This is a genomic window from Citrobacter sp. Ce104, from assembly GCF_030334595.1.
In the GTDB taxonomy this organism is placed as follows: Bacteria; Pseudomonadota; Gammaproteobacteria; order Enterobacterales; family Enterobacteriaceae; genus Citrobacter; species Citrobacter europaeus.
The window spans coordinates 115,344-505,214 of record NZ_JAOWDP010000069.1 but is presented as its reverse complement, the minus strand read 5'-3'; the positions used below and the strand labels follow the sequence as shown (position 1 = coordinate 505,214).

At 51.5% G+C, this 389,871-nt stretch carries 360 protein-coding genes, 2 tRNA genes, 1 other RNA gene and 4 pseudogenes; 197 read left to right on the top strand and 170 right to left on the bottom strand.

Annotated features, from left to right (window positions below):
* Nucleotides 1-514: 514 nt before the first annotated feature.
* Nucleotides 515-934 carry a translesion error-prone DNA polymerase V autoproteolytic subunit gene (locus tag OGW16_RS25150; protein WP_043016231.1) on the top strand — a complete coding sequence of 140 codons (420 nt, stop codon included), beginning with the start codon at nucleotides 515-517 and terminating at the stop codon, nucleotides 932-934.
* 2 nt (nucleotides 935-936) lie between these two features.
* Nucleotides 937-2,205: a Y-family DNA polymerase gene (locus OGW16_RS25145; protein ID WP_043016232.1), complete on the top strand. Its 1,269-nt coding sequence runs from the start codon at nucleotides 937-939 to the stop codon at nucleotides 2,203-2,205.
* A 99-nt stretch (nucleotides 2,206-2,304) separates the two neighbouring features.
* Here OGW16_RS25145 and fdnI (OGW16_RS25140) read toward each other — a convergent pair whose 3' ends face one another.
* The 3 genes from fdnI (OGW16_RS25140) to fdnG (OGW16_RS25130) are packed head-to-tail and all read right to left on the bottom strand — an operon-like array spanning nucleotide 2,305 to nucleotide 6,901.
* Nucleotides 2,305-2,958 carry a formate dehydrogenase-N subunit gamma gene (fdnI, locus tag OGW16_RS25140; protein ID WP_043016233.1) on the bottom strand — a complete coding sequence of 218 codons (654 nt, stop codon included), beginning with the start codon at nucleotides 2,956-2,958 and terminating at the stop codon, nucleotides 2,305-2,307.
* Nucleotides 2,951-3,838, bottom strand: a complete 888-nt coding sequence (gene fdxH, locus OGW16_RS25135; RefSeq protein ID WP_043016234.1) for a formate dehydrogenase subunit beta — start codon at nucleotides 3,836-3,838, stop codon at nucleotides 2,951-2,953. The genes fdnI (OGW16_RS25140) and fdxH overlap by 8 nt, the downstream gene beginning before the upstream one ends.
* 12 nt (nucleotides 3,839-3,850) lie before the next feature.
* On the bottom strand, nucleotides 3,851-6,901 hold the full coding sequence (gene fdnG, locus OGW16_RS25130) for a formate dehydrogenase-N subunit alpha (protein WP_221922406.1): 3,051 nt from the start codon (nucleotides 6,899-6,901) through the stop codon (nucleotides 3,851-3,853).
* Nucleotides 6,902-7,255: 354 nt separating this feature from the next.
* Between fdnG (OGW16_RS25130) and OGW16_RS25125 the strand changes: the two genes are divergently transcribed.
* The 3 genes from OGW16_RS25125 to OGW16_RS25115 all read left to right on the top strand — a co-directional run bounded on the left by OGW16_RS25125 (nucleotide 7,256) and on the right by OGW16_RS25115 (nucleotide 10,540).
* A complete protein-coding gene (locus OGW16_RS25125) occupies nucleotides 7,256-7,531 on the top strand; it encodes a metal/formaldehyde-sensitive transcriptional repressor (protein WP_003833178.1) in 276 nt (91 codons plus the stop codon).
* A gap of 32 nt (nucleotides 7,532-7,563) precedes the next feature.
* A complete protein-coding gene (locus OGW16_RS25120; protein ID WP_008784862.1) occupies nucleotides 7,564-8,682 on the top strand; it encodes an S-(hydroxymethyl)glutathione dehydrogenase/class III alcohol dehydrogenase in 1,119 nt (372 codons plus the stop codon).
* A 169-nt stretch (nucleotides 8,683-8,851) separates the two neighbouring features.
* Nucleotides 8,852-10,540 carry a methyl-accepting chemotaxis protein gene (locus OGW16_RS25115; protein WP_043016236.1) on the top strand — a complete coding sequence of 563 codons (1,689 nt, stop codon included), beginning with the start codon at nucleotides 8,852-8,854 and terminating at the stop codon, nucleotides 10,538-10,540.
* Between the two features lie 40 nt (nucleotides 10,541-10,580).
* Here OGW16_RS25115 and pcaQ read toward each other — a convergent pair whose 3' ends face one another.
* A complete protein-coding gene (gene pcaQ / locus OGW16_RS25110; RefSeq protein WP_043017902.1) occupies nucleotides 10,581-11,504 on the bottom strand; it encodes a pca operon transcription factor PcaQ in 924 nt (307 codons plus the stop codon).
* 230 nt (nucleotides 11,505-11,734) lie between these two features.
* On the opposite strand from pcaQ, the gene OGW16_RS25105 reads away from it, so the two are divergent.
* The 5 genes from OGW16_RS25105 to rimL all read left to right on the top strand — a co-directional run bounded on the left by OGW16_RS25105 (nucleotide 11,735) and on the right by rimL (nucleotide 16,979).
* The gene (locus tag OGW16_RS25105) at nucleotides 11,735-12,637 is read left to right on the top strand and encodes a manganese-dependent inorganic pyrophosphatase (protein ID WP_286519227.1); all 903 of its coding nucleotides are present in this window, start codon (nucleotides 11,735-11,737) and stop codon (nucleotides 12,635-12,637) included.
* A gap of 120 nt (nucleotides 12,638-12,757) precedes the next feature.
* Nucleotides 12,758-14,101 (top strand): 2-oxoadipate dioxygenase/decarboxylase HglS, encoded by a 1,344-nt coding sequence (gene hglS / locus OGW16_RS25100; protein ID WP_286519225.1) that lies wholly within the window; start codon nucleotides 12,758-12,760, stop codon nucleotides 14,099-14,101.
* A 193-nt stretch (nucleotides 14,102-14,294) separates the two neighbouring features.
* A complete protein-coding gene (locus OGW16_RS25095; protein ID WP_047411098.1) occupies nucleotides 14,295-15,950 on the top strand; it encodes a glucan biosynthesis protein D in 1,656 nt (551 codons plus the stop codon).
* A 167-nt stretch (nucleotides 15,951-16,117) separates the two neighbouring features.
* Nucleotides 16,118-16,342 carry an HP1242/YdcH family protein gene (locus OGW16_RS25090; RefSeq protein ID WP_043016240.1) on the top strand — a complete coding sequence of 75 codons (225 nt, stop codon included), beginning with the start codon at nucleotides 16,118-16,120 and terminating at the stop codon, nucleotides 16,340-16,342.
* Nucleotides 16,343-16,433: 91 nt separating this feature from the next.
* Nucleotides 16,434-16,979, top strand: coding sequence for a 50S ribosomal protein L7/L12-serine acetyltransferase (gene rimL / locus OGW16_RS25085; RefSeq protein ID WP_286519223.1), 546 nt, complete (start codon nucleotides 16,434-16,436; stop codon nucleotides 16,977-16,979).
* On the opposite strand, the gene ydcK is transcribed toward rimL, so the two are convergent.
* The gene (gene ydcK / locus OGW16_RS25080) at nucleotides 16,971-17,951 is read right to left on the bottom strand and encodes a YdcK family protein (protein ID WP_200007059.1); all 981 of its coding nucleotides are present in this window, start codon (nucleotides 17,949-17,951) and stop codon (nucleotides 16,971-16,973) included. The genes rimL and ydcK overlap by 9 nt on opposite strands.
* Before the next feature lie 113 nt (nucleotides 17,952-18,064).
* On the opposite strand from ydcK, the gene tehA reads away from it, so the two are divergent.
* The 3 genes from tehA (at nucleotide 18,065) to OGW16_RS25065 (ending at nucleotide 20,489) form a co-directional block, all read left to right on the top strand.
* On the top strand, nucleotides 18,065-19,066 hold the full coding sequence (gene tehA, locus OGW16_RS25075) for a dicarboxylate transporter/tellurite-resistance protein TehA (protein ID WP_047411105.1): 1,002 nt from the start codon (nucleotides 18,065-18,067) through the stop codon (nucleotides 19,064-19,066).
* Complete coding sequence (gene tehB / locus OGW16_RS25070; protein ID WP_043016244.1) at nucleotides 19,066-19,662, top strand: tellurite resistance methyltransferase TehB; 597 nt, start codon at nucleotides 19,066-19,068, stop codon at nucleotides 19,660-19,662. The genes tehA and tehB overlap by 1 nt, the downstream gene beginning before the upstream one ends.
* A 155-nt stretch (nucleotides 19,663-19,817) precedes the next feature.
* Nucleotides 19,818-20,489 (top strand): DUF3313 domain-containing protein, encoded by a 672-nt coding sequence (locus OGW16_RS25065; protein WP_172863019.1) that lies wholly within the window; start codon nucleotides 19,818-19,820, stop codon nucleotides 20,487-20,489.
* A gap of 40 nt (nucleotides 20,490-20,529) precedes the next feature.
* On the opposite strand, the gene OGW16_RS25060 is transcribed toward OGW16_RS25065, so the two are convergent.
* Complete coding sequence (locus OGW16_RS25060; RefSeq protein ID WP_080625218.1) at nucleotides 20,530-21,438, bottom strand: DMT family transporter; 909 nt, start codon at nucleotides 21,436-21,438, stop codon at nucleotides 20,530-20,532.
* 183 nt (nucleotides 21,439-21,621) lie between these two features.
* Between OGW16_RS25060 and OGW16_RS25055 the strand changes: the two genes are divergently transcribed.
* Nucleotides 21,622-22,491, top strand: coding sequence for a helix-turn-helix domain-containing protein (locus OGW16_RS25055; RefSeq protein ID WP_043016247.1), 870 nt, complete (start codon nucleotides 21,622-21,624; stop codon nucleotides 22,489-22,491).
* Here the strand turns inward: OGW16_RS25055 and OGW16_RS25050 are convergent.
* Nucleotides 22,474-23,640 (bottom strand): benzoate/H(+) symporter BenE family transporter, encoded by a 1,167-nt coding sequence (locus tag OGW16_RS25050; protein ID WP_080625217.1) that lies wholly within the window; start codon nucleotides 23,638-23,640, stop codon nucleotides 22,474-22,476. The genes OGW16_RS25055 and OGW16_RS25050 overlap by 18 nt on opposite strands.
* Nucleotides 23,641-23,745: 105 nt before the next feature.
* On the opposite strand from OGW16_RS25050, the gene OGW16_RS25045 reads away from it, so the two are divergent.
* Complete coding sequence (locus OGW16_RS25045) at nucleotides 23,746-24,282, top strand: helix-turn-helix domain-containing protein (RefSeq protein ID WP_043016249.1); 537 nt, start codon at nucleotides 23,746-23,748, stop codon at nucleotides 24,280-24,282.
* Between the two features lie 79 nt (nucleotides 24,283-24,361).
* Nucleotides 24,362-26,323, top strand: a complete 1,962-nt coding sequence (locus OGW16_RS25040; protein WP_043016250.1) for a peptidase U32 family protein — start codon at nucleotides 24,362-24,364, stop codon at nucleotides 26,321-26,323.
* 3 nt (nucleotides 26,324-26,326) lie between these two features.
* Here the strand turns inward: OGW16_RS25040 and OGW16_RS25035 are convergent, their stop codons facing one another.
* The 4 genes from OGW16_RS25035 to OGW16_RS25020 form a co-directional block, all read right to left on the bottom strand.
* Complete coding sequence (locus OGW16_RS25035; RefSeq protein ID WP_043016251.1) at nucleotides 26,327-26,557, bottom strand: DUF2554 family protein; 231 nt, start codon at nucleotides 26,555-26,557, stop codon at nucleotides 26,327-26,329.
* Nucleotides 26,558-26,746: 189 nt separating this feature from the next.
* On the bottom strand, nucleotides 26,747-26,872 hold the full coding sequence (locus OGW16_RS25030) for a DUF2474 domain-containing protein (protein ID WP_003020230.1): 126 nt from the start codon (nucleotides 26,870-26,872) through the stop codon (nucleotides 26,747-26,749).
* The gene (cydB, locus tag OGW16_RS25025) at nucleotides 26,872-27,882 is read right to left on the bottom strand and encodes a cytochrome d ubiquinol oxidase subunit II (RefSeq protein ID WP_043016252.1); all 1,011 of its coding nucleotides are present in this window, start codon (nucleotides 27,880-27,882) and stop codon (nucleotides 26,872-26,874) included. Before cydB ends, OGW16_RS25030 begins: the two co-directional genes overlap by 1 nt.
* Nucleotides 27,882-29,285, bottom strand: a complete 1,404-nt coding sequence (locus tag OGW16_RS25020; RefSeq protein WP_199994722.1) for a cytochrome ubiquinol oxidase subunit I — start codon at nucleotides 29,283-29,285, stop codon at nucleotides 27,882-27,884. Before OGW16_RS25020 ends, cydB begins: the two co-directional genes overlap by 1 nt.
* 263 nt (nucleotides 29,286-29,548) lie before the next feature.
* On the opposite strand from OGW16_RS25020, the gene OGW16_RS25015 reads away from it, so the two are divergent.
* The 8 genes from OGW16_RS25015 (at nucleotide 29,549) to patD (ending at nucleotide 37,388) form a co-directional block, all read left to right on the top strand.
* Nucleotides 29,549-29,725: a type II toxin-antitoxin system HicA family toxin gene (locus OGW16_RS25015; protein ID WP_047411120.1), complete on the top strand. Its 177-nt coding sequence runs from the start codon at nucleotides 29,549-29,551 to the stop codon at nucleotides 29,723-29,725.
* Nucleotides 29,726-29,771: 46 nt separating this feature from the next.
* Nucleotides 29,772-30,188 (top strand): type II toxin-antitoxin system HicB family antitoxin, encoded by a 417-nt coding sequence (locus OGW16_RS25010; RefSeq protein ID WP_123915356.1) that lies wholly within the window; start codon nucleotides 29,772-29,774, stop codon nucleotides 30,186-30,188.
* 92 nt (nucleotides 30,189-30,280) lie between these two features.
* On the top strand, nucleotides 30,281-31,690 hold the full coding sequence (locus OGW16_RS25005) for an aminotransferase-like domain-containing protein (protein WP_286519220.1): 1,410 nt from the start codon (nucleotides 30,281-30,283) through the stop codon (nucleotides 31,688-31,690).
* Between the two features lie 329 nt (nucleotides 31,691-32,019).
* Complete coding sequence (gene ydcS / locus OGW16_RS25000) at nucleotides 32,020-33,165, top strand: putative ABC transporter substrate-binding protein YdcS (protein ID WP_080625212.1); 1,146 nt, start codon at nucleotides 32,020-32,022, stop codon at nucleotides 33,163-33,165.
* Nucleotides 33,166-33,181: 16 nt separating this feature from the next.
* Nucleotides 33,182-34,198: an ABC transporter ATP-binding protein gene (locus OGW16_RS24995; protein ID WP_003833135.1), complete on the top strand. Its 1,017-nt coding sequence runs from the start codon at nucleotides 33,182-33,184 to the stop codon at nucleotides 34,196-34,198.
* A complete protein-coding gene (locus OGW16_RS24990) occupies nucleotides 34,199-35,143 on the top strand; it encodes an ABC transporter permease (RefSeq protein ID WP_043016259.1) in 945 nt (314 codons plus the stop codon). It abuts the gene before it with no gap.
* The gene (locus OGW16_RS24985; protein WP_043016260.1) at nucleotides 35,133-35,939 is read left to right on the top strand and encodes an ABC transporter permease; all 807 of its coding nucleotides are present in this window, start codon (nucleotides 35,133-35,135) and stop codon (nucleotides 35,937-35,939) included. The genes OGW16_RS24990 and OGW16_RS24985 overlap by 11 nt, the downstream gene beginning before the upstream one ends.
* A 21-nt stretch (nucleotides 35,940-35,960) precedes the next feature.
* Nucleotides 35,961-37,388 (top strand): aminobutyraldehyde dehydrogenase, encoded by a 1,428-nt coding sequence (gene patD, locus OGW16_RS24980; protein ID WP_043016261.1) that lies wholly within the window; start codon nucleotides 35,961-35,963, stop codon nucleotides 37,386-37,388.
* Nucleotides 37,389-37,583: 195 nt separating this feature from the next.
* Here the strand turns inward: patD and OGW16_RS24975 are convergent, their stop codons facing one another.
* Nucleotides 37,584-38,708: a multidrug effflux MFS transporter gene (locus OGW16_RS24975; protein ID WP_286519215.1), complete on the bottom strand. Its 1,125-nt coding sequence runs from the start codon at nucleotides 38,706-38,708 to the stop codon at nucleotides 37,584-37,586.
* Between the two features lie 98 nt (nucleotides 38,709-38,806).
* Between OGW16_RS24975 and OGW16_RS24970 the strand changes: the two genes are divergently transcribed.
* Nucleotides 38,807-39,586 (top strand): AraC family transcriptional regulator, encoded by a 780-nt coding sequence (locus tag OGW16_RS24970; protein WP_043016263.1) that lies wholly within the window; start codon nucleotides 38,807-38,809, stop codon nucleotides 39,584-39,586.
* Between the two features lie 119 nt (nucleotides 39,587-39,705).
* Here OGW16_RS24970 and yncL read toward each other — a convergent pair whose 3' ends face one another.
* Entirely contained in the window at nucleotides 39,706-39,801 is a 96-nt protein-coding gene (yncL, locus tag OGW16_RS24965; protein ID WP_071524268.1) for a stress response membrane protein YncL, read from the bottom strand.
* Between the two features lie 192 nt (nucleotides 39,802-39,993).
* On the opposite strand from yncL, the gene OGW16_RS24960 reads away from it, so the two are divergent.
* Nucleotides 39,994-40,167 (top strand): GhoT/OrtT family toxin, encoded by a 174-nt coding sequence (locus OGW16_RS24960; protein ID WP_016153148.1) that lies wholly within the window; start codon nucleotides 39,994-39,996, stop codon nucleotides 40,165-40,167.
* Nucleotides 40,168-40,186: 19 nt separating this feature from the next.
* On the opposite strand, the gene OGW16_RS24955 is transcribed toward OGW16_RS24960, so the two are convergent.
* Genes OGW16_RS24955 through OGW16_RS24945 form a run of 3 tightly spaced genes read right to left on the bottom strand, consistent with a single transcriptional unit; the run spans nucleotide 40,187 to nucleotide 46,636 of the window.
* Complete coding sequence (locus OGW16_RS24955; protein ID WP_047411131.1) at nucleotides 40,187-42,346, bottom strand: virulence factor SrfC family protein; 2,160 nt, start codon at nucleotides 42,344-42,346, stop codon at nucleotides 40,187-40,189.
* Nucleotides 42,343-45,324, bottom strand: a complete 2,982-nt coding sequence (locus tag OGW16_RS24950) for a virulence factor SrfB (RefSeq protein WP_043017903.1) — start codon at nucleotides 45,322-45,324, stop codon at nucleotides 42,343-42,345. Before OGW16_RS24950 ends, OGW16_RS24955 begins: the two co-directional genes overlap by 4 nt.
* 4 nt (nucleotides 45,325-45,328) lie before the next feature.
* Nucleotides 45,329-46,636 carry an SrfA family protein gene (locus OGW16_RS24945; protein ID WP_286519213.1) on the bottom strand — a complete coding sequence of 436 codons (1,308 nt, stop codon included), beginning with the start codon at nucleotides 46,634-46,636 and terminating at the stop codon, nucleotides 45,329-45,331.
* A gap of 282 nt (nucleotides 46,637-46,918) precedes the next feature.
* Between OGW16_RS24945 and OGW16_RS24940 the strand changes: the two genes are divergently transcribed.
* Entirely contained in the window at nucleotides 46,919-48,517 is a 1,599-nt protein-coding gene (locus OGW16_RS24940; RefSeq protein ID WP_087050533.1) for an ABC transporter substrate-binding protein, read from the top strand.
* A 17-nt stretch (nucleotides 48,518-48,534) separates the two neighbouring features.
* Nucleotides 48,535-48,768: a YdcY family protein gene (locus OGW16_RS24935; RefSeq protein ID WP_043016267.1), complete on the top strand. Its 234-nt coding sequence runs from the start codon at nucleotides 48,535-48,537 to the stop codon at nucleotides 48,766-48,768.
* A 57-nt stretch (nucleotides 48,769-48,825) separates the two neighbouring features.
* Here OGW16_RS24935 and OGW16_RS24930 read toward each other — a convergent pair whose 3' ends face one another.
* Together OGW16_RS24930 and OGW16_RS24925 are read right to left on the bottom strand one after the other, a co-directional pair.
* Entirely contained in the window at nucleotides 48,826-49,275 is a 450-nt protein-coding gene (locus OGW16_RS24930) for a DMT family transporter (protein ID WP_043016268.1), read from the bottom strand.
* On the bottom strand, nucleotides 49,272-49,790 hold the full coding sequence (locus OGW16_RS24925; protein ID WP_075146195.1) for a GNAT family N-acetyltransferase: 519 nt from the start codon (nucleotides 49,788-49,790) through the stop codon (nucleotides 49,272-49,274). The genes OGW16_RS24930 and OGW16_RS24925 overlap by 4 nt, the downstream gene beginning before the upstream one ends.
* Before the next feature lie 37 nt (nucleotides 49,791-49,827).
* Here OGW16_RS24925 and OGW16_RS24920 point away from each other — a divergent pair, with 37 nt between their 5' ends.
* The gene (locus tag OGW16_RS24920) at nucleotides 49,828-50,403 is read left to right on the top strand and encodes a helix-turn-helix domain-containing protein (protein ID WP_047411144.1); all 576 of its coding nucleotides are present in this window, start codon (nucleotides 49,828-49,830) and stop codon (nucleotides 50,401-50,403) included.
* A gap of 58 nt (nucleotides 50,404-50,461) precedes the next feature.
* On the top strand, nucleotides 50,462-51,499 hold the full coding sequence (gene curA, locus OGW16_RS24915; RefSeq protein WP_080625207.1) for an NADPH-dependent curcumin/dihydrocurcumin reductase: 1,038 nt from the start codon (nucleotides 50,462-50,464) through the stop codon (nucleotides 51,497-51,499).
* 31 nt (nucleotides 51,500-51,530) lie between these two features.
* Here curA and pqqU read toward each other — a convergent pair whose 3' ends face one another.
* On the bottom strand, nucleotides 51,531-53,651 hold the full coding sequence (gene pqqU / locus OGW16_RS24910) for a TonB-dependent receptor PqqU (protein WP_193144848.1): 2,121 nt from the start codon (nucleotides 53,649-53,651) through the stop codon (nucleotides 51,531-51,533).
* 258 nt (nucleotides 53,652-53,909) lie between these two features.
* Here pqqU and yncE point away from each other — a divergent pair, with 258 nt between their 5' ends.
* Both yncE and OGW16_RS24900 read left to right on the top strand, forming a co-directional pair.
* Complete coding sequence (gene yncE, locus OGW16_RS24905) at nucleotides 53,910-54,971, top strand: 7-bladed beta-propeller protein YncE (protein ID WP_043016273.1); 1,062 nt, start codon at nucleotides 53,910-53,912, stop codon at nucleotides 54,969-54,971.
* Between the two features lie 137 nt (nucleotides 54,972-55,108).
* Nucleotides 55,109-55,330 carry a YgdI/YgdR family lipoprotein gene (locus OGW16_RS24900; protein ID WP_043016274.1) on the top strand — a complete coding sequence of 74 codons (222 nt, stop codon included), beginning with the start codon at nucleotides 55,109-55,111 and terminating at the stop codon, nucleotides 55,328-55,330.
* Nucleotides 55,331-55,371: 41 nt separating this feature from the next.
* Here the strand turns inward: OGW16_RS24900 and ansP are convergent, their stop codons facing one another.
* The gene (ansP, locus tag OGW16_RS24895; RefSeq protein WP_047411154.1) at nucleotides 55,372-56,814 is read right to left on the bottom strand and encodes an L-asparagine permease; all 1,443 of its coding nucleotides are present in this window, start codon (nucleotides 56,812-56,814) and stop codon (nucleotides 55,372-55,374) included.
* 280 nt (nucleotides 56,815-57,094) lie between these two features.
* A complete protein-coding gene (locus OGW16_RS24890) occupies nucleotides 57,095-58,636 on the bottom strand; it encodes a methyl-accepting chemotaxis protein (RefSeq protein WP_080625204.1) in 1,542 nt (513 codons plus the stop codon).
* Between the two features lie 515 nt (nucleotides 58,637-59,151).
* Here OGW16_RS24890 and OGW16_RS24885 point away from each other — a divergent pair.
* The 8 genes from OGW16_RS24885 (at nucleotide 59,152) to OGW16_RS24855 (ending at nucleotide 66,466) form a co-directional block, all read left to right on the top strand.
* The gene (locus tag OGW16_RS24885) at nucleotides 59,152-60,150 is read left to right on the top strand and encodes an MsnO8 family LLM class oxidoreductase (RefSeq protein WP_200000670.1); all 999 of its coding nucleotides are present in this window, start codon (nucleotides 59,152-59,154) and stop codon (nucleotides 60,148-60,150) included.
* Complete coding sequence (locus tag OGW16_RS24880; protein WP_286519207.1) at nucleotides 60,150-61,271, top strand: amidohydrolase; 1,122 nt, start codon at nucleotides 60,150-60,152, stop codon at nucleotides 61,269-61,271. Before OGW16_RS24885 ends, OGW16_RS24880 begins: the two co-directional genes overlap by 1 nt.
* A 25-nt stretch (nucleotides 61,272-61,296) precedes the next feature.
* Nucleotides 61,297-62,610 (top strand): LLM class flavin-dependent oxidoreductase, encoded by a 1,314-nt coding sequence (locus OGW16_RS26515; protein WP_502873982.1) that lies wholly within the window; start codon nucleotides 61,297-61,299, stop codon nucleotides 62,608-62,610.
* 11 nt (nucleotides 62,611-62,621) lie between these two features.
* Nucleotides 62,622-63,554, top strand: coding sequence for an ABC transporter substrate-binding protein (locus tag OGW16_RS26510; RefSeq protein ID WP_502873981.1), 933 nt, complete (start codon nucleotides 62,622-62,624; stop codon nucleotides 63,552-63,554).
* A gap of 10 nt (nucleotides 63,555-63,564) precedes the next feature.
* Entirely contained in the window at nucleotides 63,565-64,074 is a 510-nt protein-coding gene (locus OGW16_RS24870; protein WP_075146187.1) for a GNAT family N-acetyltransferase, read from the top strand.
* Nucleotides 64,075-64,083: 9 nt separating this feature from the next.
* Nucleotides 64,084-65,010 (top strand): amino acid ABC transporter permease, encoded by a 927-nt coding sequence (locus tag OGW16_RS24865; RefSeq protein ID WP_043016282.1) that lies wholly within the window; start codon nucleotides 64,084-64,086, stop codon nucleotides 65,008-65,010.
* Complete coding sequence (locus OGW16_RS24860) at nucleotides 64,994-65,767, top strand: amino acid ABC transporter ATP-binding protein (protein ID WP_047411170.1); 774 nt, start codon at nucleotides 64,994-64,996, stop codon at nucleotides 65,765-65,767. Before OGW16_RS24865 ends, OGW16_RS24860 begins: the two co-directional genes overlap by 17 nt.
* Before the next feature lie 81 nt (nucleotides 65,768-65,848).
* Entirely contained in the window at nucleotides 65,849-66,466 is a 618-nt protein-coding gene (locus OGW16_RS24855; protein WP_047411173.1) for a glutathione S-transferase family protein, read from the top strand.
* Nucleotides 66,467-66,536: 70 nt separating this feature from the next.
* On the opposite strand, the gene OGW16_RS24850 is transcribed toward OGW16_RS24855, so the two are convergent.
* Both OGW16_RS24850 and OGW16_RS24845 read right to left on the bottom strand, forming a co-directional pair.
* The gene (locus tag OGW16_RS24850; protein WP_043016285.1) at nucleotides 66,537-67,847 is read right to left on the bottom strand and encodes an MFS transporter; all 1,311 of its coding nucleotides are present in this window, start codon (nucleotides 67,845-67,847) and stop codon (nucleotides 66,537-66,539) included.
* A gap of 73 nt (nucleotides 67,848-67,920) precedes the next feature.
* Nucleotides 67,921-69,117, bottom strand: coding sequence for an L-talarate/galactarate dehydratase (locus OGW16_RS24845; protein ID WP_043016286.1), 1,197 nt, complete (start codon nucleotides 69,115-69,117; stop codon nucleotides 67,921-67,923).
* Between the two features lie 271 nt (nucleotides 69,118-69,388).
* Here OGW16_RS24845 and OGW16_RS24840 point away from each other — a divergent pair, with 271 nt between their 5' ends.
* On the top strand, nucleotides 69,389-70,441 hold the full coding sequence (locus OGW16_RS24840) for a LacI family DNA-binding transcriptional regulator (RefSeq protein WP_370638287.1): 1,053 nt from the start codon (nucleotides 69,389-69,391) through the stop codon (nucleotides 70,439-70,441).
* 34 nt (nucleotides 70,442-70,475) lie between these two features.
* On the top strand, nucleotides 70,476-70,703 hold the full coding sequence (pptA, locus tag OGW16_RS24835; protein WP_043016288.1) for a tautomerase PptA: 228 nt from the start codon (nucleotides 70,476-70,478) through the stop codon (nucleotides 70,701-70,703).
* 38 nt (nucleotides 70,704-70,741) lie between these two features.
* On the opposite strand, the gene OGW16_RS24830 is transcribed toward pptA, so the two are convergent.
* Both OGW16_RS24830 and OGW16_RS24825 read right to left on the bottom strand, forming a co-directional pair.
* Nucleotides 70,742-72,718 carry an alkyl/aryl-sulfatase gene (locus OGW16_RS24830; RefSeq protein ID WP_043016289.1) on the bottom strand — a complete coding sequence of 659 codons (1,977 nt, stop codon included), beginning with the start codon at nucleotides 72,716-72,718 and terminating at the stop codon, nucleotides 70,742-70,744.
* A gap of 214 nt (nucleotides 72,719-72,932) precedes the next feature.
* Entirely contained in the window at nucleotides 72,933-73,505 is a 573-nt protein-coding gene (locus tag OGW16_RS24825) for a flavin reductase family protein (protein WP_047411182.1), read from the bottom strand.
* A gap of 157 nt (nucleotides 73,506-73,662) precedes the next feature.
* Between OGW16_RS24825 and nhoA the strand changes: the two genes are divergently transcribed.
* Nucleotides 73,663-74,508, top strand: a complete 846-nt coding sequence (gene nhoA / locus OGW16_RS24820) for an N-hydroxyarylamine O-acetyltransferase (protein ID WP_286519204.1) — start codon at nucleotides 73,663-73,665, stop codon at nucleotides 74,506-74,508.
* A gap of 58 nt (nucleotides 74,509-74,566) precedes the next feature.
* On the opposite strand, the pseudogene OGW16_RS26505 reads toward nhoA, so the two are convergent.
* The 7 genes and pseudogenes from OGW16_RS26505 to OGW16_RS24785 all read right to left on the bottom strand — a co-directional run.
* A pseudogene (locus tag OGW16_RS26505) lies at nucleotides 74,567-74,737 on the bottom strand (PhzF family isomerase); the annotation flags it as partial.
* A gap of 42 nt (nucleotides 74,738-74,779) precedes the next feature.
* On the bottom strand, nucleotides 74,780-75,460 hold the full coding sequence (narI, locus tag OGW16_RS24810; RefSeq protein WP_003833047.1) for a respiratory nitrate reductase subunit gamma: 681 nt from the start codon (nucleotides 75,458-75,460) through the stop codon (nucleotides 74,780-74,782).
* Nucleotides 75,457-76,152 carry a nitrate reductase molybdenum cofactor assembly chaperone gene (narW, locus tag OGW16_RS24805; RefSeq protein ID WP_286519201.1) on the bottom strand — a complete coding sequence of 232 codons (696 nt, stop codon included), beginning with the start codon at nucleotides 76,150-76,152 and terminating at the stop codon, nucleotides 75,457-75,459. Before narW ends, narI begins: the two co-directional genes overlap by 4 nt.
* Nucleotides 76,152-77,696, bottom strand: coding sequence for a nitrate reductase subunit beta (gene narH, locus OGW16_RS24800; protein ID WP_008784807.1), 1,545 nt, complete (start codon nucleotides 77,694-77,696; stop codon nucleotides 76,152-76,154). Before narH ends, narW begins: the two co-directional genes overlap by 1 nt.
* Entirely contained in the window at nucleotides 77,693-81,433 is a 3,741-nt protein-coding gene (locus OGW16_RS24795; protein WP_200000673.1) for a nitrate reductase subunit alpha, read from the bottom strand. The genes narH and OGW16_RS24795 overlap by 4 nt, the downstream gene beginning before the upstream one ends.
* Before the next feature lie 86 nt (nucleotides 81,434-81,519).
* A complete protein-coding gene (locus OGW16_RS24790) occupies nucleotides 81,520-82,905 on the bottom strand; it encodes a NarK family nitrate/nitrite MFS transporter (protein ID WP_043016294.1) in 1,386 nt (461 codons plus the stop codon).
* A gap of 212 nt (nucleotides 82,906-83,117) precedes the next feature.
* Nucleotides 83,118-83,696: a TetR family transcriptional regulator gene (locus OGW16_RS24785; RefSeq protein WP_043016295.1), complete on the bottom strand. Its 579-nt coding sequence runs from the start codon at nucleotides 83,694-83,696 to the stop codon at nucleotides 83,118-83,120.
* 117 nt (nucleotides 83,697-83,813) lie between these two features.
* Here OGW16_RS24785 and OGW16_RS24780 point away from each other — a divergent pair, with 117 nt between their 5' ends.
* Nucleotides 83,814-85,301, top strand: a complete 1,488-nt coding sequence (locus OGW16_RS24780) for an MFS transporter (protein WP_043016296.1) — start codon at nucleotides 83,814-83,816, stop codon at nucleotides 85,299-85,301.
* Here the strand turns inward: OGW16_RS24780 and OGW16_RS24775 are convergent, their stop codons facing one another.
* From OGW16_RS24775 to yddG, 3 genes are all read right to left on the bottom strand, one after another.
* Nucleotides 85,302-85,742: a GFA family protein gene (locus OGW16_RS24775; RefSeq protein ID WP_043016297.1), complete on the bottom strand. Its 441-nt coding sequence runs from the start codon at nucleotides 85,740-85,742 to the stop codon at nucleotides 85,302-85,304. It lies immediately after the preceding gene.
* Between the two features lie 83 nt (nucleotides 85,743-85,825).
* Nucleotides 85,826-86,920 carry a porin OmpC gene (gene ompC / locus OGW16_RS24770; RefSeq protein ID WP_043016298.1) on the bottom strand — a complete coding sequence of 365 codons (1,095 nt, stop codon included), beginning with the start codon at nucleotides 86,918-86,920 and terminating at the stop codon, nucleotides 85,826-85,828.
* 461 nt (nucleotides 86,921-87,381) lie between these two features.
* Nucleotides 87,382-88,263 carry an aromatic amino acid efflux DMT transporter YddG gene (gene yddG, locus OGW16_RS24765; protein WP_043016299.1) on the bottom strand — a complete coding sequence of 294 codons (882 nt, stop codon included), beginning with the start codon at nucleotides 88,261-88,263 and terminating at the stop codon, nucleotides 87,382-87,384.
* Nucleotides 88,264-88,550: 287 nt separating this feature from the next.
* Between yddG and fdnG (OGW16_RS24760) the strand changes: the two genes are divergently transcribed.
* From fdnG (OGW16_RS24760) to OGW16_RS24745, 4 genes and pseudogenes are all read left to right on the top strand, one after another.
* A complete protein-coding gene (gene fdnG, locus OGW16_RS24760; protein WP_146040266.1) occupies nucleotides 88,551-91,598 on the top strand; it encodes a formate dehydrogenase-N subunit alpha in 3,048 nt (1,015 codons plus the stop codon).
* A gap of 13 nt (nucleotides 91,599-91,611) precedes the next feature.
* Nucleotides 91,612-92,496, top strand: a complete 885-nt coding sequence (fdnH, locus tag OGW16_RS24755) for a formate dehydrogenase N subunit beta (protein ID WP_003833024.1) — start codon at nucleotides 91,612-91,614, stop codon at nucleotides 92,494-92,496.
* Nucleotides 92,489-93,145 carry a formate dehydrogenase-N subunit gamma gene (fdnI, locus tag OGW16_RS24750; RefSeq protein ID WP_286519195.1) on the top strand — a complete coding sequence of 219 codons (657 nt, stop codon included), beginning with the start codon at nucleotides 92,489-92,491 and terminating at the stop codon, nucleotides 93,143-93,145. The genes fdnH and fdnI (OGW16_RS24750) overlap by 8 nt, the downstream gene beginning before the upstream one ends.
* A 129-nt stretch (nucleotides 93,146-93,274) precedes the next feature.
* Nucleotides 93,275-93,875: pseudogene (locus OGW16_RS24745) on the top strand (inorganic diphosphatase); the annotation flags it as partial.
* A gap of 45 nt (nucleotides 93,876-93,920) precedes the next feature.
* On the opposite strand, the gene OGW16_RS24740 reads toward OGW16_RS24745, so the two are convergent.
* The 3 genes from OGW16_RS24740 to OGW16_RS24730 form a co-directional block, all read right to left on the bottom strand.
* A complete protein-coding gene (locus OGW16_RS24740) occupies nucleotides 93,921-94,205 on the bottom strand; it encodes a HigA family addiction module antitoxin (protein WP_043016302.1) in 285 nt (94 codons plus the stop codon).
* On the bottom strand, nucleotides 94,205-94,483 hold the full coding sequence (locus OGW16_RS24735; protein WP_003833016.1) for a type II toxin-antitoxin system RelE/ParE family toxin: 279 nt from the start codon (nucleotides 94,481-94,483) through the stop codon (nucleotides 94,205-94,207). Before OGW16_RS24735 ends, OGW16_RS24740 begins: the two co-directional genes overlap by 1 nt.
* Before the next feature lie 220 nt (nucleotides 94,484-94,703).
* Nucleotides 94,704-96,419, bottom strand: a complete 1,716-nt coding sequence (locus OGW16_RS24730) for an ABC-F family ATP-binding cassette domain-containing protein (protein WP_075146177.1) — start codon at nucleotides 96,417-96,419, stop codon at nucleotides 94,704-94,706.
* A 464-nt stretch (nucleotides 96,420-96,883) separates the two neighbouring features.
* Here OGW16_RS24730 and OGW16_RS24725 point away from each other — a divergent pair, with 464 nt between their 5' ends.
* Complete coding sequence (locus OGW16_RS24725; RefSeq protein WP_043016304.1) at nucleotides 96,884-97,786, top strand: endonuclease/exonuclease/phosphatase family protein; 903 nt, start codon at nucleotides 96,884-96,886, stop codon at nucleotides 97,784-97,786.
* A 69-nt stretch (nucleotides 97,787-97,855) separates the two neighbouring features.
* Here the strand turns inward: OGW16_RS24725 and maeA are convergent, their stop codons facing one another.
* Both maeA and sra read right to left on the bottom strand, forming a co-directional pair.
* On the bottom strand, nucleotides 97,856-99,553 hold the full coding sequence (gene maeA, locus OGW16_RS24720) for a malate dehydrogenase (protein WP_043016305.1): 1,698 nt from the start codon (nucleotides 99,551-99,553) through the stop codon (nucleotides 97,856-97,858).
* 180 nt (nucleotides 99,554-99,733) lie between these two features.
* Nucleotides 99,734-99,874: a stationary-phase-induced ribosome-associated protein gene (gene sra, locus OGW16_RS24715; RefSeq protein ID WP_043016306.1), complete on the bottom strand. Its 141-nt coding sequence runs from the start codon at nucleotides 99,872-99,874 to the stop codon at nucleotides 99,734-99,736.
* Between the two features lie 227 nt (nucleotides 99,875-100,101).
* On the opposite strand from sra, the gene osmC reads away from it, so the two are divergent.
* The gene (osmC, locus tag OGW16_RS24710; RefSeq protein WP_042308368.1) at nucleotides 100,102-100,533 is read left to right on the top strand and encodes a peroxiredoxin OsmC; all 432 of its coding nucleotides are present in this window, start codon (nucleotides 100,102-100,104) and stop codon (nucleotides 100,531-100,533) included.
* Between the two features lie 47 nt (nucleotides 100,534-100,580).
* Here the strand turns inward: osmC and OGW16_RS24705 are convergent, their stop codons facing one another.
* The 6 genes from OGW16_RS24705 to OGW16_RS24680 are packed head-to-tail and all read right to left on the bottom strand — an operon-like array spanning nucleotide 100,581 to nucleotide 106,296.
* Nucleotides 100,581-101,351 (bottom strand): 3-hydroxybutyrate dehydrogenase, encoded by a 771-nt coding sequence (locus OGW16_RS24705; protein ID WP_286519192.1) that lies wholly within the window; start codon nucleotides 101,349-101,351, stop codon nucleotides 100,581-100,583.
* A gap of 11 nt (nucleotides 101,352-101,362) precedes the next feature.
* Entirely contained in the window at nucleotides 101,363-102,757 is a 1,395-nt protein-coding gene (locus OGW16_RS24700) for a GntP family permease (protein ID WP_221922419.1), read from the bottom strand.
* 43 nt (nucleotides 102,758-102,800) lie between these two features.
* On the bottom strand, nucleotides 102,801-103,724 hold the full coding sequence (locus OGW16_RS24695; RefSeq protein WP_047411240.1) for a 3-hydroxyacyl-CoA dehydrogenase family protein: 924 nt from the start codon (nucleotides 103,722-103,724) through the stop codon (nucleotides 102,801-102,803).
* A complete protein-coding gene (locus OGW16_RS24690; RefSeq protein WP_286519185.1) occupies nucleotides 103,714-104,919 on the bottom strand; it encodes an acetyl-CoA C-acetyltransferase in 1,206 nt (401 codons plus the stop codon). Before OGW16_RS24690 ends, OGW16_RS24695 begins: the two co-directional genes overlap by 11 nt.
* 10 nt (nucleotides 104,920-104,929) lie before the next feature.
* Nucleotides 104,930-105,586 carry a CoA transferase subunit B gene (locus tag OGW16_RS24685; RefSeq protein ID WP_047411246.1) on the bottom strand — a complete coding sequence of 219 codons (657 nt, stop codon included), beginning with the start codon at nucleotides 105,584-105,586 and terminating at the stop codon, nucleotides 104,930-104,932.
* A gap of 2 nt (nucleotides 105,587-105,588) precedes the next feature.
* Complete coding sequence (locus tag OGW16_RS24680; RefSeq protein WP_047411250.1) at nucleotides 105,589-106,296, bottom strand: CoA transferase subunit A; 708 nt, start codon at nucleotides 106,294-106,296, stop codon at nucleotides 105,589-105,591.
* Nucleotides 106,297-106,438: 142 nt separating this feature from the next.
* Between OGW16_RS24680 and OGW16_RS24675 the strand changes: the two genes are divergently transcribed.
* Nucleotides 106,439-107,329: a LysR family transcriptional regulator gene (locus OGW16_RS24675; RefSeq protein ID WP_043016313.1), complete on the top strand. Its 891-nt coding sequence runs from the start codon at nucleotides 106,439-106,441 to the stop codon at nucleotides 107,327-107,329.
* A 30-nt stretch (nucleotides 107,330-107,359) separates the two neighbouring features.
* Here the strand turns inward: OGW16_RS24675 and OGW16_RS24670 are convergent, their stop codons facing one another.
* Genes OGW16_RS24670 through OGW16_RS24640 form a run of 7 tightly spaced genes read right to left on the bottom strand, consistent with a single transcriptional unit; the run spans nucleotide 107,360 to nucleotide 114,277 of the window.
* Nucleotides 107,360-108,295, bottom strand: coding sequence for an oligopeptide/dipeptide ABC transporter ATP-binding protein (locus OGW16_RS24670; RefSeq protein ID WP_172863032.1), 936 nt, complete (start codon nucleotides 108,293-108,295; stop codon nucleotides 107,360-107,362).
* Nucleotides 108,288-109,274: an ABC transporter ATP-binding protein gene (locus OGW16_RS24665; RefSeq protein WP_043016315.1), complete on the bottom strand. Its 987-nt coding sequence runs from the start codon at nucleotides 109,272-109,274 to the stop codon at nucleotides 108,288-108,290. Before OGW16_RS24665 ends, OGW16_RS24670 begins: the two co-directional genes overlap by 8 nt.
* Nucleotides 109,271-110,167: a D,D-dipeptide ABC transporter permease gene (gene ddpC / locus OGW16_RS24660; protein WP_043016316.1), complete on the bottom strand. Its 897-nt coding sequence runs from the start codon at nucleotides 110,165-110,167 to the stop codon at nucleotides 109,271-109,273. Before ddpC ends, OGW16_RS24665 begins: the two co-directional genes overlap by 4 nt.
* The gene (locus tag OGW16_RS24655; RefSeq protein WP_043016317.1) at nucleotides 110,164-111,186 is read right to left on the bottom strand and encodes an ABC transporter permease; all 1,023 of its coding nucleotides are present in this window, start codon (nucleotides 111,184-111,186) and stop codon (nucleotides 110,164-110,166) included. Before OGW16_RS24655 ends, ddpC begins: the two co-directional genes overlap by 4 nt.
* A gap of 44 nt (nucleotides 111,187-111,230) precedes the next feature.
* Nucleotides 111,231-112,793: an ABC transporter substrate-binding protein gene (locus OGW16_RS24650; RefSeq protein WP_043016318.1), complete on the bottom strand. Its 1,563-nt coding sequence runs from the start codon at nucleotides 112,791-112,793 to the stop codon at nucleotides 111,231-111,233.
* A 15-nt stretch (nucleotides 112,794-112,808) separates the two neighbouring features.
* Nucleotides 112,809-113,396 (bottom strand): D-alanyl-D-alanine dipeptidase, encoded by a 588-nt coding sequence (gene ddpX / locus OGW16_RS24645; RefSeq protein ID WP_087050545.1) that lies wholly within the window; start codon nucleotides 113,394-113,396, stop codon nucleotides 112,809-112,811.
* 14 nt (nucleotides 113,397-113,410) lie between these two features.
* Complete coding sequence (locus OGW16_RS24640; protein WP_075146172.1) at nucleotides 113,411-114,277, bottom strand: MurR/RpiR family transcriptional regulator; 867 nt, start codon at nucleotides 114,275-114,277, stop codon at nucleotides 113,411-113,413.
* Nucleotides 114,278-114,675: 398 nt separating this feature from the next.
* Between OGW16_RS24640 and hdeB the strand changes: the two genes are divergently transcribed.
* From hdeB to OGW16_RS24615, 5 genes are all read left to right on the top strand, one after another.
* Nucleotides 114,676-115,005, top strand: coding sequence for an acid-activated periplasmic chaperone HdeB (hdeB, locus tag OGW16_RS24635; protein WP_043016321.1), 330 nt, complete (start codon nucleotides 114,676-114,678; stop codon nucleotides 115,003-115,005).
* A gap of 155 nt (nucleotides 115,006-115,160) precedes the next feature.
* Complete coding sequence (locus OGW16_RS24630) at nucleotides 115,161-117,107, top strand: methyl-accepting chemotaxis protein (RefSeq protein ID WP_075146171.1); 1,947 nt, start codon at nucleotides 115,161-115,163, stop codon at nucleotides 117,105-117,107.
* Nucleotides 117,108-117,283: 176 nt separating this feature from the next.
* A complete protein-coding gene (locus OGW16_RS24625) occupies nucleotides 117,284-117,598 on the top strand; it encodes a helix-turn-helix domain-containing protein (protein WP_032943458.1) in 315 nt (104 codons plus the stop codon).
* Complete coding sequence (locus OGW16_RS24620; RefSeq protein WP_043016323.1) at nucleotides 117,591-118,862, top strand: type II toxin-antitoxin system HipA family toxin; 1,272 nt, start codon at nucleotides 117,591-117,593, stop codon at nucleotides 118,860-118,862. The genes OGW16_RS24625 and OGW16_RS24620 overlap by 8 nt, the downstream gene beginning before the upstream one ends.
* A 54-nt stretch (nucleotides 118,863-118,916) precedes the next feature.
* Complete coding sequence (locus tag OGW16_RS24615; RefSeq protein ID WP_087053327.1) at nucleotides 118,917-119,435, top strand: DUF6622 family protein; 519 nt, start codon at nucleotides 118,917-118,919, stop codon at nucleotides 119,433-119,435.
* Here OGW16_RS24615 and OGW16_RS24610 read toward each other — a convergent pair.
* The 5 genes from OGW16_RS24610 to OGW16_RS24590 all read right to left on the bottom strand — a co-directional run bounded on the left by OGW16_RS24610 (nucleotide 119,432) and on the right by OGW16_RS24590 (nucleotide 129,630).
* The gene (locus OGW16_RS24610) at nucleotides 119,432-120,799 is read right to left on the bottom strand and encodes a glycoside hydrolase family 10-like protein (RefSeq protein ID WP_286519178.1); all 1,368 of its coding nucleotides are present in this window, start codon (nucleotides 120,797-120,799) and stop codon (nucleotides 119,432-119,434) included. The two genes, OGW16_RS24615 and OGW16_RS24610, sit on opposite strands and share 4 nt — an antisense overlap.
* Nucleotides 120,800-120,811: 12 nt before the next feature.
* Nucleotides 120,812-121,099: a VF530 family protein gene (locus tag OGW16_RS24605; protein WP_043016326.1), complete on the bottom strand. Its 288-nt coding sequence runs from the start codon at nucleotides 121,097-121,099 to the stop codon at nucleotides 120,812-120,814.
* 122 nt (nucleotides 121,100-121,221) lie between these two features.
* Entirely contained in the window at nucleotides 121,222-122,550 is a 1,329-nt protein-coding gene (locus OGW16_RS24600; RefSeq protein ID WP_213732866.1) for an HlyD family type I secretion periplasmic adaptor subunit, read from the bottom strand.
* Nucleotides 122,550-124,289: a type I secretion system permease/ATPase gene (locus OGW16_RS24595; RefSeq protein WP_043016327.1), complete on the bottom strand. Its 1,740-nt coding sequence runs from the start codon at nucleotides 124,287-124,289 to the stop codon at nucleotides 122,550-122,552. The genes OGW16_RS24600 and OGW16_RS24595 overlap by 1 nt, the downstream gene beginning before the upstream one ends.
* A gap of 10 nt (nucleotides 124,290-124,299) precedes the next feature.
* Nucleotides 124,300-129,630: a peroxidase family protein gene (locus tag OGW16_RS24590; protein WP_286519174.1), complete on the bottom strand. Its 5,331-nt coding sequence runs from the start codon at nucleotides 129,628-129,630 to the stop codon at nucleotides 124,300-124,302.
* Between the two features lie 629 nt (nucleotides 129,631-130,259).
* Here OGW16_RS24590 and OGW16_RS24585 point away from each other — a divergent pair.
* The 3 genes from OGW16_RS24585 to OGW16_RS24575 all read left to right on the top strand — a co-directional run bounded on the left by OGW16_RS24585 (nucleotide 130,260) and on the right by OGW16_RS24575 (nucleotide 133,041).
* A complete protein-coding gene (locus OGW16_RS24585) occupies nucleotides 130,260-131,447 on the top strand; it encodes an OmpP1/FadL family transporter (RefSeq protein WP_075146166.1) in 1,188 nt (395 codons plus the stop codon).
* A gap of 238 nt (nucleotides 131,448-131,685) precedes the next feature.
* Complete coding sequence (locus OGW16_RS24580) at nucleotides 131,686-132,315, top strand: winged helix-turn-helix transcriptional regulator (protein ID WP_075146165.1); 630 nt, start codon at nucleotides 131,686-131,688, stop codon at nucleotides 132,313-132,315.
* Between the two features lie 108 nt (nucleotides 132,316-132,423).
* The gene (locus OGW16_RS24575; protein WP_047411283.1) at nucleotides 132,424-133,041 is read left to right on the top strand and encodes an outer membrane beta-barrel protein; all 618 of its coding nucleotides are present in this window, start codon (nucleotides 132,424-132,426) and stop codon (nucleotides 133,039-133,041) included.
* Nucleotides 133,042-133,105: 64 nt separating this feature from the next.
* Here the strand turns inward: OGW16_RS24575 and OGW16_RS24570 are convergent, their stop codons facing one another.
* Nucleotides 133,106-133,492, bottom strand: a complete 387-nt coding sequence (locus tag OGW16_RS24570; protein ID WP_075146383.1) for a KPN_03583 family lipoprotein — start codon at nucleotides 133,490-133,492, stop codon at nucleotides 133,106-133,108.
* Nucleotides 133,493-133,735: 243 nt separating this feature from the next.
* Between OGW16_RS24570 and OGW16_RS24565 the strand changes: the two genes are divergently transcribed.
* The 4 genes from OGW16_RS24565 (at nucleotide 133,736) to OGW16_RS24550 (ending at nucleotide 138,924) form a co-directional block, all read left to right on the top strand.
* Nucleotides 133,736-135,718, top strand: coding sequence for an alkyl/aryl-sulfatase (locus tag OGW16_RS24565; protein ID WP_286519170.1), 1,983 nt, complete (start codon nucleotides 133,736-133,738; stop codon nucleotides 135,716-135,718).
* Between the two features lie 275 nt (nucleotides 135,719-135,993).
* Nucleotides 135,994-136,710, top strand: a complete 717-nt coding sequence (locus tag OGW16_RS24560) for a YebC/PmpR family DNA-binding transcriptional regulator (RefSeq protein ID WP_043016333.1) — start codon at nucleotides 135,994-135,996, stop codon at nucleotides 136,708-136,710.
* A 928-nt stretch (nucleotides 136,711-137,638) separates the two neighbouring features.
* On the top strand, nucleotides 137,639-138,034 hold the full coding sequence (locus OGW16_RS24555; protein WP_286519168.1) for a hypothetical protein: 396 nt from the start codon (nucleotides 137,639-137,641) through the stop codon (nucleotides 138,032-138,034).
* A gap of 53 nt (nucleotides 138,035-138,087) precedes the next feature.
* The gene (locus OGW16_RS24550) at nucleotides 138,088-138,924 is read left to right on the top strand and encodes a DMT family transporter (protein WP_087050559.1); all 837 of its coding nucleotides are present in this window, start codon (nucleotides 138,088-138,090) and stop codon (nucleotides 138,922-138,924) included.
* A 9-nt stretch (nucleotides 138,925-138,933) separates the two neighbouring features.
* Here OGW16_RS24550 and OGW16_RS24545 read toward each other — a convergent pair whose 3' ends face one another.
* The gene (locus OGW16_RS24545) at nucleotides 138,934-139,455 is read right to left on the bottom strand and encodes a GNAT family N-acetyltransferase (RefSeq protein WP_286519166.1); all 522 of its coding nucleotides are present in this window, start codon (nucleotides 139,453-139,455) and stop codon (nucleotides 138,934-138,936) included.
* Nucleotides 139,456-139,563: 108 nt separating this feature from the next.
* Between OGW16_RS24545 and tam the strand changes: the two genes are divergently transcribed.
* On the top strand, nucleotides 139,564-140,322 hold the full coding sequence (gene tam, locus OGW16_RS24540) for a trans-aconitate 2-methyltransferase (RefSeq protein ID WP_043016337.1): 759 nt from the start codon (nucleotides 139,564-139,566) through the stop codon (nucleotides 140,320-140,322).
* Between the two features lie 131 nt (nucleotides 140,323-140,453).
* Entirely contained in the window at nucleotides 140,454-140,831 is a 378-nt protein-coding gene (locus OGW16_RS24535; RefSeq protein ID WP_047411299.1) for a GFA family protein, read from the top strand.
* Here the strand turns inward: OGW16_RS24535 and OGW16_RS24530 are convergent.
* From OGW16_RS24530 to sad, 7 genes are all read right to left on the bottom strand, one after another.
* Nucleotides 140,828-141,742, bottom strand: a complete 915-nt coding sequence (locus tag OGW16_RS24530) for a bestrophin family protein (protein WP_043016339.1) — start codon at nucleotides 141,740-141,742, stop codon at nucleotides 140,828-140,830. The two genes, OGW16_RS24535 and OGW16_RS24530, sit on opposite strands and share 4 nt — an antisense overlap.
* A 207-nt stretch (nucleotides 141,743-141,949) precedes the next feature.
* Nucleotides 141,950-143,401: a tagaturonate reductase gene (locus tag OGW16_RS24525; protein WP_286519165.1), complete on the bottom strand. Its 1,452-nt coding sequence runs from the start codon at nucleotides 143,399-143,401 to the stop codon at nucleotides 141,950-141,952.
* A 106-nt stretch (nucleotides 143,402-143,507) separates the two neighbouring features.
* Nucleotides 143,508-144,035 carry a GNAT family N-acetyltransferase gene (locus OGW16_RS24520; RefSeq protein ID WP_043016341.1) on the bottom strand — a complete coding sequence of 176 codons (528 nt, stop codon included), beginning with the start codon at nucleotides 144,033-144,035 and terminating at the stop codon, nucleotides 143,508-143,510.
* An 80-nt stretch (nucleotides 144,036-144,115) separates the two neighbouring features.
* Nucleotides 144,116-144,475 carry a DUF4186 domain-containing protein gene (locus tag OGW16_RS24515; RefSeq protein WP_200007009.1) on the bottom strand — a complete coding sequence of 120 codons (360 nt, stop codon included), beginning with the start codon at nucleotides 144,473-144,475 and terminating at the stop codon, nucleotides 144,116-144,118.
* Nucleotides 144,475-145,401: a glutaminase B gene (gene glsB / locus OGW16_RS24510; protein WP_043016343.1), complete on the bottom strand. Its 927-nt coding sequence runs from the start codon at nucleotides 145,399-145,401 to the stop codon at nucleotides 144,475-144,477. Before glsB ends, OGW16_RS24515 begins: the two co-directional genes overlap by 1 nt.
* 62 nt (nucleotides 145,402-145,463) lie before the next feature.
* Nucleotides 145,464-147,041, bottom strand: coding sequence for a methyl-accepting chemotaxis protein (locus tag OGW16_RS24505; protein ID WP_043016344.1), 1,578 nt, complete (start codon nucleotides 147,039-147,041; stop codon nucleotides 145,464-145,466).
* Nucleotides 147,042-147,144: 103 nt separating this feature from the next.
* Nucleotides 147,145-148,533, bottom strand: a complete 1,389-nt coding sequence (gene sad, locus OGW16_RS24500; protein WP_172863047.1) for a succinate-semialdehyde dehydrogenase — start codon at nucleotides 148,531-148,533, stop codon at nucleotides 147,145-147,147.
* 102 nt (nucleotides 148,534-148,635) lie between these two features.
* On the opposite strand from sad, the gene ptrR reads away from it, so the two are divergent.
* Nucleotides 148,636-149,511, top strand: a complete 876-nt coding sequence (gene ptrR, locus OGW16_RS24495; protein WP_043016346.1) for a putrescine utilization regulator PtrR — start codon at nucleotides 148,636-148,638, stop codon at nucleotides 149,509-149,511.
* Here ptrR and OGW16_RS24490 read toward each other — a convergent pair.
* From OGW16_RS24490 to dtnK, 3 genes are read right to left on the bottom strand one after another with little or no spacing between them, the layout of a single operon-like run.
* Nucleotides 149,508-150,269 carry a DeoR/GlpR family DNA-binding transcription regulator gene (locus OGW16_RS24490; RefSeq protein WP_043016347.1) on the bottom strand — a complete coding sequence of 254 codons (762 nt, stop codon included), beginning with the start codon at nucleotides 150,267-150,269 and terminating at the stop codon, nucleotides 149,508-149,510. The two genes, ptrR and OGW16_RS24490, sit on opposite strands and share 4 nt — an antisense overlap.
* Before the next feature lies 1 nt (nucleotide 150,270).
* Nucleotides 150,271-151,257, bottom strand: a complete 987-nt coding sequence (locus OGW16_RS24485) for a D-threonate 4-phosphate dehydrogenase (RefSeq protein WP_100194390.1) — start codon at nucleotides 151,255-151,257, stop codon at nucleotides 150,271-150,273.
* A complete protein-coding gene (gene dtnK / locus OGW16_RS24480) occupies nucleotides 151,250-152,494 on the bottom strand; it encodes a D-threonate kinase (RefSeq protein WP_043016349.1) in 1,245 nt (414 codons plus the stop codon). The genes OGW16_RS24485 and dtnK overlap by 8 nt, the downstream gene beginning before the upstream one ends.
* Nucleotides 152,495-152,665: 171 nt before the next feature.
* Between dtnK and OGW16_RS24475 the strand changes: the two genes are divergently transcribed.
* The 5 genes from OGW16_RS24475 to OGW16_RS24455 all read left to right on the top strand — a co-directional run bounded on the left by OGW16_RS24475 (nucleotide 152,666) and on the right by OGW16_RS24455 (nucleotide 158,464).
* Nucleotides 152,666-153,835 (top strand): iron-containing alcohol dehydrogenase, encoded by a 1,170-nt coding sequence (locus tag OGW16_RS24475; protein ID WP_043016350.1) that lies wholly within the window; start codon nucleotides 152,666-152,668, stop codon nucleotides 153,833-153,835.
* A complete protein-coding gene (locus OGW16_RS24470) occupies nucleotides 153,828-154,712 on the top strand; it encodes a dihydrodipicolinate synthase family protein (RefSeq protein ID WP_080625174.1) in 885 nt (294 codons plus the stop codon). Before OGW16_RS24475 ends, OGW16_RS24470 begins: the two co-directional genes overlap by 8 nt.
* A 47-nt stretch (nucleotides 154,713-154,759) precedes the next feature.
* The gene (locus OGW16_RS24465; protein WP_286519161.1) at nucleotides 154,760-155,710 is read left to right on the top strand and encodes a phosphoglycerate dehydrogenase; all 951 of its coding nucleotides are present in this window, start codon (nucleotides 154,760-154,762) and stop codon (nucleotides 155,708-155,710) included.
* Between the two features lie 61 nt (nucleotides 155,711-155,771).
* Nucleotides 155,772-157,091 (top strand): MFS transporter, encoded by a 1,320-nt coding sequence (locus OGW16_RS24460; RefSeq protein ID WP_043016353.1) that lies wholly within the window; start codon nucleotides 155,772-155,774, stop codon nucleotides 157,089-157,091.
* Nucleotides 157,092-157,267: 176 nt separating this feature from the next.
* The gene (locus tag OGW16_RS24455; RefSeq protein ID WP_043016354.1) at nucleotides 157,268-158,464 is read left to right on the top strand and encodes a sugar transporter; all 1,197 of its coding nucleotides are present in this window, start codon (nucleotides 157,268-157,270) and stop codon (nucleotides 158,462-158,464) included.
* Between the two features lie 39 nt (nucleotides 158,465-158,503).
* On the opposite strand, the gene OGW16_RS24450 is transcribed toward OGW16_RS24455, so the two are convergent.
* Nucleotides 158,504-159,169 carry a MarC family NAAT transporter gene (locus OGW16_RS24450; protein ID WP_043016355.1) on the bottom strand — a complete coding sequence of 222 codons (666 nt, stop codon included), beginning with the start codon at nucleotides 159,167-159,169 and terminating at the stop codon, nucleotides 158,504-158,506.
* A 257-nt stretch (nucleotides 159,170-159,426) separates the two neighbouring features.
* Here OGW16_RS24450 and marR point away from each other — a divergent pair, with 257 nt between their 5' ends.
* The 3 genes from marR to marB are packed head-to-tail and all read left to right on the top strand — an operon-like array spanning nucleotide 159,427 to nucleotide 160,512.
* Complete coding sequence (marR, locus tag OGW16_RS24445) at nucleotides 159,427-159,861, top strand: multiple antibiotic resistance transcriptional regulator MarR (RefSeq protein ID WP_016156485.1); 435 nt, start codon at nucleotides 159,427-159,429, stop codon at nucleotides 159,859-159,861.
* An 18-nt stretch (nucleotides 159,862-159,879) separates the two neighbouring features.
* Entirely contained in the window at nucleotides 159,880-160,263 is a 384-nt protein-coding gene (gene marA, locus OGW16_RS24440; RefSeq protein ID WP_003032424.1) for an MDR efflux pump AcrAB transcriptional activator MarA, read from the top strand.
* Between the two features lie 30 nt (nucleotides 160,264-160,293).
* Nucleotides 160,294-160,512, top strand: coding sequence for a multiple antibiotic resistance protein MarB (gene marB, locus OGW16_RS24435; protein ID WP_003832934.1), 219 nt, complete (start codon nucleotides 160,294-160,296; stop codon nucleotides 160,510-160,512).
* Nucleotides 160,513-160,542: 30 nt separating this feature from the next.
* On the opposite strand, the gene eamA is transcribed toward marB, so the two are convergent.
* Complete coding sequence (eamA, locus tag OGW16_RS24430) at nucleotides 160,543-161,442, bottom strand: O-acetylserine/cysteine exporter (protein WP_087050564.1); 900 nt, start codon at nucleotides 161,440-161,442, stop codon at nucleotides 160,543-160,545.
* A gap of 197 nt (nucleotides 161,443-161,639) precedes the next feature.
* Here eamA and ydeE point away from each other — a divergent pair, with 197 nt between their 5' ends.
* Nucleotides 161,640-162,827: an efflux MFS transporter YdeE gene (ydeE, locus tag OGW16_RS24425; protein ID WP_087050565.1), complete on the top strand. Its 1,188-nt coding sequence runs from the start codon at nucleotides 161,640-161,642 to the stop codon at nucleotides 162,825-162,827.
* A gap of 40 nt (nucleotides 162,828-162,867) precedes the next feature.
* Here the strand turns inward: ydeE and urtE are convergent, their stop codons facing one another.
* The 5 genes from urtE to urtA are packed head-to-tail and all read right to left on the bottom strand — an operon-like array spanning nucleotide 162,868 to nucleotide 168,335.
* A complete protein-coding gene (urtE, locus tag OGW16_RS24420; protein ID WP_043016358.1) occupies nucleotides 162,868-163,566 on the bottom strand; it encodes an urea ABC transporter ATP-binding subunit UrtE in 699 nt (232 codons plus the stop codon).
* A 9-nt stretch (nucleotides 163,567-163,575) separates the two neighbouring features.
* A complete protein-coding gene (gene urtD / locus OGW16_RS24415) occupies nucleotides 163,576-164,373 on the bottom strand; it encodes an urea ABC transporter ATP-binding protein UrtD (RefSeq protein WP_286519158.1) in 798 nt (265 codons plus the stop codon).
* Nucleotides 164,373-165,446 carry an urea ABC transporter permease subunit UrtC gene (gene urtC / locus OGW16_RS24410; protein WP_047411331.1) on the bottom strand — a complete coding sequence of 358 codons (1,074 nt, stop codon included), beginning with the start codon at nucleotides 165,444-165,446 and terminating at the stop codon, nucleotides 164,373-164,375. The genes urtD and urtC overlap by 1 nt, the downstream gene beginning before the upstream one ends.
* Entirely contained in the window at nucleotides 165,446-167,020 is a 1,575-nt protein-coding gene (gene urtB, locus OGW16_RS24405; protein ID WP_286519156.1) for an urea ABC transporter permease subunit UrtB, read from the bottom strand. The genes urtC and urtB overlap by 1 nt, the downstream gene beginning before the upstream one ends.
* 43 nt (nucleotides 167,021-167,063) lie before the next feature.
* A complete protein-coding gene (gene urtA / locus OGW16_RS24400) occupies nucleotides 167,064-168,335 on the bottom strand; it encodes an urea ABC transporter substrate-binding protein (protein ID WP_043016362.1) in 1,272 nt (423 codons plus the stop codon).
* A gap of 486 nt (nucleotides 168,336-168,821) precedes the next feature.
* Between urtA and mgtS the strand changes: the two genes are divergently transcribed.
* On the top strand, nucleotides 168,822-168,917 hold the full coding sequence (mgtS, locus tag OGW16_RS24395; protein ID WP_003032406.1) for a protein MgtS: 96 nt from the start codon (nucleotides 168,822-168,824) through the stop codon (nucleotides 168,915-168,917).
* Nucleotides 168,918-169,203: 286 nt separating this feature from the next.
* On the opposite strand, the gene OGW16_RS24390 is transcribed toward mgtS, so the two are convergent.
* Both OGW16_RS24390 and dcp read right to left on the bottom strand, forming a co-directional pair.
* Entirely contained in the window at nucleotides 169,204-170,130 is a 927-nt protein-coding gene (locus OGW16_RS24390) for a diguanylate cyclase (protein WP_286519154.1), read from the bottom strand.
* Nucleotides 170,131-170,476: 346 nt separating this feature from the next.
* A complete protein-coding gene (gene dcp, locus OGW16_RS24385) occupies nucleotides 170,477-172,522 on the bottom strand; it encodes a peptidyl-dipeptidase Dcp (RefSeq protein ID WP_286519152.1) in 2,046 nt (681 codons plus the stop codon).
* 137 nt (nucleotides 172,523-172,659) lie between these two features.
* On the opposite strand from dcp, the gene ydfG reads away from it, so the two are divergent.
* The 3 genes from ydfG (at nucleotide 172,660) to ydfZ (ending at nucleotide 174,574) form a co-directional block, all read left to right on the top strand.
* Nucleotides 172,660-173,406, top strand: coding sequence for a bifunctional NADP-dependent 3-hydroxy acid dehydrogenase/3-hydroxypropionate dehydrogenase YdfG (ydfG, locus tag OGW16_RS24380; protein ID WP_043016364.1), 747 nt, complete (start codon nucleotides 172,660-172,662; stop codon nucleotides 173,404-173,406).
* Between the two features lie 86 nt (nucleotides 173,407-173,492).
* On the top strand, nucleotides 173,493-174,179 hold the full coding sequence (locus OGW16_RS24375) for a GntR family transcriptional regulator (protein WP_043016365.1): 687 nt from the start codon (nucleotides 173,493-173,495) through the stop codon (nucleotides 174,177-174,179).
* 191 nt (nucleotides 174,180-174,370) lie between these two features.
* Entirely contained in the window at nucleotides 174,371-174,574 is a 204-nt protein-coding gene (gene ydfZ / locus OGW16_RS24370) for a putative selenium delivery protein YdfZ (protein ID WP_005121144.1), read from the top strand.
* 75 nt (nucleotides 174,575-174,649) lie between these two features.
* Here the strand turns inward: ydfZ and OGW16_RS24365 are convergent, their stop codons facing one another.
* From OGW16_RS24365 to OGW16_RS24350, 4 genes are all read right to left on the bottom strand, one after another.
* Entirely contained in the window at nucleotides 174,650-176,116 is a 1,467-nt protein-coding gene (locus tag OGW16_RS24365; protein ID WP_075146148.1) for a mannitol dehydrogenase family protein, read from the bottom strand.
* A 161-nt stretch (nucleotides 176,117-176,277) separates the two neighbouring features.
* Nucleotides 176,278-177,612 carry an MFS transporter gene (locus OGW16_RS24360; protein WP_051642672.1) on the bottom strand — a complete coding sequence of 445 codons (1,335 nt, stop codon included), beginning with the start codon at nucleotides 177,610-177,612 and terminating at the stop codon, nucleotides 176,278-176,280.
* Nucleotides 177,613-177,672: 60 nt separating this feature from the next.
* On the bottom strand, nucleotides 177,673-178,887 hold the full coding sequence (gene rspA / locus OGW16_RS24355; protein ID WP_043016367.1) for a starvation-sensing protein RspA: 1,215 nt from the start codon (nucleotides 178,885-178,887) through the stop codon (nucleotides 177,673-177,675).
* A gap of 107 nt (nucleotides 178,888-178,994) precedes the next feature.
* Nucleotides 178,995-179,321, bottom strand: coding sequence for a YnfA family protein (locus OGW16_RS24350; RefSeq protein ID WP_043016368.1), 327 nt, complete (start codon nucleotides 179,319-179,321; stop codon nucleotides 178,995-178,997).
* 153 nt (nucleotides 179,322-179,474) lie between these two features.
* On the opposite strand from OGW16_RS24350, the gene OGW16_RS24345 reads away from it, so the two are divergent.
* A complete protein-coding gene (locus tag OGW16_RS24345; RefSeq protein WP_043016369.1) occupies nucleotides 179,475-179,816 on the top strand; it encodes a DUF1283 family protein in 342 nt (113 codons plus the stop codon).
* A 35-nt stretch (nucleotides 179,817-179,851) separates the two neighbouring features.
* The gene (gene speG, locus OGW16_RS24340) at nucleotides 179,852-180,412 is read left to right on the top strand and encodes a spermidine N1-acetyltransferase (protein WP_043016370.1); all 561 of its coding nucleotides are present in this window, start codon (nucleotides 179,852-179,854) and stop codon (nucleotides 180,410-180,412) included.
* Nucleotides 180,413-180,418: 6 nt separating this feature from the next.
* Here speG and OGW16_RS24335 read toward each other — a convergent pair whose 3' ends face one another.
* Nucleotides 180,419-181,129: a YnfC family lipoprotein gene (locus OGW16_RS24335; RefSeq protein ID WP_043017906.1), complete on the bottom strand. Its 711-nt coding sequence runs from the start codon at nucleotides 181,127-181,129 to the stop codon at nucleotides 180,419-180,421.
* 102 nt (nucleotides 181,130-181,231) lie between these two features.
* Here OGW16_RS24335 and OGW16_RS24330 point away from each other — a divergent pair, with 102 nt between their 5' ends.
* The 7 genes from OGW16_RS24330 to clcB all read left to right on the top strand — a co-directional run bounded on the left by OGW16_RS24330 (nucleotide 181,232) and on the right by clcB (nucleotide 190,412).
* Nucleotides 181,232-181,540 (top strand): DUF1161 domain-containing protein, encoded by a 309-nt coding sequence (locus OGW16_RS24330; protein ID WP_087050570.1) that lies wholly within the window; start codon nucleotides 181,232-181,234, stop codon nucleotides 181,538-181,540.
* 148 nt (nucleotides 181,541-181,688) lie between these two features.
* Nucleotides 181,689-184,127: a selenate/tellurate reductase subunit YnfE gene (gene ynfE, locus OGW16_RS24325; RefSeq protein WP_286519148.1), complete on the top strand. Its 2,439-nt coding sequence runs from the start codon at nucleotides 181,689-181,691 to the stop codon at nucleotides 184,125-184,127.
* A gap of 276 nt (nucleotides 184,128-184,403) precedes the next feature.
* Complete coding sequence (ynfF, locus tag OGW16_RS24320) at nucleotides 184,404-186,830, top strand: selenate/tellurate reductase subunit YnfF (RefSeq protein ID WP_080625166.1); 2,427 nt, start codon at nucleotides 184,404-184,406, stop codon at nucleotides 186,828-186,830.
* A 10-nt stretch (nucleotides 186,831-186,840) separates the two neighbouring features.
* Complete coding sequence (gene dmsB, locus OGW16_RS24315; RefSeq protein ID WP_043016374.1) at nucleotides 186,841-187,458, top strand: dimethylsulfoxide reductase iron-sulfur subunit DmsB; 618 nt, start codon at nucleotides 186,841-186,843, stop codon at nucleotides 187,456-187,458.
* Nucleotide 187,459: 1 nt separating this feature from the next.
* Nucleotides 187,460-188,314, top strand: a complete 855-nt coding sequence (locus OGW16_RS24310) for a dimethyl sulfoxide reductase anchor subunit family protein (RefSeq protein WP_075146145.1) — start codon at nucleotides 187,460-187,462, stop codon at nucleotides 188,312-188,314.
* A 42-nt stretch (nucleotides 188,315-188,356) separates the two neighbouring features.
* The gene (gene dmsD / locus OGW16_RS24305) at nucleotides 188,357-188,971 is read left to right on the top strand and encodes a Tat proofreading chaperone DmsD (RefSeq protein ID WP_087053256.1); all 615 of its coding nucleotides are present in this window, start codon (nucleotides 188,357-188,359) and stop codon (nucleotides 188,969-188,971) included.
* 151 nt (nucleotides 188,972-189,122) lie between these two features.
* A complete protein-coding gene (gene clcB, locus OGW16_RS24300) occupies nucleotides 189,123-190,412 on the top strand; it encodes a voltage-gated ClC-type chloride channel ClcB (protein WP_286519146.1) in 1,290 nt (429 codons plus the stop codon).
* On the opposite strand, the gene bioD is transcribed toward clcB, so the two are convergent.
* From bioD to ynfL, 3 genes are all read right to left on the bottom strand, one after another.
* The gene (gene bioD / locus OGW16_RS24295) at nucleotides 190,368-191,063 is read right to left on the bottom strand and encodes a dethiobiotin synthase (RefSeq protein ID WP_043016378.1); all 696 of its coding nucleotides are present in this window, start codon (nucleotides 191,061-191,063) and stop codon (nucleotides 190,368-190,370) included. The genes clcB and bioD overlap by 45 nt on opposite strands.
* 125 nt (nucleotides 191,064-191,188) lie before the next feature.
* On the bottom strand, nucleotides 191,189-192,409 hold the full coding sequence (gene mlc, locus OGW16_RS24290; protein WP_043016379.1) for a sugar metabolism global transcriptional regulator Mlc: 1,221 nt from the start codon (nucleotides 192,407-192,409) through the stop codon (nucleotides 191,189-191,191).
* Between the two features lie 118 nt (nucleotides 192,410-192,527).
* Entirely contained in the window at nucleotides 192,528-193,436 is a 909-nt protein-coding gene (gene ynfL, locus OGW16_RS24285) for a multidrug efflux transcriptional activator YnfL/SxtR(Kp) (protein ID WP_047411352.1), read from the bottom strand.
* Between the two features lie 106 nt (nucleotides 193,437-193,542).
* Between ynfL and ynfM the strand changes: the two genes are divergently transcribed.
* Entirely contained in the window at nucleotides 193,543-194,796 is a 1,254-nt protein-coding gene (gene ynfM, locus OGW16_RS24280; protein ID WP_043016381.1) for a multidrug efflux MFS transporter YnfM/SxtP(Kp), read from the top strand.
* Between the two features lie 33 nt (nucleotides 194,797-194,829).
* Here the strand turns inward: ynfM and OGW16_RS24275 are convergent, their stop codons facing one another.
* The 3 genes from OGW16_RS24275 to OGW16_RS24265 form a co-directional block, all read right to left on the bottom strand.
* The gene (locus OGW16_RS24275) at nucleotides 194,830-195,516 is read right to left on the bottom strand and encodes a CPBP family intramembrane glutamic endopeptidase (protein ID WP_200000711.1); all 687 of its coding nucleotides are present in this window, start codon (nucleotides 195,514-195,516) and stop codon (nucleotides 194,830-194,832) included.
* A gap of 151 nt (nucleotides 195,517-195,667) precedes the next feature.
* Nucleotides 195,668-197,158, bottom strand: coding sequence for a sensor histidine kinase (locus tag OGW16_RS24270; RefSeq protein ID WP_286519141.1), 1,491 nt, complete (start codon nucleotides 197,156-197,158; stop codon nucleotides 195,668-195,670).
* Complete coding sequence (locus OGW16_RS24265) at nucleotides 197,155-197,877, bottom strand: winged helix-turn-helix domain-containing protein (RefSeq protein WP_043016384.1); 723 nt, start codon at nucleotides 197,875-197,877, stop codon at nucleotides 197,155-197,157. The genes OGW16_RS24270 and OGW16_RS24265 overlap by 4 nt, the downstream gene beginning before the upstream one ends.
* Before the next feature lie 189 nt (nucleotides 197,878-198,066).
* On the opposite strand from OGW16_RS24265, the gene msrP reads away from it, so the two are divergent.
* The 8 genes from msrP to OGW16_RS24230 all read left to right on the top strand — a co-directional run bounded on the left by msrP (nucleotide 198,067) and on the right by OGW16_RS24230 (nucleotide 205,086).
* Nucleotides 198,067-199,071: a protein-methionine-sulfoxide reductase catalytic subunit MsrP gene (msrP, locus tag OGW16_RS24260; protein WP_286519139.1), complete on the top strand. Its 1,005-nt coding sequence runs from the start codon at nucleotides 198,067-198,069 to the stop codon at nucleotides 199,069-199,071.
* Nucleotides 199,072-199,698: a protein-methionine-sulfoxide reductase heme-binding subunit MsrQ gene (gene msrQ / locus OGW16_RS24255; RefSeq protein ID WP_075146142.1), complete on the top strand. Its 627-nt coding sequence runs from the start codon at nucleotides 199,072-199,074 to the stop codon at nucleotides 199,696-199,698.
* Nucleotides 199,699-199,914: 216 nt separating this feature from the next.
* A complete protein-coding gene (locus tag OGW16_RS24250; protein WP_052128067.1) occupies nucleotides 199,915-200,946 on the top strand; it encodes a formylglycine-generating enzyme family protein in 1,032 nt (343 codons plus the stop codon).
* Nucleotides 200,939-201,814: a formylglycine-generating enzyme family protein gene (locus tag OGW16_RS24245; protein ID WP_087050576.1), complete on the top strand. Its 876-nt coding sequence runs from the start codon at nucleotides 200,939-200,941 to the stop codon at nucleotides 201,812-201,814. Before OGW16_RS24250 ends, OGW16_RS24245 begins: the two co-directional genes overlap by 8 nt.
* A gap of 159 nt (nucleotides 201,815-201,973) precedes the next feature.
* Nucleotides 201,974-203,461, top strand: coding sequence for a carboxypeptidase M32 (locus OGW16_RS24240; protein WP_286519136.1), 1,488 nt, complete (start codon nucleotides 201,974-201,976; stop codon nucleotides 203,459-203,461).
* Nucleotides 203,462-203,598: 137 nt separating this feature from the next.
* On the top strand, nucleotides 203,599-203,994 hold the full coding sequence (gene asr, locus OGW16_RS24235; protein WP_003028934.1) for an acid resistance repetitive basic protein Asr: 396 nt from the start codon (nucleotides 203,599-203,601) through the stop codon (nucleotides 203,992-203,994).
* Nucleotides 203,995-204,080: 86 nt separating this feature from the next.
* Entirely contained in the window at nucleotides 204,081-204,164 is an 84-nt protein-coding gene (gene ydgU, locus OGW16_RS26500; protein WP_100194403.1) for a small membrane protein YdgU, read from the top strand.
* 100 nt (nucleotides 204,165-204,264) lie between these two features.
* Entirely contained in the window at nucleotides 204,265-205,086 is an 822-nt protein-coding gene (locus tag OGW16_RS24230) for a trypsin-like serine peptidase (RefSeq protein WP_043016388.1), read from the top strand.
* A 34-nt stretch (nucleotides 205,087-205,120) separates the two neighbouring features.
* On the opposite strand, the gene mdtI is transcribed toward OGW16_RS24230, so the two are convergent.
* The 3 genes from mdtI to OGW16_RS26495 form a co-directional block, all read right to left on the bottom strand.
* A complete protein-coding gene (gene mdtI, locus OGW16_RS24225) occupies nucleotides 205,121-205,450 on the bottom strand; it encodes a multidrug/spermidine efflux SMR transporter subunit MdtI (protein WP_043016389.1) in 330 nt (109 codons plus the stop codon).
* The gene (gene mdtJ, locus OGW16_RS24220) at nucleotides 205,437-205,802 is read right to left on the bottom strand and encodes a multidrug/spermidine efflux SMR transporter subunit MdtJ (RefSeq protein WP_167373452.1); all 366 of its coding nucleotides are present in this window, start codon (nucleotides 205,800-205,802) and stop codon (nucleotides 205,437-205,439) included. The genes mdtI and mdtJ overlap by 14 nt, the downstream gene beginning before the upstream one ends.
* A gap of 108 nt (nucleotides 205,803-205,910) precedes the next feature.
* Nucleotides 205,911-206,081, bottom strand: a complete 171-nt coding sequence (locus OGW16_RS26495) for a protein YdgV (protein WP_087050578.1) — start codon at nucleotides 206,079-206,081, stop codon at nucleotides 205,911-205,913.
* 138 nt (nucleotides 206,082-206,219) lie between these two features.
* Here OGW16_RS26495 and OGW16_RS24215 point away from each other — a divergent pair, with 138 nt between their 5' ends.
* A complete protein-coding gene (locus OGW16_RS24215) occupies nucleotides 206,220-207,254 on the top strand; it encodes an AI-2E family transporter (RefSeq protein WP_286519134.1) in 1,035 nt (344 codons plus the stop codon).
* Nucleotides 207,255-207,284: 30 nt separating this feature from the next.
* Here OGW16_RS24215 and OGW16_RS24210 read toward each other — a convergent pair whose 3' ends face one another.
* The 3 genes from OGW16_RS24210 to pntA form a co-directional block, all read right to left on the bottom strand.
* Nucleotides 207,285-208,481, bottom strand: coding sequence for a multidrug effflux MFS transporter (locus OGW16_RS24210; RefSeq protein WP_047411378.1), 1,197 nt, complete (start codon nucleotides 208,479-208,481; stop codon nucleotides 207,285-207,287).
* 160 nt (nucleotides 208,482-208,641) lie between these two features.
* Nucleotides 208,642-210,030, bottom strand: a complete 1,389-nt coding sequence (gene pntB / locus OGW16_RS24205; RefSeq protein WP_043016393.1) for a Re/Si-specific NAD(P)(+) transhydrogenase subunit beta — start codon at nucleotides 210,028-210,030, stop codon at nucleotides 208,642-208,644.
* A gap of 10 nt (nucleotides 210,031-210,040) precedes the next feature.
* Nucleotides 210,041-211,570, bottom strand: a complete 1,530-nt coding sequence (gene pntA / locus OGW16_RS24200) for a Re/Si-specific NAD(P)(+) transhydrogenase subunit alpha (protein ID WP_047411381.1) — start codon at nucleotides 211,568-211,570, stop codon at nucleotides 210,041-210,043.
* A gap of 525 nt (nucleotides 211,571-212,095) precedes the next feature.
* On the opposite strand from pntA, the gene ydgH reads away from it, so the two are divergent.
* The 3 genes from ydgH to folM all read left to right on the top strand — a co-directional run bounded on the left by ydgH (nucleotide 212,096) and on the right by folM (nucleotide 215,426).
* A complete protein-coding gene (gene ydgH / locus OGW16_RS24195; protein ID WP_043016395.1) occupies nucleotides 212,096-213,040 on the top strand; it encodes a DUF1471 family protein YdgH in 945 nt (314 codons plus the stop codon).
* A 244-nt stretch (nucleotides 213,041-213,284) separates the two neighbouring features.
* Entirely contained in the window at nucleotides 213,285-214,667 is a 1,383-nt protein-coding gene (locus OGW16_RS24190; protein WP_043016396.1) for an amino acid permease, read from the top strand.
* 36 nt (nucleotides 214,668-214,703) lie between these two features.
* Nucleotides 214,704-215,426, top strand: coding sequence for a dihydromonapterin reductase (gene folM / locus OGW16_RS24185; protein WP_043016397.1), 723 nt, complete (start codon nucleotides 214,704-214,706; stop codon nucleotides 215,424-215,426).
* On the opposite strand, the gene OGW16_RS24180 is transcribed toward folM, so the two are convergent.
* The gene (locus OGW16_RS24180; protein ID WP_043016398.1) at nucleotides 215,423-215,758 is read right to left on the bottom strand and encodes a GlpM family protein; all 336 of its coding nucleotides are present in this window, start codon (nucleotides 215,756-215,758) and stop codon (nucleotides 215,423-215,425) included. The two genes, folM and OGW16_RS24180, sit on opposite strands and share 4 nt — an antisense overlap.
* A gap of 117 nt (nucleotides 215,759-215,875) precedes the next feature.
* Here OGW16_RS24180 and rstA point away from each other — a divergent pair, with 117 nt between their 5' ends.
* Nucleotides 215,876-216,619, top strand: a complete 744-nt coding sequence (gene rstA, locus OGW16_RS24175; protein ID WP_043016399.1) for a two-component system response regulator RstA — start codon at nucleotides 215,876-215,878, stop codon at nucleotides 216,617-216,619.
* Between the two features lie 246 nt (nucleotides 216,620-216,865).
* Nucleotides 216,866-218,206: an L-cystine transporter gene (locus tag OGW16_RS24170; RefSeq protein ID WP_181231397.1), complete on the top strand. Its 1,341-nt coding sequence runs from the start codon at nucleotides 216,866-216,868 to the stop codon at nucleotides 218,204-218,206.
* Between the two features lie 54 nt (nucleotides 218,207-218,260).
* Here OGW16_RS24170 and OGW16_RS24165 read toward each other — a convergent pair whose 3' ends face one another.
* Together OGW16_RS24165 and OGW16_RS24160 are read right to left on the bottom strand one after the other, a co-directional pair.
* On the bottom strand, nucleotides 218,261-219,289 hold the full coding sequence (locus OGW16_RS24165) for a HoxN/HupN/NixA family nickel/cobalt transporter (protein ID WP_220771809.1): 1,029 nt from the start codon (nucleotides 219,287-219,289) through the stop codon (nucleotides 218,261-218,263).
* A 120-nt stretch (nucleotides 219,290-219,409) separates the two neighbouring features.
* Entirely contained in the window at nucleotides 219,410-220,252 is an 843-nt protein-coding gene (locus OGW16_RS24160) for an aminoglycoside phosphotransferase family protein (RefSeq protein ID WP_193144882.1), read from the bottom strand.
* A 190-nt stretch (nucleotides 220,253-220,442) separates the two neighbouring features.
* Between OGW16_RS24160 and OGW16_RS24155 the strand changes: the two genes are divergently transcribed.
* Nucleotides 220,443-221,234, top strand: a complete 792-nt coding sequence (locus OGW16_RS24155) for an MBL fold metallo-hydrolase (RefSeq protein WP_080625155.1) — start codon at nucleotides 220,443-220,445, stop codon at nucleotides 221,232-221,234.
* A 29-nt stretch (nucleotides 221,235-221,263) separates the two neighbouring features.
* Here the strand turns inward: OGW16_RS24155 and OGW16_RS24150 are convergent, their stop codons facing one another.
* Nucleotides 221,264-221,605 carry a DUF1294 domain-containing protein gene (locus OGW16_RS24150; RefSeq protein ID WP_220771811.1) on the bottom strand — a complete coding sequence of 114 codons (342 nt, stop codon included), beginning with the start codon at nucleotides 221,603-221,605 and terminating at the stop codon, nucleotides 221,264-221,266.
* Nucleotides 221,606-221,670: 65 nt separating this feature from the next.
* On the opposite strand from OGW16_RS24150, the gene rstB reads away from it, so the two are divergent.
* Together rstB and tus are read left to right on the top strand one after the other, a co-directional pair.
* Nucleotides 221,671-222,972: a two-component system sensor histidine kinase RstB gene (gene rstB / locus OGW16_RS24145; protein ID WP_100194413.1), complete on the top strand. Its 1,302-nt coding sequence runs from the start codon at nucleotides 221,671-221,673 to the stop codon at nucleotides 222,970-222,972.
* Between the two features lie 73 nt (nucleotides 222,973-223,045).
* Complete coding sequence (gene tus, locus OGW16_RS24140; RefSeq protein ID WP_043016405.1) at nucleotides 223,046-223,975, top strand: DNA replication terminus site-binding protein; 930 nt, start codon at nucleotides 223,046-223,048, stop codon at nucleotides 223,973-223,975.
* On the opposite strand, the gene fumC is transcribed toward tus, so the two are convergent.
* The gene (fumC, locus tag OGW16_RS24135; RefSeq protein ID WP_047411410.1) at nucleotides 223,972-225,375 is read right to left on the bottom strand and encodes a class II fumarate hydratase; all 1,404 of its coding nucleotides are present in this window, start codon (nucleotides 225,373-225,375) and stop codon (nucleotides 223,972-223,974) included. The two genes, tus and fumC, sit on opposite strands and share 4 nt — an antisense overlap.
* A gap of 141 nt (nucleotides 225,376-225,516) precedes the next feature.
* Nucleotides 225,517-227,163: a class I fumarate hydratase gene (gene fumB / locus OGW16_RS24130; RefSeq protein ID WP_075146135.1), complete on the bottom strand. Its 1,647-nt coding sequence runs from the start codon at nucleotides 227,161-227,163 to the stop codon at nucleotides 225,517-225,519.
* Nucleotides 227,164-227,425: 262 nt separating this feature from the next.
* On the opposite strand from fumB, the gene manA reads away from it, so the two are divergent.
* Together manA and OGW16_RS24120 are read left to right on the top strand one after the other, a co-directional pair.
* Nucleotides 227,426-228,601 carry a mannose-6-phosphate isomerase gene (gene manA / locus OGW16_RS24125; protein WP_043016408.1) on the top strand — a complete coding sequence of 392 codons (1,176 nt, stop codon included), beginning with the start codon at nucleotides 227,426-227,428 and terminating at the stop codon, nucleotides 228,599-228,601.
* Between the two features lie 106 nt (nucleotides 228,602-228,707).
* Entirely contained in the window at nucleotides 228,708-230,216 is a 1,509-nt protein-coding gene (locus OGW16_RS24120; protein ID WP_047413499.1) for a YdgA family protein, read from the top strand.
* A gap of 47 nt (nucleotides 230,217-230,263) precedes the next feature.
* On the opposite strand, the gene OGW16_RS24115 is transcribed toward OGW16_RS24120, so the two are convergent.
* On the bottom strand, nucleotides 230,264-231,292 hold the full coding sequence (locus OGW16_RS24115; protein WP_043016409.1) for a Mal regulon transcriptional regulator MalI: 1,029 nt from the start codon (nucleotides 231,290-231,292) through the stop codon (nucleotides 230,264-230,266).
* Between the two features lie 169 nt (nucleotides 231,293-231,461).
* On the opposite strand from OGW16_RS24115, the gene malX reads away from it, so the two are divergent.
* Nucleotides 231,462-233,054, top strand: coding sequence for a maltose/glucose-specific PTS transporter subunit IIBC (gene malX / locus OGW16_RS24110; protein WP_075146134.1), 1,593 nt, complete (start codon nucleotides 231,462-231,464; stop codon nucleotides 233,052-233,054).
* Nucleotides 233,055-233,064: 10 nt separating this feature from the next.
* A complete protein-coding gene (locus OGW16_RS24105) occupies nucleotides 233,065-234,237 on the top strand; it encodes a MalY/PatB family protein (protein WP_075146133.1) in 1,173 nt (390 codons plus the stop codon).
* A 45-nt stretch (nucleotides 234,238-234,282) separates the two neighbouring features.
* Here the strand turns inward: OGW16_RS24105 and OGW16_RS24100 are convergent, their stop codons facing one another.
* The gene (locus OGW16_RS24100; protein WP_286519124.1) at nucleotides 234,283-235,038 is read right to left on the bottom strand and encodes a hypothetical protein; all 756 of its coding nucleotides are present in this window, start codon (nucleotides 235,036-235,038) and stop codon (nucleotides 234,283-234,285) included.
* Between the two features lie 95 nt (nucleotides 235,039-235,133).
* Between OGW16_RS24100 and add the strand changes: the two genes are divergently transcribed.
* Nucleotides 235,134-236,135 carry an adenosine deaminase gene (gene add, locus OGW16_RS24095; protein ID WP_221922441.1) on the top strand — a complete coding sequence of 334 codons (1,002 nt, stop codon included), beginning with the start codon at nucleotides 235,134-235,136 and terminating at the stop codon, nucleotides 236,133-236,135.
* A 45-nt stretch (nucleotides 236,136-236,180) separates the two neighbouring features.
* Here add and OGW16_RS24090 read toward each other — a convergent pair whose 3' ends face one another.
* Entirely contained in the window at nucleotides 236,181-237,221 is a 1,041-nt protein-coding gene (locus OGW16_RS24090) for an oxidoreductase (RefSeq protein WP_043016414.1), read from the bottom strand.
* 241 nt (nucleotides 237,222-237,462) lie between these two features.
* On the opposite strand from OGW16_RS24090, the gene blr reads away from it, so the two are divergent.
* The 12 genes from blr to gstA all read left to right on the top strand — a co-directional run bounded on the left by blr (nucleotide 237,463) and on the right by gstA (nucleotide 247,723).
* Nucleotides 237,463-237,588, top strand: a complete 126-nt coding sequence (gene blr / locus OGW16_RS24085; protein WP_003029134.1) for a division septum protein Blr — start codon at nucleotides 237,463-237,465, stop codon at nucleotides 237,586-237,588.
* Nucleotides 237,589-237,879: 291 nt separating this feature from the next.
* Entirely contained in the window at nucleotides 237,880-238,095 is a 216-nt protein-coding gene (ydgT, locus tag OGW16_RS24080; protein ID WP_043016415.1) for a transcription modulator YdgT, read from the top strand.
* 91 nt (nucleotides 238,096-238,186) lie between these two features.
* Nucleotides 238,187-238,627 (top strand): DUF2569 domain-containing protein, encoded by a 441-nt coding sequence (locus OGW16_RS24075; protein WP_087053244.1) that lies wholly within the window; start codon nucleotides 238,187-238,189, stop codon nucleotides 238,625-238,627.
* 76 nt (nucleotides 238,628-238,703) lie between these two features.
* Nucleotides 238,704-239,285, top strand: a complete 582-nt coding sequence (gene rsxA, locus OGW16_RS24070; protein ID WP_003029144.1) for an electron transport complex subunit RsxA — start codon at nucleotides 238,704-238,706, stop codon at nucleotides 239,283-239,285.
* Nucleotides 239,285-239,863, top strand: a complete 579-nt coding sequence (rsxB, locus tag OGW16_RS24065; RefSeq protein ID WP_080625148.1) for an electron transport complex subunit RsxB — start codon at nucleotides 239,285-239,287, stop codon at nucleotides 239,861-239,863. Before rsxA ends, rsxB begins: the two co-directional genes overlap by 1 nt.
* Complete coding sequence (gene rsxC, locus OGW16_RS24060; protein WP_286519121.1) at nucleotides 239,856-241,880, top strand: electron transport complex subunit RsxC; 2,025 nt, start codon at nucleotides 239,856-239,858, stop codon at nucleotides 241,878-241,880. Before rsxB ends, rsxC begins: the two co-directional genes overlap by 8 nt.
* Nucleotides 241,881-242,933, top strand: a complete 1,053-nt coding sequence (gene rsxD, locus OGW16_RS24055; RefSeq protein WP_080625146.1) for an electron transport complex subunit RsxD — start codon at nucleotides 241,881-241,883, stop codon at nucleotides 242,931-242,933.
* 9 nt (nucleotides 242,934-242,942) lie between these two features.
* Complete coding sequence (gene rsxG / locus OGW16_RS24050; protein WP_043016419.1) at nucleotides 242,943-243,563, top strand: electron transport complex subunit RsxG; 621 nt, start codon at nucleotides 242,943-242,945, stop codon at nucleotides 243,561-243,563.
* 3 nt (nucleotides 243,564-243,566) lie between these two features.
* Nucleotides 243,567-244,259, top strand: a complete 693-nt coding sequence (locus OGW16_RS24045) for an electron transport complex subunit E (protein ID WP_043016420.1) — start codon at nucleotides 243,567-243,569, stop codon at nucleotides 244,257-244,259.
* The gene (nth, locus tag OGW16_RS24040) at nucleotides 244,259-244,894 is read left to right on the top strand and encodes an endonuclease III (protein ID WP_003029161.1); all 636 of its coding nucleotides are present in this window, start codon (nucleotides 244,259-244,261) and stop codon (nucleotides 244,892-244,894) included. The genes OGW16_RS24045 and nth overlap by 1 nt, the downstream gene beginning before the upstream one ends.
* Nucleotides 244,895-245,507: 613 nt before the next feature.
* The gene (gene dtpA, locus OGW16_RS24035) at nucleotides 245,508-247,013 is read left to right on the top strand and encodes a dipeptide/tripeptide permease DtpA (protein WP_020996425.1); all 1,506 of its coding nucleotides are present in this window, start codon (nucleotides 245,508-245,510) and stop codon (nucleotides 247,011-247,013) included.
* A 104-nt stretch (nucleotides 247,014-247,117) separates the two neighbouring features.
* The gene (gene gstA, locus OGW16_RS24030) at nucleotides 247,118-247,723 is read left to right on the top strand and encodes a glutathione transferase GstA (RefSeq protein ID WP_080625144.1); all 606 of its coding nucleotides are present in this window, start codon (nucleotides 247,118-247,120) and stop codon (nucleotides 247,721-247,723) included.
* Between the two features lie 77 nt (nucleotides 247,724-247,800).
* On the opposite strand, the gene pdxY is transcribed toward gstA, so the two are convergent.
* From pdxY to anmK, 5 genes are all read right to left on the bottom strand, one after another.
* Complete coding sequence (pdxY, locus tag OGW16_RS24025; protein ID WP_087050594.1) at nucleotides 247,801-248,661, bottom strand: pyridoxal kinase PdxY; 861 nt, start codon at nucleotides 248,659-248,661, stop codon at nucleotides 247,801-247,803.
* Between the two features lie 64 nt (nucleotides 248,662-248,725).
* A complete protein-coding gene (gene tyrS, locus OGW16_RS24020) occupies nucleotides 248,726-250,000 on the bottom strand; it encodes a tyrosine--tRNA ligase (protein WP_003029168.1) in 1,275 nt (424 codons plus the stop codon).
* A gap of 126 nt (nucleotides 250,001-250,126) precedes the next feature.
* Complete coding sequence (gene pdxH / locus OGW16_RS24015; protein ID WP_043016423.1) at nucleotides 250,127-250,783, bottom strand: pyridoxamine 5'-phosphate oxidase; 657 nt, start codon at nucleotides 250,781-250,783, stop codon at nucleotides 250,127-250,129.
* 58 nt (nucleotides 250,784-250,841) lie between these two features.
* Entirely contained in the window at nucleotides 250,842-251,171 is a 330-nt protein-coding gene (gene mliC / locus OGW16_RS24010; protein ID WP_087050595.1) for a C-type lysozyme inhibitor, read from the bottom strand.
* An 87-nt stretch (nucleotides 251,172-251,258) separates the two neighbouring features.
* Nucleotides 251,259-252,380 (bottom strand): anhydro-N-acetylmuramic acid kinase, encoded by a 1,122-nt coding sequence (gene anmK / locus OGW16_RS24005; RefSeq protein ID WP_043016425.1) that lies wholly within the window; start codon nucleotides 252,378-252,380, stop codon nucleotides 251,259-251,261.
* A 274-nt stretch (nucleotides 252,381-252,654) separates the two neighbouring features.
* Between anmK and slyB the strand changes: the two genes are divergently transcribed.
* Nucleotides 252,655-253,122 carry an outer membrane lipoprotein SlyB gene (gene slyB / locus OGW16_RS24000; protein WP_003029175.1) on the top strand — a complete coding sequence of 156 codons (468 nt, stop codon included), beginning with the start codon at nucleotides 252,655-252,657 and terminating at the stop codon, nucleotides 253,120-253,122.
* 47 nt (nucleotides 253,123-253,169) lie between these two features.
* Here the strand turns inward: slyB and slyA are convergent, their stop codons facing one another.
* On the bottom strand, nucleotides 253,170-253,610 hold the full coding sequence (gene slyA / locus OGW16_RS23995) for a transcriptional regulator SlyA (protein ID WP_043016426.1): 441 nt from the start codon (nucleotides 253,608-253,610) through the stop codon (nucleotides 253,170-253,172).
* A gap of 192 nt (nucleotides 253,611-253,802) precedes the next feature.
* On the opposite strand from slyA, the gene OGW16_RS23990 reads away from it, so the two are divergent.
* The 3 genes and pseudogenes from OGW16_RS23990 (at nucleotide 253,803) to OGW16_RS23980 (ending at nucleotide 256,942) form a co-directional block, all read left to right on the top strand.
* Complete coding sequence (locus OGW16_RS23990; protein WP_047411444.1) at nucleotides 253,803-254,039, top strand: DUF1656 domain-containing protein; 237 nt, start codon at nucleotides 253,803-253,805, stop codon at nucleotides 254,037-254,039.
* Nucleotides 254,040-254,041: 2 nt separating this feature from the next.
* On the top strand, nucleotides 254,042-254,905 hold the full coding sequence (locus OGW16_RS23985) for an efflux RND transporter periplasmic adaptor subunit (RefSeq protein ID WP_043016428.1): 864 nt from the start codon (nucleotides 254,042-254,044) through the stop codon (nucleotides 254,903-254,905).
* A pseudogene (locus OGW16_RS23980) lies at nucleotides 254,902-256,942 on the top strand (FUSC family protein). Before OGW16_RS23985 ends, OGW16_RS23980 begins: the two are co-directional and overlap by 4 nt.
* Here OGW16_RS23980 and sodC read toward each other — a convergent pair.
* From sodC to OGW16_RS23965, 3 genes are all read right to left on the bottom strand, one after another.
* Nucleotides 256,918-257,442 carry a superoxide dismutase [Cu-Zn] SodC gene (sodC, locus tag OGW16_RS23975; protein ID WP_047411451.1) on the bottom strand — a complete coding sequence of 175 codons (525 nt, stop codon included), beginning with the start codon at nucleotides 257,440-257,442 and terminating at the stop codon, nucleotides 256,918-256,920. The pseudogene OGW16_RS23980 and the gene sodC overlap by 25 nt on opposite strands.
* An 81-nt stretch (nucleotides 257,443-257,523) precedes the next feature.
* Nucleotides 257,524-258,420: an aldo/keto reductase gene (locus OGW16_RS23970; RefSeq protein ID WP_043016431.1), complete on the bottom strand. Its 897-nt coding sequence runs from the start codon at nucleotides 258,418-258,420 to the stop codon at nucleotides 257,524-257,526.
* A gap of 49 nt (nucleotides 258,421-258,469) precedes the next feature.
* Nucleotides 258,470-258,709, bottom strand: coding sequence for a DUF1289 domain-containing protein (locus OGW16_RS23965; RefSeq protein ID WP_043016432.1), 240 nt, complete (start codon nucleotides 258,707-258,709; stop codon nucleotides 258,470-258,472).
* Nucleotides 258,710-258,810: 101 nt separating this feature from the next.
* Between OGW16_RS23965 and OGW16_RS23960 the strand changes: the two genes are divergently transcribed.
* From OGW16_RS23960 to rnt, 4 genes are all read left to right on the top strand, one after another.
* Nucleotides 258,811-259,410: a TetR/AcrR family transcriptional regulator gene (locus OGW16_RS23960; RefSeq protein ID WP_047411458.1), complete on the top strand. Its 600-nt coding sequence runs from the start codon at nucleotides 258,811-258,813 to the stop codon at nucleotides 259,408-259,410.
* Nucleotides 259,411-259,464: 54 nt separating this feature from the next.
* The gene (locus tag OGW16_RS23955) at nucleotides 259,465-260,562 is read left to right on the top strand and encodes an alkene reductase (RefSeq protein ID WP_043016434.1); all 1,098 of its coding nucleotides are present in this window, start codon (nucleotides 259,465-259,467) and stop codon (nucleotides 260,560-260,562) included.
* 97 nt (nucleotides 260,563-260,659) lie between these two features.
* Nucleotides 260,660-261,067, top strand: a complete 408-nt coding sequence (gloA, locus tag OGW16_RS23950; RefSeq protein ID WP_043016435.1) for a lactoylglutathione lyase — start codon at nucleotides 260,660-260,662, stop codon at nucleotides 261,065-261,067.
* Nucleotides 261,068-261,162: 95 nt separating this feature from the next.
* Nucleotides 261,163-261,810, top strand: coding sequence for a ribonuclease T (gene rnt, locus OGW16_RS23945; protein ID WP_003029200.1), 648 nt, complete (start codon nucleotides 261,163-261,165; stop codon nucleotides 261,808-261,810).
* A gap of 53 nt (nucleotides 261,811-261,863) precedes the next feature.
* On the opposite strand, the gene grxD is transcribed toward rnt, so the two are convergent.
* Nucleotides 261,864-262,211, bottom strand: coding sequence for a monothiol glutaredoxin 4 (grxD, locus tag OGW16_RS23940; RefSeq protein WP_003832760.1), 348 nt, complete (start codon nucleotides 262,209-262,211; stop codon nucleotides 261,864-261,866).
* Between the two features lie 334 nt (nucleotides 262,212-262,545).
* Here grxD and OGW16_RS23935 point away from each other — a divergent pair, with 334 nt between their 5' ends.
* Together OGW16_RS23935 and sodB are read left to right on the top strand one after the other, a co-directional pair.
* Nucleotides 262,546-263,376, top strand: coding sequence for a C40 family peptidase (locus OGW16_RS23935; protein ID WP_043016436.1), 831 nt, complete (start codon nucleotides 262,546-262,548; stop codon nucleotides 263,374-263,376).
* Nucleotides 263,377-263,503: 127 nt separating this feature from the next.
* Complete coding sequence (sodB, locus tag OGW16_RS23930) at nucleotides 263,504-264,085, top strand: superoxide dismutase [Fe] (RefSeq protein WP_048211764.1); 582 nt, start codon at nucleotides 263,504-263,506, stop codon at nucleotides 264,083-264,085.
* A gap of 39 nt (nucleotides 264,086-264,124) precedes the next feature.
* On the opposite strand, the gene OGW16_RS23925 is transcribed toward sodB, so the two are convergent.
* Together OGW16_RS23925 and cydH are read right to left on the bottom strand one after the other, a co-directional pair.
* Nucleotides 264,125-265,294, bottom strand: coding sequence for an MFS transporter (locus OGW16_RS23925; protein WP_043016438.1), 1,170 nt, complete (start codon nucleotides 265,292-265,294; stop codon nucleotides 264,125-264,127).
* Between the two features lie 175 nt (nucleotides 265,295-265,469).
* Complete coding sequence (gene cydH, locus OGW16_RS23920; RefSeq protein ID WP_072036634.1) at nucleotides 265,470-265,559, bottom strand: cytochrome bd-I accessory subunit CydH; 90 nt, start codon at nucleotides 265,557-265,559, stop codon at nucleotides 265,470-265,472.
* A gap of 297 nt (nucleotides 265,560-265,856) precedes the next feature.
* On the opposite strand from cydH, the gene purR reads away from it, so the two are divergent.
* On the top strand, nucleotides 265,857-266,882 hold the full coding sequence (gene purR / locus OGW16_RS23915) for an HTH-type transcriptional repressor PurR (protein WP_043016439.1): 1,026 nt from the start codon (nucleotides 265,857-265,859) through the stop codon (nucleotides 266,880-266,882).
* Here the strand turns inward: purR and punR are convergent.
* The gene (punR, locus tag OGW16_RS23910) at nucleotides 266,879-267,811 is read right to left on the bottom strand and encodes a DNA-binding transcriptional activator PunR (protein WP_043016440.1); all 933 of its coding nucleotides are present in this window, start codon (nucleotides 267,809-267,811) and stop codon (nucleotides 266,879-266,881) included. The genes purR and punR overlap by 4 nt on opposite strands.
* A gap of 113 nt (nucleotides 267,812-267,924) precedes the next feature.
* On the opposite strand from punR, the gene punC reads away from it, so the two are divergent.
* Both punC and cfa read left to right on the top strand, forming a co-directional pair.
* The gene (punC, locus tag OGW16_RS23905) at nucleotides 267,925-269,130 is read left to right on the top strand and encodes a purine nucleoside transporter PunC (protein ID WP_043016441.1); all 1,206 of its coding nucleotides are present in this window, start codon (nucleotides 267,925-267,927) and stop codon (nucleotides 269,128-269,130) included.
* A gap of 291 nt (nucleotides 269,131-269,421) precedes the next feature.
* Nucleotides 269,422-270,570 carry a cyclopropane fatty acyl phospholipid synthase gene (cfa, locus tag OGW16_RS23900; protein WP_043016442.1) on the top strand — a complete coding sequence of 383 codons (1,149 nt, stop codon included), beginning with the start codon at nucleotides 269,422-269,424 and terminating at the stop codon, nucleotides 270,568-270,570.
* Between the two features lie 41 nt (nucleotides 270,571-270,611).
* Here cfa and OGW16_RS23895 read toward each other — a convergent pair whose 3' ends face one another.
* Nucleotides 270,612-271,259 (bottom strand): riboflavin synthase, encoded by a 648-nt coding sequence (locus OGW16_RS23895; protein ID WP_043016443.1) that lies wholly within the window; start codon nucleotides 271,257-271,259, stop codon nucleotides 270,612-270,614.
* 217 nt (nucleotides 271,260-271,476) lie between these two features.
* On the opposite strand from OGW16_RS23895, the gene mdtK reads away from it, so the two are divergent.
* Nucleotides 271,477-272,850 (top strand): MdtK family multidrug efflux MATE transporter, encoded by a 1,374-nt coding sequence (gene mdtK, locus OGW16_RS23890; RefSeq protein ID WP_047411470.1) that lies wholly within the window; start codon nucleotides 271,477-271,479, stop codon nucleotides 272,848-272,850.
* A gap of 38 nt (nucleotides 272,851-272,888) precedes the next feature.
* Here the strand turns inward: mdtK and OGW16_RS23885 are convergent, their stop codons facing one another.
* Nucleotides 272,889-273,587, bottom strand: a complete 699-nt coding sequence (locus tag OGW16_RS23885; RefSeq protein ID WP_286519112.1) for an RluA family pseudouridine synthase — start codon at nucleotides 273,585-273,587, stop codon at nucleotides 272,889-272,891.
* A 133-nt stretch (nucleotides 273,588-273,720) separates the two neighbouring features.
* Here OGW16_RS23885 and OGW16_RS23880 point away from each other — a divergent pair, with 133 nt between their 5' ends.
* The 7 genes from OGW16_RS23880 to OGW16_RS23850 all read left to right on the top strand — a co-directional run bounded on the left by OGW16_RS23880 (nucleotide 273,721) and on the right by OGW16_RS23850 (nucleotide 280,121).
* Nucleotides 273,721-274,512 carry a PhzF family phenazine biosynthesis protein gene (locus OGW16_RS23880; RefSeq protein ID WP_043016446.1) on the top strand — a complete coding sequence of 264 codons (792 nt, stop codon included), beginning with the start codon at nucleotides 273,721-273,723 and terminating at the stop codon, nucleotides 274,510-274,512.
* 36 nt (nucleotides 274,513-274,548) lie between these two features.
* Nucleotides 274,549-274,857 carry a monooxygenase gene (locus tag OGW16_RS23875; protein WP_043016447.1) on the top strand — a complete coding sequence of 103 codons (309 nt, stop codon included), beginning with the start codon at nucleotides 274,549-274,551 and terminating at the stop codon, nucleotides 274,855-274,857.
* Nucleotides 274,858-275,098: 241 nt separating this feature from the next.
* Complete coding sequence (locus OGW16_RS23870) at nucleotides 275,099-275,494, top strand: RidA family protein (protein WP_286519110.1); 396 nt, start codon at nucleotides 275,099-275,101, stop codon at nucleotides 275,492-275,494.
* A gap of 27 nt (nucleotides 275,495-275,521) precedes the next feature.
* Entirely contained in the window at nucleotides 275,522-276,490 is a 969-nt protein-coding gene (locus OGW16_RS23865; protein ID WP_100194424.1) for a threo-3-hydroxy-L-aspartate ammonia-lyase, read from the top strand.
* A gap of 124 nt (nucleotides 276,491-276,614) precedes the next feature.
* Nucleotides 276,615-277,256 (top strand): helix-turn-helix transcriptional regulator, encoded by a 642-nt coding sequence (locus OGW16_RS23860; protein WP_043016450.1) that lies wholly within the window; start codon nucleotides 276,615-276,617, stop codon nucleotides 277,254-277,256.
* Nucleotides 277,257-277,680: 424 nt separating this feature from the next.
* Entirely contained in the window at nucleotides 277,681-278,175 is a 495-nt protein-coding gene (locus OGW16_RS23855; RefSeq protein WP_003832739.1) for a putative pterin-binding protein, read from the top strand.
* A gap of 17 nt (nucleotides 278,176-278,192) precedes the next feature.
* The gene (locus OGW16_RS23850; RefSeq protein WP_100194425.1) at nucleotides 278,193-280,121 is read left to right on the top strand and encodes a putative bifunctional diguanylate cyclase/phosphodiesterase; all 1,929 of its coding nucleotides are present in this window, start codon (nucleotides 278,193-278,195) and stop codon (nucleotides 280,119-280,121) included.
* 139 nt (nucleotides 280,122-280,260) lie between these two features.
* On the opposite strand, the gene OGW16_RS23845 is transcribed toward OGW16_RS23850, so the two are convergent.
* Together OGW16_RS23845 and OGW16_RS23840 are read right to left on the bottom strand one after the other, a co-directional pair.
* A complete protein-coding gene (locus OGW16_RS23845; RefSeq protein WP_286519103.1) occupies nucleotides 280,261-281,220 on the bottom strand; it encodes a YbgA family protein in 960 nt (319 codons plus the stop codon).
* Between the two features lie 150 nt (nucleotides 281,221-281,370).
* Nucleotides 281,371-282,321 (bottom strand): bifunctional helix-turn-helix transcriptional regulator/GNAT family N-acetyltransferase, encoded by a 951-nt coding sequence (locus tag OGW16_RS23840; protein WP_286519101.1) that lies wholly within the window; start codon nucleotides 282,319-282,321, stop codon nucleotides 281,371-281,373.
* A 561-nt stretch (nucleotides 282,322-282,882) separates the two neighbouring features.
* Between OGW16_RS23840 and OGW16_RS23835 the strand changes: the two genes are divergently transcribed.
* The 3 genes from OGW16_RS23835 (at nucleotide 282,883) to metC (ending at nucleotide 286,506) form a co-directional block, all read left to right on the top strand.
* Nucleotides 282,883-283,779, top strand: a complete 897-nt coding sequence (locus tag OGW16_RS23835) for a LysR family transcriptional regulator (RefSeq protein WP_286519099.1) — start codon at nucleotides 282,883-282,885, stop codon at nucleotides 283,777-283,779.
* 318 nt (nucleotides 283,780-284,097) lie between these two features.
* Nucleotides 284,098-285,270 (top strand): amino acid permease, encoded by a 1,173-nt coding sequence (locus OGW16_RS23830; RefSeq protein ID WP_286519286.1) that lies wholly within the window; start codon nucleotides 284,098-284,100, stop codon nucleotides 285,268-285,270.
* Nucleotides 285,271-285,324: 54 nt separating this feature from the next.
* Complete coding sequence (gene metC / locus OGW16_RS23825; RefSeq protein WP_286519097.1) at nucleotides 285,325-286,506, top strand: cystathionine beta-lyase; 1,182 nt, start codon at nucleotides 285,325-285,327, stop codon at nucleotides 286,504-286,506.
* Here the strand turns inward: metC and OGW16_RS23820 are convergent.
* The gene (locus OGW16_RS23820) at nucleotides 286,460-287,428 is read right to left on the bottom strand and encodes a LysR family transcriptional regulator (RefSeq protein ID WP_502873983.1); all 969 of its coding nucleotides are present in this window, start codon (nucleotides 287,426-287,428) and stop codon (nucleotides 286,460-286,462) included. The two genes, metC and OGW16_RS23820, sit on opposite strands and share 47 nt — an antisense overlap.
* 136 nt (nucleotides 287,429-287,564) lie before the next feature.
* Here OGW16_RS23820 and OGW16_RS23815 point away from each other — a divergent pair, with 136 nt between their 5' ends.
* The 4 genes from OGW16_RS23815 to trpS all read left to right on the top strand — a co-directional run bounded on the left by OGW16_RS23815 (nucleotide 287,565) and on the right by trpS (nucleotide 292,464).
* The gene (locus OGW16_RS23815) at nucleotides 287,565-288,056 is read left to right on the top strand and encodes a GNAT family N-acetyltransferase (RefSeq protein ID WP_286519093.1); all 492 of its coding nucleotides are present in this window, start codon (nucleotides 287,565-287,567) and stop codon (nucleotides 288,054-288,056) included.
* Nucleotides 288,057-288,226: 170 nt separating this feature from the next.
* Nucleotides 288,227-289,336 (top strand): AI-2E family transporter, encoded by a 1,110-nt coding sequence (locus OGW16_RS23810; RefSeq protein WP_047411496.1) that lies wholly within the window; start codon nucleotides 288,227-288,229, stop codon nucleotides 289,334-289,336.
* A gap of 119 nt (nucleotides 289,337-289,455) precedes the next feature.
* Nucleotides 289,456-291,240: a diguanylate cyclase gene (locus OGW16_RS23805; protein WP_213731838.1), complete on the top strand. Its 1,785-nt coding sequence runs from the start codon at nucleotides 289,456-289,458 to the stop codon at nucleotides 291,238-291,240.
* Nucleotides 291,241-291,459: 219 nt separating this feature from the next.
* Complete coding sequence (gene trpS / locus OGW16_RS23800) at nucleotides 291,460-292,464, top strand: tryptophan--tRNA ligase (protein WP_043016457.1); 1,005 nt, start codon at nucleotides 291,460-291,462, stop codon at nucleotides 292,462-292,464.
* A gap of 183 nt (nucleotides 292,465-292,647) precedes the next feature.
* Here the strand turns inward: trpS and OGW16_RS23795 are convergent, their stop codons facing one another.
* Together OGW16_RS23795 and OGW16_RS23790 are read right to left on the bottom strand one after the other, a co-directional pair.
* Nucleotides 292,648-293,946 carry an anaerobic C4-dicarboxylate transporter gene (locus OGW16_RS23795; protein WP_286519091.1) on the bottom strand — a complete coding sequence of 433 codons (1,299 nt, stop codon included), beginning with the start codon at nucleotides 293,944-293,946 and terminating at the stop codon, nucleotides 292,648-292,650.
* Nucleotides 293,947-294,053: 107 nt separating this feature from the next.
* A complete protein-coding gene (locus OGW16_RS23790; protein WP_075146111.1) occupies nucleotides 294,054-295,484 on the bottom strand; it encodes an aspartate ammonia-lyase in 1,431 nt (476 codons plus the stop codon).
* A gap of 137 nt (nucleotides 295,485-295,621) precedes the next feature.
* Here OGW16_RS23790 and OGW16_RS23785 point away from each other — a divergent pair, with 137 nt between their 5' ends.
* The 9 genes from OGW16_RS23785 (at nucleotide 295,622) to fecE (ending at nucleotide 305,664) form a co-directional block, all read left to right on the top strand.
* The gene (locus tag OGW16_RS23785; protein ID WP_286519089.1) at nucleotides 295,622-296,560 is read left to right on the top strand and encodes a LysR family transcriptional regulator; all 939 of its coding nucleotides are present in this window, start codon (nucleotides 295,622-295,624) and stop codon (nucleotides 296,558-296,560) included.
* Between the two features lie 343 nt (nucleotides 296,561-296,903).
* The gene (gene hchA, locus OGW16_RS23780) at nucleotides 296,904-297,755 is read left to right on the top strand and encodes a glyoxalase III HchA (RefSeq protein WP_043016461.1); all 852 of its coding nucleotides are present in this window, start codon (nucleotides 296,904-296,906) and stop codon (nucleotides 297,753-297,755) included.
* Nucleotides 297,756-298,090: 335 nt separating this feature from the next.
* Nucleotides 298,091-298,612 (top strand): ferric citrate uptake sigma factor FecI, encoded by a 522-nt coding sequence (fecI, locus tag OGW16_RS23775; protein ID WP_043016462.1) that lies wholly within the window; start codon nucleotides 298,091-298,093, stop codon nucleotides 298,610-298,612.
* Nucleotides 298,609-299,562 carry a ferric citrate uptake sigma factor regulator FecR gene (gene fecR / locus OGW16_RS23770; RefSeq protein WP_286519086.1) on the top strand — a complete coding sequence of 318 codons (954 nt, stop codon included), beginning with the start codon at nucleotides 298,609-298,611 and terminating at the stop codon, nucleotides 299,560-299,562. Before fecI ends, fecR begins: the two co-directional genes overlap by 4 nt.
* Before the next feature lie 86 nt (nucleotides 299,563-299,648).
* Nucleotides 299,649-301,973: a TonB-dependent Fe(3+) dicitrate receptor FecA gene (gene fecA / locus OGW16_RS23765; RefSeq protein WP_286519084.1), complete on the top strand. Its 2,325-nt coding sequence runs from the start codon at nucleotides 299,649-299,651 to the stop codon at nucleotides 301,971-301,973.
* A gap of 75 nt (nucleotides 301,974-302,048) precedes the next feature.
* Complete coding sequence (locus tag OGW16_RS23760; RefSeq protein ID WP_286519082.1) at nucleotides 302,049-302,948, top strand: Fe(3+) dicitrate ABC transporter substrate-binding protein FecB; 900 nt, start codon at nucleotides 302,049-302,051, stop codon at nucleotides 302,946-302,948.
* Complete coding sequence (fecC, locus tag OGW16_RS23755; protein WP_043016466.1) at nucleotides 302,945-303,943, top strand: iron-dicitrate ABC transporter permease FecC; 999 nt, start codon at nucleotides 302,945-302,947, stop codon at nucleotides 303,941-303,943. The genes OGW16_RS23760 and fecC overlap by 4 nt, the downstream gene beginning before the upstream one ends.
* The gene (fecD, locus tag OGW16_RS23750; RefSeq protein WP_080625122.1) at nucleotides 303,940-304,896 is read left to right on the top strand and encodes a Fe(3+) dicitrate ABC transporter permease subunit FecD; all 957 of its coding nucleotides are present in this window, start codon (nucleotides 303,940-303,942) and stop codon (nucleotides 304,894-304,896) included. Before fecC ends, fecD begins: the two co-directional genes overlap by 4 nt.
* Entirely contained in the window at nucleotides 304,897-305,664 is a 768-nt protein-coding gene (gene fecE / locus OGW16_RS23745) for a Fe(3+) dicitrate ABC transporter ATP-binding protein FecE (protein WP_075146103.1), read from the top strand. It abuts the gene before it with no gap.
* A 319-nt stretch (nucleotides 305,665-305,983) separates the two neighbouring features.
* On the opposite strand, the gene OGW16_RS23740 is transcribed toward fecE, so the two are convergent.
* Both OGW16_RS23740 and OGW16_RS23735 read right to left on the bottom strand, forming a co-directional pair.
* Entirely contained in the window at nucleotides 305,984-306,730 is a 747-nt protein-coding gene (locus OGW16_RS23740; RefSeq protein WP_043016469.1) for an SDR family NAD(P)-dependent oxidoreductase, read from the bottom strand.
* A 71-nt stretch (nucleotides 306,731-306,801) separates the two neighbouring features.
* Nucleotides 306,802-307,491 carry a helix-turn-helix transcriptional regulator gene (locus OGW16_RS23735; protein ID WP_181634666.1) on the bottom strand — a complete coding sequence of 230 codons (690 nt, stop codon included), beginning with the start codon at nucleotides 307,489-307,491 and terminating at the stop codon, nucleotides 306,802-306,804.
* Between the two features lie 297 nt (nucleotides 307,492-307,788).
* Between OGW16_RS23735 and OGW16_RS23730 the strand changes: the two genes are divergently transcribed.
* Nucleotides 307,789-308,442: a LysE family translocator gene (locus OGW16_RS23730; RefSeq protein WP_043016471.1), complete on the top strand. Its 654-nt coding sequence runs from the start codon at nucleotides 307,789-307,791 to the stop codon at nucleotides 308,440-308,442.
* A gap of 33 nt (nucleotides 308,443-308,475) precedes the next feature.
* Here OGW16_RS23730 and OGW16_RS23725 read toward each other — a convergent pair whose 3' ends face one another.
* Genes OGW16_RS23725 through OGW16_RS23715 form a run of 3 tightly spaced genes read right to left on the bottom strand, consistent with a single transcriptional unit; the run spans nucleotide 308,476 to nucleotide 310,226 of the window.
* Nucleotides 308,476-309,171 (bottom strand): alpha/beta fold hydrolase, encoded by a 696-nt coding sequence (locus OGW16_RS23725; RefSeq protein ID WP_100194437.1) that lies wholly within the window; start codon nucleotides 309,169-309,171, stop codon nucleotides 308,476-308,478.
* A 42-nt stretch (nucleotides 309,172-309,213) separates the two neighbouring features.
* A complete protein-coding gene (locus OGW16_RS23720) occupies nucleotides 309,214-309,522 on the bottom strand; it encodes an AzlD family protein (protein ID WP_087050606.1) in 309 nt (102 codons plus the stop codon).
* Entirely contained in the window at nucleotides 309,519-310,226 is a 708-nt protein-coding gene (locus OGW16_RS23715) for an AzlC family ABC transporter permease (protein WP_087050607.1), read from the bottom strand. The genes OGW16_RS23720 and OGW16_RS23715 overlap by 4 nt, the downstream gene beginning before the upstream one ends.
* A 124-nt stretch (nucleotides 310,227-310,350) precedes the next feature.
* Between OGW16_RS23715 and OGW16_RS23710 the strand changes: the two genes are divergently transcribed.
* Nucleotides 310,351-311,223: a LysR family transcriptional regulator gene (locus OGW16_RS23710; protein ID WP_073519981.1), complete on the top strand. Its 873-nt coding sequence runs from the start codon at nucleotides 310,351-310,353 to the stop codon at nucleotides 311,221-311,223.
* Between the two features lie 108 nt (nucleotides 311,224-311,331).
* Here the strand turns inward: OGW16_RS23710 and OGW16_RS23705 are convergent, their stop codons facing one another.
* Genes OGW16_RS23705 through OGW16_RS23695 form a run of 3 tightly spaced genes read right to left on the bottom strand, consistent with a single transcriptional unit; the run spans nucleotide 311,332 to nucleotide 314,131 of the window.
* Nucleotides 311,332-312,087: an ABC transporter ATP-binding protein gene (locus OGW16_RS23705; RefSeq protein ID WP_043016475.1), complete on the bottom strand. Its 756-nt coding sequence runs from the start codon at nucleotides 312,085-312,087 to the stop codon at nucleotides 311,332-311,334.
* A 2-nt stretch (nucleotides 312,088-312,089) separates the two neighbouring features.
* Nucleotides 312,090-313,115, bottom strand: coding sequence for a FecCD family ABC transporter permease (locus OGW16_RS23700; RefSeq protein WP_043016476.1), 1,026 nt, complete (start codon nucleotides 313,113-313,115; stop codon nucleotides 312,090-312,092).
* Nucleotides 313,115-314,131, bottom strand: a complete 1,017-nt coding sequence (locus OGW16_RS23695) for an ABC transporter substrate-binding protein (RefSeq protein ID WP_043016477.1) — start codon at nucleotides 314,129-314,131, stop codon at nucleotides 313,115-313,117. The genes OGW16_RS23700 and OGW16_RS23695 overlap by 1 nt, the downstream gene beginning before the upstream one ends.
* Before the next feature lie 275 nt (nucleotides 314,132-314,406).
* Here OGW16_RS23695 and OGW16_RS23690 point away from each other — a divergent pair, with 275 nt between their 5' ends.
* The 6 genes and pseudogenes from OGW16_RS23690 (at nucleotide 314,407) to OGW16_RS23665 (ending at nucleotide 316,946) form a co-directional block, all read left to right on the top strand.
* Nucleotides 314,407-314,739 carry an EmrE family multidrug efflux SMR transporter gene (locus OGW16_RS23690; RefSeq protein WP_063941528.1) on the top strand — a complete coding sequence of 111 codons (333 nt, stop codon included), beginning with the start codon at nucleotides 314,407-314,409 and terminating at the stop codon, nucleotides 314,737-314,739.
* A 33-nt stretch (nucleotides 314,740-314,772) separates the two neighbouring features.
* Nucleotides 314,773-315,031 (top strand): annotated as a pseudogene (locus tag OGW16_RS23685) (hypothetical protein).
* A gap of 168 nt (nucleotides 315,032-315,199) precedes the next feature.
* The gene (locus OGW16_RS23680) at nucleotides 315,200-315,682 is read left to right on the top strand and encodes a glutathione peroxidase (protein WP_043016478.1); all 483 of its coding nucleotides are present in this window, start codon (nucleotides 315,200-315,202) and stop codon (nucleotides 315,680-315,682) included.
* Between the two features lie 199 nt (nucleotides 315,683-315,881).
* A tRNA-Val gene (locus OGW16_RS23675) sits at nucleotides 315,882-315,958 on the top strand.
* 4 nt (nucleotides 315,959-315,962) lie between these two features.
* Nucleotides 315,963-316,039 (top strand) — tRNA-Val (locus tag OGW16_RS23670).
* Between the two features lie 184 nt (nucleotides 316,040-316,223).
* Entirely contained in the window at nucleotides 316,224-316,946 is a 723-nt protein-coding gene (locus OGW16_RS23665; RefSeq protein WP_043016521.1) for a substrate-binding domain-containing protein, read from the top strand.
* On the opposite strand, the gene OGW16_RS23660 is transcribed toward OGW16_RS23665, so the two are convergent.
* The 6 genes from OGW16_RS23660 to puuE form a co-directional block, all read right to left on the bottom strand.
* On the bottom strand, nucleotides 316,933-317,685 hold the full coding sequence (locus tag OGW16_RS23660) for an ABC transporter ATP-binding protein (RefSeq protein ID WP_043016522.1): 753 nt from the start codon (nucleotides 317,683-317,685) through the stop codon (nucleotides 316,933-316,935). The two genes, OGW16_RS23665 and OGW16_RS23660, sit on opposite strands and share 14 nt — an antisense overlap.
* Complete coding sequence (locus tag OGW16_RS23655) at nucleotides 317,682-318,686, bottom strand: FecCD family ABC transporter permease (RefSeq protein ID WP_043016523.1); 1,005 nt, start codon at nucleotides 318,684-318,686, stop codon at nucleotides 317,682-317,684. The genes OGW16_RS23660 and OGW16_RS23655 overlap by 4 nt, the downstream gene beginning before the upstream one ends.
* Nucleotides 318,673-319,728 carry an ABC transporter substrate-binding protein gene (locus OGW16_RS23650; RefSeq protein WP_043016524.1) on the bottom strand — a complete coding sequence of 352 codons (1,056 nt, stop codon included), beginning with the start codon at nucleotides 319,726-319,728 and terminating at the stop codon, nucleotides 318,673-318,675. The genes OGW16_RS23655 and OGW16_RS23650 overlap by 14 nt, the downstream gene beginning before the upstream one ends.
* Before the next feature lie 158 nt (nucleotides 319,729-319,886).
* On the bottom strand, nucleotides 319,887-320,897 hold the full coding sequence (locus OGW16_RS23645) for an ABC transporter substrate-binding protein (protein ID WP_043016525.1): 1,011 nt from the start codon (nucleotides 320,895-320,897) through the stop codon (nucleotides 319,887-319,889).
* A gap of 9 nt (nucleotides 320,898-320,906) precedes the next feature.
* Nucleotides 320,907-323,039 (bottom strand): TonB-dependent receptor, encoded by a 2,133-nt coding sequence (locus OGW16_RS23640; RefSeq protein WP_047411559.1) that lies wholly within the window; start codon nucleotides 323,037-323,039, stop codon nucleotides 320,907-320,909.
* Nucleotides 323,040-323,253: 214 nt separating this feature from the next.
* Nucleotides 323,254-324,516, bottom strand: coding sequence for a 4-aminobutyrate transaminase (gene puuE, locus OGW16_RS23635; protein ID WP_286519072.1), 1,263 nt, complete (start codon nucleotides 324,514-324,516; stop codon nucleotides 323,254-323,256).
* A gap of 105 nt (nucleotides 324,517-324,621) precedes the next feature.
* Between puuE and pdxR the strand changes: the two genes are divergently transcribed.
* Nucleotides 324,622-326,097, top strand: a complete 1,476-nt coding sequence (gene pdxR, locus OGW16_RS23630) for a MocR-like pyridoxine biosynthesis transcription factor PdxR (protein ID WP_087053214.1) — start codon at nucleotides 324,622-324,624, stop codon at nucleotides 326,095-326,097.
* A 43-nt stretch (nucleotides 326,098-326,140) separates the two neighbouring features.
* Here the strand turns inward: pdxR and OGW16_RS23625 are convergent, their stop codons facing one another.
* From OGW16_RS23625 to OGW16_RS23610, 4 genes are all read right to left on the bottom strand, one after another.
* Nucleotides 326,141-327,349: a cytochrome c gene (locus tag OGW16_RS23625; protein WP_087050622.1), complete on the bottom strand. Its 1,209-nt coding sequence runs from the start codon at nucleotides 327,347-327,349 to the stop codon at nucleotides 326,141-326,143.
* 3 nt (nucleotides 327,350-327,352) lie between these two features.
* Nucleotides 327,353-329,245, bottom strand: a complete 1,893-nt coding sequence (locus OGW16_RS23620) for an NAD(P)-binding protein (RefSeq protein WP_213731854.1) — start codon at nucleotides 329,243-329,245, stop codon at nucleotides 327,353-327,355.
* 88 nt (nucleotides 329,246-329,333) lie between these two features.
* Nucleotides 329,334-329,807 carry an ester cyclase gene (locus tag OGW16_RS23615; RefSeq protein WP_087050624.1) on the bottom strand — a complete coding sequence of 158 codons (474 nt, stop codon included), beginning with the start codon at nucleotides 329,805-329,807 and terminating at the stop codon, nucleotides 329,334-329,336.
* Between the two features lie 11 nt (nucleotides 329,808-329,818).
* Nucleotides 329,819-331,246 carry a gamma-aminobutyraldehyde dehydrogenase gene (locus tag OGW16_RS23610; RefSeq protein WP_181634655.1) on the bottom strand — a complete coding sequence of 476 codons (1,428 nt, stop codon included), beginning with the start codon at nucleotides 331,244-331,246 and terminating at the stop codon, nucleotides 329,819-329,821.
* Nucleotides 331,247-331,561: 315 nt separating this feature from the next.
* Between OGW16_RS23610 and OGW16_RS23605 the strand changes: the two genes are divergently transcribed.
* Nucleotides 331,562-332,287, top strand: a complete 726-nt coding sequence (locus tag OGW16_RS23605) for a FadR/GntR family transcriptional regulator (protein WP_286519068.1) — start codon at nucleotides 331,562-331,564, stop codon at nucleotides 332,285-332,287.
* 24 nt (nucleotides 332,288-332,311) lie between these two features.
* Nucleotides 332,312-333,010: a cache domain-containing protein gene (locus OGW16_RS23600; RefSeq protein WP_043016534.1), complete on the top strand. Its 699-nt coding sequence runs from the start codon at nucleotides 332,312-332,314 to the stop codon at nucleotides 333,008-333,010.
* Nucleotides 333,011-333,031: 21 nt separating this feature from the next.
* On the opposite strand, the gene OGW16_RS23595 is transcribed toward OGW16_RS23600, so the two are convergent.
* Complete coding sequence (locus OGW16_RS23595) at nucleotides 333,032-334,513, bottom strand: APC family permease (RefSeq protein WP_286519066.1); 1,482 nt, start codon at nucleotides 334,511-334,513, stop codon at nucleotides 333,032-333,034.
* A gap of 332 nt (nucleotides 334,514-334,845) precedes the next feature.
* Here OGW16_RS23595 and OGW16_RS23590 point away from each other — a divergent pair, with 332 nt between their 5' ends.
* Nucleotides 334,846-334,986, top strand: coding sequence for a hypothetical protein (locus OGW16_RS23590; protein WP_003832695.1), 141 nt, complete (start codon nucleotides 334,846-334,848; stop codon nucleotides 334,984-334,986).
* A 37-nt stretch (nucleotides 334,987-335,023) separates the two neighbouring features.
* Here the strand turns inward: OGW16_RS23590 and OGW16_RS23585 are convergent, their stop codons facing one another.
* Complete coding sequence (locus OGW16_RS23585; RefSeq protein WP_087053211.1) at nucleotides 335,024-335,932, bottom strand: LysR family transcriptional regulator; 909 nt, start codon at nucleotides 335,930-335,932, stop codon at nucleotides 335,024-335,026.
* A 305-nt stretch (nucleotides 335,933-336,237) separates the two neighbouring features.
* Here OGW16_RS23585 and OGW16_RS23580 point away from each other — a divergent pair, with 305 nt between their 5' ends.
* The 4 genes from OGW16_RS23580 to OGW16_RS23565 are packed head-to-tail and all read left to right on the top strand — an operon-like array spanning nucleotide 336,238 to nucleotide 339,343.
* Complete coding sequence (locus OGW16_RS23580; protein WP_043016537.1) at nucleotides 336,238-337,071, top strand: ABC transporter substrate-binding protein; 834 nt, start codon at nucleotides 336,238-336,240, stop codon at nucleotides 337,069-337,071.
* 1 nt (nucleotide 337,072) lies between these two features.
* Nucleotides 337,073-337,891, top strand: a complete 819-nt coding sequence (locus tag OGW16_RS23575; RefSeq protein ID WP_047411580.1) for an amino acid ABC transporter ATP-binding protein — start codon at nucleotides 337,073-337,075, stop codon at nucleotides 337,889-337,891.
* A complete protein-coding gene (locus OGW16_RS23570) occupies nucleotides 337,891-338,676 on the top strand; it encodes an amino acid ABC transporter permease (RefSeq protein ID WP_087050627.1) in 786 nt (261 codons plus the stop codon). Before OGW16_RS23575 ends, OGW16_RS23570 begins: the two co-directional genes overlap by 1 nt.
* Nucleotides 338,666-339,343 carry an amino acid ABC transporter permease gene (locus OGW16_RS23565; protein ID WP_043016540.1) on the top strand — a complete coding sequence of 226 codons (678 nt, stop codon included), beginning with the start codon at nucleotides 338,666-338,668 and terminating at the stop codon, nucleotides 339,341-339,343. Before OGW16_RS23570 ends, OGW16_RS23565 begins: the two co-directional genes overlap by 11 nt.
* A gap of 9 nt (nucleotides 339,344-339,352) precedes the next feature.
* On the opposite strand, the gene ydhT is transcribed toward OGW16_RS23565, so the two are convergent.
* The 9 genes from ydhT to ttrS all read right to left on the bottom strand — a co-directional run bounded on the left by ydhT (nucleotide 339,353) and on the right by ttrS (nucleotide 348,286).
* A complete protein-coding gene (ydhT, locus tag OGW16_RS23560) occupies nucleotides 339,353-340,117 on the bottom strand; it encodes a protein YdhT (protein WP_406566747.1) in 765 nt (254 codons plus the stop codon).
* Between the two features lie 51 nt (nucleotides 340,118-340,168).
* Nucleotides 340,169-340,954 carry a thiosulfate reductase cytochrome B subunit gene (gene phsC, locus OGW16_RS23555; protein ID WP_286519064.1) on the bottom strand — a complete coding sequence of 262 codons (786 nt, stop codon included), beginning with the start codon at nucleotides 340,952-340,954 and terminating at the stop codon, nucleotides 340,169-340,171.
* The gene (locus OGW16_RS23550; protein ID WP_051642705.1) at nucleotides 340,951-341,619 is read right to left on the bottom strand and encodes a 4Fe-4S dicluster domain-containing protein; all 669 of its coding nucleotides are present in this window, start codon (nucleotides 341,617-341,619) and stop codon (nucleotides 340,951-340,953) included. Before OGW16_RS23550 ends, phsC begins: the two co-directional genes overlap by 4 nt.
* A gap of 64 nt (nucleotides 341,620-341,683) precedes the next feature.
* Nucleotides 341,684-342,349, bottom strand: a complete 666-nt coding sequence (locus OGW16_RS23545; RefSeq protein WP_047411593.1) for a YdhW family putative oxidoreductase system protein — start codon at nucleotides 342,347-342,349, stop codon at nucleotides 341,684-341,686.
* Between the two features lie 10 nt (nucleotides 342,350-342,359).
* The gene (locus tag OGW16_RS23540; protein WP_043016544.1) at nucleotides 342,360-344,462 is read right to left on the bottom strand and encodes an aldehyde ferredoxin oxidoreductase; all 2,103 of its coding nucleotides are present in this window, start codon (nucleotides 344,460-344,462) and stop codon (nucleotides 342,360-342,362) included.
* A gap of 120 nt (nucleotides 344,463-344,582) precedes the next feature.
* Nucleotides 344,583-345,209 carry a ferredoxin-like protein gene (locus OGW16_RS23535; protein WP_043016545.1) on the bottom strand — a complete coding sequence of 209 codons (627 nt, stop codon included), beginning with the start codon at nucleotides 345,207-345,209 and terminating at the stop codon, nucleotides 344,583-344,585.
* Between the two features lie 482 nt (nucleotides 345,210-345,691).
* Nucleotides 345,692-345,901, bottom strand: coding sequence for a fumarate hydratase FumD (gene fumD, locus OGW16_RS23530; protein ID WP_003029345.1), 210 nt, complete (start codon nucleotides 345,899-345,901; stop codon nucleotides 345,692-345,694).
* 92 nt (nucleotides 345,902-345,993) lie between these two features.
* Nucleotides 345,994-346,578 (bottom strand): tetrathionate respiration response regulator TtrR, encoded by a 585-nt coding sequence (gene ttrR, locus OGW16_RS23525; protein ID WP_043016546.1) that lies wholly within the window; start codon nucleotides 346,576-346,578, stop codon nucleotides 345,994-345,996.
* Entirely contained in the window at nucleotides 346,553-348,286 is a 1,734-nt protein-coding gene (ttrS, locus tag OGW16_RS23520; RefSeq protein WP_101706158.1) for a tetrathionate respiration histidine kinase TtrS, read from the bottom strand. The genes ttrR and ttrS overlap by 26 nt, the downstream gene beginning before the upstream one ends.
* Nucleotides 348,287-348,512: 226 nt before the next feature.
* Between ttrS and ttrB the strand changes: the two genes are divergently transcribed.
* From ttrB to ttrA, 3 genes are read left to right on the top strand one after another with little or no spacing between them, the layout of a single operon-like run.
* The gene (ttrB, locus tag OGW16_RS23515) at nucleotides 348,513-349,247 is read left to right on the top strand and encodes a tetrathionate reductase subunit TtrB (RefSeq protein WP_353417266.1); all 735 of its coding nucleotides are present in this window, start codon (nucleotides 348,513-348,515) and stop codon (nucleotides 349,245-349,247) included.
* Nucleotides 349,248-350,270: a tetrathionate reductase subunit TtrC gene (gene ttrC, locus OGW16_RS23510; protein WP_100194451.1), complete on the top strand. Its 1,023-nt coding sequence runs from the start codon at nucleotides 349,248-349,250 to the stop codon at nucleotides 350,268-350,270.
* A complete protein-coding gene (gene ttrA / locus OGW16_RS23505; protein WP_286519060.1) occupies nucleotides 350,263-353,328 on the top strand; it encodes a tetrathionate reductase subunit TtrA in 3,066 nt (1,021 codons plus the stop codon). The genes ttrC and ttrA overlap by 8 nt, the downstream gene beginning before the upstream one ends.
* 94 nt (nucleotides 353,329-353,422) lie before the next feature.
* Here ttrA and OGW16_RS23500 read toward each other — a convergent pair whose 3' ends face one another.
* The 3 genes from OGW16_RS23500 to OGW16_RS23490 are packed head-to-tail and all read right to left on the bottom strand — an operon-like array spanning nucleotide 353,423 to nucleotide 355,940.
* Entirely contained in the window at nucleotides 353,423-354,235 is an 813-nt protein-coding gene (locus OGW16_RS23500) for a MetQ/NlpA family ABC transporter substrate-binding protein (RefSeq protein WP_047411612.1), read from the bottom strand.
* A 21-nt stretch (nucleotides 354,236-354,256) separates the two neighbouring features.
* Nucleotides 354,257-354,925, bottom strand: a complete 669-nt coding sequence (locus OGW16_RS23495; RefSeq protein ID WP_047411615.1) for a methionine ABC transporter permease — start codon at nucleotides 354,923-354,925, stop codon at nucleotides 354,257-354,259.
* Complete coding sequence (locus tag OGW16_RS23490; protein WP_043016552.1) at nucleotides 354,918-355,940, bottom strand: methionine ABC transporter ATP-binding protein; 1,023 nt, start codon at nucleotides 355,938-355,940, stop codon at nucleotides 354,918-354,920. Before OGW16_RS23490 ends, OGW16_RS23495 begins: the two co-directional genes overlap by 8 nt.
* 376 nt (nucleotides 355,941-356,316) lie before the next feature.
* Here OGW16_RS23490 and ynhH point away from each other — a divergent pair, with 376 nt between their 5' ends.
* The 3 genes from ynhH (at nucleotide 356,317) to lpp (ending at nucleotide 358,477) form a co-directional block, all read left to right on the top strand.
* Entirely contained in the window at nucleotides 356,317-356,511 is a 195-nt protein-coding gene (gene ynhH, locus OGW16_RS23485) for a protein YnhH (protein WP_242637968.1), read from the top strand.
* Nucleotides 356,512-356,518: 7 nt separating this feature from the next.
* On the top strand, nucleotides 356,519-357,931 hold the full coding sequence (gene pykF, locus OGW16_RS23480; RefSeq protein WP_286519058.1) for a pyruvate kinase PykF: 1,413 nt from the start codon (nucleotides 356,519-356,521) through the stop codon (nucleotides 357,929-357,931).
* A 309-nt stretch (nucleotides 357,932-358,240) separates the two neighbouring features.
* Nucleotides 358,241-358,477: a murein lipoprotein Lpp gene (gene lpp, locus OGW16_RS23475; RefSeq protein WP_003029373.1), complete on the top strand. Its 237-nt coding sequence runs from the start codon at nucleotides 358,241-358,243 to the stop codon at nucleotides 358,475-358,477.
* A gap of 67 nt (nucleotides 358,478-358,544) precedes the next feature.
* Here the strand turns inward: lpp and ldtE are convergent, their stop codons facing one another.
* The 8 genes from ldtE to OGW16_RS23435 all read right to left on the bottom strand — a co-directional run bounded on the left by ldtE (nucleotide 358,545) and on the right by OGW16_RS23435 (nucleotide 366,554).
* A complete protein-coding gene (gene ldtE, locus OGW16_RS23470) occupies nucleotides 358,545-359,549 on the bottom strand; it encodes a L,D-transpeptidase LdtE (protein ID WP_075146085.1) in 1,005 nt (334 codons plus the stop codon).
* A gap of 123 nt (nucleotides 359,550-359,672) precedes the next feature.
* Complete coding sequence (gene sufE / locus OGW16_RS23465; protein ID WP_047411626.1) at nucleotides 359,673-360,089, bottom strand: cysteine desulfuration protein SufE; 417 nt, start codon at nucleotides 360,087-360,089, stop codon at nucleotides 359,673-359,675.
* A gap of 12 nt (nucleotides 360,090-360,101) precedes the next feature.
* The gene (sufS, locus tag OGW16_RS23460) at nucleotides 360,102-361,322 is read right to left on the bottom strand and encodes a cysteine desulfurase SufS (protein ID WP_286519055.1); all 1,221 of its coding nucleotides are present in this window, start codon (nucleotides 361,320-361,322) and stop codon (nucleotides 360,102-360,104) included.
* Nucleotides 361,319-362,590, bottom strand: coding sequence for a Fe-S cluster assembly protein SufD (sufD, locus tag OGW16_RS23455; RefSeq protein WP_193144927.1), 1,272 nt, complete (start codon nucleotides 362,588-362,590; stop codon nucleotides 361,319-361,321). Before sufD ends, sufS begins: the two co-directional genes overlap by 4 nt.
* Nucleotides 362,565-363,311, bottom strand: coding sequence for a Fe-S cluster assembly ATPase SufC (gene sufC, locus OGW16_RS23450; RefSeq protein ID WP_080625103.1), 747 nt, complete (start codon nucleotides 363,309-363,311; stop codon nucleotides 362,565-362,567). Before sufC ends, sufD begins: the two co-directional genes overlap by 26 nt.
* Before the next feature lie 17 nt (nucleotides 363,312-363,328).
* Entirely contained in the window at nucleotides 363,329-364,816 is a 1,488-nt protein-coding gene (sufB, locus tag OGW16_RS23445) for a Fe-S cluster assembly protein SufB (RefSeq protein WP_043016559.1), read from the bottom strand.
* A gap of 8 nt (nucleotides 364,817-364,824) precedes the next feature.
* Entirely contained in the window at nucleotides 364,825-365,193 is a 369-nt protein-coding gene (gene sufA / locus OGW16_RS23440; protein ID WP_043016560.1) for a Fe-S cluster assembly scaffold SufA, read from the bottom strand.
* 485 nt (nucleotides 365,194-365,678) lie between these two features.
* Nucleotides 365,679-366,554 carry a LysR family transcriptional regulator gene (locus tag OGW16_RS23435; protein WP_043016564.1) on the bottom strand — a complete coding sequence of 292 codons (876 nt, stop codon included), beginning with the start codon at nucleotides 366,552-366,554 and terminating at the stop codon, nucleotides 365,679-365,681.
* A 122-nt stretch (nucleotides 366,555-366,676) separates the two neighbouring features.
* Here OGW16_RS23435 and OGW16_RS23430 point away from each other — a divergent pair, with 122 nt between their 5' ends.
* Complete coding sequence (locus tag OGW16_RS23430) at nucleotides 366,677-367,528, top strand: Vmh family MBL fold metallo-hydrolase (protein WP_075146082.1); 852 nt, start codon at nucleotides 366,677-366,679, stop codon at nucleotides 367,526-367,528.
* 67 nt (nucleotides 367,529-367,595) lie between these two features.
* Here the strand turns inward: OGW16_RS23430 and OGW16_RS23425 are convergent, their stop codons facing one another.
* The 3 genes from OGW16_RS23425 to ydiJ all read right to left on the bottom strand — a co-directional run bounded on the left by OGW16_RS23425 (nucleotide 367,596) and on the right by ydiJ (nucleotide 371,324).
* Nucleotides 367,596-367,784, bottom strand: coding sequence for a YdiH family protein (locus tag OGW16_RS23425; RefSeq protein ID WP_003030540.1), 189 nt, complete (start codon nucleotides 367,782-367,784; stop codon nucleotides 367,596-367,598).
* Nucleotides 367,785-367,860: 76 nt separating this feature from the next.
* Entirely contained in the window at nucleotides 367,861-368,271 is a 411-nt protein-coding gene (menI, locus tag OGW16_RS23420; protein ID WP_286519051.1) for a 1,4-dihydroxy-2-naphthoyl-CoA hydrolase, read from the bottom strand.
* Complete coding sequence (gene ydiJ / locus OGW16_RS23415) at nucleotides 368,268-371,324, bottom strand: D-2-hydroxyglutarate dehydrogenase YdiJ (RefSeq protein WP_087050639.1); 3,057 nt, start codon at nucleotides 371,322-371,324, stop codon at nucleotides 368,268-368,270. The genes menI and ydiJ overlap by 4 nt, the downstream gene beginning before the upstream one ends.
* Nucleotides 371,325-371,537: 213 nt before the next feature.
* Between ydiJ and ydiK the strand changes: the two genes are divergently transcribed.
* The 9 genes from ydiK to OGW16_RS23370 all read left to right on the top strand — a co-directional run bounded on the left by ydiK (nucleotide 371,538) and on the right by OGW16_RS23370 (nucleotide 380,796).
* Nucleotides 371,538-372,647, top strand: coding sequence for an AI-2E family transporter YdiK (gene ydiK / locus OGW16_RS23410; protein ID WP_047411648.1), 1,110 nt, complete (start codon nucleotides 371,538-371,540; stop codon nucleotides 372,645-372,647).
* A gap of 184 nt (nucleotides 372,648-372,831) precedes the next feature.
* Nucleotides 372,832-372,939, top strand: an RNA gene (rprA, locus tag OGW16_RS23405) — antisense sRNA RprA.
* Between the two features lie 156 nt (nucleotides 372,940-373,095).
* Entirely contained in the window at nucleotides 373,096-373,452 is a 357-nt protein-coding gene (locus OGW16_RS23400; protein ID WP_043016569.1) for a YdiL family protein, read from the top strand.
* 48 nt (nucleotides 373,453-373,500) lie between these two features.
* Nucleotides 373,501-374,721 carry an MFS transporter gene (locus OGW16_RS23395; RefSeq protein WP_172863090.1) on the top strand — a complete coding sequence of 407 codons (1,221 nt, stop codon included), beginning with the start codon at nucleotides 373,501-373,503 and terminating at the stop codon, nucleotides 374,719-374,721.
* A 239-nt stretch (nucleotides 374,722-374,960) separates the two neighbouring features.
* Nucleotides 374,961-376,196 carry an MFS transporter gene (locus tag OGW16_RS23390; protein ID WP_043016571.1) on the top strand — a complete coding sequence of 412 codons (1,236 nt, stop codon included), beginning with the start codon at nucleotides 374,961-374,963 and terminating at the stop codon, nucleotides 376,194-376,196.
* Between the two features lie 21 nt (nucleotides 376,197-376,217).
* Nucleotides 376,218-377,084 carry a quinate/shikimate dehydrogenase gene (gene ydiB / locus OGW16_RS23385; RefSeq protein ID WP_043016572.1) on the top strand — a complete coding sequence of 289 codons (867 nt, stop codon included), beginning with the start codon at nucleotides 376,218-376,220 and terminating at the stop codon, nucleotides 377,082-377,084.
* Between the two features lie 36 nt (nucleotides 377,085-377,120).
* Complete coding sequence (gene aroD, locus OGW16_RS23380) at nucleotides 377,121-377,879, top strand: type I 3-dehydroquinate dehydratase (RefSeq protein WP_172863091.1); 759 nt, start codon at nucleotides 377,121-377,123, stop codon at nucleotides 377,877-377,879.
* A 156-nt stretch (nucleotides 377,880-378,035) separates the two neighbouring features.
* Nucleotides 378,036-379,631: an acyl CoA:acetate/3-ketoacid CoA transferase gene (locus OGW16_RS23375; protein WP_172863092.1), complete on the top strand. Its 1,596-nt coding sequence runs from the start codon at nucleotides 378,036-378,038 to the stop codon at nucleotides 379,629-379,631.
* A 13-nt stretch (nucleotides 379,632-379,644) separates the two neighbouring features.
* Nucleotides 379,645-380,796, top strand: a complete 1,152-nt coding sequence (locus OGW16_RS23370; protein WP_047411663.1) for an acyl-CoA dehydrogenase — start codon at nucleotides 379,645-379,647, stop codon at nucleotides 380,794-380,796.
* A 54-nt stretch (nucleotides 380,797-380,850) separates the two neighbouring features.
* On the opposite strand, the gene OGW16_RS23365 is transcribed toward OGW16_RS23370, so the two are convergent.
* Nucleotides 380,851-381,741 (bottom strand): AraC family transcriptional regulator, encoded by an 891-nt coding sequence (locus OGW16_RS23365; RefSeq protein WP_087053197.1) that lies wholly within the window; start codon nucleotides 381,739-381,741, stop codon nucleotides 380,851-380,853.
* A 506-nt stretch (nucleotides 381,742-382,247) separates the two neighbouring features.
* Between OGW16_RS23365 and OGW16_RS23360 the strand changes: the two genes are divergently transcribed.
* From OGW16_RS23360 to fadK, 5 genes are all read left to right on the top strand, one after another.
* On the top strand, nucleotides 382,248-383,012 hold the full coding sequence (locus OGW16_RS23360; protein ID WP_286519046.1) for an electron transfer flavoprotein: 765 nt from the start codon (nucleotides 382,248-382,250) through the stop codon (nucleotides 383,010-383,012).
* Between the two features lie 21 nt (nucleotides 383,013-383,033).
* A complete protein-coding gene (locus OGW16_RS23355; protein ID WP_200001499.1) occupies nucleotides 383,034-383,969 on the top strand; it encodes an electron transfer flavoprotein subunit alpha in 936 nt (311 codons plus the stop codon).
* A gap of 53 nt (nucleotides 383,970-384,022) precedes the next feature.
* A complete protein-coding gene (locus OGW16_RS23350) occupies nucleotides 384,023-385,312 on the top strand; it encodes an FAD-dependent oxidoreductase (RefSeq protein WP_100194457.1) in 1,290 nt (429 codons plus the stop codon).
* Nucleotides 385,309-385,602 carry a ferredoxin family protein gene (locus tag OGW16_RS23345; protein WP_080625093.1) on the top strand — a complete coding sequence of 98 codons (294 nt, stop codon included), beginning with the start codon at nucleotides 385,309-385,311 and terminating at the stop codon, nucleotides 385,600-385,602. The genes OGW16_RS23350 and OGW16_RS23345 overlap by 4 nt, the downstream gene beginning before the upstream one ends.
* A gap of 82 nt (nucleotides 385,603-385,684) precedes the next feature.
* Nucleotides 385,685-387,331 (top strand): medium-chain fatty-acid--CoA ligase, encoded by a 1,647-nt coding sequence (gene fadK, locus OGW16_RS23340; RefSeq protein WP_286519044.1) that lies wholly within the window; start codon nucleotides 385,685-385,687, stop codon nucleotides 387,329-387,331.
* A 67-nt stretch (nucleotides 387,332-387,398) separates the two neighbouring features.
* Here fadK and ppsA read toward each other — a convergent pair whose 3' ends face one another.
* On the bottom strand, nucleotides 387,399-389,777 hold the full coding sequence (gene ppsA / locus OGW16_RS23335; RefSeq protein ID WP_043016582.1) for a phosphoenolpyruvate synthase: 2,379 nt from the start codon (nucleotides 389,775-389,777) through the stop codon (nucleotides 387,399-387,401).
* Between the last annotated feature and the right edge of the window lie 94 nt (nucleotides 389,778-389,871).

Here is a 389,871-nt window from a genome sequence, read left to right as displayed (position 1 = left end):
ATATTCAAATAAAAGTGCAGGAGGTCAGGTGTGGCTGGTCCGGCTGAAAATTGCCGACGTGTTTCCGTAAGGCCGGGAGAACCCGCAGGGATGCGGGTTCAGGGCGCGCTTTGCAAGGACGCTTCATCGCGCCCGGCCCGGAAGCCTGAAGGAATAAGCGGAGGGAACCACGAAGTGGCAATTTTCCCGCCGGGAGCCGGGATTGTTAAGGGTGCGGCGATAGCACCCTTAACACGTTCACTGGCGTTCAGTGTACAGAGAAGCGATACGGCTGAGGTGAACGGAAGCCTTTCCCTGAAATAGCATGTTTATTACCTACGCCAATACCGTCCTTATCGTTCCGGCTAAATGAACGTCTTCCTTTGCCGAATAAAACAGAAATTATTTTTCCAGATGCGATAAAAGCTTACCGACGAGATGGCTAAACAACGCTCAGTTCGCCACTCACGTCACTTGATTGCTGCGCTTATTAAAACTACTGTATATAAATACAGTGAATAAGAGGCAGATTATTATGTTGTTTTTCCAGCCTGCGCAACACCGCGAAATCAAATGCTTACCGCTATTCAGAGACGTTGTACCCTGTGGCTTTCCTTCTCCGGCGCAGGACTACGTTGAGAAACGAATCGATCTCAATGACCTGCTGGTGCGCCATCCCAGCGCAACCTATTTTGTAAAATCATCTGGTGAATCCATGACAGGAGCAGGGATTGGTGAGGGCGATCTGCTGATTGTCGACAGTGCCAGAAAGCCCACTCACGGAGACATCGTTATTGCCGCTATTGAGGGCGAGTTCACCGTTAAACGCCTGCAATTACATCCGGTGGTGATGCTGAAACCAGAGAACAGCGCCTACGCGCCGATCATGATCGGCAGCGAGGACTCGCTGGATATATTTGGCGTGGTGACATTTATCGTTAAAGCGGCTGGCTGATTATGTTTGCACTGGTGGATGTTAATTCATTTTATGCCAGCTGTGAGTCGGCATTCCGCCCCGATCTGAAGGGCAAACCCGTTGTCGTTCTTTCAAATAACGATGGTTGCGTCATTGCCAGCAGCGCGGAAGCGAAGGTTCTTGGCGTTAATATGGGCGCTCCGTACTTCAAACAGAAAGATCTGTTCAGGCGCTACGGCGTGTTCTGCTTTAGCTCGAACTACGAGCTGTATGCGGATATGAGCAGCAGGGTGATGTCGATTCTGGAGGAGTTGTCTCCACGCGTGGAGATATACAGTATTGATGAAGCCTTTTGTGACTTAACGGGCGTGCGAAACTGTCGGGATCTTACGGATTTTGGTCGGGAAATCAGAGCAACCATTTTACAGAAAACACGTCTCACGGTTGGGGTCGGCATCGCCCAGACCAAAACGCTGGCCAAACTGGCAAACCATGCTGCCAAAAAGTGGCAGGAACAAACCGGCGGAGTCGTGGATCTCTCCAATATTGAACGTCAGCGTAAGCTGATGGCTGCACTCCCGGTTGATGAAGTCTGGGGTGTTGGACGCCGTATCAGTAAGAAACTGGACGCCATGGGCATTAAAACGGTCCTCGATCTGGCGGATACCGACATTCGCTTTATTCGCAAACATTTCAACGTCGTGCTCGAGCGCACCGTACGGGAATTACGCGGTGAGTCTTGTCTGGCGCTGGAAGAGTTTGCGCCGGTTAAACAGGAAATTATCTGCTCAAGATCGTTCGGTGAAAAACTTACCGAGTACAACGCCATGAGAGAGGCAATTTGCACTTATGCTTCACGAGCGGCGGAAAAGCTGCGCAGAGAACACCAGTATTGCCGGTTTATCTCTGCGTTTATCAAAACCAGTCCGTTTGTTTTGAATGAACCTTATTACGGTAACAGCGCGTCGATAAAACTGCTGACGCCAACTCAGGACAGTCGGGAAATTATTGCTGCCGCCACGCGCAGCCTGGACGCAATATGGCGAGAGGGGCGGCGTTATCAAAAAGCCGGGGTCATGCTGGGAGACTTTTTTAGCTCTGGCGTTGCGCAGCTTAATCTTTTTGATGACAACGCGCCGCGGCGTAACAGCGATAAACTGATGGACGTACTGGATACGCTTAATGCTGAAAAAGGTAAAGGAACGCTCTATTTTGCCGGGCAAGGTATACAGCAACCGTGGGCGATGAAGCGGGATATGCTTTCGCCGCGTTATACCACGAGATACAGTGATTTATTGCGCGTGGGGTAGGGTTTGTTATCAGCTCCATACTCAGGTCACGCAGCGCCGTAGCATATCATTGGGCAATTAAGAGAATAAGACCGCTAAATAATAGCGGTCTTATTGATTTTATTTAGGCCCTAATTCCTGCGTTTCTTTTTCATTAAGTTCAACCTCTCGATACCAGCGAGGATGGTGTTTCTTCGCCCAACGTCGACTCACTTTCCCTTCGATCATGCCTTTAATTGAACCTTTCACCCAGAACGCCATGTACATATGAATCAGTATGGCGTGGATTAGCACAATTGCTGCTGTCGCATGGATTAACAAACTCCAGCGAACTATGGTAATTGAGAAGTAATGGGCAAAGTAGGGCCGCCAGATAATAACGCCGGTAACCAGCAATACCAGAATCAGGCTCATGATACTCCAGAACATCATTTTCTGACCTGCGTTATACTTTCCAACATCAGCAACTTTGTGCTCATTGCCTTTAAGTACCTCAACGATCCCTTTAATCCAGGGGAGATCCTGTTTATCGGGAATATTGTGATGTACGAAACGGACGAACATAAACATCAGCACGACGAAAATCATCACCCCGAAAAACGGATGTAAAATTCGCCCCATTTGCGGCGTACCGAAGGTTTCGGTGAGCCATTGCAGCGTCGGGAAGAACAGCGCAATACCGGAAAGCGACACAAGGAAGAAGCTTATCACCACCGTCCAGTGACAGGCCCGGTCGATGAATTTGGTGCGCAGAATCATTTTGCGTTTACTCATGACCGTTCTCCTCTTCATCATCATCCGTCTCTTTGTTTGGCCCGACGCCCACGTAGTGGTAAATCAACCCGGCAAAGGTGGCGATAAATCCAGCGGCGGAGAGCGGTTTTAGGATCCCCTTCCACAGATTCACCGGCGCGGCGATCGTTGGATCGTCCGGTAGGTTGTGGTACAGCGACGGCTGGTCCGCGTGATGAAGCACATACATCACGTGAGTGCCGCCGACCCCTTGCGGGTTGTAGACGCCCGCATTGGCATAGCCGCGTTTTTTCAGCTGCATAACGCGAGTATCCGCCGCGTTCAGCATCTCTTTTTTAGTCCCAAACTGGATGGCGCCGGTCGGACAGGTTTTCACACAGGCAGGTTCCTGACCTACGCTGACCCGGTCGACGCACAGCGTACATTTGTAGACCCGGTTATCTTCAGGATTAAGCCGTGGAATATTGAACGGGCAGCCAGCAATGCAGTAGCCGCAGCCAATGCAGTGCTCTGACTGAAAGTCGACAATCCCGTTGGCGTACTGAATGATTGCTCCGGCGGATGGACAGGCTTTCAGGCATCCCGGGTCGGCACAGTGCATGCAGCCGTCTTTGCGGATAAGCCATTCCAGCTTGTCGTTCTGGGTGGTTTCGCTAAAGCGCATTACCGTCCAGGACTTAGCACTGAGATCGGTCGGATTGTCGTAGACGCCGTTGCAGTAGCCTACTTCATCGCGAATATCGTTCCACTCTGAGCAGGCCACCTGACAGCCTTTACAGCCAATACAGGTGGTGACATCAATCAGTTTCGCCACTTCAGCACGGTAATCCCGCGCCTGGGGCGGTGGCGTGATACTGTTCGTCGCCGAGCGTTTAATAATATCTTGTGATTGCATTGTCATGAGTTCCCTTCCTTACGCTCGCTCGATGTTGACCAGAAACGCTTTATATTCCGGTGTTTGCGAGTTGGCATCACCCACCGATGGCGTTAAGGTATTAGCGAGGAACCCTTTGCGCGTAGCACCTTCAAAGCCCCAGTGACAAGGGATACCGATAGTATCGACCTGCTTACCATCTATCATCAGCGTTTGTAGACGTTTAGTGACTACCGCCTTTGCTTTGATAAAGCCGCGTTTCGACGTCACTTTCACTGTATCACCTGCCGCAATGCCTTTTTCGCTCGCTAGCGCCTCACCGATTTCGATGAATTGATCGGGTTGAGCGATGGCGTTGAGCAGTGCATGTTTGGTCCAGTGGCGGAACAGTTCGGTAATAGAGTAAGTTGTGGCGACGTACGGGAAGGCATCCGCTTTACCCATATTGGCGATATCGTCATGGTAAATACGTGCAACCGGGCTGGATACAACATCCGGGTGTAGCGGGTTGGTACCAATAGGCGACTCAATGGGTTCGTAATGTTCCGGGAATGGCCCGTCGTTCATTTTGTCGATGGAGAACAGACGCGCTACGCCTTCCGGGTTCATGATAAACGGACCAACGTTGCTGCTCGGTGCGGCCTGGCCGTAGTCGGCTACGTCCATACCAGCCCATTTTTTGCCATCCCAGTGCAGCAGGGCGCGTTTTGGATCCCATGGTTTTCCTGATGGATCGGCCGAAGCGCGGTTGTAGAGAATACGGCGGTTGGCAGGCCAGGACCACGCCCAGCCCGGTGTGCAGCCCAGACCATACGGATCGCTGTTGTCGCGATTGGCCATCTGGTTACCCTGCTCTGTCCAGCTTCCGCAGTAAACCCAGCAGAAACTGCTGGTCGAACCGTCATCGCGCAGCTGTGCAAAACTGCTGAGCTGCTGGCCTTTTTTGGCAATAAGCTGGCCTTTGTCATCATAAAGGTCTTCAAGTGCCTGGCCATTTGCTTCACGCGCAATCTCTTCCGGGTGCGGGTCGTAGGGATCTTTATAATTCCAGGCAATATTCAACAAGGGCTGTGGATTCGCGCCGCCTTCTTGCTGATATAGCTCGCGCAGCCGCATAAACAGGCGGCCAAGGATCTTCCCGTCATGTAAGGCTTCCCCTGGTGGTTCTGCTGCCGCCCAGTGCCACTGTAACCAACGCCCGGAGTTAGCAATTGAGCCGTTTTCCTCAGCAAAGCAGGAAGAGGGCAGACGGAAAACTTCGGTCTGAATATCTGCCGGTTTCACATCATTCATTTCGCCATGATTCTGCCAAAAATTGGAAGACTCAGTGACCAGGGGATCGATAACCACCATATATTTCAGTTTTGAAAGCGAGCGGGATGATTTGTTTTTATCGGGAAACGCCGCCAGCGGATTAAATCCCTGAACGATGTAACCATTAATTTTCCCTTCAAGCATCAATTCGGCCTGAGTCATTACGTCATACAGGCGATCCCATTTAGGCAGCCAGTCGTAACCCCAGTTATTTTTCGCGGTTGCGCGATCGCCCCAGAAACTTTTCATCATGCTAACAAAGAACTTCGGCGTATTTTGCCAGTAGTTGACCTCATTCACGCCTAGCGCAGGCGGCGTGATTTGAGAAATATAGGTCTGGTAGTCTGGCTGTTTTTCCGATGGTAGCGGCATATAACCCGGCAGGTTCGTCGATAACAGGCCAAGATCGGTATAGCCCTGAATATTGGAGTGGCCACGTAGGGCGTTAACGCCACCGCCCGCCATGCCTATGTTGCCCAGCAGTAATTGGAGCATACCGGCGGCGCGAATAATTTGCGCTCCGGCGGAGTGGTGAGTCCAACCCAAAGCGTAAAGGATAGTTGCAGTGCGGTCAGGCACACTGGTGCTGGCGAGAATTTCGCAGATACGATTGAAGTCTGCCAATGAGGTCCCACACAAGCGGTTAACCATTTCGGGCGTATAGCGTTCGACATGGGCTTTCAACAGATTCAACACGCAAAGTGGGTGGTTTAGCGAGTCATCACGCAGGGCGTAACCCTGCTCATCAAGCTGATAAAACCAGCTCGACTTATCATATTGACGTTTCTTATCGTCGTAGCCGCTAAACAAGCCGTCATGGAACTGATAGTCATCACGGATAATCAGACTGGCGTTAGTGTAATGACGAACATAGTCGTGCTGTACTCGGTCGTTTTTCAGCAGATAGCGGATCACGCCTAGCAGGAATGCGGTGTCGGAACCAGCGCGAATTGGTGCGTACAAATCAGCGACTGCGGCGCTACGGTTAAAGCGCGGGTCGACCACCACCACGGTGGCGTCGTTTTTAGTTTGCGCTTCGACCACCCATTTAAAACCTACCGGGTGCGCCTCAGCGGCATTGCCACCCATAATAAGCACTACGTTGGCGTTTTTGATATCGACCCAGTTGTTGGTCATTGCGCCACGCCCAAAAGTTGGTGCAAGAGCAGCAACGGTGGGGCCATGACATAATCGTGCCTGACAGTCGATAGCGACCATCCCTAATCCCCGAGTAAATTTACCGTCGAGGATCCCGGTTTCATTGCTTGCCGCTGAAGAACATAGCATGCCTGTAGTGGGCCAGCGGTTGACGGTAACGCCCTGGGCGTTTTTCTCAATAAAGTTGGCATCGCGGTCATCTTTCATGAGTCGGGCAATACGGTTAATCGCATCGTCCCAACTAATACGTTGCCATTTATCCGAACCCGGTGCGCGATATTCGGGATACTGCAGACGCGTTTCACTATGAATATAATCCAGCACACCAGCGCCTTTCGGGCACAACGATCCACGGCTCACCGGATGATCCGGATCGCCCTCAATATGGTAGATACTTTCTTTGACGTTTTTGGCTGTATCGCCAAGGCTGTACATCAGCATGCCGCAGCCTACTGAGCAGTACGTACAGTTATTACGCGTCTCTTTTGCTTTTAAGAGTTTATATTGACGGGTTTCCGCGTGAACGGAAAAAGATGATAAGAATCCGAGAGATGCAACAGTTGTTCCTGCCATACCGCCCGCACAGATTCGAAAGAACTGCCTCCGGCTGAGCTCCATTTTTTCTCCTGCTTAAACTTAAGACATGAAAAAGGATGGTTATTGTAAGGTTAAATTGTTTTATAAACCATTAACTTTTAGTGGTTATTGACGTGAGAGAGTATTAGTGCTGTTAGCCTGGAATATAGATTAGTAAAAAATTGATCATGTCAGGTTGGTTGCCGATACGTTCGATGAATGGTGTATTCAGGACCTGACAATATCAAATGCCTTCGAATCCACTTATGACAAAACTGGAGAGTGGAAGAGGGTTACTAAACGTTTAAACTAACTCATTGATATTTAATAAATCATATATTTTACAGCTAAATAACAAATCTGATAGTATACCCCCCTATAGTATTAGGAGGGCGTATGCCGCATTCACCTGAAGATAAAAAGCGCATTCTCACCCGTGTACGCCGTATTCGCGGTCAGGTTGATGCGCTTGAGCGCGCGCTGGAGTCCGGCGAACCGTGCCTGGCGATCCTGCAGCAAATTGCCGCCGTGCGCGGCGCATCCAATGGCCTGATGGGCGAAATGGTTGAGATCCACCTGAAAGACGAACTGGTCAGCGGGGAAACGACGCCAGACCAGCGTGCCGTGCGTATGGCTGAAATCGGCCATCTTCTGCGTGCTTATCTAAAATAACACCATCACCTCGCAATAATGGGAAGAGACAAATGAAATCACGTGCAGCAGTTGCATTCGGCCCCGGCCAACCGTTAAAAATTGTCGAAATCGACGTCGCACCACCAAAGAAAGGTGAAGTGCTGGTTAAAATTACCCACACCGGCGTGTGTCATACTGACGCTTTCACGCTCTCCGGCGACGATCCGGAAGGTGTGTTCCCGGCGGTACTTGGCCACGAAGGTGGCGGTATTGTGGTTGAAGTGGGAGAAGGCGTCACCAGCCTGAAACCGGGCGATCATGTGATCCCGCTGTACACCGCTGAATGTGGCGAGTGTAAGTTCTGTAAATCGGGTAAAACTAACCTGTGTCAGGCCGTACGCGCGACCCAGGGCAAAGGTTTGATGCCGGATGGCACAACGCGCTTCTCGTACAACGGTGAGCCGATTTATCACTATATGGGCACCAGTACCTTCAGCGAATACACCGTTTGTGCGGAGATCTCTCTGGCGAAGGTTAACCCGCAGGCTCCGCTGGACAAAGTGTGTCTGCTGGGTTGTGGTGTGACCACCGGTATTGGAGCGGTCCATAACACCGCAAAAGTAAAAGAAGGCGATACCGTAGCCGTATTCGGTCTGGGCGGTATTGGTCTGGCGGTCATTCAGGGCGCGGTGCAGGCGAAAGCCGGGCGTATTCTGGCTGTTGATACCAATCCGGAAAAATTTAAGCTGGCAGGTGAAATGGGCGCGACCGATTTCATCAACCCGAAGGATTACGACAAACCGATTCAGGATGTGATTGTCGAGCTTACCGACGGCGGCGTGGACTTTAGCTTTGAATGCATCGGTAACGTTAACGTGATGCGCGCGGCGCTGGAATGCTGCCATAAAGGATGGGGCGAAAGCATCATCATTGGCGTGGCGGGAGCAGGGCAAGAGATCAAAACGCGTCCGTTCCAGTTGGTAACCGGGCGCGTCTGGCGCGGTTCTGCGTTTGGCGGCGTGAAAGGCCGTACCCAGCTCCCAGGCATGGTTGAAGAAGCTATGAGCGGGAAAATTCAGTTGGATCCCTTTATTACCCACCGTTTACCGCTGGAGCAGATTAACGAAGCGTTTGATTTAATGCATCAGGGTAAGTCCATCCGTACCGTTATCCACTTTGGCGATAACTGATTCATTGGCCAGCGGATTTCACCGCTGGCACTTTCCTGAATTTTTTAGAATTATGTTGTGAAAGTGTGACGAATCCGGCGCTTTTCACGGTAAGTAAACTTCCCGGATTGCCGATGACTATCTAACGGGCGTGTTTTCACGCATAAACCCTACAAGAGAGTCGACGGTCATGGACAACACTACATCGATGCAAGCCCAGAATAAACTGGGCTTTCTGCATCAAATCCGGCTGGTTCCGCTGTTTTCCTCCATTCTCGGTGGCATCCTTCTGCTGTTCGCCTTAAGTTCCGGACTGGCAAGCTATTTTCTTATGCAGGCCGATCGCGATCAGCGCGACGTGACCGATGAGATTCAGGTCAGGATGGGGTTATCTAACAGCTCTAACCATTTACGCACCGCACGTATCAACATGATCCACGCCGGCGCGGCGAGCCGTATTGCCGAAATGGATGACATGAAGGCCAATATTGCCGAGGCAGAAAAACGGATTAAGCAGTCGCAGGACGGTTTCAATGCTTATATGTCACGCGCGGTAAAAACCTCTGCCGATGAAGCGTTAGATGCTGAACTGAGCGCCAGCTTCAAAGCCTATACCGACGGCTTACAGCCTATGTTGAAGTACGCTAAAAACGGCATGTTTGAAGCGATCATCAACCATGAAAATGAACAGGCCAGACCGCTGGACTCTGCTTACAACAAGGTGTTGTTAAAAGCGATCGACATTCGTACCGCAAGGGCGAACCAGTTAAGCGAACAGGCGCACCAACGTACACAGCTCGGCATGGCTTTTATGCTGGGTGCATTTGTTCTTGCGCTGGCGCTGACCGTAATGACGTTCATTGTTCTGCGTCGTACCGTCATTCATCCTCTGTTGCGCGCAGCCCTGCGTATTGAGCAAATTTCCGCAGGGGATTTGACCATGCAGGAGGAACCGACCGGGCGCAGCGAAATTGGTCGCCTGAGCCGCCATCTGCAGACAATGCAACGATCGCTTGGGAAAACGGTGGGCACTGTACGTCAGGGGGCGGAAGAAATTTATCGCGGTACCAGTGAGATTTCGGCAGGGAACACTGATCTGTCTTCACGTACCGAACAACAGGCCGCGGCGATTGAACAAACGGCGGCCAGCATGGAAGAGCTGACGGCCACGGTGAAGCAAAACGCCGACAACGCGCATCATGCGAGCAAGCTGGCGGAAGATGCTTCCGGCAAGGCCAGCCGGGGTGGTCAGATGGTCTCTGGTGTGGTGAAAACCATGGGCAATATCTCAACGAGTTCGAAGAAAATCTCCGAAATCACCGCCGTGATTAACAGCATTGCTTTCCAGACCAATATTCTGGCGCTGAACGCAGCGGTCGAAGCGGCGCGAGCAGGAGAGCAGGGGCGCGGGTTTGCCGTCGTTGCCAGTGAAGTACGTACGCTGGCAAGCCGCAGCGCTCAGGCGGCAAAAGAGATTGAAGGATTGATCAGCGAATCGGTCCGACTGATTGACCAGGGCTCCGGAGAAGTCGTCGCGGCGGGCAATACGATGACGGATATTGTCGATGCAGTAAAACGCGTCACCGACATCATGCTGGAAATTGCGGCAGCCTCTGATGAGCAGAGCCGGGGTATCGTACAGGTGAGCCAGGCGATATCAGAAATGGATAAGGTTACGCAGCAAAATGCCTCGCTGGTTGAAGAAGCATCGGCTGCGGCAGCCTCTCTTGAAGAGCAGGCGGCACGCTTAACACAAGCCGTTGGCACATTCCGGTTAACCGGGACAAGCGCAATTAAACGCGCTCCGGTGACCACTACTGCGGATCATTCTCGTCCGCAGGCGGCAACGGCCAGCGGCGATAACTGGGAAACGTTTTAACAATAAATAAAGGGACCAGATGGTCCCTTTATTTTTGGCATCAAAACGGTACGGTTTTGCGTATTGCGGCGATAAGGATCTGCGCGGCCTGAGAGAGTTGCACATCGACCCGGGTAAGAATCCCGATGGGTTCACCCGCACCGTGGGTGGGAATCGGTAATGACACCAGCGTCGCCTGGCGTAAATCTTCTCTAACCGCGCCTGAAGGGACAAACCATACATAGTCGTAATCAACTGTCAGTTGGCGGGAGAGCGATGCTGACAGCGTTTCAATACAGCCAGGCGGCATTTTACAGCCCTGACTTTGCAACAATGCCTCTGCGTGCTGGCGAGGCGCGGTTCCTTTTGGTGAAACCACCACCGGCCACTCCATGACCCGGCTCAGCGTAATGGTTTCTTGCAACAACGGGTGGTTAGGGCGCACAACCAGTTTGAGCGATTCCAGAAACAATAATTCGTAGTTCAGACCGACCATCAATTCCGGATCGGCCATACGGCCAATGCCGAGGTCAATTTCCCCTGACTTTAAACCCGCCAGGATCATGGGATTACTCATGGTGGCAACCTGCAGCGTGGTTTCCATTTGCTGCTTATGAAACGGGCCAATGACCGCCGGCAGGATGCCCAGAGCCGCGGTGGGTAAGGCGCCAACCCGTACGACATCAGTCTGCGACTCTTCACGCTGGTTTAACGCTTGCCCGGCGGTGTTAAGCGCATCCAGCACTCTTACTGCGTGGGTAAGAAACTGCTCTCCGGGCAGCGTTAACTGTGCACCGAGGCGGCCACGCTCAAAGAGCCGGGTACCGGTCAGTTGCTCCAGTTCATTTAGCGTTTTGGAGAGGGCCGGTTGGCTCAGGTTAAGGGTCTCAGCCGCGCGCCCCAACGTTCCCTGCTGTGCAACGGCGACAAAAGTATGAAGGTGGCGCAAGCGAATGCGCTGATTGAACAGAACATTTTTTTCCATAAGCGATGTTAAAAACAGAGCCGTATCGGTGACAAGTGAAGTTGTTCGTTTTTGATAACCTGATAGCAAAATATTATTAACATTTATCATGTTTTACTTACAACTAATTTGTTTTGCTTATGTTTTGTACAGCGTTGCTGGGGGATGGGATCATGGAAGGGAATGGGCCAGGTCGATATACTGTAGGTATTGTTTGCTTTTGAACCATTCTCTTCACAAGGCACTGATTAATGATACATGTAATAGGGCACCTTAACCCCGACAGCGATGCCATTTGTACTGCTGCCATGACGGCGCGTTGGCTTACTTTACGTGGCCAACAGGCGACGGCATGGCGTCTGGGCGAACCGAACCGCGAAACGCAATTTATTTTTGAGCATGCGGGGCTGGAAATGCCTGAACGGCTGACGTTCGAACTGACCGATAGTGATGTCTGGCTGGTCGATTTTACCGAGCCGGCCCAAGGGCCGGAATCGCTGGCAGAAAGTAACGTGGTGGGAATTATCGATCATCACCGACTCGGTGGATTAGTGACTCGCCTGCCGCCAGAAGTGTGGGTGAAGCCCGTCGGCAGCAGCGCGACGCTGTTATGGCAACTGATGACGGAAGATGAGCATAACCAGCTGTCTGCCGCTGAGGCCGTTTTACTGCTGGGCGCCGCGTTGAGTGACACTGTCACGCTTCGTTCGCCAACGACCACCTCCGACGATCGCCTGGCCGTGGATGAGCTGGCCCAAAAAACCGGTGTGGACCTTGACGCTTTTAGTCGCGACCTGCTGTCTGCCAAAACCAGCGTGGATGGGATGAGCGCCCGCGAACTTCTGCACAAAGACATTAAAACTTTCACCATCCATGGACATTCGGTCTGTGTGGCGCAGCTTGAACTGTATGCGCTGCAACAGGTGGATGCCGTGCTGGCCGATCTTCGTCTGGAAATGGCGCGCTATGCAGAGGAAAAGAATGCTGCGCTGGTGGTACTGATGCTCACCGATATTAATCTGGGCGACACCAGCCTGTGGTTCGCCGGTTCTGAGCTCGCAGACATCCCGCAGCCCTGCAAAGTTGAAGGTATGCTCAGCCGTAAAAAACAGATGCTGCCCTGGCTGGAAAGTCATTTAAAACCACGCCAGTAGGTTTTGTTCGCCGTCTGTATAGGTGGGAAGTTTACGCGGGGTCACACTTTGTAAATTCTTCCCACCGGAGTCAGCGGTGTTTTCTACACTCCAGGTAATATTCACTGGAGACATGACATTATGGCGAACACCATCACGGCAGATGAGATTCGGGAACAATTTTCGCAGGCAATGTCAGCAATGTACCAGCAGGAAGTCCCGCAATATGGCACGTTGCTGGAACTTGTCGCTGATGTGAATCTGGCGGTACTGGAAAATAATCCCACGCTGCATGAAAAACTGGCTAATGCAGATGAGCTGGCCCGACTCAACGTTGAGCGCCACGGCGCTATTCGGGTGGGTACTGCGCAAGAACTTTCTACGCTGCGCCGGATGTTTGCCATTATGGGCATGTATCCGGTGAGTTATTACGATCTCTCCCAGGCCGGCGTGCCTGTACATTCCACCGCTTTTCGTCCCATCGACGATGCGTCGCTTTCGCGCAACCCGTTTCGGGTATTCACCTCGTTATTACGACTCGAATTAATCGAAAACGCCGCGCTGCGGCAGAAGGCCGCGGAGATGCTCGCAAAACGCGATATTTTCACCCGGCGTTGTCATGCACTGCTGGATGAGTTTGATGCGCAGGGCAGTTTTACGCCTGAGCAGGCGCAGGAGTTTGTGCATGAGGTGCTGGAAACTTTTCGCTGGCATCAGCATGCCACGGTCGATGAAGCGACCTATCACGCATTACACAACGAACACCGGCTGATTGCCGATGTGGTGTGTTTCCCCGGTTGTCATATCAACCACCTGACGCCGCGTACGCTGGATATTGACCGGGTGCAGTCAATGATGCCGGAATGCGGCATTGAGCCGAAAATATTGATTGAAGGGCCGCCGCGCCGCGAGGTGCCGATTTTATTACGTCAGACCAGTTTCAAAGCGCTGGAAGAACCGGTGTTGTTTGCCGGAGAAATGCGCGGCACTCACACGGCGCGTTTTGGCGAGATCGAACAGCGCGGCGTGGCCCTGACGCCGAAAGGCAGAGCGTTGTACGACGAGTTGCTGAATAACGCGGGAACGGGAAAAGACAACCTGACACACCAGCTACATCTTCAGGAGGTGTTCAAAGCCTTCCCGGACAGCGAATTCCTGCTGCGCCAGCAGGGACTCGCCTGGTTCCGCTATCGTCTGACGCCATCAGGCGAAGCGCATCGGCAGGCTATTCGCCCGGATGACGACCCGCAGCCGCTCATTGAACGGGGCTGGCTGGTTGCGCAACCCATCACCTACGAAGATTTTTTACCGGTGAGCGCCGCGGGAATTTTCCAGTCTAATCTGGGGAATGAAACTCAGGCTCGCAGCCACGGGAATTCCAGCCGCGACGCGTTTGAACAGGCATTGGGGTGCGCGGTTTATGATGAGTTCGCGCTGTATCAAGAGGCGCAAGATCGAAGTAAACGTCGGTGTGGTTTACTTTAATGGAATTTACATGGGATTCGGTCTGTTCCCATCGACATAAAATATTTTCGATTTTGTACAGATAATCGGCGACCAACAATTGGATTATTAATGAATTTTGTCTAGAGTGAGCGGTCAGAAATGTGCACTCTCTTGCCGCTGATTTTGACCGGCGCGGGACCATTTACACGACCAGAAGGACTCACTTTCAGGCATGAATCGCAGACGATTTATTAAAGGTTCAATGGCAATGGCCGCCGTGTGCGGAACCAGTGGTATTGCATCACTCTTTTCCCGCGCCGCCTTTGCGGCAGAGTCTGACATTGCAGACGGAAAAACCGTACGTTTTGATTTTTCCGTTCTGCAATCGATGGCCCATGACTTAGCACAGAAGCCCTGGGGCGGCGCACCGCGCGCGTTACCGGACACGCTGGCGAAACTGACGCCGCAGGCCTACAACAGCATTCAATATGACGCAGAGCAGTCTCTGTGGAACAACGTTGAAAATCGTCAGCTTGATGCACAGTTCTTCCATGTGGGAATGGGCTTCCGTCGCCGTGTACGCATGTTCTCGGTTGATGGCAGTACGCATATGGCGCGTGAAATTCACTTCCGTCCGGAACTGTTTAAATACAACGATGCGGGTGTGGATACCAAACAGCTGGAAGGGCAGACTGACCTCGGATTCGCCGGATTCCGCGTGTTTAAAGCGCCAGAACTGGCTCGCCGCGATGTCGTTTCTTTCCTGGGCGCCAGCTATTTCCGCGCCGTGGATGACACCTACCAGTACGGTTTATCGGCCCGCGGTCTGGCGGTAGATACCTACACCGACAGCAAAGAAGAGTTTCCTGATTTCACCTCTTTCTGGTTCGAAACGGTTAAACCGGGCGCAACCTCCTTTACCGTGTATGCGCTTCTCGACAGCCCTAGCGTAACGGGCGCATTCAAGTTTGTGATCCACTGCGAGAAAACGCAGGTGATCATGGATGTACAAAACCATATTTACGCGCGTAAAGACATCAAGCAGCTCGGCATTGCGCCGATGACCAGCATGTTCAGCTGCGGCAATAATGAACGTCGGATGTGCGACACTATTCACCCGCAAATTCATGACTCCGATCGTCTGGCGATGTGGCGGGGCAACGGCGAGTGGATCTGCCGCCCGCTGAATAACCCGCAAAAACTGCAGTTCAACGCCTATACCGATAACAACCCGAAAGGATTTGGCTTGCTGCAGCTCGATCGCGACTTCTCCCATTACCAGGACATCATGGGCTGGTATAACAAACGTCCAAGCCTGTGGGTCGAACCGCGTAACCAGTGGGGCAAAGGGACCATCGGCCTGATGGAGATCCCAACGACCGGTGAAACGCTGGATAACGTCGTCTGCTTCTGGCAGCCGGATAAGAAGATCAAAGCCGGCGATGAGCTGGAATTCAAATATCGCCTGTACTGGAGCGCTCAGCCGCCGGTGCGTTCGCCGTTGGCTCGCGTGATGGCGACCCGGACTGGCATGGGCGGTTTCCCGGAAGGATGGGCGCCGGGCGAGCACTACCCGGAAAAATGGGCGCGTCGTTTTGCCGTTGATTTCGTCGGCGGCGACCTGAAAGCGGCTGCGCCGAAGGGTATTGAACCGGTAATTACGCTCTCCAGCGGTGAAGCGAAACAGATTGAGATCCTCTACGTGGAACCTATCGACGGTTATCGCATTCAGTTTGACTGGTATCCGACCTCTGACTCAACCGATCCGGTAGATATGCGTATGTTCCTGCGTTGTCAGGGCGACGCCATCAGCGAAACCTGGCTGTATCAGTACTTCCCGCCAGCGCCGGATAAACGTCAGTACGTTGACGACCGCGAGATGCGTTAATCACTTCCTTTACGGCTCTCCAGATGGGGAGCCGTATCTGCAATCCTCCTCATAACGACTCTGTACACTATTTACTCGATCCTGTTCGCATTTTTCTGTATGCCAAATGGGTACTCTGTGGGTGTCTATTTCTTATACACATTCTTGTCCACTAACAGGGAGAAAGTATGTTTCCAGAATACAGAGACCTTATTTCCCGACTGAAAACCGAGAACCCTCGCTTTCTGTCCTTATTCGAAAAACACAACAGCCTTGATCATGAGATCTCCAGACTGGAAGGTTCGGATGGTCGGGGGTATAGTTTGGACATTGTTCGCCTTAAGAAACAGAAACTCCACCTGAAGGAAGATCTGCTCAAAATATTGCAAAAAGAGAGTGTCAGCGAGAGCTAAGCAAAACGGCACTTGCTGTGTAAAAGGGCTTCCAAAAGGGAAGCCCTTCCTGTTTTTATTTAATGAGATTAACCAGCATAACGGAATGAAAATGTCAGAAGTGATTACCATCAATGACACGTTAGAACTGCGTGCCGTAGAAGAGCAACACGTCACACCTCTGCATCAGTTGGTGCTTAAAAATAAAATCTGGCTCCAGCAGTCGCTGAACTGGCCGCAGTTTGTTGCCTCTGAGGAAGACACCCGCAAGAACGTGCAGGGCAATATGATGCTGCACCAGCGCGGTTACGCCAAAATGTTCCTTATTTTTGCGCAACAAACTGTGGTGGGCGTCATCTCGTTTAACCAGATAGAACCGCTGAACAAAGCGGCTTATATTGGCTACTGGCTGGATAAGGAGCAGCAGGGAAAAGGCATCATGACCCTGGCGTTACAAGCATTGATTCATCATTTTGCACAGCGTCAGGAGATCCGCCGCTTTGTGATTAAATGTCGTGTGGAGAACGTTGAGAGCAACCAGGTGGCGCTGCGCAATGGCTTCCAACTGGAAGGGTGTATGCAACAGGCGGAGTTCCTTAACGGTGATTACCATGATGTGAATCTGTATGCCCGCATCATTGATGGTCCCTCAGAATAAGCCTGCGATAGGTGTGCGCGTAATGCGCTGCTCACCGTTGATCACCTTCGGCCCGCGCAGATGAATAGCATCGCCATCAAACGCTTCAATGTGCGCCTGGCCGGTTATTTCAATATGATGCTCGATCAGCACTTCGCCCTGCACGCAGGCGTGACCTTCAATCAGGATATGACCATCAAGCTGGAGCGGCCCACCGCGTAAATGCGCGTGACCGCCGACCAGCACATGGTGTTTCAGCACGCAGTTACCTTCAACCACCGCGTGCTCCGCCACCTGCGAGCTGTAGCGCAGGGTAGGAATAGCGTCTTCTCCGGTTCCGGCGACGACGCGCGCATGGCCGTAGACTTTGGCGCAATCGCAAATCCAGACATTGTTCTCTTCATTACCTTCCACTTGGGCGAACTCAAAAACTTCCACCCGATGTTCGATAAACGCATAGTTGATTTGCGCATCGCCATAGATCTGCGCCTGATGAACCACCCGAGAATGACTGACGGTGGCCCGTTCGTAAATTTGCAGAAGCTGGTCGCGTTCACGGGTTAGCCCCCTGGCGGCGATGATTTCAGAGCCACACATAACGCGCGCATCACCGAAGAGAAGGCACTCACCGCGAACCACCGAATCCTGAATGGTGACGTTGTCACGTATTTGCGCGTTGTGGCTGATTTCAGCCCGGTCAATCCACACGGCATCGCTAATCTGCGCGCCATCTCTGATTACGCTTGACTGGGTAATGCGGGCGTTTCCTGTAATCGTCGCCCCGGCAAACGCGAGCGCGTTTTCATCGTAAATCCAGCAGTCGCCGCTTTGCGACAATACGCATTCGTCATCAATCCAGCCGCCCGGTGTACCGGCCAGGACATCACTAAAATCAGTGAGCGCAATGATTTGGCGTAGTAATACGCTTTTTTTATTGCCATTATCCTGGTAACTAAAGGAACGAGGCTCATCGCCCAGACGATATTTGGTCATAGCTCATTTCCGTGTGGCGCACCTTAGTTAAACGTAGCAAAGTTTTCCGCACTGGCTAAATCAGCGGAAATTCCATAAAATGCATTTCAAATATACTTTAAAAAATAAACAAAATGAGTAAGAACAAACAGAGTGAGCGGGTCCTCAATCTTCCGGCCGGTTATTTTGGCATGGTACTGGGCATCATCGGGATGGGATTCGCGTGGCGTTATGCCAGTCAGGTGTGGCCAGTGAGCCACCGGATTGGCGACGGTTTAGTGATCCTCGCCATGGTCATTTGGGGGCTGCTGACGCTAGCCTTTCTGAGCCGTTTACTGCGATTTCCGCATAGCGTATTGGCGGAAATTCGTCACCCGGTGATGAGTAGCTTTGTCAGTCTGTTTCCGGCCACCACGATGTTGGTAGCGATTGGTTTTGTCCCATGGTATCGACCGCTGGCTATTGGATTGTTCAGCATTGGGGTGGTGATACAGCTGGCATACGCGGCCTGGCAAACGGCAGGGTTATGGCGCGGTGCGCATCCAGAGGAAGCCACCACGCCGGGTCTGTATCTGCCAACCGTCGCCAATAACTTTATCAGCGCAATGGCCTGTGGAGCGCTTGGTTTCAATGATGCAGGATTGGTTTTTTTGGGCGCAGGGGTATTTTCCTGGCTCAGCCTGGAGCCAGTGATTCTGCAACGTTTACGTAGCTGCGGCGAGCTGCCTGCGGTTTTACGAACCTCACTTGGCATTCAACTGGCGCCTGCGCTGGTCGCTTGCAGCGCCTGGCTTAGCGTCAACGGCGGCGAGGGCGATACGTTAGCTAAAATGCTATTCGGCTATGGTTTGCTGCAACTTCTGTTCATGCTACGCCTTATGCCGTGGTATTTGTCACAGCCATTTAATGCGTCTTTCTGGAGCTTCTCGTTTGGCGTGTCGGCTTTGGCGACAACAGGGCTGCACCTGGGGCACGGAAGCGATTCGGGATTTTTTCATACGCTGTCGATCCCACTGTTTATTTTTACCAATTTTATCATTGCATTATTACTGGTACGTACGTTTGCATTGCTGATGCAGGGAAAACTGCTCATCCGCACGGAGCGTACTGCATTACTGAAATCTGAGGATAAATAATGACCCTTTGCGACGAAAACTACTTTACTGAGAAATACGATTTAACCCGTACACATTCCGATGTCGTTGAAGCGGCAAAAATTGTAAAACCGGGCAAAACGTTGGATCTGGGCTGCGGTAACGGTCGTAACAGCCTGTACCTTGCGGCAAACGGTTATGACGTGACAGCATGGGATAAAAACCCCATGAGCATCGCTAATCTTGAAAGGATCAAAGCCGCTGAAGGGCTGACTAATCTGCAGGCGAATGTTGCGGACCTCAACGCATTACGCTTTGATGGCGAATATGATTTTATTCTGTCTACCGTTGTGCTGATGTTCCTTGAAGCCAAAACTATCCCTGGCCTTATTGAAAATATGCAACGTTGCACGAAACCGGGTGGATATAACTTAATCGTTGCGGCGATGGATACCGATGATTTCCCGTGCACCGTTGGTTTTCCGTTCGCATTTAAAGCCGGAGAATTACGCAACTATTACAACGGGTGGGATCTGCTGAAATATAACGAAGACGTGGGCGAACTTCATCGCACGGATGAAAACGGTAATCGAATTAAACTGCGCTTTGCCACAATGCTGGCACGTAAAACTGCCTGAGTCTCCCGTCTGGGTTAACTCTTTCTGCGTTCAGCATTTTTTGTGCTGAGCGCAGAGATAAAATTGTGCGGTGCTTACCATTTTTAGTACATCTAAAATGAAACTGTTTTGCTATCCTTTTTAGGCATCATTGCGAAAACTAAAGGGATCGTTTCATGCGTACTCAAACTTTATTTAAAGTTGCAGTGCTTACTGGCTTGTTGGCATTATCCGGCTGTGCGTCAAAAGTAACCGAGCCGGAAAAATATTCTGGGTTTTTAAAAAATTACTCTGATCTGAAGGAAACAAAATCAGCATCGGGACAAACGGTACTCCGTTGGGTTGATCCGAGCTACAACGAATCCAAATATGACAACATTGTTTATAACCCGGTAACGTATTATCCGGTTCCTAAGCCTACTACGCAGGTAGGGCAGCAGGTTCTTGATCAACTGCTGACCTATACCAATACACAGTTGAAATCCGCTATCAGCAAGCGTAAACCGCTGGTGGCTACCCCTGGACCACGTAGCCTGATTTTCCGCGGAGCGATTACCGGTGTTGCGACCAGCAAAGAAGGGCTGCAGTTCTATGAAGTGGTTCCGGTTGCCCTGCTCGTTGCAGGAACGCAAATGGCGACGGGTCACCGTACCATGGATACCAACCTCTATTTCGAGGGTGAGTTGATTGATGCGGCGACCAATAAACCAGTGATTAAAGTTGTACGTAAGGGTGAAGGCAAGGACCTGAACAACGAAAGCACGCCGATGGCGTTCGAGACGTTGAAGAAAGTTGTTGATGAGATGGCGACTGATGCCACCATGTTTGACGTGAATAAAAAACCATAATAATAATGAAGAACGCACCATGCCTGGATGGTGCGTTTTTTTATGCCGTCCGGCGTCGATATAATAGTTTACCCATCAGCGCTTCTGGTCGGGCAAACATCACCATATTCCCCAGTAATATCAATACGAGTCCGGCAATCGCATTAACCTGCCAGACGTATCCTTCATACAATGTTGATAGCGTCAGCGCGACCAGCGGGAAAAGCAGCGTACTGTATGCCGCCTTACTGGGGCCAATGCGACCTACCAGTGTGAAATACGCGCCGAAGGCAATCACTGAGCCAAAAATAGCCAGATACAACAGCGCGCTAAGATAGCTAAATGTCCACTGCGGCGTGAAGTTGTCACCGCGCACCAGCGCAATGGCGGCGATCAGCAGCGTACCGTACAGCATGGCCCAACTGTTGGTTGTTAACACTTCCAGCCCTTTTTTCTGGTGACGCAGGCTGATCATATTACCCAATGAGAAGCCGAAGGTTCCCAAAGCGCTTAAACCGATGCCCAGCATCAGTGAATGGTTGAACCCGCTGTTAAGCAAATCTTGCCAGAATAGGGTAACAATGCCCGTCAGTCCCAGACCGGCTGCAATATAAAAGCGCAGCGGTGGTTTTTGCCCAAAAAAGATGAAGCTATTGACCGCATTGAACAGGACTGCCATTGAGAAAATCACCGACTCCAGGCCGGTATTAATCCACGCTGCAGCTGAATAAAAGCACCAGAAATTGAAGCAAAAAACGCATCCGCCCTGTAACAGGCAAAACAGATGATCGCGGCCAGACAGTTTGCGTAATTTACCGCTAACCAGCAGGATAACTATCATCACCGAACTGGCAACGGCAAAGCGCCAAAAAATAGAAACCGGCGCAGAAACCGGGCCTTGCTGCAAATAAATCGCAATCCATGTCGTTCCCCAAATGACCACCACCAGGCAGTACAACAGTGCGTTCATACAACTCTCTCTTTTTGTCGTCAGGCTCACACTGTGTCATGTCTGGTGGCAGGAGGCTTTCATCGGCTTGCGGCGGACTTGCAAAATCTTGCGCTTTTTTAGCGTAAAAGCGAAAAGGCAGCTGTTAACAATATGTGGCTGTTATAGACTGAAAGCCTGCTAACTTATTTTGAATGTGATGGTATGCCTCAGCCCTACGATGCCTTTGAAAACTTACGCAAACATAATGCCGTGCTGCATGAATCGGTTGCGTTACATTCAGGGATCCAACTGGCGGCCTGGTCAAATAAGCGTGATACCATCACTCAGTATTGCGATCACCATACGCTCAGTTTATACATCGCGGATGGCTACGAGAGTTACCACAAAACGGCGGGAGGCTGGAAGAATGGCGGGGGACCTGACCGTTTTTGCCTGATGCCGAAAGAAAGCGAGTCAAGTTGGGATATCCGCGACGATCTCTCCTTTGTTCACCTGTATTGTACCGACGCTCATCTGCGCGAAGTGGGTGAAAAAGTCTGGGACAAAAGCCCCTATAGCTTTACGCTGGACGAGCATACATTTGGCAGTGACCCGGGGATCACGGCGGTTTACCGTCAGTTTTTGCTTGGTAACGACTGGCAGCAACCGGCCAATCATCTCACGCTCAGCGCTGCCTCTTCGCTGCTGTTAACGCATCTGATCCAGCATTACAGTAATGTTCAATGGCGACTGCCTACCGTCACTGGAGGACTTGCGCCGGCCACCTTACGCAACGTGCTGGCCTATATTGACGCGCATCTGGCGTACCCAATAACCCTGAGCGACCTCGCAAGCGAGGCGGCGCTTAGTGAATTCCACTTTGCCAGAATGTTTCGCCAGTCGATGAAAACGGCACCGCATCAGTACGTGATGCAACGCCGTATGGCGCTGGCGCAGCATCTGGTCTGTTACTCTTCACGCAGTTTGTCGGACATTGCGATGGCCTGCGGGTTCAGTTCTGCGAGCCATTTTAGTAATCGGTTTAAACAGGTAACGGGTAAAACGCCAACGCAGTTACGTGCGGCGAAATAACGTCAACACTGCGTAGCAGATACCGCCGACCACTAATCCCCAGAATGCAGAGCCAACACCCAGTAGCGTCAGGCCGCTGGCCGTGACCAGAAACGTAACGATAGCTGCATCGCGCTCTGCTTCATTATGCAATGCCTGATATAAACTACCGCTAATCGTCCCGAGCAAAGCAAGACCGGCCAGCATCTGGATCCAGCTTACCGGCAGGGCCGCCATCATTCCTGTGACCGAACCGCCAAACACCCCAGCCAGAAGATAGAAAACACCAGCAGCGGCGGCGGCGAGCCAGCGCCGTTTAGCATCAGGATGCGCTTCGGGGCTTTGGCAAATTGCGGCGGTGATAGCGGCAATGCAAATGGAATAGACGCCAAACGGTGAAAACAACATGGCCAGCAGGCCGGTAAAGACAATGAGTGGTGAAACGGGTAACGAATAACCCGACGCATTCATAGTGGCAATACCTGGAGCATTTTGCGAAGCCATAGTGACCAGAAACAGCGGTAGTGCAATGCTGATACTGTGGGCCAAAGAAAAGTGGGGGGCAATAAACGCTGGCATCACCGGCGACAGATCCACTCCGCTAGTGACAACGTCACCTTTCATCAGTGCGATAGCAATACCCGCCAGCATCGCGGCGATCGTTGCATACCGTGGGGCTGTGACTTTAAATACCAGCCATGCCACCAGCATACTACCGCACAAAATAAGCTCACTGTTGAGGCTATTAAACGCCTGCAGACCAAAACGCAGCAGGATCCCAGCCAGCATGGCTGATGCCAGTGAATGGGGGATTATTTTCATCAGACGGGCAAACAGCCCGGTTACGCCGCACAACACAATCAACGCATTAGCTACGATAAAAACGCCGATGGCATCCTGAATTGTGACGCCTTGCAGGCCCGTCACCAGCAGCGCAGCGCCGGGCGTTGACCAGGCTGTGAGCACAGGGGCGCGATACCATAATGTCAGCGCCAGCGTACTGACACCCATTGCTATTCCCAGCGCGGTCATCCAGCCCGCGATTTGTTCAGTCGTCGCACCTGCGGCCAGAGCCGCTTGCCAGATAATGGCAGCCGAGCTGGCGTAGCCGACCAGGACAGCCACGAAGCCCGATAGTACGGTGGGCAGAGGGATGGAAAATGCACGCATAGTGACTCCGTGTGCGTTATAACGGTCAATCACTGTAGCACTGTGCGTTATAGCGTACAAGTGTTAAGCTGTAGCCCTGAGAAGGGATAGTTAGGAAGGAGAAAAATGGATAACTTAACCCACTATCTGGCCACAACGCTCAAGACGCTACGTCACCAGCGGGAATGGAGTCTGTCGCGTCTGGCGGAGGAAACCGGCGTGTCGAAAGCCATGCTGGGGCAAATTGAGCGCAACGAATCCAGCCCAACGGTGGCGACATTGTGGAAAATTGCCACCGGACTGAACGTCCCGTTTTCGACCTTCATTTCACCACCGGAGTCAGACAGTGCGCCAATATTTGATCCCCAGCAGCAGGCGATGGTCGTCACACCGCTGTTTCCGTGGGATCCGCAGTTGTGCTTCGATCATTTTTCGATACTGCTGGCACCCGGCGCGCTCAGTGAATCGACTCCGCATGAAACCGGCGTGATAGAACACGTGGTGGTGATAAATGGGCTGCTGGATATGTGTATTGAGGGACAATGGCGCACCATTAAACCCGGCGAGGGGGTGCGTTTTGCCGGAGACAGGGCGCATAGCTACCGTAACGGTCACGAACAAACAGCGCACTTTCATTCGCTGATCCATTACCCGCGTAGTTAATCGGGAAAACTATTCCGAAAAGCCGCGCTTGTGACTACAATAGCCGCCATTTTTATCGCTTGTGGATGATAACAACTGTATGCGCCAGCAGCCTCATCACCTTGAATTGTTAAGCCCGGCCCGGGATACCGCCATTGCGCGTGAAGCCATATTACACGGCGCAGACGCTGTGTACATTGGCGGACCGGGTTTTGGCGCGCGCCATAACGCCAGTAACAGCCTGAAAGATATCGCCGAACTGGTGCCTTTCGCTCATCGTTACGGGGCGAAAATCTTTGTGACGCTAAATACGATCTTGCATGATGATGAGCTGGAGCCCGCGCAGCGGTTAATTACCGATCTGTATCAGACCGGCGTTGATGCCCTGATTGTGCAGGACATGGGAATCCTGGAGCTGGATATTCCGCCCATTGAGCTGCATGCCAGCACTCAATGTGATATTCGCAGCGTCGAGAAGGCGAAGTTTCTTGCTGATGTCGGATTCACCCAGATTGTCCTGGCGCGCGAACTGAGCCTTGAGCAGATCAAGGCCATCCATCAGGCTACGGATGCGACTATTGAATTTTTCATTCACGGGGCGCTGTGCGTCGCTTATTCAGGCCAGTGTTATATTTCACATGCGCAAACCGGACGCAGCGCTAACCGCGGCGACTGCTCTCAGGCTTGTCGCTTGCCGTATACCCTGAAAGACGATCAGGGGCGCGTGGTCTCCTATGAAAAACACCTGCTGTCGATGAAAGATAACGATCAGACCGCCAACCTCGGCGCATTGATTGATGCTGGTGTGCGTTCCTTCAAAATTGAAGGGCGCTACAAAGACATGAGCTATGTGAAGAATATTACCGCGCATTATCGTCAGATGCTGGACGCAATCATTGAAGAGCGGGGCGATCTGGCCCGTTCTTCAGCCGGGCGTACCGAACATTTCTTTACGCCATCCACGGAAAAAACCTTCCATCGCGGCAGTACCGATTACTTTGTGAATGCTCGTAAAGGTGATATCGGCGCATTCGACTCACCAAAGTTTATCGGTTTGCCGGTCGGCGAAGTCCTGAAGGTGGCAAAAGATCATCTCGATGTTGAAGTGACAGAACCGCTGGCTAACGGGGATGGCCTGAACGTGTTAATCAAACGCGAAGTGGTCGGATTTCGCGCCAACACCGTAGAAAAAACGGGGCACAATCGTTATCGGGTATGGCCGAATGAAATGCCCGCCGATCTGCACAAAGTACGTGCCAATCACCCGCTGAACCGCAACCTCGATCATAACTGGCAGCAGGCATTGACCAAAACCTCCAGCGAGCGGCGCGTCGCGGTCGATATTGAGTTGGGTGGCTGGCAGGAGCAGTTGATTCTGACGCTCACCAGTGAGGAGGGGGTGAGTATCACCCATACGCTGGATGGCCAGTTCGAGGAAGCGAACAATGCGGAAAAAGCGTTGAGCAACCTGCAGGATGGTCTGGCAAAGCTTGGACAAACGCTTTATTACGCCCGCAGCATTCAGGTGAATCTGCCGGGAGCGCTGTTTGTGCCGAACGGTCAACTGAATCAGTTGCGACGTGAAGCGGTCGACATGCTGGATGCTGCACGTTTGCAAAACTATCAGCGTGGCCGCCGTAAACCGGTTGTACAGCCGCCGCCGGTTTATCCGCAAACGCATCTGAGCTTCCTGGCTAACGTCTATAACCATAAAGCGCGTGAGTTTTATCACCGTTATGGCGTTCAGCTGATTGATGCCGCTTATGAAGCACATGAAGAAAAGGGCGATGTGCCGGTGATGATCACTAAACATTGCCTGCGTTTTGCGTTTAACCTGTGTCCGAAACAGGCGAAAGGGAATATCAAAAGCTGGAAAGCCACGCCAATGCAACTGGTTAACGGCGATGAGGTCCTGACGCTGAAATTTGATTGCCGACCGTGCGAAATGCACGTGATCGGCAAGATGAAACATCACATTCTGAAGATGCCGTTGCCGGGCAGCGTGGTGGCTTCCGTCAGCCCCGAAGAACTGCTGAAAACGTTGCCAAAGCGTAAAAACTAAAGGTCAGCTCAGATGAGTATCGGGCTTGCGTGATTTTTGCCAGTAATGGTGTTCGCGAAGATCGGCGGCGGATTCTTCCGCTGTCACTCGCAGTTCATCGCTGTCGGCGGTGTGTCGTAGTAAGTGATCGGCATCCTGCACCTGAAGATACTCATGTCCCTGATTAGTAGCGAAAAGCTGACCGGAAAAAAGCGCGCTGGCCAGCAATAACACCGTTAACCCTTTCTTAAACATCATGCACCCTCTGGTACGTTAGCTGCGGAATTGGCGATAATTTCGCCTGGTGACTATTCAATATTTTAATCGGCATAATGACAATCTCTGTTTTGTCATTTCGATGTTTTTTACATTTTTGTTTAGCCAACGTTGGGATTTGTCACAACCGGGTAGCGCGACGCTGCCCGGTTGTTATCAGGGAGAGATTCAGGACTTAAATCCGGCGGCCGTCATCAGGAGACGAAAGAACATACCAACGGCGGCGAGAGCCAGCACGCTGCCGCCCCAGAGGATCACCAGCCACATCAGGCGTTTCCAGATTGTTTGTTGCATCAATGATACCCCTCACCATGTTGAACTTTGCCGCGAAAAACGTAGTAACTCCAGAAGGTGTACACCAGGATTATCGGGATAATCAGCAGTGCGCCAACCAACATAAAGCCCTGACTTTGCGCCGGAGCCGCCGCCTGCCAGAGCGTAATGGACGGCGGAATGATATGTGGCCAGATACTGATCCCCAGCCCGCTGAACCCAAGAAAAATCAACCCCAGCGTCAATGCAAAAGGCAGCGTATGGCAGTGATGCTGCCCCAGTGAACGCCACAGCCAGATGCTGATAAGCGCAACCAGCAGCGGAACCGGCATCAGGAACCACAGGTTGGGCAGGCTAAACCAACGCTCGGCAATCGCACTGTGCGCCAGCGGCGTCCACAGGCTGATAATGGCAATGACAACCAACATCGCCAGAAGCAGTTTTTTTGCCACACGGCGCATTTTTTCCTGCAACGGATTTTCGCTTTTCATCACCAGCCACGTCGCTCCCAGCAGAGCGTAGGCTACAACCAGGCCAACGCCGCAGAACAGCGTAAACGGGGTCAGCCAGTCGAAAGGACCGCCGCTGTAGCTGCGTCCGGTGACGGAAAATCCATTGAGTACGGCACCCACCACGACACCCTGGGTGAATGTCGCGAGGATTGAACCGCCGAGAAAAGCTTTATCCCAGAATGGTCGATGCGCCGGCGTGGCTTTAAAACGAAACTCGAAGGCGACGCCGCGAAAAATCAGGCCGATTAGCATCAGTGTCAGCGGGATCGTCAGCGCATCGACAATCACCGCATAGGCCAGGGGGAAAGCGCCGAATAATCCAGCTCCGCCCAGCACCAGCCAGGTTTCATTGCCGTCCCATACCGGGGCGACGCTGTTGACCATCACATCACGGTCATCAGAGTCCTGAATCGCCGGGAATAAGATACCGATCCCAAGATCAAAACCGTCCATCACGATATACATCAACGTGGCGAACACGATAATTACAAACCAGATAACTGATAAATCGATACCCATTAGCGGTGTGCCTCCGGTTGAGAGTCGAGGACGGCAGCAGAAAGCGGCCGGGCAGGCGTGCCGGTGGGCGGAACGGTCGGGTCATCTTCCTGCGGCCCTTTGCGGATCAGGCGGATCATGTAGCTGTAACCCACGCCAAACACCGAGCTGTACACCACAAAGAAGGACAGCAGGCTGATGCTCATATGTAAATCGCCATGGGCGGAAACCGCATCCTCCGTACGTTGCAACCCGTAAACCACCCACGGCTGACGGCCAACTTCAGTAGTCACCCAGCCAGCAAGGATGGCAATCAGACCGGAGGGACCCATCCACAAGGCAAAGCGCAGGAAAGGGCGCGAGGTGTATAAACGTTGCTTATAGCGCAGCCACAGAGCAAATGCGCCCAACAGGATCATCAGCATGCCCAGTCCGGCCATTATGCGAAACGACCAGAACACCATGGTAGAGTTGGGCCTGTCTTCTTTAGGAAACTCTTTAAGGGCCGGAACCTGCTTATCCAGACTATGCGTCAGGATCAGACTACCCAGCGCCGGGATTTCCAGCCCATAGCGGGTGCGCTCCTGCTCCATATCCGGCCATCCGAACAGCAGTAGAGGAGTCGGTTCACCGGGGCGATTTTCCCAGTGTCCTTCAATCGCGGCAATTTTTGCAGGCTGATGCTTCAGGGTATTCAAACCGTGCATATCGCCAATCAAAGCCTGCAGCGGGGCGACGATTAACGTCATCCATAGCGCCATTGAGAACATGGCGCGAATAGCCGGAGTGTTATTCCCGCGCAATAAATGCCATGCGCCCGACGCTGCGACAAACAGCGCGCTGCTCAGGAAAGCGGCAACGGACATATGCAGCAAACGATAAGGGAATGAAGGATTGAAAATAACGGCGAACCAGTCGACGGGAACGACCTGGCCGTTAACTATTTCGTAACCCTGCGGCGTTTGCATCCAACTGTTGGAGGCGAGGATCCAGAAGGTAGAAATAATAGTACCCAGCGCAACCATACAGGTCGCGAAGAAGTGAAGCCCCGGGCCAACCCGGTTCCAGCCAAACAGCATTACCCCGAGGAAACCTGCTTCAAGGAAGAAGGCGGTGAGCACTTCATAGGTCAGAAGCGGCCCGGTGATGCTACCGGCGAACTCGGAAAAACCGCTCCAGTTGGTGCCGAACTGATAGGCCATCACCAGCCCGGAAACTACGCCCATCCCAAAGTTTACGGCGAATATTTTCGACCAGAAATGGTATAGCGAGCGCCAGACGGGATTTTTCGTTTTTAGCCATAACCCTTCGAGCACCGCCAGATAACTGGCGAGGCCAATGGTAATGGCCGGAAAGATGATGTGAAAGGATACCGTAAACGCGAACTGGATCCTTGCCAGGTGAAACGCGTCAAGACCGAACATGCTTAACTCCGCAGGCAAAATTGATTTAGCGCAATTCTAAGGCTGCGAACCACTCGAAGGCAGAAACAGAACAGTTCTTTTTAACCATAACAGTTGTCGCGCTGTTATAGATTGGCCCGGCTGATATGAAATCTGGAAGCTGGGTTCCCGTTATTGAATAGCGTCCTCCCCACGCTAGTAATTTTGCGATATTACTAGCAAGGTAATTAAAGAGTAATCATAAATGTTTACTTTGTGTGTATAATAGACGACAGGGAGGCGCAGTGAAGCAAAGTGAGTTCAGACGCTGGCTTGAATCTCAGGGAGTTGAAGTTACAAACGGCTCAAATCATCTGAAGTTGAGGTATCAGGGAAGGCGTAGCGTTATGCCCAGGCATCCTGGTGATGAGATAAAAGAGGCTCTGCGAAAAGCGATCCAAAAGCAGCTAGGCTTACAGTAATCATCATCAATATAAGGCTGATTATATGAGAAATTTTGAGAAAATCATGCGTTATCCCGTTAATCTAGTACCCGCCGTGGAAGGTGGGTTTGTGGTGTCTTTTCCGGATATTCCTGAAGCATTAACTCAGGGAGAAACCCGTCATGATGCTTTGCAGGCTGCGCAAGCCGCATTGGTCACCGCTTTTGAATTCTATTTCGACGATAACGAACCGATTCCTTTGCCTTCGGCGGTTGTCGCTGGCGCTGACTATGTGGAAATACCACTGAGCGTTGCGTCTAAAGTTCTGTTGTTAAATGCCTTCCTTGAATCGAATATTACCCAGCAGGAACTGGCAAACAGGATCGGCAGACCTAAGCAGGAAATCACTCGCTTATTCGATTTAAAGCACGCGACAAAAATTGATGCTGTGCAGATAGCTGCCCGCGCCTTAGGCAAAGAACTGTCATTAGCGATGTTGTAAAACTGTTAACTATAACAGTTATATAAAATACCTTGATTATGTAAACTGATATATACAGTGGTTGTCCCCGACACCGGTAATCAGGACAAAAAATGAAAAAATACCAGCGACTGGCTGAGCAAATTCGCGATCAAATTGCGTCTGGCGTATGGCAGCCCGGCGATCGCTTGCCATCATTGCGTGAACAGGTGGTCAGCAGCGGCATGAGTTTTATGACCGTCGGACACGCCTACCAGTTGCTGGAGAGTCAGGGGCGAATTATCGCCCGACCACAGTCGGGTTACTACGTTGCTGCGCGCCCTGAACGTGAACTGGCCACGCCGCAGGCGCAGGTCATGCGCGATGAAGCGGTGGATATCAACACCTATATTTTTGATATGTTGCAGGCCAGCCGGGATGCGTCAGTGATGCCATTTGCCTCTGCATTCCCCGATCCGCGTCTGTTTCCCCTCCAGCAGTTGAACCGCTCGCTGGCGCAGGTGAGTAAAACCGCCACCGCCATGAGCGTGATCGAAAACCTGCCGCCGGGAAATGCTGAACTGCGCCATGCCATTGCCCGTCGCTATGCTCAACAGGGGATGACCATTTCACCTGATGAAATAGTCATCACTACCGGTGCGCTGGAAGCCCTCAACCTGAGCCTGCAGGCAGTTACTGAACCGGGGGACTGGGTGATTATCGAAAACCCCTGTTTTTACGGGGCGTTGCAGGCCCTTGAACGATTACGCCTGAAGGCGCTTTCGATCGCCACCGACGTAAAAGAGGGGATCGATCTTACCGCGCTGGAGCAGGCGTTGCAGGAGTATCCGGTCAAAGCCTGCTGGCTGATGACCAATAGCCAAAATCCGCTTGGTTTTACGCTCAACCCAGAGAAGAAGGCGCATCTGGTCGCATTGCTGGAGAAATACCATGTAATGCTGATAGAGGATGATGTCTACAGCGAGCTGTATTTTGGCCGTGAAAAACCACTGCCCGCCAAAGCCTGGGATCGCGCCGACAGCGTTTTGCATTGTTCGTCTTTCTCGAAGTGCCTGGTGCCCGGATTTCGCGTTGGCTGGGTAGCGGCCGGGAAGCATGCCCGGCGTATTCAGCGACTCCAGCTAATGAGCACCTTATCCACCAGTTCCCCCATGCAGCTTGCACTGGTGGATTACCTGTCAACCCGGCGCTATGACGCACATCTGCGTCGCTTACGCCGACAGCTGGCGGAGCGCAAACAGCAAGCCTGGCAAACGCTGCTGCGTCATCTTCCGGCGGAAGTCAAAATTCACCACAACGACAGCGGCTATTTCCTGTGGCTGGAACTGCCAGAGCCGCTTGATGCAGGCGTGCTCAGTACCCAGGCGCTGGCGCACCATATCAGCATTGCGCCGGGAAAAATGTTCTCGACCTCGGGGAGCTGGACTCGTTTCTTCCGTTTTAATACCGCATGGCACTGGGGGGAACGTGAGGAACAGGCTGTAAAACAGTTGGGAAAATTAATTCGCGAGATGATGAAATAAAACATAACGCGCTATTTAATATAAAAGAATGGCGCGTTCATATTTCAGAAATAGAGGATACCTCGCCCTGATGTTATTTATATCGGGCGCTACCATACAAAAAATCAATAGTTATTACTATTGCCGCCATTGCATCTAACTCCTTGTCTATACTCCAGAAGATAAAAATCCCCGGTCAGCGTCAGTAGCGTAATGAGCGTTAGCTCACAACCTGATTAAATTTCCTTGCGCCAACAGGAACGCTTACCACACCCCGACTATTTTTAGGAAAGGACATATATTTACGGCAAGGCTGCCGCTCAATATTTTTTAGACAGGAGTAAGACGTTATGAGCAAGCAGCTTGCCCTCAGTAGCCTGTGCGCACTCAGTATGACGCTGATGACTGCACAGGCAGCCGAACCCCCGACATCATTAGATAAACCGGAAGGCCGTCTGGATATTATTGCCTGGCCGGGCTACATCGAACGTGGACAGACCGATAAACAATATGATTGGGTCTCGCAGTTTGAGAAAGATACTGGCTGCGCGGTCAATGTCAAAACGGCGGCCACATCTGATGAGATGGTCAGCCTGATGGCAAAAGGCGGCTACGACCTGGTTACCGCTTCCGGTGACGCCTCATTGCGTCTGATTATGGGTAAACGCGTTCAGCCGATTAATACCGCGCTGATCCCAAACTGGAAAAGCATCGATCCACGCGTGGTAAAAGGCGAGTGGTTCAACGTTGGCGGAAAAGTTTACGGCACGCCGTACCAGTGGGGACCAAACCTGCTGATGTATAACACAAAAATCTTCCCAACGCCGCCAGATAGCTGGAGCGTGGTGTTTGTTGAACAAAAACTTGCGGACGGGAAAAGCAATAAAGGGCGCGTTCAGGCCTACGATGGGCCGATCTATATTGCCGATGCCGCGTTATTCGTTAAAGCAACTCAGCCGCAGCTGGGCATTACCGATCCCTATCAGCTCACCGAACAGCAGTATCAGGCGGTTATCAAAGTTCTTAGCGATCAGCACGCGCTAATCCATCGCTATTGGCATGATACCACCGTGCAAATGAGCGACTTTAAAAACGAAGGTGTGGTGGCGTCAAGCGCATGGCCTTATCAGGCTAACGCTCTGAAAGGGGAAGGCCAACCTATTGCCACGGTTTTCCCAAAAGAAGGGGTTACCGGATGGGCTGATACCACCATGCTGCACAGCGAAGCGAAACACCCGGTATGTGCTTACAAATGGATGAACTGGTCATTAACCCCGAAAGTTCAAGGCGACGTTGCGGCCTGGTTTGGTTCTCTGCCAGTAGTGCCTGAAGGCTGTAAAGCCAGCCCGCTGCTGGGTGAAAAGGGCTGTGAAACCAACGGCTATAGTTACTTTGACAAAATTGCCTTCTGGAAAACGCCGATCGCAGAAGGTGGCAAATTCGTTCCTTACAGTCGCTGGACGCAGGATTACATCGCCATTATGGGCGGTCGTTAATTCCGCTGGGGGTTTTATGACGTACGCAGTGGAGTTTCATAACGTCTCGCGTCTGTACGGGGATGTTCGTGCAGTTGATGGCGTAAGTATTGCGATTAATGACGGTGAGTTTTTCTCTATGCTGGGGCCATCCGGCTCCGGCAAGACCACCTGTCTGCGCCTGATTGCAGGGTTTGAGCAGCTGTCAGGCGGCGCAATCACCATTTTTGGTAAGCAGGCCAGCGAATTGCCGCCCTGGGAACGGGACGTCAATACGGTATTTCAGGATTACGCGTTGTTCCCGCATATGTCGATTCTCGACAACGTCGCCTACGGGCTGATGGTCAAAGGCATTGATAAAAAACAGCGCCACGCCAAAGCGCGAGAGGCGCTGGATAAAGTTGCGCTCGGTTTTGTTTATGAACGCAAACCGTCGCAACTTTCCGGTGGTCAGCGGCAGCGCGTGGCGATTGCCCGGGCGCTGGTCAATGAGCCGCGCGTCCTGCTGTTGGATGAACCGCTCGGGGCATTGGATCTCAAGCTGCGTGAACAGATGCAGTTGGAGCTGAAAAAATTACAGCAATCTCTTGGTATCACCTTCATTTTTGTCACTCACGATCAGGGGGAAGCCCTGTCGATGTCCGATCGTGTGGCGGTGTTTAATAACGGTCGCATCGAACAGGTGGATTCTCCGCGCGAACTGTACATGCGTCCGCGGACACCGTTTGTGGCAAGTTTCGTCGGGACGTCCAATGTCTTTGATGCCACGATGTCAGCGAACGTTTGCGGGTTACAGGGGATGTTCTCCCTGCGCCCGGAACATATTCGTTTGAATGATGCCGGGGGAGAAGTCCAGGCTACGGGAGTTATCCAGGCGGTGCAGTACCAGGGCGCGGCGACACGATTTGAACTGAAACTGGCCGGTGGTGAAAAGTTGCTGGTTAGCCAGGCGAATCTGACGGGCGAAATGCTGCCCTCAACGTTGTCGCCAGGTCAGCAGGTGATGGCGTCGTGGTCACGCGACGTGATGGTACCGCTGGTTGAGGAGAGGTGAATGGCTATGAATGTCTTACATTCGCCTCCACAGTCGACAGGTCTGAACCGGATTTCAGGTTTCTTCTGGCGTAATCCGGGGCTGGGGCTGTTTTTGCTGCTCCTCGGACCGCTGATGTGGTTTGGCATTGTCTACTTCGGCTCATTGCTGACGCTGTTGTGGCAAGGTTTTTATACCTTCGACGATTTCACCATGTCGGTCACGCCGGACCTGACGCTGGCGAATTTGCAGGCGCTGTTTAATCCGGCCAACTACGACATCATTTTGCGTACCCTGACGATGGCGGTGGCGGTCACCATTGCCAGCGCGATTCTGGCGTTTCCGATGGCGTGGTATATGGCGCGCTATACCAGCGGCAAAATGAAAGCCTTTTTTTACATTGCGGTGATGTTGCCGATGTGGGCCAGCTACATCGTTAAAGCCTACGCATGGACGTTACTGTTGGCTAAAGACGGGGTGGCGCAATGGTTTTTAACCCATCTGGGGCTGGAGCCGCTGCTGCTCTCGTTTCTGACGCTGCCTGCCGTCGGCGGCAATACGCTGTCGACTTCAGGGTTAGGGCGCTTTCTGGTGTTCGTCTACATCTGGCTGCCGTTTATGATCCTGCCGGTACAAGCCGCGCTGGAGAGACTCCCGCCGTCGCTATTACAGGCCTCCGCTGATTTAGGCGCACGTCCGCGTCAAACTTTCCGCTATGTGGTCCTCCCACTGGCGATACCCGGTATTGCGGCAGGCTCGATTTTTACCTTCTCCCTGACGTTGGGCGATTTTATCGTGCCGCAACTGGTGGGGCCGCCGGGCTATTTCATCGGCAACATGGTGTATTCGCAGCAAGGGGCGATTGGCAATATGCCGATGGCGGCGGCATTTACTCTGGTGCCGATTGTATTAATCGCACTGTATCTGGCGTTCGTGAAGCGTCTGGGAGCTTTTGATGCACTCTGAACGCGCACCCTGGTTACTCAAACTGGCGGCATGGGGTGGGGTTATTTTCCTGCACTTTCCCATCCTCATCATCGCCACCTATGCTTTTAATACTGAGGAGGCTGCTTTTAGTTTTCCACCGCAGGGGTTAACGCTGAAGTGGTTTAGCGTTGCAGCGCAGCGTGGCGATATTCTGGAATCGGTGACGTTGTCACTTAAAATCGCTGCGTTGTCGACAGCTATCGCCCTCGTTCTGGGGACGCTGGCCGCTGCAGCACTGTGGCGCAGGGACTTTTTTGGTAAAAGCGCAATATCGCTGTTGCTGCTGTTGCCGATCGCGCTGCCGGGGATTATTACCGGCCTGGCGCTGTTGACGGCGTTTAAAACCATCAACCTGGAACCCGGTTTTCTTACGATCGTCGTGGGCCATGCGACGTTTTGCGTGGTGGTGGTATTTAACAACGTCGTGGCGCGTTTTCGCCGTACCTCATGGAGTCTGGTTGAAGCGTCTATGGATCTTGGCGCCAATGGCTGGCAAACCTTTCGTTATGTCGTGCTGCCAAACCTGGCATCGGCGCTGCTGGCGGGGGGGATGCTGGCGTTTGCCTTGTCGTTTGATGAAATCATCGTGACAACGTTCACCGCCGGACATGAAAGAACACTTCCTTTGTGGCTGCTCAATCAGTTGGGTCGACCACGAGATGTGCCTGTCACCAACGTTGTGGCATTGCTGGTAATGCTGGTGACGACACTGCCAATTTTAGGGGCCTGGTGGCTAACGCGTGAAGGCGACACTCTCGCTGGAAACGGTAAATAAACGACGATATGGGAAATTGCTATGCAACATCAATTACTGATTAATGGCGAGCTGGTCAACGGTGAAGGTGAAAAGCAGCCAGTCTATAACCCTGCCACTGGTGAACTCATTCTGGAGATTGCCGAAGCCTCAGCCGCGCAGGTTGATGCCGCGGTACGCGCAGCCGACAGCGCGTTTGCCGCCTGGGGGCAAACCACGCCAAAAGTGCGTTCAGAACTGCTGCTGAAACTGGCTGACGCAATCGCCGATAACGCGCAAACCTTCGCAGAGCTGGAATCACTCAATTGTGGTAAGCCGTTGCACTGCGTCCTCAACGATGAAATTCCGGCAATTGTCGATGTTTTCCGCTTCTTTGCCGGGGCGGCTCGTACCCTGCAAGGACAGGCGGCCGGAGAGTATCTGGAAGGGCATACGTCGATGATTCGTCGTGATCCGCTGGGCGTGGTGGCCTCTATTGCACCGTGGAACTATCCGCTGATGATGGCGGCGTGGAAGCTGGCGCCGGCACTGGCGGCGGGTAACTGTGTGGTGATTAAACCGTCAGAAATTACCCCGCTGACGGCGCTTAAGCTGGCTGATTTTGCCAAAGATATTTATCCGGCTGGCGTTATCAACGTGCTATTTGGCCGTGGCAAAACGGTAGGCGATCCGCTGACCGGTCATGAAAAAGTCCGGATGGTTTCTCTGACAGGCTCCATTGCGACCGGTGAACACATTATCCAGCATACCGCGCCTTCGATTAAGCGCACGCATATGGAACTGGGCGGCAAAGCTCCGGTCATCATTTTTGATGATGCCGATCTGGATGCTGTGGTGAGCGGCGTGCGAACTTTTGGCTATTACAACGCTGGACAAGATTGTACCGCGGCTTGTCGAATTTATGCCCAGAAAGGCATTTATGACGCGCTGGTCGAGAAACTTGGCGCTGCGGTAGCAAGCCTGAAAATCGGCGCACCGAATGACGAATCGACCGAGCTGGGACCGGTAAGCTCGCAGGCGCATCTCGATCGCGTGACGAAAGCGGTCGATGAAGCCAAAGCGCTGGGGCATATCAAAGTCATCACCGGTGGTAAAAAAGTGGATGGCGCAGGCTACTACTTTGCTCCGACGCTGCTGGCCGGGGCAAAGCAGGATGATGCCATCGTGCAGCGGGAAGTTTTCGGCCCGGTGGTCAGCGTAACCGTATTTGAGGATGAGGATCAGGTGCTGGCGTGGGCTAACGATTCGAAATACGGCCTGGCATCTTCCGTCTGGACCCGGGATGTGGGACGCGCGCATCGATTTAGCGCTCGCCTGCAGTATGGTTGCACCTGGGTCAATACCCACTTCACGCTGGTTAGCGAGATGCCGCACGGTGGGCAAAAACAGTCTGGTTATGGCAAGGATATGTCGGTTTATGGACTGGAGGATTACACGATTGTTCGCCATGTTATGATCAAGCATGAGTAATTTCTTAAGCGCGAACGGTAAAGGGGGCACGGATAGCTAAATACTGGCAAACGTGTGTCTATACTATTCGCGCCACTGGCCTCGTCGCCATCGGACGGCGGTAAGTTGGAAATATCCGCGAGGTCAGGCTAATTGAAACAACAAAGCCCCAGCTTAATGTCGGGGCTTTGTGCTTTCTGGTGTACCGTCCGGGTATCAGCGGCGTAAGCTGCAAAGCCAGGCGAGTAGCGCACAGACGCTCAGAACCAGCCCCAACTGTTGCACCATGCCTGCCAACCCCAGCATCATTCCCAGTAACAGGTAATAGCTCAACCCGAACAACGCACCGGCAGCACCGGCTTGTTCACGGTAGTGACGCAGCGCCTGACTCAGCACATTAGGAATCGCGATCCCATAGGCTAACACCACGCCGAACACCGGCAACAGGATCCACGCGCAGTGCTGTAGCCACCACGCGACGAGACCTGACAACGCTGCCAGCGCACAGGCATAACGTACCAGTTGTTCCGGTGTAAGACCTGCCGTTAGCAACCTCCGGTTCAGCAGGCTACCCGACAGTGAAGCAAACGCAAGCAACAACCCCGTCCAGCCAAAGGCTCGGGAACGCCATCCTAATTGCCCGAAAAGAAACGGTGCCAGGCTGTAATAGCTAAACAGCATGGTATTTAACAACGCGACCAGGATGGCATTTTTCCACAGCTCACCGTCCCGCGCCATACGGGGAAAGAGCACCGTCATCCGTGGGCGGACCGTATTCTCCGGCCTTGTTTCCGGCAAAAGGGTTGCTGTCAGTATTAGCAGTAGCAGCGCCAGCAGCATAAGGGCAACAAATACACCAGTATGACCGTACAGGCTTGCCAGCCAACCTCCGCTTAGCAGGCCGAAAACCGGACTCAATGCCAGTGCGGCGCCCATCACAGAAAAGACGCGGGATAGCGCGGGTGATTCATAACTGTCCCTTAGCATGGTCTGTACCACCACTGACCCGGCAGCCGCTCCGATGGCGGAGACCATCCGTGCCAGCAGTAAAACGCTGAAGTCGGCGGCAAAAATGGCTAAGGCACAGCCTGTTCCATAACAAATAAGTCCTGCCAGCATAGCCCAACGTCGCCCGATGCAGTCGCTCAGCCAACCCCACATCGCCACACCGACGGCGAAGGCAGCAAAGTAAACGGAGAGTGTTTGAGCCGCACGCTCACTGCTGATGTGAAAAGCAGTGGCGATACCTGGCAGTGCCGGGCTGTAGATGGTTTCCACCAGTTGCGGGAACATAATCAGTAGCGTAAGAAGCCACAGCGGCGGGCGGCGAAGCGTATTCATACAATATCCAGAGAAACAAAACAGGCGGGCATTATTGCTGAAAGGGGTGTGTCTCATTACCATTATCAGGACATTAAATATCAAATATCGGACAGATAATGAAAATTGCGCCTGATGATGCTTTCGATGCGGATAGCTTTGACAAACCGGTAATCGGTATAGCCGCCGATATGGGGCTACATGATTCAGGACGGCACAGCCACCTTCGTCATCAGCTACTTTTTTCGGCTGCGGGGAGCATTACGATCGAGCTGGAGCAGGCTCTGTGTCTGTTACCGCCACGGCGTGCGGTTTGGATCCCGGCCGGGACGGTACATCGCGCCATAATGCGAGGGGGGATGGCTTATCGTTCTTTGTACTTTTCAACCGCATTGCCATTATCTGAGTTACCGCTGCAGATAGTCGAGGTTAACCCTCTCTTTTTTGAAGTGATAGAACGTATGGCTTTCTGGCCATGGGATATGCCAGCCGCGCAGCAGGCCAGCCTCATCACCGTTTTTTGTGAGGAAATACGCGCCGCCCGCAGTGAAAACTGGACGTTGCAGTTTCCCTCAGATCCGCGGTTGAACGTGTGGCTAGAGGGATTACGTATGGGCGAACTCCCACCGCGACTGAATCAATTGTCCCGACGGGTTGGGGCATGTGAGAGAACAATCGGTCGAATATTTACCCGGGATACCGGGATGAATTATCAGAACTGGCGGCAGCAATTCAGGTTGCTAAAAGCCATGGAGATGCTGGCGGATGGATGCCCTATTAGCCAGGTGGCGCAATATCTGGAGTTTGTCAGCGACAGCGCTTTTATCGCGTTCTTCCATCAACATACCGGCACAACGCCGAGCCGTTATTCGGGCAATATAATGCCGCAGAAGGATTAGGGACATTACATACTAAGGATAATTTACCCGGCGGCGGGAGAGTGGGAAGATCGTGCACTAATGGCAGAGAGAAGACCCCCTCTGCCAGCGGACGCTGCAATTAATCAACAAGAATCACATCAAGCAAACCAGCCGAACCTTGCGGAAATCAGACTGAAAAGTCCTACAGCAGCAAATATATTTATCAGCACCACAGTTTTACTGGAAACATTCATTTGTGCCACCTTTCGTTATAACCCCTATGGGTATAGTACGGGTTATAACTATCCGCAATAGTACGGATTCTGAACATAATGAAAACGGCTTGTTTTCCCGCTGTTTCCCTTAAAATAATTAATAAAACTTGATGTGGGTCATGAAAAAGAGCATATTGCGCGCGATTTTACCTTTCGGCCCGGACGCCTTACATGTCTCTGTACCAAAAAATGTTGGTTTTTTACGCGGTGATGGCCGCTATCACGGCAATCATCACCTGGTTTCTTTCCCGCGATAAAAAGCGAATTCGTTTTCTCAGCGCGGTATTAGTCGGGGCGACCTGGCCGATGAGTTTTCCCGTCGCGTTAATGTTTTCTCTCTTTTGATGACGGCGTTAACGCCGTTTCAGGAGGAAAACAGGGCATCTAATCGTTTTTTATCGGCTTCGCTGACATCCTGCGGATGCTGATATCCCACGTTTTCATTGGCGCGGGTATACAACGCGACCAGCCAGTCGTAAACGTACCGGCTTGCGCCGTGCGAAGGTTGTTCATCCAGCTTCGTCAGGCGTAACATCGGCTGTTGCTTCGGCGCGCTAAAAATAGCCGATCCTTTTTGGATCCTGCTGGCAGGACGCTGTTCTTCGGCGACATTGGCAAATCCAAGCCAGGTAATAAAATCACCAATATCGGCGTGAAGCTGCGCGGCGCAGACGTTTTCTCGCTGCATAATGCGCTGTAAGCGTTGCGGCATCTCCAGGCGATAGCTGGCGGTGACGAGGATATCGGCGACCTGCCTTAGCGTACGCGGTTCGAGACGTAAACGACGGGCATTATTTTCATCGCGACACCACTGGCGCACGTGATTAACCCACATTTTGTGCGCCTGATAACCGCTCTCTTTGCTATCCGGTGAGAGCGGTGTGTCACGCACCTCGGCAAACAGGTCAATCTCCTCATTAAATAACCCGCTTACCTGTTCCTCGCGTGGCTGCTGAACCCGCAGCAGCGACTCAAAGAGACGCATCGGCGGGAGCAAACCATCCAGGAGTTCACCATGCTTTGCCGCCTGAGCTTGTAGCTGGCGGATCACCCACTCATTGCCTCCAGATTCGGTCTCAACGGGATTAATCCAGCCGATCAGGGTTTCGCGTACGCGCTGCTGGTGCTGCTCACGCAGGGAGGTCAATCTGGCCTGACGCTGCTGTGGCGAAGTTGCCTGAGTCAGCCATTCGACAAGGCGTTGTAAGCTATGTTTATCCAGCGCCTGCAGCGTGCCCCAATGTAGTCCGGGTTTGCCCATTAATTGCTGCACGGACTCATCAAGATTTTGCTGGGTGCTAAAGCGTGCATCCTGCGGGGTAATGGCCCAAACCACGCCCGGTAATGCGGCATCATGGACAGGCTGAGTATCGTTAACCCAGCCCAGTAGCTTGCGGGTGATAGCAGGCGTCTGGGAACGGGTCGATACCGCATTACAGATTAAGAGCACATCCGGTTGCAGATGCTGGCGATAATATTCCAGCATCCAGCCTAATTTGGCCTGCCACAGCGGATGGGAATGCGCATCCGGGGCGAGGGGGATATCGAGCAGATCGACATTCTCCAGTACGGCGTCTTCAACCGTCAGGACCAGTTCGCGCGTCAGCAGCGCCAGTGACGCCTGGGAGAGACTGACCGCATTGAGCAACTGATGGTTTTCAATGGGATGAACCACCACATCGCTCTGCGCCTCATTGCCAGTCAATGCCACCTGAGTCAGGAAACTCTCGGCAGGTAAACCAAAATGGTCAACCAGCAGGCTCAACGGAGCCGCCAGTTCCTGCGCGTTCCCGGTTTGTTGCAGCGTATGCGCCAGCGCCAGCCACTGCTGCGTGAGCTCTGGTTGTTCTCCCCACAGTAACGCCCAGGCGTTTGCCCGGGTCGTCAGATCCAGTGCCGGCAGCAGTGTGGCAAACTGATGCCAAAGCGCATCGTCGATTTGCTGCTGGTTGGCTGGCACGCTGGAGCGCCAGAAACGGCCAATTGCTGCAACATCGTGTGCGGTAATTCCCGGTACCGGATGACGCTGACGCAGCGTCTGCCATTTTTCCAGGCGCGCCTCAATAATCGATTTCTCAACCTGGCGGTTGTCCGGGAGGGCGCAAAACTGGGTAATAAAAAGCTGTACCAGTTCGGCTTCACTGAGTAATCGCAGACGCAACGGCCATTCACTATCGAGCGGATTTTCATCACGCGTAAAGCGGATCGCCATATTGGTTGGCGCATGGCCAGGATTAATATGCGAAAAATAATCAAAACTGCGATCCGGGGTAACGATATTCACTTTGCCATTGGCATTGCTGCACAACGCCGCGAGCAGGTGTGCTTTTGCCGATTGCGAATGCCCGTATAACCCAACGCATCCTTGCGATGAAAAGGTCGTCTTCAGAGCAGCTTCATTCACGGCGGCGAGGGTGAGCTGCGCCAGCAGGGCATCGGCTTCATCATCAAGACGCGCCGAACGTTGACGGGTATCAGCGACCCATGTGATGGCGGCCTGCGCGGTGTTTAACATCTTACTCATTTCAGGTACACGCTCCCGCTATCAATCCAGTAATGGCTACCGCTATGGCGACGGTCTGCCAGCGTATTCAGTTTTAACGTTAAGGCATTGGCGGCAACGGGGGTGCCATCCTGTAACCAGGCATCGCTCAGCACGAAGAATTCCGGGCCGTTTTCTTTGCTACCGCCGCGTAGCTGCAGCCGTACATTCAACACGCCATCTCCGGCGATGGTTTTTGCCAGTTCGGCAGAATTTATGCTGAGCGTATACAGCGGCGTGGCAGGCCAGCGGCTGTTTGCCAGTTGGCGGAAACCTAACGTCACGTTGCCACGTAATGGGAAGTGCAGGCGGGCATCCAGCTTCGCGCCGGGTTTATCCAGATCGATATCGTGATACCAGATGTTCTCATCGCGCAGGGTATTGACCGTATTATCCAGCACGCCGAGATAACGTACGGTCGAGTAAGCGCCGATGTCGGCAGCTTTAAAGTTAAAGCGCGGCAAGCGCAAATCCAGCGCCAGGCTGCACAACATAGCACCGACTGCCGCGGTGGATTTAGGGTTACCAATCCGCCCCTGTTGACTAAACGGATACCACTCATGTACGCGGTAGTTATCCATCCAGATCATACGATTAACCGGAACGGGCTGCAGATGGCGGATCAACGCCTGTACGCCCGGTAAACAGGCGGGTCTGCCTGTTACTAATAAAATATCGCAGCGATAGTGTGAAATGGCCTCGCAGACCGCGTGTAGCGGAGAGGTCAGGGTAAATTGCCCCGCCAGTAACGCCTCTTGTAACTGTCTGAACTGCACCTGTAGCGGTACACTCAGGACATCAAACGCTGGCGATCCTGCTGGCAACGCATGATCGATAGCTTGCTGAATGTAATTCATTACATTGCGCGTGGGTTGCTGGCTCAGGAGTTCGCCAAAGGTGGCATGCAGCCCGGCTACCGGATCGTTAATATCGCTTTGTTCCCAGGCTGAGAGTACCGCATGACCGAGCGGCATAAAGAGCTGTAATGCCGTTTGTTGACGCAGAATCGCCTGGGTGTCGATACGCCCGGAATCGCCAAATAGCGTGGCCAACAATGCGGCGGCATCGGTCACGCCAGCCTGTTGTAAGCGGGTTTGCAGCGCGGGCAACACGCAGCGCTGAATCACGTCCAGCAGCATGTCGTCGCCCGCGACCTTAAAACCTTCACGGAACAGCAGATGCGGGGTAATTTTGACGTTCGCGCCAACGCCGTCATCAAGCTGATAATGGACGACGGCCATATCCGTTGTCCCGCCGCCGATGTCGATCGATGCCACGCGCAACGCTCGGCCTTTAGTCTCACCAGGCTCCGGCAAACGGTCCGGGCGGGCCAGGGCGTTAAAGAATGATTCGGTGTGACCATCGTAGTGAGAGATAGCTTCGTTATACAGCCACACCAGTTGCCCACAGCTGGCCTCATCCCATTCCATCTGGATCTCCGGTACGGGAACCACGCTCTTTTCCTGCTGCTTACGGGTCGTAAAATCTTCATCCTGCGGATGCCAGCCCATCGCTTTCCAGACCAGCGCAATAGCTTCAAACATGCGCAGGCGGAAAATCTCGCGCTCCTGTTTGGGCATCGCCGACGGCAGAGTCAGGATCAGCGTCCGCAACTGACGAGGAGACGCCGGGAATCCGAGGCGCAAACGCGTCGCCACGCTGTTGATTTGCCCCAGCGCCTGGGCCAGTATTTCGCACAGCATATGCGTCATCAGCGTGCTGCGACTGTATTGCGGTGAGAACACTGGCAGACGATCGTCCTGCGGCAGACTGAACAGCGGTTGACCGTCATCGTTCATCAGGTTCATCAGCGGGAAGGCGGTAGCCAGCGGTTCGCGCTGGGTTTTGCCATTCATCTGGCTAAAGCGCCAGTCATGCAGTACCGGCGTTTCATCCCACAGATAACGCCGCGGACTGGAGATCCCACTGCTGCCTTCGGTGCCCATGCGCTGCATCGCCAGCTTTCGGGCTTCGTCGCCAACGCGAACAATCGACGGCCAGATAAAGGCATCATCACGACCGCTCTCAACGGAAAAGTGCTGCTTGCCAAAACGGGCTTCGGAAAACTCCAGCCGGCTGGTAAACAGCGGATCGTTAAGGAACTGTGGCTCGCTTAAGGAACGCACCTGCAATTCAGCGGTCTGGCGTAGTCCGTCATTGGCATCGCCGTGATCTTCAATCAGGACGCCACAGGTATGGGTATTACCGATATCCAGGATAAGATCGACCGGAATGGCGGGCGTGCTGAGGGTATGGGTGACCAGTTTCACTTCCGGGACAGAAAGCTGCTCGCCTAACAGGGTCAGAACATTCAACCAGTGCGCCTGGTATTCAAAGTTACGCAGCGCCTGCTGGATCTCTTGTTCAGAGCGATTCTCATGTTGAGTGACATGATGCATAAAGGATTCGCGCAACCAGCCGTCAATCCAGGTCTGGTCGAGGAAATCAGCAATTTCGTTGTCATGCCAGGCTAGCGCAAACCGTGTACCGTTTAGCAGGTCATTTTCGTTGGGGGTTAATGCCGCAGGGGCATTTTCAGTGAGCTGGCTGTCCAGCGCCACGGTAACGCGGTGAGTGTTGCCCGCGCTGTCAGGTTGCGCCAGTTTTCGTACCTGTACGCGCGCCCAGTTATCCGGGCCTTCAACAAACGTTCGCGGCGGGTTAAAGCGCAGGAACGGCAGCGGCAGCCAGACGCCGTCGAGCACGTCCAGGGAATAATGCAGCATTTGGGTGCTTTCCGGCTTTACGACTTCGGGCTGACCGCCGGTGCTGCCTGGCAGGGTATAGCGTCCCGTTGTCAGATCGAAGTCCAGCCGTAGCAGGGGGCCGTTGGCCGTTTTGCGCACAAAGCGGCCATGATGCGCAGACTCCTGCGGCGTCAGGCCAAAATCCAGAAATTGCACACCGCTATTGGCGATGAGCGTCACGCTCTGTTTGTAGTCACACAGATTCACCAACATAAAATCAGGCACCTATCTTTTTGATCGTCAGAGGGATTTCCGCGTGAGCGTCATATCGTGCGGTACAGGCGGCGACGTCATTGGTTCCCGCTTTGCAGGTAATTTCAGGCATCGGATAACGAGAACCGTCCGTACAACGGGCATTGCCGCGACTCTTAATCATTAATTCACCTGACTGGTGCAAACCGGAGAAAATCTCGGCGCGACAAACAATATTGTCGCCATGAACCACGCGCGCAGTGCCTTTATTGGTCTGGATCTGATAGCGCAGCGACGGCGCTTTACCGCTGACCGGATCTTTAACATCAACTATGACGCGCCAGCTGCCGTTAAGAAAACGCGTCGTTCCAGCCTTCATCTGGTTGGCGTCCATCACCAGCGCATCTTTTGGAATAGCGGCGATCACAACCGGCCCTTCGACGGGTTTCTCTTTTTTCGCAGCCGGGATCACTTCAGCCCGATGCAGCGGCAGTGCCGATGTCAGTTCTGGCAGCGGCGCCACATCGGCTTTCGCAACCTCGCCGTGAGGAACTACGGGTACGGGCTCGGCGGTTTGTTGCTTCCACAGCAGTGGTCCAATAATGGCGGCAACGATCACTGCGGCAACGGGCAGGCTCCACAGTGGCAGGCGGCGTGCGGGCTTTTTCTGTACCGGCGGCGGTGTAACTTCAGGTTCGTTAACAACGACCGGGGGTTGAGGTTCAGGCTCTGCCGGTTTAGGCAGCTCAACGACCGGGGTCAGCAAAGGCGCGTCGGCCTCGGCGAAGGTGATTTCCGCGGTGGTTTCTTCTTCCGGCTCAGGCTCTGTTACGGTGACGACCGGAGGATTATCAATAAGGCGCAGGCAATCAAGCACATCGTCGCGAGGATTTTCATTCAGATTGACGAAGCCCCAGAACGTAATAACGGGTTTGCCATCAACCAGAAACACGTGGTTTTCACCAGGAAACTGGATGGCTTTTTCGAGCAGTGAGCCAAATAGCTGCAGGGAGGTTTTACCCGATTGCAGGCTTTTACGGCTCAGGGCCGCCGCATTTTCCAGCGTGCTCCCCAGATAGCGCAGCGCACGAAAACGTGCCTCTTCATCAGCGGCTTTCCACGCAACGGCTTTCCCTTCAACCGGCGAGTACCAGTCCACCCGATCGCCGCTGTCGTTAATTTGTGGGATCGCCAGACAATCCACCATCGCCTGCTGTTTGCGTAGACGAAGCGTTTCACGAATTTGCAATGCTGAATCAAACACGGCCTGACCGCCGCCGCCCACGGCCTGATAGTCATCCAAATTGCCGCTGCGCAAGAGAGTTTTTGCCACGTTGTTACCCCTTAGACTTCTTCACGTATCTACTTTACGTTTTATAAAAACGAGCAAACGGTGGAAGAGAGGCAAAAAGGGGCGAATTTTCATGGCATAGAGTGCCGGGAAAAATCTTGACGTTTTGAAAAAGACTTAAGGGAAATTAATTCGCTCAGGCTGATGAATTATTCAGCGAAATACACCAGATTAGAATAACCTGATAGTGATTTGTTATTGGTCAGTTTTTGTCAGCTATGCTCTGATATTCCAGTTAATAATAAAATAAGAAGGCTTATAACCATGATTGCAAGGAAAACGTTACTCGCGCTGGCTCTCAGCGCCGTCTTACCGTCAGGCGCAGCGTTCGCGGCCAATACTGACACCATCATCTACTGCTCAGAAGCATCGCCGGAATCTTTTAACCCGCAAATTGCCAGTTCCGGTCCATCGTTTGTGGCCAGTTCACAAGTGCTCTACAACCGACTCATCAACTTCGACCCGGTAAAAAATACGCCAGTACCCTCTCTGGCAACGGACTGGACGATTTCCCCGGACGGTAAAACCTACACTTTTACCCTGCGTCAGGGCGTAAAATTTAACAGTAATAAATTCTTTAAACCGACCCGCGACTTCAACGCTGATGACGTGATTTTCTCGGTATTACGGCAGAAAGATGCCGATCATCCGTATCATAAGATTTCTCAGGGAAGCTACGAATACTTTAACGATGTCGGTCTGGATAAACTGATTAAAGAAGTTAAGAGGGTCGATGACTATCACGTTCAGTTTGTCCTCAATGAACCTAACGCCGCATTTCTTGCCGACTGGGGAATGGATTTTGCCTCCATCCTCTCTGCCGAGTATGCCGAGGCGATGTTGAAAAAAGGTACCCCGGAAAATGTCGATAACTGGCCGATTGGCACCGGGCCATACGTGTTGCAGCAGTACAAGCAGGATTCGCAAATCCGCTATCTCGCCAACCCGAACTACTGGGATGGCGCTGTCCCAACGAAGCACCTGATCTTCTCCATCACGCCAAACGTTCAGACCAGATTGGCAAAACTGCAAACCAATGAATGCCAGATAATCCCGGCGCCAGCCCCCGTACAATTTGACGAGATTAAAAAGAATAAAGATTTGACGCTGCATTCAGTTGAAGCGCTAAACGTCGGGTATCTGGCGTTTAATACCGAGAAAAAACCGTTTGATAACGTGCTGGTACGTCAGGCGCTAAACTACGCGACCGATAAAAAGGCCATTATTAACGCTGTCTTTTTAGGTTCCGGTACGGTGGCAAAATCGCCGATTCCACCGAATATGATGGGCTTTAATAAAGATCTGCAGGATTACGCTTACGACCCGCAAAAAGCGAAAGACCTGCTGAAGCAGGCTGGGCTGGAAAATGGCTTTGAAGCGACGCTGTGGTCAATGCCGGTTCAGCGCCCATATAACCCGAACTCCCGACGAATTGCTGAGATGATCCAGAGCGACTGGGCAAAGGTTGGCGTGAAGGCGAAAATTGTGTCGTACGAGTGGGGCGAATATCTCTCCGGAATGCGCAAAGGTGAGCATGACACCGCGCTGTTCGGCTGGATGTCAGACAACGGCGATCCGGATAACTTCGCCGATGTACTGCTGGGCTGCGACAGCATTAAAACCGGATCTAACGCCGCGCGCTGGTGCGATAAAGAGTATAATTCGCTGGTGCAAAAGGCGAAACTGGTAAGCAAACCAGAGGAACGCGCCGCGCTTTACCAGCAGTCGCAAGAGATTTTTTACCAGCAGGCTCCGTGGATTGCGTTGGCAAACGGCAAAACGTTCTACGCTACGCGCAGCAACGTTAGCGGATACAGCGTCAGCCTGATGGGCAGTGATTTTTCAAAAGCAAAATTAAATTAATGAGTTAAGGAGAGGTTATGTCGCATCTGGATGAGGTTAGCGCACGTGTTGATGCCGCCATTGAAGAGAGCGTCATTACGCATATGAACGAATTGCTGATTGAACTCAGCGATGATGCCGCGCTGAGCCGGGAAGAACGCTATACCCAGCAACAGCGTTTGCGTACGGCGATCGCACATCATGGCCGTCAGCATAAAGAGGATATGGAATCCCGTCGCGAACAGTTGACCAAAGGCGGCTCTATTCTCTGACTTTTTGTTGCCTCTTATCCGGCCTGCATGCACGTTTCGTAGGCCGGATAAGCGTAATTAAAATGAGCGTCTCGCCACCAGCCAGGCCCCGACGACCAGCAGCACCGCGCCGCAGACTGGCCCCACCAGCGCTCGCAGCGGCACGCCGTGGCTGCGCAGAATATCCAGCACCAGTCCGCCGATTAACTGGCTGGCCACCAGCACCGCGATAGTGGTCGCAGCCCCCACATTTTGGTACCCACTGATACTGGCAAAAACAAAGAACGATCCCAGTAATCCGGGGATTAGCGTCCACCAGCGTACGCTGGAGGCCAGCTCACCAAATCCCGCCGCACCTTGCTTAAACCACAGTATGCTGACAAACAGCACGATCCCGACCAGCGAGTTAAGCAACATGGCGATGAGGATCGTCGAGGATGTCTGCGTAATGCGTACCATCAAGGTATTTTGCACCACCAGACCAATACCTGCGGCAATCAGAAAGGAGAGGGTCAGCGTCTGGTTCATCTGCTGGCATCCGGATCGCGGCGATCGTCTAATTGTAATTGCATGAAGGTCAGATCCAGCCAGCGACCAAATTTGGTGCCAACCTGCGGCATTTGCGCGGTAATTTTAAAACCCAGCGTGCTGTGCAGATGTAGCGACGCCTGATTCTGAGACTCAATGCCCGCCACCATCACGTGCTTGCCGCACTCGCGCGCTTCTGCTATCAGTCTGCTGAGCAGCGCTCGCCCCAGGCCCTTTCCCTGATGATCCGGATGTACGTACACCGAATGTTCAACAGTATGACGGAATCCATCAAAGTTTCTCCAGTCGCCAAAGGAGGCATATCCCGTGACCACGCCACGATCTTCACTCACCAGCACCGGATAGCCCATCAACCGGCGGGCTTCATACCAGGAGATACGGTTTTCGGCATCGACGGTTTGATCGTTCCAGATAGCCGCCGTATGCAGTACCGCGTGGTTGTAGATTTCTGCAATGGCGGCACAGTCTTCTTTGCTGGCAAATCGAATTGACATATTGAACCTCAGGGATTGTTCACTATAGTATTACAATATGAATACTATTGAAGACAGCATAAATCAACGAATCGGAGCAAGAATTCGCATTGAGCGGGAATCTCGCGGCTGGTCACTGACGGAACTTGCCGAGCGAGCAGGGGTGTCGCGGGCGATGATCCACAAAATAGAGCGCGGTGAGAGCAGCCCAACGGCCACGCTGCTGGGCAGGCTCTCCGGAGCCTTTGGTATCAGCATGTCCATGCTGATTGCGCGGGCCGAAATGCAGGAGGGCAAGCTGCTGCGCTTTGCTGACCAGCCCGTCTGGCACGACCCGCAAAGCCACTATCTGCGCCGCCATGTTTCACCGCGCAGCGATCTGCCTATCGATCTGGTGCAGATAGAATTGCCTGCCGGTAGCGATATCCCAATGCCAGCCTCTTCCTACGTGCAGGCCAGACAGCTTATCTGGCTACAACAGGGAGAACTCGTCTTTGTAGAAGGAGACGTACGTCATGAAATGCAGGCGGGCGATTGCCTGGAACTTGGCCCGCCGAATGACTGTCGATTTATCAATGAAACCGCGCAACCCTGCGTTTACCTGGTTGTGCGGTTAAATCATGCCGTCAGCTAAATGGCAGGCACAGGCTGCTACTATTGATGGATTCATGCCAAAAGCAGAGGAGCACATCATGGGTCAACAGACTAATCGTAATCGTCGCTGGGTACTGGCTTCCCGCCCGCATGGCGCGCCGGTTGCGGAAAACTTCCGTCTTGAAGAAGATGAGGTGGCAACGCCGGGTGAAGGCCAGGTTTTACTGCGTACCGTTTTTCTTTCCCTCGATCCGTACATGCGTGGCCGTATGAGCGATGAGCCATCTTACTCCCCACCGGTAGAGATTGGCGGCGTTATGGTGGGCGGCACCGTAAGTCGAGTGGTGTCATCCAACCATCCTGACTACCAGCCTGGCGAGTGGGTGCTGAGCTACAGCGGCTGGCAGGACTATGACATCTCTGATGGTAGCGGTCTGGTGAAACTTGGCGAAAATCCCGAGCATCCCTCCTGGGCGCTGGGTGTTATGGGGATGCCCGGTTTTACCGCTTATATGGGGCTGCTGGATATCGGTCAGCCGAAAGCGGGAGAAACGCTGGTGGTAGCCGCCGCGACCGGCCCGGTTGGCGCAACGGTAGGGCAGATTGGTAAGCTCAAAGGCTGCCGGGTGATCGGCGTTGCTGGCGGGGCAGAGAAATGTCGACATGCCACCGAAGTACTGGGTTTTGATATCTGTCTCGATCACCACGCGCAAGATTTTGCACAACAGCTGGCAAAAGCCTGCCCGCAGGGTATTGATATTTATTACGAAAACGTTGGCGGTAAGGTATTTGACGCAGTCCTGCCGTTACTCAACACCTCTGCGCGCATTCCGCTTTGCGGACTGGTCAGCGGTTATAACGCCACATCGCTTCCGGCAGGACCTGACAGATTACCTTTGCTGATGGCAACGCTACTGAAAAAGCGTATCCGCATGCAGGGCTTTATTATTGGTCAGGATTACGGTCACCGCATTCATGAGTTTCAGCGGGAGATGGGGCGCTGGGTTAAAGAGGGCAAAATCCATTACCGCGAGCAAATCACCGACGGTCTGGAAAATGCACCGCAGACTTTTATCGGTTTGCTGACCGGTAAAAACTTCGGCAAGGTGGTTATTCGTCTTGCCGATGATGCGTAAAAACTGATGGCGGGAGTCATTCCCGCCAGTTTTACTCAAAATGCCAGGCCAGATTAATACCTACGCCATAGTTTCGTCCTGGCGCCGGTTCGTAGTATCTGCCATTTGACTCATTCACAATCACCGAGCCGACATAAGTTTTATCGAACAGATTATCTACCCGACCGAACAGGTCTACCATGAGACTGCTGTAATAAAATTTATAACCGGTATTCAAGCCAACAACGGTATATGACGGGGCTTTCGCCGTATTTTCATCATTGGCCATAATGTCGCCCATATAACGAACATCTGCTCCCGCATACCAACCTTCATCAGGAACGTAGCCCAGTGACGCAAATCCCATGTTTTGCGCTATGCCGGGCAGTCGGTTGCCATTGCAGTTTTGATCCCCACAGACGTTGCTGCGGTAGGTGGCATCCAGCCAGGTCCATGACGCTTTTGCGCGCCAGTTTGCGGCAAAGCGTTGGTCCCAGGATAACTCGCCTCCCTGACGGCGAGTTTTTCCGGCGTTTTTATACGTTGTCCGTCCGCCGTTGCTGCTGTCAACGACGATTTCGTCGTCCGTGTTAGTCTGGAACAAGGCCGCGGCAAACAATCCATCGCCAACACGTGTTTTGCTACCGATTTCAATGGTGTCATTTGTGGACGGCTGTAAACCAAAATTCATGCCGCTTTGGCTGTCGGAACGGTAGGACAGTTCGTTGATGGTGGGTGTTTCGAACCCGCGACCCGCGGCCAAATAGACGTTCCAGGCATCGGTGATGGCATATTTTAACGATCCGGCAGGCAACCATTGGTGATAGCTGGCGTCACCGCTGTCATCTCCGTTACCGGGCGTAATATAGCGATCGTTAGAATCAAACCACACTGAACTGTAACGAACGCCGGCATCCAGTGAGAGTTTCTGCGTTAATTGCCACTGGGTTTGCAGATAGGGGTCGACATTCCACATCAGGTTACGTTCGTTACGGCGTAAGTCGCCTTTCTGCCCATACTCCGGCACGCCATCATCAAGACGGAAGTTATTGTAGCCTTTACGGTTTTCGCTCATGTTTTCATAATTCAGACCGGTGGTGAAAGTCACGGGTATGCCCAGCTCACCCCGATGAGTCCAGCGGTTGTCTATCCCCTGATAATGACGTTGCAGGGTAATGACGCCTCCCGCATGAGACGGTTTTAACTGTGGAGCCATCGGGATTGACTGATACTGAGTGGTTTCACGTTCCCCCGCATAGGTCATGATGCTGATATCATCCTGCGCGCTAAGCTGGCGTTCATAGCGCAATCCCGCCTGGGTCTGCTTGATGGTTTTTCGCGTATCGAATTGCTCAGCGCGGGGCGATTGCTGCGGATCGACCTGCCATTCCGACTCGGTAAGACCGCCGGGATCGTCGGCTTTACTGTCTACACTATTGAAAATCAGAGTCAGTTTGCTCGCATCGTCAATGCGCACGCCAAGTTTGGCATTGGCCAGATTTTTTTGCGCGCTACTGTGATCGCGATAACCGTGGGTGGTAAACCGGGTGGTTGAAACGGTGTAATCCACATCGCCTTGCTGAGTACCATCGCCCAGAGCTCCCGTTGCTTTTAACCCGTAGCGCCAGGTGCCAAAACTGCCGTAATAACTACTGGCTTCAATGGTTGGCGGCTCATGTCCCGTTTCAGTACTGACATTCATTACTCCGCCGGACGCATTGCCATACAGAGCAGAGAAGGGGCCGCGTAAAATCTCAATGTTTTGTACGCTGCTAATGTCGATATTGGATGTTTGACCCTGTCCATCCGGCATGGTTGCTGGAATACCATCGACGTACAAACGAATACCGCGGATACCATAAGTGGTTCGCGAACCAAATCCACGAATCGATAGCTGGAGGTCCTGGGCGTAATTCTGTCGGTTTTGTACCTGTAGCCCCGGGACGCTGGTCAGGGATTCAGACAGGTTAATGCGCGGCGTTGCCAGACGCATATCCTCCCCGTCAACAACGCTGACGGCAGCAGGAGTGTCCAGCTCAGAAACGGACTGTGGCGTCGCACTCACGATCAGCGTTTGAGCGTTTATCTCACTTTCTGCCAGGGCAAAAGGCGAGAAGAAGGCAGGCAATAAAGAAACAGGAACAACAGTATAGCGGGCTGAAAAAATCGTCATGAATAAGGCCAGTTATGATGCTTACGTTGAAAAACGAACGGTAAGCATGTGAATTTTTTTATAAAAGATGAATTTTAGCGCTGCGTAATTGCGGTAATTTTTCGGGCAATGAAAACGATTGTAGTCAATATGTGAAGAAGTGCTCCACTTTGCGATGAATAATGATTACTATTCTCATTCCTAAAAAAGCAAAACCATGATTTTGCTCATTGAAGCTATGTGAAGCAGTAACAAACGAATTTATCAAAGGGAGTCGTCATGTCTTTACGTCATCTGTTTTCACCGCGTCTGCGTGGTTCTTTACTGTTAGGTTCACTGCTCGTTGCATCATCTTTTACTACGCAGGCTGCAGAAGAACTGCTGCGCAAAGCCGTGGGCAAAGGTGCCTATGAAATGGCATACAGCCAGCAAGAGAACGCACTGTGGCTGGCGACCTCACAGAGCCGCAAACTGGATACCGGCGGGGTGGTTTATCGTCTTGACCCGGTCACCCTCGAAGTGACTCAGGTTATTCATAACGATCTCAAACCGTTTGGCGCCACCATCAACAACGCCACGCAAACGCTGTGGTTCGGCAACACGGTAAACAGCGCGGTAACGGCGATGGATGCCAAAACCGGGGCGGTGAAAGGACGCCTGGTTCTTGATGCGCGTAAGCGTTCTGAAGATGTTCGCCCGCTGCAGCCGCGTGAACTGGTCGCCGATGATGCTACCAACACCGTATACATTAGCGGTATTGGTAAAGAGAGCGTGATTTGGGTGGTGGACGGTGATGCTATTAAACTGAAGGACACCATTCAAAATACCGGTAAAATGAGCACCGCTCTGGCTGTCGACAGTAAAGCTAAGCGCCTGTACACCGCCAATGCGGACGGTGAATTCATCACCGTCGATACTACCACTAACAAAATTCTCAGCCGTAAAAAGCTGCTGGATGATGGAAAAGAGCATTTCTTCATCAACCTGAGCCTGGACACCGCGGGCAACCGCGCCTTTGTCACCGACTCTAAAGCGGCGGAAGTGCTGGTCATCGACACCCGTAATGGCAACGTTTTGGCAAAAGTCGCTGCGCCGGAATCCCTGGCCGTACTGTTTAACCCGGCACGTAATGAAGCCTACGTGACCCATCGTCAGGCCGGCAAAGTGAGCGTAATCGACGCAAAAAGCTATAAAGTCGTTAAAACGTTCGAGACCCCAACATTCCCGAACAGCCTGGCGCTCTCCGCCGATGGTAAAACCCTGTACGTCAGCGTGAAACAAAAATCCACTCGCGAGCAGGAAGCCACTCAGCCGGACGATGTTATTCGTATTGCGCTGTAATATAAATGGAGGGGGAAACCCCTCCTGTCATTTCTCTAAACCCCACGATACGCCTCGTTACACCCCGCCAGTAGCCTCACCCACTTCAGGGACTTACACTACGCCCTCAACGGCTAACTGAATAACGCAGGAATACCATGAAAAAGCCACTTATCTGTCTGTGTGCAGGCGTGATGCTGTTTACCCTGGCAGGATGCACCACCGATTACGTCATGACGACGAAAAGCGGACAAACCATCACCACCCAGGGTAAGCCAAAACTGGATAAAGACACGGGAATGACCAGCTATACCGATCAGGATGGGAATGCGCGGGAAATTAACAGCAACGACGTTGCGCAGTTGATTGAAGCGAACTAAAAAAGAAGGCCTGAAGGGGTAACCTGTCAGGCCTTCTGCCGTTATGGCGCGGTGCGGTGGATTTCTGCAACGCGTTTACGAACGCCGAACCAGCCCGCAACCAGCAGGATAGCAATCAGCGGTAATGAGGCGATGGTATAGGTGCCGTTCGGATAATCAAACGCCATCAGCACCAGAACGCTCAGCAGGAACAGCAGCGTTAACCAGGAGGTAAATGGCGCGCCCGGCAGTTTAAAGCTGACGTCTGCCGTTTTGCCTTCTTTTATGGCCCGGCGCAGACGCATCTGACAGATCATGATAAATCCCCACGACGCAATAATGCCTAATGACGCGAAGTTCAACACGATCTCAAATACCTGCGACGGCACCAGATAGTTCAGGAAAACACCGACGACATACACGACCAGCGTGGCGAGGATCCCAGCCCAGGGCACCTGTTGACGACTCATTTTAGCCATAAATTTCGGCGCCGATCCGCCCATCGACATGGAACGTAAAATACGTCCGGTGCAGTACAACCCTGAATTAAGGCTGGAAAGCGCCGCGGTGAGCACCACAATATTCATGATACTGCCAATGTACGGCACGCCCAGTTTGGAAAAGAAAGTAACAAACGGACTTTGCCCCGCCTGATAGGCGTTCCATGGCAATAACAGAACCAGCAGTACGACAGAACCCACATAGAACAGACCAATACGCCAGATGACGCTATTGATCGCTTTCGGCACCATCGTTTGCGGATCTTTGCACTCACCGGCGGCTGTACCCACCAGTTCAATAGAGGCGAATGCGAAAACCACACCCTGTACCAGAACCAACGCAGGCAGCAGGCCATGCGGGAAGAATCCGCCGTTGTCGGTAATCAGATGAAAACCCGTGGCGTTACCGTCCAGCGGTTTTCCGGTGCCTAAAAAGACGGTACCCACTACAAGGAAAATGACAATTGCCAGCACTTTCACCAACGCAAACCAAAACTCCATCTCTGCGAACCATTTCACGCCGATCATGTTCATGGTGCCGACAATGGCCAGCGCGCCGAGAGCGAACACCCATTGCGGTACATCACCAAAGGCGCCCCAGTAGTGCATATACAACGCCACCGCGGTGATATCGACAATACCGGTCATCGCCCAGTTGATGAAGTACATCCAGCCCGCCACGTAGGCGGCCTTTTCGCCGAGAAACTCACGGGCGTAGGAGACAAAACTGCCGCTGGAAGGGCGATGTAAAACCAGCTCGCCGAGCGCGCGCAGTATAAAGAACGAAAAAATACCACACACCAGATAGACCAGCGCCAGAGCGGGGCCGGCCATCTGCAAGCGTGCGCCAGCGCCTAAAAACAGCCCGGTACCAATTGCGCCGCCAATGGCGATCATTTGTACCTGTCGATTGCCCATCGCTTTGTGATACCCCTCTTCGTGGGCATTCAACCAGCGTCGTTTCGCCGCATGTTGCTCCGCGGCTTGCGTGTTGTTTGTGTTCATTACGATTCCTGTTGACCTGACAAAAATACAAAATCCTTTTTGCCGCACCAGTTGCGGCGAAAACAGCCTTACCCTTCATGGTGTTACGGAGTAAAACGGCCGGCCGAGCATCCTACATTCAATTGATCGGTTCCGCAAAGCCCCGATAACAAGAATTCAGCATTTTTATGCAGCCACAGCTGGTGCGGTGTGGCCTCGATTCAGCCAATAAAAGAGAAGGGTGTTAATACATGGAGAGGCGTGCGCTTATCGAGACATTTACCCGATAAGCGCTGCAACGTTATGCTGATACGCCAAAGACCTGAACGGCCTGCTGTAAGCGCGATGAACGCTGGGTCAGATCGGCGGTAGCATCGGTAACGCGCTCCACCATCTCGGCATTATTGTGTGTCATGGTGCCAACGCGTGAAATCGAATCGTTAATCAGATCCAGCGCCTGGGTTTGCTCGCGCGTGGCCAGACTAATGTCTTTGATCATCATCGACATCTGCATTACATCGCCAATCATCCCGGTGAGATGCGTTTCCGTTTGCTCCACCATTTTGACGCCGCTGTTAACGTTAGCGACATTCTTCTCAATAAGCTGTTTAATCTCTTTTGCCGCCGACGCCGAGTGCTGCGCCAGATTGCGAACTTCTGCCGCGACAACGGCGAAGCCGCGCCCTGATTCCCCGGCTCGTGCGGCCTCAACCGCGGCATTGAGCGCCAGAATATTGGTCTGAAAGGCGATGCTGTCGATAACGCCAATGATGTCGACGATCTGTCCATTGTCACGCGATATCGCCTGCATCATGGCGATAGTTTGTTTCATGATATCGCCACCTTCTGCTGCGTTGGCGCTGGTTTTATCGGCCATAGTCATAGTATGTGCCGCGGTTTCAGCGGTTTGCTGTACCGCACTGCCAATTTCTTCGATGGCTGCAGCCGTTTGTTGCAGGTCGGCAGAGGTTTCTTCTGAACGCTTATGCAGCGCTGTACCTTCTTTTGATACCCGCTGACTGATAGCGCGAATACCGGTTATTTGCTTACTGACGTCATCGACCAGAGAATTCAGATTAAGCCCGGATTGATTAACCAGACGCATCAGCATTCCGATCTCATCCACCCGATTTAAATGACAGTTATCAGGTTTTCGCCCCGATACCACTTTCTTCATTTGCGTCAGTAGCGTATTAACTGGCTGACAAATTTGATACTTAAGGTAAATAGCAAGCATTAGAAATAAGAACAACAATCCACCCGCCTGAATAAATGGATTGACAGGGGCGAAGATAAATAACAAAGCGAACAGGGAGATTACCCCTAAAGAATAATTGACGCGCTGACTAATACTCAACCATTTAAACATTGATGCCCATGACAATATGCCGCGACGAATCATAATGCCCTTAAAAAGTTGAAATCCTTTAAGCTGCTGATTATTAATTTTTTGATATAAGCTTTCGCTTTGAGTTATTTCATCGCGCGAAGGAACGGTACGCACCGAGATGTAGCCAGTGAGCTTTTCATTGTGCCAGACCGGCGTAACGTTGGCGCGAACCCAGTAATGGTCGCCATTCTGCCGGCGATTTTTCACCATCCCTGTCCAGCTGTCTCCCTGCTGTAGCGTGTACCACATATCGGCGAAAGCAGCCGGAGGCATGTCGGGATGGCGAATAATATTATGCGGTTCGCCCATTAACTGATGTTCGTCAAATCCACTGGCATCAATAAAAGCAGAGTTGGCGTAGGTAATATGACTTTCTTTATCCGTCGTTGAAAGCAGCGTCGCTTTGCCGTTAAGTGTGTGCTCAATTTGTGTAACGGGCATGTTACTTTTCATAGAGGCCCCATGATGGTATGTATAATCCATACAAAAATCCCCGCAATAAAATCGGGGGATATTAAAAAGCTGTTTTAAACCGTTTTAATAAGAAACGCTGCATTCTCTACTAATCATCATTGCTGTGGAAGTATTTAAATTTAAAAAAACTAGGTGAACTATTCATTCAGCGTCATAAAAGTGAAACATTTAATACAACCGCATAACGTTGCAAGTCGTTTAACCTGACTTAACGTAAATCGCGCTAAAAAACGTTTTCGTAAAAAGAAAACTGGTATGAAATTATTTTGATGCTATTTCTGTGAAACCAGCAACCCTATTATATTTTGTAGGCCATAAAGTCCGGATGTGTTCCGCTGAGTGTTCCGACCAGTAAAGCAAGCCCCTGGTATTATCCCTGATGGCAACAGGGTTAGTTATCTACTTTTTAGCTGAACAAATGTGAATTAAATGTTTCTGTATGGTTATTCAATAAATTAATAATAAAGACATGTTAACAAGCATAGGCCCGTAACATGTCATATCGCCTGAGTATTCTGGATAAAAGCCCCATCGGGGAAGGTGAAACCGCCGCGATGGCGCTTGCCCGGACGTTGCGTCTGGCGCAACTGGCAGAAGAGTGGGGATACCATCGTTTCTGGATCGCGGAACACCATAATACGCCACAGCTGGCCAGTCCATCGCCGGAGTTGGTGATCGCCTGGATCCTCGGGCAAACCCAGCGTATCCGCGTAGGTTCCGGCGGCGTGATGTTGCAACATTACAGCCCGTACAAAGTGGCGGAAAACTTCAATCTTCTGGCATCACTGGCCCCTGGACGTGTCGATCTCGGCGTAGGGAAAGCCCCTGGCGGCTTACCGCTTTCGACCCAGGCGTTACAGCAGGGACTACATCAGGATGAAAAAGGCAGTTTTGCTGACCAGCTTTCCCAGCTTAACGACTGGCTGGTGCTGAGTGGAACGGAAAGTGGGGTGACGGTATTCCCAACGCCAATTCCACCGTTACCGCCGGAAGGATTTGTGCTGGGAGCCAGTGTGCAAAGCGCTCAATTAGCAGCGCAATCCGACTGGAATTTTATCTTCGCTGCGCACCTTAACGGTGACAGAGCGTTATTGCATGACGTTTTGTCTTTCTGGCAGGCCCACAGCACATGCCCGACGATAGTCGCCGTCCAGGTGATTGTGGCGGACAGTCACGACACCGCTGCGCAACTGGCGGAAAACGTACAAATCTGGGGCGTAGAGCTGGAAGATGGTCAACGTGTCACAGTAGCCAGCGAAGAACAGGCGCTGGCATTTGCCGCACAGGCTGGCAGTCCCCCACGCAAAATAGCGCGTCGTGAGCTGGCGTTGTTACACGGCACCGCTCAGGAAGTGATGGCAAAGTTGAATGCTCTGCATACGCAATTTGGTATTGACGAGTTCATTATCGACACGCCAGTGGCGGAAGGGCACGCGCGTCTGACATCGCTGCGTTTGTTGGCGCAAGCCCATAACGCCGTGGAGGTGCTCTGATGACCCTCGGCTCAACGCTTATCGACTGGCGTCGTGAATTACATCAGCATCCGGAGCTTTCCCTGCAGGAGGAAGCAACCACGGCGCGCATTCACGCCTGGTTGCGCGCAGCGGACGTCGACATTTTGCCGTTTGAGTTGAAAACCGGTCTGGTCGCGGAAATCGGCCAGGGAGAAGATATCATCGCGCTGCGCGCGGATATCGATGCGCTACCAATTGAAGAAAGTGCCGATGTTCCGTTTCGCTCCCTCACGCCGGGTGTGATGCATGCCTGCGGGCACGATGTTCACACCAGCGTCATGCTTGGCGCTGCGCTGCTGCTTAAACAGCAGGAAACATATCTACCGGGGCGAGTACGTATTTTATTTCAGCCAGCTGAAGAGAGTTTCGGTGGCGCAAAAACGCTGATCCGCGCTGGTGCGCTACAAAACGTAGCGGCTATTTTTGGTATGCACAATGAGCCGGGTTTACCGGTGGGCGAATTTGCCACACGCGGCGGCGCATTTTATGCCAATGTCGACCGCTTCGTACTGCGCATTAATGGCAAAGGCGCACATGCAGCGCGTCCGCATGAAGGCAAAGATGCCATCCTGCTCGCCAGTCAACTGGTAACGGTGTTGCAAAGCGTTGCCAGTCGCGACGTTAACACGCTGGATTCAGTCGTGCTAAGCGTAACCCGTATTCAGGGAGGAAATACATGGAACGTATTACCAGAGTCCGTTGAGCTGGAAGGGACGCTCAGAACGCACAGAACCCAGGTACAGCAGCAGGTTAAGGCCCGGGTTAATGACATCGCTGCCGGATTTGCTCACGCCTTTGGCGCACAAATCGACGTAATCTGGCATGCGGGACCGACCGCGTTGGTAAATGATGATCGTTGGGCCGGTATTGCCACCGCGGTGGCGAAACAGTCAGGTTATACCACCCACCATGCCGATCTGCATATGGGCGGGGAGGATTTTGCCGTCTACCTGCAAAATACGCCTGGCGCATTCGTCAGTATTGGCAGCGCCAGTGAATACGGATTACATCACCCGGGATTCAAACCGGACGAGCGTTTAATTGAACCTGCCGCGCATTATTTTGCGCAGTTAGCAAAAACGGCATTCGCAAATCTTTAAGTTTACCTGTTGGGTAGGGGGTATTATGGCTGAAAATCGGCAACTACGGCTCGGCACTATTCTGCATGGCGCATCGGGAAATATGTCCGCATGGCGTCATCCAGCGGCTCAGGCCGATGCCAGTATTAATTTTGATTTTGTCAAAGAGACAGCGCTTATTGCGGAAAAAGGGAAGCTGGATTTTATTTTTGTCGCCGATGGTCTGTATATTAATGAAAAATCAATCCCGCACTTTTTAAATCGTTTTGAGCCGTTAACGGTATTATCCGCTTTGGGCAGCATCACCCAGAATCTGGGGCTGGTTGGCACGGTGTCCACCTCATACAGCGAGCCGTTTACGACCGCACGGCAGTTCGCCAGTCTGGACCACCTCAGTCAGGGGCGCGCAGGATGGAACGTGGTTACGTCGCCTCTGGAAGGATCGGCAAAAAACTATTCCCGCGCTCAGCATCCAGAGCATGCTCAGCGTTATCGTATTGCCGATGAATATTTACAGGTAGTGAAAGGATTGTGGGATTCCTGGGAAGACGATGCTTTTACCCGTAATAAAACAAGCGGGGAATTTTTTAATCCGCAAAAACTGCACACGCTTAACCATCATGGAGATTATTTTCAGGTCGCCGGACCATTAAATATTGGGCGTACGCCACAAGGCCGTCCGATTTTATTTCAGGCGGGCGCTTCAGCAGATGGCAAGAAATTAGCGGCGGAGCATGCTGATGCTATTTTTACCCATCAGGAGTCGCTGGCAGAGGCGAAAGCGTTCTATCAGGATGTAAAAAGCCAGCTGGAAAACGCCGGACGACATCCCGATCAACTGCATATATTCCAGGGTGTTAGCGTTATTGTTGGCGACAACGCGGAAGACGTTGAGCTGCAGTATCAGACTACCGCTGCGCTGGTCTCTATTACCGACGCACTGAACTACCTTGGTCGCTACTTTGAACATCATGATTTTACCCAATATCCGCTGGATGCACCGTTCCCGGATCTGGGCTCTCTCGGGCAAAACAGCTTTCGCAGTACGACTGATGAGATCAAACGCACTGCGCGTGAGCGTGGCTTAACTCTCCGCCAGGTTGCACTGGAGGCGGCCAGCCCACGTCCGCGCTTCAGCGGCACGCCGCAACAGGTTGCCGACGGTCTGCAGCAGTGGTTCGACGAAAAAGCCGCTGACGGTTTTATCATCCAGGGCGGAACGCCGGATACCTTCCCGCGGTTTGTAGAACAGGTTGTCCCCGAGCTTCAGGCGCGCGGCCTGTTCCGCCATGAATATCCCGGTACGACCCTGCGCGCAAGTCTGGGATTAGCGACACCTGCAAATCAATTCACACAATAAGAGAAAACGCTATGCAGAAAAAATCAGTATTCCTCGCGCTGTCACTGGCTTTCAGCGCTACCGTCTGGGCAAATGAGGTAACGATCAACGGCACGGGCGTAAGCCTGGAAGCGAATAAAGCGCCGATTAATACGGTAAAAAATCCGCAGGCGATTGCACAGTTGCCAGCAAACCTGCACCTGGCCGTACCGGGCAAATTCACCGTGGCGATTGCCGGGCTCAGCCAGCCGCCGCTGACCGTCTTTGCCGATGACAATAAAACACTGATCGGCAGCGAGGCGGACATCGCGCGTCTGGTGGCAGACAGTCTGGGGCTGGAGCTCAACGTTGTACCCACGTCATGGGAAGACTGGCCGCTGGGCGTCACTTCCGGCAAATACGATGCCGCGATCAGCAATATTACCGTCACCAAAGAGCGCAAAGAGAAATTCGATTTCGCGACGTACCGGAAAGACTCTCTTGGCTTTTATGTCAAAACCGGCAGCAAGCTGAAGAAAATCGATCAGGCGGAAGATATCGCCGGTCTGCGCATCATCGTCGGTTCGGGGACGAACCAGGAAGCCATCCTGCTCGCCTGGAACGATGAGAACGTGAAGAAAGGGTTGCAGCCGTTTACGCCGGTGTATACCAAAGACGATGCCGCGCAAACCCTGGCACTGCAGTCGGGCCGTGCCGATGCCTACTTCGGGCCTAACGTTATTGGCGCGTGGAAAGCCGCGCTCAACGGTAAAACACAATTAGTGGGTAGCGTTGATGGCGGTTGGCCAAAAGCGGCGCATATTGCCGTGACGCTGAAAAAGGACAGCGGTCTGGTTTTGCCAGTACAAACTGCCCTCAACGGGGTCATTGGCAACGGCGACTATGACAAGGTGCTGAATCGCTGGGGTGAAGGGGTGGAACGTATTCCGCAATCTGAAATAAATCCGGCCGGTTTAGGCGACTAAGGAGGTCATCGTGAGCGATAAATTTCGCGTGGTCTCACCTGAAGCCAGCGAACTGCAGCCCATTTTGAACGGTCTGTTCGGTGAATATGCCGCCCGCTATGGCGATTATTTTTCTCGCGACGCTGAAGTAGAACTGACGGAATGGTATCTGGCGCCTCAGGGACTTTTCGTGGTACTGGAGCGCCGCGGTGAGATTATCGCCACCGGAGCTTACAAACCTTACGACAAGGACACCGCTGAGATTAAGCGCATCTGGACGAAAAGCAGCCTGCGTCAGCAGGGGTTGGCGGCGCGTGTGGTGCAGGAGCTGGAACGCCGGGCGCTGCTCGCGGGCTACAGCCGGATTTATCTGACCACGGGATTTCGCCAGCCGGAAGCCGTCCGGCTTTACTTAAGTCAGGGCTACGATCCGCAATTTGATACGACGCGCGATCCCGAAGAGTACAGCCTGCCGCCGTTTGATGGCCGGTTGCGCTTTACCAAACTGTTAACTATCGCCGGTCAGGCCAGAATCGCCTGAGGAGAGAAGATGAAAACGACGGATAGCATTAAAGTCGTACCGGCGCGTTATCCCATGCGCACCGTTGGCGCGGTCATTGCTTTGTTTGTACTGGCGGTGATTATCCAGTCTGTGGCGTTTAATCCGCGCTGGGAATGGGGCGTGTTTGCCCGCTGGTTCTTTGATCCGGTTATCTTGTCCGGCCTCGGGCAAACGCTGTTACTGACGCTTATCGGGACGCTGTTGAGTATTCTTATCGGCGGTCTGTTGGCGCTGGCACGGCTTTCATCTTCCTGGCTATTGAACTTTCTGGCATGGGGATACATCTGGCTGTTTCGTTCGTTACCGCTGATTGTGGTGCTGATCGTTTTATACAACTTCTCCTATCTGTACGACACGCTGGCGATTGGTATTCCGTTTACGCCCATTCAGTGGGGAAGTTTTGAGACCATCAATGTGCTCGGCCAGTTTTCCACTGCGGTGATTGGCCTGACACTGGTGCAAAGCGCCTATACCGCTGAAATTATTCGGGGTGGATTTTTAGGGGTCGATCACGGTCAGTATGAGGCAGCGGCAGCGCTGGGTTTACCGGCATGGCGACGTACGCTGCGGATTATTCTGCCGCAGGCGCTGCGCACCATTTTGCCTGCTGGCTTCAATGAAATCATCAGTCTGGCAAAAGGGACTGCGATGGTATACGTGCTGGCAATGCCGGAGCTGTTCTATACCATCCAGATGATCTACAACCGCACGCAGGAAGTGATCCCGCTGCTGATGGTGGGCGCGGTATGGTATCTGGTGATCACCAGCGTTTTGTCGCTAATTCAGCACCTGGTCGAACGCGCGCTGGCGCGCAGCGAACGACGTTCAGCCATCAATACTGCCCGGGTGAGTCGTGCAGAAAAACGCAGTCGTCAACATCCACAGCAGGAGGCCGTCCATGTCCCACTCGCCTGAAGGCCATATTTCCATTACCGGCGTCAGCAAATACTTTGGCCGCCACAAAGCATTGGATAATGTGTCGCTGGAGATCCCTCCTGGTTCGGTAACGGTCATTCTCGGGCCGTCCGGTTCAGGGAAATCCACACTCCTGCGGACCATCAACCATCTGGAACGCGTCGATGAGGGATTTATTCAAATCGATGGTGATTACATTGGCTATCGTCGGCAGGGAGACACGCTGTATGAGCTGAAAGAGGCGGAAATTTTGCGCCAGCGCGTTAACGTCGGCTATGTGTTCCAGAATTTTAATCTGTTCCCGCACTTAACCGTGCTGGAGAATTTGATTGAAGCGCCCATTGCGCACGGTCTGGCATCGCGAAAAGCCGCCACCGAGCGAGCATTAACTCTGCTTGATGCGGTAGGACTGCGGAATAAAGCCGATGCCTGGTCGCGGCATCTGTCCGGCGGTCAGCAGCAGCGGATCGCTATTGCCCGTGCGCTGGCGCTAAATCCGCGCGTTATGCTGTTTGATGAACCGACATCTGCGCTGGATCCTGAACTGGTCGGTGAAGTGCTGGATGTCATTAAAGCACTGGCACAGTCGGGAACCACGTTGGTTGTGGTGACGCACGAGATTGGCTTCGCCCGGGAAGTCGCGGATCAGGTGGTGTTTATGGTCGATGGCAAAATCGTCGAGCAGGGCAGCAGCGAGCAGGTGTTGAATCATCCACGCCACACACGTACCCAGCAGTTCTTGTCGAAAGTGCTGTGAGTTTCAGGGAAAGATGGGCATGTCTGCATAGGATGTCGAATGCTGCTCTACACTTAGGGTTTTAACTTTGTGGGGTGCAGCATGATTAAGGTCTATGGGGTACCGGGCTGGGGATCGGCTATCAGTGAAGTGATGCTCACACTGGCGGATATCCCTTACCGCTTTATTGATGTGGACGGTTTTGACAGCGATGGTCCTTCGCGGGAGTTGCTTAAAACAATGAATCCGCTATGCCAGGTGCCCACACTAATACTGGAAAATGGCAGCGTGATGACGGAAACGGCGGCGATCGCGCTGATGATCCTCGATCGTTGTCCAGCACTTTCACCACCCGTTGGGCACGCCGAACGCCAGCAGTTTCAGCGTCTGCTGATATGGCTGGTGGCAAATGTCTATCCCACGTTTACCTATGCCGATTACCCACAGCGCTGGGCACCGGACGCCCCGGCGCAGTTGAAAAAGAACTGTATTGAGTACCGTAAATCGCTTTATATATGGCTGAACGACCAGCTAAGCGCCGAGCCGTACGCGTTCGGAGAGCAGTTAACGCTGCTGGACGTTTATATTGCCGTTATGCGCACCTGGGGACCGGGTCATGACTGGTTTCAGGACAACACGCCGAATATTAGCGCTATCGCCGATGCGGTTTGTCAGCACCCACGGCTGCGTACTGTACTGAAAAACAATAAGATTATTTAAATAAAAAAAACGCTGTTCCGCAGGAGTGCAATTCCCGGAACAGCGGGCGGACTATCGCCATAAGTTTAAATTACGCAACAGAAGGGGTGAGCGTAATACGATCCAACGGACCCACGATAAACAGATAGGAAACCAGGCCGATCAGCCCCATCGAGCCGACATACAGGATGGCGTAATCAAAGGACTGGGTATTCGCCAGAATGACGCCGATCACCAGTGGTGTGATGATACTGGCCATATTGCCGCACATATTGAATACGCCTCCTGCAATGCCAAGCACTTCTTTTGGTGAGGTATCGCTGAGAACGCACCATCCCAGATTGCCAAAGCCTTTGGCGAAGAACGCCAGACTCATCGCGGCGATAACCACAAATTCTGACGATGTGTAATTCGCGATAACGATGACGCAGGAAAGCAACATCCCACAGATAACCGGCAGCTTACGGGCAATTGTCAGGCTGTAGCCGCGTTTTAAAAGCCAGTCGGAGAAAACGCCGCCCAACAATCCACCGATAAAACCGGCAATGGCAGGGATACTGGCGACAAATCCCACTTTAAGGATCGACATGCCTTTAGCCTGATACAGATAGGTAGGAAACCAGGTCAGGAAAAACCAGGTGATTGACGTCACGCAGAACTGTCCAATATAAACGCCAATCATCATGCGGTTGACGCAGACGCTTTTAATTTGCGCAAAGGTAATTTTCTGTGGCTCTTTTTTATTACCCAGCGACGGTTCGCCACCGCCTTCCCTGATATAGTCAATTTCCTGCTGGTTTACCTTCGGGTGATGCATAGGGTCTCTGACCTTCACCAGCCAGAAAATGCCAAGAATAACGCCAATCGCCCCAATGTAATAAAAAACAAAGTGCCAACTTAGATTATGCAAAATAATCGTCATTAACGGCGTAATAATCCCTAACGAGATATATTGTGCGGCCTGATAGACAGAGGTAACAAAGCCCCGTTCGTTATTAGGAAACCACTGCACGCTTAATCGGCTGTTGGCCGGAAAGGCTGGAGCTTCAATCGCCCCCATCAGTAGTCGTAAGATAATCAATACGACAAGTGGGCTGGCGTACAGATAAATGGTGCCCTGAAACATCGTTACCAGCGACCAGCCAATCAGTGCGCAGCCGTATACCAGACGAGAACCATAGCGATCCAGGAGCCAGCCGCCGGGCAGTTGCATAATGACATAAGAAATACCGAAGGCAGAAAAGGCCAGCCCCATTGCTTCAGGATCAAAACCTAATTCTTTGCTCATAATCGGAGCCACGACGGATAATGTCGCGCGATCGGCGTAATTAAATACGGTAGCAAGAAACAGAAATATCAGAATGCCGTAACGCACTTTTGTACGCTTTATTATTGTGTTCATCACCCACTCCTTTCATAAGGTTGAGAGCGTTTCTGTAGGGAAGAGGGCGGGTATTACTTACCCGCCAAATAAATTAAGGACGTTTACCAAACTCGCAGGTCAATTGTGTCCAGCGGCGCGTCTGCTCGCTGATGCTAAACCCCAGGCCATGACGGTCGGAAACCCACATCCGGCCATCACGCAACTCAAGCTGTTCATTAAATAACGGGTTCAGCCATTCAAAATGTTCAAGCCATGGCTCAAGGGGATACGCTGCGGACAGATGCAGGTGAACTTCCATGGCGAAGTGCGGAGCCAGTTTGCGTCCGTGTTTTGCCGCCAGGTCCATAATTTTCAGGAACGGTGAAATTCCCCCCACACGCGGAGCATCGGGCTGCACATAATCGCTGGCATTTCCGAGGATCAACTGTTCATGTTCGCGGAAGCTGGTCAACATTTCACCGGTGGCAATCGGGGTATCAAGCGCGGCGGCCAGTTGGGCGTGACCTTCAACGTCGTAGGCGTCCAGAGGCTCTTCAATCCAGATCAGATTGAACTGCTCCATTTTACGTCCCATACGGATGGCGGTTTCCCGGTCCCACTGCTGATTGGCATCGACCATCAGTGGGAAGTCATCACCCAGCGCTTCACGCACCGCGGTTAAGCGACGAATATCCTCAGCGCAGTTTGGTTGACCAACCTTGAGCTTGATACCGCCAATGCCGTTTTCACGGGAAATAACCACGTTTTTAAGCACCTGATCCAGCGGGGTATGCAGGAATCCACCGGAGGTGTTGTAGCACTGCACGGAGTCCCGATGCGAACCCAGCAGTTTTGCCAGCGGCAACCCTGCACGCTTGGCCTTCATATCCCACAAGGCGATATCGATAGGGGAGATTGCCTGAACCGCCATGCCGCTACGTCCCACGGAGGCGCCAGCCCACAGCAGCTTGGTGTAGATCTTGTCGATATCGTTTGGGTCTTCGCCTAACAGGTTATCGGCAATTTCTTTGGCATGCGCATAGATCCCCTGACCGCCAGCCCGCTTTGAGTAACTGAATCCAACGCCTTCAAACCCGTCACGGCTGCGGATCTCGGCGATGATAATGGCGACTTCGGTTAGAGGTTTCTGACGACCGGTCAGCACTTTGGCATCGCTTACTGGTGTTGCCAGGGGAAGGAAAGCGAGGGATAGCTTAACCCATTCGATCCGATCGCCGGTTTCTGCCGCGGTTTTTGCATTGGCCGATTTGGCATAGGTCACGGCATCAGAATTGGCACTTAAAGACATAATGTTCTCTCCTGGTGATAACGAATGATTGCGCTATCATTTTTAATGTTAGCGCAATCACTGTGCCAGTGAATTGACTGCGATTTGAACAATCGCTCACAAATACTGAGAGAAAAGGGTGGTAAATTATAAACGACGTCACATTCCAATACTTTATGGAGAAATGCACAAATCGTTGTGATTGCGCTATCATTTTGAGCGGCGATAATTAACTAAGCTGCTGTTTTCCCTGCATTATCACCGAGCGACGCTGGCAATAGCCCAAATCATGATGAATAATGCCAGGATACATCGGCGATTTTTGACAAGGGCATCGACAGTGAAAAACTCCAGACCTCCGCGCGCCCCCACGCTGGAAGATGTTGCCCGTACCGCGGGATTGTCACCCATGACGGTGAGCAGGGCGTTGAATACCCCGCAGCTGGTGCGCCCGAAAACGGTGGAAAAAGTAATGCAAGCGGTACGCGCCACCGGCTATATTCCCAACGCGCTGGCCGGCGGACTGGCGTCACGACGCAGTAAGCTTATCGCCGTGGTGGTCCCGCAAATTAACAACAATATGTTTGTCGATACCATCCAGTCATTGAGCGATGAACTGGCTGAACGCGGATACCACATCTTACTCTGCGTGTCGGGTTATACGCCGCAAACAGAGGCTGAGCTGGTGGCGACACTGCTTTCTCGCCGCCCGGATGGCGTACTGCTCACCGGCATTCATCATACCGCCGAACTGAAAAAGGTGATTCTTAATGCAGCCATTCCGGTCGTGGAGATCTGGGATTTAACGCCAACACCTATTGATATGCTGGTCGGATTTTCGCATGAAAAAGTCGGGATGGCGGTGGCAGATTATTTGCTGGAAAAAGGCTATCGCCGTCCTGGCTTGCTATGGACAGCCGATCGTCGGGCAGGCCAGCGTAAACAAGGACTGTGCGATGCGCTGAGTCGTCATGGTATTGCCGCTGAGGCTCAGGTGGATGTCCCGCTACCGGCCTCTCTGGCATTGGGGCGCAGCGGATTAGCTCAACTATTGGCTGAAGGCGCTTTTGATGTCATTGTCTGTAGCTCAGATACGCTAGCCCAGGGGGCGATCATGGAAGCCGAAAGTCGTGGTCTGCGCGTGCCGCAGGAGTTAGCGGTTATCGGTTTTGGCGATCTCGATTTTGCTGCCAGTAACCGACCAGCCATCACCACCGTCAGCGTCGACCGACGGGCCATTGGACAACGTGCCGCCTCTCTGCTTGCCGATCGTATCGAACAAATTCCGCGTGAAGACGATATTATTGATGTCGGATTTCACCTGGTTGAACGAGAGTCCGCATAAGTTACCTGCATCCCAAAACATTAAGGAATCTGCTATGCCGCACGTTGATATTAAATGTTTTCCCCGCTCCCTTACCGACGAACAAAAAAATGCGCTGGCGGCGGATATTACCGAGGTCATTATTCGTCATTTGCAAAGCAAAGACAGTTCCGTGAGCGTGGCGCTCAATGAAATTGAGCCCGAGGCGTGGCAGGGCGTGTGGGATGCGGAAATAGCGCCGCAGATGGCAAAGTTGATTAAAAAACCCGGCTACAGTATGTAAGAAAAAACGGGCGGATAATCCGCCCATTTTCGTTGTGATTACGGCGTAACGATGTTGAACCAGAATTCGAACTTATCCATATAGCCGAGCATGGCATCAAGCTTGGTGCCGTCACCGGTTATCTTCACGTCACCGCTGTCTTGCGCCTGTTTTAGCGTCACTTCCTTGAGGATGATTTTGTTCAGCGTGTCGCGATTCAGCGTGACGGTGGCGTCGGCGTCTTTTGCTTCGGCATTGGCGGTATGGTTCAGTACGCCATTCTCCAGCTCAAGTTTATATTTACCACCGTCGCTGCCAAGGTCGATGTTAAACACCGACTTCGCATCGCCCGCTTTTTGTCCGTTGATATGCACCGCCAGATAATCGAAGAACATTTCCGGCGTCATGGCGCGAACGGTATCCGGGCTGGCGGTATTCGGGGTTGGGCCTTTGACTACGCCGTTACGCAGCTCTTGCGCCCCGGTAAGATAGAAGTTACGCCACGGGCCGGATTCAGCCTGATACCCCAATTGCTCCAGCGCATCCGCTTCCAGATTACGCGCGGCCTGGTTATTCGGATCGGCAAACACCACTTTGCTCACCACCTGAGCTACCCAACGGTAGTTACCCTGGTCATAGTCGGCTTTTGCTTTCTGCAAAATAGCGTCAGCGCCGCCCATATAGTCGACAAATTTCTTCGCAGATTCTTCCGGCGGCAGTTCATCCAGCGTTGCCGGGTTGCCGTCAAACCATCCAAGATAGAGCACATAGGTTGCTTTTACATCATGGCTCACGGAGCCATAGTAACCGCGGTTAGCCCAGGTGTGGGCCAGTGAGTCCGGCAGCTTAAAGTTTGCGGCGATCTCATCGCGGGTCAGACCTTCGTTAGCCATGCGCAACGTCTGATCGTTGATGTAACGGTACAAATCGCGCTGGCTTTTCAGCAGGCTTACAACCTTGTCATTACCCCAGGTAGGCCAGTGGTGCTGCGCCATCATCACTTCTGCTTTATCACCCCAGCGGACAATCGCTTCGTTGATGTATTTGGACCACGGCAGCGGTTCACGGATTTTGGCTCCGCGCAGAGAGTAGGTATTGTGCAGGGTGTGGGTGACATCTTCAGCAGATTCAATCAGTTTCTTCTCTTCGATGTACCACAGCATCTCCGAAGGCGCTTCAGAACCCGGAGCCAGCATGAAATCATAGGTCAGGCCGTCAATGACCTCTTTTTGTCCATCTTTCTCAATGATATTCGTTGGCGCAATCAGGGTAACGGTTCCCGCAGAAGTTGTGGTTCCCAGTCCCGCGCCGACCTGACCTTTGGCATCAGGTTTTAGCAGGTTGCCGTACATGTAGCTCGCGCGGCGGCTCATGACGTTACCTGCCATGATATTCTCAGCGACCGCAGCTTCCATAAATCCGGCAGGCGCATAAATTTTCACTTTGCCCGCTTTAACGTCGGCTTCATCAACAACGCCTCGTACGCCGCCGTAATGGTCAACGTGGCTGTGGGTATAAATCACCGCGACAACCGGTTTTTGACCGCGGTTTTTAAAGTAAAGATCCATCCCGACCTTAGCCGTTTCTGCAGAAACCAGCGGGTCAACGACGGTAACGCCTTCTTTACCTTCAATAATGGTCATGTTCGACAGATCGAGGTTACGAATCTGGTAAACGCCATCCGTTACTTCAAATAGCCCGCTGATGTTGATCAACTGGGACTGGCGCCACAGGCTCGGATTTACCGTATCCGGCGCTTTATCGCCTTCTTTGATGAACGCGTATTGCTGCGGATTCCAGATAACATTTCCCTCTTCACCTTTGATCACTTCCTGCGGGAGTGGAGCGATAAAGCCTTTGTGGGCGTCGGTAAAGTCGGTGTTATCGGAGAATGGCAGTTGGTTGTATAGCGCGTTGTTGGCTTGTTGCGTGGAGGCGGTGGCGTCTTTGGGAGCTTCAGCGGCCATAACGGGAACAGATAACGATGTGAGTAACCCAGCCAGTATAAAACTCTGTGCGATTCTATTAAGTTGCATCGTAAAACCTCTCTGACACTTCATAAGTACAGTTGGGGGATGCTGCTTTCACGGATAATGTTTTGATTAGATATTTGCGTTAGTGCAAGATTAACTATAATTCACGCGAATGATTCAGCAAGGAAGGAGGGAGAATTTATCTGATTGGTTTTTCAGCAGTTTTAAGAAAACAGTTGCGGATGACAGCGGAGAACTGCCATCCGTTGGCAGAGTATCATTCACCAGCGATAAAACGCTTCCCGCTGGAGACAAACGTTCCGGCTCCAAGGTGATGCAACGTATTGAGCTTGCCATCATCAAACTGCCAGCGTCCTTCGACAAAGGCTCTCTCATCAGCGGCAGCCGAGACGACTTCCCCAAACAGCGTGTCATATTTTTCTAGTGCCGCAGTGGCCGGCAACAGGCGACACTCCATCCAGGCCAGGCATTTCGCTTCTATCAGCGGTAAACCCAGGACCGGTCCTTGCACTACGGGAATGCCGTAGCAGTTGAATTTATCTTCCGCTCGACCAGAAACGCTGCCTACGGCCCAGGTCCAGTTGACGGCGGCAACGCCCGGAATAACGATGCCGAATTTACCGCTACGTTCGATTAGTTCACGCGACCAGGCGGTCTTATCAACAACAATTGCTACCCGCGGTGGTTCAAACTCCACGGGCATTGACCATGCCGCTGCCATCACATTGCGCCGCTCGGTATGCTCATCCCGGCTGGTTATCAATATCGTAGGACCGTGATTGAGTAGCCGACTCGCGTGTTTTAATTCGATCGGACGAAAATGGCTCATGGATGCTCCTTGGCTGAGAGATAACACACCACAATAAACATAGATATTAACGGTATTAGCGATTTTGTCGCCTCACCAGGAGGAACAACGCACAAAATCGACGGCGTAAATTTAAAAATGCGTTATAAGTACTGCATTAACCGAACAGGAACTCCGTATGACGCCTTTTTTAACCACTTATTTTGCCCGTATTGGTTGGTCAGATTTGGCCTGGGTCGACATTGAAACCTTACGAGCGCTGCATTTATTGCACAACGCCGCCATACCTTTTGAAAACCTGGATGTATTGCTGCCCCGTGAAATGCAGCTTGACGATTTGTCGCTGGAAGAGAAGCTGGTAACGGCGCGTCGCGGCGGTTATTGCTTTGAACAGAACGGAGTGTTTGAACGAGCGCTACGTGAGATCGGTTTTAACGTACGCAGTCTGCTCGGGCGTGTGGTACTGGCAAATCCGTCAAGCCTGCCGCCGCGCACGCATCGTTTGTTGCTGGTCGAGTTACAGGGAGAACAGTGGATTGCCGACGTTGGCTTCGGCGGGCAAACGCTGACGGCGCCGATTCGTCTGCAGGCTAACATTGAGCAGAAGACGCCACACGGCGAGTATCGGCTGATTCAGGAAGGTGAAGACTGGATCCTGCAGTTCCGTCATCATGAACACTGGCAATCGATGTACCATTTCGACCTGGTGGTACAGCACCAGAGCGATTATCTGATGGGCAACTTTTGGTCTGCTCACTGGCCACAATCGCATTTTCGCCATCATCTGCTGATGTGTCGTCATCTGCCTGACGGCGGGAAATTAACATTAACCAATTTTCATTTTACCCATTATCAGGATGGACACGCGGTGGAGCAGATTAATCTGCCGGACGTCGCCAGCCTGTATGCTTTGTTGCAAGAACGTTTTGGACTAGGCGTGAATGATGCGAAGCATGGGTTTACACTCGGTGAGCTGGCGACGGTTATGGCGGCGTTTGATACGCATCCGGAGGCGGGAAAATAGGGGCATCGGAAGTCATGCCGGATGCGGCGTCATCGCCTTATCTGGCTTACGGAAATGATTAAAAATCTATTGCCCATTCTGCGTGAAACAAGATCACCGCCGAACCGGTAATGGTGACTTTTTCCGGCAGGTTTTCACGGATAGTCACCGTTACATCAACAATCCCGTCGCGCCCGAGCGCGCGGCCCTGATGTCCCTATACACGTAACGTTTCCCCATCATGCGCTATCCAGGCCCGGTAAGCGCAAGCGCTACCGGGCAGCAGAGGAAATTAGCGGCGGGAACGCACTATTTGATAGCGACGGGTAAAGTATTCAAACGGCGCACTCCAGACGTGGACCAGGCGAGTGAACGGGAACAGCAGGAAGATTGTCATCCCAAGAACCAGATGCACACGGAAAATCAACGCCACGCCATCCAGATGCGCAGACGCGCCGCCCTGGAAGGTCACCACCGACTGCGCCCAACCGACCAGTTTCAGCATTTCACTGCCGTCTGGATGTTGCGCAGAGAACGGGATGGTGGTTAAGCCGAGGATACACTGAATCAACAAAACGCAGAGGATCAGAATATCGGCGGTGGAAGATGTCGCACGAATACGCGGGTTGGTCAGACGGCGCACCAGCAAACCTGCGCCACCAACCAGCGTTAGCACGCCGCATAGCCCACCGGCAATCATTGCCATCTGTTGCTTTACCGCAATCGGCAGGAACCAGGCATACATCCAGTGCGGCGTTAACATGCCGAACAGGTGTCCGAAAAAGATCCCCAGAATGCCGATGTGGAACAGGTTGGACCATAATACCATACCGCGTTTGTCCAGCATCTGGCTGGAAGAGGCGCGCCAGGTGTATTGTCCGTAGTCATAGCGTAGCCAACTGCCGAGGATAAACACCGTCCCACACAGATACGGGTAGATATCGTAAAAAAAGACGTTCAGGTACTGTATCATTTCGGGCCTCCCGCGCTGACGTCGACATACTGCGGCGCCACGTCCTGGCTAAAGCGTCGTTGATAGTTTTGTAACGGTGAACTGTCGCAGGCGGTGGCGTTATCTTCGATAAACTTCACCTGTTCCTCTTCCCAGACTGCATCCAGCGCCTGACGGGTATCATCGCGGGTTTCCGCGTCAACCTGTTTGGTGACACTGTCACTTGAAAGAGGGCTTCCGGCAAGCAGCAGCAGGGCGTCGAACAGTTGATACCACGGTGTATCGCGCTGTTTTAAGCGCCCACCCAGTAACGCCAGAATCGGTGCGACGTTCTGCAGTCCTTCTTTGGCCTCGGCCTCCGGCAGCACGCTCAGATACTCCAGATACAACGGCAAATGATCCGGCAGTTCGCGGCAGTCAAGCTGTAGCCCGACCTTTTCGTACTGTGCCAGCAGATCAACCATCGCCTGGCCCCGATCACGGGACTCGGCGTGGACGTGTTCAAACAACAGCAGAGAGGTGGCCCGGCCCCGGTCGAATATTTCGCACCATTCGGCTTGTTTATCCAGCAGTGGGGCATTGAGCAACCCCTGGCTAAATTCGGTAAGCATAGGGGCATCGCTGGCCACAAGCGCCAGCGCGTCGTCTTTACACTCCCACAGCAGCTCGTCGGGATATTCCATCAGCAAGCCGATAACCTTCAGGATTTGCATTATTCCCCCTCCGCTTTATCGCGCACTTCGGTGATGTCGATGGCATCAATACGACTGCTGTTAAACAGGTTGAATTTGGTATCTGAACCATGGCAGCCGTCACCAAAGGTAAACCCGCAACCATTTTTCTCCGGGAAGGCGTCACGCGCCATTTCACGGTGACTGGTTGGGATCACGAAGCGGTCTTCATAGTTGGCGATGGCCAGATAGCGGTACATCTCCTCAACCTGCTCAACGGTCAGACCCACTTCCTCAATCGCCCGGGTGTCCGTCACGCCTTCGACAGTTTGCGCGCGCATATAGTGGCGCATGGCCATCATCCGTTTGAGCGCGCGTAGCACCGGACCGGTATCGCCTGCGCTTAGCATGTTGGCGAGGTACTGAACCGGAATTCGCAGTGATTCAACCGCAGGAAGAATGTTGCCATTGTGCGGCAGTCCGCCCGCGTCAGCGACCGACTGAATCGGTGACAACGGCGGAACATACCAGACCATCGGCAGGGTGCGATATTCCGGATGCAGCGGCAGCGCCAGCTTCCAGTCCATCGCCATTTTGTAAACTGGCGAACGTTGGGCCGCTTCGATGACGTTGTGCGGAATACCTTGTTTTAACGCTTCTTCAATGACCGCCGGGTCGTGCGGATTAAGGAACACATCGCACTGACGCTCATAGAGATCGGTCTCATGCTCGGTGCTGGCCGCTTCTTCAATACGGTCGGCGTCGTACAGCAATACGCCGAGATAACGAATACGTCCAACGCAGGTTTCCGAACATACCGTCGGCTGGCCAGACTCAATACGCGGGTAGCAGAAAATGCACTTCTCTGACTTACCGCTCTTCCAGTTAAAATAGATTTTTTTGTACGGACAACCGCTGATACACAAGCGCCAGCCGCGACATTTGTCCTGATCGATCAGCACGATGCCATCTTCTTCACGCTTATAGATAGCCCCACTCGGGCAAGTGGCGACGCAACTTGGGTTCAGGCAATGCTCACACAAACGCGGCAGATACATCATGAAGGTGTTTTCGAATTGCCCGTACATCTCCTTTTGCATTTTCTCAAAGTTACGGTCGCGGGCGCGTTTTGAGAACTCGCCACCCAGCAGCTCTTCCCAGTTGGGCCCCCAGATAATCTTGTCCATCCGTTTACCATCGATCAGCGAACGTGGGCGTGCGGTGGGCTGATTCTTGCTTTCCGGCGCGCTATGCAGATGCTGATAATCGTAGGTAAACGGTTCATAGTAGTCGTCAATTTGCGGGATCACCGGGTTGGCGAAAATTTTGGTGATTACGCCCATCTTGCCGCCCAGACGCGGTCTTATTTTGCCGTTAACATCGCGAACCCAGCCGCCTTGCCACTCTTCCTGATCTTCCCAGTTCTTCGGATAACCAATACCCGGTTTGGTCTCGACGTTGTTAAACCACGCGTATTCCATCCCTTCACGTCCGGTCCAGACGTTTTTGCAGGTAACGGAGCAGGTGTGGCAGCCGATGCACTTATCCAGATTAAGAACCATGCCTACCTGTGAGCGTATTTTCATTTTTTCGCCTCCTGTACCTGATCGCGACCTTCATCATCCAGCCAGTTAATATTTTTCATTTTTCTAATCATGATGAACTCATCGCGGTTAGAGCCGACCGTGCCGTAATAGTTGAAGCTGTATGCCAGTTGCGCATAGCCGCCAATCATATGCGTGGGTTTCGGGCAGACGCGGGTGACCGAGTTATGGATCCCGCCACGCATTCCGGTGACTTCCGAGCCGGGGATATTCATGATTCGCTCCTGAGCGTGATACATCATGGTCATTCCCGGCGGCACGCGTTGACTCACCACTGCACGCGCGGTAAGCGCGCCGTTGGCGTTGAAGGCTTCAATCCAGTCGTTATCCTCAATGCCCAACTCTTTGGCATCGGTCTCGCTGATCCAGACAATGGGTCCGCCACGTGACAGCGTCAGCATCAGCAGGTTTTCGCTGTAGGTAGAGTGGATCCCCCATTTCTGGTGTGGGGTCAGGAAGTTGAGCGCTTTTTCCGGGAAGCCGTTAGGCGGAACTTCGCGCATTTCGCTGACGCTGCGGGTATCAATAGGCGGGCGATACGCCACCAGACTTTCACCAAACGCACGCATCCATGCGTGATCCTGATACAACTGCTGGCGACCGGACAGGGTACGCCAGGGGATCAACTCATGGACGTTGGTATAGCCAGCGTTATAAGAGACATGTTCACTTTCCAGCCCGGACCAGGTAGGGCTGGAGATGATTTTGCGCGGCTGGGCCTGAATATCGCGAAAACGGATCTTCTCATCTTCTTTGTTCAACGCCAGATGCGTATGGTCGCGTCCGGTCATCGCCCCCAGCGCTTCCCAGGCTTTCACCGCCACCTGACCGTTCGTTTCCGGCGCCAGGGCAAGGATCACCTCAGAGGCATCCAGCGCGGTGTCAATCAGCGGACGTCCTTTCGCCGGACCTTCGCGCTTGGTGTAGTTAAGCTTGCCGAGGAAATCGACTTCCGCCTGGGTATTCCACGCTATGCCTTTCCCACCGTTGCCGAGCTTGTCCATGAGTGGACCAAGTGAAGTAAAGCGTTCGTAGGTAGCAGGGTAATCGCGTTCCACAACGGCGATATTCGGCGCCGTTTTCCCCGGGAGAAGATCGCATTCGCCTTTGCGCCAGTCCAGAATGTCAAACGGCTGCGCCAGCTCTGCCGGGGAGTCGTGTTGCAGCGGTTGCAATACCACATCCGTTTCTTGTCCAAGATGTCCGACGCAAACTTCAGAGAATACTTTGGCGATGCCTTTATAAATTTCCCAGTCGCTCTTCGATTCCCAGGCGGGATCGACCGCCGCCGACAGCGGATGAATAAACGGATGCATATCCGAGGTGTTCATATCGTCTTTTTCATACCAGGTAGCGGTTGGCAAAACGATATCGGAGAACAGGCAGGTGCTCGACATACGGAAATCGAGCGTGACCAGCAGATCAAGTTTGCCCTCTATCGCCGCCGACTGCCATTCAACCTCTTCAGGTTTGATACCCTCGCTTGAGCCAAGCGCTTCCCCCTGGATCCCGCTTTCGGTACCCAGTAAATACTTGAGCATGTATTCATGCCCTTTACCGGAGGAGCCGAGCAGATTAGAGCGCCAGACGAAGAGGTTGCGCGGATGGTTGCTACCGCTATCCGGCTGCTCGCAGGCAAAACGAATATCCCCCGATTTCAGCGCCTGGGCGGTGTATTGCGCAGGAGACAGCCCCGCCTGTTCGGCTTTTGCTTTAACGGTCAGTGGGTTGAGGTTAAGCTGCGGCGCGGACGGCAGCCAGCCCATCCTTTCTGCACGCACGTTAAAGTCAATCAAATGTCCGGTAAACTTCGACGCATCGGCCAGCGGAGAGAGGAGTTCTTGCGCGGTGAGTTTTTCATAACGCCACTGGCTGGAGTGGTTGTAGAAAAACGAAGTGCTGTTCATCTGACGGGGTGGTCGGTTCCAGTCGAGCGCAAAGGCCAGCGGTAACCAACCTGTTTGCGGTCGCAGTTTCTCTTGGCCCACATAGTGCGCCCAGCCGCCGCCGCTTTGCCCCACGCATCCACAGAACACGAGGATGTTAATCATGCCACGGTAGTTCATATCCATGTGATACCAGTGGTTGACGCCAGCCCCGAGAATGATCATCGAACGGCCATGCGTTTTATGCGCCGTATCGGCAAACTCGCGGGCGATTTGTTCGATATGACGGCGTGGCACGCCGGTAATTTGCTCGCCCCAGGCAGGGGTATAGGCTTTCACTTCGCTGTAATCTTGCGCGCTAAGAACGTCATCCAGACCACGGTCGAGGCCGTAATTCGCCAATACCAGATCATAGACGCTCACCACCGGGCAACGGCTGCCATCGGCGAGAGTAAGATGTTTTACCGGCAGTTGACGGATCAGCACCGGTTCTTGTTTTACGCTGCGAAAATGCGGGTTTTCATTTCCGCCAAAATAGGGGAATGCCACACCGGTCACTTCATCATGCTGACCGAGCAGCGAGAGAGTAAGCTCAGTTTCCGCGCCAGCCGCCAGGGGTTCCAGGTTCCATTTGCCTTGCTCACCCCAGCGAAAACCGATAGATCCGTTCGGGACAACCAGTTCGCCAGCACTGTTAAAGGCTACCGTTTTCCACTCCGGATTGTTGCTTTCACCCAGACCATCGACAAGGTCTGAGGCGCGCATCATGCGTCCAGGCACATAGCTGCCATCTTCCCGGGCATCCAGTAAAACCAGCATCGGCATATCGGTATAGCGACGACAGTAATTGAGGAAATAATCGCTGGGATTGTCGAGGTGGAACTCTTTCAGGATGACGTGGCCCATTGCCATCGCCAGCGCACTGTCGGTGCCTTGCTTAGGTGCCAGCCACTGGTCGCACAGTTTAGCGACTTCCGAGTAATCCGGCGTAATGGCAATCGTCTTGGTGCCCTTGTAGCGTACTTCGGTGAAAAAGTGCGCATCCGGGGTACGGGTCTGCGGCACGTTAGAGCCCCAGGCGATGATATAACTGGAGTTATACCAGTCGGCGGATTCTGGCACATCGGTTTGCTCACCCCAGGTCATTGGTGAGGCGGGCGGTAAGTCGCAGTACCAGTCATAGAAACTCAGGCAGGTTCCGCCCAGTAGCGAGAGATAGCGTGTACCTGCAGCATAGGAGACCATCGACATCGCAGGGATCGGGGAGAATCCAGCCACGCGGTCCGGGCCATAGGTTTTCACTGTCCAGACGTTAGCGGCGGCAATCAACTGATTAAGCTCTTTCCAGTTGGAGCGGATAAAACCTCCGCGCCCGCGTACCTGCTTGTAGCTCTGGCATTTTTGCGGGTCGTTCATAATGGATTCCCAGGCCAGCACCGGATCGGGCTGGCGGGACAGGGCATCGCGCCACAGTTCTATCAGACGTTTACGCACCAGCGGATACTTCAGGCGGTTGGCGCTGTAAAGATACCAGGAATAGCTGGCGCCGCGCGGGCAGCCGCGGGGTTCATGATTTGGCAAGTCAGGGCGGGTTCGTGGGTAGTCGGTTTGCTGCGTTTCCCAGGTTACCAGTCCATTTTTGACGTAGATTTTCCAGCTGCATGAGCCGGTACAGTTAACACCGTGGGTAGAACGCACAATTTTGTCGAACTGCCAGCGCTGACGATAACTGTCTTCCCAGTCCCGGTTGGTGTGCATCACTTGCCCGTGCCCCTCGGCAAACGTATCGCCCTTTTGTTTAAAGTAGCGAAAGCGGTCTAACAGTTTACTCATGACATAACTCCTGCTTCGATAATATTGCCGACGGTGAATCGAACTCCCGGCCTGGCCGAATGTCCGATCCTGCGGTATCCATTTCGTTATTTTTTTTGTGATTTACGGCCATAGACCAGCCAGGTCACCAGCACGCAGACGATGTAAAACACGAGGAATATTTTCATGGCACCCACCGGAGAGCCGGTCAACGCCAGTGATGAGCCAAACGCTTTAGGGATGAAGAAGCCCCCTACAGCGCCAATGGCTGAGATGAATCCCAGGGCGGCGGCGGTATCGGTTACCGCTTCACGTTGAGCCTGCTCTTCGGTACCACCATGCAGCTTCACCCGGTAAATCGTGATTTTGCGAAAGATCACCGCAATCATCTGGAAGGTCGACCCGCTTCCCAGACCCGCGGTCAGGAACAAGCCCATAAACACCAGGTAGAAAGCGACAAAGTTCCCTTCGCCTGATCCTGGCAGAGTGAGAAACAGCAGGGCGCTAAACAGCGCCATAAAGATGAAGTTAATTAACGTGACGCGTACACCGCCGAACTTGTCAGAGATAACGCCGCCCGCCGATCGCGCAAGCGCGCCGATGAAAGGGCCGAAGAACGCCAGTTGCAGGATATTCACGTCAGGGAACTGGGTTTTCGCCAGCATGGCAAAACCTGCAGAAAAACCGATAAATGAACCGAAGGTGGCAAGATACAACAGGCTTAATAACCACAGATGAAAACGCTTGAGGACCGGTAATTGGGAAGCGATCGAAGCCTTCGAACTGGCAATGTCGTTCATTCCCATACCTGCCGCCACGGTGGCTATCAGCAGTAACGGCACCCAAATCCATGCGGCATTGGCCAGCGACAATAACGAGCCGTCAGCTTGCGGTACGCCCTGAACGCCCAAAAAGGTAAAGATGGGCAGAAAGATAACCAAAGGCGCAATCAACTGCATTACGCTGACGCCGAGGTTGCCGAGACCGCCGTTTACGCCTAACGCACTGCCTTGCTTCGCTTTGGGGAAGAAAAAGCTGATATTGCCCATGCTGGAGGCAAAGTTAGCGCCAGCAAAACCACACATCAGCGCAATAATAATAAATACGCCAAACGGAGTAGCGGTATTTTGCACGGCAAATCCGAGCCAGACGCAGGGAATAATCAGAATGATCGTACTAAAAATGGTCCAACGGCGCCCACCAAATATAGGTACCATAAAGGAGTAGGGAACGCGCAATATTGCACCAGAAAGAGAGGGCAATGCCGTTAATAAAAACAGTTGGTCGGTGGTGAAATTAAAGCCTATTTTATTCAGATTGACGGCAACGGCGCTGAACAACATCCAGACGCAGAACGCAAGCAGTAGGCAACTCACTGATATCCATAGGTTTCTGCGTGCAATGTGCTTGCCTTTGTTTTCCCAAAAGCCGGGGTTCTCTGGTTTCCAGTCAGTTAAAAGATAACGATTATTTTTCTCATTTGATGATGACATATTATTCTCCATGCACATGCCGTTCATGAAAAAGAAATAAACGCATGCAGCGCCGCGCGGCTTCTTTTTAGAAACTATTGAAAAGTTTTAGGAATATTGACTGAAAGAATAGATAAAAAAGCGCAATAACGCGGCGTGATGGGAGAATTACACGTTGCTTAAGTGTTACTAATTGTAAACATAAAAGATGTATTGTTAATTCATCTATTGCGTCAAATAAATAACTCCAGCGTAATCATACGGTCAAGATGGCGATCGAATGCAGGATCGGCCATTTCCTCAATGCCTAATATGTACATACCATCCAGACCGCAGACCAATGCGATTAAGCGCCAGGCTACGTCGGCAGCATCTGGGGTGGAGGAAAACTCACCGGCTTTCTGTCCCTGAGTGATGATGTTGGCGGTTTCTTCGTGCCACATCCGCATGGTCAACAGGTAGGCGCTTTTGATTTCTGGATCTTTACCCGCCACAACCTGCGCTTCACGCCATAGCTTAATATAGGGTTCGAATCCGCCATCTTCGCTGCCCAGCATGGCATGCAGTCGCTCACGAAAACTGGCATTTTCACTGACCAGTTCCGCGTCGAGCAGGGTACGGATCAGACGTACAAATGCCTGGGATTTAAGTTCGCCGGCAGAGGCAAAGTGGTGGTGTAGTTGGCCCGTTGCCACGTGTGCTTCAGCTGCAATGCGTCGCACCGTCATCGCGGTAAACCCTTCCTCAAGCGCGACACGCATGGCCGCCTGCAGAATAACTTCCCGACGTTCATCCCGATTCAGATAGCTCATCTTTCCTCCTGTACCCGTGTATCACGCAGTCTAACAAAAAGTTGGACATATGTTCAATTTTCCGTAGGATCGCTCAAGTTGGACATGTGTCCAGTTTAAGTTTCGTTAGGGAGTTTTATGTTTCGTCAGTGGTTAACGTTAGTCATTATTGTGCTGGTCTACATCCCTGTTGCGATTGATGCAACGGTGCTGCACGTTGCCGCGCCCACGCTGAGTATGACGCTGGGTGCCAGTGGTAACGAGCTGCTGTGGATCATTGATATTTATTCCCTGGTAATGGCCGGTATGGTATTGCCAATGGGCGCGCTGGGCGATCGCATCGGCTTTAAACGCCTGCTGCTATTAGGCGCTGGACTGTTTGGTCTCGCATCGCTGGCGGCCGCTTTTGCCCACAGTGCAAGCTGGCTGATAGCCACCCGGGCGGTATTGGCGATTGGCGCGGCGATGATTGTGCCGGCAACGCTTGCGGGGATTCGCGCCACGTTCGCAGAGCAACGGCATCGTAATATGGCGCTCGGCGTCTGGGCCGCGGTCGGTTCTGGCGGTGCGGCATTTGGCCCACTCGTTGGCGGGATGCTGCTGGAGCACTTCTACTGGGGATCCGTGTTCTTAATTAATGTGCCGATTGTCCTGGTGGTAATGGCCTTAACTGCACGCTTAGTGCCGCGTCAGGCCGGACGTCGCGATCAATCGTTAAATTTTGGTCATGCGATAATGCTGATTGTCGCCATTCTGCTGCTGGTCTACAGCGCTAAAACCGCCCTGAAAGGGCATACGGCGACCGTTGCGATCGCGCTGACGTTGTTAACCGGCGCTTTATTGTTGTGGCAGTTTGTCCGTATCCAGCTAGCTGCTTCCCGCCCGATGATTGATATGCGGTTGTTCACGCATCGCATTATCTTAAGCGGCGTAGTGATGGCGATGACCGCGATGATAACTCTGGTAGGGTTCGAGTTACTGATGGCTCAGGAGCTACAGTTTGTTCATGGTTTAACGCCTTATCAGGCGGGCCTTTTTATGCTGCCGGTGATGCTGGCAAGCGGATTCAGCGGACCGATTGCCGGCATGCTGGTGTCACGTCTGGGATTACGGTGTGTGGCCACGGCGGGTATGGCGCTGAGCGCTGTGAGCTTTTACGGTCTGGCGATGACGGATTTCAGCACTCAGCAGATTCAAGCCTGGATATTAATGGCGTTGCTCGGTTTTAGCGCGGCGAGTGCGCTCCTGGCCTCAACGGCGGCTATCATGGCGGCAGCTCCGGCAGAAAAAGCCGCAGCCGCGGGCGCCATTGAGACGATGGCTTATGAACTGGGGGCAGGACTTGGGATCGCTATCTTTGGTTTGCTGTTAAGCCGCAGCTTTTCAGCCTCGATTCTGCCGCCAGTTGGCCTTAATCCGCAGGAGATAGAACGAGCCTCATCGTCAATGGGGGAGGCGGTGCAGTTGGCGCATTCGCTCCCATCGTCGCTGAGTGAGGCGTTGCTGTCGGCTGCTAAAGAAGCCTTTACCTGGTCGCACAGCGTAGCCTTAAGCAGCGCCGGCAGCATGCTTATCGTATTAGCGGTAGGAATGTGGTTCAGTCTGGCAAAGGTACAGCGTCAATAACTAATGAGCTAAATGACAGGGGTAATCCATCTCTTCGACTTCTTTCCCACTGAGTCGAGCGTATTGCCCCGTCAGTCTCCAGAATGCGGGCTGCGTTTCCGTATAGATCTCTGCCGCTAACACCAGGCGGCGGCGATCTACCTCATTAAGCTCCAGCAGCGTCCACGGCACAAAATAGCGATCGCTGCCCGTCAGGGTAAACCACAGCGGGCACCCGCAACCAGAACAAAAGAAACGTTCACCACGATTTGAAGAAGGAAAGTGCGCAGGTTCTGCTGAATCTGGCGACATCAGCGGATGAGTGCTGGCTTCCAGATACATAGCGATGCCGCCCGACCACTTCTGGCACAGGGTGCAATGGCAGGCATAGACATCCAGCATTTCGACGTCGACGGTAAAATGACTCTGTCCGCAAAGACAACGACCAGTGAATGTCTGCACGGCATACTCCTTATGACCGAGTCTACATTAAGAGAAAAAGCCAGCCCTGGAAGGACTGGCTTTTTATTCAGGCTACAACAAAATTAGAACTGGTAGTTCAGACCAACAGCCACGATGTTGTCAGTGCTTACACCGGCAGCGCGGGTGAAGTTGTTGTCGTCCAGCAGATTGATTTTGTAATCAACGAAGGTAGACATGTTTTTGTTGAAGTAGTAGGTAGCACCCAGGTCTACGTATTCAACCAGATCCTGGTCGCCGAAGAATGCAATGTCTTTACCTTTGGATTTCAGGTAAGCGATGGACGGACGCAGACCGAAGTCGAACTGGTACTGAGCAACAGCTTCAAAGTTCTGTGCTTGATTTGCAATACCGTTGATCTTACTACCGTTGACAGTACCACCAAAGGTAGTCATGTTACGGGTTTCAGAGTAGGTAGTTGCCAGGTAGATATTGTTCGCATCATATTTCAGGCCAGCAGCCCAAACTTCAGCGTTCTTACCGTCAGCTTTGAACAGACCATTGTGGTTGTTCTGAGAATCAGTACGGTCAGATTTCGCATAGGTTGCACCTACACCGAAGCCTTCGTACTCATAAGTGGTAGACAGACCGAAGCCGTCACCGTTAGCTTCTTTGTCGTTGCTACGGGCGTTTTTACCCTGGTACTGCAGGGCAAAATTCAGACCTTCAACCAGACCGAAGAAGTCGGTGTTACGATAGGTTGCAACGCCAGTAGCACGCTGGGTCATGAAGACGTCAGTCTGGGTCCAGGTATCGCCACCGAACTCTGGCAGAACGTCGGTCCATGCGCCGATGTCGTATGCTACGCCGTAGTTACGACCGTAGTCGAAAGAACCGTATTCAGCGAATTTCAGGCCAGCGAATGCCAGACGAGTTTTGTCTGCTTCGGAACCCTGATCTTCAGAACGGTTGCCCTTGAATTCATATTCCCACTGACCGAAACCAACCAGTTGGTCGTTGATCTGGGTTTCGCCCTTGAAGCCCAGACGCGCGTAGGTTTTGTCGCCATCGCTGCCGTTGTCGTCAGAGAAGTAATGCTGAGCGTGAACTTTACCGTAGATATCCAGTTTGTTTGCGTCTTTGTTATATACCTCAGCTGCGTTTACCGCACCTGCCGCCAACAGGCTAGTCACTGCCACTGCAACTAATTTAAGTTTCATTCTAAATAATCCTTATAATTTTTTCTTGGTGTGTTTCCTAAACCATTGCTAAACGAATGGGTTCGTCAATGGCAAACTATTTTTAAATGACGCAGTGGTATAAGTTCAATAATAAGTTTCATATTATTGCGAAATATTTGAAGTTGTGTGATCCAGATCTACATAATATAGCTGATTGTATTAATCATAATATGTGACAGATCTGAATGGGTATATTTACATACGGGACTATTATGCGGGCTATGGTTTAAATGGTGTTAATTTCGTAGGTGTAATATATACAAGTGAAGAGATTGTAGATGACCCGGTAATACTTTCGGACGTTAATTAATTACCATATATTTAACATTTAATTAAACAAATATAAACATAATTCGCAGGTAGGATGGACAAATATTATTCATCAATTTGCCTAAAGTATAGCCGGGTTTTATTTGTTTGTGATAAAACCCGACTTTTTATCAGGCTCGTCGCGTTGCCAGCCAGCAAAGCAGAGAGCCTGCGCAGACCATCAGCGCACCTTGCCAGAACGAAAGCGACAGCGGGGCGCTGAGCAACACAGCGGCCAGCGCGGAGGAGAGCACCGGGGTAAAATAAGACCCAACAGCCATGACGGTCACGTTGCCGTGCAAAATGCCAATATTCCACGCAGCATAGGCAAATCCTAACGTTAATGCTGCAGTGAACATTTTAATCGTCACCGAAGTACTGAAAACCATTTCCGGTTGAGGGGTAATAAAATAGTAAACCCACAAAGTTGCTGCCGTCAGTAAAACGAACACGGTGATGCCGTTAAAGCCTTTTGCATATTTATTGGTCACCGTACAATACGTTGCCCAGATAAAAGCGCCGAGAAAGGCGAGAAAATAGCTGAGCGGACTGCTGGCAACATTGCTGATAATTTCATCAAGATTAAGGCCATTTTCGCCACCCAATACCCAACACACCCCGGTCAATGCGATAATTAATCCAGGGATTACCAGCCAGGTTGTTTTCTGACCATTAAATAAAATAGCAAACAATATCGTCAGACTTGGCCAGAGATAATTAACCATACCGACTTCAATAGCCTGGTGACGAGTAGCCGCATAACCGAGAGCCAGCGCTAAACAGATTTCATAGCTAACAAAAAGCACGCTACCGGCGATTAAATAGCGAACAGGTATTTTCCTGATATTCGGAAAGCCGACGGTAAAAATCAGTAACAGGCCGCTTAACGAAAAAATCATTGCCGCGCCGCCCGCAGGACCCAGCCCTTCACTTACTCCACGCATGAGTCCGACCATAGTGCTCCAGAGCACTATGGCAATGAGCCCAATTAACGTTGCTTTTTGTTTTGTCATTCTGATTGTCTGTCCATGGTGCTGGCAAAAAATTAAGCTGAAATTTATAGCACTTTTATACCGTAGCGCGCTAATCAATTGCCTTTCCCATACTCCCTTATGGGTACAAAGGTTAAACAAAGTGCACTATTTAGTAGCGGAACCGTTTCGTTATTGATTTGACGCAAAAAAAATATGGATATAGCTGATAGTTTCGTCGCGAAGTTGTACATGGCATCTTTCAGACTGCCGCGCTCGCGCAATTTGAGAGATTTCCTGTACGAACCCCTGCAAAAAAGAGGAAAGCAATGGACGTCAGCCGCAGACAATTTTTTAAAATCTGCGCGGGCGGTATGGCGGGAACAACAGTAGCCGCTCTGGGTTTTGCACCCAAAATGGCACTGGCTCAGGCGCGAAACTATAAGCTGTTACGCGCCAAAGAGATCCGAAACACCTGCACATACTGTTCCGTAGGTTGCGGGCTATTAATGTATAGCCTGGGAGATGGAGCAAAAAACGCCAAAGAGTCGATTTACCATATTGAAGGGGATCCGGATCATCCGGTGAGCCGCGGGGCATTATGTCCTAAGGGCGCAGGATTACTGGATTACGTGCACAGTGAAAACCGTCTGCGTTACCCGGAATATCGCGCTCCTGGTTCCGACAAATGGCAGCGTATCAGCTGGGATGAAGCATTTACCCGCATCGCGAAGCTGATGAAAACTGACCGTGACGCCAACTTTATTGAGAAGAATGAGCAGGGCGTAACGGTAAACCGCTGGCTTTCAACCGGGATGCTGTGTGCATCTGCGGCAAGTAATGAAACTGGCATGCTGACGCAAAAATTTGTGCGCTCACTCGGCATGCTGGCAGTAGACAACCAGGCGCGCGTCTGACACGGACCAACGGTAGCAAGTCTTGCTCCAACATTTGGTCGCGGTGCGATGACCAACCACTGGGTTGATATTAAAAACGCTAACGTCGTGATGGTGATGGGCGGTAATGCCGCTGAAGCACATCCGGTGGGATTCCGCTGGGCGATGGAAGCCAAAAACAACAATGATGCCACGCTGATTGTTGTTGACCCTCGTTTTACTCGTACAGCCTCGGTGGCGGATATCTATGCGCCAATTCGTTCCGGCACGGACATTACGTTCCTGTCCGGTGTCTTGCTGTACCTGATTGAAAACAACAAAATTAACGCTGAATACGTGAGGCATTACACCAACGCCAGCCTGCTGGTGCGGGATGACTTTGCTTTTGAAGACGGTCTGTTCAGCGGCTATGACGCGGAAAAACGCCAATACGATAAATCGTCCTGGAACTACCAGTTCGATGAAAACGGCTACGCGAAACGCGATGAAACGTTAAGCCATCCTCGCTGCGTGTGGAATCTGCTAAAACAGCACGTTTCCCGCTACACGCCAGATGTGGTGGAAAACATCTGCGGTACACCGAAAGAAGACTTCCTGAAAGTCTGCGAAGTACTGGCTTCCACCAGCGCGGCGGATCGCACCACTACGTTCCTGTATGCGCTGGGCTGGACACAGCATACCGTAGGGGCGCAGAACATCCGTACCATGGCGATGATCCAGTTGCTGCTCGGCAACATGGGGATGGCAGGTGGCGGGGTTAACGCCTTACGTGGTCACTCCAACATTCAGGGATTAACCGACTTAGGTCTGCTCTCTACCAGTCTGCCAGGTTACCTGACGCTGCCGTCAGAGAAACAGACGGATCTGCAAACCTATCTGGCTGCTAATACGCCAAAAGCGACGTTGGCCGACCAGGTTAACTACTGGGGTAACTATCCGAAGTTCTTCGTCAGTCTAATGAAATCTTTCTACGGCAATGCGGCGCAGAAAGAGAACGACTGGGGCTTTGAGTGGCTGCCGAAGTGGGATCAGTCCTACGACGTCATCAAATACTTCAACATGATGGATAGCGGAAAAGTCACCGGCTACATCTGTCAGGGCTTTAACCCCGTTGCGTCCTTCCCGGACAAAAACAAAGTGGTGCAGTGCCTGAGCAAACTGAAGTATCTGGTGGTTATCGATCCGCTGGTGACCGAAACCTCAACGTTCTGGCAGAACCACGGTGAATCAAACGACGTCGATCCGGCATCTATTCAGACCGAAGTCTTCCGTTTGCCATCGACCTGCTTTGCGGAAGAGGACGGCTCCATCGCCAACTCCGGCCGCTGGCTGCAGTGGCACTGGAAAGGTCAGGACGCACCGGGTGAAGCCCGCAACGACGGCGAAATTCTGGCCGGTATTTACCATCGTCTGCGCGACATGTATCGCACTGAAGGCGGTAAAGCGGTAGAACCCGTTCTGAAAATGAGCTGGAACTATAAGCAGCCGGACGAACCGCACTCAGAGGAAGTGGCAAAAGAGAACAACGGCTATGCGCTGGAAGACCTCTATGATGCCAACGGCGTGCTGGTTGCAAAAAAAGGTCAGTTGCTCAACAGCTTTGCGTTGCTGCGTGATGATGGTTCTACGTCATCGTCCTGCTGGATTTATACCGGTAGCTGGACCGAGCAGGGCAACCAGATGGCCAATCGCGATAATGCCGACCCGTCAGGTCTCGGTAATACGCTGGGCTGGGCCTGGGCATGGCCGTTGAACCGTCGCGTGCTGTATAACCGCGCTTCGGCGGATCCACAGGGTAAACCGTGGGATCCAAAACGCATGCTTATCCAGTGGAACGGTACGAAGTGGACGGGGAACGATATCCCGGACTTCAATACTGCGGCGCCAGGCAGCGGCACCAATCCGTTTATCATGCAGCCGGAAGGGCTGGGGCGTCTGTTTGCTATCGATAAGATGGCGGAAGGTCCGTTCCCGGAACACTACGAGCCGATGGAAACACCGCTGGGTACTAACCCGCTGCACCCGAACGTGATCTCCAACCCGGCAGCGCGTCTGTACGAAGCGGATAAGCTCCGCATGGGTACGAAACAGGACTTCCCGTACGTCGGGACGACCTATCGTCTGACCGAACATTTCCATACCTGGACCAAGCACGCATTGCTGAATGCGATTGCCCAGCCAGAGCAGTTTGTGGAAATCAGCGAAACGCTGGCGGCAGCGAAAGGTATCAACAACGGCGATCACGTGAAAGTCAGCAGCAAGCGTGGATTTATTCGCGCAGTTGCCGTGGTGACCCGTCGTCTGCGTACTTTGAACGTCAACGGTCAGCAGGTTGAAACGGTTGGGATCCCAATCCACTGGGGCTTTGAAGGAGTCGCGCGTAAAGGCTATATCGCCAACACCCTGACGCCGAATGTCGGTGATGCAAACTCGCAAACGCCGGAATACAAAGCGTTTTTAGTTAACATCGAGAAGGCGTAAGGGAGGCGAACATATGTCTATGGAAACGCAGGACATCATCAAAAGGTCCGCAACAAACTCCATCACGCCGCCGCCTCAGGCCCGTGATTATAAAGCGGAGGTCGCGAAGCTGATCGACGTTTCCACCTGTATAGGCTGTAAAGCTTGTCAGGTGGCATGCTCAGAGTGGAACGATATCCGCGATGAAGTCGGCCACTGCGTCGGGGTGTATGATAACCCCGCCGATCTCAGCGCCAAGTCCTGGACGGTGATGCGGTTTACCGAAACCGAACAGAACGGCAAGCTGGAGTGGTTGATTCGTAAAGACGGCTGTATGCACTGTGAAGATCCGGGCTGCCTGAAGGCATGCCCGTCTGCCGGAGCTATCATCCAGTACGCCAACGGGATTGTCGATTTCCAGTCAGAACACTGTATTGGCTGCGGCTACTGTATTGCCGGGTGTCCATTTAATATTCCGCGCCTCAATAAAGAGGATAACCGCGTGTATAAATGTACGCTGTGTGTGGACCGGGTCAGCGTCGGGCAGGAACCTGCCTGCGTGAAGACTTGTCCGACCGGAGCAATACATTTCGGCACTAAGCAGGAAATGCTGGAAATGGGCGAACAGCGCGTGGCAAAACTGAAGGCACGCGGTTTCGAACACGCCGGTCTCTACAATCCGGAAGGTGTGGGTGGTACGCACGTTATGTACGTTCTGCATCATGCCAACCAGCCGGAGCTGTATCATGGCCTGCCGAAAGATCCGCAGATCGATACCTCTATCAATCTGTGGAAAGGGGCGCTGAAACCGCTGGCCGCTGCCGGATTTATCGCCACCTTCGCCGGGCTGATTTACCACTACATTGGTATCGGCCCGAATAAGGAAGTGGACGACGACGAGGAGGATCATCATGAGTAAGTCGAAAATGATTGTGCGCACGAAGTTTATCGACCGCGCCTGTCACTGGACGGTGGTGATCTGCTTCTTCCTGGTGGCGTTGTCGGGGATTTCTTTTTTCTTCCCGACTCTGCAATGGCTGACGCAGACCTTCGGTACGCCGCAGATGGGACGCATTTTGCACCCGTTCTTCGGCATACTGATCTTCGTGGCGCTGATGTTCATGTTTGTACGCTTTGTTCACCACAACATCCCGGATAAAAAAGATATCCCGTGGCTGAAAAACATTGTGGAAGTGCTGAAAGGCAATGAACATAAAGTGGCGGATGTGGGCAAGTACAATGCCGGGCAGAAAATGATGTTCTGGTCAATCATGAGCATGATTTTCGTGCTGTTGATTACTGGTATCATTATCTGGCGTCCGTACTTTGCGCAGTTCTTCCCGATGCAGGTTGTGCGCTATAGCCTGCTGATCCATGCGGCGGCGGGGATTATCCTGATGCACGCCATCCTCATCCATATGTATATGGCATTCTGGGTGAAAGGATCGATTAAAGGCATGGTTGAAGGGAAAGTGAGCCGTCGCTGGGCGAGGAAACATCACCCACGCTGGTATCGCGAAGTTGAAAGACAAGAAGCGAAAAAAGAGAGCGAGGAAGGGGTTAACTAACTCCTGACGTTCCCTGTACGTAATGGCGCTACCGATGTAGCGCCATTTTTTTGCCAAAAAAACGTCATGTTTCTGTCATCTGCTGAACGTAAGGTGTTGTCTTTCCAATAATAGAAGAGTTAAAAGACAATGCATCTGGTGAAAAAATTACTCGCAGTCAGCCTATTTCTTTGTGCATCCGCTCAGGCGCAGAATGTCCTCGAATTTCCGCAGCCGGAGAATAACCCGGAAGAGTTTTATGCCGTGACCGAAATCCCGGCAGGTGGAATAATCAAATATGAAACTGACGCCAAAACCGGTTTTATCATTGCCGATCGCTTCCAGTCCATGCCGGTTGCCTATCCCGCCAACTACGGTTCTCTGACCCAGTCTTTAGCCGGTGACGGCGACCCGCTGGATGTTATCTTTTATACCCGCGCGCCGCTGGCTCCGGGAACGTTGATTAAGCTGCGCGCTATTGGCGTACTGAAGATGATCGACGGCGGTGAAAAGGACGACAAAATTGTTGCCGTCCCGGCCAGTAAAATTGACCCTACTTATGACAACATCAAAGAGCTGAGCGATCTGCCAAAGATTGAAGTTCAACGTCTGGAATCTTTCTTCCGCGTGTACAAAGATCTGCCGGAAGGGCGCAAGAAGGTCGAATTAAACGGTTTCAACGATGCCGTTACGGCGAAGCAAGAGATCAAACAGGCCTGGGAGGCCTGGAAAGAGAAAAAACCGCAGCAATAATTAGCATGCCGGATGGCAAAAGTTGATCCGGCATTTACTTTTATCATTGTACTGCCAGCTTACGCAGGCGTGAAATATCCACGCTTTTTTGGGCCTCTGCCAGACTCCAGGTATTTTGCAGGTTTAACCACATTTCGGGTGAACTGCCAATCACCACAGAGAGTTTAATCGCCATCTCAGGCGTCAGGGCCGCTTTCCCGGTTAATAGTCGACTTGCCGTTGAAGGTGCAATTTCCATAGCCCTGGCAAACTCGCGCAGGCTGACATTGAGTTCGTCCAGCGCTTCCTGAATGATATCCCCAGGACGGGGATGATTTGCCATCTTCATCAATGATAGTCCTCGTAGTCCAGTATGTACGCATCGCCATTGACGAATTCAAACGTAATACGCCAGTTACCTGAAACAGAAATTGCCCATATGCCGTCACGCTCACCCACCAGAGGATGCAGCTTATAACCGGGCATATTGATATCTGTAACCTTACTAGCCGCATCAATAACGGCAAGCCTGTGTCGTAATCGTCGGACATGTTTCGCCATAACGCCTGATGTTCGCCCATGAAGAAACAAATCGCGCAATCCTTTGTGTCTGAAGTTCATGATCATCCATATCTTCCTTGTTCCTTCAAGAGGAACATTACCATTAATGTTCCTTTAAGCGCAACACCAGGATTGCGATGTTTTAAATTTTGCGGCGAATGTGCAAAAAGAAAAAGGGAGAAGGGGAATATCTGGAAAGCGTCACGCAAGAATTGCCGGATGGCTGGCCTACACGCGCATTTTGCTGATGTAGGCCGGATAAGCGTTCGCCATCCGGCACCAGAGTTTACTCCAGTTGTGAGTTCAGACGCTCAATCTCCTTTCGCCATTGTGCCTGTAACAACGGCTTTTGATGTTTTGGCTTGCGCGCAAGATCGTCGGCCAGACGTTGCTCCAGCTCGAGGAGTTGTTCCAGCAATCCATCGCTGTCAACGCTGATTTCGGCCCTCGCTTCGACCACCGTTTTGGGAACAGTTATCTCAGAGGATGTTTCCCGAATACGCGCATTGACCGCGTCCAGATCGTGCCATTCGCTCAGTTCGCCATTGTCGATTAACCAAAACCGGTTACAGCTTTGGCTGATAAGCTGACGGTCGTGACTGACCAGCAACACGCCGCCGTTATAACTTTGCAGCGTTTCTGCCAGCGCCTCTTTACCTTCCATATCCAGATGGTTGGTGGGTTCATCGAGCATCAGCAGGCTGTAGCGCGCAAGCGTCAGACCCACAAACAGCAGCCGGGATCGTTCACCGCCGCTTAATGTACTGACTCGCTGCGCATGTCGGACCCACGGAAAACCCGCGCTAATCAGCGCCATCTTGCGAATCTCCGGCTGCGGGGCAAACGCTTCCAGCGCGTCAAATAACGAATCATTGTCTGCGAGCTGATGCAGCGTCTGGTCGTAATACCCCAGCGTAACGCGCGGGTGTAACACCAGTGAAGGTGATGCCATCTGTGACTGAAACTGTTGCCAGATAAGCCTTAACAGCGACGATTTCCCGCAACCGTTACGCCCGACAATCGCCACGCGATCGCCACTTTTTAACCGGATACCGGCAATGGAAAACAGCGTATCAGCGCCGGGAGCAGGGGCTACGGACAGATTTGTCATCTCCAGCAAACGATCCGCACGCAGAGCATCCCCCTGCAATGTTAGCGTCCACTGACTCCCTGACGTCACTTCCGTCTGTACCTCTTTCAGGCGTTGTACCTGTTTTTCCATCTGTTTGGCCTTGCGGGAGAGATCTTCGTTGTCGTAGACCCGCCCCCAGGTAGCCAGCCGCCTGGCGCTGGCGGCCACACGGTCGATCTCCTTTTGTTCAGCCTTATGGCGCAAAGCATCGCTGACGTCTCTTTCTGCCAGCGCCTGACGCGCCGCGCTACAGGGCAGATCAAAAGCATGGAGAGTGCGATCGCGCAAGATCCACGTTCCGTGAGTCACCGCGTCCAGCAGCTGCGGGTCGTGAGAAACCACCACAAAACTGCCAGACCAGTTCTGTAAGAACTGTTCCAGCCACAGTAATGTGGGCAAATCCAGGTGGTTACCCGGCTCATCCAGCAGCAGTAAGTCAGGATTTCGCATCAGCGCCCGCGCTAATAGCAGACGCGTATGTTGGCCGCCGCTCAGCGTTTGTGCTGTCAGGGATAAATTCTCCGGCGTGAACCCCATTTCGGCAAGCAGTGCTTCAACCCGCCACTGCTGAGCTGCGCGTTCATGCTCGGGAAGTTGAGCGAGAACGGCTTCCTGCAGCGTAAGCGGCAGTATATCGTCAGGTAGATGTTGTTCCACACGAGCGAGATGACAGTGATTCGCCTGCGCGATTGCCCCACTGGTGGGCGAGATCGTGCCGTCGAGCAGTTTTAACAGCGTGCTTTTGCCACAGCCGTTGTAACCGATAAGCCCGATGCGGTCGCCTTTTTTCAGGGTAAAGGAAAGATCGTCGAATAGCGTGCCGAATGCTGTATCAACGTGTAAGGATTGTGCGGTTAGTAATGTGCTCATTGTTGCTTACTCAAGAGTTACAGGCGTGAAAACGCCTCGTCAAACATCGCTGACGATAACCCGGTAAGCCCGAGAGAAGGGGATTTAGAAGTTAGCTTCGCTCAAGCAGAAGTTATCGCAGCACGATACCGATAACGCTTGAGCACTGGCGATCGCCAAAAGCATGTGAAACGATAAAACGTTCACAGTACAGCATAAGTATCCTCCTTTTGTTTTTCAGAATGTTGATCGGTAGCGAAAGTGTAATCGCAAGTTACGCAGTCGCGCAAGCTTTGCACGCGACAGCATTGGAACCGTAAACACTGATACGGGAACAGTTACTTTGATTCAGAAGGAATGACCGCAGATTATTCATGCGAAAGTTAATTTTCATCGCGTCAAAAGTATGAGTTAAGGATCACAACAACGATCTACATTCTCCAGTATCCTCTGCACACTATTTTATTATTTGGAGAATAGATAACATGAAAAAAACAATTACATTAACGATGATTGCGCTGGGATGTTTATTTGCAAATGCACAGGCAAGTGAAAAACTTGCGGGTAATGAGATACTTAAAGTTCAAAAAGGTGGGGTTCCCGACAAAATTTACACGCAACAAAAACCTCATTTAAAGATTGCCACCTATAACATTGGTAAAAATGAAGCCTCTGCTGATGTAGCGGATTTTACTGCACTTAATTCGGCGATTGAAAGAATAAATGCCGATATTATTGCGGTTCCGGAGGTTGATAATAAAACAGGTCGTAGCCAAAAAATTGATCAACTCAAAAAAATCGCTGATGCCAATAAACTGCATTATGTCTTTGGAAAAGCTATCGACTTTGACGGCGGTGAATACGGCTTAGGTCTTCTTTCCAAATATAAAATACTGCATTCGCAGGTCGTGAAATTACCGTCGGGTGATGCAGAACAACGTGTGGCATTACTGGCGCAGATTGATGTTCCCGGCTTTGATTCCGCACCGATCATCATGGTAACTCACCTCGACTGGCAAAAAGATCCAACCATGCGAACTGAGCAGGCGCGTTACCTGTTAGATATTAGCATTGGTGACGCAACAACAGATTTCCCGGATATCGCATCTTCAATTAAAATCCTGGCGGGCGATTTCAATTCAACCCGGGATGAACAACCCCTAAAAGAAATACGTTACTTTTTCAATGAAGTGACGAAAGAGGGAATTGATACGCGCAGTTGGCCAGCCGTTAACCCAGCGATTGATATAGACCATATTTTCACATTTAAAGGGCAAAAGTGGAACGTCAAAAATCTGCAGATCCCACATAATTCATCCGAATTTACGTGGTCTACGGCGAGCGATCACCTGCCGGTTATTGCTGAGCTTGAACTTTCAGAGCAGTAATCCACATACAGCCTTTTGTTCATCAAACGCTTAACATTGCCCGGCAGCAGTTTGCCGCCGGGCAAAGCGTCAGATAGAAGTACGGCGGTAGTCGCGATATTCCGCCTGCCAGAAATTATCGTCAATCGCCTGTTGTAGCGCTTCGGCGGACGTTTTAACCGCCACGCCTTGCTGCTGGGCCATTTTCCCTACGGCAAAAGCGATGGCGCGCGACACCGTCTGAATGTCTTTCAGCTCCGGTAACACCAGTCCTTCGCCGTTGAGCACCAGCGGTGAATACTGCGCCAGCGTTTCGCTTGCCGACATCAGCATTTCATCAGTGATGCGCGACGCGCCAGAAGCAATAACCCCCAGACCGATACCCGGGAAGATATAGGCGTTGTTACACTGGGCGATCGGATAAATTTTCTCTTTCCACAGTACCGGTGCGAACGGGCTACCGGTCGCAACCAGCGCATTACCTTCTGTCCAGGCGATAATATCCTGTGGCGTAGCTTCTACGCGGGAAGTCGGGTTAGACAGCGGCATGACGATCGGACGCGGACAATGTTTATGCATTTCGCGAATGATTTCTTCTGTAAACAGGCCGGTCTGTCCGGAAACACCAATCAGGATATCCGGCTTAACGTTGCGTACCACGTCGAGTAGCGACAGCACATCTTCTTGCGTATCCCAGTGCTGGAGGTTTTCTCGCTTTTGCACCAGTTTGGTCTGGAAAGAGAGCAGGTTCGGCATCTTATCGGTTAACAGGCCAAAGCGATCGACCATGAATACGCGTTGACGTGCCGCTTCTTCGCTTAAGCCTTCACGCTGGATTTGCGCGATGATCTGCTCGGCAATCCCGCAACCGGCGGAACCCGCCCCGAGGAAGACGATATTTTGTTCGCTCAACTGGCTACCGGCCGCGCGGCTGGCAGCAATCAGCGTGCCAACGGTCACCGCCGCGGTACCCTGAATATCGTCGTTAAACGAGCAGATTTCATCGCGATAACGGGTCAGGAGAGGCATGGCGTTTTTCTGCGCGAAGTCTTCAAACTGCAACAGTACGTCCGGCCAGCGATGCTTCACGGCCTGAATGAATTCATCGACAAATTCGTAGTACTCATCATCAGTGATGCGCGGATTACGCCAGCCCATATACAGCGGATCGTTGAGCAGTTGCTGGTTGTTGGTCCCGACGTCAAGTACCACCGGCAGGGTGTAGGCCGGGCTAATTCCGCCACACGCGGTATACAGCGACAGTTTACCGATTGGAATCCCCATTCCGCCGATGCCCTGATCGCCAAGCCCCAAAATACGTTCGCCATCGGTAACGACGATAACCTTGATATTGTGGTTAGGAACGTTTTGCAGGATGTCATCCATATTGTGGCGGTTCTGATAAGAGATAAATACGCCGCGCGCGCGACGATAGATCTCAGAGAAACGCTCACAGGCCGCGCCGACCGTTGGGGTGTAGATAACCGGCATCATCTCATCGAGGTGATTATGCACGAGTCGGTAAAACAGGGTTTCGTTGGTGTCCTGGATGTTGCGCAGATAAATGTGTTTATCAATTTCAGTTTTGAATCCCTGATATTGGATCCAGGCGCGTTCGGCCTGTTCTTCAATCGTCTCAACCACTTCCGGCAGTAACCCCAGCAGGTTGAAGTTACGGCGTTCTTCCACACTGAAAGCGCTCCCTTTATTCAGTAAGGGGAATTCCAGCAGTACCGGGCCAGCGTAAGGGATGTAAAGGGAACGCAGTTTTTTAGTTTCGTTTTCCATGTCACTCACTCTTTTTTGAATAACCGTCCCTGGCACTCTTTATGATCGTATGTGGCCTGTTCGCCAGGGAAACGGGCGAAGTATAAAGCATTGTGAATGGGTAAAGGGGTTTTATAAGCAAAAACACCACTGCGGTTGCAATGGTGTTTATCTCGTTATTCAGTCAGACGTGCGAAAGGTCTACTTGCCGTCAGCGCGGCGCTTTCTTCCGGTAGGATTATTGACCACGCTGGTTTTGTCACCTTCGGTCACGGATTTACGTTGATTTGAGATTTTGTGGTCCAGTCCGAGAATATGACGGGCCTGACGGTTCGATTTCATTCTAACTCCTTAATCCTGTTACTGGTTTCAAGGGCGAGCCCGTATGACAACGGACGAAATACAACCTGATAGAAAGCCGATGTTCAAAATAACGGCTTTCTGGATGGTCGGTCATTTTATCTGAAAGGTCAATGCTTAAGCGGCAAATGAGAACTTTCCCGTATGTGCCATGCTTTTTCTCAGCCGTCCTATACTTGTAACTCCAACGACAACACAGGAGAACGGTAATGACTATCCATAAGAAAGGTCAGGCACACTGGGAAGGCGACATTAAGCGCGGTAAAGGTACCGTATCGACCGAAAGTGGCGTGTTGAATCAGCAACCGTATGGGTTTAATACCCGATTCGAAGGGGTGAAAGGCACCAATCCCGAGGAGTTGATTGGCGCGGCCCATGCGGCCTGCTTCTCAATGGCGCTTTCTCTGATGTTGGGCGAAGCGGGTTTTACGCCAGATGCCATTGATACCACTGCCGATGTTTCTCTGGATAAAGTGGATGCCGGGTTTGCTATCACCAAAGTCGCGCTGCACAGCGAGGTGAGCGTCCCGGGGATCGATGCCGCCACGTTTGACGGCATTATCCAGAAAGCGAAAGCGGGCTGCCCGGTATCGCAGGTGCTGAACGCGGAAATTACGCTGGATTATCAGCTGAAGTCTTAATCGTGGTGTGCCGGATGCGACTGCGTCTTATCCGGCACCAGATGATGTTATTGCGCTACCCAACCGCCATCCATATTCCACGCAACGCCTCGCACCTGCGCCGCGCCGTCTGAGCACAAAAATAGGGCCAGCTTACCCAACTGTTCCGGCGTGACGAATTCGCGCGACGGCTGCTTTTCCGCCAGCAGGGCGTCACGCGCGGCTTCAGGCTCAGCGCCTTCGGCAATTCGTTTATCAATCTGCTGCTGGACCAGCGGTGTGAGCACCCAACCGGGGCACAGCGCATTGCAGGTGATGCCCGTTTGCGCGGTTTCCAGCGCAATGGTCTTGGTTAGTCCCACCACGCCATGCTTCGCTGCCACATAGGCGGACTTCTCTTTTGAGGCCACCAGCCCGTGAACAGAAGCGATATTAATAATGCGCCCCCAGTTACGTTTACGCATGCCGGGAAGCGCCAGGCGTGTGGTGTGAAAGACAGAAGAGAGATTAATGGCGATAATCGCGTTCCATTTATCAACCGGGAAGGTTTCCACCGGTGAAACGTGCTGGATCCCGGCGTTGTTGACCAGGATATCCACACCGCCAAATTCGCTTGCAGCATAGCGCATCATGTCAGCAATTTGCGCTTCATCGCTCAGGTCCGCGCCATGATAGCCCGGCGTTTTGCCATACTGCGCCACGGCGTCTTTGGCGGCTTCAACATCGCCAAACCCGTTAAGGATCAGGGTCGCTCCCGCTTGCGCCAGCACCTGTGCGATGCCTAATCCGATACCGCTGGTTGAACCGGTTACAAGGGCAGTTTTTCCCGTTAAGTTCATGATGATTCTCCTTAAACAATTCCGGTGGTGTAGAAGACGCCGATAACAAACAGCACGGCCAGACTTTTAATGACGGTAATGGCGAAAATCCCACCGTACGCCTGACGATGGCTGAGACCGGTAATGGCCAGCAGGGTAATGACCGCGCCGTTGTGTGGCAGGGTGTCCATACCACCGCTGGCCATTGACGCCACGCGGTGGAAGACTTCAAGAGGGATATTGGCGGCATGGGCAGCGGCAATAAAAGTGTCAGACATGGCGGCGAGGGCAATACTCATCCCGCCAGACGCCGAACCGGTGATCCCGGCAAGCGTGGTGATGCTGATAGCCTCATTGAGCAGTGGATCGGGAATGGCCGCCAGCGCTTTGGACAGCACAAGGAAACCCGGCAGGGCGGCGATCACTGCGCCAAAGCCGTACTCTGATGCGGTATTCATCGCTGCGAGGATCGCACCGCCAACCGCCGTTCTGCTCCCTACCGCCAGGCGACCTTTAATGTTGCGATAGCCGAAGAGTACCACCAGTAAAATTCCAGAAATCAGCGCCGCTTCTACCGCCCAGATAGCAGTGATTTTACCGACTTCGGTGGTAATCGGTTTGGCAAGACCCGGAAGCTCTAACTGATGCGTGGCGCCATACCATTGGGGGATCCAGCGGGTGAACAGCAGGTTAAATACGCCAACCAGGATCAGCGGAGAGATAGCAATTATCGGGTTCGGCAGATTAATGTTATCTGGCGTTTCGGGCTCGTTTAACAGTTCAGTGCCATATCCTTCATTCTTCGACTGGGCTTTACGACGCTGGCGCTCGAGATAAACCAGACCGACAACGATAATAAACACGGAACCTATCAAACCCAGCCACGGCGCGGCCCAGGCGTTAGTCCCAAAGAAGCTGGTCGGAATAATGTTCTGGATCTGCGGCGTGCCTGGCAGGGCGTCCATAGTGAAAGAGAAGGCCCCCAGCGCAACGGTTGCCGGGATCAGGCGCTTTGGGATATTACTCTGGCGGAACAGTTCCGCCGCAAACGGATACACCGCAAACGCCACTACAAACAGCGACACGCCACCGTAGGTCAACAGCGCACACACCAGCACAATCACCGGGATGGCGTGGCGACGGCCGAGAATGTTGATGGCGGCGGCGACAATGGAGCGTGAAAAACCAGATAACTCGATTAACTTGCCAAACACTGCTCCCAGCAAGAACACCGGGAAGTAAAGCTTCACAAAACCGACCATTTTTTCCATAAACAGGCCGGTAAAAGCAGGTCCGACGGCGCTGGGTTCGGTAAGCAATACAGCACCTAATGCCGCGATGGGGGCAAAAAGTATGACGCTATATCCGCGATAGGCTGCCAGCATCAGCAGGCCCAGCGCTGCCAGGGCGATTAATACACTCATCATGACTCCTCAATATCATTGTTATAGTGGGGTACAGAAAGAGAAGTTACGGTTTCAGGGCAAAGCGCAGCTGATGCTCTCTGCGTTGCTGGATATATTCCTTGCGCGAATCATCCCAACGATAAAATCCCTGACCGCTGCGTAAACCGGTATCACCGTTGGCAACTTTGTCAGCGACCAGCGACATCATGTCGCTACCGGTTGCCAGTTCCGGTAGCAGATGCCGACAAATATCCTGCACCGTAGAAAGTCCGGTCATATCTGCCGCCTCCAGCGGACCAACCATCGCATAGCGACGACCAAGCGAGGCGCGCATGACCTGGTCCACCACCTCTGCGCTGGCGATACCGCTTTTGACGATATGCAACGCTTCGCGCAGCAGGGCAAACTGCAGGCGATTACCAACAAACCCCGGTGCGGCGCGATCGAGCACCACGGCTTCCAGTTGCATTGAAAGCAGTCGCTGTTGCAGCGCATGCAGGTATTCTGGCTTCGTGGCCGTGCCGGGGACAATTTCGACCAACGGAATAAAATGCGGCGGGTGCCAGAAATGGGCGATCAGCAAGCGTTCGGGATGGGCGAGCTTTTCTGCCAGCGCATCCGGCGGCAGGCCGCTGGTATTACTGGCAATCACGGCCTCCGGCGCGATCAGCTCTTCCAGTTGCGCATACAACGCGTGCTTGAGTTCGAGTCGCTCCGGGATGGCTTCAATCAGCAACCCACACGCGGCAATATCTTGTAGCGAGGTAGTGCCATGCAGACGGCTCACAACCTGTGTTTTTTCGTCTGCGGCAAACTGTTCGGTAGCAATCAGTTCATCCACAATGCCGCTGGCAACGGCGCCAATGTCCGCAATGCGGCTGCTGTCGGTGTCATACAGCCAGACATCGTGACCATACCGGGCGAAGTGAGTGGCAATACCGACGCCCATCAAACCCGCACCCAGTACGCAGATAGGTTTACTTTGCATGAGATGCCTCCTGAGAACGTTCCACCGCCAGTGCTACGCCCTGACCGCCGCCTACGCACAGCGTAGCCAGCCCTTTGACGGCATTGCTGCGGGACATTTCATGCAGCAGTGTCACCAGAATTCGACAACCTGAGGCACCAATGGGATGGCCCAGCGCAATCGCTCCGCCGTTCACGTTCACCCGATTACCGTCCCAGTTCAGGGATTCGCCAACCGCCAGCGCTTGTGCGGCAAAGGCTTCGTTGGCTTCAATGAGATCGACATCATTTAACGTCCAGCCCGCTCGCTTCAGGCACTGGAGTGACGCTTCTACTGGCCCAATGCCCATAATCGCAGGGTCGACGCCGGAGACGGCGTAGCCCGCCACCCGGCCCATAACCGGCAGGTTGAGTTCTGCCGCTTTGGCGGCGCTCATCAACATTACCGCGGCGGCGCCATCATTGATTGACGAGGCATTCCCGGCGGTCACCGTGCCGTTACCTGGGCGAAATGCTGGCTTGAGCTGCGCCAGTTTATCGGCCTGAGTATCCGGACGTGGCTGTTCGTCATGATCCACTACACGCGGCGTTTTTTTGCCCTGTGGGACGCTGACCGGCGTGATTTCCGCGTTAAAACGACCACCTTCAATGGCGGCGGCGGCTTTTTGCTGGGAGCGAAGGGCAAAAGCGTCCTGCTGCTCACGACTAATGGCAAACTTATCCGCCAGATTTTCGGCGGTAATGCCCATGTGATAGTCGTTGAACGCATCCCACAGACCGTCATGCACCACGCTGTCTTTCATGCTGGCATGACCCAGTCGCAGGCCCGCCCGAGCGCCATCGAGAAAATAGGGCGCATTGCTCATGCTCTCTTGCCCACCGGCAATCACGATTTGCGCATCGCCGCAGCGAATAGCCTGTACCGCCTGATGCACCGCTTTAAGGCCCGAGCCGCACACCAGATTAATGGTTAACGCCGGCGTAGTTACCGGCAGGCCTGCGCGTAATGCCGTTTGTCTGGCCGGATTCTGGCCGCAGCCCGCCGTCAGGACCTGACCTAAAATCACTTCATCAATTTGCTCAGGGGTCACGGCTGTTTTTTCCAGCAACGAACGGATCACCACCGAACCCAGTTCAACCGCCGAAAGCGGCGCCAGTGCGCCATGAAAACTGCCAATCGGGGTGCGCGTTGCCGCGACAATAACAACATCCTGCATGGTCAGCTCCTCAGCTAAAGTGCATTTCGGGGACATTTTCGGGAACGATCAGCTTGCCGGCGGTTCTGGCGACAATCTCATCCACACTGATGCCCGGCGCACGCTCACGCAGAATGAACGCGCCGTCGGCAATTTCCAGTAGCGCCAGATCGGTAAGCACGCGTTTAATGCAGGCTACGCCGGTCAGCGGCAGGGTGCAGGCGGGGAGCAGTTTCGACTCTCCGCTTTTGGAGGCATGCGTCATCACCACGATGATGTTGTCGGCTCCGGCAACCAGGTCCATCGCGCCGCCCATGCCTTTCACCATTTTTCCGGGGATCATCCATGAGGCGATATTGCCGTTAACATCCACTTCAAATGCGCCAAGCACCGTAAGATCAACGTGGCCGCCGCGGATCATGGCGAAAGATTGCGCCGAATCGAAGATCGCCGCACCTTTGCGCGCCGTCACGGTCTGTTTCCCGGCGTTGATCATGTCAGCATCAATTTCATCTTCCGTAGGAAACGGGCCCATACCCAGCAAACCATTTTCCGATTGCAGCATTACGTCCATGCCATCGGGAATATAGTTCGCCACCAGAGTGGGGATACCAATCCCAAGGTTGACGTAATAACCGTCGCGCAGTTCGCGGGCAACACGCATCGCCATTTGTTCACGCGTTAACATGGTCAGGCTCCTTTCTGGCGCAGGGTGCGTTGTTCAATACGTTTTTCAAACTGCCCTTGAATCAGGCGGTTAACGAAAATTCCTGGGGTGTGAATTGCGGCGGGATCCAGCTCTCCGGGAGGGACAATTTCTTCGACTTCCACAACGGTAATACGCCCGGCGGCGGCCATCAGCGGATTAAAATTCTGCGCGGTGTGGCGATAAATAACGTTGCCGTACCAGTCGGCTTTCCAGCCTTTAACCAACGCAAAATCACCGGTTATCGCCTGTTCTAAGATGTAAGGGCGTCCGGCAAACTCGCGAACTTCTTTGCCTTGTGCAACCGGGGTCCCGTATCCGGTTGCGGTATAGAATGCCGGGATCCCCGCACCGCCCGCACGCAGTTGCTCTGCCAGCGTGCCCTGCGGCGTCAGGATAGCTTCCAGTTCACCATTAAGTACCTGTTGCTCAAAGAGGGCGTTTTCACCCACATAAGATGCGACAACCTTGCGTACCTGGCGCGTTTCCAGCAGTACACCAAGGCCAAAACCATCCACGCCGCAGTTGTTTGACACAACCGTAAGCCCTTGAACCTCCCGACGACGTACTTCGGCAATCAGGTTCTCAGGGATCCCACATAAGCCAAAACCGCCAACCAGCAGCGTCATGTTATCGGTTAGTCCTTCCAGCGCCTCTTGATAAGTGGCAACCCGTTTATCCAGTCCAGCCATACACTTGCCCCTTCTGTTGTCCTTGCTGACATCATTGGGGGTGAAAAATGATTTGTTAATTTTAAATTTGTGACTCACTCATTGGGTTTTTTTATCAATTTAATGTTAATTAAAGGTATTCAACAAGTTAAGGGAATGCGAAATGGGAATGAGCATCAAACAGTTACGCGCGTTTTTAGCGGTAGCTCACACTCTGAATTTTGCTCATGCCAGTGAACGACTGAATATGTCGCAACCCGCACTAAGTCTGGCGATTAAAGGACTGGAGGATTCGCTGGGCGGGGCGTTACTGTTGAGAACCACACGCAAAGTGACCCTGACGCAAGAGGGCGAAACGCTGCTGAACATGGGGCGACAACTGCTGGCGGACTGGGAAAATACGGAAGAGGCAATGCGCCAGCGATTCACGCTACAGCGCGGGAAAATCTCTATTGCCGCCATGCCCTCATTCGCTGCTAACGTCCTGCCATCGGTACTAAAAACGTTTCGGGACTCCTACTCCGGTATCAACGTAACGGTTCACGATGTGATTAACGAACACGTAATTGAAATGGTCAGTGAAGGGCGGGTAGAGATGGGGATTGCCTTTGAGCCGGACTATTCAGGTCATCTGCATTTCACGCCGCTCGGTGTGGATCGTTTTATCGCCATTGTGCCGCCAACGTGCCGGCTGGCGGGCAGGGATCGTATTGCGTGGCGCGAACTGTTAACGCTGGATTTCATCACACTGCAACGTCCTTCTGCCGTGCGCCTGATGCTGGAAGAACAACTGGTGCAAAGTGGACATACGCTGGAGGTGGCGCTGGAGAGCCATCAACTGGTGACCATTGGCCGGCTGGTAGCCAACGGACTGGGCGGCAGTGCCGTACCCGCCCTGTGCCGTACGCAAATGACCGAGCTGGGCGCTACCTGTATCGATCTGGATACGCCGGTGATCCAGCGGCGGATCGGCGTTTTGCGTTCGGCGCATCATAAGTTGTCCACCGCCTCAGAAGTGTTGGTGGATTCACTGAAAAAGGCCTATTGCGCCTGATGCTCTCACGCATTACGCCAGCCGTTAAGGTTATGCCACCGCTCGCCAGCAGCGAACCTCACATCCGGTGTCACTTTTCAGCAATGGCTGTTTCTGCTCACAACCGCGGGTTGCCAGCGGACATCTGTCACGGAAAAAGCAGCCCTGAGGCAGCGTACGGTTCCCCGGGAGTTCGGTTTTGCGCAACACCAAATCTTCCGCCAGCGGTGCGCCCGTTTTGGGGACCGAGTCCAGTAATAATCGCGTGTAGGGATGAGCGGGCTGAGCGAGTACCTGCTGCGCATCGCCGAGCTCGACAATTTGCCCGAGGTACATTACCGCCACCCGGTCGCTCATATGGCGGACCACCGACACGTTGTGCGATATCAGCACGTAAGTCAGATTCCTGCGCGCCTGCAATGACACCAGCAGGTTGAGAATTTGCGCCTGCACGGAGATATCCAGCGCCGAGGTAGGTTCATCGAGAACAATCACATTGGGCTCTGATGATAGCGCCCGGGCGATGGCAATACGCTGACGCTGTCCGCCAGAAAACGCATGCGGCAGGCGATCGAGGTATTCCGGGCGAATCCCCACCTGGCGCGCCAAATCCTCGGCAAGCATGCGTCGCTCACGCTCCGGACTCCGCTTTTGGATCCACACCGGCTCGGTAATTATCCGCCACACAGGTAAGCGCGGATCCAGCGATGAAAGGGGATCCTGAAAGACCATCTGCATACCGTTGTGCTGCGTGTCCCCCCGGCAAGCATAGTTACCCTGACTGGGTTTCAGCATCCCCATCAGCAGTTGCGCCAGTGTACTTTTTCCGCAGCCGGACTCACCGACAATCCCCAGCGTTTCTCCCTGACGGATCTGTAAATCCAGGCCGTTGAGCGCATGCACCCGTTCCGTTACTTTGCCGAGCCAGTTTTTACGCGCAGGGAAGTTGACATGAACATCCTGCAGCGCCAGTAAAAAATCAGACATGTGTTGTCTCCAGTTGCGGATACCAGCAGGCAGATTGTTGATCCGCGCCTCCCTGACTGCTTAACGCAGGCGTTTCTTCACAACGTGGGCCAGCGGCAAAGCAGCGCTCGCGAAATGCGCATCCGGCCGGTAAACAGGTTAAGTTCGGCACGGTACCGGGAATGGCGGGCAGTAATGCGCGTGGCTCACCGTGTTCCGGCGCGCATTTCAGTAGACCAATGGAATAGGGATGCGTTGGGCGTTGAATAACAGTTTGCGTCGGGCCACTCTCAATCACACTCCCGGCATACATGACGTATAACCGATCGCATAACTGTGAAACCACCGCCATATCATGACTGATAAATAATACGGCTGTCCCGCTGGCGCGCGCTTTTAACTTCAGCAAACGCAGCACCTGCAGTTGTACCGTGACGTCCAGCGCGGTGGTCGGTTCATCGGCAATGATAAGCTCCGGCTCGCACGAAAAGGCCAGGGCAATCATTACCCGCTGACGCATCCCGCCGGAAAGCTCAAACGGGAAACGTTTCATGACTTCCGACGCGTCCGGGATTTGCATTTCGTCGAGTAAAGCGATGGCTTTCTGACGAGCATCCGTGCGGCTTAACGCCTGATGATGGCGAATAACTTCCACCATTTGCTGACCTATACGTCGGGTCGGATTCAGCGCCGTCATGGGTTCCTGAAAGATCATCGCCACACGTGCGCCGCGCCATTGGCGCATTTGCTTCTCGCTGGCGTTGAGCACATCTTCACCCAGCAGCGAAACGCGCCCCTGGTGAATATGATAGCTTCCCTCCGGCAGCAAACGCATGGTGAGCATAGCCGTCACGGACTTACCGGAACCGGATTCACCCACCACGCCAACGATTTCTCCGCGGTTGATATGCAGCGATACATGGTTCAGCGCATGCACGTCAGCTTTATAGCCGGGGAAACTCAGATGCAAATCTTCAATTTCCAGCACAGGTTGTGTCATGACTGTTTTCCTCCGGCTTTCGGATCCAGCAGATCGCGAATACCATCGCCAAAGAGATTAAAACCCACGGCGGTAATCAGAATGGCGGCGCCAGGAAAAGCGCAATACCACCACTGATCAAGCACGTAGTTGCGGCCAATTGCGACCATCGCCCCCCATTCAGCACTGGGCTGCTGTGCACCCAGACCAATAAACCCGAGCGTGGCGGCCATCAGGATCGCGCTGCCGATGTCCAGCGACGCCTGCACAATGAGCGGCGGCAGAGAGTTACGTAAAATGTGCCAGCTAATCAAATGCCAGCGTGAAGCCCCGTAGGTTCGTGCGGCCTGCACATAGGTAAACTGGCGCACCACTAACGTTTGACCGCGGGCGAGGCGCACATAAAACGGAATACGTACGATGGCAATCGCCAGCATGGCGTTAAACAGGCTTGGACCCAGCGCGGCGGCCAGCGCCATCGTCAGCACCAGCGAGGGAATAGACAGCATAATGTCCATTATCCGCATAATAATCGCATCGGCACGTCCGCCCATGACGCCAGACAGACACCCCAGCAGCGAACCCAATCCTCCGGCAATACCCACCACCACCAGCCCCGCAACGACCGACTGCTGACTTCCCACCAAAACGCGACTGAACAGATCGCGGCCAACTTCATCGGTACCAAACCAGTGCGCGGCTGACGGGGGTAGCAGACGTGCACTCAAATTGATAGCATTGGGATCGTAAGGGGTTAGCCACGGCGACAGCACCATTAGCAGTAGTATCAGTACAATGATGACCCCGCCAACCATCGTCAGTGGGCTGCTTTTCATCATCCAGAACAGTTTAGCCCAGTCCGTGCGGCGGCGTGTTGTCTGAGGGGCGGTCGGCGTTTCTTGTGTGAGCATCATTGTGCGCCTCCACGTCCAATTCGTGGGTCTATCCACAAATAGAGCAAATCCACCACCAGGTTAACCAGCACATAGGCGAAAGAGACCACTACGGCAAATCCCATTACCGCCGGGAAGTCGAGCGCCTGAATCGACGTCACCACCCACGCGCCCATGCCAGGCCAGGCGAAGACCGTTTCAGTCAGCACCGCGCCGTAGAGCAGATCGCCTAATGCCAGGCCGAGAACGGTTATCGAGGGGATAAGCGCATTGGGCAACGCGTAACACAATACGATGTACCAGCCCGGCAGCCCGCTGGCGCGAGCGGTACGAATGTAATCTTCACTCAGTTGCTCAAGCATGGCGGAGCGAATCTGGCGAGCGACAATCCCCAGGTGCACAAATGCCAGCGTCAGTGATGGCAGGATCAGGTGCTGAAGCGCATTGAAAAAGACTTCGCCATTGCCTTCCAGCAGTGCATCTATCAGATAGAACCCGGTAACGTGAGCAGGCGGATCCAGCCAGTCGTCTAAACGTCCGCCGCCGGGTAAAATTTGCAGATGCCCATAAAACAGCACGATAACCCCCAGCCCCAGCCAGAATGCAGGCGTGGAGATGCCGGTGATCGCCATCAGGCGAACGAGATGATCAAGCCAGCGGTTGCGCCATACTGCAGATAAAATACCTAACGGAATCCCAATAATCAGCGCCAGCAACAAGGAGCAGAAAGCCAGCTCAAGGGTAGCGGGGAAGAAAATGCGTAGCTCATCCAGTACCGGACGTCCGGTGCGAATAGAGATGCCTAAATCGCCATGAAAAATGTCGCTGACATAGCGAAAAAACTGCACATACAGCGGCTGATTCAGCCCCAGCTGTTGGCGAATATTTTCGACAATTTCATCGCTGGCGCGATCGCCCGCCAGCAGCCGCGCGGGGTCGCCTGGTATCAGGTGTGAAATAATAAAGGTGATTACGCAAACACCGATAACCACCAGAACAAGTCCCCAGCATCGCTGGCGTAAAATACTCCAGAACGTCATTAGCTTCCCCTTGCGGAGCCAGAGCGGCTCCGCATCAACGTGGCTTATTTACTCATGGTGGAGATATTGAAGACCTGTTCCAGCATCGGATTGAATACAAATCCTTTGACGTCTTTGTTCATCGCCAGCTGATAGTTTTTCTGGAATAGATAGACGTAGGCTGCTTCATCAATCACGATGGTTTGCGCCTGCTGGTAGTCATTGGTTCTGGCAACCTGATCGGTCGTGGCCAGCGCGCTACGCAGGAGTTTATCGACCTCAGCGTTTTCATAGAACGAACGGTTACCCGGCAAGCCTTTCTTGTCTGATTCAAACCAGTAGTTCATAAACATGTACGGGTCGGCGAAGTCCGGGCTCCAGTTGCCAATGGCAATGTCGTAATCGCCTTTACCCACGCGGTCACGCATGGTGGCGTTCGCCAGTTTTTCCAGCTTCACCTTAATGCCCAGTTTGCCAAGGCTTGCCTGGGTCGCGAGCGCGATAGGTTCCCAGTTAGGGTCATTATCAGAGTACAGGAAGCTCAGGCTTTCAGGTTTGGTGGCAACTTTGTCCAGGGCCGCTTTCGCTTTGGCTTCATCGAAGCTGTACTGCATGGCCTTGTCGTCAAAACCCCACATGCCTTCAGGGATCGGGCCACGCATTTGCTTCCCATTGCCGCTCAGGATCCCGTTGACCATGCCTTTATAATCGGTGGCCCACGAGATGGCGCGGCGTAAATCCACCTGATTGAGCGGGGCCTTACTGTTGTTGAGATACAGATAGGTCACGCGCAATGAGGGGTAATCCGCTACGTTCACTTTGCCTTCTTGTTTTAAGGCAGCCAGTTGGTCAACAGGAAGCGCATCGGCAATGTCGATATCGCCACGCGACAATTGCAGGCGGCGGGAGGCGCTTTCACCGATGATTTTTACCGAAACCCGCTTAAACGTCGGTTTAGTGCCGGCATAATGCGGGTTAGGCACCAGCACCAGCTGTTGTCCTTTTTGCCAGCTTTTAAGCATGAATGGCCCGGAACCCGCCGTGTTCTGCGCGAGGAATCCGCGGGCATCGTCTGCGGCATGCTCTTTTAAGATAGCCGGGTTAATAATTGAAGCCCCGTCATTTGCCAGCGTATACAGAAACGGAGCAAACGGCTGGCTCAGGGTAAATTTCACCGTGGTGTTATCGATCGCCTCAACCTTCAGGTCTTTCGGGAACGCTTCTGCGGGACCCTGACCAATTTTGAGCAAACGTTCGAAGGATTGCTTTACCGCATCAGCCGTCACCGGCGTTCCGTCGGCGAATTTGGCATCGTTTTTCAGAGTAAACGTCCACTCTTTCTGGTCGTCCGAGGCTTTCCAGCCACTGGCTAAATCGCCTTCAACTTCCGTGGAACCTTTGCCACCATCGGTTTTGTACTGAACCAACCGCTGATAAGAGGGATAGGTGACCGTCCAGTCGTTGTTATCGATGGTCACGGCGGGATCGAGCGTCTGAGGATCGGCGGCTTTACCAATCACCAGCATGTCTTTAGGCACGGCGGCCTGCGCGGCGGGCAGGGCAAACGCCAACGCAACGGCTATCAGAGCGGGGCGAAAAAACGCGTTTAACGCAGGTGTAGTCTTCATAACCAGGCTCCAGAATTAAAGGGGATGTTGTGTTGTTATGGGTGAAGCAGGGAAACAGGCTATCTGGTCGTCAAGCAGCGGATAACGAGCGGCATCAGGTAATTCAAAATGCCACCACTCGCTGTTGATACCGACAAAACCGCCCCCGAACATAATGGCATTGAGCAGCAGCCGATTGCGCTGCGCAGCCGGAGGAACAGAAGGGTGCCAGGCATGGGAACGGTCGTGCATTTCATCAAAACCGGCCCCCATATCGAGTAGAACGCCACGATCGTCCATTAACGTAACGTCAATGGCCGTTCCGCGACTGTGATTGGATCCTATCGCCACATCAACAACGTACTGGGGATCAGGACAGGCATTCCACAGTACCGCCTGCGCCTGCTGAGGGCGATACGCGTCGTACACCACCAGCGACAATCCCGCCAGTTGCGCAATACTAATGCTTTTAGCCAGCGCGGTTACCGCCTCGGCGTGCAACAGGCAGCGCGCTTCCCGATAGATAGGTGCACCGGTAATGTTGTCGGCAGTGGCGTATTTAAGATCGATATGCAGCGACGGAAATATCACCGACAGATCGACCAGTTCTGGGGTTTCTGACATAGCACGTTTCCTGTTCATTGTTCGAATTGACCAAATTGTTGTTGTAACTGGCGATTGGTTTGCAGGCGTCCTGCGAGGGAGTCACCCAGTTGGGCCACCACCGCAGAGAGTAATAAATTGAACAAACAACTCACCGGCGCCAGTGAGTCCCAGAAATGTCCGGTGTCGGTTTTTACCTGAAGTAAATCAATAGAATAGTCTCTGGCCCATGGACACCACACATCGGTGATTAGCGCCAGCGGAATGCAACGTTCCGTGGCGACGCGGCAATATTGTCGCGAGATAGCGGAATAAGCGCGCATATCGGTGATCACCACGTAAGGCTGGTTGAATCCCGAATTCAGCGACTCCACCCAACTGCCGGAAAGCCCTTCGGAGTAGCTAACTTTAGGTCGCAGGTATTCCAGGTGACTAAAAAAGGCGTTGGCGATCCCACGGGTGGACTGGATCCCGAGAATATACACGGCTTCCGCATGCGCCAGCTGCTGCGCAATGCGTAAAAACGTTTCGCCTTGTGCAAGTTGATAGACGTGGGTAATGGCGTCGATTTCCAGTAACAGCGACTGCTGCGCGCGATCCGGCAGGCTTTGCTGTTGGTGCCAGGAGTCCAGCCGCTCGTTCATTCCCCAGGGCTGATACGGGACAACGGGTAGCTCTCGCAGACTGGCTTTTGCATCTTCCAGATTGCGAAACCCCAGTTTACGCAGATAGCGTCCAACGGTAATACCGCTGGTTCCGGTTGCTTTAGCGATACCATCCGCGGTTTCAAAAGGGATCTGTACAGCATGGGCTAACAGCCACCCGGCCACGCGCTTTTCGCTGGGCGTCAGCTGGCTAAAGGTCTGCTCTATGCGGGTAAATAACTCAGGTTTCGCTGTCATTACCTTCTCGCTGTTAGTTGTCTGTCAGATTACGGTTCACTGTTAGCAAATTAACAATGCAGGACGCGTGCCAGGTCGGTAACAGCGGCACACTGGCTGTTTTTGTTAAAACAAACTCATATTCGTTAACTAATGATCAACATTTGTGCAGCCTAGTTCAGTTTTGGTGCAACGGCAGGGGGAGCGGGGCAGGATTCTGTTGATTTCGTCGGAACGATCACATTGTGGCCACGTTTTACGCCCAAACATCAGAATCAGTAATGTGAAATATAAATTTCAGCTATATCCATGGCGGCAATCTTTATTCTCATGATGGTAGGGGTATTATTTTTGCGAACTACATTAACGGTTTGAAGCGCAAGTGTAGATATTATTTATATTATAAATGGAGTTCTACAATGAATAAATTTTCTCTTTCTACAGCTGGTATTCTGGTCGCAGCGCTGTTAACCAGTGTCAGCGTCAATGCAGCAACTGATAACGCTAAAACTGAAGTGACTCCGAAAGGCATGAGCTGCCAGGAGTTTATTGATTTGAACCCGCAAACTATGGCTCCGGTGGCTTTCTGGGTGCTCAATGAAGACGAAGACTTCAAAGGTGGCGATTACGTAGACTATAACGAAACCGTGACGACTGCTGTTCCCCTGACCGTTGAACTTTGTAAAAAACATCCTCAGAGTGAATTAAGCAAAATAAAAGACGAAATCAAAAAAGAATTATCCAAATAAGATTAAGCTGATATTAAAACCCAGCCAGAGTGCTGGGTTTTGCTATTCGTGACAACGTCACTTATTTGTTTTGTAATACTTAAGAAAACTTTATAAAGATATAAACTCCTGTGCCGATACTGGATAAAAGTTAGCCTTTTGCAGAAGGAGTTTGTATGGCCTGGTATCCTACTCGTATTTCAACGCGTTTAACCATCGGTGGCATTCTGCTGCTTGCAGTCACGAGCCTTGTTATTGTAGTGATTATGCTCTGGCGTGGTCAGCCGCGCGTCGTTGAAATCAACACCGCCCTGATCGAAGAAACAGGGCAAGGTTTAACCCGTCAATTGAGTACCGTATTGTCCAGAATTGAAGGCGAGACCGTCAGCCTGTCACGGCTGGCTGAGGTGCTGCCAAATGATGAATCTCTGTACCAAAACGTCGTTCCACATCTGATTGGTGAAGGTAAAGACTCGATTATCACCGGCGGCGGCATCTGGCCAGAACCTGATGCATTCACCGCTGGTGTAGAGAAAAGAAGCTTTTTCTGGGCGCGTAATGCTGAAGGAAAACTGGTGTATTCCAACGACTACAATGTCGAAGGATCAAGCGGATACCACAATGAAAGCTGGTATCAGCACGCCAAAGGGCAATCACAAAACAACTGCCTATGGTCTGATGTTTACCAGGATGCCAGTTCTGGCGTCAACATGGTGACATGCAGCGTGCCTTATCAACTGGCGGGCAAGTTTGCCGGGGTCGCCACCACCGACATTCGCCTGGATAATGTCGCTACTTTCATGCAGCAGCAGGGCAACAGCACCGGCGGCTACGCGTTTGTGGTAGACAAGCAGGGACAAATTCTCTATTTCCCGCAGGCCGACCTGGCAAAATATAAAACCATTAACGATCTGGCGCAAAGCGCGCAATGGCTTATCCCGGTGGAAAAGGGGCTGAAATCTCTGCGCCCGGCCGATGGGGTGAAGACGATTACGCTTGCAAACGACAACGTTCTGAATACGGCGTCACGGGTAATGCTGTTCCCGATGGCGGATACCGGTTGGGTTGTCGGTCTGGTGACACCTGAGTCGCGTATCGTCGGCCTTGCCAAAGTAATGATGCAGGACGTCCTGGAAGTATTAATCCCGATAATGACGTTGTTGCTGGTGGGATCCTGGCTGGTGGTTCGCCGACTGATTTCACGTCTCGATGATACTCGTCAGGCTCTTGATGACATCGCGCAGGGCGAAGGCGATCTTACCCGTCGTCTGGATGTTCGCGGCAAAGATGAGATCTCTGCTATTGCCGAGGCGTTTAACCTGTTCGTCGATAAAATCTCAGCCATTCTGATCACCGTCAGAAGCAGTAGCACAGTGGTGGCGAATAACGCCGTTAGCCTGGCTGACAGTAATATGGAGCTTTCATCTCGCGTAACGCAGCAGGCTGCTGCTCTGGAAGAGAGTTCGGCGGCTATGGAGCAGTTAAATGCGACCGTTCATCAAAATGCCAGTAACACACAACTGGCGGATGAGCTATCCGACAGTACCGCGCAAACGGCAAACCGTTGCGGCGATGTGATGCAGGGCGTGATCTCTACGATGGATAACGTCAGCGCCTCATCAGGCAGAATGGTGGAAATTGTCGCGGTCATCGACAGCATTGCGTTCCAGACCAATATTCTCGCCCTGAATGCCGCGGTTGAAGCCGCCAGAGCGGGTGATGCTGGCAGAGGGTTTGCCGTCGTGGCCTCAGAAGTGCGCACGCTGGCTCAGCGCAGTGCCACTGCTGCCCAGGAAATTAAAGCGTTGATTGATGAATCCGTTTCTCATGTAGGTAGCGGAAGTCAGCAAATCCACACTGCCGGCGAACGTCTGGGAGAACTGGTGAGCAATGTGCGTCAGGTGCGCCAGTTGATGGGGGAAATACGCGTTGCGGGTGAAGAACAACGTAAGGGCGTTTCCGAAGTTACGCTGGCCGTTACCGAAATGGACAGCACCGTTCAGCAAAACGCCTCATTAATTGATGATGCCGCAGCACGGACGCAGGCGCTGAAAGAGGAGGCGGAACAGTTGGCACTGCTGGTCTCATCCTTCAGATTACCTGAGCCTGGCGTTGCCGGATAACCACACCCTATCCGGGTACAAGCAATGTGCCCGGATAACTCCAGTATAATGGCCCTTAAGCAAGATTTTCCGGTTTAACTCCCTTTTATTGTGCCTTATAAGGCTTTGAATCATTCCCCGCTTAACTCTATAATATTGGGTGTAAAGTCGTTTTTATCCCAATAAGAGCCAATATTATGGATTTAACGCTAAATACTGCAGCCGATATAGTCAAACTACTTTGCGACAGGTTGCGTAAAGAACGACTCGCCCGGCAAATGACGCAGGCTGATGTTGCCGCGCGTTCAGGGGTCGGTGTGAATACCGTTTCGAATCTGGAAGCGGGGAAAAATGTAGGATTTGAGAATCTGGTCAAAGTCGCGATGGTGTTAGGCTATGGCGATGCGCTGGAGGGGTTATTCAAACCCAGGATTGATAGTCTCGATGATATTTTGCGTTACGAAAAGAGCGCGGCACGTCAGCGGATCAAAAGGAAAAACTCTGATGCCTGAGCAAGTTGATGTCTTCTATGAAGGCTGGGGTGAGAAATGGCTGTGGGGCAAACTGATGTCTTCCACAGCCCTGACCGGACGTCCGTTGATCGCCTTTGAATACAGTGAAGAGGCCTTACGTAAGGGGCTGGAACTGTCCCGACTGATGTTACCGCTGAACGGTCCCCGTTTACGCAGGGATTTCCCGGCTCATCAGTTGGGATTACCTGGGCCGGTCTATGATTCGCTACCTGATGGCTGGGGTATGCTGTTGATGGACCGACTATTTAAACGCCGCGGGCTCAACGCAGCACGCATTGGTCCATTGGAGCGCTTAACCTGGGTCGGCAACAACGCGATGGGCGCCATGACATTCCAGCCCGTTCAGTCAGATGTCGAGACGCTGTCAAAAGAGGATGTTCCTCTCGCACAACTGGCCGCGGAGGTTCAGGAAGTCCTGAGCGGGGAAGGCGGGGAATTCTTGCAAAAACTACTCCAGATGGGCGGTTCGCCACAGGGAGCAAGGCCTAAGGCGCTACTTTATCGTGACACTGTCACGTCTAAATTCACCACGGCGCCGCTACCCGGGAGCGAAAGCTGGCTGATTAAATTTCCCGCCAGGCATGAGCATGCTGAGGTATGTGCCATCGAAGCGGTTTATGCTGAATGCTTGCGCCAATGTGGGATCACCACGCCAGACACGGCGTATTTTAATCTGCCCGGCGGACAGTCTGCATTTGCCACTCGCCGTTTCGACCGTGACCAGTCGATACGTATTCCTATGCAGAGCCTGGCGGCACTTACCGGGGCAAATTATCAGATACCCGGCGCTTTAGACTACCGGGATTTTCTGCGCGCTACGCAGATTTGTACCAATGATGTCAGAGAAAAGGCAAAAGCGTTCGAACGCGTGGTTTTCAACGTAGCATTTAACAACCGCGACGATCATCCGAAGAATTTTGCCTATTTAATGTCAGCTGATGGAAACTGGACTCTGGCTCCGGCCTACGACGTCACCTGGTGTGAAGGGCCTGGTGGATATCACCAAATGGACGTACTGGGAGAGGCGCTGGATATCGAAAGAAAGCACCTTCTGTCGCTAGGCGTTCAGGAAGCTGAGTTATCTGCTGATCATGTGAACGGCATAATCGAAAAGGTCTGTCACTCTGCCACAGGATTGAGCGCTGTCGCCAGGGATAAATATCCCGATCAGATAACGCAATCCACGCTGAATACGATACAGAAACAAATTAATGATAATGTCCGCCGGTTAATGTCCCGGTGACGCAGATATAGCCGCTACACTTACCGGAGAATTAAAGCTGAGCGGGGCAATGTTATGGCTGAATTTGTCTTGGGTATGCTGGAACACACACCAGTTTGGGTGTATCTGTTGTTTGTCTTTCTGCTTTACCGGGGGATTAAAGCCAGAACGCCCGCCACCGTCACGCTGGAAAAACTGGCGCTAATCCCCGCTATTTTTCTGTTCTGGGATATCTACGATTTAATCACTTATCGCGATCCGACCCTCATTACCTATATCCAGTGGGTAATAGGTATTATCAGTGGCGCGATAATTGGCTACATGTTGATTAACCCCAGCCGTTTGAGTCGAGGTAGCGCACCGCGGAGTATTCACCGTCCGGCGGACTATTCCGCATTGCCGTTTATGCTGCTGGCATTCAGCGTTAAGTACGTACTTGGCGTACTTAACGCCGTTTCCCCCGACGTTTTACGCCAGCCCGCAATGAGTGCCATGGCTATCATTACTGGCGGCATCTTCGCCGGTGTTTTTGTGGGGAAATTTAGCCGCTACGTGAGCGTCTGGCTCAGGCTTCGCGGTCAGGACAACCATTAGCGCCCCCAACGATTGCGAATGTAGGTCACGGCTTCCTGCGTTTGCGGCTGATTAAGGTAATCTTCGCGAAACAGAATTGTGCCATTAATGTGCGGTTCAGACTCGTTCAGATCGAGCTGTTTTTTCAGCTCCGGTACGCCGCCTTTGACCGTCCAGTCCGGCTCTTTTCGCGACGGTTCGCCGACTTTATACAGCGCCACCCCAATATACAGGCGGGTGTTGGTTGATTTGACGACATCAGCCCACCATTTTGCCAGTACATCGTAGCGCGCCGCGTCGCGGGCAAAAGGCCAGTACAGCTGCGGAGCGATGTAGTCCAGCAGACCTAGTTGCACCCAACGACGGGTGTCAGCATACGATTCATCATACGCTGCCGCGCCGCGCGTGTCGGAACCTGCCGGATCGTGCGAACGGTTGCGCCACACGCCAGCAGGACTGACGCCAAACTCGACTTCAGGTTTGAGTTTCTTGATGGTTCGCGAAACCTGAGCGATCAGACGTTGCGTGTTATCCCGCCGCCAGTCCGCTTTGGAAGCGAATCCCTGGCCGTATCTTCTGAAGGTCTGAGTGTCGTTGAGCGCAGATCCGGGAGACTCGGTATAGAAGTAATCATCAAACTGCACGCCGTCAACCGGGTAATTCTCAACGACTTCAGCCACGATGCTGGTTATCCAGTCACGCACTTCGGGAATACCGGGATCTAACACAAAACGCTCACCCGAGGTGCGGATCCAGTCCCGGTGCAGGACATAAACGCTGGAGGGCGTCTGCGTCAGGGTATTGTTTAGTTCGGTGACCGTCGAAGGCCTGGTGTTCACGGACACGCGGTAGGGGTTAAACCAGGCATGGACTTTCATGCCGCGTTTATGTGCTTCATCGAGCATAAACTGGAGCGGATCGTAACCCGGATCCTGACCAATCCTACCGGTCAGGGTATCTGACCATGGCAAGATTTTAGACTGCCACAACGCGGTGGCATCAGGTTTCACCTGGAAAAAAACGGTGTTAATACCAAGCCGCTTCAGGTTGTCCAGCTTGTCCGTCAGCGCTTTTTGCTGCTGGCTGATGCGAACGGCGGGCGAACTGATGTTGACAGATGAAATCGGCGGCCAGTCAAGACGCGAAACCGTTGCCAGCCAGATACCACGCACCGGCTCCTTGCTTTGCTGTGGTTTACTCACCGGAGGCTGTGGCGTAACTCTGGAGCCGGGCGGTTGCGATGAACAACTGCCCAGTAGCAACATACTGCCTACCAGCAGCGCTAACCATTTCATGTTGGTTAGCGGCAGCCTGGCGCGGGAACGGGCGAGAACATTCGCCAGTTTTTTCTGATAATTTCCTGAAATAAAACCGGATGCTGACATCAGATTTTGCTCTTAATTCTTCTTGTTGCGGCTGTTAGCCCATGGGTCGAAGGCCGGTTCGGGGGTGTTGTTTGAGACCTGGTCATGCAGCGAATCAAGGTACAGCGCTTCGACTTCTGCCCGCGCCCACGGCGTACGGCGCAAAAACTTCAGACTGGATTTAACGCTCGGTTCATTTTTAAAGCAGTTGATATTAATGCGTTGCGCCAGTTCAGCCCAACCATAACGATCAACCAGGGCATTGACCTGCATTTCAAGCGTTACGCCATGTAATGGGTCTTTAGAAATATGAGCATTCATACGAAGTCCAGTTCAGTGGTTCCAGATTTTACGGGAAGAAGGTTACAAGAAAGCAAAGCTGCCAGCAATGGCATAAACCGGCATGGCGCGACAAGACGAGCACCCAACCGGCAATGGATGGATCAATACTCTTTAAAGGCCAGTTCCAGACGGGCAATCAACGGTTTAAACAGGTAACTCATCAGGGTTCGTTCACCGGTCTTGATCGTCACGCTGGCGGGCATTCCCGCTTTAATTTTGTAATCGCCCAGCAAACGCGCGCCCTCTGCTGAAACCTGTACTTCAGCAAGGTAGTAAGGCTGCTGTGTGGCCTCATCAATTAAACGATCCGCCGAGATGGTGAGAACCCGGGCCGGGACCGACGGTAACAGCGCGTGGTTAAGGGCAGGGAATAGCACATCAACGGTTAAACCGGGGACCAGTTTATCAATGGCGTGCACCGGTATTTTGGCATCGATTTGCATCGGTTGCCCGGCGGCAACGATATCCATTAAATGTTCTCCAGGCTGGATGACGCCGCCAACGGTACTGACTTTAACATCCAGCACGATGCCGTTAATCGGCGAGCGGATCTCGGTGTTATCCAGTTCATGACGCGTGGATACCAGTTCATCCTCCAGCATTGCCACCTCTTTTTGGTTTTCGGTCAGTTCAGACTCAACTTCACGTAAATATTGATGACGCACCTGGTAGGCTTTAATTTTTAATTCATTCTGCTGGGATTTCAGTTTGGCAATATTAAGTATATCTTCTGAAATGCTGCTGGATATTTCTGCTGCTTCGCGCTCAAGCACCAGTAACTGCGCTTTGGGGTAATAGTTTTTTTCACTCAGTGCGCGAATAGCACCCAGTTCCCGGTTAATCAGATTGAACTGGCGGTCGCGATAGCCTTTTATTTTATAAAGATTATCCGTTTGTCCCACCAGGCCATCGAGCGTCTCCTGAATCATCGACAGTTCGTCCTGAATGGTCTTGCGGCGCGTATCGAAAAGTTTAGCCTGCAGATTTCTCACTTCCGCCAGCCGTTTATTGCCGGAGAACTGCTGCGTCAACGTCGTATTAAAGCCGATTGTTTCCAGACCATCGCGTTCTGCCAGCAGGCGGTCTTCAATACTTTTAGCAGAAATATACTGGGCGTTTAAGGCGCTGAAACGCATTTCGAGCTGCATTTTATCCAGCCGGACGAGAACCTGGTTTTTCTTCACCAGGTCGCCTTCTTTGATAAAGATATCCGTTACCCGACCGCCACTCAGATGCTGAATGGTTTTACGGTTACTCGATACGGTTACCGTGCCATCGGCGACCACGCCCGCATCTAACGGCGCTTGTACCGCCCAGAGGATAAAGCTGCCGACACCCAGCATAATGACGATCACGCCCCGAATAATCGGCGACCAGATATTGGTATCTACGCCAGCGGAGGCCGCGTTGTGGGGATTCTTTTTCATCATCAGGCCTCACGTTGCTGTTCAGTAGTGGATGGAGAAGGCGTAGCCACCGGTTTCAGTACGTTGGCCTGACGCAAATGGGCAAAAACCTGATCGCGGGTGCCAAACTCCTGTATAGCGCCATCGTTAAGCAGCAAAACTTTATTGACCACGCCGAGCAGCGTGGGTCGGTGCGAGATAATGACGGTGGTTTGCCCCTGCGTACGCAGGGTATTGATGGCTTTAACGAGTGCGAATTCCCCCGCGTCGTCAAGATTGGCATTCGGTTCATCAAGCACGATAAACGCAGGGTTGTTGTAAACGGCGCGAGCCAGCCCGATACGCTGTCGCTGCCCGCCGGAGAGCTGGTACCCACCTGCGCCAAGCGGTGTGTCGTATCCTTGCGGCAAACGCAGAATCATCTCATGTACGCCGGCCAGCAGGGCGGCAGCGACGATAAGCTCACTGTCATTTGTGGTGAAACGGGCAATGTTTTGCGCGATGGTGCCGTCAAACAGTTCAACATCCTGCGGCAGATAGCCAATGGACGGACCCAGCAGTGCTTTATCCCACTGACAAATATCCGCCCCGTCTAATCTGACCTTTCCTGATAACGGCTTCCAGACGCCAACCAAAACCTTGGCCAGCGATGTCTTCCCTGAGGCAGAGGGACCGATAATCCCCAGCACTTCGCCTTGCTCCAACTGGAATGAGATATTACGCAATAGTGGGGAAGACTGACCGGGAGCAGCAGCAAAAACGCCTTCAACGCTGATGTTGCCGTTCGGACGAGGCAGGGTCAGCACCTCTTTCGGTGCCGGATACTCTTTCAGCAGGTCAGAGAGCTGGTGCCAGGCGCTACGAAACTGCACAAACTGCTTCCAACTGCCGATCACCTGTTCTACCGGGTTGAGGACGCGGCCAAGAATAATCGACGCGGCAATCATCAGGCCCGGGGTAATATGGCCGCCGATCACCAGTAAAGCCCCGGCACCCAGCGCAATCGACTGCAGCAACACCCGCACAAAGCGGCTGAGACTGCTTAACCCGGCCGTTTTGTCGGCAATCAGCGTTTGTAACGCCAGCACTTTGTTATGCTGTTCCTGCCAGTTGGACTTCAGGGTTGAGAGCATTCCCATCGCCTCAATGGCATCGGAGTTTTGTAGCTGTTTATTGAGTTTACTGGCATTGTTAATCGTTAAGGCGTGTGCTTGTTGAATAGGGCGCTTGGTAGCGATTTCCGAGACCAGCGTCAGAATGAATAATAACGTTATTCCACCGAGGGAGAGATAGCCCAGCAGAGGATGGACCAGAAAGGCGATGAACAGATATATCGGCGTCCAGGGAATATCCAACAGAGCGAACAGACTATTCCCGGAAAGAAACTGACGGAGCTGATCCAGTTCGGCTAAAGATTGCGCCGGGTTATTATCACCGGTAACCATCTTTCTTTTAAATGCCGCATTAAAGACTAACTGGCTTAGCTTTATATCCAGCCGGTTGCCAAGCCTGACCATGACCTGCGCGCGGGCGGATTCAATCATGGCTATAACGATGTACAAGCCGACAATCAATAAGGTTAGCATTAACAGCGTGGTGGTATTTTTACTCACCAGCACGCGGTCGTATACTTGTAGCATATAAATTGCCGGCGCCAGCATAAGCATATTAATCACACAACTAAAAAACAGCAGCATCAGAAAAGTGGGTTTCGTTCCTTTTAATGCATCATTCAGTTCTGTTGGCGTATGCTGGCGCGACATAGTCTTCTCCTTATACGATCAATGAACTATTGCCATTGTTGCTGGCAAGGGTGGTGGGCATTTCCAGATAAAAGTCACCAATATTCACGGTGGTCGAATTGACGCCCACTAATGTGATGGTGTCAGTGCCGATAGTCACAATGGTGTTGCCATTGTTTCCGGTGATAGACACGCTGCTGGCAAAATTACCCGCGTTGATGCCTAACAAGACGAGATCGAGGAAGTCCTGGCCGCCGTTGGGGTTACTGTCAAAACCGGTGATCCGGTCCTGCCCAAAGTTAGCACCGAAGGCGAAGATATCGCTCCCGGCCCCTCCGTCAAGAATGTCGTTACCCTCCTGGCCATTGAGAATATCGTCGCCGCTACCGCCGGAGAGGGTATCCGCGCCCGCGCCGCCAATCATGACGTCGTTGCCGTTTCCGCCCTGCAGGTTATCAGCGCCATCTCCGCCATCGAGGAAGTCATTCCCGGTACCGCCAAACAACTGGTCATTACCTCCCATACCAAACAGATAGTCATTGCCGGAGCCGCCCGTAATGGTGTTAGCAATAGCATTCCCGGTACCGATAAAGCTGCCGCTGCCGGTAAAGACCAGTTCTTCCACGTTGTCAGTGAGGTCATAGCTGCTGAGGCCGGTACGCACAATGTCCGTACCGCCATTCACACCTTCAATAACCACATCACCGAAATCATCAACGATGTAGGTATCATCGCCCGCGCCGCCGGTCATACTGTCGGCGCCAAGACCACCATCAAGCGTGTCATTACCCGCATCCCCCTGCAGGATATCTTGCCCCGCCTGACCAGACAGACTGTCGTTACCCGCACCGCCCACGAGCAGATCGTCACCTGCGCCGCCCAACAAAGTGTCATTCCCACCTTCACCGCGCAGAATATCGCTCCATGCAGTACCGACGATCGTGTTCGCGCCGTTGGTACCGACAATCAGATCGCCCACAGGCTGTGTGGTGGTCGAGGTCAGAACAACAGGGGGGTTGCCTTCATCGTCGACGACGGTAACCACCACCTGCAGCGTTCGACCGACCATGGCCTGGCCCGGCGTATAGGTCGCGGATGTCGCGCCGTTAATGTTGACGAATCCGGTTGGCGAACTCATTCTCCATTGATAGGTGAAATTACCGCCGCTCAGACCGTCAGCGTCCGCAATGCCCGAAACCACCGCGGTCAGCGTCAGACTTTCAGTCGGAGTGAGGTCATTAATTACCGGCGCACCGGTGGTGGCCTGATTTCTCGGCAGGATTGCCTGAGTTTGTGCCGACACCAGCGTTTCTGCGTCACCCATACGGTCGTTAAAACTGGCTACCACACGCAGCGGCGCGCCCTGAATAGCGCCAGGCACTCTGAACTCCGCACCGGTTGCCTGATCCCGCCATTGGCCGTTGACGAATGCCTGCCAGGTCATCGTGATGGCCACATCCGCTGCCAGCCCATTACCGTCCAGCAAATTCGCCACGTTGACGCGCAGCAGATCGCCCACCGAAGGGTTAGGATTGCTGATGGCGAGATCGCCCGTCGCTTGCTGCGCCGTCACCCACAACTGCTGACCATCGCCAAACTCCAGTTTTTCGATGTTCAACAAACGATCAATGCCATCATTCAGGTTCAGCGCGGCATTGGGCGTAGCGTGATCGACACGCAGGCTACCGTCAGCCATACGGGTGAAGACATAGTTGCTGCTGACATCACGGTACACCGCAACGTCGGTTTCCGTGCCGTTACCTTCATGCAGAATTTCGCGCACAATCGACAGTTGATTCGGTTTCAGCGTGCCGGCAAGCATGTATGACTTCAGTTCGGCCATGCCTTCGGCGCTGGTGAGTCCTGCCATACCGGTAACGGCAATACGCACGTTGAGCCACGCATCGCCATCAATAATATCGTTACCGGCTTTACCCATGATGCGGTCGCTACCGCCGCCGCCGAGTAAAATATCGCTACCATCATCAGGGTTCAGTAGCACCGCGTCCGGGTTAGCAGAACGTTCTACGCCGAGAATGGCCTGAAGCCCGTTGATCCGGTCTGCACCTTCCTGGGTCAGGTTGTTAGAGAGGGGAACACCCTGAACCGGGGCGGTTCCTATCGGCTGTTCCGTCCCGGTCAGGATATCGTCGTATTTCCAGCCCGACAGCCCCTCAACCAGGTCAAAACGATCGCGCAGAATAAATTCCTGCTGGTTAACGAAAATGGGGATCCCAAGATCAGAGTTAGCGCCGTTTGGGTCGCCTTTATGGATAGCCCAGTCGAAACCAGCCATACCATTATTACGCTGGATCCCCGCGCCCTGAACCATGATGTCGTCACCGGCTTCGCCATCGTAGTCGGTGTCGTTACCCTGACCGTTAAGGACATCGTGACCGATAATGGTACTGTTGAAGAACAGCTCAGAGTTATCACCCGCCAGCGTGTCAAACCCGTCGCCGCCTTCCAGCCAGTCATCGCCTTCGTTGCCCATCAGGAAATCACCACCCGAGCCGCCAAGCGCAAAGTCGTTATCCTGACCAGAGAAGACCTCCTGCGCATCTTCACCGACCACCACGAAGTCGCTGCCGCTGCCGCCAAAGACCAGATCGTTGCCATTTCCGGAGAAAATAACGTCATGTCCGGCATCGCCGTGCAGGAAGTCAGCATCGCCAACGGGTGTACCGGTATCGGTAATAATGTCATCACCGTCACCGCCGTGGACCACATCGGCTTCGTCACCGCCGTCCAGTCGGTCATCTCCGCCATCGCCCCACAGGCTGTCGATCCCTTTACCGCCGATTAACGTATCGTTGCCCGCCGTTCCGCCAAGCACCACATGCCCATCACCGGTATATTTCAGATAACCACCGTCCGCAAAGCTATCGCCGTCAACATCCGCGCCAGGGTCGCGACGCACCAACAACGGCGAGAGCAGATCTTTCAGCGGATTACCCCATTTCGGGTCGATTTCCGTTTGCAGCACGCGGTTCACTTCGAAAATATGGTCCGGCGTCTGGAACAGGTTGGCGGGCAGGTGAGAGGAACCCTCCTCACCAAGATCGCTGTTACGCATTACCAGCGCGGAAAACGAGTTGGCCTCCAGTTCGTTGAGTAAGTTAAGTCCCTGAACGCGGCTCAGGTAGTAGAAACGATCGCCGTCCTGCAACATTTCCATCTGCGTTTCAAAGACAAAGTTGAAGGTTGAACCCAGCATGCCGCCAAATTCATTTTTGCGTTCAGCCAGTCCGCCAATCCAGAAATCGACCATATTCAGGCCGGTTTCTTTGGTGGCCCACGCTCCGGTGCTATTAAAGAAATCCATTGCATCTGCAGGTGGGGCGTTATTGGCATCGCCAAACAGCAGGAAGTTAACCGCCGCGCGCTTACCTTCAAGGCTGGTGGCATTGAGGATTAACTCATGCTGACCGTAAGCGGCCATAAAGTTAATGATAGAGGCCGGGTTTTTCAGGTAGGTGGTAAAGTCAGCCCAACTGGTATAGGGGCGTAGTTGGCTATCACCGCTTAATGCAAAAAACTGCTCGCGAGCCTGGTTCAGCGAAGGCATTGCCGTATCACGGCCACGAGCAATATTAAGCGCGCCTAAATCAAGGGGCAGGCCGATGAGATTATTACGCAGAGCATCGGTAATAAACTCATCAATTTCATTGCCCACCTGACGCGTCATACCACGCACAATCGCGCCGATGGCCTGGTCGTCAGTGACGGTGGCACCATTGATTTCATTGAATGCCACAGGATTCAGGAACGCGGCTATCAGGCCAATATCGCCGCTTTGCATATCAATGTCGGTACGCGCCACGGTTTCTGTCAGCATTGAATGCCCGAAACGGTAAACCACGTGCGCAAACTCGGCAAAGATAAGGGGGTTAATATCCGCCGTGTTGGAGAAGACAAACGGATCGACGGCGGGTTGTACGGTACGTGCAAACTCCTCAAACACGAGGTGCTGGTACTGCATTTCCGTGGAGAAGCGACCGGCCTGGAATAAGTACTCGCCATTCCATACCAGAGTACTGGTATTGGCAGGCATCTCAGTGATTTGGTGATTCGGCATCAACCACTGGTTAATGAGGTCGATGTCGCCGGTTTCCAGCAGTGTGGTTTTATACTGTTCAACCAGGCGATTATGTTCGCTGTGAAAAACGGCATGCACAGCGGTTAAGCCAATGTTTTCATTACCACGCCCATCGCCGGTGATAAAGTGGCGGTCGAGCAGTTCGTTATCATAGGTTCCCGCAGGTTGCGCTCCTTCGCCGCCGATAGCACTGTCATCATCCGCCAGCAGGCCCGCTTTTGGCGCGGCAGTATGAGCAATATCATCCAGAAACGCGTGGCCGGTGCGGAACGTCTCCGCAGGTAACAGGCCGCCATTGGCTTCAACCAGGCCGTTGGTGGTCACAATCTGTACCTTCCCGTTTTCACTTAAAATCAAATTACCGTAGCGGTCCGTTGCCAGCAGAGGAACATTAAAAACATCCTGATCGGTGAGTTTTATACCCAGCAGAGTTTCAGCCTGATTTTTAACGTCAGCCCAGGTCGCCAGTCCTCCGTTAGCGCCGCCTAACAGATTTCCCGTTGGCTCGGGTTTACCGTCAATGATTACGTATTCGCGGATGAAAATCTGATGTGAAGGGTGGGAGGTGTAGGTCTGGTTTTGATCAATGAAAGGGGTTGTCAGGTTTACCGTCTCTCGGTTTTCGTTGACCGTCGCCCGGGTTAATAGCATAAAGTTTGTATCCGACCCCTCAACATATAATGGGTCGTCTGGCTGTAGCGGAATGAAAACAATACCGTTGCCACCTTTCGGTATCAAATCCAGACCGTGGTCGAAAAACTGACCAAAGAAGGTCATCCAGCCATTAAAAGCGGGGGAAAGTCCAATATCCGGAGACTGGTTGGGAATAGATAAGCTGCCTTCTCCTGTAATAGTACCACCACCAGGCGCATCTTTTAATGCGTTGAATACCTCCAGAGCCGCCGGGTTTGAAGCCGTCTGGTCCGAAATTAAGTTACTGATAATTCGCGGGTCAGCATCAATAACCATCCCGCCAATTTGGATATAACTGGTCATTTCATCCGCGTCTTGCCAGTTTAATGCGGTTAATCTTGGCATAGTCTGGTCGGCAGAGCCGTATAACTCTTGACCCGGTAAAAGGTTATTCCATGAACCATCCACCGTACGAAGGCCATAAGGTAATAGCGGACTGGAGACTAATTCTCGAAGCATTTCATCATTAACGCTACCATCCGCGTTAGTTGCCGCTTCGGATATTTTGATCTGCTTAAGAATAAAAGCCAGATCGTGCAGAGTGACAGTAAAGTCATATTGTGAGGCCATAAGTCATTACCCCTATCTTTACCTGTATTAGCTATCATCACTCTTTTCTTCTGCTTACAAAAGCTGACAGAAGAATGAGTCGCATCAGATATCTGATTGTTAGTACATGATTAAGCTCCGTATTTTAAAGCACAAACGATATCCACGACCGGGTTAGTGTTATTCTCCAGATATTTAACCAGACCAATAAGATATTCACCTCACTTATGAATTGGGTTTTAGTGACCGATGCTAACCGTGCCTTATTGAAATTAAAGGCATGCTCGGGACGCGAAGTTTTGAGAAGACGAGGTCTTCTCAAGCAGTGAATGTGTAGGTTTTTTTTAAACTCAGATTACATTTATGTGATGATCATAACTATGGTTTTTCCGTTGCCGACTTCACTCATACTTTTTTATGAAAACATTAAATTTTCATTTCTTTACATTTTAATTAATGCCAAATTTCTTATTAAGAAGAATTCTCATTAAGGCGATATTTAAGAGAGCAGGGGCAGATTATAAAATTTAATATTGGATGAAACTTAACGCGACATCATTCCAGAGGCCTGATTATGCTATTAGCGTAAATCAATACTGTGTGATAACTGGCCTACGTTTTGTTAAGTTCCCATCCAGACAGGTAATACAATGAAAAAAAATATAATTCTTCTTTCCGGAATGCTCTTTTCGGCGTTCGGTAACGCCAGTACGCTCTATTTTTATGAAGTCGGAACGGAGGATACAGCACTCGCTGGTGCAGGGCAGGCCGCTCGCGCTCAGGATGCCTCAACGCTATTAACGAACCCAGCGGGAATGACCCGTCTGTCTGACCATATGGTCACCGGAGGGTTGCAGGCGATGGGGGGAGATATTCCCTATACGCTGAACAATAGCGCTGACGAAAGGCAAAGTCCGGGGAACGTAATGACGCTGTTCCCCAATTCCAGTATGTTTTATGCGCAACGCCTGAGCGATACCGTTTCAGCCGGGCTGGGATTATATGGCAACTATGGGTTGGGTATCGATTTTGGCAACTGGGCCGGGGATCGGTTGATTAAACAAAGCACCCTGGTTGCGATGACGCTGAGTCCAGGCGTTGCATGGAAACTGAGTGACAAGGTGTCGGTTGGTGCTGCTGCGGGTTTGAACTACGGTTTTCTGTCTTTAAAAAGAAATGTCGACGGCCGCGATGAAAAACAAAGCGATCATGACTGGGCGTTGAATTACCGCCTTGGCTTATTGATGGATTTAAATGACAAAACACGGGCGGGCATAACCTGGAGCAGCAAGACTGATTATCATTTCAATATTGACGGCAAAGCGCGTTTCCCACATCTACCTAATATTGGCTATGACCTGCCGATTTCCGCCCAGGTCCGCGCGCCACAGCAGGTAATGGTTAGTGTGGTTCACGATATTAACCGAAGATGGTCAGTGATGGGGGATCTTGGCTGGCAGGACTGGAGTCAGTTTGGTAGTCCTCAGATTACAATAAATGGTCAATCTGACGATCGTGTTAATAGGCTGAAAGATACATGGCATACGGCGGTGGGTGTGCAATATCATCCCGATGAGCAGTGGCGAATTAATGCCGGGGTCGCATTTGACAGTTCACCGTACAAAACACAAAGTAATGCCGCGCTTTCGTTACCGACCGGGGATGAATGGCGATTTGCCACCGGGGCTCAGTACCAGATTACCCCAGCCAGTAATATCGGGGTAGCCGTTGAGTATTTGCATATGCAGTCATCCAGCGTTAAATCTGATATCTATGCCGGTGAGTATAAAAATCCGTGGCTTTGGTTTGCCAGCGTTAACTACAGCTATCAGTTTTAGCATCGTTGTTATCAAGTCGAAATGTTATGTATTGTCAATAATCACCATAGCAAAGCATCCATCCACTAATGTTCAGTGACCGTCTGCTGGTGGCCTTCTAAAAAAATCATTTAAATAAAAATAAATTTGTACTTTTAGTATTGCGCAACCTATGGTTTTAATATGAGGCTGTACTATTCTTCATGGAATATACGTAGAATCATAGCGTTATCTCAATCAAAAGAATACAGGTTTGAACATGCAAATTTCACCCCCGGTACGCCCTGAACAAAGCATACAACGTTTAATGCAAGTGCTTGAGCCGATTGCAGAAAATCTTAAGGTTGTACCTCGACGCCGTATCATGTGGAAATACAAAAATAAGCCTCAGCTATATCTTTTCCTGCAAGGAGAACTCTCCATTTTACGTTCGTCTGATGGCCTGTTAATTGTGACTGTCTATGAACCTCATCTGTTCGGTATTGCCGAGATGATCCAGCCGGTCCATGGTCACTTATTACGCGCAGAAGCCGAGTCGACAATATTACGCGTGGATGCCGATAAAGCGCGAGAGCTCTTCCATCAACAAGGGTTGTGGGAAGATGCGGCGGCTGTGCTTTCATATCACACGGGTTATCTCTTTTATCGCGATGATTTAGTGGTACAGCAACGTACCTATTCGGTGATACGAAACCATCTCGAGGAAATGATTTTGTTACCGGAAGAGACCCGCAAACGCATGTCTATTTTGGATTACATTCAGGATCGCACCCACTTATCACGCAGCAGCGTTTTAAATGTCATTTCAGCCCTAAAAAAAGGAGGCTATATTGATTTTGAACGCGGGGGATATCTTACCACCATCAATAAATTACCTGAGCGATTTTGAGGAAATCCAAAAATAAATTAAAAAGCAATTATCACCACAACTTAAATACCCTATTGTAGCGACACGTTATTTGTATCAATCGTAACTGAAAGCCTCGATAGGAAAATCATGAAAAAGACGCTTATTACACTTATTATTGCTAACGCTTTTACAGCCACAACCGCTTTTGCTGCAGCGGATGTCGGAACCTGGTATGCTGGCGGGAAATTTGGTTGGTCACACTATTTTGACTCCAGCACTACTCAACAGAGCAATAATCACGGTGAAAAATTTGGAAATGTTGGCACCGATGGCGATAATGTTGGTGGCGGTGTATTCACCGGTTATCAAATTACACCATGGCTCGCCGTTGAAGGTGGTTATGATTATTTAGGTAATATGCAGTTCAATGGTAAAAATGGCGCATCAGGTTCGCAAATGAAAAGCCAGGGACTGCAACTCACACTGAAAGCAAGTTATGGTCTGAACGACGCCTGGGATGTATATGGTCGGGCAGGTGCCATGGGATATCGCGCAGAGTCCGATATTAAAGGGAATAATCGTTTTGATACCGGTGTCCGTCCGGTAGTGGCGGTAGGTACTGAATATGCCTTTAATAATAATTGGGCAGGGCGCCTTGAGTATCAATGGGTCAGCAATGTCGGTAACGAAAACCAGATTGGAGCAACCAGCGATGTCAGTTCTGTTACGGCGGGACTGTCATATCGTTTTGGCCAGCATGACTAACCTTAGTTAATCAAACAGCCCATATTTAAGAGCCTCCTCATTCATCAATGAGGAGGCTCTTTTATTATTCAATAAGAGAATTAACCGACTGATTGATGCTCAACAGACCCGTTTGATTATGCTCCTTATAATAAAAATTGTTCATCTGTTGCATTTGCTCAAGCTTAGATAATGAAGCATACACCTGGTATGCCTGGCTATGAACATCAAACATCTCATTACGCTTAACATCATGAAGATAATCACTTTTTAGCGTGTTTGCCACGTTTTCAATTTGCAGTTTATTTTCTTGATATAACGACAAGGATCTCGAATTACTGCTCGATTTAGTCACGGAGTTATTCTGGATAACAGGAATAATCATTTTATTAATTCTAATTACTTTCTCCGGTGGCGAAGAGCTACAACCAGAGAGGGTTCCAATGATGAGTAATAGATAAAGTGCACGCATATTTATTGACCTAAGGAGATGGATGCCAGTCATTATCTTTTTAAACAATCCATTGTCTACGGATGATTTATTTAAATAAAAATTTATAATTAAATATTTTTTAATGATACTGGCTTGTAAGGTTATGTTAACCTTTCAATACTCAATCACGCCGTCCTGATAAACATCGCATCGCAGATGCATATCAATAATCAATGAAGCAGTTTTGATCCTGCTTGAAAATTTATTATTAGCAGAGAATTTATGAAACTAAATAAACGAGTAAGCTATCTGGCTTTAGCCGGTGTCTGTTCGACATCGTTAATGTCACTTCCTGCAATCGCACAGGAAGGGGCAAAAGATGCTACAGCTCAAACCAAAAGCGCGAATGATGCCTTATACGGGCAATTGCCATTCACTGATAAAACAGATTTCGTAAATGCCCATAAGGGATTTATCGCTCCGCTTCCCGATGAACTAATCAAAGGAAAGCAAGGGAACATTGTTTGGGATCCGCAGCAATATGCTTTTATCAAGGAAGGCGAAAAAGCTCCCGCTACGGTTAATCCAAGCCTGTGGCGCCAGTCGCAGTTGATCAATATCGGTGGTCTGTTCCATGTAACCGATGGTGTATATCAAATCCGTAATCTGGATCTCTCGAATATGACCATAATGGAGGGGAAAGAGGGAATTACGGTCATTGATCCGCTGGTATCGGCAGAAACGGCAAAAGTCGGAATGGATCTTTATTATAAAAATCGCGGTAAAAAACCCGTTGTTGCCATCATTTATACGCACAGCCATGTTGACCACTACGGCGGCGTACGTGGTGTCGTGGATGAAGCTGATGTTAAATCCGGCAAAGTGAAGGTATATGCACCGGCTGGTTTTATGAAGGAGGCCGTATCTGAAAATATTATGGCAGGTAACGCCATGAGTCGCCGGGCCAGTTATATGTATGGCAATCTGTTAAAACCGGATGCAAAAGGTCAGGTAGGTGCAGGCCTTGGTACGACAACCTCTGCGGGTACGGTGACACTGATTGAACCTACTAATTACATTACCCACACCGGGCAGAAAGAAGTTATCGACGGTCTAACCTATGATTTCATGATGGCGCCTGGTTCAGAAGCGCCCTCTGAAATGCTGTGGTATGTAGAAGAGAAGGGAATGATTGAGGCCGCTGAAGATGTAACCCACACGCTGCATAACACCTATTCGCTGCGGGGCGCGAAGATCCGCGATCCGCTGGCATGGTCAAAATATATCAATGACGTTATTGGCCGCTGGGGAGGTAAGGCGAGCATTATTATTGCTCAGCACCACTGGCCAACCTGGGGTAATGAAAATGTTGTGAAGTTAATGAAGAGCCAGCGCGATATGTACCGTTACATCAACGATCAGACATTACGAATGGCTAACCAGGGTCTGACTCGTGACGAAATCGCCGCTAACTTCAAACTGCCGTCTGGTCTGGAAAAATCATGGGCCAGCCGCGGATACTATGGTTCCGTTAGCCATGACGTGAAAGCAACTTATGTCTTTTACCTCGGCTGGTTCAACGGTAACCCGGCAACGCTGAACGAACTACCGCCAGTAGATGCCGCGAAGAAATATGTCGATTATATGGGAGGGGCCGATGCCATCATGCAAAAAGCAAAAGCGGATTATGACCATGGTAATTACCGTTGGGTGGCGCAGGTGACTAACAATATCGTCTTTGCGGATCCGAGCAATAAAGAGGCTCGTAATCTGGAAGCCGATGCTCTTGAGCAGATGGGTTACCAGGCAGAGTCCGGCCCATGGCGTAATTTTTATCTGACTGGTGCGCAAGAATTACGCAATGGTGTGGTAAAAGGCGCAACCCCCAATACCGCCAGCCCGGATACGGTTAAAGCTATGTCGCCGGAAATGTTCTTCGATTATCTGGCTGTACATATTAATGGCGAAAAAGCGGCAAATGCCCAGGCTGTCTTCAACGTTGATTTAGGCGCTGACGGTGGTAAATACAAGTTGGAACTGGAAAACGGTGTTCTTAACCATAGTGCTGATACTCAGGCCAGTAATGCTGATGCCTCCATTACGCTGAATCGGGCGACGTTGAACAAAATTATCCTGAAGGAAGAATCGCTGAAGCAAGCGGAAGAGAAGGGTGAGGTACAGATCACTGGCAATCACGCCAAACTTGACGAGTTCGTCGGATATTTAGACAGTTTTGATTTCTGGTTTAACATTGTGACGCCTTAATTGTAGATAGAAATCATGTAATAACCCGTCAGCAATGGCGGGTTTTTATTATTGCTGCGGTTCAATTATTAAGAATATAAAAGATCTAAGATATAATGTGGAAATATTTTATCCATAATGTTAATAATTAATGTAATTAAAGTAACACACCATATAATCTGTATATTTTTGTTTTCATGGACGAGAGTTTGTGTATCATGATATAATGCGGCGGAAAAATATGCAGGTTATTAACCTGTCCGTAGCATAAATGAATTTCTGAGGAGACCATTCCAGTGGGACGTAAATGGGCAAACATTGTTGCTAAAAAAACAGCTAAAGACGGTGCAACGTCTAATATATATGCAAAATTTGGTGTAGAAATCTATGCTGCCGCTAAGCAAGGTGAGCCAGACCCAGAATCAAACTCAGCTTTAAAATTCGTTATTGAGCGTGCAAAACAAGCCCAGGTTCCTAAGCACGTTATTGATAAAGCAATCGATAAAGCCAAAGGTGGCAGCGATGAAACGTTCGTGCAAGGGCGCTATGAAGGCTTTGGCCCAAGTGGTTCACTGATTATCGCTGAAACATTGACTTCAAATGTTAATCGTACAATTGCTAATGTCCGCTCAATCTTCAATAAAAAAGGCGGGAATATTGGAGCAGCAGGTGCAGTCAGCTATATGTTTGACAATACCGGGGTGATTGTATTTAAAGGAACAGACCCTGACCATATTTTTGAAGTTTTGCTGAATGCCGAAGTGGATGTCCGTGATGTAACCGAAGAAGAAGGGAACATCGTTGTTTATACTGAATCTACAGATCTCCACAAAGGAATTGCTGCTTTAAAAGAAGCTGGCATTACTGAGTTTTCAACAACAGAATTAGAAATGATTGCTCAATCAGAAATTGAACTTTCACCTGAAGATTTAGAAATCTTTGAAGGACTCGTTGACGCTCTTGAGGCTGACGATGATGTTCAAAAAGTATATCATAACGTTGCAAACCTTTAATTGTAAATTAAAAGGGAAGTGTCACTGTGGCTGATTTTGAACTTACAAATTTGTTATAAAAACATCCAGCCAGATGCATTGATTATAAGAAATAGATAAAGTTTACGTAGAAAATCCAGGTGACTGTCTGTTTTATACTCAAAGCAGACAGTCATGTTCACTGTTTGCCCACAGGATGAGTCAGGGCGTTCTTTTCCCGGGAATCAAAAACCGCCTCCACGTTCAAATGCGACTATAGGTTTGACCTTGTCGTTTATCATCACCGTTACCAACCCTTGAAAATGTATCCAAAGGATAGCCGGGTCGGGCTAATTCGTAACAGCGGACATCGCATCAGAGAGACTATAGATATCAAACGAGTTTTTATTCGAAGGATCTGACTGAAGCTTTACCGCAGCAGTCGCAAGTAAACACACGGATTGCTCAGCGCATTGATGAGCAGGAAAAAATAGCGGAAGCGATTTTACGCTGAAGTTAGTTTCATTAAAGGATTCTGTGAAGATTGCTGGCAGACAGTTGGTGGCCAGGACCGCATGTATGAGTTCGACGAACAGAAACTCACGCCATGTTTCCGGCACCAGAACGGATAGAAAACTTATTCGCTTTAACCGAAGCCGGATTGGGGAAGGGTAAGCACGCGAGTGAGCACCATATGCTGAGGGCCATGAACTGAGAGACCATTATTTTGCATTTAACATAATATACATTATGCGCACTAAGATGGAATGAGGAAGAATCTAAGGTTTTATGGTAGTCCTTGTGCTGCTCAATAATGATGTCGAACCGTTGTTTAAAGCGCCGCGACCTAACTTGAAATGTTTCATTTAAAAACGGAAAGCAGCATGTCGGCGATTCTAAAGCAGATGCATGTAATCGTTATATACTGCTCCATGAGGCATCGCTCACTTTCAGAAAAACGGTAATAAAATTGACCACTATCCAGACAATGCGTAATAAAAATGCTCAACCCATCCAACGCCTGGCACTCTTACTGCTCTTTGCCTGTACGCTAACGGGATGCATATTGACCCGTGTTTCCGACAGCGCACATGCCAAAGAGGTCGACAGTTTGAATGTTATTGGTTTGAGTCTGGATGCCGCGAGACAAAGAGCGACTGAAAAAGGTTTTGTATGCAGCGAATATAGCAATCTCAATACGGTTGTCACCGATTATGGTCAACATCGATGGCTGCAAACTGAATGCAGCAAGAAAAGTGCTGAGCAATTTTGTCCGCAAACGCGTTTTGTGGTTCTCAATGTCGATCCTGAAACGAACAACGTCGTAGATGTGGGTAAATACATCGATCAAAACACCTGTTTTTGAAACCTGAACACCGGCACCGGCACTGACTGTTGTATTAGATTGAGGACGCTAACTTGCTTATCAAAATCGTTATCGCAATGAGCGCATTTGCAGGAAATTCAGTGCTTTGCCGAATCGCGCTAAAGGGTATGCACGCCGATGCCATTTCTTTTAGCAGTCTCAGGTTAATCAGTGGTGCGATTGCCCTTTATTTATTCATCACGATAGCATCTGAGAGTAAAAAAATAGAGTTTAGATGGTTAAACGCCCTGCTACTTTGCATTTATGTTTTCTCATTCTCCGTTGCCTATGTTTCGCTCAATACCGGCACCGGCGCCCTGCTGCTCTTTGGTACCGTTCAGCTCGTCATGACGGTATGGGGATTAGTTCAGAAAGAAAAACTCGTAATATTAAAAATAACAGGGATTCTGGGAGCATTGGTTGGAATAGCGATATTGCTACTTCCTGGTGCTGAGCGGCCTTCCTTGTATGCCTCAGTCATGATGATTATTTCCGGTGTTGCCTGGGCTATGTACAGTATCGCAGGGAAAAAAATCACGCATGCCGTAGCCTCAACGAGTGGTAATTTCATCCTGACGGTCCCGGTTGCACTGATTATTCCCCTCATCTTTCATACCCATCTTCACATTGATATAAACGGAATAATGCTGGGAGTATTATCAGGCGCACTAACATCGGGAGGCGCTTACCTGCTCTGGTACTCGCTTCTTCCGTTGCTCAAAGCCACGACGGCCAGTACCATCCAGCTCAGCGTTCCTTGTCTCGCCACGCTCGGCGGGATCGTGTTTTTGGGTGAAACGCTCACCGCCAGGATCCTTCTTGCAAGCATTATTATTTTAGCTGGAATAGGCTTAGTTATTTTTTCTGATATGAGGAAGGGTTCAAAATAGTCTGACTAATTATCGGCAAAGACGATACAGGACGTGTTGTGCTAGCCGATGATCAGTCGGCAACGCGGGATGCAGGAACTCTTCAGTCTTATTCATGCCCAACCGTATCATCAGGCGCTCTGACGGTTTATTCAGTACGGAAGTAAATGAAACCACCTCACTTAACCCCAGCTCCTCGAAAGCAAACGTCAGGCATGCCTCGGCGGCTTCCAATGCCAGCCCCTGGTGCCAGTGGTCTTTAGCCAGACGCCAGCCTATTTCGGTACAGGGTGAAAAGTGAAATTTATCAGGCTGTGGATGTAAACCTACACACCCCACAAACTGGTGTGTTTCTTTAAGTTCAACGACCCAGAATCCCCAACCGCGCTCTGTAATGCCTTCCTCGAACCTTGTAGCCAGGTTGTCGCTTTCCGTTCGTTGCAGCGGAGTCGGAAAGAAACGCATCACGTCCGGATCGGCATTTAGCGCAGCAAACGGGGCTCTGTCTTTGGCTTCCCACTGTCGTAAAACCAGTCTCGATGTTTCCAGCATATTTCTGCCCTTATCTTTCATTTTCATATAATCTTCTAAAAGAAATGGCTCATCGGCAAGGATTTATGCACCCTTTCCGCCTTTTTCTCTCATACTGGAGATTCATTCATGGCCGACTGGAACCCTTCGCTTTATCTGCAATATGAAACTGAACGTTCAAGACCCGCTGCGGAATTACTCAGCAGAGTGGCGTTAGAGAGTGTCCGTTCAGTCGTCGATCTTGGCTGTGGTCCGGGAAACAGTACGGCATTGCTATATCAGCGCTGGCCCTCGGCTGTAATAACCGGAGTTGATTCCTCACCCGCCATGCTTAATGAGGCGCGAAACGTATTACCGACATGCCGTTTTATTGAAGCGGATATCAGTAAGTTCCAGGTAGAGCATCCCGTAGATCTGCTTTATGCCAATGCGTCATTACAGTGGGTACCCAATCACTATGAACTGTTGCCAAATCTGGTATCGCTTCTTGGTCGCAACGGCGTTTTGGCCGTGCAAATGCCGGATAACTGGCTGGAACCCACGCATGTTCTGATGCGCGAAGTAGCTTATGAACAGGGTTATCCCGACCGGGGCCGGACGCCACTTCCAGGCGTACACGCCTACTATGATATTTTGAGCGAGGCAGGTTGTGAGGTAGATATCTGGCGCACAACGTATTATCACATTATGGATTCTCATCAGGCGATTATCGACTGGGTAAGTTCTACAGGCCTGCGCCCCTGGTTGCAGGATTTGAGTGAAAGAGAGCAACGCCAGTACCTGGCGCGCTACCACGAACTCCTGCAGGAGCAATATCCATTACAGGAAAATGGCAAAATTTTACTGGCGTTTCCGCGAATGTTTATGGTTGCCAGACGCAATAGTTAAGCGTTAATCATCAGACAGATCACAGGAATGAACTATCGTCTATGCGCGCCCTCGCCTTTTTATTATAAGGTTCTAGTGGCAATGGCGTGCATCTGCTAGTGTCTTGCCACGTATTTCTGACGGGAGTTGTTATGTCTAAAGTCTACATTGGTGGGTGTCTGTGTGGCTCGATCCGCTTCACTGCCAGCAGTCCTAATAATTCCCATACCTGTTCCTGCGATATATGCCGGAAACATACTGGCGTGCCGACCGTCGTCTGGATTGAGTTTGCTGCAGAAAATGTAGAATGGACGGGAAAAGCCGGAAAACCGACAACCTGGCGCTCATCTGAAACGACCAGTCGGGCCTTTTGCCCTCAGTGCGGGAGTTCCGTGGGCGCCATTGATGACGCCCCGGTAATTGCACTTTTAGCCGGAGCTTTTGACGATCCTAACGATGAAGATCTGGCCCCAGAGTTTCATTCGTTTTCCGATATGCAACCCGCCTGGTGGCAAAACGAACGTCGCTAAGTGAGTTGATAATGTTTATCCGGCATGTGTTTTGCTGGCACATTTGTTTCATCGTTCATTTGCAGTAAATCGATTTCGATAGCATTGCAAATCGCATCCAGCGGCAGGTCGTTGTTCTCTGTGCCAAACGGATCTTCCAGTTCTTCTGCAAGCGTGTCGAGCGAAATAAAAGTGTAGGAAATAAGCACTGAAATGAAAGGTGTCATGTAGTGCAGATCTACCACTAAGGCGAATGGCAACATGATACAAAACAGGTACACCGTGCGATGAAGGATCAAAGTATACGCAAACGGGACCGGAGTATTCGCAATCCGCTCACAACCTGCCAGCACCGCAGACATATCATTTAACCTATTGTTTAAACTATGGAATAATATATCTGATAGTTGTCCATTTCGCCTGCGCACGGCCAACCACTCCCCCATCAGCAACAATATGCGGTTTGCCGGTGATTGTGAGGCAAATACCGTCTGCAGATCTTTCTCGCTGAGGTACTTCGCCAACGGCGCTGCCTGCGGTTTTCGGCGTAAAGTCATGCGTAAACAGTGGGCAAACGCGATTTGTAGACGAACAAACTGCCCCAGTTCGACGTCATCCGGTAAGGTGGTCTTTACCTCTCGTAAAAGCGATCGGGAAGCAATCATCAACTGCCCCCAAAGGTGGCGGGCCTCAACGTAACGTGAATAGCAGGCGTTATTGCGAAAGCCTAAAAAGATAGCAATAGCCACGCCGAGAATGCTGAACGGCGCCAGAGTAAATTTAATACCCAGCATCGTATACCACGGAAGCATGATAATAACGGCGATGGAGAGCAGGAAGTTCAGCAACAGACGTGAAAAGATTTTTGATAATACGGAACCATGCCAGACGAAAATCAGGCGTAGCCAGTGTTGTTGGGGGCGAACGATCATGGTTATCTTCGGAAAAATGTGAAACCCGTCACATTAGACGCGATAGTGATCAATGTTGCAAGTTAATCGCAACATTAACTAAACATCTTTTTCCTGCCAGACAATTCCCGCACCTGAGTTACAGAATGGCTTAGTATTTAACATACAATAGTATGTTGTAACTAATAATTGTTTTGCAAAAAACCCGGCCTGAGCCGGGCTGTTTTCTTAGCACAGTGGTTTAACGGCTTCACGCATGCCTTTTGCCAGAATGGTATCCAGATCGGCAGAAACCTGCTCCACCAGCCCAGAAACCTGAGTCAGGTCCTGCTCCCAGTGCTCTTTAACGCCCAGTACAGATTTAACCAGATCTTCGGTGTTTATCTGGCGGTCATGATGCAGGGACCAAAGCTGTTGAAAGCGCTCCACCCAGTGCGCATCATCCTGAACCGGATATGACTCACCGTTACGCTCTCCACGATAAAAGGCAATCAGCGCGGCAAGCGCAAACGTCAGGCGCGCCGGCAGTTTGCCGCTGGCCTGTTGCCCTGCCAGCAACTGCGGCAATATACGGGTACGGAATTTAGTCATGCCGTTCAGGGCAATCGACAGCAGCTGATGCTTAATGTACGGATTGCAGAATCGACCGGTCACCGCGCTGGCGAAAGATGCCAGCTCATCGCGAGGTAAATCCAGTACCGGAATGATCTCTTCATAAATAGCTTTTTCAACGAAGGCGCAAATCTCTGCGTCATTCATCGCCTCACCCACAGTATCGAGCCCTGCCTGCCAGGCAACAGGAACCAGTGCGGTGTGCGCGCCGTTGAGAATGGCCACTTTCCGTTCTTTGTACGGTTTGATGTCATCAACAATCAGGACATTGAGCGGATATTTATCCAGACGCAGTTCGGCGGCTAATGACTTTGGCCCCTGAATGACAAACAGATAGAAGTGTTCAGCCGTATCCAGGAATGCATCATGATAGCCAAGCTCAGCTTCAAGTTGCGCTACTTCGTCACGCGGATAACCGGTAACAATGCGGTCCACCAGCGTGGAACAAAATGCGTTGGCTTGATCCAGCCACTGAATAAATGCTTCCGGTAGCGCCCACTCCTGAGCGTAGCGCAGGACCAGTTCACGCAGCGCATCACCATTGTAATCAATCAGTTCGCAAGGGATGATAATCCAGCCTTTATCCGACGCACCATTAAAATGGCTGAACCGCTCGAACAGCAGTCGGGTCAGTTTAGCGGGATAACTCACCGCCGGTGCATCCTCAAACTTATCGCCCGCGTGGTAACTGATGCCTGCTTCAGTGGTGTTAGAAAAAACAAAACGCATATCTGGATTATGCGCCAGCTTCAGGAACTCATCGTATTCGCTATAGACGCTGATTTCGCGGTTAACTGAACGAATTAAACGAGCATCACTTACGGCATCGCCCTTCTCATTCAAGCCACGAATAATGGTGGTGTAGAGACCATCCTGTGTACTCAGCGATGGTGGGAAGGTACTTTCGATAGGACGAACAATGACCACACCTGCGTTCAGATCGGTATGCTCATTCAGCAGATCAACCTGCCAGTCAACGAAGGCGCGCAGGAAGTTTCCTTCACCAAACTGAATGATGCGTTCAGGATACTGAGCACCGGGGAAATCGCGACGATTTAGTGTTTGCACAATGGGTTCCCTTTATGATTAGTCATACAACCTGATTGAATTGGTCCAATAGGTTAGCAAACTTTAATACATTGAAACCCTGTTTTGATCAATTCCCGATAACAAATTAGAGCGTTTTATAGAAAAGTGTGGTCCCGGTCAGCGTCCCGTCGGGCATTTTGGCATAGTCGGGTATCACCCCAACTTTTTGCCATCCGCAATTGTGGTAGAACAACTCAGCGGAACTGCCCGTGGCCGTATCAAGCACCAGCAGCGTCTTGCCTTGTTGATGCGCGCAACGTTCGAGTCCGTTCATCAATTCCCGAGCCACACCGCCCCGTCGCGCAGAGGTGTGAACCAGTAGTTTGGCGACATCTGCACGATGGGGTTGGTTTTCGGGTTGATCGATAATGAGCTGGACGGTACCAACAAGAACCCCCTGTGCGTCCTGCGCCCCCAGAACAATCCTTTCTCCACGGTCGACACTTTGCGCGACGCTCATCCAGAAAGGTCGTGACTTTTCACTCGTAAAAGGCAGCATAAAGCTAACAGAGGCGCCGTCATTGACGCATGTTTCAAGGATGTCGCTGAGCTCGTCGATTCTCGACAGAATCTGTGCCGTACTCATCACAAAGCAGGGTTTGCAGATAGCCATTTTTTCTCCTTAGATTGACCTCTTTATACTGCTTTTAACAAAAGCACAACACAAGGAGACATATCATAGGATTATGTTATCTATGGCTTATTCATTTGAAGCACTAACCAGTGATAAATAACCGTGACAACGTAACGTTGCTGCTCATCGTTAAGCGCGACACCCTGAGGAATATCATGCCATTTCGCCAGACAGCCCCGACAACAGGTGGCCGTAGCATGTTGAGCGATAAAGACCGGATGCCCACGCATGGGCGTCTGCTTACCATCATTGACCGGTAACGCCGGGGCCAGCCGTTTGGCAATAAAATCCGCAGCGTGTTGCTCGATAACCAGCGCACCTTTATCCAGACAATACTGCCTTTCTTTCTGACCAAGACGAAACCGCGAGCGAAACGTTGATTTCGCCAGCCTGGCAAAAAGAGGATCGAGCGTATTCATCAGTAAACCGAGCGCCCCAGTTGTTGTGTTAATTGCTCCAGCACGGCGATACCCGCCAGCGAATTTCCCGCAGGATCCAGTTCCGGACTCCAGACGGCAATCGCCATCTCGTGGGGAACGATAGCCACGATACCGCCGCCAACGCCAGATTTCGCCGGTAAACCTACTCGCCAGGCAAATTCCCCTGCGTTCTGATACATGCCACTGGTAGCCATCAACGCGTTGATCTGCCTGGCCTGCATGGGCGTAACCACGGGCTCCGCAAGATGAAAGGCGTGTCCCTGATTCGCCAGAAAGACGAACGTACGCGCCAGTTCTACACAGCTCATTTTCAACGCACAATAGTGAAAGTAATTTTGTAAAACAGTGGTCACATCATGATGGAAATTGCCAAATGATTTCATCAGCCAGGCGATAGCCGCGTTACGCGCCGAGTGCTCAAACTCAGAACGCGCCACTGTCGAATCATAGGCGATATCCGATACGCCGCTTAACGCCCTAACCACTTCCAGCATCCGTTGACGCGGTGCGCTCAGTCGCCCTTGCAGCATGTCGCAAACCACCAGCGCCCCGGCATTGATGAAGGGATTACGCGGGATCCCCTGTTCCATTTCCAGCTGTACCAGGGAGTTAAAAGGATGACCGGATGGATCCTTGCCGACACGTTGCCAGATCTCATCCTCCTGATAATGACGCATCGCCACGACCAGACTGAGCACCTTTGAAATTGACTGAATAGAAAAGCGCTCTTGCGCATCCCCCGCCTGATAGTGCTGTCCATCGACGGTGCAAATGGCAATACCCAGTTTTGAACCGTCCACGGAAGCTAATGCAGGAATGTAATCAGCGACTTTACCTTGACCAATCAGCGGACGAACCTGCTGCACAATGGTCTCTAAAATTGAATTGTCCATGGCCCTGGCCACAACATGCTCCTTGCTCGCAGGTATGAAAGGCCTGCGAGTATAACAGAGCTGAATACGCAGCGTCAGGCCGGAAGGCGGAATCTGGCCACTGCCTGCATAAGCTGGTGAGATTCATGATGTAGCTGCAAGGAAGAATTGGATGCGGCATTCACCAGATCGCTGGTTTGCCGGGCCTCTCCGTTCAGAACATGAAGCTTACGAGTCAACTGGTGAATACTGTCCCCCTGATTTAACGTTGCCGCCGAAATATCGTTCAGCAATGCGCCGAGGTTTTCCACCAGCGAAATAACCTGCTGTAGATTCTCATCCAGCCCGTTTACGGCATGAAAGCCCTCTTCAATGCCCTGTAAAGAGTGTTGAATGAGCGCCTGAATATTCTGCGTCGACTGACCGCTTTTTCGCGCCAGAAGTCCAACTTCTTTGGCGACCACTGCAAACCCGCGCCCTTGTTCCCCAGCATGTGCAGCCTCGATTGCCGCGTTCAGTGCGAGGATGTTTGTCTGAAACGCGATGTTGTCGATTAGCGTTATAATTCCGCGCATTTCAGACGAGCGCGTCACAATCGCCTGCATTGACGCATTTACCGTCGCCATCATTCGGTCTCCGCCCGCCGCAATATCACGGGCCTGTACAGCACGCTGATTCGCCAGTTGAGCAAAGCCACTGTTATCCTCAACATGCGTTTCAAGAAAACCTATATGCGAAGTCACGGTACTCAACTCTTCACTTTGTTTCGCCGATTGCTGATACAACTGCTTATTATTTTGCGCAAGTTCGCTGATGTTCCCCACCATTGCGGTTGTGGCGTCATTCACCTGCTGTACCAGCGCGCAGAGTCCCTGCTGCATTGCAGCAATTCGCAAACTTAATTGCATCACTTCCCGATTGAACTGACTCACCTGCGGAGCTGGTCGGGAAAGATCGCCTGCCGCTAAAATATCGATATGATCGATCAGCCGTCGCAGCGGTGTTATCACCCAACGAGACATACTGCGCCAGACCAGCACAGCGATAACCACCAGCACCAGAGGAATAAACAAAAACAGATGCTGTAAACGCTCAAGACTGGTCAACAATTGCTGACGCCCGACTTCCGCATGTCGCCCACTTTCCTGCTGAAAGCGGGCGTAGTTGTCGTTAAAATCTGACTGAAACGCCTGTACGGGCACGGCAAAAAAAGCGTCAATCGAACCGGACTGCATCAGCCCGTCCGCTTGTTCCTGAATGCCGCTATAAAAGCGCTGATAGCTCTCCGTGAGTTCTGGATCCGGCTGCGGTTTTAAATGACTCCATGCATCCCATGCGGTTTTTGACTGTGTCAGCGCCCGATGAGCCTCCTCCATTAATGGCCGCCAACTTCCATCAGAGCCGGTGGCGGCATCCTGCATAAAATAAACTCCAGCCCGGTTAAGCAGATCGCTGGCAGACAATAATGCCACCCGCGCTTCATCGATCTTCGCCTGCTGTATTAGCGCGAGCTGATTACGACCTTCATTATGTTGCGCGTCGCTGACAGAGGCCGAGAGCATCAAAGAGGACGCGACCTGCAATACAGAGAACAGTGCAATTATGCAGAAAATACCAGTTAACAAACCAAACTGACGGGGGATCAGACGTTGAAAAATTTGCGTTATGTTCATATTACTCTTCTGTATCAAAGCGTTAGACGCGAATATACGGAGAGTAAATGACAGAAAAATTGCAGAAATAAGACAGGTGCCCCCGATGGAGGCACCCACACCATCAGAGGCGGTTTTTCCAGACGGTCTGCACGTTACAGAACTCATGCAGGCCAAAGTGAGAGAGCTCGCGGCCAAAACCACTTTTCTTCACGCCGCCAAATGCAACGCGGGCATCGCTGGCACTGAAGCCATTGATGAATACGCCTCCACATTCCAGGCGTGACGCCATATTCTGTGCCAGCGCTTCATCTGCGGTGAACACCGTGGCGGATAAACCGAAATCACTGTCATTCGCCAGTGCTAAGGCATGTTCCGCATTCTTTGCCACGGTAATCGCTGCAACCGGGCCAAACAACTCCTGACGAAAAGCCGTCATCTCTGGAGTGACATCACCCAGTACCGTCACAGCATAGTAATTGCCGTGGCCTGCAAATTTTTCCCCGCCGAGAAGTAATCGCGCTCCTTCAGCAAGGGAGGCTTCAACCTGCTGATGAAGCTCATCACGCAGATCAAATCGCGCCATCGGACCCAGATCGTTTTCTTCGTTCAGCGGATCGCCCATTTTGAGCGCGCTCGCGGCCGCGACAAAACGAGCCGTAAATTCTGCCGCAATACCTTCTTCAATAATGAAACGCTTGGCTGCCGCACACACCTGCCCAGTGTTCTGGTAACGCCCGGCAACTGCCGCCTTAACGGCCAGGTCAAGATCAGCATCATTAAGGACAATAAACGGATCGGAACCACCCAGCTCAAGCACACATTTCTTCAACGCCGCCCCTGCCTGAGCGCCAATCGCCGCACCGGCACGAACACTGCCCGTCACCGTTACCGCCGCAATACGCGGGTCATTGATCATCTGACTTACCCCAGCGTTGTCGGCATTCACCCAACCGTAAACCCCGGCAGGAACATTCGCATCAGCAAATACCTGGGCGATAATCGCAGCACAGCCGGTTACATTCGGTGCATGCTTTAACAGGTAGCCATTTCCGGCCAACAGAATCGGAATAGCGCCACGCAGTACCTGCCAGAGTGGGAAGTTCCACGGCATGATCGCCAGAATGGTTCCTACGGGGCGGTACTCAATCACAGCCTGATTGTTTTCCACCAGCGTAGGTTCAGGATTGAGCATCGCCGGGCCATGTTCGGCGTACCAGTCGCACAATGCGGCCGATTTGGCAACTTCACCCCGTGCCTGCTTGATGGGTTTGCCCATTTCACGGGAAATACATTGCGCCATCTCTTCCGCACGATGACGCAGAGCCTGCCCAATATCACGCAGCGTTTGCGCACGGTGTTCAACGGAAGTATGTTTCCATTCGCTGTAGCCTTTCGCAGCAAGGCTCAGCGCATGTGCAATCTCTTCAGCGCTCGCCCATGGCATCGCTGCCAGCCTTTCTCCATTAGCAGGATTAACGGAAATCGCATGTGTTGCTGCTGTGATAGTCATAGTTGCCTCTCTTTATCGCAGGGTATGGTTATATCATGCGCATATTTACTCTTTCTGAAAAATGAATAATATTAACCACACCATTCACGAATAGAGAACAACATGGATCTGACGCAACTGGAAATGTTCAATGCCGTCGCAGAGACCGGCAGTATTACGCAGGCCGCTGCGAAGGTGCATCGCGTGCCATCTAATCTCACCACCCGCATTCGCCAGCTTGAAGCCGACCTTGGCGTCGATCTGTTTATTCGTGAAAACCAGCGTCTGCGACTTTCCCCATCCGGGCACAACTTTTTGCGCTATAGCCAGCGGATCCTCGCACTGGTTGAGGAAGCGAGAATGGTCGTCGCCGGGGATGAACCACAGGGGTTGTTCTCTCTTGGCTCGCTGGAAAGTACTGCCGCTGTGCGAATCCCCGCCACGCTGGCGGAATATAACCAGCGTTACCCCAAAATTCAGTTTGCGCTGGCGACAGGCCCTTCGGGCACGATGCTGGATGGTGTGCTCGAGGGGACGCTGAACGCCGCCTTTGTTGACGGTCCGATTACTCATCCTGGCCTTGAAGGAATGCCGGTCTACCGTGAAGAGATGATGATTGTCACGCCGCACGGTCACCCTCCCATCCAGCGGGCCAGTGATGTTAACGGTTGTAGTATTTACGCCTTTCGCGCCAACTGTTCCTATCGCCGCCATTTTGAAAGCTGGTTTCATGCCGATCGCGCAATGCCCGGCACCATTCATGAAATGGAGTCGTATCACGGAATGCTGGCCTGCGTTATTGCAGGCGCGGGTATCGCGCTGATCCCGCGTTCGATGCTGGAGAGCATGCCTGGGCATCATCAGGTCAATGCCTGGGCGCTAAGCGAAAACTGGCGCTGGCTGAATACGTGGCTGGTCTGGCGCAGAGGCGCAATGACGAGGCAACTGGAAGCGTTTATTGAGGTCTTGAACCCCCAGTTGTCGCAGAATAGGGATTAACTGGCAATCGTCAGTTGGCAGGGTAATTGTTCTAGTTGCTCGCGCACGCCCTCATTGAGCCGGGCATCGGTCACAATATCCGTCAGCGCATTCAAATGGGTAACATTAAACAATGACCACGCGCCATATTTTGAACTGTCTGCCAGCAGTACCCGGCGACTGGCGTTGGCAATCAGGTCACGTTTTACCCCGGCCTTCTCTTCCGTCGGCGCGGTGATCCCACGCGCCAGATCCCAACCGTTACAGCTTAAAAACGCGATATCCGGCCAGACGCTCTGCAACAGTTTACGCCCATGCTCGCCGATGCATGACTGGCTGGAGTCATCAATCCGCCCGCCAATGATCGTCACTTCAATTTGTTTAAACTCGGAGAAAAAAAGTGCGATGTGCAGATCGCTGGTGATGACCCGCAGCGGCAGATGGGTGAGCTGACGAGCCAGTTCAATCATTGTCGTACCTGCATCCAGAACAATAGAATCCCCTGCCTTCACCAGGCTTGCTGCCGCGCTGGCGATCGCTTGTTTTTCTTGCAGGCTGCGTTGCATTTTCTCATGCGTAGTAGGCTGCGATGGGATAAATCGGTTAAGCGTCACACCACCATGGGTACGGCTGATCACGCCTTCCTGATCGAGTTTAATCAGGTCGCGACGAATAGTCGCCGGAGAGGCGCCCGTCACGGCAACCAACTGTTCTACCGTCGCCAGATTATGCCCTTTCAGATAATCCATAATCTGTTCTAACCGATTATATCCCTTCATTTTAATCCCGCGTGATTTGCATTGCTAACTGGATGGACACCGCCATGCTCTCAGACTTGGCTTTACCTGTCCAGGCAATATCAAACGCCGTACCGTGGTCTGCAGAGGTGCGAATAAACGGTAACCCGGCGGTGATATTCACCCCATCATAGAATCCAAGCAATTTTAGCGGAATATGCCCCTGATCGTGATACATCGCTACCACCATGTCGTACATTCCTTCGTGGCACTGCATAAATACCGTATCCGGTGGGCACGGCCCGGTGACATTTAGTCCCAGCGCCTGCATAGTCTGGATTGCGGGTCCAACTATTTTGATTTCTTCATCGCCAAAAAGACCATTTTCTCCAGCATGTGGATTCACCCCCGCCACCGCAATACGCGGATTTTCATACCCGACGCGACGCAGGAAGTCATGTGCTACCTGAATAACAGTTTTCACCCGCTGTTCGCTGAGCGTATCCAGGAATTTTCGTAGCGCAATATGGGTGGTGACATGGATGACTTTGAGCTGGTCGGTATACAGCACCATTGCATAATCTTTACTGTTGGTCAGTTGCGCCAGCAGTTCGGTATGCCCAGGATAATGATGACCCGCCAGATGTAATGCTTCTTTATTCAGAGGCGCAGTGGCTATCGCTTTAACTTCGCCATTCAGCGCCAACATCGTGGCACGCTTGATACAGCGATATGCCAGATCCCCGGCCTGTGCTTGCACTACACCGGGCTGGAGAGAATCTGGATCGGCAAGCGGTTCATCAATGACATTGATTACCCCTGCGGCGAATTGCGCCTGGGCTACACTTTCAATCACCCGAAGTTCCGCTGGCGGTGTTATATTCAATGACTGGATCCGTCGCAGCGTCTGCACGCATCCAACAACAATGACCGGCGCGCCAGAAAGCTCTCCCTCCGCCAGTGATTTAAGAATGATCTCCGGTCCAATACCCGCCGGATCGCCCATGGTTACCGCAATAGTGTTATTCACTCATTTTCTCCTCAACATAATTCAAAACCTGACGCAAGGTCGTTTCGTCACCAAATCCCCCTGCTTTTGTCATAACCGGGCGCTGCCAGTATCCACCAACAAAATGACCATACGGCACGCACTGGGCCACACGGTCGCTGATACGAAATCCTGTTGCTCCGAGCGCTTCAGCAACCGCCATAGCAACATCGCCGCCAGAGAGATACAGCGCAGCGGGTGAGATATCATCAGCAACCTGTCGGGTAAGTTGCCCAAGGAACTGGCAGATTTTTTCGCCCAACTGAGCGCGACTTACCTGCCAGCGGGCGCAAAGATGCGGAATATGGTGCCGCGCATCAGTATCAGGACAAGTGTGAACAATGCAGTGTTTACCGGATGCCAGAACGCCAATAATGCGGGCGACGTACCCCGTCACAGCCCCCTTCAACATATCTTCGATATCAATGAATACCGTCTCTACCTGCGGGTTTCTGCGCACAACAGCAATCTGGCGTTGAGCAATTTCACTCATTGAGCCCACAATCGCCAGTAAACGCCGGGAAGATGCCGTCTGGATATGGCGGGCCAGTGCGTCACAGATTCCTGCTGACCCCACCAAAAGCGGCGTATCATTTCGCTCCCTTGCTTCAACAACAATGGCATCGAGATCGGCATTACTCTGCGCATCAACCACCCAAATTTGCGGCATATCAGCGGCAGGTTCTGTCAGGCGTTGCAAATAGTCAGTCAGTGACATAGCCCGGCATGTGATGGTGGTTTGTGCCTGAAGTACCGCACAAATATCAGCGCTAGCTACCGGGGTTTTCGGGTCACTGGCAAATTCGGTTTGGGTAACCGGGACACCGTTGATAAGGCAAAGACCTTGTTCAGTCGTCCGACCGGCCAGGGGAAACGCTGGCGCAACAATGGCCAGATTTTTACCGGTGACCTGCATTAACGCCTCAACTTCGGCCCCTGGGTTGCCACGTAATGTGGAATCCATTTTCTTTAGCCACAGCGCCCGCGAGTCTGCATGACAGGCAAGCGCTAAAGCTCTCACGCGGGAAGATGCCTGCGGTGCATCCAACGCACGACTATCACTGTTAACGACCAGTACGTCGGTCTCCTCGGTGGAGGGTAACGTGAAGGCGACATTCACCGTCATTCCCGTCAGCGCAAGGCTGACCCCCGCATCGTTCCCCCCGGTAAAGTCATCGGCGATAACCAGGATTTGCGGTCTAGCTACTTGTTTACTCATCCATGCTCCGGGTCGTTATGTGTTGTTAATGATTATATTCAATCACAATTGATTAATTGTGAGCAAGCTCAAGTTATTCAGTTCCGAGATAAATTATAAATTTAGCCCATGATGTCATCGTTCCTGAATCACAGTGAGCGAATTCAATCACTCAAACAACAGGAGAATGTTGTGGCAACAATTAATAGCACCGTGATCAGCGGTTCGCATGCCATCCCCGCTCTGGAGCCATTACTGAGCGGTAAACGCCAGTTACTGCTGGTAACTGATGCAAATATTGTTCGACTGGATGCAGTAGCGCAGATCCGTACCCTGCTGGCTAATGATGGCCGTCAGGTGACACTGATTGATAACGTACCCGCCGAGCCGGGACATCATGACGTCAGCAAACTCGTCAAACGCGTGGCTGACCTCAATGTGGAAATGGTGATAGGCATTGGCGGCGGTAGCGTACTGGACGTGGCGAAACTGCTCTCCGTCTTATGTCACCCTGAGTCCCCGACGCTTGACGCCATGCTGGCAGGTGAAAAACCGCAACAACGTGTGACCTCCGTGCTAATCCCCGCCACAGCAGGCACGGGTTCAGAAGCCACTCCAAACGCGATACTGGCCATCCCCGAACAAAACACCAAGGTGGGTATCATCTCCCCGGTGCTGCTGCCGGATTATGTCGCCTTGCTACCGGAACTCACCACCAGCATGCCAGCGCACATCGCCTCATCCACCGGCATTGACGCGCTCTGTCATCTGATTGAGTGCTTTACAGCAACTATCGCCAACCCAATCAGCGACAACGCTGCGCTCATCGGTTTACAGAAATTGTTGAAAAACATCGAAACCTCGGTTAATGAACCGAACAATTTGCTGGCTAAACTGGAAATGCTGTGGGCGTCATACTATGGCGGTGTAGCGATTAATCACGCCGGTACACATCTGGTTCATGCGCTCTCTTATCCGCTGGGGGGGCGATACCATCTCCCACATGGTGTCGCTAACGCGATTCTGTTAGCACCCTGCATGAAGGTGGTTCGCCCTCACGCGGTCAACAAATTTGCCCAGGTCTGGGATCTGCTACCTGACGCCGATCGCACACTCAGCGCTGAAGAAAAATCTTTCGCGCTGGTGGAGTACTTCTCCGCGCTCGTGAAACGGCTCAACCTGCCCGACAACCTGGCAACGCTTGGCGTGCCCTCAACTGACCTTTCCGCGCTGGCCGATGCCGCGCTTAACGTAAAACGTCTTATGAACAACGCGCCCTGTCAGGTGAGCCATGACGATGTTAAGGCTATTTATCAAACACTTTTTCCAGAACTGATTACCAAAGGAGTGAATCATGAGTAAAAAAATCTGTGGCGTACTGACGGCAATCGTCACCCCTTTCGATAACGAAGGGGCATTAAACCTCACCGAACTCAAAAACCAGGTTAATCGCCAGCTAAACGCTGGAAACGGTATTTTCTGCGGCGGCACCAATGGCGAGTTTTTTGTACTTAACGAGGAAGAAAAAAAAGCGGTGACCCGTACCTGCGTTGAGGAAGTTGCTGGACGGGCAAATGTGGTGGCGCATATTGGTGAAATCTCAACCCGTGAAACCATTCGTCTGGGTAAACAAATAGAAAAACTGGGCGTCGATGCCGTATCGGTGATTACCCCATATTTTGTTCCGCTCAAGCAGCAGGAACTGATCGCCCACTATACCGCGATTGCCGATGCGCTATCGGTGCCGGTATTTCTCTATAACATCCCGGCACGTACGGGTAACACCATTGAACCGGCAACCGCAAGAGTGCTGGCGGCGCATCCCAACATCATTGGCATCAAAGACAGCGCCGGTAGCTATGAAAGCCTCGGTGGATTCCTTGACGCCGTCAAAGATATTGAAGGTTTTGATGTGTTGAATGGGCCGGATTCGCTGATTCACCAGGGATTCGTTGACGGTTGTTCTGCCTGTATTTCTGGTCTGGCAAACGTGGCGCCAAAAGAAATTAATGCTATCTGGGCGCGATTCAAGGCCGGTGATATTGCCGGATCGCATGAGGCACAGGAAAGCGTCACGGGCTTGCGAACCGATCTCTATAAAGTTGCCTTCTCGCCCGCTGCAGTCAAAAAAGCGTTGCAAATCATGGGGCATGAGGTTGGCGCAAGTCGTTACGCTGTCACGTTTAACGCACAACAGGAAAATCTGATCCAACAGATTATCAATAACTATCTGCAATAACCTCTTTTACAGCGGCGGTAACGCCGCTTAACTAACAGGATTGTATTATGAACGTCATCTGTACTTCTCCGTCATTTGCCAAATACGATCGGCAGCCAATCGAGCAACTGCAGGATGCGGGTCTTAAATTAATCATGCTTCCCGCAAATATCGGACGAAAAGAACTCGAACCATACCTTGCAGACACGGTGGCGATGATCGTTGCCTTCACAGAGGTTAATGCTGAATTGCTGGCAGCGGCCCCTCAGCTGAAAATCGTCTGTAAGCATGGCGTCGGTGTCGATAACATCGACCTGGATGCCACCCGGGAAAAAGGCATTTACGTTACCAATGTGCCGGATGCCAACAAACATGCCGTCGCCGATTTTGCTTTTTCATTGATCCTTAACTGTGCTCGACAATTACCCGGTGCAATTGAGCAAACTCGCGCCGGAAATTGGCCACGTATTTTCGCCTCTGATGTCTATGGCAAAACCATAGGTATCATTGGGCTGGGCAACATAGGTAAACAGGTCGCGCTACGTGCCCGCGGTTTCAACATGCGCATACTGGCACACGATGCCTGGCAGGATGAGTCATTCGCCAAAGCAAATTGCGTTGAGTATGTCTCATTAGATGCTTTAACAGAAAACAGTGATTTTATTACCCTCCATACACCGCTAACCCCTGAAACAAAAAATCTCTTTGATTTGGCCCGCATGCAGAAAATGAAGAAAAGCAGCTATTTAATCAATGTTTCACGCGGTGGTGTCGTTAATGAAGAGGATCTGTTCCAGGCGCTGACTCAGGGCGTTATTAAAGGAGCTGCAGCCGATGTCTTTATACAGGAGCCCTGCAATTCACATCCTTTGTTTGCCCTTGAAAACTTTATTCCGACGGCGCACATCGCAGGATATACCGAAGGTGCGGTGAGCAATATTGGAGAGCAATGCGTACACAATATTATTGCGTGCGTCATACATCAACATAAGCCGCAAAACATTATGAACTCACTCTAAAAGAACGGTGAAAATGTACCCTTCATACTAAAACAATAAACATCTACCATGGGCCAAATATATGAATAATTTAGCTGAAAAATCCCGAATTCGCTGGTGGATTGCGGGATTAATGTGGCTTGCTATTGCAATTAACTATATTGACCGAACGGTATTATCAGCTGCTGCTCCGCATCTTATTGATGAGCTTAAGCTCGATCCCGAAATGATGGGGTTTATAATGGCAGCATTCTTTTGGTCATACTCCTTATTGCAAATACCTGCAGGCTGGTTCGCCGATCGCTTCGGCCAGAAAAAAGGTCTGGGCATTGCCGTAGCGTGGTGGTCAATAGCCACATCAATGATGGGGCTGGCCACTGGTTTTAAGTCGCTGCTGGCACTCAGACTGGCTTTGGGCGTGGGTGAAGCCGCTGCCTACCCAAGCAATGCGGGGATCGCCGCACGATGGTTCCCTGACAGAGAGCGAGCAACTGTTTCCGGGTTGTTTGACAGTGCCTCAAAATTCGGCGGAGCCGTTGCCATGCCGCTGATCGTCTGGATGATTTATCAATTCGACTGGCGATTAACGTTTCTTATTATTGGTAGCGTGGGAATTTTATGGGTCATTGCGTGGTATTTTATTTATACCGAAAACCCGGAAGATCACAAAAAAATCAGCCCGGCGGAAGTGAAACATATTCGCGAGGGGCAAAAACAGAAACATGGTGATAAATCTGTATTACCCATGCGATGGTATAAGTTGCTACGCTATCGCAATATCTGGGCAATGTGTATCGGTTTTTTCACCATCAATTACACTTCGTATTTCTTTATTACCTGGTTGCCGACCTATCTGGTAAAAGACAAAGGTATGGATTTTATCAAAATGGGTATGGTCGCGGCCCTACCATTGCTTTGCGGAATGGTGATTGAAGTGTTCGCAGGTTGGGCGTCGGATCGCATGGTACATAAACGGATATTATCGCTCACCGCTACAAGAAAATTATTCCTGACTATTGGTTTATTGATGGCTTTATGTATTGGTTTTGCCCCCTTTACTGACTCCGTTTTCATGACTGTCTTTTTATTGTGTGTAGCTAAATCAGGAACTACCGTCGCGGCCTCACAGGTCTGGGCATTACCAGGCGATGTTGCCCCCAAAAACAGCGTGTCGATTGTTGCCGGGTTACAGAATACCGTCTCAAACATGGGCGGTGCAGTCGGCCCGATTATTACAGGTGCAATCGTCGCTGCCACGGGTTCATTTACGTGGGCCCTTGTATTTTCCGCGGCACTCGTCGTACTGGGTATTTTGAATTACCTGTTTTTAATGGGCAAAGTCGAACCCATCGTTGACAGCGAGTATGACGCATTGTGCATGAACCAGGCACGACAGCATTAACACCTGCAATTACTTTGCTCTGTTTCCCGGTCAGTCATCGTACTGACCGGTTCCCCGAAAAACCGCCAAACATTCAGCTGAATAATGTGATATAAATCACGAAATGATTGTATTTTCGCCAGCAAACGTTTTAAGATCGTGACCTTACCTTTTCGCAGCTAATCCACCTATTTGATATGACAACAGACACTGTTTCCCGCAAGGTCGCGTGGCTACGGGTAGTTACGCTTGCCATTGCCGGTTTTATTTTCAATACCACTGAGTTTGTCCCTGTCGGTTTGCTGTCCGACATCGCACAAAGTTTTAATATGCAGACCGCGCAGGTCGGGATCATGCTGACGATCTACGCCTGGGTTGTGGCTCTGATGTCGCTGCCTTTCATGCTGCTTACCAGCCAGGTAGAACGCCGTAAACTTCTGATCTGCTTGTTTGTGATGTTTATCGCCAGCCACGTACTCTCTTTCCTGGCATGGAATTTTACCGTGCTGGTAATTAGCCGTATTGGTATTGCTTTTGCGCACGCCATTTTCTGGTCGATCACCGCCTCGCTGGCGATTCGCCTGGCTCCTGCCGGGAAACGCGCGCAGGCGCTCAGTCTGATTGCGACCGGCACCGCGCTGGCGATGGTGCTTGGTCTGCCTATCGGGCGGATCGTTGGCCAGTATTTTGGCTGGCGCACCACCTTCTTCGCCATCGGTATGGGGGCGTTAGTTACCCTGCTTTGCCTGATTAAGCTCCTGCCCAAATTACCCAGCGAGCATTCTGGTTCATTGAAAAGCCTGCCCGTGTTATTTCATCGTCCGGCGTTAATGAGCCTGTATCTGCTGACAGTGATTGTTGTCACCGCGCATTACACGGCCTACAGCTATATCGAACCGTTTGTGCAGACCGTCGCCGGGCTGAGCGCAAACTTTGCAACCGTGCTACTGCTGGTTCTGGGGGGTGCGGGAATTGTCGGTAGCGTCATTTTTGGCAAGCTGGGTAATCAACATGCATCCGTACTGATTAGCAGCGCCATTGCCCTGCTGACGGTGTGCCTGGTGCTGTTACTTCCCGCCGCAAACAGCGAAATGCATCTGGCCGTCCTGAGTATATTCTGGGGCATCGCCATTATGTTGATAGGTCTGGGTATGCAGGTCAAAGTGCTGTCGCTGGCCCCGGATGCCACCGACGTCGCAATGGCCCTGTTCTCAGGCATTTTTAATATCGGTATAGGGGCTGGCGCGCTGGTGGGAAATCAGGTGAGTCTGCACTGGTCAATGTCTACGATTGGTTATGTCGGCGCATTGCCTGCCGTTTTGGCGTTGATCTGGTCGATAATTATCTTCCGTAAATGGCCAGTATCACTGGAAGAACAGCCTCAACATTCGTAAAAAAAACCGTGCCCGGCAGGCCATGCCGGGCGCGTTGTTTTAAGCGTAAGTTTTAATGATTTCCAGCACGCCGTTAATAATAAACTGCACGCCCATACATACCAGCAGGAAGCCCATCAGACGGGAAATCGCCTCAATCCCGCCTTTACCGACCAGGCGCATAATCCCACCGGAACTGCGCAAACTGCCCCACAGGATCACCCCGACTGCCGCAAAAATAATCGGCGGCGCGACCATGATCACCCAGTCTGGAAACTCGGAACCATGACGTACGGTTGACGCCGAACTGATGATCATTGCAATCGTACCCGGACCGGCGGTGCTTGGCATGGCCAGCGGAACAAATGCAATATTGGCCGTCGGTTCGTCTTCCAGTTCTTCTGATTTGCTTCTCGCTTCCGGAGAATCATGCGCCTTCTGCTGTGGAAACAACATCCGAAAGCCGATAAACGCAACGATTAACCCACCCGCAATACGTAGCCCGGGAATCGAAATCCCAAAGGTGTTCATCACCAGTTGTCCGGCGTAGTAAGCCACCATCATGATAGCGAACACGTAAACGGACGCCATGAGTGACTGACGGTTACGCTCTGCGCTGTTCATGTTGCCGGCAAGGCCAAGGAACAACGCCACGGTGGTTAACGGGTTTGCCAACGGTAACAGGACTACCAGCCCCAGCCCTATTGCTTTAAACAAGTCCATCATAATGTCATCTTTCCTGTGCGTTAATCGTCAACGGCAAGTATACGGTGAAATCCGGGAGATAAGCCATTTTCGCGCTGTAAGGATTCATTTTTCATCTGCAGGTATAAACCATAATTATCAAACCGTTAAATTTCCACTCGCCAGGTGTTCGGCCTGATGATTTAGCAAAACGTGGCATTTGCCGACTCATTCATTTGACTTATATTTGCCTAAGCAATAATATCAGCCGTGACTAACTACTTGCCAGGGCAACCATTGTGAAAAGCACCAGTGATCTGTTTAACGAAATCATCCCACTGGGTCGTTTGATCTACATGGTTAATCAGAAAAAAGATCGTTTGCTAAACGACTATCTGTCACCGCTGGATATCACGGCATCGCAGTTCAAGGTGCTTTGCTCCATCCGTTGCGCGGTGTGCATCACCCCTGTCGAATTGAAAAAAGTGCTGTCTGTCGATCTCGGCGCTCTGACGCGGATGCTGGACAGACTGGCCTGTAAAGGCTGGATTGAAAGGCTTCCGAATCCACATGACAAGCGGGGCGTGCTGGTGAAACTCACCGAGCATGGCGCAGCAATTTGCGAGCAGTGTCATCAATTAGTAGGGCAAGACCTACACCAGGAACTAACAAAAAACTTAACGGCGGATGAAGTGACCACGCTTGAGCATTTGCTTAAGAAAATCCTGCCGTAAACAGAAAGAGGTATGACGATGTCCAGACGCAATACTGACACAATCACTATTCATAGCATTTTGGACTGGATCGAAAATAACCTTGAATCGCCGCTCTCACTGGAAAAAGTGTCAGAGCGTTCAGGTTACTCCAAATGGCACCTGCAACGGATGTTTAAAAAAGAAACCGGTCATTCACTGGGCCAATACATCCGCAGCCGTAAAATGACTGAAATAGCACAAAAATTAAAAGAGAGTAACGAGCCGATCCTTTATCTGGCGGAACGTTACGGCTTTGAGTCTCAGCAAACGCTGACCCGAACATTCAAAAACTATTTTGATGTTCCGCCGCATAAATACCGTATGACGAATATGCACGGCGAATCGCGCTATTTGCTTCCACTCAATCAATGTAATTGCTAATCGCCAGTTAACGACGTAACCGAGGAAATCATGAAACTTCTGTCTTATGCAATGCTGGCCCTGCTGTTTGTTGTTTCGGGCCAGAGCATGGCGGAACAGACCGCGCAGCCTGCCACACAAAACAGTCGCGACGCGATGATTATGCCGCCAGCGCACGATCAGTCCCCGTTCGATTTTAATCATATGGGTGCAGGCAGCGACAAATCCGACGAATTAGGTGTGCCTTATTACAATATGCGCAACCTGTGATTTTTTTGCCCCGTCACTGCGGGGCTTTTTTTATCCTCTCGCCTGCGCAGTCTTACGCAACCGAAAGCCAAACACATTGATATACAACCCCGCCATGATCAGTAGCGCACCGAGCAGTTGCAATCCGGTCAGCGTTTCATCCAGCAGCACGGCCGCGCTCGCCAGTCCAACCACCGGTACCAACAGCGACAACGGCGCGACACGCCAGGTCTCATAACGCCCGAGTAAAGAACCCCAGATACCGTAACCCACAATGGTCGCCACAAACGCCAGATAGACCAGTGACAGAATGGTGGTCATATCTATTGCCACCAGACTGTGGGTAATTTGCGCCGGTCCATCGAGAAGTAATGAGGCCAGGAAGAATGGAACAACAGGAATCAACGCACTCCATACCACCAGCGACATCACGGCCGGGCGTGACGGGTGCTGCATGATTTTTTTGTTAAAGATATTACCGCAGGCCCAGCTTAGCGCCGCCGCCAGCGTCAGCATAAAACCGAGCATGCCGACATGCTGTCCGTTCAGACTGGCCTCAATCAACACCAGCACGCCAAAGACCGCCAGCGCAATTCCTACCAGTTGTTTACCCTGCAGACGCTCGCCAAAGGCAAATGCCCCCAGAATGATGGTGAAAAATGCCTGAGCCTGTAATACCAGAGAAGCTAACCCGGCAGGCATACCGAATTTGATGGCGCTAAAGAGAAACGCGAACTGCCCAAAACTGATGGTTAGTCCATAACCGAGTAGTAGCGAAAGCGGTATTTTCGGACGGGCAACAAAGAATATCGCCGGAAACGCCACCAGTAAAAATCGCAGTCCTGCCAGCATTAAGGGGGGCATATTGTGCAGCCCCACTTTAATGACAACAAAGTTCAGCCCCCAAACCACAACGACCAGTAACGCTAATAACCCGTCTTTACGCGACATACCACCGCCCCTGCAAATATTAAATTTTTGTAAACAAGTTAAAGTAACGGAAATCGTTGTGCCGTAACAGATCATTAATTCAGGTAGGCCACACAGGGCGTTTTCGGACAACTTATTGAGTGTACATCACACTTTTAGCATGCTATTTGTTTTTGATATCTAAAAAAACATAACAACATGCATTGTCGGGCAGGAAAATGAATATCTCTTTGAGAAGGTCCACTCTCGCGTTACTCGCATCATCATTGTTATTAACGATTGGCCGTGGCGCCACGCTGCCATTTATGACTATCTACCTCAGTCGACAGTACAACCTGAGCGTCGACCTGATCGGTTATGCGATGACGGTCGCTCTGACCATTGGCGTGGTGTTCAGCCTTGGCTTTGGTATTCTGGCCGACAAGTTCGATAAAAAACGCTACATGCTGCTGGCTATCTGCGGCTTTGCATCAGGCTTTATTGCTATTCCACTGGTGCATAACGTGGTGGTGGTGGTTCTGCTTTTCGCTCTGATCAACTGCGCCTACTCCGTCTTCGCCACGGTTTTGAAGGCCTGGTTTGCCGATAACCTCTCCGCGACCAACAAAACGAAAATTTTCTCGCTTAACTATACCGTGCTGAACATTGGCTGGACCGTTGGCCCACCGCTGGGCACGCTGCTGGTGATGCAAAGCATTAACCTGCCGTTTTGGCTCGCTGCGGCTTGTTCAGCCCTACCACTGGTGTTTATCCAGACCTGGGTAAAACGTTCACCGGCAGCATCAGAAGGTTTAAACGCCGCGGTTTGGTCCCCCTCGGTACTACTACGCGACAGAGCATTATGCTGGTTTACGCTATCCGCATTCCTGGCGTCATTCGTTAGCGGCGCGTTTGCGTCCTGTATTTCACAATACGTCATGGTGGTTGCTGACGGCGATTTTGCCGAGAAGGTGGTGGCAGTGGTTCTGCCCGTCAACGCCGCTATTGTGGTATCACTGCAATATGCCTTCGGCCGCAGGCTCACCGCCACGAATATCCGACCGTTAATGACGGTGGCGACGCTGTTCTTTGTGGTTGGCCTGGTTGGCTTCACCTTCTCCGGTAATAGTCTGTTGTTATGGGGGATATCTGCCGCCTTTTTCACTATTGGTGAAGTTATTTACGCGCCAGGTGAATACATGCTCATCGACAACATCGCACCAGTTGGCATGAAAGCCAGTTATTTTTCCGCTCAGTCGTTAGGCTGGCTGGGCGCAGCGGTAAACCCATTAGTCAGCGGCGTCATTTTAACTACATTGCCGCCGTGGTCGCTGTTTGTGGCGCTGATGGTCGCAATCATCCTTGCCTGGGCGCTAATGATAAAAGGCATGCGCACCAAACCCTGGGGACAGACAGCGGTCTGCTAATGAGTAAAGCGACAGAGCCGGAGCCGCTCTGTCGCATATTTCAAATGGCGACAAGTCCCCGGACGCCCTCGGTCTCCATATTTTTGCCGTCGCCGCTTTGAATAATACTGCCGCGCGACATAATCAGATATTTATCGGCCAACTGCTGCGCAAAATCATAGAACTGCTCCACCAGTAAAATGGCCATATCTCCCCGGTGCGCCAGTTGAGAAATCACCTGACCAATCTCTTTAATCACTGACGGCTGGATCCCCTCAGTGGGTTCATCGAGGATCAACAGCTGCGGGCGACTTGCCAGCGCCCGTCCAATCGCCAGTTGCTGCTGTTGCCCACCGGACAAATCACCGCCCCGCCGGTGCTTCATCTCCTGTAAAACCGGAAAGAGCGCGTAGATATCATCCGGGACGCATCGGGCCTCCTGTGCTGAAAAACGGGAAAGGCCGAGCAACAGATTCTCTTCCACCGTCAGACGTGGAAAAATATCGCGCCCCTGTGGGACATACGCCACACCGGCCCTGACCCGCTGATGTGGTTTCCACTGAGTGACATTTTTTTCCTGCCAGAGCACGCTTCCACTACGGGCAGGAATAAGCCCCATCAGGCACTTCAGAAGCGTCGTTTTCCCCACGCCGTTACGCCCCAGCAGACATGTCACCTCGCCGATACGCGCATCAAAGTTCACACCTCGAAGAATATGACTGCCACCATAATATTGATTCAGTTCTTTCACCTGCAGCATCTGCACCCCTTAACGTCCGAGATAAACTTCAATAACCTGCTCATTGGCCTGCACTTCACGCAGACTCCCCTGAGCCAGTACACGTCCCTGATGTAATACCGTGACGCGATCGGCGATGGTTTCGACAAATCCCATATCGTGTTCAACAACCATCAGGGAGTGCTTCCCGGCAAGCTGGCGAAACAGCTCCGCCGTGTATTCCGTCTCCGCATCCGTCATACCCGCAGCAGGCTCATCCAGCAGCAGTAAATGAGGTTCCTGAACCAGCAGCATGCCAATTTCAAGAAATTGTTTCTGCCCGTGCGAAAGCAGCCCGGCGCGACGGGCCCGCTCGTTACCCAGGCGCAACAGCGCCAGTATTTCATCAATACGATCCCGCTGTTCGCCTGTTAGGCGCGCCCGTAGAGAGCCCCAGACAGATTTATCGCTTTTCAGCGCCAACTCCAGGTTCTCCTCCACCGTTAACGCTTCAAATACCGTGGGCTTCTGAAATTTCCGCCCAATCCCCTGACGTGCAATGGCGATGGGATCCAGCGTTGTTAAGTCGGCTGACTGATCGTATATCGCACGACCGCTTTGCGGCCTGGTTTTGCCGGTAATGACATCCATTAGCGTCGTTTTTCCGGCGCCGTTGGGACCAATGATGCAACGCAACTCCCCAACGCCAATATTGAGCGTGAGATCCGTTAACGCTTGAAATCCATCGAAATTAACGTTAATTTTTTCCAGCTGTAACACGGGGTCCGTTTGGTCGCGAAACCGATCCCCAGGCATCTGGCGAGTGAAAAGTCCTTCATCTGGCTGCATTATTTGTCTCCCTTGCGAAACAGGCCAATCACGCCGCGAGGTAAAAAAAGCGTAACGCCGATAAAGATCAGGCCAAGAAACAGCTGCCAGTATTCCGGCATGATGACGGTAAACAGGCTTTTAGCGCCATTCACCAGTACGGCGCCAAAAACCGGGCCGATCAGGGTTCCACGCCCGCCGAGCGCAACCCAAATCGCCGCTTCAATCGAGTTAGTCGGCGACATTTCGCTGGGGTTAATGATTCCCACCTGTGGAACATACAGCGCACCCGCCAGACCGCACAGCACGGCGGAAAGCGTCCACACCAGCAGCTTGAAACCTTTTGGATCGTATCCACAAAACATCAGACGATTCTCGGCGTCGCGTACGGCAGTCAGAATACGACCAAACTTACTGCGGGCCAGCGCCAGCCCCAGCCATATTGCCAGTACCAGCAGCAGGACTGTCGCCAGAAACAGCGCAATACGGGTTGAGGTCGCGGTCACCGGGAATCCCAGAATGGTGGTAAAGCCAGTAAAACCGTTATTTCCTCCAAAGCCGGTTTCGTTACGGAAAAACAGCAGCATTCCGGCGAAAGTCAGAGCCTGGGTCATGATGGAAAAATAGACCCCTTTGATTTTTGAACGGAAGGCAAACCAACCAAATACCAGGGCCAGCAGGCCCGGCACCAGCACAACCAGCAGCATCGCCCAGATAAAGTGTTGCGTCCCCCACCAAAACCAGGGCAGCTCGGTCCACGACAGGAACGACATAAAGGCCGGTAACTCTTCGCCGGAGGCCTGACGCATCAGGTACATTCCCATCGCATAGCCCCCAAGCGCAAAGAAGATACCGTGGCCCAGCGAAAGCATTCCCGCATAACCCCACACCAGATCCAGCGCGACCGCCACAATGGCATAGCAGAGAATTTTTCCGGCCAGCGTCAGCGTCCACACCGATATGGCCAGCGGATGTTCCGCAGGTAACAGCGCCAGAAACGGCAGAACAATCAACGCGAGCAATAAGCACAGTCCCAGGACGCGTGTCGCCCGCGGCGCTTTACGCGCCAGCGTCAATGTCATTGGCATCGTCATCAGTCAATAACCCTCCCTTTTAGCGCGAACAGCCCTTGAGGACGTTTCTGAATAAACAGAATAATCAGCACCAGAATCATAATTTTGCCGAGAACCGCCCCCACCTGAGGCTCAAGAATTTTGTTGAAGATCCCCAGCCCAAACGCGGCGGCCACACTCCCGGCGAGTTGCCCAACACCGCCCAGCACCACCACCAGAAACGAATCGATAATGTAGCTTTGCCCCAGTTCCGGTCCTACGTTGCCTAATTGCGAGAGCGCGACGCCCCCCAGCCCGGCAATCCCTGAACCAAGACCAAAAGCCAGCATATCGACGCGTCCGGTAGGTACGCCGCAGCAGGCCGCCATATTGCGATTTTGCGTCACTGCACGCACGCGCAGCCCGAGACGCGTTTTATTCAACAACAGCCAGGTGAAGAACAGCACCAGCATGGCAAAGCCAAGCACCACAATTCGGTTCCACGGCAAAATCAGATTGGCATAAACCTGAATGCCGCCGGAAAGCCATGCCGGATTGGCGACTTCAAGGTTTTGCGCGCCGAAGGTCATACGCACCAACTGGATCAGCATCAGACTGATCCCCCATGTCGCCAGCAGTGTTTCGAGTGGACGTCCGTATAAATGGCGAATCACCCCGCGCTCGAGCAGCATTCCCACCGCCGCGGTAAGTAAAAAGGCGACCGGAAGCGCAATAACTGGATACCAGGCCAACCATTGCGGGAAAAACTGGCCGATAATCTGTTGCACCATCCAGGTACAGTAAGCGCCAAGCATTAACATCTCGCCATGCGCCATATTAATGACGCCGAGTAGCCCGTAGGTAATAGCCAGCCCCAGTGCCGCCAACAGCAAAATTGAGCCCAGCGACAGCCCCATAAATGCCTGTCCAAGAAGATCGCCAACCTTCATGCGATGCGCGATGGAATTCAGGCTTTCGCCAGCGGCCGCACGAACGCGCGCATCAGGTTCATGTTCAGCCTGGGTGAATGGCAGCAGGCGTGCCTGGGTTTCAGGATCGTTTGACGCCCCGAGAAGTTCGACGGCCTGCCGTCTAACCTCTGGCAAGGTGCTGGTTAGTTGCAGGTTTGCCAGTGCAATCTCCAGCGCGGATTTCACGCCAGCATCTGGCTCCCGGGCCAGTTGTAGCTGCAAAAACGGCAGCATGCCCGGCTGTGCCTCACGTTGTAATGTACGTGCTGCCCCTTTTCTCATGGTGACACTGTCACTTAAAAGTTGATGAACGGCCCACGTTCCGGCCACCAGATTACGCAGGCGGTTAGTCAGGCGGACTTTTTTAAGCTCGCCGGACGGAGATGCCGCGGCTCCTAACGGCTGTACGTGCGAGTCGTCCACGATGAACGCATTTTTCGCGTCATCGGTCAGCAGGTTCTCATCTCGCAGCGCGCTAAGCAGCGGCATACGCTGAACGTCTGGATTGACCGCCCATTGTTCAAGCAAGGCGGCCTGCTGAGTTCGGCTGCCGGCGGTAAAGGTATCGGCATCTGCGGCCTGCGCTATCCACGGCATAAACCACATCAGCAACAGCACACCACGAATAAAACGCATAGCTTTCATAAGCGTTCTCCAAAGCGTTGCCCTCCCGCGGGAGGGCGTAAGATCAGTTGCTGGCGGTTTTCACGGGCTGGTCAGATTTTTTATCATTACCGGCGATGTACGGACTCCACGGCTGGGCGCGGACCGGCTCATCGGTTTGCCACACCACGTTAAACTGGCCGTTGCCTTCAATCTCGCCAATCATGACGGGTTTATGCAGGTGATGGTTGGTTGCATCCATGGTCAGGGTAAAACCTGATGGCGCAGCGAATGATTGCCCCGCCATAGCGGCGCGAACTTTATCCACATCGGTAGTTCCGGCTTTTTCTACCGCTTGCGCCCACATATGCAGGCCTACCCAGGTGGCTTCCATAGGATCGTTCGTTACCACCGAATCCGCGTTTGGTAGCTTATGGGCTTTGGCATACGCCCGGTAATCCGCGACGAACTTTTTATTGGCCGCATTATCTACGGACTCAAAGTAGTTCCACGCAGCAAGGTTGCCCACCAGCGGTTTGGTATCAATTCCTCGTAATTCCTCCTCACCCACGGAGAATGCCACCACCGGAACATCGGTGGCTTTCAGCCCCTGGTTCGCTAACTCTTTATAGAATGGAACGTTAGAATCCCCGTTGATGGTTGATACCACCGCCGTTTTCCCCCCTGCGGCGAATTTTTTAATACTGGCGACAATGGTCTGGTAATCGCTGTGTCCGAATGGGGTATACACCTCTTCGATGTCTTTATCGGCAACGCCTTTCGAATGCAAAAAGGCGCGTAAAATTTTGTTAGTCGTACGCGGATAGACATAGTCCGTACCCAGCAGGTAGAAGCGCTTAGCGCTGCCGCCGTCCTCACTCATCAGGTACTCAACCGCCGGGATCGCCTGTTGGTTAGGCGCCGCGCCGGTATAGAAGACGTTAGGCGACATCTCCTCACCTTCATATTGCACCGGGTAAAACAGCAGACCGTTTAATTCTTCAAACACCGGTAAAACAGATTTACGCGAAACCGATGTCCAGCAGCCGAAAACCACCGCCACCTTATCCTGACTCAGCAACTGACGTGCTTTTTCAGCAAATAACGGCCAGTTCGAGGCCGGGTCAACCACTACAGGCTCCAGCTTTTTACCCAACACACCACCCTTCGCATTGATTTCATCAATGGTCATCAACGCCACATCTTTCAGCGGCGTTTCGGAAATAGCCATCGTGCCGGATAACGAATGCATGATGCCAACTTTAATGGTGTCGGCTGCCTGAACGCTAAAACTCATTCCCATTGCTACTACAGAGGCGGAAAGCGCAAAAGCTTTTAAAAATGTACGACGCTGCATAGTTTCACTCCTGAAATTAGACTTGCTGAAAGCTCCGGTGCAGCCGGGCAGACAAAACGGTGCAAATTAAGGGTATTCAGAAGTGATAAGGCAAAAACGATGCCAGATATTAAAACATCACATAAAATCAATAAATTAGCGCGTCATGTACAAAAATTAGTATTAAAACCCCCCACCAGAAGGATTAATCAAACGAAAAATTGAACCACCATGAGACAACTCTGCATTATAAACGTGCAACAGTCTGTGTCTGCAGCACACCGTGATAACGGCGTCTCCGGGTTGAAAAGCAGGGTTATTTGCCTGCAGATAAATGTGTCTCGTCACTATTATTTATTTTTCCCGACGCCATCACGTCAAAATTTTACTTTTCAGCCAAAATAATCACACAGTTCAGCCTTTGTTTAAGATTGAATTGCTACTATAGTCATAAGCGAGGTGAACTTAAGGTAAGAGAGGAAACTCACAGATAAAGGAGCATTTACTATGCTGGGTAATATGAATATTTTTATGGCTGTTCTGGGAATTATTTTATTTTCCGGTTTCCTGGCCGCGTATTTTAGCCACAGATGGGATGATTGATGAACGGAGATAGTCCTGCACCGACCCGGCCCCTTGTAGCGTAACTGCACAAGGGGCCATTTTTTTTACCTGAATCGCCCTCCTGGCACTTTTTCCCTGGTTTACAGATAAAAAAAACCGCCGGATAAACCAGCGGTGAATGCTTGCATGGATAGATTTGTGTTTTGCTTTTATACGCTATCTGGCAATTCCCTGCGAAGATAACGGATATTTGGCTAATCTATCATCGACAACCCCAATGAAAGTTAAACGAAACGCAACTACCTTGAAACGGTGTTCGCAAATCTCACGCGCTCAAGGGGTATGAGATCTCATCACTGGCGTCAACCAGAGTGATCCGCTCGCGTTCATCCATGAACATACAGCGATTCCTGCCGGCCTGTTTTCCTTGATACATCGCGTTATCAGCCCGACCAAGAGCGGTATCCAGCGCTTCTCCCTGTTGAACTCGTGTTATTCCAGCCGTTACCGTGATTCCGATCTCTCCATCAGCATAGGGTATTTTTTTCTGGCCAATAAGCTGACACAATCGCAAACCTGCCTGGCAAGCCTGTTCATCCGTTTTTGTGCGGATGATGATAATAAACTCTTCACCACCGTAGCGGTAAGCCACCTCATCATATCGTGTCCATGACAACAAATTTGATGCCAGAGCGCGTAATACCACGTCCCCCACCAGGTGACCATAAGTATCGTTAATGTGCTTAAAACGGTCGATGTCCAGCAACAAGATATAGAGATTAAGCGGCTCGGCATCGAGTAACTGCTGGTCAAAAGTCTCATCAAGCATTCTTCTGCCGGGTAAGCCTGTTAATACATCGATATTACTGCGGATGTTCAGTAAATATATTTTGTAGTCCATTACAGCAGACGTAAATGCCAGTAACGCGTCCTGGAAGCTGTCGAAATGCCATGAATGGCTACGATTCTCCACTATTGCCAATAGCAACTCCTTTCCTAATAAATGCATCTTTTCATGGGCTGCATTTATCTTACTTACATAACTACAATCATCCTCATTGTGCAATGGATGATAATTAAGCCACTGTCCAAATTGACAAACAAAATGAGAGTTGTCACCTACAATATCCGGCTGAGTGACATCGGAGGACACAACGCAGCGGAACATTTTCACCATCCATTTATAGTGAGCATCAATGGACTTGTTCAATGCTAGCAAAATCGCATCTATTTCCGCCGTATTTTTCATCATCACGACCTCCCTCCCTGTTCGAGCGTCTAAGATATAATTATCTTAACGACAAAAAAGAAAATTTATGTAAATTTTTTAATAGTAGTTATTAGACAACAAATTAACGACTCCTTCATTATAGGTCGCAAGATGATTGAAACTCACACTTAACCATTAAATATCAATGAGATATATTAACCACCCCTTTCCTTGTTTCATATTTAATGAAACGAAAACATATCAAGCAAAACAATATACAACTCGGACAGCATAGTTAAAATGAGAATAAGCGTTATCAATTGGAACGATGAACACAAGATAAAAAACCGGGCATCACGCCCGGTTCTTCTCGTCATCTAAACAAACCTTACGCGCTCAAACCACGATGTTTGAGCATCGGCTCCATTTGGGGATCGCGTCCGCTCCAGTGGCGATAAAGCACAGCTAAATCAGTGCTATTCCCGCGCGACAAAATCGCATCGCGGAATTTCTGCCCGTTTTCCCGGGTTAATCCGCCCTGCTCTACAAACCACTGATAGCCGTCGTCGGCCAGCATTTGCGTCCACAGGTAGGCGTAATAACCAGCGGCATAGCCGCCGCCGAAAATATGGGCAAAATAACTACTGCGATAACGTGGCGGCACGGCCTTGAGATCCAACCCTTCTGCCACCAGCGCCTGCTGTTCAAATTGATCGACCGGATGAGATGCGTCGCTCATTTCCAGAGAGTGCCAGCGCATATCCAGCAATGCGGCGCTGAGCAGTTCAGTCATGTCGTAACCTTTGTTAAACAGACTTGCCTGCTGCATTTTATCTCGCAATGCCTGCGGCATGTGCTCCCCGGTATCGACATGCCGGGCAAAACGGGCAAAGACCTGCGGATGACTCGCCCAGTGCTCGTTGATCTGCGAAGGGAACTCGACAAAATCCCGCGGAGTATTGGTTCCTGAAAGTGTGGCATAACGCTGAGTGGCAAACAGACCGTGCAACGTATGTCCAAACTCATGAAATAACGTAATAACATCATCCCACAGCAGTAACGCGGGCTGCTCTTTTGCAGGTTTTTGATAATTACAGACGTTGTAAATAACCGGTCTGGTTTCGTTAAGTAGCGATTGCTCAACAAAATTACCCATCCAGGCTCCACCGCTTTTTGATTCCCGGGCAAAGAAATCACCGTAAAATAACGCCAACCCTATGCCATCATGATCGAATATTTCCCATACCCGTACATCCGGGTGATAAACAGGAATGTCGAATCGCTCCACGAATTTGATGCCATAGAGCTGATTGGCCGTCCAGAAAACGCCCTCGTTCAGTACCGAATCCAGGGAAAAATAAGGTTTGAGCTGAGCCTCATCAAGGGCATATTTCTCACGACGGACCTGCTCGGCATAAAACGACCAGTCCCAGGCCTCGGCGCTAAACTGCCCGTCTTGCTGAAAGATAACTTTCTGGATTTCAGCCTGCTCATCTAACGCTCGCGCTCGCGCGGCCGGAACAATAGACCGCATGAATGTCAGTGCCGCTTCCGGCGTTTTTGCCATCTGGTCGGCAATTTCCCATGCAGCGTAATTAGCAAAACCGAGCAGTTTCGCCTGCTGCATCCGGATCTCCACCAGTCGCTGAATAATAGCCCGAGTGTCGTTAGCATCATTGTTTTCAGCCCGTGTCCATGCGCGGGTGAACAGATTTTCACGGGTCTGACGATCGCGTAATACCGCAAGCGCTGGCTGCTGAGTGGTGTTTAATAACGGGATAACCCAACGCGCTTCAAGCCCTTTTTCCCTTGCAGTTTCGGCGGCAACAGCAATTTCCTCTGTGCTGAGCCCGTCCAGATGCCGGACATCATCCACCACCATAGCACCAGACTTGTTCGCCGCCAGCAGGCGTTGATTAAACTGGCTGGTCAGCGTGGCTGACTCCGTATTAAGCGCTTTAAGGCGGGCTTTATCCGTCTCATTCAGACAGGCGCCGGCCAATACAAAACGCTGGTAGGCGACTTCCAGCAGGCGTATTGATTCGCTATCCAGTCCTGAGGAACTGCGCCGTTGCCAGACGTTTTCGACGCGGGCGAAAAGCGCACTGTTGAGATAGATATCATTGGCAAGGCTCGCCAACTCTGCGGAAAACTCTTCGTCAAGGCGTTGTAGTTCATCGTTGGTGTGCGCCGCCGTCATCGCGAAGAAAACGCTGGTCACCCGCGTGAGCAGCGCGCCACTTTGCTCAAGCGCCAGTAAAGTATTCGCAAAATCAGGGCGCTGCGGGTTTTGCACAATCCCTTCGATCTCTGCGCGCTTTTGCCGCACACCTTCATCGAACGCAGGACGATAATGTTGCACGTCAATCTGATCAAACTGCGGCGCCTGATAAGGTAATGTGCTGTGGTGTAAAAAAGGATTCGTTAACGACATCTTTCACTCCTGAAAACGATTTGTTTACCAGAGTAGACTTCCCACGAATCGACCGCAATCGTGTTAAGCAGCAATAGCTCTGAACGGAAGTGACGTGCTATGGTAGTACTACATAAAAAGCGTTGAGGAACAGTGAGATGATCGTTTTAGTAACCGGAGCAACCGCAGGTTTTGGTGAGTGCATTACGCGTCGTTTTATTGAGAATGGGCATAAAGTTATTGCCACCGGACGCCGCCAGGAGCGCCTGCAGGAACTCAAAGATGAGTTGGGTGACCGTCTCTATACTGCGCAACTGGACGTACGTAATCGTGCATCAATTGAAGAGATGCTGGACGCCTTACCTGCTGAATGGCGCAATATTGATATTCTGGTCAACAACGCGGGTCTGGCGCTGGGCCTTGAGCCTGCTCATAAAGCCAGCATTGAAGACTGGGAAAATATGATCGACACCAACAACAAAGGCCTGGTTTATATGACCCGTGCTGTTCTGCCTGGTATGGTTGAGCGCAACCGCGGTCATATTATCAATATTGGTTCTACGGCGGGCAGTTGGCCATACGCTGGCGGTAACGTCTATGGTGCAACCAAGGCGTTTGTTCGCCAGTTTAGCCTGAATTTACGTACTGACTTACACGGTACTGCGATTCGCGTCACCGACATTGAACCGGGTCTGGTTGGCGGTACGGAGTTCTCAAATGTCCGTTTCAAAGGCGATGACGCTAAAGCTGAAAAAGCTTACGAAAATACCACAGCGCTGACCCCGCAAGATGTCACTGAAGCGGTATGGTGGGTGGCGTCTTTACCCGCTCATGTCAACATTAACACCCTTGAAATGATGCCTGTGGCACAGTCTTTTGCCGGACTGAGTATTCATCGTGGCTAATTTCTCTGCCCGGCCTTGCGCCGGGTATAGATAGCCTGAAATAAGTGATAAAATACCTGGGTTAACTCTCTAAAAAGTAAGAATGAATGACCGTAGAAACGCAGCTCAACCCTACACAGCCAGTAAATCAACAGATTTACCGTATTCTTCGTCGTGATATCGTGCATTGTCTGATTGCGCCCGGTACCCCGTTGTCGGAGAAAGAGGTTTCCGTACGCTTTAATGTGTCACGCCAGCCGGTACGAGAAGCATTCATTAAACTGGCAGAGAATGGCCTGATTCAGATCCGTCCGCAGCGTGGCAGCTACGTGAATAAAATTTCGCTGTCGCAGGTACAAAACGGCTGTTTTGTTCGCCAGGCAATTGAATGTGCCGTGGTCCGCCGCGCCGCATCATTGATCACCGATAAACAGTGTTATCAGCTCGAGCAAAACCTGCATCAGCAGCGCATTGCGATTGACCGCAAGCAAATTAATGATTTCTTCCAGCTTGATGACGAGTTTCATCAGAAACTGGCTCTCATCGCCGAGTGCCAGCTTGCCTGGGACACCGTCGAGAATATTAAGGCCACGATCGACCGCGTTCGTTATATGAGCCTGGATCATATTTCCCCGCCAGAAATGCTGCTGCGTCAGCATCACGATATCTTTGCCGCACTTGAGAAACATGATGGCGATGCCGTTGAGCGTGCAATGATGCTGCACCTCCAGGAAATTGGTGAGTCCGTTCAGTTGATCCGTCAGGAAAATAGCGACTGGTTCAGCGAAGATTAATACCACACTCACCTCACATCGAGGTGAGTTTCTCCTGTATGTTTCCCTCTCCCGCACATCTGCATAAAAAAAGCTGTGATTTTGATCGAAAACAAAAAAAATCATTAACGAGAAGCGTATTTATATTGCGCCCGTTACGTGGGACTAAAAGCCCACGGGCTTTGACGGTAAGTTGGAAAGGAGAAAACACCATGAAAACATACGATCGTAACCGCAACGCAATCACCACTGGCAGCCGCGTCATGATTAGCGACTCCGGACTCACAGGCCGCATTACAGCGATAGATACCGATGGCCTGACCGCTGAGCAAATTCGCCGCGGAAAAACAGTGGAAATCGAAGGGTGTGAAGGTAAATATGCCCCCCTCGAACTGATTCGTTTGGGCATGAACTAATTGGTGTGAATGCCAGAAAACAATGCGCCATCTGGCCCGTTTACAGCCAGATGGCGACCTGAAAGGTGTTCTTCTTTACTTCAGTTTTGCAGCATACTTCGCAACCGTTGCCTTCGCCCCTTCTGCCAGTAAAGCAAGATACGCTTGTGTGACCTGGTTTTTGAACCGTTCAACCTGCGGCAGTTCACGCCCAAATATAGCATCGATAGCCAGCAGCGCCTGAACGCGCTCTTCACCTTCGTTACTGCTACGCACTGCATTCTGGATCACCGGCAACAGTGGATCGCTAATTTCAATCGCCTGGCCCTGTTCATCCACACCGCCGACGTAGCGCATCCAGCCTGCCACGCCCAGGGCCAGTAACTCAAAGCAGCTACCGTGTACAATGTGCCAGCGAACGGAATCAAGCATACGCTGCGGCAATTTTTGACTGCCATCCATAGCAATCTGCCAGGTACGATGACGCAGTGCCGGGTTGCTGTAGCGCTCAATTAACAGATCGGCATAGTGCTGTAGATCCACGCCCTTAACTTTCAGGGTTGGCGCTTGTTCCTGCAGCATCAGCGCGCGGGCGGCAAGACGATAGTTTTCATCGCCCATACAGTCGTTAATGTGCTGATACCCAGCCAGATAGCCAAGATAAGCAAGAAAAGAGTGACTGCCGTTAAGCATACGCAGTTTCATCTCTTCAAACGGAATAACATCAGCGACCAGCTCCGCGCCAGCCTTCTCCCATTCAGGGCGACCGGCGACAAAGTTATCTTCAATAACCCACTGACGGAACGGTTCGCATGCCACGCCTGCCGGGTCGCGAACGCCGGTGATGCGTTCAATTTTGTCCAGCGTATCCTGGGTAACCGCCGGGACGATGCGGTCAACCATTGTTGAAGGGAATGTCACATGTTGTTCAATCCACGCAGCCAGATCAGCATCTACCGCCCGGGCATACGCAGTGACAACATTGCGCATCACATGACCGTTTTCTGGCATGTTGTCGCAAGACATCACGGTAAAGGCGCCTAAACCCGCAGCTTTGCGACGTGCCAGGGCTTCAACAACAACGCCAGGCGCAGTTTTTGGTTGTGTAGGGTTTTGCAGATCGGCGGCAATCATTGGGTTGTCTAACATCAATTGACCGGTCGCCGGAGAGTGGCAATATCCTTTCTCGGTGATGGTCAGGGAAACGATCGCAACCTGCGGTTCGCACATCGCGGCCAGTACGCTTTCCAGACCATCAACCTGCGCATGCAGGGCATTTTTCACCACGCCCACGACTCTTGCAGTCCAGGCATCCGCAGACATTTCTGCAACGGTATACAGATTATCTTGCTGTTTGAGATCGGCAATCTGCTGCTCACCGCCAATCAGGTTCACTTCGCAATAACCCCAGTCACTGTCGTGTTCTGCAGCCAGAATATCAGCGTAAACCCCCTGATGTGCGCGGTGAAACGCGCCAAAACCCAGATGGACAATACGCGGAACCAGTTTTGTACGATCGTAGTCGGGAAGCACAGCCTTTGCTGCCAGGAGCTTGTTTTGCATGGTATGGCCTACTTATCAATGGAATCAGGACTGTCTCAGAGTAACGCCTGTATGGTTGTATGTTTTGATTTGCATTAAGCTTTTTATGATTGGTATGACATCATTTGTTTAGTTATGTACCAAAGTCAGTGAATTTGGCGGCATACTGCCGCCAAAGGATATTAATGTTTCTGCCACTGCTGGTATTCACGCTTAAGTCTTTGCGGAGCGGTTTCCGGCATCATCAACAAACCAATAATTGAGATAACTCCAAGTACAATCACATAGGTTGCAAGTCCATAGTAATGTCCACCGGTTACTTGCAGAATTTTTACTGCCACCAAGCCAAGAATGCCACTGCCTATTAGCGACCCCAGTTGCCAAATTAATGCTATTCCGCTACAGCGAATATGAGTTGGGAAAAGCTCCGGAAAATAAGAAGCCTGAGGTGCATAACACATACTATGCCCAACACTCAGCACCAGGATCATTACTATTTGTGTAAGCCAAAAACTATCCTGATTAATCGCAAGGAAGAAAGGAATAATCATAACGACCTGCAGCAGCGCACCGATAATATAGACTGGTTTACGTCCAATTTTATCGCATAGCGACCCCATCAACGGTATTGCAATGATTTCTATTATGACCGCAACGATCATTGTCTCCATCAAAATATTAGCATCAAGATTGTTTGCCTTACCGTAAGCCAAAACAATCACTGTGAACATTGCAAATGTACAAGCTTCAATCAGTTTCGCGCAGACCCCCTTAACAACAATGCCAGGAAAATCGCGGATAACTTCAACTAATGGACGTGATTCTTCTGCTTTTGTCTCCCTAATCTGAGCAAAGACCGGTGATTCATCAATTTTTAAGCGGATAAACAGCCCAACAATAACCAGTAACAGACTCAACAGGAACGGTATACGCCACCCGTAATCCATCATTGCCTCTGGAGAAAGTGTGGCATTTAACAGCGCAAAGAGCGCTAACGGCAGAAGGAAACCAACCGGGGCACCGATTTGAACCCAACTGGAAAAAAATCCACGATGTTTGGGTTCAGAATATTCAGCCGTCATCAGTACTGCACCGGCTTGCTCGCCTCCAACGCCAAATCCCTGTAATACACGAATAAAAATAAGTAAAGCTGGAGCCCAGACACCTATTTTCTCATATGTAGGTAATAACCCTATACAGAACGTCCCCAAACCAACAATTAATATAGTAATAACCAGTGCTTTTTTACGCCCAACCTTATCGCCAATATGGCCAAAGACAATTCCTCCTAATGGTCTTGCGAGGAAACCAACAGCATAGGTTGCAAAAGCAGCGAGAGTACTTATTAACGGATCGTCACTTGGGAAAAATAGATGACCAAAAAAGAGTACAGCTGCTGTCCCGTATGCAAAAAAATCATAATACTCAGCAGCAGTACCAATTGCGGATGCTGAAGCCACTCGACGAATAATGGGCTTATTATCTACGTTATTTTTAATATCGACTGAACTAACCATAAGTTTAACCTTCTGTAGGGTATTGGGTTAATCAACATCTTTCGTACGTAAAATGTATATTTACCAGTTCCACAATGTGCCATCTTCCAGGCGAGCAACGGGCAGATACGCAGGATCATACGGATATTTCGCCGCCAGTTTTTCGTCAAACTCGATCCCAAGACCGGGTTTGTCTCCTGGGTGCATATAGCCGTTATCAAAGGTCCAGTTATGTGGGAACACTTCCAGCATCTGCTCGGAATATCCCATATATTCCTGTACGCCAAAGTTCGGCACCCACAAATCAAAGTGCAGCGCGGCGGCCATGCATACTGGTGACAAATCGGAAGGCCCATGTGAACCGGTACGTACCTGATACAGCGAGGCGAAATCGGCAATCCGGCGCATACCGGTGATACCACCCGCATGGGTGATGGTGGTACGGATATAGTCGATCAGTTGTTCTTCAATCAGCTGTTTACAGTCCCAGATACTGTTGAACACTTCCCCTACCGCAATCGGCGTGACCGTATGCTGGCGGATCAGGCGGAAGCACTCCTGGTTTTCAGCCGGGGTTGGGTCTTCCATCCAGAACAGACGGTATTGCTCAATGCTTTTGCCGAAACGGGCCGCTTCAATAGGCGTCAGACGGTGGTGCATATCGTGCAGAAGATGTTCGTTGAAACCAAACTTATCGCGTACGGCAGCAAACAGTTTTGGCGTGAAATCCAGGTATTTCTCCGTTGACCACAACTGCTCTTCCGGCCATTGCCCTTTGGTGGCCGGTTCATAGGCCTGTCCTTTTCCTTTAGACATGCCGTAAGTGGTTTTCATGCCAGGTACGCCACACTGTACGCGAATGGCTTTAAAGCCCATCTCTTTATGACGCGCATAGTCTTCGAGTACGTCATCAACGGTATGGCCTGTGGTGTGACAGTAGACCATAACCCCTTCACGAGAAGCACCGCCGAGCAGCTGGTACAATGGCATATTTGCAGCTTTCGCTTTGATGTCCCATAGCGCCATATCCACTGCGGAAATCGCCGACATGGTGACCGGACCACGACGCCAGTACGCGCCTTTGTAGAAGAACTGCCAGATGTCCTCGATTCGGTGTGCATCCCGGCCAATTAGCTGCGGGCAAACATGATCTTTCAGATAGGACGCCACGGACAACTCGCGTCCGTTTAATGTGGCATCTCCCAGTCCGGTGATGCCATCTTCTGTCGTAATTTTCAACGTTACAAAATTACGCCCCGGACAGGTGACAAACACTTCAGCACCAACAATCTTCATTTTTTATCCCTTACATCTGTTCTTGTGATGCAGGAAATTTACCCAACTGAGCTACTACCATACAAGTATAATGATCAAAAAAGCGCTGATTGATCACAAAAAAGGCGCTATGCGCGCCCCCATCCAGCCACAATGATCAGCATGCCGCACAGCGCCACCAGCGCGCCTGACCAGTCATACAGGCTCAATTTTACGCCATCGACAATGCGTAGCCATAGCAGCGCGGTCACCACGTACACCCCGCCATAGGCTGCATAAACACGTCCGCTTGCTGCCGGATGCAGCGTCAGCAACCAGACGAATAACGCCAGTGACACCCCGGCGGGTATCAGTAGCCAGGCCGTAGCCCCTCGCTTAAGCCAGAGCCAGGGTAAAAAGCAGCCTATGATTTCGCATAATGCGGTGACGAAAAAAAGCAAAGTAGTCTTAAGCATTGATGTTATTCAGTTACCTTAGGTTTAAGCATGATACGACAGAATATTGCCAGCGTATCCATATCCGCTGAGTGGGTATGCCCGGAAGCCGGAATAGTGTAGAATTTAACCCTGTTTTATCGTTTTTTCCCTTTCCCATAAAAGGAATTCGCCATGAAAATTACACTGACCAAACGCCTGTGCCTGACGGCTATGCTGACGCTGGCTGCGGCTGTGTACACCTCTTCCGCATTCGCTGAAACCAGTAAACTGATCATTGAATCCGGAGACAGTGCGCAAAGTCGTCAACAGGCAGCAATGGAAAAGGAACAATGGAACGATACGCGTCAACTACGCCAGAAAGTTAATAAACGTGTAGAGAAAGAGTGGGACAAAACCGACGCGGCGTTCGATAGCCGTGATAAGTGCGAACAGAGCGCTAATATTAATGCGTACTGGGAACCCAACACCCTGCGCTGCCTTGACCGCCGTACTGGCCGCACCGTTGCCCCATAATCATTGCACTTTGAAGGATATTGAAAGGATACGATATGACTAGCGCCCTCAGTGTTAAGTTGCGCCCGCTGGAGCGTGAAGATTTACGATTCGTCCATCAGCTTGATAATAACGCCAGCGTAATGCGTTACTGGTTTGAAGAACCTTACGAAGCGTTTGTTGAGCTGTCAGACCTGTACGACAAGCATATTCACGACCAAAGCGAACGTCGCTTCGTGGTGGAGTGTGACGGTGAAAAAGCCGGTCTGGTGGAGCTGGTTGAAATTAACCATGTGCACCGTCGGGCCGAATTCCAGATCATTATTTCGCCTGACTATCAGGGCAAAGGTCTGGCAACGCGCGCGGCAAAGCTGGCAATGGATTACGGCTTTACCGTACTCAACTTATATAAGCTGTACCTGATCGTTGATAAAGAGAACGAAAAAGCCATCCATATCTATCGTAAACTCGGCTTTATGGTCGAAGGTGAGCTGATTCATGAATTCTTTATCAACGGCCAATACCGCAACACTATCCGCATGTGCATCTTCCAGCAGCAGTATCTGGCAGAACATAAAACGTCAGGTCCTAACCTGTTGCAACCTACCGCTCAGTAAAGGCGATTAGTAGTAATCGATAGTGTTTTCAATTGAGTAATGATGTTCAACTGCCGGCTTAACGCTCTCGTCAACGATAACGAGCCGGCAGTTGACCGGATTAGCATAGTCATCGTACTTGCACGTTTGTTTGACATTACCTAACGGAAGATTGTTGAGCAGGCTCACTGCGGTGTAATCCAGTTTCTTCAACGGGTCGACCGACGGTTTGGCATCTACCTGCAAGGTATTGTCCTTATTGACGGTTGTTTTGCCCAACGGGTAGCCTTCCGCATCATAGCGATATTTCACTTTCATCTCTTTTCCCGTGGCAGAAACAACGAAACCGTTATCGTCGGTATCCCACACCACACCCGCCGCAGGCAGCTCTGCTAACTGGCATTTACCCTGTAAGCGGATCCGTTTTTCCAGCGTTTCGGCATCCCGATAATAGTTAGCATCCAGGACCAGCGCCATACCGGTATTGTTTTCGATATCATGCAACTCAAGCGTATCGAAGCACCCTTCCTGTGAGAGCGTACCGACAACGCGTTTGGTGACTTCACCTTTGTCATTAAGCAGCGTCTGGCTGAAATCTTTTACCGGCCCGCGCAGAGGATCGAAATCAAATTCATTGGAAAAACTGGCCATTTCCGGCGTAAAGGAATCCAGGCCTTTGGCGTTATCACACCCGACCAGCACGACACACAGGAATCCTAACAGGGTCTGTTTCTTCACATTTTTCACCGGGATAAGAAGATAATTCTCAATCATATTAGCAAATACAGTTATTTACACCAGAAATGCTAATCTTAGTCTATGTCGATAATAAAGGAGCTGATGATGAAATACATAACAGGAATTGCCGCGCTCTTACTGGTAGTCGCGTCCCCGCAGGTTCTGGCGGCACCGGCGTCATGTGAACGCGTGAAAAGCGATATCGAACAGCGCATCATTAATAACGGCGTGGCAGAATCCAGCTTTACGCTGAACATTGTCCCCAACGATCAGGCCGATCAGCCTGATTCACTGGTCGTGGGCCATTGTGCAAACGACACGCACAAAATTCTCTATACCCGTACCAACAGTGGCAACGCCCCTGCCAATAGCACCCCAGCACAGGATGGACACGTCGCCGAACCGCAATAAATTACACCCTCCGTGCGCGGAGGGTCACTCCAGTTTGATATGCATTAATATGACATACTCATAACCAGGTAAACTCAAACCATTATTAGCATGCTATTAATTTCGTTATAGAAATTAATATATAGCGATAACTATAATGGAGTGAGTTATGTCTGAAACTGAGCAATATGGAGGCATCAGCCGCAGGACGGTAGTGAAATCCTCGGCAATCGGTTCGCTGGCGCTTGCTGCAGGTGGGCTGTCGTTACCTTTCGGAATGCGCACTGCAGCCGCTGCGGTACAACAGGCGCTACAACCTGCGGAAGAAAAAGTGGTTTGGGGTGCTTGTTCGGTGAACTGCGGCAGCCGTTGTGCCCTTCAACTCCACGTCAAAGATGACGAAGTCGTATGGGTGGAGTCCGATACGACCGGAGACGACATTTACGGTCAACACCAGGTTCGCGCCTGTTTGCGTGGGCGCTCAATTCGTCGACGGATCAATCATCCGGATCGCCTGAATTACCCAATGAAGCGCGTGGGCAAACGCGGTGAAGGGAAATTCGAGCGCATAACCTGGCAGGAAGCGCTGGATACCATCAGTGCCAGTTTGAAAAATACCGTGCACAAATACGGTAACGAGGCCGTGTATATCAACTACACCTCTGGCATTGTAGGCGGCAACATTACTCGCTCCTCACCTTATGCCTCGCTGGTGGCTCGCCTGATGAACTGCTATGGCGGTTTCCTGAGCCATTACGGCACCTACAGTACCGCGCAAATCGCGGCGGCAATGCCTTACACCTACGGTTCTAACGAAGGCAACAGCACTTCCGATATCGAAAACACGAAGCTGGTAGTGATGTTCGGCAATAACCCTGCCGAAACGCGTATGAGCGGCGGCGGAATAACTTATTTCCTTGAACAGGCCCGGGAGCGCTCTAATGCCCGGATGATCGTCATTGACCCGCGATATACTGATACCGCAGCGGGTCGTGAAGATGAGTGGATCCCTATTCGTCCGGGAACTGATGCCGCATTAGTGGCGGGAATCGCCTGGGTCCTGATTAACGAAGATCTCGTCGACCAGGCATTCCTTGACACGTACTGCGTTGGTTATGACGAAAAAACCCTGCCCGCCGACGCGCCGGCTAACGGGCACTACAAAGCCTATATTCTGGGCAACGGTGATGACGGTATTGCCAAAACTCCGCAATGGGCTTCACATGTCACCGGGATACCAGCCGAACGCATTATTAAACTGGCACGGGAAATCGGCAGTACAAAACCGGCATATATTTGTCAGGGTTGGGGGCCGCAACGTCAGGCTAACGGTGAACTGACCTCACGCGCAATCGCCATGTTGCCAATCCTCACCGGCAACGTCGGCATCAACGGCGGCAATAGTGGTGCACGAGAATCAACCTACACCATCACGATTGAACGTATGCCGCTACCAGAGAACCCCATCAAAACCCAGATATCCTGTTTTAGCTGGACGGACGCAATCGCCCGGGGTCAGGAAATGACCGCTACCCGCGATGGCGTACGCGGAAAAGATAAGCTCGACGTGCCGATTAAATTTATCTGGAACTACGCGGGCAATACCATCACCAATCAGCACTCAGATATCAATAAAACGCATGAGATCCTTCAGGACGACACGAAATGCGAAATGATAGTTGTCATTGAAAACTTCATGACCTCTTCAGCCAAATATGCCGATATTCTACTGCCTGATTTAATGACCGTTGAACAGGAAGATATTATTCCAAACGACTACGCGGGCAACATGGGGTATCTCATTTTTATTCAACCTGCGACGTCGCCTAAGTTCGAGCGCAAACCGATTTACTGGATAATGAGTGAAGTTGCAAAGCGTCTTGGCAATGATGTGTATCAACGGTTTACGGAAGGTCGTACCCAGGAGCAATGGCTTCAGTATCTGTACGCGAAAATGCTGGCTAAGGACCCCGCTCTCCCTTCTTATGACGAGCTGAAAAAAATGGGGATCTATAAACGCAAAGATCCAAACGGGCACTTTGTCGCCTATAAAAAATTCCGCGACGATCCGCAGGCCAATCCGCTTAAAACACCGTCGGGTAAGATTGAAATTTACTCCAGCCGACTGGCGAAGATTGCCAACACCTGGGAGTTGCAAAAAGATGAAGTGATTAGCCCGCTTCCCGTTTACGCCTCAACGTTTGAAGGATGGGATGACCCAAAACGCAGTTCTTTCCCACTGCAAATGTTTGGCTTCCACTACAAATCCCGTACGCACTCCAGCTACGGCAATATTGATGTTCTCCAGGCGTCCTGCCGTCAGGAAGTGTGGATAAACCCGGTCGATGCCCAAAAACGGGGGATTGCAAATGGCGATATGGTGCGGGTCTTTAACGATCGCGGTGAACTGCGCATCCCTGCGAAAGTGACGCCGCGGATCCTGCCCGGCGTAAGCGCAATGGGCCAGGGCGCATGGCACGATGCCAATATGGCCGGCGATAAGATTGACCATGGCGCCTGCGTCAACACCTTGACCACTCAGCGCCCGTCTCCTCTGGCAAAAGGCAATCCACAGCATACTAATCTGGTCGAGATCGAGAAGGTTTAAGGACTACCCTATGACAACTCAGCATGGATTTTTTATTGATTCCAGCCGTTGCAAAGAGGACGAAACGTTCTCGATGAGGAAGTTTTCAGGGCTGGCGCTGGGCTTAGTATTGCCAGTAGTTGAAAGTCCATTTCGAGACACATTAATAAGATCGCCCCACACTTTGATACGCATTAATAAAACATACCTATAAATGGGTAAACTCGTCCTACAATTAGCATGCTATTTATTCATTATATAATTAGATATATAGCGATGATTTCAATGGAGTGAGTTATGTCTGAAACCGAACAATCCGGAGGCATCAGCCGTAGGACGTTAGTGAAGTCCTCAGCTATCGGTTCACTGGCGCTTGCCGCGGGTAGCCTGTCCTTACCCTTTGGTATGAGATCCGCTGCCGCGGCAGTACAACAAGCGATGCAACCGGTTGAAGAGAAGGCTGTCTGGAGTTCCTGTACCGTTAACTGCGGCAGCCGTTGCCTTTTACGTCTGCACGTTAAAGATGATGCCGTTTACTGGGTAGAGTCTGACACAACGGGCGATGATACCTATGGTAATCACCAGGTACGCGCCTGCTTGCGCGGCCGATCGATCCGTCGCCGTATGAATCACCCTGACCGCCTGAAATATCCAATGAAACGCGTAGGCAAGCGTGGAGAAGGAAAATTTGAGCGGATCACCTGGGATGAAGCGCTGGACACTATTAGCGGTAATTTGCAGCGGATCCTGAAGGATTACGGCAACGAAGCGGTCCATGTGCTGTACGGTACAGGTGTAGATGGTGGGAATATTACAAACTCCAACGTCCCCTATCGCTTGATGAATTCATGCGGCGGCTATTTGAGTCGCTATGGTAGCTATAGTACCGCGCAAATCAGCGCCGCCATGAGTTATATGTTTGGTGCTAACGACGGCAACAGCCCGGACGACATCGCCAATACAAAACTGGTTGTCATGTTTGGCAACAACCCTGCCGAAACCCGTATGAGCGGCGGTGGTGTAACCTGGTATGTTGAGCAAGCCCGCGAACGTTCTAACGCACGAATGATCGTTATCGATCCTCGTTATAACGATACTGCCGCTGGTCGTGAAGATGAATGGCTTCCTATTCGACCAGGAACTGACGCTGCACTGGCTGCGGCAATTGCCTGGGTGTTGATCACCGAAGATCTCATCGATAAACCTTTTCTTGATAAATACTGCGTCGGCTACGATGAAACCACTCTTCCCGCCAGTGCACCGCGTAATGCGCACTATAAGGCATACATTCTGGGGGATGGGCCAGACGGAGTTGCCAAAACGCCAGAATGGGCTTCTCACATTACCAGCATTCCGTCTGAGAAAATTATCCACTTAGCGCGTGAAATCGGCGCAGCGAAACCCGCTTATATCTGCCAGGGCTGGGGACCGCAGCGTCACTCCAATGGTGAACAAACCGCTCGCGCGATTACGATGCTCTCCGTTTTAACCGGCAATGTGGGGATAAACGGTGGTAACTCAGGGATGCGTGAAGGGACGTGGGATCTGGGCGTGGAATGGTTCTCCATGTTAGAAAATCCGGTTAAAACGCAGATATCTGTCTTTACCTGGACGGATGCTATCGATCATGGCGCAGAGATGACCGCGACCAGAGATGGTGTTCGCGGCAAAGATAAGCTGGACGTGCCTATCAAATTTATCTGGTGTTATGCCAGTAATACGCTCGTCAACCAGCATGGCAATATCGCGCATACCCATGAAGTCTTACAGGATGACAGCAAGTGCGAGATGATCGTCGGTATTGAGCATTTTATGACTGCCTCCGCAAAATACTGCGACATCCTGCTGCCTGACCTGATGCCAACCGAACAGGAAGATCTCATCTCCCACGAGTCTGCCGGGAACATGGGGTATGTCATCCTTGGTCAACCTGCGACTTCGCCAAAATTTGAACGTAAACCCATTTACTGGATGCTCAGTGAAGTCGCCAAACGTTTGGGCCCGGATGTGTACCAAAAATTCACCGAGGGTCGTACACAACATGAATGGGTGAAATACCTGCATGCCAAAACCAAAGAGCGTAACCCGGAAATGCCGGATTACGAGGAAATGAAAACGACAGGCATATTCAAGAAAAAATGTCCCGAAGAACACTATGTTGCCTTTCGTTCTTTCCGGGAAGATCCCGCCGCTAACCCATTGAAAACGCCATCAGGGAAAATTGAGATTTACTCTGAACGGCTTGCCGTCATCGCAGAAACATGGGAACTCAAAGACGACGAAATTGTTCATCCTCTTCCTGCTTATGCCCCAGGCTTTGACGGTTGGGACGATCCTAAGCGCCAAACGTATCCACTGCAGCTCACGGGGTTCCACTATAAGGCGAGAACCCACTCCAGCTACGGCAATATCGATGTTTTACAGCAGGCTTGCCCGCAGGAGGTCTGGATAAACCCCATTGATGCCAATGCACGTGGTATTCGTAACGGCGACACGGTAAGGGTGTTTAACAATAATGGCCAGATGTTGATCAGCGCGAAAGTTACACCGCGCATTTTGCCCGGCGTCACAGCTATCGGACAAGGTGCCTGGCTCAATGCCGATATGTTCGGCGATCGGATCGATCATGGTGGTTCCATTAACATTCTCACGTCGCATCGACCTTCTCCATTAGCGAAGGGGAATCCATCCCACAGTAATCTCGTTCAGGTTGAAAAGGTATAAGGACTAACCCATGACAACTCAGTATGGATTTTTTATTGATTCCAGCCGTTGCACCGGGTGTAAAACCTGCGAGCTGGCCTGCAAAGACTACAAAGACCTCACCCCCGACGTCAGTTTCCGGCGGATTTACGAGTACGCAGGTGGTGACTGGCAGGAAGATAACGGCGTCTGGCACCAGAATGTTTTCGCCTATTACCTCTCCATTGCCTGTAACCACTGCGAAGATCCAGCCTGCACCAAGGTTTGCCCCAGCGGAGCCATGCATAAACGTGAAGATGGTTTTGTGGTGGTTGATGAAGACGTTTGCATCGGCTGTCGCTACTGCCACATGGCCTGCCCGTATGGCGCGCCGCAGTACAATGCCGCCAAAGGACATATGACCAAGTGTGACGGTTGTCATGACCGCGTCGCCGACGGCAAAAAGCCCATCTGCGTCGAGTCCTGCCCGCTGCGCGCGCTGGACTTTGGTCCCATTGATGCACTGCGCAAAAAACACGGTGAGCTGGCGGCAGTCGCTCCGCTGCCGGGCGCGCATTTCACCAAACCGAGCATTGTGATCAAACCCAACGCCAATAGCCGCCCGACCGGGGATACCACGGGTTATCTGGCAAATCCGAAGGAGGTGTAACATGGGCAATGGATGGCATGAATGGCCGCTGGTCCTGTTTACGGTGCTCGGCCAGTGCGTGGCTGGCGCGCTGATAGTGAGTGGCTATGGCTGGCTGACCGCTAAAGACGGAATGGCAAAACAACGTATCGTGCGCAGCATGTTTTTTCTGTGGCTGGTGATGGGCATCGCCTTTCTCGCCTCGGTAATGCATTTAGGTTCACCGCTGCGCGCCTTTAACTCGCTGAACAGGGTCGGCGCATCTGCGCTGAGTAATGAAATCGCCAGCGGTTCTCTGTTTTTCGCCGTCGGCGGCCTGTGGTGGCTGGTGGCGTTTCTCGGTAAAATGCCCGCAGCGTTAGGTAAAATCTGGCTGCTGGCTGGCATGCTGCTGGGCCTGGTTTTTGTGCTGGCGATGACCAGCGTCTACCAGATAGATACCGTTCCGACCTGGTATAATGGCTACACCACGCTGGCATTTTTTATGACACTGTTGCTAAGCGGACCACTGTTTGCCGCCCTGCTGCTGCGCGCCGCGGGTGTTTCTTTTAACGCCGCCAGATTCGCCAGTATCAGCGTTGTGGCCCTGCTGGTGGCGGTGGCCGTTATTGTCCTGCAGGGTGTATCGCTCAGTGATATTCACAGCTCGGTACAAAACGCCAGCGCGTTGGTTCCCGACTATGGCAGTTTACAGGTCTGGCGTGTCCTGTTGCTGGCTGCGGGTCTGGGTTGCTGGATATGTCCGTTAATCCGTCGCAAAGAGCCGTCAGTCGGCGGACTGGCGCTGGGCCTGGTTTTAGTACTTGGCGGTGAAATCATCGGCCGGGGTTTGTTTTACGGTTTACATATGACAGTCGGCATGGCTGTTGCAGGTTAACTTTTGGGTGCGGGGTAACCCGCACTGTTCAGGATTTTTTGCATGACCCATTTTTCGCAAGGTGACAACTTTTCTACCGCAGCGCGCGTACTTGGCGCGCTGTTTTACTATGCGCCAGACAGCGTGGAAGCCTCTGCAGTAGTCAGTGCGTTAAGGGCCGATGGCTGGCAGGCGCAATGGCCGCTTGATCAAGCAACACTCTCCCCGCTGGCAGCACAACTGCAAGCCGAGACCGATGAGCCTCTGCCGCAGGCCTGGCAACGCTTGTTTGTCGGTCCGTATGCGCTACCTTCTCCGCCCTGGGGATCCGTCTGGCTGGATCGTGAAAATGTGTTGTTTGGCGACTCCACGCTGGCTCTGCGTCAGTGGATGCGGGACAACGGCATCCAGTTTGCCATGCAGCAAAATGAGCCAGAAGATCACTTTGGTTCGCTGCTATTGCTGACAGCCTGGCTTGCTGAGAACGAACGCCACACCGAGTGCGAACAGCTGCTGGCCTGGCATCTTTTCCCGTGGTCATCGCGCTTCCTTGAGGTGTTTATCGAAAAAGCTGACCACCCGTTTTACCAGGCGCTGGGTGAGCTGGCGCGCCTGACGCTGGCCCAGTGGCAGTCGCAGTTACTGATCCCGATAGCTGATAAGCCCCTGTTTCGTTAATTTCACGACAGGCAGGATGCATCCTGCCTGTCGTGCATCCTGCCTGTCGTGCATCCTGCCTGTCGTGCATCCTGTTGCGCACGCTGAGCTTTTGCTTCTGTTGTCAAATAGCCGCAAAATACAGCGTCTGAAACTTCCTCTCTGGCCACACATGCATCATTTACATGCTTATCCTGACTTGCGCGCCATGTTTCGCCGCCTGCTGATTGCCGCGCTGATTGGTATCCTCGCTGCGTTGGCCGTCGCAGGATTTCGTCATGCTATGTTTCTTCTCGAATGGTTGTTCCTGAGCAACGACACCGGGAGTCTGGTCAATGCGGCGACAAACCTTTCCCCTTTAAGACGTATGCTGACGCCTGCATTAGGGGGGCTGGCGGCAGGATTGCTGCTTTGGGGATGGCAAAAGTTCAACCGTTTACGCCCGCAGGCTCCCACTGATTATATGGAGGCCCTGCAAACCGACGGACAATTTGACGTCAGTGCAAGCCTGGTGAAATCGCTGGCCTCGTTACTGGTCGTTGCCAGCGGGAGCGCCATCGGGCGTGAAGGTGCCATGATTTTACTGGCGGCGCTTGCGGCCTCCTGCTTTGCTCAACGTTTTACCCCGCGTACAGAATGGAAGTTATGGATTGCCTGCGGCGCCGCTGCGGGTATGGCCGGAGCGTACCATGCTCCGCTGGCGGGCAGTTTATTTATTGCCGAAGTGTTGTTCGGCACGTTGATCCTGGCGTCATTGGGACCGGTGGTGGTCTCCGCCGTCGTCGCTCTGCTCACCACCAATGTGCTGAGCGACAGCAATGCGCTGATGTATGCCGTGCACTTCACACGAGAACTGCATGTGCTGGAATACGTCATGATCGTCAGTACGGGTCTGGCTGCCGGCGTTTGCGGACCGCTCTTTATGTGGTTAATGACCGCCAGTCATAATGTTTTTTTACGCTTTAAACTCTCGCCCCCGTGGCAACTGGCGCTTGGCGGGCTGATCGTTGGCCTGCTGTCATTACTCACACCAGCAGTATGGGGTAATGGCTACAGCGTGGTGCAATCATATTTACTTTCCCCACCATTGTTGGCCGTGGTGAGCGGGATCTTCATCTGCAAATTACTGGCTGTGCTTGCCAGCAGTGGATCCGGCGCGCCAGGCGGCGTGTTCACGCCAACGCTGTTTGTCGGTCTGTCGGTGGGCATGCTGCTGGGACGGGTATGGGGGTTGTGGCTTCCGGGTCCGGATGAGATTGCCATTTTGCTGGGATTAACGGGGATGGCCACGCTGCTGGCAGCAACTACGCATGCGCCAATAATGTCGACGCTGATGGTTTGTGAAATGACCGGGGAGTATCGTCTACTCCCCGGATTGCTGATTGCCTGCGTGTTGGCGTCAGTGCTGTCGCGAACGTTACGCCAGGACTCTATCTACCGACAGCACGCTGCCGAGCATTGACAGACGGATGTACTGAGACAGCTCGCGCTGCTCTGCCCGAGGCAGATAAGGTAGTTCGCCGATTAACGGAGCGGGTAATTTTTTACTTAGCACATCAATGATTTCCGCATAATGCGCCAGCCCCGGGTTGATTCGGTTCGCGACCCAGCCAATCAGCGGCAGTCCGTCGCTGGCAATCGCCTGTGCGGTGAGGATGGCATGATTAATACAGCCTTCCTGGATACCCACCACCATCAGCACCGGCAGTTGTTCCTGCACCACCCACTCCGATAACGGACGCAGATCGTTCATCAGACTGCGCCAGCCTCCGGTACCTTCCACGACAACATGATCGACTTTTTCGCTGAGGCTTGCGAGACCGTTGGATAACAGAGTGTAATTGACCGGACCACTATGCGCTACGCTACTTTCGTCTTCGCTGAGCGCAATCGGGTTGACCGCTTCGTAAGGCAGTTCGATAGTGGACACGCTTTGCAGCACCAGCGCATCTTTGTTGCGCAGGCCTTCAGGTGTCTCTTTGCTTCCTTTGGCTACGGGTTTGTAACCCGCAACGCTTTTACCCCCTGACGCTAACGCTTGTAGTAATGCGCGGGAAACCACGGTCTTCCCAACAGAAGTGTCTGTACCTGTAATAAAGAAACGCTTCAGCATCACTAACTCCACCGTTATGCTTTGAAAATATAAATCAGGAAAATAAAACAGTGGAGAAAGTCTAAGGTATGATGACGAGAATCAGCTTGAGATAGCGCAATTTTTCGTACAACAGTTAAAAAATGTTAACCCTGTAATAGACGAATCAACAAAGAACCGTTATACATCGCGTCCTTAACGAGCGCGGCCCCCGCCATCGTCCCTTGATTGGTGAATTGCGTACTTTCAACGACTATATGCTGACTGTAGGCCGGGAGCGCCTGCTGACGAATGCTGTCAGCAATAGTGGGGAACAGAATATCCGCCGCTTTACTGAGCGGAGAACCAATCAATATCTTTTGCGGGTTGAACAAATTCACCATGATGGCCAGAATGCGTCCGACGTGGGTCCCTACGCCGCTAATGATATCTTTCGCCAATAAATCACCCTGCATTGCCGCCAGACACAGTGCGTCTACCGTCAGCGGTTGTCCGTGTAAAGAAGAACTCATTGACTGCTTCAAGCGCACCTGCGCCAGTTCGAGCACGCTGTCGACGCTGGCGATCGTTTCCAGACACCCATGGTTACCGCAGTAGCAGCGTTTACCGTACGGATCCACCTGCGTATGGCCAATTTCCACCAGGCTACTGCTACCGGCATGTAGTAAATGACCGTCAGTGATCACCCCGGCACCCACGTTATGATCGATCACCACCTGAATGACATCGCGCGCGCCGCGCGATGCGCCGAAAAGCGCCTCAGCCATGGTCCAGGCGCTAATATCATGCTGAATATAGACCGGTACGCCAGTATGGTTCTCAAGCGCCTGGCCCAGCGGCATCTCTTTGACATCTTCGTAAAATGGCATGCGATGCACGATACCGTTTTCAGTATCAATAATGCCGGGTAAGGTGATGGCGATGGAGGTTAAGCGTTCCAGCTTTTGTTGGTGGCGGATGAAAAACTGGTCGACCTGAGTAATAACACGTTCCAGCAGCGGTGTTTCACTGACCAGCGCCATTTCGAGACAATCTTCTACCACCAGTTTGCTGCTCAGATCGCGCAGTGCCAGAAAGATCTCGCCGCGACTGATACGAATGGATAAATAGTGCCAGGCTTCCGTTTCAACAACCAGCCCAACAGCCGGACGCCCACGGCTGCCCGCTTCCTTGATTTCCAACTCTTGCACCAGGTGCGCTTCGAGCATTTCGCGGACAATTTTAGTAATACTGGCTGGCGCCAGTTGCGCCAGGCGAGAGAGATCAATACGCGATACCGGACCCAGCTGATCAATCAGGCGGTAAACTGCGCCAGCATTGGTCTGCTTAATTTGATCGATATGCCCAGGCTGACTATCAGCAACCACCACTTACTCCCTTTATTTTCGCGCTCCGAAATAATCTGCGGGCTATGGTGAAGCACTTCAATGGCTTCCGTCAACTTTTTACTTAGCCTTGTGATTTACTGCACATTTTCGCTCATTTTTAAACTAAATTAATCGCCTTAACTACCGCCAGAAGCTGTTCCCGAAAGCGTTGCGCGGCGTGACTTTGCTCATGATGCTTTGGCCACACTAACCACATTTCTGAAACGGCATCTTCCTCCGCTATCGGGATCCAACACATTTCATACAATTGCACCCGTTTAAAGGAAGCGGGAAGAATGGAGACACCTAATCCTGCGGCCACCAGCCCGATGATAGTCATCGCCTCACCAACCTCCTGAGCGATAGTCGGCTTCAGTCCATAGCGACGCATCAGGCCAAGAATATCGTCATACAACCCCGTCCCTACATGGGGGTCAAAAAAGACAAATGGCTCATTGGCCAGTTCCGCCAATGTGACCACGGGCTTTTGCGCCAGCGGATGCGTACGCGGGATCATCGCCATCAGCGGCTCATGCAGAATGATTTCATGCTCCAGCGTTTCAGGAAGCTGTGTGTTGCGCAGAAGTCCCAAATCCAGCGTTCCTTCATTAAGCGGAGCAATTTGCTCGCGCGTATTCATTTCGCGGGTTTGCATATGCACTGCAGGGTAGCTTTGGCGAAACACGGATAAGGTATCTGAAACCGCTTTGATAAACGGTGCCGAAGACGTAAAACCGATACGCAATTCCCCCGCTTCTCCCAGATGAAGCCGCTCAGCCCTGGCAGCGGCTTCATTAACCAAACCGAGGATTTGCCGACTGTCCGCCAGGAACTGCTTTCCGGCAGAGGTCAGCGCCACGCTGCGATTAGTCCGCGCCAGAAGCCGGGCGCCGACCTGCTGCTCCAGGATTTGGATCTGCTGGCTAAGCGGCGGTTGCGATATATTCAGCCGCGCCGCCGCCCGACCAAAATGCAGCTCTTCAGCAACCGCTACAAAGTAACGTAAATGACGCAGTTCGATATTCATATTTTTAAGATATCATTTGAGATTATTAATATATTAGACAGAATATTGTGATTTTCATACTCTTAAGGCTAGTCCTGTAGAAGTTTTGATTGAGCAAGGATTTCAAGTGAGCCGTACAACAACTGTCGATACCGCGCCAACCAGCGATGTTGATGAACAGATAGTTACCCCGCCGGATGGTTTTATCAAACGCGGAACATCCCCATTTATGCGCGTCACTCTGGCGCTGTTTTCCGCCGGGTTGGCGACTTTTGCTCTCCTCTATTGTGTGCAACCCATACTACCAGTGCTCTCAAACGAGTTTGGAGTCTCTCCTGCCAGCAGCAGTATTTCGCTTTCCATCTCAACGGCGATGCTGGCGATCGGTTTACTGTTTACCGGTCCACTTTCCGATGCGATAGGCCGCAAGCCGGTAATGGTTACGGCGCTACTGCTCGCGTCCTGCTGTACGTTGCTTTCGACGATGATGACCAGTTGGCACGGTATTTTAATCATGCGCGCGCTGATAGGGCTTTCGCTCAGCGGCGTGGCGGCAGTGGGAATGACCTATCTGAGCGAGGAAATTCACCCCAGCTTCGTCGCCTTTTCAATGGGCTTATATATCAGCGGTAACTCAATTGGTGGTATGAGTGGTCGTTTGATCAGCGGCGTTTTTACCGACTTTTTTAACTGGCGTATCGCGCTGGCGGCGATTGGGTGTTTTGCCCTCGCCTCCGCGCTGATGTTCTGGAAAATCTTACCGGAATCACGTCATTTCAGACCAACGTCGCTACGCCCGAAAACGTTGTTTATCAACTTTCGTTTGCACTGGCGCGACAGAGGGTTGCCGCTGCTGTTTGCGGAAGGCTTTTTACTGATGGGGTCGTTTGTCACGCTGTTTAATTACATCGGCTACCGTCTGATGCTCTCTCCGTGGGAACTCAGCCAGGCGGTGGTCGGCCTGCTTTCCGTAGCGTATCTGACCGGGACCTGGAGTTCGCCGAAAGCGGGTTCTATGACTACCCGCTATGGACGTGGCCCGGTAATGCTCTTTTCAACCGGCGTAATGTTGGCTGGACTGTTGATGACTCTGTTCACTTCGCTGTGGTTGATCTTTGCCGGGATGCTGCTCTTTTCAGCCGGGTTCTTTGCCGCGCACTCTGTGGCAAGCAGTTGGATTGGACCGCGGGCAAAACGCGCTAAAGGCCAGGCGTCTTCCCTGTATCTGTTCAGCTATTATCTGGGTTCAAGCATTGCCGGTACGCTGGGCGGCGTATTCTGGCACAGCTACGGCTGGAACGGCGTGGGTGGATTTATCGCCCTGATGCTGGTGCTGGCATTGCTGGTCGGCACACGTCTGCACCATCGTCTGCACGTTTAATCTACGATGCCCGGGTTCCGGGCATCGCCTTCATCAACCAGGCTGTAACGTCTGAGCCGCCATTTGCAGGGCAATAACCGTCCCGTTCATCACTATATGCAGCATAACTGGCATCAACAGCCCGTTACTTCTCAGTCTGGCGATGATCAAAACCTGCGACACAAGAAACAACATCAGCAACGTGCGCAAATCCACATACTGTGTATGCATGATGGCAAAAATGACCGATACCACCACCGACGACAGCCAGGTTTTATTATTGAACCAGTACTGGAATGCGTTGAATAAACAGCCCCTGAAAACAATTTCTTCATAAACTGGCGCAATAAATATCAGAGTAAGAGTAGATAACCACAGCGCATAGCTGTTTAGGGATATCTGGCTGGTCACCCACGCTTCGGTTTGTCTGAGGCCCAGAATCCATGGCAGGATGAGCTGAATAAACAACAGCGCCACGAACAAAATGGTAAACCACCTGGCGTTGAAAATTCCTTTGCCCAACCCCTCTCTTTTTCTGAAGAAGAAATAATGCAGCGGAACCAGCACAACAAATTCCAGCGCAAACAGCAGCGGAAAAAGTAGCCCTTTGGCAAGCAGTGTCTGGCTCGCGGGGAAAAATAACGGGGTAAACGTGAGACCAAACATCAGTAAAAACATGGAAAAACAGCCAGCAACCGCTTTGGTTCTGACGATATACAGGTTGTCGGCATCCTGTGACATACGATCTCCTTGCGCTTATCAAAGATAAGTTGATGAATTATCGATATATGATAAAAATTCTCATTATCACTGACAACCTACCAACTTTTACGCAATGGCCACGGGTTCACACGAGGATTGCGGTATAGCGCTTATCGCCAGAACATTATCGTCAGCTATTTAGTGGAGAATCCGCCAGCGGCAATGAAAAACGGAAACAGGCCCCAGCCGTGGAATTAACCAGGCTGATATCCCCCCCATGCAGCTCGAGCATTCTACGCACAATCAGTAAACCCAGTCCGCCGCGCTCTGCCCGCTGCTCACGGGGAATTAACGCGGTCGGGCGTTGAAATAATACTTCTCGTACAGCCTCTTCTACTCCTGGCCCACTGTCCTGCACTTCTGCTAATAGGCGGTCTGCATCACGCCAGACTTTCAACCGCACCTCACCCCCATCAGGCGTATGACGGATAGCGTTATCCAGCAAATTCGTCACGACTCTTTCCATCATCGACAAATCTGCATTCACCAGCGGTAGCGGTCCCATTACCTCAAGGTGCAACTGCAAGTGACGCGTGGCAACAGGGAGATCAAACTTCTGCGCCACATCCTGGATCAGCTCGCCAATAGCAAATCGTTCACGCTGCGGTTTTATACCGCCATGCTCAAGCCTCGCCAGTTCAAACAGCTGTTGTGACAGATGGCGAACCTTATGTCCCTGGCGCAGCGCGATGCTAAGATAATGCCGATTTTCCTCCGGCGTCATGGTATCGGCTTTCAGCGACAGCATTTCCAGATATCCCAGCAGGGAAGTCAGCGGCGTACGTAAATCGTGCGAAATATTGGCTATAAACTCTCTGCGCTGACGATCGCTATCCGCTAATAAATCCCACTGCAGGGCAATTTTCTGCGCTAATTCGATAAACGCATTGTTCAGCAATGCTATTTCATTCGCCGGTGCCGGTTCGGGATCTTTTTGCGCCAGCTGTTTGATGACGCTAATGCTGTCCTGCTCCAGTTTAACCACCTGTCCGGTCAGTCTTTTCACCGGGTTCGTCACCCATCGCCACACCAGGAATCCAGCGATTGCACCGGCTAATAAAACCAGTATTAACGTCCAGGCCACGGTATTCCAGAGCGTTTTTTGCCAGGCGGCATTCGCCAGCATATTCAGGTCTTCGCCCTGCAAAATAATGTACAAATAGCCATGCAGCTCACCGTTCAATAAAACTGGCGCGGCGCTGAATACTTTTTGCTGGCTGCTGCGCGGATCGTTGCCGTATACGGGCAGTTCGTCCGAATTAAGGAAAACCTGAATCGGCTGTACGCTAATTTTCTGTCGCTGAATATGCCCGGGCGGGGCGGCATCGGCGAGTATTTCACCTGACGGAGAGACCAGATACAACTCCACGCTTGGATTGAGCGTCATCAGGTGATTAAAAAGTCCTTTTAAGATCTGGCGATTAACCTGCCCACTGGCATCAATAAGCGACTCACTTTTGACAATCTTGCTCGCCAGCTCCAGTGAAAGTCTCTGCACCATGGCGTCGCCATACTGTTTACTGCTGCGGATCTGGACAACGCTGACGGTAACAGCGCAAATCAGCATAATGGCGGTAAAGACAAGGGTCAGGCGCTGGCTCAGCGACAGGCGATAAATCATGGCTGATGCTCCGCGTTAACCGCAGCAAGCTTATAGCCCCGTCCCCAAACCGTGAGAATAATTTCCGGCTCCGCAGCATCTTTTTCAATTTTGGTCCGCAGGCGATTGATATGACTGTTCACCGTATGCTCATATCCTTCGTGCTGATAGCCCCACACCTGATCTAACAGCGCCTGACGCGAAAAGACCTCCCCTGGATGACGAGCGAAAAAATAGAGCAGATCGAATTCACGCGGCGTTAAATCAAGCGATTTACCGTGCTGGCGGACTTCCCGGGCTAATGGATCAATCTCTACGCCATGGAGGGTGATAATCCCCGCTTCCATACGCAGGTTCTGACTCATAGCCTCCTGACGGCGAAACAGTGCTTTCACCCGGGCCATCAACTCCAGCACCGAGAAAGGTTTGGCCAGATAATCATCGGCCCCCATTTCCAGTCCCAATACGCGATGAGTTTCACTGGTACGAGCGCTGATAATGATGACCGGAAGATAGAAACTCATTTGACGGATCCGACGACAAATCTCCAGACCGTCCACGCCCGGCAGCATCAAATCGAGGATAACGGCATCCCAGACATGCTTCTCAAGTTGCTCAAGCGCTCGTGCCCCATCAGCCTCATGAATAATTTCGTACCCTTCATCCTTCAGGCTCAGTTGCAAAAGTGCGGCAATATCGCTGTCATCTTCCACCAAAAATATCTTTTTTGCGCCAGCCATCAGTGTCATCCCCCTCTCATCGTGCTGAAAGCTTACCTCAGGCAAGGGGCGGAAGTTATCACAAAATTTTTAACTTTTCGTGAGGATCCTGGGATACGCAGGCGCACAGTATGTCGTTATCGACACGCCAGACATCAACAGGGAAACGTCGCTTTGTTTTCCCTACTATGAAAATAAAAAGGAAACGTTATGCAGAAAAAACGTCCACTTCGGGAAGCTGATGTTACAGCCGAGTCAGTATTTTTTATGCAACGACGACAGATCCTCAAAGCACTTGGGATAGGCGCGGCGGCGGCGTCGTTGTCTGCCCCGACACAAGCCGGTTTGTTAAATTGGTTTAAAGGCAACGATCGTCCGCCTGCACCGGCGGGCAAACCACTCGGGTTTACAAAACCCGAGCTTTGGCAAAACAGTCTGCCCCTGACGCCGGAAGACAAAGTGACGGGCTACAACAATTTCTACGAGTTTGGTCTGGATAAAGCCGATCCTGCCGCCAATGCCGGTAGCCTGAAAACCGATCCATGGACGTTGACCATCAGCGGTGAAGTGAACAAACCGTTAACGTTGGATCATGATGCGCTGACCACTCGTTTTCCATTAGAAGAGCGTATTTACCGGATGCGTTGCGTTGAGGCATGGTCGATGGTTGTGCCATGGGTCGGTTTTCCTTTGCATAAATTATTGGCGCTGGTAGAGCCAACCAGCCACGCCAAATACGTCGCCTTTGAAACTCGCTACGCTCCTGATGAAATGCCCGGCCAGAAAGATCGCTTCATTGGTGGTGGGTTGAAATATCCCTATGTTGAAGGTCTGCGTTTGGATGAGGCTATGCACCCACTGACACTGCTGACCGTGGGCGTGTATGGCAAAGCGTTGCCGCCGCAAAACGGGGCGCCGATACGCCTGACCGTACCCTGGAAGTACGGCTTCAAGGGCATTAAATCGATAGTCAGTATTAAGCTCACGCGCGAGCAGCCGCCGACCACCTGGAATATGTCAGCGCCGAACGAATACGGTTTTTACGCCAATGTAAATCCGCAGGTCGATCACCCTCGCTGGTCTCAGGCCACAGAGCGTTTTATCGGTTCGGGCGGCATTCTCGATGTACAGCGACAGCCCACATTGCTTTTCAATGGTTATGCCGATGAGGTGGCCTCTTTATATCAGGGTATGGATCTACGGGAGTACTTTTAAGTGAGGCTAACCGCAAAACAGATAACCGGCCTGAAAGTACTGCTGCATCTCGCCGGTTTTTTACCCCTGCTGTGGCTCTTCTGGGCCACACAGCATGGCGGATTGGGGGCCGACCCGGGAAAAGATATCCAGCACTTTACAGGCATCACCGCACTGAAGTTTTTGCTGGCTACCCTGCTGGTATCACCGCTCGCACGATACGCAAAGCAGCCTTTGTTATTTCGCACCCGACGGTTGTTAGGCTTGTGGTGCTTTGCATGGGCTACGTTGCATATGCTCAGCTATGCGCTGCTGGAGTTGGGTATGCAAAATCTGGGATTGCTAGGACATGAACTGGTTTCACGCCCATGGCTAACGCTGGGCATGACGGGTTGGATTATCTTACTCCTGCTGACGCTGACCTCCACGCAAGCCGCGCAACGTAAAATGGGCAAACGCTGGCAAACGTTGCACAACTACGTCTACCTGGCCGCCATTTTGCTACCGCTGCATTACCTCTGGTCGGTAAAAGTGTTATCACCGCTCCCCATTATCTACGCCATTTGTTTTGTCGTGTTGCTGGCTTTTCGCTATAAAAAGCTGTTACGGAAAACCAGGTATAAAGGTGTGTTTATGAAAAGTGAATGAATCACGGTAAACTTCTCACCACACCTAAGCAGAACGAGAACAAAAAATGAGTAACAATGATAATTACCATCAGCTTACTCAGACATTCAACAGGTTCGCCATCCTGAAAAACTAACAGCGGCGGACAAGAAGGCATTTCGCAACCTACTTTCGGAATTCGTTGTGTCTTGAGTATGTTACCCTGAGCTTGATCAGATGAACCAGGAAAAGGATTTCATGATGAAAAGGCTCAGTTTTAGCCGCATTCTTAAGAGGTGCGGTATTATATTCTTATTATTCTTCGTTTTTTTGACGCAAATGTTCTACAGCAACGGCTTATATAAAAGCGCTATTTGGCTTGACGGGCTTTATCGGAAGCACACACAAGGCCCCTCCTCATCTGTCACCGCCTTGATGACGCCGGAAACTGTCGAAAAGAACAAATCACTTATTAAGCAAAGCATCACGAATGACGCCATTTTTATTGAGGGCGGCGAATTTACTATGGGTCCGGATAACTGTGATAATTATGCGCCAACGCTTTCTCAGTGCGCTGGAGCTCCTGTCTATCAGGTCAAGTTAAGTAATTATTCACTGTTAAAGTTTAAAATCACCAACCGTGATTTTGATACTTTTCAGGCTGATAATGATCAATTTATCAATCCGCATCATGACCGTTTTGATTCTGAACGCTGGGAGAAAATTCATCAACATGGCAATCTTCCTGCCATCCTGAATTGGAATATGGCTAATGATTATTGTCAGTGGTTAGGGAAGTTAACGGATTTGCCTGTTGCGTTACCCACTGAAGCACAGTGGGAATATGCCGCAAGAAATCGTGGTCAGTACGTTGGGTTTATGACCGACAATAATACAATAGAACCCGGAGTTAATGTTTCTTCTTTCGAAATGAGGCAAGCAATCAAGGACGGTTATCTTACTCCTGTTGGGCAATTCCCACCTTCACCACTTGGATTATACGATCTCTCCGGCAATGGCCTTGAGTGGGTTAATGACTGGTATTCGAGAGACAAACCTGACGGCAACGGCCCTTTCATTGACCCTAAAGGACCGGCAATAGGGTATTTAGACAGTGAAGGCCCTGCGAAAGTCTTACGCCCCTATCAACCCGATGCTGATTCATCAGGTTTTGGCGTGACTGTGCACGATCGTTATTATGCTGCTGTTTCTGCTTCTGTTGACTCCGCCAGTTCCTACACGGCCCGCTGCGTTATTAATCATTCGCAAAGGATAGCGACTCATGAGTAAAAAATATTTATGGATTTCATTTCTTATCGCCGCGTTGTTGCCATGGCTGTTATTTTCTGATGCTTTGCACGATAACGTCAGCCGACTGTTCGCCCGTGTTGGCTCAATATTTTCAACCAACGATACCAACGGCCTGGTCAGGCAAACCCAGGCCGATATGATCGAGATTAAGGGTGGCTCATTTTACTTTGGTAAGTTTGATACTGAATATGGCAAACAACGTTATGCCGAACTGCGGTTCAATTACCCTTTAGAACTGAGAGAAGTTACCATTGATAATTTTTCAATGACAAAATATCAGGTTACTTACGGGGATTATGCTATCTACACGCAAGTCAACGGCAAAGATCCTGTAGAGGTCACCGATCCAAATCAAAAGGAACTGAAAGAGGACCGTGTCCCGGTTTTACTCACCTGGCAAGAAGCACGAGATTATTGTCACTGGTTGGGCAAAACAACTGGGAAGACAATGGATCTACCTACCGAAAAACAGTGGGAATATGCTGCCCGTAGCCGAGGCCAGTTTATTCTCTACCCCACGGACACCGGCATCGTAGAACCCGGAAAGAATGTACCATTGGAAACTGACAAAGAGCGAACAGACTATTCGGTGTTGCAATATAAACTGATGTCCGTCGGGAAGTTTCCTCCAAACCCACTTGGGCTCTATGATCTAGCCAGCAACGGAGATGAGTGGACGCGTGATATTTATCAGGAAACAGGTTATTGGGCTGATAACGATAAATATAAGAACGACAGAGTGGTCCGCTCCCAGTCCATGAGTGCACACGGGGGGGCACCAACAGTTTCACGCAGTTATGACGACAAGCAAGCCAGGAATACGGCGCGGTGTGTCATGGAACCTTAAGCACGATGCAAAAAAGGTGACTGAATGAACAAGAAAACTAAGCGTACTGTTTTTTCTCCACTGGTAGCCTTCTTTTCTGTAGCCGCTAAGATGGGTGCATAAATCGTGTATAAATCACGGTAAACTTCTCACCACACCTAAGCAGAACGAGAACAAAAAATGAGTAACAATGATAATTACCATCAGCTCACCCGCACGTTCCTGCGGCTCTCTCGCTTCTCCCACCTCTCGGCAATAGCCAGTTGGGACATGTTTACCATGATGCCATCAGGCGGCAGCAAAGCTCGCGGCGAAGCGCTGGCCGAGCTGAGCGTGCTTGAGCATCAGCTGTTAACCGACCCGAAGGTGGCAACGTGGATCGCCGCAGCGCAACAGGAAGATCTCAACGATGTTGAGCAAGCGAACCTTCGCGAAATGTCGCGGCTACATCACCAGGCATCCCTATTGCCCGAATCGTTGGTAGAAGCAAAATCTCTTGCGGGAAGCCGCTGCGAGCATGCCTGGCGTAGTCAGCGACCCGCGAATGACTGGGAAGGATTTGCCGAAAACCTGAAAGAAGTCGTGCAGTACAGCCGCGAAGAAGCCCGACTACGCGCAGACGCAAAAGGCTGTTCGCCTTATGACGCGCTACTGGACATCTTTGAGCCCGGAATGACCAGCGCCCAACTGGATGTCCTGTTTGCAGATGTAAAAAGCTGGCTGCCCGATCTGCTAAACAAGGTGGTGGCAAAACAGTCTCAGCAGTCGCTCATCGCCCCGGTTGGCCCCTTCCCAACCGCTATCCAGCGAGAGTTGGGGCTTGAAACGATGGCGCAGTTGGGATTTGACTTTACGGCTGGCCGACTGGATATCAGCGCACACCCCTTCTGTGGCGGCGTGCCTGAAGACGTTCGTATTACCACTCGCTATGATGAAAATGAATTGCTCGGCGCACTGTTTGGCGTGATCCATGAAACCGGTCATGCCCGCTATGAGCAAAATTTGCCACGTAACTGGTTAGGGCAACCTATCGCTCTGGCACGTTCAACCGCCATTCATGAGTCCCAGAGTCTGTTCTTCGAGATGCAACTGGGACGCAGTAAAGCCTTTCTGACACGGTTAATTCCTGCTGTAACGCGCCACTTTGGCGATCAGGCTGCATTTGAAGAAAGCAATTTCATCGCCTGGAACCAGCAGGTTAAACCCGGGTTCATTCGTGTTGATGCCGACGAGGTGAGCTATCCCGCTCACGTGATCCTGCGTTATGAAATCGAACGCGCGCTCATCAATGGCGATATTGAAGTGGATGATATCCCGGCATTGTGGAATGAGAAAATGCAGGCCTGGCTGGGGCTGTCAACGATCGGAAACTATCGTAACGGTTGTATGCAGGATATTCACTGGACTGACGGAGGCTTTGGCTACTTCCCTTCCTATACCTTGGGCGCCATGTATGCGGCGCAGTTGTTCAGTGCCGCAAACCGCGCACTGCCTGACTTGAATCAGTCTATTGCGCAAGGTGAGTTTGGTCCCCTGTTTGACTGGTTACGTCAGAACATCTGGCAGCATGGCAGCCGTTTCACCACTGAACAACTTATTACCCAGGCCACCGGAGAGCCGCTTAGCAGCCGTTATTTCCGCGCCCACCTGGAAGCCCGCTATTTGTAATCTCATACCGTGAGTCATTGTACATATCGTTACACGCCGATACCAATGACTCACGGAAGCCCTGTGATTACAGCGATATAGTTATTTCAACGGCCCCGCAGTGGGGTTGAATGAAAAACCAAATCGAGGGTATGAGAATGAAAAAAGTATTAGCTCTGGTTGTTGCCGCTGCTATGGGTCTGTCTTCTGCTGCATTTGCTGCTGAAACAACTGCTACAACTGCTCCGGCTGCTGCTGCAACCACTAAAGCTGCGCCGGCAAAAACCACGCATCATAAAAAGCAGCACAAAGCAGCGCCGCAGAAAGCTCAGGCTGCCAAGAAACACGCTAAAAAATCCACCACAAAACCGGCGGTAGAACAAAAAGCACCAGAGCAGAAAGCTCAGGCCGCTAAAAAACACACCAAAAAAGCTGCAACCAAACCAGCAGCAGAACAAAAAGCACCAGAGCAAAAAGCTCAGGCCGCTAAAAAACACACCAAAAAAGCAGTAAAACACGACACCGCTAAACCAGCAGCTCAACCTGCTGCATAACACATTTGTAGTCACTATGGCGTCCCCCACGCCATAGCATACGGCGCTAAATCGATCTGATTTAGCGCCGCCTTTCGGAGGGTAAAATGGTGTCACATTACCGCTTTGAGTTCATTCTTATTACCTTAATAATTTGCGCCTTCATTGCCATGCATTTTTATCTTTCCTGAGTGTAGTTATCTGATTTTACTCCCACTTTCCCGCCGTCCCGTCTATAGTATTAACTGAGGGTTTGCTGTTAAAAATCATAATTCCCCACCAGAGTGTGATATGCATAAAACCATTGCTGTGTTACTGGGTTCAATTTGTTTACTTCCTGTCGTTGCGCATGCGGACCAGCCAGCAACAGCCAGCGCTGAAGCAGAAAACATAAAAACGTTATTTTTTGGTCATGACGATCGCACCAAGGTGACCGACCCAACGCAATCTCCGTGGGACGCTATCGGGCAGCTGGAAACCGCCAGTGGTAACTTGTGTACCGCCACGCTCATTTCACCACGTCTGGCACTGACGGCCGGACACTGCTTACTCACCCCGCCGAAAGGCAAGCCGGATAAAGCCGTGGTGTTACGCTTCGTGTCGAAAAAGGGAGTCTGGCGCTATGAAATTCATGGAATCGAAGGCCGGGTTGATCCTTCGCTCGGAAAACGTTTAAAAGCCGATGGTGATGGCTGGATAGTACCGCCTTCCGCGGCCCCGTGGGATTTTGGCCTGGTGGTGCTGCGTTATCCACCTTCTGGGATCACACCGCTGCCATTATTTGAAGGTGATAAAGCAGCATTAACCGCAGCGCTGAAAACCGCAGATCGTAAAGTTACGCAGTCGGGCTATCCGGAAGATCATCTTGACGACTTATACACGCATCAGGATTGCGTAGTGACCGGCTGGGCGCAAAATACCGTTTTGTCACACCAGTGCGACACGCTCCCGGGCGACAGCGGTTCACCATTGATGTTGAAGACTGATTCAGGCTGGCAGTTGATTGGAGTACAAAGCTCTGCTCCGGCGGCGAAAGATCGCTGGCGGGCCGATAATCGCGCTATATCCGTAACCGGTTTTCGCGATAAATTGGAAGCGTTGGCGAAGGAATAACACATGCTGCCCGCATTAACGGGCAGCACGGATATCAGGCAAGTTTTATCATTATCATCCCGGCAAGCAACAGGGCCACGCCGATCCAGCCTTTATTATTCAGGCGTTGACCAAACAACACCCAGCCTGCCGCTAACGTCGCGGCAATCCCGAATCCGCCCCACAGGGCGTAGGCTACTGAAAGGTCGATACCTTTTACCGCCTGCGACAACGCGCTAAAGGCCGCGAGCACGGCAGCCAGCGACAATACGCCATAAATCTTGCGGCGAAATCCATCAGAAAACTTCAGAAAGACGTTAGCGACAATTTCCAGCACGATGGCCATACCAAGCCATGCGCCGTGAACCCACTCAAACTGCTGCATGGGTCACCTCTCTACCCGCTTTTGTCGGTTTTCGTGTACCTGATTTAATCAGTACAATACCTAACACCAGTGAGACCAGACCTGCCACCTTCATTGTGGACAAGGTTTCATCAAATAACAGCACACTAAATAGCGTAATAAATAAAATACCGATACCTTCCCACAAGGCATAGGCCACACCAAGGGCAATTTTTTTAACGGCAAAACTGAGAAAAATATACGATAAGGCGATCATTACCAGCATTAAAATAAAGCCCGAATTACCATGGCCGACGCTTGCCCATTTCATTGACAGCGTACCAGTAATTTCAGCCGCGATGGCCAGACCTAATAATATCCAGTAAAACATGATGCTTCTCCTGCTTGAGAATATAGTCCTTTGGGCCTACTGCATGCAGTAAACCAAAAAAATAAAATTAGTTAGCTCAGCGCACAGCGCCAGCTCAGGCAGAAGAAGGGACTAAAGCGCGTTGCGCCAGTGTTGCTCACCCGCAAGCAAGAAAGTGGAGGAGGTACGAAGAAGTGTAGGTAAACGCAAAAACATCCTGAACATATTGTCCATAATATTACAATTATCCGCAGTGTTGCTTCTCATCATCGCGGATGATAATTGTCCTCGGTAGTTAAACACAGATGATTTGTATCATAGCTGCAAGACGAACTCAAAGTCTTTTCACTTCTTTACCTGCCCCGTTTGATTTTTGTTATAACGGCTCGACGCAAATCACACTATTATTCAGATTCAAAAATGAAAAACGCAGGAATACCTATGGCGAAACCGATCATCACGCTTAACGGCCTAAAAATAGTCATTATGCTGGGTATGCTGGTTATCATCCTGAGCGGCATCCGCTTTGCCGCAGATATCATCGTCCCCTTTATTTTGGCGTTATTTATTGCCGTTGTGCTAAACCCCGTGGTGCAGCGGATGGTCAAACTTCGCATACCGCGCGTATTCGCGGTGTCATTGCTCATCGTTATTATTGTGATGCTAATGGTGCTGCTGTTTGCGTATTTAGGTACATCCTTAAATGAGCTTGCGCGTACGCTGCCACAGTATCGTTCTTCCCTCGTTATCCCGCTTAAAAATCTCGAACCGTGGCTACAGCGCGCAGGGATCGGCGTTTCCGTGGACGAACTCGTCAAATATATCGATCCGAACGCGGCAATGACGCTGGTGACCAATTTACTGACGCAGCTGTCTAATGCCATGTCGTCAATATTTTTGCTGCTGCTGACGGTGGTGTTTATGCTGCTGGAAGTTCCGCAGCTACCCAACAAGCTCAAGCAAATGATGAGTCGTCCCATTGAGGGAATGGCGGCGATTCAACGCGCTATCGACAGCGTATCCCACTATCTGGTGCTAAAAACGGCGATCAGCATTGTGACCGGGCTGGTAGCCTGGGGCATGCTCTCAGCACTCGACGTGCGTTTCGCCTTTGTCTGGGGATTGCTGGCCTTTGCTCTCAACTATATTCCTAATATCGGTTCGGTGCTGGCAGCCATTCCGCCTATTGCTCAGGTGCTGGTATTTAGCGGCCTTTACGATGCCCTGGTCGTATTGGCGGGTTATCTGGTCATTAATTTGGTGTTTGGAAATATCCTCGAACCGCGGATCATGGGGCGTGGGCTTGGGTTATCTACACTGGTGGTGTTTCTGTCGTTGATCTTCTGGGGCTGGTTGTTGGGGCCAGTCGGGATGCTGCTTTCTGTACCGCTGACCATCATCGTGAAAATCGCTCTCGAGCAAACCAACGGCGGTCAAAGCATTGCCGTGTTGCTCAGCGATCTCAACAAAGAATGAACGATTGCCCCGACATCGCGGGGCATCTGTTTATCGTTTTGCGCGCAGCGCCAGTATGGCGCTTAACAAGGTAAATAACGCAATTATCCATGCCATTGTCCATGGCGTTCCGTCGCTGAAGGCGGTCAGCAGCAACGACGAGATAATGCCACTACCGTATTGTAACGCGCCAATCAGCGCCGAGGCTGAACCGGCGATGTTCGGTACCGCATCCAGCGCGGCAGCGGTTGAAGTCGCAGCGATGATGCCATTCATCGAGAAAAACAAAAAAACGGTGACGATAATGGCAACAACGCCACCTGACTCCAGTTTAACCAGCAGCGCAAGCGCCACTGCGGCCAGCGCCGCCAACATCGTCGCATACTTTAGTAGTTGTTCCAGAGCGTGGCGTTGCACCAGACGACGGTTTACCACGCTCATGGCCATGACCCCGACAATATTGAGCGCAAACAGCCAGCCGTAATGCTGTGGATCAACATGGTAATAGCTAATATAAACAAACGGCGAACCAGTAATAAACGCGTACGCTGCAACGTAATAACACGTCAGACTCAGGGTGTAGCGCATAAAATGGCCATTAGCTAATAACGACCGGTAATGACGAAATGCGCCAGCCAAAGAGGCTTTCACCCGCTTCTCTTCCGGTAATGTTTCCGGCAACCAGTTCAAAGAGATAAACATCAGCGCGCCGATCACCACCAGGAGCCAAAAAACAGAGTGCCAGGTACTCAGGCGAATTATTTGTCCGCCAATCAACGGTCCCGCTATTGGCGCAATCGCCATTACCAGCACCAGAGTTGAAAGCATTTGCGCCGCGCGAGTGCGCGCAAACAGATCGCGGATCATCGCCCGCGCCAGCATAGGTCCGGTACAGGCACCAAGGGCCTGAAAAACCCGCCAGAATACAATTTGCGTGATACTCGTAGACATCGCGCATCCTGCAGAGCCGATGATAAAAAACACCATGCCAATAAACAGCGGTTTACGCCTTCCCAGATGATCGCTTATCGGCCCCCAAATCAACTGTGCAATGGCAAAACCTATCAAAAAACCGGTGACGGTCAGTTCCACATTGCCCTGTAAATCCTCGGCCATGGTCGGCATTGCCGGAAGATAAATGTCGGTGGAAAGCGAGGTAAAGGCCATCAGGCCGCTGAGGATCAGAATAAAAGTAAGCCCGGTCTGGCTTGCGGAAACTACCGGCGAAGCATGTTCACGTGTACGCATAGCGTCCTGTCATGTTCTAAAAAGTCAGGCAGCAGTATATACACGACGTATTATGGTGATTAGACAGCTAAAACCGCATGGGTTTATGAACTGCAATCATCAATAACGGCATATTAATAAAAACGGCCTCCGCAGAGGCCGTCTTAGTTTTCGCTAACGATTACAGCGCTTTCAGGATTGCATCCACGCTGGCTTTGGCGTCGCCAAACAGCATATGGGTGTTTTCTTTAAAGAACAGCGGGTTCTGCACACCAGCATAGCCGGTGTTCATCGAACGTTTGAACACAATAACGTTCTGCGCTTTCCATACTTCCAGCACCGGCATTCCGGCGATTGGGCTGTGTGGATCGTCCTGCGCCGCCGGGTTTACCGTATCGTTGGCGCCAATAACCAGCACTGTATCGGTATCGGCGAAATCATCGTTGATCTCATCCATTTCCAGCACGATGTCATAAGGTACTTTGGCTTCCGCCAACAATACGTTCATATGACCTGGCAAGCGCCCTGCTACCGGGTGAATACCGAAGCGCACTTTGATGCCGCGCGCGCGCAGTTTCTCGGTAATTTCCGCTACCGGGTACTGCGCCTGTGCCACTGCCATGCCATAGCCCGGGGTGATTATCACGGAGTGCGAGTTCTTCAGCATTTCTGCCGTGTCTTCCGCAGTAATCTCACGATGTTCACCGACTTCTTCATCAGACCCGGTAGAAGAACCGTCAGAACCAAAGCCACCTGCAATAACGCTGAAAAATGAACGGTTCATCGCCTTACACATGATGTAAGACAGGATCGCACCAGAAGAACCGACCAGCGCACCGGTAACGATCAGCAGATCGTTGCTCAGCATAAAGCCCGCCGCCGCTGCCGCCCATCCTGAATAGGAGTTGAGCATTGAAACGACGACTGGCATATCCGCACCGCCGATAGACGCCACCAGATGCCAGCCAAAAGCCAGAGCAATAATGGTCATCACCAGCAGCGCCAGGACCTGCAGGCCCACGCTTTCGGTACGAACAAACACCACCAGCAACAGGAAAGAAACAACCAGCGCCGCCAGGTTCATTTTATGACGATTCGGCAACATCAGCGGTTTAGAGGAGATCTTGCCGCGCAATTTGCCAAACGCCACCACGGAACCGGTAAAGGTCACCGCACCGATGAAGATACCCAGGAACACTTCCGTCAGGTGAATGTTCACCAGAATCGGTTCCAGGCCCGTGTCGTGATACAGGTAGCTGTTGAAACCCACCAGAACTGCAGCCAGACCGACGAAGCTGTGCAGAATTGCCACCAGCTCCGGCATCTCGGTCATCTCAACTTTCTTCGCCAGACGAATACCAATCGCGCCGCCGATGATCATCGCCACCAGGATCCACGCAACGTTGCCGGTATCCGGGCCAAAAATCGTTGCAATCAGCGCAATCGCCATCCCGGCGATACCGTAGTTGTTACCCTGCTGAGAGGTTTCGTGTTTCGAAAGCCCCGCCAGGCTGAAAATAAACAGGATCGCGGCAACAATGTATGCAGCTGTAACTAATCCTCCAGACATATGTTACCCCTTAGTTTTTCCGGAACATTTTCAGCATGCGCTGAGTCACGGTGAAGCCACCGAAAATATTAATGCTGGCAATAAGCACCGCGATAAAGCTCAGGAAACTCACCCAGCCACCCTGGCCAATTTGCAATAACGCCCCGACAACGATGATCCCGGAGATGGCGTTGGTCACGGACATCAACGGAGTATGCAGCGCGTGCGACACATTCCAGACCACGTAGTAACCCACCACGCAGGAAAGCGCGAACACCGTAAAGTGGCCAAGAAACTCTTTCGGCGCAACGTCGGCGAGCCAGCCAAACAAAATGACCACCAGCGCCATCACCGCATATTTGCGCCACGGTGAGACTGGCTTTTTCTCTTCTTTCGGCGCTGGCGCGGCTTTCGGCGCAGCCTGCGGCTGAGCAGATACCTGGATAGGCGGCGCAGGCCAGGTGATTTCACCCTCGCGTACCACCGTGACACCACGTACTACCACGTCGTCAAAATCGACGGTGATATTGCCGTCCTTCTCTTTGCACAACAGTTTGAGCAGGTTGACGAGGTTCGTGCCGTACAGTTGGGAAGATTGCGTCGGCAGACGGCCTGGCAGATCGGTATAACCAATAACCTTCACCCCGTTTTCGGTGGTGGTTACCTGGTTAGGGACCGTGTATTCGCAGTTACCGCCGTTTTGCGCGGCGAGATCGACAATCACGCTGCCAGCCTTCATCGAATCAACCATTTCACGGGTGATCAGTTTCGGAGCAGGTTTGCCCGGGATCAGCGCGGTGGTAACGATAATGTCGACATCTTTCGCCTGTGCGGCGAAGAGTTCCATTTCGGCTTTGATGAACGCTTCGGACATTACCTTAGCGTAACCGTCGCCGCTGCCCGCCTCTTCTTTGAAGTCCAGTTCAAGGAACTCAGCGCCCATACTCTGAACTTGTTCTTTCACTTCCGGACGGGTGTCAAAAGCACGAACGATAGCGCCCAGGCTGTTTGCCGCACCAATAGCCGCCAGACCTGCAACACCTGCACCGATTACCATCACCTTGGCCGGTGGAACCTTGCCCGCGGCGGTAATCTGGCCGGTAAAGAAACGACCAAATTCATGTGCAGCTTCAACAATAGCGCGATACCCGGCGATATTCGCCATCGAGCTTAAGGCATCCAGCGACTGCGCGCGCGAAATACGCGGCACGGAGTCCATCGCCATCACCGTCACGTTGCGCTCAGCAAGCTTTTGCAACAGCTCAGGGTTTTGCGCGGGCCAAAGAAAACTCACCAGCGTCGTGCCCGGATTGAGTAACGGAATTTCCGTCTCTTCCGGTGCGTTGACCTTCAGGATAATCTCTGACTGCCAGACGGTATTTCCGTCAACAATTTCTGCGCCTGCCTGAACAAACGCCTTATCGTCAAAACTCGCCAGTTGACCTGCGCCGCTTTCAACCGCGACGCTGAAACCCAACTTAAGCAGCTGCTCAACCGTTTTCGGCGTGGCTGCTACGCGGGTTTCATTGGTTAACCGTTCTCTTGGTATGCCAATTCGCATAATGTTCCCTTCCATCTGTATTTATGATGATGGTTTATCAATGTTCGCACGAGGCATGCGCGCACTCTCGAAAGAGGTCAGTGTTACCTCAATAAAATAAAACAGTAACAAACTCTGTATAACCTACTGAAAATGACGCTTGTGATCTAGCGCCAAAAAACAGTATTTATTATGAAACTCGCAAAATAGAGATGAATCGAACGGCAGGCAGATAAAATGCCCTAAAAATAGCCCACAAAGGCCGATAATTCGCTCAAGCGAAGCGGCAAAACATGATTACGTGCCTGCCAAAAACAATTAATTAACATTAAATTAACTTATGAAATTCAACCGCTTTATCAGTTTTGCTCGCCAAACGCCGAAATTTTCGACATATCACAAAATGTTATCGATGTTGTTACGTCAGGTGGCACGATGAGTGAAAATTGACGCAGACACTGACACAATTTAAATGCAATAATCAGCGACGTTTCTAGTCAATAACAATACCAGTACCTGGTTTGCGCAAGGCGAAGGATTATTTTTATGAAGCTTAAGAACACTCTCCTGGCGTCCGCACTTATTTCTGCGACTGCTTTTTCTGTAAATGCAGCGACAGAATTGACGCCGGAGCAAGCGGCTGCACTGAAACCCTATGACCGCATTGTGGTTACCGGTCGTTTTAATGCTATCGGTGATGCGGTGACCGCCGTATCACGCCGTGCAGATAAAGACGGTGCAGCCTCCTTTTATGTTGTTGATACCTCAGATTTTGGCAGCGGCGGTAACTGGCGCGTTGTAGCCGACATCTATAAAGCCGACGCTGAAAAAGCGGAAGCATCCAAAAACCGTGTCATTAACGGCGTTATGGAATTACCGAAAGATCAGGCCGTTCTGTTAGAACCATTCGATACCGTTACGGTGCAGGGTTTCTACCGCAGCCAGCCTGAAGTGAACGATGCCATCACCAAAGCAGCGAAAGAGAAAGGCGCCTACTCCTTCTATATCGTGCGCCAGGTCGATGCTAACCAGGGTGGCAACCAGCGTATTACTGCATTCATCTATAAAGCTGATGCGAAAAAACGCGTAGTACAAAGCCCTGATGCGATCCCAGCAGATTCCGATGCCGGTCGTGCCGCATTAGCTGCAGGTGGCGAAGCCGCGAAGAAAGTTGAGATCCCAGGTGTTGCGACTACCGCGTCTCCGAGCGCTGAAGTTGGTCGTTTCTTCGAAACGCAATCCACCAAAGGCGGACGTTACACTGTCACGCTTCCGGATGGAACCAAAGTTGAAGAACTGAACAAAGCAACTGCCGCGATGATGGTGCCATTCGACAGCATCAAGTTCACCGGTAACTATGGCAACATGACCGAAATCTCTTACCAGGTAGCTAAACGCGCAGCGAAGAAAGGCGCTAAGTACTATCACATCACCCGCCAGTGGTCTGAACGTGGTAATAACATGACCATCAGCGCTGACCTGTATAAGTAATACCCAATGCCTTATCAGGTCTACAACCCTGTAGGCCTGATAATTTCCCGCCCCCCAGTCTTCCGGTAAAACAAAAACAGCAGTATTAAGACAACTTTTCACACTATTAGTCACAAATCTCTCTATCCCCATTGCATGCGTTCTCTTCTCTCCGTAAAATCCCGCGCCTTAGTGGCTTTCACCATTTTTATGCGGTTTGCCAAAATAATTATTCTCTCACTCTCGTTTTTGTCACTGGATACAAATGGAAAAGAAATTGGGTCTGAGCGCACTCACCGCGCTGGTTTTAAGCTCAATGCTCGGCGCTGGCGTTTTCAGCCTGCCACAAAATATGGCGGCGGTAGCGAGCCCGGCTGCATTACTGATTGGTTGGGCGATTACCGGTGCAGGTATCCTTTTGCTCGCCTTTGCCATGCTGATCCTGACGCGTATCCGTCCTGAACTCGATGGCGGCATCTTTACCTATGCACGTGAAGGTTTCGGTGAGCTGATTGGCTTCTGCTCCGCATGGGGGTACTGGCTGTGTGCTGTTATCGCTAACGTTTCGTATCTGGTGATCGTTTTCTCTGCGTTCAGCTTCTTCACCGATACACCAGAGTTACGTCTGTTTGGCGACGGTAATACCTGGCAGTCGATTGTTGGCGCATCGGTGCTGTTGTGGGTAGTCCATTTTCTGGTACTGCGTGGTGTGCAAACGGCTGCCAGTATTAACCTGGCCGCGACGCTGGCAAAATTATTGCCGCTTGGCCTGTTTATCGTCCTGGCGTTCATGCTGTTTAAGCTCGACACCTTTACCCTCGATTTTACTGGCGTTGCATTGGGCGTTCCCGTCTGGGAGCAGGTTAAAAATACCATGCTCATCACCCTGTGGGTTTTCATCGGTGTGGAGGGCGCGGTGGTGGTTTCTGCCCGTGCCAGAAATAAACGCGATGTTGGACGCGCTACCCTGCTGGCGGTACTCGCCGCGCTGGGCGTCTACCTGCTGGTTACCCTGCTGTCTTTGGGCGTTGTCGCGCGTCCCGAACTGGCGGAGATCCGCAACCCGTCAATGGCAGGCCTGATGGTGGAAATGATGGGGCCATGGGGTGAAATTATTATTGCTGCAGGCCTGATTGTCTCAGTGTGCGGTGCCTATTTAAGCTGGACCATTATGGCGGCGGAAGTACCGTTCCTCGCCTCGACGCACAAAGCGTTTCCACGCATTTTTGCGCGCCAGAACGCGCAAGGCGCGCCGTCAGCATCTCTGTGGCTGACCAACATCTGCGTTCAGATCTGCCTGGTGCTGATCTGGCTCACAGGTTCGGACTACAATACGTTATTGACCATCGCCTCAGAGATGATTCTGGTGCCCTATTTGCTGGTCGGCGCCTTTCTACTGAAAATTGCCACCCGTCCAATTCATAAGGCTGTTGGTATCGGAGCGAGTATTTATGGCATATGGTTATTGTATGCCTCAGGTCCGATGCACCTGCTGCTGTCCGTGGTGCTGTATGCGCCAGGACTGCTGGTTTTCCTTTATGCCCGTAAAACGCACGCGCATGAAAATGTATTAAAACGTCAGGAGATGGCGCTGATCGGCCTGCTGCTTGTTGCTGCTGTTCCGGCGACCTGGATGTTGATGGGGTAACATTGTCCCCATCGTTCGCGACACATGGAGATTACGATGGGTAAAAAAAACCCTTTGCCAATTCTTATCACCGGAGGAGGTCGACGTATCGGCCTCGCCGTCGCATGGCATTTTATAAATCAAAAACAGCCGGTTATCGTCAGCTACCGCACGCATTATCCGGCCATTGACGGCCTGCGAGATGCCGGTGCGCTGTGTATCCAGGCTGATTTTTCCAGCGATGAAGGCGTGCTGGCTTTTGCTGATGAAGTCAAAACACATACAGATGGCCTGCGCGGCATTGTGCATAATGCCAGTGCCTGGCTTGCAGAAAAGCCCGGTACTCCGCTGACCGAAGTGCTGTCAGCCATGATGCAGATTCACGTCAATACCCCCTACCTGCTCAACCACGCACTGGAAGGATTGTTGCGCGGTCACGGACACGCTGCCAGCGATATTATCCATTTTACAGATTACGTGGTGGAGCGAGGCAGCGATAAGCACATTGCTTATGCTGCCAGCAAAGCGGCGCTGGACAATATGACCCGCTCGTTCGCCCGCAAACTGGCGCCGGAAGTGAAAGTCAACGCGATTGCCCCCTCGTTAATCCTGTTTAACGAGGGTGACGATGCAGAATATCGTCAGCAGGCATTGAACAAATCACTGATGAAAACAGCACCGGGTGAAAAAGAGGTCATTGACCTAATTGACTATCTGTTAACCAGCTGTTTTGTCACCGGACGTAGTTTTGCCTTGGATGGTGGGCGTCATCTACGTTAGTGCAGTTTAATCCAACAAAAAATCAGCAACCACGCGCTCAGGCCCCAGCATACTACTGAACTGCCGAGCGCAACGGGTAAGCGCATAAATCCGGTGAAATACCACAGCGAAACGAGGTAGACAAAATAAGGAATAATCGACCACATGCTGAAGACAATGGTTGTACGTAACGCCTCGATCCCACGTTCACTGGCCACGATATAATGGGCAATCAACGCAAAGGTTGGGAACAACGGAATTAATCCGGCAATATAGTAGTTCTTTGTTTTCGCCAGCAAACCAATCAACACCACCACCAGCGCACCGAGCGCCGCTTTTATAACGAGTCCCATCACCCTGCCTTAACACATCAATAACATCAGCCTCTAGCATAACGGAAGCGTTCTTGTTTAGAAAAGATTAATGGAAGGAAAAACCAGGGCGGTGTATGTTGGCGTTTTATATTCAAAATGAATGATATGAACACCATCGTATTTGTTGAAGATGATCCCGAAGTTGGATCACTGATTGCGGCCTACCTTGCCCGGCATGATATTGAGGTTATCCTTGAACCTCGTGGTGATCTGGCCGAGGAGAAAATCCTGCAAGTTCAACCCGACCTGGTGTTATTGGATATCATGCTGCCGGGCAAAGACGGGATGACTATCTGCCGCGATTTACGTGGACGCTGGCAGGGCCCGATTGTCCTGCTCACCTCGCTGGACAGCGACATGAACCATATTCTGGCGCTGGAAATGGGTGCCTGTGACTATATCCTGAAGACAACGCCACCCGCAGTGCTGCTGGCTCGTCTGCGCCTGCATCTGCGCCAGAGTGAACATTCAACCCAGTCTAAAGGCATTCAGGCGGCAACGATCACTCCACACACAACGCTGCGCTTTGGCACACTCACTATCGACCCCACCAACCGCTCCGTTCTACTCGGCGGCGAGCAAGTCTCTCTTTCCACCGCTGATTTTGAATTACTGTGGGAGCTGGCAACCCATGCAGGGCAGATTATGGACCGCGATGCGTTGCTGAAGAACCTGCGTGGCGTAAGTTATGACGGCATGGACCGCAGCGTCGATGTCGCGATTTCCCGGTTACGCAAAAAGCTGCTCGATAACGCGACTGAACCTTATCGAATTAAAACAGTGCGCAACAAAGGTTATCTCTTTGCACCCCACGCCTGGGACGACGAGCCGCAGAAGTAATGCCACTGGGCCGATCTCATTGATCGGCTGGATTACTCACAATACGTTACACTGTCACGTAAAATTGTCTACAGAACAGGCATACAAACGCCATCCGGATACGTTCCACATTTTTTGTGTGGCTGTTGGTCTCCCCCCTCCCTATAATCCTTGGCGGTCCTGAACCCTTATGGTTCATAGGTATATTTCGCAATAACAAAACTCTTTCCGGCATTTCAGGTGCTGAATGAGGCAAGAGGCTACAATATGTTCGTTACGCTTGCGTATATCGCATTCTTTTTGGTTTGTTCATGGGCAATTTTCAGAATCAACCAAAAAAGTCACTCCCTGTCAAAAAGTGTCTTCATCGCTATATTTTTGGGTGCTGTTATCGGCTTATCCCTGCATCTTATTGCTGCTGACGACAGTAAAACGGTTATCGATTGGTATAATATTATCGGCAACGGCTATGTAAATTTACTGAAGCTGGTCGCGGTTCCGCTGATTTTCATTTCTATACTCTCAGCTATTAACAAACTCGAAAATAGCGCTGGCATTGGGAAAATGTCGTTAACCATCGTCGGGTGCATGCTCTGTCTGGTGATGATTGCCGGGTTTGTTGGGTTGCTGACTGCACATGTATTAGGTCTGGACGCCAGCGCATTTGTTCATATGCAGTCTACGCTGACGGCTGACGATGTGAGCAAAACGGCTGCCATTTCACTGCCTAAACTGGTTACATCTCTAATCCCTACGAATATCTTCCTCGATCTCACTGGAGCCAGAAGCGTTTCCGTCATTGGCATTGTTATCTTCACCCTACTTGCCGGCGTGGCATTATTAAAAGTCAAACAAGATGCTCCGCAAGAAGGTGAAAAGTTAAGCGCAGGCATTAATGCCATCCAGATCTGGGTGATGAAGATGGTGCGCATCGTTATTGCCCTCACCCCTTATGGCGTGATGGCATTAATGGCAGGCGTATTTTCTGCGTATCGTTTCGAACAATTTGCCAGTCTGTTAGGCTTTATTGGCGCTTGTTACATTGCGATTCTGATGATGTTTATCGTCCACGCGCTAATCCTGGTGCTGAGTGGCAATAATCCCGTTCACTATTTTAAAACTGTCTGGCCAGTATTAACCTTTGCATTTGTTTCCCGCAGTAGTGCGGCATCTATTCCACTGGCTATTTCCGCACAGGAAAAGTTTGGCGTGCAAAACACCATTGCCAATATCGCGGCCTCATTTGGCTCCAGCATGGGTCAAAACGGCTGCGCCGGGATCTATCCGGCCATTATGGTAGCGATGATTGCGCCAACAATTGGAATTGATCCATTATCGGTGCATTTTTTGCTCGCCATGCTGCCTGCAATTGCGCTCGGCTCTATCGGGGTTGCGGGCGTAGGCGGCGGCGGAACATTTGCTGCGCTGATCGTCCTTTCAACGCTGAACTTCCCGGTTGCACTGGTCGGAATTTTCATTGCCATTGAGCCTGTCGTTGATATGGCCAGAACGGCATTAAACGTGAACGGTTCGATGATGTCGGGCGTGTTGGCTAACAGGATCCTGAAAAAGAGTACTGAAGAACCACAACGCGTGAATGCGAATTAGCCTGTCCTCTAGTAAGAAACAAGCCTTCCTGTTCACGGAAGGCTTTATTTTGCGTCAACTAAACGTCAGTCCGTCGTATTTTCTCCAACGATAGTTTACTGCGGAGATAATCCAGCAGCCGATAAAGACGCCAATAATCGCAAATCCGACATTCCCCATATGGTCACTTAAATCGCTGACGGTATCCCACAAACCACCCTGGAGCGAAAACGCGTCAGAGAGAAGCCCCAACGCCTCCAGTCCACCAATAAATAGCGCGACAATCACCGAAGTCCCGGTAATGGTCATATTGTAATAGAGCTTACGTTGCGGCTTATTGAATGCCCATCCGTAGGCCTCAACCATCAGAATACTGTCGAGACAATCAATTAACGCCATACCGCAGGTAAACAACGCAGGGAACACGAGAATGGACCATAACGACATACCACTGGACGCGCTTGAAGCGGAAATTCCCAACAGAGAAATTTCAGTTGCGGTATCAAAACCCAGACCAAACAGAAAACCGACAAAATACATATGCCAGTCTTTGCCTACCAACCGAAACGCCGAGCGGAAAAGCCAGCTCAGTGGACCTGAAACCGTAATGTCTTCCGTGGTGCCATCGTAAGTTCCGGTGCGCTTTAGATGGCGAAAGGCCTTCCAGACATGGCAGAAAATAATGAGATTAAGAGTAGCCAGAATCAGCAAAAACACGGCAGAAACCGTGGTCCCAATCAGGCCGCCGATATTCTGAAACCATGCCATGTGTTGCTTAAACGCGCTGGTGGTCAACGCAATGCCAATGCTGGCCAGCAACACGATGGTGGAGTGGCCGAGGGAAAACCAGGCTCCCGTCGTCAGGGCGCGTTTTTTCTGCTGCATGAGTTTGCGCGTAGCGCTATCTATCGCGGCGATATGATCGGCATCAACGGCATGGCGCAAACCATAGCACCACGCGATCAGACTCAGCGCCAGTAACGAAGTGTTGTTGCTAAACGCGCTGAAAGCCCACAGCCACGCTACGATGTTTGCCCCGATGAGTAAGACCATCAACAAAAGAATGTTCGGGCGTTTTTTTAATAATGAAAACAATGCCTTCATTGTTTCCACCCTGTCAAATTTGCGCTAAACAACACTCCACACCGCCATTCACTGATTGATTAATAAAACGTTTACCCGGCTAATGATAACTCTTAAGAATTACCAGCCCAGTGTCGTAGATCAAAGTTGATTACCACCTGAAGCGAGCTCCGCCATCGCTAACTCCGCGATGCGCAGGGGTACAGAGGCGCAGTCCCCTTCTTGCAAGAACCAGGCAGACGACAACCCACACCAGGCAATAATCCACATCAGCAAACGTTGCCGTTCAATGCGGGCGGTTTCAGACACGATGTTGACCCGTTGGGTGAATCTTTCTGGCTCAATGGCGACAGGCCTGGAGGGGTCGGCAAGATCGGGGTTGGTAAAAATATTGGCATAATCAAAGCCACGCTCGCCCACCAGCCCTTTAGGATCGATAGCCAGCCATCCTTTCGCTCCGAAATCCAGAATATTGCCGTGGTGTAGGTCGCCATGTAATACAACTTCATTCAAGGGAGATGAGAGCAGCACGTCTGCCACCTTTGCGCAACGCGTCAGGATACCGCCATACTTTTTCGCTGCAGGAGCGAGATCGCGAAACCAATGATGCAGCGGTGTTAACTCAGGCGTTGACGCATTCCGGGGAAGATGAAGTCGACTGGCTGCATGGCAAATAATGCGACACGCCTGCGCATCGTTACCAGTCCAGGACATGTCCGCTAAAGACCCCGTCCCTGTCGCACGTTCCAACAGGATCGCCCCTGTTGCATGAGCAAGCACTTTCGCTGCGCCATTCCCGTTCCACCAGACCATGAGTTCGCAGCCGCTCCGTTCACTGTCATCGTCGGTGAGTTTAAGTATGGATTTCTGACCCTCTTTGATAGCCACCACGGGCAAAAGCTGTGATGTGTGCGTCTCAAAGGGTTCGCCATCAGGAGTCAGTCCCCAACGGTTGAGCCAGGTGTTGAACAGACTCTTTTCCAAACAATATCCTCTTTTTTTCGCCGGATGATAACCACCGAAAGATGCCGGTTCAGCATTATTCCTGTTTTCTTTTGGTTGAGCTACCCCCCCCACTGTCAACATCATTGGCTTACCTGGTAGAGCACTAACGAGCACACCCTTGCGTATTGGTGTGCCATGCTGACTGTGTTTTTTCAATGAGGAAGGCCCGATGATCACGATATGCAAAACCTGTGGAACATCCTATGACGTTGCTGACGCCTATCCCGAACATTGCGATATCTGCCAGGATGAACGTCAGTATGTCCCCGCAACCGGGCAGGAATGGGTCGATTTTGCCGCCCTTTGTGCTTCGCACACAAATAAGTGGCGGCAACATGATAGCGCTCTCTTCAGTATCCGCACCGTTCCCGATTTTGCAATTGATCAACGGGCGTTTATTCTGCGTACCCCGGAAGGCAATATTTTATGGGACTGCATTGCCACGCTCGACGATGCAACAAAAATGCTAATAACATCCCTGGGCGGGCTTAAGGCCATCGCGATATCGCATCCACATTACTACACCACCATGCAGGACTGGGCTGAAGAATTTAACGCTCCGATTTACCTTCATGCCAATGACCGCAAGTGGGTAATGCGCAACAGCCCGTGGATTAGATTTTGGGATGGCGATACCCTGGAACTGACACGAGACGTTAGTGTGATACGTCTGGGCGGACACTTTGCTGGCGGCTGCGTATTGCACTGGGCACGAGATGAAGGCGTGGTGCTTTCCGGTGATATCGTTCAGGTTACCCCTGGCGCGCATGCCGTCTCGTTTATGTGGAGTTATCCCAATATGCTACCGTTGCCGGCCGCAACGGTCAGCGACATTACCCACCGCCTGAGCACGGTGAGATTTAAACAGCTTTACGGCGCGTTTGAAGGAAAAGACATCACGCAAAATGCCGATGAAATCGTGCAGCGTTCAGGTGAAAAGTATGTTTCCTGTCTCAAATAAGCAGACCGTTTGTCTGTCATTGGCGCTCATCAGGATGATATGGGATAGAAATGATAGACTGCTCCAATGACAGATAAATTCACTATCACACTGATAATGAAGTAGGTTTTGAATGGCTGTTTTTGTGTTTTATGGCGAAAGATTTGTTGACCCGCTATCGCGCCAGGCCAACCACCCACAACGCCAAACAACAGCAAGGTGGATTCCGGCACCCGCCGCCAGGCCCTGCGCGCCGCCATTTTGTCCGCGCCGTACATCGCCAACGTCAGTATGTTGGCGATCAAAAACCATATAATCAGGGGATACGAGGTGAAAATGCAGCCTGTCGCCGCGAAAATGAGTAGCAAATAACAACAGCGATTGAAATTCATATTTTTATATCACAGCAATTTTGAGAGTATCAGTAAGCATTATATTGTGTATTCGGTGATTTTATATGAAGAAGCTGTTTGTACAGTTTTATCTCCTGCTGTTTGTCTGCTTTCTGGTGATGACCCTGTTGGTCGGCCTGGTATATAAATTCACCGCAGAACGCGCGGGCAGGCAGTCGCTCGACGATTTAATGAAAAGCTCGTTGTACCTGATGCGCAGTGAGCTGCGCGAGATCCCACCACGCGACTGGGGGAAAACGCTGAAGGAGATGGATTTGAACCTCTCTTTTGACCTGCGCGTTGAACCGCTGAATAAGTACACGCTGGACGCGCCTACCATGCAGCGTTTGCGCGAAGGCGATATCGTTGCGCTTGACGATCAGTACACGTTTATTCAACGGATCCCCCGCAGCCATTATGTACTGGCTGTCGGCCCGGTCCCCTATCTCTATTTTCTCCATCAAATGCGCTTGCTGGACGTCGCGCTGATGGCGTTCATTGCCATCTCGCTGGCCTTCCCGGTACTGATCTGGATGCGCCCACACTGGCAGGAAATGCTCCGACTGGAAGCCGCTGCCCAACGCTTTGGGGAGGGACATCTGAGCGAACGCCTCCATTTTGATAGCGGTTCCAGCTTTGAGCGGCTGGGGGTGGCGTTTAACCAGATGGCGGACAACATCAACGCGCTTATCGCCAGTAAGAAACAGCTTATCGATGGTATTGCCCATGAACTTCGTACCCCACTGGTTCGCTTACGTTATCGGCTGGAAATGAGTGATAACCTCACCGAGCAGGAATCTCAGGCACTGAATCGTGATATCGGCCAACTGGAGTCGTTGATCGAAGAGTTACTGACCTACGCCCGGCTGGACCGTCCGCAAAATGAACTAAAGCTCAGCGTACCGGACCTCCCTGTTTGGCTGACAACCCATCTGGAGGATGTGCAAAGCGTGAATCCCCAGCGTGCAGTACGTTTACGTCATCTCAAGAGTGGCGACTACGGTGCACTGGATATGCGCCTGATGGAGCGCGTACTGGATAATCTACTGAATAACGCCCTGCGTTATTGCCAGTCTACGGTGCAAGCGAGCCTGTTATTGCACGGCAGTCAGGCGATGCTGGTTGTGGAAGACGATGGTCCCGGTATTGCACCCGATGCTCGTGAACAGATTTTTGAACCGTTTGTTCGCCTTGACCCCAGCCGCGACCGGGCGACCGGTGGTTGCGGACTTGGGTTAGCCATCGTCCACTCAATTGCTTTGGCTATGGGCGGTACGGTCGTCTGTGATGAAGGTGAACTCGGCGGCGCCCGTTTTACGTTTAGTTGGCCCGTATGGCATAACATTCCTGAATTTTCAGCTGCCTGACCCACATTGCTCGGTGGTCAGGTGGCAGATGTTGTGCTATAAAAAAGTATGTTGTAACTAAAATGGTGGATTTATGGCCCGTTACGATCTCGTCGACCGCCTGAACGGCACCTTCCGCCAGATGGAACAAGAGCTGGCGCTTCTGAACGCAAACCTGTTGCAGCAGACGCTGCTGATTGCGCGCGTCTTTTCGTTACCGGAAGTGGTCAAGGAGGCAGAGCATGCCCCATTGCAAAGCATTGATGTTAAGCAGCATTTAGGCAAAGAGGCTGAAACGCTGGCGCTAGGCCACTATCGTCACCTGTTTATCCAGCAACAATCCGAGAATCGTAGCAGCAAAGCGGCCGTCCGCCTGCCAGGAGTGCTGTGTTATCAGGTAGATAGCGCTGCCCAGCGTGCTCTGGAAGAGCAAATACAGCGTATTAACCAGCTAAAAACGACATTCGAGCGTATTGTCACGGTGGAATCCGGGCTGGCGCCGGCAGCACGTTTCGAATGGGTGCATCGCCACCTGCCGGGACTGATTACGCTGAATGCCTATCGCACACTTACACTTGTCAGAGAGCCTGCTACCCTGCGATTCGGCTGGGCCAATAAGCACATTATTAAAAATCTGAAACGCGATGAAGTTCTGCAGCTACTGGAAAAAAGCCTGACGTCACCGCGTAGCGTACACCCCTGGACGCGTGAAGAGTGGCAGGCGAAGCTTGAGCGGGAATATCAGGATGTCGCGGCCCTGGGGCAGCATGCTCGTCTGAAAATCAAACGACCGGTAAAAGTGCAGCCCATCGCCCGCGTCTGGTACAAAGGGGAGCAAAAGCAGGTGCAATATGCCTGCCCGACGCCATTGATCGCGCTAATTAACAACGAAAACGGTATGACCGTACCGGATATCGGCGAGCTACTGAATTACGATGCCGACAATGTTCAGCATCGTTTTAAACCTCAGGCACAGCCGTTGAAATTGATAATTCCCCGACTGCACCTGTACGTTGCTGATTAGCTGCCTGGCCGCATGCTGCCAACCATCAGCTCCGGACGTACCCAACTGTCAAACTCCGCTTCGGTCAGATATCCCAGCGCCAGAGCGGAGGCTTTTAGCGTCAGACCCTCTTTGTGCGCCTTTTTGGCAATTTCAGCGGCTTTATCATAACCGATATGGGTGTTGAGCGCCGTCACCAGCATCAGCGACTCGTTGAGCAGTTGATCGATTCGCTCACGGTTGGGCTCGATCCCCGTCGCGCAGTGCTGGTTAAAGCTTTCCATACCGTCAGCCAGCAAACGTACCGACTGCAGGAAGTTGTGGATGACCATCGGTCGGTAAACGTTGAGCTCAAAGTTACCTGACGCCCCGCCCATATTGATGGCGACATCGTTGCCCATTACCTGACAGCAAAGCATAGTCAGCGCTTCACACTGGGTGGGATTGACCTTGCCCGGCATGATCGAGCTGCCCGGTTCATTTTCCGGAATTGAAATCTCACCGATACCGCAGCGTGGACCGGATGCCAGCCAGCGTACATCGTTGGCGATTTTCATCAGCGACGCCGCCAGCCCTTTTAGCGCGCCGTGAGCATGAACCAGGGCATCGCACGTGGCCAGCGCTTCAAATTTATTTGGTGCGGTAACGAACGGCGCACAGGTGATAACCCGCAGTTCATCCGCGACCCGACGAGCATATTCAGGATGTGTGTTCAGTCCGGTCCCTACCGCAGTTCCCCCCAGCGCCAGTTCTGCCACGTGCGGTAAACTGTTTTCAATGTGTCTGAGATTATGTTCGAGCATTGCCACCCAGCCGGAAATCTCCTGGCCAAGCGTAAGTGGGGTTGCATCTTGTAGATGTGTACGACCAATTTTGACGATATCGGCGAAAGCGTGGGACTTATCACTGAGCGTTTTGGTCAACACATTTAATTGCGGGATCAGAGCGTTACGTAGCGCAAGCAGTGCGGCAACGTGCATTGCGGTTGGAAAGACATCATTCGAGCTTTGGCTCTTATTAACATCATCATTGGGGTGTACCTTGCGTTCCATCCCTCGTACGCCGCCCAGTAATTCGCTGGCCCGGTTTGCCAGCACCTCGTTCATGTTCATATTGCTTTGTGTACCAGAGCCGGTTTGCCAGATGGCCAGCGGAAACTCATCACGATGTTTATCCGCCAACACCTCATCTGCGGCCTGCATAATAGCCCTGGCTTTATCCTCCGCCAACAGCCCGAGATCCTGGTTAACCTTTGCAGCGGCGCGTTTCGTCAGCGCCAGCGCATGGATCAGCGAGACCGGCATTTTCTCCGTAGAGATACGAAAATGCTCCAGCGAACGTTGGGTTTGCGCCCCCCAAAGCTTATCGGCAGGGACATCAATTGCCCCCATTGAATCATTCTCGCGGCGTACCGTTACCATTACCTGCTCCTTACATTAACAATTGATTAGGTTATGTTTCGACATTGCCCATTTGCATTGGTCTTATGAGTATTAACGAGGATTAATCTGTCGTTTGGTGGTTCGTGCGGTAAAAAAAACCGCCCCGAAGGGCGGCTGACGTTACTTAACGCAGCGTGCGCACTGCGACGTCTGAATTTGCTTGAAGAAATCGTTGCCTTTGTCATCCACCAGGATAAACGCCGGGAAATCTTCCACTTCAATTTTCCAGATAGCTTCCATCCCGAGTTCAGGGTATTCCACACACTCCAGACTCTTGATGCTGCCCTGGGCCAGTACCGCAGCGGGGCCGCCAATACTGCCTAAGTAGAAACCGCCATGCTTATGGCAAGCGTCGGTCACCTGCTGGCTACGGTTGCCTTTCGCCAGCATGATCATACTCCCACCAGCGCCCTGGAGCTGGTCAACATACGAGTCCATACGCCCGGCAGTGGTTGGACCAAGCGAACCAGAGGCATAGCCTTCCGGCGTTTTTGCCGGACCGGCGTAGTAGATCGGATGATCCTTAACATACTGCGGCAAACTTTCGCCGTTATCCAGCCGTTCTTTCAGTTTCGCATGCGCAATATCACGGCCAACAATGATTGTACCGTTAAGCGACAGACGCGTAGATACCGGGTACTGCGACAACTGGGCCAGGATCTCTTTCATCGGGCGATTTAGGTCAACGTGCACCGCTTCCCCCTCTCCCGCCTGGCGCAGCTCTTCTGGTATATATTTGCCAGGATTATGCTCCAGTTTTTCGATCCAGATACCTTCGCGGTTGATCTTAGCTTTGATATTTCTATCGGCTGAGCAAGAAACACCCATACCAACCGGACACGACGCGCCGTGACGCGGCAGACGGATCACGCGGATGTCATGTGCGAAGTACTTCCCGCCAAACTGCGCGCCCAGTCCCAAATTCTGCGCCTCAATCAGCAGCTCTTTTTCCAGCTCGACATCGCGGAATGCCTGGCCGTGTTCGTTACCTTCGGTCGGCAGCTCATCGTAATATTTAGCCGAGGCCAGTTTCACCGTTTTCAGCGTGGCCTCCGCTGACGTACCACCAATAACAAACGCAATGTGATACGGCGGGCAAGCCGCAGTTCCCAGCGTTCGCATCTTCTCAACCAGGTAATCTTTTAATTTGCCTGGCGTCAGCAGCGCTTTGGTTTCCTGGTACAGATAGGTTTTGTTCGCCGAACCACCGCCTTTGGCAATACACAGGAATTTGTATTCGTCGCCGTCGACGGTATACAAATCTATCTGTGCAGGCAGGTTGGTACCGGTGTTTACCTCTTTATACATATCCAGCGCGGCGTTTTGCGAATAGCGCAGGTTGTCTTCGATGTAGGTGTTATACACACCCCGCGCCAACGCAGCTTCATCGCCGCCACCGGTCCAGACGCGCTGACCTTTTTTACCTACGATAATCGCGGTTCCGGTGTCCTGACAGGTAGGCAAAATACCTTTAGCCGCGATATCGGAATTGCGCAGGAATTGCAGGGCCACATATTTGTCGTTTTCACTGGCTTCGGGGTCACGCAGAATATCGGCCACCTGCTGTTGATGCGCAGGACGCAGCATAAACGACGCATCATGAAAGGCCTGACGAGCCAGCAGGGTTAAGGCTTGCGGTGCTATTTTAACAATCTCCTGCCCTTCAAATTCGGCAACGGAGACATGATCGCTGGTCAGCAGATAGTATTCGGTATCATCCTTTTTGAGGGGGAAAGGATGCTGATAATGAAAGGGTTTGTTTGACATTGTGCTCTCACTTACTGCTCGGTCTGGTTATTCTCTGGGCAGATGTTCCATTGCCCTGCTTCCCTGCCGCAGGTCGGATTGTAGAAGTAAGGGCTTTCTGCAACCGGAATTGCTCAGGGTATTAAAAGCGAGTCACCATATCCTACACAATTTTTTAACAAAAACTGAGACAAGTACGACTTTTTACATGTGCAGGTTACTTCCCTCGGGGTTTCTTGGTTTAATAGCCGCAGAAAATTCCACATTGAAACAGGGCTTGAGAATGCAAAAACTCATCAACTCAGTGCAGAACTACGCCTGGGGAAGTAAAACTGCGTTAACGGAACTTTATGGGATTGCCAACCCCACTCAGCAACCGATGGCTGAGTTGTGGATGGGCGCGCATCCGAAAAGCAGCTCGCAGGTTCTGGGCGCTGACGGCCAGAAGGTCGCTCTGCGCGATGTCATCGAACACGATAAATCCGCACTGTTAGGCGATGCCGTTGCCAAACGCTTTGGTGAACTGCCTTTCCTGTTTAAAGTGCTCTGCGCCGCGCAACCTCTTTCGATTCAGGTTCATCCTAACAAGCGCAATTCTGAAATCGGATTTGCCAAAGAAAACGCGGCGGGGATCCCGATGGATGCCGCCGAGCGCAACTACAAAGATCCTAACCACAAGCCGGAACTGGTTTTTGCTTTAACGCCATTCCTGGCGATGAACGCATTTCGCGAGTTCTCAGACATTGTTGCACTGTTACAACCGGTTAGTGCAGCGCACCCGGCTATTGCGCATTTCCTGCAGGAACCGAGCGCAGAACGTCTGAGCTATCTTTTCGCCAGCTTACTGAATATGCAGGATGAGGAGAAATCCCATGCGCTGGCAATCCTGAAATCAGCGCTGAACAGCCAGCAGGGTGAACCCTGGCAAACCATTCGCCTGGTAGCCGACTTCTACCCGAACGACAGCGGGCTCTTCTCCCCGTTGCTGCTCAATGTGGTAAAGCTCAATCCAGGCGAGGCGATGTTCCTGTTTGCCGAAACCCCACACGCCTACCTGCAAGGTGTGGCGCTTGAGGTAATGGCTAACTCGGACAACGTGCTACGCGCCGGACTGACACCAAAATACATTGATATCCCGGAGCTGGTCGCCAACGTTAAGTTTGTCGCCAAACCTGCAAACCAGCTGCTGACCACACCGGTTAAGACCGATGGCGAACTGGACTTCCCCATTCCTGTCGACGATTTCGCCTTCTCCCTGCATGAACTGACCGCCGATGGCACAGAAATCAGTCAGCAAAGTGCGGCTATTTTGTTCTGCATCGAGGGGGAAGCCGTGCTGAGTAAAGGCGAGCAGCGTCTGGTCCTGCTGCCGGGTGAATCGGCCTTTATTAGCGCGAATGAATCGCCGGTAAACGTCAGCGGCAAGGGTCGTTTAGCTCGGGTTTATAACAAGCTGTAGCAAGATACTGATATTTTTAACAACTCTTGCTAAGCTGTAGTGAGTTAAAGACATGTCACTCCTCCAGGCGTCTTCAAACGCCTGGTTTTATTTTATGGATATCAAAATGAAAAAATCGCTGGTAGCTGCGGGTGTGGTGGTTGCACTGGGTATCGTCTGGACGGGCGGAGCCTGGTACACAGGAAAGAAACTCGAAACGCATCTCGCCGAGATGGTGACGCAGGCAAACGATCAGTTAAAACGCTACTCCCCTGAGGCGGGCATTGAACTGAGTTATCAAAACTACCAGCGCGGCGTTTTCAATAGCCAACTGCAGTTGGTGGTAAAACCTATCGCCGGACAGGCTGATTCCTGGCTGAAACCGGGACAAAGCATCGTCCTGAATGAAACCGTGGATCACGGTCCTTTCCCGCTGGCTCAGTTGAAATCACTGAATCTGGTTCCGGCAATGGCCTCCGTGAAAACGACGCTGGTCAATAACGACGTTACCAAACCGTTGTTTGATATTGCCAAAGGTGAGACGCCATTCATCATTAACTCCCGTATTGGCTACAGTGGCGATACCCGTTCAGCTCTCTCTCTCAAGCCACTGAACTATGAGAAAGGCGATGAAAAAGTGGCCTTCAGCGGCGGCGAGTTCCAGTTTACGGCTGACAAAGACGGCAATGCTGTGTCGCTGACTGGCGAAGCGCAAAGTGGCCTGGTTAATGCGGTCAATGAGTACGATCAGAAAGTACAGGTTACTTTTAATAACCTGAAAACTGAAGGTTCCAGCAGTATCGCCAGCTTTGGTGAGCGCATCGGCGACCAGAAATTGTCACTCGAAAAACTGTCGATTTCAGTCGAGGGTAAAGAGCTGGCGGTACTGGAAGGTATGGGTATCGATGGCAAATCCGATCTGATCAACGATGGCAAAACCGTAAACAGCCAGCTGGATTACACCCTGAACAGTCTTAAACTTCAGGGCCAGGATATGGGAAGCGGTAAACTGACGCTGAAAGTGGGCCAGATAGACGGTGAAGCGCTGCACCAGTTCAGCCAGCAGTATAGCGCCCAAACCAAAGCGCTGATGTCACAGATTGACGTGGTGCAAAATCCTGAGCTTTATCAGCAGAAAGTCACCGAAGCCTTCTTCAATGCACTGCCAATTCTGATGAAAGGCGAGCCGGTCATTACTATTGCCCCGCTGAGCTGGAAGAACGCAAAAGGTGAAACCGCATTTAATCTGTCCCTGCTGCTAAAAGATCCGACCGCAAACTCCGTGGAGCCGCAAACGCTGGCGCAGGAAGTGGATCGCTCCGTCAAATCACTGGACGCTAAACTGACAATTCCTGTCGATATGGCGACTGAGTTCATGACGCAGATTGCCAAACTGGAAGGATATCAGCAGGAAGAAGCAGCAGGTCTGGCGAAGCAACAGGTTAATGGCCTGGCGGCGATGGGTCAGATGTTCCGTATTACGACGCTGCAGGACAACGTTATCGGCTCCAGCCTGCAATATGCAAACGGCCAGGTAACGCTGAACGGACAAAAAATGCCGCTGGATGAGTTTGTTGGCATGTTCGGTATGCCTTCTCTTACACAGCCGGACGTTCCTGCCATCCCGCAACAGTAATCACTGTTTTATGACTGGCCCGATAGCATTGCTTATCGGGCTTTTTTTTATTTCGCTGCCACCAGCCGAGCGGAAAGTGTCAGATTGCGTGAATGGCCTTCATCGTGGCCAATGCGTTGGAGCATGCGTTCAGCAAGGGTATATCCCATTTCACGAGCGGGCGTACAGGCCCAAATAATAGGGATATCGTCCAGCGCGTTTTCTGCCACATCGGCGAATCCGGCCAACGATATTTGCTGTTCGAAATAACGATCTACGCCAATTTCACCACTCTGACGTCCAGCTCTCATCAGGCCGAACCAGGCGCCTATGGCGATTATTTCGTTGTAGCACACTACCGCGCTGATTGTCGGATTGCGACGCAACAGCGCTGTCACCTCTTCAGCGGCCTGCTTCTGGCTGGATGAACACTCCAGCACCCAGTCGCTATGGAACGGTAAACCATATTTTAGCAACGTGGCACAATAGCCGCCGACGCGCTCTGCGCGGGTCAATGAAGAACTCTGCCCCCCCAGCCAGGCAATACGCTGGTGCCCGTGGCGGATAAGATGTTCAACTAATAACTGGGCAGCCTGCATGTTATCGGGTCTGACGGTGTCAACCTCATCCATGTAGCTGGCGCGTGATGCAAATACTACCGGGATCCCTTTGTCAGCGGCCAGTTGTTGCAGCGCGTCACTACTGCCGGCAGCTCCGGCAATGACCACGCCATCCACCCCTTGATTGAGCAACATCGCGAAACGCTGCGCCAGCTGTTCGCCATCTTTACCACCATGCAGTAAAAAGACCATGCGCCCCTGCGCTTCTAACGCTTCCGTCAGCCCCGCCGTCAGCTCTGCGTAAAACGGCGTAGACAGATCGCGCACAATCAGACCAATTACCCCGCTTTGCCCGCCACGCAGCGCTGATGCCTGGCGGTTACGCACAAACCCCAGTTGCTCAATAGCAGCATTAACTCGTTCGCCGGTGGCTGATGAAATTCGCCCTTTTCCACTGAGCACTAATGAGACGGTACTGACCGAAACCCCTGCAGCCAGCGCAACATCATGGATGGTTATTTTTTTGGCTATAGCCATAAAAACAGAAAACTCCCTGATAACGTGACGGATAAAACGTTTTATCAATCACTTATATTTATACGCCCTATTATCGTTCGATAATGTGATTTATACCGCACTAAAATTAGGTAAAACGTTTTATCTTCTCGCCATCATTAGTCAGCCAGCTTTTACAAGGAGTCGTTTGATGACGACGAGAACCACACCAAAAATAACGTTATGGGAATTTTTCCAGCAGTTGGGCAAAACCTTTATGTTGCCCGTAGCACTGCTCTCATTTTGCGGGATCATGTTGGGGATCGGCAGCTCGTTAAGCAGCCATGATGTCCTGACGCTGATCCCGGCGTTGGGAAACCCTGTGCTTCAGGCCATCTTCACCTGGATGAGCAAAGTTGGCTCGTTTGCGTTTAGCTTCCTGCCGGTCATGTTCTGTATTGCCATTCCTCTGGGCCTGGCGCGCGAGAACAAAGGTGTTGCTGCGTTTGCCGGTTTTGTCGGTTATGCGGTCATGAACCTTGCCGTCAACTTCTGGTTAACTGCCAAAGGTATCTTACCCACCACAGATGCGGCGATCCTCAAAGCCAACAACGTGCAAAACATTTTGGGGATCCAGTCGATCGACACGGGGATCCTCGGCGCGGTTATTGCCGGGATCATCGTTTGGATGCTGCATGAACGCTTCCACAACATTCGTCTGCCGGACGCGCTGGCCTTCTTCGGCGGTACCCGTTTTGTGCCGATTATCTCTTCAGTGGTGATGGGTCTGGTCGGCCTGGTCATTCCCCTGATTTGGCCGGTTTTCGCCATGGGCATTACCGGACTCGGCCACATCATCAATAGCGCGGGAGAATTTGGTCCTATGCTGTTTGGTACCGGCGAACGCCTGCTGCTGCCTTTCGGCCTGCATCATATTCTGGTGGCATTGATTCGCTTCACCGAAGCTGGCGGCACGCAGGAAGTCTGTGGTCACAGCGTAAGCGGCGCACTGACTATTTTTCAGGCTCAACTGAGCTGCCCAACAACCCAGGGGTTCTCTGAAAGCGCCACTCGCTTCCTGTCCCAGGGTAAAATGCCGGCGTTCCTCGGTGGTTTACCGGGCGCGGCATTAGCCATGTACCACTGCGCACGTCCTGAGAATCGTCATAAGATTAAAGGGTTATTAATCTCTGGTTTGATCGCCTGTGTCATTGGCGGTACCACTGAACCCCTCGAGTTCTTATTCCTGTTCGTCGCCCCGGTACTGTATGTGATCCACGCCCTGCTTACCGGTCTTGGCTTCACCGTGATGGCGGTGCTTGGCGTCACAATCGGTAACACGGACGGTAACCTGATTGACTTCGTGGTGTTCGGTATCCTGCACGGATTGTCCACCAAGTGGTACCTGGTTCCTGTTGTGGCGGCTATTTGGTTCGCGGTGTATTACGTTATCTTCCGCTTCGCTATCACGCGCTTTAATCTCAAAACACCAGGTCGTGAAGTCGAAATTGCCAGCAATATCGAAAAAGTCATGGCTGGAGCGCCGGGTAAATCGGGTTACAACGTCCCCGCCATTCTGGCGGCGCTCGGCGGCGCGGAAAACATAGTCAGCCTGGATAACTGCATCACCCGTCTGCGCTTGTCAGTAAAAGATATGTCGCTTGTTAACGTACAGGCTCTGAAGGACAATCGAGCCATTGGCGTAGTACAACTCAATCAGCATAACCTCCAGGTGGTTATCGGCCCACAGGTCCAGTCGGTAAAAGACGAGATCGCGGTTCTGATGAATACCGTACAGGCGTAAGGACAACATTATGTTTGATTTCTCAAAGGTTGTGGACAGACACGGTACCTGGTGTACTCAGTGGGATTACGTTGCCGACCGTTTTGGTTCAGCAGACCTGCTGCCGTTCACCATTTCCGATATGGATTTTGCCACCGCACCTTGCATTCTGGAGGCGCTGACTCAGCGCCTGTCACATGGCGTGTTGGGTTACAGCCGCTGGAAAAATGATGAATTTCTGGCGGCGATTAGCCACTGGTTTCTCTCGCGTCATAATACCCAAATTGATCCTCAATCGCTGGTTTATGGCCCCTCGGTCATCTATATGGTGTCGGAGCTGATCCGCCAGTGGTCCTCAGCAGGCGATGCGGTGGTCATTCATACGCCAGCTTACGACGCGTTTTACAAAGCGATTGAAGGTAATCAGCGCCAGGTGCGCGCTGTCGGACTGGAAAAACGCGCTGACGGTTGGTTTTGCGACATGGCTGCGTTGGAGCAAGCCCTGTCCCTACCTGAAAGCAAAATTCTCCTGCTTTGCAGCCCGCACAATCCAACCGGTAAGGTATGGACGCGTGACGAACTGGAAACCATGGCGGAACTGTGTCAGCGCCACGGTGTAAAAGTCATCTCTGATGAGATCCATATGGATATGGTATGGGCAGACCAGCCGCACATCCCGTGGAGCAACGTCGCGCGCGACAGCTGGGCGCTGTTCACCTCCGGTTCAAAGAGTTTCAATATTCCGGCATTAACCGGGGCTTACGGAATCATTGAGGATGCGCAAAGCCGTAACGATTATCTCAGCGCGTTAAAAGGCCGCGATGGCCTTTCCTCGCCTGCGGTGTTGGCGCTTACTGCACATATTGCAGCCTACCAGCAAGGCGCTAGCTGGCTTGATGCGCTACGCGATTACCTTGCCAGTAATCTGCTCTTTGTTGCCCGTGAGCTAAATAGTGCATTCCCTGAGCTAAACTGGCAGGTTCCGCAATCCACCTATCTGGCATGGATTGACCTGCGCCCGCTCAATATTGATGACCACGCGCTGCAGGATGCGCTCATCCACCAGCAGAAAGTCGCCATCATGCCGGGATACACTTACGGAGAAGAAGGCCGCGGTTTTGTACGCCTCAATGCCGGATGCCCGCGCTCCAAGCTTGAAAAAGGCGTTCAGGGTTTGATTAACGCCATCCGCACAATACGTTAAATAGCAAAGTAAAAGATCGCCACTTGGGCGATCTTTTACTCATTATTAGTTGGTAATTTTCATATGCAGCTGGAATGCGTTGGTTTTCCCTTCATCTTTCGCCGCGCCTTTTTGATATATTCTGATAGTATACTTACCGCTGGCAGGCAGCGTATTTTTATAAGTATCACCGCTCATCATGCCATCAAAAATAAATTGATCGCCCGGTGCAATAATACTCATGAAAGGATGAGGCCAGGCGCTTTTCAGCACTGCTTGCAGGGTCTGCCCTTTTTTGGCGACAAACGTATAATCTTTTGTTTTATCACCCGTAATTGTACCCTTGATATCTGCCCCGCTGGTGCCTTTTTTAAACTGGATCACATGCGTTTCATCCGCTTTATACGCCGCATGCGCAGGTACAGTTGCCAAAAGCAAACTTACACAGAACATTGTACTGATAATTAGCTTTACACTTTTCACTTTATTAATACCCTCAGTCATTATTGTGTTTTTTATAACATACCTCGCTGTGCATTCATAAATGGGAAAGTGTCCATTTTTCGCTATTAGCAATGTTATCCAATTAATATCTGAATAAATTAACACTGAAAGGCAGTGATTAAATAAAATCGAGGGAAATAATCTTAAAAAAAGAAAAAATCCGCCATTAAACACATGCTGTAGAAAATGCGTTATTGCTAACTTTACACCTGTCTTACCACCGCCAGGCAAAAGCATCCTGGTACGATCTGCCGGAACCCCATTCTGTTGGTGCGTTGGCAGCATGGCGAGCAATTTTGCACCACTTGCTTCCCTCACACCCCGAACTCTGCACTGTTTTTTTTAAAGTTTTTAGAGGAACATTTTTCTGTTGTATAATGCCCTGCACTTTACCTAAAAACACGAGTGCAACCATGATTGATACTTCTCTCCCCCTGACCGACGTCCATCGCCACCTTGATGGTAACATCCGTGCCCAAACGATCCTGGATCTGGGTCGTCAGTTCAACTTGACGCTTCCGGCGCAAACGCTGGAAACGCTGATCCCTCATGTGCAAGTCACATCAACTGAGCCGGATTTAGTGAGCTTTTTATCCAAGCTCGACTGGGGCGTGAAGGTTCTGGCCTCGCTGGATGCCTGTCGCCGCGTGGCATTTGAGAATATTGAGGATGCGGCACGTAACGGTCTGCACTATGTAGAATTACGTTTTTCTCCAGGCTATATGGCGATGGCGCATCAGCTTCCCGTCGCGGGCGTGGTTGAAGCCGTCATTGCCGGCGTACGCGAAGGTTGCAAGACCTTTGGCGTTGAAGCACGCTTAATTGGCATTATGAGTCGTACCTTCGGCGAAGCTGCCTGTCTGCAGGAACTGGATGCGCTGTTAGCCCACCGCGACCATATTACGGCACTGGATCTGGCTGGTGATGAACTGGGGTTCCCGGGCAGTCTGTTCCTGTCGCACTTCAACCAGGCACGCGACGCCGGCTGGCGTATCACCGTGCATGCGGGCGAAGCTGCGGGCCCCGAAAGCATCTGGCAGGCCATTAAAGAGCTGGGCGCTGAACGTATTGGTCACGGCGTTAAAGCCGTAGAAGATCGTGCGTTGATGGATTATCTCGCCGAGCACCGTATCGGCATCGAATCCTGCCTGACATCAAATATTCAGACCAGCACCGTTGCCTCTCTGGCGGCCCATCCGCTGAAAACGTTCCTCGAGCATGGGGTGTTAGCCAGTTTGAATACGGACGACCCGGCTGTTCAGGGGGTGGATATTATTCACGAGTACACCATTGCCGCACCAGCAGCAGGCCTTACGCGCGAACAGATCCGCCAGGCGCAAATCAACGGTCTGGAAATGGCATTCCTGAGTAACGAAGAAAAACGTGCCTTGCGTGAGAAAGTCTCCGCAGCGTAACGATAAAGTGCCGGATGGCGTAACGCTTATCCGGCATTAGTTTAATCAGGCAAGGCACAGCGTCGAACGATGTTTTGCGGATTCGATACCCAGCTCAATCAGCTCCATAATTTGGATAGCCTGTCTTGCCGGGACCGGGTTCTCACCGTTACCGTTTAGCGCATCACGAATGCCAGCATAGTACGCCGGATAGTTACCCGGTACGGTAAGCCAGGTTTCTTCAACCTGCTCCTCACCTTCTATTCGCGTCAATACGCCATCGCGCATGTCATAACCCCAGTCTTCCTGAGGCAACCGCTCGCCATTTTTCAAACGTTCTTCCTGCGGGTCAAGACCATACTTCACATAGCTGCCGCGCGATCCGTGCACAATATATCGGGCCGATTCTGCGGCAGCGAGCATGGTACCGTGTAGAATCACTCGCCGCTGCGGATACGTCAGGATGGCATGAAAATAATCCGTCGCCTGCGCACCGGGGCGCAGTTGGGCGAGGTCTACCGTCAGGCTGACGGGCAAACCAAACAGATTAATCGCCTGATCCAAAAGATGCGGTGCTAAATCGTACCAGATGCCGCTTCCCGGGCCGCCCTGTTCACGCCAACGGTCACGAACCTGCGGGCGAAAACGATCGAAATGAGATTCAAAATACGCAACCTCCCCCAAAACGCCATCCGCCAGCAAGGCTTTCAGCGTCAGGAAATCACTGTCCCAGCGACGGTTATGGAACACAGATAATACGCGCCCGAGGCTGCGCGCCAGCGCATCCAGCTCACGAGCTTGTGACAGTGTCACGGTGAAAGGCTTATCAACAACCACATGTTTGCCCGCTTCCAGCGCGGCCTTCGCTAACGGGAAGTGCGTGTCATTAGGCGTGGGGATCACTATCAGGTCGATATTGGGATCGTTAAAAAGATGTTTAGGCTCGGCAACAACCGCCACCGTAGGCCAGTCTGCCTTCACTTTTGCTTCATCACTACTGGAAACCGCAGCCAGTTCCAGGCCCGGTGTGCCCACAATCAGGGGGGCATGGAAGGTTTTGCTGGCATAACCATAGCCAATTAGCCCAACGCGGATGTTGTCACTCATGTTATTGCCTCTCAATTCAGGACTGACCTATTTCACACCATACCTTGCAACGTCTCAATAGTTTAATAACCTTTGCGCTACAAAGGTCGTTTCTTAACTTAAGTCAAACATATGCCACTTACGCTTAACTTGCAGCGAAAAAGAGGTAGAAATCGTTCCCAATCATCTTGCTGTATTAATGAGAGATTAGTAACATTTGCAGCCTGTGTTTAAGGATAAATCAAAGCAAATGTCATCAGTAATGAATCGTCTTATTGAATTAACAGGTTGGATTGTTCTCGCCGTCTCCGTAATCCTGCTGGGTGTTGCCAATCATATTGACAATTACCAGCCACCGGAGCCCGTTGCTGCTGTGCAGAAGAAATAAGCGTCGGTAGTCGTTTATTCCCGGCAATTCACATGTAGTAGCTGCAAGGTTTGGCTGCAAAAGATCGAATTCTGTCAAAAAAAGCGAATTAGGCCGCATCCCGCTCCGCCGCATATTGCCTGCTGTGGCGAAGCGGGTTACCCTTGCTGCAGGTGCGTATAGCGCCTGCTTTTTCACAGGTATGAACACTCTTCTTACACTTGCACGTAAATCCGCTTTTACCTGTGCACGTTGTTTATTTTTATATTTTCTACTCCGTTGGTATTATTTTATTTATATGGATCTGCATTTATGACTGTTCAGGATTACTTATTAAAATTCCGCAAAATCAGTTCACTCGATAGTCTGGAAAAACTGTTCGACCATCTTAACTACACGCTTACTGACGATAGCGACATTATCAATATGTACCGTGCCGCAGACCATCGCCGTGCGGAGCTTATCTCGGGAGGTCGTCTGTTTGATGTCGGTCAGGTACCTAAATCAGTCTGGCATTACGTGCAATAAAGAAGAAAGTAGCGCTCAACGTTAAAAGCTTTATAATAATTGCCCCAAAATGAATGGCATGATTGATTGCGCGCGTAAACCTGGAGAAGAGATGACTACCACACCGGCACAACGTATCGGAGGCTGGCTCCTTGGGCCACTGGCCTGGCTGTTAGTCGCGTTGTTGAGCGCTTCGCTGGCGTTACTACTTTATGTCACTGCGCTGGCTACACCGCAAACCTTCAAAATGCTGGGTGAACAAAGTACGGTCAATTTGCTGTTATGGGGCGTTTCCTTTATTACCGCGATCGCCATGTGGTATTACACGCTGTGGCTGACGATTGCGTTTTTCAAACGCAGAGCCTGTGTGCCTAAACATTATATTCTGTGGCTGCTGATCTCCGTGTTGCTGGCGATTAAAGCGTTTGCGTTTTCACCGGTCCCGGACGCCTTTGCCGTGCGCCAACTGCTGTTCCCATTACTGGCTGCAGCACTGCTGGTGCCCTACTTCAAACGATCGCAGCGCGTTAAATCGACGTTTGTGAACCCGTAATAACCCTACAGTTAACCTGTTGTCGCCTGTTGTAGATTGTCAGATAATAGGCGGCTTTTTTATTTCAGGCCGAAAAATGACTGATTACCTGCTGCTGTTTGTCGGAACTGTACTGGTCAATAACTTTGTACTGGTCAAGTTTCTGGGCCTTTGCCCGTTTATGGGTGTTTCCAAAAAACTGGAAACCGCAATGGGTATGGGCCTTGCCACGACGTTTGTCATGACACTGGCATCCATTTGCGCATGGCTGATTGATACCTGGATCCTAATCCCGCTCAATCTCATCTATCTGCGCACGCTGGCTTTTATTCTGGTTATCGCCGTCGTGGTGCAATTTACCGAGATGGTTGTACGCAAAACCAGCCCTGCACTTTACCGCCTGCTGGGGATCTTCCTTCCGTTGATCACCACTAACTGCGCGGTATTGGGTGTAGCGCTACTGAACATCAACCTCGGTCATAACTTTTTACAGTCGGCGCTATACGGTTTTTCTGCCGCAGTCGGCTTCTCGCTGGTGATGGTACTGTTCGCAGCAATTCGCGAACGTCTCGCCGTGGCGGACGTCCCTGCGCCATTTCGCGGGAATGCGATTGCGCTGATTACCGCCGGTTTAATGTCATTGGCCTTTATGGGCTTTAGTGGTTTGGTGAAGTTGTAATGAATGCTATCTGGATTGCCGTTGCCGCAGTGAGTCTACTGGGTCTGGCGTTCGGCGCTATTTTGGGTTATGCCTCACGACGTTTCGCCGTTGAAGATGATCCGGTTGTGGAGAAAATTGATGAAATTCTCCCGCAAAGCCAGTGTGGACAATGTGGCTATCCGGGCTGTCATCCTTATGCTGAAGCGATCGGCGCTCAGGGTGAAAAAATTAACCGTTGCGCTCCCGGTGGCGAAGCGGTGATGTTAAAAATTGCCGCCCTGCTGAACGTCGATCCGCAGCCGATTGATGGTGATGAACAAGACGTTACGCCCGTGCGTATGCTGGCGGTCATTGATGAAAATAACTGTATCGGTTGCACAAAGTGCATTCAGGCCTGCCCGGTTGATGCGATTGTGGGTGCGACGCGCGCCATGCATACGGTGATGAGCGATCTCTGCACCGGGTGCAACCTGTGCGTTGATCCGTGCCCAACGCAATGTATCGAATTACGTCCGGTAGCCGAAACACCAGATAGCTGGAAATGGGATTTAAACACCATTCCTGTGCGCATCATTCCCGTGGAACAACATGTTTAAGTTATTCTCTGCATTCAGAAAAAACAAAATCTGGGACTTTGATGGCGGCATTCATCCACCAGAAATGAAAACCCAGTCAAACGGCACGCCGTTGCGGCAGGTTCCGCTGGCGCCACGCTTTGTTATTCCGCTGAAGCAACATATTGGCGCGGAAGGTGAGCTGTGCGTAAACGTGGGTGATACCGTACTGCGAGGTCAGGCGTTAACCCTCGGGCGAGGCAAAATGCTTCCGGTCCATGCACCAACGTCAGGCACCGTTGTTGCCATTGCCCCGCACTCTACGGCACACCCATCGGCACTGGCTGAGTTGAGCGTTATCATAGACGCCGATGGCGAAGATCGCTGGATTGAGCGGGATGGCTGGACCGATTACCGCTCCCGCAGCCGGGAAGAGCTGATCGCGCGTATTCACCAGTTCGGCGTTGCCGGACTGGGTGGCGCAGGTTTCCCCACCGGCGTCAAACTACAGGGCGGCGGAGATAAAATTGAAACGCTGATCATCAACGCCGCTGAATGCGAGCCATACATTACGGCTGATGACCGCCTGATGCAGGACTGCGCGGCGCAGGTCGTCGAAGGTATCCGTATCCTTGCGCATATTCTTCAGCCACGCGAAATTTTGGTGGGCATCGAAGATAACAAACCGCAGGCAATTTCTATGCTGCGCGCAGTGCTGGCTGATTCACACGATATTAGCTTACGTGTGATCCCCACTAAGTATCCTTCAGGCGGGGCCAAGCAATTAACACAAATCCTGACTGGCAAGCAGGTTCCCCACGGCGGACGTTCCTCAGATATCGGCGTACTGATGCAAAACGTCGGAACCGCTTATGCCATCAAACGCGCGGTGATTGATGGTGAACCGATCACCGAGCGTGTCGTGACGCTCACTGGTGAAGCCGTCAGCCGTCCGGGCAACGTCTGGGCGCGTTTAGGCACGCCGGTTCGTCATCTGCTCAACGACGCGGGCTTCTGCCCTTCCGCCGACCAGATGGTCATTATGGGCGGACCGCTGATGGGCTTTACGCTGCCGTGGCTGGATGTACCCGTGGTAAAGATTACCAACTGTCTTCTGGCGCCCTCTGCCAGTGAAATGGGGGAAACGCCGGAAGAGAAAGGCTGCATTCGCTGTAGCGCTTGCGCCGATGCCTGCCCAGCCGATCTCCTGCCGCAGCAGCTTTATTGGTTCAGTAAAGGGCAACAGCACGACAAAGCAACGGCTCACAATATCGCCGACTGTATTGAATGCGGTGCCTGCGCCTGGGTATGCCCTAGCAACATTCCACTGGTGCAGTATTTCCGCCAGGAAAAAGCCGAGATTTACGCCATTAGTCAGGAAGAAAAACGTGCCGCCGAAGCAAAAGCACGATTCGAAGCCCGACAGGCACGCCTTGAACGAGAAAAAGCTGCACGTCTTGAACGCCACAAAAGCGCCGCCGCTCAGCCTGCAGCTAAAGATCATGATGCCATTGCCGCCGCGCTGGCTCGCGTAAAAGAAAAGCAGGCCCAGGCAATGCAGCCGGTAGTCATTAAGGCTGGCGAAAAACCTGACAATAGCGCCGTGATTGCCGCACGCGAGGCGCGTAAGGCACAAGCTCGCGCGGCCCGGACTGAAAATCCACCACAAATTGAAGGCAACAGTGCGGGTACAGATCCGCGTAAAGCCGCCGTGGAAGCGGCTATTGCACGCGCCAAAGCCCGCAAGCTTGAGCAGCAGCCGGAAACGGAAACCGTCGAACCGGTGGATCCGCGAAAAGCCGCCGTGGAAGCGGCTATCGCCCGTGCCAAAGCCCGCAAGCTTGAGCAGCAACCGGAAACGGAAACCGTCGAACCGGTGGATCCGCGCAAAGCCGCCGTGGAAGCGGCTATCGCCCGCGCTAAAGCCCGCAAGCTTGAGCAGCAGGCAGTAACGGAAACAGCCGAGCCAGTTGATCCGCGTAAAGCCGCCGTCGCGGCCGCTATCGCACGCGCTCAGGCAAAGAAAGCCGCACAGCAGCAGGTTGTAAACGAGGAATAAATGGTATTCAGAATAGCAAGCTCCCCTTATACCCATAACCAGCGCCAGACATCGCGCATCATGATACTGGTGTTACTTGCTGCATTGCCGGGGATCGCCGCTCAACTGTGGTTTTTTGGCTGGGGAACGTTGTTCCAGATAGTTCTGGCAGCCGTCAGCGCTATCGCTGCCGAAGCGGGCGTACTTAAACTGCGTAAACAGCCTATTGTCACGGTATTAAAAGACAACTCTGCTTTACTCACCGGGCTGCTACTGGCGGTGAGTATTCCCCCGCTCGCCCCCTGGTGGATGGTGGTTTTAGGCACGGTATTCGCCGTTATCATCGCTAAGCAACTGTATGGCGGCCTCGGCCAGAACCCGTTTAACCCTGCCATGATTGGTTACGTCGTACTGCTTATCTCATTTCCGGTACAGATGACCAGTTGGCTGCCGCCGCATGAAATTGCGGCTACTGTGCCTGGGTTCTTTGACGCCCTTAACGTTATCTTTAGTGGACATACCGCCAGCGGCGGGGATATGAACACGTTGCGTATGGGCATTGATGGTATCAGTCAGGCAACGCCTCTCGACACCTTTAAGACTTCGCTGCATGCGGGACATACTGTTGAGCAGGTGATGCAATACCCAATCTACAGCGGCATGCTTGCAGGCGCTGGCTGGCAGTGGGTTAACCTTGCCTGGCTGGTCGGCGGTGTCATACTGTTATGGCAGAAAGCGATTCGCTGGCATATCCCGGTTAGCTTCCTGCTGTCGCTTGCGGTTTGCGCAACTTTAGGCTGGATTTTCTCGCCAGAATCGCTGGCCTCACCTCAGTTGCACCTCCTTTCCGGCGCGACCATGTTAGGTGCATTTTTTATTCTTACCGACCCCGTTACAGCATCAACCACCAACCGTGGCCGTCTGATTTTTGGCGCGCTTGCAGGCCTGCTCGTGTGGTTGATTCGCAGTTTTGGCGGTTATCCTGATGGCGTCGCTTTTGCCGTTTTACTGGCAAATATCACGGTTCCGCTGATTGATTATTACACTCGCCCTCGCGTGTACGGACATCGCTAAGGATTCCCTATGCTGAAAACGATTCGTAAACACGGTATTACACTGGCGCTATTTGCTGCGGGCTCGACGGGGTTAACCGCGGCAATCAATCAATTAACTAAGTCCACTATTGATGAACAGGCCGCGCTGCAGCAAAAAGCGCTGTTCGATCAAGTTCTGCCTGGCGATCGCTACAATAATAACTTGTCTGAGAGTTGTTATCTGGTCGATGCGCCAGCGTTGGGCAAAGGCAGTCACCGGGTGTATATTGCCCGCCAGGACGATCGCCCCGTTGCAGCAGTTCTTGAAGCTACGGCGCCAGATGGTTATTCCGGGGCTATTCAACTGCTGGTTGGCGTCGATTTTACCGGTACCGTGTTGGGTACGCGGGTGACCGAGCATCATGAAACGCCAGGACTGGGCGATAAAATCGAACTGCGACTGTCCGATTGGATAACCCACTTTAGCGGCAAAACGATCGCGGCGGGTAATGATTCCCACTGGGCGGTGAAAAAAGACGGCGGAGACTTTGACCAGTTTACAGGTGCCACCATTACACCGCGTGCGGTAGTGAATGCAGTAAAACGCGCCGGTTTGTATGCGCAGACGCTACCCGCGCAACTTCCTCAACTTAGCGCCTGTGGAGAATAAACCATGAGCGAAATTAAAGACGTTATTGTCCAGGGGTTATGGAAAAATAACTCCGCGCTTGTGCAGCTACTCGGGATGTGTCCGCTGTTGGCCGTCACCTCTACTGCCACTAATGCGCTGGGTCTGGGACTCGCGACTACGCTCGTCCTGACGTTGACGAACCTGACGATTTCAGCCCTTCGTCGCTGGACACCGCCAGAAATTCGTATTCCGATTTATGTCATGATCATCGCCTCCGTGGTGAGCGCGGTGCAGATGTTGATCAATGCCTACGCTTTTGGACTGTATCAGTCTCTGGGCATCTTTATCCCGCTGATTGTGACCAACTGTATTGTTGTTGGTCGTGCGGAAGCCTTCGCCGCCAAAAAGGGACCTGCGTTATCCGCACTCGATGGTTTCTCCATCGGCATGGGCGCAACAGGTGCCATGTTTGTTCTGGGCTCGCTGCGTGAAATAATTGGTAACGGTACACTATTTGATGGCGCAGACGGTTTGTTGGGTAGTTGGGCCAAAGTCTTGCGCGTTGAGATCTTCCATACTGATACGCCGTTTCTGCTGGCCATGCTGCCACCGGGCGCGTTTATAGGCCTGGGTCTGATGCTGGCGGTGAAGTATCTGATTGATGAGAAAATGAAGAAACGTCGTGCCGAGGCGGCTGTCGCGGACAGTCCCGTGGGTGAAACAGGGAATGTGTAATGAACAAAGCAAAACGTCTGGAAATACTGACGCGCCTGCGTGATAACAATCCGCATCCGACAACCGAGCTTAATTTTACATCGCCGTTTGAACTGCTGATTTCGGTCTTGCTCTCCGCGCAGGCCACCGATGTCAGCGTCAATAAAGCGACGGCTAAGCTGTACCCCGTCGCTAATACCCCTGCCGCGATGCTTGAGCTCGGCGTTGAAGGTGTTAAGTCCTACATCAAGACAATTGGTTTGTTTAACAGCAAAGCGGAGAATGTGATTAAAACCTGCCGCATTCTGCTGGAACAACATAATGGTGAAGTGCCTGAAGACCGTGCCGCATTAGAAGCCCTGCCCGGAGTTGGACGAAAAACTGCAAATGTAGTGTTAAATACCGCCTTTGGCTGGCCCACTATCGCCGTAGATACGCATATTTTTCGCGTCTGTAATCGTACGCAATTCGCTCCGGGTAAAAACGTTGAGCAGGTTGAAGAGAAACTGCTGAAGGTTGTACCCAGTGAATTTAAAGTCGATTGCCATCACTGGTTAATTCTTCATGGCCGCTACACCTGCATAGCCCGAAAGCCGCGCTGCGGTTCCTGTATTATCGAAGATCTCTGCGAATTCAAAGAGAAAGTCGATATCTGATGCTGCCGGGGCATCCTGTTTGCCCCTCGCACACATAACGATTAGTTATGCACTCCCCTGAGTTTCTTTTGCCGACAATGATGCCGCTCTGGCGCTCATATCTAATGTAATATTCTTGTGAATTATCACCTGAGCAGGTTAATCGTTTTTTTAGCAAAAGAAATTTCTATCTATACGTGATCCAGATCACCCAGATAACACAATGTTAATAATTTTTTATTTTTCAGTTAAAGTGACAATCAGATGACCTAACTGAACAGTTTCTAAACAAAACATTACACTGGCTATTTTTCAGATAATGGCCTATATCACTGGATTCAACCTTAAATAGCAGAACATATCGCCGCATTGCGGTTTCTGGCCTGATTAAACAGTGTAAAAATCTGCCATTTTTCAAATGAAGAAATTTAACGCTAGATAACATTTCGCAGCCCCGACGATTTCACCAGTCATGATATATGTAACAGATTATTACAAAGCACTTGTCTGAAGGGTCAAGATAGTGAACATTACTTGCCGTTTCCCCTCCCACTATAACAATCGGACGGATGAACTTGACTCATCACGTACCTGAACACCCCCGTTGATATGGGATGTAAAAAAAGAGGTAAAAGTGTCTACTGCAAACAATAAACCAACAGAAAGCGTGAGTTTAAACGCCTTCAAACAACCAAAAGCGTTCTATCTCATTTTCTCTATTGAGCTGTGGGAACGTTTTGGTTATTACGGCCTGCAAGGGATTATGGCCGTCTACCTGGTTAAACAGCTGGGTATGTCAGAAGCGGATTCCATCACCCTTTTCTCGTCCTTTAGCGCCCTGGTGTACGGTCTGGTTGCCATTGGCGGCTGGTTAGGTGATAAAGTTCTGGGAACAAAACGCGTCATTATGCTCGGTGCCGTTGTCCTGGCCATCGGTTATGCACTGGTTGCATGGTCCGGTCATGATGCGGGTATCGTTTATATGGGCATGGCGGCCATCGCGGTCGGTAACGGCCTGTTTAAAGCAAACCCATCCTCCCTGCTCTCTACCTGCTATGCCAAAGATGACCCGCGTCTTGATGGTGCATTTACTATGTACTACATGTCCGTCAACATCGGTTCATTCTTCTCTATGCTGGCAACGCCGTGGTTAGCTGCGCGTTACGGCTGGAGCACCGCGTTCGCCCTGAGCGTCGTAGGTATGCTGATTACCGTTGTTAACTTCGCATTCTGCCAGCGCTGGGTTAAACAGTACGGTTCTAAACCTGACTTTGAGCCGATCAACTTCCGTAACCTGCTGCTGACTATTGCTGGCGTTGTGGTACTGATCGCCATTGCAACCTGGTTGCTGCACAACCAGCAGATCGCACGTATGGTTCTGGGCGTCATTGCGCTGGGTATCGTATTTATCTTCGGTAAAGAAGCCTTCACCATGCACGGTGCTGCACGTCGTAAAATGATCGTCGCCTTCATTCTGATGCTTGAAGCGATTATCTTCTTCGTACTGTACAGCCAGATGCCGACCTCACTGAACTTCTTCGCGATTCGTAACGTTGAGCACTCTATTCTTGGTATTGCTTTCGAACCTGAGCAGTATCAGGCGCTGAACCCGTTCTGGATCATCATTGGTAGCCCAATCCTCGCCGCTATCTATAACAAGATGGGCGATACCCTGCCAATGCCGACTAAGTTTGCGATTGGTATGGTGCTGTGTTCCGGTGCGTTCCTGATCCTGCCGCTGGGCGCGAAATTCGCTACCGACGCGGGCATCGTATCCGTTAACTGGCTGATCATCTGCTATGGTCTGCAAAGTATCGGTGAACTGATGATCTCCGGTCTGGGTCTGGCAATGGTGGCTCAGTTGGTACCGCAACGCCTGATGGGCTTCATCATGGGTAGCTGGTTCCTGACCACTGCCGGTGCAAACATCATCGGTGGTTACGTCGCTAACATGATGGCTGTACCAGAGAACGTGACTGACCCGCTGATGTCCCTTGAAGTCTACGGTCGTGTGTTCCTGCAGATTGGTGTTGCAACGGCGGTTATCGCTGTTCTGATGCTGCTGACGGCGCCAAAACTGAATCGTATGACTCAGGACGATGACGTCAATGAGAAAGCCTCTAAGGCCGCGACAGCGTAATTCTCAGGGAAACTCATTTTCAGGCCGCTAACTGATGTTAGCGGCTTTTTTTTTGCCTGAGCTAGCACTACCATACGATATACCTCAGCCAAAAGGAGTTACCGATGAAACTGTTCTACAAACCGGGCGCTTGTTCTCTCGCTTCCCACATCACCCTTCGGGAGAGTGGTAAAGATTTCACGCTGGATGGTGTTGATCTGATGAAGAAACGTCTGGAAAACGGCGATGATTTTTTCGCGGTAAACCCAAAAGGTCAAGTTCCCGCGCTGCTGCTGGATGACGGTACGCTATTGACCGAAGGCGTCGCCATCATGCAATATCTGGCGGACACCGTACCAGACCGTCAGCTCCTTGCCCCAACCAGCAGCCTCTCCCGTTACAAAACCATCGAATGGCTTAACTACATTGCGACAGAACTGCATAAAGGCTTTACGCCTCTGTTCCGTCCCGATACGCCGGAAGACTTCAAGCCAACCGTTCGCGCGCAGCTGGAGAAAAAAATGCAGTACGTAAACGAGTCGCTGAAAGACGATCAATGGATCTGCGGCCCGCGCTTCAGCATCGCCGATGCCTATCTGTTCACCGTGCTGCGTTGGGCTTATGCGGTTAAGCTGAATATGGCAGGATTAAGCCATATCGACGCGTATATGGCCCGTATGGCTGAACGCCCGGCAGTTGCCGCAGCGCTTAAAGCAGAAGGGTTAAATTAATTGTGGTTGCCGGGTGACGCTAACCCGGCCTACAGCTAAACATATGCCCGATAAGCGTGAACGCTATCGGGCATTGATTACAGCTGCGTCGCGCTGAAGTAGTGCTCAGGCTTCGCGATACGATCCTGTGCGGCCACGACCTGCAGCTCATACTCGTGCATTTCTTTGGTGGTAATCATCACTTCGTATACCGCCGCCGTCACATGCTCAAGCGCCTGCTGTAAAGACGCGCCCTGCAGCAGTTTCACCAGTAATAAGCCACTGGTAACATCACCCACGCCAACCGGCTGGCGAGCGCCAAAATCAACTAACGGTCGGCTGATGTGCCACGCCCGTTCAGCCGTGACCAGCAGCATCTCGAAACGATCGGTGCTGATACCCGCGCGGGCCAGATGCTTCACCAGCACAATTTCTGGTCCCTGAGCGATAAGCTCACGCGCTGCCGCCACTGCCTCATTGACATTACTCACCGCATGCTCGCACAGAATTTCGAGCTCAACCAGGTTTGGGGCGATAATATCGCTGGCCGGAAGCGCGTGGCGTACATGAAACTCCGCCACGCCCGGCGCGACAATACACCCTTTTTCCGGATGGCCCATCACCGGATCGCAAAAGTATTTCGCCCGCGGGTTGGCCGCTTTAACCTGGCGAACAATGCCCAGAATATGCTCGCCCTGTTCAGCCGAGCCAAGATAGCCACTCAATACGGCGTCACAGGTCTGAAGTTTATCGATATCGGCAATACCCTGGACGATTTCGGTCAGATGGCTCGGCGGCATCACGCAACCGGTCCATTTGCCGTACTGTGTGTGGTTAGAAAACTGAACGGTATTCAGCGGCCAGACATTTGCGCCAAGACGACGCATTGGAAACTCTGCTGCACTATTGCCCGCATGACCAAAAACAACGTGGGACTGGATGGCGAGGATATTCTTCATTTTACTTACCACAACCCTGAAAAAATAAAGGGGCGTAGTTTCCCACGCCCCTGCTAACTAAATCTTACTTCCAGCAAATCAGACAATAGTTCTTCTTGCCACGGCGCAGTAAGGTGTAGCGCCCAAACAGGATATCACTCTCCTGGAAGAAATATTCCGGATCGGATTGCTTCTCACCGTTGATGGTTACCGCGTTTGACGCAATAGTCTTACGTGCCTGACCGCGAGAAGGCTGCAACTCGGAGTCCACCAGCGCTTGCATCAGATCGGCACCTTTGTCCATCTCGATCATCGGCACGCCATCCTGCGCCAGCTGTTCGAAATCCGCTTCGCTCAAATCGCTCAGATTGCCGTTAAACAAGCTTTCGGTAATGCGTTTTGCCGCTACCAGACCTTCTTCACCGTGAACCAGACGCGTTACCTGCTCGGCCAGTACATACTGGGCGCGCGGTGCTTTACCGCTGTTTTTATCTTCTTCTTCCAGCGCATTGATCTCTTCAATGTCCATGAAAGTAAAGAATTTCAGGAAGCGATAAACGTCCGCATCGGCGGTGTTGATCCAGAACTGGTAGAATTTATACGGACTGGTTTTCTTCGGATCCAGCCACACAGCGCCGCCTTCAGTCTTACCGAATTTGGTGCCGTCAGCTTTAGTAATCAGCGGAACGGTCAGACCAAACACCTGGTTCTGATGCAGACGACGGGTCAAATCGATACCGGAAGTAATGTTGCCCCATTGGTCAGAACCGCCAATCTGCAGCGCCACGCCGTGCAATTTATTCAGGCAGGCAAAGTCATAACCCTGCAGCAGGTTGTAAGAAAACTCGGTAAAGGAGATCCCCTGATCGTCACGGTTCAGACGCTGCTTTACCGCTTCTTTGTTGATCATCTGGTTAACGGAGAAGTGTTTGCCGATATCACGCAGGAAAGTCAGTACGTTCATACCGCCAAACCAGTCGTAGTTATTCGCAGCAATCGCCGAGTTGTCGCCACAGTCGAAATCGAGGAACGGCGCAACCTGTTTGCGGATTTTATCCACCCACTCCTGCACGGTGTCTTCGGTATTCAGTTTACGCTCGGCGGCTTTAAAGCTCGGGTCACCAATCAAACCCGTTGCGCCACCTACCAGTGCGACAGGCTTATGGCCTGCCTGCTGGAAGCGTTTCAGGCATAACAATGGAACCAGATGCCCCAAATGCAAGCTGTCAGCGGTAGGATCGAAGCCGCAATAGAGCGCGATCGGGCCTTGCGCCAGTCGCTCTGCTAACGCTTCCTCGTCCGTCACCTGGGCCACCAGCCCCCGCTCTTGCAATTGTTTAATCAAGTTACTGCTTGCCATCAAAATCTCCATGTATAAAACGACTGCACCTTAGCCGGTACACGACTTTTCGCCTGATGCGAAAGAAACATAGAATAAAGCGCCGGATTGTTCAGCACCAGCGCTTAAAACAAGAAATTTGCATCTTTAGGGGGCAAGGCGATCAATTTTCCACGCGTTATCTTCGCGTTGGTATAAAAAACGATCGTGCAGACGGTTTTCACCACCCTGCCAGAATTCCATTTGCTCAATACTCACGCGAAAGCCGCCCCAGAAACTGGGCAGTGGTACTTCCCCTTGCTGGAACTTCTGCTTCAGTTCGAGGAATTTGCTTTCGAGAATACCGCGAGCGGAGATTCGGCTGGATTGCTTAGATACCCAGGCGCCAATCTGGCTGTCGCGTGGGCGACTGTGGAAGTATTTCACCACTTCGAGTGTGGAAAGACGCTCAGCCTTGCCGATCACCATCACCTGCCGTTCCAGCATGTGCCATGGGAATAAGAGGCTGATACGGGGATTTTTCTCGATCTGGTGCGCCTTGCGGCTGCCGAGATTGGTATAGAACACCAGACCTTTATCATCATAATGTTTGAGCAACACGATACGCTGATAAGGCTGGCCATTTTCATCAACGGTCGCAACGACCATTGCGGTAGGATCGGCCAGTTTGGCGTCACAGGCTTGCCCGAGCCAGCGCTCAAACAGCGCAAGGGGTTCGGCGGGAAGATCGCGGCGGCGAAGGCCGCCTTTCGTGTATTCACGGCGCAGATGCGCGATTTGCTGCAATTCGTCGTTATCAGACATGATGTTGGCTACGGATTGTCAGTGGGTGACGCTATTGTGCGCCGCCCAGGTGAAAATCTCAACGCTTCGGGTTCTGTAACTGACAGTTATTTAGCACAATTCTGTCTCGTTTATAGACCGTTGCCTCGTCGCCTTTAGACCAGAAGACGTAAATACCATCGGTATAGCGCGCGCCTGATGCTGACACGCCCTGTTTGAGGTTCAATAGCTGATTATCATAAACAAAACTCGCCTCCTGGCGGGTATTGTTCAGCTTGACGGTAAGCGGTTTTTCGTCACAGCGGTATTCCAGCGTATCCGTTTGCATACGCTCGACAAATTGGTTGTACACGCTACATCCGCTAAGCAGTACCGGCAGACACACTAATAACAGTTTTTTCATAGCCATATCCTGAAGACTTTCCTGGTCCAGGAGGGTAATGGCACCCTCCCTAATATCCCGAGTTTACCGGCATATGGCGCTGAATAATTTCAGTTAACTCTGAGTTCGCGGGTTAGCAGGATAAATTGCCCCTAAAACGCTCGGTTCTGACGCACCGGTCACGGAAGGTAAATTTCCCGGTAATCCCGCCAGCGTGCGCCACGCCAGCCAGGCAAAGGCTAACGCTTCCATATCATCACCGCTAATCCCGGCCTCATCGGTTGAGGTGACCTCTGTACCCGGCAATAATGCCGCCAGACGCATCATCAGCAGCGGATTACGGCTTCCACCACCGCATACCATGAGTCGCTCACAACCGCCGCTCAACAGGACTTGCTCGGAAATGGTGACCGCCGTCAGTTCGGCAAGCGTCGCCTGCACATCGCGCGGACTTATTCCCGGGAAATGCGCCAGATGACGTTCTATCCAACCATAATTAAAATACTCGCGGCCCGTGCTTTTCGGCGCAGGCGCAGAAAAATACGGATCGTTCAGCATATTTTGCAATAAAGGCAGGATCACCGTTCCCGAATTGGCCCACTGCGCATCTTTGTCGTAGGGTTGACCGCATTGCCGCCAGATCCAGGCATCCATCAGCATATTACCCGGCCCGGTGTCGTAGCCGCGAACGGGCTGCTGCGGAATAAGCAGAGACAGATTGGCAATTCCGCCAATGTTCAGCACCATCCGTCGTTCCGTTGGATGTGCCAACAGCGCCTGATGAAAAGCGGGAACCAGCGGCGCGCCCTGCCCGCCGAGGGCGATATCGCGACGGCGAAAATCGCCAACCACGGTGATGCCGGTTCGCGCGACGATCTGATTGTTGTCGCCAATTTGCAGCGTGTGCGGTGCGCGTCCCGTGGGTTCATGCCACACGGTTTGCCCATGACAGCCAATCGCGACGATCTCCTGCGGTTTCAATTTTTCCTGTGCCAGCAGCGCATTCACCGCCTCGGCAAACAGGTAACCGAGCTGCGCATCCAATTGGCCAAACTGCGATAGCGTAAGCTGCTGGCCCTGGCAGATATCCAGAATCGCCTGCTTTATATGGAGGGGGATAGGCCAGGTCAGACTCGCCTGCTGCGCAACCATCGTTTCATCTATCGTCGCCAGCACAACATCGACGCCATCAAGGCTGGTTCCAGACATTACACCGATAAAACGGCCCGATTTCATATGTCATCCTTTTAAGCAAATTAGCCTTGACACTCAACCATAAAGTGCCGACTAATGCCATGCTTCCTTAATGATTTTTAATGCCTAATCATTACACTGGACGCTTTATTACATCAATTATATGAATGATTCGTTTATACTCGGTATATCCGATTTCGGTTAAGATTTTCATATTGTTCCAGTAGAACATGTGACCTTAGGCTCACAAATGCCATATAATTTAGCCATGAAGAGTGCTTAATTAGCGTTTCGTGGTGACAAAGGAGATTTGTAAATGATTAAACGTGTGCTGATTGTTTCATTAATGGGCGTATCTTTAGCGGGCTGCGTTAACAATGATAGCCTCTCAGGCGACGTCTATACTGCATCCGAAGCGAAACAAGTTCAGAACGTTACCTACGGTACGATTGTTCATGTTCGTCCGGTGCAAATCCAGGGTGGCGATGACGCAAACGTGATTGGCGCAATCGGTGGTGCGGTACTCGGCGGGTTCCTTGGTAACACCGTCGGCGGCGGTACCGGTCGTTCATTAGCCACGGCTGCTGGCGCAGTCGCCGGTGGCGTAGCGGGTCAAGGCGTACAAGGTGCGATGAATAAAACCCAGGGTGTGGAACTGGAAATCCGTAAGGACGACGGTAATACCATCATGGTGGTTCAGAAACAGGGTGCGACCAAGTTCTCCGCCGGCCAGCGCGTTGTTATGGCTAACAACGGCAGCCAGGTTACCGTGTCTCCACGCTAATCAAATTCACGTGTGGTCAGACCCTGGCCACACGTCATCTTTTCGCTTCAGCTCTGTGACTGCAGCTCAATAATATTGTGTTCCAGTCTGGCGACCAGTTTAATCAGCAGATCAATTTCCTCAGCTGAAATCCCTTCCAAAATTTCTCCACGCGTCTTGTTGATAACCGCTTCCATATCAGCGATCAGCGGCTCTGCTTTTTCTGTCAGTTTAATTCTCTTTGCCCGACGATCGCTGGCGCAAGTCTGTCGTGAAATGAGTCCCTTTTCTTCCAGTTGGTCAAGCGTACGAACTAACGAAGGCTGCTCGATGCCAATTGCTTTAGCCAACTGAATCTGCGATTGATCAGGCGGCAATTGATGAATGTTGTGCAGCGTAACCCAATGCGTCTGCGTCAACTCCAGAGGTTTCAGGCGATGGTCAATCAGAGCACGCCAAATGCGCACCAACCGTGCCAGATCAGAACCTAATGGCGATTCCAATTTCATCTCCTTATAATTAGCTTGCTAAGTTATTGTGCTGATTTTAGAATAGTGTGCAGCATTTGTATTGCCAAAACAAATGTATTGCCAAATTTGCTTACCGGCTGACATTTTTTCAGACATTATGCGTTACAGAGACTCATTGTCTCTTTTTTGCTAAACCTATAGCAATGCTCTCTTCCGCCAAGGATTTTGCCCGTGAAGTTTATGTTTAATGCAACAGGATTGCCCCTACAAGATTTAATGATCGGAGCGTCTGTTTATTTCCCCCCTGTTTTCAAGGCGTTTGTAGCAGGATTCCTTCTCTGGCTGGTTGTCCATCGCCTGCTGCGCGACTGGATTTATTCCGGTGAGATCTGGCATCCCCTGTTAATGGATCTGTCACTCTTTACGCTTTGCGTATGTCTGGCCTTTGTAATGCTGATTGCGTGGTGATTATGTCGCTTAAAACCGTTAAATACTTCTCCACCATTATAGTCGCTGCAATCGCAGTTTTCGCCGGATGGTGGATGTGGAATTACTATATGCAGTCGCCCTGGACACGTGACGGTAAAGTGCGTGCTGAGCAGGTTAGCATCACGCCGCAGGTCTCAGGCAGCATTAGCGAACTCAATATAAAAGATAACCAGTTCGTGAATAAAGGCGATGTGCTTTTTATCATCGACAAGACGCCGTTTCACATTGCTGAACTGAATGCGCAAGCGCAGCTGGCGAAAGCTCAGTCCGACCTGGCGAAAGCCAATAACGAGGCCAACCGACGCCGCCATTTATCGCAAAATTACATCTCAGCCGAAGATCTGGATACCGCTAATCTCAATGTGAAAGCCATGCAAGCCAGCGTTGAAGCAGCCGAGGCCAGTCTGCGCCAGGCACAATGGCAACTGACGCAAACGGTGGTCAAAGCGCCCGTGGCGGGTTGGGTTACCAATCTTTCTACCCGTACCGGAGACTATGCCTCAACCGGTAAGCCCTTGTTTGCCCTTGTCGACAGCCACTCTTTTTATGTGATGGGATATTTTGAAGAAACCAAGCTGCGCCACATTCGTGAAGGTGCGCCTGCGGTTATCACGCTCTACAGCGGCAATATTAAGTTACAGGGTCACGTCTCCAGTATTGGTCGCGCTATCTACGATCAAAGCGTGGAAAGTGATTCCGGCCTGATTCCCGACATCAAACCTAACGTGCCGTGGGTGCGTCTGGCGCAGCGTGTTCCGGTACGCATCGAATTCGACGCGCTACCGCATGATGTCACGCTGGTTTCTGGTACGACCTGCAGCGTGTCTGTCGGCCAGCGTAAATGAAACTGCCCCTCCTGACGCCAGGCAATTGGCCGTGGTTCAAAGCCACAGCAGCGCAGTGGCGTTACGCGCTGCGAAATACCATTGCCATGTGTCTGGCGTTGACGTTTGCCTATTATCTGAATCTGGATGAGCCCTACTGGGCGATGACCTCGGCGGCCGTGGTCAGTTTTCCTACCGTCGGCGGTGTTATCAGCAAAAGCCTGGGTCGCATGGCGGGTAGCTTGCTTGGCGCCACCGCCGCGTTGATTATCGCCGGTCATACCCTCAATGAACCATGGCTGTTTTTACTTTGTATGTCGGTGTGGATCGCTTTTTGTACCTGGGCCTGCGCGCATTTCACCAATAACGTCGCCTACGCTTTTCAACTGGCAGGTTATACGGCGGCGATCATCGCATTTCACATGGTCAATACCGTGGAGATTACCCAGCTATGGGACATCGCGCAGGCCCGCGTATGCGAGGTTATCCTCGGTATCCTGTGCGGTGGCGTGATGATGATGATCCTGCCCAGCACTTCCGATGGCACCGCGTTACTGACTGCGCTGAAAAACATGCATTCGCGTTTACTGGAACATGCCAGCTTACTCTGGCAACCTGAGACAACGGATGCCATTCGCACGGCTCATGAAGGTGTCATTGGCCAGATTTTGACCATGAACCTGCTACGAATTCAGGCATTCTGGAGTCATTACCGTTTTCGCCGTCAAAATGCGTTGCTCAATTCGCTGTTGCACCAGCAGTTGCGCATGACCAGCGTAATTTCCAGTCTGCGCAGGATGCTGCTGAACTGGCCTAATCCCCCGGCCAATACCCGGGATATCATCGAACAATTACTCAGCGAGCTGGTCAAATCCAATACCGACAGCTACACCGTTGCACGAATTATCGCTCCACTGCGGCCCGTCGATGCCCGTGACTATCGACATGTCGCCTTCTGGCAACGACTGCGTTATTTTTGTCGGCTCTATTTACGCAGCAGTCAGTATCTGCATTTGCTGGAAAATGGCGTTACCGCCGAACGTATAAATATCGCCCGCACACCAGGACTTGCCCGTCATACCGATAGTGCGGAAGCTATCTGGAGCGGGTTGCGTACGTTCTGCACGTTGATGCTTATCGGCGCATGGAGCATTGGCGCACAATGGGAATCAGGATCTGGCGCACTCACGCTCGCGGCCATCAGCAGCGTGCTGTATTCCGCCGTTGCCACGCCTTTCAAGTCGCTTTCTTTACTGATGCGCACGCTGGTTCTGCTGTCGCTGTTTAGCTTTGTGGTTAAGTTTGGCCTGATGGTGCAAATCTCTGACCTCTGGCAATTCATTCTGTTTCTTTTCCCGCTACTCGCCACCATGCAACTTCTGAAGCTGCAAATGCCTGCTCTGGCAGGTCTTTGGGGACAGTTGATCGTGTTTATGGGATCGTTTATCGCGGTGACCAATCCACCGGTTTACGATTTTGCTGGTTTCCTGAATGACAATATGGCAAAAATCGCTGGCGTGGCGCTGTCATGGCTGGCCTTCGCCATTCTGCGTCCCGGATCGGATGCGCGGAAAAGTCGCCGCCATATTCGCGCCCTGCGCCGGGATTTTGTCGATCAGCTTAGCCGACATCCTTCGCTCAGTGAAAACGAATTTGAGTCGTTGACCTATCATCATGTCAGCCAGCTCAGTAACAGTCAGGATGCGTTGGCGCGACGCTGGTTATTGCGCTGGGGAGTTGTCTTGCTGAACTGTTCGCACGTGGTGTGGCAACTGCGCACCTGGGAGGCGCGTTCAGATCCGCTGGCTCGCGTCAGGGACGTGTGTATCTCACTGCTTCGCGACGTGATGAGTGAACGCGGCGTTCAGCAACGTCCGCTGAATGCCACGCTGAGTGAGCTACAGCGCATCTGCGATACGCTTGCCCATCATCATCAACCTGCTGCGCAGGAACTGTCGGCATTGGTCTGGCGGCTACACTGCTCGCTTTCGCAGCTTGAACAAGCGCCGCCGCCGGGTACGCTAAGCAACTGATTATTTGATAACACCACAGGCGTAGCGCGCTCCGCCGCCACCAAGCGGTTTCGGCTGATCGGACATATTATCGCCGCCCACATGGATCATCAGCGCTTTGCCTTTAACCTCATCGAGCGTTTTCAACCGCGGCGCAACAACGGGTGTTGTAGCGATACCGTCGTTATTCACCACCAGCAGCGGCAGGTCGCCCATATGGCCTGCGCCTTCCGGGCCTTCATGCTTGCCGGTTTGGTGCGGATCATAATGGCCTCCAGCCGATTCCGCGGCTGAGGCTTTCCCGTCTTTAATAGCCGGTTGGCAACTGCCGTTCGCATGCACATGGAAGCCATGTTCACCCGGCGGCAGGGCTTTCAGATCGGGCGTAAACTCCAGCCCCTTCCCAGTTTCAGCAATAGTGACCGTACCAATCGCCTGACCGACGCCTTGCGACGTTACCAGATTCATCGTCACTTTTTCTTCACTGGCAGCCTGCGCACCTGCACAGGCCAGTAAAGTGATAATGGCCAAACTCAAACGCTTCATAAGACCTCCATCCAAAAGGTGTCTGATTGTTAAGTGTAAACCAGTGACACAATTTTGAGCGGAGAAGCATCAAAAACGCGATTAAGGTACGTCGTAACCCAGCGCGGCTTTACGGATACGGAACCATTGCTGGCGAGACATGTTCAGTGACTCAGACTCAATGGCGGTACGTACGCGCTCTATTTTCCCTGAGCCAATAATCGGCAGCGGCTGAGACGGTAACCGTAAAATCCATGCGTACACCACTTGTTCAATGGACTGCGCGTTCAGCTCTTCTGCGATCGCGGCAAGTTCATTACGTAATGGCTGAAAGGCATCGTCATTAAACAGACGACCACCGCCAAGACAGGACCAGGCCATCGGACGAATGCGCAGCTGTTGCAATTGATCTAAAGTACCATCCAGCAGGAGCGGCTGATGTACTGGTGAGATCTCAACCTGATTGGTTGCCAGAGTAAACGGCAGACGCGATTGCAGCAGTGAGAACTGCGCCGGGGTAAAGTTAGAGACGCCAAAGTGACGCACTTTGCCGCTGTGGTGCAATTTTTTAAACGCATCAGCGACATCATCTGCATCCATAAGCGGATCGGGGCGGTGGATCAGCAGCAAATCAATATGATCGGTCGCCAGCAACTTTAATGACTCTTCCGCACTGGCAATAATATGCGCGCTGTCGGTGATGTAATGACCCAGCGCATTTTCCGCGCGCGCCGTCGTCGCGATCCCGCATTTGGTCACAATTTGCATTTTTTCGCGCAGGTGCGGAGCCAGCTTCATTGCCTCGCCAAACGCCGCCTCACACTGGTATCCGCCGTAAATATCGGCGTGATCGACGGTGGTAACGCCCAAATCCAGATGTTCTTCAATAAAGCTGACTAGCTGGCGCGGGGACATATTCCAGTCCATCAGGCGCCAGTAGCCCATCACAAAGCGAGAAAATTCCGGACCTTGCGGCGCAATAGTAATACGCTGAACCATAGCAGCTTCCTTATAAGTGAATGTGCATCGAGTATACGCAATTACGCTTTTAAAAGAGTGAAGGTTGTTGCGGTTCTTCCGAAGGGTTGGCTTTGTTTGCTCGTAATTTACGCATCAGTCGCTGACGACATAGCCGCAGCACTTCCTGCTTCTGGGCATCGCTCATATTTTGCCAGTTAAAACGCTCATCCCGACTGCGAAAACAGCCACGACAAAAACCGCGTTCGTCAGACTGACATATTCCACGGCATGGGCTCTGGACGGGGAAAAACTCCAGCTGTTCGGCCACATCCCCTCCTTTAATAAGATTGATATACCTATTGAAGACGTTAACTGAATTTCTCGCAAGCGCTATTGCATTAGACCGACTGGTCTATTACACTCGTTTCCATGAACAAAATCACTGAACACGATACACGCGAACATCTTCTGGCGACTGGCGAGCTGCTGTGTATGCAGCGCGGCTTCACCGGCATGGGCTTAAGCGAATTACTGAAAACCGCTGAAGTGCCTAAAGGTTCGTTTTATCACTATTTTCGCTCCAAAGAAGCGTTCGGTGTGGCGATGCTGGAACGCCACTATGCGGCCTACCATCAGCGACTGGCTACGCACTTTGATTCGGGGGCGGGTAACTACCGCGACCGTATTCTGGCCTACTATCAGGAAACCCTGAACCAGTTTAGCCAGCACGGCATTATTAGCGGCTGTTTAACTGTAAAACTGTCTGCCGAAGTGTGCGATCTCTCAGAGGATATGCGCACCGCGATGGATAAAGGCGCGCGGCACATTATTGTGCTGTTAGCGCAGGCGCTGGAGAAAGGTCAGGCAAACCATTGTCTGTCCTTTGTTGGCGAGCCGTTACAGCAGGCGCAAGTGTTGTATGCGCTATGGCTGGGCGCCAATTTGCAGGCCAAGATTTCTCGTAGCGCCACCCCGTTGGAAAATGCGCTGGCACACGTTAAAACCATCATCACAACGCCTGCCGTTTAACAGGCGTTTTTATTTCTTTTATTACTAGACGACCGGTCTATTCAGGAGTATCACATGTCATCTGAAAAACTGTTTTCCCCGCTGAAGGTGGGTGCCATTACGGCAGCAAACCGCGTATTCATGGCGCCATTGACGCGTCTGCGCAGTATTGAGCCTGGCGACATCCCTACTCCGCTAATGGTAGAGTATTACCGTCAACGCGCCAGCGCAGGTCTTATCATCAGCGAAGCGACGCAGATCTCCGCACAGGCGAAAGGCTATGCAGGGGCACCCGGCATACACAGCGAAGCGCAAATCGCCGCATGGAAGAAAATCACCGCGGCCGTACACGCGGAGCAAGGCCATATTGCTGTCCAGTTGTGGCACACTGGGCGTATTTCTCACGCCAGTCTGCAGCCAAACGGTCAGGCTCCTGTTGCACCTTCTGCGATTAGCGCCGGTACCCGCACCTCACTGCGCGATGAAAACGGTCTGGCAACGCGTGCCGATACCTCAATGCCGCGCGCACTGGAAACCGAAGAAATTCCGGGCATCGTTAATGACTTCCGTCAGGCTATTGCCAACGCGCGCGAAGCGGGCTTCGACATGGTTGAACTGCACTCCGCTCACGGCTACCTGCTGCACCAGTTCCTGTCACCAACGTCTAACCAGCGTACCGATCAATACGGCGGCAGCGTCGAAAATCGTGCGCGGCTGGTGCTGGAAGTTGTCGATGCAGGAATTAAGGAATGGGGCGCCGATCGTATTGGTATTCGCGTCTCCCCGATTGGCTCTTTCCAGAACGTTGACAACGGCCCAAACGAAGAAGCTGATGCGCTGTATCTGATTGAACAACTGGGCAAACGCGGAATTGCTTACCTGCACATGTCTGAACCAGACTGGGCCGGTGGCGAGCCGTATTCCGACGCGTTCCGCGAAAAAGTTCGCGCACGTTTCCACGGCCCGATCATTGGCGCGGGCGCCTACACGCCTGAAAAAGCAGAAGCGCTGATCGAGAAAGGCCTGATCGACGCCGTTGCTTTTGGTCGCGCCTATATCGCTAACCCGGATCTGGTGGCTCGCCTGCAGCGTAAAGCTGAGCTGAATCCGCAACGTGCCGAAAGCTTCTACGGCGGCGGCGCGGAAGGTTACACCGATTATCCTACCCTCTAACGTCACAATCTCCGTTCTGCCATTGATAGCGGCGTAACAACGCCGCTATACTAAAACAACATTTTGAATGTATTAGCCATTTTCGAAGGGGAAAAAGATGCGTTTACTTCATACCATGCTGCGCGTGGGTGACCTGCAGCGTTCCATCGAGTTTTATACCAACGTGCTGGGCATGAAACTGCTGCGGACCAGCGAAAACCCTGAATACAAATATTCTCTGGCCTTTGTCGGTTACGGCCCTGAAACCAGTGAAGCCGTGATCGAATTGACCTATAACTGGGGTGTCGACAAGTATGAGCTGGGCACCGCCTACGGCCATATCGCTCTGAGCGTAGACAACGCAGCCGAGGCGTGTGAACGCATTCGCCAGAATGGCGGTAACGTTACGCGTGAAGCAGGTCCGGTAAAAGGCGGCTCTACAGTGATCGCGTTCGTTGAAGATCCCGACGGTTACAAAATTGAGCTGATTGAAGAGAAAGACGCCGGGCGCGGCCTGGGCGACTAACCTCCCCCTCGGGCACAGATCGTCTGTGCCCGTAGTTTTATACTCATCATTTTGCCATAATACGCGCTGCAATTTTCCCGTATTAAGAGACCCAGATGTCCGATAACGCTCAACTTTCCGGTCTGTGTGACCGTTTTCGTGGTTTTTATCCTGTCGTCATTGATGTCGAAACCGCAGGGTTTAATGCCAAAACCGATGCGCTGCTTGAGATCGCAGCCATCACACTGAAAATGGATGAACAAGGCTGGCTGATGCCGGACACGACGTTACATTTCCACGTAGAGCCGTTTGAAGGCGCGAATTTGCAGCCGGAGGCCCTCGCCTTTAACGGTATTGACCCTAACAATCCGCTACGCGGCGCGGTCAGCGAATATGACGCTCTGCATGCCATCTTCAAAATGGTGCGTAAAGGCATTAAAGACAGCGGCTGCAATCGGGCGATCATGGTGGCGCACAACGCTACGTTCGACCACAGTTTCATGATGGCTGCAGCAGAACGCGCCTCGCTGAAACGTAATCCGTTTCATCCGTTTGTCACCTTTGATACGGCGGCATTAAGCGGCCTGTCACTGGGACAGACGGTGTTGTCAAAAGCGTGTCTGGCGGCGGGAATGGAATTTGACGGGAATCAGGCGCACTCGGCGCTGTATGATACCGAACGTACTGCCGTGCTGTTTTGTGAAATCGTTAACCGCTGGAAACGTCTCGGCGGCTGGCCTCTTCCCGTACCTGAAGAAGCGTAACTGCGACATAAAAAAAGCGACCATTTCAGGTCGCTTTTTTACTTCTGCTGATATTACTCAGCGTCCGGCTCTTCAGTTTTGTATTTCGCCGCTGTTTCTTTAATCAGCTGCTGCAACTCACCGCGCTGGTACATTTCGATCAAAATGTCACAGCCGCCAACCAGCTCGCCGTCAACCCACAGTTGCGGGAAGGTCGGCCAGTTTGCGTATTTCGGCAGCTCGGCGCGAATATCCGGGTTCTGCAGAATATCAACATAAGCAAAGCGTTCACCACAGGCGGACAGCGCCTGCACAGCCTGTGCGGAGAAACCGCAGCTTGGCAGTTTAGGGGAACCTTTCATGTACAGGAGAATCGGGTTTTCAGCGATCTGGCGCTGGATTTTTTCGATAGTGGTGCTCATTATCTTGCTTCCTTAAACTTCTTTTACGGCAGTAGTCTGACATTGTAGCGGGTCAGACAGGCAACGGAAAATAACATTTTCATTACGCGTTATTATTTTATCCCCTGACGCTAAAAGTTGCATTCACAATCTCATTTATCCCTTTAAAGGCTGTGGATTTGATTATCCGTTCACCAACTCCTACGTTAATTGCTGTTTTTTTTTGCGGTCGGTTACGAAACATAAGTTTAAACAAAAAAAGCTATTAACTTTCCCTCTTTCTATAGATTAGAATCATCAAGTTTTGAAAATCACACGCAGGCACGATAGACCTGCCTTACCAGAGGACTGCTCAGTGGCGCGGATAAACCGAATCTCGATCACGCTCTGTGCTTTACTTTTTACTACACTGCCCTTTACGCCTATGGCTCATGCTTCCAAGCAGGCCAGGACGACACCTACCAATTCTCACACCATCAAAACGGTAGATAAAAAGAAAAGCGCTACAGCCAGCCAAAAAACAACAAAGACCAGCAAGAAAACGGCGACAAAGACCACCAGTAAAACCAGCACCAAAACCGCTTCCTCTTCAAAAAAACGCACAGCCGCTCCGGCAAAGTCGACTAAAACTGTAAATCGTCGTGGTAAAACTGCCGCAGCACAAACTGCTGCCGTTACCTGGACTGAAAAATGTACACCGCGCAAAGGCCATAAGCCGCGCTGTGTGAAGGTGAAAACCACCACCCCAACGACGCTTGCTGACGCGCATAAAGTGAAAGTGCAGAAAGCGACTAAAACCGCCATGTCTACCTTGATGAACCAAATCGGCAAACCTTATCGCTGGGGCGGCACCTCACCAAGAACCGGGTTTGACTGCAGCGGACTGGTCTATTACGCCTATAAAGATCTGGTGAAATTCCGCATTCCGCGTACCGCGAACGAAATGTATCACCTGCGTGATGCCGCGCCGATCGAACGTGGCGAACTGAAAAATGGCGATCTGGTCTTTTTCCGTACCCAGGGTCGCGGAACCGCCGATCACGTTGGCGTGTATGTTGGCAACGGTAAGTTTATTCAGTCACCGCGAAGCGGGCAGGAAATTCAAATCACCTCTCTGAGTGAAGATTACTGGCAGCGCCACTATGTGGGCGCTCGTCGGGTAATGACGCCAAAAACAATTCGCTAAAAACTTACCCTACAGAACATGCTGTAGGGTAAGTTCTTCTTTTGCATAACCTTTCAATTTGCTACCCTATCCTTACTCACAATGAGGCTATTGTGTGTACTCAATATAAATAATAAGGAGAGAAGCAATGTCGTTTGAATTACCTGCATTACCGTATGCCAAAGATGCTCTGGCACCGCATATTTCTGCCGAAACGCTGGAATACCACTATGGCAAACACCATCAAACCTACGTGACCAATCTGAACAACCTGATTAAAGGCACTGCGTTTGAAGGTAAATCACTGGAAGAGATCGTACGTAGCTCTGAAGGTGGTGTCTTCAATAACGCAGCACAGGTCTGGAACCACACGTTCTACTGGAACTGCCTGGCACCGAACGCAGGTGGCGAACCAACCGGTAAACTGGCCGAGGCAATTGCCGCCTCCTTTGGCAGCTTTGCGGATTTCAAAGCGCAGTTCACCGACGCCGCTATCAAAAACTTCGGTTCTGGCTGGACCTGGCTGGTTAAAGGAACGGATGGCAAACTGGCTATCGTTTCCACCTCCAACGCGGGTACTCCGCTGACCACCGACGCGACGCCGCTGATGACCGTTGACGTATGGGAACACGCCTACTACATCGATTATCGCAATGCCCGTCCTGGTTACCTGGAGCACTTCTGGGCGCTGGTGAACTGGGAATTTGTTGCGAAGAACTTCGCAGCATAAAAAGATAACGCAGAAGGGAACCCCTTCTGCGTTTTAGTTTTAATGAGTGGCAGTACAGACCTCTTCAGGCTGTTTCCGCGCCGAGATAAAGACCAGCAGCAGCGCAAGCCCCGCCACAATCGCCCCCATCACCGGCACAAAACTGTAGCCTAAACCACCGGAAATCACCGCCCCACCGGCTGCGGCACCCAGTGCGTTCCCCAGGTTAAATGCGCCAATATTGACTGAGGATGATAATCCAGGCGCTTCGCTGGCAACGCGCATCACACGCATCTGCAACGGTGGAACGACGGCAAACGTCGCCGCGCCCCAGACCACCATACTGACCGCCGCGCCCAGCTCATTTCGCGCAAGCAAAGGAATGGCCAGCATAATAACCATCAACAGCAGTAAAAAGCCTTTCAGCGTACCGTTCACTGAACGGTCAGCCAGTTTGCCGCCAAAGTAGTTACCGATCGAGAAGCCAACGCCTATCAGCACCAGCATACCGGTGACAAATGCCGGTGTGGCATGGGTGATAGTATGCAACACCGGTGAGATGTAGGTATAAAGCGTGAACATCGCCCCGGCGCCCAGAACGGTCGTCAGCAGTGCCGACAGCACCTGCGGGCGCATAAGTACCGCCAGTTCACTACGGACATCCGGGCGCTCTCCTGCCCCACCTTTGGGTAATGAGAAGAACAGGCTGACCATAGCGATGACCCCAAGACCCGCCGTTGCCATAAATGACATGCGCCAGCCGATGGTTTCACCAAGCCAGGTCGCCGCCGGAACTCCGCCAATATTGGCAATGGTTAACCCCATAAACATGGTTGCCACGGCGCTGGCCTGCTTATGTTTGGGTACCACGCTTGCAGCAACCACAGAGCCAAGGCCAAAAAATGCCCCGTGATTCAGACTGGTCAAAATACGCGATAACATCAGCGTGGTGTAATCCGGTGAGATAGCCGAGAGCACGTTACCCAGCGTAAAAATCGCCATCAGGAATATCAACGCATTACGTCGCGCACGATGAGACAGCAATAATGTCATCAGCGGAGCGCCCACCATCACGCCAACCGCATACGCGCTGATCAACATGCCGGCCGCCGGAATCGAGACATCCACACCTTTGGCTATGACGGGCAATAATCCCATTGGCGAAAATTCGGTAGTACCAATGCCAAACGCGCCGATCGCCAGCGCCAGTAATGGATAATTGAGTTTCATATTTCGACTCCGTAACGTCGAGCCGTGGCGCGACATAAAATAAGAGTCAAAAGCATGACATTGATCGCAAAATTAATAAAGTTAACAAAACTGCAAAAGACTTTTGCTTATTCGCAAACAATAGAGGGGAAAAGCCAGCGGAAAGGATGAGGGAGAATTAACTCCCTCGGGGAAATCAATGCAGCGCTGCGGTCAGGCCACTCGCGACGATCAAGCCCAGAACAATAATGGTAGTTACTAACGAAAATTTCAGATCGGTGCTCATCAAGTTTTCTCCTTTTTATTCCCACACAAAAAGTGATATTGCGCATTTTTACACACTTGAAAGCAAAAATCTCTCACGATTTATATTGATAACTGCTTTTAACTCTTCCCCTTTTCGTTAAGATCAGACAAAATTCCACGCTTACTTGATTAGCGTACCGGCCATTGACCCCTTCCTGACGTTCCGTGTCGTTTTCCCGGCGTGCCGCAACCCTTACGTTGCGCTAAGGGTGTGTAAAGGCAAACGTTTACCTGGAGTATTCTCAGGAGCTTAGGATATGGTCTGGAGTGAGATGTAATGGCAACAATTAAAGATGTAGCGAAGCGAGCAAACGTTTCCACTACAACCGTATCACACGTAATTAACAAAACACGCTTTGTCGCGGAAGAAACGCGTAATGCTGTCTGGGCGGCGATCAAAGAGCTGCACTATTCTCCGAGCGCAGTGGCACGCAGCCTGAAGGTGAATCACACCAAGTCTATTGGCTTGTTGGCCACCAGCAGCGAAGCGGCCTATTTCGCTGAAATTATCGAAGCCGTTGAGAAAAACTGTTTCCAGAAAGGCTATACCCTGATTCTGGGTAACGCATGGAACAGTCTCGAAAAACAGCAGGCCTATCTGTCGATGATGGCGCAAAAGCGCGTTGATGGTCTGCTGGTGATGTGTTCCGAGTATCCGGAGCCGCTGCTGACGATGCTCGAAGAGTATCGCCATATTCCGATGGTCGTCATGGACTGGGGCGAAGCAAAAGCCGACTTTACCGATACGGTCATTGATAACGCCTTCGAAGGCGGTTACATGGCAGGTCGGTATCTGGTAGAACGCGGTCATCGTGAGATTGGCGTGATCCCTGGCCCAATGGAACGTAACACCGGAGCCGGGCGTCTGGCAGGTTTTATGAAAGCGATGGAAGAAGCGCTGATTAAAGTGCCTGAAAACTGGATTGTGCAGGGCGATTTTGAACCTGAGTCCGGCTATCGCGCCATGCAGCAAATTTTGTCACAGTCGCATCGTCCGACCGCCGTCTTCTGTGGTGGCGATATTATGGCGATGGGTGCACTGTGCGCCGCTGACGAGATGGGACTGCGCGTACCGCAGGATGTCTCGCTCATCGGGTACGACAACGTGCGCAACGCCCGCTTCTTCACGCCGGCCCTGACGACTATTCACCAGCCGAAAGATTCGCTGGGTGAAACGGCCTTCAACATGTTGTTAGACCGTATCGTGAATAAGCGCGAAGAGTCACAATCTATCGAGGTGCATCCGCGTCTGGTAGAACGCCGCTCGGTTGCCGACGGCCCGTTCCGCGATTACCGCCGCTAAGCCTGTTGCGCGGGGGCCTCATCTGGCTCCCGCAGCCATTCCTTGTTCAACGTTTCACTATCCCCTAAATAATCCAGCAGCCAGCTCAATGCCGGCGACGTATCGTTCTGTTGCCATGTCAGGCAGCATGCGGCATCAGGAAATGGATTCTCCAACTGTAGCGCAACCCATTTGCCGCTATCGATCCACGGTTTGGCAAAATGCGTCGGTACCATGCCGACGCACAACCCTGCAGACAAACAGGTAGCGGAAGATTCCCAGTCTGGCACCACAACGCGCTTTTGGTTATCCAGCAGCCAGGTAATACGCTTTGGCAACGTACGGGAGGTATCTTCACGCACCAGTGACGGCCAGTTGCGCAACGTGTCATCACTCAGCGGCCCGGGCATTGACGCCAACGGATGATGGCTAGCCACCACGCAGCTCCAGCTCAGCATTCCCATGTCACGGAAGGTATAGCGGCCCCCCACCGGAATCGCCTGCGTGGCGCCGATTGCCAGTTCAACGCGCCCATCGGACAGCGCATCCCAGACGCCGTTAAAGACTTCCTGGAAAACCAACAGTTCCACATCGTCAAAATGACGATAGAAATCGACGATCATTTGTCGGGTACGATCTGGGCGGACAATGTTATCGACTGCGATCGCCAGTTGTCCGCGCCAGCCGTTGGCAATTTGCTGGCATTGCTGGCGAGTGATCTGCATTTTTTTGATAACAGAGCGGCCTTCTTTAAGAAACCATGCGCCAGCAGGCGTCAATTCCACATCCCGATGGCGCCGCTCAAAAAGCGGCACCGCCAGCCACTCTTCCAGTTGACGTACGGTGTAGCTTACCGCGGAGGGTACACGGTGCAACTCCTGGGCGGCAGAACTAAAGCTGCCGTTACGCGCAACCGCATCAACCACTTCAAGTGAATATTCCGACCACATATTCTGCCTGCAAAAAATTTGAAATCAGTAAGCAAATATTAGCGTTTCACAGCGAGAATTACACTCACTACACTCAGCGGCATTGTTCTATTGCTAAAAAAAGAGAAATGATGATGCAACCTGGGAAAGGGTTTTTAGTCTGGCTGGCAGGTCTTAGCGTGCTCGGCTTTCTGGCAACGGATATGTATCTGCCCGCCTTTGCCGCAATTCAGTCCGATTTGCAAACACCTGCATCTGCCGTCAGCGCCAGCCTTAGCTTGTTCTTAGCCGGTTTTGCCGTCGCGCAACTTTTGTGGGGGCCACTTTCCGACCACTACGGTCGCAAACCTATTTTGCTACTGGGTTTATCTATCTTTGCACTGGGCAGTCTGGGCATGCTGTGGGTTGAAAACGCCACCGGCCTGCTGGTGCTGCGCTTTGTCCAGGCCGTTGGTGTTTGCGCTGCATCGGTTATCTGGCAGGCGTTGGTCACCGATTATTATCCTTCACAAAAAGTAAACCGCATCTTTGCCACCATTATGCCGCTGGTCGGATTATCTCCGGCATTAGCACCATTACTAGGCAGTTGGATCCTGGTACATTTTTCCTGGCAGGCCATTTTCGCCACCCTTTTTGCCATTACCCTAATTCTGATGCTTCCCGCACTGCGCTTAAAACCGACGGTTAAAGCACGCGACGACAGCCAGGACAAACTGACGTTCGCCACCTTGCTACGCTCGAAAACTTACCGCGGAAACGTGCTGATTTATGCCGCCTGTTCCGCAAGCTTTTTCGCATGGTTGACGGGTTCCCCGTTCATCCTCAGCGAAATGGGCTACAGTCCAGCGGTGATTGGCCTGAGCTATGTTCCGCAAACTATCGCTTTCTTAATCGGTGGTTACGGCTGCCGCGCTGCGCTGCAAAAATGGCAGGGCCGTCAACTGCTGCCCTGGTTACTCATTCTGTATGCCATCAGCGTTGTGGCCACCTGGGCAACCGGCTTTATTCATCATGTTGCGCTGGCTGAAATCCTGATCCCATTCTGTGTGATGGCGATCGCTAACGGGGCAATCTATCCTATCGTCGTCGCGCAAGCATTACGTCCTTTCCCACAAGCAACAGGACGCGCAGCCGCATTGCAGAACACGCTGCAACTGGGTTTATGCTTCCTGGCAAGCCTTGTGGTTTCCTGGTTAATCGCTACCCCACTGCTCACCACCACCAGCGTGATGCTGACAACGGTGCTGCTGGCGGGCGTGGGTTACAAAATGCAATCACAGAAAGCTGACGCCCCGCAAACAGATGATCGTGCACAAATTGCCCACGGTGAGTCACACTAAAGATTGTTGCGGGCAATTAATTAGCCCGCTAACAATTATCAGTTGAATCGATAAAAAATCAGGCCTATACTGATTTCCGGTTGTTAAAAATAACGATAATTTCTATGTATTAACGGGGACAAGAACGTTCCCGTTTTTCCACGGATGGCCTTTTCGGCAAGGGTTCCTCCCTTCCTCTGTTCTACGTCGGATTATAGATTCGCGGATTAATTCCGTGAGATTTCTCACAAAGCCCAAAAAAGCGTCTACGCTGTTTTAAGGTTCTGATCACCTACCAGTGATGGAGAAGCTATGAGTTCATCGTGTATAGAAGACGTCAGCGTACCGGATGATGACTGGTACCGCATCACCAATGAATTATTGAGCCGTGCAGGCATTACCATTAATGGCCCGGCACCGGCGGATATTCGCGTAACAAACCCCGATTTTTTCAAACGCGTATTACAGGAAGGATCGTTAGGGTTGGGTGAAAGTTATATGGATGGCTGGTGGGAATGTGACCGGCTGGACATGTTTTTTAGTAAAGTCCTGCGCGCGGGTCTTGAAAACCAACTCCCCCGCCACTTTAAAGATACGCTACGTATCGCCACGGCCCGCCTGTTCAATTTACAGACCAAAAAACGTGCGTGGGTCGTCGGTAAAGAACATTACGATTTAGGCAACGACCTTTTTACCCGCATGCTGGACCCTTATATGCAGTATTCCTGCGCCTACTGGAAAGATGCCGACACCCTGGAATCTGCCCAGCAGGCGAAGCTAAAAATGATTGCTGAAAAGCTGCAGTTGAAGCCAGGAATGCGGGTGCTTGATATTGGCTGCGGCTGGGGCGGTTTATCCCAGTTTATGGCATCACAGTATGGCGTTAGCGTAGTGGGTGTGACCATTTCGGCAGAACAGCAGAAAATGGCGCAGGCGCGTTGCGCGGGGCTGGATGTCACCATTTTGCTGCAGGACTACCGCGACCTGAACGACAAATTTGATCGCATTGTCTCCGTGGGCATGTTTGAGCATGTGGGGCCGAAGAACTACGCCACCTATTTTGAGGTGGTCGATCGTAATTTAAAACCTGACGGTCTCTTTTTGCTGCATAGCATCGGCTCCAAAAAGACCGACAATAACGTTGACCCGTGGATCAATAAATATATCTTTCCGAACGGCTGTTTACCGTCAGTTCGCCAGATAGCTAACGCCAGCGAGCCACATTTTGTGATGGAAGACTGGCATAATTTTGGCGCGGATTACGATACAACGCTGATGGCCTGGCACGAGCGTTTCATGAGATCCTGGCCCGAAATCGCCGATAACTATACCGAACGTTTCAAACGGATGTTCAGCTATTACCTGAACGCCTGCGCCGGGGCGTTTCGTGCTCGTGACATTCAGCTATGGCAGGTGGTATTTTCCCGCGGCGTTGAACACGGTCTGCGCGTTCCCCGCTAATCGTTATCGCCCCCGAGCCAACGGGGGCTTGACACTCAGGCTTACGCTCCCGATTCGCCCGTGACGTGACTGATGGCGCTTTCACGCGCCGCCAGCACACGCTCAACGGTATCAACCACCGCCTGAGTCTGAGGGTCAATTTCAATGTTGACCCGCGCGCCCAGCTTTTTCTTGCCAAGCGTCGTACGCTCCAGCGTTTCCGGGATCAAATGCACACAGAAGCGCGTCGGCGTCACTTCACCGACCGTCAGGCTGATACCGTCAATACCGATAAATCCTTTGTACAGGATATATTTCATCAGCGATGGATCCTGAACCTTAAACCACACCTGTCTGTTGTTCTCAGAGGTCAGAATTTTCGACACTTCGGCGGTAGTCATAATGTGGCCCGACATTAAATGTCCGCCAATTTCATCGCTGAATTTTGCCGCCCGCTCAACGTTGACCAAATCACCGACCTTCAGGTCACCCAAATTGGTGATGCGCAGCGTTTCTTTCATCAGATCAAAGCTTATCTGGTTACCGTTAATTTCGGTGACCGTCAGGCAGCACCCATTGTGAGCAACCGATGCGCCAGTCTCCAGCGCATCCAGCATATATTCAGGCAACTCCACGACATGCGTACGAAAATTTGGTTTTTCATCAATGGACACCAATTTCGCGGTGCCCTGCACAATACCCGTAAACATACTTCAAACTCCTGAACTCAATTAAGACATCTCTGCACAGCACAATAGCAGGTGGAAATTCAGGTTGCCAGCGATGCGCCGCGCCTGCCTGTTTTTTCACTGGAGAATTACGTATTCCTCGCTACAATAGACTGAAATTTCCCCTGCATTTTCTCCTTGCTGCCAGATAAGGCGGCTTTTTTAGTCTCTCAAATAACAACAATATAGTGGTGTACACGTGCAAAAGTATGTAAGTGAAGCGCGTCAGTTATTAGCTCTGGCAATTCCGGTGATTCTTGCGCAAATCGCTCAAACCGCAATGGGATTCGTTGATACCGTCATGGCGGGCGGATACAGCGCCACAGATATGGCGGCCGTCGCCATTGGTACGTCCATTTGGCTGCCGGCCATTCTGTTTGGTCACGGACTACTGCTGGCATTGACGCCGGTAATTGCGCAACTCAATGGTTCCGGACGCCGGGATCGAATCGCCCATCAAATACGCCAGGGATTCTGGCTGGCGGGCAGCGTATCCATTCTGATAATGGTAGTGCTGTGGAACGCAGGCTACATTATTCACTCCATGCATAATATTGACCCGGCGCTGGCGGATAAAGCCGTCGGCTACCTGCGCGCGTTGCTGTGGGGGGCACCTGGGTATTTGTTCTTCCAGGTAGCCCGTAATCAGTGTGAAGGTCTGGCCAAGACGAAACCGGCGATGGTGATGGGATTTCTCGGCCTGCTGGTGAACATTCCGGTTAACTACGTTTTCATTTATGGGCATTTAGGCATGCCGGAACTGGGCGGCGTGGGCTGCGGCGTAGCTACGGCTGCGGTTTACTGGGTGATGTTTATCGCCATGCTGTCTTACGTAAAACGCGCACGCTCGATGCGCGATATTCGTAATGAGCGTGGTTTCCAGAAACCGGACACCGCCGTAATGAAACGTCTGATTCAACTGGGTTTGCCTATCGCGCTGGCGCTATTTTTCGAAGTGACGCTGTTTGCGGTGGTGGCGCTGCTGGTTTCCCCGTTGGGGATTGTCGACGTAGCCGGACACCAGATCGCACTGAACTTCAGCTCGTTAATGTTCGTTCTGCCGATGTCTCTGGCTGCAGCCGTCACCATTCGTGTCGGTTATCGTCTGGGCCAGGGATCAACACTGGATGCGCAAACTGCCGCCAGAACGGGTCTGGGTGTCGGGGTCTGCATGGCGATGGTAACGGCGATTTTCACCGTGACATTCCGCGAGCACATAGCCCTGCTCTACAACAATAACCCGGAAGTAGTCGCTCTTGCGGCGCAGCTCATGTTACTGGCCGCGGTGTATCAGATATCGGACTCTATCCAGGTTATTGGCAGCGGTATCCTGCGTGGTTATAAAGATACGCGTTCCATTTTCTTTATTACCTTTACGGCATACTGGGTGCTGGGTTTGCCAAGCGGTTATATTCTGGCGCTTACCGATCTGGTCGTTGACCGGATGGGACCGGCGGGATTCTGGATGGGCTTTATTATCGGCCTGACCTCTGCGGCGATACTGATGATGCTGCGCATGCGGTTTCTACAACGCCAGCCATCAGCAGTTATTTTACAACGCGCCGCGCGATAACCCCATAACAGCCGCCATCTGGCGGCTTTTTGACAGCTTCAGAAGGGGCTGGCGTTTTCGGCATTCACCCACTGTTTGTGGACAGGATGCCTGAAATGCAACTCACTGGCATGCAGCATCAGCCGCGGGGTTAGTTCACTGCCTGGCAGTAGACGCCCGCCATACAAATCGCACCCCAAAATAGGATGCCCCAACTGTTGACAGTGGATCCGTAGTTGATGGGTTCGCCCAGTTTCAGGCGTCAGTTGTACGCGCGTCAAGGGGAGTAAAGTCCCCTCCTCCAGGGGGTGATAAAAGCGCTCAATAACCTGATAGCGCGAGCGGGCAGGTTTGCCGTTAAGAGCGCAAATCGACATCAGTGGAAACAGCGCCGGGTCTTTGGCAATCGCTGCGTCGATAATCCCTTCATCGTTTTCCAGATGTCCGCATAACAGCGCGCTGTATACCTTAGTGACCGTACGCTGGCTAAACTGCTGGCAAAGCGCGGCATTGATAGCCTTGTTGCGGGCAACCACCATCAGCCCTGAAGTCCCAAAATCAAGCCGATGAACCAGCGTGCAGCCGGGGTAAATCTGTACCAGCCGGTAATGTACCGAATCAAGATTCTGCGGATTTTTCCCCGACAAGCTAAGCAGCCCGCTGGGTTTATTGATAAGCACCAGGTGCTCGTCCTGATAGAGGATCTCTATCTCGTCATGACAAGGTGGGGCAATGAAGGTATCGAGGATCGTAGACATGAGCGGCCTGGATAAAGTGTGGGAACGGATGATAACGAATTTTGACCAGCCAGGCGAATCGGCGCGCTTAACCCATGGCAATCATTGCATGATAGAGTGTGGATTATCCCGAGTGCGATGAGAGGGTTACACAGTGCAACAAATCGATTTTTACATGGTAGATGCCTTTACCACCACGACGTTTGGCGGTAATGCCGCAGCAGTCTGTCCGCTCGTTGACTGGCTGCCCGATGAAACATTATTAAAAATGTCGCAGCAGCATAACCAGTCTGAAACTGCTTTTTTTGTCGCCAAGGAAAATGGCTTTGAGCTGCGTTGGTTTACCACTCAGGGAGAAATCAATCTGTGTGGGCATGCCACTCTGGCCGCCGCGCATGTCATCTTTGAACATCTGGATTACCCGGACACTACCCTCCATTTTGCTACCCGGTTTGTGGGTCCGCTGACGGTCACACGCAGCGGTGAATGGCTGACGCTTGATTTTCCGGCCTGGCAAAGTGAACCTGTCGAGCCGCCCACCTTATTGTTGGAAACATTAGGCATCACAGAATACAAAGAGGTGCGCGTCGCACGCGATTACATGGTGGTGCTGGAGAATCAACAGCAGGTTGAGGCTGTGCGCCCAAACATCCACGCCATGCTTCCGCTGGGGAAAATGGTTTGTATCACCGCACCGGGTGATGGGGAATACGATTTCGTCAGCCGTTTCTTCTGCCCGGGCGAAGCCGTTGCGGAAGACCCCGTCACAGGCTCGGCACATAGCATGCTGATCCCTTACTGGGCTGCAAAACTGAACAAAACACAGATGCTGGCGCGCCAGGTCTCGGCACGCGGCGGGGATTTACGCTGCCAACTGACAGGAACGCGTGTTTACATCGGCGGACAAGCTGTAACTTATCTGACGGGTCACGTGCTGTTGCGCTAACAGCCTTACCCGAATTAACCCATCCATGGAGGATTTATGTCGAACAAACTCGTACAGATACACTTTGATTTTCATGGCCCGTTTGGGGCTGAGATGTCGAATCAGCTCGTTGAATTGGCCGAGTCAATCAACCAGGAGCCGGGGTTCATCTGGAAAATCTGGACCGAAAACGCAGCAAATAATGAAGCGGGTGGCATCTACTTGTTCCAGGATGAAAACACCGCGCTGGCCTATATCAAAAAACACACGGCCCGCCTGAAGCATTTAGGCGTGACAGACGTGACGTTCAAAATCTTCGATATCAATGAACCATTAAGTAAGATTAACCACGGTCATATCGGCTAATATTTTCCCCCAGACGCCCCGCTCCGGGGCGCTGCTACACTCTGCTGCCGTCCCCCTCATCAAAAGCCCCCCTTTTCGCCACCTCACGATGGCGATATAGCGTGTGCCGCGTTTGCAATAGTTCACAAAATTATCACCCGCGAAAACTACCACTAGCCGAAAGCAATATGAAAGCGTATAAATAATACAAACAGTATTATTTTATACAAAGTGAATTATCATCAGCTACAGGAGATTTCTTATGTCCGTGGACATTACATTGAACTCATCTGCCGGAAGCTTCCCGCCAGCAGGTCATTACTCGCACAGTACAACGGCTGGGGGCTTCGTCTTCATTTCGGGGCAGTTGCCGGTTACTTTTGATGGCGAGAAAAAAGCGGATGCCTCTTTTGAAGATCAAACCCGACTGGTACTCAAGAATATTGATGCTTGTCTGGCGGGTGCTGGAGTTTCCCGTCAGCATCTGGTGTCTGTTCGCGTCTATGTGACGGATATGAACCAGTGGCCGACGTTTAACAAAATCTATGGAGAATGGATCGGTGATTTCCGTCCATCCCGTGCCGTAGCAGGCGTTGCTGAGCTTCATTATGGCTTCGCGCTGGAAGTTGAAGCCATTGCGTTGGCCCAACAAGCGTAACGTTTAACGACATACAGGTGAACAACAATGACTGAAATGACACTGCCAGATTATAACGATGTGGCCGCTGCGGCAGAACGCATCGCCGATTATGCCAACAGAACGCCAGTGATGACCTCCCGAACGGTTAATGAAGAATTTGCTGCTGAAGTTTTCTTCAAGTGCGAAAACTTCCAGAGAATGGGCGCGTTTAAATTTCGCGGCGCCATGAATGCGTTGCGCCAGTTCACCCCGGAGCAACGCGCTGCGGGCGTCGTTACTTTTTCTTCCGGCAACCACGCGCAGGCCATTGCCCTGTCGGCAAAATTGTTGGGGATCCCGGCGACCATTATCATGCCGCATGATGCCCCGGCAGCTAAAGTTGCCGCAACAAAAGGCTATGGCGGAAATGTGGTGATGTACGATCGCTATAGCGAAGATCGTGAAAAGATTGGCCGGGACCTGGCAGAAAAACACGGGTTGACGCTAATCCCGCCTTACGACCATCCGCACGTGATTGCGGGCCAGGGCACCGCCACAAAAGAGCTGATTGAGGAAGCAGGTCAGTTAGACGTTCTTTTCGTGTGTCTGGGCGGCGGCGGGCTGCTTTCAGGATCCGCACTGGCAGCGCGACATTTGTCTCCTGACTGCATCATCTATGGCGTCGAGCCCGAAGCAGGAAATGATGGTCAACAGTCGTTTCGCAGCGGCAAAATTGTTCATATCGATACACCTAAAACCATTGCTGACGGCGCTCAAACTCAACATCTCGGGAATATTACGTTTCCAATTATCCAGCAAAACGTGAACGATATTCTGACTGTCTCAGACGATGAATTAGTCGCCTCAATGAAATTTATCGCTGAACGAATGAAAATTGTCGTGGAGCCGACCGGTTGCCTGGGTTTCGCCGCCGCCAGAGCGCGTAAAGCTGAACTGCGTGGTAAGAAAATCGGCATTATCATCAGCGGTGGCAACGTGGATATCAGCCGTTACAGTGAATTCCTTGCCGGGTGATCGAAAAGGTATCTGCTAAGCGGATACCTTACTATTGTCTGTACATTCCCGTCTGGAAAAGCGGGCCCAGCTCACTGTAAACTGCTCGCAATTGTGGCAACAGGCATCACCGCAGGAGACTGGCATGCCAAAAACCGACAACAACTCACTTCTCTGCCAAATTGATACTATCGCCAGGGGCTTGAGTGAGACCTTTTCTCCATTTTGCGAAGTGGTGGTTCATGATCTCAAAAATCCTGAACATGCCATTTTATCCATCCATAATAACCTGTCAGGACGTGAACCCGGCCAGCCGGCAACAGAGCTTGGCCTGGCCAGAATCGCATCGCCTGAATTTCCCAGTATCATTGCCAACTACAGCAACCAGTTTGCCGATGGCCGTCCGGTGAAAAGCACGTCCATAGGCATCAAGGATGAAAAAGGCATATACGTAGCAGCACTGTGTCTGAATGTGGATATGACGCTGTTTCGTGGCATGCAGAGCGCCCTCGCGCGTTTTACTGAAACCGCAGACTCGCCTGTTAAGGAACATATCGATCCTGGTAGTAATGAAGTCATCCGCCAGCGTATCGATGACTTTGCGGCTAAGCGCGCCACAACGGCCCGCGCCCTTAAACCTGAAGACCGTAAGCGACTGATTCAACAATTACGCAAAGACGGTTTGCTGAACGTACGAAAATCTATGGATACCGTAGCGCAGCATCTGGGCGTTTCCAGGGCTACCGCTTATCTGTATGCCCGTCAGTCAGTTCAGGCGGGTGAATAAACGGGTTCAGATAGACCACACTTGCCGCAGCATAGAATGTCTGCTCTTGATTACCGACACGAAGCGCTCCCGCTATACTAAGGGCGGCTTCGTGCCCGATTTCGTGTCCGATATAGTTATCCACCAGTAAACAACCAAATCCCGCTGCAGTGAAAAAATAAACCTTTATTTTCGTGCGTATTTATTGGCGCTGAGTAAATAGATGACTTATTTTTGTACGTACACAGTGAAATTTAGCTTTACTCAAATAACACTACCAGCATTGCTAATGCATCACAATAGAACAAATAACAACTAACTCACTGATTTAAAAGAATTTAAAAAATACTGAATTTATTGCACCAATAATACCTATGCAATATATATAAATAGCGTGATATCTAAATTATAATTCTTTTACATCCGGCTGATTGGTGAGGTAAGAATGCGGTTAATGGTCATGTTGGTAAGCTTTGTACTCTCCACCCAGCTTTGGGCAGGTGAACTTTCCAGGCCCACCGGTAAAGTTCTTTTAACGCTATCGGGTAATATTGAAAATACAAATGCTGATGGGAAAGCCGTTTTTGATACCGCCAGCCTCGAGAAGCTGGGCATGGTCAGTTTCCAGACCACCTCCCCCTGGTATAATGGACGCACTACCTTTACGGGTATTCCACTACAAAAACTCATGGATTATGTCGGGGCGAATGGCTCTGTTGTGAAGGTCACTGCGCTCAATGACTACACCACCGTTATCCCTCTCAGTGATTTCAAAAAATACAATGCTATCCTTGCTTTAAAAATCAACGGAAAATATATGCGCATCCGTGACAAAGGCCCGTTATTCATTGTGTACCCCTATGACAGCATGCCAGAACTGAATAATCAGATTTATTATTCAAGGTCTGCATGGCAGGTCAGTAGTATGGATATTGAGTAAGCGTTCAGAGGAACATCATGAACAGAATACTGGCTGGCATCATCTTTTTTCTTTTTATATCTACCGGGTATATCTCTTTCCTCGTGCATGAACGGCAACAAGAGCTACAGAAACTGACTCATTACACTGATTCCTGGTCTGCTGCTCAGTTGGTATCACAATATTACCGATTTGAATCGTTGCTTGGTCTTTACACTATCGATGATACGATGAATCTCGATGATGTACGTATGCGTCTCGACATTATGCTCAGCCAGAGTGATTTGATAAAAGAAGGTGACCTGGGGCGCTACATAGAAAGCAATATAGCCCACCGTGAGCTGGCGGTAAAACTTGAAAATACTCTTAGTTATCTGGATGTTAATCTTGAGAACATGAATCGTTCAGCACTCCAGGCATATCTGAAAAAAATGCATGCTCTGGATGCACCACTTGGCCGTCTTTCATCCGGTGCCTTAAACAAGGATGTTAACTCGATCAATAACGCCAACCAAAAAATTCAAACGCTGTACTATATTTACTCAGCTACCTCTGTATTGTTGATAATACTCAGTGCGATTCTGGGCGTGCTCATTTTCTATCAAAACAGAAATATTCTGCGGGCGCACCTTCAGGTCAAGAGTCTGGCCCAAGAACTGCAGAAATCTAAAGAAAAGCTACAAATCCAGAATGCTAAACTGGAATATGACGTCTACCATGATTCTCTTACCGAGATGAATAACCGCCAGCTATTCTGGAGCGATTTAAATAAAACAATCGAGATAGCAGAAAAAAATAACGATGCTGTGACCGTGATGTTGTTCGATTTAGATCGATTCAAAGAGGTAAATGATACGTATGGTCATGATGCTGGTGATATGTTATTGCGCCAGATATCAGACCGTCTGATTTCGATGAGCCTGACTTCGGATACCCTGTATCGCTTAGGAGGGGATGAGTTTGCGTTTCTGTCGAGCGGTCTGACAGAAAGCCGGGCCGTTTCACGAGCCCAGAAAATAAGTGATTTTATCAGCCAGCCCTACACTATTTACAACACGATTATCAACATAACCACCTGTGTTGGCATCGTTATCTCAGAAACTGAACGTCGCTCCGACTATCTTTATAAATTTGCCGATTTGGCCCTGTATGAGGCCAAAAATGAAGGCTCAGGTAAGATAAAAGTCTTTCGGCAACGCATGTTAGAAAAGCTGCAAGAAAGCAGAACGCTTGAGCATGATATGGCATTGGCAATAGTGAACAAAGAATTCGTGGTCTATTACCAGCCTATTGTCGATTCTTTCAGCCAGAAAATTTACAGCTATGAAGCGCTGATTCGCTGGATTCATCCTCTAAAAGGTCTGCTGTCGCCTGATAGCTTTATTCCTGTTGCTGAAAAAACAGGAATGATTAATGAGATGGGTAAAGCGGTGCTTGAAATTGCCTGCAGGGAAGCGGCGTGTTGGGCGGTTCCGGCTAAGATTTCGGTCAATGTCTCCCCTGTTCAGCTAAGCAGCAAAGGCTTTGCCGGCATCGTGTTAACCATACTGAAAGAAACAGGACTTCCACCGGACCGCCTCGAACTGGAAGTGACAGAGTCTTCTCTCTTTACTGAGAGTACGACACCAATGAACACGCTTAATAAGCTCAGAGCCTTGGGCGTGAAAATTTCCATCGATGATTTTGGTACCGGATACTCGTCTCTTTCGCGCCTCAGCAGACTTGCCTTCGATAAAATCAAAATAGACAAATCCTTTGTGCATTCGATATCCACACAGGAAGACGCCCTTAATATCATCAAACTGATCACCGGCATGGCGAAATCCCTCAATATGAAGGCTGTCGCAGAAGGTGTTGAAACGCAGGAGCAACTTGAAAGTCTTCAGGCACTGGGCTGCGATTTTGCACAAGGATATCTGTTTGGCAAACCTCAGCCTTGCATTGATGAGGAAATCAGAAACGGTTAAATCACGGACGACACATTTACTCGTGGATACAGGGCCGCGTTTTTTCTCATCTGCATACCGCGAGCGTTATCCCTGCGGGATCGCAAGGATAACCTTCGCAAACATGGTTATATCGGCCCCATGTTGATTCGCTATCAGGCTACTTGATCATCAACCGTAGTGCTAAATCATTCGGATAAGGATCAAAATAGTTCTGGGTAAGCAAATAGCTGTCCGGGTATTCAGCAAGATAGTGCTTGAGTAGCGTCAGTGGCGCCAGTATTGGCAGCAGCCCGCCGCTATAGTTGAGGATAACGTCACGTAACTCTCCGCGCTGGCGGGTGTTTAACCGATCGCGGAAGTAGCCCTGGATATGCATCAGTACGTTGGTGTGATTTTTCCGCGAGGCGGGCTTTTTAAGGATTGCCATGAGCTTTTCGCGATAAGCCACAAAAAAAGCGTCCAGATCATCCCACTGATGGAGCGATGCAACGAATGGACCAATCTCCCGGTAACCTGCCTGGTGATGGGCCAGAAGCTGAAGCTTATAGCGACTGTGGAAATTGAGTAAGCCGTGACGAGTAAGACCATCGGCCCGCAGCCTAATAAGCTCATGTAACGCGAACACTCGCTCGACAAAGTTCTCCCTCAGCACTGGATCGTGCAAACGGCCATCTTCTTCGACTGGCAACCACGGGTAGCTTTCCATCAATGCGCCGGTAAACAGGCCAGTGCCCTCTTTTCGGCCACGATTTCCTTTTTCGTCATACAACCTCACTCGCTCCATACCGCAGCTTGGTGATTTAGCACAGACAATAAAACCCGACAGATCGCCAAGTCCATCGATATATGAAGCAGCGAAATCGGACATTTTATCGGTGACATCCTCACCTGGCGCATGGCTAAAACACATGCGGATATTCCCTTGTGCGGTTTGAACCAGGCGCAACGCGGGACGTGGTACAGGCAAACCGATGGACATCTCCGGGCAGACAGGTTTGAAAGTCACCCACTGAGCCAGCTCATCCATCACAAACCCCATCCGTTTATGCCCACCGTCGAAACGCACGGCTGAACCGGTTAAACATCCACTAATCCCGATGACAGGTTGAGTGTTCATAACGACCCCCTCGTTTATTGACGACCCTTTTCGGGAAAAAACATAACGGTTTCACTATTAAATCATAGCGTACGATATCTGCTGTGAGTTCAACTGATAGATGCAAGTACTCAAAAAAATCCTGGCCGCCAGGGGAAGTGGTTAGCGGTTTTAAGATGCCTTTCGAGTGAACTGTTGCTCAGTAATAGTATTACCCCATTGATCGCCTTCCCATTCTTTCGATAATTCAAATCCGAATGATTCGTACAATCGTCTTGCCGCAGTAAGTTTATTAAATGTCCACAATTGAACCGAAGAGAATCTCTGCTCATCACAAAATCTCATCGCTTCGCCAATAAGTTTTCTACCCAGTCCGCTGCCACGACACCCATCGTCAAGGATGAACCAACGCAGATGCGCCTCATTATTCCCCAGATCCTCACCGTCAATTGCAACTGAGCCGACTATGCGCTCATTCACGATTGCCAGCCAAATCTGATTACATGGCTTGTCCAGGCGACCAGAAAAATCAGCAAGACCTGCGGCAACCTTCCCTTCAAAAAAACTGCCGAAGTTATGTTCTCTGGCGTAATAGCCGCCATGCATTTCAGTAATACGACCTATCATGCCGGGATGATAACCCGTGACTATTTTTACGCTGTTACGCAGGTTACCCTCGTTTCTTTCACGACAGGCTTTCAACGCGTTGGCATAGGAAGAAAGACCTTGTAATACAGCTTGCTGTGTAAACGGATCGAGCTTACCAAGTGCTGCTCCGACACGTTCGTCAGCATAAGTATTGATGCTATGTACGGTCTCCATGCCCTTCCCGGTAAGGCTTAGCCGTTTTGTCCTCGCATCTTCAGCAGAAGGAGTTTCTTTAAGCTCTCCGGCTTCAACAAGTTTAGCGAGCATGCGGCTAACGCTGGACTTCTCTAGCCCCAAGATCTGGACCAATTGAGCGGCTGTTAATGACCCATGTGTTTCAACTTCAAGCATGGCGTGAACTGCTGAAGGAGGATAGTCGGTAGCAGCCAGATTTTGGTTCATGAACCCAAGCTCTCGCACCATTAAGCGTGATGCCGCACGTATGTTTTGTATGTTACTTAGTTCAGAAATCATGAGCATTACCCTGCAACAATAGTTGCATCATACAACCATTGGTGTGAGGAATTTGTCAATCCCTTATTCTATATCCGCTTCCCGCTCGAAGTAGACCTTGCGATGCATCAGGCTGTCCGTTTCGTGCCAGAAGCGGACGTTGGTATTTTTAATATCTCATTTCAAACTCCTTAGCAACTCTGCGAACTTTATCGTTACATCAACGTGTTCTCCCTACCTGTTTCCGCTGCCCTGAAAACTTAGATATGAAATGAAAATTGTACACTTTGATAATGAATTAAATGCAGCGCAGGCAAATGATAGCGCAAGTAAACTGAACACATGTTAATCATCGGCCTGAATCTCAGGATTTACCATGCATTTATTAAATGTCTTTTTGTTTACTGCACTTGTTCTAGTGAAAACTATTCACGATAACCTCCCAATTCTCTGCTCGATATTTTTGTCTTATCTCCTGAATTTAGCGTTAGTCATGGGCGCGTTTTTCTTTTGTTTATTTTCGATACTGGAACTGACGTCATGGCCTTTGCTTAAATCTGTTGACTGGAAACGTGAAAAGAGATGAATGCTCCCAAACTTTCAAGCTATCTCAACCAGTTTCAGGTGCTTATCAAAGTGGCAGAAACGGGTAATCAATCAAGGGCAGCCAGAGAATTAGGGTTGACCCCTTCGGCTGTCAGCAAGAGTCTTACTCAACTTGAGGGAGTTGTTGGCAATACGCTGATTTCTCGCGAATCGCGCCCGATTCAGTTAACGGCATGTGGGCGACGAATACTTCAGGTGGCACGCCGGGTGATTGCTGACATTGAAGGACTGGCTGCCAGCGTAGAAGCTGAAACTCTCCGTATCAACTGTTCAGTGGCGTTTGGTTGCACCCACATTCCGCATATTTCAAATGCCTTTCAGCAGTTACACCCTGGTGTGTGCATTAACGTCACGCTTGACGATCGCCTGATTAATCTGGCGCGCGATGAGTTTGATATCGCGTTGAGGATCTCTTCGGAAGCGGCACAATATGAAGAAGATGATACATGCCTGATGGATATCAGCTGGTTCTATTGTGCCTCTCCGGAATATCTGAAATGTCATCCGCCGATTCACACTCCCATCGATTTACGTTTCCATCAGTGTCTGGTCTACCCGCAAATGACCAGCGAGGGAAGATGGACATTTCATCACGGCATTAAGAGCGAAACGGTAAAAGTAATGCCCTATTTTTCGTGTAATTCCAGCCTGCTATTGCTACAAAGAGCTTTAGCCCATGGTGGGGTTGCCTGTCTGCCGGATTATCTGGTGAGCCATTATCTGGATTCCGGGAAGTTAATACGCGTACTGCCAGCTCACGATCCTGGCGTCACACATCGTTTGCAGGCCATTGTCTCGCCTTCAGTTCAGGGGGACAAAACTATCATTCATTTCCTGGATTTTCTGAAGACTGCATTACGGGAGAAAATGTGATGGCGCGCTGATCATTGACGACATCATCTGTGACTCACATTCACAGTCATTGCTATATATCAGTGCGAATCACAATTCAGCAATGCTGTTATCGAGACAATATTGTTTTACCAACATCTTCGTTAAAAAATGACCTTGCAGAAATAGATTCTGTAATGACTAAAACCCTACACACATATTTATGGTTCGACAGAAACCCAGAAAATATAAGTCTCTTTAAAGAGGTTGAAAATGATGGTAAACAGTGAAGATGCAGTGATTAAGCATAGAATTCCTTTCACAACCTACGATCTTGGATGGGTAGTATTGTGTATTGGCATGGCGATAGGAGCAGGTATTATCTACATGCCGATTCAGGCTGGCGTAAAAGGAATATGGGTATTTATTGCCTCTATTTCATTAAGCTATCCAGCAATCTACTGGCTTCAGGACCTGTACCTTAAAACCTTAACCCAGACCCCAGCCTGCGACAGCTATGCAGAAATTATAACCCAGTATCTTGGTAAAAACTGGGGCGGATTGTTAGGTGTTGCTTACTTTCTAATGCTGCTAATGGGTATTTTGAATTATGCGATGAGTCTGGTAAACGACAGTGCTGCGTATTTGCATAGCTACCACATTACTGATGGATTTTTATCCAAAACAGTATGGTACCCTCTTATTTTATTAGGCGTTATGGTGTTGATTGCTAACCAGGGTGAAAGATGGCTGTTTCGTATCTCTGGGCCGATGATTTTCTTTAAACTTGCCGTGATTATCTTTCTTGGTGCAGTAATGACTCCATACTGGAGTATCAATAATATCTCTGCATTTCCTCCTGTCATGAGCTTCCTACGGGACGTTTTGCTAACGCTGCCATTTACGTTGTTTTCAATTTTGTTTGTTCAGATCCTCAACCCAATGAACATCGCGTATCGCAAACTGGAGTCCGACCCAGTCATTGCTTCACTTCGAGCGATCCGTGCTACGCGCATTGCCTACATCGTACTTGTCGTCAGTGTGCTGTTCTTCGCCTTCTCCTTTAGTTTCGCTATCACCAAAGAAGAGGCAGCGTCAGCTCTTGAACAAAATATCTCTGCCCTGGCGTTGGCATCACAAATCATGCCGGGGAATTTAGTGAGCATACTTTCAGTAACACTAAATATCTTTGCAATATTAACGGCATTTTTCAGTATTTACCTAGGATTCAAAGAAGCTATTATGGGACTAGCGGTTAATATGATATCTCGCATCTCAGGCAGCAAAAATATTAACCGTAGGCTGCTTTCAATCATTATTGCCGTAGCGATTGTCATATTTCTCTGGGTTTGGGTCAGTTTTGATTTTTCAGTGATGCTGCTAATGCAAATTTCCGGCCCAGTATTTGGACTGGTAGCCTGCTTAATACCCTTCTATCTGGTAAAAAGAGTTTCGGCACTGGACAACCTGCGATCCGGTAAAAATTATTACGTTGCCTTTTATGGCATTCTTCTTTGCATCTCACCATTTTAAAGTTTGTTGAATAAAATTGACCAACTGCCAAGGTCATAAATTATGGATGTGTATATGAAAAATATGAACAGTTACTCCCTTAAATTATCAACCCGCTTAACACAAATGGGGCGGAATACTCGCGAACAGCACGGTTTTGTGAACAGCCCGGTGTATCGCGGCTCAACTGTTGTATTTGAAACTGTGGAAGATCTCGAAAACAATCGGGCGGCCTTTGCTTACGGTACGCTTGGCACACCCACTATTAAAAATCTGGAAGATGCCTGGACGGAACTTGCAGGGGCTGCTGGCACAGTGATGTCACCTTCTGGACTGGGTGCCGTGGCTCTGGGGCTAATGACGACACTCAAGGCAGGAGATCATCTCCTGATGCCGGACTCCGTATACCGCCCAACGCGTAATTTTTGCGATCTCACCCTGCAAAAATTTGGCGTCACAACCACTTATTACGACCCGATGGTGGGAGAAGGTATCAGCGCACTGATCCGCCCTGAAACCAGCACGCTATTTCTGGAGTCTCCCGGTTCGCAAACCTTTGAAATTCAGGACGTCCCACTGCTTACCCGTATTGCACGTAGGCAGAATATTAAAACTATCATCGATAACACCTGGGCAACGCCGCTGTTCTTCCAGGCACATCAACACGGCTGCGACATCTCTGTGGAAGCCGGGACCAAATACCTTAGTGGACACTCTGACTTGCTGATGGGGATGGTGAGCGCTAATGCCGAGACCTGGCCTGCGCTACGTGCCACCTATGACAGTATGGCCATGTTACCGGGTGCAGAAGATTGTTTCCTTGCCTTACGTGGGTTGAGAACGTTGCATATTCGCCTGAAAGAAGCGGAAGCACGGGCACTGGCAATTGCTCACTGGCTTGCAGAACAACCTGAAGTAAAAACTGTACTCCACCCCGCAATGCCGGATTGTCCAGGACATGAAATATGGAAGCGAGACTTTACGGGATCGTCAGGGCTATTCTCTGTGGTGCTTGATCCCATATTCAGCAAACAGGCGGTAACACGCATGCTAAATGACATGCAGCTGTTCGGAATGGGGTATTCCTGGGGCGGTTTTGAAAGCCTGATTATTCCTTTCGACTGCCGGGAATATCGAACTGCTACAACCTGGAACAAGAAGGGAGAAACCCTCCGGCTCCAGATTGGCCTGGAAGATACTGATGACCAGATCACCGATCTGCGTCAGGGGCTTGATCGGCTGCATTCATTGGCGTAATCGGGTTTTGCGCCTCGCAAACCTGCAAAATTTGCTCTTTCATCCATAGATGTCCAGGTGAGTTCCTGAGCTGTGGGCTGTAATAAGCCTTCAGAATATACTGGGGTGTCGGGAATGGAGGAGTAAACACCACAAGATTTTTCATATCAAAAACAGATGAGATGCCCCGCTTAGGAAGTGTGATGATCAGATCAGTATTTGAAACAATGAGCGGGGCAATCATCAGACTTGGCAATTCAACAACAATTCGGCGGCGTACCCGCTGACTTTCCAGGTAGCGGTCGATAGCACCCCGGGATTCCAGCCATGGGCGTACCACCACGTGTCCGGCGCTAAGATAGCGCTCATGGGTAAGGAAATCATGAATTTCAGGATGACCGCATCGAACAGCAACCACGTAATCATCAGTAAAGCAGGTAATGGACTCAATACCGCGCCGGAGATTTTTCTGCTCTTCTTCAAAACCGAGGGCAAAATCGACTTTACCCGAAAGCAGATCTTGATCGGCGTTAAAATCACGTGAGTAGATAAGCTTAATGGTAATGCCCGGCGCGAGGCTGTTAACTCTCGCGATCAGGCCTGGCAGGATCACCGCGGCCGTGTAGTCCGTGGCGGCAAAAGTAAACGTCTCCCGGCTTTTTTCTGGCTCAAAGTGTTCAGGCTCATGCAGGCAAGTCGAGAGACTGCTCAGAGCGGCAGAAACGTTGGCGGCAATGCCCTCAGCTTTTAACGTTGGCACCATGCGTCCGCCGATGCGCACAAATAAGGGATCGTCAAGTGAGGCACGTAAGCGATTGAGCGCATGACTCAGCGCCGACGGACTTAGCGCCATTTCGTTAGCTGCCTCCGTTACGCTCCCATGCCGATAAAGAGAATCGAAGATAAGCAATAAATTCAGATCGGTCTTGCGCAATGTCGACATCATGGTTCTTCCAGGGCAAATTTGAAAACAGCGATTAATGAATACCATGCATTTTATTTTTGCATAAAATGCAGCGAAAGCATGATTGAAAAAAGATAGTATATTTCCAACAAAATGATTCTGAAGAGGAAAAACTATGTCTACCCCTGTATTCCGTCAGGCCACTGCCGCCGATGTCGATCGTTGCTATGATATTGAAATCACATCCTACGAAGGGGATGAAGCCGCAACGCGCGAGAAAATAGCCACTCGTATTAACCGCTATCCGGAAGGTTTCCTGTGTATGGAGCTAAACGGCGACGTTATTGGTTTCATCAATGCAGGCTGCGCATGGAAAGTCGTGATGTCTGATGAAGAGTTTAAAGAACTGGTTGGACACGATCCGGATGCTCCTAATGCCGTGATTATGTCTGTAGTGGTTCACCCGGATTATCAGGGCAAAGGATACTCGTCGTTGCTGATGCATGAATTCGTGGCGCATATGAAAGCAATGAACAAAAAAACAATTCATCTGTTGTGTAAAGATCGCCATGTCGATCTGTATGCTCATTTTGGTTACCAGTATATAAAGCCGTCTGAGTCAGACCACGGTGGTATGGCCTGGCATGAAATGATGATGACACTCTGATTTAACGAAAAGACACGACTCTTTGACCTTTAAAAGCCAGGAAAGAATCTTCATATGACAGGGCGTCCGCTCATGCCTTGTCATCTTTCTTCTTAATATCAGCAGCTAAAGTTGGTAATTCCCCTGAACGGTTCTATAGTCGTGACTGCTTCTCATTACAGGGTTCACTAATGCGATTTAACGGACTGACTAAAGGTTTCTTCATTTTCATACTTGCCCTCGTGACCTGGGCATTCTTCGATGTATTGTCCCCCTACTTTTCCGCCATTTTGTGGGCCGCAATCCTGACCACTATCTTTAACCCGGTGAAAAACAGACTGCGCACGGCGCTTGGGGAACGCAACGGGCTGGCGTCACTGCTCACCATCGGCATCATTTGTCTGATTGTCTTTATCCCACTGATGATAATCCTCTCCTCGTTAGCTATTGAGCTGAACGTGGTATATGCCAAATTACAACAAAACGACACTCAGTTTCCCGAAGTGGTCACCGCCATTATTTCTTATCTTCCTGACTGGGCCAGAAGTTTCCTCGCAGAACATAATCTGGATAACGTCGCGCAGATTCAGAAAAAACTGTCCGACATTGTCCTGCAGGGTGGACAGTACCTCGCAGGCAGCGCGTTCCTGATTGGTAAAGGAACATTCGGCTTTGCTATTAGCTTTGGCATCATGCTGTATCTACTGTTCTTCTTACTGAAGGACGGACCGTACCTGGTGCGCCAGATTCTGGACTCATTACCGCTTTCTGATTTTGCCAAACAGCACCTGTTTGCCAAGTTCGTCGGGGTGACGCGGGCAACGGTCAAGGGCACGGCGGTAGTGGCATTGGTTCAGGGTATCCTTGGCGGCATCGCGTTTGCCATTGTTGATATCGACGGCAGCGTTCTGTGGGGCGCGCTGATGGCGTTTCTATCCCTCGTACCCGCCGTCGGCTCAGCAATCGTCTGGGTACCAGCGGCAATATTTCTCTTCGCTACGCACCAGTTGTGGCAAGGGCTGTTTATCGTAGGTTTCTTCGTGATTATCGTCGGGCTGGTGGACAATATCCTGCGCCCGCTGCTGGTGGGTAAAGACACCAAAATGCCGGACTACCTGATTCTGATTACCACCCTCGGCGGCATGGAGATCTACGGCATTAACGGCTTTGTGATTGGCCCCCTGATTGCCGCACTGTTCATCACCTGCTGGAACCTGTTTTCCGGGCGTGACCATGCAGGTAACGTGGAAGGAATCGACGAAGCCTTTATGGAAGAAGGAAAAAATCCTCCAGATTTATGATGGCAGGACGATAACAGAAGGCGGTCCTCGGACCGCCTTTTTTATTTTCACGCAAAATCATACGTTTCCTATAATTTCAATCATGCGTATTCATTAATCGTCGCAGAAGGAACTAATCAGTGCGAATTGCCACAATCACCAACTGGGCCTACAGCGCGACGGTATGTCTGACCATAGCCTCCGGCGTTGTCATGTTGATGGCCTCCAGCGCCGATAACACCGAACGCCAGGTGGTGGAGCAGCGATACCAATTCGATCAGCTGACCGAAGAAGTAGAGCTCGACGCCTGGTCGCTGTCCGATCTGGCACGCGAATATGTTATTGCAAAAGATCCTGAGGCGCTTAATGCCTACCGTCAGAAAGAAGCATCGCTAAAAGCGGTGGAACAGCGGTTGTCGAAGCTAAAAGACATCGGGGCAACGGATGAAGAGCTGGCGCTGTTACATGAAGGACTACAGATTGTTGATGCCCTGCAGGATGAACAAGCTACGGCGCTTGCCAGCGTCGCGCGCGGAGAAGAGTCGCAGGCCATCGCCCTGCTGTACGGGAAAACTTATGAACAAGAACTGGAGCGCGCCCAGGATCGGATAGACCATTTCCGTCAGTTGCTCGACAACCGCGTACGCAACACCATTGAAGATGCTACCCAGGCATCGCGCACGCTACGTACGGCCTCGGAAGTGATGGTCGGGCTAACGGCACTGCTATTTTTGTTTGTCCTCGGCTTTATTTTAAAACGCCGCGTATTACGCCCCGTTGTACGGCTGAGCGATGTGGTTAACCGTCTGGCGTCGCAGGATTACGCCGTGGAAACGCCCAGCTTTAACCAGATCGATGAAATCGGCGATATGGCGCAGGCGATCCGAATTTTTCGCGAAAACGGCCTGGTACGACAACGACTGGAGAAAGAACGAGATGCCGACTGGGCTATCCGCGAGCTGCTGGCGCGCATGACTCAACGTTTGCAGGGCTGCGAGAGTTTTGCCGATGTCATTAATGTGGCCGAGCTGTTTGCGCCAAATATTGCCCCGGGTATTGCCGGGCGGCTTTACATACTGGACCGCGAACCCTGGCAGATGCGCTGCGTTGCGCAATGGCTTTCACCACAGGGCAAAGCAGACGCTTTCCACCCGGACGAGTGCTGGGCTGTGCGCCGTGGTCAGAGCCATCCCCCGGTGCAAGGCGAACCCGATATCGCCTGCTATCATCTGCCGGAGTCATGCCAGCAGCACACTTTGTGCGTGCCACTGATTGCCCAGGGTGAAGCCATTGGTCTGCTCTCATTCCAGAACCTCAGCAAAGATTCTGCTCCCTCACGGGCGTATCTGGAGCTGATGGCGGAAGCACTCGGTCTGGCGTTAGCCAACCAGCGCCTGCGCGATGCGTTGCTGGAGAAAGCGCTCTACGATCCGCTAACCGGACTGCGCAACCGTCACCATCTGGAAGATACGCTACGCACCCAAATGAGCCAGGCAGTACGTAACAAAGAGCCGATAAGCTGCCTGATGATCGATATCGACCATTTCAAAAATATTAACGACCGCTTTGGTCATGAGGCAGGCGATAGCGTGATAAAAAGTATCGCGGCGACTATTCAACGCGTTGTCCACGACAGCGGCATGGCCTTCCGCTACGGCGGCGAAGAATTTCTGGTGCTGCTGGCTAATACGGATGAACAGGCCGCTAACCGCTTTGCAACGGATATCTACAACGGCGTACGCGAGCTGTCGCTGCGCTTTGGCGTCTCTGACATTGGTCACGTCGATGTCTCTATCGGCGTTGCCAGTTATCCACAGCACGCCCAGAGCGACAACCTGCTGCGCGCCGCAGATGTCGCGCTGTACCGTGCTAAAGAGTTGGGACGTTCGCGCATCGTTAGCTTTGGCATGCTGGAAGCAAGCTGAGTTACGCCGGCATTACGTGCATTGCTTTACCTCTGCGCCAGGCGGTGATATGTTAACTGGATGAACATAAAACACGATATCACCGCATTTAATTACAACCAGTGGTGGCTGCCTTCTTAAAGGCGGTCAGAATGTGTTTTCCCCATTTTTAGATAACCGCCGAAAGGCGGTTATCTGCATTTAAAGACCCCTTTCGGTTTTATGATTAAGGAGTCTTACATGTACAACAAAACCATCATCCTCACTGGCGATCGACCCACCGGCCCGCTGCATCTTGGCCACTATGTTGGGTCTCTGCGCCAGCGTGCTATTCTGCAACATGATTATCAGCAGTTTATATTGGTTGCTGACCTGCAAGGGCTAACCGATAACGGCAGCACGCCGCAAAAGATCCGGGACAATATTCCCGAAGTACTGGCCGATTACCTCGCCGCTGGTATAGACCCTTCACTCACTACCATTTGTCTGCAATCTGCACTGCCCGCCCTCGCTGAGCTGACCACTCTTTATATGAACATCGTCACCGTAGCTCGCGTGGAGCGTAATCCCACAGTCAAAAACGAAATTGCGCAGAAAGGTTTTGCCCGCTCGTTACCGGTTGGCTTTCTGGTTTATCCCATCAGTCAGGCAGCAGATATTACAGCTTTCAAAGCCGAAGTGGTTCCCGTCGGCGACGATCAGTTGCCAATGATTGAACAGACCAATGAGATCGTACATAAGATGAATAGCCTGTTACCAGCCCCCGTCTTGTCGCACTGTAAAGCGTTGCTGAGTGAAACCAGCCGCCTTCCAGGGATTGACGGTAATGCCAAAATGTCTAAATCGCTCGGTAACACATTACTCTTATCCGCCAGCGAAGAGGCTATTCATCATGCGGTCAGCGCAATGTACACCGACCCTAATCATCTAAAAGTCTCCGATCCGGGGAAAATTGACGGCAATATGGTATTCACTTACCTCGACGCTTTTCATCCGGATAAAGCGAAAGTGGCTGAGATGAAAGCGCATTATCAGCGCGGTGGACTGGGTGACCGGGCATGTAAAAACGAGCTGGAGATGTGCCTGCAAGAGCTTATCGCCCCGATGCGCGAGCGGCGGGCAACCTACATCCAGGATAAAGGCATGCTGATGGCGATGCTCAAAAAAGGAAGCGAACAGGCGCACGAAATTACGCAGCAGACATTAAGAGAAGTGAAGCAAGGTCTGGGTTTACCGGTATTCTGAGCGCTGATAACACCCTTTTCGATAAATAAAGATAGCTCCCGACGAATTACTATCGTCGGGAGTTATCAGAAGCTGACACGCAGCTTATTGGTCAAATACAGTAAAAGTTAGTTATCTTTAACCCGCTAAAATATTCTGCGTTACATCCTGGCATGTCCTGAACTTGCTTAGAAATGATATTAGTTAAAGAATGATTTTTGCCAGAATGAAACCGACTGGTACCGCAACCACTATAGAGATACAGCCCGGCAAAAAGAATGGATGATTAACTATCTTAGAACCATTCCATCGTTTACTTAAAAATGAACCTGTATCATCGGTTGCAATAGCAAATGCAGTTGTTGGATAAATATTAGTGAGATAAAGTGCGCTAACCGCGACAAAACTGGCCAAAATTGCATCAGCACTAATCCCAATAGAAGCAGCAATAGGCATTAATAAGGCACACGTTGCCCCCTGACTGAATAACATTGCACTGGTACAGAAAAAAACAACTGCAAGTAAACCAGGATATAAACGCAACATATCACTGGCTTGTATTTTTATCTCGTCAATGTGTGCGCCAATAAGCGTACTGCTTAACCACACAATACCTAATACCACTACTAATGATTCAGCACCAGATTGAAATATAGGTGAATTCTTCAGCTCCTTCATATCCAACTTGCATGTAAAGATAATGACCGTGGAAACAACAAACATGGTAATGATTATTAAATCGCGGGAGTTAATTTTGTGCCCAATAACTGACTTAAACATCAACATACAAACCACAAATAAAACACCCATCAGGAATATCACTACCGATGATTTAGCGCTGGCGGGAGTCTCATAGCTGACATGTTTATTTATAACGACTTTATTTTCCTGCATAACTTTCCTACAAACGGGATCATCAGCCAGTTTTTCGCCCTGTTTACTGGCGATGAAAGCTGCAACTAACACAGCAAAAAAAGCGGTGGGGAAAACAATCAACATAGCATCAGCAAAACTGACTCCCATTACCTCTACTGTACCATACATAATTGCCGTGGCGGCAGAGATTGGTGAGGCTGTAATCCCTAACTGTGAGGCTACAACAGCAGAGCTTAATGGCTGACTGGGTCTGATGCCGTTATCTTTTGCAACTTCCTGAATCACATTCATGACAGACATGGCGGTATAACCTGTCCCGGAAAGTACTGTCAGGATAAAGGTCACAGTTGGCGCAAGAATATTAAGATAACCTGGATTATTGCGTAATAACTTCTCTGTCACAGTTACTAAATAATCCATTCCGCCAGCCTGTTGCATTGCAGAGAGCGCTACAATAGTAGACAGAATAATGAGCATAACGTCGACAGGCGGGCTCCCAACCGGAACATCAAAAATAAAAACTGCAATTGCTAATCCAACCCCACCAGCGAACCCTACGCCAATCCCTCCCCAACGGGCGGCAAGCATGATAGTCCCTAGCAATAAAGCGATATGTAAAATCACCATATATTTGACCTGTTTAAAATTATAATTCACGCAAAAGGGATGTAAAGGTAATGAATATAATTATTCACTACCTTAAGTTAAAGTGAGTTGTTTATCACATCGGTTGACTACGAAATATTCATTTCCTTTTTATACCGTTTAATTACTGCTGTACTTTTTTGTGGGTCAGTCATATTCATTGGGTCAAGCAAATAATCTGCCTGTTCTGGCGTCAGCAGCTTTTCTGCTAACACGACCTGTTTTACACTGGTCTGCTGCTGATACGCAGCCTTAGCAATTCTGGACCCAACCTGATAGCCAAACAGTGTTGCGATGATGGTCGAAAGCGCCGTACTTTCCTCTGCATAACGCGTGCTCACTTCTTCGTTGATCGCTATATCCTTCAGGCAGTTATCAATAAATAAGGGTATACCTTTACTCAATAACGAGCAGGACTCAAAGAGAGCTTTCAACAATACCGGTTCCCACACGTTCAGATCCAGTTCCCCCCCCTCAACAGCCATCGTCACCGTCAGGTCATTGCCAATTACCTGATACGCAATTTGATTTATCAATTCAGGCATCACTGGATTAATTTTTCCCGGCATAATTGACGAGCCGGGTTGAACAGCAGGAACAATAATTTCATTAAAACCGGCTCTTGGTCCTGAACCCTGAATACGAAAATCAGTAGCCATTTTTGAGAGAAATGCAGCTATTTTTTTTAGCTGCGAGGAAAATTCAATATAGAAATCACCATGTTGGAGACCATCGAAAAAATCTGATTCTGGGGCATATTTATCTCCAGTAATACTTTCCAGCCACTGATAAACTGCCGGAAGATATCCTTCGTGAGTGGATAATCCTGTACCTATTGCTGTTGCTCCCAACGGTAAAAATAATGCTTCTTCGCTTACTTCCACCATTTTCGCTTTAAGTTTACTGACCTGCGTGCGATAAGCGCCAAATTGCTGGCCAAACGTCATCGGCACTGCATCTTGTAAGCAGGTTCTCCCCAACTTTACCTTGTCAGCGAACAAGCAACTTTTTTCTGACAACACGGCTTCAAGTCTTTCTAATTGAACTAACAGTTGATTTATATTCATACGGCTGGTCATTTTCATCGCCGCTGGAATGACGTCATTGGTTGACTGTCCCATATTAACGTGGGTATTCGGGTGAATCTCATCATATCCACGTTTGCCAGTGATAATCTCATTGGCACGGTTTGCGACCACTTCATTCATATTCATGTTAGTTGAAGTGCCGCCTCCCCCCTGGAATATATCAATAGGGAAATGGGCATCATAATCTCCGGCCATTACCTCCTCTGACGCTTTAACGATGGCTGATGCCTTCTGTTGATCCAGAGCACCAATTTGTCTGTTAGCCTGTGCTGCTGCTTGCTTGATTACGGCGATAGACCATAAAAAGTGCGGGATTTCTCCTGCGGTTTTTCCTGACACTGAGAAATTCAACACCGCACGTTGTGTTTGAATACCGTAGTAAGCCTCGTCTGGCACCATTAAAGTTCCTAATAGATCCTTCTCTTCACGCATTTTTCTATCTCTTGTGTATTAAGGTTGCCAATACATTAAATTACCGATATGACAGATAGTTTGAAGTAGCTCAAAGAAAAAATACCATTTAAAAGTTAGATAGATACTATTAAAAACAGTAATAATCCGGGGTGTAAATGAAGGATATCAACTTCGACTTTAAGCAATTACAGGCATTTCTGGCCGTGATAGATACAGGCTCATTTACAGCTGCAGCCAAGAAACTTAGCGTAACCCAGTCATCAATTTCACAGCAGGTTGCGAACCTGGAACTCGCCTTAAATACTGCTCTGGTTAACCGTTCTCAACGCCCAATCCAGATGACAATAGCCGGGCAGGCTCTCTACCCCCTTGGGAAAAGAATTATTGATAACGGTGTCCACCTTCAAGAACATATCAATGCTATAAGCGATGGGCATATCTCACATCTGAAAATTGGTTTTGTGGATTCAATTAGTAAAACTGTTGGTCTGGATATCCTTAAGTTCCTGCAACCACAGGTGAAGCATATTTTACAGGTAACTGGCACAGCATCAGGATTGCTCCTGGCGCTGAATAAGGGGGATATTAATCTGGCTGTAACGATGTTGCATACGGAAATGCCGCCCAATGTTAAAATGTACCCATTGATTGAGGAGGAATTCCTCTGTATTTGCCCAAATGGATGGCCGGAAACAGAATTGGAAGAATTATGTAAGCAACGGAACTACATTGCTTATACCAAAAATACGCCAACAGGGATCCAGACACTCAACTGGCTGAAATGGCAGAATTTATCCCCTTCTATTCAGTTTGAAATTGATAATGCTGATGAGATTTTAAAGCTAATTGCCTGCGGGTACGGATGGACGTTGACTACGCCGTTATTTATTACCACCTTTCCAGCTTTCTCTGACTCACTGAAGATCATTCAGATCAATAAACCCAAAGAGCGTCGCAAAATTGTTTTGTTATGCAAGAATGATGAGCTTTCAGGATTTTATAAGAACCTGGCATCTGAGATTCGTTCAATACTGGAATTGAAACTGGAGCAGCAGTTTTACAGTCACCTGAACCTGGGTGCTAATTCACTATAATAAATGGGTATACGTACCTGCTTGTTACCCAACCAGCAGGTATTGGATCTGTCATGCGCCTGGTATAAGCAACAATCGCTTTCAGATGTGATCAGGATAACTATAAATACTATTATTCAGATGAAGAATATCTGAGGGCGGTCTGAATTCTCTGAAACAGCATATGAGAGAAGTTGCTTTATGGTGTGGTTCTGACTGTAGCCTATTTTTCAGTTTCGTTCATGTAGAGGCCATTCGCTGAACGCATGCTCCGGGCTGAAGTGAACGGAAGGCTTTTAATGGAAAAAACCGGCGAATTCAGACCCTGGAAAGAGAGTTAACATCAATCAACGAGGAATACGTAATGACAGATGATAAAAGTAAACACCCGAAAGTGGATCATGCTGAAGAAAACGCATTTTTCCCTTCTGACTATTCTCTGAGTCAGTTTACCAGCCCAGTATCTGACCTTAGTGACTACAACTATCCCAAACAGTACATGGGAGAGAAAAAGGTGCTGGTCATCGCTGCGGATGAGCGTTACCTGATGACTGATAGCGGGGCTCTGTTCTCAACAGGAAACCATCCTGTTGAAACGCTGATTCCAATGTATCACCTGCATGCCGCCGGTTTTGATTTTGACATTGCGACAATATCAGGTTACATGACCAAGTTCGAATACTGGGCCATGCCGCATAAGGATGAAAAAATTATGCCATTTTTCAGCGGGTATAGGGCTAAGTTTCAAAATCCTGAAAAATTGTCCAATATATTGAGTAGCCTGAACGAGCAAAGTGAATATGCTGCCGTGTTTATTCCTGGTGGCCACGGCGCACTGATTGGACTGCCAGAAAGCAGCGAAGTAGCCGATACCCTTCGCTGGTTCATGAACAATGACCGCTTCGTCATATCCCTTTGCCATGGCCCTGCAGCATTCCTTTCGCTACGTAATGGCGATAACCCTCTTAAAGGCTATTCTATTTGTGCTTTCCCTGATTCAGCTGATAAGCAGACGCCTGATATAGGTTATATGCCTGGTCACCTCACATGGTATTTTGGCGAAGCGCTTAAGCAAATGGGGATGAACATTGTTAATGAGGACATTAAAGGAAGCGTTTACAAGGATCGTAAGGTGCTCACTGGGGACAGTCCTTTTGCGGCCAATGCACTTGGTCAACTGGCAGCTAAAGAGCTCCTTTCAGTTTATGCCTCCTAATCATTGTTAGCTTAAGTGCATAATACGGAAATTGCCTATTTTTCATATAGTAAGATTTAATTGATCTGGCAGCGGCAGTCACATTGACATATGTACCTGTCAGATCATATTTTTGGTGTTTTGGGCTTGTGGAAGATTTAGTGATCCTGCTTTCTGGTCGTCAGGTCAGGACGAAATAGCAGTCTCCGCTCATACTAATGAGTCTCTGAAACTATTTTTCATAAAAAACAACATATTAAAACCCTCAACGACATACAATTTATATTTCTAATTGTAATGATAACCATTCTCATATTAATATGACCGCGTGATAATTAACTTTTGATGCATTCCGCATGTCTGACCACGCCACTACCACTGCTTCATTTACGCTCGAGTCGCTTTATGGCGCACATCACGGCTGGCTGAAAAGCTGGCTGACGCGCAAACTCCAGTCCGCCTTTGATGCAGATGACATTGCCCAGGACACTTTTCTACGGGTAATGGGCAGCGACACGCTCTCGACAATCCGCGATCCTCGCTCCTTCCTGTGCACTATCGCCAAACGAGTGATGGTTGACCTGTTCCGCCGACACGCGCTGGAGAAAGCCTATCTGGAGATGCTGGCGCTTATGCCTGAGGGGCTGGCGCCTTCGCCCGAGGTACGGGAAAGCCAGCTCGAAGCCCTGCAACTCATCGACTGCATGCTTGACGGACTAAATGGCAAAACACGCGAAGCGTTTCTGCTTTCGCAACTGGATGGTCTGACATACAGCGAGATCGCGCTGAAGCTGGGTATCTCCGTCAGCTCGGTGAAAAAGTATATGGCAAAGGCTATCGAACATTGTTTGCTGTTTCGTCTGGAGCACGGCCTGTGAACGCTTCTATTACCGATTCTCGCCGCCAGGCATTGCGATCTGCATCACACTGGTATGCCGTATTGAGCGGCGAGCGCGTCAGCCCACAGCAGGAAGCGCGCTGGCAACAATGGTATGAAGAGGACAAGGATCATCAGTGGGCATGGCAACAGGTTGAAAACCTGCGCAGCCAGCTCAGCCACGTACCGAGCGATGTCGCCAGCCGGGCATTGCACGATACGCGCCTTACCCGTCGTCACGTCATGAAAGGGTTACTGTTGCTGCTGGGCGTGGGCGGCGGCTGGCAGCTCTGGCAATCTGAAGCCGGTGAAGGGCTGCGCGCCGACTACCGCACAGCCAAAGGCGCGGTCAGCCATCAGCGGCTGGACGATGGCTCGCTGCTGACGCTCAACACGCAAAGCGCCGCAGATGTTCGTTTTGATACGCGACAGCGCGCTGTTCACCTCTGGTACGGTGAAATTGCCATTACCACGGCAAAAGACGCCCAGCGGCGGCCTTTCCAGGTGATGACCCGCCAGGGTCAGCTCACCGCCTTAGGCACGAAATTTACCGTCTTCCAGCAGGACAACGCCACGCGCGTCACCGTTCAACAGCACGCTGTTGAAGTCATACTGGCAAACCGTCCGCAGGAAAAACGCATCGTCAACGCTGGTGAGAGTCTGCTGTTTAGCGCGTCTGAGTTTGGTGCGATAGCTTCAGCGGATGATGACAACGCCGCCTGGACCCAGGGCGTTCTGAGCTTCAGCGATAAACCGCTGGGTGAAGTGATTGCCGCGCTCGGCCGTTATCGCAACGGCGTGCTGCGTTGCGATCCGGCTGTGGCCGGACTGCGCCTGAGTGGAACTTTCCCGTTGAAAAATACTGATGCGATCCTGGATGTGATTGCCCAGACCCTTCCAGTGAAAATTCAGTCAGTTACACGATACTGGATAAATATTTCCGCATTGTAAGAAAAATAATTCTCATTTCGATTGTCCTTTTTCCCCTTCTCGTTCGACTCATAGCTGAACACAACAAAAATGATGATGGAGAAGGTATGACGCCTTTACGCGTTTTTCGCAAAACAACACCTTTGGTTAACGCCATTCGCCTGAGCCTGCTGCCGCTGGCCGGGTTATCGTTATCCGCCTTCGCAGCACAGGTTGATATCGCTCCGGGTTCGCTCGATAAAACCCTTAACCAGTATGCCGCGCTCAGCGGAATTACCCTGTCGGTTGACGCCAGCCTGACGCGCGGTAAACAGAGTGACGGTCTTCACGGTGACTACGACGTCCAAACTGGTCTGCAACACCTGCTGAGCGGTAGCGGCCTGCAGGTGAAATCGCTGGGCAATAACAACTGGACGCTCGAGCTTGCGCCAACCCCGCAAGAAGATGCTCTGACCGTAGTGGGCGACTGGCTGGGAGATGCGCGCGAAAACGACGTATTCGAACATGCTGGCGCGCGTGACGTTATCCGCCGTGAGGATTTCGCCAAAACCGGTGCAACAACTATGCGCGAGGTGCTGAACCGCATTCCTGGCGTCACCGCCCCGGAAAACAACGGTACAGGCAGCCACGATCTGGCAATGAACTTTGGTATTCGCGGTCTGAACCCGCGCCTCGCCAGTCGATCAACCGTACTGATGGACGGTATTCCCGTGCCGTTTGCCCCTTACGGCCAGCCACAGCTTTCACTGGCACCCGTCTCGCTCGGAAATATGGACGCCATCGACGTGGTACGCGGCGGTGGAGCAGTGCGTTACGGGCCGCAGAGCGTGGGCGGCGTGGTGAACTTTGTCACCCGCGCTATTCCGCAAGACTTCGGTATCGAAGCCGGCGTGGAAGGCCAGCTCAGCCCAACGTCCTCACAGAATAATCCAAAAGAGACACACAACCTGATGATGGGCGGTACGGCAGATAACGGTTTTGGTACCGCCCTGCTATACTCCGGCACTCGCGGCAGCGACTGGCGCGAACACAGCGCGACGCGCATCGACGACCTGATGCTGAAAAGCAAATATGCGCCAAACGAAGTGCATACCTTCAACAGTCTGTTGCAATACTACGACGGTGAAGCCGACATGCCCGGTGGCCTGTCTCGCGCGGATTACAACGCCGATCGCTGGCAATCCACGCGCCCTTACGATCGCTTCTGGGGACGCCGCAAGCTGGCAAGCCTCGGCTATCAGTTCCAGCCAGACAGCCAGCATAAATTCAATATTCAGGGCTTCTACACCGAAACCCTACGCAGCGGCTACCTGGAACAGGGCAAACGCCTCACCCTTTCACCGCGTAACTACTGGGTACGTGGCATTGAACCTCGCTACAGTCAGAGCTTTATGATGGGCTCTTCCGCGCACGAAGTGGGCGTAGGTTACCGCTATGTGAGCGAGTCGACCCATGAAATGCGTTACTACACCGCCACCAGCAGCGGACAACTGCCGTCCAACGCCAGCCCTTACGATCGCGACACCCGTTCCGGCACCGAAGCGCACGCCTGGTATCTGGATGACAAAATCGACGTCGGCAACTGGACTATCACGCCGGGTATGCGCTTTGAACATATCGAGTCATATCAGAACAACGCCATCAAAGGCACACATGAGGAAGTGAGCTATAACGCCCCACTTCCGGCGCTAAACGTGCTCTATCACCTGACTGACAGCTGGAATCTTTATGCAAACACCGAAGGCTCGTTCGGCACCGTACAGTACAGCCAAATTGGCAAGGCTGTGCAAAGCGGCAATGTGGAACCGGAAAAAGCGCGAACCTGGGAGCTTGGAACCCGATATGACGATGGAGCGCTGACAGCGGAAATGGGGCTGTTCCTGATTAACTTTAATAATCAGTACGATTCTAACCAGACCAACGACACCGTTACCGCACGCGGTAAAACGCGCCATAGCGGGCTGGAAACCCAGGCCCGCTATGACCTCGGCACGCTGACGCCAACGCTCGACGACGTGTCGATCTACGCAAGCTATGCGTATGTGAATGCCGAGATTCGTGAGAAAGGCGATACCTACGGCAATCAGGTGCCTTTCTCGCCGAAACACAAAGGCACGTTGGGCGTGGACTATAAGCCGGGCAACTGGACCTTCAACCTGAACAGCGATTTCCAGTCCAGCCAGTTTGCGGATAACGCCAATACCGCTAAAGAGAGCGCCGACGGCAGCACCGGCCGCATCCCTGGCTTCATGCTCTGGGGCGCACGCGTAGCCTATGACTTTGGTCCGCAGATGGCAGACCTGAATCTGGCGTTCGGCGTGAAAAATATTTTCGACCAGGCGTATTTCACCCGCTCTTACGACGACAACAACAAAGGCATCTACACAGGCCAACCGCGCACGCTGTATATGCAGGGGTCGTTGAAGTTCTAAATCCCGTTTGCCCGGCCTGAATGCTGTTTTTTACAGGCCGGGTAAGCGCAGCGCCACAAGACACAGGCAACTCACATGTTCACACCATTACGCACGCTATTCGCCGCTCTGCTACTCACCAGTCACGCCTTTGCCGCCACGATACATGACGAACATGGCACCTTTACGCTTGATAAAACGCCACAGCGGATAGTCGTGCTGGAACTGTCGTTCGCGGACGCACTGGCCGCCGTCGATGTCAGTCCGGTCGGCATTGCCGACGATAACGAGGCCGCGCGCATTCTTCCAGAGGTTCGCACCCGTCTTAACCCCTGGCAATCTGTCGGCACGCGTGCACAGCCAAGTTTAGAAGCTATCAGCGTGCTGAAACCGGATCTGATCATTGCCGACAGCAGCCGCCATGCGGCTATTTACAGCGCATTACAGCAAATCGCACCGGTGCTGCTGCTTAAGTCTCGCAATGAAACCTACGCTGAAAATCTGCAGTCTGCGGCCATCATCGGTGAAGTCGTTGGCAAAAAGGCACAGATGCAGTTACGTCTGGAGCGACACAAACAACAGATGTCGGCATGGGCCAGCCAGTTGCCAAAAGGCACGCTGGTGTTGTTCGGTACCTCTCGGGAGCAGCAGTTCAACCTGCACACGCAGGAGACCTGGACCGGGAGCGTTTTGACCACTCTGGGGCTGACGGTACCTGCGGCGATGTCAGGCGCGTCTATGCCGTCCATCGGACTGGAACAGCTGCTGGCGCTCAATCCTGCATGGCTGCTGGTCGCACACTATCGCGAAGAGAGCATCGTTAAACGCTGGCAGCAAGACCCGCTATGGCAGATGTTAACCGCGGCGCAAAAACAGCAGACGGCGTCGGTCGACAGTAACGCCTGGGCGCGAATGCGCGGCATTTTCGCGGCCGAACGCATTGCCAGCGACACGGTAAAAATCTTTCATCACCAGTCTTTATCCGATGTGAAATGACAGTTTTCAAACATCCAGCGTTGCAGTGGGGACTTCCCCTTGTCGCGCTTATCGCAATCTTCTGGCTGAGTCTGTTTTGCTACTCGGCCATTCCTGTTTCTGGCGTTGACGCCATTCGCGCCCTGCTGCCGGGTCATGTGCCGACGCTTCCACAAGCGCTGGTGCAAAACCTTCGTCTGCCGCGAAGCCTGGTCGCCATTCTGATCGGCGCAAGCCTGGCTCTCGCGGGAACGCTGCTGCAGACGCTGACGCATAATGCAATGGCCTCCCCTTCGCTACTCGGCATTAACAGCGGCGCGGCGTTGGCGATGGCACTCACCAGCGCCATCAGCCCTGTGTCCATAACGGGTTACTCCATCGCCTTTATCGCCGCCTGCGGCGGCGGCGTAAGCTGGCTGCTGGTGATGACCGCAGGCGGTGGATTCCGCCATACCCAGGACAGAAACAAACTGATCCTCGCGGGTATCGCGTTCTCGGCTTTTTGTATGGCCCTGACCCGTATCACTCTGCTGCTGACGGAAGATCACGCCTACGGCATTTTTTACTGGCTTGCGGGAGGCGTATCCCACGCACGCTGGCAGGAATTCTGGCAGCTTTTCCCGGTGGTGGCGGTTGCTGTACCGGTGGTGTTGCTGATGGCTAATCAACTGAACCTGCTTAACGTCAGCGACAGCACCGCCCGCACGCTGGGGGTGAATCTGCCGAAGCTACGTTTAATCATCAACATTCTGGTGCTGCTTCTGGTCGGTACCTGCGTCAGCGTGGCTGGCCCGGTGGCGTTTATCGGCCTGCTGATGCCACATCTGGCTCGCTTCTGGGTGGGATTCGACCAGCGCAAAGTCCTGCCGATGAGCATGCTTATGGGCGCCACGCTGCTGCTACTGGCCGATGTTCTGGCCCGCGCACTGGCCTTCCCTGGCGAATTACCCGCGGGAGCCGTGGTGGCTCTGATTGGGGCGCCCTGCTTTGTCTGGCTGGTCAGGAGGCGTGGATGAAAATTGCGCTAGTTATTTTCATCGCCCTCGCGCTGGCAGGATTTTCAGTGCTGTCGCTGCAAATGGGAGTGATCTCCGTTCCCTGGCGCGCCCTGCTGACCGACTGGCAGACCGGGCGCGAGTATCATTACGTGTTAACGGCGTACCGCCTGCCGCGACTGCTGCTGGCGCTGTTTGTTGGCGCAGCCCTCGCGGTTGCAGGCGTGCTGGTGCAGGGGATCGTGCGTAACCCCCTGGCATCGCCGGATATACTCGGCGTAAACCATGCCGCCAGCCTGGCCTCTGTGGGCGCACTGCTTCTCCTGCCGTCACTCCCGGTGATTGCACTACCGCCGCTGGCCTTTGCCGGTGGTATGGCGGGCCTGATCCTGTTGAAAATGCTGGCAAACTCCAGCCAACCGATAAAGCTGGCGCTCACAGGGGTCGCGCTTTCTGCCTGCTGGGCCAGCCTGACGGATTATCTGATGCTCGCGCGCCCGCAGGATGTGAACAGCGCCCTGCTCTGGCTAACCGGCAGTTTATGGGGCCGTGACTGGAGCTTTGTGAAGATTGCCCTCCCGCTGCTGATGTTGTTTCTGCCGCTGAGCCTGAGTTTTTGCCGCGATCTCGACCTCCTGGCATTGGGCGATGCGCGCGCCACCACGCTCGGTGTGTCGGTACCGCGTACCCAGTTCCGGGCTTTGCTACTGGCTGTTGCTATGACGTCAACCGGCGTGGCCGTCTGCGGCCCGATCAGCTTTATTGGGCTTGTGGTGCCGCATATGGTGCGCAGCATTACCGGCGGACGTCACCGCTGGCTGCTGCCCGTTTCGGCCCTGGCAGGTGCATTGCTGCTGGTGGTTGCCGATATGCTGGCGCGAATTATTCATCCCCCGCTGGAGCTTCCAGCTGGCGTGCTGACCGCCATTATCGGTGCGCCATGGTTTGTCTGGCTGCTTGTGAGAATGCGATAAATGACATTACGAACTGAGAATCTGACGGTCTGTTACGGTACAAATAAGGTGCTTGACGGCGTTTCACTCGTACTGCCAGCGGGGAAGATAACCGCCCTGCTCGGCCCTAACGGTTGCGGGAAATCGACGTTGTTAAACTGTTTTTCACGGCTGTTAATGCCGCAGTCCGGCAGCGTATTTTTCGGCGATCATCCCATTAACGCGTTTTCATCGCGCCAACTCGCTCGCAGGCTGGCGTTGCTGCCACAGCACCATTTAACGCCAGAGGGGATCACCGTCCGGGAGCTGGTTTCGTACGGCCGCAACCCGTGGTTGTCACTCTGGGGGCGGCTTTCCGCTGAAGACAATACGCGGGTCAATGCCGCCATGAGCCAGACCCTAATCCATCATCTGGCCGAACGACGGTTAACCGAACTTTCCGGCGGTCAGCGCCAGCGCGCCTTTCTGGCGATGGTCCTGGCCCAGAATACGCCCGTTGTACTCCTCGATGAGCCAACCACCTATCTCGATATCAATCACCAGGTAGAACTGATGCGGTTGATGGGCGAACTCCGGGCCCAAGGGAAAACGGTGGTCGCAGTGCTGCATGACCTTAATCAGGCCAGCCGGTACTGCGATCATCTGGTGGTGATGGCGAACGGACATGTTATGGCACAAGGCACACCAGAAGAGGTGATGAACCCTGGATTGCTAAGAACCGTATTCAGCGTGGATACGGAGATACACCCCGAGCCGGCATCTGGCAGGCCGATGTGTGTTGTGAAGTAGATGACACTGACCGTAATGGTATCAGGGTCTCAACAAGAAGATGACGAAACGGGGGAATAGGTTAATTAATCGTTCAGCTTAATATTAACGGGCGTCGGTTTGCTTGATACCGACGTCAGTTGTGTGCCAGGAGCGGACGTTGCTAATGGCATGATGTATGAACCAATGGAGAACCGATCATCTATACACATATAGATCCCTAACGAAAATATTGTTTTCACTAGCCCTGTAATGGAAGCGTTAATTTTATATTCTAACGCTTCCATTGAGCCTACCACTTTGGCAAAGCAATTCTTACACTTCAAAATAATGTGCTTTTTTATTCAGCTAAATAACCGCCATCGATTGGATAAACGCCTCCGGTACAGAATGTAGAACTGTCTGACAGCAAGAACAATATGAAGTCTGCTATTTCCTGCATTTTTGCCATCCTTTTCATAGGGTGGCTATTTGCGAAACTACTTACAATATTTTCAGGGAACTCACTCATTCTTGGGGTTTGGACATAGCCCGGAGCGACTGCATTGATTCGAATGCCTTGACATGCAAACTCTAGCGCTGCGGTTTGAGTTAAACCGATTATACCATGTTTAGCCACGGTGTAAGGTGCTAATCCAGGAATGCCCACCAGACCATTTACTGCAGATAAATTAACTATAGATCCACCAAACTTCATCATCTGGGGTATTTCATATTTTAGGCAGTGAAAAACGCCGCTCAATGAGGTAGCAATAACCTTATCCCAGTTTTCAACTGTCTGCTCTGTTATATTTTTACCATGTTCACCTGTTAAGCCTGCATTATTTACAGCATAATCAAGTCTGCCGAAATGTTTGATAACCTCATCTATCATTTGCCGGACTTGTTCGGGCTGTGACACATCACATCCGATCCCCATGGCTTGTTGTCCCTGTGAAGATAATTGTTCCGCTTTTTGTTTAGCCTGTTCTGACGAGCGGGATACAATAACAACTTTTGCACCATGCTTATGTAATTGCTCTGCGACGGCCTCACCTATACCTGTAGTGCTTCCTGTTATAACGGCAATTTTATTCTGGAAATTCATAACCACCCCCTATGAAGTAGAATTGAGTCTTTCATCCGGGATAGTATACAAACCATCTGTGACAGTTTTTGTCAGTACTCTTTCCCCTCGCAGATCCCTTCTTTTATTCTCCATTTTTTCAATAAAACTGTCCTGCTTTCACTGTATATGGAGTCAAGTTGCACAATATCTTCAATTTTGTCAGTTCTAAAATGACGAAAATCATTTCTCATCTCGCACCATGCAACCAAAAGCCAGCACGACTCCATGTATACCAATCCGATGGGCCATATGACTCGTGAAGTGTAAGAATCTTTTTTATCACAATAATTTATTTTGATTTTCTTTCTTTTTTTTATAGCATTGCGAATGTCTTCAAAAAAAATCTCATTATTTTCTGAAGGACCGATCAGATAGGATTGACTCTCAATAAGATTTTTCAATTCACTGGGAATGACGGCATGTATTTTCGCAAGCGCATTCTTTGCGGTAATTTTGAAATTATAATCTGTATTATGCGATACCCAATTTAACCCAAGTGTAATAGCATTTATTTCTTCATGAGAAAGATTTAAGGGAGGCAAATGAAAGTCAGATTTAACGATATAACCAATTCCAGCTCCACCTTCAATGCATACTCCTTGATGCTGCAGCGTTTTTATATCTCTGTAAAGGGAGCGTACACTTATTCCCAATCTTTCTGAGAGTGTGGATGCTGTGATCGGATATCTTTGTGCCCTTAATATTTGTAGTAACTCGAGAAGCCTTTCTGTTCTAGTCATGTTGATAAATCCATTTTGAGGCGATTTTTTAAAGCATCTGTTAGATAAACATATTAGTACAAAGCAAGTGTACATGGCTAAGTTGAACTGCTACCGATGATTAATACAGCGCTATGTTCGTAATGCGTACATAAGCGGTGATCATGAGTGTAAACATCCGCTTTTCGCTTACAGCGGATCTTTAACCCAGTTAGCATGTCAGCGCTGTGCCAGGAGCTGACATTGCAGTACATTCCGCTTTCGACTCAAATCGGACTGAGGTAACGTAGCGGAAATATTATTCCGGACTCTACCAAGATGCCTTCCATCGAAACGTTTATGACTTTCCTTCTCGCGCTGACGCTTCTGGAGATTTCTCCGGGGCCAGACATGATGCTGACTATCGCCCGAGGAGTCGGCCAGGGAAGACGTATTGCACTGCTTACGGTACTGGGCAATGTATTTATAGCTGGTTTTGTGCAAGTTTCTTTTCTTGTCCTGGGGCTGGTAACCGTTGTTCATGCCTGGCCAGTAGCGCTAGATTTACTAAGGTGGGTTGGTGCGGCTTATCTTATTTGGTTGGGCATAAAAATGATTGCAACTTCAGGCACAGATACGCGTCTGCGAAAAACGGCAAAAATTTCTGACTGGAATGCCGTTAAGGAAGGCGCCCTAAACAGCCTGACTAACCCAAAATCCCTGCTCTTCATGTTTGCTTTTCTTCCTCAGTTTGTCGATCCCGCAGCGGGTCCTGTCTGGCTGCAATTGCTTGTTCTGGGCAGTATCCAAAAGCTGGCTGGAATTGTTTCCCTGGGATCAGTCGCGATGGCATCAGGAGCATTTGGAAACTGGTTAGGTAAACACCCAGGCGTTATCAAATGGCAGGAACGATTTACAGGCGTTGTCATGATTGGCCTGGGTATCCGCATGTTGTTTAGCGGGTCCGGCATAGTATCGAAATCAGCCCGCTAAGTGCCAATAGCAGACCTTACCCACTGCAGTAATTTACCCGACTGAGATCCATTCAGTAATGGTTCTCGCCAACGCCTCAGGTTGTTCGAGCGGGATCATATGACCGCAATCCTTGATGGTTCTCAACGATGCACCAGGTATGGCATCGACCAGTTCCTCCGCCTCCTGCATGGAACGGATGGCGTCATCTTCACTGGCAATAACCAGAGTGGGACAACCTATCGTTGCTGAAGGAATACCTTGTCGGGTTAAGGTCGATTGCGTAATGAAGGCTTCAAATCCGAGACAACGTCCCATTTGCTGGATAGTAGAAATCATATCCCGATCTGATGCGTTTAGGGGGTGCAGTGACCGGGCAATAGCATTGCTGCTCAGCCCCTTAAACGTTGCGGGTGACAATGACTGCACGCTTTGCCGCTTTGATTCCGCCTCTAATGGCGTATCCTCCCGTAACGAACTGGCAATCAGTACCAGGGACTCCACACGATCCGAAAAATCTGCAGCAAACTGCCGGGCAATGTACCCTCCCAGTGAAAAACCTATCAACGTAAATTTGTCAGGCAGACAGGTACTCATATGCTGCGCGATATCATGGAGGGTTAGTCCTCCGGTTACGGAAGCATGATGAACAATACAGTTTGCCGGCAGGTATGTTTCAAATTCATGCCAGAGCATTTCATTCAGCATATACCCGGGAATTAAAACGATCGTTCGTGGCATTAGGCTCATAGCACTCGCTTAAATGTATCGAAGGATTAGCTCAGGAACGGTTTAAAAATATCTGACCAAGGCTGAAACGACAATCCCAAGGGTGATAGCTATTAAAGGTCTTTTATAAACCAGCATCACGACGGCCGTGGTCAATAATGCCATCTGAGCGCCTTTGTCGCCTGTGAGGGCAACGGGGGCTAAAATCGCCACGAGAACGGAGCCTGACATCCCCTGAATAAAGGCTTTTATTCGGTGATTAAAAGGCACAAAGGACATAATCCAGACACCACCCCATCGGGTAACGAGTGTGACCAACGCCATAATAAAAATAATAATAAGAGGTCCTGTGCCTACCGTCTCAATACTCATTTTTTCTCTCTCATGATAATTCCAGTAATACCTCCGGCGAGGGCTCCAGCGATCACATGACTATTTTCTGGTAACCATTTATACGCTATCAGCGAGGCACTGGCCGCTGCGGCCCAGATAATCAACATCCTCAGGTTTCTTTCCCCTTCGAACACCATAGAAAGGAGAAAACACCCCATGACCATATCAAGACCAACGCTTTTGGGATCCTGGATAACGCTCCCAAAATACAGTCCTGCCAGGGTCCCTGCTCCCCAAAAAAGCCATAACGCAAGACCGCCACCAAAGAGTAATCCCAACCCCGCGCTTCCCCTGCTGAATGCCTGTATGGACATGGCCCAGTTAGCATCGGAAACGACCATCATGATCCCGTAGCGTTTAGCGGGTGTTAACGCGCGCAACCACGGGTATAAAGTGGCCCCCATTAACAGATGCCTGGCATTAATGGCAAAAACGGTGGCGATAAGGGTTAATACAGGAACCTGATCGGTCCAAAGCTCTAAGGTGGCGAATTGAGCATAACCGGCAAAAACCAGCAAACTCATCATTGTCGCCGACGTCGGGTCCACTCCTTTCTGCGATGCGGCCAGGCCAAAGGCGGCACCAAAAATAGCGACAAAGAGTGAAACCGGGATAAGCTGCCGAAAACCATCCCATATCAGCGAATGATTAAGTTGAGACAAATCGGGCTGGTGATGCGTCATCCGGGACCTCATGAATTTCATAACAGTGAAAGCAAACAGGGGGCCACTATGACAGTATTGTGGAATCGATAAAAACGCATAATAATTGATATTAATATTTGATTATCGAATGCAAGGCTCAAAGGTGCATCATCAAGACCTCCAGATGGACTGGCTTAAATGTTTTGTCGCGGTAGTGGATGCGGGATCGCTTTCGGCTGCGGCACCTGAAGTCCATCGCTCACAATCTGCGGTCAGCATGCAACTTAAAAAGCTGGAATCTGCATTAGGGTGTCAGCTTTTACTTCGCGGCCCTCGTCAACATCAACTCACGTCTGAAGGACAAAAACTGCTGGGGTATGCCAGAAGGATGCTCGACCTTCATGCTGAAACACAGGCCGCATTTCACGGTAAGGAGTTAACAGGGCGTATTCGTCTGGGAGTTCCTGATGACTATGCAGCAAAATACCTTACCCCTGCGCTGAAGAGATTTGCCCCTAACTTTGGGTCAGTCGAGATCGAACTGAGCTGCGAGCAATCAACGTCACTCATTCCTCGCGTTGAGAGCGGCGATCTCGATTTGGCCCTGGTCTCCCGGGAGCAACCCAACCAGGGCGCGTTACTGTTTTATGAACCGATGGTGTGGGTGGGTTCTCCACAGTTTGAGGTCTGGCGGCGCGATCCATTACCCATTGCGGTTTATGAAAGTACAAGCCTTGCTAAACGTAGTGCTATCAACGCACTAGCACTGCAGGGGCGGAGATATAAGGTGGTGTATAACAGCTCCAGTCTGTCGGGACAGATTACAGCTGTAGAAAGTGGCCTGGCTGTTGCCGTTCTGACCCAGTGCAGCGTGCCACCTCATCTGCAAATTCTTGGCAGTGAACATCTTTTGGGGCCTCTTGAACCCATGGAAGTCTCATTGTTCAGAAGCCATACTTCCCAGGGTTCTCCTGCAGTGGATAGTTTGTACGATTTGCTCCTCAGGACATTACGGGTCAGAAAAGTTGAAAGTTAAGACGATTTATTAGGTGCCTCAACGTCCGCTCCTCGCTCAAAACTGACATTCCAGTGATTTAATCCAGCGGACGCTGAATATTGATAATGGTTTCTGCGTAGGCCTATTTCAGGCGTACTGGATATTCATCATTCCCCGTTCAGTTCGACAGATGGTCGCATCGACCTGCCAGGTAGACTGAATCAGCTCCGGGGTAAGTACAGCAGCAGGCTCACCGGACGCCACAACCTGACCTTCACGCAGCACGACCAGGTGCTGACAATATTTTGCAGCCAGATTCAGATCGTGTAATGCCATAATCACGGTAATCGGCAGCGCGGAAATAAGGCGCATCAGCTCCAGCTGGAACTGGATATCCAGATGATTAATTGGTTCGTCCAGTAATAGAATATCCGGTTGCTGGGTGAGCGCACGGGCTATCTGACAGCGCTGACGCTCGCCGCCAGACAGACGCTGCCAGGTTCTCTGGGTCAGAGCATCAAGCCTCATCATCGAAAGCGCCTGTTGTACAGCATCTTCATCAGCTTGCCGCCATGGCGTGAATGCATTACGGTGCGGCGTGCGGCCGAGGCGAACAATATCAATAACACTTAGCTCCGCTTCCGCCTCCGCATGCTGTGGAACAAAAGCAAGCGTGCGGGAAAGCTGGCGCTGGCTCAAGTTACTTGTCAGCTTGCCGCCAATTTTCACCCCCTCACACGCGCAGGGCTGAACGCCAGCGATCGCGCGAATCAGCGTGGATTTACCAGAGCCGTTAGGACCAAGTAGCCCCACCGTTTGCGAACGGTGCGCAACAAAACTGATATCAGATAACACCCGACGAGCCTGGAGCGTCACACTTAGCTTATCAACCACGATATGCATAATTATTTATCCCGGTTGCGGTACAGAATCATGGCAAAAACAGGAGCGCCCACAAGCGCCGTTACTACGCCAATCGGCAAAACCTGATGACTAATAAGGGTGCGTGAGATCAGGTCTGCAAGAATCATAAAATGGCATCCGGCAAGAAAAGCAACAGGGATAGTGAGCAAATGACGATGCCCGGCGATCATGCGGGTTATATGTGGGATAACCAGCCCAACAAAGCCTACAGCACCGATGGCGCTGACGATTACCGCCGTAATCAACGCGGTAGTCAGCAGTAAAATAACGCGTACCTGAAGCACTCGCGTTCCAAGCGTCGAGGAGACTTCCATACCAAAGTTAAAGGTGTCCAGCGAGCGGCTATAGCAAACTACGATAAGCAACCCGATGATGACGACAGCGAAGCACAGCAGCGCATCAGCCCAGCGTACGCCACTCAGGCTACCCAGCAGCCAGAACATAACGCCGCGCGATTGTTCAGCATTGGCCGCCGTACTGACAATGTACGATGTTAACGCGTTAAACAACTGCGTACCGGCGATACCCGCCAGAATGATGCGTGCAGAGTTCACGCGCATACCACCCGATAACAATATGATCAGCATAAAAGCGGTACAGGCTCCGATAAACGCCCCGACACCCGTCGTGATGGAGCCGCTGCCAATACCAAGCAACATCACGCTGACGGCGCCGGTTGAGGCACCAGCAGAGATCCCCAGCAAATAAGGATCGGCAAGCGCGTTACGCAACAATGATTGCAGAACCAGCCCGCATAACGCCAGCCCTCCACCGCAGCTGGCCGCCATCAGCGCACGACTCATCCGGTACTGCCAGACAATCCCTGCTTCTACGGCGGATAAATCAAAGTGCGTTAGCCCCAGACCATTGGTTATTGCGCGAAAGGCAGTCGCGAAACTTACCGGTATATCGCCGGTTGCCGCAGCAAGGATCATCATGACCGGCAGACTGAGTATCCCGCAGGAAATTATCAGGCTGATTTGCCAGTAGAAAACAGATTTGCTCATCATCTGGAGGGAGCGAAAGCGTTCATCTGCTGGCTAATCAGTTCTACTGCTTCTACGTTACGCAATGATGGATTGAGCGACATGGCAGGAACCACCACGATATGCCCTTGTTTGACCGCAGGCATTTCACGCGTGACGGGATCGGTTTCCAGGAACCGTTTTTTAGTCTCTACGTCATCGGCGGGATAAAGCCGTCTTTCCATACTCGCAATAACAATAATATCAGGCTGAGACTTAACGATATGCTCCCAGGTCACCGCAGGCCACTCCTCATCAGAATCGATGATATTGTTCAGACCAAGTGTTTTATTAATCCAGCCTGGCGCGCCTTTACTGCCTGCTATCCATGGATCGCCTTTCAGACGGGGACTTGAAAACCAGTAAACCACTTTAAGCGGCGCTTGCGGTTGCATGTGGATTTGCTGCTGCGCGGCGACAATTCGCTCAGACAGCTTTTGCTTCAGAGCTTCACCACGTGCTGGCACATCAAAAACGCGCGCCAGCGCCGAGATTTCATCAAGAATGATATCGATTGAGTAAGGTTTTGATCGTGCGCCATCGCCGTTGGAGGTCGCTGTGACAGTTTTTGCAGTACAGTCGGCTGGAGAGATCCAGGTCCTGATCCCCAATTGTTCAAATTGTTGACGCGTAGCAACCTCTCCCTGCGGGCCAACGTGCCAATTGTACTGAGCAAGAACCAGCTCAGGACGCTGGGCCGCTACGGCTTCAAATCCAGGCGCATTCTCAGCAAGTCGCTTTAACCCCGCACCTTGCTTTTTCAAATCATCGGGTAATGCACCAAACCAAACAGCAGTGCCTACAATTTTATCTTTTAGTTCCAGCGCCAGCATGAGTTCCGTTTCATGTTGACCAATTGTCACCACACGTGAAGGTGCATGATTAAAGGTTTCTTTAACGCCGCAGTTTTCGATTGTCAGTGGATAGTGGCCGGCAGTTGCGCCAGTCAGGGGAAGCAACAGCAGTACAGACATCAACAGGGGGAAAGTGAGTTTCATAAGTCTACATTCAAGATATGTTATAACATAACAATATACGTATTCTAAAATTCGCTGTCAACGCATGGTACACCTCCTGCATATATCAGGATCTCAGAAAACGCGTACACGTCCGCTTCTTGCTGATAGCACACCTCACGGCGCTTCAGACGATCCGTTACGTGCCACGAAGATGACATTTTTTAAACTAAACTAAAGTAGTTAGCGTTGCGTTCAAACGCATCTCACCCTATGTGATACGATAATTGTTTTAGATTGTTACATGGGATCAGATTTTGAATTCATACATTTTCCTTGCCGGGGCCATCGTAGCGGAAGTCATAGGAACAACCCTGATGAAGTTCTCTGACGGATTTACACGCTTATGGCCATCTGTAGCAACTATTGTGTGCTACTGCACAGCCTTTTATCTTCTCTCCCAGACCCTGTCGACCATTCCAACGGGTATTGCGTACGCAATTTGGTCAGGTGCTGGAATCGTATTAATCAGCCTTTTGGGCTGGTTGGTAAGTGGGCAAAAGCTAGATTTTCCGGCGATCGCAGGCATGCTTCTTATTTGTGCTGGGGTTCTGGTTATTAATATTTTTTCAAAATCCTCCCCACATTGATTCTTTTCTCTTGCTTGAGCAGGAAAAGTGAGTATGAAAATACCAAAACTCCATACGAAACGTTTGCTGTTAAAACCAGTAGAAGCCGAAGATGCCTCGCAGATTCAGGTGCTTTATCCACGCTGGGAGATAGTTCGCTATATAGTCTCCTCATATCCGTTCCAAACGTATTTCAGACAGTAGCGGCATGCGGCTTATCAGGACAGAAAAGAAAGAGTATGTCAGCGGTTTGCTGGATTCTGAACTCTGGGAAATCACGCGCGACGAATGGAACGCTCGTCAGCCTGGTTAATATAAATTATGGAATGTCCATAACTGAACCGCAGAGAATTTCTCTTTTTGCCCTGCACCAATGGCAAGTTTATTAATCCTGCAGTTGCGATCATAATAAATAGATACGCAGCGAAGCCTGTCACTCGCGGGCAACATGAGTAATGCTATCTTATTTGAGGAATCCGGCATGACCCCCTTTCATCAACTAACTGCCACCAGTTTGCATGGCCAGCCCATCTCTATGGCCGACTACGCTGGCAAACTGGTTTTGGTGGTTAATACCGCCAGCCATTGTGGTTTCACGCCACAATATGCAGGCCTTGAAGCGCTCTACAAGAAGTACGCCGCGCAGGGTCTGGTAGTGCTTGGTTTTCCCTGCAACCAGTTCGGTAATCAGGAGCCCGGTGGAGCAGACGAAATCGCGCAAACCTGTCACATCAACTACGGTGTGAGCTTCCCGATGTTTGAGAAAGTGGAAGTCAACGGTGCCGCTACACACCCGGTGTTTCGTTACCTGAAAGACGAATTACCCGGCGTGCTGGGTGGGCGGATCAAGTGGAATTTTACTAAGTTCCTGATTGGGCGTGACGGCAAGCCGCTCAAGCGTTTTGCCCCCTTCACTACCCCAGAAAAAATAGAAGCCACGATCCTTACAGCGCTTAAAGTCTGAGCGCCCCTGTAATGCAAACCGCCCCTGGTATGCTCCAGTTCGCTGTCTGAATAAAAAACACGCTGCAAAATCAACAAAATATAATCAACTTGCTTAATTACTCTGCAATCGCGTGAGATCAGGAAGAAAAATGCTATTTCCCTCTTGCCTCATTCGGTCTGTGCCGCTAATATTCGTCCCCGTTGTCACCTACAACGTTGCGTTCATAGCTCAGTTGGTTAGAGCACCACCTTGACATGGTGGGGGTCGTTGGTTCGAGTCCAATTGAACGCACCATCTTGCGTCCGTAGCTCAGTTGGTTAGAGCACCACCTTGACATGGTGGGGGTCGGTGGTTCGAGTCCACTCGGACGCACCAAATCATCTCTTTGATTTGGTGCTATTTCCCTTCAAAACTCTCTTTTTATCTCTGGTTTGTATCCTTCAGTTTTATCATTTTCCATGATGATTCAATAGCACTGCGCTAAATCATTCTAAGTTCCATGATCAACGCGTATCATTCATCTTCTTCGCATAATGTCTTTCGCCAGAGAACGGATACCATGCCCTCTTCCATCCTCCTGTTCGCCGCAGGCAGTTTACGCCCGGCATTTACTCCACTGATAAGCCAGTTCACACACCAGAGCGGAATAGACGTTAAGGTTGAATATGGTCCGGCCGGTTTATTGCGCGAGCGGATTGAAGCAGGTGAAACCTGTGCGCTCTTTGCCTCGGCCAATCGGGAGCATCCGCAACGTCTGCTGGCTCAGAAGAAAGCGGTTTTCACGCAGACCTTTAGCTGGAATCAACTGAGTCTGGTCAGCAATCGAACCGGCGCCTGGCTGGATTTGCTGCGCGACCCAACGCTGCGACCAGGTACATCAACGCCCGGCTGTGACCCTTCCGGAGACTATACCTGGGCATTTTTCGACAACATGGATGTACTGGAGCCGGGACTCGGACAACAGCTTCGAACGCGCGCCATCCCGCTGGTTGGTGGTCGTGATACGATAAAAATCCCGCAAGGAGAAATAGCAAGCGCCTGGATCCTGCGCCAGGGGTTGGCCGATCTGTTTATCGGTTACGCGCATTACGCACACACGCTGCGCGCGTTGCCCGACGTACATTACGTGGCTATCCCTGATGAGCACAATATTCACTGCGAATACCAACTGGCGGTGCTTGATGCATCCAAAGAAGTGATGGCGCTGGTTGAATTCATACTTTCCCGCGACGGGCAGGCGTTTCTTACCGCCGCAGGATTCTTACCGCTTAACGACGAATAGAAAACAACGGCGCGATAAACGGCGTGTGGTGGTTCTCCACGCTAAGTTTTCGCAGTGGTAAGCCATAGGCCAGGAACAAATTTTCTTCCGTCACAATGCTGTCCGTAGGTCCTGCCCGCCATTTGCCTTCGGGGAGCAGCAGCAAAGTATGGGTGGCTATCTGTAGCGCATGCAGCGGATCGTGGGTTGAAAAGAGAATGCTGCATCCCTGATAATGGGCCAGATCGCTGATGAGTTGAAGCACCACCTGCTGATTAGCAAGATCCAGCGCGGAACATGGTTCATCAAGCAAAAGCGTCTGACACTCAGTCACCAGTGCCCGGGCTATCATCACCAGTTGTTGTTGCCCGCCGGAAAGTGAGCTAAACGAGCTGGAAGCAAGCTGCGCAATATTTAACTGCTCCAGCGCCTGCGTTGCTCTTTTTTGATCCTGCTGGCTCGGTTGCGCAAAAAGCTTCACGTGCTGTGCTCGCCCCATCAACACCACATCACTCACCGTATAAGGAAACGGCAGATGGCTATGCTGTGCCACAATCCCTATCCCACCGTTATTTTCAATACTGCCTCCCAAAGCAGGCAGCGTGCCGGTTAGCGTATCGAGCAGCGTACTTTTACCCAGACCGTTACGTCCCAGCACAGCCCAGATCTCGCCTTTTTGGCAGCAGAACGTAAGCGGGTCAAACAGCGGCGCGCGATACCCATAAGTCAGCTGATTTACACGCAGTGCGGCAGGTTTCATGATTTCTCCCGACGGCTGGAGCGGATGAGTAAAAAAGCAAACAGCGGCGCGCCGAATAATGCGGTGATAATCCCCAACGGTATCTCCGCATGCATCAGGGTGCGTGCAATATCATCCACTACAATCATAAAACCGCCCCCCAGCCAGAAGGCGCACGGCAGTAGACGACGGTGATCAACGCCCACCAGCAAACGCGCCAGATGAGGAATAACCAACCCAACCCAGGCAATACTGCCGCTAACCGCCACCTGAGCGGCGACTAAAAATGCGCAGCACACCAAAACGCTGCGTCGCAAAGGAACAACCGCGACGCCCAGCGCTCTGGCATCTTTGTCATTAAGCGATAACAGGTTTATCCGCCAGCGTAGCTGGTACAAAACCGTCGCGGCAATACCGACCGGAATCGCCAGCAGCAGTACTTTATGCCAGTTGGCCGTCGCAAAGCTGCCAAGCAGCCAGAACACGATATTGGGTAACGTCTCTTCAGTATCAGCCTGATACTGAATCAAGCTCACCAGCGCGGCAAAAAAGCCGCTCAAAATGATACCCGACAGGATCAGCACCAGCGTATTTTCCAGCCCCTGCAGCGCAGCAATGGCATATACCAGGATCAACGCCGTCAGGCCGAAGAAAAACGTTGAACCCATCATCAACCACGGCGACAGACCGAGCAAAATAGCCAGCGTGCCGCCAAAAGCGGCCCCGGACGTCACGCCGATTATATGCGGGTCGACCAGCGGATTATGAAATACTCCTTGCAGCGTCGCGCCGCATAAACCCAGCGCGCCACCCGCCAGCAGCGCCATCAGAATACGCGGTAGCCTGACCGTCCAGATGACCTGACCGGCAATCCCTTCGGCATCGCTAAAGTGCGTCAGGTGATAAAATACCTCGCGCAACGAAAGCGGATACTGCCCGAGGCACAGCGAACTGACGCCCAGCAACAGGACCGCCGCGATCAAAATCGGCTGCTGGGGTAAAAAGCGGTTACTTAGCTGCATCAGACTGCCAGTTCACGCGATAAAAACGCTGATAATAGTCTTGCGCCTGCGCATCAACATCCACGTCTTTAAAAGCATCCGGATACAGTTTCTTGGCCATCCATAGCTCACCGATCGCCAACGCTTCCGGCATCGGATAGCCCCAGGCTTTAGCGTATTCAGGCATCAGCCAGACGCGATGATTTTTCACCGCATCAATCCCCTGCCAGTTAGGATCATTTTGGATCTCAGTCACCACCTGCGGATAGCGATCCTGCACAAAAATCACCTGCGGATTCCACGCCAGTACCTGCTCCAGCGCAACCTGACGGGCACCTTTCACACTGGCAGCCGCCACGTTTAATCCCCCCGCGTGCTGCATCATCAGTCCTGTGTACTTCCCGGAGCCGTAAGTCATCAGGTCGGGGTTAGCCATATAAATACGGACTTTTTGCGCATCCGGGATTTTTGCAACCGGCGCATTAAATTTTGCCCGTGCCGCAAAAACGTAGTCGATTAATGTCTCGGCCTGCGGTTTACGCCCAACCACGTCCGCAATCAGGCGAATCCCTTGCTTTAACCCTTCGTTGTAAACCTGCTCTTCATCGGCCATGGTCGGGTTCATTTTATTCTGTTGCCCTGCGGCGTCCCTACGTAACGAGATAGCCACGACTGGAATACCGGCGTTTTGAATCTGCTGGATCATCTCCGCAGGCGCATAGTTAGCGACAAACACCACCTGTGGATGAATCGCCAGCAGGCTTTCGATATTCACGCTGGTGAGGTCGCCCGGTGTCGGCAATGTGGAAATTGTCGGCATAAAGCGTTCAAACTCAGGCCCGAGCTGTTTTTTCCAGCTCGACATCACGCCAACAATGTCCTGCTGCGCATCGAGCTGAACCAGAATATTTAAGGTCTGGTGTTGCAGCACGACCACTTTGTCGATGTGGTCCGCTATCGTGACCTGACGACCAAGCTGATCGGTGATCGTACGGTCGGCCTGGGCAGAAAATGCAAACAACATGCTGGCGCATACCAGCACAAAAGAACGGAAAGTAAACATGGGATACCATCTGGATAGAGGAGTAAAATCGATATGCATTAAATTATATAACGTGATAGCTGGCAACCCATTATCATCATGCGTCGCATCAAATCCCACATTTAAAAGGGGTAAATATGGCGTGCAATCCCTAGCGCGCCAGTCTTTACACGTGGACGCTACTCCTGTGGAGGTAACGCATTTAAAATTCGCATCGCCTGCTCCTGAGTAAGCGAATAATCGAAGAACTGGCGATAAAAATCTCGCGTCACGCTGACCATATCCAAACCGCTAAACAGCGCAGGATGCAGTTTTGATGCAGCCCACTGCAGCTGCAGCGCACTTTCAGTACCGTAACGATCCCAAGGGAACACGCCCGCCGGATTACGCCAAACGTTACCCTGCTTAACCGCGTCAAGTTCTTTGAACAATGCCGCGTAGGGTGAATTGCCGATATCACCGCAACCCGCCCCGAGAATAATGACCTGCGGTTGCCAGTAAAGCACCCGCTCAGGCGATACCTCTTTCATATTGCCGTTCACTTCTCCTGCCGCGTTCAATCCGCCCGCAAGCGTAATCCAGGTATCGATCAACGTGTGCCTGCCGTCGACTTTAAGCGGATTCAGCGATTGAATATGGAGTACCCGTGGGCGATGGTTTGCCGTTAATCCCGCCGTTTTAGCCTGCACGTCAGCGAGTACACGGTTTAGATACTGATTGTAAGCCGTCGCCCGGGCGCGCGCTTGCCCGGTACCCAGCACTTCTGCAGTTGTAGTGACCGATTTTTCCATCGAAGCATAGTCAGTAAATGCCATTTCAAGAGTCGGGATGCCCGCCTGGCTGTAACTTTGAGCATCCCCTTTTCCTTTTGCCACAAACAGCACATCGACGTGCCGGGCCAGCAAATCCTCACTATTGAATGATGTTCCCCGTATCTGTAAGGCTTGTCTCAGGGAAGGATTGATTTTGAACATCCAGGGCTGGTTCTCCTCATGGTTCACCGTCGCAACAATGTTACGGCCAGCACCCAGCGTCATCAGTACCGAATGATGAGCAAACCAGCCATCAGCAATACGCTCAACTTGCATGGGAACGGTAACCGTGTGACCAGCATCATCCACAACCTGGCGTGTTGCCAGGGCAGGAAACGCCAGCCACACACAAAGCAGCCATGTGTGGCACGTTTTCATGAGTAACCTCTAAAAATCAACCTGAACAGAAATCTGAGCCTGACGCGGTGCGCCAAGTTGCGCGCTGGCAGCCCCTGCCCCCGTGTAACCGGTCAATGCGCCGGGAACAATATTGGTCCAGTAGTGACGATCGGTGAGGTTGGTGATATCAAACCGGAAGGTGGTTGGCGTGTTCCATAGCCTGGTGGCATAACGCGTGCCGATATCCACCGTGGTGTAACTCCCGACCCAGCTGTCATTGGCGTTATCGGTAGCCCGACGCCCGACATAATGCACGTTCGTGTCGACATCCAGTCCTGGAACCCGTTCAATGGTGTAGATCGCGAGGATATTCGAGGCGAAGCGTGGTAAACCAACAACTTGCTTACCATCCGCATTGCTGGCCGCGGTATTATGTAGCACCGGATCAAGCCAGGCTCCGCCGCCTAACACGCGCAAATTTCGGGTAATATGCCCATCAGCCATCAGTTCCAGTCCTCGGTTTTTCTGCGTTCCGTCCTGGGCAAAATCACCGTTGTCGTTGGTATAGGCAAAGGGGCGTTTAGCTTCAAACAGCGCAGCGGTAAGCAGCAGATCCTTTACTGGCGCATATTTTGCGCCCACTTCAACCTGGCGACTACGGTAGGGATCTAATACCTGCCCGGCATTGCGCGCCCCAGCGGGTGCGGTATCGCCCTGCTGCAAGCTGTCCGCCCAGGTGGTATACAGCGTGACGCTCTCCACCGGTTTATACATCAGGCTGGTAGAACCGCTCATGCCATTGTCTTTCTGACGGCTACTTTCATGCCCAGTTTTGTTGTAGTTACTGACGGTAAACAGGTTCTCACTACCGGAAAGCAGCAAGCTCCACTGCGGGGAAAAATGCAGCGTATCGCTTAGCAAAAACGCATGCTGAGTGGTCGTTGCTGAATGATAGCGATCGTTAAAGTCCGGATATGGTGGTCGTGGGTAGTCGGGATGTTGATCAAGAGAAGAATGCCCAAGGGTGAAGGTTCCCCCGTTTCTGGGATTATAGTTTTTCCATACAAATCCACGCATTCCGGTAGAAATGTCCTGCGTCAGCCAGCCGGTATCAATGCTACCGGTCAGGTTCGCTAAATAACTGTTGATGGTAAAGCGACTGGCCGCCGAATTGGCGGTTGTGGTGGTGTAATCTCCCCGATTATTCGTCAGAGTGTTAGTCACTGCCGTCGATTCTCGATCTGCGACCTGGTGTAGCGCCCCCAGATCCAGCATCCAGTTACCGTCAAAATCATGCTTAATATGCATATCGGCGGTGGTCGTTTCGTCATCATGACCCGCATAAGACTGACCATATTTACTGTTCGTAGGATCAAATGCCGTGGGGAAGTGAACGCCCTTCGCCAGGGCAAAACTCCCTGGCATGCCTTTTTCATAGTAATGGTAATAGCTGAAATTACTCTCCAGCACCGTTTGATCTGTCAGTTGAAAATCCAGCCCTAATCCTGCGTACTGTCGACGGACATGGCTATCGGTGGTGTAACTACGGCCCTCATCATTTAGCAAGTTAAGGCGATATTTCACCCGGTCTCCCTCATCGATTGGGCCGCTGAAATCCATCGACGTCAGCGTTCCCGACCCTGTACCTTGCCCTACGGTTACGCGATGTAACGGCGTATCGACAGGTCGTTTAGACACCAGATTAAACATCCCCGCCGGATTGGCTGGGCCGTACAATGATCCGGCTATTCCATTCAACACGTCTATGCTCTGGAACTGTTCAGTCGAATATTCCGTCGTGGAGACGGCGTTCAGGCCATCAATCATATGGTTCTGTACCACACTCCCCTGCATGCCGCGGGTTTGCGGGCGGACGCCGTCCCCCTGAACGGAAGGTAGGTAACGATAGGCATCTTTCACGTCTTTGATCTGTTGCTGATCCAGCACTCTTTTCGACAAGGTCTGTACCGACCAGGGAACATCAATCAGCTCACGCTCGCCAAGGCTACCTAACATTGCTTTTTTTTCACTCGCCGGCGGTTCATGTTTCGAAAACGAGGATTGTGACGAGGCGGGCGCCGAAACGATGACGGTATCTTCAGCATGCGCGGTTACGGCGGTGGAAAGACAGGCAAAGGTCAACAACCCAGAGGCTACTGGGGTAATTTTGTTATTTAACATTCGTTAATTCAGTTTGTTAGGTAGAAAGACTGGAGGCCACTAACGCAAGCGCCTTCTCTTGAAGAGTACAGTTGTTATATTTGTATGATGAATAGGATAGACCCAATCGATATGTATGTAAATATATAACGACGTGTAATTGGTCAATTTATAGCAACAAAAAAGCCGACGGTGATGACGACCGTCGGCTATGAGTATCCTTTTGACTTATGGATTATTTGGTTGCCGCTTTGATGATATCAAGCGCTTTGGCGAACTGATCCTGCGGAATGGTCAGCGGGTAAAGGAAACGAATAACGTTGCCATATTGACCGCAGGTCAGCAGTAGCAATCCTTGCTCAAGGGCTTTCTTCTGCACGCGCTGTGCGGCGGCGGCGTTGGGTTCTCCCGTCGTTGCATCACAGAATTCAGCGGCAATCATAGAGCCTAAGCCACGCACTTCGGCCAGTTCAGGACACCCTGTTTGCGCCTCGGTCAGAGTGGCGCGCAGTTGTTCACCGAGGGCCGCCGCACGCTGGCACAACTGTTCATCACGAATGATATCCAGCACCGCATGAGCCGCCGCAATCGACAGCGGGTTCCCGGCGTAAGTTCCGCCCAGACCACCCGGCGCTGGCGCGTCCATGATTTCGGCTTTGCCCACGACGCCTGACAGCGGCATGCCGCCCGCAAGGCTTTTTGCCATGGTCATCAGATCCGCTTTATCAGCGTAATGATCCATCGCAAACAGCTGGCCCGTACGGGCAAACCCGCTTTGCACCTCATCAGCGATCATCACAATGCCATGCTCGTCGCAAATACGGCGGATGGCGGTCACAAATTCCGGCGGCGCTACTACGAAGCCTCCTTCGCCCTGGACGGGTTCGAAGATAATCGCCGCAACCTGGGTTGGATCGATATCGGCTTTAAACAGGCGCTCGATCGCTTTTATGGAGTCTGCCGTAGAAATCCCCTGAAATTCAGAGGGATACGGCGCATGGTAAATGGAGCCAGGGAACGGGCCGAATCCTTTTTTATAGGGCGCTACTTTGCCGGTTAACGCCATCGTCATGTAAGTACGCCCATGAAAACCGCCGCCAAACGCGATAACGCCAGGACGGCCGGTATGCGCGCGGGCGATTTTCACTGCGTTTTCTACCGCTTCAGCCCCGGTGGTGAAGAACGTGGTTTTCCGCTTACCGTCGATTGGCGCAACGGCGTTGATTTTCTCAGCCAAAGACACATAGCTTTCATACGGGACAATCTGATAAGCAGTATGGGTAAAAGCCTGAAGCTGTGCTTCGACTGCCTGCACCAGGCGAGGATGACGGTGTCCGGTGTTCAGCACGGCAATCCCGGCGGCAAAATCAATGTACTGATTGCCTTCGATATCGGTAATCGTGCTGTTTTCTGCCGACTGGGCATAAAAATCACACATTACACCCACGCCACGCGGGGTGGCATCCAGACGACGTTGTTGCAGGTTTTTATTGTTCATTCTTACACCTTGTCCATTAATACATTTAGGTTGAATTACCCTTTAAATTTAGACGCCGTCTGGTACTTTAATCGAGAGCCAAATCGTTTTATTTTAAGGATCCAAATGCGTTCACTTGCCGGAGATGTGATCAAGCAGGCATTTAGCCAGCAGCCAGATGAAAAACTGCATCGTCGTCTGTATGCCGCCATTTGTAGTTGCATCCTCGAAGGTAGCCTGAAACCGGCTACCCGAATGCCTCCGTCGCGTGATCTGGCAGGAGAGCTGACGCTATCGCGCAATACCGTCCTGCGGGTTTACGAGCAGTTGCAGGCCGAAGGCTATATTTCTGCGCGTACCAGCAGCGGCACATTTGTCACTGACAGCGTGCTGGACAATCTCAACCTGCGTCCCAATAAAGAACCTGTTGCTGCCACTCTGGAGGATCACACCCGCTTATCTGCCCGCTGCCTTGAGCTGTTGGGTCATGCCAGCGCCAGTCCCCGTCAGTGGGGGGCATTTATTCCAGGCGTACCTGATGTAGAGCATTTCCCTCACCGGGTACTCAAAAAAATTCAGGACAGGCTGGCGAGACGCCTGCGTCCGGAGTTTCTTACTTACGATGCCGCAGGCGGCGTGAATGAGCTAAAAGAAGCGCTGGCAGACTATCTGCGAACCGCGCGTGGCGTGCGGTGTTCGCCGGAGCAAATTCTGATTACTGAAGGTATTCACCAGGCGCTGGATCTGGTGACCCGAACATTATGCAACCCCGGTGATAATGCCTGGATTGAGGAGCCGGGCTACTGGGGAATCAAAAATATTCTGCGCATCAATGCGGTAAATTTTTCGGCTATCCCGGTTGATGAACAAGGCATGGTCCCTCCGGAAGCTGGAGAGCCTGCGCCAAAACTTATTTTTGTGACACCGTCACATCAATATCCTCTCGGTTCGGTGATGAGCCTCAGTCGCCGTCAGCAACTTCTGTTTCGCGCACGCGAAACGCGAAGCTGGATAGTGGAAGATGACTATGACAGCGAGTTCCGCTTTTCAGGTCAGCCGATCCCCTCTTTGCAGGGACTGGAAGAAGAGACGCCGGTCATCTATATCGGGACATTCAGTAAGACACTCTATCCTGCGCTACGTCTCGGGTATGTGGTGCTGCCCAAACCGCTAGCCGCACCGCTGAAGAAAGTTCATAACGACCTCTATCGCGGCGGACATTTGCTGATTCAGGCCGCGCTGGCAGAGTTTATCCGTGAGGGTTACTACGCGGCGCACATACGTAAAATGCGCCAGCTGTACAGTCGTCGTCGTCAGACACTGGTGGAGCTTATCAGCCGCCAGCTTGGTGAGCATTATCTTGGCTCTTTCAGCAGCAACGCCGGGCTACACATGATTCTACAGTTGCCCGCCGGGAGCGATGACGTTGTTATTGCCCAACAGGCGAACACACAAGGGCTGCTGGTGCGCCCGCTGTCTCGCTACTACGTGAATGAAGAGAAGCGCAGCGGACTGCTGCTGGGATTTGCCAGTATCGAAGAGCATGAAATGGCGGCGGCGTTTACACGACTGGTGGGTATTATCAGAGTAAACGCCGTATAAGCACTGCCGGATAGCGGCGTAAGCGCCTTATCCGGCATGCTGTTTAATGTGACGCTTTTTTAACGCCAGCCAGGTCTTCCTGGCTTACTTCGCCATTCCCTTCTCCCCAACTCTTACGCACGTAGTTAATCACGTCGCGCATTTCGGTGTCGTTTAACAGGCCACCGTACGCAGGCATCTTAAAGGAGACGTTGCCACGCGTAGTCGGTGTTTCTGCGCCGTGGGCAATCACTCTGAACAGTGGCGTCGGGTCATCAACCATGACCAACGGGTTATTGATCAAAGAAGGCGCGTTATCATCCGTACCTTTCCCTTCCAGTCCGTGACAGGTGGAGCAGTAGCGGTTATAGGTCACTTTGCCCGCCTCGGGTGAATTCGACCAGGATGCAGTAGTCGATGCGGTACGCCCCGCTTCAGGCTTCGCGCTTTTCAGGCTCAGCAGATATTGCGCGATCGCCGTGGCATCTTCATCAGTCAGATACTGCGTACTCTGCGTAACGACTTCAGCCATCGAACCAGAAACCGCGGCATGTTTGCTTTTACCGGTCAGCAGCAGCGATTTTAACGCCTGCTCTGACATTCCGCTGCCCCGCAGCGAAGGCGCATACCAGCCGTCGATCATCGCGCCGCTCAGGTACTCGGCATCAGCATTGGTATACGCTTTTTCGTTCATCGCCATGCCTCTCGGTGTATGACATGAACCGCAGTGCCCAGGACCTTCCACCAGATAAGCGCCCCGTTTTACCAGGGCAGCGTTGTCATCTGGTTTCGCATTCACTGCTGTCGTTGTTGGCGCGTCGGTAAACAACCAGTTCCAGATATGCAGTGGCCAGCGGGCGGAGAGTAGCCACGGAATAGCATTCTCTTTATTGGGTTGCGCAGACGGCCTGACATCATGCATAAAATAGCGATACAACGCCTGAACATCCGCGTCAGAAAGTTTTGCATAAGAGGGATAAGGCATAGCCGGATAGAGCGGATGACCGTCTTTGGCAATTCCCTGACGTACCGCCTTTTCAAAATCCTCGTATGAGTAATTACCAATACCCTGCGTCTTGTCTGGGGTAATGTTGGTCGAATAAATATCCCCTACCGGGGTAGGAAACTTTTTGCCACCCGCCATCGCAGCACCACCTTCAGTGGTATGGCAGGCCACACAGTCTGAGATTCGCGCGATATATTCGCCATTAGACTCCGCAGCGCTAACAGAGGCGGTAAATAAACAGGCGGCAAGAACGGTTACATTACGCATAGATCACCCCATATCCTTGAGTTCATTAACCGCACGCCATGCCTGGTCGATCGCCGTATGGGCATAAGCACTCCAGTCAGAATCGGAGTTAGCGATGGCGATGCGACCGACTGGCTGACGCGCCCGCTCGATAATTTCTGGCATTTTATCCATATCATCGAATAACGAGTTGGGGTAATACGCATAGCCATGCGCCCAGCGGTTAACGGTAATGGCGGCGATATCGCGTTGATTATCAAAGCCCGTTGAGCCGAACATTTCCTGCAGCTGGGAGCGAATCATCTCCTCATGCGCCGCAAATGTGGTCCCCAGTAAATAGGCTCGTCCCAGACGGAACTGCTCTCTGGCCGACAGGTTACTGCCAGGATAGGTAGGCACATAGACCATGTGAATGACCATTGGATCGTCCGGTGAGGCCGGATGTTGGTACCCGCCGATGCTGACCGGATAGTCGAGCTTAACCCTGCTATAGGGAGCAGCCGGAGAGTAAAATTCATGTACGCCAAGCTGTTTGAACGCCTGCCAGTTTTTGACCACCACGTTGGTGTACACCAGCGGTGCTTTCACGTTCAGTTTGAGATCCGCCTGCTGCTGTTCCGGCATCTCGGGCACCAGATACGGGATCATCATGTTATAGCCTGCCATGATGGTGTTCTTACCGCGCACACGGTGCATTTTTCCGTCACGCAGATAGGTCACCACCACGCCATCCTGTACGTTGGCCGCATTTATCACCGTGCTGTTCAGGCGCAGACGCGTGGTGTTTTCTGGTAGATCCAGCTTTTCGTAATGCAGTCTGGCGAGAACAGAGTCTTCCATAGTGTTACCCGGTAGCGCATCCGGCAGCATATACCTGACTAACAGTCGGGCCAGACCGGCGTTACCGTCCGGGAAATGGTAAACATACGGCTCTTCGAGGTCGGCCAGCGACTCTCCGTCCAACGGCGGTAACCCCATCCCTTCCATGCCGGGTAAGGCGCACGCCCTGGCATCGCTGCAGGAGATGCCTTCAATGCCGATGGCAAAGAAGTCATTGGAACGCTGCTGAAAATAGAGCAGCGCCATTTTGCTCAAACCAACTTTTGTTGCTAAAAATTCACTGTAGCTGTGGGTATCCAGCCATTCCATTTTCTCATCGACCGTCATCCCCGGAAGGTAATCGCCAGGACGTACGTGCAGGTCGATCAGTGCTTTTCTGTCGTTCTCACTTAGCGGGAAATCATTGATAAAGTCTTCAATTTTACGCCCATTGAGCCTGTCCGGCGGGATATCATCAGATACCGCGCGGCCCGGATCGCCGCTGACGATTTTTGTTTCGCCAAAATTCTTTTTGTCGAAGAAAACGCCGCGACTGAGCTGCCAGTCGGGGTAGAAGTTTACGTCAAAACTCTCTTTTAACCGCGTGACGCTGACGCCCACGGTTTCCATCAGTTTTTGTACCTCAGGACTGAAATTATGCGCGGGTGACTGGAATGCTTCGCTGCCGCCATAACCGAGTAGTTTCTTGCCCGAGCTGGTAAATTCATTACGTTTGGCATGCCCGCCAAAATCATCATGGTTATCGAGGATCAGGACCCGGCTATTTTGTCCGGCAAGTTGTCGCCAGAAACATCCGGCAGCCAGCCCGCTAATCCCGCCCCCCACTATCACCAGATCGTACTCTTCCTCAACGGGCAGAGCGTTTAGATCAAAATGCTTATGCTCGCGGCCTAGCGCATGCGCCATTTCAAACGATCCAGGATGATTACCCCGCAGCCCCGTCAGCGCGGGCGGATAATAGTGTCCATCTATAAATGCGTTTCCCTTTCCTGCCGCCCTGACCCATTCCAGCGGAGTAAGCCCCGCCGCAATAGTCACCGCGACGCCGTTGAGAAAATCACGTCTGGTAATTGCCATTAACTTTTTTCCTTATTGCTACACACTGCCCTTAATACGACACAAATAAGAGATATACCCCTTCAAATTATTAAAGGGGTACAGCCGACTACTTCACTGGCTTTAACTCTTCGTCCAGTTTTTTAGAATCATAATAGTCACCCTGCCAGGTGATTTTTCCTGCTTTAACATGAATATAGCTGACGCCTTCAAATTTGATCGGATTATTTGTCGGCGGACTCCCTGCCCATTCACCACTATTTTTTCCTGAAAATTCCCAACGGAATGCCACGGTATCTTCGTCGTAGACGGGTTTACCCACCATTTTCCAGCTCAGGTCTGGCACCGCCTTAATAAAAGCACCGATGACCTCTTTTTCCGCTTTTTCTCTGCCGTTTATTGGTTCGCCCGCAGCGGCATCATAATAGACCGCATCATCAGCAAGATATTGAGCGGCTCGCGAAGCATCGTGCGCATTCCACGCCGCCATATACTCTTTCACGGTATTCAGCGAGGTGCTTTCTGCCAGACTAAAGCCCGAGAACATCACTAATGAAAGCACCGCTATTCTTAATGTTTTCATCGTCATCCTCTCTATTCAGAAATGTCACACATGATATGTTTCACCCGAGTGTATTCTTCGAGCGAATAGGATGAGAGATCTTTGCCATAACCCGATTTTTTGAACCCGCCGTGCGGCATTTCGGCGCACAGAGGAATGTGATTGTTAATCCACACCGTGCCAAAATCGAGGTCAATGCTGAAGCGCTGCGCGCGACCATGGTTACTGGTCCAGACGCTGGCGGCAAGACCATACTCCACATCATTCGCTTTGTGTAGTACTTCTTCGTCAGTAGAAAACGATTGAATAGTCATTACCGGACCAAATACTTCATGCTGAATAGCTTCATCATTTTGATGCAATCCGGAGACGATCGTCGGTTCAAAATAGAAGCCTGGCCCTGGACCGGCGCGTCCACCGGTTTCAATTTTTGCATGTGCTGGTAAACGTTCAATGAAGCCTTTCACCTGCTCCAACTGATTTTTGCTATTTAATGCGCCATACAGCGCCTCCTGGTCCTCTGGCGGTCCAAATTTAATACTCTTCGTTTTCTGGATCAGCTTTTCCAGAAACTCAGCGTAAATGGACTGTTCGACCAGGATACGCGTAGCCGCCGTGCAGTCCTGCCCGGCATTGAAAAAGCCTGCCGTGGCGATTGTCGCAATCGCCTTGTCCATATCCGCATCGGCAAAAACCACCGCGGGCGCTTTCCCGCCCAATTCCAGATGCGCCCTGGTCAGGTTTGCCGCAGCCGAAGCCGCAACCTGCAGACCCGCACGGACCGAACCGGTAATCGAAACCAGCGAGGCTTTCGGGTTTGAAACCACCAGCGAACCGGTGCTGGCTTTGCCCAACACGACGTTAAATGCTCCTCTCGGGAACAACGGGGCAGCCAGTTCGGCCAACAGCAGCGTGCTGATCGGTGTGGTGTCGCTTGGTTTTAATACAACCGTGTTGCCTGCCGCCAGCGCTGGCGCAATCTTCCATACCGCCATCATGAACGGGTAGTTCCATGGCGTAACCTGGCCAACAATACCCAGCGGTTCGCGGCGGATAGTTGAGGTAAACCCGGCGGAATATTCTCCTGCCGCCTTCCCTTCAAGACAGCGCGCCGCGCCGGCAAAAAAGCGGATGGCATCGCAGGATGCCGCGATCTCTTCTTTCTCAATAAAATGGCGAAGCTGACCGGTTTCCTGGCTCTGCGCGTTTACTAACCGCTCAACGTTGCGTTCAATCTCATCAGCCAGGCGCAATAACGCCTTTTGCCGCTGTGCCGGCGTCGATTTTCTCCAGATGCTATACGCCGCCTCCGCCGCCGAATATGCCTGCTCCACCTCTGCCGCGCTGGCGTTAGGAGATAATGCGTACGTTTCGCCGTCAACCGGACTCACCAGCTCGAAGGTGTCTTCGCTGCTGCCTGCTACATATTGCCCATTAATAAAATGCTTCAGGGTTTTCATACCTGTCTCCTGCCAGTTAATACATAAAGAATCTTATGTAATATATATATTGTAAAACATTTTCAAATGCGCAACATTGACACTATGATAAGCCTCGCATTTTTAACTTAATTTTCACATTTACAAGGTAAGGTTTTTCATCGTGAGTCAACGCGTTATGCCCGGCTCATCATGAGGTTATCGGGACACACATTCGCCTGTGCAGTTATGTTGCGCCCAGGCATGTAAAATGACTCGGCCATTCTTACCTTCCTTGCCCGACGGGCATGTGTTAAAAATGGTCGTTGTTTCAGGGAATTGAGTACAGAAAAGATTATGATTACTCACGCGGTCATATTTGCGCCTATCGGGCAGGTCAGTCGTTCAGACCAGATAGTGCAGCGCCTTTCAAACGCCATTATCACGGGATTGCTGGAGCCAAAAGAACAGCTCCCCAACGAAACTGATTTGGCAAAGATGATGGGTGTCTCACATATCACCATCAGAGAAGCGCTAAACACGCTTCGGGCTAATAATCTTATCCATACGGTTCGTGGGCGTAATGGCGGAAGCTTCGTATGCGAAAACATCGATGGCAAAAACATCGCTCTGCATCCGTTCAAAGCAATCAGCACGGATTACCTTTCTGATCTGGGTGAAATGCATTGCGCCATTATCAGCCATAGCGCAAGGCTGGCCTCCAGACGGATGACAAGCGCGGATATCGCCAAATTTCGCGAGTTTGTTGAAGTACTCAGTAAAGCAAACTCACCTGAACTGATGACCCAGGCCGATATGCGTTGCCTGCTGGCGATAGCCGCCAGTTCGCATTCGGCGCGGCTGGCCAACCAGGAGCTGCAGGTGCAGGCTGAATGGGCATCGCTGGTGGCGATACTTTATCGTGCAGACAACATTCATGCCGAAATTATCGCGCTTTATTCGGCGTTGGCCGATGCGCTGGCGGCGCACAACGAGGCGGAATCTGTGCAGCTTGCCACACGGATCATCGACACGTTTACCTATTACCTTATTGAAAAAAAGCTGAAATATAACGCGAACTGACAATCAGTGAAGGCAGGACAGATAATGAGCTCTTCGACATCCTTAAGCGCATTAATTCGTAAAATTGATGATATTACCGCCTCTACCGTAGATTCTACCGTTGCGCTGGCGAGGAGCATCCATGAGGCGATTTCCGGGGTGCAAAAGCCCTCGGCAGAGGTTGTCCTCGATCCCTCGGTGAGATCGACCGTTCAGCAACACATCAAGCGCACGCTCAACGACAATCATTACTGTTCAGGAGCCGGGTTTGCCAGCCATATTGAGAGTACCGCAACAACAAAAGAGTATTGGCTGCTGGAATGGTGGTATAAAAAGGATAATGGTTTGAGTCAGGCGCACCTCGATTTGGATCAGGCCACACAACAACGACTGGATTTCAGAACCTTCGAGTGGTTTAAACACTCACCTCCGGCAGGAAAAGCCTATATCCACGGTCCCTACGTCGACTATATCTGCAATATCTCCTATACCCTGACCTCGGCAGTACCAGTCTACTACAACGATCAGTTTCTTGGTGTCGCTGCCGTCGACCTGCTGGTTAGTCAGATAGAAGCCGAACTGCTCTCCTGCGCTCATCCTGATTATGTGATTCTGACCAATCTGGAAAACAGGATAATCTTCTCCAGTTGGCCGCGCTTTCGCGTGGGTGAATTACTCGCTCCAGCAAATAGTAGTGTGGTTTATCAAAGCGACTACTTTATCCTTTATCACTATCAAAACTAAGGGCCCGAAGGCCCTTAGTTTCTAGTTATCCTGGCCTATATTCAGCTTGTTAGCGTAAGCAATAGCATCATTTTCCGGTGCCGCAGAACGACCAAACGGTCGGGTCAGGCACATATAGATAAGCCCCGAGCCAACAACAATCGCCAGGCCGAACAATACCGTCCAACGATCGATGAAGTCGCTGCTGTCTGCTGGTTGCGCCAACAACCAAATCCCACATAATCCATAGGCCAGCGCCAGCACGTTCACAATTGTGCCCCAACCGCCAATGGTCCACTCCCCGGCCGGTTTCCAGCCTTTCAGGCGCTGGCGCAGTGCGGCAAGCACAACCATCTGGAACGAAATGTAAATCCCGATGACGGCAAATGCGGTAATACGCGACAGATTATCTGGCTGAAAATAGACCCAAACACAGATGATGACCGGCAGCAAACAGCTGACGACCATGGCATTATCCGGAACGCCATTTTTAGATATCTTTGACATCCATTCACTACCCGGCAGCATTCTGTCGCGGGAGAAGGAAAAGATAAGGCGGCTTAAGGCAGCCTGCAGAGACAGAATGCAAGACAGCATCGCCACAATCGCGACGATGATAAAGACGGTTGCGCCGGTTTCGCCAAGTGCTTCGTTCAGGATAGCCGGGATCGGATCGGACGTTTTGCCATTCACAATACTGACCAGATTCGGTGAAGCCAGCAAATAACCCATTACGGAAATAATCGCAGAAATCGCACCAAATACGATGCTTAAAATCATCGCGACCGGGATCTTTTTACTCGGATTCTGCACCTCTTCCGCAACGTTACCGCAGGCCTCAAAGCCAAAGAACATAAACAGCCCCATCAGTGCGGCGGACATAAATGCGGTGGAATAGCTGCCGTCATGAGCCAGCACGCCCATCGAATCGAAGATGACAGAGAACGGCTGCGAACGGTGGAAAATCAGCAGATAAATCCCCAGCGCAATCACGCTGACGATTTCACACCAGAAGCCAATTTTCGCAACACGGGCCAGATTCTTAGTCCCGGACATATTAACCGCCATCATCAACAGCAGCAGCAGGACGGAAGTCACCAACATGGTGGCTGGCGTCTGACCATAGTGGAAGAGCGATTCAACAAACGTAGACGTATATTCCGCGATTGACGTAATGGTGACTACCAGCGCCCAAAGGTAAATCCAGGCGGCGATCCACGCATACTTCTTGCCCCACAACCTTCTGGCCCAGGGATAAAGCCCGCCGGTTATTGGATACTGGGAAGCGACCTCACCAAACACTAACGCCACTAAAAGTTGTCCACATGCGACGATTAAAATCCACCAAACTGCAGGCGGCCCCGCCAGCGTTACGGCCAACGCAAACAGTGAATAGACGGCGGTAAGCGGCGACAGGTAGGTAAAACCCAGCGCAAAGTTTGAAATAAGACCGATCGAGCGATTGAACTGTTCTTTGCCATCTTTCTGAAAATTATCGTTTTTCTTATCAGTAGTCTGTTCCATATAGCTTTCTCTTTTGTGGAATAGTCGCAGGGTTGAACAATTAATGTATAAAAGATATTAAGTTATATGTATAGTGATTTTGTCGCGCGTTTGTTAAAAATGATCGCATATCACGTTAATGAAAAAATGAAGGTAAAACGGTAGAGAGAGCGAGGATTTTGCGGTATTTACGACCAACGATTCTTTAGCAATTGCGAACCGTGGGCCACTTTGGCGGATAAATACGCACAGCGGATTGCGTTCGATGCTAAGTAGCAAGAATCGCTGCTATTAAGCAACATTTTTGCAATATAATAACGGGATGTTAAACGCTGAACCTGAGCAGGTAAATGATGGAAATTGATCTCGATAATCTGGTCTTTGATGGACTGGAAGAAGCGCAAGAGCGTAATGCTGAACGTCTGGAAGATGCAGACAAGAAAGCGCAGGAAATTATTGCTGATAATGACTGCGGCGACGCCTGCAAAATCTGATTTCTAAACCGGCGCAATGCCGGTTTTTTATCGCCTGCTACCCCTTCCTGCTTGAGCCCGTATATCGCAACGCCTCAATCAGTTGCGCAAAAGCGGCGGTATGCTGTTTGCGACTGGGGTAGTACATATAATAGCCAGGAAACGGTTCGCACCAGTCCTCCAGCACTTTTTCCAGCGCGCCGTCCGCAACGGCCCGTTCTACGGTATCTTCCGGCACAAATGCCAGCCCCATTCCGGTAATCGCCGCGCCGATCCGCGGGGGCAGATTGTTAAAAATAAGCTGTCCCTCCACCCGCACGCGCAAATCTTGACCGTCTTTGGTAAACTCCCAGGCATACAGACCGCCCAACGTCGGCATGCGCATGTTAATACAGTTATGATTTTGCAGGTCGTGCGGAGTATGGGGTTTGCCATGACGGGCAAAATATGCCGGTGAACCCACCACTACCATGCGCCAGTCTGGGCCAATCCTGACGGCGACCATGTCTTTCGCCACCTGCTCGCCAAGCCGAATACCCGCATCATAGCGGCCGGTTACAATATCCGTCAGGCTATTGTCGATGGTCATTTCAACATTCACATCAGGGTAAGTCTGTAAAAAAGGCTCCAGCGCGGGCCAGACGGTAGATTGTAACGCGTGCTCGCCCAGCGTCAGACGGATGTTACCGGCCACACGCTGGCGGACATCGGTTAATGCCAGCAGCTCCGATTCAATGTCATCAAAACGCGGGCTGATACTGTTGATGAGCCGTTCTCCGGCTTCGGTCGGCGCAACGCTGCGCGTGGTGCGTGTCAGAAGTCGTACATCCAGACGTTCCTCAAGCCCACGAATCGCATGGCTTAGCGCGGATTGCGAAACCCCAAGCTTTGCCGCTGCCCGGGTAAAACTCCGCTCGCGGGCCACGATAATGAGATAATAGAGATCGTTAAAATTATCACGCAGCATGCATTTCCCCAATCCAGACCTGTTGTGACACATGGTACAGGTCAGGAGGATATTCCAGTAGCGTTTCTGGACATTAGCACACTTCAGTCATATTCACGCGCACCCTCATACAAAAACCAAACGTGAATTACTGCCGGGGTTATGCACTATTTTGCCTTCCGCCATTGCAATATTTTCACCCGTAATTAACACCCTTTTCACTAATAACATTTTGTATATAGATAAGAATTTTTTCTTATTTTGTCCCAACCGTAAGTTATGGGAGCGTAAAAAGCACAAACCAAAAACTACAGGGATTTCATACAATGATGGCAACGAAAAAATACCGCGCTAAAAAAACACTGCTGGCGCTCGGCGTGCTGCTGGCTTCAGGTCTTACCGTCTCGCAGGCACAGGCCGACCAACTGGCTGATATCAAGGCCGCTGGCGTAGTAAAAGTCGCGACATTCGACGCGAATCCGCCGTTTGGCTCCATCGATGCGAAAACGCATAAGATTGTCGGCTACGACGTTGATTTTGCCGAAGCGCTGGCCAAATCCCTTGGCGTAAAACTGGAACTGGTCGCGACCAATCCGGCAAACCGCATTCCGTTATTACAATCCGGTAAAGCCGATTTAATCGTCGCGGATATCACGATCACGCCTGAACGGGCGCAGGTGATTGACTTCTCCGTCCCTTATTTTGTTACCGGTCAGCAGTTCCTTGTGCCAGCAAAATCTCCGGACAAGCTCGAGGAATACAGTAAAGCGCGAATCGGCGCGGTAAAAGGTACCACCGGCGAGCAGGCGCTACATCAGCGCTTTCCGCAGTCGCGTGTGCTGGCCTACGACGATATTCCACTGGCGTTAACCGCGCTACGCAACGGCAATGTCCAGGCGATTACCCAGGACAGTACGATTCTGGCCGGTTTATTAGGCGGCGCGCCGGATAAAGCAGATTTCAAAATTCTTCCGGATCTGCTGAGCAAAGAAGAGATCGGCGTGGGGGTGAAAAAAGGTGAACCTGCGCTGTTAAAAGCCGTCAACGATGAGCTTTTGAAGCTGGAGTCTACCGGGCAGGCGGCCAAAATTTATGATGTCTGGTTTGGTCCTGAAACCAAGAATCCACAACCCCGCGCCTTTAAAATAGAAGCCAGATAATATGCTCTCAGCCCTTTTTCATCGGTCCGCAGCTTCTGCTGCGGATTTTACCCATTTGCGTCAGGCGAGCGTTGAACTGCGCAATGTCATCAAACAGTATGACGCTCACACCGTACTTAACGGCGTCAGCCTCTCAGTTGAACCCGGTGAAGTGGTGACTATTCTGGGCCCTTCTGGCTCCGGAAAGTCCACTCTTATACGTCTTATCAACCAGCTTGAGTCGCTGAGCGGAGGTGAAATCTTCATTGATGACAAACCGATTAGTCAGTTGCGCGGGGCAGCATTACGCCAGTTACGCAGCCGTATTGGTTTCGTATTTCAGCAATTCAATCTCTATGCGCATCTGACAGCGCTTTCGAACATCGCGCTGGCGCTGGAATATGTTCATGGCTGGAACAAGGCGGAAGCGGAGCGTCGGGCATTCGAGTTGCTGGAAAAGGTGGGACTGGCAGAAAAAGCCAACGCCTATGCCGCGCAGTTGTCCGGTGGGCAGCAGCAGCGCGTGGCCATCGCCCGTGCGCTGGCCTCGTCGCCACAAATCATTCTGTTTGATGAGCCAACCTCTGCGCTGGATCCGGAAATGATCGGCGAGGTATTACAAGTGATGAAAAACCTGGCCCACAGCGGCATCACCATGATCGTCGTGACCCATGAAATGCATTTCGCGCGTGAGATTGCCGATCGGGTGGTATTCATTGATGGCGGCGATATTCTTGAAGTAGCCGCACCAGAAGATTTTTTCACCCGACCACAGCACCCGAGAACCCAGCGTTTCCTGAAAAAAGTGCTCGATCCGTTACACCAGGAGTCATCGCTATAATGCTTGCAATGGACTGGCAGGGGGTGCTGAGCGGGCTACCTCTGCAATGGATAATTTCCGGCTTTCTCACCACGCTCTGGGTGACGCTGGCAGGTATCGTGCTCGCCACGCTTATTGCCATCGCGCTGATCGGCCTGCGCCTGACGGGCAATCGCCTTGCCAAAGCGGTAGTCGGCGCGTGGGTCTCGGTGTTTCGCAACACACCGTTACTGGTGCAACTGATGTTCTGGTATTTTGCTGCATGGAATTGGCTGCCCCGCGACATCATTACCTTTATCAATGCTGAGCATCCATGGTCTATTCTGCCGGGGGATGTCTGGTGGTTAACACCAGAATTTATCTGTTCAGCATGGGGGCTGGGCGTATTTACCTCGGCATTTTTGGTCGAGGAGATCGCCTCTGGTTTACAAGCGGTTTCTGCCGGACAACGCGAGGCTGCCGTGGCGCAGGGTTTTTCATCCTGGACGACGTTCCTTCACATTCTGCTGCCTCAGGGGCTGGCAAACGCCTGGCAACCCATTGTTGGGCAGTATCTCAACCTGATGAAGCTCTCCTCGCTCGCCAGCGGTATTGGTTTTGCCGAGCTCACCTACCAGGTACGGCAAATTGAAAGCTACAACGCGCACGCGCTGGAAGCCTTTGCCGTTGGCACGGCGCTTTACCTGTTCACCGGCATCGTTCTGGGTATGCTGCTTACGCGTCTTGGCCCGCAGCCTGCGTCGGGTAAATCGTCAAAGGTAAGAACGCGCATTTTCTGCGTCAGGAGCATACCGCGTGATCGCTAATATTTCGGTCATTACCGACAATCTTGACTATCTCCTGTGGGGACGTATGGCGCAGGGGCAACCCGGCGGCGTTCTGCTCACTTTGCTGATGGCTTTCGGCGCGGCGCTGCTGGCCCTGCCGGGCGGAATAGTTCTTGCCTGCTGCGCCTGGCGGTTTCCTGGCGCGATTCGCAACCTATTGTTCATCTGGGCAGAGTTTATTCGCGGCATTCCGCTCATCTTTGTGATTTTCTGGATGTGGTATTTGCTCCCCATGCTGACCGGAAGCGATCTCCCCGGCGCCGTTACCGTGACGCTGGCGTTGGCATGGTTCACCGCCGCCTCGGTGATGCACTCAGTGTACGCAGGAATCAGCGCACTGCCTGGCGGGCAATATGATGCAGCAGTGGTTCAGGGTTTTCGACCTTATCAGGCACTGTGGCTTATCTTATTGCCACAGGTGCTGCGTAACGTGCTGCCGTCGCTCACGGGGATCTTTATTGGATTACTGAAGGATACATCGCTGGCATTTATCGTTAACGTGCCGGAACTCACGACGGTTGCCGGTCAGGTTAACAGCCGGGTGCAAATCTACCCGGCAGCTATTTTTATCTTTACCGGACTGGTCTATTACCTGCTGTGCCTGAGCCTGGAGAAAATCACCCAACGCCGCTTCGCGCTAAAATGACACCACGGCTCAACATTCCACGAACTGATGGTCTTCGTTGAGCCGATATTTCACCCCTGCCCGAATGTTATTTTCCCCTTCAACGGCAAGCGCAAAACGCATCCTCTCGCCATCGTGGTAGGCCAGCGCCGCGCAGCCGCCGGGACCGAGCGTTATCGAATCGACAACGCCTGTACTGGCAACGACGGCGTTCTCTCCGCTGGCAATAATGTGGATGTTATCCGCGCAGTTGGCGATTTTGGACTCTGCGCCAAAACAGGCCAACTGGGTTAAATCGCCACTGCAGGCAATCCGGTTTCGGTCACCGAGCGAGCTGATGCGTACGCGCATGCCGGTACTGGCGATACGCGTCCCGTCACCCACGCTACTGATACGTGCCGAATTTCCCGCAACCACAATTCGCCCGCGATCGCCTGAGCTGCCGATATGCACGTTGTAGCCTACGCTACCAATGCGTGCGCTATAACCTGCGCTGGCAATCTGGGCGGCATACCCTGCGCTGGCGATTTTAACGTTATCGCTAGCGCTACTAAACCGGGCATTATCTTCCGCATCCGCCAGCGGACGGCGGGTTTCCCCCGCCGTTTGCACACGGGAAATACTCCCCATCGCGCGAATATCCTGCTGGACAAAACTCGCCTCTTCCCGCCATTTTGACCAGCCGTATTCCACCAGGCTGTCTGCCCAGTCTGTATACCCTTCTCGCTGGAGCGCACGATGGACATCGGCATAGCTTCCACCAGCGGGAAAAGTACGTAAAAACCAGCGATACATAACGGGCCCAACGCGCCAGGCCCGTAAATCACTTCGCGTAATCATCATCGCTTAATGTCGGTGATAGCCATCCACCATGCACTTGAAGGTTTCGCCCGGCGTGCGACCTGTCGTGCAGAGATAAAGATGCCCAAAAATGAAAAACAGACTGACAATCGCCAGCGCGAAGTGCGCCTGCAGCAGCCAGTAACGCACGCCAGGGAACAGATCGCCGACAACCGTCGGATAGAGCGATAACAGCCCTGAGATTAGCAGTAATGGCAGCAAACCATACATCACGCCCACATAGGCCGCCTGCTGTAGCGGATTGAACTTAGAACGCTTTGATGCCGGGAATGGGTGTGACTCACCCTGCATAATGCCGAACAGGTAAAATCGCGTTTGTCTTTGCGCGCGTGCGATCCATCCTTGACGTTGAATAATATAATGATGTCCGTTGCAGCCAATCAGGTTGATCAGGACAAAACCAATCCAGCAGGCAAGCAATAAAAAACCGCAGACCTCATGTACGGTAAGCAGGCTTTTCATCACCGATGCGCTGACGGCGGAGAAGTGATTGACCAGACCACTAGCCAGAAGTAGTAAAAAAAGCAGCGCATTTGACCAGTGCCATAAACGTACAGCCTTCGAGTATAAATAGACTTTCTCACCGTGCCCTGCCGACGCTTTATGCGCCGCTCGAAAGCGCAGCATGGCGTGTAGCGCCAGCACCAGCCACATTCCCACCAGCATTAACCCAGCGATAACCAGCCACACAGGCCAGTAGTCCGGTGAAAACAGGGGAACATACTGCGCAAGCTGGGCGTGAAACTGTTCGGCATTCTGCGACGCGTTCATACATTATCCTTTTTAATCAAATGTTGACCGAACCGACGATACAGATGGGGTTTTCCGGCGCCTGCAAGTTGATGTTCGTAATACTTATTTTCTCGCAACCAGCTCTGAATTTCTGGGCTATCTTCACGACCAAAAATCAGCGCATGTTCCGGGCAGGCGTTAACACAGATCGGCGGAAAACCTTTCGCCAGACGTGTTTCAGCACAGAAGTCGCATTTATCCGCCACTTTGGTTTGCGGGTTGAGATAACGCACCTGATAAGGACACGCGCCAATACAGTAGCTGCAGCCGATACAGGAAGACGTGTCTACCCGCACAATACCGTTTTCATCTCGCCAGGAGGCGCCGGTCGGGCACACCTCAATACAAGGCGCATCGTCGCAATGCTGACAGGACTGACGGAAGTAGTGATACAGCGTTTCGTTGTCGTTGTCAGAGACCGGAATATGCGCTATCGACAAACGGCTGCCCTGGGCAGGAACATGGTTGGTTTTCCTGCATGCGCGGGCGCAGAGATTACATCCGTTACACAGTGATTCGTCGTGAATCATGACGTAATGAACATCTTTAGGGCTTCTGGTACTCGCTAACAGATTTTGACCTGGGCCGGTAAAAAAAATCACCGTCCCCATGCCAATGACAAATTTTCGTCGGGTGAAGGACATCGGGTTATCCTCTAATACTGTGACAGTGGTCGTCCACACATTCCATGACATCAACCTGAATAATTCAGGGGTTCTGATACTGCTCAACCTCAAGCCATTCACACAGGCCGTACGCTTTGCCATAACTCATAAAACGTTCGCTGAACAAATAAGGCTCCGCATTTGACGATTCCACAGGCCGTATATCTGCGTAATCAGGATGCGTTTCCATGGCTGTGAGCGCAGCTGCAAGCTGTTGAGACTCAAAGCTATACGGCGGTTGCGTCAGCATGGCGACCTTATAGGGGCGAGGATACGTGCGACAGTCGAAGCGTACCGCTTCGGCAATCGCACGGCAGATGTCGTTTTCCATCACCTGCACACACATATCGGCGTAATTTGCGCTCATGGTTTGCGTCGAATAGAAATACGCATCTTCCGCGCCCTGCACACGGCTAATATCCGCGTCATTCGCGTCCTGACACAGCGCATCCAACAGCGTAGAAAGCTCGGTTTCAGGGACCGAATAAGGTGGCTGCAGAAACACGCTGCGCGCCACAACTTGTCCTGACGCTGAATGCTGACGAATAAAATCTGCCACAATCGACTCCGGGCTGACGGGTTCCTGAACCTGAGGTGCAGTCACCTGCTCTACAGGAGGGTGAAACGCCTGCAGCCACTGTCTCTTTTGACTGTCAACCTCGTCAGGAAACGCCTCAACGGGTATCAGAACGTCGCTCACGTTAGTCATCTTGCTTTCCTTACGCCGGCAACAGATCCTGTGCAGCCAAATCAGCGGCTACGTCTTCAAGTCCGAGTCGGTTCAGGGTTTCACGCGTTGGGCAACCCAGCTCTGGATCCCAGCCCATTTCCTGATAGAACATCGTCAGGGACTGACGCATATCCTCCCTGTCCATCTTGTCGGTTCCTTCAGTGAAAACCGGGATCTTCGGATCTTTATCAAACACCCAGGAACAGATGAGATCGTGCTCATTGCGCATATCTTTGGTTTGCATCAGTTTGACCGTATAAGCACGATGCAGAGTAAAGATGCGTTCAGCGGCCAGGTCCAGACTCGCCTGCGTGGTTTCATCACCGGTGACCGCCTGGAAGAACTTCGCTTCCAGATCCAAATCCCCGCGATAGTTACGGCTCTTGAGTGGTGAAACCGTCATCGGCCAAACCCAGTTACACAGCGTAACCGCGTTATGCAGACAGACTTTCAGCAGCGTCCATTTGGCATATTTAATCTTGGCGGCATTGATCGGGGTGTAGTTTTTGGTTTCATCGTAGGCATCCTGCGAACCAAATAACTCGCCCGCCACTTCGCGCTGTAATTTCAGCGGTAATCCGGAACCGATGAAGTTGATATGGGTATGCGTCATACAGTCACGGTTAAACATACAGTTGGTGATCGCCCCCACCTGTGCGGAGGCCTCGTTTGCATGGTGGACTGGAAAACCGAACGGTGACCACAGTTTATTTTTGGCATAACCCCAGTACTCTTCGCCCAAATCCCAGCGTTCAGCAATGGCATACGAGCCGTCCGCAAGATGGCTGAGTTCACCCACGCGATGCGCCAGGCGGTAGTAGAAGTCTTTAATAAAATGAGGATCGCCCGCTTCCAGCTGATCCCAGCGGATCTCCGCATACTCTTCAGCGGGCAGTACGCGCTTAAAGACGCCTTTCGAATAGCAATAAGTAAAATCACGGTGCAACTGCCCGTAGTTACACCAGATGCCATAATCGTCGAACAGATTCAGACCTATCAGATTTCCCACCACGCGCCCGTCGTCTTTATCGTCGAAATCTTTCGGGCCATTAGGGAAAATGGTGGTGTGAACGAAGTTTGCTACGCAGGTGTTACCACCGGTACTCGGCACGCCAAAATCTTTCACTCGCGGGACATTAAGCTGCGACATACAACGAATGGGACATGAATGGCAGCCGCTCATTTTGACCGTGTATTTCTCAGCGGCTGGCCCCAGATCGAACACGGATTTATAGGTACGGAAACCCACGGTATTCTGGTTACCCGGCGGGATTTCGCCGGTTTCGATTGGCCCACCTTCTGCCGCGCCCCAGAAAAGTCCCTTACGGGCTGTCCAGCGCGAGTTTGGCGAAGAATATTCTGCCCAGGCCTGCGGGGTGCTTGGCACAACGTGGTTGTTGTTGGCGCCGATAAGCTCGGTCATCATGTAGTCATTGAGCCGCTTCATCTCTTTGCGATCGGCAATATTGACCCCTCTGGTCCCTTCTACCGCAATGGCCTTCAGGTTTTTCGAGCCCATCACCGCGCCAGTACCGGCGCCGCCGCTATGGTTACGGCTGTTGATCATGCAGGAGAGCGGCACCAGATTCTCACCCGCCTGGCCAATAGCCGCGACGCAGGTTTCCGGGCTGGTAATACGGCAAATTTCCTCGGTTGTGGCGCGCGTTCCCTTGCCCCACAGGAAATCGGCTTTTTCGATGCTCACCTTATCGTCTTTGATGTTGATCCAGACCGGAGATGCGGACTTTCCTTCGATAACAATGGCATCGTAACCGGCGAATTTCATTTGCGCGGCGAAGAAGCCGCCCATGTGGGCATCCACCACTAAATTGCCTTTGGTGAACGTCGACAAGGAGGTGATATTGACGCGGGAGCTACAAGGGGCACCAGAACCCGTTAATGGTCCGGTGGCGAAAACCAGTTTATTCCCTTCATCAAAAGGCATGGTGCCAGGCGGGACTTCGTCGTACATAATTTTATAACCAAAGCCCATCCCGCCGACAAATTTTTTAAATTTACTGGAATCTTCCAGGGTGATATTACCCGTGGTGAGATTGACCCGTAAAATATTACCTGTCCAACCATTAGCCATCATGTTTTCCTTTGCAAGAAGGTTTAATAGATATACCCGCCATTTTCCAGGTAGCTTTTATCTGCAAAACTGCGATATTTTTGGCAATTAATGACGCGTACCAGGCATACCTGCTATCTATCAAACAGTAATATCTTTCCACTCGATAATTTTTAATGCTCCAGTCGGACAAGCATTGGCGCATTCCCCGCATAACACACATTTTGAGGATTTTTTGGTTTCGGTATTTACGGTCGCCATCATCCACGGACAGGCGGTAGTACACGCGCTGCAGCCAATACAACGTTTGTGATCCACCACAATACAACCCTCTTCCTGTTTCCAGGTAATAGCGCCGATGGGGCAGACCTTCATGCATTGCGGATCTTTGCACTGACGGCAAGTATCAGCGGTATAGTTTAAATCGCCATACAGTCCGCCGCCGGAACCAACGCCATCATCGCCAAAGAAGTAATTACGATGGATTTTTATACGGGAAAAGAAAGTGCCCACGGCGCCATCGTTATAATTAGTACAGGAAATTTCACAGCGGTGACAGCCCGTACAGCGCGCTCGCTGGGTTACCAGCACCCCTTTTGGCGTATTGATAAGCCCCACGGTGCCGCTGTCGACATCTTCCTGCTTACAGCCCAAAAGGGATAACAGTGCGGGGGCAATGGTTAATCCCGCCAGACCTTTTGCTGATATCCGCAGAAATTCAAGCCGCGTTAAACCACAATCTAAAAATGGACGATCAACCTGGTTCATTTATTTCGCATCCTCTTCGCAAACGCTGTGGTAGCAACACCTCCAGGCTAAATTAAACCAGTCCAGCTCAAGCCATTTCCGGCGGTTTATGTTGCCAACAACACGTAAAATTTTGCCCTAACCTGATCGCGTAAATGACGGTGGTTAAACTGAATGAATCTAATTCTTTAGGGTTAGGCGTAGAAATAATGTGGTTATTCAGCATACATAGTCTTGATCGTCATCAATTAAAAAACGGAAGGGAAATAATTAATGCGGAGTGAGATTTATTATCATTTAGATAAATTAAAATAGCACTTCATATGCTGTGCAAATATTTGTGACTCCACTCTCATATATATTTTTATATCGCATGCGATATATAATTAAATATACAGCGAGTTTGATGACGCTAATTGCAGCACTAAATTATAATTATTGATAGATTAACGTAATGAGAATAAGAGGACGGCGAGAGAAACTACCGCCCTCTTTTTTGCGAATTATCCGGCCAATGCTTTAATCACGGTCTCAATGGCTTGTTTTTCTAGCTCGCTGCGCTTCACACGTTGGTTGGCGAGGGTGGTTCTCAGTACTCCCGCAATGACGATATGCTTAGGCTCTTGTCCCAGATCGCGCATTTCCAGCACTACTTTACCGACTACTCTGCACATTTCACGGTACAGCTCATCGTCTTTGGTCTGATTTCCCATTTTTGCCCGCTCGTCATTAACTCAAACCAACAGCATATATCAGTCTGACGGTTTAGACAAAATTCAATGAAAATCAAACAAATGTCATAACTCTACTGAATCTTCTGGAGTCGATTTACCAGCTCCGCAAGACTTCCCGCCTGCATTTTTTCCATCACCCGCGCCCGGTGAACCTCTACCGTGCGCACGGCAATATTCATTGCGTCAGCAATTTCCCGATTCATCAACCCTTTTGCTACCAGCTGTGCCAGCTCTCGCTCCTTTGGCGTGAGCTGCTGATAACAGACGACGATCTCTTGTCGCGAGAAGGCGGCGAGAGAAACCTGCAAAGCATGCTCTAACGCCGCCTGTAAAGGCGCAGCGGAGACCGGCTTTTGCAAAAAATCGACCGCTCCGCGCTTCATTTGCTCAACCGCCATCGGAACATCGCCATGCCCGGTGAGAAATACCACCGCTAGCGTACTTTCTTGCTGACGCATGGCTTCATGGACAGCGTGCCCATCCAGAACCGGCATACGCATGTCCAGCAAAAGTACGCCCACCTGGTGCAGATTTGCCTCGGCGAGGAATGTTTCGCCCTGATCCCAGCAACACACCTCATATCCCAGACTTTCCAGTAAAAACGCGCAGGCCTGGGTGACGGCAATATCGTCATCCAGCAGATGAATGATTGCCACTACGGCCTCCCTCCAGGTTTTGCTTAAAATGTAATGTCACCATCGCACCCGCTTTTTCATCAGGAGCCTGATGATTATTGATCTCAATGTCTCCATTCGCGTAGCGCACCAGCCGCTGACAAATGGCTAATCCCAGCCCCATCCCCTCTTTACGGGTTGTCATAAACGGCTGAAAAGCCTGATACAATTGTGCCTCATCAATACCTCCGGCGTTATCCTGCACCTGAATACACACATCGCCATCCTCACGCTCGGCGCTAAACCACACTGTAGTTGCCCCTGCCTGGGCCGCATTGAGCACCAGATTGGCCAGAACCTGTTCGAGGAGAACGGCTGGCAGCGTTAATGTTAACGCCTTACTAATCTGCGTTTGCAGCGCCACCGCCGGGAATTGCTGAGGCATGCGCAATAATTGCCAGACATGATGGATGGCATCGTGAATATTGACGACTTGCCAGTCGTCGGTAATTACCGGATTGCCCTGCGCCTGGCTAACCCACTGGCGAAGATTACGCAGCGTATCAGCGCCTCGCTGTGCCTGGTTATCAATGTGCTCCAGCGCGGGCAGCAGCGGGTGCTGCTGATCCTGACCACGCAGGCGGATCAGACAGCCTTGCGCATAATGTCGGATAGCCGACAGAGGCTGATTGAGCTCATGAGCAAAACCTGAAGTCATCTCGCCAAGCACGCTCATTTGGCGAGCGGTTTCCAGTTCCTGTTCCTGTTTGCGCAACAGTACGTTGTTTCGCTCCAACTGCCTGCCGCGTCGACGAACCAGCAGCATCACCCAGATATAATTGAGCGTCAGCAACAGCAGTACGAGAGCCGCGCCTCCCATCGCCAGCCGATGTTGAATAAACCAGCTTTTGACATCCAGCCACAGCTGGCGCTGCTGCGGATGTTGGCGGACGTCGCGCAGCAACGCTTCGACTTCGCGAGTCGAGGCGGGCGCCCCCCAGCGAAACGTCGCATTCTGCGGCGCATTGAACAGTGCCCGCGTGACGCGATCGGCCAGCTCGTCGCTTACTGCAGGCAGTGCCGCAAACGACCAGTCAGGATAGAGCGGCGTACTGGTTAAACAGGGAATCGACGTTGGATGGTTAAGTACGGCCATAAAATCTGTTTTACGAATAAGCCCTTCTTCATCCATTTTTTCCAGCAGACACACCGGTACAATCACTGCCTGCACGGCTTTTTCGCGTAATAAATAGAGTAAGGCATCGGCGGGAAATCCAGTGAACATCAGATGCAAATCGCGCTCCGGGCGCAAACCGGCATCGCTGAGCGCTTTATATCCCAGCAAATAACCGCCAAATGCCTGTGCGTCAATGGCGCCAACCGTTTTGCCGATCAGATCGTGTGCGGAGGTTATCCCGCTGTCGCGTCTGACGAGGATCGCGCTGCCAATCACGTTACTGGTGGCTTTCCCCCCGCGAGTAGAACGTAGCGACGCCAGCCAACGTAGTGCAGCGCTGCTGTTTAGCTGCACAAACTGCGCCGGATTGGTGACCACAAATTGTACCGTGCCACGATTCACCGCCTCCTGCATCTGGTGCAGGTCCAGTGGTTGAATATGAAACTGTTCGCCGGGGATTTGCTGATTCAACAAGGTTTCCAGCGGCTGCCAGTGATTACGTGTGGAGACCTCCCCACGCATCGCCAAAACGCCGATATTCCATGTCTGTGCCCTGACCACCCCGCTTAGCATCCATAGCGACGCCAGCACCACCAGACATTTTACTACGTTGCGTCCCACTCAATTATCCCTGTCAATTATGTTGTTTTAGATCAACAACAAGCCGGGTATGTGGTTAACCACAATAGAGTACCCCCATCACGATTTTTACACTGTAAATCATCGAGATTCTTTATTCATCACAAGCAAATCAACGGCGTGACCAATGTTTCGTTGTTGCATCGTGACGGGAGAAAATATGGACAGCAGTAAACGGCAGTTTCTCCAGCAACTGGGCGTCCTGACCGCCGGCGCATCGCTGGTACCTTTAGCTCAGGCGCAATTCCCCTTCTCGCCTGAACGCCATGAAGGCTCACTTCAACACCGCTACGCCATGCTGATTGACCTGCGTCGCTGTATTGGCTGCCAGGCGTGTACCGTCAGTTGCGCCATTGAAAACCAGACGCCGCAGGGCGAATTTCGTACCCTCGTTAACCAGTATCAGGTGCAGATTGAGGGCCAGCAGAGCGTCACCAACGTCCTGCTGCCGCGGCTGTGCAACCATTGTGATAATCCCCCCTGCGTCCCCGTTTGCCCGGTACAGGCCACTTTCCAACGCGAAGACGGCATTGTGGTAGTCGACAACACGCGCTGCGTGGGCTGCGCCTACTGCGTGCAGGCCTGTCCTTATGATGCGCGATTCATCAACCATGAAACGCAAACCGCTGATAAATGCACCTTTTGTGTTCACCGTCTCGAAGCCGGCCTGCTCCCGGCCTGCGTGGAATCCTGCGTCGGTGGCGCGCGCATCATAGGCGATATCAAAGATCCGCACAGTCGAATCTCGCAAATGCTGCGTGAACACCATGACGCCATCAAAGTCCTGAAACCAGAAAATGGGACAGCCCCGCACGTGTTCTATCTGGGTCTGGACGAGGCGTTTGTCACCCCGTTGATGGGACGTGCTCAACCCGCTCTCTGGCAGGAGGTTTAAATGAACCATTCACTGGTTATTGAAGAGGTTCTGGCCCATCCCCAGGACGTAAGCTGGTTACCCTGGGCCGTACAATATTTCTTTTTCATCGGCATTGCCGCCTGCGCCGCGCTGTTCGCCTGTCTGCTTCACTGGCGCAAACAAGAGACGGCGGAACTGGAAAACCTGACGCTGTTAATCGCCCTGACCTGCGCGATTACCGCGCCGCTGGCGCTGACCGCTGACTTACACCAAACCGCCCGCGTCTGGCATTTCTACGCCTGGCCAACGCCATGGTCGTGGATGCCATGGGGCGCGCTGTTTTTACCCCTATTCACCGGCTTCTTAGGTCTGTGGTTTTTGGCGCAGCACGTTAAACGGTTAACGCTAAAAAGTTACAGCGTCACCAAATGGTTAGCCATAGGTAGCGCCCTGTCGGCCATCGGATTGCTGGTTTACACCGGTCGAGAAGTGTCAGTGGTGCAGGCGCGTCCGGTCTGGTTCAGCTACGCCTTTCCGATTGCAATGTTTCTCAGCGCGCTGCAAACGTTTCTCGCCCTGCTCATCGCAACGACCAAAAACCAGGAAACATTAGCACGCAAACTGGCATGGGGGCAGACAATTACCCTGATCGCGCTGGCTGGAGTGGTGGTGATATGGGCGAGCGGCAATTCGCTTTCCGGTTCAGCTATTCGCCAGTGGCTCGACGTTGCCTCTTCGGCACGACACTACGCCATCGGCTGGGTTGCGCTATGGCTTGCATCGCTTGCTCTTTGTGGGCTGGTGCTACGTAACCCCCTGTCGCTGCCGCTGCGCATAATACTCGCATTTAGCGCGATGGCGCTGTGCTGGCTGTTGCGCTGGACGTTACTCATCCAGGTACAGACCATCCCGAAATTTAACGCGCAGTTTAACCCTTACACCCTGCCTGGGGGTACCGATGGCTGGCTGGCCATTTTGGGCACCTTTGGACTGTGGATTGCACTGATCATTATTGTTCGTGAAGCCCTGAACGCGATCGCAAGGAGAATGCAACATGGCTAATTTAACACGTCGTCAGTGGCTTAAAGTAGGCCTTGCCGTAGGTGGCATGGTGACTTTTGGCCTGAGTTATCGGGATGTGGCAAAGCGCGCAATAGACGGTTTATTGGACGGAACCTCGGGCAAAATTACCCGTGATCGCATCTTTGGTAACGCCCTCATTCCCGAAGCCAATGCCCAGCCGCGCTGGCAGCAGAACCCGCAGCAGGTTATCTCCATGACGCAGTGCTTTGGCTGCTGGACGCAGTGTGGCGTGCGGGTACGCGTCGACAATGAACAAGGCAAGGTGCTGCGCATTGCGGGCAACCCCTATCATCCATTGTCTCAGGAGCATCATATTGACTCCGCCGTCCCCTTTGCCACCGCAATGGAACAACTGGCGGGCGAATCGGGTCTTGACGCGCGTTCCACCGCTTGCGCCCGTGGTGCAACCTTACTGGAAGGGCTGTACAGCCCGCTACGTATTCAGGAACCTATGAAGCGCGTCGGTAAACGCGGTGAGGGAAAATGGCAGCGCATTAGCTTCGAACAGTTGATCGAAGAAGTGGTGGAAGGCGGCGATCTGTTTGGTGAAGGCCACGTTGACGGTCTGCGGGCAATCCATGATACCAACACGCCACTTGATGCCGGGCATCCCGGCTTTGGCCCAAAGTCCAATCAACTGCTGGTCACGAATACCAGCGATGAAGGACGTGATACATTTTTGCGCCGCTTCGCGCTGAACAGTTTTGGCAGTAAAAACTTCGGTGCTCATGGCGCTTACTGCGGTCTGGCCTATCGTGCCGGTTCCGGTGCGCTAATGGGCGATCTGGATAAAAACACCCACGTGAAACCCGACTGGGATAACGTCGAATTCGCGCTGTTTATGGGCACTTCGCCGGCGCAATCCGGTAATCCATTTAAGCGCCAGGCCCGGCAACTGGCTAGCGCCCGGTTACGCGACGACTTCCGTTATGTGGTGGTGGCGCCCGCCCTGCCATTGACTACGGTGCTGGCTGACGAGCGCGGTCACTGGCAGCCCGTACGTCCGGGAAGCGACTCTGCGCTGGCGATGGCGATGATCCGCTGGATTATCGATAAACAGCGTTATAACGCCGATTACCTCGCTATTCCCGGCATACAGGCCATGCAGCAGGCCGAAGAAAAAAGCTGGACTAACGCCACGCATCTGGTGATTACCGATGAGCTTCCAACCCTTGCCGGACAGCATTTAACCCTCGCACATTTGAACGCAAATGCCGCCGAGGAGCCAGCAGTCGTTAACGAGGCCGGCGAAATTGTCGCCGCCAGCGGTTGCCCGCGTGCGCAGTTGTTTGTCAGCCGCGAAGTCATGCTGGCAGACGGCCAGACGGTGACGGTCAAAAGCAGCCTCCAGTGCCTGAAAGAGTCCGCCGGGAAACTAACACTCACGCAATACAGCCAGCAGTGCGGCGTGTCTGAAGCAGACATTAGCGCACTGGCCGATGCGTTTACCCGTCATGGACGCAAAGCGGCGGTGATCACCCACGGTGGCATGATGGCAGGCAATGGATTTTATAATGCCTGGTCGGTGATGATGCTCAATGCACTGATTGGCAACCTCAGCCTTGAAGGCGGCGTGTTCGTCGGCGGCGGCAAGTTTAATGGCGCCACCGACGGTCCGCGCTACAACATGGACAGCTTCGCCGGGAAGGTAAAACCGAAAGGGTTAAGCATCGCGCGCAGCAAAACGGCTTATGAGTCTTCCGAAGAGTACCGCAATAAGGTGGCTGCCGGACAATCCCCCTTCCCGGCCAAAGCCCCGTGGTATCCGTTTGTCGCCGGTCAGCTAACCGAACTTCTCGTCTCAGCGCTTGAAGGTTACCCTTATCCGCTGAAAGCCTGGATCTCCAACATGACCAACCCGTTCTACGGCATTGCAGGGTTGCGCGGCGTGGCGGAAGAAAAACTCAAGGATCCTGCGCGTCTGCCGCTGTTTATCGCGATTGACGCCTTTATGAATGAAACCACGGCGTTGGCAGATTACATCGTGCCAGATACCCATAACTTCGAAAGTTGGGGATTCAGCGCTCCATGGGCGGGCGTGGCCAGTAAAGCCACAACCGCGCGTTGGCCGGTTGTCAGAGCCGCGACCAGCACTACCGCCAACGGTCAACCGGCCTCGATGGAGTCTTTCTGTATCGCTGTAGCAAAACGCATCGGGCTACCCGGATTCGGCGACAATGCGATCACCGATCCGCAAGGCAACCGCTATCCACTGAACCGTGCGGAAGATTACTACCTGCGACTCGCCGCTAATATTGCGTTTATGGGCAAAGCGCCGGTCGCCGAGGCACAGCCGGAAGACATTGCGCTGACCGGGGTACAGCGGATAGTGCCTGTGATGACCCAAACGCTGAAAGCCGATGAAATTAGCCGGGTGGCATTTATCTACTCCCGGGGCGGACGCTTTGCGCCGGACATCAGCGGGCGGGTTGAGAATCGGGTAGGCAATGCGTGGGAAAAACCGCTACAAATCTGGAATGCGAACGTCGCCGCGCACCGCCATGCGATTACCGGCGAGCGCTTCAGCGGCTGCCCGGCCTGGTATCCTTCGCGCCTGTCAGATGGCCGTGCTGTCGAGGAGTTGTTCCCGGAACAAGAGTGGCCGCTGAAACTGATTTCTTTTAAATCAAATACAATGTCCAGCGCCACGGCGGTGATCCCGCGTCTGCAGCATCTGAAGCCGGTAAATCTGGTGGCGCTCAATCCGCAGGACGGTCAGCGATATGGCTTAGCGCACGGCGATAAGGTACGGATCACCACGCCTGGCGGTCAGGCGCTGGCGCAGATAAGCCTGCTGCATGGGGTCATGCCTGGCGTAATCGCCATTGAACACGGTTATGGGCATAAAGAAATGGGCGCGGCGCAGCATACGCTCGACGGCGAACCGATGGCGTTTGATGCACAAATAAGGTCGGGGATTAATCTCAACGATTTAGGCTTTGCGGATCCTACCCGGCAGGTAGCGAATACCTGGCTTGACTGGGTATCGGGCGCGGCGGTGCGCCAGGGGTTACCCGCGAGAATTGAGCGAGTGTAATTCTCGCACCGGATGGCAACGGCAACGCGCCTTATCCGGCCTACAGGACGTCGTAGGCAGGGTAAGGCACAGTCGCCATCCGGCAAAAAGCAAATTAGTTATTTACCGGGATCACCGCGCCTTTATATTTGGTGCGGATCCAGTCCTGGATCTCTTTTGAATGCAGGACATCAACCAGCGCCACGATATCCTTTTTCTTCTCGTCGCCACGATGCACGGTAATGATGTTGGCATACGGGTTGTTTTCACCACTTTCGACGGCGATAGGATCTTTCACCGGATCCAGCCCGGCATCGATCGCGTAGTTGGCGTTAATCACCACCGCATCCCCTTCGTCGTTGTTATACATCTGCGGTAACAGCGCCGCTTCGACGTTAGGCAGGAACTTCAGTTTTTTCGGGTTTTCGACGATATCGCTAATGCGAGCGGTCACTTTATCCACACCCGGCTTCAGCTTGATCACACCCTCTTTTTCGAAAATCGACAGAATACGGCCTTCTTCAGATACCGCATCGCGCATGATGATCTTGCCACCTTCCGGCAGATCTTTAAGCGATTTTACCTTTTTCGAATAGATACCAATCGGCTCGATGTGAATCGCTCCGGCGCTGACGAAATCATAGGTTTTATCACCCGCATGGTCTTTAATCACGCTGTTCAGGTACGGAATATGCTGGAAGTAGTTCGCGTCAATCTCACGGCCAGCCAGCGCGGTGTTCGGCAGAATGTAATCCTGGAACGGTTTAATCTCTAAATCGATCCCCTGCTTCGCCAGAATCGGCTTAGCCTGCTCAAGGATCTCCGCATGCGGCACGTTAGATGCGCCAACGGTCAGAGTATCAGCCCAGGAGGCAAAGCTCAGGGCGCTCAAGGTTGCTGCGGCGAGTAACGTCAGTGATTTTTTCATGATAATGGTTTCCGTATTTTATTAGCGTTTATCTAACAGAGAGGTGATCACATCGCCGCAAAGCTGGATGATGAAGACAATGAGCAAAATCGTCACCGTCGCCACCAGCGTGACGTCGCTGTGGTTGCGCTGGAATCCTTCCAGATAAGCCAAATTCCCTAATCCACCGGCGCCAATTACCCCTGCCATCGCGCTGTAGCTAACCAGCGCAATCAGCGTCACGGTGATCCCGGACACCAGAGCAGGAGAAGATTCCGGCAATAAAACTCGAAAAATAAGCGTGCTCAGCCGTGCGCCCATCGAACGCGTCGCTTCAATAACGCCTTTATCCACTTCACGCAGGGCAATCTCGACCAGACGCGCATAAAACGGCGCGGCCCCCACGATCAGCGCAGGCAACGCGGCATTGGCACCGAGAATGGTGCCAACCATCGCTTTGGTGAACGGGATCAGCAGCACGATCAATATGATGAACGGGATGGAACGGAAGATATTCACCACCAGCGAAATAACGCTATATACCGCGCGATTGTGAAACAGTCCGCCGCGTGCGGTCAGGAACAGCGCCAGGCCAAGTGCGATCCCCAGTACAAAGGTCGCCGCACCAGAAAGGGCTGTCATATAGAGCGTTTCCTGGGTTGCCGCCAGCAGTTGCTCCCACTTCAGATGGGGAAACAGTTCTTCAGCCATGTTGAATCACCTCGCCTTCAATGTCGCTCTGGCGCAGGTCGGCCAAAATATTGTTCAATTGTTCTTCAGAGGCCACAACGTGAACCCAGAGCTGACCAAACACACCGTGCGCAGTTTGCGTCATCTTGCCGTGTAAAATGTTAAACGGCAGGCCATAGCGCAGGGTCAATTCGCCAACCACAGGCCGATGCGTACGCTGCCCGGTGAACGTAAGCTTGATAACTACGCCGCCAAGCTCGCTTGCCAACTGCGGATTAAATTCGTCTTCCTCGGTGTACTGGCTCACCTGACGCACAAACTGTCGGGTGATCGGCTGCTGCGGATGGGTAAAGACGCTGAGCACGTCACCCTCCTCAACAACTTTGCCATTTTCCATTACCGCCACGCGATCGCAGATTTTGCGTACCACGTGCATTTCATGGGTGATCAGCACAATGGTCAATTTGAAGCGGCGGTTAATATCGAGCAGTAAATCGAGGATCTGATCGGTGGTTTGCGGATCCAGCGCCGAGGTGGCTTCGTCACACAGCAGGACGTCCGGATTGTTCGCCAACGCACGGGCAATTCCTACCCGCTGCTTTTGCCCACCGCTCAGTTGGGACGGATACGCGTTTTCACGACCGCTCAGCCCAACCAGCGCAATCAGTTCAGCAACTCGCGCTTTAATAGAGGCTTTTGGCGCTCCGGCGATTTGCATTGAGAACGCAATATTTTCGCTTACGGTTCGTGACCACAGTAAATTGAAATGCTGAAACACCATGCTGATTTTCAGTCGCGCCTGGCGTAATGACTCCCCACGGGCGGCAGAAATATCGTGGCCGTTGATCGTTACGCTGCCGGAGGTCGGTTTTTCCAGCCCATTGAGCAAACGAATTAAGGTGCTTTTCCCCGCCCCGCTGTAACCAATAATTCCGTAAATCTGTCCCTGTTCAACCGTCAGGTTGACGTTATCGACAGCGGTAATGGCAAGCCTGCCTGGCGTAAACACTTTCGAAATATTTTTCAGGACAATCATGTCGTTTGGGTATCCGCTGCTGCTTATTGTTCTTCTGCTAGCGCTTTTGGCTGTTTAGCAGTATGGATGTCCAAACGAGTGTAATCAGTAGAATTGGCTTTTAAAATGAATTAAAACGCATTTGATATAACTTTTAGAAATATGCTTACCTGGACGGCGTTAAATGCCAAAAATTCAGACAGTGGGACGACAATAACGACCTGTTGCGCAACAAACCGCTGCTGCGAACAGCTTCTTTATCCATACAGCTGAACAAATTAATGAATAATTTTTGTAAAACTGCACAGATGTGTTTTGAAACGCTGTTTCCATTTTCCTTTTTGATAATTTTCAGCGTATAATGCGCGCCAATTGTCTCTTGAATGGTTTCAGCACATTGACCTGTAAAACTCAACGACTACAAAACTCACCATCCCGTTGGGCTGAAACACAAGCACACATTCCTCTGCACGCTCTTTCGATGTCACCTATCCTTAGAGCGAGGCATCACAACTTTCGTAACTCAGGTTTAGCTTCCCGTCCGTGCGCGGCGGGAGCCAGATTTCCATATCCTTCTCAACTTAAAGACTAAGACTGTCATGAAAAAGACGAAAATTGTTTGCACCATCGGTCCGAAAACCGAACCCGAAGAGATGTTAACCAAAATGCTGGACGCGGGCATGAACGTCATGCGTCTGAACTTCTCCCACGGCGACTATGCAGAACACGGTCAGCGCATCAAGAATTTGCGCAACGTCATGAGCAAAACCGGTAAGAAAGCCGCAATCCTGCTCGACACCAAAGGTCCGGAAATCCGTACCATTAAACTGGAAGGCGGTAACGACGTTTCCCTGAAAGCGGGCCAGACCTTCACGTTCACCACCGACAAATCTGTCGTAGGCAACAACGAAATCGTTGCTGTTACTTATGAAGGCTTCACTAAAGATCTGTCCGTCGGCAATACCGTTCTGGTTGACGATGGTCTGATCGGCATGGAAGTTACCGCCATCGAAGGTAACAAAGTTATCTGTAAAGTGCTGAACAACGGCGACCTGGGCGAAAACAAAGGTGTTAACCTGCCGGGCGTTTCCATCGCACTGCCAGCCCTGGCTGAAAAAGACAAACAGGACCTTATCTTCGGTTGCGAGCAAGGCGTTGACTTCGTTGCTGCCTCCTTTATCCGTAAACGTTCTGACGTCGTAGAAATCCGTGAGCACCTGAAAGCGCACGGCGGCGAAAACATCCAGATCATCTCCAAAATCGAAAACCAGGAAGGCCTGAACAACTTCGACGAAATCCTCGAAGCGTCTGACGGCATCATGGTTGCGCGTGGCGATATGGGCGTTGAGATCCCGGTTGAAGAAGTTATCTTCGCGCAGAAGATGATCATCGAAAAATGTATCCGTGCACGTAAAGTCGTTATCACTGCGACCCAGATGCTGGACTCCATGATCAAAAACCCACGTCCTACCCGCGCTGAAGCCGGTGACGTAGCAAACGCCATCCTCGACGGTACCGACGCAGTAATGCTGTCTGGCGAGTCTGCAAAAGGTAAATACCCGCTGGAAGCCGTCACCATCATGGCGACCATCTGTGAGCGTACTGACCGCGTGATGACCAGCCGTCTGGACTTCAATAACGACAGCCGCAAACTGCGCATCACCGAAGCCGTTTGCCGTGGCGCGGTTGAAACTGCAGAAAAACTGGACGCGCCGCTGATCGTCGTCGCTACCCAGGGCGGTAAATCTGCTCGCGCAGTACGTAAATACTTCCCGGATGCCACCATCCTGGCGCTGACCACCAACGAAACGACCGCGCGTCAGCTGGTGCTGAGCAAAGGCGTTGTTGCACAAGTGGTTAAAGAAATCAGCTCTACCGATGATTTCTATCGCCTGGGTAAAGAAGTCGCTCTGGAAAGCGGTCTGGCTCAGAAAGGTGACGTTGTGGTTATGGTTTCCGGCGCACTGGTTCCGAGCGGCACGACTAACACCGCATCCGTTCACGTGCTGTAATAATTCCAACACGAATTAATTTGCTTAAAAAAGCGCCCTTGTGGCGCTTTTTTTATTTTATCGATAGCCACAATTAATAAAAAATCAAATCGGATTTCACTATCTAATCCGTGATTATCTAAGATGAATCCGATGGAAGCTTTCTGTTTTCACTCGGTTTTTTAGCCGTTTTTGTACAATTCGATGCTTCTTTGAGCGAACGATCAAAAATAAGTGCATTCCCATCAAAAAAATATTCTCAACATAAAAAACTTTGTGTAATACTTGTAACGCTACATGGAGATTAACTCAATCTAGAGGGTATTAATAATGAATCGTACTAAACTGGTACTGGGCGCGGTAATCCTGGGTTCTACTCTGCTGGCAGGTTGCTCCAGCAACGCTAAAATCGATCAGCTGTCTTCTGACGTTCAGACTCTGAACGCTAAAGTTGACCAGCTGAGCAACGACGTGAACGCAATGCGTTCCGACGTTCAGGCTGCTAAAGATGACGCAGCTCGCGCTAACCAGCGTCTGGACAACGCAGCTACTAAATACCGCAAGTAATAGTATCTGTGTAATAGAAATGGCGCACATTGTGCGCCATTTTTTTTGCCCCTAATTTCCTTCCCTGTTATTGCGTAATACGCACCTCTGCGCCCTCTCCCGGCGCGCCATTCTGTGCAGACTTCACTTCCGCTCCATTGTTAACGACCGAGGCTTGCCCGGCAGTCACGGTGACCGGATAGCCCGCGCGGCGGTACAACGCTCTTTCCACCAGGCTGTTATCCACGGCGTTACTGTCTTTAAACTGGGTAAAACCGGCTGGCAGCACATACGGCATGGTCTGGACGTTTTGCTCCTCTTCCGGCGACAGCGGTCGGTGCACCTCGACATACCGCATGCCGTTCGGCTCAATCGAATATTTTATCGGCTCATTAATCACCCTGACCGGCGTACCTGTACGGACCTGGGCAAACAGTGCTTTGATATCCGGCGCGTTCATACGAATACAACCAGAACTCACGCGCAGGCCCACGCTGTCCGGCGCGCTGGTGCCATGGATCAGGTATTCACCGTTTCCATACGCCAGACGCAGTGCAAAGCGTCCTAACGGGTTATTTGGCCCGGCGGGTACTACCGGCGGTAATGTGATGCCGCGCTCCAGAGAGCGTTTACGGATGCCTGCTGTAGGGGTCCAGGTCGGATTGGGGATTTTCTGCCCAACCCGGGTTTCCATTACCGGCGTTTCCAGCCCCTGCAAACCGATACCAATCGGGAATACCTGAACAATATTCTCTCCCGGCGGGAAGTAATACAGACGTAATTCCGCCAGATTCACAATAATGCCTTCGCGTGGCGCATCCGGCAGCAGTAATTGCGAGGGAATAGTAATCAGCGTTCCAGGTTTAGGTACGGGGGCAATAGTATTGTTGGCTTCAAGGATCAGCATTGCGGCGGTATCAAACTTACGGGCTATCGCCTGGAGGTTTTTATCGCCTTCCTGCACGGTGTAGGTTTGGTTTTGCCCAACAAGACGGCTGTTCGCCTGGGGCAAAGGATAATCGACCGCCCATGCGGCCTGAATAGCGCTGTAAGCGCCGATTAGCATTAACGTAATAACAGACGCGCGTTTCATACTCACTCACCCCCCTGGCGTTCTTGCCGGACGGCGACAAGCGCCCGATCCGGCCTACGAGTCACTGCGTTGCCCTACACGAACGCTTTCAAGACGGTCTGAAAGTTGACGTGTTTTATCAGTTTAGCTAAGAGTTGCAGCTTTGGCGCGAATCGCCCGAATCATCGCCTCCAGCCCCTGTGACCGGGACGGTGTGAGATGCTGTGCGAGCGCCATTTTTTCAAACCACGGACGCACATCAAAATTCACAATATCCTGAGCCGTCATGCGGTCATACAGAATGAATACCACAGCGATAAGCCCTTTCACAATTGCCGCATCGCTGTCGCCTTGTAATTCAATAATACCTTCGCCATTCTGACGCATAACAATCCATACCTGACTTTGACATCCCTGGATGCTATTTTCCGCATTACGATCGTCGTCGTTTAATGCCGGCAGACGCTGACCCAGTTCAATAATGTACAGATATTTCTCTTCCCAATTCGCGCAACGCAGAAAATTACGCAACAACTTTTCTTTGTCCGGTAGCGCAGCCATAACGCCTCCCTGTTATCCCAGTAAGTGATGAATACGCTTGAGACCCGTTACCAGGCGATCCACTTCTTCGTGGGTGTTGTACATGGCGATCGACGCACGACACATAGCGGGAACGTTGTAGTAGGCCATCAGTGGCATAGCACAGTGATGTCCCGTCCGCACGGCGATCCCATAGTTATCGAGAAAACTCCCGACGTCATAGGCGTGATGTTTGCCGAGGTTAAACGCAATCACCCCCAGGCGGTTATCCGGACCGTAAAGCGTCAAATCCGGCACTTCCGCCAGTTGTTCCAGCGCATAGCGCATCATGAACTGTTCATATTCGCTGATTTCAGTAAGCCCCAGCGCTGAAACGTACTCAATCGCCGCGCCAAGCCCAATAATGCCCCCGGTGTTTGGCGTTCCGGCTTCAAACCGCCAGGGGGCTTTGGCCCACGTCGTCCCCTGGCTCAGGCTTACTGTCGCAATCATCGAACCACCGCCTTCCCAGGGTGGCATTTCCTGCAGCAGCGACTCTCTGGCATACAGAACGCCAATACCGGTTGGCCCGTAAAGCTTGTGTCCGGAGAAAACATAGAAATCGCAATCCAGCGCCTGCACATCCACCTGATGATGCATAACCGCCTGTGCGCCATCCACCAGCACTTTTGCGCCGTATTGATGCGCCAGCTCAATCATCTCACCCAACGGGTTTTCCGTGCCCAGCACATTAGATACGTGGGTAATCGACAGCAGTTGCGTGCGATCGTCAAACAGCGTCGGTAGCGTTTCCAGCTGCAACGTACCGTCTGCATTGAGTGGAATAACGCGCAGTTCTGCGCCTACGCGGGTACACAGCATCTGCCAGGGTACAATATTGGCGTGATGCTCCATTTCGCTGATGATAATGTTATCGCCCGCCCGCACATTGCTGCTGCCCCAACTGTTCGCCACCAGGTTGATACCTTCCGTGGTACCACGCACGAACACCAGCTCTTCAGCTGAACGGGCGTTAATAAACAGCGAGGCGAGCTTGCGTACATTCTCCATTTTTTCTGTGGCCTGCGCGCTCAGCGTATGGATCCCGCGGTGGACCGCTGCATAGCCATGACGGTAAAATTCGGCTTCGGCATCAATCACCTGATTAGGCTTTTGCGCGCTGGCGGCGCTGTCCAGATAGGCTAGCGGTAAACCGTTCACTTCACGCGCCAGGACCGGAAAATCGGCCCGCACTTTTTCAATGGGAAATGTCATGCTACGCCTCCCGGCAAGCGTTGGGCGATCCGCGCCAGTACCAATTGTTTCAGCGTTTCCTCGCCCAGGGCTTCCGTTAGCTCAGCGGCAAACGCATAGAGAATCATTTGTTGAGCATCCTGCTGGCCGATCCCGCGTGAACGCAGATAGAACATCTGCTCATCGTCAATCCGCCCTACCGTCGCTCCGTGACTGCATTTCACGTCGTCGGCATAGATTTCCAGCTGTGGCTTGGTGTCCACTTCTGCCAGTCTACCGAGCAGCAAATTATTGTTGGTCATCTGACCATCGGTTTTAATAGCGTGCTGGGCGACGTTGATCAGGCCATTAAATACCGCCCGGCCCTTATCGCTGACAATCGTTTTATGCAGCTGGCGGCTGTTGCAATATCCTTTGTTATGCGCAAGCCAGGTCCGGGTATCGCAGACTTCATTTTTCACTGGCATCGCCAGGCTGTTAAGCCGAAGCGTGGTGTTTTCACCATTAAGCTGGGTGCTGGTGTTATGGCGCAACACCGCAGCACCGAGTAAAAAGCTGTGGCTGGCGGCGGTGGCATCTGCGCCCAATTGAATATCGTTATGGGCGAAATGGTGGCTGAGCGAATTCTCAAATGCCAGTTTGATATGGCGCAAATGCGCATTCGCCGCGACGTTCATGGTTAAACGAGCACCGGTAAAATGGCGAAGCTCGCTTAGGCTTACATAGTATTCAATGACGGTGGCTTCAGCGCCTTCCGCCAGCTCCAGATGGTGGCGGTAGTGCGCTGTATTCACCTCATCGCCCGTCAGTCCCTGAGTAATGTGCAGCAGCAGCAACGGTTTCGCGGGGCACTGGTTACGCTTCACCTGAATGTGCGTTACGCTGCGGGACAGGCTTTCCGTCAGGTGCAGAAAGACTTCCGGTTGTACAGCCGCAGGCAGCGCCTGGCGCACATCGTCAACGACAATCTCAAAACCGCTACCCTCCGCGCTGTCGCTGAGCGTCGGAGAGAATTGCCCGTCGACAAACACCAGTCGGACAGCATCAATAGCCGGCGCTAACGCTTCACACTGGGCTGACGTTATTTCAGCGACATGGCTGACAAACTGGCTGTTGGTTAATCCCTCCAGCGGCGTGTATTTCCAGTCCTCATGCTTACGCGTTGGCAGTCCCAGACGTAGCATCTGTTGCAGATGCTGCTGGGCATGATGCGAGCGCGTCTCCCCTTGCGTCTCAAACAGATGATGCCACTGTTGCAGCACGTTACTGCTGTTCGCTAAGCCAGCCATAACCTTGCTCCTCCAGTTGTTTGACCAGCGAGAAATCGCCAGACTTCACAATTCGCCCCTGGTAGAGAACGTGAACATAATCGGGTTTGATATAGTCCAGGATGCGCTGATAGTGGGTGACGATAATGAATGAACGTTGCCCATCGCGCAGCGAGTTCACGCCATCGGCGACGATTTTCAGCGCGTCGATATCCAGCCCGGAGTCCGACTCGTCAAGAATGCACAGTTGAGGCTCCAGTACCGCCATTTGCAAAATGTCATTACGCTTTTTCTCGCCGCCGGAGAAACCGACGTTTACCGAACGCGTCAGCAGATCTTCCGGCATCTTCAACAACGCGATTTTCTCTTCCATCAGATCCTGGAAGTCAAACCTGTCCAGCGACTCCTCGCCACGGTAGCTGCGCACCGCATTCAGCGCCGTTTGCAGGAAAAACTGATTACTGACCCCGGGGATTTCCACCGGATACTGAAATGCCATAAAGATCCCTTCACCGGCCCGGTCTTCCGGTGACAGTTCCAGTAAATCTTTACCGTTGAATTCTACCGTCCCGCCGGTGACTTCGTAGTCATCACGTCCGGCCAGCGTGGCGGAAAGCGTACTTTTCCCGGAACCGTTCGGTCCCATAATGGCGTGGACTTCTCCGGGGCGAATCTCAAGGCTGAGACCACGCAGGATCGCCTTATCTTCCACACTGACCTGTAAATCTTTGATGCTTAGCATGTGCTTTCCTTAAATTTTTAACCGACGCTGTGTTCAAGGCTTATGGCGAGCAGTTTTTGCGCTTCCACGGCAAATTCCAGCGGCAGTTCAGAGAACACGTCTTTACAGAAACCATTCACGATCATCGAAATGGCATCCTCTTCGCTGATGCCGCGCTGCAGGCAGTAAAACAGCTGGTCTTCACCAATACGCGACGTTGTGGCTTCGTGCTCAAGCTGGGCGCTATTGTTACGACACTCGACATACGGGAAGGTGTGCGCCCCACAATCCGCGCCGATCAGCATCGAATCGCATTGGGTATAGTTGCGGGCATTGGTGGCGGTCGGCATGATCTTCACCAAACCGCGATAGCTGTTCTGGCTGTGTCCGGCGGAGATCCCTTTCGAGATAATGGTCGATTTGGTGTTCTTGCCGATGTGGATCATCTTGGTGCCGGTATCGGCCTGCTGGTGACCACTGGTTAGCGCAACGGAATAGAATTCGCCGATAGAGTTGTCGCCACGCAGAATGCAGCTTGGGTATTTCCACGTAATGGCTGAGCCGGTTTCCGACTGCGTCCACGACATTTTGCTGTTTTCACCTTCGCACAGAGCGCGCTTGGTAACGAAGTTTAAAATGCCGCCGGTGTTACCATCGCCAGGGAACCAGTTTTGTACCGTCGAGTATTTCACTTCGGCATCTTTGTGGATGATGACTTCCACCACCGCGGCATGCAGTTGGTAGCTGTCACGCACCGGGGCTGAACAGCCTTCGATATAGCTGACGTAGCTGCCCTCATCCGCAACCAGAATGGTGCGTTCAAACTGCCCGGTTTTTTCCGCATTGATACGGAAATAGGTCGACAGTTCCATTGGGCAACGCACACCTTTCGGTACATAGATAAACGTACCGTCGGATGCCACCGCCGCATTCAGCGCGGCAAAGAAATTGTCATTACCTGGTACGACCGTGCCCAGATACTGTTTTACCAGCTCAGGGTGATCGTGAATCGCCTCACCGAACGAACAGAAAATAATGCCCTGTTCCGCCAGTTTGTCACGATAGGTGGTCGCTACCGACACCGAGTCAAAAATGGCATCAACCGCCACCTCTTTGCCTTCGCGGACCGGCACGCCAAGCTGTTCAAATGCGTCCTCAACCTCTTTGCTTAAAAACGCATTCGCCCCCGTTTGCTGTACCGCTCCCGGCTCAGATGCGCAGGTTTCATCGCAATTGCCGCAGGACGGCGCGGAGTAATAGCTATACTCCTGGTAATTCAGTTTGTCGTAATGCGCTTTCAGCCAGTGCGGCTCTTCCATGGAGAGCCATGCGTTAAAGGCATTCAGGCGAAATTCCAGCATCCAGTCGGGTTCATTTCGTTTTGCCGAAATCGCACGCACGACATCTTCGTTGATCCCTTTCGCCAGCTCATCAGTTTGCAGTTGGGTGAAGAAGCCCTCTTTATAATTAAGGTGCCCGCCAGCCCAGGTGTTGACATCGTCAGTTGCTTCAGTATTACGAGACATAGTACCGCCTATACCCCAAAACTTTCGCCACAGCCGCATTCGTTCTGGGCTTTCGGGTTATGAAATTTAAATAACTGATTTAATCCTTCGCGAACGAAATCGACCTCTGTACCGTCGATAAACGGCATCGCCTGTAACGGCACATAAAGTCTGGCGCCATCCGTTTCAAACAACAGATCGTCTTTTTGGACCTCGCGGACGGTGTCCAGCACGTAGCCGAATCCCGCACATCCCGTTTGCTTCACGCCTAAACGCACGCCCAACATGTCGGGTTGCTTTGCTACCAGCTCACGGATATGCGCCGCAGCCGCTGGCGTTAACGTCAGTCCACGCCAGGCAAAATCGTCCGGGTTAAATGTTCCTGAATGCAATTCCATAGAGTTACCTCGAGTCACTAGCTTTGAAGCTATAACACCATGTTAGTGATAATGATTATCACTTCAACCCCTCAACAGCAGGGGCATTCGGGTTAATCGCCCTTTTTGACTACTTTTACTAAGCATAGACCCTGCAGCGTGGGTTTACAGGGATGGAATTTTTTGTTCAATACATTGATTAACAATAGATTATAAAAATCCAATCGTTCAGGCAGGTCAAATATTAAAAGATGTATAGATAATGTCTATTTAAGGGATAGGTGGGGATGACCGAAGGGAAATACAATTCTAATAATGAACAAACAAAAAACCCTTAAGTCTGCTTGCTGGCAGGCTTAAGGGTTCCGGCCCCATCCGGCGCTTATCTCCGGCACTCACGATGGCTTAGCTCTTGAAGGGGCGATAAGAAGAATCTCATACACTGAACAGTTTTTTTTAACACTAATGGCGGTTTGACTATTTTATAAGCACGTTTAGCCACCCGGTTAGCACTCTGGTTCACTAAGCGCATCCAGCAACAGGCGCAACCCTGCTGGCTGATGCTCTCGAGAAAGGTATAAACCATATATCGGCAGGCATTTAGGTTGAAGCTCGGGCAATAGTCTAATCAGTTTTCTCTGTGCCAGCCCTTCCCGCGCCTCCAGTTCAGGCACCAACGCAACGCCTATTCCCGCCAACGCTGACTCACAAAGTAGCGAAGAGATCCCGGCGCTCAAATTACCTCTGATTGCAGCAGAGACAGCCTGGCCCTGGGCATCCAGAAAGTGCCAGGATTTTCCAGCAAAACCGCTGTAGTAGAGACAATTATGCTGCGTAAGATCATCGATAGTCTCTGGAGTGCCATGCTGATGCAGATAATCAACAGACGCACAGAGCACCGATTTACAGTCGCCAAGGCGACGGGCGATAGTCCCTGGCTCGGGGTTTTCCGTTATACGGATCGCCACATCGATACGTTCTCCCACGAGGCTTACCGGTTGGTTATTGATCTCCACCTCGATACGCAGTTGCGGATACCTAGCCAGAAAAGCGGGCAGAACCGGCGCTAAGATATGCAAGGCAGTAAAATGTGCACAGGCCACACGTAACGTGCCGGACGGCGTTTGTGCGGCGCTGGCGGCGCCAATATCCAGCGAAAGTTGCGCCAGAGAACGTGTTTTCAGTAATGCCTCTTCACCCGCTGGCGTGATCGTCAAACGGCGCGACGAACGATGGATAAGCCTTGTCCCCGCCCATTTCTCCATCTCGTCGAGATATCGACTGACCATCGGGCGCGACAACCCCAATGCGCGCGCGGCGGCACTCAGACTGCCCAAATCACAGATATGGTTGAATACCGTTGCCGCCATCACTCTGTCCATTGCATCCCATCCGATCGTTTTATGAAACTCAGCATGTCCTAATGAGGGAATTCTAACAGATACGAATATGCTTAAAATACGGGGACTATCAAAAGACAATTCCCTGCATAAGGTTACCTGGTATGAAAGTTAAATCTCTGGCCCTGTTATTACCTCTGTTTGCGTCTTCAGCTTTTGCCGCACCGCTACAGCTCGACGTCTATAATCCGCAGGATAAGGCTATTTTCCCAGTCTCTTCGACGCTGGTGTCTGGCCCCAAAGAGGCGATTTTGTTTGACGCCCAGTTCAGCACCAAAGATGGCGAACAACTGGTGCAGATGATTCGCGCCAGCGGTAAAACGCTGAAGGCTATCGTGATCACTTCCGGCGATCCGGATTTCTATTTCGGTCTGCAGCCCATCGTCAACGCGTTCCCGCAGGTTAAAGTTCTGGCAACACCGCACGTAGTAGACCATATCCGCGCCACCAAAGAGGCTAAGCTGCAGTTCTGGGGCCCGCAAATGAAGGACGGCGCGCCAACATCGCTCACCGTTCCACAGGCGACCACGCAAACGCATTTCACGATTGATGGCGAAACGCTGGAACTGCGTCATCCTGACGATTATGCAGCCTATGTCTGGATCCCGGCGAACCGTGCCATTATTGGCGGGACCGGCGTGGCTTCCGGGATTCACGTCTGGACGGCGGATACACAATCTGCAGAACAACGTAGCGCATGGCGTAGCGTACTGAGCGAAATGCAGAATTTACAGCCTACTCAGGTAGTTCCGGGCCATTACATTGGCGAACGCCCTGCGGGCGATAAGGCCATTCGCTTCACACATGACTATTTACAGTCGTTTGAGCAGGCGTTGGGGGCGAAGAAAGGTTCAGACTATGTGATTAAAACCATGACCGCAGCATGGCCGGGTCTTGCGGACGCAAGTTCTCTGGAGCTAAGTGCGAAGGTTAATAGCGGTGAGATGAAGTGGTAATTAAGATCTAAGGCAAAAAATAACCCCGAACGCGTGTCGGGGTTTTATTACGATAAGCATACCGGAATCAATGAACGCCCATGCGCCAGGCAAAATAGATCTCTTCTTTCAATTCAGTTGAAGAGAGCGCCAACAGATCAGCAAACTCCAGCTCAAGTTGTTTCAGTCTTTTCAGGTACTGAGCCGGTGAAAGATCGGTTTTATCACGACGTAAAAATTCTATTGCCAGTTGGGCCGGGTCTAATTGGGTAGACATATCATCCTCGCTTGTGTTCAAAACCTGCACAGTATAACACATTCCCTGTGCAGATAATGACCAAAAGCAATATGCATCACAAAATTGCGGTTGTCAGACGCGACGTGCAGCACAATCGTCCCTGCTCATCGAAGATTTCGATTTGCCACACCTGATGACGAGAGCCGGTATATACCGCGCGACATACCCCTCTGACGCGCCCTTCCCGCGCGGAGCGAATATGGTTGGCGTTAACCTCCAGGCCCACGACTTTCTGTTCCCCCTGGGTACACAGGTAGCCAGCCACCGAACCAATACTTTCCGCCAGCACTACGGACGCGCCGCCGTGCAGCAAACCAAAAGGTTGTTTGGTACGGTGATCCACCGGCATCGTGGCTTCCAGCGTATCCTCGCCAATGTGCACAAAACGAATATCGAGCAGCCCCACCATGTTTCCTTCACCCATAGCATTGAGTGCCTCGAGTGTAACTTCACGTTTCCAGATCATCCTATAATCTCCAGCAGTGCCTGTAATGGATGGCGAACGCCCGTGCCTTCAACGCGTTTGACCTGGCTGCGACAGGAGTATCCAGTAGCCAGGCAACGGTTACGCGGCAATCGTTGCATTGCCTGGTGCCATGATAGCTCATAGATCCCCAGTGAATTCTGATGATTCTTCACTTCGTGACCATAAGTGCCCGCCATTCCACAGCAACCCACGCTGACGTTCTCCAGTCTGGCGCCAAAGCGCGCAAAGATAGCCGCCCACTGCGCAGGCGCGCCCGGCAGGGCCGTCACCTCAGTACAGTGTCCAAAGAAGTACCACGGTTCGCCGCCGATTGTGACTGCCGGCTGTGACTCCAGGACTGTCGATAACCATTCGTTAGCCAGCAGCACATGGAAATCACCCCGCTGTTCCCCGAGCGCCAGCTTGTATTCATCGCGATAACAGAGCACCAGCGCCGGATCGACCCCCACCATCGGAATGTTCAGCTTCGCCACCCGGTTGAGAAACTCGGATGTCTTTTTCGCTGTTTTGGCAAAACGGTTTAAAAAGCCCTTAATATGCTGAGCTTTGCCGTTTGGCGAGAAAGGCAGCAATACCGGCTGCAGACCCAACTTTTCAACCAGGCGTATAAAATCAGCCACCACCTGCGCATCGTAATAGCTGGTGAACGGGTCCTGCACCACCAGCACCGTACGGGCTTTTTGCTCAATGCTGAGCAACTCGAGCTGTTCCAGCGTCATATTGGCGGAACGATGACCAACCATCTGACGTTGAAGCGATGGCGCAGACAAAAGCGGTAAATCGACCATACCGATGTGCTTTTTAGCCAGATTCCGCACCAGCGGCTGGTTGATGAAAAAGTTAAACGTTTTGGGCGCCCGCGCCATTAACGGCGCATAACTCTCAACGGTCGCCACCATATGATCGCGCAACGGTCGCAGATAACGCGTGTGGTACATTTGCAGGAAGCGCGAGCGGAATTCCGGGACATCGATTTTAATCGGACACTGTGTGGAACAGGCTTTACACGCCAGACAGCCGGACATTGCCTCTTTTACTTCGTGCGAGAAATCGTATTCACCCTTGCGCGCATGCCAGCTGTTGCGGGTACGGGCAATCAGCGTACGTAAACTGGCGCGTTTTTCCGGTAGCTCTTTCTCCAGCTGTACCGGGTCAATCCCGCGATCGGCCAGCAGACGCAGCCATTCACGCACCAGCGTGGCCCGCCCCTTCGGTGAATGAATACGGTTGAGGCTGATTTTCATCGACGGACACATGGGGCTTTTCGCATCGAAGTTAAAGCACAATCCGTTACCGTTACACTCCATCGCCCCGCGCCACTCCTGGCGTACGGCCAGCGGGATCTGACGGTCATACGTTCCGCGCTTCACCGCGTCCACTTTCATCATCGGCGCATCTACACCTTCAGGTGGACAGATTTTCCCCGGATTCAGCCGGTTTTGCGGATCAAAGACCGATTTTACTTTACGCAGTTCGCTATACAGCTCCTCACCGAAGAACGCCGGGCTGTATTCTGCACGAAAACCTTTTCCATGCTCGCCCCAAAGCAGTCCGCCATATTTTGCCGTCAACGCGACGACATCGTCAGAAATGCGTTTCATCAGCACTTCCTGCTGCGGGTCGCACATATCCAGCGCGGGTCTGACGTGCAGCACGCCTGCGTCTACGTGACCAAACATGCCGTAACTGAGACCATGGCTATCGAGCAGCGCGCGGAACTCGGCAATATAGTCAGCCAGATGTTCAGGCGGGACGCACGTATCCTCGGCAAACGGAATCGGCTTCGCGGCACCTTTAGCATTCCCCAGCAAACCAACGGCTTTTTTACGCATAGCGTAAATTCGTTCTACACCCGCCAGTTCGGTACATAGCTGCCAGCCAATGACGCCCGCTTCCTGACGAGCGATTAAGCCATCCAGACGTTCACACAGTGCGCTGACCTGCGAATCAATCAATGCTTCGTCGTCACCGGCAAACTCCACAATGTTCAGACCCAGCATCTCTTTATCAGGAACATCGGTAATCAATTCACTTACCGAGTGCCAGACGATATCTTCCCGCGCCAGATTAAGCACTTTAGAGTCGACGGTTTCTACCGACAGCGCGCGAGCTTCCACCATCACCGGGGCATTACGCAACGCCGAGTCGAAAGAGTCGTACTTAACGTTAACCAGTTGTCTGACTTTGGGCAGCGGCGTGATGTCCAGACGGGCTTCGGTGATAAACGCCAGCGTACCTTCAGAGCCGGTAAGAATGCGGGTTAAATCAAATTCGGTCATCTCATCGTTAAAGACGTGCCGTAGATCGTAACCGGTCAGGAAGCGATTAAGTTTGGGGAATTTATCAATGATCAACTGTCGGTTATCGCGGCAACGCTCATAAACCGTCTTGTAGATGCGGCCAATAGTGGTATTGCTGTTACCCAGCGTTTGGGCAAGTTCGACCGGCATTGGCTGAGTATCAAGAATATCGCCGCCCATCAGCACCGCGCGGATACCCAGCACGTGATCGGAGGTTTTACCGTAAACCAACGAACCTTGTCCGGATGCGTCGGTATTGATCATCCCCCCCAACGTTGCCCGGTTACTGGTGGATAATTCGGGAGCAAAGAAATAGCCGTAAGGTTTCAGAAACTGGTTGAGCTGGTCTTTAATCACCCCAGCTTCGACCCGCACCCAGCCTTCCTGCACATTGATTTCTATAATGCGGCTCATATAGCGGGACATATCAACAATAATGCCCTGATTCAGCGCCTGACCGTTGGTCCCGGTGCCGCCGCCGCGCGGGGTAAAAATCAGCGAAGAGAAAAGAGGTTCCGCCGCCAGACGGGCGATCAGCGCCACATCTGCGGTTGAACGCGGGAAAACAACAGCATCAGGAAGCAGCTGATAAATACTGTTATCCGTCGACATTGTCAGGCGATCGGCATAGCTCGTTGCCGTATCGCCCGTAAATCCTTGCTGCTCCAGCGCCTGCAAAAAATTGAGCACCAGTTGAACGACACCTGGCGCCTGAGAAATTTGTGGAATCATTATAGTGACCCTTTCCTGCGGTCTGTGTTGTGAATTTAATCGTTTGCGTGTTGCTTTGTTTGTTGTATCACATTTTTTTCTAATACGCTCAGCAGATTTACAGGCAGAATCCGCCTGTTCAAAACCGCTGAAATTGCTCATCATTACAGGGTGTCATTTAAGTGTTCACGTCGCGTCAACGTTCTGGCGCAAAGACAAAGGTGAAAAGTATTTATGGTAAATTTCCGTCAGCCCAGGGATATTGCACAAGTGCTGCTATCGGTGCTGTTTTTAGCCATCATGATTGTGGCCTGTCTCTGGATTGTTCAACCCTTTATCCTCGGTTTTGCATGGGCAGGTACGGTGGTCATTGCAACCTGGCCGATCCTGCTACGCTTACAAAAATTACTTTGGGGACGCCGCTCACTGGCCGTGCTGGTAATGACCCTGCTGCTGGTGCTGTTGTTTATCATTCCTATCGCGCTGCTGGTTAATAGCATTGTTGATGGCAGCGGGCCGTTGATCCATGCCGTAACCGCTGGCGATATGACGTTGCCGGATCTGGCGTGGTTGAACAGTATTCCGTTGGTCGGTGCCAAAATGTATGCCGCATGGCACAGCCTGCTGGATATGGGCGGCTCGGCCATCATGGCCAAGGTTCGTCCTTATATTGGCACGACGACAACCTGGTTTGTCGGACAGGCTGCGCATATTGGTCGCTTTATGATGCACTGTGGTCTGATGCTGCTGTTCAGCGCCCTGCTGTACTGGCGCGGTGAACAGGTGGCGTTAGGTATTCGCCATTTTGCTTGTCGCCTGGCATCCAAACGCGGCGATGCTGCCATTCTGCTGGCAGCGCAGGCCATTCGCGCCGTCGCTTTAGGTGTTGTGGTCACCGCCCTGGTGCAGGCTGTTCTTGGCGGCATTGGTCTGGCGGTAACCGGCGTGCCGTATGCCACGCTGCTGGCGGTATTGATGATCCTGTCATGCCTGATCCAACTAGGGCCGTTACCGGTGCTGGTACCGGCCATTATCTGGCTGTACTGGACGGGGGATTCTACCTGGGGCACCGTGCTGCTGGTGTGGAGCGGCGTGGTCGGTACACTGGATAACGTTATTCGCCCGATGCTGATTCGCATGGGCGCCGATTTGCCGCTGATCCTGATTCTCTCTGGGGTCATCGGCGGACTGATTGCTTTCGGTATGATTGGTCTGTTCATCGGCCCGGTAGTACTGGCCGTCTCCTGGCGTCTGTTCTCAGCCTGGGTAAACGAAGCCCCTGCACCAGGCAGCAATCCGGATGAAATCCTCGAAGAAATTGCTGAAATGGAACGCAATAAGTAATCCCACTTCAGGCGGCACGGCCGCCTGATTGTTTAACAATGCTAATCAGTTCCTTTCCCTTACTGTATTGGACTGAACCCCGCCCCTCTTTAAATACTCATTTGTGTCGCAAATTCTTTACAGTTTTTAAACTATTGAGATGAATCTGATCGACGTAAAAAACCAGTATGCCTACTATTAGCCCATGGCTTTAGATCAACACATTGATTTATAAGCATGGAAATCCCCTGAGTGAAACAACGAATTGCTGTGTGTAGTCTTTGCCCATCTCCCACGATGGGCTTTTTTTTGTCCTTCGCACGCTCTACCACCCGCCTAACCGCTCCACACGTCCACTTCCCCGTTGATGAACAAATAATATTGCACAAGATACTGTGACTCTCTTCAAGCCGAAATATCCACAGCAATGTTATTACTATTCCACCGTCTTTGATGAGGTTATCAAATAATGAACGCATTAGAACTCCAGGCTTTCCGCCATATTTTTGCTATGACGGTAGAAGAAAGCGCTATGTATATCTCGCGGGATCATAATGTTGCCGCCTGGCATCAATGGGAAAGTGGCGAAAGGGAAATCCCGGAAGATATCACGCGAATTTGTGCAGAAATGAAGGCCATGAGAAAGTTAAGAATTAACGCAATTATCGACAAAATAAATAATCGTATCGGTAATAACACCATGCGTTTTTTCCCCGATTTCATCTCTTTTCAGACGGTTTATCAGCACGATAATTTTCTTGACTGGAAAATCTACCAATCTGCTGCTGCAGAGCTGTATGCCCACGACCTTGAGCGTTTGTGTTAAGAGACAGCAACACCACTCTCATTTAGCCTCTTCGCTGAGTAACATATTATGAAAAATACCTATTTCTCCACTGCGATAGGGCTGTACTTTAATTACCTGGTACACGGCATGGGGGTGATTCTGATGAGCCTCAATATGTCTGCACTGGAACAACAGTGGCAGACCAATGCCGCGGGTGTTTCAATTGTTATTTCCTCACTCGGCATTGGCCGTTTAAGCGTCTTACTGGTGGCAGGCATGCTCTCAGATCGCTATGGCCGCAGACCGTTTATTATTTTCGGCATGACCTGCTACCTGATTTTCTTTGTCGGTATCGTCAATACTCACAGTATTTACATTGCCTATGCATTTGGGTTTTTGGCAGGAATGGCAAACAGTTTTCTCGATGCCGGTACATACCCCAGCCTGATGGAGGCGTTTCCCCGCACACCCAGCACGGCCAATATTTTAATTAAAGCGTTCGTCTCCAGTGGCCAGTTTCTACTGCCTATGATTATCAGTCTACTGGTGTGGGCTAAACTTTGGTTTGGCTGGTCCTTCCTGCTGGCTGCAACCATTATGTTATTCAACGGTGTGTTTTTGTTTCGCTGTCGGTTTCCGCCACATCCCGGGCCTGATATCGTCATCAGAACACAACCTGCAAAACAAGAAACCGCACAGCCTGAACATCAATGCTCCTTGCTCGACCTTGCCAGTTATACCTTATACGGCTATATCGCCATGGCGACATTTTATCTGGTGAGCCAGTGGCTGGCACAATACGGACAGTTTGTCGCCGGGATGTCCTATACGTTATCGATCAAACTCTTAAGCATTTACACGTGCGGTTCCCTGTTGTGCGTTTTGATTACTGCCCCACTGGTACGCAAAGCAGCACGCGCGACATCGTTATTGATGCTGTACACGTTCATTTCATTTTGCGCCCTGCTCATGGTGTGTCTGCATCCAACAACCTACGTGGTCATCGTCTTCGCGTTTGTCATCGGTTTTTCTTCAGCCGGAGGCGTGGTGCAAATCGGTTTAACGCTGATGGCGGCACGCTTTCCGCAGGCAAAGGGCAAAGCCACCGGGATTTACTACAGCGCAGGCAGCATAGCCACTTTTACCATCCCGTTGATTACAGCGAAACTTTCCGAGATTAGCATCGCTCACATCATGTGGTTTGATACCGCCATAGCCGCTGTAGGTTTTCTGTTGGCGCTGTTTATTGGTTATCGCAGCAACATCGCGTCAAAGCATCAATTAAAAATGACTCAAGTCGCAGAATAACGCGGATGCAATATTGTTCCTCATACCTGCAAAATAATTGACTGCATTTTTAAAATTTCAGCAAAAAGTGGGCGCAGAGTATTAAATTCACAATTTGACATGCAACATCCCTGGTAAGTTAAACGCCATGCTATGTAGGCCCAATAGTTACCACCCGGTATATTATTCACAAGGTCGCCGCAATTTAAACTAAACCGACGAGCACAGAACAATTTTAAAATCCGCAAGGAGTTGTGAAAATGTCTCAAAACAAGACCTTTACTACGCCATTTCTTTTGGCGATAAGCTGTATTTATTTAAGTTATTTTTTACACGGCATTAGCGTCATTACATTGGCGCAAAATATGAGCTCGCTTGCAGAAAAATTCTCCACCGACAATGCCGGGATTGCCTATTTAATTTCCGGCATTGGTCTTGGTCGATTAGTGAGTATTTTATTCTTTGGGGTGCTCTCAGACAAATTTGGTCGGCGGGCAATCATTCTGTTAGGTGCGATTCTGTACATGCTGTTTTTCTTCGGTATTCCCGCCAGCCCGAATCTGATGATTGCCTTTATTCTGGCTGTTTGCGTCGGTGTGGCAAACTCGGCGCTGGATACAGGCGGCTATCCGGCATTGATGGAGTGTTTCCCTAAGGCATCTGGATCCGCTGTTATCCTGGTTAAAGCGATGGTCTCGTTTGGGCAGATGGTCTACCCCATCGTCGTCAGCACCATGCTGCTCAATCATATCTGGTACGGCTATGCGGTCATTATCCCGGGCGTATTGTTTGTCATCATCACCTTAATGTTGCTAAGAAGTCGCTTCCCCAGCCAGATGGTGGATGCGGGCATTGCAAAAGAACTCCCCCAGATGAACAGTAAACCGTTGGTCTGGCTGGAAGGCGTGGCATCCGTCATGTTCGGGGTAGCCGCATTTTCGACCTTTTACGTCATCGTTGTCTGGATGCCGAAATACGCGATGGCATTTGCCGGTATGGCAGAAGCCGACGCGCTAAAAACCATCTCTTACTACAGCATGGGATCGCTGGTCTGCGTGTTTATTTTTGCAGCGCTGCTTAAGAAAATGGTTCGACCTATTTGGGCGAATGTCTTTAACGCCGGACTGGCAACCGTCACCGCCGCCATTATCTATTTATATCCATCTCCATTGGTGTGTAACGCCGGTTCATTTCTGATTGGGTTCTCTGCAGCAGGGGGGATTTTACAGCTCGGCGTTTCGGTGATGTCAGAGTTTTTTCCCAGGAGCAAAGCCAAAGTTACCAGTATTTATATGATGATGGGTGGCGTCGCCAACTTTATTATCCCATTAATCACCGGATACCTTTCTAACATTGGCCTGCAGTACATCATTTTGCTGGACCTCGCATTCGCTTTGCTGGCCTTCGTCACCGCCATCATCGTTTTTATTCGTTACTACCGCGTATTTGATATTCCCCAAAATGATGTGCGGTTGGGCGAACGTTATTTTCAATAAATTATTCAGAAGGAGTATCAAATGGACGTAACTGCAAAATATGAACTGATTGGTCTGATGGCCTACCCTATCAGACATAGTCTGTCGCCTGAAATGCAAAACAAGGCATTAGAAAAAGCAGGATTGCCTTTTACTTACATGGCATTTGAAGTTGATAACTCAACGTTTGCTAACGCAATTGCCGGGCTGAAAGCCTTAAAGATGCGCGGTACCGGAGTCTCTATGCCCAACAAACAGCTGGCATGCGAATATGTTGATGAATTAACGCCTGCAGCCAAACTGGTCGGCGCGATCAATACTATCGTCAATGACGATGGTTACCTGCGCGGCTACAATACCGATGGCACCGGTCATATTCGGGCAATCAAGGAAAGCGGTTTCGATATCAGAGGTAAAACCATGGTACTGTTGGGCGCAGGCGGCGCGTCAACGGCCATTGGCGCCCAGGCAGCGATTGAAGGCATCAAAGAAATCAAACTCTTCAACCGCCAGGATGAGTTCTTTGCCAAAGCGCAAGAATTCGCCAAACGTGTCAATGAGAATACCGACTGCGTGGTCACCGTTATCGATCTCGACGATCGACAGGCTTTTGCTGACGCACTGGCCAGTGCAGATATTTTGACCAACGGTACGAAAGTGGGCATGAAACCGCTGGAGAACGACTCTCTCGTAACCGACGTTACCCTGCTGCGACCGGACCTGCTGGTAACTGAATGCGTTTACAACCCGCATATGACCAAATTATTGCAGCAGGCACAACTTGCCGGTTGCAAAACGATTGATGGTTACGGCATGTTGTTATGGCAAGGGGCTGAACAGTTCAAACTCTGGACCGGGAAAGATTTCCCACTGGAGTATGTGAAACAGGTTATGGGTTTTGCAGCCTGACGGACAAGCATTTGTAATATATTAATAGGGTAATCGATGAAAACCGTAACCGTAAAAAACCTCGTGATTGGCGAGGGTGCGCCGAAGATCATTGTCTCGCTGATGGGTAAAGACATCGCAACGGTAAAAAGTGAAGCGCAGGCCTATCGAGAAGCGGATTTCGATATTCTGGAATGGCGCGTTGACCATTTCAGCGATATCTCCTCCATAGATGGCGTGCTGGAAGCTGCACGCGCCATCCGCGATGTAATGACTGACAAACCGCTGCTGTTTACCTTTCGTAGCGCTAAAGAAGGTGGTGAACAGGCGCTATCTGTTGAAAACTATATCGAGCTAAACCGTGCGGCAGTAGATAGCGGTCTGGTGGATATGATCGACCTGGAGCTTTTCACTGGTGATGAGTTGGTTAAAGCCACCGTCGAACATGCGCACGCTAAAAATGTCGCCGTCATTATGTCGAATCATGATTTCCATAAGACGCCAGCCGCACAAGAGATTATTCAACGTCTGCGTAAAATGCAGGAACTTGGCGCTGATATTCCTAAAATCGCCCTGATGCCGCAGAACACATCGGATGTATTGACCCTGCTTGGCGCCACGCTGGAAATGCAAGAACGCTATGCCGATCGGCCGATCATTACCATGTCAATGGCCAAAACAGGGGTGATTTCACGCCTGTCCGGTGAGGTTTTCGGTTCAGCGGCAACCTTTGGCGCGGTGAAAAAAGCCTCTGCCCCTGGGCAAATTTCGGTCACCGATCTACGTACCGTTTTGACCATATTGCATCAGGCGTAATAATAAAATTTATTCATATTAATATCAGTAATGCCCTGCCCCAGATATTCGCTCATTCACGAATATCGGGCAGCTGGCCGGACATTATTAAATAACTCAAATTATTATTGTCGAATATAGCGACAGGCTGTCGCACGCATATAATCTGGAGTTTACATGAAATTATTAAGACCAAAACGCATTGATGGTCGGGTACCCGTATTATCCGCAGCTGAAGCCATTAATTACATTCCTGATGAAGCAACGCTCTGTGTTTTAGGCGCAGGCGGAGGTATCCTCGAAGCAACGACATTAATTAACGCGCTGGCTGAAAAATATAAAAATGAACAGTCACCGCGAAACTTATCATTAATTAGCCCAACGGGGCTGGGTGACCGTGCAGACCGTGGAATTAGCCCGCTGGCACAGGAAGGTTTAGTCAAATGGGCATTATGCGGCCACTGGGGACAATCACCACGAATCTCCGACCTCGCTGAACAGAATATAATCGCCGCCTACAACTATCCTCAGGGCGTATTAACCCAGACCCTGCGTGCATCGGCAGCCCACCAGCCTGGCATTCTGAGTGAGATTGGTATCGGAACATTTGTCGATCCCCGCCAACAGGGCGGAAAACTGAATGAAGTGACCACCGACGATCTGATCAAGCTGGTGGAAATCGATAACAAAGAGTACCTCTATTACAAAGCCATTGCGCCAAACATCGCCTTTATTCGTGCCACCACCTGCGACAGCGAAGGCTACGCCACCTTTGAAGATGAAGTTATGTATCTCGATGCGCTGGTGATTGCCCAGGCCGTACACAACAACGGCGGCATCGTCATGATGCAGGTGCAAAAAATGGTGAAGAAAGCCACCCTGCACCCGAAAGCGGTACGTATCCCGGGCTATCTGGTCGATATTGTGGTCATCGACCCCGATCAAACTCAACTGTACGGCGGTGCGGCAGTTAACCGCTTTATCTCGGGCGATTTTGTCCTCGATGACAGCCAACAAACGCCTCTGGCGCTCAATCAGCGTAAACTGGTGGCTCGCCGCGCCCTGTTCGAAATGCGTAAAGGCGCGGTCGGCAACGTTGGCGTGGGTATCGCCGATGGTATAGGTCTCGTCGCGCGCGAAGAAGGCTGCGCTGACGACTTCATTCTGACGGTTGAGACTGGCCCGATAGGCGGTATTACCTCTCAGGGCATCGCTTTTGGCGCCAACGTCAACACTCGCGCAATTCTGGATATGACCTCTCAGTTTGACTTCTATCACGGTGGCGGGCTGGATGTATGCTATTTAAGCTTTGCTGAGGTGGATCGCCACGGCAACGTCGGCGTACATAAATTCAATGGCAAAATCATGGGTACTGGCGGTTTTATCGATATCAGCGCCACCTCGAAGAAAATAATATTTTGCGGCACATTAACTGCCGGAAGTCTGAAAACAGAAGTTGCCGATGGCAAATTAAATATCGTTCAGGAAGGACGGGTAAAAAAATTCGTCAATGAATTACCTGAAGTTACCTTCAGCGGGAAAATTGCCCTCGAGCGAGGGCTTGATGTGCGCTACATCACCGAGCGCGCTGTATTTACGTTAAAAGAAGATGGCCTTCATTTAATCGAGATTGCCCCAGGAGTCTCTTTACAGGAAGACATTCTGGACAAAATGGATTTTTCTCCGGTTATTTCCCCCGAGCTGAAACTGATGGACGAAAGATTATTTATCGACACCTCGATGGGTTTTGTATTACCCGATGCTGCCAATTAAAAGGAGTACCCTAATGGATTTTTCATTAACTGAAGAACAAGAACTGCTGCTTGCCAGCATTCGGGAACTGATTACCAGTAATTTCCCGGAAGAATATTTCCGTACCTGCGATCAGACGGCTACCTATCCGAAAGAGTTTATGCGCGCCCTTGCCGACAATGGTATTTCGATGCTGGGCGTTCCGGAAGAGTTCGGCGGTATCCCGGCAGATTACGTCACGCAGATGCTGGCGCTGATGGAAGTGTCCAAATGCGGCGCACCCGCTTTTTTAATAACGAACGGTCAGTGTATCCACAGTATGCGCCGTTTTGGCTCCGCCGAGCAGTTACGTAAAACGGCAGAAAGCACCATGGAAACGGGCGATCCGGCCTATGCACTGGCATTAACCGAGCCGGGAGCGGGTTCAGACAACAACAGCGCGACCACCAGCTACACTCGCAAAAATGGCAAGGTCTATCTCAACGGGCAAAAAACCTTTATCACCGGCGCGAAAGAGTACCCGTATATGCTGGTACTGGCTCGCGATCCGGAGCCGAAAGATCCGAAAAAAGCCTTTACGCTGTGGTGGGTGGATTCGAAGAAACCCGGCATTAAGGTTAATCCACTGCATAAGATTGGTTGGCACATGCTCAGCACCTGCGAAGTCTATCTTGATGACGTTGAAGTAGACGAAAGCGATAGGGTCGGCGAAGAAGGCATGGGTTTCCTTAACGTCATGTACAACTTTGAAATGGAACGGTTGATCAACGCTGCACGCAGTACCGGTTTTGCCGAGTGCGCCTTCGAAGATGCCGCCCGTTACGCTAACCAACGTATTGCATTTGGTAAACCGATTGGCCATAACCAGATGATCCAGGAAAAACTGGCGCTGATGGCGATTAAAATCGAAAACATGCGCAACATGGTGCTGAAAGTTGCCTGGCAGGCCGATCAGGAACAGTCACTGCGGACCAGCGCGGCGTTGGCAAAACTGTATTGCGCCCGTACGGCAATGGAAGTGATTGATGACGCCATTCAGATCATGGGCGGGTTGGGTTACACCGATGAAGCTCGCGTTTCCCGATTCTGGCGCGATGTCCGTTGCGAACGTATTGGCGGCGGTACCGACGAAATTATGATTTACGTCGCTGGTCGCCAAATCCTGAAAGACTATCAGAACAAGTAAGCGGTAATACGTGCCGGATAGCGCAAATGCGTTTTCCGGCACAAGCCAGGATAATCAGACCTCTGGCATCAGGCATTCCTGCTCAGCCAGATTATTTTTAAACTGCTTACGATAATCACTGGGTGTACAACCCACATGCCGCTGGAAGAGTTTGGCAAAGTGATCGACATTTTCATACCCTACCCGCCAGGAGATTTCCGCTAACGAGGCTTCCGTATTTGTCAGGGCAAATTTTGCCTCGGTCATCCGTCGCTGAATCACATAATTTATCGGCGAAATACGATACTCTTTAGTAAATTCGTGACAGATATAACTGACACTGGCACGGAATTTTTTGGAGAGCTGATCGAGAGTTATTTTTTCGCGGAAGTTATTATTCAAATAAACCAGCACATCTTTAATTAAAACATCTTTTTTGATATAACCTTGTTCAGAACGATATGCATTTTTAAAATTTTCGTAATATAAAACAGTTAGTGCATAAGCAAATGCATCGTAAGCTGAAGACGACAAATTATTTTTGCTCTGGGGCAGCATGACGCTCAACTCATTAAAGATACTCTTAATAACCTCCTTACCCTGAGTCACGCTTATGACCGGACACGAGTGCAGTTGTAATAGCTGATTATCCTGCCAACCGTTGAAACGAAAATCGTGGAGCGCACAGGTGTATGTGGTAGCAGGCGCATTGCTATCTGAAGCAACCGCATGAAGCCGCCCTTGCTCTATCACCACGATATCCCCGGCATGCGCAACATACAGCGACGAATCGATAATAAATCTTGCGACCCCTTTTTTGACATAAATAAGTTCCGTTTCATTATCGTGAACATGATGCCCCGACTCCCACTTAGGGTCATCACTGATGACGAATCGCGAAAACCTCGGGTTTTTCCCCGGTTCAAAAAGGGTCTCCATGGCATTATCAAAGCAGCGTTGATACATGACAACCTCCACCTAAAGGCAGCAATTTTATGAATTATTAATATGAAAAAATAAAAACGATAATGACGTTATACAACGTTATTCCTTCCAGGCGAAACAAAATTATTTGCGCCATCTGCAAGATGACACCGGCTGCTCCAGTGCATTGTCACCACTGATTATTTGTGTTTTATAATAATCAGAAAGAATAAATGTTATTAACCCTGCATTAATAATTTACATATAAGAAACAAATCAAGCATAAAAGCGATTAAAAACATGATGCATTTCGCATTTATTTTCACTGCCTTTGTCTTCACGTTTTTTCCTGCAGTACGCAACGTCTGATTATTGCTGATAAACCCGGTAATCCCGGGTCGTTTTTTTTGCAAGATTGTTGGCAATGAAAACAGATTGTCCCGTCGAAAATACAGTCCCCTCTGTCGCACACTATTTTCAGTCAATTTTCCCTACTGTCGATAATGACGCGCCACGTCATTATCCACACGAGAATCACTGGAGATGCCATGAAAATAATAACCTGCTTTAAGTTGGTGCCTGAAGAACAGGACGTTGTTGTTACCCCACAGCGCTCGCTTAACTTTGACCGGGCCGATGCCAAAATCAGTCAGTTTGATTTAAATGCGATAGAGGCCGCTGCGCAACTTAGCGCCGAGGGTGATGAAATCGTCGCCTTAACGGTGGGTGGTTCGCTACTACAAAACTCTAAAGTGCGTAAGGACGTGCTGTCCCGCGGGCCGGACAGTTTGTTTATGGTGCAGGATCCACAGTTGGAGCACTCATTACCCCGCGATACCGCTCAGGCGCTGGCCTGCGCGGCCAAAAAAATGGATGTCGGCCTGATGTTGTTCGGTGAAGGATCGGGGGATATCTACGCTCAGCAGGTCGGCTTACTGGTTGGTGAACTATTACAGCTCCCGGTGATTAATGCCGTCAGCCGCATCCAACGTAACGGCGATCGCCTGGTGGTTGAGCGCACGTTGGAAGATGAAGTCGAAGTGATTGATCTGCCGCTCCCCGCCGTACTTTGCGTGACGTCGGATATCAACACACCGCGTATCCCCTCAATGAAAGCGATTCTGGGCGCAGGTAAAAAACCGGTCACTCCGTGGCAAGCCAGCGATATTGGTTGGATACCTGCGTCACCGTTAGCAGAACTGGTGAGTCTCACCGTGCCGCCGCAAACCGAACGTCAGCACATCATTCTGGAAAATGACTCAGCAGAAGCCATTGCCGAACTGGCTGAACATCTGAAAAAAGCCCTGAACTAAGCCCAACGGAGAGAAATTATCATGAGTAAATTAGCCAACGTCTGGGTGTTCAGCGATAACGTAGAACGCTATGCAGAATTAATGGCCGGCGCTCGCCAGTGGGGTGAGCAGGTACACCTTATTGTGCAAGGCAGCGACCAGGCCAAGCAGTTGCAACCCCTGGGCGCTGATAAAATCGTCGTGCTCGAAGCAATCTCCGGTTTGCAGCGTGTTGAAAATTATGCCGAAACCATCGCCGCTCTGATACAGGAACACGCCGGACTGCTATTGATGCCCGCCACCAAACGGGCCAAATCCCTTGGCGCGCGCTTAAGCATTCAGCTCAACGCCGCGATGGTGAACGATGCCACATCAGTAACGCTTGATGCAGGCACACTGTTCGCTGAACACCGTATGTACGGTGGGCTGGCATTTGGCAAAGAAAAAATCAAAAGCACGCTGGCGATCATCACGCTTGCCCCTGGCCTGCTTGAACCCGTAGCGGAAAACGCCTCGCATAACTGCCCTGTTGTCTCAGCAAATTACATCTCACCGCACCATGAAATTATGTGCCTGGAGCGTCGCGCCAAATCCGTGAGCAGCGTGGACCTCAGCAAAGCCAAACGCGTGGTGGGTGTGGGTCGCGGCCTGGTTGCGCAAAACGACCTGGCAATGGTGCACCAACTGGCATCCGTACTGGGTGCTGAAGTGGGTTGTTCACGCCCCATTGCTGAAGGCGAAAACTGGATGGAGCGCGAACGCTATATTGGCGTTTCTGGCGTGTTATTGAAATCGGACCTTTACCTCACGCTAGGCATCTCAGGACAAATCCAGCATATGGTCGGCGGTAACGGCGCGAAAGTCATTGTCGCCATCAACAAAGATAAAAAAGCGCCTATTTTCAATTACGCCGATTACGGCCTGGTAGGCGACATCTACAAAGTCGTTCCAGCGCTTATCGAACATCTCAGCCGCTAATCCTCTTTAACGCACATCTCCCGCTGCCTCGCGGCGGGAAAGGAGCATAAAGCATGTCAGATGAAAAATTTGATGCCATTGTGGTCGGTGCTGGCGTAGCGGGTACAATTGCAGGCTACGTTATGGCCCAGGCAGGACTGGACGTACTGGTCATCGAGCGCGGGAACAGCGCAGGCAGTAAAAATATGACCGGTGGGAGACTCTACGCGCACAGCCTTGAGCGCATCATGCCTGGATTTGCGCCGGAAGCACCGCTCGAACGTAAAGTGACCCGCGAAAAAATCTCCTTTCTGACCGAAGAAAGCGCCGTTACCCTCGACTTCCATCGTGAGAAAGACAACGCGCCAGCGCAAGATTCCTGGACAGTTTTGCGCAACAGGCTCGACCCATGGCTTATGGAAAAAGCGGAACAGGCTGGCGTACAGTTCATCCCCGGCGTGCGCGTCGACGCACTAATCCGCGAAGGTAATAAAGTCACCGGCGTGCAAGCCGGGGACGACATCCTGGAAGCCAATATGGTTATCCTTGCCGATGGCGTCAATTCTATCCTGGGACGGTCACTGGGGATGGTGCCTCCCTCTTCTGCACAGCACTATGCCGTTGGGGTGAAAGAGCTGATCGGCTTACCGTCGGCGGTCATTGCGGATCGATTCAACCTGTCAGGCAACGAAGGTGCAGCCTGGCTGTTTGCAGGCTCGCCGTCAGATGGACTGATGGGCGGAGGATTTCTGTATACCAACCAGAACTCCATCTCTTTGGGTCTGGTGTGTGGACTGGGAGAGATTGCCCATGCGACGAAAAGCATTCCACAAATGCTGGAAGACTTTAAGCAACACCCGACAATTCGTCCGTTGATTGCCGGCGGCGAACTGCTGGAGTACTCCGCACATATGGTACCGGAAGGTGGACTGGCAATGGTTCCGAAGCTGGTTGATGACGGTGTGATGATCGTCGGCGATGCCGCTGGTTTCTGTCTGAATCTGGGTTACACGGTGCGTGGCATGGATTTGGCGATAGCCTCCGCAGAAGCCGCCGCCAAGACAGCCATTGCAGCCAAAGAACGTCAGGATTACTCAGCCACTAGCCTGATGGACTACAAACGCGCCCTCGAACAGGGCTGCGTGATGCGTGATTTGCAGCATTTTCGCAAGATCCCGGCGCTGATGGAAAACCCGCGCCTGTTCACCCAGTATCCCCGCATGGTGGCCGATATTATGAGCGATATGTTTACCGTTGACGGACGCCCAAATCAGCCGGTTCGCAAGATGATCATGTCCCACGCCAGAAAAGTTGGGCTGATGAACTTACTGAAAGACGGCATCATGGGGGCAACCGCGCTATGAATCAGGACAATAACGTTAACGTCGACGTCAAACTGGGCGTCAATAAATTTAATGTCGATGAAGGTCATCCGCACATCATCCTGGCTGAGCATCCCGACCTTAATGAATTTCGCAAGCTGCTGAAAGCCTGCCCCGCCGGACTGTATAAGCAGGATGAGGGTGGCAATATTCATTTTGACTCCGCAGGCTGTCTGGAGTGCGGCACCTGCCGGGTGCTGTGCGGCGACACGATCCTCACACAATGGGAATATCCGCTCGGAACATTTGGCGTCGATTTCCGCTACGGCTAGCGGGTTTTGCATGTTGTCCGCCGGATTGGCCCCGCTGGCCATCCGGTCAGATGTATGCCGAAATCATCCAGGGAATAACTTCATGAGTATCACACTAACGTTTAACGCCGAACGCCGTGAAGCCTGGCGAAAACAGGGTTTATGGGGAGATGCTTCGCTTAGCGACTACTGGTGCCAAACGGCCAGAGCCATGCCGGATAAAATCGCCGTGGTTGATAATCATGGCGCTTCGTACACTTACGCCGCACTCGACGGTGCTGCCAGCAGTCTGGCAACCTGGTTTTTAGCCTGCGGTATTCAACCCGGCGATCGCATTGCCTTTCAGTTGCCGGGCTGGTGCGAATTTACCATTATCTATCTGGCCTGCCTGAAAACTGGAGCGGTTTCCGTCCCACTGTTGCCTGCCTGGCGCGAAGCGGAGTTGGTATGGGTACTGAACAAATGCCAGGCGAAGATTTTTTTCGCACCAACGCTTTTTAAGCAGACCCGACCGGTCGATCTGATCCTCCCCTTACAAAACCAGTTGCCGCATCTGCAACAGATTGTCGCCGTAGATAAACTGGCGCCAGCAACAACCTCGCTGGCGCTCAGCCAGTTGCTTTTAGCGCCACCGTTAACTCAGATGATTAACGTTCACGCCGATGAACTGGCTGCCGTGCTGTTTACCTCCGGGACCGAGGGAATGCCGAAAGGCGTCATGTTAACCCACAACAACATCCTTGCCAGCGAGCGTGCCTACTGCGCCCGCCTCAACCTTACCTGGCAGGATGTGTTTTTGATGCCCGCTCCACTTGGACACGCTACCGGTTTTCTGCATGGCGTTACCGCGCCGTTTTTAATCGGCGCGCGCAGCGTATTGTTGGATATTTTCACCCCAACAGCTTGTCTTGAACTGCTGGAGCAACAACGCTGTACCTGCGTGCTCGGGGCTACGCCCTTCGTCTACGACATGTTATGTAGCATGGAAAAACGGCCCTGCGATCTCACCTCACTGCGTTTTTTCTTATGCGGAGGCACCACTATTCCGCAAAAGATTGCCCGTGACTGCCAACAGCGAGGCATTAAATTGTTAAGTATTTATGGTTCCACGGAGAGCTCGCCGCATGCGCTGGTCAATCTCGATGATTCACCCTCCCGCATGATGACAACCGACGGCTATGCTGCCGCAGGCGTCGAAATTAAAGTCGTCGATGAAGCGCGCAATACCCTGCCCGCAGGAGTTGAAGGTGAAGAGGCCTCGCGTGGTCCCAATGTTTTTATGGGCTACCTCGACGAACCCGAACTAACCGCTCGCGCGCTGGATCAGGACGGCTGGTATTACAGTGGCGATTTATGCCGAATGGACGACGCGGGATACATCAAAATCACCGGACGAAAAAAAGATATTATTGTGCGCGGAGGGGAAAACATCAGCAGTCGCGAAGTTGAGGACATTTTATTGCAGCACCCACGCATTCATGATGCCTGCGTTGTCGCGATGCCGGACGAACGCTTAGGTGAACGGTCGTGCGCTTACGTGGTGCTGAAACCTCCGCATCACTCACTCTCGCTGGAATCAGTGGTGGCCTTTTTTAGCCGCAAACGGGTGGCAAAGTATAAATATCCGGAGCATGTCGTGATTGTCGAGAATTTACCGCGCACGGCGTCCGGTAAGATACGAAAATACCAGCTGCGTCAGGATATTATTCAGCGTTTAAACGTGGAGAGTGTGGAGATCGTTGCAGGATAAAATGCCGGATGGCGACGCTCTTGCGTCTTATCCGGCCTACATTGAATAGGCCGGATAAGGCATGATGTTACTTGTTCAGTTCAGCCAGGCTCAGCCAGGTCTGCACGACGGTGTCCGGGTTCAGCGACAGGCTGTCGATACCCTCTTCCATCAGCCAGGCCGCGAAGTCTTCGTGGTCGGATGGTCCCTGACCGCAAATACCCACGTATTTACCCTGTTTCTTAGCTGCGCGAATCGCCATCGACAGCAACGCTTTCACCGCGTCGTTACGCTCATCAAACAGTTCAGAAACCACACCAGAGTCACGGTCCAGACCCAGCGCTAACTGCGTCATGTCGTTTGAGCCGATGGAGAAGCCGTCAAAGTACTCAAGGAACTGCTCGGCCAGCAAGGCGTTGGACGGGATCTCACACATCATGATGATCTTCAGTCCGTTCTCACCGCGTTTCAGACCCTGACGCGCCAGCTCTTCTACTACCGCTTTCGCCTGAGCAACGGTACGCACAAACGGTACCATCACTTCAACGTTAGTCAGGCCCATATCGTTACGGACACGTTTCACTGCATCACATTCCAGCGCGAAGCAGTCGCGGAAGCTATCAGCAACGTAGCGGCCCGCCCCGCGGAAGCCCAGCATCGGGTTCTCTTCATGCGGCTCATAACGCTCACCACCAACGAGGTTGGCATATTCATTGGACTTAAAGTCCGACATACGCACGATGACGCGTTTCGGATAAAACGCCGCCCCCAGCGTTGCAATCCCTTCCGTCAAACGACCGACGTAGAATTCACGTGGGGAATCGAAACCTTTCATCATGCCGCGGATTTCGTTTTGCAGCTCAGGCGTCTGATCATCGAACTCCAGCAACGCACGCGGGTGTACGCCAATCATACGGTTGATGATAAATTCCAGACGCGCCAGGCCGACGCCTTCGTTTGGCAGGCAGGCGAAGTCGAAAGCCCGATCCGGGTTACCGACGTTCATCATCACCTTCAACGGCAGATCCGGCATGGTCTCCACGCTGGAGCTCTTCACGCTAAAGTCGAGCATGTCAGCGTAAACATAACCAGTATCCCCCTCGGCACAGGAAACGGTTACCTTCTCACCGTCTTTCATGCGCTCGGTGGCATCGCCACAGCCTACCACGGCCGGGATCCCCAGTTCGCGGGCAATGATCGCCGCGTGACAGGTACGACCGCCACGGTTGGTCACAATCGCCGCCGCTTTCTTCATGATCGGTTCCCAGTCCGGGTCGGTCATGTCGGTAACCAGTACGTCACCTGGCTCGATACGGTTCATTTCGCTGATGTCATGAATGACTTTGACCGGGCCCGCGCCAATGCGATGGCCGATAGCACGACCTTCAGCAATAATTTTACCCTGCGCATGCAGCGTATAACGCTCCATGACCTGGCCGCGAGAACGCACGGTTTCCGGGCGCGCCTGCACAATGAACAGCTTGCCGGTATGACCGTCTTTCGCCCATTCGATGTCCATCGGACGACCGTAGTGCTTCTCGATCTGTACCGCCTGCTTCGCCAGCTCCTGCACTTCTGCATTGGTCAGGGAGAAAATGTCGCGCTGTTCCTGCGGTACATCCTCAATCGTTACCTGCTTACCGTGTTCCTGGGTTGGCGCGTAGACCATGCGGATTTTTTTCGAACCCATTGTGCGACGGACGATCGCCGGACGGTCAGCCGCCAGAGTCGGTTTGTGCACGTAGAATTCATCCGGGTTAACGGCACCCTGCACGACCATTTCACCCAGGCCCCATGCGGAAGTGATAAACACCACCTGATCGAAACCAGATTCGGTATCGATGGAGAACATTACGCCAGAAGACGCGAGGTCTGAGCGCACCATCCGCTGGACGCCAGCGGAGAGCGCCACGCCACGATGGTCATAGCCCTGGTGAACACGATAAGAGATCGCGCGGTCGTTAAACAGCGAGGCAAATACGTGTTTGATAGCAACCAGTACGGCATCAAATCCCTGGACGTTGAGGAAGGTTTCCTGCTGACCGGCAAATGACGCATCTGGCATATCTTCTGCGGTAGCGGAAGAGCGCACGGCAAAAGAAGCATGGGCATCGTCCGCTGAAAGCTGCGCGTAGGCATCGCGAACGGCATTTTCCAGCTCCGGCTGGAAAGGAGTGTCGATAATCCACTGGCGGATCTGTGCACCGGCTTTCGCAAGCTCGGTGACGTCGTCAATATCCGTTTTATCCAGCAGCTCATAAATGCGCTGGTTTACACCGCTCTGGTCCAGAAACTGGTTAAACGCATCGGCGGTCGTTGCAAAACCATTCGGTACGGAAACACCCATACCGGAAAGGTTAGTAATCATTTCACCCAGGGAGGCATTTTTGCCCCCAACTCTGTCTACATCATTCATGCCGAGTTGGTTATACCAAAGCACCAGCGGTGACGAGCCATTGTTGGACATCGAACAATCCTTATATATGAACGAGGTTAGGAAACTCAATTTTGCGTAATTATCTTTGCATATTTACCTCAACGAAAAAAACGGTGAATCGTTC

Bases quoted from the DNA above. Each gene is read 5' to 3' on its own strand.
- fadK (WP_286519044.1), top strand. From the start codon at position 385,685: ATGAGTATCACACTAACGTTTAACGCCGAACGCCGTGAAGCCTGGCGA.
- OGW16_RS24650 (WP_043016318.1), bottom strand. From the start codon at position 112,793: ATGAAGACTACACCTGCGTTAAACGCGTTTTTTCGCCCCGCTCTGATA.
- narH (WP_008784807.1), bottom strand. From the start codon at position 77,696: ATGAAAATACGCTCACAGGTAGGCATGGTTCTTAATCTGGATAAGTGC.
- pptA (WP_043016288.1), top strand. From the start codon at position 70,476: ATGCCGCACGTTGATATTAAATGTTTTCCCCGCTCCCTTACCGACGAA.
- OGW16_RS24795 (WP_200000673.1), bottom strand. From the start codon at position 81,433: ATGAGTAAACTGTTAGACCGCTTTCGCTACTTTAAACAAAAGGGCGAT.
- OGW16_RS23645 (WP_043016525.1), bottom strand. From the start codon at position 320,897: ATGAAAACGTGCCACACATGGCTGCTTTGTGTGTGGCTGGCGTTTCCT.
- OGW16_RS23600 (WP_043016534.1), top strand. From the start codon at position 332,312: ATGAGCTCTTCGACATCCTTAAGCGCATTAATTCGTAAAATTGATGAT.
- OGW16_RS23605 (WP_286519068.1), top strand. From the start codon at position 331,562: ATGATTACTCACGCGGTCATATTTGCGCCTATCGGGCAGGTCAGTCGT.
- sodB (WP_048211764.1), top strand. From the start codon at position 263,504: ATGTCGTTTGAATTACCTGCATTACCGTATGCCAAAGATGCTCTGGCA.
- OGW16_RS24970 (WP_043016263.1), top strand. From the start codon at position 38,807: ATGAAAATTGCGCCTGATGATGCTTTCGATGCGGATAGCTTTGACAAA.
- eamA (WP_087050564.1), bottom strand. From the start codon at position 161,442: ATGTCGCGTAAAGACGGGTTATTAGCGTTACTGGTCGTTGTGGTTTGG.
- slyA (WP_043016426.1), bottom strand. From the start codon at position 253,610: ATGAAATTGGAATCGCCATTAGGTTCTGATCTGGCACGGTTGGTGCGC.
- OGW16_RS23680 (WP_043016478.1), top strand. From the start codon at position 315,200: ATGACCCCCTTTCATCAACTAACTGCCACCAGTTTGCATGGCCAGCCC.
- narW (WP_286519201.1), bottom strand. From the start codon at position 76,152: ATGCAAATCCTGAAGGTTATCGGCTTGCTGATGGAATATCCCGACGAG.
- fumD (WP_003029345.1), bottom strand. From the start codon at position 345,901: ATGGGAAATCAGACCAAAGACGATGAGCTGTACCGTGAAATGTGCAGA.
- cfa (WP_043016442.1), top strand. From the start codon at position 269,422: ATGAGTTCATCGTGTATAGAAGACGTCAGCGTACCGGATGATGACTGG.
- menI (WP_286519051.1), bottom strand. From the start codon at position 368,271: ATGATCTGGAAACGTGAAGTTACACTCGAGGCACTCAATGCTATGGGT.
- OGW16_RS24345 (WP_043016369.1), top strand. From the start codon at position 179,475: ATGAAAATTACACTGACCAAACGCCTGTGCCTGACGGCTATGCTGACG.
- curA (WP_080625207.1), top strand. From the start codon at position 50,462: ATGGGTCAACAGACTAATCGTAATCGTCGCTGGGTACTGGCTTCCCGC.
- OGW16_RS23785 (WP_286519089.1), top strand. From the start codon at position 295,622: ATGAAGGATATCAACTTCGACTTTAAGCAATTACAGGCATTTCTGGCC.
- ptrR (WP_043016346.1), top strand. From the start codon at position 148,636: ATGGATCTGACGCAACTGGAAATGTTCAATGCCGTCGCAGAGACCGGC.
- OGW16_RS24245 (WP_087050576.1), top strand. From the start codon at position 200,939: ATGAGTAAAAAATATTTATGGATTTCATTTCTTATCGCCGCGTTGTTG.
- OGW16_RS24155 (WP_080625155.1), top strand. From the start codon at position 220,443: ATGATCACGATATGCAAAACCTGTGGAACATCCTATGACGTTGCTGAC.
- OGW16_RS24570 (WP_075146383.1), bottom strand. From the start codon at position 133,492: ATGCGTGCACTTTATCTATTACTCATCATTGGAACCCTCTCTGGTTGT.
- OGW16_RS23660 (WP_043016522.1), bottom strand. From the start codon at position 317,685: ATGAAACCTGCCGCACTGCGTGTAAATCAGCTGACTTATGGGTATCGC.
- OGW16_RS24940 (WP_087050533.1), top strand. From the start codon at position 46,919: ATGATTGCAAGGAAAACGTTACTCGCGCTGGCTCTCAGCGCCGTCTTA.
- OGW16_RS24850 (WP_043016285.1), bottom strand. From the start codon at position 67,847: ATGAACACAATAATAAAGCGTACAAAAGTGCGTTACGGCATTCTGATA.
- fdnH (WP_003833024.1), top strand. From the start codon at position 91,612: ATGTCTATGGAAACGCAGGACATCATCAAAAGGTCCGCAACAAACTCC.
- OGW16_RS25150 (WP_043016231.1), top strand. From the start codon at position 515: ATGTTGTTTTTCCAGCCTGCGCAACACCGCGAAATCAAATGCTTACCG.
- OGW16_RS23540 (WP_043016544.1), bottom strand. From the start codon at position 344,462: ATGGCTAATGGTTGGACAGGTAATATTTTACGGGTCAATCTCACCACG.
- OGW16_RS23370 (WP_047411663.1), top strand. From the start codon at position 379,645: ATGGATTTTTCATTAACTGAAGAACAAGAACTGCTGCTTGCCAGCATT.
- OGW16_RS25020 (WP_199994722.1), bottom strand. From the start codon at position 29,285: ATGTTCGGTCTTGACGCGTTTCACCTGGCAAGGATCCAGTTCGCGTTT.
- OGW16_RS25090 (WP_043016240.1), top strand. From the start codon at position 16,118: ATGTTTCCAGAATACAGAGACCTTATTTCCCGACTGAAAACCGAGAAC.
- OGW16_RS23855 (WP_003832739.1), top strand. From the start codon at position 277,681: ATGCGGTTAATGGTCATGTTGGTAAGCTTTGTACTCTCCACCCAGCTT.
- osmC (WP_042308368.1), top strand. From the start codon at position 100,102: ATGACTATCCATAAGAAAGGTCAGGCACACTGGGAAGGCGACATTAAG.
- tehA (WP_047411105.1), top strand. From the start codon at position 18,065: ATGAGTAAGAACAAACAGAGTGAGCGGGTCCTCAATCTTCCGGCCGGT.
- grxD (WP_003832760.1), bottom strand. From the start codon at position 262,211: ATGAGCACCACTATCGAAAAAATCCAGCGCCAGATCGCTGAAAACCCG.
- OGW16_RS23815 (WP_286519093.1), top strand. From the start codon at position 287,565: ATGTCTACCCCTGTATTCCGTCAGGCCACTGCCGCCGATGTCGATCGT.
- OGW16_RS23870 (WP_286519110.1), top strand. From the start codon at position 275,099: ATGTCCGTGGACATTACATTGAACTCATCTGCCGGAAGCTTCCCGCCA.
- tam (WP_043016337.1), top strand. From the start codon at position 139,564: ATGGCCGACTGGAACCCTTCGCTTTATCTGCAATATGAAACTGAACGT.
- OGW16_RS24950 (WP_043017903.1), bottom strand. From the start codon at position 45,324: ATGTTGGTGAATCTGTGTGACTACAAACAGAGCGTGACGCTCATCGCC.
- purR (WP_043016439.1), top strand. From the start codon at position 265,857: ATGGCAACAATTAAAGATGTAGCGAAGCGAGCAAACGTTTCCACTACA.
- OGW16_RS24240 (WP_286519136.1), top strand. From the start codon at position 201,974: ATGAGTAACAATGATAATTACCATCAGCTCACCCGCACGTTCCTGCGG.
- OGW16_RS24640 (WP_075146172.1), bottom strand. From the start codon at position 114,277: ATGACAGCGAAACCTGAGTTATTTACCCGCATAGAGCAGACCTTTAGC.
- OGW16_RS24630 (WP_075146171.1), top strand. From the start codon at position 115,161: ATGGCCTGGTATCCTACTCGTATTTCAACGCGTTTAACCATCGGTGGC.
- rsxD (WP_080625146.1), top strand. From the start codon at position 241,881: ATGGTATTCAGAATAGCAAGCTCCCCTTATACCCATAACCAGCGCCAG.
- add (WP_221922441.1), top strand. From the start codon at position 235,134: ATGATTGATACTTCTCTCCCCCTGACCGACGTCCATCGCCACCTTGAT.
- dcp (WP_286519152.1), bottom strand. From the start codon at position 172,522: ATGTCGTTAACGAATCCTTTTTTACACCACAGCACATTACCTTATCAG.
- OGW16_RS25105 (WP_286519227.1), top strand. From the start codon at position 11,735: ATGATACATGTAATAGGGCACCTTAACCCCGACAGCGATGCCATTTGT.
- ddpX (WP_087050545.1), bottom strand. From the start codon at position 113,396: ATGTCAGAAACCCCAGAACTGGTCGATCTGTCGGTGATATTTCCGTCG.
- yncE (WP_043016273.1), top strand. From the start codon at position 53,910: ATGTCTTTACGTCATCTGTTTTCACCGCGTCTGCGTGGTTCTTTACTG.
- OGW16_RS24615 (WP_087053327.1), top strand. From the start codon at position 118,917: ATGGCTGAATTTGTCTTGGGTATGCTGGAACACACACCAGTTTGGGTG.
- OGW16_RS23365 (WP_087053197.1), bottom strand. From the start codon at position 381,741: ATGTATCAACGCTGCTTTGATAATGCCATGGAGACCCTTTTTGAACCG.
- OGW16_RS24865 (WP_043016282.1), top strand. From the start codon at position 64,084: ATGAAAACGACGGATAGCATTAAAGTCGTACCGGCGCGTTATCCCATG.
- ydgU (WP_100194403.1), top strand. From the start codon at position 204,081: ATGGTGTCACATTACCGCTTTGAGTTCATTCTTATTACCTTAATAATT.
- rstB (WP_100194413.1), top strand. From the start codon at position 221,671: ATGAAGAAGCTGTTTGTACAGTTTTATCTCCTGCTGTTTGTCTGCTTT.
- phsC (WP_286519064.1), bottom strand. From the start codon at position 340,954: ATGAACGCGTCGCAGAATGCCGAACAGTTTCACGCCCAGCTTGCGCAG.
- OGW16_RS23620 (WP_213731854.1), bottom strand. From the start codon at position 329,245: ATGGCAATTACCAGACGTGATTTTCTCAACGGCGTCGCGGTGACTATT.
- sufB (WP_043016559.1), bottom strand. From the start codon at position 364,816: ATGTCTCGTAATACTGAAGCAACTGACGATGTCAACACCTGGGCTGGC.
- OGW16_RS24190 (WP_043016396.1), top strand. From the start codon at position 213,285: ATGGAAAAGAAATTGGGTCTGAGCGCACTCACCGCGCTGGTTTTAAGC.
- tehB (WP_043016244.1), top strand. From the start codon at position 19,066: ATGACCCTTTGCGACGAAAACTACTTTACTGAGAAATACGATTTAACC.
- OGW16_RS24565 (WP_286519170.1), top strand. From the start codon at position 133,736: ATGAAACTAAATAAACGAGTAAGCTATCTGGCTTTAGCCGGTGTCTGT.
- anmK (WP_043016425.1), bottom strand. From the start codon at position 252,380: ATGAAATCGGGCCGTTTTATCGGTGTAATGTCTGGAACCAGCCTTGAT.
- ynfF (WP_080625166.1), top strand. From the start codon at position 184,404: ATGTCTGAAACCGAACAATCCGGAGGCATCAGCCGTAGGACGTTAGTG.
- OGW16_RS24735 (WP_003833016.1), bottom strand. From the start codon at position 94,483: ATGATCATGAACTTCAGACACAAAGGATTGCGCGATTTGTTTCTTCAT.
- OGW16_RS24465 (WP_286519161.1), top strand. From the start codon at position 154,760: ATGAACGTCATCTGTACTTCTCCGTCATTTGCCAAATACGATCGGCAG.
- ydcK (WP_200007059.1), bottom strand. From the start codon at position 17,951: ATGACCAAATATCGTCTGGGCGATGAGCCTCGTTCCTTTAGTTACCAG.
- nth (WP_003029161.1), top strand. From the start codon at position 244,259: ATGAACAAAGCAAAACGTCTGGAAATACTGACGCGCCTGCGTGATAAC.
- OGW16_RS25040 (WP_043016250.1), top strand. From the start codon at position 24,362: ATGCGCCAGCAGCCTCATCACCTTGAATTGTTAAGCCCGGCCCGGGAT.
- OGW16_RS24170 (WP_181231397.1), top strand. From the start codon at position 216,866: ATGTTCGTTACGCTTGCGTATATCGCATTCTTTTTGGTTTGTTCATGG.
- OGW16_RS24785 (WP_043016295.1), bottom strand. From the start codon at position 83,696: ATGAGCTATCTGAATCGGGATGAACGTCGGGAAGTTATTCTGCAGGCG.
- OGW16_RS24840 (WP_370638287.1), top strand. From the start codon at position 69,389: ATGAATAATGCCAGGATACATCGGCGATTTTTGACAAGGGCATCGACA.
- OGW16_RS24885 (WP_200000670.1), top strand. From the start codon at position 59,152: ATGTCATATCGCCTGAGTATTCTGGATAAAAGCCCCATCGGGGAAGGT.
- rsxA (WP_003029144.1), top strand. From the start codon at position 238,704: ATGACTGATTACCTGCTGCTGTTTGTCGGAACTGTACTGGTCAATAAC.
- narI (WP_003833047.1), bottom strand. From the start codon at position 75,460: ATGATACAGTACCTGAACGTCTTTTTTTACGATATCTACCCGTATCTG.
- OGW16_RS24455 (WP_043016354.1), top strand. From the start codon at position 157,268: ATGACAACAGACACTGTTTCCCGCAAGGTCGCGTGGCTACGGGTAGTT.
- urtE (WP_043016358.1), bottom strand. From the start codon at position 163,566: ATGCTGCAGGTGAAAGAACTGAATCAATATTATGGTGGCAGTCATATT.
- OGW16_RS23695 (WP_043016477.1), bottom strand. From the start codon at position 314,131: ATGAAACTCACTTTCCCCCTGTTGATGTCTGTACTGCTGTTGCTTCCC.
- ydiK (WP_047411648.1), top strand. From the start codon at position 371,538: ATGGTAAATTTCCGTCAGCCCAGGGATATTGCACAAGTGCTGCTATCG.
- OGW16_RS24545 (WP_286519166.1), bottom strand. From the start codon at position 139,455: ATGCTGGAAACATCGAGACTGGTTTTACGACAGTGGGAAGCCAAAGAC.
- OGW16_RS23390 (WP_043016571.1), top strand. From the start codon at position 374,961: ATGTCTCAAAACAAGACCTTTACTACGCCATTTCTTTTGGCGATAAGC.
- OGW16_RS24115 (WP_043016409.1), bottom strand. From the start codon at position 231,292: ATGGCTATAGCCAAAAAAATAACCATCCATGATGTTGCGCTGGCTGCA.
- OGW16_RS23955 (WP_043016434.1), top strand. From the start codon at position 259,465: ATGTCATCTGAAAAACTGTTTTCCCCGCTGAAGGTGGGTGCCATTACG.
- OGW16_RS25010 (WP_123915356.1), top strand. From the start codon at position 29,772: ATGCGTTATCCCGTTAATCTAGTACCCGCCGTGGAAGGTGGGTTTGTG.
- OGW16_RS23435 (WP_043016564.1), bottom strand. From the start codon at position 366,554: ATGGACAGAGTGATGGCGGCAACGGTATTCAACCATATCTGTGATTTG.
- OGW16_RS24890 (WP_080625204.1), bottom strand. From the start codon at position 58,636: ATGAAAAGTAACATGCCCGTTACACAAATTGAGCACACACTTAACGGC.
- OGW16_RS23570 (WP_087050627.1), top strand. From the start codon at position 337,891: ATGCTTGCAATGGACTGGCAGGGGGTGCTGAGCGGGCTACCTCTGCAA.
- OGW16_RS23720 (WP_087050606.1), bottom strand. From the start codon at position 309,522: ATGAGTATTGAGACGGTAGGCACAGGACCTCTTATTATTATTTTTATT.
- rstA (WP_043016399.1), top strand. From the start codon at position 215,876: ATGAATGATATGAACACCATCGTATTTGTTGAAGATGATCCCGAAGTT.
- OGW16_RS24600 (WP_213732866.1), bottom strand. From the start codon at position 122,550: ATGATGAAAAAGAATCCCCACAACGCGGCCTCCGCTGGCGTAGATACC.
- marB (WP_003832934.1), top strand. From the start codon at position 160,294: ATGAAACTTCTGTCTTATGCAATGCTGGCCCTGCTGTTTGTTGTTTCG.
- malX (WP_075146134.1), top strand. From the start codon at position 231,462: ATGACGACGAGAACCACACCAAAAATAACGTTATGGGAATTTTTCCAG.
- OGW16_RS24310 (WP_075146145.1), top strand. From the start codon at position 187,460: ATGGGCAATGGATGGCATGAATGGCCGCTGGTCCTGTTTACGGTGCTC.
- OGW16_RS24590 (WP_286519174.1), bottom strand. From the start codon at position 129,630: ATGGCCTCACAATATGACTTTACTGTCACTCTGCACGATCTGGCTTTT.
- gloA (WP_043016435.1), top strand. From the start codon at position 260,660: ATGCGTTTACTTCATACCATGCTGCGCGTGGGTGACCTGCAGCGTTCC.
- OGW16_RS23625 (WP_087050622.1), bottom strand. From the start codon at position 327,349: ATGCGTAATGTAACCGTTCTTGCCGCCTGTTTATTTACCGCCTCTGTT.
- OGW16_RS23730 (WP_043016471.1), top strand. From the start codon at position 307,789: ATGCCTTCCATCGAAACGTTTATGACTTTCCTTCTCGCGCTGACGCTT.
- OGW16_RS24610 (WP_286519178.1), bottom strand. From the start codon at position 120,799: ATGTCAGCATCCGGTTTTATTTCAGGAAATTATCAGAAAAAACTGGCG.
- OGW16_RS23550 (WP_051642705.1), bottom strand. From the start codon at position 341,619: ATGTCCTTCACCCGACGAAAATTTGTCATTGGCATGGGGACGGTGATT.
- gstA (WP_080625144.1), top strand. From the start codon at position 247,118: ATGAAACTGTTCTACAAACCGGGCGCTTGTTCTCTCGCTTCCCACATC.
- urtD (WP_286519158.1), bottom strand. From the start codon at position 164,373: ATGCAGCCAGATGAAGGACTTTTCACTCGCCAGATGCCTGGGGATCGG.
- OGW16_RS23845 (WP_286519103.1), bottom strand. From the start codon at position 281,220: ATGAACACTCAACCTGTCATCGGGATTAGTGGATGTTTAACCGGTTCA.
- ydhT (WP_406566747.1), bottom strand. From the start codon at position 340,117: ATGTATCGCTGGTTTTTACGTACTTTTCCCGCTGGTGGAAGCTATGCC.
- ansP (WP_047411154.1), bottom strand. From the start codon at position 56,814: ATGAACACAAACAACACGCAAGCCGCGGAGCAACATGCGGCGAAACGA.
- OGW16_RS26510 (WP_502873981.1), top strand. From the start codon at position 62,622: ATGCAGAAAAAATCAGTATTCCTCGCGCTGTCACTGGCTTTCAGCGCT.
- OGW16_RS23665 (WP_043016521.1), top strand. From the start codon at position 316,224: ATGCCCTCTTCCATCCTCCTGTTCGCCGCAGGCAGTTTACGCCCGGCA.
- OGW16_RS25035 (WP_043016251.1), bottom strand. From the start codon at position 26,557: ATGTTTAAGAAAGGGTTAACGGTGTTATTGCTGGCCAGCGCGCTTTTT.
- mliC (WP_087050595.1), bottom strand. From the start codon at position 251,171: ATGGCTATGAAAAAACTGTTATTAGTGTGTCTGCCGGTACTGCTTAGC.
- dmsB (WP_043016374.1), top strand. From the start codon at position 186,841: ATGACAACTCAGTATGGATTTTTTATTGATTCCAGCCGTTGCACCGGG.
- metC (WP_286519097.1), top strand. From the start codon at position 285,325: ATGAAAAATATGAACAGTTACTCCCTTAAATTATCAACCCGCTTAACA.
- OGW16_RS23970 (WP_043016431.1), bottom strand. From the start codon at position 258,420: ATGGTTCAGCGTATTACTATTGCGCCGCAAGGTCCGGAATTTTCTCGC.
- OGW16_RS23760 (WP_286519082.1), top strand. From the start codon at position 302,049: ATGTTCACACCATTACGCACGCTATTCGCCGCTCTGCTACTCACCAGT.
- dmsD (WP_087053256.1), top strand. From the start codon at position 188,357: ATGACCCATTTTTCGCAAGGTGACAACTTTTCTACCGCAGCGCGCGTA.
- rspA (WP_043016367.1), bottom strand. From the start codon at position 178,887: ATGAAGATTGTTGGTGCTGAAGTGTTTGTCACCTGTCCGGGGCGTAAT.
- OGW16_RS25095 (WP_047411098.1), top strand. From the start codon at position 14,295: ATGAATCGCAGACGATTTATTAAAGGTTCAATGGCAATGGCCGCCGTG.
- OGW16_RS25045 (WP_043016249.1), top strand. From the start codon at position 23,746: ATGGATAACTTAACCCACTATCTGGCCACAACGCTCAAGACGCTACGT.
- msrP (WP_286519139.1), top strand. From the start codon at position 198,067: ATGCAGAAAAAACGTCCACTTCGGGAAGCTGATGTTACAGCCGAGTCA.
- OGW16_RS24490 (WP_043016347.1), bottom strand. From the start codon at position 150,269: ATGAAGGGATATAATCGGTTAGAACAGATTATGGATTATCTGAAAGGG.
- sufE (WP_047411626.1), bottom strand. From the start codon at position 360,089: ATGGCTGCGCTACCGGACAAAGAAAAGTTGTTGCGTAATTTTCTGCGT.
- ppsA (WP_043016582.1), bottom strand. From the start codon at position 389,777: ATGTCCAACAATGGCTCGTCACCGCTGGTGCTTTGGTATAACCAACTC.
- OGW16_RS23425 (WP_003030540.1), bottom strand. From the start codon at position 367,784: ATGTCTACCCAATTAGACCCGGCCCAACTGGCAATAGAATTTTTACGT.
- OGW16_RS23795 (WP_286519091.1), bottom strand. From the start codon at position 293,946: ATGGTGATTTTACATATCGCTTTATTGCTAGGGACTATCATGCTTGCC.
- pykF (WP_286519058.1), top strand. From the start codon at position 356,519: ATGAAAAAGACGAAAATTGTTTGCACCATCGGTCCGAAAACCGAACCC.
- speG (WP_043016370.1), top strand. From the start codon at position 179,852: ATGACTAGCGCCCTCAGTGTTAAGTTGCGCCCGCTGGAGCGTGAAGAT.
- ttrB (WP_353417266.1), top strand. From the start codon at position 348,513: ATGGACAGCAGTAAACGGCAGTTTCTCCAGCAACTGGGCGTCCTGACC.
- OGW16_RS24180 (WP_043016398.1), bottom strand. From the start codon at position 215,758: ATGGGACTCGTTATAAAAGCGGCGCTCGGTGCGCTGGTGGTGGTGTTG.
- OGW16_RS23350 (WP_100194457.1), top strand. From the start codon at position 384,023: ATGTCAGATGAAAAATTTGATGCCATTGTGGTCGGTGCTGGCGTAGCG.
- ynfE (WP_286519148.1), top strand. From the start codon at position 181,689: ATGTCTGAAACTGAGCAATATGGAGGCATCAGCCGCAGGACGGTAGTG.
- OGW16_RS23865 (WP_100194424.1), top strand. From the start codon at position 275,522: ATGACTGAAATGACACTGCCAGATTATAACGATGTGGCCGCTGCGGCA.
- rsxG (WP_043016419.1), top strand. From the start codon at position 242,943: ATGCTGAAAACGATTCGTAAACACGGTATTACACTGGCGCTATTTGCT.
- OGW16_RS24120 (WP_047413499.1), top strand. From the start codon at position 228,708: ATGAAAAAATCGCTGGTAGCTGCGGGTGTGGTGGTTGCACTGGGTATC.
- hchA (WP_043016461.1), top strand. From the start codon at position 296,904: ATGACAGATGATAAAAGTAAACACCCGAAAGTGGATCATGCTGAAGAA.
- OGW16_RS25055 (WP_043016247.1), top strand. From the start codon at position 21,622: ATGCCTCAGCCCTACGATGCCTTTGAAAACTTACGCAAACATAATGCC.
- OGW16_RS23355 (WP_200001499.1), top strand. From the start codon at position 383,034: ATGAGTAAATTAGCCAACGTCTGGGTGTTCAGCGATAACGTAGAACGC.
- OGW16_RS24075 (WP_087053244.1), top strand. From the start codon at position 238,187: ATGACTACCACACCGGCACAACGTATCGGAGGCTGGCTCCTTGGGCCA.
- OGW16_RS24620 (WP_043016323.1), top strand. From the start codon at position 117,591: ATGCCTGAGCAAGTTGATGTCTTCTATGAAGGCTGGGGTGAGAAATGG.
- OGW16_RS23360 (WP_286519046.1), top strand. From the start codon at position 382,248: ATGAAAATAATAACCTGCTTTAAGTTGGTGCCTGAAGAACAGGACGTT.
- OGW16_RS23705 (WP_043016475.1), bottom strand. From the start codon at position 312,087: ATGCATATCGTGGTTGATAAGCTAAGTGTGACGCTCCAGGCTCGTCGG.
- OGW16_RS25145 (WP_043016232.1), top strand. From the start codon at position 937: ATGTTTGCACTGGTGGATGTTAATTCATTTTATGCCAGCTGTGAGTCG.
- folM (WP_043016397.1), top strand. From the start codon at position 214,704: ATGGGTAAAAAAAACCCTTTGCCAATTCTTATCACCGGAGGAGGTCGA.
- OGW16_RS24580 (WP_075146165.1), top strand. From the start codon at position 131,686: ATGCAAATTTCACCCCCGGTACGCCCTGAACAAAGCATACAACGTTTA.
- patD (WP_043016261.1), top strand. From the start codon at position 35,961: ATGCAACATCAATTACTGATTAATGGCGAGCTGGTCAACGGTGAAGGT.
- OGW16_RS24470 (WP_080625174.1), top strand. From the start codon at position 153,828: ATGAGTAAAAAAATCTGTGGCGTACTGACGGCAATCGTCACCCCTTTC.
- OGW16_RS24350 (WP_043016368.1), bottom strand. From the start codon at position 179,321: ATGCTTAAGACTACTTTGCTTTTTTTCGTCACCGCATTATGCGAAATC.
- OGW16_RS24390 (WP_286519154.1), bottom strand. From the start codon at position 170,130: ATGATGAAAAATACGGCGGAAATAGATGCGATTTTGCTAGCATTGAAC.
- fdxH (WP_043016234.1), bottom strand. From the start codon at position 3,838: ATGACAATGCAATCACAAGATATTATTAAACGCTCGGCGACGAACAGT.
- OGW16_RS24230 (WP_043016388.1), top strand. From the start codon at position 204,265: ATGCATAAAACCATTGCTGTGTTACTGGGTTCAATTTGTTTACTTCCT.
- OGW16_RS24165 (WP_220771809.1), bottom strand. From the start codon at position 219,289: ATGAAGGCATTGTTTTCATTATTAAAAAAACGCCCGAACATTCTTTTG.
- hdeB (WP_043016321.1), top strand. From the start codon at position 114,676: ATGAATAAATTTTCTCTTTCTACAGCTGGTATTCTGGTCGCAGCGCTG.
- pdxR (WP_087053214.1), top strand. From the start codon at position 324,622: ATGCGTTCACTTGCCGGAGATGTGATCAAGCAGGCATTTAGCCAGCAG.
- dtnK (WP_043016349.1), bottom strand. From the start codon at position 152,494: ATGAGTAAACAAGTAGCTAGACCGCAAATCCTGGTTATCGCCGATGAC.
- OGW16_RS24740 (WP_043016302.1), bottom strand. From the start codon at position 94,205: ATGAAGATGGCAAATCATCCCCGTCCTGGGGATATCATTCAGGAAGCG.
- hglS (WP_286519225.1), top strand. From the start codon at position 12,758: ATGGCGAACACCATCACGGCAGATGAGATTCGGGAACAATTTTCGCAG.
- OGW16_RS23495 (WP_047411615.1), bottom strand. From the start codon at position 354,925: ATGGCTGAAGAACTGTTTCCCCATCTGAAGTGGGAGCAACTGCTGGCG.
- OGW16_RS24925 (WP_075146195.1), bottom strand. From the start codon at position 49,790: ATGTCAATTCGATTTGCCAGCAAAGAAGACTGTGCCGCCATTGCAGAA.
- OGW16_RS24460 (WP_043016353.1), top strand. From the start codon at position 155,772: ATGAATAATTTAGCTGAAAAATCCCGAATTCGCTGGTGGATTGCGGGA.
- OGW16_RS23985 (WP_043016428.1), top strand. From the start codon at position 254,042: ATGTCGCTTAAAACCGTTAAATACTTCTCCACCATTATAGTCGCTGCA.
- sra (WP_043016306.1), bottom strand. From the start codon at position 99,874: ATGAAATCGAACCGTCAGGCCCGTCATATTCTCGGACTGGACCACAAA.
- ttrA (WP_286519060.1), top strand. From the start codon at position 350,263: ATGGCTAATTTAACACGTCGTCAGTGGCTTAAAGTAGGCCTTGCCGTA.
- ydfZ (WP_005121144.1), top strand. From the start codon at position 174,371: ATGAAAACATACGATCGTAACCGCAACGCAATCACCACTGGCAGCCGC.
- OGW16_RS24700 (WP_221922419.1), bottom strand. From the start codon at position 102,757: ATGATGAGTGTATTAATCGCCCTGGCAGCGCTGGGCCTGCTGATGCTG.
- OGW16_RS23500 (WP_047411612.1), bottom strand. From the start codon at position 354,235: ATGAAAAAATCACTGACGTTACTCGCCGCAGCAACCTTGAGCGCCCTG.
- urtA (WP_043016362.1), bottom strand. From the start codon at position 168,335: ATGCAGCGTCGTACATTTTTAAAAGCTTTTGCGCTTTCCGCCTCTGTA.
- OGW16_RS23835 (WP_286519099.1), top strand. From the start codon at position 282,883: ATGAATGCTCCCAAACTTTCAAGCTATCTCAACCAGTTTCAGGTGCTT.
- sodC (WP_047411451.1), bottom strand. From the start codon at position 257,442: ATGAAGCGTTTGAGTTTGGCCATTATCACTTTACTGGCCTGTGCAGGT.
- OGW16_RS23575 (WP_047411580.1), top strand. From the start codon at position 337,073: ATGCTCTCAGCCCTTTTTCATCGGTCCGCAGCTTCTGCTGCGGATTTT.
- ydiJ (WP_087050639.1), bottom strand. From the start codon at position 371,324: ATGATTCCACAAATTTCTCAGGCGCCAGGTGTCGTTCAACTGGTGCTC.
- OGW16_RS24105 (WP_075146133.1), top strand. From the start codon at position 233,065: ATGTTTGATTTCTCAAAGGTTGTGGACAGACACGGTACCTGGTGTACT.
- ydcS (WP_080625212.1), top strand. From the start codon at position 32,020: ATGAGCAAGCAGCTTGCCCTCAGTAGCCTGTGCGCACTCAGTATGACG.
- nhoA (WP_286519204.1), top strand. From the start codon at position 73,663: ATGACGCCTTTTTTAACCACTTATTTTGCCCGTATTGGTTGGTCAGAT.
- sufD (WP_193144927.1), bottom strand. From the start codon at position 362,590: ATGGCTGGCTTAGCGAACAGCAGTAACGTGCTGCAACAGTGGCATCAT.
- OGW16_RS24985 (WP_043016260.1), top strand. From the start codon at position 35,133: ATGCACTCTGAACGCGCACCCTGGTTACTCAAACTGGCGGCATGGGGT.
- OGW16_RS24670 (WP_172863032.1), bottom strand. From the start codon at position 108,295: ATGTCTGATTTTTTACTGGCGCTGCAGGATGTTCATGTCAACTTCCCT.
- OGW16_RS23725 (WP_100194437.1), bottom strand. From the start codon at position 309,171: ATGAGCCTAATGCCACGAACGATCGTTTTAATTCCCGGGTATATGCTG.
- OGW16_RS23830 (WP_286519286.1), top strand. From the start codon at position 284,098: ATGGCGATAGGAGCAGGTATTATCTACATGCCGATTCAGGCTGGCGTA.
- OGW16_RS23400 (WP_043016569.1), top strand. From the start codon at position 373,096: ATGAACGCATTAGAACTCCAGGCTTTCCGCCATATTTTTGCTATGACG.
- OGW16_RS23640 (WP_047411559.1), bottom strand. From the start codon at position 323,039: ATGTTAAATAACAAAATTACCCCAGTAGCCTCTGGGTTGTTGACCTTT.
- OGW16_RS24685 (WP_047411246.1), bottom strand. From the start codon at position 105,586: ATGTTAACGCGTGAACAAATGGCGATGCGTGTTGCCCGCGAACTGCGC.
- OGW16_RS25125 (WP_003833178.1), top strand. From the start codon at position 7,256: ATGCCGCATTCACCTGAAGATAAAAAGCGCATTCTCACCCGTGTACGC.
- OGW16_RS23345 (WP_080625093.1), top strand. From the start codon at position 385,309: ATGAATCAGGACAATAACGTTAACGTCGACGTCAAACTGGGCGTCAAT.
- sufA (WP_043016560.1), bottom strand. From the start codon at position 365,193: ATGGAATTGCATTCAGGAACATTTAACCCGGACGATTTTGCCTGGCGT.
- mgtS (WP_003032406.1), top strand. From the start codon at position 168,822: ATGCTGGGTAATATGAATATTTTTATGGCTGTTCTGGGAATTATTTTA.
- punR (WP_043016440.1), bottom strand. From the start codon at position 267,811: ATGTGGTCGGAATATTCACTTGAAGTGGTTGATGCGGTTGCGCGTAAC.
- OGW16_RS23375 (WP_172863092.1), top strand. From the start codon at position 378,036: ATGAAATTATTAAGACCAAAACGCATTGATGGTCGGGTACCCGTATTA.
- OGW16_RS24955 (WP_047411131.1), bottom strand. From the start codon at position 42,346: ATGAGTAAGATGTTAAACACCGCGCAGGCCGCCATCACATGGGTCGCT.
- OGW16_RS23650 (WP_043016524.1), bottom strand. From the start codon at position 319,728: ATGTTTACTTTCCGTTCTTTTGTGCTGGTATGCGCCAGCATGTTGTTT.
- maeA (WP_043016305.1), bottom strand. From the start codon at position 99,553: ATGGAAAACGAAACTAAAAAACTGCGTTCCCTTTACATCCCTTACGCT.
- OGW16_RS23655 (WP_043016523.1), bottom strand. From the start codon at position 318,686: ATGCAGCTAAGTAACCGCTTTTTACCCCAGCAGCCGATTTTGATCGCG.
- ttrC (WP_100194451.1), top strand. From the start codon at position 349,248: ATGAACCATTCACTGGTTATTGAAGAGGTTCTGGCCCATCCCCAGGAC.
- tyrS (WP_003029168.1), bottom strand. From the start codon at position 250,000: ATGGCAAGCAGTAACTTGATTAAACAATTGCAAGAGCGGGGGCTGGTG.
- ydfG (WP_043016364.1), top strand. From the start codon at position 172,660: ATGATCGTTTTAGTAACCGGAGCAACCGCAGGTTTTGGTGAGTGCATT.
- OGW16_RS24930 (WP_043016268.1), bottom strand. From the start codon at position 49,275: ATGAACCAGACGCTGACCCTCTCCTTTCTGATTGCCGCAGGTATTGGT.
- OGW16_RS23595 (WP_286519066.1), bottom strand. From the start codon at position 334,513: ATGGAACAGACTACTGATAAGAAAAACGATAATTTTCAGAAAGATGGC.
- OGW16_RS24975 (WP_286519215.1), bottom strand. From the start codon at position 38,708: ATGAATACGCTTCGCCGCCCGCCGCTGTGGCTTCTTACGCTACTGATT.
- OGW16_RS24880 (WP_286519207.1), top strand. From the start codon at position 60,150: ATGACCCTCGGCTCAACGCTTATCGACTGGCGTCGTGAATTACATCAG.
- sufC (WP_080625103.1), bottom strand. From the start codon at position 363,311: ATGCTAAGCATCAAAGATTTACAGGTCAGTGTGGAAGATAAGGCGATC.
- fdnG (WP_221922406.1), bottom strand. From the start codon at position 6,901: ATGGAGCTCAGCCGGAGGCAGTTCTTTCGAATCTGTGCGGGCGGTATG.
- ddpC (WP_043016316.1), bottom strand. From the start codon at position 110,167: ATGATGCTCACACAAGAAACGCCGACCGCCCCTCAGACAACACGCCGC.
- fdnI (WP_043016233.1), bottom strand. From the start codon at position 2,958: ATGAGTAAACGCAAAATGATTCTGCGCACCAAATTCATCGACCGGGCC.
- OGW16_RS24505 (WP_043016344.1), bottom strand. From the start codon at position 147,041: ATGAACATAACGCAAATTTTTCAACGTCTGATCCCCCGTCAGTTTGGT.
- OGW16_RS24450 (WP_043016355.1), bottom strand. From the start codon at position 159,169: ATGATGGACTTGTTTAAAGCAATAGGGCTGGGGCTGGTAGTCCTGTTA.
- OGW16_RS23535 (WP_043016545.1), bottom strand. From the start codon at position 345,209: ATGAACCAGGTTGATCGTCCATTTTTAGATTGTGGTTTAACGCGGCTT.
- OGW16_RS24680 (WP_047411250.1), bottom strand. From the start codon at position 106,296: ATGGCTGGACTGGATAAACGGGTTGCCACTTATCAAGAGGCGCTGGAA.
- cydH (WP_072036634.1), bottom strand. From the start codon at position 265,559: ATGAGCACCGATCTGAAATTTTCGTTAGTAACTACCATTATTGTTCTG.
- OGW16_RS23790 (WP_075146111.1), bottom strand. From the start codon at position 295,484: ATGCGTGAAGAGAAGGATCTATTAGGAACTTTAATGGTGCCAGACGAG.
- OGW16_RS24920 (WP_047411144.1), top strand. From the start codon at position 49,828: ATGAATACTATTGAAGACAGCATAAATCAACGAATCGGAGCAAGAATT.
- OGW16_RS24575 (WP_047411283.1), top strand. From the start codon at position 132,424: ATGAAAAAGACGCTTATTACACTTATTATTGCTAACGCTTTTACAGCC.
- OGW16_RS24210 (WP_047411378.1), bottom strand. From the start codon at position 208,481: ATGCGTACACGTGAACATGCTTCGCCGGTAGTTTCCGCAAGCCAGACC.
- OGW16_RS23960 (WP_047411458.1), top strand. From the start codon at position 258,811: ATGAACAAAATCACTGAACACGATACACGCGAACATCTTCTGGCGACT.
- OGW16_RS23610 (WP_181634655.1), bottom strand. From the start codon at position 331,246: ATGAAAACCCTGAAGCATTTTATTAATGGGCAATATGTAGCAGGCAGC.
- manA (WP_043016408.1), top strand. From the start codon at position 227,426: ATGCAAAAACTCATCAACTCAGTGCAGAACTACGCCTGGGGAAGTAAA.
- OGW16_RS24825 (WP_047411182.1), bottom strand. From the start codon at position 73,505: ATGAGCCATTTTCGTCCGATCGAATTAAAACACGCGAGTCGGCTACTC.
- OGW16_RS24690 (WP_286519185.1), bottom strand. From the start codon at position 104,919: ATGCAGGATGTTGTTATTGTCGCGGCAACGCGCACCCCGATTGGCAGT.
- OGW16_RS25115 (WP_043016236.1), top strand. From the start codon at position 8,852: ATGGACAACACTACATCGATGCAAGCCCAGAATAAACTGGGCTTTCTG.
- rimL (WP_286519223.1), top strand. From the start codon at position 16,434: ATGTCAGAAGTGATTACCATCAATGACACGTTAGAACTGCGTGCCGTA.
- OGW16_RS24675 (WP_043016313.1), top strand. From the start codon at position 106,439: ATGGGAATGAGCATCAAACAGTTACGCGCGTTTTTAGCGGTAGCTCAC.
- OGW16_RS24935 (WP_043016267.1), top strand. From the start codon at position 48,535: ATGTCGCATCTGGATGAGGTTAGCGCACGTGTTGATGCCGCCATTGAA.
- urtB (WP_286519156.1), bottom strand. From the start codon at position 167,020: ATGAAAGCTATGCGTTTTATTCGTGGTGTGCTGTTGCTGATGTGGTTT.
- OGW16_RS23810 (WP_047411496.1), top strand. From the start codon at position 288,227: ATGCGATTTAACGGACTGACTAAAGGTTTCTTCATTTTCATACTTGCC.
- OGW16_RS23735 (WP_181634666.1), bottom strand. From the start codon at position 307,491: ATGACTAGAACAGAAAGGCTTCTCGAGTTACTACAAATATTAAGGGCA.
- OGW16_RS24520 (WP_043016341.1), bottom strand. From the start codon at position 144,035: ATGGCTATCTGCAAACCCTGCTTTGTGATGAGTACGGCACAGATTCTG.
- fecC (WP_043016466.1), top strand. From the start codon at position 302,945: ATGACAGTTTTCAAACATCCAGCGTTGCAGTGGGGACTTCCCCTTGTC.
- OGW16_RS24270 (WP_286519141.1), bottom strand. From the start codon at position 197,158: ATGATTTATCGCCTGTCGCTGAGCCAGCGCCTGACCCTTGTCTTTACC.
- pdxY (WP_087050594.1), bottom strand. From the start codon at position 248,661: ATGAAGAATATCCTCGCCATCCAGTCCCACGTTGTTTTTGGTCATGCG.
- rnt (WP_003029200.1), top strand. From the start codon at position 261,163: ATGTCCGATAACGCTCAACTTTCCGGTCTGTGTGACCGTTTTCGTGGT.
- OGW16_RS24605 (WP_043016326.1), bottom strand. From the start codon at position 121,099: ATGAATGCTCATATTTCTAAAGACCCATTACATGGCGTAACGCTTGAA.
- fdnI (WP_286519195.1), top strand. From the start codon at position 92,489: ATGAGTAAGTCGAAAATGATTGTGCGCACGAAGTTTATCGACCGCGCC.
- OGW16_RS24360 (WP_051642672.1), bottom strand. From the start codon at position 177,612: ATGGTTAGTTCAGTCGATATTAAAAATAACGTAGATAATAAGCCCATT.
- ynfL (WP_047411352.1), bottom strand. From the start codon at position 193,436: ATGAATATCGAACTGCGTCATTTACGTTACTTTGTAGCGGTTGCTGAA.
- OGW16_RS25005 (WP_286519220.1), top strand. From the start codon at position 30,281: ATGAAAAAATACCAGCGACTGGCTGAGCAAATTCGCGATCAAATTGCG.
- OGW16_RS24995 (WP_003833135.1), top strand. From the start codon at position 33,182: ATGACGTACGCAGTGGAGTTTCATAACGTCTCGCGTCTGTACGGGGAT.
- ydgH (WP_043016395.1), top strand. From the start codon at position 212,096: ATGAAGCTTAAGAACACTCTCCTGGCGTCCGCACTTATTTCTGCGACT.
- OGW16_RS24625 (WP_032943458.1), top strand. From the start codon at position 117,284: ATGGATTTAACGCTAAATACTGCAGCCGATATAGTCAAACTACTTTGC.
- tus (WP_043016405.1), top strand. From the start codon at position 223,046: ATGGCCCGTTACGATCTCGTCGACCGCCTGAACGGCACCTTCCGCCAG.
- pntA (WP_047411381.1), bottom strand. From the start codon at position 211,570: ATGCGAATTGGCATACCAAGAGAACGGTTAACCAATGAAACCCGCGTA.
- OGW16_RS24585 (WP_075146166.1), top strand. From the start codon at position 130,260: ATGAAAAAAAATATAATTCTTCTTTCCGGAATGCTCTTTTCGGCGTTC.
- clcB (WP_286519146.1), top strand. From the start codon at position 189,123: ATGCATCATTTACATGCTTATCCTGACTTGCGCGCCATGTTTCGCCGC.
- OGW16_RS26515 (WP_502873982.1), top strand. From the start codon at position 61,297: ATGGCTGAAAATCGGCAACTACGGCTCGGCACTATTCTGCATGGCGCA.
- marA (WP_003032424.1), top strand. From the start codon at position 159,880: ATGTCCAGACGCAATACTGACACAATCACTATTCATAGCATTTTGGAC.
- OGW16_RS24780 (WP_043016296.1), top strand. From the start codon at position 83,814: ATGTTTCGTCAGTGGTTAACGTTAGTCATTATTGTGCTGGTCTACATC.
- OGW16_RS24250 (WP_052128067.1), top strand. From the start codon at position 199,915: ATGATGAAAAGGCTCAGTTTTAGCCGCATTCTTAAGAGGTGCGGTATT.
- OGW16_RS24725 (WP_043016304.1), top strand. From the start codon at position 96,884: ATGAAAAAAACAATTACATTAACGATGATTGCGCTGGGATGTTTATTT.
- OGW16_RS23895 (WP_043016443.1), bottom strand. From the start codon at position 271,259: ATGTTTACGGGTATTGTGCAGGGCACCGCGAAATTGGTGTCCATTGAT.
- mdtI (WP_043016389.1), bottom strand. From the start codon at position 205,450: ATGCAGCAGTTTGAGTGGGTTCACGGCGCATGGCTTGGTATGGCCATC.
- asr (WP_003028934.1), top strand. From the start codon at position 203,599: ATGAAAAAAGTATTAGCTCTGGTTGTTGCCGCTGCTATGGGTCTGTCT.
- yddG (WP_043016299.1), bottom strand. From the start codon at position 88,263: ATGACAAAACAAAAAGCAACGTTAATTGGGCTCATTGCCATAGTGCTC.
- OGW16_RS24705 (WP_286519192.1), bottom strand. From the start codon at position 101,351: ATGAACTTAACGGGAAAAACTGCCCTTGTAACCGGTTCAACCAGCGGT.
- fumB (WP_075146135.1), bottom strand. From the start codon at position 227,163: ATGTCAAACAAACCCTTTCATTATCAGCATCCTTTCCCCCTCAAAAAG.
- OGW16_RS25030 (WP_003020230.1), bottom strand. From the start codon at position 26,872: ATGCAACAAACAATCTGGAAACGCCTGATGTGGCTGGTGATCCTCTGG.
- OGW16_RS24830 (WP_043016289.1), bottom strand. From the start codon at position 72,718: ATGCAACTTAATAGAATCGCACAGAGTTTTATACTGGCTGGGTTACTC.
- OGW16_RS23875 (WP_043016447.1), top strand. From the start codon at position 274,549: ATGTCGAACAAACTCGTACAGATACACTTTGATTTTCATGGCCCGTTT.
- OGW16_RS24515 (WP_200007009.1), bottom strand. From the start codon at position 144,475: ATGAATACGCTCGATCCTCTTTTTGCCAGGCTGGCGAAATCAACGTTT.
- ttrS (WP_101706158.1), bottom strand. From the start codon at position 348,286: ATGCTAAGCGGGGTGGTCAGGGCACAGACATGGAATATCGGCGTTTTG.
- OGW16_RS23885 (WP_286519112.1), bottom strand. From the start codon at position 273,587: ATGTCTACGATCCTCGATACCTTCATTGCCCCACCTTGTCATGACGAG.
- pcaQ (WP_043017902.1), bottom strand. From the start codon at position 11,504: ATGGAAAAAAATGTTCTGTTCAATCAGCGCATTCGCTTGCGCCACCTT.
- OGW16_RS24530 (WP_043016339.1), bottom strand. From the start codon at position 141,742: ATGATCGTTCGCCCCCAACAACACTGGCTACGCCTGATTTTCGTCTGG.
- OGW16_RS23925 (WP_043016438.1), bottom strand. From the start codon at position 265,294: ATGAAACTCAATTATCCATTACTGGCGCTGGCGATCGGCGCGTTTGGC.
- fumC (WP_047411410.1), bottom strand. From the start codon at position 225,375: ATGGTAACGGTACGCCGCGAGAATGATTCAATGGGGGCAATTGATGTC.
- OGW16_RS23590 (WP_003832695.1), top strand. From the start codon at position 334,846: ATGGAAATTGATCTCGATAATCTGGTCTTTGATGGACTGGAAGAAGCG.
- pqqU (WP_193144848.1), bottom strand. From the start codon at position 53,651: ATGACGATTTTTTCAGCCCGCTATACTGTTGTTCCTGTTTCTTTATTG.
- OGW16_RS25065 (WP_172863019.1), top strand. From the start codon at position 19,818: ATGCGTACTCAAACTTTATTTAAAGTTGCAGTGCTTACTGGCTTGTTG.
- OGW16_RS23545 (WP_047411593.1), bottom strand. From the start codon at position 342,349: ATGACTAACGTGAGCGACGTTCTGATACCCGTTGAGGCGTTTCCTGAC.
- OGW16_RS24215 (WP_286519134.1), top strand. From the start codon at position 206,220: ATGGCGAAACCGATCATCACGCTTAACGGCCTAAAAATAGTCATTATG.
- ydgT (WP_043016415.1), top strand. From the start codon at position 237,880: ATGACTGTTCAGGATTACTTATTAAAATTCCGCAAAATCAGTTCACTC.
- OGW16_RS23840 (WP_286519101.1), bottom strand. From the start codon at position 282,321: ATGATTTCTGAACTAAGTAACATACAAAACATACGTGCGGCATCACGC.
- OGW16_RS24695 (WP_047411240.1), bottom strand. From the start codon at position 103,724: ATGCAAAGTAAACCTATCTGCGTACTGGGTGCGGGTTTGATGGGCGTC.
- OGW16_RS24375 (WP_043016365.1), top strand. From the start codon at position 173,493: ATGACCGTAGAAACGCAGCTCAACCCTACACAGCCAGTAAATCAACAG.
- urtC (WP_047411331.1), bottom strand. From the start codon at position 165,446: ATGACGATGCCAATGACATTGACGCTGGCGCGTAAAGCGCCGCGGGCG.
- ldtE (WP_075146085.1), bottom strand. From the start codon at position 359,549: ATGAAACGCGCGTCTGTTATTACGTTAATGCTAATCGGCGCTTACAGC.
- OGW16_RS23490 (WP_043016552.1), bottom strand. From the start codon at position 355,940: ATGATTGTCCTGAAAAATATTTCGAAAGTGTTTACGCCAGGCAGGCTT.
- pdxH (WP_043016423.1), bottom strand. From the start codon at position 250,783: ATGTCTGATAACGACGAATTGCAGCAAATCGCGCATCTGCGCCGTGAA.
- sad (WP_172863047.1), bottom strand. From the start codon at position 148,533: ATGACTATCACAGCAGCAACACATGCGATTTCCGTTAATCCTGCTAAT.
- OGW16_RS23820 (WP_502873983.1), bottom strand. From the start codon at position 287,428: ATGTCGACATTGCGCAAGACCGATCTGAATTTATTGCTTATCTTCGAT.
- puuE (WP_286519072.1), bottom strand. From the start codon at position 324,516: ATGAACAATAAAAACCTGCAACAACGTCGTCTGGATGCCACCCCGCGT.
- OGW16_RS24595 (WP_043016327.1), bottom strand. From the start codon at position 124,289: ATGTCGCGCCAGCATACGCCAACAGAACTGAATGATGCATTAAAAGGA.
- OGW16_RS23715 (WP_087050607.1), bottom strand. From the start codon at position 310,226: ATGACGCATCACCAGCCCGATTTGTCTCAACTTAATCATTCGCTGATA.
- OGW16_RS25060 (WP_080625218.1), bottom strand. From the start codon at position 21,438: ATGAACGCACTGTTGTACTGCCTGGTGGTGGTCATTTGGGGAACGACA.
- OGW16_RS23580 (WP_043016537.1), top strand. From the start codon at position 336,238: ATGATGGCAACGAAAAAATACCGCGCTAAAAAAACACTGCTGGCGCTC.
- OGW16_RS23850 (WP_100194425.1), top strand. From the start codon at position 278,193: ATGAACAGAATACTGGCTGGCATCATCTTTTTTCTTTTTATATCTACC.
- aroD (WP_172863091.1), top strand. From the start codon at position 377,121: ATGAAAACCGTAACCGTAAAAAACCTCGTGATTGGCGAGGGTGCGCCG.
- OGW16_RS24990 (WP_043016259.1), top strand. From the start codon at position 34,199: ATGGCTATGAATGTCTTACATTCGCCTCCACAGTCGACAGGTCTGAAC.
- OGW16_RS24845 (WP_043016286.1), bottom strand. From the start codon at position 69,117: ATGTCTTTAAGTGCCAATTCTGATGCCGTGACCTATGCCAAATCGGCC.
- OGW16_RS24900 (WP_043016274.1), top strand. From the start codon at position 55,109: ATGAAAAAGCCACTTATCTGTCTGTGTGCAGGCGTGATGCTGTTTACC.
- OGW16_RS24365 (WP_075146148.1), bottom strand. From the start codon at position 176,116: ATGCAAAACAAGCTCCTGGCAGCAAAGGCTGTGCTTCCCGACTACGAT.
- OGW16_RS24090 (WP_043016414.1), bottom strand. From the start codon at position 237,221: ATGAGTGACAACATCCGCGTTGGGCTAATTGGCTATGGTTATGCCAGC.
- rsxC (WP_286519121.1), top strand. From the start codon at position 239,856: ATGTTTAAGTTATTCTCTGCATTCAGAAAAAACAAAATCTGGGACTTT.
- fecD (WP_080625122.1), top strand. From the start codon at position 303,940: ATGAAAATTGCGCTAGTTATTTTCATCGCCCTCGCGCTGGCAGGATTT.
- OGW16_RS24730 (WP_075146177.1), bottom strand. From the start codon at position 96,419: ATGAGCACATTACTAACCGCACAATCCTTACACGTTGATACAGCATTC.
- fecE (WP_075146103.1), top strand. From the start codon at position 304,897: ATGACATTACGAACTGAGAATCTGACGGTCTGTTACGGTACAAATAAG.
- fecI (WP_043016462.1), top strand. From the start codon at position 298,091: ATGTCTGACCACGCCACTACCACTGCTTCATTTACGCTCGAGTCGCTT.
- OGW16_RS23430 (WP_075146082.1), top strand. From the start codon at position 366,677: ATGAAAGTTAAATCTCTGGCCCTGTTATTACCTCTGTTTGCGTCTTCA.
- punC (WP_043016441.1), top strand. From the start codon at position 267,925: ATGCAACCTGGGAAAGGGTTTTTAGTCTGGCTGGCAGGTCTTAGCGTG.
- OGW16_RS24665 (WP_043016315.1), bottom strand. From the start codon at position 109,274: ATGACACAACCTGTGCTGGAAATTGAAGATTTGCATCTGAGTTTCCCC.
- ompC (WP_043016298.1), bottom strand. From the start codon at position 86,920: ATGAAACTTAAATTAGTTGCAGTGGCAGTGACTAGCCTGTTGGCGGCA.
- OGW16_RS24960 (WP_016153148.1), top strand. From the start codon at position 39,994: ATGTCTCTGTACCAAAAAATGTTGGTTTTTTACGCGGTGATGGCCGCT.
- OGW16_RS25050 (WP_080625217.1), bottom strand. From the start codon at position 23,640: ATGCGTGCATTTTCCATCCCTCTGCCCACCGTACTATCGGGCTTCGTG.
- OGW16_RS23740 (WP_043016469.1), bottom strand. From the start codon at position 306,730: ATGAATTTCCAGAATAAAATTGCCGTTATAACAGGAAGCACTACAGGT.
- blr (WP_003029134.1), top strand. From the start codon at position 237,463: ATGAATCGTCTTATTGAATTAACAGGTTGGATTGTTCTCGCCGTCTCC.
- yncL (WP_071524268.1), bottom strand. From the start codon at position 39,801: ATGAATGTTTCCAGTAAAACTGTGGTGCTGATAAATATATTTGCTGCT.
- OGW16_RS24860 (WP_047411170.1), top strand. From the start codon at position 64,994: ATGTCCCACTCGCCTGAAGGCCATATTTCCATTACCGGCGTCAGCAAA.
- slyB (WP_003029175.1), top strand. From the start codon at position 252,655: ATGATTAAACGTGTGCTGATTGTTTCATTAATGGGCGTATCTTTAGCG.
- sufS (WP_286519055.1), bottom strand. From the start codon at position 361,322: ATGACATTTCCCATTGAAAAAGTGCGGGCCGATTTTCCGGTCCTGGCG.
- ydiB (WP_043016572.1), top strand. From the start codon at position 376,218: ATGGACGTAACTGCAAAATATGAACTGATTGGTCTGATGGCCTACCCT.
- pntB (WP_043016393.1), bottom strand. From the start codon at position 210,030: ATGTCTGGAGGATTAGTTACAGCTGCATACATTGTTGCCGCGATCCTG.
- rsxB (WP_080625148.1), top strand. From the start codon at position 239,285: ATGAATGCTATCTGGATTGCCGTTGCCGCAGTGAGTCTACTGGGTCTG.
- fecA (WP_286519084.1), top strand. From the start codon at position 299,649: ATGACGCCTTTACGCGTTTTTCGCAAAACAACACCTTTGGTTAACGCC.
- OGW16_RS24045 (WP_043016420.1), top strand. From the start codon at position 243,567: ATGAGCGAAATTAAAGACGTTATTGTCCAGGGGTTATGGAAAAATAAC.
- OGW16_RS24150 (WP_220771811.1), bottom strand. From the start codon at position 221,605: ATGAATTTCAATCGCTGTTGTTATTTGCTACTCATTTTCGCGGCGACA.
- ydeE (WP_087050565.1), top strand. From the start codon at position 161,640: ATGAATATCTCTTTGAGAAGGTCCACTCTCGCGTTACTCGCATCATCA.
- OGW16_RS24265 (WP_043016384.1), bottom strand. From the start codon at position 197,877: ATGGCTGGCGCAAAAAAGATATTTTTGGTGGAAGATGACAGCGATATT.
- trpS (WP_043016457.1), top strand. From the start codon at position 291,460: ATGTACAACAAAACCATCATCCTCACTGGCGATCGACCCACCGGCCCG.
- cydB (WP_043016252.1), bottom strand. From the start codon at position 27,882: ATGGGTATCGATTTATCAGTTATCTGGTTTGTAATTATCGTGTTCGCC.
- OGW16_RS24655 (WP_043016317.1), bottom strand. From the start codon at position 111,186: ATGACGTTCTGGAGTATTTTACGCCAGCGATGCTGGGGACTTGTTCTG.
- OGW16_RS24275 (WP_200000711.1), bottom strand. From the start codon at position 195,516: ATGTCACAGGATGCCGACAACCTGTATATCGTCAGAACCAAAGCGGTT.
- OGW16_RS23585 (WP_087053211.1), bottom strand. From the start codon at position 335,932: ATGCTGCGTGATAATTTTAACGATCTCTATTATCTCATTATCGTGGCC.
- OGW16_RS23615 (WP_087050624.1), bottom strand. From the start codon at position 329,807: ATGAAAACATTAAGAATAGCGGTGCTTTCATTAGTGATGTTCTCGGGC.
- OGW16_RS23860 (WP_043016450.1), top strand. From the start codon at position 276,615: ATGCCAAAAACCGACAACAACTCACTTCTCTGCCAAATTGATACTATC.
- OGW16_RS24535 (WP_047411299.1), top strand. From the start codon at position 140,454: ATGTCTAAAGTCTACATTGGTGGGTGTCTGTGTGGCTCGATCCGCTTC.
- OGW16_RS24330 (WP_087050570.1), top strand. From the start codon at position 181,232: ATGATGAAATACATAACAGGAATTGCCGCGCTCTTACTGGTAGTCGCG.
- OGW16_RS23700 (WP_043016476.1), bottom strand. From the start codon at position 313,115: ATGAGCAAATCTGTTTTCTACTGGCAAATCAGCCTGATAATTTCCTGC.
- OGW16_RS24790 (WP_043016294.1), bottom strand. From the start codon at position 82,905: ATGTCATCATCAAATGAGAAAAATAATCGTTATCTTTTAACTGACTGG.
- bioD (WP_043016378.1), bottom strand. From the start codon at position 191,063: ATGCTGAAGCGTTTCTTTATTACAGGTACAGACACTTCTGTTGGGAAG.
- lpp (WP_003029373.1), top strand. From the start codon at position 358,241: ATGAATCGTACTAAACTGGTACTGGGCGCGGTAATCCTGGGTTCTACT.
- OGW16_RS24855 (WP_047411173.1), top strand. From the start codon at position 65,849: ATGATTAAGGTCTATGGGGTACCGGGCTGGGGATCGGCTATCAGTGAA.
- OGW16_RS23395 (WP_172863090.1), top strand. From the start codon at position 373,501: ATGAAAAATACCTATTTCTCCACTGCGATAGGGCTGTACTTTAATTAC.
- OGW16_RS25120 (WP_008784862.1), top strand. From the start codon at position 7,564: ATGAAATCACGTGCAGCAGTTGCATTCGGCCCCGGCCAACCGTTAAAA.